This is a genomic window from Oscillibacter hominis (genome assembly GCF_014334055.1).
Lineage (GTDB): Bacteria > Bacillota > Clostridia > Oscillospirales > Oscillospiraceae > Oscillibacter > Oscillibacter hominis.
The window spans coordinates 1,022,088-1,473,079 of sequence record NZ_CP060490.1 but is presented as its reverse complement, the minus strand read 5'-3'; the positions used below and the strand labels follow the sequence as shown (position 1 = coordinate 1,473,079).

The window sequence follows — 450,992 nt, the reverse complement described above, 5'->3', positions numbered from 1 at the left end:
GCCGGTGTCCCGCGGGGTGCCCTTCAGCGTAGCCACCAGGGACTCTGTAGCCGGCTGAGAAGTGCCGTTGGCCATGGGGGAGAGCGCGGTATCCACAATATCCACGCCGGCCATAGCGGCCATCAGATAGACCATATCGCCGGTGCCGGTGGTGTTGTGGGTGTGCAGGTGGATGGGGACGGAGACCGTTTCCTTCAGATGCTTAACAAGGGAGTAAGCATCCATGGGCAGGAGCAAATTGGCCATATCCTTGACGCAGATGGCGTCGGCGCCCATTTCCTCCAGTTCCTTTGCCAGCTTGACAAAGTATTCTTCGCTGTGGATGGGGGAGATGGTGTAGGAGAGGGTGGCCTCCACCTGGCCGCCGTACTTCTTGGTGGACTTGATGGCCTGCTCCAGGTTGCGGATGTCGTTGAGGGCATCGAAAATACGGATGATGTCAATGCCGTTTTCAATGGACTTGCGGCAGAAGGCGTCGACCACATCATCGGCATAGTGCTTGTAGCCAAGGATGTTCTGGCCCCGGAACAGCATCTGCAGCTTGGTTTTGGGAAGTGCCTTGCGCAGGGCGCGCAGGCGCTCCCAGGGGTCCTCGTTGAGGAAGCGCATGCAGCTGTCAAACGTTGCACCGCCCCAGCACTCCAGGGAGTAGTAGCCGATGCTGTCCAACACCTCGCAGGCAGGCAGCATATCCTCCAGCCGCATTCTGGTGGCGGCCTGGGACTGGTGCGCGTCGCGGAGGATGGTGTCGGTGATCAGCAGGGGCTTGTTGCTTAAAAATTCCATGTTGTCCTCCTATTAGCCGAACAGTGCCATCAGCACGCCGGCTGCAATTGCGGAACCGATCACGCCGGCCACATTGGGGCCCATGGCGTGCATCAGCAGGAAGTTGGCGGGGTTGGCCTTCTGGCCCTCCACCTGGGAGACACGGGCGGCCATCGGCACGGCGGAAACGCCGGCGGAGCCGATCAGGGGGTTGATCTTTTCCTTCAGGAACAGGTTCATGAACTTGGCAAGCAGAACACCGCCTGCGGTGCCGAAGCCGAACGCCACAACACCCATGGCCATGATCAGCAGGGTCTTGCCGGCCAGGAAGGTGCTGGCGGTGGCGGTGGCGCCCACGGAGATGCCGAGGAAAATGGTGACGATGTTGATGAGCTCGTTCTGAACGGTCTTGCTCAGACGATCCACAACGCCCGCTTCCTTGAAGAGGTTGCCCAACATCAGGCAGGCAATCAGGGGGGCGGCAGAGGGCACCAGCAGGGCCACAAACACGGTGACGACGATGGGGAAGATAACTTTTTCTTTCTTGGAGACCACACGCAGAGGCTTCATGACGATTTCACGCTCCGCCTTGGTGGTCAGCGCACGCATGATGGGAGGCTGGATCACGGGCACCAGAGCCATATAGGAGTATGCGGCCACAGCGATGGGGCCCAACAGCTGGGGAGCCAGCTTGGTGGTGACGAAGATGGCGGTGGGGCCGTCAGCGCCGCCGATGATGCCGATGGAGGCGGCTTCCTGCGGAGTAAACTGGCCGGACAGGTTGCAGCCCACGAAGGTCATGAAGATGCCCAACTGTGCGGCGGCGCCTAACAGCAGGCTCTTGGGATTGGCGATCAGGGGACCGAAGTCGGTCATGGCACCCACGCCCATAAAGATCAGGCAGGGATAGATGCCAAGCTTGACGCCTAAGTACAGATAGTCAATCAGGCCCTTGGTCACCGCCGCGTCACCGAACGCGGCCCAGTCCACATGGCCGCCGGCAAAAAGGGCCTCATGGTACATGTCGGCGCCGGGGAGGTTGGTGATGAGCATGCCGAATGCAATGGTCACCAGCAGCATGGGTTCAAACTTTTTCACCACTGCGAGATACATCAGAATGAAGGAGACGACGATCATGATCAGGCATTTCCAGTTGTCACCCACGCCAAACTGGTAAAAACCCGTCTGTTGAATAAAATTCAGAATTGCTTCCATTTTTCTTACTCCTGTCTCAAGACTTTACTGAATGACACACAGCAGTGCACCAGATTCCACAGTGGCGCCCTTGGTGGTGTTCACAGAGGCGATGGTGCCGTCGCAGGGGCACATGATCTCGTTTTCCATCTTCATGGCCTCGAGGATCATCAAAACCTGGCCCTTCTTCACCGCGTCGCCGGCAGCGACATTGATGGAGAGGATGGTGCCGGGCATGGGGCTTGCCACCTTTTCGCCATTGGCGGGAGCGGCAGCAGGAGCAGCGGCGGGGGCGGCAGGTGCGGGAGCGGCAACAGGTGCAGCAGCAGGAGCAGCGGCGGGGGCGGAACCGGAGATGTCTTCAAGGGTAATTTCATAAGCGGTTCCGTTGACATTGACTTTGTATTTCTTCATGTTCTTCTTCTCCTATACCTTAAAGTTTTTTCACAGACAGAATGCGGATAGCGGAGATATCGGTACCCAGCTCGTCTGCCACGGCCGCAGAAATCGCGGCAATCATCTCCTGGCGGTTCGGAATAGACGCTTCAGCGGGTACGGGTGCAGATGCGGCGGCAGGTGCTGCGGCCACGGGGGCTTTCGATGCCTTTGCTCCACACGCCCTACTCATGAGGGTTGCCAGAACAATGATGCAAATCAGACCGAAAAATACGGTTCCGATTCCCAGCAGGCATACGAACAAATTGGAATACGCCATGACTGATCCTCCTTAATGCCAATTTGAATTCATTGTAACAAAATTGTGAACGAAATACAATGACTTCCGTGACATAATTTTTTGATGTGATGACAAAATTACGTTAATTTTTTGTATGAAACAGACAAATAACGGAGGAAAGCTTGCAAAATTTATGCTTTCTTCTTGAGAAGAACCGTGATAAAATGACACTGTTCTTGCATGCAGATGGATAGAAAGTTGGGATGGAATGCAGTATCGGGATGTCAAACGAGCTCGCTTTCTGGAGCGGCCGAACCGGTTCATCGCCTATGTGGACCTGGAAGGCCGGCGCCAGATCTGCCATGTGAAAAATACGGGGCGCTGCCGGGAACTGCTCCTCCCGGGCGCGGAGGTTTTTTTGGAAACGGCGGAAAACCCGAACCGGAAAACGCCCTATGACCTGATTGCGGTGCGCAAGGGGGATCGGCTCATCAACATGGATGCCCAGGCGCCCAACCATGTCTTTGGGGAGTGGGCGGCGGATCACTGGCCCGGGGTGCGGGAAATTCGTCCGGAGTACACCTATGGGCATTCCCGGTTCGATTTCCGCATAGACACAGAGCAGGGAAGCGAATTCGTGGAGGTCAAGGGCGTCACGCTGGAAGAGGACGGATTCGCCCGGTTTCCGGACGCGCCCACGGAGCGGGGCGTGAAGCACATTGAGGAGCTCCAGCGCGCGGCGGAGGCTGGATTTGGCGCCACGCTGTTTTTCGTGGTACAGATGGAGGGAATCCACAGCGTGGCGCCCAACGACGACACCCACCCGGCCTTTGGGGCGGCGCTGCGACAGGCATCCCGGAATGGTGTCCGGGTGCTGGCATATGACTGCCTGGTATCTCCGGACCGCCTGGAGCTTCACTCCAGGGTGAAGGTGATTTTGTAGGCGGACATCAAAAAAGGAGGAAGACATTGGGAGTTCTGGAATTGTTCTTGATTGGAATCGGCCTGTCCATGGATGCCTTTGCGGTGTCGGTGTGCAAGGGGCTTTGCATGAAGACGGTGAATCTGAAGCACACTGCGGCCATTGCGCTGTTTTTTGGCGCCTTTCAGGCGCTGATGCCCTTTTTGGGCTGGTGGCTGGGGTCTCAGTTTGCCCGTTATATTGTAGCCGTTGACCACTGGGTGGCCTTTTTGCTGCTGGGCTTCATCGGCGGAAAGATGGTGAAGGAGAGCTTCGGCGGCGCGGGGGAAACGGCCTGTGACGCGGAGCAGCGGCTGGACTACAGGGAGCTGCTGATTTTGGCCGTGGCCACCAGCATTGACGCGCTGGCCGTGGGTATCACCTTTGCCTTTTTGGACGTGTCCATTGGGATGGCCGTCTCCATCATCGGGCTGACTACCTTTGTGCTGTCTTTTGCAGGCGTATTCGTGGGAAATGTCTTCGGCACCCGGTACAAGCAGCGGGCGGAACTGGCCGGCGGCGTGATTTTAATCCTCATCGGGGTGAAGATCCTGCTGGAGCACCTGGGGCTTATTTGAGAAAGGTCTTTTCCGATTCCCGGGCGCATATCCTGAATCCCATGGAGGGGCTGTATGGAGGTGCTGACCGGGATTTTATGCGCTATGGCGCTGTTTCTCTTTGGCATGTCGCTGTTGGGGGAAAGCCTTCAGGCGATGTTTGAAAAGGGGAGGGGTTTACATACGCTGCCCAAACGGGGCGGCTTTTTGCTGGGGGTTGGAGTGACCGCACTGCTCCAGTCCTCCTCCGCCACCACGGTGCTGGCGGTTTCGCTCTGCGACTCCGGGCTGCTTTCCTTTTCCCAGGCTTCCGCGGCCATTGCAGGGGCCAATGTGGGGACGACCTCCACGGCCTGGCTATTGTGTCTGGGGTGGAGCGTGCCGGAAGGGGAAGAGGTAGTGCTCGCCCTGCTGGCTGTGGCCGGGCTGGGGCTGTATCTTGCCGCCAGGCGCCGGACGGCCGGGGCGGCACTGATCGGGCTCTTTTTGCTGCTCAGCGGGATGCGGAGCCTGGTGGCCGCCGCCGCGCCGTTGGGGGATACGGCGCTTTTCCTGCGATTGGCGTCGCTGGCGGAGCATCCAATGTTGGGGTTTTTGGCCGGCGCGGCCTTTACCGGCGTTCTCCAGAGCTCCAGCGTCAGCGTGGGCATGCTTCAGGCGCTGGCCGCCGGCGGGACGCTGCGGCGGGCGGCGGCGGTGCCGCTGCTGTTGGGAATCAATGTGGGAACCTGTTCCACCACGCTGCTCTCTGCCCTGGGCTGCGGCACAGCAGGCCGGAGGGCCGCGGCGTTCCATCTGCGGTTCAACTTGGTGGGCGCAGCCCTTTGGATGCCTATTTTCCTCTGGCGGGGCCTGTTGGCCGCGCCGGTGACACCGGTGGAAATCGCAGCATGCCATACGCTCTTCAACCTGACCGCTTCGGTGGCTGCGCTGCCCACGGTGGAACAATACCGTGTGTTGCATGGGCTGCAGTCCACGGCGGGCCGTAAAAAGAGAAGGCCGGCCCATGGGGCCAAATCAAAAGCCGAGTGAATCTTCACTCGGCTTTTTCACATGGTTCCTATGGCTGGCGGAGGACTGCCCGCCCGGCCGCCATGCTCTCAGGGATGGAGATCACCCGCTGGTTGCGGCTGCCTCGCCAGGGGAGGGATAAGGTCCTCTGCTCCAAGAGGAAGGGGCCGTCCACCAACACGTCAAGCTCCCGCAGAAGAGCCTGCTGGGCCGGTGTGCCCTGGAGCAGCTGCTCATAGGTGTAGCCGGAGTAGCTCCACACATTCAGGCCGTTTTCGTGGGCGGCCCGGGCTAGCATCAAACACTCCTCCGGCTGCTCGAAGGGCTCTCCCCCGGAGAGGGTCAGCCCATCGGTCAAGGGGTTGGACAGCATCCGTTCCGCCAGCTCCTCCACCGGATGCTCAGACCCACCCGCGGCGTCATGGGTTTCAGGATTGTGGCAGCCGGGACAGCGGTGGGTGCAGCCCTGGACGAACACGGTGAAGCGAAAGCCCGGCCCGTCCACAATGGAGTCCTGTACCGTGGCGGCAATACGCATTCCGATCCCACCCTTCAACGCTGCGTCAGGGAGTGTTTCACCCGGTCCCGGACCTCTGCCCGCTTGGCGTCGTTGAACCGGTCCAGGGTGCCCACCAGGTATCCGGTGATGCGGCGGATCCGTTCAAAGCCCACGTCGCCGTCGCACTCGCGGCGGCCGCAGCCGGGGCACTCGTCGTTGATGATGCCGTTGTAGCCGCACAGGGGGTCCCGGTCCACCGGGTGGTTGATGGAGCCGTAGCCGATGCCCTGATCCTTCATGCAGCGGATGACCTTTTCAAAGGCCTCCAGATTCTGCACCGGATCGCCGTCCAACTCAACGTAGCTGATGTGGCCTGCGTTGGTCAGGGCGTGGTAGGGCGCCTCTAACTGGATTTTCCGGAAGGCGGAAATGGGGTAGTATACGGGGATGTGGAAGCTGTTGGTGTAGTATTCCCGGTCGGTGATGCCGGGAAGAATGCCGAAGCGCTGCTTGTCGATCTTCACAAACCGGCCCGAAAGGCCCTCAGCCGGTGTGGCCAGCAGCGTGAAATTCAGGCCCCGTCTCCGGGACTCCTCGTCCATCCTGGAGCGCATATGGGCCACGATCTCAAGCCCCAGGCGCTCCGAGCGCTCGTCCTCTCCGTGGTGATGGCCGGTGAGGGCCACCAGGGTTTCCGCCAGGCCGATAAAGCCGACGGACAGCGTGCCGTGGCGGAGCACCTCCCGGACCTCGTCGTTCCAGCCCAGCTGCTCCGAGTCCAGCCAAACGCCCTGGCCCATCAGGAAGGGGTAGTTGCGCACATGCTTGCGGCACTGGATCTCAAAGCGCTCCAGCAGCTGTTCCACGCAAAGGTCCAGCATCCGGTCCAGAGAGTCGAAAAAGACTTCGATGTCGCCCTTTGCCCGGATGCCCAGCCGGGGCAGGTTGATGGTGGTGAAGCTCAGGTTTCCCCGGCGGTTGCAGATTTCCCGGGATGGGTCAAAGACGTTGCCGATAACCCGGGTGCGGCAGCCCATGTAAGCAATTTCCGTCTCCGGATGGCCGGGCTTATAGTACTGGAGGTTGAAAGGCGCGTCTATAAAGCTGAAATTTGGGAACAGCCGCTTGGCGCTGCACCGCATGGCCAGCTGGAAGAGGTCGTAATTGGGGTCGCCGGGGTTGTAGTTGACTCCCTCCTTGACCCGGAAGATCTGGATGGGGAAGATGGGCGTCTCCCCTCCGCCCAGGCCCGCCTCTGTGGCCAGCAGCAGCTTTTCCATCACCAGCCGCCCCTCCGCAGAGGTGTCGCAGCCGTAGTTGATGGAGGAAAAGGGCACCTGGGCGCCGGCACGGGAATGCATGGTATTGAGGTTGTGGAGCAGAGCCTCCATGGCCTGATAGGTGGCCCGTTCCGTCTCCTGTACGGCCTGGCGGTAGGCAAAGGACTGATACCGCTCCGCCTGGTTTTCATCCAGGCGGAAGCACTCCATGAGAGCGGGCTGTTCCGCCTTCTGATAGGCGCCGCAGTCCGCCAGGGAGGGCTGCAGCCCGGACTGCTCATAGACCTCATCCAACAGCTTGCGCAGCGCCTCGTCGCAGCCTTCCCCGCCGCATTCCAGGCTCAATGCCCGGGCCAGGTTCTGGCGGTACGTGCGCCGGAAGGTCTTGCCCACGCCGATGGCCATGCCATAGTCGAAGTCGCAGATGGACTGCCCGCCATGCTGGTCGTTCTGATTGGACTGGATGGCGATGCAGGCCAGGGCGGCATAGGAGGAGATGTCGTTGGGCTCCCGCAGGGTGCCGCTGCCGGTGCAGAAGCCGCCGGCGAACAATCTGCGGATGTCGATTTGGGTGCAGGTGGTGGTAAGGGTATAGAAGTCCAGGTCGTGGATGTGGATGTCACCTTCCCGATGGGCCTTGGCGTGCTCCGGCTTCATGACGAACATCTGGTAAAACTGCTTGGCGCCCTCGCTGCCGTATTTGAGCATGGAGCCCATGGCGGTGTCGCCGTCGATGTTGGCGTTTTCCCGCTTGATGTCGCTGTCGATGGCATCTGCGTAGGTGATGTCCTCGTATATTTTCATCAAGCGGGTGTTCATCTCCCGGGCGCGGCTGCGCTCATTGCGGTAAAGAATATAGGCCTTGGCGGTCTGGATATAGCCATTGTCCATCAGAACCCGCTCCACCAGGTCCTGGATGTGCTCCACCTCAGGCTCGTCGATCCCCTCCACCTCCAGGATGGAGGCCACCTCGGCGGCCAATTGCCGGGCAGCCTCCGTCTGGCCCGGTTTATAGGTGGCGTCAAAGGCCTTGCCAATGGCCCGCGCGATCTTTTCCTGGTCAAACTCTGCCATGCGGCCATCGCGCTTTCGGATTTTTGTAATGGTCATATGCGGGATACCCTCATTTCTCTTACCATATCTTGTGCAATCATTGCTGTGCATCTCAGAAAGTTACTATTTATCGTATCACCGGCTGATTGGGCTGTCAATATGGAGACTGCCTGAACCCGGCAGGGGCCGGGCGCGGAAAGGCGCACAGCAAAGCTCCCGCGCCTTGCGGCGCGGGAGCCCTTTATGAAAGTGAAATGCCCTTAGCAGCAGGCAGACCCGCTGTTGCAGCCACAACCACTGTTGCAGCCACAGCCGCTGTTACAACCACAGCCACAGCCACCCCAGCTGTTACCGCCGCCACAGCAGCAGCAAACGATGATCAACAGAATGATGATCCAGCAGCAGCTGTTGCCGCCGCCAAAGAAGCCCTGATTACACATACCGGGAACCTCCTATGAAATGTTGGCCGGTGAACCGGTCACAGTTCATAGTATGCTGTCGTGGGGAAAGGGTGCACAGCGGCCTAAAAAATTCGGCCGCCGGTGATCATGGCCCTGGCGGAGAGCAGTTCATCGGAGGTAAAGACGCCGCTGTCCATCAGCTTCTGCTCCAAGGTCCCGGAGCCGTCGCTCAAAGAGGCGTCCAGGGCGTAATAGGAGACATACACCAGCTGTGCCCGGAGAAATGTGCCCGACTGGAGCATGGACACCTCGGCATCGGTGAGGACACCGGCGCTGCGGGCCGTGGCCATTGTAGCCGAGAGGTCTGTGTTGGCAGAGGAGCTGTAGCCCAGGGCGCGCAGCAAAAACTCCATGTACTGATTGGCGGAGATGGCCTGGTCGGGCTGAAAGAGCGTGGCAGTGAAGCCGTTGGTATAGCCCTTGGAGTAGGCGTAGGAGACATAGTGCTCCGACAGGGAGCCCCTGGCGATGTCGGTGAAGGGGATGGGGCCGGTATAAGATAGGGCCGCCTCTTCCTCGCCTAAAACACGGATGAACATGATGAGGGCCTGGATGCGGGTGGGCGCCATCTCCAGGTCAAAGCCGGAACCATAGCCGGTGTAGCTGCCCTTAAATAGATGAAGGGTTTTTAATGCCGAGGCAATGGCATTGTAATCCACGGAGTCGGAAAGGGTGAACCGGTAGGGCCCCTCATAGTGCAGCACCGCGGTCTTTGAGGTGACGGTAAAGGAAGCCGCCGTATCCTCCGCCACCAAATACCTGTGGTTGGCCGTCAACGCCGTGCCGCTGGGCATCTCTTTGCCGGCGGTGATGTCCACCACGGCGCCGGATGGGAAGGTGACCTTCATTGAGCCGGCCAACAGCATGCAGTCCGTGCCGGTGCTGCCGCACAGCACATCCCCTTCCTTCAGGCGGATTTCCTGTGTGGAGGAAGCATAGGTACCGGCACTCCCCTGGCCGGACGCATTCAGCCGGGCATCCACTGCGCTGTTGACCTTGTCAGTGAAGGTGCCGTTGAGGTAGGAGAGGGAGACCAGCGGGTCGGAGCTGTCTCCGCCGCTGGCCAGCGCTGCCAGGATGCAGCAGGCCGCAGCCAGAAAGGCGATGGGCGCCAGTGCTCTTTTTTTCATAGGGCTCCTTCCGTTTACGGATTGACAATCCGGTAGCTGAGCGTCAGCAAACTGTCAGAAAAGTGGATGTTCTCGATTTTGACCTCCGGGTTGGAGGAGACAAGCTCCAGGTTGGTAAAGTTCCAGAACCCGCGGATGCCGAGGTCCGTCAGGCGGTCCGCCAAATCCTGGGCAATGGATTTGGGCACAGTGAGAGAGACCACATCCACCTTGTGGGTGCGGATATAGTCCTCCAACTCGTCCATATGGTAGATATGTACGCCGTTGATGTCTGTCCCGATGATGGATGGAGCAATGTCAAAGGCCGCATCCACGGCAAAGCCGCACTGGGAGAAGCGAAAATTCTGGAGCAGGGCGTGACCCAAGTTGCCCACACCGATCATAATCAGGTGGTGGCTCTGATCCACCCCCAGGATGTGCCCGATTTCAGAGCGCAATTCCTCCACATTGTAACCGTATCCCTGCTGGCCGAACTCACCAAAGCAGCTGAAATCCTGCCGGATCTGAGAGGCAGTGATACCCATCTTTACCCCCAGGGAATGTGAGGAGATGCGAATGACGCCTTTGTTGCACAGATCATTCAGGTGCCTGTAGTATCTGGGAAGGCGCCGAATCACGGCGTCGGAAATGTTCTGCTTTTTCATATGATTACTCCTACCACTGGTAAAAAGATACACACAATTGACAACATTATAATAAAGTAAATTTCCGTATTTAGTGTATCGCAAAAGGAGCGAGTTTGTCAATTTTTTTAACAATCTTTTTTTGAAAAATTTTTCTTTACAGATTTGGTTTTATGTGTTATCCTTAACAAAGATGCGCGCCCGTAGCTCAGTTGGATAGAGCGTTAGACTCCGACTCTAAAGGCCGCTGGTTCGAATCCAGTCGGGCGTACCAAAAAGTCACGACAATCTGGATATCGTAGGTTGAATGCCTACGGCGCCAGGCGGTTGTGGCTTTTTTCTTATCCTAAATTGAGGCTTTTTCCAATAGATTTTGAGGCAGCTTGAGGGGCTGTGATGATTCGAACTCCCGTTTCCGGAGAATTACCCCCCAAATTTCACAGTGCCCTTTTTCAATGGCGAGAAAAAGCGCGCCGCCACACCAGTAAAAATTGCACAAAATGAAAGCGCCCGTTTTCAAGACTGGTAACAGTCCACAAAACGGGCGCTTTTATTTTAGAAAGGACGGAGATCAACATGCTATAATGTGGGCAAGAAAAAGAGGCCGGTATGAATCTTGGTCAAGGTTTTGTAGCTGTATGTGCTGGGACAGGCACACGATCAAGAGCAAACCCGGCTGCGATCTGCTGATCGGGATGGACGGGGAGCATCTTTGCTTCTGCGATGCATTTGCGTCGAAGACACTGCGGAGCACCTGCTGATGGATTACACCGACCAGTCTGGAGTGGTGGCGGGCCCATGGTACACCGGCAACGACAAATTTGAATTTGGAGAGGTATCCCACGATGAAAGCAATACGAAAGAAACGGGCGGTTGCCATAAGAATATGCCTGAGAAAGGATGTGATATAAAACAAGAAAGGATTTTAAGAACATGACTCACATTCCAGACCCTAATACGATCTTCCCAAACGAATACAAAACCTCATGCTTTATCAAGAATATAATCACAGCCACCAATATTACGGTTGGAGATTATAGCTATTATGATGATGCGGTTGACCCCACAGGTTTTGAAAAGAACAATGTGCTATTCAACTACCCTGAGTTTGGTGATAAACTTATCATCGGCAAGTTCTGTCAGATTGCTTCCGGAACCAAGTTCATTATGGGAGCGGCAAATCATCGAATTAGTAGTGCAACAACCTATCCATTTCATGTGTTCGGTGGCGCATGGAGTGAAAATACGCTGCCGCACATGGAACAGCTTCCTCACAAGGGCGATACAATTATCGGAAACGATGTCTGGATTGGGCAAGAGAGCATAATTATGCCCGGTGTGAAAATCGGTGACGGGGCAATCATTGCCGCTTATTCCGTTGTAGTCAAGAATGTTCCCCCTTACACGGTTTACGGCGGCAATCCTGCAAAGTTTATCAAAGACCGTTTTGATGACGAACTAAAAGACCTCCTTCTCCGTTTGCGATGGTGGGATTTTGCCCCGGAACAGTTGGTGGATATTCTTCCATTGCTGTGCAATCCTGACCTGATAAAACTAAAGCAATCATTGGCGGAGAAACTCATATAGGTATCGGCAACTTCCTGTTCGTCTGGCCGATGAAATCGCCTGATTTGGTAAAAGGCACACCTTCCGCTATTCCACAATATCCAGATTGTAGTGATATTCCATAAGGAAACCCTTGGAGCTCTATGCTCCAAGGGTTTCCTTTTTCGATGCACACATATCCTGTTATAAGCAGCTGCTTTTTCAAGACCCCATCATCATATGCCCATAAACGCCCTCCGTGTCCATATCCTGCCGTTTCAATTTGCAGGTATCCATCCGGCCCACGCAGCTTTCCGGACCCCCATTGCACCAAAGAATGCATTGCAGGCCAATATTGGCGCTCCAAATGGAGGAGGGACGTTGAACCACAGCGTGCTGCAAAACCGGGACAAGCCGGACCAGCACCCCATCGGCGCCATCTCCGGCCTGGAGGCGGAGCTGGCTGGGAAAAGTGTGGAACCTATGACCAACGCGGACATCGAAATGATATTGGGAGGATTTTTCAATGGCTAAATTTTTGGACGACAACGGCCTGCTGTACTTCTGGAGCAAGATCAGGGCGGTCATCCCCAAGCGTACCAGCGACCTTATGAACGACAGCGGCTTTCTCACCGCATCCGACATCCCGGAAGGCGCGGCGGCCAGCACCACCACGCCGAAGATGGACGGAACGGCCGCCGTGGGCTCAGAGCTTGCCTTTGCCCGGGGCGACCACGTGCATCCCAGCGACGCCAGCAAGGTGGACAAGGTTGCCGGGAAGGGGTTAAGCGCCAACGACTACACCACGGCGGAGAAGGAGAAGCTGGCGGGCATCGCGGCGGGAGCCAACCTCTACGTCCTGCCCGACGCCAGCACCACGGTCAAGGGCGGCGTGATGCTCTCCGCCAGCACCAGTGATGCCAGTAGCACCAAGGCGGCCACGCCCAGCGCCGTCAAGGCGGCCTACGACCTGGCGGCCTCCAAACAGAGCCCCGCCACCACGCTGGCCGGCTATGGGATCACGGACGCATACACCAAGGCCCAGGTGGACGGCCTGGTCTCCGGCGCGCTCCACTACAAGGGCACCAAGGCCGCCTACGCGGAGCTGCCCGCCACGGGGAACAAGGTGGGCGATGTGTGGAACATCACGGCCGCGGACAGCGCCCACGGCGTGAAGGCCGGGGACAACGTGGCCTGGAACGGCAGCGAGTGGGATGTGCTCTCGGGCACCGTGGACCTGAGCGGCTATCTCCAGATCACGGACGTGATCTCCAACGCGGAGATCGACACCATCGTGGCCGGTTAGGGGGTGCGGTATGGCAAATTATTTGGACAGCGCCGGGCTGCGGCATTTATGGGGTAAAATCCAGGCCCTGGCGGCGGGCAAGGCGGCGGTCGGCCACAGCCACGACGACCGCTATTATACAGAGGTGGAAATAGACACAAAGCTGTTGGATGTATCTGACCATATGGACGCGGCCAAGCCCGTCCTGCTCACGATCCCCGCCGGACGGGTCGCGGGGGATGTGAATGGGGATGGGAAGATCGACGATACCGATGTCGCGGTTCTTAGAACATATTTCAACCGAAATATAAACGAGTATTCCACAGAAGAAGAGCGCCTTTCGCTCCTGGCGGCGGATATTGTCAGCAGCGGAAAAATAAACAGCTCAGATTTGAGTAAATTAATGACTCTTAAAAACGGGGTCAGGGATGCTACAAATGTGAGAGATGTCCTTGGCGTCTGGACAGTCAGAAGCGATTTCCCGGATGGGCTGACCTACCTCTTCACCAAGGAAATCGCGGTGGAGGGCGTCACGGCGGCGTCAAAGATTGCGCTGTCAATTCTGGGGAAAACCAGCTTTGCGGGCACCGTGGAGGCAATGGACGGCGGAATCCGGATTTACTGCATGGTTCCTCCGCTGGAGGACCTCACGGCACAGCTTTCGATTTGCAGAGGCGGCACGGCGGCCAATGGGCCGACGGAGCTCCTTACGGTCATGCCCTCGCCAAAATCGGAAACAGTTAAGCTGACAGCCGCGGAGTGGGATGCAGCTGCAAAGACCCAGAGTGTGGCGGCGCCCGGCGTGAGCGTCAGCAACGCGGTGACGCCGACGCCCGGTCCGGCAAGCTGGGAGGCGGCAGGAAAAGCTGGAGTGAGGTGCACGGGTCAGGGAGAGAACAGCCTGACCTTTACCTGCACAACGGTCCCAACTGAGGATTTGACCTACAACATACTTATCCAGGAGGTGCAGTGAGATGCCTATTTTTAACCCGATCTTAGTGGGCGGGGGTGGGAGTGATGCGGCCCCGTTCTCCGATCAAATCTTTGGGTATTTCTCGAGTTTAAAAGGGCATGTGCTCCGGATAGAAAGCGCAATCGACGTGAATGGGGAAACATTGCCCTGTGAGCCGGCGCTTTCTCTTCCGTGTGAATACTGGGCTGCCAGGGCGGCTTTGCCGACCCGATTAGAAGAGATACTGGGCAGTGATTATGCCAGCGACGCAATGGTCATTGACGGTACACTGTCTGGGGCAAGCTTTCAGACACGGCCGGAGAACGAATGTACAATCATGGTTTCCTTCCCCGGCGCCACGCCAAACTCACCCATACATGTTGTGGGATACCGTAGCGGCATAGGCTATGTAACATTGGACTGTACGGTGGGAAACGGCACGGTTGAATACAGGATACTGGATTTTCCCATCTATTCCATCATTTAAAGGAGAGACAATTGGATGGAGACCTTGATCTTGCTTTTATCCGGCGCCGCGGGGGCGGCGATGATTAAGCTGTTGGACGGCCTTCTCCAGTTTGCCCTCCAGCGCCGGGCAAAGCGGCAGGACGATGGGCAGGCACGGAAGACGGAGATGGAGAAGCGCATCGAGGCCATTGCGGACTGCATGATGGTCACGATGTTGGACCGCATCCAGTACCTCAGCAAGTGCTACATAAAGGATGGGTGCGTGGATGTGGAAGACCTGCGCAGGCTCCACATCATGCACGAGAAGTATCACGCGGTGGGCGGCAACGGGGACCTGGACAAGCTCATTGCCCAAGTGGACGAGCTGCCTTATAAAATTTAAAAAGGAGAAAATAGTATGAATCTGAAACAGTACGCATGGAACATCTTTGAGATCGCCAAGGCCAACAACGAGGATTTGGGGGTTGCCAGGAGGATGCTGGTCAACAACATCTCCCAGGGCAGGGCGGTAAACAGCGGCGCCGGTCTGGACTACGCCGCCCTGAAGAAGGAGTGGGAGGCCATGGACGGCGAGGCCCAGAAGGCCGCCCTGGAGGAGCTGAACAAGTACATCACCGACTTTTCCACCGACGCGCCCTATCATAGCCTCTGTAAGGCCTTTGAGCAGGGTGACCGGGAGGCATTTGAGAAGGTGCTGGAGAGATGAAAGAGGCCCTGCTCAGGAAGCTGGCAAACCTGCTGAGCATCAAGAGCCTGGTCACACTGGCACTGACCGCGGTGTTCTGCGTCCTTGCCCTGCGCGGCGGGGTGAATCAGGATTTCATGACCATTTTCACGGTGGTGATCGCATTTTATTTCGGAACCCAGGCCAGGAAAGAGGGGAGCGGCAATGGCGATCGTCAATAACTTGCTCACCGTTGCCCGGGGAGAGGTGGAAATAAAGAGTCCCCAGCCAATTCCAACAGGGTCAAATACACTGGTACTATGACAAAGAGGTGTCCGGCAGCGCGTACCCCTTGGTGCATGGTGTTCGTGCAATGGTGCTGCGCCCGGGCTGGTGTGACCCTTCCGGTCAGACGGCCAGCTGCGGCGCAATGAGTGCGCGGCAAATGGCGTTTTACTGAGAACATATTTAGTTATGGTGTACTATTTTGAAGGCCCCTGGAGAGAGTACTCTCTCCAGGGGCTTTCCCATTGTCATGAACATTTGAGGAGCGGAAAAAGAGCATTTTTCCCATTTTTGAAAAATAACTTTCTGTTTGCAGAATATTCGCACAATTTTGCGAAAAATCTGTGGTACTGTCAAAAAAATGCAGGATATTACCACAGAAAGAGAGAAAAAAAGTGAAAATATTTGCATATCACGGGATGAAAAATGTGTCGGGGTCCCGCATCCGCCAGGCAAGAAGGGCGCTGAAACTGTCGCAGACAGAGCTGGCGGCCCAGCTGCAGGTCCGAGGGGTGGTCCTTGAGCGGGATACCATCAGCAGGATGGAGATTGGGGACCGGATTGTAGCGGATTATGAGCTGCGCACGATGGCGGAAATCCTGAAGGTGGATGTGGCGTGGCTTCTCAATGTGGAAGAAGGGGAGGAACAGTGGGTGGGCCAGGCCGGCGAGCGGCCCGACGCCTATTGATCTTGTGTGAACAAGAGGGGGGATGCCATGTTATCCACGCGGCTGCAAGATGCGGGAAGGGGTGCAGGTGAAAGAAAGAGAGGTCATATGTCAACTATTGGGATGGGAATGAACCAGTGCTGCCCGGAGGAAATCAGGTGGGCTTCAGGAACAGCCATTGACAGACTGCCCCACGGAATTGCGGGAGGAAAAACGTACATATTAGGCTGTTGACTGAGGCATACCTCATAGCGGCGTGAGCCGGCGTTAGGTAAAATTTTCCTATATTCTGTCGAATTGGGGAGGTTTTGCTGATGCGTCAATATAAAACACTGCTTCAGGTATTTCTCCGCAACTCGATCTATACCTACCGCAAGGAGAAGGGATACAGCCAGGAACGGATGGCGGAACTGCTGCACATCTCGCCCCGGTCCTACATTGACCAGGAGCATGGCAAGTACAGCTTCTCGGCCCTCTCCGTGATCTTTTTCCTGATCTCAATCCCGGAGGAGCTGGTATTGAGTCTTTTGCGCGCATTCAAGAAGCTTGTGCAAGAGGAGGAAGAGCATGGAGACGTGGCATGACGGGGAAAAGCTGCTCTCGGATATATACGATCTGCTGTACCGCCTTGGATTGACGGCGAACTACACCGGCTTCTTCCGGATCTCCTATGCGATTTTCCTGTCGGTGGAGAACCCGCAGAGGCTGGCGCTTGTGACAAAATGGCTGTACCCGGAGGTGGCAAAGCACTACGGGACGACGTGGCAGGCGGTGGAGCGGAACATCCGGGCCGCGGTGACCCTCATATGGAACCACAGGTCGCCGCTGCTGCCGGAGCTCTTTGGGGTGCCGCTGCCGCCCAAGCCCCGCAATGCCCAGTTCCTTGCCGTTGTGGCCGGCTACTTTTCCCTTTCTCCCGTTGCGTAGAAAGAATATTTTGGGCAGCCACGTGCAGGCTTCATGACCTATGATAAAAGGACGCAGGCATTAACAACCTGCGTCCTTTTATTCATCTTTGTATAACGGTTGCGCGGAAACCTCCAACTCCCTTAAGCCTGGCTGCAGGGGAACGCGTCCAGGTACCGGAGCGCTTTGAGGAGAAATAATCCGACTGGACGATACAGGTGCAATACGGAGAATTACCGGATGATTGGAGATCCGGGACAGTGGCATTGACGCCAAATGGGTTTACCATGCGGCAGAGCTTGTGATGTTATTTAAACGGAGCGAATCAGATCTCCTGAGACGGCAGACGTTGGAGCGCCGCCATAGAGCCGGTCCGTCACTTGCGATGCGCATTTTACGCCGGGAATGATATCATGGAAAGAAGAGAGACTACCAGTGGGTCAAATTTTTACAAACAGGAGGAAGCGCCATGTGCACCAGCATCACTTTACAGACAGCGGACTGCTATTTTGGACGCACCCTTGATTTGACGTGTTCATTCGGGGAGCGGGTCGTCATCACTCCCCGGAATTATGGCTTCCGGTTTCTCCGGCAGCGGCCGCTGGACCACCACTATGCCATGATCGGCATGGCAAGCGTCTGGAATAACTATCCCCTCTACGCCGAAGCCGTCAACGAGAAGGGGCTTTACATGGCGGGTCTGAACTTTCCCGGCAATGCCTGCTATCCGGAGTCCAGCCAGCCGGGGAAAACCGACGTGTCCCCGCCCGAGCTGATCCCGTGGATTCTGGGCCGATGCGAAACCGCCGCGCAGGCAAAGGAGCTCCTTGGCCGGGTCAACCCCATTGGAATTCCCATCGCAGAAGAGCTGCCGCTGTCCCCGCTCCACTGGCACGTCGCGGACGCCGATGGCTCTTTTGTGGCGGAGCCCCTGGAGGGCGGGATGAGGATTTATGACAATCCGGTGGGCGTGCTGACCAACAACCCCACGTTTGAGTTCCACCTGACCAATCTCAACCGCTATATGCACCTGACGCCCCATGCCCCGGAAAACCGCTTTGCAACCCAGCTCAACCTGAACCAGTTCGGTGAGGGGATGGGCGGCATCGGCCTGCCCGGGGACTCATCCTCCACCTCCCGGTTTGTGAAAGCCGCGTTCCACAAGCTGAATTCGGTCTGCGGGGATGGGGAGCAAGCGTCTGTCTCCCAGTTTTTCCATGTGCTGGACGCCGTCTCCATGGTGCGGGGGAGCGTGGTGACAAAGGGCGGCGAGCAGGACATCACCACCTATGCCTGCTGCATCAACGGAAGGACGGGGGTCTATTACTACAAAACCTATGAAAACAGCCAGATCACGGCGGTGGGGCTTTTCCGGGAGGAACTGGACGGCGGGGAGCTGAGGGAATTCCCCCTGGTGACGGAGCAGCGGATCCGCTTTGAAAATTAAAAGAGGCCGCCCCGTTATGGGGCGGCTTCTGCTTCCTCCACGATCTGCTCCAGAACCGCAATAAGATCATGGAGATTGTTCAGATGGACGTCGCGGGAGAGGATTTCGTTTTTGAGATCAATGGACAGTGACTCCAGCTTAGGCCGGAGCACCGGATTGACATAGGACATTCAGATCACCTCTGTTCATGGTACGGGAAGCGGCTATTTTTTGGAGTCCGGTTCCTCGGTGCTGAGGCTGTGCTTGAGATGCTCGCCGATCATGGTCAGCTCACCCGGGGAGCAGATGTCGGCGCCCGATCGGTTGATGAAGGAGCGCACCTGCAAGGGCAGGGAGTTGAAGTACTCCTCCATGCTTGGGTCCTGATATTTCATGGAATCACCCTTGCTTATCTTTTCCCGCTGGCGGACGGATTATTGCAATTGCAATGCATCATTATTGCCGCGGTCAGGAACGTGCTGGATAACGAATATCGAAAGCCGTATATGGTGCTCTTCCATGACGTCACAGACGCCATTCAGGCATTGGATCAGCGGAACATCGCCGGGGCAAAGGCGCTGCTCATCCGGGCCCAGCAGCAGGCGGAGGCGGCCTTCCTGGAGTTTGGGGAGCCAAAAAGTGAATCGTGAGGGAAAATCCTCCTGCGGAAAAAGCGCGGGAGGATTTTTCTTTTGAGGCCGGGTGTGGTAAAGTAGAGAAATGATACAAAAATGATGGAACCTTGACGCAAACTGTAAAGAAAGAGGTGAGTGCGTTGAATAGAATCCTGATTGCGGAGGACGAGGCCCCCATTGCCAATCTGGTGCGCACGGCGCTGGAGGAGGCGGGGTACTCCTGCTCGTGGGCGCCTGACGGGGACAGGGCGGCGGACCTGCTGGAAAAAGAGATGTTTGACCTGGTGCTGCTGGACATCATGCTGCCCCGGGTGAATGGATATGAGCTGCTGGAATATTGCCAGGAGTTAGACGTGCCGGTCATTTTTCTAACCGCCAAGGGCGAGCTCCAGGACCGGGTGAAGGGCCTGCGCATGGGGGCGGAGGACTACATCACCAAGCCCTTTGAGCTGATGGAGCTGCTGGCCCGGGTGGAGACGGTGCTGCGCCGCTGCGGCAAGAGCGGGCGGGTGATCTCCCTGATGCCGGACATAGAGATCGACACCGCCTCCCGGGTGGTGAGAAAGAATGGGGCCCCGGTGGCACTCACTGTAAAGGAATATGACTTGCTGCTGCTCTTCTGCCAGAACCGGAACGTGGCCCTCTACCGGGACCGGATTTACGAGCGGGTCTGGGGCGAGGAATATTTGGGGGACAGCCGCACGGTGGACCTGCACATCCAGCGGCTGCGGCGGAAGTTAGGGCTGGAGGACCGGCTGGTGGCAGTATACAAAGTGGGGTATCGGCTGGAGGTGTGACATGCGGCTCTTTTGGAAACTCTTTTGCTCCACGGTGCTCATCACCGTCCTGGCGTTCAGCTTAGGCAGCTATTTCCTCATCGACTCCTTCTTCCGCTCCTCTTTGGAGCGGGAGGTGACGGCGGTATATGAGGAAAACGATCTGCTGCGCTACACCTTGGGGCGGGAGATGGATTTGTACTTTCCCTCCGTCACCAAGGAGGACGTGGCCACGGCCGCCTCACGGCTGACCATCACCACCTCCCGGGGGACCGTGGCCTTTCGCCTCAGCGACCAGGATGGGAACCAGCTGGCCGGCAGCGGGACGCTGCCCATGGACTCCGCCATGACCGCTACGCTGGAGGAGGGCCAGCGGGGCTGGGAGCTGAGGCGGGGCTGGGGCAGTTATTATATCCATGCGGCAAGCCCCATGGCCATCGGCGGCGGCACGCTCTACCTGGAGAACTGCCGGAAGGTGGGAGAACTGTTTCTCACACGGGAGGAGCAGTACAGGACCTTTTTCTACCTGATGCTGGGCCTTGTGGCGGCAGTGGGGCTGGTCTCACTGTCGGTATCCGTGGTGATGCTGCGCCCTCTTGGGCGGCTGTCGGCGGCCACTAAGCGGATGGCGGCGGGGGAGCTTTCCGAACGGGTGGCCGTGAAGGGCGACGACGAGCTCGCTCAGCTCTCCACGGACTTCAACGTGATGGCGGCCCGTCTGGAGGCCCAGGTGGAGGAACTGAAGGCGGCGGCCCGGCGGCAGGAGGACTTCCTCAACAGCTTTGCCCACGAGACAAAGACGCCTCTGACCTCCATCATCGGCTATGCGGACCTGCTGCGCTCCCGCCCGGCCTCGCCGGAGCAGGTCCGCCAGAGCGCCAGCTATATCTTCAACGAGGGGCGGCGGATGGAGGCGCTGTCCCGGAAGCTGATGGACCTGATCGTGCTGGAAAAGCAGGACTTTGTCCTCCGGGCGGCGGCCATGGACTCTTTTTTGGAGCGTGTGGGCGGCGTGCTGCGGCCGGCCCTGGAAAAGCAGGGCATCCGGCTGCGCCTCCGCGCCCAGGCCGCCCTTGTGCCCATTGAGCCGGATTTGATGGAGACGGTCTGCCTCAACCTGCTGGACAACGCCCGCAAGGCCATCTCCGGCCCCGGCCTCATCCTGTTGGAGGGCCTTGAGGAGGAGGGGGGCTACTGCATCCGGGTGACGGACACAGGGAAGGGCATTCCCCCCGAGGACCTGAGCCGCATCACCGAGGCTTTTTATATGGTGGATAAGTCCCGGGCCCGGGCCCAGGGCGGCGCTGGGCTGGGGCTTGCTGTGTGCCAGAAGATCGTGGCGCTCCACGGCGGGACCATGGAATTTCGCAGCATAGTGGGCCAGGGCACTCAGGTGCGGGTCCACCTGAAAGGGGGCGGGGAGGCATGACCCACTGGAAGCGGTGGCTGCTGCCTGTGCTCTCAGGCATTGCGGTGCTGGCCTCCATCTGCCTGCCCGAGTGGGCCTCTGGGCTCCGGGACCGGGAGCTGATGGGCACGGTGCATGCCGAGGCCATGGACGCCAGCCAGAACCTGCCCGTTTTGCCGTCCACGATACAAGAGAAGATGGAGCTGCTCTACAGCAGCTATGGCAAGATGGCGGATGAGGAGATCGGGACGGTGGAGCAGGAGCTGGGAAATTCCGCTGAGACGGAGGCCTGGCTCCGTGAGCTGGCCGACAGTATGCTGGAGCAGCTCTCCAACGTTCACCTGCTGCCTCAGGAGGCTGTCGAGATTTCCGAAATCGATGGTGTGCGGGAAGTGTGCCGCAGGATGGAGGATGGTGCCAGCGCAAGCTTTATCCGTATCTGGTCCTATGGGAAGGATGGGCTTTACCTGTTCTGTGTATTGGATGAGGAGACCGGGTTGGTGCTCCAGGCAGAGTGCAACCTGCCCAACCTTCCACAATACGACTCCTATGTCTTCGAGGCGGCTGATAGGGGGCTCCAGTATTTCCTTGGCATGGGGCTGGAGACGGAGCTCATCAGCGAGGGCGGCGACACGGCCCTCTTTGCGGTGGACGGCACGGAGGAACTGGTTTATTTCTTCACCGCCCGGATCGGCTACTTAAGCTTTGGGCCTGCGGGCCATCGGGGGGACTTTGCCGTTCAGCGCTGGCCCATCAATACCGATACAAGCGTGAGCGCAGCAATCAATTGATGCCAAATTGATGCAAAGATGTGACGAAAATGACGACTCCATATCGTACTATGGGTATACACCAAAGAAGGAGAGTGTATTCATGGCTGAGAATAGAATGATGCGATATGAAGAAGAGATCCCGGATCGGGAGTACTTTGTTGCGCCGCGGCGCGCACGCCGCCGTCGGCGCATCTCCTACAGGACGCTGCTGCTGTGCGCGGTGCTGTTTTTGAGCGGGCTCCTGTTAGGGCGCGCCCTGGCGGCGGAAGTGGATATAGAAGGCGGATCCCACTTGGGCGGGACCTCCGCCGGCCCGGAACCGGTACAGGCCATTGCGCCGGTGGTGGATCAGAAGAAGGACCCGGAGGAGTGGCAGCTGCTGCTGGTCAACAAGGACCATCTTCTGAACGAGGACTATAAGATACCGGAGATGACAAAGCTGCGCAACGGCCACAGCGTGGACAGCCGTATCTATCCCGACCTCCAGCGGATGATGGACGACGCAAGGGCGGCGGGGCTCCAGCCCCTGATCTGCTCCTCCTATCGCACATGGGACAAGCAGGAGGAACTTTTTCAAAGAAAGGTGAACTACTACCTCCAGCAGGGCTGCGGCCGGCAGGAGGCGGAGGAAAAGGCCTCCGCCTGGGTGGCGCGCCCTGGAACCAGTGAGCATCAGGCGGGCCTTGCGGTGGACATCGTGGATGTTGCCTACCAGATGCTGGATGAGCAGCAGGAGCAGACCGAGGTGCAGCAGTGGCTGATGGAACACTGCGCGGAGTACGGCTTCATCCTCCGCTACCCCACGGACAAGAGCGACCTGACCGGCGTCTCCTATGAGCCGTGGCATTACCGGTATGTGGGGAAGGAAGCCGCTGCGGAGATTATGGAACAGGGCCTCTGCCTGGAGGAGTACTTAAGCGGGCAGGATGATGTTTCCTGAATCGTGGCAACAAAAAGAGGTGCAGGTTCCAATTGGAACCTGCACCTCTTTTGCTCGGCGTGTGCGCTGAACCAAGGTCTCTCAGCGGACGATGCTATCCACAAGGGACTGCATCTCCTCTTTGGACTGAACGGAGTGGGTCCGGCTGATGATCTCCTGCTGCTGTTCCGGCGTCATGGAGGAGAAGGTCTCCATGGCGCTTTGGTTTTTCACCAGGGCCATGCCGAATCCCATGGGAAGGTCCCGCATCGGATCCATATTCGCTCACCTCACCCATAGTCTTCCGCGCCTGTATGGTTTTATGTATACTATCCCGCCCAAATCAGGAAGAGGCGGCACCTCAACAATGTGCAGGAAAAGATTCATTTTAAAAGCTGGAAAAAGAATGGGTATTGCAGTCAATTTGTGAGTCACAACATGAGAGTTCTTCATGTTACACATGAAGAATATTACTTTGACTTCATATAGAGGCCATGATAGTGTAAAAACATAATGAAATAACGGCAGACGAAGTTCATAGAAAAACAGCGTAAATGCTTACCGAAGGAGTAAAACTCTCAGGTGTCCGGAACTGGACGGGGACTATGAACAGATGTGGCTCTGGAGAAACTCAGAATGAGTGCCGAAGGTGCAATGCGTGCAATGCGCAAATCTCTCAGGCAAAAGGACAGAGTAGGCGGACAAGAGGCGTTTGAAAATAAACGGCCCTCTCGTTGCCTTGTGGAGCCAAGTGCAGGATTTCCTGCATTTGGCTTTTTTGTTGTCTGCCAGGAAAAAACAGGGGAGAGTAGAAATGGAAGTATTGGAGCAAATTGTAAAGACACTGAATACTTGGCTTTGGGACAAAAACATCCTTCTAATTCTGCTGTGCGGCAGCGGCATCTATTTCACCATCCGCCTGCGCTTCATCCAGGTGCGCAGGTTCCGCGCGGGCTGGAAGCGGCTGTTCGGCGGCTTCAGCCTCCGGGGAAAGAAGGCGGGGGACGACGGGATGAGCTCGTTCCAGGCGCTGACCACGGCAATCGCGGCCCAAGTGGGAACCGGAAACATTGCCGGCGCGGCCACGGCCATCGCCTCCGGCGGACCGGGCGCGATCTTCTGGATGTGGGTCTCTGCGTTTTTTGGCATGGCCACGATTTACGGCGAGGCGGTTTTGGCACAAAAGTATAAGACTGTGGTGGACGGCGCGGTCACCGGCGGCCCCATCTATTATATCCGCGCCGCCTTCAAGGGGAAGTTCGGCAAGTTCCTGGCCGGCTTTTTCTCCGTGGCCATCATCCTGGCCCTGGGCTTTATGGGCAATATGGTGCAGTCCAACTCCATCGGAGAATCCTTTCAGGCTGCGTTCCACGTGAAGCCGCTGTACGTGGGTATTGTGCTGGCCGTGGTCGCCGCATTCATATTCCTGGGCGGCGTCAAGCGCATTGCCTCCTTCACCGAGAAGGTGGTGCCCATTATGGCCGCGCTCTACATCTCCGGCTGCGTGGTGATTTTGTTCATCAACCACGCCGCGCTGCTGGACTCCATCCGGCAGATTTTTGTCATGGCCTTCAACCCCCAGGCCATGGGCGGCGGCGTCTTGGGCATCACCATCCAGAAGGCCATGCGCTTTGGCGTGGCAAGAGGGCTCTTTTCCAACGAGGCGGGCATGGGCTCCACGCCCCACGCCCACGCGCTGGCCAAGGTGAAAAAGCCTCAGGACCAGGGCGAGGTGGCCATGATGGGCGTGTTCATTGACACCTTTGTCATCCTGACGCTGACGGCGCTGGTCATCATCTCCTCCGGCGCGGTCTCCTCCGGTGAAACCGGTTCCGTTCTGGCTCAGATGGCCTTTGACCGGGCATTTGGCAGCTTTGGCATGATCTTCATCGCCATCTGCATGCTGTTTTTCGCCTTCTCCACCATTGTGGGCTGGTACTTCTTCGGCGAGACCAACGTCAAGGCGCTGTTCGGCAAAGCAGGCGTCAAGGTCTATGCACTGGTCGTGGTGGTCTGCATTGTGCTTGGCTCCGCCCTGAAGGTGGACCTGGTGTGGAATATGTCCGACATGTTCAACGGCCTGATGGTGGCGCCCAACCTGCTGGCTCTGCTGGCCCTGTCCGGCACGGTCGCCAAGATCGCAAAGGGTGAAGACACGGAGCTGTTCTCCCGCAGATAACAAGAAAAAGACCCGCGGGTATTCCGCGGGTCTTTTTTTGCCTATTTGGCCGCTTCCGGGGTAAAGCCCAGGTCCTCCAACTCACTCAGGGCGGTCTGAAGGCACTGGTCGCAGCCGTCAATGGCGACGGTCTTATCGGCCAGGCTGACGGTGAACTTCAAATCCGCGTCGGTCAGGGCCTTGGTGATGCGGCTGACACAATTTTCGCACATCATGTCGGGGACGTTGATAATTTTCATAGTATGGCCTCATTTCATCAGTTTTTGTATGGTGGTCAGGAGGTCGTCCACGACCTCCGTGTGCCCGTTTTGGATGTCCTGCACCACGCAGGTCTTGATATGGCTGCCCAACAGCTCTTTGGAGAAGGCGTTCAGCGCCGATTGGACGGCGGAGACCTGGGTCAGGATGTCCGTGCAGTAGGCCTCCTTCTCCACCATGCCCCGGATGCCCCGCACCTGGCCCTCAATCCGGTTCAGCCGCCGGATCAGGGCGTCGTACTCCGGCTGTTCCCGGTGCTTGTGCCGGCTGCAGTCGCAAAAGTCTTCCATGGCAATTCTCCTTTACAGTTTTTTGGTCCGCAACCTCAGGGCGTTGGTGACCACGCAGATGGAGCTTAGTGACATGGCGGCGCCGGCGAACATGGGCGAGAGCAGAAGGTCGTGACTCAGATACAGCGCGCCGGCCGCGATGGGGATGCCGATGGTGTTGTAGCAGAAGGCCCAGAAGAGGTTCTGCTTGATGTTGCGGATGGTGAGGCGGCTTAAGCGGATGGCCCGGGATACGTCGCTCAGGTCGCTGCGCATCAGGATCAGATCCGCGGACTCAATGGCGATGTCGCTGCCGCCGCCGATGGCGCAGCCCACGTCGGACTGAACCAGGGCGGGGGCATCGTTGATGCCGTCGCCCACCATCATGACCTGCTTGCCCTGGGATTGAAGGGACTGGATTTTACCGGCCTTGTCCTGGGGGAGGACCTCGGCGATGATCTCGTCCACGCCGGCCTGGGCGCCGATCTGCTCCGCGGCGGCTTTGCTGTCCCCAGTGAGCAGCACGGTGTGCAGGCCCATCTCACGCAGGCGCCGGATGGCCTCCGCACTGGAGGGCTTGATGGCGTCTGCCACGCCGATGAGGCCCGCAGCCCTGCCGTCCACGGCAAAGAGCAGCGCGGTCTGGCCTTCTGCGGCCAGCTGCCCGGCCCGCTCCAGAAGGGGAGAGCAGTCCACCTTGGATTGCTCCAGGAAGCGGCGGCTGCCGGTCAGCACCACCCGGCCGTCCTCCAGCACGGCTCGCAGGCCCAGGCCCGAGCGGTTTTCAAACTCCGCAGTCCGATAGGGGGAGCTGCCGCGGTACTCCAACACCGCCTTTGCCAGAGGATGGGCGGAGTTGGACTCCACCGCCACGGCGATGTTTACCAGCTCCTCCTGCGCCATGCCAAGGGGGAACACCTCGGTAACGGCGGGCTTTCCCTCGGTGACTGTGCCGGTTTTATCCAGGACCACGGTGTCGATCTTGTGGGCGGTCTCCAGCGCTTCACCGCTGCGGATCAATATGCCGTGGGAAGCGCCCAGACCCGTGCCCACCATGATGGCGGTGGGCGTTGCAAGCCCCAGGGCGCAGGGGCAGGCGATGACCAGCACGGAGGTGAAGATGCGCAGGGCAAAGGAGAAGTCCTGCCCGGCGATCAGCCAGAGGATGGCGGCGATCAGGGCAATGGCCATGACCACCGGGACAAATACGCCGGCCACCCGGTCCGCTAACTTGGAAATCGGGGCCTTTTTCCCTTGGGCATCCTCTACGAACTGGATGATCTTCGACAGCGTGGAGTCGCTGCCCACCCGGGTCACGGAGACGTGGAGGGCGCCGTCCTGGTTGATGCTGCCGCCGATGACCTCGTCGCCGATGTGCTTTTCCACCGGCAGGCTTTCGCCGGTGAGCATGGCCTCGTTGACGCTGCTTTCGCCCTGGACCACCTTGCCGTCGGCGGCGATCCGGTCGCCGGGCCGGATGAGGATCACATCGCCTGCCTTCAGGGAATCGGTGGGCACGGTCTCGCCGGTCTGCGCCAGCACGGCCACATCCGGCGAGAGCTCCATGAGGGCGGTGATGGCGCCTTTGGTCTTCTGCACGCTGCGGCTCTCCAGGAATTTGCCCAGCATGATCAGCGTCAGCACCACCGCCGCCGACTCATAGTAGAGGTGGTGGACATGGTGGGGGATGTCGGAGATCAAAAAGGTCATCACCAGGCTGTAGAGGAACGAGCAGGTGCTGCCGATGGCCACTAAGGAGTCCATGTTGGGGTTCAGATGGAAGAGAGCCTTAAAGCCGCCGATCAGAAAGTCCCGGCCAAACCACATCACCGGTATGGTCAGGATCAACTGCGCCATGGCAAAATTCACCGGATGGGTCACCATGGAGAGAATGTCCGGCAGCGGCAGGGGAGTGGGCAGCATCTGGCCCATGGACACATAGAGGAGCACCACAGTGGTCACTGCGGCGCCGATCAGGTTCTGCCGCTTGGCCTGGAGGGGGTCCGCCTCCTCTTCCACGGATGCCTCCGCCTGCTCCTTCTCCTTGGGCCGGCAGACAAAGCCGGCCTTTTCCACTTTGGCGATGATCTGCTCCGGCGACACTTGGGACTCGTCATAGGAGATGGTCATCAGCTCTGTGGTCAGGTTTACGTCGCTGCGCTCCACACCGGGCAATTTCCGGGTGACCCGCTCCACAGAGGAACTGCATGCAGCACAGTGCATGCCTTCGATTCGATACTGTTCTTCGCGCATGGGAAAGTCTCCTTTTACAATACCCCGTGGGGGTATTTTGTGGCTTTACTATATACCCTGGTGGGGTATTTGTCAAGAGGACAAAATTAGTATGCCCCAAAAAGAAAAAGAGACCGTTGAGGTCTCTTTTTCTGATCCAATCAATAGACGCCTTCCGGCGGAACAGCTTGCCCCGCATCGCCTATAGGGGTCTCCATGCGCTCGATGAGAAAATCCGCCCAGGCGCCTTCCCGGCCGGTGAGGCCGTAACGGCGAAGCTCCTCGATGGCCGCGGCCTCCTGCTCAGGATAGAGGTCGGAGCCGTAGGCAGTGAGCATCACCACGTCGGCGGAATCCTCCACGGAATTTTCATTGTCCGCCAACAGTTGGGCAAACTGAATGGGGTAGAGGAAGAAGGCGTTGGCCAGCACCCTGGAGTAATTCTCCGTATAAAACCCATCCAGATTGGACTGGACGCCTAACTGGAGACCCAAAATCTCATTCTGGCTGAGATCGCCCATGGTTTCCAGCCAATAGGTCAGCGCTTCGCAGGTGCCGATTTCCTGCCCCGCCTCTCCCAGCTGCCCGTAGGCCGGCCAGTCGAGGTAGCGGAGGTTTTCAAATATGGTGCGGCGGCACTGGTACTGCTCCTCACCGGACAGGTTGGCGTCGGTGGTCAGGGTCTGGAAGGCGATGTACACGGCCCGGGTCTCGTCGATCTCCTCCTGTTCCGGTTCGGTCCGCTGGGAAAAGTCCGGTTCTCCATCCACCACCGGGAAGCGGGAGATGTTGTCCGGGGCGTAGGCGTCTATGCCGGCGTCAAACATGTTCTCCAACCGCAGACCGGCCACATGGCCGTCCTGCATATAAAAGACGATGCTGTAGCTGGGGGTATCCGCAGTCTGAAAGGCATAGCAGCAGTCGTGGCGCACCAGGATGTCGGAGCCGTGCTCCTTCATGCAGTAGACCAGTTCATCCCCGTAGGCCTGGAGGAGGTCTGCCTTCGGGCTGCCCACGCCGATGCCCCGGGGCGTTTCGTATCTCGCGCCGATGGTCTCTATCTTGGAAATCACCGATTCATCCGCGTCAAAATAAGTCAGGTAGAGGGCGCCGCAGGTGGCGTCGTGGAAGTCCACACCCCAGTCGCTGCCATAGACCCACTCCCGGGCTGTGAGCTCCAAAGAGGTATCGAAGGGAAAATCTCCCTCCTGCCCCAGGGAAAGGTGCTCGGGACCGCTGCCCAGGTCCCAGCAGAGGGTGAAGTCGCCGAGAGCCTCACCGGCCGCTTCGGAGGAGACCGGCGGCACAGACGAGTTGGGCACCGTGCCGGAGGGTTCGGGCCGCAGGATGAACCAGAGGGCCATCCCCGCAATCACGATGAGGGCGACGGCGATGGGCGTGAGAAAAAAACAGAGCGGACCGCGCTCAGATGTAGGGGCTTCCTGCGCGGGCGCATCATCGGTTTCTTTTTGAATGGCCAGTTCATCAGCGGAGACGCCGAACAGCTCGGCCATGGCCAGGAGATTGGCGGTGTCCGGCAAGGTCTGGCCGGTCTCCCATTTGGAGACAGCCTGACGGCTGACACCCAGCGCGGCGCCAAGGCCCTCCTGGGACAGTCCCTGCGCCTTGCGCAGCTGTTGGATGTGTTCGCCCAATGTCATATGCGTACCTCCTTTGCTCTCCATTGTAACAAAAGAGGGGGGAAAAAGCTACCACCCTGGTGTCAACTATCGGTTGCGCTTCGCATTATTGACTGTTCCCAGTACGGTTTGTACCGTTTCCAAACATGGGCAGGCTCTATGCTTTTGCGTTACCGCAGCGAACAAACGAACAGCTGCGTGCTGTCTCCAGCAAAATTTCTGCATCTCTGCCGACCGTCGAAAAAAGAAAAACCGCCCCAATGAAGGAGCGGTAAAGAGGCTTTCCGTTATCTCGGTCTGCCGGGGGGATTGGGCGGCCGTCCCGCAGGAGGCCTCACCGGCGGCCGTCCCACAGGAGGTCTCGGCGGCGGCCCCACAGGAGGTCTCGGCGGCGGCCCCACAGGAGGTCTCGGCGGCGGCCCCACAGGAGGTCTCGGCGGCGGCCCCACAGGAGGTCTCGGCGGCGGCCCCACAGGAGGTCTCGGCGGCGGCCCCACAGGAGGTCTCGGCGGCGGCCCCACAGGAGGTCTCGGCGGCGGCCCACAGGAGGTCTCAGGAGGTCTCGGCGGCGGCCCCACAGGAGGTCTCGGCGGCGGCCCCACAGGAGGTCTCGGAGGCGGCCCCACAGGAGGTCTCGGCGGCGGCCCCGCAGGAGGCCTCACCGGCGGCCGTCCCACAGGAGGTCTCGGCGGCGGTACCACAGGGGGCCTCACCGGCGGCCGTCCCACGGGAGGCCTCACCGGCGGCCGCACTACCGGCGGGAAGAGGATCGGCGGCCATATAAAAGGCGGACGAATATTGGGCAGGCATACGTTGGGCGGACAGGGCCTCACCGGTGGAGCAGGCGGAAACACGTTGGACTGATCCACGGTAATTTGCAGAGCGTTAATTTGCGGCGGGATGCTGTTGGTCATAATGCCATCATACCAAATATTAACCACATAGCCGGGGCGGAACTGGCGGGAAGCCAAGGTATTTACAATCACATCCTGTCGTGTGTCAAGGTCAATCACCAGCAACTGATCCAGATATACCTCGATCACGACGGCTTGCATGAACATACGTTCACCTCCGATCATACTTCAAGATATGCTGTTCGGAGGCGGGAGGGCACAGCCAGGGCAGCCGGGAAAAAAGAAAACCGCCCCATAACCGGGGCGGCTGTAAGATCAGGGCGTGGTGTCGCCAACGGAACCGTCGCCTTTCAGCTCATGGTAGACTTTGAGCTGCGGGCCGCTGGTGCCGCCGATGATGGGCTTTGCGTGTTCTTTGCCATGCTTGGCTTTCCCCTGAATTTCCGGAACGGGGGCAACGTCGTTGCGGGGCTCAGTGTGCGTCCAGTCCGGACGGGCCATCCCTTTCTTGGACATCAAAATCACCTCATGGGTAGTTTGCCCGATCAATCGGATCATATCCGATCAAAAGCACAGGTCACCTGTCACTTGATTCTTTTTGCCTTTTTAAGTTTTACCGGATTTTGAAACATGCATATGCCTCCTTGTTTCAACGGCCTTGCGGGATACACTGGAAAGGCCTACCGATAGCTCAGCTTATTTTGAAAGGGATCCGTCATCCCCCGCAGGATGCCGGACACGGTAAAGCGGATCAGCGTGGCCACATCGAAAATGGGCACGCCTGTGGCCCGGTTGACCGCGGGGGTGTAGGGGGCGAAGTTGGTTCCCTCGCAGACAATGGCTCCCACGTCGGGATGCTCCCGCATCAGTTGCAAAGAGGCGTCCACGATGTCTCTGCGGATGTCCTCATAGACATAGCTGACTGCACCTCGGGGGAAGGTGTCGTAAAAATAGGTGCCCTGCATGCCCTGGACGGCGATGCGGCTTTCATCGACCCCCGGGACAAGGAAATGGCTGGGGTCCAGGGTATCGGAGTTTGCGGTGAGAATGCCCACCTTTTTGCCGGGCGGCAGCATCCGGGCGACCATGGGAACCTGAAGCAGGCCGGAGGTGATGACCGGGATGTCCACCGCCGCGGCAATCTGCTTTTGGAAGGCAATGACAAAGCCGCAGCTGGAGGAGATGCACCGGCAGCCCTGGGCCTCCAGGAATCGGGCGCCCTCAATGAATTTTTCAATCAGCGTGTAGTCGGTTCGCTCGATGATCCGGGAGCCGTTGGAGCCCTCCACGGTGTAGAAGGCCACCGGGAAATCATAGGTAAAGGCGTTGCCCACATCTCCGGGAATCCGGGGTATCTGCCGGTCCTGCATCAAAATACCCACCACAACGCCCTGGCTGGCGGTGCCTCCATACATGGTTGTCATACGCATCCCCCTTTCTCTGCTTCCACAAAGCCCATGGGCGGCCTGCCCCACTGGGGCGGCACGCCGGTCTCTCCGCCGTTGAGCTGGTTTTGAAAGGGAGAGGTCATCCCCCGCAGGGTGCCGGAGGCCACCAGATGGATCAGTGTCACAATGTCGAAGGTGGGCAGGCCGGCCATGCGGCTGACGGCGGGAGAGAAGGGGGACAGACCAGTCCCTTCGCAGACGATGGCGCCGATGTCCGGGTGCTCCTTCATCAGCTTGCCGGCGGCCCACAGCACGTCGGCCTCCACCTCCTCATAGACGTACCGGTCGGCTCCGCTGTAAAAGGCGGGATAGTAGGCCCTGGTCTCCTCCAGGCCCTGAATGGCGATGCGCTCTTCAGTGAGGCCGTAGCCGACGCAGCAGCGCGGGTCCAACGACCGGGCGTTGTCGGTGAGTATGCCGACTTTTTTGTGGGGTTGGATGATCTGGGCCGCAAAGGAAGCCTGAATCAGGCTGGAGGTGAAAACAGGAATCTCCACTGCCGAGGCCAGCTGCTCCTGAAAGGCGATCATGGAGCAACTGGTGGTAATGGCCTGGCATCCCTCCGCTTCCAAAAACCGTGCCCCATCCAGAAAGGCGTCTAACAGCCCCTCATCCACTCCCTGGACGATCCGCTCCGCAGTGGCGCCCTTCACTGTGTAAAACCGCACCGGGAAGTCATAGGTAAAGCCATTGCCCACGTCGCCGGGTATCCGGGCAGACACGGTGTCGGCCATCAGAATGCCGATGGGCGTGCCCTGGCTGGCCGTGCCGCCTCTCATGATGGTCATATCTTGTCCTCCTTGTTCATCAGATAATCCGCGATTTCCTGTCTCCCGCCTCAGCGGCGGGAGACAGGAAATAAACGCTCAATAGTTGACCCAGGTTCCGACGCCCGACTCCTTTGCCCGCCGATAGATACGGCTGGCGATTGCGATGTCCAGGATTCCCATGCCCACGGGCTTATAGTAGAGGAATTCCTGGTCGCTCTCCCGTCCGGCTTTGTCGCCGCAGAGGACCTCGCCGATCTCCTGGACATAGATGTCCTCATCCCGCACCTTGCCGGCCAGGCCATCCGCGGCAAGGTAGCAGGAGCCTCTGTGGCGCACCTGCTTCCAGGAGTCGCAGAGGATTTTGTCCGCTTTTTTGTAGAGGTCGGGATGGTCCAAACCGCCTACGCAGATGTGGAGGCTTCCCGGGTTTGCGACGGACAGGTCCATCACTGGGACCTGCGCGCTGGAGGCGTTGACTGTGATGTCCGGCGTGCGGCCGCAGTCGGCGATCTTGGTAATGGGGGTGATGGAAATCCCAAGGGCGCTGCCCATTTCATCGGCAAAACGCTCTGCGCTCTCCCGGACGATATCTACGATGTAGAAGCAGTTTAACTGGGGGCAGGCGCGGCAGATGGCCTCCAGCTGCTTGCGGTTCTGATAGCCCGCGCCCACCAGCATCAGCGTCTCCGCTCCCTGACGGGCCAGGTACTTGGCGGCCACGCCGCTGGACGCACCTGTGCGCATGGCGCTGATTTCACTGCCGTTCATCAGGCAAAGCGGGAACTTGGTGTCTGGATCGTTGAGTATGGTGATGGAGCTGGCCCGGGGCAGCCCCTTCTCCAGGTTTTTGGGGTTGCTGCCGATCCATTTGATACCGGCCATCTGGTAGTTGCCGCCTAAAAAGCCGGGCATGGCGTTGATGCGCCCTTTGTCGCTCTCCTCCAGGAAGGACTTCCCGAAGCCCATGGCAATTTTTTCAGGCACAATGGCATCGCCCCGATATACGAGCTTCAGCGCCTCCTCCACGTCTGCAAGAGCCAGGTCCATGTCTCCGGCACCAAGGGAGGAAACGTCGTCTCCGCTGAGATAAAGCAGCTTGATAGAATCCATGATTGCATTCCTTTCAATAGAAAATGATTGTTACAGGTTGCCGCGCTGTTCCATGACGGGCTTGCGGTTCCAAAGACCCACCAGCATGCAGAAGAGGATCAGCGCGATGGAAATGCCCACAAAGAGGAGCCCGCATTTCAGCGCGCCCATGGCCACGATGAGATAGGGGTAGGCAGTAGTAATGAGGCCGCCGCCCACAAAGGGCGAGACAAAGGGCGTGCCCAGGCCGTAGACGGTGCCGGCTTCGGTCTTCATCTCAGGGTCGCAGGTGCGCAGCAACATCAGGCCGATGGCAGCCACGCCGGTGGCCACGCCGAAACGGGTGATGGCGCATTCAAACCAATGCTTTTTGTAGAGTCGGGGGCTGGTCCACCAGAAAAGATAGACAATGAGTGCGGTGACCACGGTGCAGGAGATCAGCAGAGGCTTCCAGTTCTCCAGGATCACGGGAATGGAGACGGAGGCCACGGCGGCCACAATCAAAAAGTCCATGGTCAAGCTTTGGATGTGCACGAAAATGCCGCGGTCCATCAGTTCGGCCAGCGGAGTCCGCTGGAGCACCATGTTGAGGAGCCATCCGCCGATCATGGCGAAGGGGAAGAGGGGGAGGCTGTAGTGGAAGGCCAAGTCAAAGAGATAGATGATGACCTTTCCGATAAAAATGGCAATGCCGATCAATGCTGCGTGGAAGGCGAAAGTCTCCACCACATTGCCGCTGATGGTGGTGTATGTAGAGGGTTTCCTTTCGTCGCCGGTGAAGGTCTCCTGACCGCCGGCAAGGGCGCTGCTGTCCTCCAGAACCACGGTATAGCGGCGCTTGACACCCATGTTGATGAGGATGATGCCGCCCACAATGGCAATGATTAAGCCGATGGTGGCCGTGGTCAGTCCCACATCTCCGCCGGCGGCCCAGCCCAATTCGGTGTAAACCTCGGTCATGCCGCCGGCAGTGCCGTGGCCGCCTTCAAAGCCGACTTCAATGATGCAGCCGAAAATGGAGTTGGTTCCCCAAAGCGGTGTGAACAAGAGGGCGGTGAGCAGGCAGGTGACACCCACCTGGACAAAGCTGTAGAGGTATCCCTGGATCACGGAGGGGGCGGAGAGGAGCAGGGCCTCTTTGAGGTTGGAGCGCTTGACGCCAAGCTGCATACAGGCAAAGACAATGACGATGAAGGGGGTGGGCATTGCGGAAAGAGAACTGCGCATTTCCGGGGAGAAGAGGCCCAGAACATAGGGCCCAAGGATCAGGCCGATGATGCCTGCAATTAATGAAGCTGGGATAAACGCCTTTTTTAGAAAATGGATTTTCAGCCTGAGGACGGTAGCAACGAAGAGAAGAATGCCGATGATTGCGAGATAGAGAATAAAATTCGTGATGGTTCCACTTGCAATTTTTTCAACTGGTAGCATATTTTTCTCCTTTCTGTGCTGCATATCGAATACGATGATCGTCCACGTGGTCCGAGCTCTATTTTGAAAATAGCATGAAAATATATTTTTGTAAATATATATTTTAGAAAAATGTTTTTTAAAAAGAAAAATTAGAAATATAATTTTACTTCAATTTACGAAGAAAATGTGCTAAACTGGCTTTAAAAGAGGAAAGCGCGTAAAATATGAGCCGAGGATGACGAATATGCAGAAATTGCTCAGACAGCTCCAGGAGGGCCAATCGGAGTTTTCTCCCGCCCAGAAGGCGGTGGCGGACTATATTGCGTCCCACTATATGGACATTCCCTTCCAGACCATCTCCCAGATTGCCCAGCTCACCGGCACCAGCGAGACGACCATCTCCAAATTCTGCAATGAACTGGGCTTTTCCGGCTTCAGCGGGCTCAAGCATCTGGCGGCGGAGTATGTGAACAACGCCCTGCCCATCAACAACCGCCTGGAGAACACGGCGGCCAGCATGGAGGAAGAGGACGCGGTCAGTGAGATCATGCGCTATGACATCGATGACATCCAGGCCACGCTGAAAAATCCCGCGAACCTTGCAAACATTCAACCCTTCCTTGCCATGGTGGACCAGGCAAGGCACGTCTATACCATCGGCGGACGGAGCGCCAGCTATTTTGCCGCCTTTTTCGCCTTCAAGCTGCGCCAGCAGGATGTGAATGTATCCAACATCGAGTTCGGTGTGGGGGATTACATCGATAAGATGATGATGATCCGCCCCGGGGACTTGGTGATCGCCTTTTCCTTTTCCCGGTACACCAAAAAGGTGGTGGAGATGGTCAAGCGGCTCAAGCAGCGGGGCGTCTCCATCGTTTTGCTGACCAGCGAGGGGCTTTCGCCTGCCTTCGAATATGCGGACCTGGTGTTTACCTGCCGAACGGTTTCCCGCTCCTATGTGGCGTCCTATACTGCGTGTTTGTCCCTGCTCAATACGCTTTTGATCACCCGGGCACTGCGCCACAAGGTGCGTATGGAGGAATACCTGAAGGAACTGGAAAAGAACCTGATGGATTTCGATATGTTCTGCTGAAAAAAGATGCGCCCCGCGGCATTTCAATTGCCGCGGGGCGTTTGGCTGATGCTGAGGGGGCGCTGATTCCCTGATACAAATGGCTGAAAAGGAATGGGGGTTGACAGAAGGAGGCTCCATCTGATATAGTAAGGATTGGAAGAGCAAAGGCATTTGCGGATCATACCTTTTGATCTGCAAGTGCCTTTTTTTGCCTCAAATCTCATTTGGAAAGGAAGCGGTTTTCATGCGTTGGAAGAATGTTGCAATGGATGTGGCATGCGAGACGGCGGGCAGTTTTCTGGTGGCGGTGGCGCTCTATAATTTTGCGCTGTACGCCGGGTTCCCGCTGAGCGGGTTTTCCGGAATCGCCATGATCCTCTACCGGCTGTTCGATCTGCCCATCGGCCTGACCACCATTGCCCTGAATATCCCTGTGGCCATCGTCTGCTACCGGCTCATCGGGCGGGAGTTCATGCTGAAGTCCCTCCGCTGCATGATCATCTCCTCGCTGATGATCGACTATGTGGCGCCGCTGCTGCCGGTCTACCAGGGCCAGCAGATGCTGATCGCCATTGTGACCGGCGTGCTCAGCGGCATCGGCTACGCCCTCATTTACATGCGCAAATCCTCCACCGGCGGATCCGATTTTGTCATCATGGCCATCAAGGCGGTCAAACCCCATATGAAGCTGGGCACCATCACCTTCTTTGCCGATGCGGCCACCATCCTGGTGGGCGGCGCGATGCTGCGCAGCGTGGACGGGATCATCTACGGCCTGCTCATCAACTTCCTCATTGCCACTGCGGTGGATAAGGTAATGGGTGGACTCAACTCCGGAAAAGTGGGGCTGGTTGTGACGGAGCAGGGGGAGGAGGTCTGTGACCTCATTGACCAGTGCACCGGCCGGGGCTCCACCATCCTGGAAGGCCGGGGTGGATACAGGAGGGGAAAGAAGCAGGTGGTAATGGTGGCCTGCAATTCCAAGGAGATGTACCAAATCCAGCAGGAGGTCAAGCATCTGGACGAGGATGCCTTTATGATCGTGATGAACTCCACGGAGGTCCATGGAGAGGGATTCCGGGTGATCTGATCCCTACATAGGCAGAAAAGAGGAGCAGGCCGAAGCCTGCTCCTCTTTACTGCTCCTGTTCCAAATCCGTTGCCTGCTGCCGGAATTCTTCTTTGGCCTGCTGCAACAGCTTGCGCTCGGCCTTGGTGGTCAGTTTGCTCTCGTCGAACTGGGCGAAAAGGTCCGGCCGGCGGAGCATGGTGCGCTTGTAGCTCTCTTTCCGGCGCCAGGCCGCCACATTGCCGTGGTGGCCGGAGAGCAGCACCTCCGGCACACGGCGGCCGTGCCACTCCTCGGGCCTGGAATACTGGGGGTATTCCAGGAGGTGGTCCCAGTGGGATTCCTCCATAAAGCACTCCTCGTCGGGCAGCACGCCGGGCACCATGCGGCACACGGCGTCTGCCACCGCAATGGCCGGTATCTCCCCTCCGGTGAGTACGAAATCCCCCATGGAAATCTCCTCGTCCACGCACTCGTCGATGAAGCGCTGGTCCACGCCCTCATAGTGGCCGCAGACCAGGATCAGGTGATCGTAGCGCTCCTTCAGTTCCCGGGCCACCTGCTGGGTGAAGACGCGGCCGCAGGGGGAGAGAAAAATGGTGTGTGGCCGCAGCCCGAGCTCTTCACACACGTGGGCCCAGCAGCGGTAAAGGGGATCCGCCTGCATGACCGCGCCCCGTCCGCCGCCGTAAGGATAGTCGTCCACCTGCATCTGTTTGTTGGTGGTATAATCCCGGATCTGGTGGGTGCGGATGGTGATGTATCCCCGCTCCTGAGCCCGGCCCAAGATACTGACCTTGGTATAGGCGTCCACGGAATCAGGGAACAGCGTCAGAATGTCAATTCTCATCGGTGGCCAGCCCCTCCAGCATGTGCACCCGCATCTCATTGGCATTGAGGTCCGTGGATACGATGAACACGTCCTGGACAGCGGGGATCAGGTACTCGCGCCGCCCCACCACCCGGTAGAGGTTGTGGGCGGGGTAGGGGAGAACCTCTTTCAGCTCGCCCAGGGAGTCACCTGTATCGGCGTCCACCACCTGAAGCCCAAGAAGCTCATCGTCGAAAAAGACGCCCTCGGGCAGTCTGGCATCGTCCCGCCGGATGGAAAGCACCTTGCCTTTCATGGCCAGGGCGGAGTCCATGTCCTCAATGCCGGGCAGCTTCAAAAGGACCAGGCTTTTGTGAACCCGGCAGGATTCCGGATGGACCGGCTGCCCGTCCAGATAGAGGGTCCTGAACTGCGTGAGAAAGTCCGGCGGCTGTCCCATGGGCTGTACCCGCAGGTCGCCCCGTATCCCATGGGCGTTGACCACCCGTCCGACTTTGATATACTCTAACTTCATGTGCGGCTCCTTCCAATGCACGTTGATTGGTTCCATTATAGCGGAAGGAGACTCCCTTGGCAAGTGGGGAAGAAGCAGGCTGTGGGTCATAGATGGAGCGCAGGCGGGCGCCGATGGCGGAATAGCTGCGCTGTTCGGCGACCTTCCTTCCGGCTGCGGAGAGGCATGGCAGCGAGCCGTCCAACATCCCGCCCAGCAGTGTCTGGAACTGATCCAAGTCCCGTCCCTTATAGACGTCCTGCCCGTTTTGCAGCCAGCCCTCATAGACGGGGATGTCCCGCAGCAGGATCGGTGTCCCGCAGGCCAGGGCCTCCAGCACAACGATCCCCTCGGTCTCCTCGTGGCTGAGGAAAGCAAAGGCGTCGGCGCCGCAATAGGCCTCCCGCAGGCCCTCCCGGTCCACAAAGCCGGGGAAGGTCACGTTGGGAGGAGCCTGGACGATGGCCTGGCGCACATGGGCGGGGATCAGGTTCAGGTTGGTGTAGCCGAACCAGAAGAACCGGACGTCCGGCATCCGCCGTGCAACCTCCAAAAAGTCCAGGATTCCCTTGCGCTGAATGTAGTGGCCCACGGAAATCACCACTTTTTCCCGGGAGGTGATGTTCCAGCGGGCGCGGAAGGACTGGCGGAGCTGCTCACTGGGGGCGAAGAAGTGGGTGTCGATACCGTTGGAGATGGCGTGGATGGGTCGGCGGATGCCGTAGCTTTTCAGTATGGCGGCGGAGTACTCGGTGGGAGTGATGACCACATCCCCCAGCCCATAGCAAAAACAGATCCAGCGCTTAAAGAGGGGCGCAAGCCAAGAGGAGCCCTTGAAGGAGTTTCGGAAGTCCTCCATGGTGGAGTGGCCGTAATAGACCACCTTTTTCCCCATCAGCCGGGAGAGGACCGCCATTGCCGCGGAGTCGGGGAACACAGTGTTCAGCTGGACTGCCTCGGAGGGGGAAAAGAAACTGGATGTGGTCTGGAGTCCGGCCAGGCGAAGCATCTCCCGCTGATGGGCGATGGCTTGTCCCACGCCGCTTTTTCCCACAATGCGGCTGCCTCCGGTGTAGAGGTGAATGGTCATATCAGTGCCTTCCTTTCAAGTGAGGTACGCAATCACCTGGGTCCAAACCGCGGCCAGGCCCAAGCTGTAGAGGGCGATGGCCGCCGGCTTGCCTAACAGGATGATGAGGGTGAACTGGGTCCAGCTCATGCGCGTGGTGCCTGCCAGATAGCAGAGGAAGTCGTCCGGTGCCACCGGCAGGAAGATGGCCAGGGCGAACCATTTGGCAAAGTGCCGGTCCGTCCAGCTGCTGTAGCGTTGGATCAGGGATGGGGAGAAGAGCCGGTGCAGCAGGGGCCTCCCGCAGGAGCGGGCAATGGCGAAAGCAAGCAGGGAGCCGACGCAGATGCCGATGTAGTTGTAGAAAAAACCGTGCAGCCCCCCGAAGAGCAGTACGCCGGCAAGACACCCAAGGCCGCCTGGCAAAATGGGCAGCACCACCTGGACGATCTGGAAGGCGACAAACAGCAAAATACCCGCCGCACCTGCCTTGCCGACAAAAGCGGCCATTGCGTCCGGAGAGGTCAGCAGTCCGGCCCGCCAGCCCCAGATGGCAAGGACCACGCACAGGCAGAGCCCCACGATGGAGAGAAGCTGCAAGGCGGCCTGGGTACTATTGGACTGAACAGGGTTGTTGGAAGAGTTCATGGCTGTTGCTCCTTTACAGAGTTACTCATATTACGAAAGGAAGGAGCCGCTTTCTTCAAAATCTGCAAAAAAAGTGAAACTATGTCGAACTTGCTCCATAACTACCCATAAGATAACAGAGAAAGATGAACGTTACATGTGCGATTGATGAAGTTTCTATGAAGTGGCCCATAAAAAAGCCCCGGCAGGCATGCAACCGCATGCCTGCCGGGGTCCGCGGACGAGTCCGCGCTTATTGATCTACAATGTCAACGGAAACCTTCACGCCGGTGCGCTGGGCATAGGAGCGGACGACCGTGCGAATCTCTTTGGCAATACGGCCCTGTCGGCCGATTACCTTGCCCATGTCCTCCGGAGCGACGCGCAGCTCCAACGTCAGTTCCTGATCGCCGGGGACTTCCGTCACAGTCACAGCGTCGGGATCATCCACGAGGTTTCTGGCGATGTAGAGCAGCAAGTCTTTCATGATTTGCCCTCCAGATTAAAGTACATCCGCCTTCTTCAGCAGCGCCCGGACGGTATCGGTGGGCTGAGCACCGGTCTTGATCCAAGCCTTGGCGCGCTCCGCGTCGATCTTGATCTCAGCGGGGGAGACACAGGGATTGTAGGTGCCGATCTCCTCGATGAAGCGGCCGTTGCGGGGAGCGCGGGAATCCGCCACAACCACTCTGTAGAAAGGGGCCTTCTTGGCGCCCAGTCTGCGCAGTCTGATTTTAACCATAAGTCATTCACCTCCAACATGTGATATAAAAAGTTTTATTTATAAATGCGTGAGCACTTATATACCGGTTAGCGGAACCGTTTTTTCCGGCCGAAGCCCCGCATCTTGCCGCCCATGCCGCCGCCCATCCGGCCGTGGGAGAGCTGGCGGGTCAGCTGCTGCATCATGTCGAACTGCTTGAGCAGCCGGTTCACATCCACCACCTGGAGCCCACAGCCGGCGGCGATGCGCTTTTTCCGGCTGGCGCCCAAGATCTGGGGATTCTCCCGCTCGAGGGGTGTCATGGAAAGGATAATGGCCTCCGTACGGGAGAGAGCCTTTTCATCAATGGTGGCGCCCTGAAGCTGCTTGCCCATGGCGCCAGGCATCATGCCGGCTAACTGGCTCAAATCGCCCATGCCCCGCAGCTGCAGCAGCTGGTCATAGTAGTCCTGGAGCGTAAAGCGGTTTTTCCGAAGCTTTTCCTCTAACTTTTTCGCCTGTTTTTCGTCGTAATTCTGCTCCGCCTTCTCAATGAAGGACAGCATGTCCCCCATCCCAAGGATGCGGGAGGCCATGCGGTCGGGGTGGAACAGTTCGATCATATCTAATTTTTCGCCCGTGCCCACGAATTTTATGGGCTTGCCGGTGGTGGCCCGGATGGAGAGGGCGGCGCCGCCGCGGGCATCACCGTCCAACTTGGTCAACACCACGCCGTCGATCCCCAGCGCCTCATCAAAGGCGGAGGCGGCGTTGACCGCGTCCTGGCCGGTCATGGCGTCCACCACCAGAAGGATTTCATTGGGATGGACGGCGGCTTTCATCCGCTTGAGCTCGTCCATCAGCTCCGTATCCACGTGGAGCCGTCCCGCGGTATCCAGCAGTACCATGTCGTTGCCATGGTCCCGGGCGTGGCGGATGGCTTCCTCGGCGATATGCACCGGATCGCCCTGTCCCAATTCAAAGACCGGGATGTCCAGCTGGCCGCCCACGACCTTCAGCTGCTCGATGGCGGCGGGGCGGTATACGTCGCAGGCCGCCAGCAGGGGCCGCTTGCCGAACTGCCGGCGCATCAGCCCGGCCAGCTTTGCGCCGTTTGTGGTCTTTCCGGCGCCCTGGAGGCCCACCATCATCACCACGGTGGGTCCGTTGTTGGCCATGGAAATCCTGGAGTTGGTGCTGCCCATGAGGGCGGTCAGCTCTTCGTTGACGATTTTGATGACCTGCTGGGCGGGGGTCAGGCTGTCTAACACGTCGGCGCCGGTTGCCCGCTCGGTGACGTGGGAGACAAACTCCTTGACTACCTTGAAGCTGACGTCGGCTTCCAAAAGCGCAAGACGCACCTCGCGCATGGCCTCCTTGACGTCGTTTTCCGTCAGGCGGCCCTTGCCGCGCAGCCGCTTAAATGTAGCGTTTAGCTTTTCACTCAGACCTTCAAACGCCATAGTTACTCCTTCAGCGCGGCGGCAGCGACGGAGATCTGCTCGCTCAGCTCCTGCAGGCGGGGATCTTCGTACTGCCGGTAGTTGATGGTTCTGATCTCAGAGGCGGCGGACTCAATGGACTCCAGATGCTGGCGCATCTGCAAAAAGCGCCGGATCAATCCGGTCTTGTCCTCGATTTCCGTCATATACGCCTCCGCCCGGACGATCACATCCCGGACGCCCTGGCGTGAGATCCCGGCATTTTCAGCAATCTCGGAGAGGGACAGGTCCTCGTTGTAGTAGAGATCAAAAAACTCCTTCTGCCGGTCGGTCAGGAGCTCTCCGTAAAAATCGAACAGCATGGTCATCCGGTATGTCTGGTTTTTCACGGCAAACACTCCTTCTGTAAAGTTATATAGCTTTACAACATCGAATAGTTTACAGGAATTTTTCGCAAAAGTCAAGGGAAAAAACGCAATTTTTTGTATTGCCTTCAGATTTCTTCCCCACATCTGGTAGAACGGCACAAAGCGTTTCCAGAATGGAACAGCTTTTCCAAAATTCGTGCGTTGCCTTCTCCGGGAACCCTGCCATACAATGGTTGTATCGTATTTTGTAAAAAGGGGAAATGAATGTGAGTTCTGTTCTAAAAAGAGGAATTTTGCTGCTGGCAGGGCTCTCCTTTGCGCTGGTTCTGCTTGCCCTTCCGGCGTCGGCGGCGATTACATATCCGCCTGAAGACAAGGCTGTGGTAGGCTACTATGCAAGCTGGGCCTCCTATCAGGGGATCACCCCGGACCAGCTCCCCGGGGAACTGCTGACCCACATCAACTATGCCTTTGCCGCCATTGACCCGAAAGACAGCACCTTACTTCTTCAAGACCCGGAACAGGACCGGAACAATTTGAAGCTCCTGCGGGCACTGCGGGACAAGCATCCCCACCTGAAGCTTCTGATTTCTGTGGGAGGCTGGGACGACTCCCTCTATTTCTCCGATGCGGCCGCCACCGCCCAGCGGCGGGAGCAGTTTGCCCAGAGCTGCCTGGACTTTCTCCTGGAGCATGGCCTGGACGGCGTGGACCTGGACTGGGAGTACCCGGTGTCCGGCGGCCCGTCCGGCATGGTGCACCGCTCTCAGGACAAGCAGAACTTCACCCTGCTGCTTCAGGCCGTCCGCAGCAAACTGGACCGGCAGAGCAGGCAGGATGGCAGGCCCTACTATTTGACCATCGCGGGCGGCGCTGGTTCTGAGTATCTCAATAAAATTGAGGTGGAAGCCGTTGCCCGGACGGTGGACCACATTTTCCTGATGGCCTATGACATCCATGGCCCCTGGGATGCTTACGCGGATCTGAACGCCCCGCTTTATACGCCGACGGAGCGTTCGCCGCAGTATAAGAGCAGCGTCTTTGACAGTGTTCAGCTGTATTTAAACCGGGGAGTGGACCCGGAGAAGCTGGTGCTGGGCATGCCGCTCTACGGCTACCGCTATGACGGAGTGGACAGCCGGAACAATGGGCTCTACAGCACGTTTTCCTCCGCCGCCTCCATTCCTTACGATGTATTGGAGCGGAACTACCTCAACCAGACCAAGTACCGAAAGCTTTACCACGGGGAGGCGGAGGTACCGTATCTCTATGGGGAGGGGGCCTTCCTCTCCTATGAGGACCCGCGGTCCATGGCGGCAAAGTCGGAGTTGGCCAGAGCCCAGGGACTGGGAGGGATCGGGTTCTGGGAGCTCTCTCAGGACAGGGATGCGGTGTTGATCCAGAGCGCCCGCGCCGCCTTGATGGGCGGGGCATTTACCGATGTGGCCCCGGGCGACTGGTACTATGAGGCCGTGGAGTACGTCCGGGGGAAGGGCCTGATGGCCGGCACCTCCGCCGGGGTCTTTTCCCCGGGGCGGCCGGTGAACCGCGGCATGGCCGCCGTCATCCTGCACCGGCTGGAGGGGAGCCCGTCTGCGGGCGCAACGGTGTTTTCCGATGTGGTGCAGCAGTCCTATTGCGGCGACGCGGTTTCCTGGGCCGCCTCCAAGGGGATTGTGGGCGGCTACGGTGACGGCCGCTTCGGCCCGGGCCATACGCTCACCCGGGAGCAACTGGCTGTCATGCTGTACCGCTACGCCCAGTATAAGGGCTATGATGTGAGCGGAAGAGCCAGTCTTTCCGGATACACCGATTCCAACGAAATCGGAAGCTATGCAGGACCAGCCATGGGGTGGGCGGTCAGCAGCGGACTGATCCATGGCCTGAAGGACACGCGGCTTATGCCCCGCGGCGCCATTACCCGTGCTGAAGCAGCGGTGATCCTGATGCGTTTTTGCGAAAGCCCGTGGACTGGAAACGACCGGCCCTAAAGGCGTAAAATGCTGTCTCCCATCTCTGGGGCGCTTCACCCAATAGTTGCATTTCCCGGTGAAGATGCTATACTGAAGTACATCATTTGAACATAGTTGAGGGGAGACAGATATGATTTTTGATTTCCATTCCGATATCTGGACGGACGTGACCCGGCGGCGGATGCGGGGGGAGCAGGACGTCCTTCGGCGGGAACACCTGGATCGGCTGCGCCAGGGCGGCGTGGAGGGCTCGGTCTTCGTGATCTGGGCCGAACCGGGCAATCCGGCGGAGGATACCGCGCAGATCATGGCGCAGGTGAAGGAGGAACTGGCCCAGTGCGATGCAGTGCGGGCGGTGCACACCTGTGAGGAGATGCGCCAGGCTGTCCGGGATGGAGCAGTTTACATCTGGCTGGGCGTGGAGGGCATGGCCGCCATCGGCGACCAGGTGGAGCGGATCGATGAATACTATGACTTTGGCGTCCGCACGGCCATGCTGACCTGGAATGAGGAAAATGCCCTGGCCACCGGCGCCCGCGGAAATGCGGACCGGGGCCTGACAGAGGCCGGCCGCCGGGCGGTGCGCCGCATCCAGGAGAAGAAGATGCTGATGGACGTGTCCCATCTCAACGAGAAATCCTTTTGGGACGTGGTGGACACGGCCACGGCGCCCATCTGCGCCTCCCACTCCAATGCCAAGGCACTGTGCGATGTGCCCCGCAACCTGACGGACGACCAGCTCCGTGCCATCCGGGATCTGGGCGGTGTGGTCGGCCTCAACTCCTGCCGCGCCTTCATCGCCCCTGAGCGGGAGGGGCAGTCCGTGCAGCAGCTGGCCCGCCATGCGGCCCATATGATCGACGTCATGGGCATTGACCACGTGGGCTGCGGCTTTGACTTCTGCGAGTTCATCGACGAACCCGGCTCTCCGCTGCTGAGCCAGGGCGTCTACACCTCCGGGTTTGAAAATGCATCCCGGATTCCCAACCTGTTTGAAGAATTCACGAAAATGGGCATGAGCGGCAGGGAACAGGAGAAGATTGCACGGGGAAATTTCCAGGCTCTTTTGGAGCGGACTGTGGGCTGAACAATGACATCAAAAAGCGCTCCGGACGATTCCGGAGCGCTTTTTTGTTACTGGACCAGCCGGTCCACGATGACGGCGATCTGCTCCTCTGTCAGCGGGAGATCGGTGCGCAGCGACAGGAGCATGTTCTCATAGCAGAGCACATAGTACCCCTCAAAGAGGTCGTCGTGGTATGGGTTGAGGGCCCGCTTTTGGTAGGCGGCCTCCGCCCGCCAGGGCGCTGGGTCAATGGGGGTCATCTCATAGTCCACTCCAATAGACGCAAAGGGCCGGGTCAGCTCCCAGCGGCAGAAGCGGTAGACCAGCGGCAGCTTCGGCGTCAGCCGGGCGTAGTAGAGCTCCGGTGCGTCGCCCGGATAGAGATAAGGTGTCTGGAGACCTGCCTCCCGGCGGAGGAAAATGCTCTCCTGATGGTCCCGGGCATAGGAGTACTGGTCAAATCCCTCGTCCTGCAGGTCCTCTATTGTCAGGGGAAGGTCGTCGTGGTAGACGTCCACCATGTAGGTCTGCCCACGGTCCGTGGTGACGGTCACAGTCTCCGGCTGGGACTCTTCCAGGACGCCATGGTCAATGGACCAGAAAACCACCTTGGTCAGGACCATCGTGGCCAAAATGCTGACCACTATGGCGGCTAATGTGGTGAAAACGACGTTGGTGATCCGGTCAGCCTTCAGCTTTTTGCACAGCTGCTTCACCCCAAGGACAGGAAGCAGGATCGCCAGCATGAAAAAGAGCCCGTAGATCAGATAGACCCAACCGGTCCGGCCGTTGTTTTGCAGGAAAAAGTACTGGGCCTGGGAGAGCACCAGCAAAATAACGGCCACACGTCCGCTCCACTGGGGCCATTTGCTGGTGCTGGCCGTGCAGGGGCCGCCCTGGGCCACAGCTGCGGCGGTACGCCGCTTCCAGCGCCAGTAGAGGAAAAGTGAACCGCCCAGATGAATGGCCAAAAGGAGCCAGACGGCGAAATTGGTGAGCGTGGTACTGGTGGCCAGGCTCATGATGGGGTTGTCGAAAAAGAGCTGGCTCTGGGTAAACATCTGGAGCAGGCAGCAGCCAAGGAGCAGGAGGTTGCCGGGCAGGTAATTCTTTTTCATGGAGCGGCAGATGGCCCGGAACTTCTCCTGTTCATCCGTTTCGATGGGCACTGGGTGCTCCTCTTCTGAGCAGAAGATTTGCATTTGGGCCCACTGGGCCACAAAGCGCCATCCGGCCTGGGCGCAGTAGTCCAGATAGACCTGCTGGTCTTCTGTGGGTTCGGGGTCAAACTCCGAGGCGTCGGCAAAATAGGTGACGGAATAGGTAAGGCGCTTTGGCTCCGCCCGGCGGTACCGCCACCCGAAAGAGGTGATGGCCTCCAGCTGCCAGCCCCGCTCCGCCATCCTGGTCAGGTGACGCTCAATGTCCGTGTACTGATAAAAGAGGAAGGACTCCACTCTGCGCTTCTTACTCCGCATGACCATCCAGCTCCTTTCTCCCATAGGTGCGGTAATCCGCCCGCAGCATCCCTAAGCGCCGGTACTCCTGCTCCAATGCCTCAAGGCCCGCGCCGGTGATGAGGTAGCTGCGCTTTCGCCCCTCCACCTTGGTTTCCCGGATCATGCCGGCGGAAAGGAAGCGGTCCAGCAGGTTGTAGAGCGTGCCCGGCCCCACGGAGACCCGGCCGCCGGTCATGGAGCGGATCCGCTCCATCATATCTGTGCCGTAACACTCCGACTGCAAACAGAGCAGGATGTAAAACATCTGCTCCGTCAGTGTTTCAAACTGTTCCCGTGCCACCTTGCTGCCTCCCGTCAAAAGAATTATCGAATATCGCTAATATAACTGAACACAGAATAACATCGAATATCGATATTGTCAACAGGCAGATTGCGCATGGGAGGGAAGGACTGTCTGCTGGATGTGGTTTGTTTTGATTCAGCGTCTGCGGTCGAATTTTTCAACTGGGCGTCATATTTTGACGGAAGCAGTACAAAACCGGATCGTTTGCCAGCCTCTTGCGGAATTGGTGCAATAAGTGGTATACTATCATCTGTATGACGATCTCACAGAACAGGAGCTGAACATTATGAGAAGAATGGAGCTTGGACAGGGCGTGTACTTCACATACCTGCCATCCGATAAATTCAAGACCAGCTTTCTCTCCGCCCAGTTTGTGACGCCGCTGCGGGCCGAGACGGCATCCGCCCATGCGCTGATCCCGGCGGTGCTGCGCCGGGGCACGGCCCGTTACCCGGACATGCAGAGCCTTTCCGCGGCACTGGACCTGCTCTATGGCGCCCGGGTGGAATACACGGTGCGCAAAAAGGGTGAAAACCAGTGTGTGGGCTTTGTCTCCAGCTTCATCGACGACGCCTACACCCCGGGCGGGGAGAAGCTGCTGGAGCCGGTGGCGGAGCTGATCGGAGAGATGATCCTGTCCCCGGCCACAAAAAATGGCCGCTTCCTTGGCGCCTATGTGGAGGGGGAGAAGGCCAACCTGATTGACGCCATCCGGGGCATTGTCAACGATAAGCGGGACTATGCAGACCGCAGGCTGCTGCAGGAGATGTGCGGGGAGGAGCCTTACGGTGTCAGCCGCTTTGGCGAGGAAAAGGACGTGGAGCGCATCACCCCGGCAAAGCTGAACGAAAGCTACCGCAGATTGATCGCCTCCAGCCGCCTGGAGCTCTTTTATATCGGCAGCGCCTCGCTGGAGCGGGTGCGTCTTGCACTGGAGGAGGCATTTTCCACACTGCCCCGGGAAGAGGTGGGGGAGCCGGCGGTGACCACCACCCGGCCCGCCCCGGAGGAGCCCCGCTACGTGGCGGAGGAGATGGATGTGACCCAGGGGAAGCTCTCCATGGGCTTTCGCTGCGGCAGCGACGATACGCCCGCCATGCTGCTGGCCAACGCCCTCTTTGGCGGCACCAGCAACTCCAAGCTCTTTCTCAACGTGCGGGAGAAACTGTCGCTGTGCTACTTTGCAACCTCTCAGTATCACAGGAAGAAGAACCTGGTCACTGTGTCCTCCGGAATTGAGACGAAAAACTATCAAAAGGCCTATGACGAGATCATGGCCCAGCTGAAGGCGGTGCAGCAGGGGCGGCTGGAGGATTGGGAACTGGAAGGGGCCAGAAGCACCATGACCAACGCCTTCCGCACCATGGAGGACTCCCAGGGCCGGCTGGAGGACTTCTATCTGGGACAGGCCGCCACCGGTCAGAGCGAGACGCCGGAGGACATGATCGCGGAGCTTGACGGCGTGACGCTGGAGCGGATCCTGGCCGCTGCCGCCCAAATCCGTCTGGACACGGTGTATTTCCTGAAGGGAAAGGAGCAAACGGCGTGAACAAAACCAACTACGACCGCATTGGGGAATCCGTTTACGAGACGACGCTGCCCAACGGGCTGAAGCTCTATGTGGTGCCCAAGGAGCACCACGCCAAGAGCTACGCCTTTTTCGCCACCCGCTACGGCGGCATGGACCTCCGGTTTTTAAGGGACGGGCAGTGGCTGGACACCCCGGCGGGTATTGCCCACTACCTGGAGCACAAGATGTTCGACACCAAGGAGGGGAATGCCCTCCAGGAATTGGCGAAGAACGGGGCGGAGCCGAACGCCTTTACTTCCAACGCCATCACGGCCTATTATTTTGACTCCACCGAGCACTTTGAGGAGAATTTGAAAATCCTGCTCTCCTTTGTGACCGTGCCCTATTTCACCAAGGCCAGCGTGGCCAAGGAGCAGGGGATCATCGGCCAGGAGATCCGCATGATCGAGGACAACCCGGAATGGCAGGTCTACACCCGGATGATGCAGTGTCTCTATGAAAAGAGCACGGCGCGGGTCAGCGTGGCAGGCACGGTGGAGAGCATTTCCCACATCACCGCCGAGACGCTCTATGATTGCCACAAGGCCTTTTACACGCCCTCCAACATGGTGCTGTGCGTGGTGGGCAACGTGGACCCCCAGCGCATCATGGACCTTGTTTACCAGGAGCTGCCCGGCCGGGGAGCTGCGGCTCCCATTGAGCGGGATTACGGCGGACAGGAGCCGGACGCAGTCAGCCAAAAGGAGACCGAGATGCGGATGGAGGTCTCCATGCCCATGTTCCTCAGCGGGTATCGCTGTACGCCGCCGGGGAAAGGGGAGGAGCTCCGGGAGAGCATTGTGGGCGAAATCGCCTGCGATGTGCTGTTGGGGGACTCCAGCCCGCTCTATGCAAGGCTCTATGACAAGGGGCTGATCAACGGCACCTTTGGCGGCGCTTTTGAGATGCTGCCCGGCGTGGCCTATCTCTACGCCGGAGGGGACAGCAGAGACCCCAGGGCTGTGGCGGAGAGTATCACGGAGGAGGCCGGGCGGCTGGTTCGGGAGGGGATCGACGAGACCTACTTCCAGCAGATCCGCAAGTCCACCTTCGGCTCCATGATCCGGTCCCTGAACTCCTTTGAGAACATCGCCATGCTGTTGTCGGAAGGGTATTTTAAAGGATACGACGCCTGCCGGTTTCCCGAGGTCTTTGACACCGTGGACCGGGAGGACATCATTCGTTTCCTGCGGGAGAACATTGTGGAGAGCCGCCGGGCGCTGTCGATGATCCTGCCGAAGGACTAAGGAGGAACGCAAATTGACCGCATTAAAGGATATGCCCATCAGCTTTCCGGGACTGTTCGGGGACTGGGAATTTACCGCCAGTCCCAAAATGCTGAACATTGGCCACGGGGTGTACTGGTATGGGTTTCTGATCGCACTGGGACTGATGGTGGCGCTGTGGTTCTGCATGAAGCAGTCCAAACGCTTTGGAATCACGGAGGACAATGTGCTGGATCTGGTGCTCTGGGGTACGCCAGCTGGAATCTTAGGCGCCCGCCTCTACTACGTGATTTTTTACTGGTCGCTGTTTCAAAATGCCGATGGAAGCCCCAACTGGGGAAAGATCGTGGCTATTTGGGACGGTGGGCTGGCCATATACGGCACGGTGATCGCCGCGTTTTTGACGGCATTTTTCTACTGCCGGCATAAGAAAATCAAGCTGTGGGCCATGACAGACCTTTGCGTTATGGGGCTGCTGATCGGGCAGGCCATCGGCCGCTGGGGCAATTTTATGAACCGGGAGGCCTTTGGCGCCGAGACAACGCTGCCCTGGCGGATGCGCCTATGGACCAGCGCCGCGCAGTATATTGAAGTGCATCCCACTTTTTTCTATGAGAGCCTGTGGAACGTGGTCGGACTGCTCCTGATCTTTTTCGTGGTGACAAAGGCCCGGAGATTTGACGGAGAAAATACCTGCTTCTACTTCCTCTGGTACGGCTTGGGCCGGCTGTGGATCGAGGGGCTGCGGACCGACAGCCTCTATCTCTTTGACTGGACGCTCTTCGGCGAGCCCATCCGGGTGTCCCAGGCGCTGTCCCTGGTGGTGGCCATTCTGGCGGCACTGTTGCTGTTCTATCATATCAAGCTGCATCCCCATGATCCGCAGGAGCTGATGGTGAACCGGGTGGCGGCCCAAAAGGCAGAGGCCGTCATGGAGCCTGCGGCAGACGCGGCGGAACCGGAGAAGGAGTCCCACGCCTCCGGAGAGGAGGATTCCGATGGCGGTTTACATTGACGGAAAGGCGCTGGCCGCAAAGGAGAAAGAGCGGCTGATGGAAGAGGCGAAAAAACTGCCCCGAAAGCCGGGGCTGGCTGTGATCCTGGTGGGGGACGATCCCGCCTCCCGGGTCTATGTGAACAACAAGGAGAAGGACTGCGCCCAGTGCGGCTTTCTCAGCCGGGAGTACCTGCTGCCGGAGCAGACCCGGGAGGAGGCACTGCTGGAGCTGATCGCTGAACTCAACCAATGTGGGGAGATCGACGGCATCCTGGTTCAGCTGCCCCTGCCCCGGCAGATCAGCGAACAGCGGGTCATCGAGGCCATTGCCCAGGATAAGGACGTGGACGCTTTCCACCCAGCCAACGTGGGGCGCATGATGACAGGCGATCCCTACTTTCTGCCCTGCACCCCGGCGGGAATTATGGAGATGTTCCGCGCCTATGGCATTTCCGTGGCCGGCAAGCGGTGCGTGGTGGTGGGCCGCAGCAACATTGTGGGCAAGCCCATGGCCCAGCTGCTGATCCAAAATGACGGCACCGTCACCACCTGCCATACCAAGACCAAAAACCTCTCTGAGATCACCCGCCAGGCGGATATCCTGGTGTCGGCTGCCGGACAGCGGAATCTCATCACCGGCGATATGGTCAAAGAGGGAGTGGTGGTCATCGACGTGGCCATGAACCGGAACGAAGAGGGGAAGTTCTGCGGCGATGTGAACTTTGCCGAGGTCTCCGCCAAGGCGTCCTATATCACGCCGGTACCCGGCGGCGTGGGCCCTATGACCCGGGTGATCCTGCTGCGCAACATCCTCACCGCAGCCCAGCGTCATCAGGCCAAGTAAAAGTTCATGATAAAAGCTCCTCCCATAATCGGGAGGAGCTTTTTGCGTATGTATTCCGTTCAGATCAGCCCAAGCGCTTTGCGCCGACATAGTAGGTATTGTAGTAGTCGTCGTAGAGGCTGCTGATGATGACTCCGCCGCTTCTGGAGGAGGAGGAGTGGATGAACTGGCCGTCGCCGATGTAGATGCCGGCGTGGGAGCAGGCCTTGCCGTTGGAGCGACTGGGGTCACAGAAGAACACCAAGTCGCCGGGCTGGATCTCGCTGCGGGACACCTTGGTGCCGGAGGAGGACTGCCACTGGCCGGTCGCGGTGTGGGGCAGGGAATAGCCATACTGCTGGTAGACATACATGGTGAAGCCGGAGCAGTCGAAGCCGCTGGGGGAGGCGCCGCCGTAGACATAGCGGGTGCCTAAGTACTGCTTGGCGGTGGCCACCACATTTTTGCCCATCTCGCTGCCGGAGGAAGAGTCGGTGGTCAGATCCACAAAGTCGCTGCGGACATAGCCGGTGGTGCCGTACTTGCAGGTGACGCTGTACCAGCCGTCGGTGAAGCCGTTTACGGTGAGATAGGTGTCCTTGGAGAGGGTGGCGGCCACGCCGCTGTCGGTGGAAGCCGCCGCGCGGACGTTTACGCCGTCGCTGTTGACCCGGCCGTAGGAGGTGAACACGCCGTCCTGATCCTCAACCAGGTAGTCGGCGGACACATAGCCGGTGCTGCCTTCAAAGCTGACCTTGTACCAGCCGTCCAGCTTTTCCAGGATGGAAACCGCCACGCCCTTGTCCAGATAGGTGACGGTGGCGGAGGAAGTGTTGGGTTCCGAGCGGAGCCGCAGGGAAGAACCCGTGGTGGCGCCGACGCCGATTCCAATGTCGGCGGCCAGAGCGGATACTGCCAAACATGCCGTCATAACGGCGGAAACAATCAAAACTTTGGTGGCCTTTCCTGCGAAACGTCTCATCTTCTCTTACGCTTCCTTTCGACATTTGTATAGAATGGGAGTGAAGTTACTTGCCGCTCAATGCACGCTCCAGCCAGATGGCTGCAACATCCATTGCAGAGTAGAGGCTGTCTTTTTCGCTCTTTTTGACAACCCGGTCGCGGGATTTCAAATCGGGATCGGTCAGCTGCAGCTGGACGGAGACCTTTGTGGCCATATCCAGATCCTGCTCCTTTTTGCTTTCCAGCACCTGCATCATGATGATATATTTATCGGCCATGGAGCCATAGTAAATCAGATTGTCGACCCGGCGGAGCGGATGCCCTTTGTACATGAGACCTTCTTGCTTGGCGGTTTTGCTTTCTGCCATTGTTACACCTCGCTTCAAAATTGTAACCAAATTGTAACAGATTTTTTCCGATTTGTCAATTACCTGTTGCCTGTTTTTTACCGTCATTTTCACGGAATCAAAGGGGGAAGATGTGGGAATTTGACGAAAAAGAAAAAACCCCGCAGTGCCTGGAAAAGGTACCTTTGTAACCTTTCCCAAAACACTGCGGGATTACTCTCATTGAATTTGTTATTGCCCCAGGTATTTGCGGACCAAGACCTGCAGCAGCTCATCCCGGTCAATTTTACGGATCAGCGTGCGCGCGTGGTTGTGGTTGGTGATATAGGTGGGGTCCTCGGACAGGATATAGCCGACGATCTGGTTGATCGGGTTGTATCCCTTTTCCTCCAACGCCTGATAAACAGTGGAGAGAATCTCGTGGATTTGCGCGTCACGTTCCTCCACCAGGTTGAATTTGCGGGTAAAGTCGTCCATACAGACACCACCTTTTCTCTGTTGGCTGTGCAGATAGGCCAAAAATCTTGTCCTTAGTATACTCGTTTTTCCCAATTCTGTAAAGGGGAAAAGCAAAAACTTCGTCTCCTGGCCGCTTAGCGCAAAACAGCGCCCAGCTCTGCCTTGAGCAGATCCAGGATGCTCTGCACATCCTCGTCCGCCTCCTGGGCGGTCAGGTTCCGCTGATCGGAGCGCAGCTGCAGGTTGAAGGCCACACTCTTAAAGCCCTCGGCGACGCCCTTGCCGGTGTAGATGTCGAACAGGGCCACATCCTTTAAAAGACCCTTGGCGCCCCGGCGGATGCAGTCCTCCAACTGGCCGACGGTGATCTCCCTGCGGCATACCACTGCGATATCCCGGGTGACGGAGGGGTACTTGGGCAGCGGCGTATAAATGGGGTCGGCGCCTTTATGGGCATAGAGGGCATTGAAGCTCAGTTCAGCGGCATAGACCTCCGTGTCCATGCCGTAGTTTGCGGCCACATTGGGGTGGATCTGGCCGAAAACGCCGATGACTTCCCCATCCACGCTGACCTGGGCGCACCGCCCGGGATGGTAGGAGGGATTGTCCCGGACGGCGGTGTAAACCGCTCCGCTGATGCGCAGACCGCTGAGGATGGCCTCCACAGCGCCTTTGAGATGGAAGAAGTCGCAGCCCTCCCCATAGGCACCCAGGGAAAGCACTTTGGGCTCGTCGGCCATGCCGCTGCCGTCGTTTTTGGCAAAGTAGACCCGGCCAAGCTCGTAGAGCCACGCGGACTTGTTGCGGAAGCTGTAGTTCCGGGCCAGGATCTCCAGCATGGAGGGCAGGGTGGTGGTGCGCATGATGGAGGTGTCCTCGCCTAAGGGATTGAGAATCCGCATGGAATTGCGCAGGGGGGAGTCGGCGGGGAGGTTGATCTTATCGTAGTAGGCGGGGCTGATGAAGGAGTAGGTGATGATCTCGCTGTAGCCCAGGGTGCGGCAAAGTGCTCCCACCGAGCGCTCCAGATGCTGGACGGGGCTGTAGCCGCCCCGGAGGGTGGCACCCCGCATCAGCGTGGTGGGAATCTTGTTGTAGCCGTAGAACCGGGCCACTTCCTCGGCGATGTCGGAGTAATGCTCCACATCGCTGCGCCAGGAGGGCACGCGGATGAGGTCGCCCTCCAGCTCAAAGCCGAGGCTCAGCAGGATGCGGCGCATCTCCTCCTCGCTCACGTCGGTGCCCAGCAGGGCGTTGACCTTCCCCGGCTCCAGACGGACGGTGACAGGATTGGAGTCCCTGGCGATCACGTCCATGACGCCGTCTACTACCTCGCCGGCACCTAAGAGCTCCACCAGCTCACAGGCGCGCTGCACGGCTTTCATGGTGTTCATGGGATCCAGCCCCTTTTCATAGCGGGCCGATGCATCGGTGCGCATCCCCAGGGCGGTGGCGGTGCGGCGGACGGAAGCACCGTTGAAGTTGGCGGATTCAAAGAGCACCTGAGCGGTGTCGCCCACAATTTCAGAGTTGGCGCCGCCCATCACGCCCGCCACGCAGACGGGCCGGTGCTCGTCACAGATGCACAGCATGGAGGTGGTCAGCTTGCGCTCGTTGCCGTCCAGCGTCTGGATGGTCTCGCCCTCCCGGGCGGTGCGGACGACGATTTTGCCGCCCTCCACACAGGAGAAATCAAAGGCGTGCATGGGCTGGCCGTATTCCAGCATCACGTAATTGGTGATGTCCACGATGTTGTTGATGGGGCGCACGCCGCTGTTGCGCAGCCGCTGGCGCATCCACTTGGGGGAAGGGGCGATCTTGACGTTTTTCACCATCCGGGCGGTGTAGCGGGGGCAGAGGTCGCCGTCCTCGATTTCAATGTCCACCAGGTCCGCGATGCTGCCGCCGCAGCCGCGGATTTCCGGGGTATGGAGATGAAGCTCACGGCCAAAGGTGGCGGAGGCCTCCCGGGCCAGGCCGATGACGGAGAGGCAGTCGGGGCGGTTGGGGGTGATCTCAAATTCCACCACCTGGTCGTCCGCGCCCATGACGCCTCGGATGTCGTCGCCGGGCTTCACATCCTCCTGAAGCACCCAGATGCCGTCTTCGATGCAGTGGGGGAACTCCTCCTGCTGGGCGTGGAGGTCGGCAAGGGTACAGATGAGGCCCTTGGCCGTGTCGTAGGCCACTAGGTCGCCCGAATGGATGTTCTGGCAGGCGGTGGGGACCTCCGCCTCGCCGCTTCCGGTCTCCAGCTTGCAGAGATAATGGTAGCTGTCGCCGTCGGCCGTGGCGGAGAGCACCTTTGCCGCCACCACTTTGCCGAAAATCCTGTGGCCGGGCTGGACGTCTGCGGGGATGGAGGGCTTTTCCCTGTCCAGGGGATGATAGTCGTTCAAAAGCGCGGCGGCCTGGATCACCGCATAGGGGAAGTCGTGGGCCGCGGTGAGCCCCAGCTCTTTCAAAGAGCACAGCATGCCGCAGGACAAAACGCCCCGGAGCTTGCCCTTTTCGATCTTGACGCCGCCGGGCAGCAGAGCCTTGTGCCTGGCCACAGGCACAAGGTCGCCCTCGTGGATGTTCCAGGCGCCGGTGACGATCTGGACCGGCTCGGCCTCGCCCACGTCAATCTGGCAGACCCACATATGGTCGGAGTCGGGATGGTGCTCCATCCGGACGATCCGGCCTGCCACCACATTTTGAATCTCCGCGCCTAAGTCCTCCGTGACCTCCACCTTGGAACCGGAGAGAGTCATCGCCTCGGCGAACTCCCGTTCGCCGATGTCCCGGACGTCGACGAATTCATTGAGCCATTCTCTGGATAACTTCATTTCTCTCTCCTCCTTAAAACTGCTTCAAAAACCGCATGTCGTTTTCAAAGATCAGCCGCAGGTCGCTGATCTTGAACCGGCCCATGGCCAACCGCTCCAGGCCCATGCCAAAAGCAAAGCCGGAGTAGACGTCCGGGTCCACATTGCAGCCCGAGAGCACCTTGGGGTGGACCATGCCTGCGCCCAGCACCTCGATCCAGCCCTCGCCCTTGCAGGTGGGGCAGCCCTTGCCGCCGCATTTGTGGCACTGCATGTCCATCTCACAGGAGGGCTCGGTGAAGGGGAAGTGATGGGGGCGGAAGCGGGTGACGGTGTTCTCGCCGTAGATGGCGCGGATCACTGTGTTCAGCGTGCCCTTCAAATCCGCCATGGTGATGCCCTTGTCCACCACCAGGCCCTCGATCTGATGGAACATGGGGGAGTGGGTGGCGTCCACCTCATCCTTGCGGTACACCCGGCCGGGGACAATGACCCGGATGGGCAGGGGCACCGTCTCCATGGCCCGGATCTGCATGGGGGAGGTCTGGGTCCGCAGAAGGGCCTTGGAGCCGTTGTCAAAATAGAAGGTGTCGGACCACTCCCGGGCGGGGTGGTCGTCCGGCGTGTTGAGCCTGGTGAAGTTGTAGTCGGACTGCTCCACCTCAGGGCCGTCCAGGATCTGGAAGCCCATGCCGATGAAGATGTCCTTGATTTCGTCCAGCACCTGATACATGGGATGGGCGTGGCCCACCTCCTGGCGGGTGCCGGGGATGGTGACGTCCACCGTCTCCTGCTCCAGCCGGTCGGCCAGAGCCTGACGCTCCAGCAGAGCAGACTGCTGCTCGATGGCGGCCTCCACGGCGGCGCGGACGTCGTTGGCCAATTGGCCGATGATGGGCCGCTCTTCGGCGGCCAGCTTGCCCATCTGTTTCAAGACAGCGGTCAGTTCGCCTTTTTTGCCCAGGTATTGAACACGCAGCGCTTCCAGGTCGGCTGCGGCACGGGTGCCGGCGATGGACGATAGCGCGTGGGTTCGGATCTGCTCCAATTGCTGCTTCATGTTGACACTCCTCTTAACGCTCCGCAGTGGGCTGCGGAAAACTGATGATGAGATGCTTGGGTTGCGGGGACAAAAATAAAAGCCCCTCGTCCCATCAAATTGGGACGAAAGGCCATCTTCCGCGGTACCACCCAAATTCACGCAGGATGACTGCGCGCACTTGCTGCCCGGATAACGGAGGGCGCTCCGGCCGTGTCTCCACGGCAGCTCCCGGGCGAACCAAGCAGCACGTCCCAGGCCGGCTCGCAGCCGGGTGACCGGCCCTCTCTGAAGGACGCATATCCCGCTATTTTCCCGTTCATAGCTGATATCAAATATCACTTATAGCACAAAAAAGGGGGAAATGCAAGGAGAAAATTCCATACGCTCCGCGATTGCGCATCCACCAGGCATGCGGCCGCCCCCGGCGCCAGCTGCCAGAGGGAGAGAGCAAAAATAAAAGGCTGTGTTAGCCATGAATGTTGATGCCGAAAAACAAGAGCAATTTTTATAATCAATTACTCCTTAGTGGGTGCAATAACAACCTTGCATTTTGAACAATAATGAGCCTCTGCTCTGTATCCATTTACTTTTAATGGGCTGAACTTACTAATAAGAAGGACTCCTTTTTCTGCAATTGAAAAGGATAGTAAAGAGGGCTTTCCCCCATCTGGAATCCATTGAACAGGTTGACCTCCGTTGGGTATAAACCCCTTTTGCATTTCTTCATTACAATACGGACATCTCATTGGAAATTACCTCCAAATCAAAAGGAAGTTGCGGCTTGTCTTTCAGCATATCTACCAAACTTAACTCTATTCTTCTTGACACAATGGGGGCATATCTGGCCATCTGAAAATCTCTGTTCAGCACACTTATTGAGGACAGCCAAATAAAAAGGCACACTGCCAGAATGCGCAGTGTGCCTTTTGAAAACCTTTGCGGCAAACAGATTCTGGTGCGCGGAGAACCGTCAGGCGGCATTGCTGGCGGCGCTTGCGATGGCGGCCTGATCATAGGCGGCGGAGATGAGGCCGAGAACCGCCTGCTCCTCCTCCGTTTTGGGGCTGTAAGAGTCCATCAGCTCCTCAAAGGATATCTGCTCTGAAGGAGTGAGTCGATAGACCCCGTTATAGCCGATGATGGGAGCCACCCGGGTTTGCCAGGCAGAGCACAACTGGGCCAGCGTGGCCATCATCTCCTCCGGTGCGTCTAAAAACCGCTGGAACAAAAGGTCACCCGGCTCCTCCGAGTAGGCACCGTCGGCCTTCAGAAGATAGCAGCACAGCTGTAGGTTGGTATAGTCTGCAAACTCTGTTGAGTGGAAAGTCTCTGTGTCATAGGAGAAGGTGAATACGGTGTCTGCCTCCAAATCCAGATCATCAGAGGGGCAGAAGTCCAAAAAGCACCATCGCCCATCTTCATACCCATAGGTGAGCACCCGCTGGGACAGCCCTGCGGTGAGCTGGGGCGGGTTGAAGTCATCCCAGGCATAAAAGGTCACTGTCACATTCCATGTACCATCCTCCATGTGGGCGGCTTCCGCCCGCTTATCCAGAAGGTAGAGATTGGCCCCTCTGCCGCCCTCGGCACAGTAGAGCTTCCCGTCGATCTCCCGATAGGTGCCCTCAGAGAGCAGCTGCTCCGTCAGGTCGTCGGAAAAAAGCAATTTTAAATGGGAGCTCAGATCGTTCAGGGTGGAAAACCCCGGCTGATCCACCATCCGGTATTCCCGTCCGGCCTCCGCCACAGCATCGCCGGTGCAGGGCAGGGTGGCCAGGTTGAACCAGTCGTATGCCTCACAGGCATCGTCATAGGCGGCAAGCACCTCCGCTGCCGTGGTAGGCTGCTGTTCCCCGGAGCAAGCGCCGCCCTGGACAGAGGGCCCGCAAGCGGACAAGAAAAGAAGGGACAGGAGCAGAGGAAGTCCGCTTTTGCGTGTCATGAGAAACACCCCATTTCTTTTTATTAGTATAGGAGCAGCAGAGCGGCGCGTCAACAACTATCCGCAGAAGTCTTTGCAAAATTATAATTATATGGTATACTCCCGAATCATGCGGAGAAACGTCAGGTCATTTAGGAGGTGCTTGCTGTGCTGATTGCAACAACCGCGCAGATGAAGGAGCTGGACCGCGCCGCCATTGAGGAGTGGAAAATCCCCTCCACAGAGCTGATGGAGCGGGCGGCGGAGGGGGTGGCTCAGGCCGTCCTGAAGGAGCTGAAGGAGAGGCCGGGCAAATCCGCGGCCTCCGTATTCTGCGGTACGGGAAACAACGGTGGGGACGGCATTGCCGCCGCCCGGCTGCTTGCCCGCTCCGGCATGCAGGTCCGGGCGTTCCTGGTGGGCAGTTATGAGAAGATGACGGAGGATGCAAAGGAGATGACCCGGCGTCTCAGCGACGCGGGGGTGAACTTGGAGCAGTGGCGACCGGATGCTGAACTCTATCAATTTGTGCGCCGCAGCCAGGTGATCGTGGACGCGCTGTTCGGCGTGGGGCTCTCCCGTCCCATCCAGGACCCGGCGCTCACTGCGCTAATTGAGCGGATCAACCGGTCCGAGGCCCTGGTGGTTTCGGCGGACATTGCCAGCGGCGTGGAGGCGGACACGGGGCGTATCCTTGGAACAGCGGTGCGCGCCGACAGGACGATTACCTTTACAATGCCTAAGATCGGGCACTTTGCCGGAGACGGGAAGCTCTGCACCGGGCGGCTGCAGGTCTGGGACATCGGGATTCCTTCCGAGCTTGTCAGGCAGGGGACCTATTTGACCCAGAGCATTGACGCGGACTATGTGCGCGGGGTTCTGCCCCGGCGCAAGCCGGACGGCCACAAGGGTACCTTTGGAAAAGCGTATCTCTTGGCGGGAAGCGTGGGGTATACCGGCGCTCCTGTGCTTGCGGCAAGGGCGGCGGCGCGGACAGGCTGCGGCCTGGTGACGCTTGGGGTGCCGGAGAGCATCTACGCCATCGCGGCCGGAAAATGTGAAGAGCCTATGCCCTATCCGCTTCCTGATACAAAAGGACAGTTCAGTAAAAAAGCTTTACAGGGTGTCCTGGAACGGGCCTCCGGAAGCGACGCCGTGCTGATTGGGCCGGGGGTTGGCCGCGCTTCGGAGGCGGCCTGGCTGATGCGCACGCTCCTGGATCAGCTCGGTGTACCGGTGGTGCTGGACGCCGACGGCATAAATGCACTGGAAGGCCATATAGATGTACTGGATCGCCGGAAGGGGAAGGTGACGGTACTCACGCCCCACGATGGGGAGTTTGCCCGGATCGGCGGGGACCTGAGCAGCGGTGACCGGGTGGATGCTGCCCGGGAGTTTGCCCGGCGCCACGGCTGCTATCTGGTGCTCAAGGGCCACGCCACGGTGGTTGTCTCGCCGGCGGGGACGGCGCTGATCAACACCACCGGGAACTCCGGCATGGCAAAGGGCGGCAGCGGAGACGTGCTGGCCGGGATGCTGGTCTCCCTCCTTGCCCAGGGGGCCGGGCCCATGGCTGCCGCCGGAGCGGCGGTGTGGCTCCACGGAAGGGCGGGGGACCTGGCCGCCCAAGCGCTGACGGAGTACGCCATGACGCCGCAGGATATGATTGGCCGGATCCCCGCCGCCTTCCAAAGCATCCGAATCTGAAAATTGAAGGGGGAGACCGTGTGCGCAGGCTGATGCTGCTTTTTTGCGCACAAATGCTGCTGGTTCTCTGTGCGTGCGGCGCCGCGCCGGAGGAAGAGGAGAGTCTGTTGGAGCGCTACCGTTCTGCGGACAGCTTTACCATGGAGGCGCAAATCACCTTTGGAGCGGAAGATCAGGCCCAGTCCTACACCCTGCGCTGTGCGTATGAAAGCGAAGGAACCTCTGAGGTGGAGGTGGTGGAGCCGGAGTACCTGGCCGGGCTGAAGGCCTCCGTGGAGGGAGAGAATCTGACGCTGACCTACGCGGACATGGTGCTGCCGGCCGGGACGCTGAGCAGCGAGGAAATCTCCCCCGCAATGGCGCTTCCGCTGCTGATGCGCTCGCTCCGGGAGGGCTGGCTGATAGAGGAGAGCCGGGAGGACTGGGGAGAAACGCCCTGCGTCCGGGTCAGCTGCGACCTGACCGGGGAAAACGGAGGCAAGGTGGTGTCCACCGTCTGGCTCAGCGAGGAGAGCGGGGCACCGGTCCACGGGGAAATTGCGGTGGATGAGGAAATAATTTTAAAGGCGGAGTTTACGGAGTTTACATTTGGTGATACAATAGGGCAGGAATTGACACAGCAGGAAGCGTCGTAGGATGCGGCGCCCTCCGGATCAGAGCAAGGGGAAATGGAAACGATGGAAAAAACGCTCAGGCGTACGTGGGCGGAGATCAATCTGGACCACTTGGCATACAATTATCAGGCGCTCCGCCGCCAGGCCGGGCCCCAGGCAAAATTCCTTGGCGTGGTCAAGGCGGACGCCTATGGGCATGGCGCCGTGCACGTGGCCCGGAAGCTGGAGCAGCTGGGCGCGGATTATCTGGCCGTATCCAACGTGGAAGAGGCGGAGGAACTGCGCCAAGGGGAAATCCATCTGCCGATCCTTGTACTGGGGTATACCCCGTCGGAAATGACCTCCGTCCTGATTGCACACAACGTGGCCCAGGATGTGCCGTCTCTGGAGATGGCCCGGGCCTATTCCAAAGAGGCTTCGGCGGCGGGCAGCACCCTCAGGGTGCACCTGAAGCTGGATACCGGCATGGGCCGGCTTGGCTTTCAGTGCGACGAGGCCCACTTTGAGCGCAGCCTCGATGAGATTTTACAGGCGGTGCGGCTGCCGGGCCTGGAGTGGGAGGGCATCTTTATGCACTTTTGCGTGGCCGATGAGCCGGAGTGCGCCGACCACCGGGCCTTTACCAAGCTTCAGTTTGAGCGCTTCCGCCATATGGTGGAGGAGGTGGAGCGCCGGGCCTGCATGCGCTTTGCCATCCACCACTGCGCCAACAGCGGGGCCACGGCCTACTATCCCGAATTTGCCTGGGATATGGTGCGGCCCGGCATCCTGCTCTACGGTACGGGACAGGTTTCACGGGATTTGGGGTTGAAGCCGGTGATGGCGCTGAAGACCGCTGTGGGGCAGGTGAAGGAGTTTGAGCCCGACACCTCCGTCAGTTATGGGCGGACCTACTTTACCGGACGGGGCCCCAGCCGCATCGGCGTTCTGCCCATCGGATACGCCGACGGGTTTTCCCGCTGCCTTTCCAACCGCTGGCAGGTGCTGACCCGGGAGGGGGAGGCACCCATCCGGGGCCGGATCTGCATGGACATGTGTATGGCCGATCTGACGGACCTGCCGGGTGTGGGCCCCGGCGACGAGGTGGAGGTTTTTGGAGAGCACAACTCCGTGGACCGCATGGCGGAACTGGCGGGCACCATAACCTATGAACTGCTGTGCGCGGTATCCAGGCGGGTGCCAAGGATCTATCTGGAAGGCGGCAGGGCCGTCGAGCGAAACCTGATGCTGCAGCTGTAACACAAGTGAATCAAGCACTCTGTCCGGAGCTCGCGCATAGAATGACTCGGGGTCTGGGAACGCTGGAATTTTCAACAGCCAAAGTATAAATTCCGCGGATGCGTGGGAGAATGAGAGTGGCCTCATTCCTGCTGGGGAATGACGGGTACTTCTTTCGGCGGAGTGTGAACTTTGTGGATACAAGCGTAAAGCGCGGCGACATTTATTACGCCGACCTCAGCCCGGTGGTAGGCAGCGAGCAGGGAGGCGTCCGTCCGGTTCTGATCATTCAAAACGATACCGGCAACCGGTACAGCCCCACTGTGATCGCGGCTGCGATCACCTCACAGACAGGGAAAGCCAGACTGCCCACCCACATTGAACTTTCTGCTGCCCGTTCCGGTTTGACCCGGGATTCGGTGGTGCTTCTGGAACAGGTCCGTACGCTGGATAAGCGCAGGCTGCGGGAGAAGATGGGAAAGGCCGACGATGCGGTGATGGAGCAGATCGATACGGCGATAGCAGTGAGTTTTGGTCTGCAGCAGCACGACCAACTGGTATAGAGCAGAGCGCCGCGAAAAAGAATACATATTTCTTTTTCGCGGCGCCTTACAAAAGAAAGGGAGATCGCCATGAAGAAAAACAACTGGATCTTTCGCGCAGTGTGCATGACCCTTGCCAGCCTGATCTTGACGGCAACCGTCTCAGTGGCTGCGGACGTGGGCTCCTCCGGGGACCCGCTGGTGACGCTCAGCTATCTGAATGATACATATTTCAACGCTATCCTCAGCAAGGTGGACAGCAGGATCGCCGCCCAGGGAGGCGGCTCCGGTACGTCAGGTACAGCTTCCACCTTTACCCTGGTGACGCTGAGCAGCGGCCAGACGCTCAAGGGCGGCATCGGCTGTGAGGTCATGCTCCGGGTGGGGACAGCCACCTGCTCCGCATCCTCCACGCCGGGCCTCATCGACACCACCGACGCCACCACGCTCAATAACGGCGGGGCACTGGTGAAGAACCATGTGTATATGATGACCATTGAAGACCGGGGCGTGAAGGCCACGGCGGCTACGGTCAAACTAATGGTCCGGGGAGAATACACCATAAAGTAACCGTATAGACAAGGGCGTCCGTGCATAGACATAGCACGGGCGCTCTTTTTTCGTTCCACGCTCCGCCGCGCCGCCGTGAGGCGGAGGCAGGCCGCATTCGAAACCATATGCAAAAAAGAGCCGGGCTATGTTCTGTATGGGAGGTGAGGTCCATGGAAACCTATCCGCTGTATCTGGACGGGACCCTCTCCGGCAAGCTGATCTGCCGCCGGGACGGGTTGTATCTGACCTTTGAGGCCTACTGCTTCCGCCCCGACAATGGGCTCTATCGCGCCTATGCCGTGGGGGAGCGGGGCGAACTGATGTTAGGGGTGATGGAGCCCAGGGGCGAGGACCTGTACCTGGCCCGGCACCTTTCCTGCCGCGAGGCAGAGGCGGCGGGACCGCTGCGCTGCTGCGAGGCCCGGGCTGTTTTTCCCCGGGCGGAGGAGGGATGGAGGACCCTGGAGCATCCGGAGGAATTTTTCCGCACTGGCTTTTTTAAGGGCCAGCTCCGGGATGTGGAGGGAGCGCTTTGGAGGGAGCGGGATGGGGGACGGCAGCTGGCGCTCCCCTTTGACAGCCGCAGGCCGTTTTTGCTGACAGAGCTCTTTTGCTTTGCCAGGATCCGTTCACTCCAGGGCAGGCAGTACGCGGTCTTCACCTTTGACCGGCAGGACCAGCCTGTCCTTTTGTGAAGGCCGAAACGCGGGGCACGGATGATTTTTATTCCCGGGCCGCGAACGGAAAGAAAAAATTTGATTTATGTATACCACTCTCTGTAGTGATGTGATATAATGCCAATGGCTGTATCTGGTGGATATCCCGGCATGAGATCATTGACAGAGAAAGAAAATGAAGGATATGCAAGATACGAAAGGATGAAGAAGATGAATTGTCCCTATTGTGGTTATGGAGAGAGCAAAGTAATCGACTCCCGTCCGGCGGATGAGGGAAACAGCATCCGCCGCCGCAGAGAGTGCCTTTCCTGCGTCAAGCGCTTCACCACTTACGAAACGGTGGAAAGCCTGCCCATGGTGGTCATTAAAAAGGATGGCAGCCGGCAGAGCTTTGATCGGAGGAAGGTCCTGGGCGGCATGATGCGGGCCTGTGAAAAACGGCCTGTCTCCATGGCGCAGCTGGAACAGATTGCAGAGGAGATCGAGCAGAATTTGCAAAATTCCCTGGAGCGGGAGATCAGCACAGAGCTGATCGGCGAGCAGGTCATGGACCGGCTCAAAGCGGTGGATGAGGTGGCCTACGTCCGCTTTGCCTCCGTATACCGCCAGTTCAAGGACATCAATACCTTTATGAGTGAACTCAATAAACTGCTGGAAAATAAGTGAGCACATTTTTGGCGCTGAGCTGTTCCATCTCCGCGAGCAGGGCAAGCTGTGAACGCAGGTCCTGGGATTCGGTGAGAAAATCGCTCAGCTCCTCCTGGGCCGCCAGGGCGGATGTGCGCAGGAAGAGGGTCTCAGCCTGATCCAGTTCCCCGTGGCGCTCCACGATGTGGAGCCAAGTCTGCTTTGTGCCCCACTGCTGATAGCAGTCCTCCACCGCGCGGCGCGCGCTGTCCCAATCCCCCTGAAGGGCGCTGTCCTCTGCCTTAAGCAGCAGGGCGTCCCACTGGCCCACGGCCTTGCTGACCAGGGCGCCGTTGACAAGAGACAGAGCCAGGATCAGCGCCAACAGGGAAACCGGTACCCAGAGTGATTTCATTTAATTGTCCTCCTTTGGAATGCAGCAGACCGTCCCCTCCTGGTCCAACGTGAGGAGAAAGACCTGGGCGGGATCCTGGAGCTTGTGCTTCTTTAGTTCCTTGCGCAGCCAATTGATACTTTTTCCGCAGGCATACAGGTTTGTGGTCATCACCCGGCCGTCGTTGACTAAGATCACCGGCAGTGTGGCCCGATTTTCCGGCGTGATCCCCATATCCCGGGGCGTCACCGGAGCATTGGCCGGGTAGGGGAGGACCGAAAGCTGGCCTGAGTTTTCCAGGATGGCGTATTTCACGGTGGATGGATTGCTGATCCCCTGCCCCCGCAGCTCCTCCATCAGCTCGTCCAGCGTAAAACGGTTTTTCCGCAGCACGTCCTGGCAGATACGGCCGTCCTCAATCAAGATGGCGGGCGTTCCGCAGACAAAGGCGCGGAAGCGGAGGCTTTTCAAAGAGCAGTAGGAGAAGAGGGTGGAGAGCGCCAGAAGCGTCAGAATGGGAATGACGCCGGCCAGCAGGGGAATCCCGAAATCCTGCATGGGTACGGTGGCCAGGTCGGAGATCATCATGGTCAGGGCCAGTTCCGCTGGCTCCAACTGGCCGATCTGCCGCTTTCCGGTCAGGCGCAGCCCTAACATAATCATCAGATACAGGATCACCGTTCGTAAAAAAGCGGTTGACATAGCAAATCCCTCCCACAGTCAGTATCTGCGGGGAAAGTGGAAATTATCCCTTTGCCCTTGGTCGGGGCGGAGGGCAGCATACGCAGAAGAGAAAGGAGGAACATGGGCCCGTCCCATCATAAGCGCCATGTGCCTGTCCTGTGAAGTTAGAGGCAGGATAACGAGGAAAAGAGTGAATCGAGGATTCGGCGGATGCTCTTTCGTACCGTCCACGGGTGCGTTACGCAGCTTGTAAATATGCGGGCGACCGCAAAACAGAGAGGCTGCGGCCGTGAGGAAGCGACAAATGACTGCGCGTTTGTCCTGTATGACCAAATATCATTCAGGAGGAGTATTTTATGTGTGGAATTATCGGATATGTGGGCCACGAGCAGGTGGCGCCCATTTTACTTCAGGGCCTGCGCCGCATGGAGTACCGCGGCTATGACTCGGCCGGCGTGGCCATCTGCTCGGCCCAGAAGGGGCTGCAGGTGAAAAAGACCAAGGGCCGCATCCAGGCGCTTTCGGACTTGATCCACGGCGGCAGCGATCTGGAGGGGACGGTGGGGATCGGCCACACCCGCTGGGCCACCCATGGGGAGCCGTCCAATGTCAACGCCCACCCCCATGTCAGCGAATCGGGCAAGTTTGCCCTGGTGCACAACGGCATCATTGAAAACTACATGGAGATCAAAGAGGCGCTTCAGAAAAAAGGCGTCCAATTTACATCAGACACGGACTCCGAGGTGGTGGCCCAGCTGTTGGAGTACTTTTATCAAGAGTCCGGAAACATGCTGGAGGCGGTATCCCGCGTATTGGGGCGGATCCAGGGGTCCTACGGGCTTGCCATCCTCTGCGAAGAGGACCCGGACACCATGATTACCGCCCGGAAGGACAGCCCGCTGATCCTGGGCTATGGCGACGGGTTCAACTTCGTGGCCTCCGACGTGACGGCCATGATCCAGTACACCCGGGACATCAGCTACATGGAAGACGGGGAGATCGCCGTCCTGACCCGGGATGGAATCCAGGTGTACAATTCGCTGCTGGAGCCGGTGGAAAAGCAGCACAGCTATGTGGACTGGGAAATTTCCGCGGCGGAGAAGGGGGGGTATCCCCACTTCATGCTCAAGGAGATCATGGAGCAGCCCGAGGCCTTCCGCAAGGCGGTGTTCCCCCGCATCAAGGACGGCCGTGTGGTGTTGGAGGACCTTCACATTACGCCGGAGTACATCCGAAACATCCAAAAAATCGACATCATCGCCTGCGGCTCCTCCTATCATGTGGGTATGGTGGGCAAGTACAACCTGGAGCGGCTTTTGAGAAAGAGCGTGGAAGTGGTGCTGGCTTCGGAGTTCCGCTACTGCGATCCCTTGGTGGATGAACACACCCTGGTCATTGTCATCAGCCAGTCCGGTGAGACGCTGGACACCATGGCTGCCATGCGGGAGGCGAAGCGCCTGGGTGCCCGTACGCTGTCCATTGTCAACGTGGTGGGCTCCTCCATCGCCAAGGAGTCAGACGACGTGCTTTACACCTGGGCCGGGCCGGAGATCGCCGTGGCCACCACCAAGGCCTACTCCACCCAACTGGCGGTGCTGGACCTGGTGGGACTTTACTTTGCCGACCTCCTTGGCACCATTGAGGCGGAGGAGTATTGTGCCATCGTTGAGGAGATGCTGTGCCTTCCCGCCAAGATGGAGGAGGTTTTAAAGAAGACGGAGGATGTCCAGTATTTTGCCTCCCGGTATTTTAACCATGCCTCTGTATTTTTCATCGGCCGGAACTTAGACTACGCCCTTGGGCTGGAGGGCTCGCTGAAGCTGAAGGAAATCTCCTACATCCACTCCGAGGCCTATGCCTCCGGCGAGCTGAAGCACGGCACCATCTCCCTCATCGAGCCTGGCACCCTGGTGGTGGCCCTTGGGACCTATGCGCCGCTGTTCGACAAGGCCATGAGCAATGTGGTGGAGGTCAAGGCGAGAGGGGCCGAAGTCCTGGCCCTGACCACGGACAGCTTCCGGGAAAAGATGGAGAAAACTGCGGACAGCGTCCTGTGCATCCCGGACACCCATCGGATGCTCCAGCCCTCTTTGGGTGTTTTGCCGCTTCAGCTTTTCTCCTACTATGTGGCGCTTCAGAGGGGCTGCGACATTGACAAGCCCCGGAACCTTGCAAAGAGCGTGACGGTGGAGTAAAAATCGGATCCAAAAGAGAGTCCATGTGGAATCCAGAAAAAGTTCCGCAAATGGCTGCCATTTGCGGAACTTTTTTATACTGGATTTCGACAAAATACCAAAGAATTCGTACAAAGGAAAGGAACGGATATGGGGAACACGCTACGGGTGACGATTGTGGGAGCGCTGTTGGCGGCACTGCTTTTGGGCAGCGCGCAGGCCAGCTTCACAGATACCGAGGGCCACTGGGCCTACAGTGCCATCAGCAAATGGAGCGAGCAGTACGGGATCATCAAGGGGTATGAAAACGGGACTTTCCAGCCCAACAGTTCCATCACCCGCGGGGCTTTTTCCGTTATTTTGGACCGGGTGATGCATTATCAGGCCGCCTCGGCGGCGGAGACCTTCACCGACACGCTGGGCACCTGGTGCGAGTCTGAGGTGCTGAAGTTGAACGCCGCCGGCGTCATGTTAGGCAATGAGGGCAGGGCGCTGATCTGGGACACCATCAGCCGCCAGGAGGCGGTGACCATGGTGGCCCGCGCCTTTGGCATTCCCGAGGCGGCGGAGGAGTCCGCCTATTCAGACGCCGGGCACATCTCCGATTTTGCAAAAGGCTATGTGGCCGCCATGGCCCGTTACCTCACCGACACCGAAGGGAACCTCTTCCGGCCCCGTGACGCCATCACCCGGGCGGAGGTGGTGAGCCTGTTGGACAACATGGTTTCCGTCCTCTATCAGAAGCCCGGCTCCTATTCTGAGGAGGTGAACGGCAACCTGATGGTCAACGCGCCGGATGTGGTTCTTGCCGACATGCACATTGCGGGCGACCTGATCGTGGCGCCGGGGGCCACTACGGCCGTGACCATGAAAAACGTCACGGTGGATGGCAGCATCCGCAATTTCAGCAGCCACGAGGTTGCGGTGGACGAAACGCCCCAGGTTCCCGATCCGCCTGTGGACCCATCGGAAAACCACACTCCCGCCGGGTCGGCCCTGACGCCTACCGGAAATGTCACCGGGGAGACCATCTCCTATAGCGGAAACCGGATCCCGGTGCTTCAGGGGGTGAAGGTGAATGATCTGGATCAGAGCGGCTTTTACTGGGAAAACGGCCGGCTGAACTATGGCGCGGGCAATTACACGGCCCGCTTTGGCATCGACGTGTCCGCCTATCAGAACCGGGCCTGTCCCAACACCACCATCGACTGGGAGGCCGCCGCCGCGGACGGCGTGAATTTTGCCATGATCCGGGTGGGCCTGCGGGGCACCTCCAGCGGCAAGCTGAACGCGGATGCCTTCTATGCAAAGAACCTGGAGGGCGCCCACGCGGCAGGGATTGAGACCGGGGCCTACTTCTTTGCCCAGGCCATCACCGTGGAGGAGGCCATTGAAGAGGCGGACTTCGTCATCAGTTTGTTGGAAGGGCACAATATCACCGGGCCTGTGGCCTACGACTGGGAGATGCATGATTCCTCTTACCGAGTCTATGGCACTGACCCTGGCGTAGCCTCCGCCTGCGCCCTGGCCTTTTGCGACCGGATTGCCCAGGCCGGCTACCAGCCTATGATCTATATGGGCAACTATGTGGGCTACATCAAGTACGGCGAATACATGGATCAGCTGAACAAGTATCCCATGTGGTTTGCCGAGTATAAAACCACAGCGTCGGAAAAGCTCTATCCGACCTTCTACTATCAGCCCAATTATTGGCAGTACTCCAGCAAGGGCACGGTGGCCGGAATCACCGGCGACGTGGACTGCAACCTCCAGCTCATTCCCCGGTGAGATAAGATAGGGAAACGCCCGGCGTTTTATACGCCGGGCGTTTCTTTTTTATTCGCACATCGGATGTCCTGGAGCAGCAGGAGAGCCTTGCCCAAAACCAAGGAATGCCATTCCGGATACCTATACGTACAAGAATGTTTGCCGCTGGATTTAATTGACTTTCTGTTCCCAATATGCTATGATTCCGCTGCTGTTGACTGAAAAAAGGCGGCGAATGAAGTCCAGATTTCGTTCAAATCACATGGCTGAGAAAGCCTGTTTCGTAGAAGGGATGGGATGTATGTTTCCTGAGCTGAGAAGAAAGCGGCAGGCACTGTCCGGAGAAGAGTGTGCCGCGGTCCTGAATAGAGGAACCTCCGGGGTGTTAGCGCTGTACGGAGAAGGGGGGTATCCCTACGCTGTGCCGCTGAGCTATGTCTGGGATGGGGAGAAGCTCTACTTCCACTGTGCCAAAAGCGGGCATAAGATGGACGCGGTCCGGAGAAACAACAGGGCGTCCTTCTGTGTCATCGACCGGGATCAGGTGGTTCCGGAGGAGTACACCTCCTATTTCAGAAGCGTCATTGTGTTTGGAACAATACGCAGTCTGGAGGACGATGGTGAGAAGCGGGCTGCTGTCGAAAGGATCGCCCTCAAATACGCGCCGGACGACAGCGGGGAAAACCGGGAACGGGTCATCCAGCGGGAGTGGCCGGCCCTTGGCGTGCTGGAACTGACCGTTGACCACATGACGGGTAAGGAGGCCATTGAGCTGGTATCTGCAAAGGACAACCGGTGATCCTGCGGCAATCAAAGAGCAGCGCCGAATTCATTCGGCGCTGCTCTTTTCCTGTTCCGGATCGGGGTTTTGTGTCGGTTCGGGTTTGGGGCGACGCTGGGCCACGACCACACCGGCGGTAATCAGCCCCGCGCCAAGGATGGCCGCAAAGGAGATGGGCTCTTTCAACAGCAGGGCAGCTGCCACGATGGTGATGAAGGGCACCAGATAGATGTAGCTGTTTGTCTTCACCACGCCAAGCCGCTCCACTGCGGTGGCCCAGAAGACATAGCATGCTGCGCTGCCGACCAGGCCCAGAAAGAGGAGGCAGAAGAGAGGCGTGGGTTCTTTCAACGCGGAGAGAGTGAGGGGCTTCCCCTCAATCAAAATCAGGGGCAGGGCGGTGAGAATCCCCCAGAGCATGGTGCGCCGAGTCACCAGGAAGGAGTCATATTTGCTGGCAAAGCGCTTGAGAAGCATAGAGTAAACCGCCCATGAGATGGCGGCGCAAAGGGAGAGAAGGTCCCCAATGGGATTGACCTTCAGCACAAAGGCACCGTTATACACCACCAGTACCACGCCGGTGATGGCGATGAAAAAGCCCCAGACCGAGCTGGAGCGCAGCTTTTCATCCCGGGTACAGAAGTGGGCCAGCAGAGCGGTGAGGATGGGCGCGGTGGCCACAATGATGCTCACGTTGGCGGCCAGGGTGTAGAGAAGGGCTGTGTTCTCCGTGAAGAAGTAAAGGGTCCCCCCAAACACGCCCATCAGAAGGAAACAGAGCTCCTCCTTTTTGCTCAGCTTCAGGCGGCGGGGACGAATGATCCAGAGGGCGATGTAGGCCAGGATGAACCGCATAAAGAGAATTTGCAGTGGCGAAAAGATGCCCAACAGTTTTTTGCTTGCTATAAATGTGGTGGCCCACACAGTGACCGTGATGATGGCCAACAAGTGTGCCGTGAGTTTGCGCTTATCCATTTCCTTGATCCCATCCTTTAATCTTCCTGAATGCCGCTGCGGCGTATGGCCCACGCAGTTTTAAACTATCATACCATGTTCTGCCGGACCTTACAAGCAAAAAAGAAGGAACGGCTGGTCGGCCGTTCCTTCTTCTGGTTACTTGTTGCGGTTGTTCTGCTGATTGCTGTTCTGGTTGTTGTTGTTGTTCTGCTGGTTCTGGTTGTTGTTCTGGTTGTTATTCTGATTGTTGCTCTGATTGTTGTTACGCTCGTTCATCGGGGCACCTCCTTTCGCGGAACACTGAGTACAAAGCTATTCTTACCCGTGGGGAAGGATTTATACCAGTGAGCCCGAGAAAAAATTGAGAAGATGCAAAAAATCGAAGAGGAGGATGTCAGCACGCGTCAGCGAACGTCCCCGGCGCTGATTGCAAAATCATCACCTTTGTTTCTCTTAAGTGTAGATCGTTTGCTGACTATTCGGCCAATGCAGCGCCTCACCACATACCACTATTATTTGGAGTTGCCACGATTTTAGCATCAAGGCAACAATCAAAAATTTTGATTGACAGACGCATATTTGTTTGCTATAATAACTGAGCAAAACAAAGAAGGCACATCCGCCTCACCTCCAGCGATGAGCAAAGAGGTTAACAGTGTGATCGATCTGCCGCAAAAGGGGCGGATTGTTGTTGCGCGGATGCTTTCTGAAAGTATCCGCGTTTTGCTATTTTTGAATGGAGGTGCTTCGACCATTAGTAGTGTAATGCATGAACTGAATGAAGAGATCTGCGATAAGGAGATCCGCCTGATCGGCTCCGAGGGGGAACAGCTTGGCATCATGTCCTCGGCGGAGGCGTTGAAAATTGCTGATGAGCAGGGGTTGGACCTGGTAAAAATCTCTCCTCAGGCGCAGCCCCCTGTCTGCAAGCTGATGAACTACGGAAAGTTCCGCTTTGAGCAGGGCAAGCGTGAAAAAGAGGCCAGAAAGAATCAGCACGTGGTGGAGATCAAGGAAATTCGCATGTCTCCGAGCATTGACATTGGGGACTTCAATACGAAGCTCAAGAATGCCCAGAAGTTCATCGCCGAAGGCAACCGCGTCAAGGTCTCCGTTAGATTCCGCGGCCGTGAAATGGCCCACACGGATCTGGGCAGAGCGCTTTTGGCCCGATTTGCCGAACAGTGTGCCGAAGTAGCGACATTGGATAAGGCTGCCAAGTTAGAGGGCCGGAATATGTCCATGTTCCTCTCTCCCAAGGCTGGCAAGTAACGCCGCGCGTTTATTTTATCCCAACATACGGAAGGAGATTTCAAACATGCCCAAGCTGAAAACCCACAGTGGTTCCAAAAAGAGATTTAATCTGACCAAAACCGGCAAAGTCAAGCGCGCCAAGGCTTATAAGAGCCACATCCTGACCAAGAAGGATACCAAGCGCGGAAGACGCCTCCGTGCCGGCGGCTATGCGGATGTCACCAACGAAGCGACGATCCGCAAGATGATCCCCTATAAATAAGCGATAGAGAAGGAGGCTATTCGAAATGGCAAGAGTAAAAGGCGCGATGATGACGCGCAAGAGAAGAAATAAGACGCTGAAACTGGCTAAGGGCTACTGGGGTTCCAAGTCCAAGCACTTTAAGATGGCCAACCAGGCCGTCATGAAGTCCCTGACCTACGCTTATGTGGGCCGCCGCCTGAAGAAGAGAGACTTCCGTCAGCTGTGGATCACCCGCATCTCCGCCGCCTGCAAGATGAACGGCATGAACTACTCCACCTTCATGCACGGCCTGAAGCTGGCCGGCATTGAGATCAACCGCAAGATGCTGGCTGAAATGGCGGTCAATGACGCCGCCGCGTTCACCCAGTTGGTAGAGGTTGCCAAGAAGGCTGCCTGATCCAATCGAACTGAAAAAAAGCAGCACAGGAATTTCCTGTGCTGCTTTTTTATTTTCCCGTGGGAAGCAGCATCCTTTTTACTGGTTGCATTCTATGAGTCTTGTCAAAATGACGAACCGATTTGTGGACGGGTCAAAAAACGCAGTCATTTGGCACAAAACGAACTGCCAAAATTATGAGTACCATACAAAAATGGAGATAGGATGGAAAAAAAGGAACAGACTGCTTGACAAAGAGGGAGAGGCAAACTTATGATAAAAGCACAATGTAAAACGTTTACACGGAAACGTTTTACAAAGATGAAAATAAGGGGGGATTCCATGGCTGGAATCCGGGAGATCGCCGAGATGACAGGGCTGTCCGTGGCGACGGTGTCCCATGTGATCAACAATACCCGGCAAGTGTCCAAGCGGAGCCGGGAGCTGGTGGAAAAGGCCATAGAGGAAATCGGCTACAAGCCCAACCGTGCGGCGCGGATGCTGCGGACCCAACAGTCCAAGACCATGGCGATGATCATACCAAGGGTGCGGCCCGGCATGTCCACCAACGTGTTTTTCATGGATGTGCTCAGCGGTGCCAAGGACTATCTCCAGACGAAGGGATACAACATGATCGTCAGCACCTATACAGAGGAAGAGGGAGAGGGTACGGATGAGCTGCGGGATCTGGAAGTCCTGAAGCAGCAGTGGGTGGACGGCATCCTCATCGTGCCCAACAAGAAAAAGCAGACCCTTTTCGCGGACGTGATGGAAAGCGGTATTCCCTTTGTGGTGCTGGACCGCCTGGTGACGGATATCCCCAGCCCCTGCGTGTGCTCAGACAACGTTTCAGCGGCGCGCAAAGCAGTGAAACTGCTCTACAACAGCGGAAAGCGCCGCATTGGATATATCGGCGGCAGCCCGGATTCCTTCACCGGCCACGACCGCTATCAGGGGTATTGTGACGGCCTTGCAGAGTGTGGCTTAACGCTGGATGAAACGCTGGTCAGCCTCTCCCAGAAGCACACGGTCCGTTCGGGAAGCGAAGGAGCGGATCAGCTGTTGGAGCATCATGCAGACGCAATTTTTGTAGCCAACGACGTAAAGGCCGTGGGCGTGCTCAAAGCCCTCAATCAGAGGGGCGTAAGGGTGCCGGAGGATGTTGGCGTCATCGGATTTGACGACTATGAATGGATGGAGATTTCCTCCCCGCCCTTGACCACCATCCGGCAAAACCCCTATCTGATGGGGCAGGAGGGAGCCCGGCTTTTGCTGCGGCACATTGAGGATCCCAACTGTGCGGAGCGGATCGTGCTGGACACGGAGATTGTCCGCCGCCGCTCCCATGGGAAAGAGGAATAACCAAAAAGGAGTTTTTATGAAAATCTTGTTTGTGGGAGAATCTGCCGTAGTGCACACCGTGGAGTACAAGGGGTACGACAGCTTCTCCGCCACCCGGTACGGCGAGGCGTTTCCCGCCATGGGGCAGATGCTCCGCAGCCTGGGACATGAAGTGACCCACATTCCCTGCCATCTGGTGTACCGGGAGTTTCCCCGGACCTTGGAAGGGCTGCAGGACTATGATGTGATTCTCTTCTCCGATGTGGGCAGCAACACGTTTTTGCTGCTTCCGGATATGCTCTCCACCGGAAAGCCGGTGCCCAACCTCCTGAAGCTGGTCTGCCGGTATGTGGAGCAGGGAGGCGGTTTTGCCATGATCGGCGGATACATGACCTTCCAGGGAATGGACGGCAAGGGAAAGTACAAAAATTCCGTGCTGGAGAAAATCCTGCCTGTGGAGCTCTACTATGGAGATGACCGACAGGAGACGCCGGAGGGGACCTACCTGAGATGCGTTCCGGACAGCCATCCGATCCTGATGGGCATTCCGGCGGAGATGCCTTACATATTGGGCTATAACAAGCTCAAGGCGAAAAGCGGCGCCCAGGTGCTGATCGAAGAAGAGGGCGATGCCATCCTCTCCGTATGGCAGTGGGGCAAGGGCCGGGTAGTGGCCTACGCGCCGGACTGCGCCGCCCACTGGGCGCCGAAGGCAATGACGGAGTGGGAGTACTATCCCCGGCTGTGGGACAACATGGTCCGCTACCTGGGCGGAGAGAAAATGCGTTCCTAAGTGGCTGAGGCCAATTGGAAATAAATATTTGAGAGGAGTATGAAAATGAAGAAGTTGTTTTGCAAGAGACTGTTCCTGGCCGCAATGGCTGCGGTGATGCTGCTGGGCGCCCTCACCGGCTGCGGCGGGACTGGAACCACCTCCGGAGGCAGCGCGGGCTCTGCCAGCCAGAGCGGAGAAAACCAGAAGGACCCCGCCGATTACAAGGTGGCGGTCCTGACCATCCGGAAGATGACCACCCCCGCGGACTTGAACACGCTGGAGGGTATTGACAAGCTCCGCGATGAAATGGGCATCGACTGCAAGATTGTCGAGTGCGTGGAAATCGCCGAGTACAAAGAGCAGATGCAGGCGGTCTGCGAAGAGAACTACGATGTGGTCTATTTCATCTACGACAACTTCCTGGAGGCAGCCAAGGAACTGGCTCCCCTCTATCCCGAGACCCTGTTCATCGGATTGTGGATCGATCTGGGCGAGGACAACGACATCCCCAACTTAAAGCCGCTGCACTTCCGCTCCGAGCAGGGCGCCTTCATGTGCGGCGTGGCCGCGGCGCTCAAGACCGAGACCGACCAGGTGGCCTTCCTGGGCGGCGGCATCAACCCCGGCATCGTCACCTTCCTGGCCGGCTATGAAGCTGGCATCAAGTACATCAACCCCGACTGCGAGCTTGTGGTCTCTTGGGCCAACACCTTTGACGATCCCCTCAAGGGCAAGGAGCTGGCCAGCAGCCTCTACAGCCGCGGCGTGGATGTCATCTTCCAGGCGGCGAACCAGACCGGCCTGGGCGTGTTCGAGGCGGCCAAGGAAGCGGGCAAGTACGCCATCGGAGTGGACGTGGACCAGTCCGACCTGGCCCCGGAGAACATCATCGCCTCCTGCCTGCTGGATCACGGTTTTGCCACCTACGACTCCATTTCCAAGGCCTACAACGGCGAGTTCACCAATGAGCAGGTCTATTACGGCCTGGCGGAGGGCATTCCCGTCATCGCGCTGAACGAGGATCTGCTGGATGAAGAGACCCTGAACACCATCAAAGAGGTGGAGCAGAAGATCATCGACGGCGAAATTGAGATCCCCAAGACCACGGAAACCAAATAAGGCACGGCGGAGAGGGGCGGATTCGCCCCTCTCCGTACCAGCGGAGAAACGGAGGAGCTATGAGCGACGTCATACTGGAACTTCGCGGCATCACGAAGATATTCCCCCATCCGGAAAAGCCGGTCATTGCCAATGACCACGTCTCTCTTACGCTGCGTAAGGGAGAAATCCACGCGCTGGTGGGCGAGAACGGAACCGGCAAAAGCACTCTCATGAACATCCTCTATGGGATATTGCAGCCCGAGGAGGGAGAGATCCTTCTGAACGGGGAGCGGAAGACGTTCAAGAACCCAAGGGATGCCATTGCGGCGGGCATCGGCATGGTCCACCAGCACTTCATGCTGATCCCCTCCTTTACGGTGGCGGAGAACCTGGTCTTTGCCTTTGAACCGAAAAAGGGCATGTTTGTGGACAAAAAGAAGGCGGTGGAGATTGCCCGGGAAATCTCGGGGCGGTATAAGCTGCACATTGATCCGGATAAAAAGATCAGCGAGTGCTCGCTGAGCATGCAGCAGCGGGTGGAAATCCTGAAGATCTTGTTCCACGGCGCTGAAATCCTGATTTTTGACGAACCGACGGCCGTGCTGACGCCTCAGGAGTCGGAGGAGCTGTTCAAGGCGTTTGAAGAGCTGAAAAAGGCCGGAAAGTCCATCATATTCATCACCCATAAGCTGCGGGAGGTCATGCACATAGCCGACCGTGCCACCGTGATGCGCAAGGGCAAGGTGGTGGATACAGTGGAAATCTCCAAGAGCTCCATGGAGGACCTGGCGGAGAAGATGGTGGGCCGGCGCATCGACGTGACCACGCGAAAGATTGCCAACAGTGATTTTGCCCCGGAAAAAGAGCGGGAGAGCGTATTGACCTTGGAACATGTCTCCAGCGGCGTGACGCCCTCGGGAGAACAGCTGAAGGACATCTGCCTGAAGCTGCGAAAGGGGGATATCTTAGGGGTCGCCGGAGTGGGCGGCAATGGACAGGGGCTGCTGGTGGAAGCGGTCAACGGCCTGCTGCGCAATATAAAGGACGGAACCATCGCCTATGAAGGGCAGGACATCACCCACAGCCAGGCGTACAACGTGCGCCGCCTGGGCATTGCCCACATCACCGGCGAGCGTTACATCCGGGGCGTGTCCGCCGATTCCAGCATCCATGAAAACATGATGATGGGGCCCCACCGCCGCAGCCCTTGGAGCGGTAAAGTCTTTTTGCACGTCAAAAAGCTGCGGGAGCTGACGGAGTCCCTGATCCGGACCTTCGACATCAAGGCCAGTTCGCCGGACGCCTGCATCATGGAGCTCTCCGGCGGCAACATCCAAAAGTGCATCCTGGCCCGGGAAATCACCCTGGCCCACGACCTCATTGTGGCCGAGGAACCCACCCGGGGCGTGGACATCGGCTCCATCGAGTTCATCCACCAGCAGTTGGTGGACAAGGCAAAAGCGGGCTACGGAGTGCTGCTGGTGTCCACGGACCTGGACGAGGTGCTCTCCCTGAGCACCCGGGTGGTGGTGATGTACGAAGGGGAGATCATGGGGGAAGTCAATCCGGAGCTGCCGGATGCCCGCAGCCGCATCGGACGGCTGATGGCGGGCGTGCAGGCATCCTGAGGAGGCGTCTATGAAAAACGAATTGAAACAGTCGCTCCTGCGGCTTCTCATCGCCCTACTGATCGGCCTATTGGTCAGCAGCGTGTTCATACTCTTTGCGGGGGAGAACCCCCTGGCGGCCTATGCGACCATGCTGGAGGGCGCCTTCATGGGCCAGCTCAAATTCATGACCACCCTGCGCTGGACCGTGCCCTATATGCTGGCGGGCATCGCCTCCGCCGTGGCAGTCCGGGCGGGACTGTTCAATATGGGCCTGGAGGGCTGCATCTATCTGGGCGGCCTTGCGGCCGGTTTGGTGGGTGCCTATGCCGAGGGCCTTCCGCCCCTTCTCCATGTGGCGGCGTGCCTCGCGGCTGCCATGGCAGTGGGTGTGCTCTGGCTGTTGATCCCGGCCTTTTTGAAGGCCTATCACGGTGTCAACGAGGTCATTATGACCTGGATGCTCAGCTACATCGCCGTGCTGCTGTGCCAGTTTTTGGCGGCCAAGTTCCAGCGGAGCGAGGACATCACCAGCGCCGTCCAGCAGGTTAGGACCCCGGAGATCTTAGGCAGCGCCGCGCTGCCCAAGATCGTGGAGCGCTATCAGCTGAGCGTCGGCATATTCATCGCCATCGCAGTGTGCATTGCCTACTATTTCTTTGCCAACCGCTCCAAGGCGGGGTATGAGCACAAGATGGTGGGGATGAACCCCAAGTTCGCCGAATACGGCGGCGTCAATGTCCGGCGGGTGCAGTTCTATTCCCTGCTGGCCAGCGGCGCCATCGGCGGCCTGACGGGCGCGGTGGAGGTCCTGGGTGTCCACGGCCGCTATGTCCACGGGTTTGCCCTGGACATGGGCGCCAACGGCATCATGATCTCCCTGATGGGGCGGCTGAATCCGGTGGGCGTCCCCCTGGCGGGCTTCTTCATGGGTGCGGTGCAAAACGGCGCCCGCGCCATGGCCCGGGAGATGGACGTGTCGCTGGATACGGTGCGCATCCTGATTGCCGTCATTGTGATCTGCATCACCGCCGAGGGGCTCTATGAACTGCTGCGGATCAAAAAGAAGAACAGGGAGGGAGACTGATATGCTGGAAATCATCTTCAGTGAGCACACCCTCATGACCGGCCTCAGCCTTGCCACTCCACTGCTGCTGTGCGCGTTGGGCGGCGCTGTGTGCTCCAAGGCGGGCAACTTCAACATCGCTCTGGAGGGGTTCATGCTCATTGGCGCGTTCTTTGGCGTGGTGGGAAGCTACTATCTGCACAGCGCCTTTGTGGGCGTGCTGACCGCGGTCCTGGCGGCGGTGCTGGCGTCGCTGCTCTATGGGCTGTTCCTCATTCAGCTCAAGGGCCATGAGGTGATTCTTGGCTTTGGCTTCAACATGTTTGCCATTGCCATCACCGGCTGGCTGCTGGGCCCTGTGTTTGGGGGCAAGGGCTCGTTCTACGATCCTTCCACCCCTTCTCTTGACAAGATCAGCCTTCCGCTGCTCCAGGATATCCCGGTCCTGCGCACCCTCAGCGGACACAATATCATTGTCTATCTCTCCTGGGCGCTGATTGCGGTGCTGTTCATCCTCCTCTATAAAACCACACTGGGTTACAAAATCCGGGCGCTGGGAGAAAATCCGAAAGCCCTCTCTGTCAACGGCCTGAGCACGGTGAAGTACCGCTATCTGGTGGAGATGATTGTGGGTGTGACCTGCGGCCTGGCGGGAGCTTTCCTGTCCATCGGGAACCTCTCCATGTTCACGGAGAATATGACGGCCGGGCGAGGCTTTATCGCCGTGGCGGCGGTGGGCTTCAGCAACGCCTACATCCCGCTGACGGCGCTGGCCAGCATCCTCTTCGGCATTGCCAACGCCGTGGCCATTCAGCTGCAGGGCGTGGGCATGCCCACGGAATTTGTGGATATGATCCCCTATGCCATGACGATTTTGATGCTGCTGCCTGCCATTCGGCAGAATCAGAAAAAAGCATACAACTGAGAAGGGAGCTTGTATGAAAACGTATTTGAAAGCAAGGCTGCTGATCGACGGGACCGGAGCGGACCCAATTGAAAACCCGGTCCTCGTGATGGAAGGCGACCGGATCACAGAGGTGGGGCCGTCCTCACGGATTGAGATTCCCTCCGGCGCCGCCGTGATCGACCGGGGAGACGAGGTGCTGATTCCAGGGCTCATTGACTCCCACTGCCATGCGGGAGAGGATTCCAAGCGGGGCGAATCCGTCCGGGAGCAGCACACGAAGCCCGACGCCCATCGGGCGCTGAGAGGCTATGTGTCACTGCACAGCGACCTGATGTGCGGCGTGACCACCATGCGGCTCCTCGGGGACGGCGGCGGATTCATCGACAAGATCCTGCGGGATTCCATCAACTGCGGGGAACTTGTGGGCCCCCGGCTGCTGGTGTGCTGCCTGCCCATCCGCCCCTCCCACGGCACGGCACCGGAGATCGCGGAGTTTGTGGGGGCAGACGGTGTGGACGAGGTCCGCAAGCGGGTGCGCCAGGCCATTTTCCACGGGGCGGACGTCATCAAGCTCTTTACCTCCAACATCTCCAACGGGGACACCTTCCTGGATTACCTCAAGGGGGATTTGACCGGAGTGGCGGCCTATACCAAGGAGGAGATGGCCGTGGCAGTGGAGGAGGCCCACCGCTGCGGGAAAAAAGTGGCCGCCCACTGTATCGGCGGCCCGGCGATCCGCTGGGGCCTGGAGGCAGGCATCGACTCTTTGGAGCATGTCAACTTGATGGAGGAGTCCGACATCCCCTATTTCCTTCAGTACGGCGGCTACATCAGCGACCCCAACCTGCACCTGTTCTTCGATCCCGTCAAGGGCTTTGAAAGCCCCCTCAACAAGTCCTGGGTGTGGGACGATCTGCCGGATTGGTGGCACCAGAAGGTGTGGAAGTCCCGGGAAAACACCCGCCGTGTCATGGGCAAGGCTCTGAAAGAAGGGGTCAAGTTTGCCCTGGCCACGGACCTGAACCACGGCGGGCTGTGGCTGGAGGCCAAGTACTTTGTCCAGGAGATCGGCGCAACGCCCATGCAGGCATTGCAGGCCTGCACCCGCAACGGCGCGGACTGCTGCGGAATCCTGGAGGAGACCGGCACGCTGGAGGCGGGCAAGTACGCCGATGTGGTTTCGCTGGCGGGCAACCCGCTGGAGAACATCGAGCATCTGAAGGACGTCCGCATGGTTGTCAAGCAGGGGACTTTGATCCGCCAATGAGAGCGGATACCTTATTTAATATATAGAGGGAAAAGACACCGGCGGCATTCCATTATCGTAACAATGGAATGCTGCCGGTGAGCTTGTTGATTTTCTTTTTTGGGCCGCAGATGGCGAGCCCCAAATATTGAAGCTGGGATTCGCTGGATTGCGCCATCTTCCGCTGAAACTCGTCATAGGTTCTGCACTGCTGTGCAAGGTCGGAAAAGTCCACTGCCGTCAAATCCTCAAAGCCCGGCTGATAGAGCGCTTCTCGGATGGCACGGATGTCCTCCGGGCTGCCCTGCAGGATTGGCACCGGGAACTCGATGATGCCCAGATGGTCCTTGCCGCTCTGGTCTTTTACGTCGCTGCCCACCACCTCCGGCAGATGCTTGCCCAAGGTGATGCCCAGGATGGCGGCGGTATTCGCGATGATCCCGGTGGGAAGCGTCCTGTCAAGAATCATCACGCATTTTTCACTTTTCTGGTCCATGGTGGTCTCCCTCTTTTTTCAAAAATATATCCCGGTAGACGCCGGGCGCCACTCCGATGAACATCCGGAAATAGTTGGTGAAATGGCTCTGGTCGGAAAAACCGGTTTGCAAAGCCGCCTCCACCGGGCTGACGCCCTGCTCCAACAGGGCTTTGGCCCGGTTGATCCGCAGCGTTTCCAAGTACCGGTACGGGGTGATTCCCCGGTATTTGGTAAAGGCCCGCAGCAGGGCGGACTTGCTCAGGTTCGCGCAGCGGCACAGCTGATCCAGGGTGATCCGCTGGGCGTAGTGCTCCTCCAAAAAGGCGCAGACCGACGCCACCTCCTCCCGGCACTCCGGAAGGCAGGATGCAAAGGGCCGGCTGTAGCGGGTCAGGAGGTCCTCCATCAGAAGGAACAAAAGCTCCTCCTTCTCAAATTCATTTGATCCATCCAAAATCATCTGATGCAGTGTGCGCAGCTGGCTGGCAAGATCTGATTTCTGGATCACGCACTGGGTGAAGCAGGGCAGGGGAGAGCCCAATTCCCGGGCGATGTCCTCCATCACTGGGGTGGGAATATTCAACATGCGGTAGTCCAGCAGCGCGGCCTTTCCATACTGTTCACAGGTGTGGGTGTCCCCGGGGTTGAGCAGCAGCATGTCGCCGGGCCAGAGAAGGTACTCCCGATTGCCGCAGCACATGCGCCGGGTTCCCTGCTCGATGAGGCCGACCACGTAGTGGTCGTGGAAGTGGGCGGGAAAGGGCTGCTTGATCCCGGCAAAGCGGTATGCCTCCATCTGCAGTGATTCATCGTATCGAACGGTTTTTCTCCCTTGCTCCAAGGCACATCCCTCCTTCCTCCGGTAGTATAAGGCAAAAAACAGCGGCTGCCTTGTAAAATATCTTCATTCGTCCATTGAAAAAGAGGCCGTCCGCAGACGGCCTCTTTTTTTACTCGGTCTCCTCCCAGGGAACCATGGTGGCTACGCAGCGATTGATGGGCACCCCTTCGGCGAAAAACTTGGCTTCATAATCCGTCATCACGCCCTGGGGGCCGTTTTCATGGAGGTTCCGGGTGAGCTGAGAGAGCTCAAACCCGAACTGGGGAAACTCCTCCACCGAGAATTCGAACAGGGGGGAGTTGTCGGTCTTGAAGTGAATCTGTCCCCCGTCCTTGAGCACCTGGCGGTAGAGCTTTAAAAAGTTTCCATGGGTCAGCCGCCGCTTGGCGTGCCCCTTGCCGGGCCAGGGGTCACAGAAGTTGATATAGATCCGGTCCACCTCGCCGGGAGCAAAGAGGACGGGCAGCTGGGCAGCGTCGATGTCCACAAAGAACACATTGCGCAGCTCCTCCGCGCAGGCGCGCTCCATACCCACCACCATGGCGTCCGGGACCCGCTCCACCGCGATGAAGAGCACATCCGGATCAGCCTTGGCGGTCTCCACGGTAAAGCGGCCCTTTCCGCATCCCAACTCCAGACGCAGTTCCTTGGCATCAGGCTTTAAGGAGCGCCAGCCGCCCCGCAGGGAAGCAGGATCGGAGACCAGCCAGGCGGAGCAGCGCTCCATGCGGGGGATCAGATTCTTTTTCTTACGCATACGCATGGGAAATCCCTCCGGAAATGATCATTTCGGCTATTGTACCACAGAAGCAGGACGGTGTAAATCCATTTCTCCCAAGAGAGAAGGATCGAAACATGCATGAAAAAATTTATCCCGTTAACAAATTAACAAAATCATCAAAAACAACGTGAATTTTTGTGAGAATCGTATAATTCGCGCAAAAGCCGATTTTCCGGAGGATTTGTACTTGCGAAATGTTAATTAAATAACTATAATAGTTTTTGTGAGTGTGCGGGCGTAGTCTGCCATTCAGGCGCCTTCCGCGGAGGGCGAATCAAAGGAGGAAGAGAGTATGGCATATGTTGAATTTACTGCCAAAGACCACGTTGGCACTTTGACGATCAACCGCCCTGAGGCCCTCAACGCCCTGAACGATGAGGTGATCCGCCAGCTGGATGCTGTTCTGGACTCCATTGACTGCGCCCAGGTGCGCTGCGTGATTGTCACCGGAGCGGGGCAGAAGGCGTTTGTGGCCGGCGCGGACATTGCCCAGATGAGCGCCCTTTCCAAGGAGGAGGCCCAGGCCTTTGGCAAGTTGGGCAACGACGTGTTCCGTAAGCTGGAGACGCTTGGTGTACCCACCATCGCGGCGGTGAACGGCTTTGCCTTGGGCGGCGGCTGTGAGTTGGCCATGAGCTGCGATATCCGCCTTGCCTCTGAGGCCGCAGTGTTTGGCCAGCCGGAGGTGGGCCTTGGCATTACCCCTGGCTTTGGCGGCACCCAGCGCATGGCCCGCCTAATCGGGCCGGGAAAGGCCAAGGAGTTGATTTACAGCGCCCGGAACATCAAGGCGCCGGAGGCCCTTGCTTGCGGGCTTGTCCAGGCGGTTTACCCGGCGGAGGAGCTGATGGCCCAGGCGGAGAAGTTGGCCGGACGCATCGCGGGCAACGCCCCCATCGCCGTGCGCGCCTGCAAGAAGGCCATCAACGACGGCCTCCAGGTGGATATGGACCAGGCGGTGGAGATCGAGGAGCAGCTGTTCGGCTCCTGCTTCCAGAGTGAGGATCAGAAGAACGCCATGGCCGCGTTTTTGGAAAAGCGCAAGCACGATCCGTTTATAAACGCCTGAGTTCCGGCGCTTGTAAAATAAAGAGAAGTGACCAAAAAATTAAAATAACAGGAGGATCAACAATGAAGGTAGCGATTTTCGGCGCAGGCACCATGGGCAGCGGCATTGCCCAGGTGTTCGCGGCCAAGGGCCACACCGCCCTGATGTACGCAAGCTCCGTGGCTTCCGCGCAGCGCCACAAGGACAAGTTGGCGGCATCATTGGAGAAGCGTGTCCAGAAGGGCAAGATGACCGAAGAGGCCAAGAACGACCTGCTCAGCCGCGTCTTGGTGGAGGAGAAGTCCGCCGCCGCGGATGCCGACCTGGTCATCGAGTGCGTCAAGGAGGAGATGGGCACCAAGCGCGAACTGTTGGGTGAGCTGGACGCCATGTGCAAGAGCGAAACCGTGTTTGCCACCAACACCTCTTCTCTCTCCGTGACGGAGATGGGTCTGGGATTGAAGCACCCCGTGATCGGCATGCATTTCTTCAACCCCGTCCCCAGCATGAAGCTGGTGGAGGTCATCCGTGGCGCCAACACCACCCAGGAGACCTTTGAATTCATCTACAACCTGTCCAAGGAGATCGGCAAGGAGCCTGTGGAAGTGGCCGAGGCCCCCGGCTTTGTGGTCAACAAGATCCTGATCCCCATGATCAACGAGGCCATCGGCCTGGTTGAGACCGGCGTTGCCACCGTGGAGGACATTGACAAGGCCATGCAGCTGGGCGCCAACCATCCCATGGGCCCCCTGGCCCTGGGCGATTTCATCGGCCTGGACGTGTGCCTTGCCATTATGGATACCTTGTACAATGAGACCTGCGATCCCAAGTATCGCGCCGCATTGCTGCTGCGCAAGATGGTGCGCGGCGGCCTGCTGGGTAAGAAGACCGGCAAGGGCTTCTACGATTATTCCAAGTAAAGTAAAAAAGAAGGAGTGTAAGGTATGGATTTTCATCTGACTAAAGAGCAGCAGATGCTCCGTAAGATGTACCGCGAATTTGCCGAGAATGAAGTCAAGCCCCTGGCGGAAGAGATCGACGAAGAAGAGCGGTTCCCCATGGAGACCGTCGAAAAGATGGCCAAGTTGGGCATGATGGGCATTTACTTCCCCAAGGAGTACGGCGGCGCCGGCGGCGACGTGCTCTCCTACGCCATGTGCGTGGAGGAGCTGGCCAAGGTCTGCGGCACCACCGCCGTCATCGTTTCCGCACATACGTCTTTGTGCTGCGCCCCCATTTTTGAGCACGGCACCGAAGAGCAGAAGCAGAAGTACCTGCCCGACCTGCTCAGCGGCCGCAAGATCGGCGCGTTCGGACTGACCGAGCCCGGCGCCGGCACCGATGCCTCCGGCCAGCAGACCACTGCTGTGCTGGAAGGGGATCACTATGTGCTCAACGGCTCCAAGTGCTTCATCACCAACGGCAACGTGGCCGACACCTTTGTCGTGTTCGCTATGACCGATAAGAAGGCCGGCAACCACGGCATCTCCGCTTTCATCGTGGAGAGGGACTTCCCCGGCTTCTCCCAGGGCAAGCACGAGAAGAAGATGGGTATCCGCGGCAGCTCCACCTGCGACCTGATCTTTGAAGACTGCATCGTCCCCAAGGAGAACCTGCTGGGCAAAGAGGGCAAGGGCTTTAAGATCGCCATGCAGACCCTGGACGGCGGCCGCATCGGCATCGCCTCCCAGGCCCTGGGCCTTGCCGAGGGCGCCATTGACGAGGCTGTCAAGTACACCAAGGAGCGTGTCCAGTTCGGCCGCCGCCTGAGCCAGTTCCAGAACACCCAGTTCCAGCTGGCCGACATGGCCTGCCGCACCCAGGCCGCCCAGCATCTGGTTTATGCCGCCGCCATGGCCAAGGAGAACCACGAGTCCTACAGCGAGAAGGCTGCCATGGCCAAGCTCTTTGCCGCGGAGACCGCGTCCGACGTCACCCGCCGGGCCGTGCAGCTCTTCGGCGGCTACGGCTACACCCGTGAGTATCCCGTGGAGCGCATGATGCGCGACGCCAAGATCACTGAGATCTACGAGGGCACTTCTGAAGTCCAGCGTATGGTCATCGCCAAGTACTTGGGCGTGAACTAAGATAGGAGGTACGGTTAAAATGAAAATTATTGTTTGTGTTAAGCAGGTTCCCGATACCTCCGGAAAGGTTGCCGTGAACCCCGATGGTACCCTGGACCGCGCGTCCATGCAGACCATCACCAACCCCGATGACCTGAACGCGGTGGAGGCTGCCCTGAAGCTGAAGGACGAGACCGGCTGCAAGGTGGTTGTGGTCACCATGGGCCCCCCGCCCGCAGAGGGTATGCTGCGTGAAATCCTGGCCCGCGGCGCGGATGAGGCCGTTCTGGTTTCCGCCCGTGAGTTCGGCGGCAGCGACACCTATGCCACCTCTCAGATTCTGGCTTCCGCCATCAACCGCATCGGCCTGGAGCAGGACGACGTCGTGATGTGCGGCCGTCAGGCCATCGACGGCGATACGGCCCAGGTCGGCCCCCAGATCGCCGAGAAGCTGCACCTGCCCCAGGTTACTTACGCTGCCGAGATCCACAAGGCCGGCAACGCAATCACCGTCAAGCGCATGCTGGAAGACGGCTACATGACCATCAAGGTGAAGACCCCCTGCCTGCTGACCTGCATCAAGGAACTCAACGAGCCCCGCTATATGAGCGTTTCCGGCGTATTTGAGGCCTATTCCAAGCCCATGGAGGTCTTCAGCTATGAAACGCTGAAGGATGATCCCCTGATCGATCCCACCACCATCGGCCTGAAGGGTTCCCCCACCAACATCCTGACCTCCTTTACGCCGCCTCTTAAGGGCGCCGGCGTGATGCTGGAGGGCGCTGACAAGGAAACCTGTGACAAGCTGGCCGGTCTTCTGGCCAAGAAGCACATCATCTGATTGAAAGGAGAAAGATACAATGGCCACTTTTAATAATACGGATCTTGCTGCTTTCAAGGATGTCTGGGTCTTCTGCGAGCAGCGCCAGGGCAAACTGATGCCCACTGACTTTGAGTTGATTTCCGAAGGCCGTAAGCTGGCCGACGAACTGGGCGTGAAGCTGTGCGGCCTGCTGCTGGGCGACAACGTCGAGGGCCTGGCCAAAGAGCTGGGCGGCTACGGCGCCGACGAGGTGATCGTCTGTGAAAGCCCCCTGCTGAACGTCTATACCACCGACGCCTATGCCAAGGTGATCTGCGACGTGATCGAGGAGATGAAGCCCGAGGCATTCCTGATCGGCGCCACCAACATCGGCCGTGACTTGGGCCCCCGCTGCGCGGCCCGTCTGCACACCGGCCTTTGCGCCGACTGCACCCACCTGGATGTGGACATGGACATCTACAAGGACTTCCTGAGAGAGAGCTCCACCCTGGCCCCTGAGAAGATCGACGGCATGAAGACCGCCAAGGTCTTAGGCGAGGATCACGATGTGTCCCGCGACCTGAAGATGACCCGCCCCGCTTTCGGCGGACACCTGATGGCCACCATCATCTGCCCCCGTTTCCGTCCCACCATGGCCACGGTGCGTCCGGGCGTCATGAAGAAGGCCCCCTTTGACCAGGCCAAGGCCGACGCCTGCAAGATTGTCAAGCCTGTCGTGAAGCTGACTGAGGATGACATCGACACCGAGGTCGTCGAGGTGGTCAAGGCCGCCAAGAAGCTGGTTGACCTGATCGGCGCGGACTTCATCGTCTCCGTGGGCCGCGGCATCTCCAAGGATGTGGAGGGCGGCATCAAGCTGGCTGAGGAACTGGCCGCCGAGTTGGGTGGCGTTGTGGGCGGCTCCCGTGCCACCATTGACTCCGGCTGGCTGAGCGCCGATCATCAGGTGGGCCAGACCGGCAAGACCGTCCATCCCAAGGTCTATGTTGCCCTGGGCATCTCCGGCGCCATCCAGCACAAGGCCGGTATGCAGGATTCCGAGTGCATCATCGCGGTCAACAAGAATGAGACCGCGCCCATCTTTGAGATTGCCGACTACGGCATCTGCGGCGACCTCTTTAAGGTCACGCCCATGCTGACGGAAGCGATCCGCGCTGCTAAGGCTGCAAAGTAACGTTTCATACAAAAGTCCCGGCGTGAATTTTTCACGCCGGGACTTTTTTGCCGGGGAAGCAATCACAAAGGCTGCCTGCCGCTTGCGGCAGGCAGCCTTTTGTGATGAACCATCAGAACGAACGGGAGAAATGCTCCCACAGGTGCTCCGCGGCATAGCAGGTCAACTCCACTGCCTGCTCCGCGTCGGAGAGATTGACGATCTCCACCGCACTGTGGGTGTAGCGGCAGGGGATGGAGATTCCTCCGGTGAGAACGCCGGTGCCGTCTAAGGCGAACTGGTCGGCGTTGGTGCACCCGGAGAGCAGGTCGTACTGATAGGGGAGGGACAGCGCCGCACAGCCGCCCTCCAGATACTCCACCACCTGCCAGGGGACCACATGGGCAAAATGGCTGACGGCGCTCTTGTCATAGAGCTTGATGGCTGGCCCCTTGCCCAGGTCGAGAGGCGCTTTTTGCCGCTTGGCGTGAGGAACATCCCCACAGGAGCAGATGTCGTAGACCAGGCAGACGTCCGCCGTGGTGTGGAAGAACTTCCGGAAGCCGTTGTAGACCGTGTTGCTTCCCCGCAGAATCAGTTCCTCCTGGACGGTGAAGGAGGCAAGGATTGTGCTGCGGGGCGGGTGCTGTGCAAGCTGCTCCAGTGCCTTCAGCACCACCGCGCAGCCTACCCGGTTGTCGAAGGCCTTGGCCATGACATTCCCGGAGAGCAGCTCCAGAAAGGGTTCGTCGAATACCACGGGCATTCCGGGCTTGACTCCGCTCTCCAGGGCGGCCTCCCGGTCCCGGGCGCCGATGTCGATCCACAGGTCCTCCTGGGATACGATGCTGCCTTTTTCTCCGGCGCCGGAGGAGTGGAAGGAGTTGACTCCGAACCCGCCCTTGACGGCGCCGGTTTTGGTCAGGATGGAGACTCGCTGCCCCATGAGCAGGTTATCCGCCATGTAGCCTAAGGGTGCGACAAACACGTGGCCGCCTTCATCGATGTAGCGGACGATGAAGCAGGGTTCGTCCATGTGGGCATCCAGGTGAAGGACAGGGGCACTTTCCTCCCTTCCCGGAATCCGGGCGCAGAGATTGCCCAAATTGTCGGTGAACAGGTCCCGGATTCCTGCCTTTTGCAGCCGGCTTTCAATATAGGATTTCACCAGCCCTTCAAAGCCGGGAGGGGCGGGAAGCTCGGTTAGAGCGCGCAGAGTCTCTTTCATGTTCATCCATTACTCCTTTTATTCCGTTATACCAGGGGCGCAAACGCCCGCAGGACGCTGAGGAAGAGCCGTTTGGGAAGGGAAAGAGGGCCAAAGGACCCGACCTCCTGGCAGGAATTCAGTGTCAGCTGAAAATCCTGCTTGATCTGCTCCACCGCACTGGAGCGGTAGAGCCAGGAGGCGCATTCCAGATGAAGGTACAGGCTGCGGTAATCGAGATTGATGGTGCCCACCACACCGTACTGGTCGTCGGATACAAAGGTCTTGGCGTGCATGAATCCAGGCGTGTATTCGTAAATCCGTACCCCCGCTTTTTGCAGCGGTTCATAGTAAGAGCGGGTAAGGAAGAAGACAAACTTCTTATCCGGGATGTGCGGGGTGATGATCCGCACGTCCACGCCGCTGCGGGCGGCTAACTTCAGGGCCGAGAGGGTTTCGTTGTCTAAGATCAGGTAGGGGGTGGTGATGTAAATATACTCCTTGGCCCGGGAGATGATGTTGAGATATACGCTCTCACCCACCAATTCACTGTCCATGGGCATATCCGCATAGGGCTGGACATATCCGTCGCTGGGGATTTCTTCCGGGGAGAGTGTGGGCCGGTACTGGGTGAAGTCATCCTGATCTCCTGTGGTCATATCCCAGATGGAGAGAAAAAGCGTGGTAAGGCTCCAAACCCCCTGACCCCGGAGGAGGAGGGCCGTGTCCTTCCAGTGACCGTGCTTGGGGAATTCGTTGATGTACTCATCCGCCAGGTTAATGCCGCCGGTGAAGCCCACGTTGCCGTCGATGACGCAGATTTTCCGGTGATCCCGGTTGTTGAAGCGGGGGGAGAGGATGCTGTTGAAGGGGTTGAACACGCAGGCGCGGATCCCCTTTTGGCGGAGTGCTTTGACATACCCATGGGGCAGGGTAAAGAGGCAGCCCAAGTCGTCGTACATCACCCGGACGTCGACACCCTCCTTGACCTTGCGCTCTAAAATCTCCAGAATCCCGTCCCACATAACACCCTGTTCCACGATGAAATACTCAAGGAAAATGAACTTGTTAGCGGACTCCAGCTCCCGCAGCATGGCGGCGTACATGGCCTCACCGATGGGAAAGTATTCGGTCTCGGTGTGGTCATAGGGCGGTGTGCCGGAGGCGCGCAGGATGTACCGGGCGTGGAGCGCGGCCTCCGGGGAAGCCTGCTCTAACTGCTCCATGGCGTTGGGAACCGCTGTGCCGGCCTTGCGCCACTGGCGCTGGATGGCGGCGGAGATCTGTTTTTCCCGCTTGGTGACGCGGTATTTTCCAAAGAGCAGGTACAAGAGCCCGCCGAAAATCGGAAGCAGCAATATGGGGATCAGCCAGGCGATTTTGAAGCTTGGATTGCTGTCGCTGTTGAGGATATGGACCGTGGCCACAATAGACAAGAGGATGCAGAAGAGATAGAAGTAGGCAAATTTATCCCAAAAATAGATAAACATGAAGATCAGGACCGCAAGCTGAATGGTCACGAACAGAGCAATATAGATGATCTTGCTCACGATAATGTCATGTTTTTTCAAAAGCAGACTCCTTTCGGCATTTGCTTCAGTATAGCAGGCTTTATCGGAAAAGGGAAGCGCAGGCCAACTGAAAAAAGCCGCTGACAGGCGTCAACGGCTTTTTGGGCCCCGGCAAAGACGGGGCAGGAAAGGCCTAAATTGCGGCCGGCGGGACAGGATGGTTTTGCCGCTTCCACTGGATACATTGGATCAGCGTATTGCGCAGCTGCTCCATGGAGATAGGCTTCATCAGATGCCCGTTCAGCCCCGAGCGCCGGGCCTTCCGCACATCTTCTGCAAACGCATCGGCGGTCAAAGCGATGATGGGCAGTTCATTGATACCGTCCAGATGGCTGTCACGGATCTGCCGGGTGGCTTCATAGCCGTTCAGGTTGGGCATGCGGATGTCCATAAATATGACATCATAGTAAAAGGGAGGATGGTGGAGCACCGCCTCCACCGCTTGGAGCCCGTCTTCCGCCAATTCCACCTCCACGCCAAGCAGCTTCAGCATCTCTATGGCAATCTGCTGGTTGAGCACATTGTCCTCTGCCAGCAAAACACGGACGCCTGCAAGGGAGACCCCCTCCTGAGAGGACTGCGCAGTTTGGGCGGCGGCTGCGGCCGCCTGAGCAAGCGGAAGGGTGACGGTAAACCGGGAGCCGCTGCCATACTCACTCTCCACCCCAATAGAGCCGCCCATCAGGGAGATAATGTTTTGGACAATGGTCATCCCAAGGCCGGTGCCAGCGGTTTTTCGGGCATCGTCGGCCCGGCTGAAGGGCTCAAAAATATGCTCCATGAACTCCGGCGTCATCCCGATGCCGTTGTCCTCCACAATAAACCGATAGGTTCCCATCTGGAAGGAGTTTTTCCTGACCTCCTCCAACTGGAAGCGAATCTCCCCCTGCGGGGATGTGTATTTGGAGGCGTTGTCCAACAAATTGACCAGCACCTGGCAAAGCCGCTGTTTATCTCCCAATACTTGGCTGTGGAGCGTTTCGTCGATCTGGACGGTGAGGTGCTGCTCCTTGGACTGGAAGGCCAGCTGTACCATCGTCACGGCGTCCTGCACCAGATCCCGGAGATCAAACTCCGCCTCTTCCAACTCTACCGTGCCGCTCTCAATTTTGCTGACATCCAGCACCTCATTGATGAGTCCCAAGAGATGGGCGCTGGAGTCTGAAATCTTTTTCAAATACTCCTGGAGCCTGTCCTCGTCCCGAATGTGATGCTGCGCCAGCTCAGTCATCCCCATGATGGCATTCATTGGGGTGCGGATGTCATGGCTCATGCGGGAGAGAAAATCGCTTTTCGCCTGGCTGGCCTGCTCCGCCTTTTGCAGGGCCTCCTCCAGCAGCTGCTTGCTCTGCCGCTCACGCTTCAGCTCGGCCTCCTGCCGCCTGTGCTCCTCGTCGATGCACTTGGACATCGCCATGACCAGAATGTCATCGGTGGCTTCGCTTGGAACACGCACCACCTGTAGAGAAGTCCAGTGATACTGATCGTCTTCCCCAAGCTGCCGCAGCTCCATGGAGACGGACTGCCCCCCTTGGACAAACGCATCCAGCAGATACTGCCTGGAAAACGTTTCGGCATATTTCTCTTGAAACTCCGGGGCAGCGATGGAGATTCCCGATTGCACCAATTCATCAAAGCACCCGGATTCAGGCGCCTTGCAGAAGTGGAGGCGGTCGTATTCCAGCATATGGTAAGTATTCTGGGTCAGATTGATGGAGATCAGCATCTGATAGGATACCTTGGCCGCAATGGCCAGTTGGGCGATGTCCAAGTTCATTTTTTGTTCTAAGAGATACTCCTCTTGGATGTCCCTGTAAATCAAAACGCACCAGCAGTCCTGATCCTCGAACTGTTCTAACTGCGTGGCGGTGAACTCCACCATATGATAGGTGCCGTCATCCGTCAGCCGGCGGAGGCGCTTTGAGATCTGCCTGCGGCCGGCCCCAAACAGGCGCAGCATGGCCTCCCTGGAAAAATTGGCCCGAAATTGGGAGAGGTCGTCCGGGTGGATCGTCTTTTTTGCATAGGTGAGGTTTTCTGCTCCAAAATTGCCTTGGTCCGGTATATCCGTCCACAGTGAGTCCTTTTGGCAATTGACATAGTAATCCTTTGTCAGGTTCGCAATAATACACTCTTTGAATACCGTCACCAGGCTTTGGGCATACATTTTTTTGACTTTTTTCTCCCCCTGCTCCTCCTCAAAGTTGAGTTTGTGGGGAGTGGCGGTGACCACTATGGCCGGAATATACCCGTCCCAGAGGATGTGGTTGACTGTGGCGTCCACAGTAGTTTTCTGCAGGGGGTCGTAACAGACGATGTGGCTGGAGGGATCGGAGTCCATTTTATCCAAAGAATAGTTGGCGCACACTTCCGGCCAGATGTCGCTACACCTCACTCCAAGCTTGACGCGCCCGCGTCCGGTTTCCCGACAGCGCTGATTAAAATACAGCAGTTGTTGGGTTTCTGTTTCGATCACATAGACAGAAGTTTCCGTTAACGCATCCAGTAGCTGTTTCAGATTGTCGTTGTACATAGTGCACCTCCCAGCTTGGCCCAAACAGAACTCCGGCTTTTCCTCATTATATACCGGTATAGGAGAAATAGGAATATGGAAAGCAAACTATTTTCTCAAGGAGGAGAGAGTACTGTGACCGGTGGAAAGCAACAGCGCATACCGAGTTACAGCGACAAGGCGTGTACGGGAACCAAGGCGTGACGGATGAACCCCCAGGGACAACTCCCTGGAGGCTACTTTTGCATAAATTGACATTCCTCCGGCGATTTGTCGTCCCTGAGCCCTTTGCATACGGGCTGCCGCATAGACCCGCTGGCCGTGCGCTCCATATAGGCCACCGTACAGACCAGCTTTGGCCTGACCCACACAGCGTATTCATTTCCGGGTGGAATATCAAAAGATGGGCGTTTCCGCTCCGGAAGCGCCTCAATGCGGCGGAAGTCGCTGCTGGAGACACCCAGGGTTACATGCCCCTGGTAAATCATCCTGCCGTCCTGATACTGCCCCAGGACCAGGCTGACAACTCCCTTCTCTTTGCGGATGTAGCCGCAGACCACAAAGTCATCGTCCTGAAGGTTTTTGCATTTGATCCAGTCCTTGGTCCGCTTGCCCGGGAAGTAGAGGCTTCCCTTACGCTTTGCCACGATCCCCTCCAGGCCATGCTGAACCGTCAGGCCATAGAGGGCAGTGCCATGTTCCTCTATGATGCGTGACACAGCCAGGCGCGGGCTGTCCGTTACCGCAGAGGAAAGGATGTCCTTGCGTTCCTCCAGAGGCCTGCTGATCAAATCCTCGCCCTTATAGTGGAGAATATCGAAGGCCGTGTAGTTGACCGGCAGCTGATCGGCGGCGATACGGATTTTGAACGGGTTCGACATCAGGGACCGACGCTGGATTTCGGAGAAATCGGGCTTTCCATCGGAGAAAACTGTGATCTCGCCATCCAATACACACTGCCCCTTGATCTGCATGGCGATGCTGCGCAGTTCCGGGTAAATCCCGGTCACGATCACACTGCGCTTGTTGACCAGCTCCACGCTGCCGGACGGGGACAGATAGGCAAGGCACCGGATTCCATCCAGCTTCAGTTCATAAAGATAATCCGGGCTGTCGAACGCCTCTCCCTCCGCGCCGATGAGCATAGGGGGGAGGGGGCGCTTATCAAAAAGGCTCATGCGCCCTGCTTTTTCCGGGCGGTGCGTTTCGGCTTGCCGCCGGTTTTCTCAATGCTGGCCTTCAACGCATCCATCAGGTCGATCACATTGCCCTGATCTTTTGTGCTGGCGGCCACGACTTCTTTTCCGGCAATTTTGTCCTCAATGAGCTGGCGGAGCTTCACCTGGTATTCGTCGTGGTATTGCTCCGGCTCAAAAGGCGTGTCCATGCTGGCTATGAGCTGACGTGCCATTTTCAGCTCCGCGTCGGATACCTCCGGCTTATTGTAGGCTTTTGGGATATCCTTGAGTTCATCCTCAAAGTGCATGGTGGAGATCAACACCCCGTCCTCCCGGGGGATGATGGCCATGAGGGTTTCATGACTGCCCATGACCGTTTTCCCGATGGCGATCTTTTGCTCCTCCATCAGGGCCTCTCTCAAAAGTTCGAATGCTTTATCCCCGCCCGCCTCGGGGACCACATGGTAGCACTTGTCGTAGTAGATGGGGCTGATCTGGTTGAGCTGGGCAAAGTGGAGAATCTGGATGGACTTTTCCTTTTCCGTTTTGATGCGCTCGATCTCCTCGTCGGTTACAATCACATAGTGGTCCTTGTCGTACTGGTAGCCCTTTACGATATCCTCTGATTTGACCTCTTCGCCGCAGTGGGCACAGACCTTTTTGTACCGGATGCGCTGATGGTCGTCCTTGTGGAGCTGGTTGAAGCTGATGTCGTTGCTCTGGGTGGCTGTATACATGGCGACCGGGATCGCCACCAGCCCCCAGGAAATTACTGTCTTTGCAGATACGGCCATTTCCATCACCTCGGCTTTAGTTTGGCCGGGCTGGCAGGTGAATATTTGGGGATACGCTCGTTTTTCAATTCATTTGTAATTTGCGGATAAAAAGGGTGAGACCGTACGGGCTTATCCTTGGTACGGCGATACAGAATTTTTTGATAGGTCCAGCGATCCAGGGGTTCCCCCACAGGCAGGCGAAACGCAATGCATGGTATACTGCACCATATCCGGGAGTCTGCGGAGGCAAATTGCGCAATGCACGGGACGAATAAGGTTATGCCTGACAGCTATACTATACCGTACATAAAAAGCAAGGTATTTTATGGCGGTATCACAAAGCGGGGCGATTTCCCCTGGAATATATTCCGCTGGGACTGTATACAGCGGCGCAGGACAGGCGTATTCACGCGCGGTTTGCGGAAATTTTCGAAACAGCATAGGCGGCCTGCGCCAGGGAATAAGTGGTTGAATCTTCTGGGGGAAATGCTGAAAGGAAAAAAATGAAAGCACTTGTATATGAAGGCGTAAAGGATGTCCGCATGGAAAAAGTAGCGGATCCGATCATTCAAAATGAGGATGATATAATCGTAAAGGTGACTTCAACCGCGATCTGCGGTTCAGATCTCCATTTGATTCACGGCAGGGTTATGGCTTTGAAGCCCGGATATATTCTGGGCCATGAAACAATGGGAATCGTAGAGGAAGCAGGCAAAGAGGTCACCAAGGTGAAAAAGGGCGACCGTGTGATTGTGCCGTTCCCGGTAGCATGCGGACACTGCTACTTCTGTGATCATGGGCAATACAGCCAATGCGACAACTCCAACCCAAACGGAGAAGCAGGCGGGCTGTTTGGTTATTCCGATGCATACGGCGGATATGCCGGAGGACAGGCGGAATACTTGCGGGTACCGTATGCGAACGTTGGCCCTGTTGTCGTACCGGAGGAACTAACCGATGAGCAGGTCTTGTTCCTGACCGATATTCTTCCCACCTCCCGTTGGGGCGTGGAGATCAGTGGTGTAAAACCCGGCGATACGGTAGTCGTACTCGGGTGCGGGCCGGTAGGCCTGTTAGCCATCAAATGGTGCCTTTTTTTGGGGGCAAAGCGGGTAATCGCCGTGGACAGCGTGGCCTACCGCCTGAAGCATGCGGCAAGTTACGGTGCGGAAATCATGAACTTCGAAGACTATGATAATACCGGGCTGGAGATCAAGGAACTGACCCACGGCGGAGCGGATGTGGTGATCGACTGCGTGGGAATGGACGGAAAAATGTCTGTCATGGAGAAAGTGGAAGCGGCAATGAAATTGCAGGCGGGGTCAAAATCTGCTATTGAGATCGCCTCGGAGGCGGTGCGCAAATGCGGAACAGTATCGATGGTTGGCGTATACGGAGGACGGTACAACACATTTCCCCTGGGAAACTTCTGGACGCGCAACGTCACGCTAAAAATGGGCCAGTGTCCGGCTCAAAATTATGTGCAGTCGATACTGGAACTCATCAAAGAAAGAAAATTCGATGCCACCGATATTATTACCCATACACTGAAACTTGAAGACGGCGTTCATGCCTATTCAATTTTTGACAATAAAGAGGACGGCTGTATCAAAGTTGTTTTAAAACCATAAAAGAAGAGGAATATATGGCAAACAGATTACAAAACGAAAAATCTCCGTATTTGCTCCAGCACAAGGACAATCCCGTGGACTGGTATCCGTGGAGTGCAGAGGCGTTTGAAGCCGCAGGGCTTGAAGACAAGCCTGTCTTCCTCAGTATCGGCTACTCCACCTGCCACTGGTGTCATGTGATGGCGCACGAATCCTTTGAAGACACAGAAATTGCAGAACTCTTGAAAGATTTTATCTGCATCAAGGTGGACCGTGAAGAACGCCCCGATATCGACGCCGTATATATGGACGTCTGTCAGGCGCTGACCGGATCCGGTGGATGGCCGCTCACAATTCTGATGACGCCGGAGCAGAAGCCGTTTTTCGCAGGAACCTATTTCCCCAAAAAAGGTCGGCGCGGGCAGCCGGGATTGACCGAGGTCTTAAAACAGGCGAAATATCTTTGGGATCACGACCGCGAAAGACTCATAGATGCTGGAAATCAGATCACAGAGGAGCTCTTAAAGAACAGAAAGTGCGATTCTATTGATCCTGAGAAATCAATGCTGAGCGAGTCATATGAGTTTCTCCGGAAAAACTTTGATCCCGACTTTGGCGGGTTCGGAGGTGCTCCGAAGTTTCCGACACCCCACAATCTTTTGTTTTTACTCCGATATTATAGGTGTGAAAACGAACCGAACGCCCTGCGAATGGTGGAAAAAACCCTTGATGCCATGGCAAGGGGAGGGATTTTCGATCATATCGGCGGCGGTTTTTCCCGTTATTCCACCGACGATAAATGGCTGATTCCGCATTTTGAGAAGATGCTCTACGACAATGCGCTTTTGATCCCCGCCTATCTGGAGGCATATCAGATCACAAAGAAGGAATGCTATGCGGAAGTTGCACGGCGGACGGGAGACTACATCCTGCGTGAATTGACAGATCCGGAGGGTGGCTTTTATTGCGGGCAAGACGCGGACAGCGACGGTGAGGAGGGAAAATATTATACCTTTACACCGAATGAAATCGAAAGTGTTTTGGGGCAGGAAAAGGGCGCGGAATTTTGCCGCCTGTATGGAATTACCGATAGAGGCAACTTTGAAGGGAAAAGCATTCCAAACCGGATTGGGCAGAAAGCGGAAGGCTGGCGGATGGGCGCTCCGGAGTTTGAAATGCTATATGAATACCGAAAACAGCGATTTGCGCTTCACAAGGACGATAAGATTCTGCTTTCATGGAATGCATGGACGATCATTGCGCTTGCCCAAGCGGGTTCAATCCTTCAAGACGATCGCTATTTCTCGGCGGCGATGTCAGCGCAGCGTTTTATTGAAGAAAGTATGACCGACGAACACAACCGGCCGTTCCACAGGTTTCGGGACGGCGAGGCCGCACACGCAGGGCAGCTGGACGATTACGCGGTTTATGCGCTGGCACTTTTAGAACTATACCGCACAACCTTAGACGTGAATTATCTAAAACAGGCGATACTTCGCGCAGGACAAATGACAGACCTGTTTGAAGATGAAGCAAACGGCGGGTATTTTCTTGGCGCGCGTGACGCGGAAAGGCTCATCGCCCGCCCGAAGGAACTGTACGATGGCGCAGTCCCTTCGGGGAATTCTGTTGCTGCTGTGGTTTTAGGGCGCATTGCCTCTTTGACGGGAGATATGCTGTGGCAGGAACGATCTGACAGGCAGCTACGCTTTATTTCCGGTCAGGTCCGCGAGTATCCCGCCGGATACACGTTTTCCATGCTTGCAGTCGCGGATTCTCTGTATCCGCATCGGGAATTAGTCTGCGCGGGGAAAAACCCACCTGAGGAATTAAAGGAATACCTTCGAAATAACCCGGCGGACGATATCAGCGTAATCTTCAAATCGGAAGAAAACGGATCACTTCTTGCCGAAATCGCCCCCTTTACCCTGAACTATCCCCTGCCGGTGCAAGCCGTACTTTATTATCTTTGTGAAAACGGCACCTGCCGTGCACCGGTCGATGATTTTGTAAAGCTACCTTTGTAAATGCCACTTGAGCCCGCCCCATTTACTTGGGCGGGCTCAAGTGGCTTATTTTATAATGATTTTCCTAAATAGCGCATTCCACGAGTGTACAGATGATATGAGTCGGGCTGTATTCACAGCCACATGCATTGGAGCGTTCGCCTTGTTAATAACATGAATATCTCTGTCAAAAGGAAACCGCCCTGTTTTTGGGGCGGCATACATCGCTCAAATTCAGCGGTTCAGGAACCAGAACCCGAAATTGAGGTAGGCGGCAAAGGCGCACCAGAGCAGATAAGGGATTTGGATAGCACCAGCAAGCACGTCGATTCTAATAAAAGACCGGATCATCAGAGCGACCAGGAGAATCAGGGCAAGGAGCCAGAAAAAGGCAAACAGCCTCCATTGCAGGAGAAAGAACCAGGCGGACCAAAGCACATTGAAGAGAAGCTGGACGCCGTAAACCAGGATCGCGCGATCCCTGCCCGGCCGTTTCCACACCCTTGCCGCACCGACGCCCATCAGGAGGAACAAAATGGTCCAGACAATGGGGAACAGGATGGAAGGCGGCGTCAGGGGCGGCCGGTTCAGCTGCTCGTAGGCCTGAAGGCCTGCCATGGTGAAAAGGCTGCCGATGCCACCGGAGGCCAGGGAGATCAGGAGAAACGCAAGATAAGACAAATATTTATTCACTATCATCACCAATCGATCGTATGCCTGATGTTCAGCAAATATGAATTGTGGCCGGACAGAAGCGGAGGAGGGACTTATGAGCTTAACGGTCAGGGGCCAGTTTAGGCGGTGGAAAGGGCGATGCCAAGGCTGATTGACTATCAGGAGGCCATCGGCCATTGACCGCTGTTATGCTGAGCATGAAAAGCAGAATAATTATGACGGAGGATAGCAATTGGCTGAAGCGGTAATTTGACAAGGCACGCCGTTCCTATGGTGCGGTGGAGGTACTGCATTTACTATTACAAAGCCCGCGTAAGGTGATGTTGGAGGACGGTCGAGAATGGCAAAAAAACCGCCCGGCATAACCGGACGGTTCAATAGGCGGCTGATTAGCAGCCGATGCCGAAGCACTGACTGAGCATCTGGAAAAGAGCACTACAGTCAAAATTAAAATCAAAATTACACATAACATAGACCTCCAAATATATTTGTCTCGCGAAGACAATTAGAATTGTAACCGTTTTGTAACCATTATGCAACCAGTAAATATTGCCGATGATTTGGAAAGAGCCGGATAGACGGCTTGATGTGGAAGTTCGACGTGATCCAATCCTTCTCAAGGGAGGTGCTGTAGATGCAGGTTTCCATCCGGCCCACACCAATTTTCTGGCCCCTGTTGCACCAAAGAGTGCATCGCAGGCCAATATTGGCACTCCAATTGGAGGAGGGGCGTTGGACCAAGCATGCTGCTAAACCGGGAGAAGCCTGACCAGCACCCATCGGCGCCATCTCCAAACTGGAGGCGGAGCTGGCGGGAAAAAGCGTGGAACCTATGACCAACGCGGAATCGAAATGTTATTGGGAGGATTTTTCAATGGCTAAATTTTTGGACGACAACGGCCTGCTTTACTTTTGGGGCTCTCCGCCGGCGCCAGTGGTACCAGCAGCACCAAGGCGGACATGACCAGCGCGGTTAGAGGGCCTTATGACGCAGCTGCGGCGTTTCAGAACCAGAGAAGCTGACACCGCGCCGGGCGCAGTCCGATCTCTTAGTCAATGCCCTGGTGCCGGACGGCTATGAGCGGAGGGATATCACAATTACTGGTACGATTGAAGCGGATAACCCTGCTTTCCGGCGACTTACACAACTGAATCTCACAGAGCCAGTGTAAAGAGCCGCCCCGGAGTTCCGGAGCGGCCATGGGAAATCGGGAGTGTGAAGTGGACAGTTTTATCGGCGCCGGAGAACTGGATCAGCGTACTGCGATTTGAACAGGAAAACGGATGCGCACAAAAATGAGACCTACCACGGGAAGACCGTGAGTGGCAGTCGGGTCCCTGCCTGGCTGGAGCGCGGCCACGGAGTCCCGGCCTTAAGCAAGCGGCGTTGGGCCGGCTATGGCCGCGGGGGGAAGATCACTGGCATCAGTTTTACAACTGGACGAAACCGAGGACACAGGAGAATGCGCTGAAGACGGCAGACCGGGTGCTGTGCCTCTTCAGCAACGAACACTAAAGGGGGAGTTCCATGGAGATCAATACAGTCATCCAGGCGGTAAAAGGAAGGCTGGAGGCCCTCTGGCCGGGAGAGATGGTATATGAGGATCAGCTGCCCTCCGACTTTACGCGGCCTTCCTCCCTGCTAAAATGCGGAGCTGTGGAGATCCGGGATGTAAACATTGGCTTGATCCGCACGGACCTCACCATACGGATCACTTGCTTTGCGGCGGTGGATGAGCATGACAGCAGCCGCGCGCAGTTGAACGAACGGCTGGACCGCTGTCTGGCCCTTTTCTCCGGCGGGGCGCTTTCAGTGGAGAAGCGGTACCTGACAGCAAGCACTGTATCCGGGATGACGGAGGCGGACAACGCGCAGGCCACCATCCGACTCTCCTGGACGGATATGCGCCCGGGATATCAAGAGAGCGATCAGCAAAAGATGGAGCACTATGAGCTCCACACATAATTGATAGAAAGGAATGATTGTATGGCAGCAAGCATTGGCCTGCCCAGTTTGACCATCCGCTTTGAGGCGGCTGCTCAGACCGTGGCAAATCGCAGCAAGAAGGGGGTCGTGGCCGTCATGGTTCGCGACACCAAGGAAACAGGGGTGCATCCGCTTTCCACGGCTGCCCTGATCCCGGCAACGCTGGGCCAGGACAACCAGGATTACATTGCCCGGGCCTTTACCGGCAGCGACCGGGGAGGCCCCAGCAAGGTGATCGCCGTGGTGATTGGGACAGGTACAGAGGACACATCAGCGCTGGAAGAGGGACTCAAGCTCATTGAGTCCTACAGCATCGACTATCTGGCCGCGCCGCCCGATGTGACTGAGGCGGAGGAAACCGTCCTGAAAACCTGGGTGGAGAACCAGCGCAAGGCATACCGGACGGTGAAGTGGGTGGCGCCCGGCGTTGCGGCGGACTCCATGGGCGTCATCGACTTTGAGGATACCGGTCTTGCCGTCGGGAGCAAGACGTACACCGCAGCCCAGTACTGCAGCCGGATTGCCGGCATCCTGGCCGGCATTCCCATGGGTTCCAGTGCCACCTATGCCTCCCTGGGCGAGCTCTCCGCAGTCACCGCCAGGACGGGTGCGGAACAGGCGGCGGCCATTGACGCGGGCAAGCTGATCCTGATCCACGACGGCCAGAAGGCCAAGATTGCCCGGGCGGTCAACAGTTTGACCACCATTCCCGCAGATGGCAGGGAGGATTGGCGCAAGATTAAGATCGTGGAGGGCATGGACCTGATCACCTACTATCTGCGCACCACCATCGAGGACGAGTACATCGGGCGGTTTGCCAACACCTACGACAACAAGTGCCTGCTGGTGACGGCCATCACGGATTACTTCTCCTATCTGGAGCAGGTGGGCGTTCTCTCGAAGGGCGAGAGCTATGTCCAGATCGACGTGGAGGCCCAGGAGAAGTGGCTCAAGTCTCAGGGGGTGGAGACTGCCGGCTTGACACAGCAGCAGATCAAGGAGCATGACACAGGCAGCTGGGTGTTCCTCAAGTGCGGCGGCCGGCTGGCGGACGCCATGGAGGACTTTGAGGTCCTCTTCAACAACCTGTAAGGAGGAAGCGATCCATGAGTAAGACGATTGATAATGCAAAGCGAACCATCAACGGAACATACGGGGAGGTCTGGTGCGACGGCGAGAAAATCGCCGAGTGCACCGCCTGCCAGGCCAAGGTGGCCATCAACAAGGAGACGGTGAACCTGTGCGGCCAGTTCATGTCGGACGCAAAGGCCACCAGCGCCAACGGCACCGGAAGCCTGGAGCTCTACAAAGTGGACAGCGGCTTTGCCCGCAAGCAGGACGGCATTCAGGACGGCATGGACCGCCGCTTCACCATTGTGAGCAAGCTGAAGGACCCGGACAGCTACGGTGCGGAGCGGGTGGCCCTCTACAATGTCAGCTTTGACGATTTGACATTGGCCGATTGGAAGGCCGCCACGGTAGGCACCGTAACCAAGGCCTTCACCTTCAGCCGCTACCAGTACTTAGACGAGATCGAGGTGCAGTAAATGAGCGAGGAAAAGAAAACAGACCTTCTGGCGCTGCTTCTGCGGCCGGAGGCTCCCGATGTGACGCATCAACTGCCCACGGCCCGCTACAAGGTGCAGCGGCTTTCGGAACTGCTGGGGCAGGATGTGGTCTTTTCGCTGCGGGGCCTGCCCTACGGCAAGGTGCAGCGGCTCCGGGAGAGCGGCGGAGACGACATGAACGTGCAGATCCTGCTGGCGGGATGCGAGGAGCCGGATCTGAGGTCACCCCAGCTGCAGGAAAAGTACGGTGCGGCCACACCGGCGGAGGCGGTGAAGGCGCTGCTGCTGCCGGGCGAGATCGAGGATTTGAGCCGGGCGGTGGAAAAGCTGTGCGGCTACCGGCGGATGACCATTGAAGAAGTAAAAAACGCTTAGAGGAGGGCAGCGACCCAGAGCTGAGCCTGGTGAGCTATTTATTCCAGGCCCATCACTGGACACCGGAGATGTACTATGGGATGGATGCGGGCGGCCGGGACCTGACCTGGGCGCTGGCCCTCCGGGAGATCGAGCAGCGCAGTGAGCGCTGAAAAAACCCCGCCTCCTGCGGGAGGCGGGGAAGGGGATCATCCGCATTCATTTTCCAAAGGGGCGGAGAGTTTGCGGAGCCTGGCGCAGAGGCCGGGCAGACGGGGATCGTCCGGGGCGCAGGATTCGATCCGGCTGATGAGCTCCAGCTGGTCGTCCATACGGTAGCGGCTGGGCTTGAAATGACGGACAAAATCATAGTTCAGTTCATCGGTGAAATCGTCGGCCTGACGCCAGAATTCTTTGTACTTTTCCCGATAGTCATTGGCCAGTTTGTACCAATCGGGGCTCTTTGGAACGCAGCCGGACAGTTCAACGGCTATGTCGAATACCCTTTCCGCCTGGTATTGGATGCCTGTAAGCATCCCATTCAGGGATTCCCTGGCAACGGCCTCGAGCCTGGCCTGACGGCGGGCAAGCTCCTTCACCAAGGTGTAGCCATAGATGCCGCAGGCGAGGATTACGCAGCCATATATAAACAGAAAGAGATAAAACGATTCCCGTGTGAACACGAATAAAAGAAGAAGAAACGGGGCGGTCATGATGCCACCTCCGGTAAGCAGGAAGCGTTGATCGCAGCAGAAGATTCTAAATTTTCCCATGGGAACACCTTCCTTTCACATGCGGAATTTTTTTACAGCTTTATCGTACCACATTGAGATAGAAAGTCAATAAGGAGGTGGCTGCATGGCGGAGGACGTAGGAATCGTCATATCGCTGAAGGACGGCGTAAGCCCCGTTCTGAAGAGCATCGCGGGGAACGTGAAGTCCTTTGACAAGGACATGGAAAACCTGGAAGAAAGCGTGGAGGGCTACAGCAAGGCCCAGCAGAAGCTGGTCAAGGATTCGGCTGAGCTGAAAAGCAGCCTGATCCAGGCGGATGTCAAGGTAAAGGAGGCCACAAAGAGCTACAAAAAGCTGAAGGATGAGGCCAGCCGCGGGGCCATGGATGAGGCCATCAAGGAGCAGCAGGAGCTGAAGCAGAAGCTTGCGGATGTGAATGTGCAGCTGCAGACCAACGTATCCGGATACAAGGCGATGAACAAGGCCGCCCTGGACAGCGCCGTCTCCGCCCGGAAGGCGGAGAACCAGAGCGGCGTACTGGGGTCGTCTCTGGGGAAAAGGTTTGCCGCCTCGGGCATCTTCAATATGCTGGCAGGATCTGTCTCCGGAGCGGCAAACCAGTTTTTCAGCAGCGCATTGGGAGTCCCTGAGGCCGACTTCCTCTCGCAGACAATCGGCGGAGCGATCAGCGGCGCAGCGGCCGGCGCGGTTGCGGGACCTTTGGGCGCTCTGGCCGGCGCCGGTTTTGGCATGTTTTCGGGAGCGATCAGCGGCGGGACACAGATTGAAAGCGCGAAGGATGACGCCTTCAAAAGCTACTACAACAACCTCTACGACGAGGCGGCGCAGCGGCAGGCCGCATCGCTGGAGAGCGGCAGTGCCACCGCAGCCCAGCGGGAAAAGGACAAGATTTCCTTTGCCACGCTGTTCGGCGACCAGGGCACGGCGGACAGCTATCTCTCCGATCTGGTGGACATGGCCAACTACACGCCGTTCTATTACGACGATCTGACGGCCATGAGCAAGACGCTGGCCACCTATGGCTACGGGGCGGACAGCATCTTGCCGGTTCTCACCACCATCGGCGACGCGGGGGCGGCCCTGGGACAGTCCACCGCGGACATGACCACGGTGGCTCAGGCGCTGGGGCGGATGAAGTCCAGCGGAAAGACCACGCTGGAATACCTGAATATCCTCAACGACCGGGGGATCGGGGCCGTGGGGATGCTTGCCGACAAATACGGCGTGGACCAGGGCACCATGTACAGCATGATTTCAAGGGGCGACGTGGAAGGCGGACGGGCCGTGGACATTATTCTGGAAGCGCTGGAGGGGAAATATGCGGGTTCCATGGAGGAAATGTCGCAGACCTTCCCGGGCCTCACCTCCACGCTTGAGGGCCTTGAGCAGGAGCTTGCCAACGCCATGGGCAAGGGCTACAACGACACACGCACCTCTGGCCTTTCCGATCAGATCGCGGCCTACGGCGGGGAGCTGGGCAACGCGCTGATAGACCTGAACGGCAGGATCGGCGAACACAAGGCATCCATGGACAACCTGTCGGACCAGTATCAGCGGGAGGCGCTGTCGGCGGTGCTGTTAGGCCAGGAGACCTCACTGTATGATGATAAAACCTCTCAGCGGCTGCAGGAGATGGGGGAGCGCTACGCGGAGCTGAAGGAACGCTCCGACGCGGGAGACGAGGCGGCGGTGAACGAAATGGCAGAGCTGAAGGGCCAGGCGGAAAGCCTTGCCACAGCCGCCTATGAATCCAGCGACCAGTACAGCGCCATGATCGACGCGCAGCAGGATTCCGTCGCGGCCACCCGGGAGCTGACTGCAGCCTTTGGCGGCTGGAGCAACAGCTACAGGCTTCAGCAGGAGAAAAGCAAGGGGCGGGCTTCCACCTTTGGCCCCTACACCGGCGACCCGGAGGATTACGATTTCAGCGAGGCACGCTACCGGGCGAAAGCCTATGGCATGCATCGTGTGCCCTATAACAACTATGCAGCGCTGCTGCATGAGGGAGAGCGGGTGCTGACGGCCCGGGAGGCCCGGGAGCTGGACCGGCGGAGTGGCGGCGTCAGCGTCCAGGTGACGGGCAACTCCTTCTCCGTGCGCAGCGACGGCGACCTGGACGAGATCGGCGAGGCCATTGCCTATGCCATTGAGCGGAAGCTATACGCGGGGGTGAGCTGAGATGTTGAGGACACTGACCTTTTTGGACGAGGCGGCGAGGATTGAGCTGACGCTGCCGGTGACGCCCTCCACCTACAGCTGGACGCATCACAACACGGTGGAAACCGTGTCGCTGGACCAGACCGGGGAGGTCAACTTAGGCGGCGTGCGGCGGATGGGGTCCACCACGCTGAAAAGCTGCCTGTTCCCGGCGCAGCTGTACCCTTTCTGCGTGAGCGGCGCAGTGGCGGACCCCTGGCATTACCTGATGCAGATAGAGCGCTGGATCGACGCAAAGACCACGGTGCGCTTTTTGGTGAGCGGGACGCCTACCAACGCCCTGGTGCTGATTGAAAGCCTGGAATACCGGGAGCAGGACGGTACCAACGACTACTACGCGGACATCGCCATCCGGCAGACCAGGACGCCCGCCGCGGCGGCTTTGTCCGCTGCGGGGACGGTGCGCAAGCCGGCGCGCCAAAGTAAGACCGGCGCCGCCTCCGCCAGGACCTACGCGGTGGCCAAGGGGGACACCCTCTGGCACATTGCCAAAAAGTTCTACGGCGACGGCTCCCTCTGCTGCCGTCTGGCGGCGGCCAATCCGTCGATTAAAAATCCAGACCTCATATACCCCGGCCAGCAGCTGACCATCCCGGCGCTGAACGCCCTGCCCGGCGCTGCGAGCCTTTCCGGCGGCGCGGCCATGGCTGCAAAGACGGAGGTCGTCACAGATGACGCAACGGGAAAGTGCGTCCTGAAGAGCGGCGGCGCGGCGGAAGCGGGGAGAGTCATATGAGCGAGTATGCGTATCACGTGTACCTGACCCGGAGCGGCGAGCGGAGCGTGGATGTGACAGAGCTGGTGCAGACGCTGACATGGTCCGGCAATGTGAACCAGGTGGGCCGGGAGGTGCGCTGCGGACTGCTGGCGGACCGGGCGCTGCCCTTAGAGCAGGGGGCGTTGGTGACGCTGCGCAGCGGCGGTAAGAGCCGGTTCCTTGGGCCGCTGGTCAGCGTCACCAGGGACAGCCAGAGCGCGGTGGCCGACCTTGGCGCGGTGGACCGGAGCTGGTATCTGACGCAAAATGAGGGGTGGTACAAGTTTCAAAACACCGCGCCGGAGCAGGCAGCGGCTTCCATTGCATCCACCTATGGGCTGCCCACAGGAAGCATCGCCAAAAGCGGCGTCACCGTGTCCCGGAAATTTCCGGGCGTACCGTTGGACAAAATCCTCACCACGCTCTACACCCTGGCGGGAGAGAAAAACGGGAAGCGGTATCTGGTGGGCTTTGACGGGGACGGACGGCTGAGCGTGCGTCAGAAGGCGGACTCGGCCAGCCTCTCCATCTCCTCCACCATGAGCGTGACCAGCACCTGGGACATCGGAAGTCTCCAGAACAGCGTGATCCTTTACACGGACACGGGCAAGCTGGTGCGCCGCATCGAGGACGAGCCGTCCATCGCTCTGAGCGGGCGCTTAAGCCATGTGCTGACGCAGCGGACGGGCGAGGACGTCTCCACCGGGGCCAGGGCATGGCTGGAGGATCACGGAGTGCAGCGGAAGCTGACAGTGCAGTGCATGGGAGACCCCCGGCTCATCACCGGCGAGGCAGTGATCCTGCGGGACATGGGCAGCGGCGTCAGCGGCCTTTTTTGGATCGACAGCGACAGCCACACCTGGAAAAACGGGATATACACCACGAAACTGACGCTGAACTTCCGGAACGTAAGCAGCGAGACCACAGCGGGGAGTGAGATCAAATGAGCAGGTCTTTTGACGAATCCATGACCGCGGCCGTGTCCGCCCTGATGCAGTTGGGGCGGCGGGCGGCGCAGCCCTCCGCATTTTCCATCGGCGAGGTGCTGCACTCCGGCAATGGGACACTGCAGGTCTCCTGCGGCGAGCTGGTGCTGGAACCGGAGGATCTGTACCTTGCCCAGGGGCTGGACTACCGCTGGAGCGTGGACGACGGCAGTGCGCTCAAGCTCCGGCGGGGCGACCGGGTGGTGCTGCTCAGCCTGGATGGACAGGACTACTACTTAATTTGCAAGGCGGTGAAAGCGTGACATTGTTTCCCATGTTTGATACCAGCGCGGCAGAGGAAGATGCCTACCTGCCCCTTTACCGGGACGCGGCGTGGGACTATGAGCGGGACGCTCCGGTTTTCTCCGGAGGAGCGGCGGCGGTAGCCTCCGGGCTGGAGGCGGTGAAAAGCTGGGTGTGGCGGGCCATCAAAACCGCCCGCTACCAGTTCCCCATTTTCTCCTGGGACTACGGCTGCGAGCTGGACGCGCTGGTGGGGCAGCCCTACCAGGAGGACACCAAGCTGCAGGAGGCCCGGCGCTACATCCAGGAGGCGCTGACAGTGAACCCCTACATCACGGCGGCCGAAGTCACGGAGATTGCCCTGGAGGGCAGCCAGGTTCGCCTGTGCGTGGAGGTGGACACCGTTTACGGAAAGGAGACCATACATGTTTGAGGACCGGACAACCGAGCGGATCAAGGCGGAGGCGCTTGCAAAGATCAACCAGGCCACAGGCCTGTCCCCCATGGAGGGCGGCTTTGCCGACGCCATGATCGGCCCGGCGGCGGAGGAGATCAGCAAGCTCTACAAGGCGCTGCCCGCCGTGGCGTCCATGCTGTTTGTGGATGAAAGCAGCGGCCCCTACTTAGACGCGGTGGGGCAGAACTATTTCAACATCACCCGCAAGGAGGGAACCTACGCCTACTGCGACGTCTCCCTGACGGGAGAGGCGGGTACGGTTTTACCCGCTGGGACGGCTTTTCTGACATCTGGCGGATTGGAGTTTACACTGGTGGAGGATGTGGTTATCGGCTCCACGGGGACGGCCACGGGCCGTCTGCGCGCCGCCGGGACGGGCAGCGCCTACAACGTGGAGGCGGGGGCCGTCACCCGGATGTACGTCAATCCCCTGGGCCTGAGCTCCTTTGAAAACGGAGAGGCCTCCGGCGGGACGGACGTGGAGAACGACAGCGCCCTCTATCGCCGGATCGACGAGCGGCGCAAGCGTCCGCCCACCAGCGGCAACGGATATCAGCTGCGCCAGTGGGCCATGGAGGTGCCGGGCGTGGGCGAGGCGAAAGTGGTGGAGCTGGCGGGCGGACGGGGCACCGTATCCGTGACGCTGGTGGATGCGAACGGGAAGGCCGCGTCCGCGGAGCTTGTGTCCGCGGCGACGGCGTACATCGAGGCGCGGCGGGTGGTGGGCAGCACGGTGTCCGTGGCCTCCGCTGCAGAGCTGGAGGTCTCCGTTTCAGCAACGGTGCAGCTTACAGCGGCCACCACGGCGGCAGCGGTGCGGTTGGAGCTTCAGGAAAAGCTGGAGGCCTACCGGCGGGAGCTGATCTCTGAGAAGTTCCGCCAGGTCTATTACCGGCCGGAGGAGGACGGGGCCTACACCATGATTTACAACCGGGTGGCGGCGCTGCTGCTGACCATTCCCGGTGTGGTGAACTACACGGCGCTGACGGTCAACGGCAAGACGGAGGATGTTTCCATCCCGGCGGGCAGTGTGCCGGTGCTGGGGGAGGTGCGTATTCAGTGAGCGACCTGATGGTCAAGCTGCCCCCATGCTACCAAAACAGCGCCCAGGTCCGGGAGCTCCAGCGGGTAATGGGCGAGATGACCGGCGCGGCGGGGGAGAGCGTGGAGGAGCTCCTCTTACAGTTGAACCCCCGGACGGCCAGCGGATGGGGGCTTTCGATGTGGGAGGAGGCCTACGGCGTGCCGGTGGACTTGTCCCGGCCGGAGGAGTACCGCCGCAGCCGCCTCCTGAGCAAGGTGCGGGGCCAGGGCGCGGCCACCTGTGAGCTGATCCGTTCTGTGGCGGAGAGCTTCACCAACGGAGAGGTGGAGATCGTGGAGCACAACAGCGAGTTTTACTTTGTGGTCAAGTTTGTGAGCCGCCTGGGGGTGCCGCCCAACATCGACGACCTGCGCTCCGCCATCAGCGAGATCAAGCCCGCACATCTGGACTTTATCTTTGAGTATCTGTACCGCACCTGGGGGGAGGTGAAGCCCCTGACCTGGGGGCAGGCAAAGACTCACACCTGGGGCGAAATCAGGGAAGGAGAATGGAATGACTGAGACAAGCAAGTTGAAATTACAGCTGCCGGAGGACAACAACACGGCGGACATCGCGGTGATCAACGCCAATATGATCCTTCTGGACGGCGCAGTGTCAGCCAAGGCGGACCTGCCCGGGGCGGACGCAGTCAAGGCGGCGCCCGTGGATGGGGACGGCGTGCTGGTGGCGGACAGCGCTGACGGCGGCAAGCCAAAACAGGTCCTTTGGAGCCGGGTGAAGGCGGTATTGAAATCGTATTTTGATGCGCTCTATGCCCTTACCGGCCACACCCACACCAAGTCGGAGATCACGGATTTTCCTGCTTCCATGACGCCCACGGCCCACAAGGCAAGCCACAAGACCGGCGGCAGCGATGCCATCGCGCCGGCGGACATCGGGGCGGCAGCGGCAAGCCACAGCCACGACGAGCGGTATTACAAGAAAAGTGAGATGGACGTAAGCCTATCTACAAAGCTGCCTTTTTCGGGCGGAACCATGACTGGGATGCTGACAGCTGCCGAAGATTCATCTCCAGCTACCGCAAAAGTACGCAATACCTCTCTCCACGCTTCAACAACAAACCCTGCTGCCGAGGGTGCAATCGCCTGGCAGTATTCTTGAGGTGGTCACATGAGCAGCAAAGCACTGGTGGGCGGGACAAGCTACAGGGTGAAGCAGGGGAAGACCCCTGTGGGCGGGGCCAACTACACCATCAAACGCGGGAAGACCCTGAGCGGCGGAACCAATTACACAATCAATCTGGTTGAAAATGCAACGGTGAGCGTAACCGGGACCTCCGCATACAGCGAGGTAAAGGTCAACGGCATTACGACAAGCTCTACCAACTTTACCATATCGCCCGGAACTTCTATCACTGTCAATTGCTCGGCAGCAATCAATACTGGAGCCTGGTATGCGTATCCTACTTTTAAAATTACCTTCAACGGGGCTACGGTGGCATCAAGAACCGGCACCACCTGCTCTTACGAATTTGTGGCGGAGGAGGGAAGGTCCTACACCATCGCTTTTACCGGCATTGAAACCAAGACCGGTACAACGTCAAGCTACACCAGATATACCATCATGTACACAAACGCCAACATTACGTCCAAATGACGCGGAAGGGGGACTGATTCTATGACAAAAGTGAAGATCAATGGAGCTGAATATGAGGCGACAATAGACGGACTGATGCACGACCCGGATTGGGATGGGCGGGAAAGCAAGGCAATTACGCTTTCCGGGGAGTTTGCGCAGGTCAATCGCATGTTTTCCGATGGGGCCGTGTGGAGCATCCTGGATGATCAAGGCGAGTATGACAACAGCGCCTTTTCCCTCCGGGGCGATCTGACCGTCCACACAGACGGCACCTGCACAGTCAAAATGGGTAAGCTTACCGATCTGGAGGACGCATATGCGCTCTTATATGGAGGGAATGGAAAATGAATACGAGGGCAAACGCACTGCGCAATCTCTATCGCTGCGGCAAATTGGGCAAGGACGGGCTGAACCGTGCGGTGGTGGATGCAGTTATTACGGCTTCTGAGTACCGGGAGATCACCGGTGAGGACTATGTGTAAGCGGCAAAACCGTGTCGATGACAGTGGAAAGCGAAACAACAGGCTGAACAGCAGAAACAGGCATGACAAAGGCGGGAACATCTCTAACGATGCTCCCGCCTTTAGTTCATGCTTTCATATTAATATTTTTTTGTTTCCATTTATGTAGACGATATGTGACAAACACGCCACAATGAAAAGAAAAATCTCTCCGATAAGCGCATTTGCATTAGAAACCATACCGTGAATAAGCAAAGAAAGCACAGCCGGGACCATGAATGCACCCAAGAATAGAACAAAAAACTTTCCGCAAAAGTTAACCCATTTATTGAAATCAAACGGCTTGATAACAAAAACTATTTTAATAATTATAGATACAAATAGGCCCATAAACCCAAGAATTGAGAGCCAAATATACCATGGTTTTTTCATCAAAGTTCCCCCAAAAAATATTAAGGCAATCAAAAGAGGTTGGCGTTATTATAACATATCTGCCACTTTTTTTTAAGAAAAATCCGCCGGAAAGCTACTATGCTCCCCGGCGGATCATTATAATACATTTTCAATGGAAATGATAAATCCGAACACATTACCCACTTGGATAATGTAGTTCGGATTATCATTATCTGGTCCGAGTGGCGGGATTTGAACCCACGGCCTCTTGGTCCCGAACCAAGCGCGCTACCAACTGCGCTACACCCGGAGACCTTACATATTATAGGTGGAGTTTGCCTCAATGTCAAGACATATTCCGCATCATGGCCTCATAAGGTGGAGTCAAAGAGAGGAGGCGGGCCATGACGGCGGGAAAGATCGGAACGCAGATCAGCAGATACTCAAAGAGAAAGGCGACTTACAGCCGGCAGAGAAAAGGATCATCCATGGGAAAGAAAGAGCGCCAGCACCTGACTCAACTGGCAGTCTGCGCCGCAATCTTTTTTTCCATGGTAGTCATCAAATTGGTGCTGCCTCAGCGGATGGTACAGCTGCGGGAAACCCTGAACAGCGTGATGGAGCAAAATATGGATGTCAAGGCCGTCTTTTCAGCGGTGGGACGCGGCATCTCCGGGGAGCAGGGGCTCAGCGGTACGCTGGAAGAAGTGTACCAAGCGGTTTTTCATCCCCAGGATGGGGAAGCAGTGGAGACTGCGGCCTGGGACTTGGGCCTGGAGGATACCCAGACACTGCTCAACCAAAGCGCTCAGGGATGGCAGCCGGCTTCTTGGCGGGTGGAGGCAGGAAAGACGGAAGAGGGCACTGAAAACGGCACCCAGACGCCTCCGGAGTCTGCGCAGCCTGTGGAAAGCAGTGAGACTACCGGCGAGGCCTCGGGTCAGGCAACTGTGAGCCAGCTGGTATGCACCAATCTGCCTGAGGGCGTCCGCATGGAGCAGGCTGTTTTGGATTTCTCCTACTGCTCACCCATTGTGGGCGTCCTGTCCTCCTCCTTCGGTTATCGGGAACACCCCATCGAAGGGGAGGAGAGATTCCACTATGGAGTCGATCTCGCGGCGGATACCGGCACTGCGGTAGGATGCTTTGCAGACGGCACGGTCACAGCGGTCGGTGAGAGCAGTTCCTTGGGCAAATACGTGACCGTGGCTCACGAAAACGGATACTCCACATTATATGCGCACTGCAGCAAAACGGTAGTGAATTCCGGAGCCTCCGTCACCAGGGGAGAAAAGATCGCTGAGGTGGGGGAGACGGGAATGGCCACCGGCCCGCACCTGCATTTTGAACTGCACAATGGAAGTGAATATTTGAACCCCATCTACTATGTCACGCTGTCTTGAGGTTGTCTCACCTGGATTTCTGCTGCTGGTTACAGCTTTTGCCCTTCAGCAAAGCGGGGAACTGCTGGGCTCAATCCTGTTGGCCGCCGGGCTCCATGAGCTGGGGCACTGGGCCGCGCTTCGATCTTTCGGCAGCCGGGCGGAGCGCTTCCGCCTGGCTGCCTGGGGGGCCAGGATGGCCTGCGGAGCGGGACTCTCCTATAGACAGGAGATCATCGCAGTACTGGCAGGCCCCGCAGCCAATCTGCTCTGCGGTTTCGCCTGCGCCCAGGCTGCGGGGCATACGGGCTGGACATCAGGGTATCTCTATGCCGGCGCCCATGTGATATTGGGCGCCTTCAACCTGCTGCCTATCTCCGTGCTGGACGGCGGGCGGGCCCTTGAGCTGATCTTGTCCCTCTGGGGCGATCCGGGGCTGGCCCGGCGGATTGTGAATGCTTTGAGCATATTCACGCTGGTGGGTTTGACCTCCGGAGCCCTGTGGCTGAGTGTCCAAAGCGGGGGGAATGCCTACCTTCTGGTGGGAATCGTGGGATTATGGAGCATGCTGCTGCGCAGGGAGTGACCCGCGCAGCAGCATGTTGCATATAGTATTTAAATGTAAATCCGCTTGATCCGGTCCGGACAGGTAGAGGTGTAGGCGGTGTAGATCTGGCCGTACTTGGAAAACTCCTCCGGGGAGAGATAGGCCTTGTGGCTGGGGGAATAGCCCCAGAAGGTCACTGGGTCGCCCACCTTGCAGTCGATGCCGGTGATGTCAATGAAGCACTGGTCCATGCAGGTATCAATGAAGTGGGTTCTGGTGTCGTTGACCAGGACCGCACCCTGCTGCTTTACCATGGGGCAGAAGAGGCCGTCGGCAAACCCGACGCCCACGACGGCCAAGTCGGTGGGGCGTTCCGGCTTAAAGAACTGGTCGTAGCCCACGCTCTCCCCGGGCAGTACATGCTTGATGTGGTAAATATAGCTGCGCCAGGAGAGCATGTCCTCAACGCCGATCGGGTTGGACCCATCGGCAATATCGCTGTAGCCGAAAATCAGGCTGCCCACCCGGACATGGGTGGAGAAGGAAACGGCTTCCTCAAACCACTCTGTAGAGCCGGTGTTGCAGCAGTGGATGTATTGCAGGGTGAACCCGTTCTCCTTCAACTGCTGAACGCCGGCCTGGAAGCGCTGGAACTGGAGCTTGGTGAATTCATCTCCGCGGTATTCGGCCTGGGCAAAGTGGGTGAAGGCGCCGGTGATTTCAATGTTGGGACATGCACGGATGGCCTGAATCAGGGAATTCAATTCCTCTCCCGGATGCACACCGATGCGGTTCATCCCGGTTTCAATCTTGATCTGCGCCTTGACCCGCCTCCCCTGGCGGGCGGCCTCCTTGGAGAGGGCATAGACTCCAGCGGGAGTAAACAAGGGAATCTGTAAATCCCAGTGGACGACGTGGGGAAGAGTGTGCTCCATCACCGGGCCCAAAATTAAAATATCCGGGGTAAATATGCCGTTTTCCCGCACAACAAGCCCCTCATAGACTTGGGAACAGGCAATGACCGGGCAATTGAAACGCCCCACCAGAGCCTGGGCGATCTCCAATGTACCCATTCCGTAGGCATTGGCCTTCAGCACGGGCATGAGCGCCGCGGGCGCGATATAGTTTTCTATTTTTTCACAGTTGTCGAACAGCGTTTCAAGTTTGATCTCATAATAAGAATTGTAGCAGGATAGTTCCATACAGGATCACTCCTTCATATTGAAAATGGCGCTTTGTTGACAGAAAGAAAAATTTTCTATACAATTGCTATCAAATAGGAAATGGGGTGATTGGATGGACGAAAGAGCACTCATGCACAAAATATTGATGGGGGAGTTCCCCTTTACCCTCCCTCATCTGGAGCAATACCTGCATCAGGGGGAGGAGCTCCGGCTGTTTGCAGGGGAAAAGCTGGATCAGTCCATCATTGAGCGCAAGTTCCTTCTCTATGTATGGCAGGGGAAGGGGGCCTGTGTGATCACACGGCCTGACCGGACCACCTTCCGCTTTCTGACCATGGGGGAGAAGATCACTTGTTTCTCCAACATCATCACCCCGTATACGGAGTATTCACAGAGCTGGGACATCATGGCCCTTGAAAATACAGTGCTGGTGGCCTTTGCAAAGGAACAGGTCTATGCATTTCTAAAAGAAGACCCGGTCCTGTCCGAGGAATACATGGAATTTGCCTCGACTTATCACACCGTAATGCAGCGGCGTGTCCTGCTGACAGCCAACCTGACCTCCAGCCAGCGTGTTCTGACCTGGCTCTATGGCCTCTGCGGCGGATGCTGCGACCGGCAGACATGTGAAATCCCGTGCACTCTGAATCAGCAGGAGATCGCCGATATCCTGCTGGTTCATATCAGCACCTGCAACAAGATATTCGCTTGGCTCCAGGAAAACGGCGTCGCGGCAAAGACAAAAAGCAAGCTGTGCATTGACGTCCCAAAGCTGAGACAATACATCATGAATGACTGGAAGATCTATTGAACGTCCGGCCACTCAAAGAGTCTGCTGATAGAAAGCAAGTGACCTTTTGAATGAAAAGGGCGCTTGCTTTTCTTATTCACTGTCCATATTAGTTCTGGACAACCTCTGAGAATGATTCAGGGACACATATGGCCTTGCTGGAATAACCTCTCTCTTTCTGATGATGGAACGGTGATTTTGCACAAAGCGGGCACCCCCTCCTTTGTCAACAATTGCTTGGCAGAACACAAAAAATTGAGAATATTTCGCTTGGATTCTTTCAAATAATTATACAAAATTACCAAAAGGATAGGCTATACGCAGATCGGTTTTGTATTTTTTTATTTTTCTTCTCTTTGAATACTTAATAAGCGGATATAGAAATAGATTTATACGAAATAAAAACACGTTGATCAGTCTATAAAAATCTGATTGTCCGATAAATAATATGGTTAAAAGAATATTTAATTTATAGCATATGCTAAATAATAGATGAGAAAAACCAAATTTGATAAAATGGAGCAGATATGTTACAGTGCTGTTAAGAGAAGAGGTGACACCATGGAGAAGATGGCTGCCTTACAGATCCTGTTTGGAAGGCTTCCGCCGTTGGAGTGGGGGGTCGAGCAGTATCTGGATCAGGGCAAATGCCTGAAGATATTTCAAAACGAGCGCATCCCCTTTGACCGGGAGGCTCCGGAGGAGCCGGGGGTGTTTTACGTGCAGACCGGCCTTTTAAAACTCTCCGTGCACCGTCCGCTCAGCGCCACAGGGTTGGATTTTTGCTATTATGGGGACCGGACCCTATTGGAGCGCCGGACGGCGGCGTCACTGTCCGGATGCGGTCAGATGTACATAGAGGCCTGCAAAAACACAATTGCCTACGCCTTCACCCAAAGGGAGTTTTTTGAGCTTTTACGGCGGGACAGGGCTCTTCTGAAGCAGTACCATCAGCTGCACTCCGCTCAGCTTTCCCTCCTATTTCAACGGATGGAGCTGACCGCCTGCCTGGACGCGGAACAACGGGTGGCGGGCTGGCTCATGCAGCTGTGCTGCCAAAGCGCCCCAGAGGAAGCAGGCAAATATTTTATCCCCTGCAGGCTGACCCAGCAGGAGATCGCCGATTATCTTCTGATCCATGTGACCACCTTTAACCGGGTGTTCAGTGAGCTGAAAAAAGAATCTATTGTGGAAAAGAAGCGCAGCGGCTTCCTGGTCCATGACTTCGAGAAGCTCAAAAGATTTCAGGAGCGACTGTCCATCTGAGGAAGGGCCCGCCTTTTTAGGCGGGCCCTTTGTTCCGGGAATTGGGTCTTGTAAAAAAAAGACATACACGGTAAAATGAATTAAATCAGAAGAAAACATGGCGCACTGCGCCAGACTGGGAGATCGATTGTGGACAAGAGACTGGAACGCATCCTGCCCCGGGTGCAGAAGCCTGCGCGCTATGTGGGCGGCGAGTATAACGCGGTGAAGAAGGACAAGGCGGAGGTGGACGTCCGCTTTGCATTCTGCTTCCCCGACACCTATGAGATCGGTATGTCCAATTTAGGGATGCGGATCTTATACGGCATTATGAACAACATGGACGGAGTCTGGTGCGAGCGGGTGTTCGCTCCCTGGGGGGACATGGAGGAGGAGATGCGCAAAGCGGGCATCCCGCTCTATGGGCTGGAGTCCGGCGACCCCATCCGGGATTTTGACATCATCGGGTTTTCCGTGGGCTATGAGATGGCCTTTCCTGGTATTTTGAATATGCTTGACCTGGCCGGCGTGCCGGTGCGCGCGGCGGACCGGAAGGCCCTGTCCCCGCTGGTGATCGCCGGCGGAACCGCCATGTACAACGCGGAACCGGTGGCGGATTTCATCGACATCGTCTCCCTGGGCGAGGGGGAGGATGTGACGGTGGAGCTCATTGAGCTGTACCGAAGGGCCAAACAGGAGGGCTGGGACAAGCGCCGTCTGCTGGTGGAGGCCGCCCGGGTGCCGGGCCTCTATGTGCCGAGCCTCTATGAAATCCGCTATCACGAAGACGGCACTGTGGCGGAAATCCTGCCCAGGGACGGGGCGCCCCGTCAGGTGACCAAGCGGATTGTGGAGGACATGGACAAGGCCTACTATCCCACCCACACCGTGGTGCCCTCCACGGAGATTGTCCAGGACCGCACCACGCTGGAACTTTTCCGCGGGTGCATCCGGGGATGCAGGTTCTGCCAGGCCGGGTATGTGTACCGCCCGGTGCGAAACCGCAGCAAGGACCTCTGCGCAGCCTACGCCATGGAGGCGCTCAGCGACTCCGGCTATGAGGAGATGACGCTCTCCAGCCTCTCCACCAGCGACTACCCGCCCCTGGTGGATTTGTGCGACGATTTGGAGGAATTCTGCGACAAGCGCCACATCCATCTCTCGCTCCCATCACTGCGGGCGGACAACTTCTCCATGGCGCTGATGCAGCGTCTGCAAAAGGGACGCAAGGCGGGCTTGACCTTTGCGCCGGAGGCTGGCACCCAGCGGCTGCGGGATGCCATCAACAAGAATCTGACAGAAGAAGACTTGCTGCAAAGCTGCCGCACTGCGTTTGAGGGCGGCTTCAGCGCGGTGAAGCTATACTTTATGCTGGGACTGCCCACGGAGACCGACGAGGATGTGCTGGGCATTGCGGAGATCGCGGCCCATGTGATGCACACCTGGCGGGAGTATGCCTCCAACAAGGCCCGGGGCATCCGGATCACCGTCTCCACCTCCTGGTTCGTGCCCAAGCCCCACAGCGCCTTCCAGTGGGAGCCCCAGATTTCCAAGGAGGAATATGAGCGGCGGGTCAAGCTGCTGCGGGAGGCCATCCGCACCAAGACGGTGACCTACAACTGGCACGATTCCGAAACCAGCTTTATGGAGGCTGTGCTGGCCCGGGGCGACCGGCGCATGTGCGCTGTCCTGGAGTCTGTCTGGCGCAAGGGCGCCCGCCTGGACGCCTGGGAGGAGTACTTTTCCCTGGACCGCTGGCTGGAGGCCTTTGACGAGTGCGGCCTGGACCCCCATTTTTACGCCAACCGCGTCAGGGAGAAGGACGAGCTGATGCCCTGGGATATGATCTCCAGCGGTGTCTCAAAGGACTTCCTCTGGCGGGAGCGGGAGCGGGCCTACCGCTCCGAGACCACGCCGGACTGCCGCACCCAGTGCAGCGGCTGCGGCGCAAACCGCCTGGTAGGAGGGAAGTGCGATGTCTAAGCTGCGTCTTCTGTTTGTAAAAGAGGCACAGGCCAGTTACATTTCCCATCTGGACCTGATGCGCACCTTTCAGCGGGTCTTTCCCCGCACTGGATTGGAGATCAGCCATTCCCGGGGGTTCCACCCCCATCCCATTTTGTCCATTGTGCTGCCCCTGCCCGTGGGGCAGAGCAGCCAGTGCGAGCTGCTGGATTTTACCGTGGAGCAGGAGACGGACGGCGCCGGCGTGCCGGAGCTGCTGAACCCGGGGTTTCCCGAGGGGCTGCGGGTGCTGGAGTGCTATCCGGCGGTGCGCCCGGTCAAAGAGCTTGTCAGCATTCGGGCGAAGGTGGAATTCCTTTATGATGACGGCGTACCTTCCGGCACCGTGGAGCGGTTGGGCGGCCTTTTCTCCAGGGAGTCCATTGTGATCCAGAAGAAGACCAAACACCGCACCCTGGCGGATGTGGACATCCGGCCCATGATTCATGAGCTGACGTTCACGGAGCGGGAGCAGGCCGTCGAGGCCATGGCTGTGGTCCAGGCCCAGAACCCGGGGCTGAACCCAGCGTTGTTGGGAGAGGCAATCCGCAAAGAGCTGCCGGAATGGGCGCCGGACTTTGTCCGGGTGCGCCGTTTGGAACTGCTGGATCAGAAGGGGGTCAGCTTCCGCTGAGTGCGGGGCTGGGGCAGCGGCCGCCTGTAGACAGTATGGGAGACCGCGCAAAAGGCGCATTTTATACAGAATTTTCAAATTTATCTGTAAAAAGCCTTGCATTGCGCGGATTCCTATGGTATTCTAACTAAGTTAAAAAGGGCGTTCCTCTGCCGTGCGCGCGCCGAATGGGCGCCGATGCGCCGGAGAAAAGCGGCATGAACACCTAATAATAGGAGGAAAGTACCCATGGATCTGATTAAAGAATTGAACAAGCAGCAGCTTGCCGCTGAAGTGTCTTCCCCGGATGTGGGCGACACGGTCCGCGTCCACGTGAAGATCAAGGAAGGCTCCCGCGAGAGAATCCAGGTCTTCGAGGGAACCGTTATCGCCAAGAAGCACGGTGGCATTGAAGAGACCATCACCGTTCGCCGCGTGTCTTATGGCATCGGCGTGGAGAAGATTTTCCCCCTGCACTCTCCCTCCATTGCTGAGATTGAGACTGTGCGTCACGGCAGCGTCCGCCGCGCAAAGCTCTACTATCTGCGCAATCGCGTGGGCAAGAGCGCCAAGGTCAAGGAAAAGCTTTAATCTGCCCTAAAAAAAGAGAGGCTTCGGCCTCTCTTTTCTTTTGCCGTGTGAAATAGAGGTTTGCCTGAACGGCGGCCGGAAAGTCAAAAAAATCTCATTTCCCGGGAAAATCCCTTGTTGTTTCAGGATCTTTTTGCTATACTAATCCAATAGATTATCATGGCGGTTTATTGCTGCTTAGGAGATGCTTCCATGGATGAAAGAGAGATCCAAACCGATCCGGGCACGGAAAAGGGCGAAAAGGAGAGCTGGAGCCTCTTCGAATGGTTTCAGGCGCTGGTGTGCTCCGTTCTTGTGGTGGTGCTTTTATTTACGTTTGCCATCCGGCTGATTGGGGTGGACGGCCTATCCATGGTGCCGACTCTCCAGCATGGGGACCGGCTTTTGGTGGTAAACTCCCTTCTGTACCACGATTACCGGCAGGGGGATATCGTCATCGCCCGCAAGGAGAGCCTCACCGCCGATCCCATCGTCAAACGGGTCATCGCGGTGGGCGGGCAGAAGGTGGACATTGATTTTTCCACAGGCACCGTCTATGTGGACGACATGCCGCTGGAGGAGGATTACATCAACGAGCTCACACTGACCGACGAGGGCACGCAGTTCCCGCTCTGGGTGCCGGAGGGATCGGTCTTTCTCATGGGTGACAACCGAAACCACAGCAGCGACAGCCGAAGCAGCCGCCTGGGCACAGTGGACACCCGGTATCTGATCGGCAAAGCGGTGTTGCTGCTCTATCCCGGCGTGGATTCGGTCAGCGGAAAACGGGAGTTTTCCCGCATTGGCCTGTTGGAATAGGGAACTATTTCAGAAAGGGGGACAGCGTATGGAAAACAAAATGAATATCCAGTGGTATCCCGGGCACATGACCAAGACCCGGCGCATGATCGCGGAGCAGATCAGGCATGTGGATGCGGTCTGCGAGATATTGGATGCGCGGATCCCCATCTCCAGCCGGAACCCGGACGTGGATGAACTGACGGCGGGAAAGCCCCGTCTGGTGGTTTTGAACCGTGTGGATCAGGCCGACCCGGCCCTCACCCGCCGCTGGGCCGCTTACTTCCGCTCCAAGGGGTATGCGGTTCTGGAATCCAACGCAAAGCAGGGCGTCGGAACCGGGAAATTTGCCGCCGCCATCCGGGAGCTTTTGGCGGACAAGCTGCGCACCTATGCGGAAAAGGGCCAGGTGGGCCGGGTGGTGCGGGTGATGATCCTGGGCATCCCCAATGTGGGCAAATCCACCTTCATCAACCAGGTCGCGGGACGGAAGACGGCCAAGGCTGAGGACCGGCCCGGCGTCACCCGCGGAAAGCAGTGGGTGCCGGTGGACCGTCAGCTGGAGCTGCTGGACACCCCGGGTATCCTCTGGCCCAAGTTCGAGGATCAGAGCGTGGGGCTGCACCTGGCCTACACGGGCGCGGTAAAAGATGAGATACTGGACATTGAAACGCTGGGCTGCCATCTGATGGCCTATCTTGGCGCCCATTACCCGGACGCGCTGCGTACGGGGTATAAGCTGTCCGACCTTCCGGAGCGGGAAGCGGAGGAAAACGATGTGGCCTATGGCTACCGGCTGCTCCGCTCCGCCGGAAGAAAGCGGGGCTTTCTCATCTCCGGCGGAGAGATCGACACGGAGCGCATGGCAAAAATCCTGCTGGATGAATTCAGAGGGGGCAAGTTAGGAGCCTTTACAATGGAGGCGCCGGAGGAGATCAAAGAATGAGCACTGTGCGCACCCGGCGACGTAAATTTCATTGGAGATGGAAATGAACGCTTGGGAATTTGAAGAAGAACAATGGAACAGCGGCGTCCGCTCCGTCTGCGGTGTGGATGAAGCGGGAGCGGGGCCCCTGGCAGGGCCGGTATACGCTGCTGCCGTGATATTGCCGCCGTACGCGGAGATCGAAGGGCTGGATGACTCCAAAAAGCTGACGGAGCGCAGGCGGGAGGCTCTGTTCCCGGTCATCCAGGAGCGGGCTCTGGCCTGGTCGGTGGCTTTTGTGGAGGCGGAGGAGATCGACCGCATCGACATCCTCAACGCCCGCATCAAGGCCATGCAGCTGGCGATAGACGCCCTGGCCGTCCCGGCGGAGCTTGCCCTGGTGGATGGGAACCGGGATCACGGCAGCCTCTGCGCACTGACTACGCCCCACCGGCTGATCGTCAAAGGCGACAGCCGCAGCGCTTCCATCGCGGCCGCCTCTATTCTGGCCAAGGTGAGCCGGGACCGGTTTTTGACCGACGTGCTGGACCGGGAGTATCCCCAGTACCAGTTTGCACGCCACAAGGGCTACGGGACAAAGCTTCACTACGAGATGCTGGATCAACACGGCCCCTCGCCGGTGCACCGCCTGAGCTTTTTAAAAAAGTGGGAGAGGCGGCGATGAAGGGACTGGGCGATTTCGGTGAGGCTGTGACCGCACGCTATCTCCGAAAAAAAGGCTATACCCTCCGGGCCAGCCAGTGGCGCTGCCGGTTTGGGGAGATCGACATCGTGGCGGAGAAGGCGGGCGTGCTGTGCATTGTGGAGGTCAAGCTGCGCAGCAACCTTTCCCGCGGCCTGCCCCGGGAGGCTGTGGATGGACGCAAGCAGCGGAAGCTGCGCACCGCCGCCGCCTGCTATGTGAGCAATAATGAGCTGGACCTTCCGGTGCGCTTTGACGTGGCCGAGGTCTATACCGACGGCAAAGGGGGAGTCACCGGCTTCCAATACATAGAAGACGCGTTTACCTGCGACTGACTTTTCCAAAAAGAGGAGTTTTGAACATGAAGTACTATTCCACCCGCGACAACCAGCTGCGCATCAGCGCGGCGGAAGCCATCAAGATGGGGCTGAGCCGGGACGGTGGGCTGCTGACGCCCTGTGAAATCCCGCAGATTGACGAAGCATTTTTGAAAAAGCTGCTGCCCATGCGCTACCAGGACCGGGCGGCGGCAGTGATGGGGCTTTATCTGGAGGACTACTCTCTCCAGGAGCTGACGGCCTTTGCTGAAAATGCCTACGGCCCTGACAAATACGATTCTCCCGCCGTGGCGCCTGTCCGCACGGTGGACGGGCGCACCCACTGCCTGGAGCTCTGGCACGGGCCCACCTCCGCCTTCAAGGACATGGCGCTTCAGATGCTGCCCCAGCTGCTCTCCGCGGCCCTTCGCAAGACCGGGGAGGAGAAGACCGTATGCATCCTGGTGGCCACCTCCGGCGATACGGGCAAGGCGGCCATGGAGGGCTTTGCTGACGTGCCCCAGACCAAAATTCTGGTGTTCTACCCCAAGGACGGCGTCTCCGCCATTCAGGAGCTCCAGATGGTCACTCAGGCGGGAGACAACGTGGGCGTGTGCGCCGTGGTGGGCAATTTTGACGACGCCCAGACCGGCGTCAAGCGTATCTTCTCCGATGCGGCCATGCGGGAGACGCTGGAGGGCAGGGGCTACTTTCTCTCCTCGGCCAACTCCATCAACTGGGGCCGCATCCTGCCCCAGGTGATCTATTACATCTCCGCTTACTGCGACCTGGTCCGGGATGGGAAACTGGCCATGGGGGACAAGGTGAACTTCTGCGTTCCCACCGGGAATTTCGGCGATATTTTGGCCGCCTATTATGCACAGCGCATGGGCTTGCCGGTGGGCCGGCTGATCTGCGCCTCCAACTGCAACGACGTGCTCACGGATTTCCTGCGCACCGGCGTCTACGACCGCAACCGGCCCTTCCACAACACCATGAGCCCCTCCATGGATATCCTGATCTCCAGCAACTTGGAGCGCCTGCTCTTTGACCTCTCCGGCCAGGACGACGCTCCGGTGAAGGAGTACATGGTCCAACTTGCGCAAAGCGGCCGCTACGAGGTGAGCGGCGCGGTCCGGGAGAAGCTCCAGTCCCTCTTCTGGGGCGGTTTCTGCGGCGAGGAGGACACCGCCGCCACCATCGCCCGGTACTACCGGGATCACCACTATCTCATCGACACCCACACCGCCGTGGCCGCCCAGGTGATGGACCAGTACCGCCGGGCCACTGGCGATGAGACGGTGACGGTCTTCGTCTCCACCGCCTCGCCCTATAAGTTCTGCAACCACGTGCTCTCCGCCATCGGCGAGACGCCGGAGAGTAGGGGCGTGGAGCTGATCGGCCAGCTTCAATCGGCCACCGGCGTACCTGCGCCCAGCCGCCTTGCGGAACTGAAGGGGAAGGAGCGCCGCTTTGACCGCTTCACGGAGAAAGACGGCATGGACGGCGTAGTCCTCTCTTTTTTAAGCTGAGAGTGGTTCCGGATTCTGAGAAGGCCGGCCCAAAGCTGTTGCAGGACTTTAACTCCGCACTTGCGGCGGAGGGGACTGCCTAAAAGCGGCTTGCCTTTGAAGAGGAGAACAACAGAAAGGAGGCGTTTCATGGCGCTTTACGCCATCGGCGACTTGCACCTGTCTCTTGCGGTCAACAAATCCATGGAGGTCTTTGGGGGCGGATGGGCCAATTATGTGGAACGCATCCAGCAGGCCTTTTCCCAGCTGGGGCCCGACGATGTGACCGTTCTCTGCGGCGACACCTCCTGGGGCATCTCCCTGGAGGAGGCGGCGGAGGACTTTCGCCTGATTGACAGCTTCCCGGGGAAGAAGCTGCTGCTCAAGGGGAACCACGACTATTGGTGGAACACAGCCTCCAAAATGAAGTCTTTTTTTGAACGCGAGGGCATCACCAGCCTGGAGATCCTGCATAACAACTGCTTCTTCTACGGGGACTACGCCCTGTGCGGCACGCGGGGCTGGTTTTTCGAGGAGGATCAAAAGGCCCAGGACGCCAAAGTGCTCAACCGGGAGGTGGGGAGGCTGGAAACCTCTCTTCAGGCGGCCGGGGATCGGAAAAAGCTCTGCTTTTTGCACTATCCGCCCCTGTACCAGGGATACCAGTGCCCGGAAATCCTGAAAACGCTTCAGGAGTATCAGGTGGCGGAGTGCTATTACGGCCACCTCCACGGCGCCAGCCACCGCCTTGCCATCCAGGGTTCCCGGTTTGGAACAGACTTTTTCCTGGTGGCGGCCGACTATCTTGGGTTTATTCCAAAAAAAATTTGCGATTAACGGAAAAAACTATGGAAATTTCGTTTTTTTTCTGTTAAAATAGGTATTCGCACCGGCCTGAAACCGGTGATGAACGGAGGAAAAGAAATATGAGTGTGAAAAGCTGTGAAAAACTGGAAAAGAGTATGGTCGCGCTGACCGTCGAGGTAAGCGCAGACGATTTTGAAGCTGCTGTCAACAAGGCCTATCTGAAGGCCCGCAAAAAGATCAGCGTCCCCGGCTTCCGTCCGGGCAAGGCAACCCGCAAGATCATTGAGGGGATGTACGGCGCCGAGGTCTTTTATTCTGACGCAGTCGATATCGCGCTTCCCGACGCCTATGAATCTGCGGTGGAAGCGGAAAAGCTGAGCGTTGTGGGGTATCCCACTGTGGAGCTGGAGGGCGAGGTCACAAAGGACGGCTTCACCTTCAAGGCCACTGTCCCCGTTTATCCCGAGGTCAAGCTGGGCCAGTACAAGGGCCTCTCCGCGCCCAAGGCTGAGGTGAAGGTCACCGCCGCCGATGTGGACAGCCGCATCAAGGAGCTCTCCGACCGCAACACCCGCCTGGTGAGCGTGGAGCGCCCCGTGGAAAACGGCGACACCGCAGTCATCGATTTTGAAGGCTTTGACAACGGCGTTGCCTTCGACGGCGGCAAGGGCGAGAACTATCCCCTGGAGATCGGCTCCGGCAGCTTCATCCCCGGCTTTGAAGAGCAGATTGTGGGCATGAACGTGGGGGAGGAGAAGGAGATCAACGTCACCTTCCCTGAGGATTATCAGAAGGACCTGGCCGGCAAGGCCGTGGTCTTCAAGGTCAAGGTCAACGAGGTCAAGGTAAAGGAAGCCCCCACCCTGGACGATGAATTTGCCAAGGATGTGTCTGAGTTCGACACCCTGAAAGAGCTGAAGGCCGATTTGAAGAAGAAGATCGCCGCCGAGCGGGAAGAGGCGGCCATGCGCTCCTTTGAGGACGCTTTGATGTCCAAGGTGGCCGACGGCATCGAGTGCGATGTTCCCGACGCCATGGTGGACAGCCAGGTGGAGAAGTTCGTGGAGAACTTCAAGTCCCAGATTCAGGCCCAGGGCATTCCCTACGAGCAGTATCTGAAGATGACGGGCTCCGAGGAGCAGAAGCTCAAGGACGACGCCCGTGAGCCCGCCCAGCGCCAGGTTCGCCTGGATCTGGCCGTTGCAGCCATCATCAACGAGGAGAAGTTAGAGGCCACGGACGAGGACGTGGAGGCCGAGTATAAGAACCTCTCTGAGAAGTACGGCATGGACGTGGAGACGGTGAAGAAGTACCTGCCCCGCGAGCAGATCGAGGCCCAGGTGCTCAACGAGAAGGCCATTGCCGTGGTCCGCGACAGCGCCACCGCCGAACCTGTCGAGGAGAAGAAAAAGAAGGCGGCCAAGAAGAAGGACGATAGCTCTGAAGAGGGCGAGGAGAAGGCGGCCAAGAAGAGCGCCAAAAAGAGCGCCAAGAAGGAAGACAAGGAACCGGAGCAGGCCGAAGAGCAGAAATAAGGCGTACATTTTTAACAGATTCGACACATTCTCTCATGGTGCCTGTGGTATCATGAGAGAATGGTTTATAGGCCACAAATGAACGGAGGTTTTCAAAACATGAGTTTAGTACCTTACGTAGTAGAACAGACCAACCGCGGTGAGCGGTCTTACGACATCTTTTCCCGCCTGCTGAACGACCGCATCATCTTCTTGGGAGAAGAGGTCAATGCCACTACAGCCAGCCTGGTCGTGGCGCAGCTGCTGTATCTGGAGGCCCAGGACCCCGATAAGGACATCAGCCTCTATATCAACAGCCCCGGCGGTTCTGTTACAGACGGTATGGCGATTTATGACACCATGCAGTATGTCAAGTGTGACGTATCCACCATCTGCGTGGGTATGGCCGCCAGCATGGGGGCGTTTTTGCTCTCTTCCGGCGCCAAGGGCAAACGCTTGGTGCTGCCCAACGCGGAGATCATGATCCACCAGCCCTCCGCCGGCACCCAGGGCCAGATCACCGATATGGCCATCCACCTCAAGCGTTTGGAAACCATTAAGAAGAAGATGAACCACATCCTGGCCGAAAATACGGGCCGTACGGTGGAGGAAGTGACCGCCGCCTGCGAGCGCGACAACTTTATGAGCGCGGAAGAGGCCAAGGAATTCGGCCTGGTGGATCGGATCATCTACAAGAAATAACAAGGAGAAATCTATGAGCGACGAAGGCAAGAAGCCCATCCGATGTTCCTTCTGCGGCAAGCATGAGCAGCAGGTGCATCGGATGATCCAGGGCCCGGGCGTACGCATCTGCGACGAGTGCGTCCAGCTCTGTATGAATATTTTAAATGACGGCTATGACGATGGGCCCAATGCGGATCTGGACGATATCCCCGACCAGCTGCCCACCCCCCAGGAGATTAAGGCGGTGCTGGACGAGTATGTGATCGGACAGGAATCTGCCAAAATCGCTTTATCTGTTTCGGTTTACAACCACTATAAGCGGATTTTCTTCGGCGGGGACGAGGATGTGGAGCTGCAAAAGAGCAACATCCTGATGATCGGCCCCACCGGCAGCGGCAAGACACTCTTTGCCCAGACCCTGGCCCGCATCCTGCGGGTGCCCTTTGCCATTGCCGATGCCACCACGCTGACGGAAGCCGGCTATGTGGGCGACGATGTGGAGAACATCCTCCTGCGTCTTCTGCAGGCCGCTGACTTCGATGTGGAGCGGGCGGAGCACGGCATCATCTATGTGGATGAGATCGACAAGATCGCCCGCAAGAGCGAAAATACCTCCATCACCCGGGACGTTTCCGGCGAGGGAGTGCAGCAGGCGCTGCTGAAGATCGTGGAGGGCACGGTTGCCAATGTGCCGCCTCAGGGCGGGCGCAAGCATCCCCATCAGGAGTTCATCCAGGTCAACACCAAGAACATTCTGTTCATCTGCGGCGGAGCCTTTGACGGTCTGGAAAAGATCATCGAGCGCCGCCTGGATAAAAAGGGCATTGGATTCGGCGCTGTGGTGGAGAGCAAGAAGGAGAAGGACGTGGGTAAGATCCTCAAAGAGGTGCAGCCCCACGACATCCTGAAATTCGGCCTGATCCCGGAGCTGGTGGGCCGCCTTCCCGTGATTGCCCCCCTGGAGGCACTGGATCGGGAGGCGCTGGTCCGCATTCTCACGGAGCCGAAAAACGCGCTGGTTAAGCAGTACCAGAAGCTTCTGAGCTACGACGAGGTGGATTTGGTCTTCCAGAAGGACGCTTTGGAGGCCATTGCCGACAAGGCCATCGAGCGTTCCATCGGCGCCCGCGGACTGCGGGCCGTGATGGAGGGGATGCTGACGCAGCTGATGTACGATGTGCCCTCCGACCCCACCATCGAAAAGGTGACCATCACACGCGAGTGCGTGGAGGGGACCGGGAAACCAGAGGTTATCCGGAACCCGGACAAAGTGAATTATGCAGTGAAGCTCAATTCCGGGAAGCCCGTTTCCGGAAATCCCAAAAAGGCTTCTGCTTCCTGAGAGAAGAGGCGCCGCTTGCGACGCCCCTTTTCCATTCTGAAGTGAAAGGAAATTTTTCCGCCATGGAACCTATGAACATCCCTGTGCTGGCCCTGCGGGGACTGACTGTCTTTCCCCACATGACCATCAACTTCGATGTGGAGCGGCCGATCTCCATCCGCGCCCTTGAGCGCGCCATGGAGCAGGACCAGGAGATTTTCCTGGTGACGCAGCGAGAGATCGGGACGGCTCTGCCCGCGGAGTCCGACCTGTATGAGGTCGGCACAGTTTCCCATATCCGGCAGATCCTGCGGATCTCCGAAAACGCCGTCCGCGTCATGGTGGAGGGCATGTACCGCGCCCGGATGCGCCGGCTGTGGCAGACGGAGCCATTTTTGCAGGCCAATGTGGAGCAGATTGAAGAGACTCCCGCCGTCTCCCGCAGTACGCCCCGCACCGAAGCGCTGATCCGGCAGACCTACGGTTTGTTTGCCGAATACGCGGATCTGATCCCAAGCCTGCCCGACGAGGTGCCCACGGCGGTCCTGGACTGCCGCGAGCCGGGCTATCTCGCCGACTATATTGCCCAGAATATCAGCATCCGCTACCTGGACAAGCAGGAGATTTTGGAGGAGCTGCACCCCTTCCTGAGGCTGAAAAAGCTCAACGCGCTGCTCAGCCGGGAAATCAATGTGCTGAACTTTGAGCATGAGATGCAGGAGAAAATCCGGGATCAGCTGGCCCAGTCCCAGAGGGACCAGATTCTCCGCACCCAGATCCGGGTCATGCAGAACGAGTTGGGGGAGGCCGACGACTCCGACGATGAGCTCCAGGATTACCGCGGCCGCATCCGCGCGCTGCACCTGGGCAAGGAGACTGAGGAGAAGCTGCTCAAAGAGGTGGACCGCATCGCGAAGCAGCCTTTTGGCAGCGCAGAGGCCGCCGTTTCCCGGAACTACCTGGACGTCTGCCTTGAAATGCCCTGGAACAAGACCACCAAGGAGCGGGTGGATGTGGACGCCGCACGGAAAATTCTGGAGCGGGACCACTACGGCTTGGAAAAGGTGAAGGAGCGCATCCTGGAGACCATTGCCGTTCGTCAACTGAACCCTGATGGACGGGGCCAGATCCTCTGTCTGGTGGGCCCTCCCGGCGTGGGCAAGACCTCCATTGCCATCTCTGTTGCAAAGGCGCTGAACCGGAAGTTAGCCAGATTGTCTCTGGGCGGGGTCCGGGATGAAGCGGATATCCGCGGCCACCGCAAGACCTACATAGGTTCCATGCCTGGCCGCATCATCGAAGCCATCAGCCGCAGCGGAAGCATGAACCCATTGCTGCTGTTGGATGAGATTGATAAAATGGGCAGCGACTACCGGGGAGACCCCGCCGCCGCTCTCCTGGAGGTGTTGGACAGCGAGCAGAACTACGCCTTCCGGGACCATTTCCTGGAGATTCCGGTGGACTTGTCCCAGGTGATGTTTGTCACCACGGCCAATACCACCGAGACCATTCCCCGTCCGCTTCTGGACCGGATGGAAGTGATCGAGCTGTCCAGCTATACCGACGAGGAAAAGCTCCAGATCGTAAGACGCCACCTGCTGCCCAAGCAGATGAAGGAGCACGGTGTCTCCAAAAGCGCATTGCGCATCAGTGACGAAGCCATCCGCGCCATCATCACCGGCTATACCCGCGAATCCGGCGTCCGTGTGCTGGAGCGCCAGTTGGCCAAGGTGTGCCGAAAGGCGGCCATCCACTTGGTTTCAGGAGATGTAAAGCGGTTTACCGTTACAGAAGATAACCTCCAGGAGGTCTTGGGCGTCCGGCCTTACAGCCCGTCCCTGCACACGGATAAAGAAGAGGTGGGCGTGGTCAACGGCCTGGCCTGGACGGAAGTGGGCGGTGAAATCCTGGAAGTGGAAGTCAATGTGATGGAGGGCAGCGGAAAGCTGGAACTGACCGGCAACCTTGGAGATGTGATGAAGGAATCCGCGCAGACGGCCCTCAGCTGCCTGCGCAGCCGGGCCTCCGAGCTGGGCATCCAGGGGGATTTCTACAAGACCCGGGACATCCATGTCCACTTCCCGGAGGGCGCGGTGCCGAAGGATGGCCCCTCGGCGGGCATTGCCATAGCAACCGCCATGCTCTCCGCCCTGACCGGCCGGAAGATACGCGCCGAGCTGGCCATGACGGGAGAGATCACCCTGCGGGGACGGGTCCTGCCCATTGGCGGGCTGAAGGAGAAGACGATGGCCGCCCTGCGCAGCGGTATCAAAACCGTCATCCTACCCAAGGAAAACCTGCGGGACTTGGAGGAGATCGACCAGACGGTCCGCAAGGGGCTTCGCTTTGTACCGGTGGAGACCGTGGATGCGGTGTTGGCAGAGGCGATCTGTTATCCGGAAAAGGCCGGCCAGTGCCGGGAAGACCCGGTGGCGGCCTTTGCACCGGCACACCATGAGAATGCGCCAGGCGATGCCCTGCGCCAGTAAAGGAGAAACATGGCACTGAATTTTGGAAACGCCGAGTTTGTGCGTTCGGCTGCCAGCCCAAGCCAGTTCGTCCGTGACGGCGCGCCGCAGATCGTCTTTGCAGGCCGGTCCAACGTGGGGAAGTCTTCCGTCATCAACCGGCTGCTTGGTCGGAAAAACTTTGCCCGCGTGGGCTCCGCGCCGGGAAAGACCAGCCAGATCAACTATTTCCGCATAGACCGGCAAGCGTACCTGGTGGATTTGCCGGGATATGGATATGCCAAGGTCAGCAAGGCGGAGAAGGAGCGCTGGGGCCAGCTGATGGAGTCTTACTTCCAGGACGAGGGGGAATTGATCACCCTGGGCGTGCTGATTGTGGACGCCAGGCATAAGCCCACAGCAGACGACTGCGTCATGTGCGACTGGTTCCGCCAGAGCCGCTGTCCCATGATTGTGGTGGCCAATAAGGTGGATAAGCTGAAAAAGAGCGAGGTGGAAGCCAACCTCCAACTGATCCGCGATACGCTTCAGATCGCGGAAGGGGAGCCAATGGTGGCTTTTTCCGCAGAAAAAGGGGAGGGGAGGGAAACGCTCCTGCGGGAGCTGTCCCTCCACTGCGGGTAAAATTGACTTCACTGAGAACAAAGAGGACACAGGATGGATTTCATCCTGTGTCCTCTTTTGCCTGAACAGTGAGTTCAATGATCCACGTAAGAAAAATAGGGATAGCCGCTTTCATAGGACAGCGCATACCTGCAGCCCGCTATCTCCTGGAGGCTTGCAATGCAGTCGTTGGTGGCGACGACCCTTCCGTCCTCCAGCGTCAGCGCAAACTGCTGCATGTCCGGCGATATATATAGATGACGCCCGATTCCCGCGGGAACCCGCGCAATGCCGGGGCTATAGTAGCTGATCACCTGAAACCCCTCCCGGTCCCAGGTGATGTATGCGCTGACGTCCTTCCGTCCGGTTTTCTCAGCACAGTCCATGGAAAAGACGCCCTGGAAGTTCCGCCTGCCGATCTGCTGCAGCGAGCCATCTATTTGAATAAGGGTTTCCCCAACCTTCTCTCCGCCCTCGTATATGGCCGCGGGGATTTCGAATCGGACGTCCCTGAGGAATGCACCAGTGTGGTCTAAAATAGCAAAGAGGAAGAGGCCAAGGAACACGGTCAGGAAGATAGACGCGACTGTTCTGCCTCTATTTTTTCGGGCCTTCCTTTTATATTGGGCGTAGACGGCCTTGATGGCATCCCGCACGGCGCGGTCGTCCTGTGCCGTGTAGTCGCCGATTTCGCGTTCGCCGCTCAGAAGGCTCTGGACGGGAATCTCAAGGGCGTCGGAGAGCGGCTCCAGCAGCGTCACGTCCGGGAATCCCGCGCCCCGCTCCCATTTGCTCACTGTGCGGTCTGAGACATGCAGCGTTTCCGCAAGCTCTTTTTGCGTGAGCCCTTTTTCTTTCCTTGCATTGCTGATCAGCAGCCCTGTGTTCTTCGTATTCATAGTACCCTCCTCTTTGCCGCTCATTGTAGCAAATCTGCCTCAAAAAAGAAACAAACGCTGCGTAGAGTCAAAGAAATCAGCAGCCGCAACATGCGGCTGCTGATTTTCAATTTAAAAGGCTGGGAACCGGATATTGCTGTTACAGCAGCATGATCCCGGCTTTTTCGCAGGTCTCCTGGGTATCGTGATCCCACAGGCTGACCTGCACCTCGCCGATGTGGCAGGTGCCGATCATCAGCATACACAGGCGGGACTGGCCAATGCCGCCGCCCATGGTCAGGGGTAGCTGGCCGTCCAACAGCATCTTATGGAAGGGGAGCTTCCGGCGCTCGTTGCAGCCGGCCAGGTTCAGCTGCTCGTCCAGGGAGGCCTCGTCCACGCGGATGCCCATGGAGGAGATTTCAAAGGAGCGGCCCAGCACGTCGTTCCAGAAGAGGATGTCGCCGTTGAGCTTCCAGTCGTCATAGTCGGGGGCGCGGCCGTCGTGGGGCTTGCCGCTGCGCAGCTTGCCGCCAATCTGCATCAGGAACACGGTGTGGTGCTGGCGGCAGATCTCATTTTCACGCTGGTGGGCGTCCAGATCGGGATACAGGTCCTCCAACTCCTGGGAGGTGATGAAAAACACATCCCGGTCCAGCTTCACATGCAGGCTGGGAAAGGCCACATCCAGCGCCTCGGAGGTCTCGCACACGGCGCCAACAATGCTCCGGACCGTCTCCTTCAGGTACTCCATCGTCCGGTTTTCCCGGGAGATGATCTTCTCCCAGTCCCACTGGTCCACATAGATGGAGTGGATGTTGTCCACCTCTTCGTCCCGGCGGATGGCGTTCATATCGGTGTAGAGGCCCTTGCCCACATGGAATTCGTAGCGCTTGAGCGCAAGGCGCTTCCACTTGGCCAGAGAGTGCACCACCTGTCCGTTGGCGCCCACGTCCGGGATATCAAACCCCACAGGGCGCTCAAAACCGTTCAGGTTGTCGTTCAAACCGGAGTTCTCATCCACAAACAGCGGCGCGCTGACCCGTCTCAGATTCAGCGCATTGCTCAGGTTCGCCTGAAAATTGGACTTGATAAATTCGATGGCACGCTGCATCTCGTAGTTGGAGAGCGGAGATTGGTACCCCTCCGGAATATAGACTTTACTCATGTGCTCAACCCCTCTATGCTTCAATTTAAGGCACCCAGCCTCTGCCATCCCTGCCAGGGTTTGCAGCGGCGGTGCAGCTAACAATAAAAATCATTATAAGCAAAATCCGGTATAAATGCAAGCACAACCTTGACGGCTTTGCCGCTTGTGCTATAATAGCCGGAGGATGTGATTGAGCGGCCTGGGCGGAAGTTTGCCGCCCAGGCGGCAATATGCGTCGGAAACGACTTCCTTTGATTCTGCGGTGGATGCTATCCATATGGAAGGTGAGAATTGGACTATGAAGAAGTTAACCGCTGCCAGGCTGGCGGTGACGTATGCGGGCTGTTTCTTAGGGGCCGGGTATGTGTCGGGACAGGAGCTCTGGCAGTTTTTTGGGAGTTTCGGCAAAATGGCGGGGCTGGGACTGCTGCTGGCCGTGGCACTTTTGGCAGCGTTTGGCACGATGCTGCTGCGCCTGGCCCAAATGACAGAAATCGAAGATGTGGATCGTTTGGTGGTCCGGCAGGAATGGCCCTGGCTGCGAAAGCTGCTGTCCATTTTTATGTGCGTATCGCTATGCGGCGTTATAGCCATCATGTCCGCCGGAGCCGGCGCACTGATGCAGCAGCTCTTTACCATTCCTTCCTGGCTGGGGGGAATCCTGATGACCGCGGCGGTGGTGCTGATGGCGCAGCGGGGGCTGCAGGGGCTGGTATCCGCCTTTTCCGTCTTAGTGCCGGTTTTGGTGCTGGCCACGGTACTGGTGGCCATCTCGGAGCTGATCCGCTTTCCAATTACCCAGGCGGCCTTTGCCCCTGTTTCAGAGGGCAGCTTTTTGATGAAATACTGGCCCACAGCCGCCGCCACATTTGCCTCCTACAACGCAATGGGCGCAGTCGGCGTCCTGGCTCCCCTGGGAAAGTATGCGGATCAGAAGAAAACCGTGTGGAGAGGCGTGGCCCTGGGCTGCAGCATGCTTCTGCTCATTGCCCTGAGCGTGATCCTGGCGCTTCGGGCCTGCCCCCAGGCAATCGCCCAGGAGCTGCCCATGCTTGCACTGGCTTCTGCGGTGAACCCCGCACTGGCCTATGTCTACGGGGCGCTGCTGCTGGCGGCGATGTTCGGCACTTCTCTTTCCAGCCTGGTGGCCGTGACCACCCTGCTGGGGCAGAAGTTCCCAAAGGTGGAAGAAAACCGCGGGAAAGCAACCGCACTTTTGGGGGGCGCCGCGGCGCTTGGCAGCCTGGTCGGGTTCGGCGAGCTGATCAGCGTACTCTATCCGATGTTTGGCTATTTAAGCGGGGTGTTTTTGCTGTTCATGATGTCCCACTACCTCTGGTGCAGGCGTCAGGAGAAAGAGCGGGTTCAGGAAAGCTGTCAGTAGAAAAAGAAACAAGGAGCCGTCCAAAAGGACGGCTCCTTGCTGTTTACACGGAGAAGAGGATATCGCTGTAGGTGGGATAGGGCCAGTATTCCTTGGCGGTCATGGTTTCCAGATCATCGATGACCGTGCGGGCCTCGTTCAGCAGCGACAGCACGGAGTCATGGTAGTAATTGGCCTGCTCGTACCCTGCGTCTTCGCCCGGGGCCTGCTCCACAGCCTTTTCCAGTTGGAGTATGAGATCCAGGAGGGCGCTGTTTTGGCGGGAGAGTTTGGAGATCAGGGTTTCCTCCACCTGAAAGGAGGCGGAGGGGACCGCCTCTTTGCGGTGCAGCAGTGAGGTGGAGAGCGCGTCGGAATAGCGGCTGACAGCGGGGAGGATGTTCCGCTTCACCATCTCGATCAGCGTCAGCGCCTCGATGTGGATGACCTTGCAGTAGCTCTCCAGGTGGATGGCGTTGCGGGCGGCCATCTCATCTTCGGTGAAGATGCCGTTTTTGGTGAACAGTTCCACATTCTTTTTGGAGACATAGGCCGGCAGGCAGTCGGCGGTGCTGACCAGGTTGGCAAGGCCACGCCGCTCCGCCTCCCGGGTCCAGGACTCATCGTAGCCGTTGCCGCTGAAGATGATGCGCTGGTGCTCCTTGAAGGTCTTGCGCAGAAGCTTCTGAAGGTCCGCCTGGAAGTCCTTGGAGCTCTCCAGCTGGTCGGCAAACTGGCGCAGCTCCTCGGCCATGATGGTGTTGATGACGATGTTTGGACCGGCAATGGACTGGGTGGAGCCCAGCATGCGGAACTCAAACTTGTTGCCCGTAAAGGCAAGGGGGGAGGTCCGGTTCCGGTCGGTGGTGTCCTGCGGGATATTGGGCAGCACATCCACGCCGATCTGGAGGTTCTTTTTCTTCTTGTCCACATAGGCGGAGCCGGCCACGATGGAGTCGATGATTTCCATCAGCTCGTCGCCCAGGAAGATGGAGACGATGGCGGGAGGCGCCTCGTTGCCGCCCAGGCGGTGGTCATTTCCGGCGGAGGCCACCGTGGAGCGCAGCATCTCCTGATAGTCGTCCACGCCCTTGATGAAGGCGGCTAAGAACAGCAGGAACTGGGCGTTCTGGCTGGGGGTCTTGCCGGGCTTGAAGAGATTCTCCCCGGTGTCGGTGGTCAGCGACCAGTTGTCGTGCTTGCCGGAGCCGTTGACGCCGGCAAAGGGCTTTTCGTGGAGCAGGCAAACCAGGCCGTGGCGCTCCGCCACGGTCTTCATCAGTTCCATGGCCAACTGGTTGTGGTCGCAGGCCGCGTTGGCGTTGTTGTAGATGGGGGCCATCTCGTGCTGGGCCGGCGCCACCTCGTTGTGCTTGGTCTTGCTGAGCACGCCCAACTTCCAAAGCTCCGTGTCCAGGTCCTTCATGTAGGCCGCCACCCGGGGGCGGATCACGCCATAGTAGTGGTCATCCAATTCCTGGCCCTTGGGCGGCTTTGCACCGAACAGCGTCCGGCCGCAGAGCTTCAGATCATCCCGCTTATAGTAGACCGATTCGTCCACCAGAAAATACTCCTGCTCCGCGCCCACCTGGGCGGTGACCTTCTTGACCGCATCGTTGCCGAAGAGGCGGAGGATCCGCACCGACTGGCGGCTCACCAACTCCATGGAGCGCAGCAGAGGCGTTTTCTTGTCCAGCGCCTGGCCGGAGTAGGAGCAGAACACCGTGGGGATGTACAGCGTGCCGTCTTTGATGAAGGCGAAAGAGGTGGGGTCCCAGGCGGTGTAGCCCCTGGCCTCAAAGGTGGCCCGCAGCCCGCCGGAGGGGAAGCTGGAGGCGTCGGACTCGCCCCGCACCAGCTCCTTGCCGGAGAACTCCATGATGACATGCCCGTCCTCCGTCGGCGTGATAAAGCTGTCGTGCTTTTCCGCGGTATAGCCGGTCATGGGCTGGAACCAGTGGGTGAAGTGGGTGGCCCCCTTTTCCACGGCCCAGTCCTTCATGGCATTGGCGATGTCGTGGGCGATGGAGCGGTCCAGCGGGGTGCCATCGGCAATGCATTGCTTCCAGGAGGAGTAGACGGTGGGGGAGAGGCGCTGCTTCATCACGTCCTCATTGAACACCATGGAACCGAACAGCTTTGGTACATTGACAGGGTCCTGAATCATAGAAAAACTCCTTTTGCCGCAAGCGGCATCAAATTGGAAGAAAGAACGAGGTCAGCCAGGGGGTGACATACGCCTCCATCAACGCGGCAACGGCCAGCAGCGGCAGCACAGGGAAGAGGTAGAGCCGTGCGGCGTCGGAAAGGCACTGGAGCATGGGAGGGATGCCCTCCCGGCCGAGGCACCGCCCGGTGATCTGGCGGCATAACTCCAGCCCCGCGGTAAAGGAGATCACCAGAGCAGGCAGCTCAAAGATGCCGTGGGGCAAAAGCGCGGCCAGGAACAGCAGCGGCGAAAGGCCGCTGACGGCGTAGTAGGCCGCCATGGCGCCGATCAGCGTCGCATTGATCCCAAGCGTGGCCGCCGGCAGATAGAGGAAGGGGATCAGGCCGTAGCTGATGGCATAGAAGCAGGCGGTCAGGTTATTTCGAAGGAGGGCGCCGGCGGAAATTGTGCCAGTTTCATTCACTACATCGCCGTCCATCAGATACCCCATAAAGAAGTCCATCACCCGGTTCAAAAGCTCCGGAAAAGCCAAGCTGACACCAAAGCCGATGACCGTCAGGATCAAGAAGGCGATGGCGGTGCGCGCCAGGGCGGAGGAAAATCCGCTTCTCCATTGCTGGCGCAGCAATGCCCACTGCTCTGCAATCATTGCAGTTTGGAGAGCCCGGCGTTCAGGCGGCGCAGGGTCTCTTCCTTCCCTAAGATGTGGCAGATTTCCACGGCTCCGCCAGGAGTGACCAGCTTGCCGGCGGCGGCAATGCGCACGGGCCACATCAGCGTGGCGTTTTTCACCTCCAGCTGAGCGGCAAGGCCGATCAGGGCATCGTGGATGGCCTCGGAGGTCCACTGGGGCAGAGCCTCCAGCACCGGAATGGCCGCCTCTAACATCCGCGCGGAGACGGATTCGTCGGTCTTGGATTTCTTGTTGACATAAAACTCTTTTCCGTAGGCGGGAAGCGCGTCGAAGAAGTCCACCTTTTCCGGAATATCGCTGAGCCGCTCGCACCGGGCCTGGAGCAGGGCGGCGATCTCCGGAACCGACAGCGCAGGATTTTTCACGCTCTGGCGGATGTAGGGCTCCGCCACTTTTGCAAAATCCTCGGGAGAGAGGCTGCGGAGGTAAATTGCATTAAAGTGATCTAACTTTACAATATCAAAGATTGCAGGGGATTTGGAGATTCCGGAGATGTCGAATGCCTGCACCAGCTCCTGGAGGGAGAAGACCTCTTGCTCCGCTAACTCCCCCTTGGGAGACCAGCCCAGAAGGGCCACATAGTTGAGCACCGCCTCCGTCAGATAGCCCCGGGCGATCAGGTCCTCATAGGAGGGGTCGCCGTGCCGCTTGCTCATCTTGTTCTGGGCGTCCCGCATCACGGGGGAGCAGTGGACATAAGTTGGAATCTCCCAGCCGAACGCCTCATAGAGCAGGTTGTATTTCGGTGCGGAGGAAAGGTATTCGCTGCCCCGGACCACGTGGGTGATACCCATCAGGTGGTCGTCGATCACGTTGGCGAAATTGTAGGTGGGCAATCCGTCGGACTTGATGAGCACCTGGTCGTCCAGCGTCTCGTTGTCCACGGTGATGTCGCCGAAAATGGCATCGTGGAAGGTGGTAGTGCCGCCTCTTGGAATTTTTTGGCGGATGACATAGGGTTTGCCCGCGTCCAGGTTGGCCTGAATCTCCGCCTCGCTCAGTCGGGAGCAGCGGCCGTCGTATTTGTGGATGGAGACGCCGTCGGCCACGTCCACTTCCGCCGCGTCCTCCTTGTTGCAGAAGCAGCGGTAGGCAGCGCCTTTTTCGATCAGCAGCTCGGCATACTTCCCATAGAGGTCCCGGCGCTCCGTTTGGATATAGGGGCCCACGGGTCCGCCCACATCGGGGCCTTCATCGTGGTCCAGCCCGCACTCGGCCATTGTCTTGTAGATCACATCCACAGCGCCCTCCACCAGGCGGCCCTGGTCTGTGTCCTCAATGCGGAGGATAAAGGTGCCGCCGTGGCTGCGGGCGATGAGCCAGGTGTAGAGCGCGGTGCGCAGGTTGCCCACGTGCATGTATCCGGTGGGAGAGGGGGCGAAGCGGGTGCGGACCTTTCCCTTGGGAATGCGGGCCTCCATCTCGTCGAAAAAGGCTTTATCGATTGGCATGAACGGTTCCCTCCATAATTGGAATTTCAGTATAAATTTGAACAGTTTACATTATCGCTTTTGCTGAGTAGAATGTCAAGAAAAGGTTGGCCTCAGGTGCGGGAAAATCCAGTATGCGCGGCACTTTTTCAAAGCCTCCGCACAGGATCGCCCGATCGGCTTGCCGATTTTTTCCAAAGGGCGTATAATACTAAAAATAAGCTGAAAAAATGCTGCGGAAAGGAAATCACCTCTATGGAACTGAATGACCACAGGGACTTTTTGCTGAATACGGCGAAAACACTGCTCACCATTGACTCGCCAAGCGGCTTTACCCACCAGGTGACGGCGAAGGCGGAAGAGATCGCCCAGGGCCTGGGCTATGAGACCCGCCGCACCAACAAGGGCGGCCTGATCATCCTTGTGCCCGGACGTGAGCAGGGAAAACGGATCGGCCTGTGCGCCCACATCGACACACTGGGCCTCATGTGCCGGGCCGTCACCGAACGGGGAGAACTGATGCTCACAAAAATAGGCGGGCCTCAGCTTCCCACCCTGGACGGAGAGTACTGCCGGATCTACACAAGGGATGGCCGGGTGTATACCGGGACCATCCTCTCCCTTTCCCCCGCGTCCCACGTGTTTGACGACGCGCTGACCCGGCCCCGGGACGAGCAGAACATGTACGTGCGGTTGGACGAAAAGGTGCGGACCAGCGCCGACGTACAGGCGCTGGGGATTGAGGTGGGGGACTACATCTGCATGGACCCCAAGACCACCGTGACGCAGAGCGGCTTTTTGAAGTCCCGTTTCATCGACGATAAGGGATCGGTGGCCTGTCTTCTGACCCTCTTAAAGCTCATGTCGGCGAGCGGAATGCGGCCCCGGTATGATACGGAGATTCACTTCACCGTCTATGAGGAGGTGAGCCACGGAGCGGCCACCATACCGGCCGACCTGGACGAGCTCCTGGCGGTGGATATGGGCTGTGTGGGCCTGGACCTCACCTGCAGCGAGTACCAGGTGTCCATCTGCGCAAAGGACTCCGCCGGGCCCTATGACTATGATCTGGTTTCCCGCCTGATCCGGCTGGCCAAGGAGAACAATGTGGACTACGCCGTGGACGTCTACCCCCACTATACCTCCGACGTGGCGGTTGCCCTGCAGGCTGGCGGCGACATGAAGGCAGCCCTCATCGGCCCCGGAGTCCACGCTTCCCACGGCATGGAGCGGACCCACGTGGACGGCATGGTGGAGACGGTGAAGCTGACCGCCCTTTATTTGGAGTGCGGGGCGCCCGATGAGAGCATCCGATAGAACTGTGAAAAGGAGCAGGCGAAAGCCTGCTCCTTTTGATTGACCTCCCGCCGGGAAATCGTTTCTTCCCGGAATCATGAATTTCTGCAATAGCGGTGCACACGGTATAGAAAGACGCCGCTTAGTATCAGAAAGATCAGAAGCTGAAAAAATGCATGGAGCAGCGACAGACCAAAGATTGAAAGGCTGAGCGCCTCCTTTGAAAGCGCTTCGACGCATCCCAGCGTAATCACCGCGGCGGCGTAGGAGGCAAGCAGCCGCGCCGCAGCGCCTTTTTCATCCACCGGCTCCTGGTTCTGCATGGCCCGGTAAGTGTGGGAACTCACACGGACAAAAGCGGCCAGACTGGCGATGAGGAATCCCCCCAGGATCAGTCCAAGCAAAAACGAATACATGCCTTCCCTCCGCTCACGATTCCAAATCAATCAGACGGATTGCCGCTTACCGGCGCGGCGACTGCCTGATTTGGCCCTTATAAAAAGAACCACGGCGCTGATGACATCGATGCAGAATATAAACTGAAGCAGACCGCTCCAAATGGCAAGCCGTTTGGAAATCGTTCCGTCCGCACGGCATCTTGCCGCACCGGCAACCCCGATCAATCCTGTCAGAAGGATGGACAGGAGGTCGAATAGGAGCAAAAAAAACAGAAAGCCCCATGGTAAAGAGTGTGCTGAAGGACAAAAGACCCAGAACGAATATGAGGCCATAGGCCGGGATTTGCGCTGCCTTAACCACCATATTGCAAAAGCATATCTGTTCCGAATCCCATTTCCTCGAGATACTCAGAATGAGAAAGGCAATGCTGCAGGCAAAGGATAAGAGAAAGAGATGGGGCAAGAATCCAAACACTTCACCCACGTTTCCCAGGCCTTTGAGGAAGCACACCAGCCCGATCAGCAGAGAATAGGGAAATAGTGTGCATGGCAGTAAGAGAATCCATTTTTTCATGCCGCTCCACCTCAATCAAAAAATACTGCTCAGCGCTCCCTTGACCGCTTTTCCAATTTCATCTTATCATATCACTATGCCCAACTCAACGCAATCCGGTGAACTTGGCTGCCGGATTTATCCGCGGCATTTGAAACAGGGACTTCTGCCGGAATAGATTGCGCTTTTCCCTATATTGTGCTATACTACTTTGGATTCATTTTATGGATGCGCCGCTGATTTGGCGCAGGGCCGGAAGGATGGACAGCCTGCCGGCGATCAATCAAAACGAGGTGCTTGCAGTTATGGACGGCGAAATGAGAAAAAAGCGGATTTTCAGCGGAATTCAGCCCAGCGGGGAACTGACCCTGGGCTCATATATGGGGGCGATCAAAAACTGGGTGGCGCTGCAGGAGGAGTACGAGTGCGTGTACTGCATCGTGGATATGCACGCCATCACCGTGCGCCAGGTGCCGGCGGAGCTGCGGCGGCGGAGCGTGGCCCAGCTGGCCCAGTACATCGCCTGCGGCCTGGACCCGGAGAAGAACATCATGTTCATCCAGAGCCACGTGCCCCAGCACGCGGAGCTGAGCTGGGTGCTGGGCTGCTACACCCAGTTCGGCGAGCTCTCCCGGATGACCCAGTTTAAGATGAAATCCAAGCAGCACGCGGACAACATCACCGCCGGGCTGTTCACCTATCCTGTTCTGATGGCGGCGGACATCCTGCTCTATCAGGCGGACCTGGTGCCCGTGGGCGAGGACCAGAAGCAGCATGTGGAGCTGTGCCGGGACATTGCCCAGCGCTTCAACGGCGTGTACAGCGAGACCTTTACCCTTCCGGAGCCCTTCATCCCCAAGTTAGGCGCCCGGATCATGAGCCTGGGCGATCCCAGCAGCAAAATGAGCAAATCCGACCCCGACGGCTGCGTTTACCTCATGGACAAGCCGGAGGAGGTCATGCGCAAATTCAAGCGGGCTGTCACCGACAGCGAGACCGCGGTAAAATATGACAAGGATGCCAAGCCCGGCATCTCCAATCTGCTGACCATCTACTGCGCCGCCACCGGCAAGACGCTGGAGCAGGCGGAGGAGGAGTTTGCGGGACAGGGCTACGGCATCTTCAAGCCCGCTGTGGGCGAGGCCGTGGTGGAGCTGCTGCGCCCCATCCGGGAGGAGAGCCAGCGCCTGATGGACGACAAAGCCTACCTGGAGAGCGTCTATCGCGCCGGCGCGGAGAAGGCAGGACGCATCGCCGACAGGACCCTCTCCAAAGTGTACCGCAAAGTCGGCTTTGTCGCGCGGTAAGAGGGCGTGGGAAATGGTTGAGAACAAACTCATGGCATACGTCATCCTGGCGCTGCTGGTGGCGCTGGTAGTCAGCTTTTTGATGTCCCCCCTGGTGAAGAAGTTTGCCTACCGGGTGGGGGCCATCGACGTGCCCAAGGACAACCGGCGTATGCACAAGGTCCCGATCCCGCGGCTGGGCGGCCTGGCCATTTTCATCGGCTTTGTGGTCAGCGCCCTGCTCTTTGCCGATATCACCCGACAGATGCAGGGAATCCTCATAGGGTCGGTGGTAATTGTGGTGCTGGGCGTGGTGGACGACATCACCCCGCTGCCCGCCAAGTTTAAATTCCTGGTGCAGATTTTCGCCGCCCTGATCCCGGTGTACCACGGCGTGGTGATCCGGGCGGTATCCAATCCCAATCTGTTCAGCGACAATGCCTATTGGCAGATGGGGGGCTTTTCCATCCCCATCACCGTGCTCTGGATCGTGGCCATCACCAACTCCGTCAACCTCATCGACGGGCTGGACGGCCTGGCCATCGGCGTTTCCGCCATTAGCGCCACCACTTTGCTGGTGATTGCCCTGATGCTTTCGGACATGCAGGTCGCCATCATCATGGCCGCGCTGGTGGGCGCCTGCCTTGGCTTCATGCCCTTCAACATGAACCCGGCCAAGATGTTTATGGGCGATACCGGCGCCACGTTCTTAGGGTATCTTTTGGCCACCATGTCCATCCAGGGGCTCTTTAAATTTTACGCAATCATCTCCTTTGCCGTGCCGTTCCTTATCCTGGGGCTGCCCATTTTCGACACGGCCTTTGCCTTCATCCGCCGCATCGCCCATGGGCAGAGCCCCATGCAGGCGGACCGCAGCCATGTGCACCACCGCCTCATCGATATGGGGCTGAACCAGAAGCAGGCGGTGGCCACGCTGTATGTGATCTCCGGTATTCTGGGCCTTTCTGCCGTGGTGCTGAGCACCAGCGGCGAGCTCAAGGCCATGGTGTTTTTGGTGGCGCTGTGCATTGTGGGCGCGGCTGCCGCCCGTGTGATGTTCCCCAAGGAGATCAAGGAGGAACTTCACGATGAGATGGAAGAGCTGAAGGAGCACGGCCGCAAACACGAGGAGAAGGACGGAGCTTCCGCAAAAGAGGAGGATGAGTGATGCTGCGTGTGATGAGCGTGTTCGGCACCCGGCCGGAGGCAATCAAGATGGCGCCGCTGGTCAGGGAACTGGCCAGCCGTCCTGAGATCGAAAGCCTTTGCTGCGTGACGGCACAGCACCGCCAGATGCTGGACAGCGTATTGGAGGTCTTTGACCTCAAGCCCGACTGGGACCTGGACATTATGACGCCCCGCCAGACATTGTCCACCATTACCAGCAAATGCCTTCTGGGAATGGACGAGGCCATCGATGCCCTGAAACCGGATATGATCCTGGTCCACGGCGACACGTCCACCACCTTCGCCGGAGCCCTCTCCGCCTTTTATCACCAAGTGCCTGTGGGCCATGTGGAGGCCGGACTGCGAACCTATGACAAGTATTCTCCCTTTCCAGAGGAAATGAACCGCAAACTGGTGACTTCCATCGCGGACCTCTATTTCTGTCCCACAGTGAACAACAAGAAAAACCTGCTGAAAGAGGCGGTGGGGGAATCGGGTATCTTCATCACCGGCAATACGGTGATCGACGCCCTGAAGACCACCGTCCGGGAGGGATACCGCTTTTCCACCGAAGAGCTGAACCATCTGCCCTACGGGAAGAAGAAACTTCTGCTGGTCACCTGCCACCGCCGGGAAAACTACGGTGAGCCCATGCGCAACATCATGCTGGCCCTGCGTCAGATTGCTGAGGAGAACGAGGACGTGGAGTTGGTCTATCCGGTGCACCTCAGTCCGGTGGTGCGCCAGGCGGTGGACGAATACCTGCGGGGAGCGCCCCGCACCCACCTCATCGACCCGCTGCCCGCCGACGAGATGCACAACCTGATGGCCCGGTCCTACCTGGTGCTGACGGATTCCGGTGGACTGCAGGAGGAGGCGCCGGCCCTGGGCAAGCCCGTGCTGGTGCTGCGCAGGGAGACTGAGCGGCCGGAGGCCGTGGCCGCTGGGACGGTGAAGCTGGCCGGGGTGGACCGGGAGAAGATCGTCCAAATGGCGGAGGAGCTCATCCGCAGCAAGGAGGCCTATGCCAGGATGGCCAGGGCCGTCAACCCCTATGGCGACGGATTTGCCTGCCGCAGGATTGCCGACGCGATCCTCTGGTATTTTGGAAAAAGCCAGACCCGTCCGGAGGACTACCGCTGAGGAGCGAAAAGGAGGGACTTGTGAACCGGAAAAAAGACCTGCCGCTGTTTGCGGCAGTCGCGCTGCTTGTCCTTCTGGTCTGCGGGCTGCTGATTCGCAACAGCCTGCCCAACACGCCCCATCTTCAGCTGCCTGAGGCCGGGGCGTCCTCCTCTGCCGCGGAGGACCCGTCCGGGGAGGAGGACACCCTGATCCGTGTGGAGGTGACGCCGGAGACGGTGCAGGATGTGATTGCAACGTTGGAGCGGCCCACCGACTATACACGCTCCATCACCACGGAGACCATCTGGAGCGGGGGCAGCAGCAGGACAGAGCTGACGGTGACGCTCAGCAGAGGGTGGACCCGTGTGGACGCGGTCCTGCCCAGCGGCACCACCCGCCACTCCATCACCGATGGAGAGACCACCTACGTCTGGTACGACAGTTCGCTCTCCTATTTTACCGGAAAAGCGGGAGACATCTCCTCGGACAACGAGCAGCACATCCCCACCTATGAGGACATCCTGTCTCTGCGTGTGGAGGAGATCGCGGCCGCCGATTACCGGAACCTTTCAGACATTTACTGCATCTATGTGGAGACTGTACCGGATGAAAACGGATATGTGCTCCGCTATTGGGTGGAGGTGAACACCGGGCTTCTGATCGCCTCGGAATGGCTTCAGGACGGTGCCACGATCTACCGGATGGGCTCTCCCACGGCGGATAGTGCCAACATTACCGAGGAACAATTCACCCTGCCCGACGGGACGGTGCTCCACTCGCCCAACGCATGAGAAAAAAGCAGCCGCTTACAAAAAGCGGCTGCTTTTTTTACAGGATCAGCATTAGCCCCAGTGCAATCAGGAGCTCTTCTTCCGCGCCTTCTTCAAATAGAAAAAAAAGGATCAGCAGCAACAGCAAATCCCCGGTGTCCACATTGTCCAGGTGCAGCTGGTCCAGGAGCTTGCGCAGCGCTCCGGTGATGAAGCCGGAGCGGGGGTCCCTCCCGCTGTGAGGGGGCGGCTCCTGGTGGGGCGGCGCTTCTTCGTGGGGCGGCGGTTCATGATGTTCCTGCCGCTCCTGATGCGCCTGTTCCCGTGGCCCTTGATGCGGCGGCTCCTGGTGGGGTGATTCGCCCCGGCCGGGAGGGGAGGGCTGGCGGGAGGCGGGTTCCTCCTCCTGCACGCGGGTATAACTGCCCTGATCGTTTCGAATATAGCGGTTATACATCCTCTAAGCCTCCCAGTTGGTAAAGAACTGCTTTGCCAGGTGGATCATCCGCGCCAACTGCAATGCCCGGTCCACTTTGTCCTGCCGCTCCGGTTTCAGGAAAGGGCGCAGCGCGTACAGCAGCTGGGCGGATTCGCTGTTACCTCCGGCATTTTGTAGCAGGGGAAGCAGTTTCCCGATGAGGTTTGGGTCCAGTCCGCCCAATAGTCCGCTCAGGGGCGAGGAATCGGCCGCGGGCGGTGCTGCGGAGGCAGCAGGTGCGGGGGGCGGCGGAGGCGGCGGTGCGGCCGAATTCCCGTTTTGGGCGGAAAAGGACTGGGCCAGCTGCATGATCTGGGCCATGCTGGAGGGATCATTCAGCAGCGCATTCAGTTTATCTTCAAATTCAGCCACACAACCCCGCCTTTACTTGGGAATAGACTCGTTGATCCTGCGGATCAGATCTGCGCCTTCCGGACTTTGCATCACTTGATTGACCATCCGCACCATGTCGGAGGTATTGCCTTTTGCGGCAGACATGGCGGCCTTTTGCAGCGCCGCGCCTCCGTCTGACTGGGTCAGCCGCTGCATCAGTGCCTGGCCGTCCCGCGAGCGCATCAGCGCCTGCAGCGCGGCCTGGTTGCCCTTGAGCTTTTCAACCAGTTCCTTGTTGTCCATGGAAACACTCCTCTCTGTAATTACAGTCTATGCTGGAAACGAAAAAAAGTGTCTGCCGTAGCGGCAGACACTTCCTGTTTGAACCAAATTTACGGAAAAGAGCAGCGGCTTATTTCTTTGCCTTGGCATAGGCGCAGTCGCGGCTGAGGGTGCAGCTTTCGCACTTGGGGTTTCTGGCGGTGCACACGGCGCGGCCGTGGAGGACCATGCGGTGGCAGAAGTCCGAGGACTCCTCCGGCGGCAGGCAGGCACGCAGCTGGCGCTCCACGGAGAGGGGGTCTTTGCTGCCGTCCGTCAGGCCCAGCCGCCCGGTGATGCGGATGCAGTGGGTGTCGCACACATAGGCGGGCTGGTGGTAGATATCGCCCAAGATCAAATTGGCGGTTTTACGGCCGATCCCCGGCAGGCTGGTCAATTCCTCCATGGTGCCGGGCACCTTCCCGCCAAACTTGTTCACCAACACCTTGGCACACTCCACCAGATCCTTGGACTTGGTGTTGAAAAAGCCGCAGGAGCGTATGTATTCTCCCACCTCCGCCGGGTCGGCCTCGGCAAAGCTCTCTAACGTGGGGAAGCGGGCAAAAAGCGCCGGAGTAACCTGGTTGACCCGGGCGTCGGTGCACTGGGCGGCCAGGCGCACGGAGAAGAGAAGCTCATAGTCCTTTTGATAATCCAAAGAGCAGAGGGCGTCCGGATAAAGGGCCTTCAGCTCCTCAATGATTCGTTTGACAGATGCTCGCAATGCAATCACCTCATTTGTAGAGTTTCCCGGCAGCCGGGTAAAACGATTGATGCTATTATACCACAGGATTCGACGGTTGGCGAGGGAAAAAAGGGATGCAAAATCAGGACAGCTGTGTTACAATGTAGCGGATATGGAATTGGAGAGGAGGGAAGGCCATGAACCGGCCCCTTGCGGATGAAATCCGTCCCCGGACACTGGACGAAGTGGTGGGGCAAACCCATCTCCTCGCTCCCGGAGCTGTGCTGCGCCGGATCATTGAGAGCGGGACCAATGCCAACATGGTATTCTACGGCCCTTCCGGTACGGGCAAGACCACTGTGGCGAACCTGATTGCCCAGCGGACCAACCGCACGCTGTACCGGCTCAACGCCACCACCGCGTCCTTGCAGGACATCAAGGGGATCATCGCCGATGTGGGGACGCTGATGGCCCCCGGCGGGGTGCTGCTCTATCTGGACGAGATCCAGTACTTTAATAAAAAGCAGCAGCAGAGCCTGCTGGAATTCATGGAGAACGGGAAGATCACCCTGATCGCCTCCACCACAGAGAACCCATATTTTTACATCTACAGTGCGCTTTTATCCCGCAGCACCGTGTTTGAATTCAAGCAGGTCCCGCCGGAGGAAGTGGAGCGGGCTGTCCTGAGGGGCCTGGAGATCGAGGGGCATCGACTGGGGCTGGAGATCAACTGGGAGAAAGAGGTCCCTCTCCAGATCGCCACCGCCTGCGGCGGCGATGTGCGCAAGGCCATCAATGCGGTGGAGCTGCTGTGCCAGTCGGCGATTCCGGAGAACGGGAAGCTGAAACTGACAAGCGAAGATGCCTTACAGGTCGCGCAGCGCAGCGCCATGCGCTACGATAAGGATGGGGACGCCCACTATGACATCCTCTCCGCGCTGCAAAAGTCCATCCGCGGATCGGACCCGGACGCCGCGGTTCACTATCTGGCCAGGCTCCTGGAGGCGGGAGACCTGCTCTCGCCCTGCCGGCGGCTTTTGGTCATCGCGGCGGAGGACATCGGCCTTGCCTATCCCCAGGCCATCGTCATTACAAAGGCCTGCGTGGATGCGGCGGTGCAGCTGGGGCTTCCGGAGGCAAGGCTTCCTTTGGCGGAGGCAGCCGTTCTTTTGGCTACTGCGCCCAAATCCAACTCCGCCCACAACGCCATCATCGCCGCCATGGAGGACGTGGCCCACGGAAAGACCGGCGAGATTCCCCGCCAGCTGCAAAATGTCCATGCGGACACCACTGGCTTTGACAACAGGCAAAACTACAAATACCCCCATAACTACCCCAACCACTGGGTGGAGCAGCAGTATCTGCCCGACGCCATCCGGGGCGCCCGGTACTATGAGTACGCGGACAACAAGACGGAGCAGGCCGCCCGGCGCTATTGGGAGGAGATCAAAGGGAAGCGGTAAAGTCGGTCTCAATGGGGTCATGCTGAAACCCCGGCGGGGAGTAGCGCCACAGGGCAATTTGGCCGTCGGTGATCTGATAGGGGAGCTGAGGCAGGAAGGGCGGGAGCTTTTCGATGATCTGGAGCTTGATCTTCATGCGCTCCGGCTGCAGGCTCTTGATGAACACGGACACGCAGTCGCCTGGAGAAAAGCCCTCTTTCAGGTCCGCAAGGCCGGAAAGGTTGGGCTGGAGCTCCACAAAGATACCGTAGTCCTTGACGCTGCGGATAATCCCGCGGACGGTTTCGCCGGAATTGTAGCGGCTGGCGTTTTCCATCCAGGTGCCCAGCAGCTCCTTGTGGGTGAGCTGGAAGCGCTTGTTCTCCCGGTCCACGGCGGAGATCACCGCCCGGATCCGCTGGCCTGAGCGGAAGCGCTCGGCGGGGTGGGCGATGCGGGAGACAGAGATGTTTTCAATGGGCAAAAGCGAGACGATCCCACAGCCGATGTCCACGAAAGCGCCGAAGCTTTCCAGGTGTGTAACCCTGGCGTCGATCACCATGCCGGGCTCCAGGGCCTCCAAGAGATACGCCATGGCCCGCTCCTGGGCCTGGCGGCGTGAAAGACGGACCACCGGCGCGCCCTTTTCATCGGAGCGGATGGAGGAAACCGTGAAACAGACTGGTTTTCCCACCCGGGACAGCACGGCGATCTCCCGGTCGGAGCCGTTGATGGAGGGCAGCACGGCCTGGTCCCGGGAGATGAGGCCGGTGTATCCCCCTAAGGAAACATGCAGGTTATGCTGAGTGTCACAGCGCAGGACGATGCCCTCCAAAATGGCGCCGGACTCCTCAGCTGCTTTTAAATCATCCAACGAATAGGGCCCGGTCGAGCGGGACCCCTCTGGCAAAAACAATTTATTTTCTGGCATAGTCAACCATCCCATCCGCCGCCCAGTGCGGCTGTATTTATCCAATATATGCACTGCGGCGGGAGGGATTGATCGAGAAGGAGGCGGTATTTTGGAACTGCACCTGCACGACAAGGTGGAACTGAAAAAAGAACATCCCTGCGGCAGCAAAACCTGGGAGGTGCTCCGGGTGGGGATGGACATCAAGCTGCGCTGCCTCGGCTGCGGGCATGAGCTGATGCTGCCCCGCAGCAAGGTGGAAAAGAGTATCCGGAAAATCCTGACGGAGGAGGGTGGAAAATGAACAAAAAGGCAAGAGTCTTTGCGCTGATTCTGGCTGTGATCATGGCGCTTTCCCTGATTGCCTCCATGATTGTGCCCTACATCATATAAAAAGGAGAGCGTCCTGCGGGGCGCTCTCCTTTTTTGCGACCTCTTTTACGCACAGCTCGTTCTATAATGGGACCATCCTGTGGGGGGAGGTTTGCCATGACGGTCGTGTACATAGACAGCGTGTTCTTATTCAACATGCTGACGGACTATCTGATGCTGCTGTGCGCGGCCCATCTGGCCGGCATCCAGCTGCGCAGGGGGCGCTTTCTCCTGGCCGCCGCGGCGGGAGGAGCGTATGCGGTGGCGGTGTTTTTGCCAGGGTGCGCCTTTTTGACGGCGCTTCCCATCAAGGCGGCGGCCGGGGCGCTGGTGGCATTGATCGCCTACGGCGGGGAGCGGGCGCTGCTGCGGCTGACGCTTCTTTTTTTCGGCGTTTCCTGCGCTTTTGCGGGCTGTGTGCTGGCGCTTGGGCTGCTGGCCGGGCGCACGCCCATGGTCAGCGGGGTATTTTACACCCAGGTGGACGGGAAGATACTGCTCATTGCCTCCGCGGCAGCCTATGTGGTGCTGTCAGTGATTTTCCGCTCCGGTGCAAAGCACGGAGGGGACTTGGTGGGCGTCAGCGTGGAGCTGGCGGGAAGGCGGGTCTCCCTGACCGCCCTGTGCGATTCGGGGAATACGCTGCGCGACCCCATCTCCGGGCGGCAGATGCTGGTCGCCTGGGCGGAGCGGCTGAAGGAGCTGTGGCCCCCTGAATGGAGGGAGGCTCTGACGGCGGAGAGCCTGGCGGAGCCGGTGCAGGCCATGGAACAGCTGAACGACAAACGCTTTCGTCTGATTCCTTACCGCAGCGTAGGAGTCAGCAGTGGGCTTTTGCTGGCGGTGCGGTGCGACTGCGTCAGCGTAAACGGAGTGCGGTATCCTGACCTGCTGGTGGCGCTTTCTCCCTCGGAGGTCAGCGACGGCGGCGGGTATCATGCCCTCTGGGGCGGAGAGGTAAAGAAGGGAGCGAAACAACGTGCTGGAAAAATGGAGGCAGGGGCTCAGCCGTCTTCTGACCCGGTTGGGGCTGCTGCGGCCGGGAAAAATCATGTACATCGGGGGCAGCGATACGCTGCCGCCGCCTCTTTCCCGGGAGGCAGAGGCAAAGCTGCTGGAGCGGATCGGGGAGGAGGACGCGCGCCAGACACTGATTGAGCACAATTTGCGTCTGGTGGTCTACATCGCCCGCCGGTTTGAAAATACCGGCATCGGCATTGAGGACCTGATCTCCATTGGGACCATCGGGCTTATCAAGGCGGTGTCCACTTATCAGCCGGGGAAGAACATCAAGCTGGCCACCTATGCCTCCCGGTGCATTGAAAATGAAATTCTCATGTACCTGCGCAAAAATGCGTCCCGCCGGTCGGAAATCTCCTTTGACGAGCCGCTGAACACAGACTGGGACGGGAACGAGCTGCTGCTCTCTGACGTGCTGGGCACGGAGGAGGACACGGTGATGCGCCCCATCGAAGAGGTGGTGGACCGCAAGCTGCTCCACAGCGCGATCAGCACTCTGCCCCAGCGGGAAAAGGAGATCATCGTACTCCGCTTTGGGCTGGAAGGCCACCAGGAGCAGACTCAAAAAGAGGTGGCAAGCCGTTTGGGAATCTCCCAGTCCTACATCTCCCGGCTGGAAAAGCGGATCATACAGCGGCTGAAGAAAGAGATACTCCGCATGAGCTGAAAATAAAATGGACGCAATTCGTCATACTTGACAAAATTCCGGCGCTATATTATACTGATTCACGATATGAACTGCGATGAAGGGAAGCAGTACCTGTAGGGCGGAAGCAAAGAGAGGGGACGGCTGGTGCGAGTCCCCGTGACGCGGCAGGGAAGTCGTCCCGGAGCTTTGGGCTGAACAGGATGAGTAGGCGCCAACGGATTCCCCCGTTATCGGGAAGCGGCAGATTAGCCGGAAAAGTGCGGGAATTTCCCGAATTCAGGTGGTACCACGGATGATTGATCCGCCCTGAGCCAAACTTGGCTCAGGGCGTTCTTTTTTAAGGAGGAAGAGATGGAAGTTGTCACCCAGTATACGCTCCGGGACTTGATTGCCTTTCAGCGGATTTATGCCAAAACACTTGGCCGGCGCAAGACGCTGCTGATGCGTGGATTTTACTGCCTGTTCGGATTTTTGGGCCTGCTCAGCGGCTGCCTTTTGACCTATGCAGAGGGAAGACCTTCCGTACTGGTGGGGGTGGAACTGCTTGTCGGGGCGCTGTTCCTTTGCGCTGGGATTTTTTATTATCGCCTCACTGCCTGGAGCGCCAAACGGGTGATGCCCAAGGAGGTGCGGACCAACACCTTCCTCTTTGGGGAGGAGGAAATCACCATTCGGGATGAACTGGAGACCTCGAAGCTGCCCTATCGGGTCATCAAAACCTGGGGCGAGAGCCGTGAGCTGGTGGCCCTTTTCTTCAGCGATAAGCACGGGCTCCTGCTGCCGAAGCGGGATATCCCTGACCCGGAGGCCCTGCGGGCATTTTTGCAGGAAAAGCTCCCATGCGGGAGAGTGGACTTTGACTTATAATCACTACAGATATAGGAGATCAGACGTATGAAAAAAGAACTGCCAAAAGTGTATGAGCCCCAACAGGTGGAGTCCCGCATCTACCAGATGTGGATGGACGGCGGATGCTTCCGGGCCGAGCCGGATCCCAAGAAGAAGCCATTTTCCATTGTGATGCCGCCGCCCAACGTCACCGGGCAGCTGCATATGGGCCATGCCCTGGATTCCACCCTTCAGGATATCCTGACCCGCTTTAAGCGGATGCAGGGCTACTCCGCCCTGTGGCTGCCGGGCACTGACCACGCCGGCATCGCCACCCAGATCAAGGTGGAGGAGGAACTGCGCAAAAGCGAGGGGAAGACCCGCTATGACCTGGGCCGTGAGAAATTCCTGGAGCGGGTCTGGCAGTGGAAGGAGAAGTACGGCGGCCGCATTGTGCGCCAGCAGCAGAAGTTGGGCGTCTCCTGCGACTGGAGCCGCTCCCGCTTCACCATGGACGAGGGCTGCTCCAAGGCGGTCCGGGAGACCTTCTGCGGCCTCTACGAAAAGGGGTATATCTACAAGGGCAGCCGGATCATCAACTGGTGCCCCCACTGCACCACCGCGCTTTCCGACGCGGAGGTGGAGTATGTGGACAAGCCGGGCCACCTCTGGTATATCCGCTATCCGCTGAGCGACGGCTCCGGCGATTTGGTGGTGGCCACCACCCGTCCCGAAACCATGATGGGCGATACCGGCGTGGCCGTAAACCCGGAGGATGAGCGGTTCAAGGACCTGGTGGGCAAGACCTGCATCCTGCCCATTATGAACCGGGAGATTCCCATTGTGGCCGACGATTATGTGGAACTGGGCTTTGGCACCGGCGCCGTGAAGATGACCCCGGCCCATGATCCCAACGACTTTGAGGTGGGGCTGCGCCACAACCTGGAGGTCATCCGCGTCATCAACGACGACGGATTCATCAATGAAAACGGCGGCCCCTACAGTGGGATGGACCGCTATGAGTGCCGCCGGCAGATCATAAAGGACCTGGAGGACCAGGGCTATCTGGTGAAGACCGAGCCTTACAGCCACAATGTGGGCACCTGCTACCGCTGCCACAACGACGTGGAGCCGCTGATCTCCGCCCAGTGGTTCGTGAAGATGGAGCCCTTGGCCCAGGAGGCCCTGCGGGTAGTCCGGGACGGCGAGGTGAAGTTTGTCCCGGAGCGCTTCTCCAAGACCTATACCAACTGGATGGAAAATGTCCACGACTGGTGCATCTCCCGCCAGCTCTGGTGGGGCCATCAGATCCCCGCCTGGTACTGCGACGAATGCGGCCACATCAACGTCAGCCGGGAAGACCCGGTGCAGTGCGAGAAATGCGGCTGCACCCACCTGACAAGAGACCCGGACGTGCTGGACACCTGGTTCTCCTCCGCCCTGTGGCCCTTCTCCACCCTGGGCTGGCCGGAGAAGACAGAGGACCTCAAGTACTTCTACCCCACCTCCGTCATGGTGACGGGGTATGACATCATCTTCTTCTGGGTGGCCCGGATGATCTTCTCCGGATGCGAGCAGATGAAGGAGATTCCCTTCCACACCGTGCTGATCCATGGTTTGGTCCGGGACGACAAGGGCCGCAAGATGTCCAAGTCCCTGGGCAACGGCATCGATCCGCTGGAAATGGCGGAACAATACGGCGCCGATGCCCTGCGCTTTAACCTGATCACCGGCAACTCCCCGGGCAACGACACCCGGTTCTACACGGAAAAGTGCGAGGCCATGCGCAACTTTGCCAACAAGATCTGGAATGCCTCCCGCTTTGTGATGATGAATCTGAGCATTGAACACTGCCGCCTGCCGGAGCAGCTGGAATTGGAGGACAAGTGGGTTCTGAGCAAGCTGAACACCCTGGTGAAGGAAGTCACTGAAAACCTGGACAGCTATGAGATCGGCGTGGCCTCCGCCAAGGTCTACGATTTCATCTGGGACACCTACTGCGACTGGTATATTGAGCTGACCAAGACCCGTTTGAACGGCGAGGATGCCCAGAGTAAGCTGGCGGCGGAGCAGGTGCTGTGCTACGTGCTCACCCAGGTCCTCAAACTGCTGCACCCCTTCATGCCCTTCATTACGGAGGAAATCTGGCAGGCGCTGCCCCGCCTGGAGGGAGAGGAAGGCGCGTTCCTGATGACTTCCCAATGGCCCGAGTACCGGCAGGCGCTGGACTTCCCGGCAGAAGAGGCCGCCATGGAGGCGGTGATGGACACCATCAAGGCGATCCGCGCCCGCCGGGCGGAAATGAATGTGCCGCCCTCCAAAAAGGCTGAGCTGATCCTGTCCACGGAGGAGCCGGCCATCTACGAGCAGGGCGTCCACTTCATCACCCGGCTGGCCTTTGCCTCCGGGGTGAAGATTGTGGGCGAGGCGCCGGCGGACCTGGACGGTCTGGTGACCATTGTGACCCACAAGGCCACTGTGTATATCCCCCTGCGGGAACTGGTGGATTTTGAAAAGGAACTGGAGCGGATTGCCAAAGAAAAGGAAAAGGCGCAAAAGGGCCTGGCATCGGTGGAGGGCAAGCTGAAAAACGAAAAGTTTGTAGCCAACGCGCCGGAGGCCGTGGTCAACGCCGAACGGGAAAAGGCGGTGAAGTACCGGGAACTGATTGCCAAGTTAGAGGAGTCCGAGGCGGCAATGAAGAACTGACAAACCGTGCTTTGCACGGATAAACTGCCATGACAAAAGCCAATGGCCGAACGGCGGCGATCGGAATGCGGTGATAGATTGCCGCCGGCAGCCTGAAAAAAGAGAGGATGACTTATCATCCTCTCTTTTTATATCCCACAAAGGGAAGGGCCCGCGGAGAGACACTCTCTCCGCGGGCCCTTCCTCTGCCATATGAAGGTCAGTGTCCTCTGTGTTTTTCCCTGCGTTTTTCCTGGCGCAGGTCAAACCGGCGGTCTTTTTCCGCCTGCTGACGGGCGCGAATGCGGTCCGTGCGCTCTAATTTGCACTGTTCCCGCTGGCGCTGCAGGGCCTGCTGGGCTTTGGTGCCCACGCCGGAGGAGGAGAGCAGCTTTTCCACCTGCCGCCTGGCCCGCTTGGGGTTGGCGGCTTTTCTTCTCCCGCCGAAGCCCTCCACGGATGGGCTGAAGCGGAGATGGTCGTAGTGCCTGAGCAAAAACTCGTAAAGCTCGCCCTCCTTTGGCTCCGCGCCAAAGACGATTTTGCAGGCTTCCCATCTGCCCTCCGACCAGCGCTCAAAGACGCCCACCCAGAATGGAGGGTCAAAAAACACCGTGAGACTGGAACCGTTTGCTTCCATGGCAATTTCCTCCTTACATGCTGACACAAAGAAGGGACAACCAAGGAGGCAGGTTACTGATCCCAAAGGACGCCCGGACTACCAACCGGACTGTGTTTTTATCTTTGCAGTGTAATTCTACCATATCCCGCCCGGAGAGTCAAATTGCTCCAACGCGGTGAGGGCTGCGGATCAGATGCACTGCGGCAAAAAATCAGGCATTTTTTGATTTCCCGATCCGATGCTTAGAGGTTTCGACAAAAAACCGGAAGGGGGACATGCTATCATCGAAATCGGGGAATAATTTACCAAAAAGGAGCGTTTCCATGAAAATCAATGCAACAACGGTTGACCGGAACCTCCTGCTGGAATGCAGGGGAGAACTGGATCACAGCGGCGCCAAGGAGGCCATGCGGGAGCTGGATCTGGCGCTGGATGCGGCGCTGCCCCTTCGGCTTGTTTTGGATTTTTCCGGCATCACATTTATGGACAGCTCAGGCATTGCGCTGGTGTTGCGGGCGCACCACAAAATGCAGCTGTTCGGCGGAAACCTGGTGCTGTGCAACGTGCCGTCCCAGGCGATGCGGGTGCTGGATGCTGCGGGGATCAGCCGCATTGTGACCATTCGACAGGAGGAAAGACAATGAAAGCAATCAATTACATATCCATGGAATTCTTGAGCCGCAGCAGCAACGAGGGCTTCGCCCGTGTGGCTGTGGCAAGCTTTGCCACGCAGATGGACCCCACGCTGGACGAATTGGGCGACATCAAAACTGCAGTGAGCGAGGCAGTGACCAACGCCACCATCCACGCCTATCCGGATTCCCTGGGGAAGGTGCTGGTTCGGGCCAGGATATTTGAGGGCAACATCCTGGAAATCCTGGTACGGGACTGGGGCCGCGGCATTCCAGATGTGGAGCAGGCCCGCCAGCCTATGTTCACCACCGGCGGGGAGGAGCGCAGCGGCATGGGCTTCACCATCATGGAGAGCTTTATGGATCATCTGACGGTTCGCTCCAAGCCGGGAAAGGGGACCACTGTGGTCATGCGCAGGAAGATCGCGGTGCGGGCCCATCTATGAGCGCACAGGAGCTTCTGGAAGCTGCCCAGCAGGGAGACCAGGACGCCTGCGAACGGATGCTGAATGAAAACGCGGGTCTGATCTGGAGCATTGTGCGGAGGTATTACGGCCGCGGCGTGGAATCGGACGACCTCTACCAATTGGGCTGCCTCGGGTTTTTGAAGGCGGTCCGCGGATTTGACTTCCAGTACGGCACCTGTTTTTCCACCTATGCCGTTCCGAAAATCGCCGGGGAAATCCGTCGGTTTTTACGGGATGATGGGGCGGTAAAAGTATGCCGCAGTATACGGGAGCAAGGCCAAATGCTTTACAGGGAGCGGGAGCGGCTGCGGCGGGAGCTGGGCCGGGAGCCGGTCCTTTCGGAGTTGGCGGAGGCCACCGGGATGCGGGTGGAGGAGATCGCTCAGATCGACCTGGCCACCGAGGCGCCAGAATCGCTGCAGCAGGAACTGGCTGAAGGGCTGACGCTGGAAGGTGTGCTGGGTGGAGAGGCGCCGGAGGAGGGGCTGGTGGAAAAAATCGCCCTCCGGGAGGCCATAGACCGCCTGCCGGAAAAGGAGCGGATGACCATTTTGCTCCGCTTTTTCAAGGGCTTTACTCAGGAACAGACCGCCCGGGTGCTTGGGGTCTCTCAGGTGCAGGTATCCCGCCTGGAGCGGCGGGGCCTGCAACGGCTGCGGGAGAACTTTTCGCCTTAAAGTAAGAGGGCGGCTGAAATTCCGTCATGGTGTTCCAATAGCGCTTGGGCATCTGCGTCATGCGGCATTTGGGGTTGAAGCGCTCTTTGATGGCAATGGTGTCATAGAAGCGCTTCCAGAGGGTGCGGAAGGACGCCTCCTCTTCGTCCGGCGGCGCCATCTGGAAATCATTTAGGGGACGGATTTCCGATCTCCGGTCGGCATAGAGCAGCACCTCGTGATGGGTCCGGTCGTAGATGAAGAAGGTCTCATTTTGATAGCGGCCGCAGAAGTGGCCCCGCAGAATGGGGAGCACCCGGTTTTTCGGTTCGATTTCAGCGCCCAGAACGCCGGAAAATTCGGAGAACCGGACAAAGCCCCGCAGGAGCTGGGCCTCACCCTCCAGATGGCGGACAGCGGTGAAGATGGGGTAACAGACCTCGTCGGAAAACCGGCGGAGCAGCGGAGCCCCTACCCGATAGAGCTTTCGGATCAGCAGGTACAGGCGGTATTCCCGGTCCGGGAGGCAGGTCAGGAACCCCCTGCGGACCAAATTCCCAGCCTGGGGAGAAATCTTGATCAGGCTGCGGTAGACCCGCAGTGCGTGGGCCCGGTCGGTCTCCACGGTCCTGGTGGCAAACAGCACAGGTGCAAAGTCCTCATCGCTGCAGATAGCGGTGAGGACTTCTTTTCTTGTATAGCTTTCAAAGACGCAGCAGAGAAACCCCTCAAAGCTGCCGTCATATAGATAGACCAGTTCAGGCATTGTATCAATCCTTATCTTGATTCATCCGGCGTCAAAGAGGGACAGCTGCTCCGCCTGAGGAAGAGGCAGGGAGGGTCGCTCCGCCGCAATCAGGCCCCGCAGCAGACTGTCCGGCGAGAAGCGGAGGCCCTCCGCCATCTTTCCGCCTGCGGTCAGGAAGTACTGGGCCCGTTTCATCACCACGCCTAACTTCCTCAGATCCTCGTGATGCAGCGGACCGGCCCGGCGGGAGACCAGGATGCGCTTGGCGCTGCGGACGCCCACGCCGGGGATGCGCAGCAGCGTTTCATAGTCGGCGGTGTTGACTTCCACCGGGAAAAAGTCCAGATGGGCGAGGGCCCAGCTGCATTTGGGATCCACCAGAGGGTTGAAATCCGGGTGCTCCTGGTCCAGCAGTTCTTCCGCCCGGAACCCGTAAAACCGCAGCAGCCAGTCGGCCTGATAGAGCCTGTGCTCCCGCAGCAGGGGGGGCTTGGTCTCCTTGGAGGGCAGCAGGGCGTTTTCCACCACCGGTACATATGCGGAGTAGAACACACGTTTGAGCTGGTATTTGTCGTACAGCCCCTGGGTCAGGGAGAGGATGTGCAGGTCCGAATCGGCGGTGGCGCCGACGATCAGCTGGGTGCTCTGTCCGGCGGGGGCAAACTTCGGCGCGTGGCGGTATTTGACCAGCTCCTCCCGGTTTTCCTGGTTTTTCTGCTGAATCTGGCGCATGGGGGTGAAGATGGCCTGCTTTGTCTTATCCGGCGCCAGGGCCTTCAAGCCCGACTCTGAGGGCAGTTCGATGTTGACGGAGAGCCGGTCCGCCAAAAGGCCCAGCTGATTCACCAACTCCGGGGAGGTGCCTGGAATGGCCTTGGCGTGGACATAGCCGTTGAACCGGTACTGCTGGCGCAGGATGGTCAACGACCGGATCATCAGCTCTGTAGTGTAGTCCGGAGAACGGAGTACGCCGGAGGAGAGAAAGAGCCCTTCGATGTAGTTCCGGCGGTAAAAGCCGATGGTCAGCTCCGCCAGCTCCTCCGGCGTAAACGCGGTGCGGCGGACGTCGTTGCTGCGGCGGTTGACGCAGTACTTGCAGTCATAGACGCAGCAGTTGGTCATCAGCACCTTCAGCAGCGTCACGCACCTGCCGTCGGCGGAAAAGCTGTGGCAGCAGCCCGCCACAGAGGATGAGGTGCTGCCAATATAGCCCTGCCGGAAGCCGCGCCTGCTGCCGCTGGAGGTACAGGCTGCGTCGTATTTGGCCGCATCGGAGAGGATGGTCAGCTTCTCCAGCAGTTCCATGGACTCAGGCGGCGCGGCGGCGCACACGGCGGCGGGTGGGCCGCTCAATGAGGTCAATCAGGCGGAACAGCTGCACCGTCAGGAAAGCAGCGCCGATCAGGATGAAAAGAAAGGTCCAGCCACTCATAAGTCAAATCCTCCACATCGAATATTTGTTCTATCTATACTATAAATCGAACAAGCGTTCGTGTCAAGAGAAATTCAGAAAAAAGTAAAAAAATCCCGCCCTTTTGGAAAGGGCGGGGTCTTTCATACAACTGCCTAAGCGGGTTCCGACTCGTTCAGGCGTACGTCGGTGTAGCTGCCGCCGTACCAGTCGCTGTTCCAGTGGCTGGCCGGGTCGGCGCTGTAGGGGAACAGGTTGGTGTACACCGGCATGTCATAGCAAAATCCGGTCCAGAAGACGGTCCATTCAGCAGGAACGGTCAGGTTATAGGCCATATAGCCGCAGCGGTCTTCTGAGAAGAAGGGATAGCTGAAACGGGCCGTGGGCAGGGCGTGGGAACCGCCGAAGAAATCGTAGTAAGTTCGGCTGTCCACCTTTACGTCTCCGTAATAGGGCTCTCCGCCGGAGGTCCAGAGAATCCGGCAGGAGAAGTCCGAAGGGTAGGAGGAGGGGTGGATATCCGGCTGATAATCCGGATTCAAATTCGCGATATTCTGCCAGCTGGAACGGAGGGTCGCCTCCTCCAAGGTAAAAAAGGAGTAAATGCGATAGGTCAGGTCACCGGTCCGTACGATCACCGTGTCAAAGCGCAGCTTAGTCTTTTCCCGGTCGCCGCCGTCTTCCTGATCCCGGGCTGCAAAACACCAGTCGGCGCCATCGAGCCGCTGCCGTTCCTCGGCGTCTAAACGCTCCAAAAGGTCTGAGGGGAAGCCGATCTGAAGCAGGTTTTCCTCCGCGTCCGTTGGAGCGGTAAAGGGCTGCTTTTCCACCGGCACATGGTTAAAATACAAGGTGCAGCCCACTACGAGGATCAAGAGGCTCAGGTAGTACCAGCGCTGCAAAAGGCCGGTGCTCAGGCGCACGGGGGAGGCCTGCACCGAATAGCCGCAGACGTCCAGCTCGTCGGAGACGCGGCTGAGCTGGCGGATGATGAGCACATAGGCCACAAGGACTATGGCGCCGCCCAATAGGCCGATATTGGGCAGCCAGATGGCCAAAATGAGTATGATGGCGTACCAGATCATGGCACCCAAGAGCGGGTCGTCCTCCGGTTCTTTTCCAACCGCGTGGAACGCCTCCCGCAGGGCTCGGCGGAAGCAGAAGAACAACAGGAAGGTGGCAGCGGCTCCTGCCGCCCCATGGACTGTCCCAACCAGGTTGGAAGCGGCGTATGGCGTGGCGCAGAGCACGCTCCCGGCGTAAACCAAAATAACTTTACAAAGCGCCAGATAAGAAGAAATTCGAAACCACTTGTTGTTGCCCCGCAGCGTGCGGAACCCAAGATAGAGCTGCATGGCACCGACGGCCGGCAGGATATATTGCAGCTTAAAGAAATTCAGCGTGATGGAGGTGAGCAGCAGCCCTGCCACAATACGGTCGATGGCGCTGCGCCAGGGGGTGATCTCCTGCACGGTTTCCTCCGGAGGCGGCAGGTTCTCCAGGGACTCGGACAGGGAACGGTCAAACTTCTCCCATTCATTCATAGTCTTCACCTCCCAGTCCCTCCTGAAGCCGCTTACGCAGCCGGTAGAGCCGCCCCTCCGCCGCACGGAGAGATAGGCCCATTTCGGCGGCGATCTGGGCCATGGGCTGCATGTAGTAGTATTTTCGATAAAAGAGCTGCCGGTCTTTGTGATCCATGCGGCCAATGAGGGCCTTGAGCTGCTCCAGCTGCTCCTTGCGCACCAGCACATCCTCGGGCGTGCTGGCGGAGGAAGGCTCCTCCTCCGTTTCGTGGGCACTGCGCCGCTGTAAGGATTTGAGGCGGTTCAGAGCCATGTTCCTTGACACGGCGGTCAGATAGGTGGAAAGGGATGCTTTTTCCGGGTCATAGGCGTCCACCTTCTGCCAGAGGCACAGGCACACCTCATTGTAGCAGTCCTCCACCTCCTGAGGATGGCGGAGGATACCGCCGATCACATAGTGCATCAAGCCGCTGTAGCGGCTTAGCAGCTGCTCCAGGCCCTCGCTTTGACGGGCGCGCAGCAGCTCCAAAATGGATGCATCCTCCATATCCAGCCTCCTTTCTCTCATCTCTACTCTATTATACAACGCGGTTGGGAAAAACCCACAAAAAAAAACCGCCCATACATATGGGCGGTTTTTGCTATTGCATCCGGGCCAGGTCCTCTAAAAAGCGGTCCACGTCCCGGGCCTCGGTGGCCCAGCTGGTGACCAGCCGCACCCGGGTCCGGTCGGGCCCGACCGGTGCGTCCACTGTGAAGTCATAGGAGGAGGCAAGTCGTTCGGCCACGTGGTTGGGGAAGACGGGGAAAATCTGATTGGAGGGGGAATGGTAGGACAGTTCATACCCCAAGGCGGAGATGCCCTCCCTCAGCCGGGCGGCCTGCTCGTTGGCCCGGCGCGCAAGCCGAAGATAGAGGCCGTCCTTCAAAAGAGCCTGGAACTGGACCCCAAGAAGGCGGCCCTTGGCCAGCATGGCACCCCGCTGTTTCATATAGTACCTAAAATGGTCCTTGACGCCCTCCTGTACCAGCACCACCGCCTCACCGAACAGGGCGCCGTTTTTGGTCCCGCCGATGGTAAAGGCGTCGGTATAGCGGGAAAGATCGGACCAGGTCAGGTCGTTTCCCGGCGCGGTGAGAGCAGAGCCCAGACGGGCGCCGTCCAGGTAGAGGAAGAGCCCAAGGTCATCGCAGCATCTGCGCAGAGCTGCCAGTTCCGACTTGCTGTAAAGGGTTCCAACTTCCGTAGTGTTGGAAATGTAGATTAGGCGGGGATGCACCATGTGCTCTGAAAAATGGACTGCCACAGCCTGTTCCACCATGTCCGGCGTGACCTTTCCATCGGCAGAGGGGAGCGCCACCACCTTGTGGCCCGTGAGTTCGATGGCGCCGGTCTCATGGACGTTGACATGGCCCGTGTGGGCGGCGAGCACCGCCTCATAGGAGCGCAGGAAGGCGTGGATGGTCAGAAGGTTGGCCTGGGTGCCGCCCACCACAAAGTGGACGTCCGCCTCCGGGGCGGAGCAGAGGGAGCGGATGGTATCCGCCGCCGCAGAGCAGTAGCCGTCCAAGCCGTAGCCGCAGGTCTGCTCTGAGTTTGTCTCGCACAGAGCCTGTAATACAAGGGGATGGGCCCCTTCGCTGTAATCGTTGGCAAAGCTGTACATAAAAATCCCCTTTGACGAAATGTAGAAAGCGAACAAATTATAGCGCCCGGCGCGGGAAAAAGCAAGCATGTATGAAATGGAAGCTTCAGGGGAAAACTATGGAAACTTTTTCCCCCGCTGTACCGTCTTGAGTACAGGAAAGAAATAAATCAACAAAGGAGTCCATATATGAAAAAAAGGATGATACTGCTGCTGAGCACCGCGTTGGTGTTGATTCTGCTGAACGGCTGCAAAGGCGCGGACACGCCCAAGGACGTGAATCTCACAGATTTTTACAACTCCCTGGCGGAGCGCTACGGCTGGGAGGGCAGTTATTTGGTGGATGTGACCGATGAGCTGCAGGAGACCTATTATCCCGGGCTCGGAGAGTATACGCTGGTTCAAAAGGTGATGAAAATGCCCATGATGTCCTCTGTGGTGGCGGAGTTCGCCTTCGTCCAATGCGAGACGGAGGGGGACGCCGAAAAGGTGGCTGAAATCTTCCAGAAGCGTGCGGATGAACAGGCGGAGGGCGGAGCCTGGTACCCGGAGTCCATGGAGGCCTGGAGCAACGCCCAGGTGCTGACCGAGGGGCCCTATGTGGCGCTGATTGCCTATGCGGACAGTGAGCAGGAAGTGGTGGATCAGTGGAAGGCGCTCTTTGCCGAATAAGGGCTTGTTTCCAGAAGAAATTGTGATACAATCTGTATCGTCCCGCAAATGGCGGCGGGCCGTGAATTGAGTTGATTTGCCTGCTGACAGCGTCTGTGGATTGCATCAGCTGTGAATGGACATGACCGGTTGCCGCGGCGATTAAGCCGCGGCAACCTCACTGTAAGGAGAGAGACTTTTGGTTTTCAGCAGTTTGACATTTTTATTCTTCTATCTGCCTGTGGTGCTGGTTATGTATTTTGCGGCGCCGCTCCATTGGCGCAATGTGGTGCTGCTGATCGTCAGCCTGTTCTTCTATGGCTGGGGCGAGCCGGTGTACATCACGATTATGGTCGTGTCCATCCTCATCGACTATTCCCACGGCCTGCTGGTGGAAAAATACCGGGACAACGACAAAAAGGCAAGGCGGTTTGTGGCGCAGTCCGTGGTGTTCAACCTGCTGCTGCTGGGCTTTTTCAAGTACTATGACTTTTTCGCCGCCAATCTGTCCCTGATTCCCGGCGTTCAGATCCCCCAATTAGGGCTGAGCCTGCCCATCGGCATCTCGTTTTTTACCTTCCAGACCATGAGCTACACCATCGATGTGTACCGCAGGGATGCCCCGGTGCAGCGGAACCTTTTGACCTTTGGAACCTTTGTCACCATGTTCCCCCAGCTGATCGCGGGCCCCATCGTCAAGTATAAGACTGTGGCACGGGAACTGAACGAACGCTCCCACGGTCCGGAGGAGTTTGCCTCCGGCGTACAGCTCTTTGTGATCGGCCTTGCCAAGAAGGTGCTGCTTGCAAACTCCATCGGCGCGCTGTGGGAAACGTCCCTTGCGGCCCAGCTCTCGGGCACCATGACGGTGGCCGGCGGCTGGCTGGGCCTTGCGGCCTACTCATTCCAGATCTACTTTGACTTTTCCGGATACTCCGACATGGCGATTGGACTTGGCAGGATGTTCGGCTTTCACTTTGAGCAGAACTTCGACCACCCGTACCTCTCCTCGTCTGTGACGGAGTTCTGGCGCCGGTGGCACATGTCCTTGACCTCCTGGTTCCGGGAATACGTCTATATCCCCCTCGGAGGCAACCGGGGCGGGACCGCCAGGACGCTGCGCAATATTGTGATCGTGTGGTTTCTCACCGGCTTCTGGCACGGCGCAGGGTGGAACTTCATCCTGTGGGGGCTGTACTTTGCCGTCTGGCTCATTTTGGAGAAGTTCCTCCTCAAGGGCATCCTTTTCAAGACGCCCGCCTGGGTGAAGCACCTTTACACCCTGGTGGTGGTGGCGGTGGGCTGGGGGATTTTCGCCATCGAGGACATGGGCCGCTGCCTTGCCTACCTCTCCACCTGCTTTGGAAACGGTGCGCTGTGGAGCGCGGCGGACATCTATGCGCTGCGCAGTTACGCGCTGACTCTGATTGTCCTGGCCTTGGCCTCCACGCTCCTTGGCAAGCGGGTGTGGGGCGCGCTTTCGGCGCGGCTGCGGCAGGCCCTCTTCCCGGTGCTGATGGTGGGGGCACTGGTGCTCTGCACCGCCTATCTGGTGGACGGCAGCTACAATCCCTTTTTGTATTTCCGGTTTTGAGAGGAGGGGAAACGTGCAAAAGCGATACGCGCAGTTCATCTGTATTTTGTTCTGCCTCTTTATCGGAGGATTCTTTGCCCTCCACCTGATCCTCCCGGACCGGGAGAAGTCGGAGGTGGAAAACCGCACCCTTCAGCAGGCGCCGCGCTTTTCCGTGGGAGCCGTGCTGGACGGCAGCTTCATGGAGGATGTGGAGACCTACATTGCCGACCAGTTTCCCATGCGGGATGAGTGGACCGGGGTGAAGGCCCGCAGCGAGCAGGCCATCGGCAAGCGGGAGTTTGGCGGGGTCTATCTATGCGGCGACACGCTGATCGCCAGGGTGGCTGAGCCGGACGCGGCCCTGGTGGAGAAGAACCTGGGCTATGTGAAGGCCCTGGCGGAAAAGACGGAGCTTCCTGTGTACCTGGGGCTGATCCCATCGGCGGCGGAGGTTTGGAGGGACCGTTTGCCGGAAGGGGCCGCCTCCTATGACCAGCGGCTGGTTTTGGAGCAGGCCCGGTCCATAGGCGTGCCTCTGGTGGACTATGACTCCGTGCTGAACGACCACGCGGAGGAGCCCGTCTTTTACCGGACAGACCACCACTGGACTACCTTGGGCGCTTACTACGGCTATACCGCCGCAGCCCGGGCCTTGGGCCTGGATCCGGAGCCCATGGGCGGGGTTCGCCAGGTCAGCGACAGCTTTTCCGGCACGCTTTACTCCACCTCGGGCATCCACTGGCTAAAGCCCGACACCATGGAAATCGCCGTGGAGGAGGAAGGGCTGAAGGTGACCTCCTACCGCACCGGCAAGCCGGAGGCAGGTGCGCTGTACGACTGGAGCAAGCTGGAGGGGAAGGACAAGTACTCCTTCTTCCTGGGCGGCAACCAGCCCCTTTGCATCGTGGAAAATCCGGCCGTGCAAGAGGGCGGACGCCTTCTGATCATCCGGGACTCCTACGCCGACTCCCTGACCCCGTTTCTTGTTCAAAATTTTGAGCAGGTGCATCTGCTGGACCTGCGCTATTATAAGGGCTCCGTGGCGCAGTACGCACAGGAAAACGGCATTGACGCCGTATTGATCTCCTACAGCGTGCCCAACTTCATCGAAGAAAAAAACATGGCCCTGTTAGGCCAGTGAAAAAGGACGCCCCGTGGGGCGTCCTTTTTTGTTATTCCGCCATGTAGCAGTTGAGCAGGGGGCACTGGGGGTTGGCGTCAATGCCGTTGCGGCTCAAAAAATCCTCCAGCACCGTCTGGGAGCAGACCCGCAGGCAGCCGTAGTGGCGCCGGCTCAAGAAGTTGTGCTCCAGGTACTGTACATCCGTTGGCTCTGACAACACGTAGACATAGGTCTGATCGGTGCCGATGACGCCGCCGGCCGGGCCCACGAACTGGGAGAAGTCGGTGCCCAGCTCAGCTTCAAATTCATCTCTGGGCGAGATTGTGATCGTCCACACCAGGCCGTCTCCGGTCTTTTGAAAGGCCCCATTCTCCCGGAGGGAAAAGACTGTCTCTCCGCCCTCTTCCGCGCTGGTGCGCACCGTGCCGAACGAGTCCCAGCCCGCCGGATAGGCAAGGGTCAGGCCGTAAGTATCCTCCCGGACCGTCTTGGTCTCAGTGCCGTCCAGCTCGTGGATAGCCGATTCCACCTGGTTGTAAAATTCCTCAGCCCGGCGGCCCTCCGATGTGGAGGGGAAAGCCGCCGGAAGCTCCCGGGCCTCATACTGCCACTGGTTATACTGGGCCTCCAGGGCCAAAAGGTGGACGAGATCCGCCTGCTCGGCTTCCCCAAGGCCGGAGAGGGAAATGCTCAGGTCGTAGGGCGTGCGGAGATACTGGTCGAAGAGTCTGTTCAGAGCACTCTCCGCCCGGACGTCATACTGGAAAGAGATGTCCGCGGGGGAATTGCTGATCTTGAGCAGGAAGTTCGCCACCACGTCGGCGCTTTGACTGCCCAGGTATGAGGAATAGGCGCCCTCCCAGTAGGAGGCGGTTTCCCGGGCGCAGGCAAGGGACAGCCCCTCCTCATAGGAGTCCATGGTAGTTCGGACCAGTTTTGCGGCGTCGGAGGGGAATTGGGCTTCCACCTGCGGGAGCCATTCTGCGTCTGCGGGACGGGAGGCGGAGGGAGGGGAGGGAACGACGATGCTGCCCGCCGGGGCCCAGAAGTCCTGGATATAGAAGAGCTCTCCCCGCTGTTCCAGAGTCACGGAGCATGGGAAAAAGCACTGGCGCAGCACGGTGAGGTCGACGCCGCCGGTGTAGCCGGACTCCTGATAGAGGGCCACGCCGTAGTAGGTGGAGAGAGGTTCGCCGGGGTCGGCGATGGAGAGCACGGCGTGGGCCTCGGCGGCGTAGAGCGCACCCTCTCCAAGGGAAGCGCCGACATGCTCCATCACCGCCGCGCGGAAGGCGTCCTCCGGGTCAAAAAACACGTCGCTTTCAAAAAGCAGGGGCTGGAAGTCCTCCCAAAAGAGGTCTGAGTCGGGCCCGCAGTCGTTGATCATCCGGGCACCCACATACGAGCGGCTGCCGTCGTCATTCTTAAGAAAGAGAAGATGGGTGCAGTAGGGATAGGAGGGGCAGAGCCATCCGTCCTCCTTCAGATACATGCCGCCGGCCAGCGCCACGGACTCCGGCGAGGAGGAGTGGAACTCATAGTTGAGGTTGTAAAGCTCCACCGGAACGCCGTGAATCTCATAGGAGCCGGTGAAGGTCAGGCTCTCGATGCGCCAGTCATCGTAATGGGGGTCGTATTCCCGGTCATAGTCCCTGGCTTCGCGATAGAAGCCCTCCACTTCCTCCTTGGCGGCGGCCAGCACGTCCTCCGCCGCGTCGATGCCCTCCATCACATGGTCCTTGGTGGAGCGGTTGTCCCGGTAGGATTCCAGGGTGCCGCCGGTAAACCGGAGGAAGCGCTGGCTCGTGGTCCAGTTGTTCTGCTCATCGTAGCCGTTTAAAGGCAGCAGAAAGCTCCCGCTGTCAAAGGAACCGAACTCCCAGTAACTCCAGTTGGGGTAGGCGTCCTGTAACAGGGAGTCCAGATGGGCTTCTTTCAGTTCGCCCTGGCCCTGGAAGAGGAGGTAGAGGCCCCGCTCCTCCGGTTCCGCCCCCAGGGGCTCATAAAGGAGCTCCTGCTGGCCGTCCAGGTCCATGTCGTATGTGGAGCAGCCGCCGGTGGTTTCAAACAGCAGCTGAAGCTGACCCGCATCGTCCAAGGTGTAATAGGCGGTCACCGAGGTACCCATGGCAATGGGATACTCCACCACAAAGCCGTCGTATCCCAAGAGGTTGGAGAAGGGCCGGATGGAAAGGCGGTCGGCGGTGGCGTCGTACTCTACGGTTAAAAAGCACTCCGCCGTCCAGAGGTCCGCTTCGCTCTGGATGAGCGCGGCGTAAATGGTTTCATCCGCGGCGCGGTAGAAGGCAGCGGTGCGCCCTTCCAAATTGCCCTGCTCTATGGGGCAGGACTGCAAAATCTCCAGAAGGTCGGAGACGTGCTCCTCAGTGGGGACGGCCTCCAAGGGATGGGGGGCCGCGCGTTCAAGGGAGAGCACCTGATCCAGCTCACCGGCGGGAGGGGGCAGGTAGCGCTGGTTGGAGACGAAGTGATAGCCGCCGCCTGTCTTTCGCAGTGTGAGCACCTTATAGCCATCGCCCATAAACCAGTCGTCGTAGATCAGGCGGATCAGGTCCCCCCGGCGGCTGCCGGAAGAAAAGGTGACGCTGCCCCGGTAGTTGGTGTCGCCATGGAAGCAATAGTATGCATCGTACTCAGCAAGATAGGTGAACTGCTCCAGCCCAATCTGCCGGGTTTCGTCCAAAGTAAGGCCCAGGTAGTCTTCCAAGACCTGATTCATGTTTGAGGCAGAGAGCTTGGTGTAGTCGGTATCAGGCGGGTAGCCGCCATAGCCCACATCAATCACCGACTGGAGCTCAGGCGCTGTCATTTCCTCTGTCAGGCCGCTGCCGCAGTAAAAGAGCTCAAAGAGGTCGATCTCTTCCGGCGCGTCATAGAGGGAGGAGAGGAACTGGTTGCGGAGGTTATAGTCCTCCCCGTTGAAGTACTCCTCATTAAAGTAATGCAGCTCCTCCTCACCGATGGGGTCCCAGGGCTTTTCCGCGTCACCGCCGGTGAAGGTGAAGGCGCAGACGGCGGCCACCAGGACCACCACGGCGAACAGTGCCGCCGCCACGGTCTGTCGCTTTTGGGCGATGCGCTGGATGCGGTCTTTGAGCTGATGCTTTCCGGAGGTCATGGTGGTTGCCGTGCGCAAAAGCCCGGTGGGGACTGCTTTTACCGGAATGAGGGACAGCAGCGTCTGGCCGTAGGGAATCCGCTGCGCCTCCCCCAGGTGCTGCAGGGCGGATTCATCGCAGGCCAGTTCGCAGTCCGTGCGGGAGGCGGCCGCAGCGGCCCAGACCAGCGGGTTGAACCAGTAGACCGCAAGGCACAGGCACCGCAGCAGCGACCAGATGTGGTCCCCGTGGCGATAGTGGGCCGTTTCATGGGCCAGCACGTGGCGCAGCCGCTCTTCCGAGGAGCAGGCCGAGGGCGTCAGGTAGACGGCAGGACGGAGGAGGCCGAAGAGGCAGGGCGAGGAGAGGCCATCTTCCACCAGGTAGCAGGGCAGCGCGGCCTCTTTTGTCTCAAAGGGGCGGCGGGTTTTGCGCAGGCGGCGGTAAAAGAGCAGGTTCCCCACAAGGAACCAGATGCCGGTCAGAAGGATTCCTGCCTTCCAGACCAGAGAGAGCACCTCCGTGGCCGTCAGACGGTCGGCGTAGCGGGTGACGGTCTGCCCGTCCCGGGAGAGGACGGGATAGCCGAAGGAGGCGCCGTCCGGCACCACCTGGCCGGGCTGCACCTGCTGGGAAAAGGGGTACTCCTCCGCCGGGGCGCGGTCCACGGGCAGGACGTAAACCGTCCGGCTTTCCAATTGGGCGGAGACCGTCTCCTGGACGTTTTGAGTGACGCTGAGGGCGCTGAAACCCATGTCCGGCAGGCTCACCGGCACCAGCAGGCGCAGCGCCACCACGAGCCACAGGGCGTATTGGACCCGGCGGCTGATCTTGTGGCGGAACACCCGGCGCAGCGTTAGCAGCGCAAGGATCAGCAGGGAAGAGGTGATCAGGATTTCTTTCATAACGACTCCTCCTTCGTTTGCCGCAGCAGCTCGGAAAGCTCCGCAAGGTCTTTTTCCGTGAGGGCGTTGGTAGACACCATGGCATTGACCAGGGAGCCGAATCCGCCCACCTTGTGGAGAAAGCTCTCCGTCTCCGTCAAAATGGCGTCCTCCCGGCGGATGGAGGGGTAATACTGCTTGGCCCGGGCTCCCTCCGCATAGTGGACGGCGCCCTTGGATTCCATCCGGCCCAGCATGGTGATGACCGTATGCTTGGACCAGCCGGTCTCCTCCCGCAGCGCGCCCACCAGCTCCGTAATGGTGCGGGGCGCATGCTCCCACAGACGGTTCATCACTTTCCATTCCCCGTCGGACAGATTGATCTTCATGCGTGTATCCTCCCCTGATTGGTAAACTTTTGTCTACCTTCAGGGTAGCAGAAAGGTAGACGGATGTCAACCTTTTCTTTGCGTTCATTTTACCTTGACCAAAGGAGGGTTCTATACTAAAATGGACAAAGATTTTAAGAATGGGTGGAACTATGAATAATGAACGATATGTAGCGGCCCGCAAGCGGGTCATTGAACGGGATTTCCGGCGCCTGAACCCGGAGCAGCGCCGGGCGGCCATGGCGACGGAAGGGCCGCTGCTGCTGCTGGCGGGCGCAGGGAGCGGGAAGACCACCGTGCTGATCCAGCGGGTGTATAACCTTTTGACCTATGGCCGGGGCAGCGACTGCGATGAGGTGCCGGAGTGGGCGTCGGAGGAGGACCTGGAGTTCTTGGAGCACTATCCCGAAAATCCCACGGAGGAGGAGCAGCGCCGGGCCAAAAGGCTTTGCGCCGTGGAGAGCGCGGTGCCATGGTCGGTGCTGGCCATCACCTTTACCAACAAGGCTGCGGGAGAGCTGAAAGAGCGCCTGGCGGCCCGGCTGGGCCCGGCGGCCAACGACATCTGGGCCTCCACCTTCCACTCCGCCTGCGTGAAGATCCTGCGGCGGGATGCGGACAAGGTGGGCTTCAGCAAGGACTTCACCATCTACGATACCGACGACAGCAAGCGGGTCATCAAGGACGCGCTGAAGGAGCTGGGGCTGGAGGAGAAATCCTTTCCGCCCCGGGACGTGCTGTCCATCATCAGCAGCTCCAAAGACAAGTACGAAAGCCCCCAGGAGTTTGCCCAGCGCATGGAAGCCACCAACGACTGGCGCTTAAAGCGCATTGCCAAGGTTTACGCCGCCTATCAGGAGCGGTTGCGCACGGCCAACGCCATGGATTTTGACGACATCATCTACCACACGGTGGAGCTTTTGCAGCGCAGCGAGGAGACGCGGACATTCTATCAGCGCAAGTTCCGCTATGTGCTGGTGGACGAGTACCAGGATACCAACCACCTGCAGTACCTGCTGACGTCCCTGCTGGCGGGAGGGTACAAGAACATCTGTGTGGTGGGCGACGACGACCAGTCCATTTACCGCTTCCGTGGTGCCAATATTGAGAACATCCTCAGCTTTGAAAAGCAATACAAAAACGCGCGGGTGATCCGGCTGGAGCAGAATTACCGCTCCACCCAAAACATTCTGGACGCCGCCAACGCGGTGATCCGAAATAACCACGGCCGAAAGGGCAAGACGCTCTGGACGGAGAACGGCGGTGGCAGCCTGGTGACTGTGAAAACCACCTTCAACGAGACGGACGAGGCAAATTATGTGGTCTCCTCCATCCTCTCCGAGTGCCGCCGGGGCCGCAGCTTCCGGGACTGCGCAGTGCTCTACCGCATGAACGCCCAATCCAACGCGCTGGAGCAGGCGCTGCGCCGCAACGGCATCGCCTACAAGGTGGTGGGCGGCATGAAGTTCTTTGACCGCGCTGAGATCAAGGACATGCTGGCGTATCTGTGCGTCATCAACAATCCGGACGACGATCTGCGCCTCACCCGCATCATCAATGTGCCCGCACGGTCCATCGGAGCCGCCACGGTGGAGAAGGTGCAGTCCCTGGCCAGAAGCCAGGGGACATCCATGTTTGGGGTTCTTGCCAGGGCGGCTTCCTATCCGGAGCTCAAAAGCGCCGCGGGAAAGCTTGGGAAGTTTGCCGAGCTGATCGCCTCGCTCCGCGCCCAGGCCGCGTCCATGGAACTTCCGGAGTTTTATGAGCAGGTCTGTGCCCAGACGGGCTATACCGCCGCATTGATGGAAAAGGACGATATGGAGAGCCGTGGCCGGCTGGAAAACGTCCAGGAGCTCCAGTCCAGCATTGTGGGCTTTTTGGAGAACCAGCCGGAGGATCCCACGCTGTCCGGCTTCCTCAATGAGATCGCCCTGTATACCGATCTGGACTCGGTGAACGAGGGGGATGACGCCGTGACGCTGATGACCATTCACAGCGCCAAGGGACTGGAATTCCCGTCGGTTTACGTGGTGGGCATGGAGGACGGCATTTTCCCGGGCAACCGCGCCATCGGGGAAGAGGAGGAAATGGAGGAGGAACGGCGGCTGTGCTACGTGGCCATGACCCGGGCCAAGGAGCAGCTGACGCTGGTCAACGCCCGGCAGCGGATGCTGTACGGCCGCACCAGCAGCAACCTGCCCTCCCGGTTCCTGGAGGAGATTCCGGCGGAGAACATGGAGTGGCTCAGCAAGCCGGAGCAGCGCCGCAGCGCCTGGGGAGACGACGATCCTTTCTTCCGGGAGCAGGAGGGCTGGAGCCCCCGCCGCGGCGCCGCGGCCGCCGGGAGCCCCGCCGCAGCCCCGGAGAGGGGAGCGCCCCGCCGGGCGGCCCCTTCCGCAGCACGGAAGATATCGGCCTCCGCGCCGCTGCTGGAACTGGTCAAGGGCGACATGGTGGAGCACAGCGCCTTTGGAACCGGCATGGTGGTCTCCGTCCGTCCCATGGGCGGCGATGCCTTGGTGGAGGTGGCCTTTGACGGGATCGGCACCAAGAAGCTGATGCTCAAATCCGCCGGCGTACATATGAAAAAGCTGTAAATACGGAAAAACCGGAGGAAACTGCGGCAGTTCCCTCCGGTTTTAAATTTCCAATTATTTTTATGAATTGAAAGAAATTGTGAAAAATGTATCCGCTCCTGTACCCGACGCCATGTAAGATAATGCCAACGACAAGACAATGACAAGTAAGGAGAGTCAAGTGATGAACCATACTTTTAAGAAGCTGTTTGCAATCCTGTTGTCCCTGGCCGTGATGGCGTCCGCCATCTCCCTGACGGCTTTTGCCGAGGAGAGCGCGGATCAGGACATGGCCGGTGAGCGGACGGAGAACGCCGTCAACCCGGAAGACGGCACCGATCCCGCCGAAGAGGATGAGGAAGCCGAGCCCTCTGAAGAAGTGGAGACCGGGCTCAATACTCCTTCCGAAGAGGAAGTGGAAGATGTCGAAACCGGTTTGGGCGACGCCCAGGACGGGGAGGGCGAGGAGCCTGAGTCCTCTGAGGAAGAAATTGAACTCGGTATGAAGGAAGCGGTTTACCTGTTTGCGGCTCCGAAGGAAGAGCCCGACCGGCTTTTGGTGCAGGACGAGAGCGGTGAGGTGGAGTATGACACCGACGCGGTGGTGATCAGCACCTCCGGCGACTACACGGTCTCCGGCACCGGCTTTGGTGGGAACAATGTGCAGATCGTGAGCGGGAGCGGCGAGGCCCTGGAGGTCTCCCTGACCCTGGACAATGTGACCATCGGCGAACTGGAGAGCGGACTTTCCGCCATTGAGATCGGCGAGCAGTGCCGCGTGGAGCTCACCGTGGTGGGTGACGTATCCCTCACCGGCGGCAACGGCGGCGCCGGCATCGCGGTGCCCGCAAGCTCCGCCCTTATCATCACTGGCGACGGCAGCCTGACCGCCATCGGCAGCAATGGCAGCGATGGAAACGGCTCCGGCGCTGGCATCGGCGGCACCGCTGCCAATGGTTCCAGCGGCGACATTTCCGTGGATTCCCTGAGCGCCCTGACTGCCCAGGGGTACGGCGGCCATGCCGCCGGCATCGGCAGCGCCACCGGAAACAGCGGCTCCATCGAACTGTCCCATGTCGGCAATGTCCGTGTCCAGGGCGGCTGGGCAGGCTACGAGAACCAGACCAACTCCAACAAGAACAGCCCCGAGGGCGGCCCCGCCATCGGCGGCGGCGGAAAGGGCCCCAACGAATACAACAGCGACGGCTCCGACGGCACGGGCCTTTGCGGCGACATCTCCATCACCGATACCACTATCCTCAGCGCGGTGGGCGGCAACAAGTGCGCGGCCATCGGCTCCGCCTGCTGGTCCGACTGCGGCACCATCACCATTGACCGCTCCAGCCTCTCCGGCATCTTGGGCGGCGGCTGCGGCGGCGCTGGCATCGGGCTGGGTCGCTACAACACCAACGCCACCGGCGATGTGGAGATTGTCATCACCGATTCCACCGTCAGCGCCAGGGGCGGCGCCTTGGGCCCCGCCATCGGCACCACCAGCACAGACGATTTGGGCGGCGGCAACGCCGGCACCGACTCCGCCGTCACCATCGTGAACAGCACGGTGGAGGCCATTGCCGGCCAGGGCGCGGCGGCCATCGGCGCCGGATACCGGTTCGGCAACGTGCGGATCACGATTGAGAAAAATTCCTCCGTCTACGCCTTAGGCGGCGTGCTGGAGAGCAAGGGTGAGATCAACAAGAACGGCGCGTCCGCCATCGGCAGCGGCGCCTACGGCAGCTGGTGCCCCGGCTCCTCCTACGGCGAGTGCACCGAAAGCCGCGGCATCACCGATTTCTACGGCCCCTGCGAGATCTCCATCGACAGCACCTGCTCCGTGGTGGCCCTCTCCAACGGCGGCAAATGGGCCATTGACCTTGGCGCGGAACTCAGCTCCGACGTCTCCGGCGTGGCGCCCATGATCCAGGCCAGATTTCTGGTGGAAGAGGGCCTGCTGTCCTTCTCCAAGGAGGCGCTGGGCCAGAGTGACTATTACGAAAAAAATGACGCCGATGCATGCACCATGATCGCCTCCAACGCCGAGAACACGGTGAACATGGCGGGCCAAAGCGTCACCCTTCCCGCCGGCTACATCTGCGCGGCGGTGTCCACCGGCCGGACCGGGACCTTCCGCATCCAGACCAGCGACGATACCCTGCGTTTCAGCCAGTACGACGACGCCAACGCTACTTTCGATTACGCAGGCCAGGAGAGTTTGGCAAAGGCCGACGCGGCCTTCGCGGCCAACTCCACTCTGGCGGAGAGCTCCTACCTCTATGTGGCGCTGCGGGGCGATGAGGTCCCCGACGAGAAGCCGACTCCCGGCGGCAACGAAGAAAACTCTGACGACCCCAGCGACGAGCCTTCCGGCGGAACGCCCTCTGTCCCGGAGACCATCGTGGACGAGGATGTCCCCATGGGCGACCTGCCTGAGATCGAGCCTGAGACTGAACCCGAGGAGGCCGTTGAAATCCCGGAGGAAGAGGCCCCTCTGGCCGACGCCCCCAAGACGGGAGACAGCAGCCTGCTGCTTTTCGGCGCCATGCTGGGTTCGCTGGGCGGCCTTGTGCTGCTGATGCGGAAAAAGGCCAGCGAGTAATCAACCCAGGTGCGGTATCAAAGCAACTTACTCAGATAATAACGGCAGAATATAGGAAAAGAGAACCCCGTTCCGGTTTATCCGGAACGGGATTCTCACTTGTCAGCGGAATGCTCAGAGCAGTTCCTCAAAGCTCTTGAGATACACGTCGCAGAATTCCCGCATGGCCTTCTCATCGGCTGCAAAGAAGGGGTCGTAGACGCCCACCACCCGCATCCTGGCTGCCCTGGCACCCTTGCAGGCCTGGAGTGAGTCGTCGAACACGGTGCAGCGCTCCGGCTCCACGCCGGATTTTTGGGCGGCCAGCAGGAAAATCTCCGGGTCCTTTTTTTCGAGGCCCAAGTCGTGGGCAAAGAAAATCTCCTCGAAATAGGGTTCCAGCTTATGCTGGGCCAGCACCGCCCGGCAGTGCTGGGGGACGCTGGAGGTGATGACGGCCATCCTGCGCCCCTCCGCCCGGCACTTCTTCAGATAGGCCCGGACACCGGGCTTGATGGGGACATGGTGGGCATAGGCATCCTTGGCCAGCTCCATCCACTCCGCCATGATCTCCTCGCAGGACTCCTCCAGGCGGCAGTACTCCTTGGTGAATTTGGCGGCCAGAGGAAAGATGGTGTGGGCCACGCCCTCATAATACGCGTGGGTATAGGGAAGGCCCCGCTTTGCAAGGAACGTGCGGTCCACGTCCTTCCAGATCCCGTTGGAATCCACCAGCGTGCCATCCAAATCAAAGAAAAACATTCAGATTCACTCCTTTTCCTCCAGATAGAACCGCCACGGGAAGTCCGCGGCCTCCTCGGCGTAGTCGATGCCGATCCGTTTGCTGACGTGGATTTGGCGGGAAAGGGGCGTATCGCCCGGGACGCCGGCGTCTTCCGCACGGTCGCAGACAAACAGGGGAGGGGCGGTGAGGTCCAGCCCATTTTCCAATCTGGTCAGTGATAAACCTTTACAGACCTTGCCCGGGCCGTTCAAAAAATTCTTTCTCTGGTACGCGCTGAGCTGCTCTGCCCCTTTGGCGCCGAACCGGAGCCGCCGGATTGTCTCCTCTCCCCAGACCGGGACGAGGCCCCGGATCAGCACGGCGGCGGGCTCACCCTCCGGCTCTGTGACAAAGTTCAGGCAGTGGTACATTCCGTAGATGAGGTAAATATAGGCATGGCCGGGAGGGCCGAACAGCGTCTCCGTCCTGGGGGTGCGGCGATAGCCATAGGCGTGGCAGGCCTTGTCCATTCGCCCCACATAGGCCTCGGTCTCAGTGATGCGGCAGACCAACGGCTCGTCATCCCAGACGCGCACCAGGTATTTTCCAAGGAGCGCCCGGGCCGTCTCCACTGTGTCGCCGCTATAAAATTTTGGGGGAAGTATTGCCATTTTCGCACCTCTGTGATAGCATTTTTCGTATTGTAACATTTTATTTTATGAGGAGCAAGCAAATATGAGGACAAACCATCTCCGCCAGAACTCCTGCGCTGTGCTGGCGGCGTTCATCTGGGGAACCGCTTTTGTGGCCCAGAGCATCTGCGCAAGGTACGTCTCACCGTTCACCTTCACCGCATCCCGGTTCTTAATCGCAACGCTGGTAATGGGGGGGATAGTAGCGCTCGTTGAAGCCCGGCAGAGAAGGCGTGGCGACGAGCGGCAGCCCCGGGACTGGAAGGCGCTTTTGACCGCGGGGACGCTCTGCGGAACGCTGCTTGGCACCTCCACCATTTTGCAGCAGGCGGGCTTGGGCGGCACCAGTGCCGGGAAGGCCGGGTTCATCACCGCGCTGTACATTGTGGTGGTTCCGATTTTAGGGCTGTTCCTCCATAAAAAAGTGACGCCCCTGGTCTGGCTGGGCATGGTTTCCGCCGTGTTTGGGCTCTATTTTCTCTGCATGACAGAGTCTTTCTCCATCTCGCTCAGCGATACGTTTGTGATCTTATGCGCCATCTTTTTTTCTGTGCATATTTTGGTGGTGGACCACTATGACGGCCGGGTGAATTCCCTGGAGCTCTCATTGGTCCAGCTAATTGTATCCACCATGTGGGCGCTGCTGGGCATGTTGATTTTTGAAACGCCGGATGCGGGGACCATAGAGGGGCTGCGCATCTGCTTCTGGCCCATCCTCTACATGGGTATCTTCCCCAGCGGCGTGGCCTATACCCTTCAAATTCTTGCGCAGCGTGACTCCAATCCCACGGTGACCGCGCTGCTGCTGAGTCTGGAGTCCGTGTTTGCCGCCGTGTCCGGCGCACTGATTCTCAGGGATCAGATGAGCATCAGGGAATATGCAGGCTGCTTTTTGATGATGGTGGCGGTGGTGCTGGCCCAGCTGCCGCCGATTTCCCTCAAGAAGAAGGAAGAGGACCTGTCGGCGGAATCTTAGAGGAAAGCGGGTATGCGCCTGCATACCCGCTTTTTGTTTGGGTTGGACAAAGAGAAGTTTCTGTGGTAAAATCAAAAGCAGTTTGTGTTGAAGAGGTGTTTCCGTGCGCGTAGATGTATTGGGCGTTGGATTTGACAACCTGACCATGGCAGAGGCGGTGGAACAGGGGATGAAGCTGATCGCAGAGGAAGGGTGCCACTATGTGGTGACACCGAACCCTGAGATTGTGGAGGTCTGCCGGGAAAATCCCACTGCAAACGAAGCGGTGAACGGGGCTGACCTGGTGCTGCCCGACGGCGTGGGCGTGGTCAAAGGCGCCCGGATTTTGGGGACACCCCTGAAGGAGAAAACGCCCGGCATTGAGTTTGCGGCACACCTGATGGAGCGGATGGCCGCCGAGGGAAAGTCCCTCTACCTGTTGGGCGCCAAGCCCGGCATTGCGGAGCTGGCTGCCGGAAAGCTGAAGGAGACCTACCCCGGACTGGTGATCGCCGGTACCCACGACGGCTATTTCAAGGAGGACGAACCTGTGGTGGAGGAGATCGCCAACAGCGGTGCGGACGTGGTCTTTGTGTGCCTGGGCGCTCCCAAGCAGGAGCTCTGGATGAAGCGGTACGGGCCGTCCACCGGCGCCCATCTGCTCTGCGGGCTGGGCGGCAGCCTGGACGTGTTTGCCGGTGTGGTACAGCGCGCACCCGCCGTATGGAGCCGCATGGGGCTGGAGTGGTTTTACCGGCTGCTCAAGGAGCCGCGCCGCATTGGGCGCATGATGAAGCTGCCCCTGTTTTTGGTGCATGTTTACGGCCAGAAAGGGAAGAAAAAGGGATGAGTGGGAAGCTGATTGTATTTGAGGGGACGGACGGCTCCGGAAAGGCGACCCAGGCCAAGCTGCTGTGCCGGCGGCTGGAGCGGCAGGATGTGCCGTTTTGGGAGATTGACTTTCCACGTTACGGGGCCCCTTCCGCGGCCATGGTGGAGGAGTATCTCAGCGGCGCCCTGGGAAAAAATCCGGGGGATGTGAATGCCTATGCGGCCTCCACTTTTTACGCCATAGACCGCTATGCCTCCTATAAGCAGGACTGGGGTCCTTTCTATGAAGGCGGAGGCCTGGTCATCGCCAACCGCTATACGACCTCCAATGCTGTGCACCAGGCGTCCAAGCTCCCCCAAGCGGAGCGGGAGGCCTATCTCAAGTGGCTCTTTGACTTTGAGTACAGGCTGCTTGGGCTGCCTGAACCTGCGCTGGTGGTGTATCTGGACCTGCCCACGGAACTGAGCGGGCAGATGATGCGCCATAGAGAGCAGCAGACCGGGACCCAGGCCGATATCCATGAAAATAACGAAGCCTACCTGCGCGCCTGCCGGGAAAACGCCCGCCAGATCGCCCGGGATTTGGGCTGGAGGGTGATCCAGTGCGCCTCCGGCGGCAGGGTCCGCAGCGCGGAGGACATCCAGGATGAGGTTTACCGGGAGGTTCAGCGGTTTCTTTGAGGGCTGTCCCAAAGAGTCACAGCAAAAAAGGACGCGGCGCGCCCTTTTTTGCACAAGTGTCAGCAGCAGGGATTGCAGCAATCGTTTCCGCAGTTGTTGCCGCAGCCGCAGCCACAGCCGACGGCGCCGGTACCGCTGTTTCCACAGCAACAGCAGCAAATCAGGATGATGATCACAATCAGCCAGATGCAGGAGCAGTTGTTGGAGTTATTGAACCACATTGTTTTGTCACCTCACCTTGTTTTCTATAGACCATCTTATGCGTAGGGTGACGGTTGGGAACTTGACCAACAAAAGATTTTTGCCGCCGGAGCCGCGGCGGCGGAGAAAGGCGCTGAATATATGGGCAAACAAAACGATACAACAGGCTGGGACGCCAAGCAGGTCCGCTCCCAGTCGGAATCCTATCGCCAGGAACGGCAGCATCCCCGCCGGAGGGGAACGCGGGCGGCAAATGTCGTTCTGTATCTTCTGGTCGTGGTGCTCTCCTCCGCCATTTTGGCCGGTGTGGGATGGCTTTTGGCCAATGACCTGTGTTCGTTCAACAAGGACCCGGTGACCACCACCATTGAAGTGACGGCGGACGATACGCTGGGATCTGTGGCAAATAAGCTGAAAGACGAGGGCCTGATCCAGTATAAATGGTTCTTCAAGCTCTTTGCCAAGGTGGCCGGCGCCGAGGACAGCATCGGCATCGGCTCCTATGAACTCAACAGCGACATGGATTACCGGGCTTTGATCGTGTCTATGAAGAACGGCTCCGGCAGTTTGAACACGGACACGGTGCGCGTCACCATTCCCGAGGGATATACGGTCCGGCAGATCATCCAGCTGCTGGCCGACAACGGCGTAAACACGGTGGACGCGCTGACGGACGCGGCACAGAACTACGCGTTTGACTATGACTTCATCAACAACCAGAATTTGGGCGACATCAGCCGGCTGGAGGGGTACCTCTTCCCGGACACCTATGACTTCTACCTCAATGAAAACCCGGCCAACGCATTGGGCCGCCTCATCAAAAACTTCAACACAAAGTTCGATGAGCAGATGCGCAAGCAATTGGAGGATTCCGGCTACACCATGCAGCAGATCGTCATCATCGCCTCCCTCATTGAAAAGGAGACGGACGGTACGGATCAGGGCAAGATCGCCTCGGTCATCTACAACCGCCTCTCTGATTCGGGAAGCCATGGCACCTATCGTATGCTGAATATCGACGCGTCGCTGCTCTACGGCCTGCCGGACCACACCGGGGCTTTGACCAAGGAGGATCTGAAGGCGGATACGCCTTATAACCTCTACAAGTATCAGGGCTTGCCGCCCACGGCCATCGCCAACCCGGGCCTCACTGCCCTGGAGGCGGCGGTAAATCCGGAGAGCACGGACTACTATTACTATGCCTTGGGCAAGGATGGGAAGCACCACTTCTTTGCCACGCTGAATGAGCATCAGGCATTTACCAGCAGCGATCAGTATGGCGGATAAGAAAAAGCCGGAGCTGCTCTCACCGGCGGGAGATATGGAAAAGCTGCGGATGGCTGTGCTCTACGGGGCCGACGCGGTGTATCTGGCAGGCACTGCTTTCGGCATGCGCTCCTTCACCGGAAATTTTTCGGCGGAGGAGCTGCCCCGGGCGGTGCGCTATGCCCATGACCACGGCGTACGCGTCCACTGCACGGTGAACACCATGCCCCGCAGCGGCGAGGTGGAGCACCTGCCCGCCCACCTGGAGCGGCTGGAGGAGGCGGGTGTGGACGCACTGATCCTGGCGGACCTTGGTGTGTTCCGCCTGGCTGAGCGCTACGCGCCCCACTGCCAACGCCACATCAGCACCCAGGCCAGCATTGCGAACTACGAGTGCGCCCGGGCCTGGTACGATTTGGGTGCCAGCCGTGTCATCCTGGCCAGAGAGCTGAGCCTGGAGGAGATCAGGACCATTCGGGAGAAGACCCCGGCCGGGCTGGAGATTGAAACCTTTGTCCATGGGGCCATGTGCGTCAGCTATTCAGGCCGATGCCTGCTCTCCAACTATATGACGGGGCGGGATTCCAACCGTGGAATGTGCGCCCAGCCCTGCCGCTATCAGTATGCGCTGATGGAAGAAAAGCGGCCCGGGGAGTATTTTCCGGTGTTTGAAGATGAAAAGGGCACATATATTATGAATTCCCGGGATATGTGCATGATCGACCATTTGGAGGATCTGATGGCTGTGCCCATCGACAGCCTGAAGATCGAAGGGCGGGCAAAATCCGCCTACTATGCGGCCATCGTCACCGGCGCCTACCGCCACTGCATTGACGCGGCATCCCGTGGGGAAGCACCTGACCCGGTCTGGCGGGACGAGGTGGAGCACGTCAGCCACCGCCACTACTCCACAGGCTTTTTTTACGGCGAGCCCGGTCAGTATTATGCGGATTCCCGCTACATCCGGGAGTGGCAGGTCTGCGCCATTGTGGTGGACTGCGACTCCTCAGGCAGCGCGGTCCTATCCCTGCGCAACAAATTCTCCGCCGGCGACACAGTGGAGATCGTGGGCCCTGATGTAAAGCCTTTTTCTATGATAGTTCCTGTGATGGAAGATGAAGAGGGAAATCCATTATACGAGCCCCGCACTCCGCAGATGGAGTTTCGCATGAAGCTGCCCGCAGCGGTTCCGAGCCATTCCATCGTGCGCCATGCGGTGGAGCTGTCCCCCAAAGAAGAGAGAGAAATGAGGCGGTAACATGCGCCTGGGAGAAGAGCGCAGAAGAATCTGCTTCCACTGCGCCAACATTTATGAATCCAAAGAGACGGATTGGCTTTGCTGCCCGAAGTGCGGATATCGCGTGTCCTCCCGCCGTTACCACCTCATCGTGGACCGGGCCCGGGAGGCTGTGGATTACGGCTATCAATACCGCCTGAAGTATGAAGAGGATTTCGCAGCGGAGGGTGCGATCACCAAGCACTACGCGCTGACGCCTTTCAATGAGTTTCTCACCTTTGTGGCGGTGGCGGCGGCCAGCGGGATCGTCGGGAACCTCTCCACGGACCTGGTCAAACGGGCGGTTGGTAAGGTGCGGGAGGCCCTCCGCCGCGAGGAGAAGGGCGAAACCGGAGGAAAGCTGACGGCCCTTTTGGACGATCCGGAGAAGATGAAGCAGTTCATGGACTACATAGACGCGTACTTTACCTGTTTTGAGGAAATTGAACCCCATGTGCGCGCTGCGATCTATGAAGAGATGATCGTGGACCGGATTTCCCCCACCATGACGGACCGGCTGATGAAGGCCTATCCCCAGCTGAAGGTGGAGCAGGCCCAGGAGATCAGCCCCTTTACACAGGAGGAAATCTTTCGTATGATGATAGAAGCGCGCCGGGACCTGTCCCAGCGCCCCGGGCTGAAGCCTTCCCTTTTTGAGGGGTTCTGGGAAGGAGTGGAGCCGGAGAGTGAGCAAAACCGGGATACCGAATGAACATAGGAGGACAATATGAACGCTGACATTGTCATTGTGGGAGCCGGCCCCGCCGGCATCTTTACCGCGCTGGAAATGATCAAAAAGGGCGCGAAGCAGAAGATTGTGATGGTGGAGAAGGGACAGAGCGTGGAGCGCCGCCACTGCCCCAAGGACAAGACCGGGCACTGCATGAACTGCAAGCCCTACTGCCATATCACCACCGGGTTTTCCGGCGCCGGCGCCTTTTCCGATGGGAAGCTGTCGCTGAGCTACGAGGTGGGCGGAGACCTGCCCAATCTGATCGGGCCGGATCTGGCCCAGGAGACCATCAACTATACCGACCAGATCTATTTGGAGTTTGGTGCGGACACTCACGTGGAGGGCATCGGCAACACGGAGGAGGTCAAGGAAATCCGCAAGCGCGCCATCCAGGCAGGGCTCAAGCTTGTGGACTGCCCCATCCGCCACCTGGGCACGGAAAAGGCCCAGGGGCTCTATCTGGCCATTGAACAGTTTCTTCAGGAAAAGGGCGTGGAGATGCTCTTTGGCTACGAGTGCAGCAACATTATCCTGGATGGGGACACCTGCAAGGGCATCATCATCTCCAACCGGGAGCAGGAGATGGAGATTTATGCCAAGCACACCATCGTGGCCACCGGCCGCCGGGGAGCCGACTGGCTGGAGAGCATCTGCGCGGAGCACAACATCGCCCACCAGCCCGGCACCGTGGACATCGGCGTCCGGGTGGAGGTGCGCAACGAGGTGATGGAGACCGTCAACCGGGTGCTCTATGAGTCAAAGCTGGTGGGGTACCCCAAGCCCTTTAAGAACAAGGTCCGCACCTTCTGCCAGAACCCGGGCGGATTCGTGGCCCAGGAGAACTACGACAACGACCTGGCCGTGGTCAACGGCCACAGCTATAAGGACCTCAAGTCCAACAACACCAACCTGGCCATCCTCTGCTCCCACAACTTTTCCCATCCCTTCAACCAGCCCATCTCTTACGCACAGAAGGTGGGAGAGCTGACCAACATGTTGGGCGCGGGCCATATCCTGGTGCAGCGGTTTGGTGATATCCTGGACGGCAAGCGCACCTGGGAGAAGGAGCTGGCCCAGTCCAACGTCCGTCCCACGCTGCCCGACGCCGTAGCCGGCGACATCACCGCCGCGCTGCCATACCGCTCCATGATGAACATCATCAACTTCATCCAGGCCGTAGACCACGTGGTGCCCGGCTTTGCCGCCACCGAAACGCTGCTCTACTCTCCGGAGCTGAAGTTCTACTCCAACCGGGTGAAGATGGACACGGATTTTAACACCAATGTGAAGGGGCTCCACTGCCTGGGGGATTCCTCCGGCTGGACCCGGGGACTGATGATGGCCTCCGTGATGGGCGTGCTGATGGGCCGCAGGATCGCGGAAGAAGGCTGATTGACAGGCATGAAAACAGGGCTGATGGCCCTGTTTTCCATTGATTGGAAGAGTACATAAAAAGGGGAAGAGAAATGAACTTTATCAAGAAAAACGCTGTGGGTCTTTTGGTGTGCCTTGTGATCGCCGTGCCGGCCTGGCTGCTTGGCAAGCAGCTGGAGGTAGTGGGAGGCCCGGTGTTTGCCATTTTGATCGGCATGGTTGTGGCCCTGTTCTGGAAGGACCAGGGCAAGGCAAAATCCGGCATTACCTATACCTCCAAGAAGATTCTGCAGCTGGCGGTGGTGCTTCTGGGCTTCGGCATGAACCTGGGGAATGTGCTGAAGGTGGGCGGGCAGTCCCTGCCCATCATCGTCTCCACCATCGCAACGTCGCTGATCGTCGCCTATGTCCTGTTCCGTGTGCTCCACATGGATGGCAACATCTCCACATTGATCGGCGTGGGGTCCTCCATCTGCGGCGGCAGCGCCATTGCCGCCACCGCACCGGTGATCGGGGCGGACGATGAGGAGATCGCCCAGGCCATCTCGGTAATTTTCCTGTTCAATGTCATCGCGGCGCTGATCTTCCCCACATTGGGAGGGATACTGGGCCTCTCCAACGAGGGCTTCGGCCTCTTTGCCGGTACGGCGGTGAACGACACCTCCTCTGTTACTGCCGCCGCCGCTGCCTGGGACGGTATCCACGGCAGCAACACGCTGGACACCGCCGCCATTGTGAAGATGACCCGTACCCTGGCCATCATCCCCATTACGCTGGTGCTGGCCTTCCGGCGCACCCGTCAGGCCGGGCAGCAGGAGGGCGCCAAGGTGGATATCAAGAAGATTTTTCCCTGGTTTGTGCTGCTCTTCCTGATCGCATCCATCGTCACCACGCTGCTGCCCATTCCGGCGGCCGTGGTGGGCTTCCTGAAAAACGCCAGCAAGTTTTTCATCGTGATGGCCATGGCGGCCATCGGTTTGAACACGGACCTGGTAAAGCTGGTCAAAACCGGCGGGAAGCCCATCTTCATGGGCTTTTGCTGCTGGGTGGCCATCGCCGGCGTCAGCCTTGGGGTCCAGCATCTGATGGGGGTCTGGTAAGACTGCGCCGCAAGGGGTGCAACCATGGGTTGACAAAGTTCCACCCGCCGCGTTCTTGCCTTTTTCCCAATGGGGAGATATGGTGGAGCCATCTTGAACAGTGGGAGGAACCAATGGAATTTTCAGAGAAACTGGCCTTGCAGAGAAAACGCAGGGGGCTTTCGCAGGAGCAGCTGGCTGACCGCTTGGGCGTCACCCGCCAGTCGGTGAGCAAGTGGGAGTCCGGGACGGCTGTGCCGGAGCTGGGAAAGCTGATCGCCCTCTCGGAGCTCTTCAGCGTCAGTGTGGACTATTTGGTAAAAAACGCCCAGGATGAGGAGTGGCCCCATCGGGAAGAGGACACGGGGGACGCGGCGGCCCAGGCACGCATGGAGCGCCAGGTGGCTGAGCTTCACCGGATGTTTCGCGGCTACCGCTACACCAGCGCTGCAAAGGTCTTCGGCCTGCCCCTGGTGTCCATCCGGCTATGCCGCAGGATGATGGGCCGGGACGACGTGGCCCGGGGCGTCATCGCCATTGGGAACGCCGCGGTGGGCGTGGTGGCCATCGGTGCATTTTCGGTGGGGCTATTCGGCCTGGGCGCCTTCTCGGTGGGCCTTGCCGCCGTGGGTGCGCTTGCGGCGGGCGGGGTGTCCTTTGGCGCGCTGTCGGTGGGCGTGGTGGCCATGGGTTCCTGCGCCATAGGGGTCTGGACCTGCGGCGTTGCCTCCGTAGCGAAGGAGGTCGCCGTGGGCATTGCGGCTGCGGCGGAGACCGCGGTGGGAAAGGATGCCGTGGGCACCCATGTGCTGCTATGGGGAGACGGGCTGACAAAAGCCCAGGTGGAGGAGTTCCTGCTTCGGCATCATCCGGGGCTGTGGAAGCCCTTGCTGCATCTGCTTTCCTTCTTTGGCGCAAATATCCAGTAAACGGAAGAAAAGCGTTGACAATCCAATGAAAACGGGTATAATAATCAAGTAATCAGTCAAACGCAGTGAAAAAGTCAGCTGTGCGAACGAGGCCAAGCGAGAGGGGAGCGGTGGGAGCCCCTTGCCCACGACGCGCGGCAGCCGCTTTTGAGCAGTCCGCGAGGAGCGGAACGGCCTGTCCCCGTTACCGGACACTTAAGATGTCCCGCGCTGGCGGGAATAATTAGGGTGGTACCGTGAAGCAAAGTCTTCGCCCCTATGCCGGGGGCGGAGACTTTTTTATTTGACTGAACCACTGAAATTCACAGGAACTGGAAGATAACAGGAGGAAGAACCATATGTCACATCCCTACTATGGGCTCAATGAACTGCGGGAGATGTTTCTCAGCTACTTTGAGAGCAAGGGCCATCTCCGGCTGCCCAGCTTTTCCCTGATCCCCCACAACGACGCCAGCCTGCTGCTCATCAACTCCGGCATGGCGCCTATGAAGACCTGGTTCACCCGGGAGGAGGAGCCGCCCTGCAACCGGGTCTGCACCTGCCAGAAGTGCATCCGAACCGGAGACATCGAAAATATCGGCAAGACCGACCGCCACGGCACCTATTTTGAGATGCTTGGCAACTTCTCCTTTGGCGACTATTTCAAGAAGGAGGCCATTCCCTACTGCTGGGAGTTTCTCACCAAGGTGGTGGGGCTGGAGGAGGACCGCCTGTACCCCTCCATCTATCTGGACGACGACGAGGCGTTTGAAATCTGGAACAAGGACATCGGCATCCCGAAAGAGAAGATTTTCCGCTTTGGAAAAGAGGACAACTTCTGGGAGCACGGCGCCGGCCCCTGCGGCCCCTGCTCTGAGGTATATTACGACCGCGGGCCGGAGCACGGCTGCGGCAAGCCGGGCTGTACCGTGGGCTGCGAGTGCGACCGCTATATCGAGGTCTGGAACAACGTGTTCTCTCAGTTCGTGGGCGACGGCGAGGGCCACTACGAGGAGATGGAGAACAAGAACATCGATACGGGTATGGGATTGGAGCGCCTGGCCTGCGTGGTGCAGAACGTAAACTCCCTCTTCGATGTGGACACGGTGATGAATATCACCAACAAGGTCAGCGAGATCACCGGTGCCCACTACGGCGAGAGCCACAGGACCGACGTGTCCCTCCGTGTGATCACCGACCACATCCGCTCCGCCGTAATGATGATCTGCGACGGTGTGCTGCCCTCCAACGAGGGCCGTGGCTATGTGCTGCGCCGTCTGCTGCGCCGTGCCGCCCGCCACGGGAAGCTCTTAGGCGTCAACCACGCTTTTTTGTATGAGGTGGTGGACACCGTAGTCCATGAAAACGAGTGCGCCTATCCGGACCTGCGGGAAAAGCAGGGTTATATCACCAAGGTGGTCCGCACCGAGGAGGAGAACTTCGCCAAGACCATCGACGGCGGTATGCGGATTTATGAGGAGATGCTTGCGGCCCACAAGGAGCAGGGGGAGAAGGTCTTCTCCGGCGCCGACGCCTTCAAGCTCTACGACACCTTCGGCTTCCCCATTGACCTGACGGTGGAGATGGCGGAGGAAGAGGGCATGCAGGTGGACAAGTCCGCCTTTGACGCCCTGATGGAGGAGCAGCGCGTCCGTGCCCGGAAGGCCCGGGAGGCGCTGGGAGACCTGGCCTGGGCCGGAATCGACCTGGGACTGGACACGACCCCCACGGAGTTCACCGGCTATGACCGCATGGAAGACACCGGGAAGATCCTGGCCATGGTGGCCGAGGGCGAACTGCGGGAGGAGATGGTCAAGGGCGTGGAAGGCATGGTCGTCCTGGACAGGACGCCCTTCTATGCGGAAATGGGCGGCCAGGTGGCCGACCACGGCGTCATCCGCCTGGGCGGGGAAACATTGTTCCGGGTCAACAACGTACAAAAGGACAAGGCAGGCAAGTTCCTCCACACGGGCGTGATGGAATTCGGCACGCTGAGGGTGGGTGACAGTGTGGAGTGCTCCGTCGACGCGGAGCGCCGTAAGGCCGTCATGCGTGCCCACAGCGCCACCCATCTTTTGGATGCTGCACTGAAAAAGGTGTTGGGTGACCACGTGCACCAGGCTGGTTCCCTGGTGGAACCGGACCGGCTGCGCTTTGACTTCACGCATTTTGAGGCCATCACCCCGGCGCAGCTGGCCGAGATCGACCGCCTGGTCAACGACGCCATCCTGGAGGGCTACGACGTGGTGACGGAGGTGCTTCCTATTGAGGAGGCCAAAAAGAAGGGTGCCGTGGCCATGTTCGGCGAGAAGTACGGCGACATCGTCCGCGTGGTGGAGATGGGCGATTTCTCCATGGAGTTCTGCGGCGGCACCCATCTGAACAACACCGCCAAAGCCGGACCTTTCCGCATCAAGTCTGAAGGCTCAGTGGCCTCCGGGGTGCGGCGCATCGAGGCCACGGTGGGCAAGCTTTCCCTGGAGGTGATGAACAAAAACCAGGAGATGCTGTTCCATGCGGCGGAGATTCTGAAGACCAATCCCGGCGAACTGGCCGCCAAGGCGGAGCAGCAGATGACGGAAATGAAAGAGCTGCGCCACAGCCTGGACAAATTCAAGGCCGAGGCCTCTTTGGGCGAGGCCCGCCAGTTCCTGATGTCCGCCAAGAATGTGGGCCCGCTGAAGGTGCTGACCGCAAACCGCCCCGGCGCGGACGCAAACGCCCTGCGCCAGATGGGGGACTTCCTGCGGGACAAGGAGCCCGGCGTGGTGGCGGTGCTCTCCTCTGTCAACGGGGATAAGATCACCTTCCTCGCGGTCTGCGGTAAGGAGGCTGTGGCCAAGGGGATCAAGGCCGGGGATTTGGTCAAGCAGGTGTGCGCGGTCTGCGGCGGTAAGGGCGGCGGCAAGCCCGACAGCGCCATGGGCGGCGGCAGCGATCTTTTGAAGCTGGACGATGCGCTGGCACAGGTGGATGACTTTGTATCCGCCAAGCTGGGGCTGTAACCGTATGATCCCAAAAGACCCTGCCATTCTTTTGAGCTTCGTCAACGCCAAGCTGCGGGACTACTACGACAGCCTGGAGGAGCTGTGCGCCGCGCTGGACGAGGATCAGTCCTCCATCACCGCAGCGCTTGCCGCCATCGACTATTCCTACGATCCCGCCCGGAATCAATTTATCTGATATCTTCCATCTCAATATAAAAGGAGGGAGTCCATATGTCCGATTGCTTGTTCTGCAAAATCGCCGCAGGGGAAATCCCCAGCAGCAAGGTCTACGAGGATGAGGTCTGCTATGCCTTCAACGACATTGATCCCCAGGCGCCCACCCACTTCCTGGTGATCCCCAAGACCCACATCGCCTCCGTGGCCGGCATCTGCGCAGAAAACAGCGCCGTGGTGGCCCACATCTTTGAGGTGATCGCCAAACTCACCGCGGAATTAGGCATCAAGAGCTACCGCGTGGTGTCCAACATCGGCGAGCAGGCGGGCCAAAGTGTGCCCCATCTGCATTTCCACGTGCTCAGCGGCCGCGATATGACCTGGCCTCCGGGCTAAGAGCAGAAAAAGAAATGGAGCGCAGGCTCCATTTCTTTTGCATTGGAATGGCTCCGGATGGGCACAATAGCATGGAGGGAATGTTACCGATTGGTAACATTTTAAAGGTGATGCGTATGGAGATCAAACGGCTGCGGGATTTAAGGGAAGACCACGATAAGACGCAGCAGGAGCTGGCGGACTATCTGAATATGCACCGCAGCGTCTACCGGCGCTATGAGAGCGGGGAGCGGGAGACGCCGGTCTGGATAGTGGACAAGCTGGCCGACTACTATCACGTCAGCACGGACTATCTCCTTGGACGGACCGACGACCCCGCGCAGCCAAAGCGGAAATGAGAAAGCTTGCCACTTTTGGGTTTTCCTTTGCCGCTGGTGTGTTTGCGGTTCAGTACCTCCTGCCCGGCAGTTATGTGCTGGCGGCAGGGCTTGGGGCGCTGGCGCTTGGCATCGCGGCCTTCTTTCTGCCACGTTCCCGGCGGACGCGGGCGTTGCTGATTTTGCTTGGCGTAGGGATTGGCCTTGTCTACAGCTGGAGCTATGCCAAGGTGATCCAGGAGCCCTATCTGCAATTAACGGAGCTGCCGCGCCGTAATCTGAGCATGGAGGTCTGTTCCTGGCCGGAGCCCTCCACCTTCGGCGCAAAGGTGACGGTGCGGCTGGGCCCTTTCGGCAAAGCGGTTTACTACGGGGATAAGGACCTCCTGTCCCTGTCTCCCGGTGATGTTGTGACCGACGACGTCTATCTGACGGACGCCTCCAACATCCGAGGAAGCGAGACCACGGCCTTTACCTCCCGGGAAATCTGGCTGCTGGCCTACAGCAGGGGAGAAGCCGCCGTGGAACCGGGGCGGGGCTCGGCCCGCTATCTTCCGCTGTATTTGAAAAAGAGCTTCCAAGATCAGATCGACCTGCTGTTCACAGGAGACAGCCGGGCCATGATGCGGGCGCTTCTCACCGGAGACCGGGGAGATATGCCCAAACACGTCTCCTCCGATTTGGAAGAGAGCGGCCTCTATCACGTGACGGCGGTCTCCGGCATGCACTGCACGATTCTTCTGACTTTGGTGGCGGCGCTCACAGGGAAACACCGCCGCCGGCTGAAAGCGGCGGTGGGCATGTCCGTGCTGGTGCTCTATATGCTGATGGTGGGCTGTACGCCTTCGGTGGTGCGGGCCGTGGTGATGAACGCATGTCTCCTGTCGGCGCCGCTGTTCCGGCGGGATGGGGACCCGCCCACATCGCTGGCTACGGCACTTCTTCTGATCCTTTTGCAAAATCCCTTTGCCTGCGCCAGCATCAGCCTTCAGCTGAGCTTTTCCGCCGCGGCGGGAATCGTGTGGCTGACGCCTAAGGTGTGGCCCAAAGGCGAACATGGAGGGGTGGCCCGGTTTATTGCGGGCAGCTTTGCCGTAACGGCTGGTGCCCTGGTCTTCACCATTCCGCTCTCCGCCTATTATTTTGACTTTTTCGTGGTGGTTGCTCCACTGTCCAACCTCCTGTGCCTGGAGGCGGTGAGCGGCCAGTTCCTCTTCGGGCTGATCGCCGTGCTGGTCAGTTACATCTGGCTCCCGCTGGGCCAGGTTTTGTCTTTCGCATCGGCGGGAATTGGCTGGTATGTACTGGGCGTGGCCCACCAGCTCTCCTCGATTCCCTACCATGCGCTTTACTTCTGCAATGGATATCTCAAATACTGGCTGGCCTATGCCTATGCCGCCTTTGGCATCTGCGCGGTATCCGGAGCGCCCAGGCGCAGGCACCTCGTTGCCGCCGCCGGATGCGTGCTGACACTGATTTTGACCGTCCACCTGGCGGAAAAGCAGATGACCGGCGGGAAGCTGGACCTCTTCGTATTGGATGTGGGCCAGGGTCAAGGCGTGCTGATGGCCTCCCAGGGCCGGACCGCGCTGGTGGACTGCGGTTCCGGCAACACATTCCGGGACGCGGGCGGAACGGCCGCAGACTATCTGAATACCATTGGGGAGCGCAAATTGGACTATTTGGTGCTGTCCCACTACGACACGGATCACACCAACGGAGTGGAAAGCCTCCTTGCCCGGGTGGAGGTGGGGACGATGCTGGTGCCGGAAATGGAAAGTGCATACGGTGAAGAGCTGCGGGAGCTTGCGCAGATACATGGCGTCCAGGTGGAACGGATTTCGGAGGAGAGGAGCTATGCCTTGGGCGAGGCGGAGCTTACGGTTTATCCGCCGGTGGGAAGCGGAAGCAGCAACGAAGAGGGGCTGACGGCGCTGTGCTCCTGCGGGGAGTTTGACTTCCTGGCCACCGGCGATATGGACAGCGCCACGGAGCGCAAACTGATCGAATCGGTCTCTCTTCCGGATGTGGAGGTCCTGTTGGCCGGGCACCACGGCTCGCGGCACTCCACCTCCACGGAACTTTTGCAGGCGGTCATGCCGGAGGCGGCCGTCATCAGCGCAGGGGAGAACAGCTACGGCCACCCGGCTGAGGAGGCGCTGCGGCGTCTGGTGCTGGAAAATGTGGAGGTCTATCGGACAGACCTCCAGGGAACCATACATATATCGGTAAATTGAGGAGAGCATATGGCAGTCAAAAAGAACGACAGCTATCAAAAACTGAAAAACGACCTATCTGCGGGTACTCTTGGCCAAGTCTATGTATTTCACGGGGAGGAGACCTATCTCCGGGAGTATTACTTGGGCGAGGTGAAGAAGAAGCTGGTCCCCGCCGGATTTGAGGAATTCAACTATCACCGCCTCGATGGAAAGGCCCTGAGCATCCAGGCTCTGGCGGAGGCAGTGGAGGCGCTTCCCATGCTGTCGGAGCGGACGCTGGTGGTGGTGACGGACTGCGACCTCTTCAAATTGGGGGAGGAGCAGCGGGGAAAGCTCATCGAGCTGCTGAGCGATTTTCCCCCGTACTGCTGTCTGGTGTTTGTCTACGATCTGATTTTTTACAAGCCCAACAAGGTGATGAAAAAGCTTTTAAAGGCCATGGAGGAGCATGTCCAGGTGGTGGAGTTTCCCGCCCAGGGCACCGGGGATCTGCTGAACTGGATCGGCAGGCGCTTCAAGGCCCTGGGGAAGGAGATCGACAAGCAGGCCGCCGAGCATCTGATCTTCACCTGCGGGGGGCTGATGACCGGGCTGGTGCCTGAGATCGAGAAGATCGGCGCCTACGCCAGGGGAAAGCAGGTCACCATAGCGGACATCAACGCCGTGGCGGACCCGGTGCTGGATGCCCGGGTATTCGACATGACCAACGCCATCACCGCCAACCAGTACGACCGGGCCGCCGTCATCCTTGGCGATCTTTTGAAAGAGCAGGAGGAGCCCATCCTGATCCTGGCGGCCATTGGGAAGGAAATCCGCAAGATCTACACGGCGCGCATCGCTCTGGACAACGGAAAGGACAAGTACTGGCTGATGGAGCTGTGGGGCATGCGCTCGGACTATCCGGCCAAGCTTTTGATGAACGTGGCGGGGAAGACCACCGCTGCCTGGTGCGACGACGCGGTGAAGATGTGCCAGAAGTTGGACAGGCGGATGAAGAGCGAAAAGGGCATCGACAGCGAAGGGGAGCTGAAGCTCCTTTTGACGCGGCTGGGGACAAAGCGGGCATGAAACCAAAAATCAGGGAAGTGATTGTGGTGGAAGGCCGCTACGATAAAAATGCACTCAGCCAGGTGGTGGACGCCGTCATACTGGAGACTGGCGGGTTTTCCGTGTTCAACGACCGGGAGAAGCTGGCCTTCCTGCGCCGCCTGGCCCAGAGCCGGGGGCTCGTGCTCCTCACCGACAGCGACGGGGCGGGGTTTGTCATCCGCAACTATCTCAAAGGCGCACTGCCCAGGGACCGGGTGAAACAGGCCTACATCCCGGATGTCCCCGGCAAGGAACGGCGCAAGCGCCGGGGCGGCAAAGAGGGAAAGCTTGGCGTGGAGGGCATGGAGCCCCGGGTGCTGTTAGACGCCCTGCGCCGCTCCGGCGCCACCTTTGAAGAGGGCGGGGAGGAGCCGAAGGGGCCGCCGATCACCAAGGCCGATCTCTATGCGGCGGGCCTTGCGGGCGGGACGGACAGCCGGGAAAAGCGGCTGGCGCTTTTAAAGCGGCTGGAACTGCCGGAGCACCTGACGGCCAACGGATTACTGGAGGCGCTGAACCTCCTGATGAGCAGGGAAGAATTTTTACGCGCCATGGACTCATCCACAGAATAATTTGCAGAAAAAACGCCAAATTTCGACAGGCTTTCTCTTGACGGGACTGGTACAATTTGAGTGGATATAAACCACCATACAGTGTACAAAAGGTCGGAAGAAAGGAGCGTTTTTATGCGCGATCAGCTGATCGGATGTATACCGCTTGACGGAATGCAGCTGGATTACTATCTGCTGGTGGAGGAGACGGAGCGCGAAACAGAGCACTATGGCGTTAAAATTGAGTGGGAGGGAGGCGATTGCGCCGCCATTGCGGGCATCACCGCGTCCCAAAGCAGGATTGAGGAGCTGCTCTGCCTGCTCCAGGCGGGCACCGTTACGCCGGCCACGCTGTGGGATGTGGTGGAAGACTGGCTCTAAATCCCGCTTTTTCCTTGATTTTTGAGGCCGGTGTCTGTATAATAAGCTTTATGTTTTACCGCAGAAATGGAGAAAGGATGAACAAGACATGGCCGAGGAAATCAAACTGACAGAGGCGCCGGAAAGCAAGAACTTTATTCAGGCTTTTATTGAAGAGGATATTGCGGAGGGCGGCCAGTTCCAAGGCATGACGGTTCATACCCGCTTTCCGCCGGAGCCCAACGGCTATCTGCACATCGGGCACTGCAAGGCGCTGACCATCGATTTCGGGATGGCCGAAAAATTCGGCGGCATGTGCAACCTGCGCTTTGACGACACCAACCCCGCCAAAGAGGACAACGAGTATGTGGAGGCCATCCAGGAGGATATCCACTGGCTGGGCTTCGACTGGGGCGACCGTATGTTCTACGGTTCGGACTACTTTGAAAAGACCTATGAGCTGGCCGTGGGCCTGATCAAAAAGGGGCTGGCCTATGTGTGCGAGCTCTCACCCGAGGAGTTCAAGGCCATGCGGGGCGACATCGGCGTGAGTGCCCAGTCCCCCTACCGGGACCGCCCCATTGAGGAGAGCCTGGACCTTTTTGAACGGATGAAAAACGGGGAGTTTCCCGAAGGGTCCAAGACGCTGCGGGCGAAGATCGACCTTGCCTCCGGAAACTTCAATATGCGCGACCCGGTGCTCTACCGCATCCGTTATATTGAGCACCACCGCCAGGGCACCAAGTGGTGCATTTTCCCCATGTATGATTTTGCCCACCCCATCCAGGACGCGCTGGAGGGGATTACCCACTCCCTGTGCTCTTTGGAGTATGAGGCCCACAGGCCGCTCTACAACTGGGTGATCGAGCACACCGACGTGCCCTCCCATCCCCGGCAGATCGAGTTTGCCCGGCTGGGGATCAATCACACGGTCATGAGCAAGCGAAAGCTGCGCCTCCTGGTGGAAGAGGGATATGTCAGCGGCTGGGACGACCCCCGCATGCCCACGCTGTGCGGCCTGCGCCGCCGGGGCTATACGCCCCGCTCCATCCGGAACTTCTGTGAGCGCATCGGCGTCGCCAAAGCGGATTCCACGGTGGAGTACGCATTTTTGGAGCACTGCCTGCGTGAGGATCTGAACGAGACCGCAAAGCGCACCATGGCGGTGCTGCGGCCCATCCGCCTGACCGTGGTCAACTACCCCGAGGGACAATCCGAGACCTTTACGGTGGAAAATAACCCGGTGGACGAGTCCGCCGGGACTCGGGAAATCACCTTCTCCCGCAATCTCTTTATTGAGGCCGATGATTTCCTGGAGACACCGGTGCCCAAGTACAAGCGCCTCTATCCCGGCAACGAGGTGCGGCTGAAGGGCGCGTATTTAGTCACCTGCACGGGCTGCGTCAAGGACGGGGACGGCAATGTGACCGAGGTGCTCTGCGAGTACGATCCCAACAGCCGCGGCGGAGACCCCGCCGACGGACGCAAGGTGAAGGGCGCCACTATCCACTGGGTGGACGCGGCCGCCGCTCTGGACGCGGAGGTGCGCCTCTACGATAACCTCTTCACCGACCCTGACCCCGACGGGGCGGACAAGAACTTCCTGGACTATATCAATCCCCAGTCTTTGGAGGTGCTCCAGGGCTGCAAGGTGGAGGCCAATATGGCGAAGGCGGCTGCACCGGCCAGCTTCCAGTTCATGCGTCAGGGCTATTTCTGCCTGGACAACAAGGATTCTAAGCCCGGCCATCTGGTCTTCAACCGCAGTGTGTCTTTGAAAGACAGCTTTAAGAAATAACATGCAGGCAGGCGTGCATGCACGCCTGCCTGACGTTTCGTAAGAATCAGCTGTAATTCAGGGAATATAAGGATCAGTCCATACAAAGGAGAGACCTGTTTGAACGAGAAATCAGCATTGATTCTGGAGGGGGGCTCCCTGCGCTGCCAGTTTACCGCGGGTGTCCTGGACGTATTTCTGGAACGAGGGGTAGTCTTCCCCTGTGTGGCTGGGGTTTCCGCCGGAGCCCTGTGCGGGATCAACTACCTGTCCGGCCAGATCGGCCGCACGGCAAAGATCAACCTGGACTTTGCCAACGACAAGCGCTATATGGGCCTGGGCAACCTGGTCAGGAGGCATTCGGTCTTCAACTTCGACTTTTTATTCGGCGAGGTGTCGGACACGCTGGTGCCTCTGGACCGGAAGGCGTTTGAACAGTCCACCCAGCGATTCGCGGCTGTCTCCACCGATGTGCGGACAGGGGAGATGGTGATACATGAGAAAGGAGTCAGCGAGGACATCCTGCTGGCCGCCCGCGCCTCTGCCAGCCTGCCGCTTCTGGCCCCAATCGTGGAAGTGGATGGAAAGCGCTGCCTGGATGGCGGCGTTGCCATGCCCATCCCGGTGGAATGGGCGCTTCAGGAGGGGTACGAAAAAGTCGTCCTGGTACTGACCCGGCAGAAGGGGTACCGGAAAAGGCCGGTGCGGCGGGCCGCAAAAATGGCCTATGAGCGGATGTACCGGGACTACCCCATGCTGCTCTGGCGGCTGAACCAGGTGCCGGTCCATTACAATGAGCTCCAGGTGAAGATCAACCAGCTGGAACGCGCGGGAAGGGTCTTCGTCATCCGGCCGAAAGACCCGGTGGCGGTATCCCGGGTGGAGCGGGACACGGAGAAGCTGAAGGCGCTCTATGAGATCGGCAGGGAGACCGCCCTGCGTCGCATGGACGAGATGATGGCCTACCTGGAACGGCCGTAATCGGATCGAAAAAGGCCGGCCGGTAAAAAAACCGGCCGGCCGCTTCAAAGGCTTTTTTTGATGGTGTTGATGGCGTTTTTCTCCAGCCTGGAGACCTGGGCCTGGGAGATGCCCACCTCGCTGGAGACCTCCATCTGGGTTTTCCCCTCGTAAAAGCGGAGGGAGAGGATGTGCTTTTCCCGCTCACCCAACTGCTTCATGGCCTCTTTCAGAGCGATCTGTTCGATCCAGGAATCGTCCGTGTTCCGGGTGTCGCTGACCTGGTCCATGACGCAGATGGTGTCCCCGCCGTCGGAGTAGATGGGCTCATAGAGGGAGACCGGGTCCACGATGGCGTCCATGGCAAAGATCACCTCTTCCCGCGGGATGCCCAACTCTTTGGCGATCTGCTCCACAGTGGGCTCTTTCTGCGTTTGTGCAATCAGCTTGTCCTTTGCCTGAAGGACCCGGTAAGCGGTGTCCCGCATGCTGCGCGACACCCGGATGGCGCTGTTGTCCCTGAGGTAGCGGCGGATTTCCCCGATGATCATGGGCACGCCGTACGTGGAGAAGCGGACGGGCTGCGTGATATCGAAATTGTCGATGGCCTTGATGAGCCCCACACACCCCACCTGGAACAGATCGTCCACATTTTCGCCCCGGCTCAAAAACTTCTGGATCACGGACAGGACGAGGCGGAGGTTGCCTGCGATCAACTCCTCCCGGGCGGCTTTGTCCCCCTGCTTGGTACGCCGTAAAAGCTCCATGGTCTCCTCGTTTTTCAACACCTTCAGCTTGGAAGTGTTGACGCCGCAGATTTCGACTTTACCCTGCATCCAAGCGCCTCCCGCAATCTCTAAACTGTACGCTTCAGTATTGCCTTGGAGCTGCGGAATTATACGGCATAGGACATCCGCGTCCGCGCATAAGATCAGAACTGAGGTGAGAGTAGATGCAGTGCAGGATTCGTGATTTGCGGTGCAAAGAAGTCATCAATATCTGTGACGGCTGCCGTCTTGGCTGTGTGGCGGACGTGGATGTCAAGGTGCCGGAGGGACAGGTGGTGGCGATTGTGGTCTACGGGCCCTGCCGGTTCTTCGGACTGTTCGGAAGGGGAGAGGAGTACTACATCCCCTGGGACTGCATCCAGAGGATAGGGGACGACATCATCCTGATCGACAAACCCTTCCAGCGCCGCGATCCTGCCATGGAGCGGAAAAGGAGAAGGCGTTTTTGACAAAAAGCTCGGAAAGCCGGTGGATTTCCCCGGTTTTCTGAGCTTTTTTCTGGGTATTTTATGAAAAAGTCCTTGCAAATCCGGGCATACTATGGTATTATATTTCAGCATTCCGCACAGTCTCTGACTCCCTGTCTGTGCCAAATTGGTTGGCAGGGGGGATGAAGAGCTGGAGGTAAAACTAAATTGATATTGGAGGAACACTCAAATGGCAAACGTCGTATCCATGAAAGCCCTGCTGGAAGCAGGCGTCCACTTCGGTCATCAGACCCGCCGCTGGAACCCCAAGATGGCTCCCTATATCTACACGGAGCGCAACGGAATCTATATCGTTGACCTGCAGAAGACCGTGAAGAAGCTGGAGGAGGCCTATAACTTTGTCCGCCAGCTCTCCGAAAACGGCGACACGCTGCTGTTCGTCGGTACCAAGAAGCAGGCTCAGGAAGCCATCCGCGAAGAGGCCACCCGCTGCGGCCAGTTCTATGTCAACGCCCGTTGGCTGGGCGGCATGATGACCAACTTCAAGACCATGCGCACCCGTGTGGACCGCCTCAATCAGCTCAAGACCATGCAGGAGGACGGCACCTTTGACATGCTGCCCAAGAAAGAGGTCATGAAGCATCTGGGTGAGATCGAGAAGTTGGAGAAGTACCTGGGCGGTGTCAAGGAGATGAAGAAGCTGCCTGGCGCTCTGTTCATCGTGGACACCCGCAAGGAGCGCAACGCCATCGCCGAGGCCCACAAGCTGGGCATTCCCGTCGTGGCCATTGCGGATACCAACTGCGATCCCGATGAAATCGACTATGTGATCCCCGGCAACGACGACGCCATCCGCGCCATCAAACTGATCGCCTCCGTCATGGCCAATGCCGTGGTCGAGGGCAAGCAGGGCGAGGAGACCGCTGAGGCTGCCGCCGAAAAGGCTGAGTAAGATTATCAGGGATTCCCTGTTACACTAAATTTTGGAGGAATACAAGATGGCTTTTACCGCTGCAGATGTAAAGAACCTGCGTGAGATGACCGGCGTCGGCATGATGGACTGCAAAAAGGCCCTGACTGCTTCCGAGGGTGATATTGAAAAGGCAGTTGAATGGCTGCGTGAAAAGGGTATGGCCGCCTCTGCCAAGAAGGCCGGCCGCATTGCTGCCGAGGGTATGTCCTATGCCACTGTGGTCGATGGTGTCGGCGTGATGGTCGAGGTCAACGCCGAGACCGACTTTGTGGCCAAGAATGAAAAGTTCGTGGAGTTTGTCAAGGGCGTGGCCGCCACTGTGGCCAAGCAGAACCCCGCTGATCTGGACGCTCTGATGGAGTGCAAATATGAGGGCACCGATCTGACCGTTACCCAGCAGCAGCAGGAGATGGTGCTTGTGATCGGCGAGAACATCAAGGTCCGCCGCTTTGCCCGCTATGCCGACGGCGTCTCTGTCCCCTATGTCCATGCCGGCGGCAAGATCGGCGTGCTGGTGAATCTGAGCGTGGAGGGCGGCATTGACGCCACCGAGATCGGCAAGGACGTCGCCATGCAGGTCGCCGCGCTGAATCCCCGTTTCTGGGACAAGTCCCAGGTCACCCAGGATATCCTGGATGAGGAGAAGAAGATCATGATGGTCCAGATGGAGAATGACCCCAAGATGGCTTCCAAGCCTGAGCAGGTCAGAGAGAAGATCGTCATGGGCAAGCTGAACAAGTTCTACGCGGAAAACTGCCTGCTGCAGCAGGAGTTCGTCAAGGACAACACCACCAGCGTAGAGAAGTATATGGCGTCTGCCTCCAAGGCCCTGGGCGGCAGCGTAACCTTCAAGGATGCGGTCCGCTTTGAAACCGGCGAGGGCATCGAGAAGAAGGAAGAGAACTTTGCCGCTGAGATCGCTTCTCTGGTAAAGTAAGAAGAAAGAAATTTAAGAGGGAGCCTGATTCAGGCTCCCTCTTTCTATTTTTGCGTGATTCCTTGCAAACCGCCCATCAAAGCCGGCAGGCGGTCTGCGGCGGACGCCTGCCCTTCCCTGGAGAATGCCGGTCATCTTCCGATAGAAAAAGATGAAAAGTAGGGTGAGAGGAAATCCCACTGGATAAGATTTCTGCTGTGATCTGCGGGGGAGGTCAAGCTGGGGCCACAGGAAGGCATCGGAAAGGCTCTTTTATCTTGTCAGAGGGTACTTTTTCTGCTATACTGATTTTTATAATTTGGGTAATTTTAACCTTTGAAGGAGCTGTGCCGGTTGCACTATATCGAAAATTTGATCCAATCCATTGATTTGGGTAGTTTACAGGAGATTTTGCTGCGTATTGTCTCCATTTTCCTCTGCCTCACCGTCCATGAGACGTGCCACGGCCTGGCCGCCTATGCCCTTGGCGACCCCACGGCCAAGTCCATGCACCGGCTTTCCCTGAACCCGCTGCGCCACATCGATTGGTTTGGATTGCTGATGATGTTCGTCTGCGGTTTTGGCTGGGCAAAGGCGGTGCCGGTGGACCCCCGCTATTTTCGAAAGCCAAAGCAGGGAATGGCCATCACAGCTCTGGCGGGACCGGTGTCCAATTTTGCGCTGGCGTTTTCCCTGATGCTTGGCGCCAGTGCCATCTATTACTGCGCACCCTATTCCGGGCTTTGGGACACGCTGTTCGAATTCCTGATGAGCACGGCGGTTTTGTCCATTGGCCTGGGGATCTTCAACCTGATTCCCATTCCGCCCCTGGATGGCTCCAAGGTGTTGGGCGCGCTGCTGCCGGACCAGGCCTATTTTACCCTGATGCGGTATGAGCGCTATGGGATGCTGGTGCTGATCCTGCTATCCTTTACCAACATCGGCGGGGGCCTGATTTCAAATGCGATTTTTTCAGTCTACCAGCTCTTTGTGAGACTGCTCTTCTGAGGTGACGTGTTGGATAATCCGATTTATAAGCTGGAAAAAATCGTGCGGGCAAAAAGCGAGGAATCCATGCAGGATTTTGAAGGCCCGCTGGACTTGATCCTCTACTTATTGGGCAAAAATAAAATTGAGATACAGGACATCTCCATCTCCCTGATCCTGGATCAGTACTTGGCGTACCTGGAGGCGCGGCAGAGTATGGATCTGGAGGTGGCCAGCGAATTTGTCACCATGGCGTCCCATCTGATGTTCATCAAGACCCGGATGCTGCTCTCCATCGAGGACGAGGAGGCCCAGAGTGAGATGGATGCGCTGATCAAATCCCTGGAAGAACGCCAGCGCAACGACAACTACCTGAAGGTGAAGGCGGTTGCGGAGCGCCTTGGGCCCATGGGGGAATTTGGACGAAACATTCTGACCCGGAATCCGGAACCTGTGGAGCGGGGGAAAATCTATGAGTACGCTCAGGAGCAGGCGGACCTGGTCCTTGCCATGCAGGAGATTTTGAACCGCTCGGAGCGAAATGCGCCTCTGCCCGCTGCGGCGTTCAGTTCGATTGTGCGCCATGAGCCCTATCCCGTGGAATCCAAGGCCAGGGAGATTCTGAACCGGCTGAAGATGAGCGGTGTTACCCGGTTTTTGCTGCTGTTTCGCGGGAACAAGAGCAGAAGTGAAGTGGTGGCCACCTTTTTGGCGGTGCTGGAGCTGTGCCGCTCAAAGGTGATCCGGCTGGCCGGCTCTGAGCAGGACTGCACCGTCGTACCGGAGAAGGACGATCTGGCCGCGCAGGATGGAAGAGGATGAAAAACATGGAAATGAAAGAGATAGAATCCGCCATTGAGGGCATCCTATTTGCGTCGGGAGAACCGGTCCACATTGACCGGATCTGTCTGGCGTTGGAGATGGACCGCCCCACGGTGGAGATGGTTCTGCAAAAGTTGGGGGATTACTATGCCTTTGAGCGCAGGGGGATTCGCATGCTGCGCCTGGAGGACAGTTATCAGCTCTGTTCGGCCCCGGACTACGCGGATCTGATCCGCAAAGCCTTTGAAATCCGAAAACCCGCCAAGCTGAGCCAGCCCGCGCTGGAGGTTTTGACCATCATCGCCTACTATCAGCCCACCACCCGGGCCTATGTGGATCAAATCCGCGGTGTGGACAGCTCCTATACCATTGGCCTCTTGCTGGAGCGCAAACTGATTGAGGAGTGCGGCAGGCTGCAGGTCCCCGGCCGGCCTCACCTCTACCGCACGACAAAAAACTTCCTGAGGGTGTTCCATCTCAATTCCCTGGAGGAGCTGCCTGAAATGCCGGGACTGTCCATGGAGGGGCAGATGCGTCTTTCCGAGACCGGAGCGGTGGTCGATCCGGAGCAGGAGGAGTAATTGTGGAGGTGACCGCTTGATCTGGATTTACATCTTAGGCGGGCTGCTGGCGCTGTTCCTGTTGATCTGCCTGATCCGTATCGGCGTCACCATAGCATTTGAAGAGCGGGTGACACTGGATATCCAGGTGGGCCTCATCCGGATTCACATAGACCCGGCCCAGCCGAAAAAAGAGAAAAAGCAAAAAAAGCCCAAGGAGAAAAAAGAGGTTACGGCAAAAGATGTGGAACGGCTGGCCGGCAAGCTGCCAAAGCCCACGCTCTCAGAGCTGAAGGAGGCCGCAGCCTATTTTAAGCCGGTTTTGCAGCGCACACTGCGCCGTACCAGGCGCAGCGTACGGATCCATCCCCTGACACTCTCCATCACCCTGGGCGCCGCGGAGGACCCGGCCAACCTGGCCCAGATCTACGGCTACGCCAACGCCGGGATGTGGGCGGTGATGCCCTGGCTGGAGCAGCTGCTGGTGATCCCGGACCCGCGGATACACCTGGGGCTTGATTTTGACAGCGCAAAGACGGTAATTCGTGGAAGGGTCGGCGTGTCCATCCTGTTGGGAGACGTATTTTTGATCGGGCTTGGCGCCGGGCTTCCGGCCCTGAAGTGGTTTTTGCATTTTAAAAAGACACACAAATCGGATAAAATAGAACAAGCGGCATAGAAAGGATGCGACTAAAATGGATGAGAAAAAAAGTCCTTTGAGCGACCTGATGAACTCCACCATGGAGAAAGTGAGCCAGATGGTGGACACCAATACCATCGTAGGCGAGCCCATCTCCACGCCCGACGGCGTGACGCTGATCCCCATTTCCAAGGTGACCTTTGGCTTTGGCAGCGGCGGCGGAGACTATGGCAAGAGCCAGCCCAAGGAAAACTTCGGCGGCGGCAGCGGCGCGGGCGTCAAAATCGACCCGGTGGCCTTCCTGGTCATTAAAGATGGAACCACCCGCGTGCTGCCTGTGGCGGTTCCTCCGGTGGGCACGGTGGACCGAATTGTGGAGATGGTTCCCGACGTTTTGGACCGGGTCGAAAAATATTTCGACAAAAAGAAGGAAAAAGAGATCGACTAAAGGGGTATACTACACTCATCCTATGAAGCAGGTGAGTGTAACATGCCGACCATTCGACGCGTTTTTTCTTTTCTATTTGCTGTTTTTTTGTTAAGTATTATAACTTGCCGGGCCAGTGCGCTCAGCACTTCTGCCACTTCCTCCATCCTGCTGGACGCCGGGAGCGGACGTGTTTTGTATGAGCACAATGCAGACAAGCAGATGCTGATCGCCAGCACCACCAAGATCATGACCGCCTTGGTTGCCATTGAGAACGGGGAGTTGGATCAGGTGGTGACGGTCAAGCGCGCCTACACGCTGGCGGAGGGCTCTTCCATGTATTTGAAGGAAGGGGAGACGCTGACGCTGGAGACGCTGCTCTATGGATTGATGCTGTGCTCGGGAAACGACGCGGCACTGGCTGTGGCTGACGCGGTGGGCGGCAATGACTTCATCAAAATGATGAACGATAAGGCGGAGGAGCTGGGTATGACCTCAACTTCCTTTGCCAATCCCAACGGGCTGGACGATGAGAAGCATTACTCCACAGCCCGGGATATGGCGCTTTTGGCAGCGGCGGCTATGAAGAACCAGACCTTTGTCCGGATCGCCTCCACCAAAAGCATTTCGATCGGCGGGCGGCTGATGAGCAACCACAATAAACTGCTCAATATGATAGATGGCTGTCTCGGTTTGAAAACCGGTTACACCAAGGCCGCGGGCCGTACTCTGGTCAGCTGCGTACAGCGTCACGGCCAGATGCTGGTGGCCGTGACGCTCCAGGACGGCAACGACTGGGCGGACCACGCCGCACTCTATGACTATGGATTTTCCACCTATCCCGCCTCCACACAGGTGTTGGCAGGGGAGCACATGGGAGTGGTCAGCGTAAGTGGCGGGACCCGGCCCCGTGTGCCGCTGTTAGCGGCGGATACGTTTTCCTACCCGCTGGCGCAGGGGGAGAAGCTGCGCACCGAGACGGACTTCCCGGAGGAGGTATCCGCCCCCGTCTATGCAGGCACCCCCTTAGGCGAAATCCGCTTTTACTTGGGTGAGCAGGAGGTTGGCTGCGTGGAGCTGGTCTGCGGGCAGGACGTGGAGCTGGATTTCCCGGAGCCGGTCAGCTTCCTGCACCGGATATTCTCCTTTTTGCCATAGGAGGGACATTTGGAAGAGAGAGTTCAAAAGATCATCGCCGCCTCGGGGCTGTGTTCCCGGCGGGCGGCGGAACAGCTGCTGGAGAGCGGCCGGGTTTTCGTGGATGGGCATGTGGCCCATCTGGGGGAGAAAGCCGATCCGGATCGTGCTGAAATCACCGTGGACGGCAGGCCCATTTCGAAAAATGTGCCTGCTGTCTACATTATGCTGAATAAGCCCAGGGGGTATGTGACCACTTTGTCGGATGAAAAAGGCCGCCCTGTGGTGACGGACCTGCTCAAGGGATTGGGCGGTGTGCGGGTTTTCCCTGTGGGCCGGCTGGATATGGATTCGGAGGGACTGCTGCTGCTGACCAACGACGGGGAACTGATGCAGAAATTGCTGCATCCCAGCCACGAGATTGAAAAGACTTATTTTGTTTCCGTGTATGGGGAGCCCTCCGGCGCTGACCGCCGCCTTTCCGCGCTGAGGGAGGTGGAAGGGGAGGCCATCCGCCCGGCACAGGTGGAGATTTTGCGCCGAAGCGGCCGGACAGCAGACCTGCTCATCACCATACACGAGGGGAAAAACAGGCAGATCCGGAAAATGTGCGGCAGCTGCGGCCTGATGGTAAAGCGGCTCCGCCGTATCCGGGAACACACGCTGGAGCTGGGCGAACTCCCTGTTGGCCATTGGCGGTATCTGACTGAATCAGAACTTGCAAAACTTCTGGACCGTGCATGAAAATTTAAGAAACTTGCAAAATTGAGTTTAAAAAGAGAAAACCTTGTGGTATACTACTTTTGTATACTGTGACTGTGGAGGGCATGGCCGCAGTATACCTGAGAATGATTTGTACGATAAGAGGCAGGTGAGGATTCCCATGGCAAAAAGCGTCCTACATACCATTGAGAGCAATATGAGCACCTTTTCCAAGGGACAGAAACTGATTGCAAACTATATTTTGGAAAACTACGACACAGCCGCCTTCATGACAGCCAGCAAGTTGGGCAAGATGGTGCATGTCAGTGAATCCACTGTGGTGCGTTTTGCATCCGAATTGGGTTATGACGGTTATCCAAGCATGCAGCGGGCATTGCAGGAGATGATCCGCAGCAAGTTGACCTCGCTGCAGCGCATCAAGGCCTCCAACGACCAGCTGACGGGCCAGGATGTGCTGAGCGCCGTCATGCAGTCCGATATGGAGACCATCCGTATGGCCATTGAAGAGGTGGACCGCAACGAACTGGCCCGCGTGGTGGATAAGCTTACCCATGCCCGCCACATCTATATCTTAGGCGTCCGCTCTTCCTCGTTCCTGGCGGGTTATTTGAACTTCTATCTCCATCTACTCTTTGAGAATGTGACACTGGTGCAGAGCAATGCGGCCGGAGAAATTTTTGAGCAGCTGTTCCGAATCGGGCCGGGAGATGTGATCATCGGCATCAGCTTTCCCCGCTACTCCAAAGTCACGTTGAACACCATCAAGTTTGCCGCCGACCGGGGTGCGGACGTGGTCGCCATCACGGACAGTGAGCTCTCCCCCCTCTATCAGATGGCCGGTGCGGCGCTGCTGGTCCGCAGCGAGATGATCTCCTTCATCGACTCCATGGCTGCGCCGCTGTCGCTGCTCAACGCGCTGATCGTGGACATCGGAGTCCAGATGAACCGGGATATCTCCAAGACCTTTGCGGAGTTGGAGGGCATCTGGGATGCTTACAGCGTGTTCGGAAAGATGGACGATGAATAAAAAGATTGTGGTGGTGGGCGGCGGTGCCGCCGGCATGATGGCCGCCATCTGCGCGGCCCGCTCCGGTGCCGCTGTCACAGTGCTGGAGCCCAATGAGCGATTGGGCAAGAAGCTGAACATCACCGGAAAAGGGCGCTGCAATGTGACCAATTGCGCCGGTTTGCAGGAGCTGCTGGCCAACGTGCCCCGCAACGGAAAGTTTTTGTACAGCGCGTTCAGCCGCTTTGACGGGCACGACGCCATGGACTTTTTCGAGAGCCTGGGCGTGGCGCTGAAAGTGGAGCGGGGAAACCGGGTGTTTCCGGTTTCTGACCGGTCCTTCGACATCAGCGCCGCACTGGAGCGCCGCATGAAGGCGCTCCATGTGGAGGTGGTCCGGGACCGGGCTTCGTCGCTGCTCCTTTCAGACGGAGCCGTGCGCGGCGTCCGGGGTGGACAGCAGGACTATCCCGGGGACGCCGTGGTCCTGGCCACTGGAGGCGTCTCGTACCCCGCCACCGGCAGTACAGGGGACGGGTTCCGCATGGCGGCGGAGGCCGGGCACACCATCACGCCCCTGCAGGGCTCCCTGGTGCCGCTCCAGGAGGCGGGGAACCTGTGCGCCGAGCTCCAGGGGCTGAGCCTGCGCAACGTGGAACTGAGTGTCTTTGAAAACAACAAGAAGATTTATACGGATTTCGGCGAGATGCTGTTTACCCACTTTGGGGTAAGCGGCCCTCTTGTCCTGTCCGCATCCGCCCACATGCGCCATTGGGGGAAAAAGGCCTACCACCTGGAGATCGACCTGAAGCCCGCCCTCGATGAGCAGCAGCTGGACAGGCGGCTGCTGTCGGACTTTGAAAAGCACTGCAACAGCGATTTCTGCAACGCCCTGGGGGACTTGCTGCCGCAGAAGATGATTCCCATCATGGTGAAGCTTTCTGAGATTCCCGCCCATCAGAAGGTGCATGAGATCACCCGGGAGCAGAGAAGGGGGCTTTTGCAGCTTTTGAAGCATTTTCCCATAGTGGTTTCCGGGTTGCGGCCGGTTGCGGACGCCATTGTGACATCAGGGGGAGTCAAGGTGGGGGAGATCGACCCAAAGACCATGGAATCAAAGATTGTAAAGGAATTATACTTTGCGGGTGAGATGATCGATGTAGACGCCTATACCGGCGGATTCAATCTGCAGATCGCCTGGGCCACCGGCAAGGCCGCCGGAGAGGCCGCCGCGAATTGTGAGGGATAGCATGAAAGAGATACGCAGCGCCATTGCCATCGACGGGCCCTCCGGCGCCGGAAAAAGCACGCTGGCAAAGGCCCTTGCCCAGAAGCTGGGCTTTTTATATGTGGATACCGGTGCCATCTACCGAACGGTAGGGTACTTTGCCCGCTGCCGAGGCGTGGACCCGGGGGAGGAAGCAGCGGTGAAAGCGCTGTTCCCGGATATCCACCTGGATATGACCTACAGCCCGGACGGCCTTCAGCACATGATCCTCAACGGTGAGGACGTGACGGAGCGCATCCGCCTGCCGGAAATTTCCCTCTGTGCCTCGGCGGTCTCGGCACATCCCGCTGTCCGGGCTTTTTTGATGGAGATGCAGCGTGATATGGCCCGGCGCTACGATGTGATCATGGACGGGCGGGACATCGGCACCGTGGTGCTGCCGGATGCGGACGTCAAAATCTTCCTGACCGCAGCGCCGGAAGCCAGGGCCCGCCGGCGCTGTTTGGAGCTTGAGCAGCGGGGAACGCCGGAGCCCTACGAAAAGGTGCTGCGTGAAATTGAGGAGCGGGATTACAACGACTCCCACCGGGCGGCGGCTCCGCTGCGGGCGGCGGAGGACGCGGTCACGGTGGACACCACCCACCTCACTTTTGACGAGAGCCGGGACGCATTGCTCCGGCTGATTGAGGAGCGGATTGGACGATGAACAGGTTCTTTCGGTTTGTCTGGCGGGTGTTCGGCCCCATTTTCCGCTTTTTTCAGCCGGTTTCCGTGGAGGGACTGGAGAACCTCCCACCCCACGGGGCCCTGCTGTGCCCGAACCACTCCAGCAACTGGGACCCGGTGCTGCTTGTGGTCTCCCTGCCCATCGACTACCGGCTGCACATCATGGCAAAGGACTCGCTGTTCCGCATCCCTGTGCTCAGCTGGGTTGTCACCAAGTTGGGAGCCTTTCCCGTGGCCCGTGGGAATTCCGATCTGAACGCGGTGAAAACCGCCATCCAGAGCATCAAATGCGGGGACAATTTGCTGATCTTCCCGGAGGGGACCCGGGTGGAGCGGGAGGGTGACGTCCCGGCCAAAGGCGGCGTGGCCATGATCGGCATCCGCACCGGGGCCGTCCTGGTGCCCGTTTTCGTGGATGGGAAAAAGCGGATCTTCCGCAGAAGCCGCATCATCATCGGCCAGCCCTATCAGCCCTCCTATACAGGACGGCACGGGACGGCGGAAGAGGTGCAGGCCATTGCCGATGAGGTGCTGCGTCGGTCCTATGCCTTGGGGAAATCGGAATGAATGTGATACTTGCCAAGTCCGCCGGCTTTTGCTACGGTGTGGAGCGCGCGGTGCGCCTGGCCGCTCAGACGGCAGAGGAATGCGGCGGCTGCTGGATGCTGGGGGACATCATCCACAATGCCAGCGTGGTGGAGGAACTGGAGCGCCGGGGCGTCCGCAAGGCGGAAAGCCCGGAGGAGCTGTCCTCAGGAGATGTGGCTGTAATCCGCTCCCATGGCGAGTCCAAGGAGATTCTGCTCATGCTGGAGGGACGGGGCGTCCGGTGCGTCAACGCCACCTGCCCCAATGTGATGCGGATTCAGAACCTGGTGGCCCAGGCGGAGCGGGAGGGCCGTCAAACCGTGATCATCGGGGATCCGGGACACCCGGAGGTTCGGGGCATTGCCAGCTGGTGCAGCGCGCCCTTGATTTTTGACACTTCTGATGCGCTAAGTAAGTGGATTTCCGGGCAAAATAGCCCTTGTGAGAAACCGGTTACCGTTGTTGCACAAACCACATGTATCCGTGAACTTTTTGAAACTTCCGCGAAAATCTTAAAAAACCAGTGTACAAATTTAAAAATATTTGATACAATATGCAATGCTACGCATAGACGTCAGTCGGAAGCGGCGGAAATCTCCGCCATGGTTGACGCGATGGTGGTAGTCGGCGACCGCAAAAGTGCCAACACCAAGCATCTGACAGAAATTTGCCAAGAGAGATGTCGTTCCGTGATTCAAGTCGAAAAGGCGGACGAGCTCTCGCCGGATTTTTTCCATGGTTGCTCTGTTGCGGGTCTTACGGCCGGCGCATCCACGCCTGCGGGCATCATTAAGGAGGTATATGCAACCATGAGTGAAGAAATCAAAGCGGCTGAGGGGAAAGAGGAATCCTTCGAGGAATTACTGAATCAGTCTTTTAAAACTTTAAATACAGGAGAGAAGGTAACCGGCATTGTCACGGCCATCACTCCCACTGAGGTGCAGGTGGACGTGGGTGCTAAGCAGGCTGCTTATATCAAGCTGAGCGAACTGTCTGACGATCCCAATGCCAAGCCTGAGGACATCGTACATATCGGCGATGAAATTGAGACGTACATCGTGCGTGTCAATGACATCGAGGGATATGCCGAGCTCTCCAAAAAGCGTCTGGACACGGTCAAGGTGTGGGAGAACATCGAAAAGGCCGTGGACGAGAAGACGATTCTGGAAGGCGTTGTCACCGAGGAGAACAAGGGCGGCATCGTGGTTTCCGTCAAGGGCGTCCGTGTATTCGTCCCCGCTTCCCAGAGCGGCCTTCCCCGCGGGGCGGAGCTGTCCGCCATGCTCAAGCAGAAGGTGCAGCTGCGCATCACTGAGGTGAACCGCGCCCGCCGCCGTGTGGTCGGTTCCATCCGCGCCGTCCAGCAGGAGGCCCGCCAGGCCGCTGCCGCCGCTGTGTGGGAGTCCATCGAGGTGGGCAAGCACTACACCGGCACCGTCAAGTCCATGACCTCTTACGGCGTCTTTGTGGACATCGGCGGCGTGGACGGCATGGTCCATATCTCCGAACTGAGCTGGAGCCGCATTAAGAACCCCGCCGAGGTGGTTTCCGTCGGCGACACCTTGGAAGTCTATGTCATTTCCTTTGACGCGGAAAAGAAGAAGATTTCCCTGGGCGTCAAGGACCGCACTCTGGATCCCTGGAAGCAGTTCATGGATACCTACCAGGTGGGCGATGTGGCTTCCGTCAAGATCGTCAAGCTGATGACCTTCGGCGCCTTTGCCGAGGTGGTTCCCGGTGTGGACGGCCTGATCCACATCTCCCAGATCGCCGACCGCCGCATCGACAAGCCCGGCGATGTGCTGAGCGAGGGCCAGGTGGTGGACGCCAAGATCACCGCTGTGGATGAGGAGAAGCAGAAAATCTCCCTGTCCATCCGCGCCCTGCTGGAGCCCCAGTCCGCTCCCGCTGACGAGGAGAACGAGGCGGAATAAAGTAAACTACCAAAAGAGGCAGATGCGTATCATCTGCCTCTTTTTTTCATGTGCACGGATTCTGAATTGCATTTCCAATCGGGCTATGTTATTATATTGTCAATCATGGCAAGGGAAGAAAATACCCTGACCCGATCAGGGATTGAACAGACAGGGAGGAGCAGTTTCACATGAGCTATGCGGAAGAATATGCAAGAAAACTGACCACGGCCGATCAGGCGGTGCAGGTCGTCAAATCCGGCGACTGGGTGGACTACGGCTGGTGCACCGGCCATCCCCGGGTGCTGGACCAGGCGCTGGCAAAGCGCGCTGAGGAGCTGACGGACGTCAAGGTCCGCGGCGGCATCTGCCTATGGAAGCCGGCCATTGCCGAGGTGCCCGGCGCGGCGGAGCACTTTACCTGGAATTCCTGGCATATGAGCGGCATCGAGCGCAAGATGATCGCTGAGGGGATCGCCTTCTACGCCCCCATCCGTTACTCCGAGCTGCCCCGGTATTACCGGGAGCACATCGTCCATGACGACGTGGCCATGTTCCAGGTTGCGCCGATGGATGCTCACGGGTACTTCAATTTCGGCCCCAACGCCTCCCACATGAAGGCGGTCTGTGAGACCTCCAAAGTGGTGATCGTGGAAGTCAATCAGAACATGCCCCGCTGCTGCGGCGGAATGGAGGAGTGCGTCCACATCAGTGACGTGGACATGATCGTGGAGGGCAACAACGACCCAATGGGCATCCTGCCCGGAGGAGGAGCCCCCACGGAGGTGGACGCCGCTGTGGCCAAGCTGATCGTGGAGGAGATTCCCAACGGCGCCTGCCTCCAGCTGGGAATCGGCGGCATGCCCAACACGGTGGGCAGCATGATCGCGGAGTCCGACCTGAAGGACCTTGGCGTACATACGGAGATGTATGTGGATGCCTTTGTGGATATTGCCAAGGCCGGCAAGATCAACGGCTCCAGAAAAAACATCGACAGGGGCCGCCAGACGTACGGATTCGGCGCCGGAACCCAGAAGCTCTACGACTACCTCCACGAAAACCCCGAGCTGATGAGCGCGCCGGTCAGCTATACCAACGACATCCGCTCCATTTCCGAGCTGGACAATTTCATCTCCATCAACAACGCGGTGGATGTTGACCTCTTCGGCCAGGTCAACGCGGAATCCGCCGGAGTCAAGCACATCAGCGGAGCGGGCGGGCAGCTGGACTTTGTCCTGGGCGCCTACCTCTCCAAGGGCGGCAAGAGCTTCATCTGCTGCTCCTCCACCTTTACGGACAAGAAGACGGGCAAGCTGGTCTCCCGCATCCGTCCCACCCTCTCTACCGGCTCCGTTGTCACGGATACCCGGACCAATGTCCATTATCTGGTGACGGAATACGGCAAGGTCTGCCTGAAGGGCCTGTCCACTTGGGAGCGGGCGGAAGCCATCATCAGCATCGCGCACCCGGAGTTCCGGGACGAGCTGATCGCCCAGGCAGGGGCCATGCACATCTGGCGCGCAAGCAACAAGCGCTGATTGATCAAAATAAGGGAAGGCGGTCTGTCCGCCTTCCCTTATTTGATGGGAAAAAAGAGGAAATCTCTTGTAAATGGCTGAAATTGCCTGTATAATGTGAGATAGAAGTATAAAATGGAGGGAATGGGGCAAGGAAGGAGCGCATATATGTTTTGCGTAGGGGATTATGTGGTTCACCCCATGCACGGAGCCGGCGTCATCAGCGACATTGTGCACGAACGGATCAACGGGACGATCCGGGAGTACTATGTCTTCGAGATGCCTGTGAGCGGGCTGCTCCTGAAAATCCCTGTCTCCAACAGCCCTGCCATTGGAATCCGCGCCGTTGTGGGACGGGCCGAGGCGGAGGCGCTTTTGCGCGCCATTCCCGCCCTGGTGGTGAAGGAGCCCTCCAACTGGAACCACCGGTATCGGGAGAATATGGAACGCCTGAAGTCCGGAGACCTCTATGAGGTGGCCAGGGTGATCAAGGGGCTGATGCAGCGGGAGAGTGCCCACAGGCTTTCCACCGGCGAGCGGAAGATGCTGCACAGCGCAAAGCAGATCCTGATTTCGGAGATCGTGTTGACCGAAGGGTGTGCCTATCAGGAGGTAGAAGACCGGATCAACCATGCGATGACGACTGAGGAGCCATAGTGATGAAATCGTTTTTTAAAAAATTCAGGGACGCACAGCGCCCCTTCTGCACCATGATTGTTGCCGCTGCCGGCGCCTCTTCTCGGATGGGCGGCGGCAACAAACTGTTTATGCCCATAGACGGAATCCCGGTGCTGGCCAGGACCCTTTTGGCCATCGATCAGGTGTCGCATGTGGACGAAATCCTCATTGCCGCCCGGGAAGAGGACATCCTGACCGTTTCCGACCTCTGCAAAACCTTTGGGATATCCAAGCCGGTCAAGGTGGTGCGGGGCGGAGCGAGCAGGGAGGAGTCCGTCTACCTGGCGGCGTTGGAGGCGGATTCCCAGGCCGGACTCATCGCCGTGCAGGACGGGGACCGGCCCCTGGTGACGCCGGAGCTGATCGCCGAGGTGGTGCGCAAGGCCGCCGTCACTGCCGCCGCCGCCCCTGCCGTGGCCGTAAAAGACACCATCAAAGTGGCGCAGGAGGGCGTTGTGGTGGATACGCCCCGGCGGGAGACTCTCTATGCGGTGCAGACGCCCCAGGCCTTTGATGCGGATCTGCTGCGGGCCGCGCTCCAGTCGGCCCTCCAGTCCGGCGCGGAACTCACCGACGACTGCTCTGCGGTGGAGCGCATGGGAAAGCAGGTTTTTCTTACGGAGGGCGATCCGGAAAACCTCAAGATCACCACCCCGGTGGATTTGACCATTGCAGAGGCAATTTTACAGGAGCGGGAGGAATCGTGATGACCGGTTTGCGGATTGGGCAGGGATATGATGTCCACCGGCTGGAAGCGGGCCGGAACCTGATCTTGGGCGGGGTGGATGTCCCCTACGAGAAAGGGCTTATGGGCCACTCCGACGCGGATGTGCTGCTCCACGCCCTGATGGATGCGCTGTTGGGCGCCGCGGGGCTGGGGGATATTGGATCGCATTTTCCAGACACGGATCCCCAGTACGCCGGAGCTTCCAGCCTGCTGCTGCTGATCCGGGTGGGGCAAAAGCTCCGGGAGGCGGGGTACGCTTTGGTCAACGCGGATGTGACGCTGCTGGCCCAGGCGCCGAAGATCGCCCCCTACCGCCAGGCCATGGTGGAGAACATCGCGGATGCCTTGGGCGTGGAGCTTGGGCAGATCAACGTCAAGGCCACGACGGAGGAGGGACTGGGCTTTACGGGAGATGGCTCCGGTATGGCGGCCCACGCCATTGTGCTGCTGGAAAAAAAGAAGTGAGAGCGTGCCGGTTCCGGCACGCTCTTTTCCTTTGGGCATACACTGAGTTGAGAGGGGGAATGAGTTATGGAATACTACCTGATCATCGCCCGCTCCATCACCTATGCCCAGCGGATGAGCAGGGTGCTGGAACGGATCGGCATCCGCGCCCAGATTTTTCGGGCGCCTGTGGGCCTGACCGACCGGGGATGCAGCTATGCCCTGCGTGTCCGCACGGAGCATCTGGCACCTGCGCTGCGTGCGCTGCACGAGGCGGGTCTGAACCCGATTCAAGTCTTCTTATTCCAGCAGGGAGAATATCACGAGTTAGAGCCGAGGTAAGGCTATGATTTATTTAGACAGCGCAGCCACCACATTCCAGAAGCCCGCTGCGGTCCGGGACGCCATGGCCCGGGCCATGGCGACAATGAGCTCCCCTGGAAGGGGGAACTACCCCGCCGCCCAGACAGCGGCGGAAACTGCATTTGACTGCCGCAGCGAGCTTGCGGAGCTGTTCCACGCGGAATCTCCGGAACAGGTTATTTTTACCTCAAATGCCACCCATGGCCTGAATATCGCGATCAAGACACTGGTGAAGCCGGGCAGCCATGTGGTGATCTCCGGCTATGAGCACAACGCGGTCACCCGCCCTCTGAGCGCGATTCCAGATGTTCGCGTCACGGTGGCGGCCAGCCCCCTCTTCCGGCAGGAGGAGGCGCTGAGCGCATTTGAGCGGGCCATTTCTTCCGATGTGGACGTGGTGATCTGCAACCATGTCTCCAACGTCTTCGGCTGCGTCCTTCCACTGGAGGGGATCGCTGCTCTTTGCCGAAGCCGCAATGTCCCCCTGATTGTGGACGCTTCCCAGAGCGCCGGCGTGCTGCCGCTGGACCTTATGTCCCTTCAGGCAGCCTTCATCGCCATGCCGGGGCACAAGGGGCTCTATGGGCCTCAGGGAACCGGCGTCCTGCTCTGCAACCACAGCGCGACCCCTCTCATGGAGGGTGGTACCGGCAGCCTTTCGGTGCAGCAGGAGATGCCTGACTTCCTGCCGGACCGGCTGGAGGCCGGAACCCATAATATGCCCGGGATCGCAGGGCTCCTGGAAGGAGTGCGCTTTGTGCGCTCCAGGTCGCCGGAGGTCATCTGCCAGCATGAGCGGGAGCTGGCTCAGGCCGCGGCGGTGGCAATGCGCCAGGTTCCGGGAATCCGTGTATTTGCCGAACCTGATCTGCGCAATCAGGTGGGAGTCCTCTCCTTCCTGATGGCCAACCGGGACGTGGAGGCGGTGGGAGAGGCCTTGGCAAATGGAGGCGTGGCAGTCCGTGCGGGCTTCCACTGCGCTCCGCTTGCCCATCAGACGGCGGGCACGCTGCACAGCGGTACCGTCCGCTTAAGTTTTTCCGCATTTAACTCCAGACAGGAAATCAGCAGATTCCTGCAACTTTTGCGCACGATTTGATTTCTTTTGTGGCATTTGTAGAAAAAAAGTAGAAATATGAACCAAAGTTCACAATTTTCAGACTGGTAATCCTTGCAATTAGCCCGTATTTTTTATATAATAAGTGTTACTAATTGCCTGAGAGGATGCCGACATGGAAATGATCACAAATTTGCTCGCTGTCGTCGTCAGATTCCTGATGACGATCAAGATTGCGGATATCCTGGACATTACCATTATGGCGTACCTGGTCTACCAGCTTTTGAAGCTGGTCAAGAGCACAAAGGCCGCCAGTTTACTCAAGGGACTGCTGGTATTTTTGATGGCGCTGTGGCTCTCTACCATCTTTAAGCTGAACGGCATCAACTTCATTTTGAGCCGAATGGTGGAGTGGGGCATTCTGGCCCTGATCATCCTGTTCCAGCCGGAGATCCGGCGTATCCTGGAGCAGGTGGGCAGCAGCCGCTTTGCCGGATTTGGCCTTTTTTCCAAGGAGCAGAAGGCAGGCACCATGGAGCATGCCATCGGGCAGACCGTGCTGGCCTGTACGGAGATGTCCAAAAGCCGCACCGGCGTATTGATTGTCTTCGAGCGGGAAATCCTCTTGGATGACCTGGTCCGCAGCGGTACGGTGCTGGATGCGACTGTATCCAACGAGCTTTTGAAGAATATCTTTTTTGTCAAGGCACCCATGCATGACGGCGCCGTCATCATCCGGCAGGGCCGGGTGTTGGGCGCCGGCTGCATGCTGCCGCTCTCCAAAAACGTCAATCTGAGTCGCGATTTGGGCATGCGCCACAGGGCAGGCATTGGAATGAGCGAAAACTCCGATGCGGTGGTGGTGATTGTCTCCGAGGAGACCGGGTCCATTTCCGTGGCCATCGGCGGCATGCTGAAACGGCACCTGATGCCGGAAACGCTGGAAAACCTCCTGCGGAACGAGCTGCTTCCGCAGGAAAGCGCCGATACGGACAAGCGCAGGATTCGCCTGTTCCGCAGGAAGGATGGTGGCAGCGATGATGGAGAATAAGAAGAGCAAAGCGTTTTTGATCGTGGTCTCTGTCCTGATCGCATTTGGCGTCTGGCTCTATGTGGACAGTGCAAACGGAACCAAAGCCACCACCTACGCAAACGACATCCCGGTGGAGTTCGTGGGGGAGAACACCATTCTGGCCGACCGGGGGCTGATGCTCCTGACCGGTTCCACCGATACGACGGTTACGCTGCGGCTCCGGGCCGAGCGCACGGTGATCGCCCGGCTGGATACGGAAAAGATCAGGATCCGGGTGGACCTCTCCAGTGTGACCGCAGTGGGAAAACAGTCCCTTGGGTACCGCGTGATCTATCCGGAGGGAATTTCCAGCAACGAGATCACCGTTGAGTATGCCAGCACCACCTCCATCACAGTCAACATCGGAGAGCTCTACAAGAAATCTGTGGAGATCCGCTGCGAGAGGACCGGCAACCTGGCCGAGGGGTATCTGGCCGGAGAGGTGTCATTTGCCCCGGAAACCCTCGAAATCCGCGGCCAGCAGGCGGACATTGAACGCATCAGCTATGCAAAGGTGGTTCTGGACATCGACAACGCCACGGAGACTGTGGTGAAAAATTTGTCCTTTGCCCTCTATGACTACAACGACCAGTTGGTAGAGGATGAGGACATCCATGCCATGAGCGATTTCATCCAGGTGACCATGCCCATCCAGGTCATCAAGGAGCTGCCGCTGAACGTCAGCTTTGAGGAGTCGCCAGGCTCCAGCCTGAGCAATGTGAACTACAGCATTACGCCGGAGTCCATCACCGTATCCGGAAACCCGTCCATCTTAGAGAGCGTGGACTCTTTGCTGCTTGGTTCCATCTCTCTTGCGGAGTTGGACAACTCCGCCACGTACCACTACACCATCACGCTGCCGGACGGCTGCGCAAATCTCAGCGGGGTTTCCACCGCCACGGTGGTGGTTTCCTTTAAGGACATTTCCAATTTCACCGTGACCACCACCAACATCGGTGTGGAAAACGGGCCGGAAGACCGGATCGCCTCCATTCTCACCGGAGAGATGGCGGTCACGCTGCGGGGCACCACCGGGGATCTGGCAACAATCACGCCGGACAAGGTACGGGTGGTGGGTGACCTCACTGACGTCAGTACGGCGGACGGCAGCTATACAGTGCCCGCCACCGTGTACGTGGATACGGACCGGGACGTGGGCGTGTTGGGCACGTACCAGATCCAAGTGACCATCAGCCAGGCGGATCACCCGGAAGATACCAATCCAGAGTAGGAGTTTCAGTATGACGCAGGTTGCGACAATCGAAAAAATCATCGACAGCACACACGCCCAGATCGCCGTCCCCAGAAAATCCGCCTGCGGGCACGACTGTGAGGAATGCGCCGGCTGCGGCGTATCCGGCATGGTGGTGCGTGCCGTTGCCCGGAACCTGATCGGGGCCGGGGTGGGGGACAAGGTCGTGGTGCAGAGCAGCACCAAAAAGACGCTGCGGATTGCACTTTTGGTCTATATGCTCCCGCTGGTGCTGTTTTTGGCAGGCTATTTTGCATCGGAGGCCCTGGGTGCGGAGGCTCTGCGCTATGCCGTCGCCATTGCGGCCTTCTTCCTTGGCGTGCTGCCGGCGGTGCTCTATGACCGACGTGTCCGCAAGAGCGGAGAGCTTACCTTTGAGATCGTCCGTCTCTTCTGATGTTCGGCTATGTGCTGCCGGCGCTGGGCGAGCTGCCGGAAGAGGAAAAGCTGCGGTTCCGCTCCGTATACTGCGGCCTGTGCCACACGCTTGGCAGGCGATACGGGATTGCCTCCCGTTTCATCCTCAACTATGACTTCACCTTTTTGGCGATGCTGCTCTCGGATGGACAGGAGCCCTCCTGCCAGGCGTGCAGATGCGTCGCCAGCCCCTGCAAAAAGCGCTTCGTGCTGGAGAGAACGCCGGCACTGGAGCTGGCGGCGGACGAAAGCGTGATCTTGACCTGGTGGCAGCTGCGCGACGGTGTGGCGGACCATGGCTTTTTCAAGGGGTTAAAATACCGGCTGCTCTCCTTGCTGCTGCGCCGCGCCTACCGCAAGGCCAAAAAGCTCCGGCCGGAATTCGACCGATCCACCCGGGAACAGCTTCAAATTCTATCGGATTTGGAGCGGGAGCACTGTTCGTCCATGGACCGGGCGGCGGATGCCTTTGCCGTGCTGCTCTCCGGTGCGGCGGGGGAAGTTCCGGAGGAGGAGCGCAGGCGCGTTTTGCGGGAAATGCTCTATCACCTGGGGCGCTGGATCTATCTCATTGACGCGGCCGATGATTTGAAGCGGGATTTCCAGGACGGCAGCTATAACCCGCTGATTTACCGCTACGGCCTGACGGAGGGGACTCTTGATCCGGACAGCCGCCGCGATTTTTCCATAACGCTGGACCACTCCATCCGGCTGATGGCCTCCGCCTCGGCGCTTTGGGACTTCGGATGCTGGTCGGCGATTATCGAAAGCACGGTTACCCGCAGCCTCTTTTATGTGGGCGGCGCGGTGCTGGACGGATCTTTCCGAAAAAAGAGAAAAAAGGAGACACCATGAACGACCCGTACAAAGTACTGAATGTTTCCCGTGACGCCACAGATGCGGAGATCAAAAAAGCATATCTGGCCCTTGCCCGCAAATACCATCCGGACAATTACCATGAAAGCCCGCTGGCCGATCTTGCTCAGGAGAAAATGAAGGAGATCAACGGCGCCTATGAGCAGATCACCAAGGAACGCAGCGGCCGCGGCAGCAGCGCTTCCTCCTATGGATATGGCGGCGGGTACGGCGGATATGGATATGGCGGGTATGGAGGCTCCACCGCGGGACAGGCCTATCAGGGCGCTTCTATTTTCCAGCAGGTGCGCATTGCCATCAACCAGGGCGATTTCAGCCGGGCGGAAGGGCTCCTCAACGCCATCGACGACCACAACGGCGAGTGGAACTTCCTCAAGGGCACCATCTGCCTGCGCCGTGGATGGCTGGACGAGGCAAAGCGGTATTTTCAGACGGCCTGCCAGATGGATCCGGGCAACCAGGAGTACCGCAATGCGCTGAACTATATGGAAAACGGCGGCCAGACCGCCTACCATCAGGGTGGCTCTTTTTCCACGGAGAGCTGCGTGGGCAACGACCTGTGCAGCCGGCTCTGCTGTGCGTATCTGCTTTGCAATGGATGCGGCTATGGCGGAATTCGGTTCTGCTGTATATAAAGGGAGGGAATGAGATTGATCAAAAGCATGACTGGTTATGGACGGGCCAGGCAGACATGGAATCAGCGGGACATCACGGTGGAGGTGCGTTCCGTCAACAACAGGTATCTGGACTGCACGGTGAAAATGCCCCGTATCTATACATTCGCCGAGGACGCCATCCGGTCCCGGGTGCAAAAGGCCATCTCCCGCGGCAAGGTGGATGTCTACATCTCCGTGGACGCAACCGCCGCGGATACGGCGGTGGTCTCCGTGAATCAGGGCCTGGCGGCCGGGTACTTCCGCGCATTGAAAGAGCTTCAGGACACGTTTCACTTAGAAGGAGAACTCTCAAGCGCGGTTTTGGCAAAGTTTCCGGATGTGCTGAGCGTCACAAAGGCCGACGAGGATATGGAAACGGTCACGGAGGACCTTTGCGCTGTGCTGGATGAGGCGCTGGGGTCCTACAATGCCATGCGGGCTACAGAAGGTGAAAAACTGGCCGCAGATATCGGCGGGCGGCTTGCAAACATCGAGGCGCTGACGGCCCAGGTGGAGGAGCGCTCTCCCCAGACAGTGGCCGAGTACCGCCAGAAGCTGACCGCCCGGATGCAGGAGGTCCTTCAAAACACCAATATCGATGAGCAGCGCATCCTCACTGAGGCCGCGATCTACGCGGACAAGATCGCGGTGGACGAGGAGACCGTCCGGCTGCGCAGCCATGTGTCCCAGCTGCGGGGCATGCTGCTTTCCAATGAACCCATGGGCCGGAAGATGGACTTCTTGATCCAGGAGGTCAACCGGGAGTCCAATACCATCGGATCCAAGTGCAACGACATCACCATCGCCCAGGTGGTGGTTTCCCTGAAGGCGGAAGTGGAAAAGATCCGCGAACAGGTGCAGAACATCGAGTAGGGAACATCATGAAACTGATCAATATCGGCTTTGGCAATCTCATTTCCGCAGAGCGCCTGGTGGCGGTGGTGGGCCCGGAATCGGCCCCCATCAAGCGGATGATCCAGGAGTCCCGGGAGCGGGGAATGCTGATCGATGCCACCTATGGGCGGAAAACTGCCTCGATTTTTATCATGGACAGCGACCACGTGATCCTCTCCGCGATAGCGCTGGAGAAGCTTTCCGGGCGGCTGGACATCCTCAACGATGAGGGCTGATTGATTTGCTGCGCGATGCAGCGGAATAGGAGTGGTGATTCAATGCGCAGTGGAAGAACCTTTATCATATCCGGCCCGTCTGGGGTGGGGAAAAGCACGGTGCTGAACGCGCTGCTGGCAAGGCACACGGATTTGGCTTTTTCCGTGTCCGCCACCACGCGCAACCCGCGTCCGGGCGAGCAGAACGGCGTCCACTATCACTTCATCAACGTGGACCAGTTCCGTGAGATGATCGCCCGGCATGAGCTGCTGGAATATGCGGAGTATGTGGGCAACTTCTATGGGACCCCCAAGCAGTTTGTGGATGATAATATGGCCCGCGGCCGGGATGTGATCCTTGACATCGAGGTGCAGGGTGCCACCCAGGTCCACACGCTCCGCCCGGAGACCGTGCGGATTTTTATCGCCCCGCCCTCCTGGGATGAACTGGAGCGGCGTCTGGCCGGCCGGGGGACTGACAGCCCGGAGAAAATCCAGAAGCGCCTGGTCAGGGCAAAGGTGGAATTCCAAATGGCGCATACGTATGACTATTTCGTCATCAATGATACTGTGGACGGCGCGGTCCGGGAACTGGAGGCGATTTTGATCGCGGAGCACTGCCGCCCAAGAGAGCGGATGGAAATGATAGACGGCTGAAACGAGCCCTTTTTGGGAAAACTGACAGCAGGAAAATAACAGCCAGCAACTGGCAGAATGGAAGATGATTGATATGATGCTTTATCCCGCAATGAACAAGCTGAACGCCTATATCCCCAACCGGTACATGCTGGTCAATGTGGTGGCCCGCCGCGCCCGTCAGCTGGCGGCCGCCGCGGAGCAGACCGGGGAGCACCTGAAGGAAAAGCCTGTGACCATGGCGCTTCACGAGGTCGCCGAAGGCAAGATGGACGCCAACAAGATCGACACGCAGATCAACGAGGACTGATTCGTTCGGAGGGCTGAGATGGAGACCGCAAATATCGCAAAATTGGCGGTTGCCGCCGCGCCCTACGCCATCGACAAGCCCTATGATTATCTGATCCCGGAGGGGATGGAGGTCTCGGTGGGCGTCCGTGTCAGCGTCCCTTTCGGGCGGGGCAACCGCCGTTCAGAAGGGGTGGTCCTGGCCATCGGGGAAGGGGAGAAATTCCCCGGCCTCAAGCAGATTTTGAGCGTGCTGGATCGGGAAAGCGTGCTGGACCGGCAGGAGATCGATCTGGCGCTGTGGATGCGCCAGCGGTATTTCTGCACCTTGTACGACGCGGTGAAGACCATTTTGCCCGCGGGCCTTTGGTATCAATTCCGGGAGGTTTACCGCCTTGCACCGGGGATTGAATATACCGCCGCCTACGCTGCCGTACAGGAGATCCCGGCCTGCGCCGAAATGCTGCAGCTGCTCTTTGCAAAGGGCGGCTCCGCAGAACTGAGCGAGATGAAGGAGGTCTGCGGAGAGGGCTGCGTGAGCGCCCTGAAAACACTTACCGGGAAGGGCGTGGTTGTTTGCGAATCCCGCGCCCAGCGAAAGATCGGGGATAAGACCCGCCGGATGGTGGAGCTTGCGCTCAGTGCCGAGGAGGCCATGGAGATAGCGGAGTCCCGCCGGCGGGCCGCGCCTGTGCGCTATGAGGCAATCCGGCTGCTGTGTTCTGCGGGCCGCATCTCCGCCTCTGAGCTGTGTTATTTTACCGGCGCCTCCTCCCAGACGCTCCGGGCCCTGGAAAAGGCGGGCGTGGTGCGTTTTTCCCAGGAGGAGACGCTGCGGGTGCCGGAAATTGCGCAAAGCGGCGAAGCCGCGCCCATTGTCCTCAATGAGGAGCAGGAAGAGGCCTATCGCGGCCTTCTTTCCCTGATGGAGGGCGGCAGGGCGGAGGCCGCGCTGCTGCACGGTGTCACCGGAAGCGGGAAAACCCAAGTTTACATCCGGCTGGTCCAAGAGGCCCTGCGCAGCGGGAAAAACGCCATTGTCCTGGTGCCGGAGATCATCCTGACTCCTCAGATGATGGAGCGGTTCTCCTCCTATTTTGGAGCGGAAGTCGCCATGCTCCACAGTGCTCTGCGCCTCAGTGAGCGGTACGATCAGTGGAAACGCATCCGGCGGGGAGAGGTGCGGGTGGTGCTTGGCACCCGCTCGGCCATCTTTGCGCCGCTGCGGAACCTGGGCCTCATTGTGATGGACGAGGAGCAGGAGAGCAGCTACCAGTCTGAAAACCCACCCCGCTATCATACCCGGGATGTGGCAAAATTCCGCTGTGCCCAGGACGGGGCGCTGCTGCTGCTGGGCTCGGCCACCCCGTCGGTGGAGTCCGCCCACTGGGCCAGGGAGGGCGTGTACCACCATTTTTTCCTGCGCCGCAGGTACAACGAAAAGAGCCTGCCCCGTGTGATGCTGGCCGATTTGAAGGACGAGGTGCGCTCTGGAAACTCCGGAGTCATCAGCGCGCTTCTCCGCCGGGAGATTGAGCAGAACCTTCAGCGGGGCGAGCAGAGCATCCTATTTCTCAATCGCCGGGGAAACAGCCGCATGCTCCTTTGCGGGGAATGCGGCTTTGTTCCGGAGTGCCCCCGGTGCAGCACGGCGCTGACCTACCACTCCGCCAATGGAAGGCTGATGTGCCACTATTGCGGCCACTCAGAAAAAGCCAATGAGACGTGCCCCATGTGCGGCGGCATCATGAAGCGGGTGGGCGTGGGGACACAGAAGGTGGAGGAGGAGCTTCGCGCCCTCTTTCCCGGCGTCGGGCTTTTGCGCATGGACGCCGACACAGCCTCCGGAGAGCACGAAACGCTGCTCTCCCGCTTTGAGCGGGAAAAAATCCCCATTCTCCTTGGCACCCAGATGGTGGCCAAGGGCCTTGATTTTGAGAATGTGACACTGGTGGGCGTGCTGGCCGCCGACCTTTCCCTCTATGTGGACAACTACCACGCGGCAGAGCGGACCTTCAGCCTGCTGACCCAGGTGGTGGGCCGGGCCGGTCGGGGGGAAAAGACCGGCCGGGCGGTCATCCAGACCTACACGCCGGGCAATGAGGTCATTGTCAGCGCGGCGGAGCAGGATTACGACCGCTTTTTTGAAAGCGAAATCCGCATGCGGAGAATCCGCCGATATCCGCCTTTCGCGGACCTCTTTACCTGCACCATCTCTGGAACGGATGAAACAGCGGTTCTCCGCGCGGCGGTCCGGCTGCGGGAGGAGCTGAAGCTTGAGTCGCAGCAGGAGCCCATTCGCAGCAGCGACCCGGAGGTCCTGGGGCCGGCTCCGGCTCCGGTGGTGAAGGTGGACAACCGCTACCGGTATCGAATCCTGTGGGTGGGGAAAAATGATAAGGCCACCCGCGCGCTCCTGTCTTACACATTGAAAAAATTTGCGTTGGACCGGCAAAACCGCGGCATCAGCGTGTTTGTGGACTGTAACGCATTGGAATAAGGAAAGGGAATCAGTATGGCTTTGAGAAAGATTGTGGAAAAGGGCGATGAGTGTCTGAATAAGGTCTGCCGCCCGGTGACAGACTTCAACCAGAGGCTGCATACCCTGTTGGATGATATGGCGGAAACGCTGCGCGACGCCAACGGCGCGGGCCTGGCCGCCCCGCAGGTAGGCGTGCTGCGCCGGGTCTGCATCGTGATTGACGACGAAGGGGAGGTCATTGAGCTGATCAACCCGGAGATCGTCTTTAGCAGCGGTGAGCAGACCGGCTTGGAGGGCTGCCTCAGCGTCCCCGGCAAGTGGGGGATCGTGACCCGGCCCAACGTGGTCCGGGTACGCGCCTGCGACAGGAACGGCGCCCCGTTTGAAACGGAGGGGGAGGGGCTGACCGCCCGGGCATTTTGCCATGAGCTGGAGCACCTGGACGGCCATCTGTTTACGGAGCATGTGGACCACTTCCTGACGGAGGAGGAGCTGCAGGAGTATCTGGAAGAAGAGGAAGCAGACGAATGAGAATTCTGTTCATGGGAACCCCGGAGTTTGCGGTGGCGTCCCTGCGCCGTCTGGTGGAGGATGGACACGAGCTCTGCGGCGTGTTCACCCAGCCGGATAAGCCCAAAAACCGGGGTATGAAAATGACCTTTTCACCAGTGAAGGAGTATGCGGTTTCCCAGAACCTCCCGGTTTATCAGCCTCTTAAGATGAAGGACGGCACGGCGCTGAAGACTGTGCGGGAGCTGCAGCCTGAACTCATTGTGGTGGCAGCCTACGGCAGGATTTTGCCGGAGGACATCCTGAACGTGCCGCCCTACGGTTCCATCAACGTCCACTCCTCGCTGCTGCCCAAGTACCGGGGCGCGGCTCCCATCAACTGGGCCATCCTGAACGGAGAGGCAGAGACCGGCGTGTCCATCATGTATATGGCCAAGGAGTTGGACGCCGGTGATGTGATCTCCCAGGTTACCACGCCCATTGGGCCTGAGGAAAACGCCCAGGAGCTGACCGCACGGCTGGCGGAATTAGGGGCGGAAGCCCTCTCCAGTGCGGTTTCTGCCCTGAAAAGCGGCACAGCCCGGCGCACGCCCCAGGATCACTCCGCTTTTACCTACGCACCCATGCTCTCCCGGGAGCTCTCTCCCGTGGACTGGAGCCGGGGGAGCGGGCAGATCATCAACCAGATCCGGGGACTGATTCCCTGGCCCTGCGCGGTGGCCCAGATCGGGGAGACGAAATTTAAGCTGTTTCATGCGGCGGCAGGCGGCAATACCTCCGCCGCTCCCGGCACAGTGCTGTCCGCCGGGAAGCAGGGGATTGAAATTGCCTGCGGAGATGGGAAAAGCCTTTTGATCCAGGAGCTGCAGGCTGAGGGCGGCAAGCGGATGTCTGCCGCCGACTATCTGAGAGGACATCCTCTCAATGTTTGAGTGAGGGTTTATGTATCACGACTATGCCTATTTCTTTGCCCAGAACGTCTATTGGGTTTTGCTGATTCCTGTGCTGATCCTGTCCCTCTGGGCCCAGGCCCAGGTTTCCGGCTCCTTCCGGCGCTACAGTGCCCGCAACAACAGCCGCCGCCTCACCGGCGCGGAAGCCGCGCAGCGGGTGCTTCGCTCCCACGGGGTGATGGATGTGCCGGTGCGCTGCGTCCGGGGCGAGCTGACGGATCACTATGATCCCAGGGACAACACCATCTATCTCTCGGAATCTGTGTTCAACGCCCCGACCATTGCGGCGGTGGGCGTTGCCGCCCACGAGGCCGGCCATGCGGTGCAGTATGCGGAGGGGTACGCCCCGGTCCGGCTGCGCCAGGCCATTGTCCCGGCCACCAGGATCGGCTCCCAGTTTTCTTTCGTCCTGTTGTTTCTGGGGATTTTCCTCTACAGCCAGCCCTTTTTCCTTGTCGGCATTGTCCTCTTCTCCCTGACCACGCTCTTCCAGCTGGTTACGCTGCCCGTGGAGTTCAACGCCTCCCGCCGGGCCATAGAGACCATCGAGGGAGAGCGCCTTCTGGATGAAGAGGAGATTGGCGGAGCGAAGAAGGTCCTTCGGGCCGCGGCCCTCACGTATGTGGCCGCGCTGCTGATGTCGCTGCTGCAGCTGCTGCGCTATCTGCTGATCTTCCTCAGCCGCAGCGGAGGCAACCGGAGGGGAGGAGGCAGCCGATGAGGGCCTCTGCCCGTGAGACGGCGCTTCAGGTGCTGACCGCCTGCCGCCAGGGCGGCGCATGGGCTGACGGTGCGCTGAAGAGCGCCATCGGCAAAGACCGGCTCAATGGCCCTGACGCCAAGCTGGCCACCCACATTGTCTACGGTGTGATGCAGAACCGGATCCTCCTGGACAGGTATCTGGGCCAATACTGCTCCCAAAGGCCGGAACAGTTGGAGCCTATTCTTTTGGACATCCTCCGCATCGGGGCCTATCAGATCCTCTTCCTGGACCGGATTCCGGACAGCGCCGCGGTCAATGAATCCGTGGAGCTATCAAAGGCCCACGGAAAAGCCCGGGCAGCCGGCCTGGTCAACGCTGTGCTGCGGAAGATTTCCCGGGAAAAGGACAAGCCTCTGGAGCTGCCCGAATCCCAGGAAGAGCGGCTGAGCGTCTGCTACAGCCACCCCAAATGGCTGGTGGAGCGACTGATCGCGCTCTTGGGAGCGGAGGAGGCGGAAGACTTTTTAAAGGAAAATAACCGTCCCGCTCCGCTGACCGTCCAGGCCAATACGCTGAAGACCTCCGCAGAGGAGCTGATGGACGCTCTGAAGGCGGAAGGCGTGGAGGCGGAACATCACCCCTGGCTCTCCCACTGCCTCATCCTCTCCGGGACAGGGAACCTGGCGTCTCTGGCCGCCTTTGCCGACGGGGGATTCTGGGTTCAGGACGCCGGTGCCAAATTGGCGGTTCTGGCGGCCCAGCCCCATGGGACAGTGATCGACGTGTGCGCCGCACCCGGCGGAAAGTCCTTTGCCGCAGCGGCTTTGATGGAAGGGAAGGGGCGCATCTTCTCCTGCGACATCCATGCCCACAAGCTGAAACTGATGGAGGCCGGGGCAAAGCGCCTGGGTATTGAGAATATGGAGCCCATGCTGCAGGACGGACGTGTGTTCAGGGAGGACTGGCTGGAAGCTGCGGACGTCGTTATGGTGGACGCGCCCTGCTCCGGACTGGGGATCATTCGCAAAAAGCCGGACATCCGCTATAAAAACCCGGCGGACCTCTCCGGACTGCCCCAGATCCAGCGCGCCATCTTGGAAAACGCCGCCCGGTACGTGAAGGTGGGCGGCACTCTGGTCTACTCTACCTGCACCATCCTCCCGGAAGAAAACGAAGGGGTGACGGACGTCTTTTTGAGCGCCCATCCCCAGTTTTCCAAAGAGCCGTTTTCCCTGCCGCTGGGCCGGGCGGAGACAGGAGAACTGACCCTATGGCCCCAGCGCCACGGGACCGACGGGTTTTACATCTGCCGTATGAGAAGGACTGACCATGATTGACATCAAATCCATGACGCTCGATGAGCTGACCGATTCGCTTCGGCAGCGGGGAGAGCCTGCCTTCCGGGGAAAGCAGGTGTTCACCTGGCTCCACCGGGGCGTCACCTCCTTTGATGAGATGACCAATCTCTCCAAAGCGCTGCGGGAAAAGCTGAAGGAGGAGTATTTGCTCACTGTGCCCCAGGTGGCCCGGAAGCAGGTTTCAGCTCAGGACGGCACCATCAAATACCTCTGGGAATTAGGGGACGGCAACTGCATCGAGTCCGTCCTCATGCAGTATCATCATGGGAACACCGTCTGCATCTCCTCCCAGGTCGGCTGCCGGATGGGCTGCGCTTTCTGCGCCTCCACAATTGCTGGCAAGGTAAGAGACTTAACACCATCCGAACTCTTGGACCAGGTGATTTTCACCCAAAAGGACTCGGGTTTGAGTGTGTCCAACATTGTGCTGATGGGCATTGGCGAGCCGCTGGACAACTTAGACCATGTGCTGCGGTTTTTGGAGCTGGTCAATCACCCGGATGGCCTGAACATCGGGATGCGCCACATCTCCCTGTCCACCTGCGGGATCATCCCCGGCATTGACAGATTATCGGATTTGGGATTACAATTGACGTTATCGGTTTCCCTGCACGCGCCGGACAGCGAGACCCGCTCCCGGATCATGCCGGTGAACCGGGCGTACGATGTGGACCGGCTCTTTGATGCCTGCCACCGCTATTTCAAAAAGACGGGCCGGCGTATTTCTTTTGAATACGCCATGATCGACGGCGTCAACGACAACGACTATCAGGCGGACCTGATTGCAAAAAAAATCCGCGGCATGCCGGGACATGTGAACCTGATCCCGCTCAACGACGTGGTGGAAAGCCCTTTGAAGCCCAGCCGGAGGATTGCCGCGTTTCAAAAGCGGCTGGAGTCCCATGGAATCACGGCAACCGTGCGGCGCAGTTTGGGCGGCGACATCGACGCTTCTTGCGGGCAGCTCCGTAGAAAGGCCATGGAGGAGGAGCATCAACAATGAAAGTTTGGGGCATTACAGATGTGGGCCTGGTCCGAAAGGAAAACCAGGACGCCTATGCCATTGCGGAGGAGCCCACCACCGTCTGCGTGGTCTGCGACGGAATGGGCGGAACCAACGGCGGACGGCTGGCCAGCAGCATCGCCGTGTCTACATACGTGGCGGAGCTGAAGAAGGTGCTGCGTGAGGACATGACGCCGGAGCAGCTGCGGGAGGCATCCTCCTATGCCGTCTCCCTGGCAAACGACGAGGTGCGCCGGGCGGCCCAGCAGTCGGAGGAATACCGCAGCATGGGCACCACGCTGGTCTCCGCCATCGCCTATCCGGGCGGGGTGGTGGTCAGCAACGTGGGAGACAGCCGGGCCTATCACATCACCGAGGACGGCATCCAGCGCATCACCCGGGACCATTCCCTGGTGGAGAACATGGTGGAGCGCGGGGACATCACCGAGGAGGAGGCCCGCCGCCACCCCAACAAAAACCTGATTACCCGGGCGCTGGGGCCGGATATGACCACCATCTGCGACGGCTTCATCTGCCCCTTGGAAAAAAATGACTTTGTGCTGCTCTGTTCCGATGGTCTGGTGGACACGGTCACCGACCAGGAGATGCTTTTTGAAGTCATTCACAGTGAGGATGTGGACTCGTGTCTGAACCGGCTGCTGGAAATCTCCAAGAGCCAGGGTGCGCCGGACAACGTGACCATTGTCCTGATGCAGAACAACTGAGAAAGGTAGGAACTGGAATGGATCAGTATATCGGACAGATGCTGGATAACCGCTATGAGATTTTGGAGCGGATCGGCACCGGCGGTATGGCTGTTGTCTATAAGGCAAAATGCCATCGCCTGAACCGCCTGGTTGCGGTGAAAATCCTGAAAAGTGATCTGACCGGGGACGCGGACTTCCGCCGCAGATTCCACGACGAATCCCAGGCCGTTGCCATGCTTTCCCATCCCAATATTGTCTCTGTCTACGACGTCTCCCGGGGCGGTGATGTGGAATACATTGTCATGGAGCTGATTGACGGAATTACGCTCAAGCAGTACATGGAGCGGCGCGGTCAGCTGAACTGGCGGGAGTCGCTGCACTTTATGATCCAGATCATGAAAGGCCTGAGCCACGCCCACAGCCGTGGGATTGTCCACCGGGACATCAAGCCACAGAATATCATGGTGCTGCGGGACGGCAGCGTCAAGGTGACGGATTTCGGTATTGCCTGCCTGGAAAATTCGGCGCAGACCCTGACCCAGGAGGCGCTGGGATCGGTGCACTACATTTCGCCGGAGCAGGCCCGGGGCGACCGCACGGACGCCCGGTCCGACATTTACTCCGCTGGCGTGGTGTTTTACGAGATGCTGACGGGGCGGCTGCCATTTGAAGGCGATTCCGCTGTCTCCGTTGCCATTCAGCATCTCTCCTCCATCCCGCTTCCACCCCGGGAGATCAACCCGGATATCCCGGAACAGCTGGAACTGATCTGCATGCGGGCCATGGCGCCCGACATCCAGAAGCGCTATCCCACCGCTGACGCTATGGTGGCTGACTTAGATGCGTTCCGCAAGAATCCGGAGGTGGACTTGGAGTATAACCTTAGGGACTTACAGCCCGAGGAACCCGACGAGCCCACCCGGTACATCCGCCCGGTCACCGATGCCGCCCGGCGGCAGGAGCGCCATTCCCCTGCGCCCATTCGCCAGGAGCAGCACAAAAGGGGAGACGGCAAGCGGATCGGAATCATTGTGGGGGCGTTTGCCGCTGCCCTGGTGCTGATTGTGCTGCTGTTCCGTTTCATCTTGAACTCCTTCAGCGGCCCGGTTACAGTGGACTACACGGTTCCCGCCCTCCTGGGCTACACGGTGGAGCAGGCGTCCGAGCTGGAGAGTGTCAAGGATATCTTTGAAATCCAGGTCAAGGGCTATAAAAACAGCAGCGAATATGAAGCAGGTGAGATCATCTCCCAGGACCCCACCGCCGAGAGCATCAAAAAGTCCACGGACGGAGAGCTGATCCCGATCAGCGTCTATGTCAGTGAGGGTGAAAATACCGCCGTGATGCCCGATCTGGTCAACAACGAATACCGGGCGGCCACCATCAAGCTGCAAAAGAGCAATTTGGGCATTGAAGTGAGCGTTGCAGAGCCCATTGAAGAGTTTTCTGACATCTATGCGCCTGGTTATGTGATCTCCACGGACCCGGTGAAGGATACGGTGCTCCACGAGGGCGATGTGATTACCCTGACCATCAGCAAGGGCGCCGAGGTCCAGCCGGTCACTGTGCCCTCCTTCCTGAACAGCCACATTGACAAGGCCAAAGAGCTTCTGGATCAGCTGGGATTGAAATGCGGCAGGGTGGACGAGGTGGAGAGCGATCTTCCCAAAGGGTATGTGGTCTACCAGGATGTGGAGGCCCTGTCCAGCGTGGACCCAGGCACCACCATCAATTTTGAGATCAGCCGGGGCGAGACAGTCACCTCCCAGCAGATTTCCATCAACCTGCCTCAGGACCGGGATACGGTCACCATCGTCATTGAGCAGGACGGGCAGGAGGTCTGCAACAAGGTGGTGAGCTGTTCCATGGGCACCTATACGTATGAACTTCAGGGCAGCGGGACCAGCACAGTAGACATCTACTTTGACGGTGTCCTGTCCGACAGCAGGGAGATTACGTTCAATTGAGCAGAGGGCGCATTCAAAAGGCCCTGAGCGGCTTTTATTATGTAAATACAGGGACTCAGCTGCTCCAGTGCAGGGCCCGGGGCAAGTTCCGCAAGGAAGGCCTGAGCCCACTGGTTGGCGACTGGGTGGAGGTGCAGGAGCTGCCGGGCGGCCAGGGCTACGTGGAGCGGATCGAACCGCGCAAAAACCAGTTTGCCCGGCCGGCCGTGGCCAATATCGACCAGTTGGTCATCATCGCCTCCCATGCCATTCCCCAGACGGACCCCTACCTGATCGACCGGGTCTCGGCCATTGCGGTGCTGAAGGGCTGCGAGGTCTTGGTGTGCATCAACAAGACCGACCTGGACCCGGCAGACGACCTCTATGAGATCTACCGCAGCGCCGGCCTTCCGGTGCTGCGGGTCAGTGCGGAGAGCGGGGAAGGAATCAACCAGCTCACAGAAGCAATCGATGGAAAGCTATCTGCCTTTACAGGCAACTCCGGCGTAGGAAAATCCAGCATTTTAAACGCACTGGATCCGGAGTTCCATCTTCAGGTGGGGGAGGTCAGCCAGGCCTTGGGCCGCGGCCGCCACACCACCCGCCATGTGGAGCTCTACCATCTGGGGTGTGGGGCGGATGTGGTGGATTCCCCGGGCTTCTCCTCCTTTGACAGCGACGAGCTGAATCTGGAGCTGAAGCAGGAACTGCCCAATACCTTCCCGGAGTTTGCCCCTTATCTGGAACACTGCCGCTTTACCGGGTGCAGCCATACGAAGGAGAAGGGCTGCGCCGTGCTGGAGGCGGTCCGGGAGGGGAAGGTTCCCAAAAGCCGGCATGAGAGTTACCTGCGGCTATATGAAGAACTCAAGCCCCTGAAAGAGTGGGAAAAATAGCAGGAGGGCCCGCGGAATTTTTCCGCGGGCCCTTTCGTACCTTTTGCGTCTCCGCTGTATATACTGATAACAAACGAGAGAGGAGTGTGGGGGCGGAAATGTATGGCGGCGGCATTTGTTTTTTGGGGCTTTGCGCCCTGGCACTGGGGTTGGGAATATTGATTGCCGCTGTTTTCCCGGTGGGCTGTCTGATGTTTATCGTTGCCCTGCTCCTGATTGCCTGCGGAATTGGCTGTATGAGAAGAAGATAAGGAGGAACTGCATGAAAATCGTCGTTTGGAAATCGCCCAAATCTCTGTCCGGAATTCTGCGCCGTATTTTTAAGATCCACGAATAATCCTGTCCAGCCGCTCATATCTTTTCGATAGGAATTAGCGGCTGAGGAGGACAAATATGGAATTGAAAAAAGCTTGCCTGAACTGCTGGGAAGCAGGGGCGGATTTGACATTGACGCAAGAGGAAACCCTGGAGACGATTGTTCCGGACTACTGCCCGGACATTGCCCGCATCATCGACACGGCCGGGAAGGTTTTTCTGCACAGCCGCGAGCTGCGAGACGGCAAAATCCTGATTACCGGAACGGTGAAAGTAACAGTCCTTTACACTCCGGAAGACGATGGGGGCATCCGGTCCCTGGAATTTGCACTGCCCTTTACCACGGAGGGAGAAGGGATAGGAGAGCATCTGAGTGTCAAGACGGAGATTGAGTCCATTGAGACCCGCATGACCAATCCCCGCAAAGTGTTCACCAGGTGTCTGCTGTCCAGCCGTGTGTGCTGCTTCAGGAGGGCAGAGCGCCCCTATTGCAGTGATGTGGAAGCGGAGCCGGATCTGGGCATTGAGAAGCGGTTAGAGGAGGCCAAGGTGAATACGGTAACCGCCATCGCGGAGAAAGAATTCACCTTTTCCGATGAGCTGAACATCTCACCGGGAAAAAACCCGGCTGAGGAGATTTTGCTCTCCAGTGTCAGAGACTCGATCAGCGAGACGAAGATCGTTGGGAATAAGCTGATCATCAAAGGCCTCTTTACCATTTCCCTGCTTTGCTCCGCGGCGGAAAAGCAGTACTATTCCGCGGGAGGCGAACTGCCCTTCTCCCAGATCATTGAGCTGGAGGCTCCGGCCGAGGACTCCCTTTGCAGCGTTTCACTGCAGCTGACCGGCGCTGAATTCAAGATCGGGGAGGATGGCCACACCGTGACGGTGACGCTCTACCTCCACGCCCAGGCACAGCTCCGCGAGGAGCAGACGCTGACGCTGCTTTCAGACCTGTACAGCACGGCCCATGCCATGACCTATGACGCCGCGCCCATGGAGCTCTCCGACTACATAGACACGGTCTCCCGGCGGCAGACCGTCCGGGAGGTTTTGGAGATCGGCGTGGTGGCCAAGACCATTCTTGCCATCTCCGTCTCCTGCGGCGCTGTCACCCACTCCAGGGAGGGGGAGATCGTCACACTGCGGACCACAGCGTCCATCCATGCCCTCTATTTGGATGAGGGCGGGGTCCCGCTGGTCTCGGAGCGGCGGATGGAGGTCAACTGTCAGATGGAGTTCCCGGAGAACTGCCAGATCACGGCCCGGGCGGCCTGCCCGGAGGACGCCATGGGCAGCCTCTCCTCAGGCGGGATCGAAATCCGCTTCCCGGTGGATTTTTCCGCGGAGGCAGCTGTGCAGAAATCCTACAGTTGTGTCATGTCTGCAGACGTGGATCTGGAGGCCGCGCAGGAGGATACCAACCGGCCCTCCATCGTGCTGCGCTGCCTTGCTCCGTCGGAATCCCTGTGGGATCTTGCCAAGCGCTACCGCACCACCTGCGCCAATATTCTCAGCGCCAATGAACTGGAGGAGGGAACGGCCATCCCCTGTGACCGGCTGCTGCTGATCCCCAAAAAGCGTGTGTAGACAAAAAAGAGCAGTCCAATTCTGGACTGCTCTTTTTGGATTCAGTTGGCAAACCGGGAGAGAAACTGGCGGGTGCGTTCCTCCCTGGGGTTCCCGATAACCTCTCTTGGGTCGCCCTGTTCCACGATCACTCCGCCGTCCATGAAGATGACCCGGTCGGCCACATCCCTGGCAAAGGCCATCTCGTGGGTGACGATCACCATGGTCATATTCTCCTCGGCCAGCTGGCGGATGACCTTCAGAATCTCGCCGGTCAGCTCCGGGTCCAGGGCTGAGGTGGGCTCATCGAAAAAGAGAATCTCCGGATTCATGGCCAGGGCCCGGGCAATGGCCACGCGCTGCTGCTGTCCGCCGGAAAGCTGGCAGGGATAGGCCCCGGCCTTGTCCCCCAGGCCCATCTTCTGCAGGAGCTCCCTTGCTTCCTGCTCTACCTCCGCCTTATTCCGGCCGCCCACCGAGATCGGGGCGTCCATCAGGTTTTTCAGTACAGAGTAGTGGGGGAAGAGGTTGAAGTTCTGGAATACCAGGCCAAAGTAGCTGCGAATTTTTTTCAGGTCCCTGGCATATACGGATTTGCCGTTTTCGTCGTTCCAGGCGGCTTTTTCCCCCAGGTAGGAGAGCTCGCCGCTGTCCATCTGCGTCAGCAGCGTTGCACAGCGCAGCAGGGTGGATTTCCCTGAACCGGAGGGGCCGATGATGGCCACCACTTCACCCTTTTCCACGCTGATACTGATGTCTCTGAGCACTTCCAGCTGGCCGTCAAAGGTCTTCTGGACGCTTTTTAACTCCATTACATTCATATCAGATACTCCTCAGTTGTAATAGGAAAGGGTGCGCTCGATGCGCTCCATGATCCAGGCCACCACGCCATTGAAAATGAAGTAGAAGATACCGGCGACAAACAGGGGCATCACCGTGGTTTTGGCGGCTGCAATCTGCTTGGCGATGGTAAAGAGCTCCTGATAGGCAATGACAAAGGCCAATGAGGTGTCCTTCACCAGCGTGATGACCTCGTTGGTCACAGAGGGGAGGACCCGCTTGACCATCTGGGGCAGGATGATCTTCAGGAAGGTCTGGCTGCGGCTGTAGCCCAGCACCTGGGCCGCTTCGTTCTGGCCCACAGGGATGGACTGGATGCCGGAGCGGTAGATTTCCGCAAAATAGGCGGCGTAGTTGATGGTAAAGGCAATTACTGCGGCCAGGAGCCGGGAGTAGCCGGAGAGGTTCAGCCCGAAGAGATAGTATGGGCCAAAGTAGACCACCATCAGCTGCAGCATCAGCGGAGTGCCCCGTAAGATGGAGATAAAAAACTTGAAAACCAGTTGTACGGGCCGGAAACGGCGCAGGGCGGTGACCCACCGGCCCGCTTCCTGCCCGGCCTCCACTTTTCCGCAGCGGCGGAACGGCGCCCACTCTGAACGGCGTCCAAAGCACACCACCATGCCCAACGGCAGGGAAAACACCAGCGTCAGGACGAACAGCTGCACAGCGGCCCAAAGCCCGCCTGCCAGCTGTTGGACGATATTACCCAAATCCATGCTCTCTCTCCTTGCTGCGTTCACGAGAGGAACGGCGGGATGTTCCCGCCGTTCCTCTCGGAAGATATCTGTTATTTTACTCGCCGTAGCAGATCATGTCAACCAGTTCGGGAGCGTCATATGCCTCAGCGGCATTGGTGGCGATCTCCATGAAGGTGCCGTCTTCCCACATTTCATCCAGCGTGGCCTTCACCTGATCGGCCAGCTCGGTATTGCCCTTCTTGAAGCCGATGCCGTACTGCTCGGTGGAGAGGGGCTTTTCCAGCATGGTGAACACATCGCTGCCGCGGGTATTGAGCTGGTAATTGGCCACGCCGATGTCCACGGCGATGGCGTCGTCCACGCCGGATTCCAGGTTCATGAAAGCGGTATTGTAATCAGGCACCTGATCCAGGGCAGAGAAGGAGGCGGCCAGGGCCAGGTTCTCGTCGTTGCTGCCGTCGCCGGGATCGTCGGTCAAAGCGGTCAGGGCGGAGGAGCCGGACTGGGTGACCACCGGCTTGCCGGAGAGCTGGGAGGCTTCAGTGATGCCGGAGTCGGCACGGACCACAAACATGATGGAGTTGTTGACATAGGGCCCGACCCAGGTGTAGTCATCCTCACGGCCGGTCATGGTAAAACCGTTCCAGAGCACATCGATGTTTCCTGCATCCAGCTCCATATCCTTGGAGTCCCAATCGATGGGCTGGCGGACCAGCTCCCAGCCGTTGCGGTTGCAGACCTCCTGGGCGAGGTCCAGGTCAAAGCCTACGTAGCTGCCGTCATCGGCCTTAAAGCCGTAGGGGGGATATTCTGCGTCAAAACCCACAGTGAAGGTGGTGCGCTCGCCGCCCGCGGAGCTTCCCGCACCGCTTCCGGAGCCGCTGCCAGAAGACGCGCTGCCTCCGGAGGCGGAGGAACCGCTGCCGCCGCAGGCGCTCAGGCCAAGGATCAGTACCGCCGCCATAGTCATGGCCAGTATGTTCTTCTTGTTCATCATTCTTTCCTCCAATTCAATTCATTCAATGTAACTGCCTTGTCGTTTACTACATTAGCAGTTTACCATGATAAATCAATGATGTAAATAATCAAAAGTAGAAAAAACTTCATAAGGATTCCTTTTTCCTTTGTGCAGCTTTTACAAAGGCGTTTCGGATGACAAGGTTGGGAATACTTGGCCATATTGGTTCATAGAAATGTACCATGCAGAATGCAGCTGTGGAAAAGGACGGGATGATATGACAAATACGAGTATTTATCAAAATATCGCCACCCGCACCGGCGGAGATATTTATATTGGTGTGGTGGGGCCGGTACGCACTGGCAAGTCAACCTTTATCAAACGCTTTATGGAGACGCAGGTCATTCCCAATATTGAGAACGTCTATCGGAAAGAGCGGGCAAAGGATGAGCTGCCCCAGAGCGGGTCCGGCCGGACCATCATGACAGCGGAGCCGAAGTTCGTACCGGAGGAAGCGGTCCAGATCTCTTTGGAGGACGGCGCGGCTTTTTCCGTCCGACTGATCGACTGTGTGGGATATATGGTGAAGGGCGCCATTGGCCAGACGGAAAATGACGCGCCCCGCATGGTGACCACCCCCTGGTTCGACCATGAGATTCCCATGACCGAGGCGGCAGAGGTTGGAACCAGGAAGGTCATTGCGGAGCATTCCACCATTGGAATCGTCATCACTACTGACGGAACCATCTCCGAGATTCCAAGGGAGGATTACCTGGAGGCGGAGGAGCGGGTTATCCGGGAGCTTCAGGAGTTGGGGAAGCCCTTTATTGTGCTGCTCAACTCCTCTGAGCCCCGCTCTGACCGGGCCCAGGCCATCAGTAAGGATATCTCCTCCCGCTACGAGGTCAACTGCATTCCGGTGAACTGCCTGGAGCTGGAGGAAAACGACGTGTCGGCGCTGCTCAAGGCGGTGCTGTACGAATTCCCCATGCAGGAACTGGATTTGTTCCTGCCGCCCTGGGTGGATGCGCTGCCGGATGAACATCCCATTAAAAGCGGGCTGTACGCCTCCATCCGGGAGGCCACAGGGCAGATGCACCACATCCGCGAGGTGGATGCAGCCATCAAGACCATGGGGGCCTATGATGCCATTCAGGATGCCAGGATCCTCAGCATCCAGTTGGGAACCGGAATTGCCACCGCGGAGCTGCGGCTGCCCCGGGAACTTTTCTACCAGACCCTCTCAGAGCAGTCCGGCCTCCATGTGACGGACGACGGAGACCTGATGAGCCTGCTGACCCAGCTTGCCTCCATCAAGACCGAGTACGACAAGGTTGCGGGCGCACTGCGGGACGTGAAGGAAAAGGGCTACGGCATTGTGGTGCCGGGCATCGAGGAGCTGACGCTGGAAGAGCCGGAGATCGTCAAGCAGGGCGGCCGCTACGGCGTCCGGCTCCGCGCCAGCGCACCCTCCATCCACATGATCCGGGCTGACATTGAAACGGCGGTTTCGCCGATTGTGGGCAACGAGAAGCAGTCGGAGGACATGGTGAACTACCTCCTTCAGGAATTCGAGGGGGATACCAGCAAAATCTGGCAGTCCAACATCTTTGGGCGCAGTTTCCACGAGTTGGTCAACGAAGACCTTCAGACAAAGCTCAAGCGTATGCCGGAGGACGCCCAGCACAAGCTGCAGGAGACCCTACAGCGGATCATCAACGAAGGCAGCGGCGGTCTCATCTGCATCATCCTGTAAAAGAGCATATTGCTTTGAGCGCCGGCGTGCTAAGCACGCCGGCGCTTTTTCCTTGCGTGAAGGGGACAGGCGTGGTATGCTAAAGACAGTTTATAAAAGGGAGGAAGCAACATGCTTTTGGCTATTGACATAGGAAATTCCACCACATCCATCGGGCTGTTCGACCAGTTGAAGGAGCTGCGCTTCCTGGCCTCTTTGGATACGGACAGCAAAAAGACGGCGGACCAGATCAGCGTTGACCTCATGAACCTCTTTACCCTGTACCACTACTCCGTCTCCGATGTCACCGGGGCCATCTTCTGCAGTGTGGTGCCACCTATGAACTTCATGATGGAAAAGGCGCTGGCCCGGCTTCTGGGGAAGCCGCCCATGATGGTGGGGCCCGGCGTCAGGACGGGGCTGAATATCCGGATGGAAATCCACTCCCAATTAGGAGCCGACATTGTGGCGGACGCGGTCTCCGCCCTGGCAAAGTACCCGGTGCCCGCGGTGGTGATCGACATGGGAACCGCCACCACCATCGGCCTCATCTCCGCCGACAGGACCTATCAGGGCGGCTTGCTGCTGCCGGGTGTGCGCATCTCACTGGACGCCCTCTCCGACCACGCCGCCCAGCTGCCGGATATCTCCCTTCAGCACCCCAAGAGCCTCATCGGGAAAAACACGGAGGACTGCATGCGCTCCGGGATCGTCTACGGCACCGCCGCCATGATAGACGGCATCGTGCAGCGGATCGAAGAGCAGTTGGGCCAGCCGGTCACGGTTGTGGCAACCGGCGGCAATGCGCCCGTGATCGTGCGCTACTGCAAAACCGACATCATCTACGATAAATACCTGCTGATGGAGGGCCTATGGCAGATCTATCAGAAGAACAAGCAGGGAGGAGGGGAAGTATGAAACGGGCATTCATCTGCGCCCTGATCGTGATTGTGGCCGGTTACCTTGGCTGCATCCTTGACGTGGCGGGCTGCATGTTAGCCGTTGGGGCATCCATGACAGGCTGCATCATCTACGAGTTGGAGGACATCCGGACGGGACGGAAGCCGCTCTCTGAATAAAAAAGTCGCGCGGGAGAATTTCCCGCGCGACTTTTTTTATTTGGCCAGAACCTTTTTCAATTTGGCAAACCGGGGAAGGGACTCCTGCTTGGGCAGATTGGGCTCGCCCTGGATCAGGGGCAGGCAGTAGTCGATGAACGCCTTCTGAACGCCGTTGCCCTCCGCGTTGATCCACTCACGGGGCACCTTCTTTTCGGTGTTTGCCACCTCGGAGAGGCTCAGCAGTTTGGTCTTGCAGAGGTATTTGCCGCCCTGGACGCCCCGCTCAAAGCCCACCATCTTATCGGTGATGCCGTTGACTGCGTTTTCCACCGCGGCCTTGCCGGCCATATAGGATTCCTCGATGTCCGTCTCAGAGGCCAGGTGCGCTCCGCAGCGCTGCAGCAGGCTCAATTCAATGCCGCGGACCTTGGCGCCGGTACGCTCCTTGACCGCATTGGCCAGCAGCGCGGCAAGGCCGCCCAACTGGGCGTGGCCGAACCCGTCGGTGGCAGAGGTCTTTGCCTCAGACACAAAGGAGCCGTCGGCATAATGGATGCCCTCGGAGACCGCCACCATGCAGTTGCCCTTTTCCTTGTAGATGCGCTCCACGTCGGAAAGGAACTTCTCCAGATCGAAGTTGGTCTCCGGCAGATAGATGAGGTCCGGGCCGGCTCCAAATTCCGTGGCCAGGCCGGCGGAGGCGGCCAGCCAGCCGGCGTGGCGCCCCATGATCTCAATGATGCAGACCATCCCGGTGTCATAGACCCGGGCGTCCTGATAGACCTCCATGCAGGAGGTGGCAATGTATTTTGCGGCGGAGGCGTAGCCGGGGCAGTGGTCCGTGCCGTAGAGGTCGTTGTCGATGGTCTTGGGCACGCCCATCACACGGCACTCATAGCCCACCTTCTGCATATATTTGGAGATTTTGTTGCAGGTATCCATGGAGTCGTTGCCGCCGTTATAAAAGAAGTAGCGAACGTCGTACTTTTTGAAAATCTCCAGAATACGCTTATAGTCGGTGTCGTCCACATCGGGGTCCGCGATCTTGTAGCGGCAGGAGCCCAAGGCGGAGGAGGGCGTGTATTTCAGCAGCTCTAACTCTTTGGGGTCCTCCTTGCCCATATCAAACAGGCGGTCGTTCAGCACGCCCTTGATCCCATGCTCCGCGCCCAACACGCGGGTGATGCTGGGGTTGTGCAGCGCGGTGTCGATCACGCCGTAGGCGCTGGCGTTGATGACCGAGGTCGGCCCGCCGGACTGGCCGATGATGCAGGCGCCTTTCAACTCACTCATAAAAAACAGCCTCCCATAACATACTAAGTTAGCTTAATCATATCACGCATTTTTTAAATTGTAAACAGGTTCTTTCTATTTAGACAATCGTTTACCTCGTTTTTTCAGGAATATTTCTTGCATTTTTCTTATTTTATGATAGAATGAAAACGAAATTTTGAATAGGAGCTGATGATATGCCTCTGGTCACATCAAAAGAAATGTTTCGCAAAGCCTACGAGGGCGGTTACGCCATCGGTGCTTTCAACGTAAATAACATGGAAATCATTCAGGGGATCACGGAGGCGGCAAAGGACTTGTCCGCGCCCTTGATCCTGCAGGTTTCCGCCGGTGCCCGCAAGTATGCCAACCACACGTACCTCATGAAGCTGGTGGAGGCGGCTGTCATTGAGACCGGCCTGCCCATCTGCCTGCACCTGGATCACGGCGACAGCTTTGAGCTCTGCAAATCCTGCATCGACGGCGGCTTCACCTCCGTGATGATCGACGCGTCCTCCAAGCCCATGGCGGAAAACATCGCCGTCACCAAGCAGGTGGTGGAATATGCCCACGACCACGGCGTGGTGGTGGAGGCCGAGTTAGGCACCCTGGCCGGCATTGAGGATGATGTAAAGGTCTCCGCCGAGGACTCCTCCTACACCCGTCCGGAGGAAGTGGAGGAGTTCGTCACCAAATCCGGCTGCGACTCCCTGGCCATTGCCATTGGAACCAGCCACGGCGCCTACAAGTTCAAGCCCGGCACCAAGCCCCAGCTGCGCTTTGACATCCTGGAGGAGGTCTCCCGCCGCCTGCCGGGCTTCCCCATTGTCCTGCACGGCGCGTCCTCCGTGCCCCAGGAATTTGTGGCCAAGATCAATCAATTCGGCGGAAATATGCCCGGCGCCATCGGCGTTCCCGAGGATCAGCTGCGTCAGGCCGCCCGCATGGCCGTTTGCAAGATCAACATCGACTCCGACCTGCGCCTGGCGATGACCGCTTCCATCCGGGAGCATCTGGCCGAGCATCCCGACCACTTTGACCCCCGCCAGTATCTCAAGCCCGGCCGCGAGGCCATCAAGGCCATGGTCGCCCACAAGCTGGTGGACGTCCTGGGCTGCGATCACAAGGCATAAAGCTCCCTATAGAAGAAGGGCCGTACCAGTGTACGGCCCTTCTTTTTTATAGATTGCGGCCCACGAGCATCCGGCCGTGGGACAGGAACCCCACCTGGCCCTGATGCATAGACTGCGATGGGGAGGGAAGCAGATGGAACTTGTGCCCTATGACCGCCGGGCGGCTGTGGCCTATGCTCACCAGTGGGCCTTTGGACGGAACCCGGCCTTTTACAACTATGATGAAATCGGAGGGGACTGCACGAATTTCGCCTCACAGTGCCTGTATGCGGGCTCTTCCGTAATGAACTTTTTGCCCACGTATGGATGGTATTATATCGACGCCAATCAAAAATCCCCGTCCTGGACCGGAGTGCCCTTTTTATTCCAGTTTCTGACCAGAAAAGAGGCATCCATCGGCCCTGTAGCGGAGGTGGCCTCATTGGAGCAGATGATGCCTGGCGACCTGGTGCAGCTGCGGTTTTCCGGAGAGAAGTTCCAGCATACGCCTGTGGTGGTATACGCCGATCAGCCAAGGACGTTGGGCGACATCTGGGTGGCCGCCCACAGCTATGACGCCGACAACCGGCCGCTGAACACCTATGAATTTGAAGAGATCCGCTTCCTGCACATAACGGGAGTCCGCAGGCCTTAGGCGCGGACTCCTTGCTTTTTGGGCCAATCCGGCGTATAATAACCAGCAATCGGATGCAAGTCGGATACAAATTTGCAGTATTCTGAATTGTACCAAATACAAAAGGGAGACGACGCCATGGGAAAGAAAGTATTTGCGCTGGTGCTGGCCTTGGCCCTTGTCACGCCGGCATTTGCGTATTCAGACGTTCCGCAGGACAGCGTTTTGAAGCCGGAAATTGAATCCGCCGCTCAGTATGGGCTGATGAACGGATTTACCGACGGCACCTTCGGGTACAGCCAATCCATCACAAGGGCGCAGTTTGCCACTGTGCTGGTCCGGATGTTCGGCTGGGATACGGTTTTGCCCGCCTCATCATCTTATAGTGATCTCTCCACGGACAGCTACTATTTTCCGTACATAGAGTCCGCGCTGGCCCACGATACCTTTGACGCGGGCACAAATTTCCGGCCCGGCGATGCCATCACCCGCGCAGAGATGGCGGAGATGCTGGTGCGCGCCCTGGGGCTGAAGTCCGCGGCCGCCCTGGTGCGCCAGACCTGGAAAGGCCAGGCTGCCGCCTGCCGCTTCAGCCTGCCCTTTACGGATGTCTCAGGGGACAGCGCCGGCTACATCTATGTGGCCTACAGCATCGGCATGACCAACGGCACGTCCGCCACTACCTTCAGCCCCAATGCAACCGCCACACGCGGCCAGGCGGCCGCCATGCTGGTGCGCATCTATGAGAAGATCAACCGGGACACCACCTTCAACCACGCCTTCTATGCCATCTCCTCCTACAGCCAGCTGGGCCTGAGCGATGAGATGGACGCGGTCAGCGTCGGCTGGAGCCGCATGAACTGGGATGGGGCTGCCGCATCCCTTGCGACCACCAGTGCCAATGGAAATGAATACTGCATTCCCAGCGGCTACAGCGAGGTGACGGATTATCTGAGCAGCCGCGGTATCGCTGTAAATCTGAGCGTCTTTATGGATACTTCCGGCGGCTTGCAGGGCATGCTGGCCTCGGATGCCGGCCGTACCCAGGCGGTGGAACAGATTGTAAATGAACTGACCGTCACCTACAATGCCATTGGCCGAAACCCCTACAGCGGCGTTACCATTGATTTTGAGGGACTCCGTTCCGCCCAACGGGAGGACTTCACCAGCTTCCTCACCCAGCTTTCCACGGAACTGAAGGCGATGGGGAAGACCCTTTCTGTCTGCGTCTCACCGGTTCTGGTCACCGGCAGCTACTACGATGGCTATGATTACGCCGCCATTGGAAACTTGGCGGATCAGGTGATCCTCATGGCCTATGATTACGATACCCGGGACCTTAGCGGCTACCTGGGCACAGAGTATTATAAAACCGCCGTACCCGCGCCCATCGATCAGGTGTGGGCCTCGCTGAAGGCCATTGCAGACACCGATACCGGCGTTGGAGACCTCTCCAAGGTTTCCTTGGGCTTCAGCGCCAAGCAGGTTGCCTGGCAGATCGATGAAAACGGCAAGCTGCTCTCCGGCACGCCGGTCTATCCCAGCAAGGAGACCGTGAGCAAGCGGCTGGCCCAGGCCGATACCGTGACCGGCTGGTCCTCCGAATACCAAATGCCTTACGCCATCTACCGGACGGAGGACGGGAGCCGTTACTTCCTGTGGTATGAAAACAGGGAAGCGGTGGAAGTCGCGCTCAATGCCGCGAAATCCTTAGGTGTGACCGGCATCTCCCTTTGGAGGCTGGGCACGATCCCGGACGATGCGCTCTGGGGTTGGTAAACATAAAAAAGAAGGCCGTCCTCATGGGCGGCCTTCTTTTTTAGATTCAATCCTTCTTTTTGTCAGACTTCATCATATGCGACAAGGGATTTGCCTTTGCAGCAACACGGAGCGCTTCATTGTCGATATGGGTATAAATTTCCGTTGTATTCAAGTGCTCGTGCCCCAAAACCTCCTGGACCGCCTTCACGTCCACACCGTTTTGCAGCATGAGTGTGGCCGCCGTGTGGCGCAGCTTATGGGAGGAATACTGCTCGCTGTCCAGCCCGGCTTCCGCCAGGCGCTTTTTCACCATGGCGTGGACGGTGGAACGGCTGATCCGTTCGTTTTGGGAAGAGAGGAAGAGGGCGTTCCGATCTCTTCCGGAGATGGGCCGCCGCACGGCAAGATATTGACGCAAAGCGTCTTTGCAGGCGTCGTTGAGATAGACGATGCGCACTTTATTTCCCTTGCCAAGGACCCGCAGGGCGTCGTCCTGAATGTCATTCAGATTCAATCCAATGAGCTCCGATATCCGCAGGCCGCAGTTGAGAAACAGAGTGAGGATACAGTAGTCCCGCTCCTGATTGTTGCCGCCTACCGAACGGAGAAGCTGCATGCTTTCATCCAATGTCAGGTATTTGGGCAGTGTTTTCATGATTTTTGGGCTGTCCAAGTCTTTGACCGGGTTTTCCGTGAGCAGATGGGCCTTATTGGTAAGATAGTTAAAAAATGAACGAAGTGTGGCGATTTTTCTGGCCCGGGACGCCGCATTCAATCCATAGTCAGAGTCTTTGCTGTTTGGATGCTGGACCCGATCCCGGCTGAGATAGGTCATGTAACCGTAGATCTCCGTCAAAGTGACTGCTTTGACAAAGGGCAAATCCACATCATCAATGGGAATCTCGTCCAAATCCTTGCCGCTGAATTCTACAGGGCTGCGGCTTTTTTTCAAGTAGCGGAAAAAGTTTCGCAGGTCCAGGAAATATTCGTCCACGGTTTTCTGGGAATGGGCTTTGATGGTTTCGTGGTATGAGAGAAAATCCCGCAGGATCTGCGGCGCTTGCGACTGATAGTCAATCATAATTTTATAGAAAGGCAATCCTGTACGATAGAGCCAGCGCTGTACGCCGTATGAATCACCATCCGTAGATCGGTCGACTGGCTTTGGCTCTACCCTATTTTGAACAAAATTTTTATTTTGTTCAATTCCTCCTGTGCCTTTCTTTTCCTCCTCCCGCTTGTCCTCTTTTGCCTGAAATGATAATTTCCAATCCACGTGAGATACTAACATCAAATTTGGAAAGGGTTGATGCTTCCATGAGTCTGATCCCTTGTACAAGCCAGTGCATGTATCAATGCGATGGCGTCTGCACGCTGGACTGTGTGTCCGCCGCAGGGCTGCCGTCCCACAGCGGCACGTGCGTCCACTATATCCCAAGGATCAACGGTGCAGCACCGCACGCAGCGCCTCACCAATGTTATGGGCAGAAATCAGCTGAAGACCGGATGGAATCCGTAAATCCTCCCTCCGCTTTGCCGGAATCAGGCATCGATTGAACCCCAGCCGCTGTACCTCGGATAGCCTCTGCTCCAGGTGGTTTACGCTGCGCAGTTCCCCGGTGAGCCCTACTTCCCCGATGGCCACCAGGTCATTGCTGATGGCCTGATCCAGATAACTGGAGGCCAGGGCAATCACTGCGGCCAGATCGGCGGAGGGCTCGTCCAGATAGAGCCCTCCGATGATGTTCAGATATGCGTCGCAGGAGGATACTTTCAGGCCTGCCCGCTTTTCCAGCACAGCCATCAGCATGGCTGCCCGGTTGTAATCAAACCCATTGCTGGTGCGCCGGGGCGTGGAAAAGCTGCTGGGGACCACCAAAGCCTGGATTTCGGCCATCACAGGCCGGGCGCCCTCCATGACACAGGTGACACAGGTTCCAGGCGCATCCTCCGGCCGCCCGGAAAGCAGCATTTCCGATGGATTTTCCACCTCAATCAAGCCCTCGTTGCGCATTTCAAAAACCCCAATTTCATTGGTGGCGCCAAACCGGTTTTTGGCTGCCCGCAAAATGCGGTAGCTCATCCGCTGGTCTCCTTCAAAGTAGAGCACGCAGTCCACCATGTGCTCCAAGACCTTTGGACCGGCGATTGCCCCCTCCTTGTTGACGTGGCCGATGACAAAAACCGTCAAATTTTCCCCTTTGGCCAGCTGCATCAAAGACATGGTGGCATTTTTCACCTGGGCCACGCTGCCCGCCGGAGACTCCAGACCCTCATCATAGAGCGTCTGGATGGAATCGACGATGAGGACATCCGGCTTTTCCTCCCGGACGGATTCCAGCACATCCCCAAGATTGGTCTCGGAGATCACATACAACTGGTCGCTCTCCACCTGGAGGCGGTGGGCCCGGAGCTTCAGCTGATGCTCCGATTCCTCGCCCGATACATATAATACCTTGGAAAACTCGCACAGGCTGCTGCAAATCTGGAGCATCAATGTGGATTTCCCGATTCCCGGCGCGCCGCCCACCAGCACCAGGGAGCCCCGCACGGCTCCACCTCCCAGCACCCGGTCCAGCTCTCCTATGCCGGTTTGAAAGCGGATCTCCTCGGCCGTTTGAAGGTCTGTCACCGGCCGGGCCTTTCGCACTCCGCCGATGGATGACGATGAGGCGGTCTTTCCCCTGCGGGTCTCCGGCTGCTCCACAATGCTGTTCCACGCGCCGCATGCCGGGCACTTCCCCGCCCATTTGGGGTATTCATTTCCGCACTCTGTACAGTAAAACCGTATCTTGGATTTCATTCCGTTCCCTCATTTGCTAAATATCTTTGGTATCCCGCCGCGATGGATACGGCCAGCGCCGTCTGGTAGGCATCGGTCTGAAGGCGCTCCGTTTCGGACGTGTTAGACAAAAAACCGCACTCCACAATCACCGACGGGCAGGTCACATGCTTCATCAGGTAAATGGAATCCGGTATTTTTTTGGCCGTTTTCCCCTGCTCTGCATTGATGGACTGGTTTAAACTCTCCTGTACGGCACCGGCCAGCTCGGTGCTGCCCTCCGCCCGGTTGTAAAAGGCTTGGGCACCGTGGACAGAGGGGGCCGACGGCATGCTGTTCTGATGAATGCTGATAAGCACCGCTCCTGCTGTCCCGTTGATCTGGGCCACCCGGTTTTTCAGGTCAGATACCTTCTTTTCGTGCAGAGTCTTAGCGCCCTCCGTGTATACGGAGATATCCTCTTTGCGGGTCATCACCGTTTCATGGCCGAGAAAACGCATCACGTCATCGAGGCGCAGCGCCACTGCCAGATTGATGCCGCTCTCTGTTGTTCCATTCGATGCAACAGCTCCGCCGTCCTCGCCCCCATGCCCGGGATCGATGACCACCGTAGCGGGTCCGCTCAGACCCGGGGCAAAGACTGCTGCATTCTGTCCCCTTCCCTGCCACAAGACAACGGCCAACACAGCCACAAACAGACAGAACAGCCCAGCAAGCACACCGTGTTTTTTTCGAATAATCAATACCAATTCATCCACCCCCAAGCATCCTATGGGGGAAAAGCTGTCCAATATGCTTTTTCATAGTATAACATATCTTGGAATGGAATGAAACTCCTGTTTCACAGTCCATGCCCTGCGCATAGACTGGTTTGAACGCACCGCTGTGCGCTCAAAGGAGGAATATGCTTTGCAACCCAATCCCAACACTTGCAGCACGGGCCAGGGCGGGCTCCCCGGCCCCTGTGCTTCACTTGCCTATCCCTTTGTCTCCATGCAGTGCAACAATCCGGAGCGCTATGACCAGAATAAGGCCCTTGCCACCGGAACCTTGTTCCCCGGACTGGATCTGCCGTTTCATGCCGCTGTCACCAGCAACCTGAAGGTAAACACTGCGCTGGCAGAGCTGATGGCCCTGGATTTCGCCATTGACGAACTGGGCCTTTATCTGACCACCCATCCCCAGGATCAAGAGGTTTTGGATCTGTATTGGTCCTATATCAAGCTGGCGAATGAAGGCCGGAAGAAGTACCAGGAGATGTACGGCCCCCTTCTGCAGACGGACCTCACCCCGGAAGAGGGGTATGCCTGGCTGAACAATCCCTGGCCTTGGGAAGTAGGAGGAAATGACTGATGTTTCTATATGAGAAAAAACTTCAGTACCCGGTTCGGATCAAGAACACCAACCCCAAGTTGGCTGCATTGATCATTTCGCAGTACGGTGGACCCCACGGGGAACTTGGCGCCTCCCTGCGTTACCTGAGCCAGAGATACTCCATGCCCTATCCTGAGCTGAAGGGGCTGCTGACCGATATCGGCACGGAAGAGCTGGGCCACCTGGAAATGGTGGGCACGGTTGTGCACCAGCTGACCCGCAACCTGAATGCCGATCAGATCAAACAAGCTGGCTTTGACCAGTACTTTGTGGACCACACCGCCGGCGTCTATCCCGTCGCTGCGTCCGGCTCCCCCTGGAGTGCTGACACGATTTCTGTCTCCGGCGACACCATTGCCGACTTGACGGAAGACCTGGCGGCTGAGCAGAAGGCCCGCCTCACCTATGATAACATTCTGCGCTTCACCGAAGACCCCGATGTCCGGGACGTCATCAAGTTCCTGCGTGAGCGCGAAGTCGTCCACTTCCAGCGCTTCGGCGAGGGCCTGCGGCTATTGAAAGACCGCTTGGATGAGAAGAATGTCTACTATATGAACCCGTCATTTGACAAGTAAATGAGCAGCCGCAAAGGGGTATCACTTGATTGTGGTACCCCTTTTTCTATTGTTTTGCCTTTCTCCATACAATTCTGACGGCGGTTTTCTGGGACAGCTTGCCTTCTTAGAAAAAAGCGGCTAAAATAAAAAACGATATTTATTTGCTATTTATTTTCTACCTGAAGGAGAATCCAGAATGGACATTTGCAAGCTATCCCAGGACATACAAGCTGAGACGGAAAAGATCATTGTGGGAAAATCCGACCGCATCCGCCTGATTATCATGGCTGTGCTGGCCAACGGCCATGTGCTTTTGGACGACCTTCCCGGCGTGGGCAAGACCACGCTGGTGAAGTCCATCTCCCTTGCCTTGGGCTGCCGTTCCGGGCGCATCCAGTTTGTGCCGGACATGCTGCCCAGCGACATCATCGGGATGCAGATTTTCAATCAGAAAACCGGTGACTTTGAAATGCGGCAGGGCCCCATCATGACCAACCTGCTCTTGGCCGATGAGATCAACAGGGCCATTCCCCGCACACAGTCCGCCCTGTTGGAGGCCATGGAAGAGCGGCAGATCTCCATTGACGGGCAGCGCTTTTCCCTGCCCTCCCCCTTCCTGGTGCTGGCCACCCAGAACCCTGTTGAATCGGAGAGTACGTTCCGCCTCCCTGCCGCACAAATGGACCGATTCCTGATCCGAATCAGTATGGGGTATCCCCAGCCGGAGGAAGAGCGGCAAATGCTCCGCAGCCTGGGAGACGAGATTCCCTTTGATACGGTGCGCGCCGTCACAAATGACGCGGAGCTGGTGGAAGCCCAGCGGCAGATTGCCGGCATTTACCTCTCCGATTCCGTGGCGGATTACATCGTGGCGCTTGCGGACAGGACCCGCAGCCATCCCCAGCTGATGATGGGGGCAAGCCCCCGCGCCACCCGCGGCCTCTATCGGGCCGCAAAGGCCTGGGCTGCCATGGAGGGGAGGGACTATGTGACCCCGGACGACGTAAAGTTTTTGGCCCATCCCGTGCTGGAACACCGCCTGATCTTAAAGAGCAGCGCCCGGTTCTCCGGCAAAACCTCCTCAAAGGTCCTGGAGGAGGTTTTGGCGCAAACCGAGGCGTCCCCCTCTCTGGACACACTGGATCATGAGGGATAAACCGATTTTTAGCCGCTCCAGCAACCTGGTCTCCCTGCCGGCTCTGGGGCTGGAACTGCTTTTTTGCGTGTTGGCGGCATTTTTTGGACAGAGGCAGCTGGCCGCCGCACTGATGTTCGTCTTCCTCCTCTCCGGAATCTCCCGGCTGTGGGCCGCTCTTTCATTGCGGAGGGTCTCCGTCTCTGTCTCTGGCGCCAGCCGGGGCCTATTCCCGGGCGAGACGGCTATTTTTGAGATGGAGGTGCGGAATGAGAAATTCCTGCCTGTGATCTGGCTGGAGATTTTCTTTCCCCTGGCGAAAAGCCTCTGTCTGACGCCGGAGGACAGCCGGCCTCCCGATGACTGGGAGGCTCCTGCGCTGGAACGCAGCGGCGCTTCCACCACTCTGGTGGGTGAGCGGCGGTTTTCCTTTCTCCTCTGGTATGAAACCCTCCGTTTTCAGAGCCGCTGGAGCGCAAACTGCCGGGGCGTCTATTCCGTGGAGGGCTGGCGGCTGCGCACCGGCGATGGATTCGGCTTGGCCCAGGTGGAGCGGTCCATCGAAAACGATAGGCGGTTTGCGGTATATCCCAGGCTTATCGACGTGGCGCCGGACCTTTTTTTGCGCAATCTCTGGAATGCGGAGAGCGGCACACGGGGCGTGATGGAGGATCCAACCATCATACGCTCCACCCGGGACTACATGACCACCGACTCCCTCAAGCACATGAACTGGCGCCTGGCGGCTCAGGGACTTCCCCTGACAGTGAATGTCTATGAGGAAATCCTGCCTCAAACGGTCCACTTCCTGTTTGACGGGGAGAGCTTCAGCGGCAGTGCTCCGCATCCGGAGGAGATGGAGGATGCCCTTAGCATTCTCGCCTCCGAGCTTGTATTGCTTTCGGAGCGGCAGGTCCCCTGCGGGCTCAGCCTCTGCCGCGGAGCGGGCTGCGAGCCGGTCAATCTCTTTCCTGCCTCCTCCAGCATTGAGGAGCTGCTGTGTGCTCTGGCCGCTTACCAGCCTATGGAGCCAAAGCGGGACGCGGACTCCGGAAACATCCTTTCGCAGCCTCCCGACTTTGACACGGATGTGCTGTATGAGGCCGCGGGAAGCGTGGGCCGGTTCTATTACATCTCCTATGACATCGCCTCGCTGACCGGCCGGCCGCTGCTGCGGCGGTTGGACCACACCTGTATGTCTCTGCTCACCTACTGTGAGCCGGAGCCTTACGGAGAATTTGAGACGGTGTGCCTTTGCGGCTTAAAGGAGGGTCGGAACCATGCGTGAAAAGAATCCCCTCCCCGCTTTGGCCACGCTGTTTTCCGCCGCCTGCATCTTCTGCACCCTTTACTACCTGATGACGCTGGGGCAGCGGGCTCCGAGCCCCTACTACCCCCAAGTTCTCATGCTCTATGCTCTGGGGCTCTACGGACTGGATCGAGCCTTTTTACACCAAGAGCACACCATGCGCTCCTATGCGCTCCTCAATGGAGGCATGGGAACTGCCCTGTTCCTCTCCGTCCTGCTTTCAGGCAGCGAAACCGGATGGGTGTCGCTGCTTTTTGTGGGGATCATCTGCCTCTGGCTGACGATACTTGGCGCCCAGCTGGCCATGGAGCCGCCGAAGCTGTCCCATCTGATCCTGTGCCTGGACCTCAGCCTGATATTGTTGGTGCTGTTCACCGGCTACCTCTCGCTCACCGGGGCCTCCCCCCTCTGGGGCATTCCCATTGCCGCCGGATGCGCCGCGGCCATTTTGGGCATCATCTCCCACCGGACCGGCAGCCAGATGGGAGCGCGGGGATGGGGAATGGTAGCGCTCATGTTTCTGGTGATCTTTGCCCTGGTTTGGCTGCTGGTCAGCTTTGCAGCCGCTCCGGCGGGCCAGGGATTGGTGGCACTGTGGAGCGCTGCCGTTGCCGGCGTTAAGCTCATAGGGAATCTGATATGGAAGATTCTGCTCTTCCTGTGCTCCCTGATGCCAATGGGCGAGGAAGGCATACTGCCGCTGGAGCCCGGAACCGCCTCCCTTCCCGAGGCGGCGCAGGAGAGCGCGGAGGCGAATCCGGCAGTGCTGATCGTCTTGGCGGTTCTCTGCGCCGCGCTGGGGCTGGTCCTGCTTGTCTGGTTGCTGCGCCAGTTGGGAAAGCTGCGGATTGGAGGAAAGGCGGCACGGGCCATGCCCGCAGCTCCGCTGCGCCGGCGTGTCTCCCTTTTAGCAGGGCTGAAGCGGCTATTAACTTCCTGGCGCCGCTGGATACACCTGCGGCTTCTCCTGTGGCGGATGCGGGACATGCCGGCTGGGGTGTACTATTGCCTGGTCCGGCGATGCCGCTCAGGCCCTTGGCGGAAGAAACCCGGAGAAACGCCAAGGGACTTCCTTCTCCGGCTGCAGCGCGGAGCCGACCCGGAGCTGTCCGCAGCATTGGAGGAGCTGATTCCAGCAGTGGATGAATCGCTGTTCGGCCGCAGTGCGCCGCAGCTTGTTCCCCAGGCGCGGCTGATCCGGCGCCGCATAGGGGCGGCGGTCCTTCATCAGGCCTTCAAAAGTTTTCAAGTGCGGATGAGGGAGTTGAAAAGCATTGAAAAAGATGACTCGCAGTCCATTTCGACTTGATTGATTAATGTGTGAAAAGGGGTATCACTTCACAGTGATACCCCTTTTTGTTCAGCGCAGCAGCTCTTCAAATTCCTCTTCCGTCAGTACGGGAACGCCCAGGTCTTGGGCTTTTTTCAGCTTGGAACCCGCCGACTCACCGGCCACCACATAGGTGGTCTTCTTGGAGACCGATCCGGCGGACTTCCCGCCCCGCTCTTCGATCAGCGCGGCGGCTTCGTCCCGGGTGAATTTGCTCAGCGTCCCGGTCAGGACGAACGTCATGCCGGAAAAGCGGTCATCCACCATCTGGTTGACGCTTTCCATATTGACGCCGGCCTGTTTCAGACGTTCGATCAGATCCTTAGACTGGGGGCTCTGTACCCAGTCCAGGATGAACTGGGCCGTGACGGCTCCGATATCCTCGATCTCCGTCAGCTCCTCCAACGTGGACTGGGCAAGGGCGTCATAGCTTCTGAAGTGGGAGGAAAGCACCTTTGCGGCCTTCACCCCAACTTGGCGGATGCCTAAGGCGTAAAGCAGCCGAGAGAGGTCGTTGCCCTTGGATTTTTCAATGGCAGCCACCGTGTTGTCGGCGGATTTGGCGCCCATCCGCTCCAGCTGGGCAATCTCTGGCGCCTTCAGGTCGTAGAGGTCTGCGGCGTTGGAGACCAGCTTTGCCTCGATCATCTGCTGCAGGACTGCGGGCCCCAGGCCGTCGATGTCCATGGCGTCCCGGCTTGCAAAGTGCGTCAGGTTCTGCAGAAGCTGGGCCGGGCACTCCGCTCCGGTGCAGCGGATGGCGGCGCCGTCAGTGTCCCGGAAAACCGGAGCGCCGCAGACGGGGCATACCTCCGGGAACTGATAGGGCGTCGTCCCTTTGGGGCGCTTGAAAAAGTCCACCTCCACGATCTCCGGGATGATCTCGCCGGCCTTTTGCACGATGACCGTATCCCCGATCCGGATATCCTTTTCCGCAATATAATCCTGGTTGTGCAGCGAGGCGCTGGTAACGGTGGTTCCGGCCAGATGGACCGGCTCCAAGGTGGCCTTGGGCGTCAGCACACCCGTGCGGCCCACCTGCACTGTAATATCCACCACTTTGGAGGGTTTCTTCTCCGGCGGATATTTGTAGGCAATGGCCCACTTGGGGTTTTTGGACGTACTGCCAAGAGATTCCCTGGCCCTCAGGCTGTTGACCTTGACCACAGCGCCGTCGATTTCAAACGGGAACTGGAGCCGCTCTTCGTTCAGCCGCACGATCTCCTGCTGGCATTCAGGCACCTGGGATACCGCCCGATAGGGGATCACCTTAAAGTGCTGGCTTTCCAGGTAGGACAGCGTTTCGGTGTGGGAGGCGAATTCCTTCCCCTCAGCAAGCTGAAGGTTGAAAACCTGGATGTCCAGCCGCCGCTTTGCCGCGGTTTTGGGGTCTAACTGGCGCAGGGAGCCGGCGGCCGCATTTCTGGGGTTTGCCATGAGCGGCTCCCCATTTTGTTCCCGAACGGCGTTGAGCTCCTCAAATACGCTGCGGGACATGTAGACCTCGCCCCGGACGATCAGCTTCGGGAGCTTTTCCGGCAGCGTCATGGGAATTGACATGATGGTGCGCAGGTTCTCCGTGACATCCTCCCCCACCCGGCCGTCGCCCCGGGTGGCACCCCGGAAAAAGGCCCCGTCCCGGTATTCCAGCGCCACGGAAAGCCCGTCGACCTTGGGCTCTACCGTGTATTCCACATCGCTGCCCAACTGATTCTCCATCCGCTGGCAGAACTCTTCCACCTCCTCCGGAGAGAACACATCCTGCAAACTCTCCAGGGGCACCTCATGGGTCACGGTGTCAAAGCCCTCCAGCGTCCGGCCGCCGATCCGCTGGGTGGGAGAGTCCGGCGTGATTTCCTCCGGGTGGTCCTTCTCCAAATCCTCCAGCCGCCGGAGCAGCTGGTCGTATTCATAATCCTGGATGATGGGATCGTCCAAAACATAGTAGCGGTATCCATGCTCGTTCAGCGTATCCCGCAGCTTTTTCATTTCCTCACGATAGTCCATGAGTGTTCTCCTCAATTCCCGTTCAAAATAAATTCCCTGGCATCCTCGTCAATGGGCGCGTCTGAATTGAAATAGGTGTAGGACTCCGGCACCGACCCCACGATCACGGTCTCCGCCACCACAAAGGAGTTGCTCACCTTGGTGGCAGTGGAAAAACCAGGCATCAGGATGCTGGCGACCACATCCACATTGAGCTGAATCTGATGCCGCGTCTGGTTGATTCCCGCGGAGGTAAAGACGTTCTCCAACGATGCCGACGACGACCCCACAGACTGCATTTTAACCGTAATCAGCGGCCCACGGCCCGAGAGCAGCGCGGAACCGGTCAAGCTGCCCAAGGGGATGGACAGCTCCTTGGTGGAGACCTCCGAGAGCTTTTCCAGCACCCGGTCCAAAATCTTGGACTGGAGGCGGTTGAATTCAGCCATATTGCTTTTGACCGCCGTCACCTTTCCCTCGTTGTCCTTTTCAAAAGACACCAGATCGCTGTAGTCGATCTCCCCGCTGTCGATGGTCTGGTTCACTGCCTCCGTAACCACCCTGGTCACCGTGTTGGAGACGCGGGCCGTGGCCATGCTGCTCAGGATGGGCCTGAGTTGGAACGTGGCCGTCAGCAGCGCGATGGCCAGCAGGGCCGACACAAGAAAAAACAGCAGCAGCGCCGATTTCTTCCGGCTCAGCCGGTATCGGTAGAAAAAATATCCGCGCATTGGCCTCACCTCATCATGAAAGCCTATGCAAAGACAGCTTTTCCTTATTTCAAATCATTGACAATGGATTTGAACACGGTTCCCCGCACCATGAAATTGGGGAACTGGTCAAAGGCCGCGCAGGCCGGTGAAAGCGTCACCACATCCCCGGAAACCGCACGATTGGACGCAGTCTCCACTGCTTCCTGAAGGGTGTGGACCTCCACCATCTCCGGGCAGCCCTGCCGATAATTCGGGGCGCCCACCACGGCGGCGCGGATTTGATCGGCCGTAGCGCCGCAGAGGATCAGCAGCTTGACATGCTCCACGATTTCAGGCCCCAACACCCCAAAGGGGATGTGTTTATCATAGCCTCCGGCAATCAGGATGACCTTTTCCGGAAAGGAGCGGAGCCCCGCGATGGTGCGGGAGGGGCTGCTGGCAATGGAATCGTTGTAGTAGCGGACACCCCGGAGGGTGCGCACCAGCTCGATGCGGTGCTCCACACCCTGGAAGGTCCTTGCAACCTCCCGGATGGTTTCGTCGGAGACCAGGCCGTCCACCGCCGCGATGGCGGCCATATAGTTTTCGATATTATGCACGCCCGGCAGAAAAATATCCTCTGTTTTCAGCACTTCACGCTCTACTCCGCCGGAGCGGCAGATGATAGCGTCATCTCGCAGGAAGACGCCCTCCTCCAACTCACAGGTGCGTGAAAAGAGCCGCACACGCCCCCTTGCCTCCTTGGAGAGCTCGTAGGTGATCTTGTTGTCCCGGTTGAAGACGGCCAGATCGTCGTCGGACTGGTGGAGGAAGAGGTTTTCCTTGGCCGCCACATACTCCGCCATATCCTTGTGTACGTCCAGGTGGTTGGGAGCCAGATTGGTCAGCACTGCCACATGGGGGCTGCGCTTCATGGTCATCAGCTGGAAGGAGGAGAGCTCCAGGACCGCCACGTCGTCCGGGCGCATCTGGTCTGCTTCCGCCAGGAGCGGGTGCCCGATGTTCCCGCCCACATAGACCCGCTTCCCCTCTTTTTTCAAAAATTCGGAGATCACCGTGGTGGTGGTGGTTTTGCCGTCGCTGCCGGAAACGGCAAGGATGGGGCAGGGGCAGACTTCAAAGAAGACCTCCATCTCCGATGTGATGACGCTGCCCCGCTCCCTTGCCTCCAACAGCTCCGGGACATCGGGGCGCAGGCCGGGCGTACGGAAGATGATGTCCTGGCGGAGGCCTCTGAGGTATCTGGGGCCCAGTTTAAGCTGGACGCCCATGGATTCCAGGCGGTCAGCCGTTTCTCCCAAGGCCTCCCGATCTTTTTTATCGCAGGCGGTCACAGAAATGCCGGACTTGGCCAGCAGCTCCAAAAGCGGAGTGTTGCTGACGCCGATGCCAATCACTGCTACGGTTTTATCCTGAATGGAGTGGAGATATTCCTGAAGATTCATACGATTGCCTCCAAAAAGCGGGGCTGCCGCCCTGCAAATTTTAACTTAAAAATTATACCATCCCCTCCAGCATTTCGCAACGAAAAGCTGCCTGTATGAGCAGCTTTTTCATTGACTTTTTCCGCCGGATTCGATACAATAAACTATACGAGTAAGACAGGCAGTCGCGTAAGCTGTGCCGAAAGGCCGCTTATGAGGAAAGTCCGGGCTCCACAGGGCAAGAATAACGGGTAACGCCCGCCGAAGGCGACTTCAGGAAAAGTGCAACAGAAATAAACCGCCAAACCGGGTCAAACCGCTTTGGTAAGGATGGAAAGGTGAGGTAAGAGCTCACCCGATGGCTCGAGAGTGCCCATCGCTGTAAACTCTATTCGGAGCAACACCGGTATGGGAGCTATGGTTTGCCCGACCGCTCCCGGGGTGGCTGGACCGTGTTGGCAACAACGCGGCAAGATAGATGACTGTCAGATACAGAACCCGGCTTATAGTCTCACTCGTTCTGTACACGAGGCCGCTGGCGTAATACGCCGGCGGCCTCTTACGTATGGAAAAGCGGGACCGGATCCCCGATCCGGTCCCGCTTTTGTATCAGTCCTGCTGCCAGTTGTGCCAGACGTTCTGCACGTCGTCGTTCTCCTCCAGGAAGTCGATGAGCTTTTCCATGTTTTTCACATCATCCTCGCTCTCAAGGGTCACGTAGTTCTGGGGCACCATCTCGATGTCCGCGTTGACAAAGCTGTAGCCCTTGGCTTCCAGCGCCTTGACCACGTCGTTGAAGGCGTCGGGATCGGTGGTGATCTCCAGGGCCTCGCCGTCCGCTTCAAAGTCAGCGGCGCCGGCCTCCAGGGCGTCCATCATCACGGTGTCCTCGTCCAACTCCCCTTCGGAGTTGTCGATGACAATGACGCCCTTGCGGTCAAAGGACCAGGAGACGCAGCCCACAGCGCCCAGGTTGCCGCCGAACTTATCAAAGTAGTGGCGGACCTCCGGAGCCGTGCGCTGGCGGTTGTCGGTCAGCGCCTCCACGATCACGGCCACGCCGTTGGGGCCGTAGCCCTCATAGGTCACGTTTTCGTAGTTGTCCGTATTGCCGGCGCCCAGCGCCTTGTCAATGGTGCGCTTAATGTTGTCATTGGGCATGTTCACTGCCTTGGCCTTGGCAATGACGGTGGCCAGCCGGGAGTTGTTGTTGGGGTCGCCGCTGCCGCCCTCCTTCACCGCAACGATGAGTTCACGGGCGATCTTGGTAAAGGCCTGGGAGCGCTTGGCGTCCGCCGCTCCCTTGGTCTTTTGGATATTGTGCCATTTCGAATGTCCGGACATAAGTAAACCTCTCCTTATACATAGTACTGAATCACTTCCCGATGGGAAGCGGACAAGGCGATCTCCAGTTCCGGGAACGCCTGTTTTAAAGTATTGATGATCACCGGGCAGACCACATGCTCCGTGGGAAAATGTCCAGCGTCAATCAAATTGATGCCCTTTGGTCTGGCATCCAAAAATTCATGATAACCGAGATCGGAGGTGACGAAGGTGTCGCAGCCGGCCGCCACGGCCTGATCCACAAAATCGCCGCAGGCTCCGCCGCCCACCGCCACACGGTGGACGATCCTTCCGCCGTCCGCATAGCGCAGGCCGTTGCAGTGAAGGCTTTGGGAAACCTCTGCCACAAACTGTTCAAGGGGCACAGGCCTGCTCAGCGTGCCCACGCGCCCAATGCCCTTCTGGGTCAACGGCCCAGGGTCATTCACCCGCAGTGCGGCCGCCAGCGCGTCATTGACGCCGCCTGCCGCCGCATCCAGATTGGTATGCATACAGATGGCGGAAATACCGCCTCTGAGCAGCGCGATCAGCAATCCGCCCTGAGGCGTGTCGCTGCGCACCGTCTGCACTGGCAGCCATTTGCAGTTGATGAGCGGATGATGGGCCACAATGAGCTGGGCGCCGGTCTGCGACGCTTCCCTTGCCACTTCCCGGGTAATGTCAAGGGCCACCAGAACCTTTTCCACCGGCTGGTCCGGATCGCCTACCAGAAGCCCCGCATTGTCCCAGTCCATTTTCAAGTCCAGCGGTGCAAATTCAAACAGCTTTGTTTCAATCTGCCGAACAGTTGGCATTCTCCCACTCCTTTCTCATCTTCTCAAGCTCCTGGACAATCCCATCCAGTTCAACAGCCCTCTCCCGGCCGTCTTTTGCCTGCCGGAGACCCTGTGCCGCACGGCTGAGCTTCCCAATTAAGCTGCTCAGGTACTCCCCTTCCAGCGGGTCCGACGCAAGGGCGATCCCACCGTGGAGCCTGCCGGGAGAAGGCGTCGCCATGCTGCCGCCTTTGGCTTCCAGGATGGGGTACAAAACACCTTTATCCCGCACCAGCCGCTCCCGGGTCACCCGGTAGCCGTGGCCGGCCAGGAAGCCTCGCAGGTATTCCGGCTTGGACATGGGCTGGAGCAGCAGCATATGTCCCTCCCTGGTCCAGGGTGCCCGCTCCAGGATGGAGGCGATGTTTTCCCCGCCCATCCCGGCGATGACCACGGTGTCCGCCTCCTGGGGAGAAATCCCGTCCAGACCGTTGCACAGGCGAAACTCCATCTGCTGGCCGTACTCCCGGGATGTGCGGCGGGCGTGCTCCAGAGGGGACTCATTGATATCGCTGGCAATGGCATATTCCACGACACCGGTTTGCAAGAGCCAAACCGGCAGATAGCCGTGATCCGTGCCAACATCAGCGATCCTTGCGCCGGGACGCACCCAATCTGCGATGGCCTGAAGCCTGGGCTGAAGCTCCAATCTGCGCTGCATCTCATCCCTCCTTCACGTTGACATTTCATCCCTCCGCAGGTTAAGATAACGAAAAGGAGGAGATTTCATGCGGTTGTTTGTAGCTCTTCAGCTTCCAAATCCAGTGAGGGCCTCCCTGCTCGCCGCCATCTGCCGGATGAAAGAGCTGGGCCGGGGCAATTTTACCCGGCCGGAAAACCTTCATGTCACGTTGATTTTCATTGGGGAAACCGAGAATGAGGAGGCGGCCCGTCAGGCGCTTTCCCTGGTACAAGGCGAGGCCTTTCCCCTTTCGATCAGCGGGCTTGGAACCTTTGGCGATCTCTATTGGGCTGGAGTGGAACCCTCCCCTGCCCTGCTGAACTTACAGCGCCAAGTGGCACAGTCGTTCCAAGCAGCCGGATTCCAACTGGAACACAGGCCCTATCGTCCCCACCTGACGCTCTGCCGCCAGTTCCGGCCCTATGGGGTATTCCAGGCCGACAGGATCGCAGTGCATCCGCCCACCTGTTTCATCGAGCGGATCAGCCTGATGGAATCCCTGCGCCAGGACGGCAGGCTCCGCTATCGTGAAGTGGCCGGCCAGCACCTCACCTGATGATCGGTAGAAGACGCATACGGGGAATGGCCCCGTATGCGTCTTGCGGTTATTCAGCGGCCTTGTTGGCTTCCTCATTGACCAGGGCCAGCAGCTTGTCCACATCGATTCCGTGAACCATGCAGGCCTCCTCCACCGTCTCGCCCCGGGAAGAGGGGCAGCCCAGGCAGTGCATGCCGATGGACAGGAAGATGGGTGCGGTTTGGGGTGCTACATCCAAAATATCACCAATGATGGTGTCTTTCGTAATTTCAACCATAGAAGTGTATCCTCCAGTTTCAATTCAATTCGCAATCAACGCATAATTGTTGCGTACCTATTATACCCTGATCTCCATACCATTTCAATAGAAAATAGAGAGAACACTGTCAAAATCTCAAAAAAAGCGTCCGCCTTTTGGCGGACGCTTTTTTAACAGCAAAGATGAGCCGCTGTTTTACTTAGGCGTTCTGCTCGCGCATCTTGGCGAAGCACTCGCTGCAGTAAACAGGACGGTCAGACTTGGGCTCGAAAGGAACTCTGGCCTCGCCGCCGCAAGCTGCGCAAACAGCGGTGAAATACTCACGGGGACCACGGGCAGCGTTCTTGCGGGCATCGCGGCAGGACTTGCAGCGCTGGGGCTCGTTCTGGAAGCCTCTCTCTGCATAGAACTCCTGCTCACCAGCGGTGAACACGAACTCCTGGCCACACTCTTTGCACACTAAAGTCTTGTCTTCGTACATGATCTTTACCCTCTCTTTGATAGAAAAAATATATTGCGTTCAGCTTTTGCTGATCTCGCCGGAATATTGCGCAACCTTGCGCCGGACGCGCTGCACAGCGTTGTCCACAGATTTTGGGGATTTGCCTACTGTTTCGGCAATCTCCCGACACGAAAGACCATCTAAATAAAACCCTAAAATCTTCGTTTCGAACTCGGACAACTGCTTTCGGACGCCGGACAATACGCTTTCTGCGTGTTCCCTGTCGATAATATACTCTTCAGGATTGCGCTGTGCCATATTCCGGGTAGCCGCGGTGTAGGAATTACTCTCAAAGAAGGGTGTATCCAATGGAACCGACTGATTCAGGGGGGAGTGTTTGTCTCTTGTTGCAGCGCGCAAAACAGAATACAGCCGATTTCGTATACAGATTTCTGCGAAAGTCCGGAAAGACGCCTCTTTGGTACCATCATATTCCCGGACTGCCTTAATGAGACCTACCATTCCCTCCTGGGTTAAGTCCTCACTGTCCCCACCGATCAGAAAATAAGGGCGGGCACATGTGCGCACCAGACGGTTGTACCTTGTCACCAAGATTTCCTCCGCCTCCCGGCTGCCTGCGGCAACCAGAGCGCAAAGCTCTTCATCTGTCAGACGTTCAAAAGGGGGATTGGCTTTCTCATTGCGTTTGTACATAACGTATTATACCTGTCTTCCGGTGAAAATGTCAAGCAAATTATCAAATTTACAAGCATGATTTGTTAAAATTTTAGTGATTTTATAAAATCCACCAGTTTCATTGCGCATTTTTCCGCTTCCGACTCCGTTTTTGCCTCCACCATGACCCGGATCAGCGCTTCGGTGCCGGAGGCGCGCACCAGGATGCGCCCCGCCCCGGCCAGGCGCTTTTCCTCCTCTGCCACGGCCTCCTTCAACTCCCCGGAGGCCATGATCCGCTCTTTTACGCCGCCGGAGTGAGGCACCTCCACATTGTGCAGGACCTGAGGGTACTGGGGGCATCCCGAGGTGAGCGCCGAGGCGCTCTTCCCGCAGGCGCTGAGAATCTGCAAAAACTGCAATGCAGTCAGCTCCCCGTCCCCGGTGGTTGCAAACTCGGTAAAGATAGTGTGGCCGGACTGCTCCCCGCCGATGCGGTAGTCGCATTCCAGCATCTTTTCCAGCACGTTCCGGTCCCCAACACCGGTGCAGGTCAGTTCAATGCCGCTGCTTTTGCAGAACTCATGGAGCCCAAGGTTGGACATCACCGTGGCCACCACAGTGTTCCCGTTGAGCTTCCCTTTGCGCTTCATATCCGCGGCGCACACGGCAATGACCTGATCGCCGTCGATGACGCCTCCGGCCTCATCCACCAGCAGGCAGCGGTCCGCATCGCCGTCAAAGGCCACGCCCACGTCGTACCCGCCTGACACCACGCTGCGGCAGAGGTCCTCGAGATGGGTGGAGCCGCAGCGGCTGTTGATGTTGATTCCGTCCGGGTCCCGGTGGATGAAATCCGTATGGGCCTTAAAGCGTCCGAAGAGTTCGGGCGCGGTGGCGCTGGCGGCGCCGTTGGCGCAGTCCACCAAGATCTTCAGGCCTCCCAGGTCGCTTTCGATGGTGGAGGCCAAGTAATCGATATAGTCCCGCTTGAGCTGGCGCATACCGTGGTGGCGGCGGCCGATTTCCTGACGGGTGCGCAGTTTCATGGGCGCTGCGGAGAGCACTTTCTCCTCCACCCGCAGCTCGGTTTCATCGGGCAGCTTATACCCCTGGCCGTTGAACACCTTGATCCCGTTGTGTTCATAGGGGTTGTGGGACGCGGAGATCACGATTCCCGCGTCGGAGCGCTCCTGTACCGTCAAAAAGGCCACGGCGGGCGTGGGGATGGTGCCAAGGGGCTTCACGTCCCCGCCCACGGAACAGATGCCGGCCATCAGCGCCGACTCCAGCATGTCGGAAGAGATCCGGGTGTCCTTGCCAATGGTGATGACCGGGCGGCGGCCCAGGTCCTCCGCCAGGACCACTGCCACAGCCTGCCCCACCCGAAATGCGAGATCGGCAGTCAGGTTTTCTCCCACAACGCCTCGGATTCCGTCCGTACCAAATAATTTACCCATAAAAGGAAGTTCCTTTCCTATTCCTCCAGCAGATAATGCAGCATCTGCTCCGGATGATTTAAAAATTGCCTGGTCAATTGATAGTGCTCCGTCTCCTGGTAGGCCACCGGGCGGACGCTGCTCATCTCATAGAGCTGCGCGCCGGGATAAGCCATCAGGATCGGCGAATGGGTGGCAATCACGAATTGGGAGCCCGCCTCCACCAGGCGGTGCATCTCAGCCAGCAGCACCAGCAGCTTGGAGGGCGACAGCGCCGCCTCCGGCTCATCCAGCAGATAGAGCCCATTGCCCCGGAAGCGGTTTTGCACCAGGGCCAAAAAGCTCTCGCCGTGGGACTGGCGGTGCAGCGAAACGCCGCCATAGCTGTCGATGAGCCGCGGGCCGAAAGAAAACTCGGCGTCCATCTGGTCGATGTTGGTGGCCACGTTGTAAAAGCTCTCCGCCCGGAGGAAAAACCCATCCTTGGGATAACTCCTGCGGGCAGGGGTCAGGTATTCCCCTAACACCGAGTGGGTGTCGTTGGTGGAAAAACGAAAATTCCGGGTTCCGCCTTCGGCGTTGAAGCCGCAGGATACGGCGATGGCCTCCAGGAGGGTGGACTTGCCTGTACCGTTCTCCCCCACGAAAAAGGTCACGGGGCGATCAAAGGACAACACATGGCCCTCCATCAGATAACGCACCGGTGCAAGGCTTAGCAGGTAGGAGTCCTCCGGCAGTTCCTTCCGGAGCTTGATCTGGGCGAGGAAGTTCATGACCCCAGCGTCAACTGGTCCATGGGCGACGCGGGCGCGGCGCCGCCGGGGATGGGGACATGGAGATGCTGATAGGCCTTTTGGGTCACGCAGCGGCCCCTGGGCGTCCTGGTGAGAAAGCCCAGCTGCATCAGATAGGGCTCGTAGACATCCTCCAGGGTGATGGATTCCTCGCCGATGGTGGCGGCCAGCGTCTCCAGGCCAACCGGGCCGCCGCCGTAGTTTTCCATAATGGCGCGCAGCATCCGCCGGTCAATGGGGTCCAGCCCCAGATAGTCGATCTCCAGCGCGGAAAGGGCCAGGTCCGCCACCTCCCTGGTGATGGTGCCGTTGGCCCGCACCTCGGCAAAATCCCGGACCCGGCGCAGCATCCGGTTGGCGATGCGGGGCGTCCCCCGGGAGCGCCGGGCAATCTCCAGCGCGCCCTCCGGCTGGATGGGCACATTTAAAATCCCGGCGCTGCGCGTTACGATCTGGGTCAGCTCCTCCGGCGTGTAGAGCTCCAGCCGCAGCGTGACGCCGAAGCGGTCCCGCAGCGGCGCGGAGAGCTGGCCTGCCCGGGTGGTGGCGCCGATCAGCGTGAACTTAGGAAGGTCCAGCCGGATGGAGTTGGCCGAGGGGCCCTTCCCCACGATGATGTCGATGGCAAAATCCTCCATAGCGGGATACAGGATTTCCTCCACCGACCGGTTCAGCCGGTGGATTTCATCCACAAAGAGGATGTCGTTTTCATTCAGATTGGTCAAAAGCGCAGCCAGGTCTCCGGGCTTTTCGATGGCAGGTCCGGAGGTGATGCGGATGTTGACGCCCATCTCCGCCGCGATGATGCCGGCAAGGGTGGTCTTGCCCAGTCCGGGCGGGCCGTGGAGCAGCACATGGTCCAGGGACTCTGTGCGCCGGCGGGCCGCCTCGATAAAGACGGAGAGGTTCTCCTTGGCCTTCTCCTGGCCGATGTATTCTTTTAAGCTTTTGGGGCGCAAAGACCCCTCGCTGGCATCCTCCTGCAAAAAGGAGGTGGTGACCAGCGGCTCTTCGTAGATATCGTTCCCAAAGTCAATGCTCAATTGCTCATCCCTTTCCGGTCAATACCGCAGGACAAAGTAAGCGACATAGGCCCAGCTCAAAAGACCGTGGAAGATGGCCCAGCCCACCGAGTGCCATGTGGTGTACGAGATTACCATGGCAAGGCAGGAGCCGAAAGTAATCCCTGTTTTGACCGCTTGCTTTTTCTCCATCACTTCACCATTTTCTTGAGACAGGCCCGAATGATCTCTTCCAGCGGAAGGGATTCCGCATCGATCCCCTTCATGGCCGCGGAAACCTCCTGGCTGGAATAGCCCAGCACCGCGAGAGCCGCCGCAGCCTCCGTCGCCTTGGTGGAAAAGGCACCCGCGCTCACCCCTCCCATGGGTACAGCGGACTGCTCTTTTGCGATCTTATCCTTCAGCTCCAGGATGATGCGCTGGGCAATTTTTTTGCCGATCCCCGGGGCCACGGTCAGCGCCTTTTCGTCGCCGGTAACGATGGCCATGGCAAGTGTCTCAGGCGTGCCCACCGACAAGATGGCCAATGCCGCCTTGGGTCCCACCCCGGAGACGCCGATGAGCATTTTGAAGCTGTTCAGCTCACTCTGGGTCTGAAAGCCATAGAGGCCGAACACATTCTCCCCCACATGGAGGTAGGTGTAGAGCCGGGCCCTCTGGCCCTTTTTCAGTGCGGAGAGGGTATTGTTGGTGGTCATGCAGGCGTACCCCACCCCACCGCAGTCGATCACCGCTAAGTAGGGCTGCAGCTCCGCCACCGTGCCATCCAAATAATAAAACATATCAAAACTCCTTAAACCGTGGACTTTGCCTCCGGGTTCTGCTGCAAAAGAGACGTGGCGCTGCGGGCGTGGCAGATGGCCAGCGCCAGCGCGTCGGCCGCGTCGTCCGGCCGGGGGACCGCGTCTAACTTCAGCAGCCGGCGGGTCATATCCATCACCTGGCGCTTTTCCGCCTTACCGTATCCCACCACCGCCTGCTTGACCTGGGAGGGCGTATACTCAAAAAGAGGCACACCGCACTTTTCCGCTGCGTACAGGATCACGCCGCGGCCATGGGCCACGGCGATTCCGGTGGTGATGTTGTTGTTGAAAAACAGCTCTTCCACAGAGATGGCGTCCGGGTGCAGCTGGCCGATCAGCGTCTCCATGTCTGACTCGATCTGAAAAAGGCGCTTGGAAAGCGGAATCCCGGCCGGCGTGGTGATCACGCCATAGCGTATCATCTTTACCTGTCCCCTGCCCGATGCCACCAAACCAAACCCAATGGTGGCAATGCCGGGATCAATGCCCAAAATCAGCATGCTGCGCGCCTCCACCCCAAATTATCATAATTATATCAAATCCCGACTCCGGATGCAACTGAAAAAGGGACCACCGGCCAATTGGCCGGTGGTCCCTTTTCCCTATCGAATCTCCACCGTAACCGGCTGGGCAAACGTCTCCATCCTGGTGAAGGCAGGCTCCAACCAAACAAAATCCTCCGTGCAGTCCACCAGGGGAATCTCCTGGCTGAAGGTGTCCTCCCCGCCCTCCGGGTCGATCCCGGTGCTCCAGGAGCGGATATCATACGAACGTCCCTGGGCGTCATAGAAGGTCTGGCTCCAGAGCTGGTAGAATGCACTTTCCTTTTGCTTCGGCGCCCGGAACGTCAAAATCCAGCCGTTTTTCATCTCCTCCGACCGGATGAATTCCACGCCCTGAGGCAGGAACTCCGCCGTGCACTCCCTCAGGTTCAGCTCTACCTTCTCCCGCTCCTTATCCAGCCACTTGGCCCCGGTGATGTGCAGCGTCAGATGTTCGCTGTTTGCAAAAAAGCTGCTCTCCACCCGGAAGGAGTCCATCATGGGGGAGTCCGCCGTTCCGGTGGCGGTCACTCCGTTGGAAACAGGCTCAAAACGCTGACCCTTCTCATTTTCCAGATAGAACTCCAAATCCTTGAGCCAAGCCGTGTTTTCCGGATCATCCGTGAAATTCAGCCGGATATGGGTGGGATAGATCTCAGCTTCCTGAAGGGTCAGCGTCTGGCCGTCCACCCGGAAGTCCTGATCCACGGTGATCCGCTCCCCTTGAGCCGTATAGTAGGAGTCAAAATGAAGGGAGAAGGTGAACTCCGCCACATACTCCATCTCCTCATGCTCAGGCTGTGTCAGGATGCCGCTCTCTTCGGGTTCCTCGTAGTCCACTTCATGGCTGTAATCCGCCACCTGCATGGTCAGCTGCACACCGTCCGGCATGCTGTCCGCAAAGTCCGCCGTCAGGTAGTTGAGCTCCCCGTTGGGGACGCCGTAGTTGCCGTACATCAGGCTGAAGCCATCCATGGACTCGCCACCCAGGCTGCGGAGCTCCGGCATGATCTCCAGATGTTCATATAGCCCGGAGTCTAAACTGTAAAAGATGATCAGCTGCTTTTGATCCACGATGACGTACTCCACACGGGCGGTGACGTTGTTTTCCGTCTGCTCCTGCTCAATGGGCTGCACATATTCATGTTCCACCGCCGCGCTGAGGGAAGCGGACCAGGCCACGGCCTTGGCCAGCTCCCGCAGCACCGGCACCCTGCCGCAGGCGTAGGCAAAGGTGGGCAGCAGGTTCACCAAGAGCGTAAAGCTTAAAAAGAACGCCAGGGCGCTGCCCACCGGGACGCCCAAGAATCTGCGCAGCCGTTTGTGGGTCCGCAGGCGGGCCTGGGCCCGCTGCACCGTGTAGGCAAGCTCCGGCGGGGCCTGGTTCAGTTCATCCATCAGCTGCAAATATTCCTCTTTTCGGTTCATTGGTGTTCCTCCTCTCCCAATTCCAGGCGCAGTAGGCTCAGCGCCCGGCGCTGTCTTGTGGACGCGGTACCCTGGGGGATTCCCAGGCTCAGGGCCGTCTCCTGCAGGGTGTAGCCTCCGAAATACCGCAGGATCACAACGCTGCGCAGCTCCTCCGGCAGGCGGCCGACAGCCTCCCGAAGCGGCAGCGCGTCGTACTGTTCCGCCGCTGTCTCCGGCAGCATCTCCTCCGGGCTTACACGCTTTCTCCGGCGCAGCTCCTTTTTGCATTGATTGATCAGGATGCGGGTGAGCCAGGTTTCAAAGAACTCCGGCTGGCGCAGCTTTTTCAGCGCCCGCAGCCCTTGGTAGACGCTTTCATCCACCGCTTCCATGGCGTCGGCCTGACTGCCAAGGTATAGATATGCCGTGCGGTAGAGCCGCTCCCGGATGCACTCCACCCGTCCGGCAAATTCCATCTGCTCCATCCGCCCCCTCCTTCCCTTTACCTCTTAGAGTCTGCAAAGGCCCGGTTTGATTGCGGGCTTAAAAATATTTTTGCAAAAGAAACCGGCGCGGCAGATCTGCCGCGCCGGTTGGTTTATGCCCGGGGATGGGCCTTATTGTATACGTCCTTCAGCTGCTTTTTCACCACATGGGTGTAAATCTGGGTGGAGGAGATGTCCGCGTGACCCAGCATCTCCTGGATGGACCGGAGGTCCGCTCCGTTTTCCAGCAGATGGGCCGCAAAGGAGTGGCGCAACGTATGGGGGGTAATGTCCTTCTCAATGCCGGCCTTCTCCTGATAGTACTTGATGATCTTCCAGAACCCCTGCCTGCTCATGCGATCACCGTTCATGTTGACAAAGAGGGCACGCTCATCGGCGTCGGAGATGATCTGGGGGCGGATGTCCTTGACATAGTCCTGCAAAGCTTTTACCGCAGTGTGGTATAGCGGGATGATCCGCTCTTTTCCCTTGCTTTCACAGTGAACCAACCCGGCGGCCAGGTTGAGATCCTCTAAGTTCAGGGAGATCAGCTCGCTGACCCGGATGCCGGTTGCGTACAGCAGTTCCAGCATGGCATGGTCCCGGTACCCCTTGGCATCCACACATTGGGGCTGCTCCAAAAAGAGCTCCACCTCTTTGCTGGTGAGGATCTGGGGGTATTTGCGCTCCACCTTGGCCGCAGCCACCCCCTTTGCGGGAGAGGACTTCATAAAGCCATAGCTGACCATGTAGCCGTAAAAGGACTTCAAAGACGCCACCGACCGGGTGACGGAGGTGGCGGACTTCCCCTTGCCCAGCATCCAGGTCATATAGGTCTTGATGGTCTCCGGCTTTACCTTTTTGAAATCGCTCTGCCCATTGTCCTCCAGATAGGTATGGAACTGGGTGATGTCCCTCAGATAAGAACTGACCGTATTGGCGGAGGAGTGCTTGACATCCGTCAGATAGTCGCGATATCCGGCGATATAATCCGCTGCCAAAAAATCTCCCCCTCTTCTCTCTATAGAATCCGCGCGCAGGCAAGCCGCACCAAGAGCGGCGAAAGATAGACCTCACACAAAACACCGACCAACAGCACCGCCACACATGCGGCAAAGCGCAAAAACCAGGCTGCATCATAGACCACTGGCGCCGACCGCCTCCCTTTTCCAAAGGAAAGGAGCGCCAGGGAGATGGAGTTTCGAAAGGACGGCACCGCCAGCCAAAAATAACAGGGCAGCGTGATGAGACAGCGCAGCCCCAGCACGGCCACAGCCAGCAAAATCCCCTCTTTTCCATAGGCCCCGGCAAAACAGCAGGCGGAAAAGGAGAGAAAGAAGCCAAATGCTGCCGACACCAGCGGCAGCAGCAGCGCCCCAATGGACGCAAAGCCCAGCAAAAAAGCCATCAGCGGATAGCGGAAATAAATCAGCAGTGCCGGAAGGAACATCCCCGTCTCCAGCGATTCACTGATTTGAAAAAACTCACTGAGATAGCGTGTCAGCTCCTGGTCGTTGGATGCCTTGGCGCTGAAGACCTGTCCTAAAATTACGCCGAGTGCAAAACAGAGTGACAGCAGCACAAGGTGAACAGTCTGCCGTTCCTCTGTCCGCCTGCCCAACGGTTTGTTCATTCGATTCATCCGCCTCACCTCGCAACAGACTATGCGGCGGATGGGACAAATAGAAGCTCGGTTGACGTAATTATGGTTCTTTCTAAATATATTGCAATTTTGGCCGATTCGCAAGGCTTATTCTGGAAATTTTCGTTTTTTGTAAATTATCACAAAATATTATGTAAATTGAATTATGTAAACCGATGAAACGAGCATTGCAGCAGCTGTTTTTCTCCTCTGCGGAAGGTCAAGATGTGGGGTGGGCTCCCGATTATGTCCACCAGATGTTGGCGAAGCCGCAGCAGAGGTGCCTCGCGATCATGCGAGAACACCTCCGCTGCGGTTGTCAATGACTTTTCTGTTGTTCCGGGGATTTTTGTGAATAATTACAGCGCCTTCCCCACCTGAGCTCAATGCTTCCTCTTTTTCCGCTTCTTCTTCCCCACCTTGCTCATCCCGGCGGCGCAGCCGCACACCAGCCCCACGGCCAGGAGGAGCCAGCCCTGCTGCGCCATACCGTCAAAGATCAGGTAGCCGGCAAGGAGCACCAGAGCCAAAAAGCCGACTGTGCTTCCCAGCGCCGACGGAAATCCCGCGCCCTTTTTGGCGGCAAAGCGCGCGCCAAGAAACGCGGCAATTCCGCAGCTCACCGTCACCAGCAGTCCAGCACGCTCCTCCGGGACAACGGATTTGACCAGAAGCAGCGCCCATAAAAACTGGAGCAGCAGGTACAGCGCCAGTGATATGCCGATTCCCTTCCCCACTGTGATGGCTGTTTTCCCCTTAGACATAGCATAAAACCTCCCCTGGAATACGCTCTTTGTAAACAAGCATATTCCAGGGGAGGCGTTTTTAGAAGAATCAGTCCTGTTTTTCCTCTTCTGGAGCGGGGATTTCATCCACGGGAGCTTCCACAATGCTCTCCTCTTCTTCGGGGATATCATCCTCATCCTTTTTCTTCTTGCCCTTGACCGGCTCGGTGGAGGCCTGGACGCCGGTGGTGGAAACCGCCCACTTGGTGAGTTCAAGGCGGACGCGGTCCTCGCTGGTTTCAATGACGATGGTGTTCTCGGTGACCAATACGATCTTGCCCACGATTCCGCCGATGGTCGTGATCGTATCGCCCTTTTTCAGGCTGTTGCGCATCTGCTCCGCAGCCTTTTTCCGCTTATTCTCAGGGCGGATCAGCATAAAGTAAAAGACTGCGATCAGAACTACCAGCATCAGAATGGAAGAAGTTTGTGAATTCATTCGAAAGGCTCCTTTTTCAAAATCAGTATGTCTATTATATCCAAGCGCGGAAGGATTTGCAAGCCTTTTGTCAAATCCGCTCCTCCAGCCTCCCGCTGTACCTGGCACGGAATGATTCGAAGGTACCCTCGTCCAATGCATTCCGGATTTTTTCCATCAATTTGTTATAAAAATACAGGTTGTGCATCACTGCCAGCCGCAACGCCAGCACCTCCTCCGCTTTAAAGAGGTGCCTGAGATAGGACCGGGAAAAGCTGCGGCAGACTGGGCAGTCACATTCCGGGTCGATGGGGAGCGGATCGGTTTTGTATTTTTCATTCTTCAGGTTCAGTGTCCCGCTCCAGGTGAACAGCTTGCCATGGCGGGCGTTGCGGGCCGGCATGACGCAGTCAAAAAAGTCCACCCCTCTTGCCACCCCCTCAATGATGTTGGAGGGGGTCCCAACGCCCATGAGATAGCGTGGCTTTTCTTGAGGCATATGGGGCTCCACCGCGTCAATGATCTCGTACATCACCTCCGTGGGCTCCCCCACGGCAAGTCCGCCGATGGCGTAGCCGTCACAGTCTATCTTGGCGATCTCCTTCATGTGCCATACCCGGAGGTCCGCGAAAGTGGCGCCCTGGTTGATGCCAAAGAGCAGCTGGCCGGGGTTCACCGCATCGGGCAGGGCGACCAGCCGGTCATGCTCCGCCTTGCACCGCTCCAGCCAGCGCAGTGTCCGTTCACAGGACTGCTTGGCGTAATCATGGGTGGCGGGATTCTCCACGCATTCGTCAAAGGCCATGGCGATGTCCGAGCCTAAGTTGGACTGGATCCGCATGGATTCCTCCGGCCCCATAAAAATCTTCCGCCCATCCAGGTGGGAGGCAAAATAAACCCCCTCCTCCCTGATTTTGCGCAAAGAGGACAGGGAAAACACCTGGAACCCGCCGGAGTCGGTGAGGATGGGGCCATCCCAGTCCATAAACTTGTGAAGGCCTCCCATGGCCCGCACCACGTCATCCCCGGGACGGAGGTGGAGATGATAGGTGTTGGAGAGCTCAATCTGGCACCCGATCCCCTTTAAATCGTGGGCTGAGAGGCCGCCCTTGATGGCCGCCTGGGTTCCCACGTTCATAAAGACAGGGGTTTGCACCGTACCGCCATGGGCGCAGGAAAAGGTACCGCGCCGGGCGCGGCCATGGGTTGTGATCAATGTGAACATAGTCAAACTCCTACGCTAAACTTTTATAAAAGGCCTTCAGCTCCGCCTTTTTCTCAGCCGACAGCTCTTTCTTGGAAATCCCCTCCACTGCGGCCTCCAGGGCCGAGAGCTCGTGCAGGCACGCCCCTGCGTCCGCCTGGGCGCGGATCCTGATAAACGCCTCCACGGCGCCGCACCGCCGCAGCGATTCCGGGCTGTCAATGCCCACGCTGTTCAGATGCCCTGCCAGCACAGGGCCAATATTGGGCAGGTCAGTCAATTTCATAGACTCGTACTCTCTGGTCAGTAGTTCAATGAATGAACATGGCGTCGCCAAAGGAGAAAAAGCGGTAGCGCTCCCGCACCGCCTCCTGATAGGCGTTCAGAATATACTCCCGCCCGGCAAAGGCGGAAACCAGCATAATCAGCGTGGACTCAGGCAGGTGGAAGTTTGTAACCAGTGCGTCCATCACCTTAAACCGGTAGCCGGGATAGATATAGATGTTGGTCCACCCCGCGCTGGCCTTCATGGTGCCGTCGGGAGCGGCCCAGGATTCCAGTGTCCGGCAGGAGGTGGTGCCCACGCAGATCACCCGTCCGCCCCTGGCGTGGGTCCTGTTGATGAGGTCGGCTGTTTCCTGAGGGATGACGCAGTACTCGCTGTGCATCTCGTGATCCTCGATGGTATCCTCTTTCACGGGGCGGAAGGTGCCCAGCCCCACGTGGAGCGTCACATATCCCACGCCCACGCCCATCTCCGAAATTCTGCCAAGGAGCTCCGGCGTGAAGTGGAGCCCTGCCGTCGGCGCCGCGGCGGAACCTACAACCTTGGAGTACACGGTTTGGTATCGCTCCTGGTCCTGAAGCTCCTCCTTGATGTAGGGCGGCAGAGGCATCTTGCCCAGGCGCTCCAGCACCTCCAGGAAGATTCCCTCGTATGCAAAGCGCACCAGGCGGTTTCCGCCCTCCACCTCACCCACGATCTCAGCCGTCAGCTCTCCATTGCCGAACCTGACGCGCTGGCCGGGGCGGAGCTTTTTTCCAGGGCGCACCAGACACTCCCACACCTGCTCCCCCCTGTCGATCAGCAGCAGGATTTCGCAGGCGCCGCCGCCTGGCAGCCGCTGGCCCAAAAGACGGGCGGGCAGGACCCGGGAGTCGTTGAGAATCAGGCAGTCGTTGGGGGAAAGGAATTGGGGAAGCTCAAAGAAGTGCCGGTGCTCTTTCTCGCCGGTTGCGCGGTTGAGCACCAGAAGGCGGGACTCGTCCCGTTTTTCCAGAGGCGTCTGCGCAATCAATTCCTTGGGAAGGTCAAAATAAAAGTCCGAAGTTTTCATGCTTTCTTCCAATCTCGGGTGTCACCAGATGGAAACGCCCGTATAATAGAACTGTAAGATATCCTCGCAGCGATATCCCTGCTCCGCCATGGCCTTTGCACCGTACTGGCTCATCCCCACATTGTGGCCGTTCCCTGTCCCTGTGATGGTAAAGCCCTCGCCGGAGGGGACGGAGGATGCGGAGGAGGCAAGACGGCTTGTGCCCGAAGAGGTGATGACATAGGCGCTCTCGCCGCTGTAGCGGCCCACGGTCCCGTCCCCTGAGATGGTATAGGCTCCGCTGAGAGAGGAAAGGCGGGTAGATGCGTTGTTCACATAGCACCCGGAGGCCGGCGCTCCCCCGCTGCCCCCGGCGATGTCAAAGCGCATGCTGCGTACCGATTTATTGTATGTACTGCTGTAAAACACCGTCCGGCAGGTTTCCCGGGAGACGGTCAGATCCTTTCCGGAACTGTCTACAAAAGTCACCTTACATACATTGCCCATATTGGTGCGTTCTGAGACATACACATTGACAATTGTTCCGATGGAATACCCTTTGGCCTGCAAAATGGAGGTGAGCTGAGATGGGGTATAGGTGACGGTATACTGGTAGTTGGGGATGGAGATGGTGCCCTCATAGGGGTCCTGTTTCCCGATCAGATAGGCTGTGTCCCCGCCCCAGACGTTGGCCGCATCCTCAGTGGCGCCTCCGTCCGAGGCGTGGTAGACCGCGTCGATGTAGCTGCCGTTGTAGTAGAGGCACTGCCCCGCTGTCTCCTCCACCGCCCGGTTGCTGTTGGAGGTGGCGCTGGCCGTACCGCGGTAGACCTGGCAGTCGGTTCCGCTGCAAAGGTCAAACCCATAGGAACCCAGGTGCTTTGTGGTCCTGGCGCCGTAGGTCCTGGCGCAGACCGCCTGGGCCTTCAGGGCCTCCAGGGGCCAATCCCCGCTCATCTCATAAGGGATCACGCCCTTGACATAGTCATCCAGGCTGACCACGTTGATCACATTGATCCTGCCGCCTGTGACGCGCTGGTATTCAAAGGCGCCGTAATAGCGATAACCCTTGAACCAGGTGATGGGATTCGCTGCGCCCTCCGGCCGGATGCCGAGGCTCCTTGCGCCATAGCAGTCGAATTGGAAAAGAATCTTGGAGGTTCCGGTCACGGTGACGCTCACGCCCGTGCTGCTTGGCTCGGCCACATCTCCGCCATAGCTTGCGGCGGCCGACTGGGCCTCCCCATAAGAGGAGTAGGACCCGACCCTTGCATAGAAGCTCCCGCCCACATAGGCGGCAAACCCGTCATAGGCGCCGGCGGCCGACTGGGCGCTTTCATAGGAGGGGTAGCTTCCCGGGAGCTGCACATGATATCCCCCGATCACAGAGAAGGCTCCGGAGGGCGCGGTAGAGGAATAGGTGCCGTCAGAGGCCACATAGATGTTGCCGTCCTGGGTCATGGATACGGTGGTATAGGAGGTGCTCCCCAGCGGCACGAAGCCGCGCCCCTCGTCAAAATACCCAAAGGAGTACCCCGAACCGTTGCCGGTGTAATTCTCCAAATTGGCGGAATACAGGGCGTCGGAGCCGTAGCGAAGCCCCACCTTCAGTATGTCGTTGACGGCCCCAAACGCACTGACGCAGGTAAGGCACACCAGCAGGGCGCCCAACGCGGCCGCAGTCCAAAATCTCTTCATAGCGCCTCCATTGATTTTCTGGTTGACTCCCGGAAAGAAGTGTGCTACCATTAGGCAAATCCGTTGTTTGGTGGGCGAACGTTTGTCCGCACTACAAAAACATATCATTGATACTCTGTACATTATAGTACAAAAAACAACCCCATTTCAAGCAAAATCGACAAGAATCTTTCCATGAATTCAGAATTATTTTTACATAGGAGGAAGTACGCATGAAAAAGTATCAGGTTGGCATCATCGGAGGCACAGGAATGGTGGGCCAGCGGTTCATCACTTTGATGGAAAACCACCCCTGGTTCCAACTGACCGTGATCGCCGCCAGTGCCCGCAGCGCCGGAAAATCCTACGAAGAAGCGGTGAATGGCCGTTGGGCATTGGAACAGCCCATGCCCGAGGAAGCAAAGAAAATTGTGGTCATGGACGCCGAGGCGGATGCGGAGAAGATTGCCGGGCTGGTGGACTTCTGCTTCTGCGCAGTGGACATGAAAAAGGAAGAGATCCGCGCCCTGGAAGAAAAATACGCCAAACTGGAGTGCCCCATTGTCTCCAACAACAGCGCCCACCGCTGGACCGACGATGTGCCCATGGTGGTGCCTGAACTGAACCCCGAGCACATCCGGATCATCGACGCCCAGCGCAGACGCCTGGGCACCAAGCGGGGCTTCATCGCCGTCAAGTCCAACTGCTCCCTTCAGAGCTATGTGCCCGCGCTGCACCCGCTGAAAAAGTTCGGTCTGGACCGGGCGCTGGTCTGTACCTATCAGGCCATCTCCGGCGCCGGCAAGACCTTTGAACGCTGGCCGGAGATGGTGGATAACGTCATCCCCTACATCGGCGGCGAGGAGGAGAAATCCGAGCAGGAGCCCCTGAAGCTGTGGGGCCGCATTGAGGGCGACCGGATTGTCAAGGCCGAGGGCCCCTCCATCACCGCCCAGTGCTTCCGGGTGGCCTGTCTGGACGGCCACATGGCGGCCTGCTTCATGAAGTTTCAGGATCAGGTTCCCTCCATGGAGGAGATCAAGGCCGAATGGGCCTCCTTCCGCGGCCGGGCACAAGAGCTGGAGCTTCCCTCCGCGCCAAGGCAGTTCCTGCACTACTTTGAAGAGAACGACCGGCCCCAGACCCGTCTGGACCGGAACCTGGAGCACGGCATGGCGGTTTCCATCGGCCGGCTGCGCCCCGATACCCAGTACGATTATAAGTTCGTCTGCCTCAGCCACAACACCCTCCGGGGCGCTGCCGGCGGTGCAGTGCTGTTAGCGGAGCTGTTGTGCAAGGAAGGATACATCAGCGCCAAGTAAGCTTTACAAAAGAGAACGCGTGCGTCTGCGAAGTTGCGGGCGCACGCTCTTTTTTATCATAAAGGAGTGTATTGATTGTGAAGGAACCTATCTTTACAGGATCTGGCGTAGCAATTGTGACGCCGTTTACCAAAGCCGTGGTAGACCTGCCAGCCCTGGGAAGGCTCATCGACTTCCAGCTGGCCAACGGGACGGATGCGATCATAGTCTGCGGCACCACCGGCGAGTCTTCCACCATGACCTACCGGGAACGGATGAACACCATCGAATACTGTATCGAGCATGTGGACGGCCGGGTGCCCGTGATTGCCGGGACCGGCTCCAACAGCACGGAAAACGCCCTGGCGCTGTCCCGGGACGCGGAGGCGGCTGGCGCGGACGGCCTGCTGCTGGTCACTCCCTACTACAACAAGGCCACGCAGTTGGGGCTGATCCGCCACTTCAACAAGATCGCGGACGCCGTCGACATCCCCATGATCCTCTACGACGTCCCCTCCCGCACCGGGGTGGGCTTCACTGCGGAGACCTACGCCGCCCTGTCCAAGCACCCCAATATTGCAGGTGTCAAGGAGGCCTCTGGCAATTTCAGCCTCATCCAGAAAACCCGCAACCTCTGTCCGGAGGACTTTTACATCTGGTCCGGCAACGACGACGAGACCACCTGTATCTGCGCCTTGGGCGGCGTGGGCGTCATCTCCGTGGCGGCAAACGTGATGCCCAAGGAGATGCACCTGCTGACCCATCTGTGCCTGACGGATCATTTCCAGGAGGCGGGACAGCTCCAGCTGCACCTCAAGGAGCTCTGCGACGCACTGTTCTGCGAGGTGAACCCCATCCCGGTGAAAACCGCGCTGAACCTGATGGGATATGGAGCCGGTGAACTGCGGCTGCCTCTGTGCGAGATGAGCCCGGAGCATCTTGAGCAGCTCAAGCACGCACTGAATACTTACCATCTGCTGAAAAAAGAGAGCTGAGGCATTGCCTCAGCTCTTCTTCATGCTTGTACCTGCACTTTATGGAACACCTTTTTGCCTTTTTTGATCACCATGCCAGCGCAGTCGTCCTTGGTGTAGGACTGGGCCGCGTCGGTAACCTTTTTGTCGTTGACGCTGACTCCGCCCTGCTGGACCAGGCGGCGGGCCTCGCCGTTGGAGGCGCAGAGCCCGCAGGCCACCAAGAGGCTCAGTACACCGATCTGGCCGTCGCTGAACTGGGCGTCGCCCAAGGTGGTGGTGGGCATGTGCTCCGTGTCACCGCCGCCGGCAAAGAGGGCCTTGGCGGCCTCCTCGGCCTTTTGGGCCTCCCCTTCCCCGTGGACCAGCTTGGTCAGCTCATAGGCCAGAATCTCCTTGGCGCGGTTGAGCTGGCTGCCCTCCCAGTGATCCATGGCGTCGATCTCGTCCAGGGGCAGGAAGGTCAGCATGCGGATGCACTTGAGCACATCCGAGTCACCCACATTGCGCCAGTACTGATAGAAGTCGAAGGGGCTGGTCTTGGCGGGGTCCAGCCAGACGGCGCCGTTGGCGGTCTTGCCCATCTTCTTGCCCTCGGAGTTCATCAGCAGCGTGATGGTCATGGCATAGGCGTCCTTGCCCAACTTTCTGCGGATCAGCTCCGTGCCGCCCAGCATATTGCTCCATTGATCGTCTCCGCCGAACTGCATGTTGCAGCCCACGGTCTGGAACATGTGGTAGAAGTCATAGGACTGCATAATCATGTAGTTGAACTCCAGGAAGCTCAGCCCCTTCTCCATCCGCTGCTTGTAGCACTCGGCCCGCAGCATGTTGTTGACGGAGAAGCAGGCGCCCACCTCACGCAGCAAGTCCACGTAGTTCAGCTTCAGCAGCCAGTCAGCGTTGTTGAGCATCATGGCCTTGCCCTCGCCGAACTCGATGAAGCGCTCCATCTGCTTTTTGAAGCAGTCACAGTTATGCTGGATGGTTTCCGGCGTCATCATGGACCGCAGGTCGCTGCGGCCGGAGGGGTCGCCGATGTATCCGGTTCCGCCGCCGATAAGGGCGATGGGCCGGTTGCCCGCCATCTGCAGCCGCTTCATCAGGCACAGCGCCATAAAGTGGCCCACGTGGAGGCTGTCCGCTGTGGGGTCAAACCCAATGTAAAAGGTGGCTTTTCCGTTGTTGATCAGCTCTCTGATCTCCTGTTCATCCGTCACCTGGGCAATCAGGCCGCGGGCCACCAGCTCCTCATAAATCTGCATGTTTCTCGTCTCCCGTCTTCTCGTTGTAATACGCCTCGATCAGGCGCACCGTGCCGTCCCGAAGCAGCATGATATTGGTTTCATCCAGTTCCGTATCCTTTGGCGTATGGATGCGGCTCAAGTAGTATCCCACGCCCTTTTTCCGGTGGAACGCGCCCACCGCCACATGGAAGGCAAATTTCCGATGGTCGGAGGGGTAGTAAACCAGCCCCTCTATGGTCTGTTTGACCACCTTCTCCCCCACCGGCTGATAGCATTGCTCCAGATTGTCCAGCAGCTGGCCGTCCCATCTGGATTTTTTAGAGGGCATCAGCAAAATGTAGTCGCCGTCCCCCACGCAGTCAAAGTTGAAAAATACCTGGCTCCCGATTTCCGCGGAGTGCTTCTTTTTATACTTGGACGCGCCGGCCATCCCCGCCTCACTGTTGTCAAAAAAGACAAAGGCCACGTGCTTCCGAAGCGGCTTCGGCAGGGCCTGGGCGATGGAGAGCACCGCCAGCACGCCGGAGGTGTTGCTGTTGGCATTGTTGGGGTTTGCCGGGCCGCGCACCATCATCCACAGGCCGAAAAACATCAGCGCCACAAAGAGCGGGACCGTGGCGCCCGGCGCGTCCATCAAAAACGTGGGCAGCACGGAGAGCACAAACGCGGCCGCCGCCATCAGGAGCACCGTGGCCACCGGGATCAGCACGGACAGCAGCAGATTGGTGGGCGATACAAACCCAATGCCCCGGGGGCCCGTGTCGTAATGGGCCGTAAACACCAGCTCCGCGGTTTCCGGCCGTCCGGCGATTACATTGTTGGTGCCCATCCCATAGGTCTCGACCTCAACGGGGTAGCCCATCTTCCGCAAAGAGCGGGTCAGCCACTCCCGGAACGCCTGCTTCTGCGCCGCGGTTTTCCGGATGGGAAAGACGTCCAAAAGCTGCTTTCGCATGGTCTCTATTTTTTCCAATGGTGCAACCCCTCTTTATAAATTTCCGCCTCGCGCATCAGCTCTTCCGCGCTTTTAAGCAGCGCGGGCGTGATGCGGCTGCCGCCGGTGATCCGGGCAAGCTCTGCCTTGCGCTGCTCGGAGTCCATGCAGATCACGCGGGTATAAGTACGGCCCTTCTCCTCCCCTTTTTCCACGGAAAAATGGGTGTCGGCCATGGCGGCCAGCTGCGGGAGATGGGTCACGCACAGCACCTGTTTGCCCTGGGACACGGCGGCCAGCTTCTCTGCCACCCGCTGGGCTGCCCGGCCGGACACGCCGGTATCCACCTCGTCGAACACCAGCGTGCCCACCCGCTCCTGCTCAGCCAACACGTTTTTCAGGGCCAGCATGATCCGGGCCAGTTCGCCGCCGGAGGCGATTTTGGAGATGGGCTTCAAATCCTCACCGGCATTGGCCGACATGAGGAAGCGAACCTGGTCCATTCCGGTGGCATCCATCTCCTTCGGCACAATCTCGATGGAAAAACGCACCTTTCCCATATCCAGGTCCCGGAGCTCGCTCAAAATCCGCTGCTCCAACTCGCCCGCCGCCGCCTTGCGAACCTTGGTCAAAGCTTCCGCCGCTTCCGCTGCCCTCTTCTCCGCCGACCGCAGCTTTTTTTCCAGCTGCTCCAGCGTGTCGCCGGCCAGTTCGATCTCGCCAAGCTCGCTCCGGCAGCGGTCCAGGTACTCCAGCATCTCCTCCACCGTGGAGCCGTATTTCTTTTTCAGCCGGTAGAGCTGGTCTGCCCGGCTTTCCAACGCATCCAATTCCGCCGGGGAGAACTCAAAATCCTCTTTCAAATCCCGGACAATCTCAGCAAGGTCATATACTTCACTGCGCATCTGGGACAGGCGTTCCGCAAGCTCGGCAAGCTGCCCGCCCAAGTTTTTCACACCGGCCAGGGCCATCTCCGCCTCCCGGATCTGGGCCAGGGCCCCAACGCTGTCGTCGTCGCCGCTGAGGCAGTAATCCGCTCCGCTGAGGGCAGAGATATATTTTTCACTGTTGCGCAGGATGTCCCGCCGGGCGTTCAGCTCCTCTTCCTCCCCAGTTTTCAGGTTGGCCCGCTCCAACTCATCGATCTGGAAGTGGAGGCTGTCCACCTTTCTGGCCTTTTCCGCCTCGTCCATCTGAAGGGAGCGAATCTTGTGGCGCAGCTCCATCATGGAGGCAAAGCAGGCGCCATACGCCTCAAGCTGCGGCCACACGCGGCCGAAGCGGTCCAGATATCCGCAGTGCTGCTCCTCGTCCAGGAGCTGTGTGCCGTCGTGCTGGCCGTGGATGTTCAGCAGTTCATTGCCGATCTGGCGCAGTTGGGCCACGGTGACGGGCCGGCCGTTGACCCGGCAGAGGTTCTTTCCATCCGCCATGATCTCCCGCTGCAGCAGCAGCGCGCCGTCCTCGTCCGGTGTGATGCCGTTTTCCACCAATCCGGGCAGGTCCGACGGCACCCCGGTGAACTCCGCACTGACAAAGGCTTTGCCTGCCCCGGTACGGATCAGGTCCCGGGAGGTGCGGCTGCCAAGGACAGCGCCCAAGGCGTCGATAACGATGGATTTGCCGGCGCCGGTCTCGCCGGTCAGGGCGTTGAACCCAGGCTGGAAGGAGATATCCGCCTCCTGGATCACCGCGATATTTTCAATGTGCAGCAGCTGAAGCATGGTCTCCCTCCCCACTTAAGATGATCGGATGGATCAGAGCATCTCTTGTATCTCCTTGCAGAATTCATCGGCGCTTTCGTTGTCCCGCATGATGATGAAGGCGGTGTCGTCTCCAGCCAGGGAACCAACCATAAAGGGGAACTCCATACCGTCCATGGCGGCGCAGGCCGCCGACGCAAGCCCTGGCATGGTCTTGAGTACCACAATGTTCTGGGCACTGTCGATGCTGGTGATACTCTCCCGGAAAATGGTCCGCAGGCGCTCTGCAAAATTCAGCTTCGTCCGGTTGCCCGAAACGGCGTAGCGGTACATCCCCTGCCCCATGGGCTCCTTGATGAGGTGCATCTGCTTAATGTCCCGGGAAATCGTGGCCTGGGTGCTGCGGATTCCCGCGTCCTGCAGGCGGGTCAGAAGCTGCTCCTGGGTCTCAATATTCTCCGAGGTAATGATCTCCAAAATTTTTGCCTGCCGGTCATTTTTCATCCTTTTGTCCTCCTGCGAGCAGTTTCTTTTCGAATATCTCACTGAAGCTCTTCCCGGACAAACGGACAAGCTTCAATTCATGCTTGGACTGACGGACCTGGACCACGTCGCCGGATTTCAGCAGAAAGGCCTTTCCGCCGTCTACCGAGAGGTAGACCGGCTTCCGGCCCGACTCCACCGGCCATACGGTCAGCGTGTGCTCTGGGGAAAGCACATAGGAGTTGAACCGCATGGAGATGGGGCAGATCGGGGAGACCAGCAGATTCCGGGCCGTGGGCTCCACCACGGGGCCGCCCGCGGACAGGGAGTATCCCGTGGAACCGGTGGGCGTTGCCAGGACGATGCCATCGCCCCGTACCTCCACCAAGTCCTTACCGTCGGAGGAGACATGGAGCTTGATCACATGGGCCACGGCGCCTTTTGTGACAGAGGCCTCGTTGAGCGCCAGGTTGGTGTAGATCTGCTTCCCATTGCGCAGCACGGCCACATCCAGCATCATGCGGGATTCCACCGCAAAATTCCACTCCGCCAGCTCCCGCAGCCGGGGCATTTCATTTTGTTCCAGTTCGGAGATGAACCCCAGGCTGCCCAAGTTGACGCCCAACATGGGAATCCCCCGCAGTGCGACCGCTTTCGCCAAATGCAGGATGGTCCCGTCGCCGCCAAAGGCGAGTACCATATCGCTGTCTCTCAACTCGTGCTGCAGGGGAAGCATGTTGAGCTCCGGGTCCCGGAAACGCCCATCATCGCTGAAAGGCAGACACACCACGGTTTTCAATCCGGTGCCTTTGAGCAACTCCAGCGCCGCCTTGGTCCCGGCAAAGCCCTTGTCCCGATAGGGGTTGGGGCAGAGTATCACTTTTTTCATTCGTTCCCCTCCTTCAGGCACCGATGGGACTCTTCCACCAGGGCCTTCAGGTCAAATGACGCCTGTTCGCCGCCCTTTTGCAAATAGCCCAGGTATTCGATGTTCCCCTCCGGCCCCCGGATTGGGGAGTAGGTCAAACCAAGAACTGTAAAGTTAGATTCCTTTGCGTGATTTAGGAAATGTTCCAGCACTTCAAGGTGGACCGCAGGATCCCGGACAACGCCCTTCTTTCCCACCTTTTCCCGGCCGGCCTCAAATTGCGGCTTGACCAGCGAGACCACATGGCCGCCGTCTTTCAGCAGGCCCCAGAGCGGAGGAAGGATCAGCTTCAGTGAGATAAAGCTCACATCCACCGACGCGAAATCCAGCTCATCCGGTACCTCGGTATGGGTGAGGTAGCGGGCGTTGGTCCGCTCCAGGCAGACCACCCGGGGATCGGAGCGCAGCGACCAGGCCAGCTGGCCGTATCCCACGTCCACAGCGTAGACCTTTGCCGCGCCGTTTTGCAGCATGCAGTCCGTAAAGCCTCCTGTGGAGGCGCCGATGTCGCCGCAGACCGCGCCGCTCAGTGAGATGGGAAAAGAGGCCATTGCCTTTTCTAATTTTAACCCGCCGCGGCTCACATAGTTCAGCGCGCTGCCGTGAATTTCAATTTTTGCATCCCTTGGCACCGCGGTGCCCGGCTTATCCACGCGCTGCTGATTCACGAAGACCAGCCCGCTCATGATGGTGGCCTGGGCCTTTTGGCGGCTCTCCTGCAGCCCAAGTTCCACCAGAAGAACATCCAATCTGGTCTTTGCGCTCATCTGCACTCCTCCAATACCGACTCCACAATGCCCCGGGCATCCAGCCCATAGCTGCGTTGGAGCTCCGCCACCGTCCCTTGAGGGGCAATGGTTTTTCCAAGATTTTTCAAAATCAGCTTCTCCGGTGCCCAGCCCTCTTCCGCCATCATGGCGGCAATCCGCTGACCAACGCATCCGGCGCCGAAGGAATCCTCCACCACCAGCAGGCGGCGGGTGGCGCGTACAGAGCGCATCAGGCAGCCCTTCTCCATGGGGGCGATGCAGTTGAGCTTGAGCACTTGGGCGGAAATGCCCTGGCGCTCCAATTCCTCAGCCGCTTCCAGCACATTGTTGATCAGCGTCCCATAACTGACAAGGGTGATATCCGTTCCCGGGCGCAGGCAGACGATCGGTGCGCTGCCGCTGTCGTCGCGATACGCGCCCTCCCCTCCCCGGGGATACCGCACCGCCACAGGGCCTTCTATTTCAAAAAGGGCCTGTTCCAGCATCTTGCGCAGCTCCGCGTAATTGGAGGGACAAAGCACCGTCATATTGGGGATCTCCGGCAGAAACAGCGCATCCAAACTGCCGTGATGGGTTTCGCCGTCGGCGCCCACAAGCCCGGCCCGATCCACGGCCAGCACCACGTGGAGGTTGGATAGGGCCACATCGTGAATCAGCATATCGTAGCTGCGCTGCAAAAAGCTTGAATAGACTGCAAACACGGGGATCAGGCCCTGTTTTGCCATGCCCGCCGCCATGGAAACTGCATGCCCCTCGGCAATCCCAACATCAAAAAAGCGCTCCGGCAGGGTTTTGGCAAAGTGGTGGAGCCCCGTCCCATCCTCCATGGCCGCCGTGATGGCGCAGACCCGCCCATCCCGCTGGGCATACTCTGTCAAAGCGTTGCCGAACACATGGGAGAAGCTGTTGATCTCCTTCTTTTTCACCAGGCCGGTTTCCGGGTCAAAGGGCGCGATGCCGTGGAATTTGCCGGGGTCCTGCTCCGCAAAGGGATATCCCTTGCCCTTGATTGTATTCACATGGACCACCACCGGGCGGTTCAATTCCTTTGCCCACTGGAGCACATGGCACAGCCGGTCCAAGTTGTGTCCGTCCACCGGGCCAAGATAGGTGAAGCCCATGTCCTCAAAGAGGGTGCTTCCCGGCCACAGTGTCTTTTTAACCGCCGTCTTGATCCGGTGGTTGAACCGGTATACTTTCATGCCGAATTCACTGTTCCCCAGGGCGTTCCGATACCACTTTTTAAAATGGTAGTATCCAGGCCGGGTCCGCAGGCGGCTCAGGTGGTTGGACATGGCCCCCACATTGGGGTTGATGGACATGCCGTTGTCATTGAGAATCACAATCAGCGGTTCGCCTGACTCGCCGGCGTTGTTGAGCCCCTCATAGGCAAGGCCGCCGGTCAGGGCCCCGTCGCCGATCAGGGCGATCACCGTGTAGTTTTCTTTCAGCAGCGTCCGGGCCCGGGCCATGCCCAGCGCCACAGACACGGAATTGGAGGCATGGCCGGCAATGAAGGCGTCATGGCCGCTCTCATAGGGTTTGGGGAATCCGGACAGCCCGCCGAATGTACGCAGCGTGGAAAAGAGCTCCTGGCGTCCGGTCAGAGCCTTGTGTACATAGCACTGGTGGCCCACGTCAAACACCAGCCGGTCGCTGGCCGTGTCAAATACCCGGTGCAGCGCCACCGTCAGCTCTACGGCACCCAGGTTGGAAGCCAGATGCCCCCCTGTTTTCGACACCTGATCCACCAGAAAACGGCGCAGCTCCACGCAGAGCCGTTCCGTCTCCTCCCGGCTCAGGGCCTTTACATCCGCAGGGGAATGGATTTTCTCTAATATCAAAACTCGCGACTCCCTTCCGGTCAGCGGCGATGAAACATATGCAGTACTTTGGCCACCGCAAACACCACGCCGGTGCTGTTTTGGATGGCAAAATTCTTGCCCAGGGCCTTTCCCCCGATGGTCAGCCCGGAGATCAGGGCGGTGAAGCCCACGGACAGCAGCAGGCCGTTTATGCTGAAGGCCTGGTGCAGACGCGTCACGATGACGGCGGCCGTGGTGCCGCTGACAATGCCGCAGATATCGCCCACCACGTCGTTGCAGAAGCTGCTGACGTGGCTTGCGTTGCGCAGCAGCGACAGCGCCTCGGCGGCGCCCTTTTCCTTGTGTGCCGCCATGGAGTGGAACGGCCGCTCATCCGCCGCGGTAACAGCCACGCCCACCACATCAAACCCGATGCCCAACAGGATAAATACCGCCAGCACCAGCACCGCCAGTAGGATCCCTGCGCCCTCCAATGCCGTCTCCGACAGGAGGCTCAGGGCCGCGGAAAGAGCCACAGACATGAAGAAAACCCGCAAAATCCACTGATATTGCGGTTTTTCATTGCCCTTATTCCTTCGTTTTTGATCTTTGTCCAACAGGAAACTCCTCCGAACAGGATGATAAATGCTAAGCAGCGGCAGCTACAGAGGTAAATCTTACGGCTTAGGTACGGGTTGGATTTCCCCATGGCGCGCCTCTCGTTGCCGATCAGGTGGTTTCCCTTTCAGCGCCATGCCGCAATGTCGCCAGATGCGATACCCGACTGCCACTTAGTCCGCACTGCAATCCCTCTGCTTCCCTCGTTAGGACAGCCTAGGTGATTTCCACAACAGTCTAACCGTTTCTTAGCCTCTTTTGCAGGCAAGGTTTCAGGGCAATAGCACCCAGCCCTGGCCGGGGCACAGGTGCGTAGATTCCCATTCGCCAGACCCACTCAAGGCAGGCTACTCTGCACACAGCGTTTGGGAGCGGACGCTCCGTCCACACCGCATTGCAGGTTCAAATCTGTTTCGTACACAGGCCGGTTACCACGCAGGGAGTACGTCTGTGCACAAGAACAGGTCTCCACAGGAGCAGGGTCGGGATTCCCATGCCATTGGAAAGCGCCCTACAACTGCAAGCGCATTGCAAACGCGCTTCCCCCCAGCACCCACCCGAAACTGGGCGTAACAAGCAGGCACCAGGGGTTTCATCGATGTGCCCTTCAAAGGATTTTTAGGCCCTTCCTGGAAAACGGCAGTTCTGACTAGAATACTGCGCCGCTGACTTAGCACATGTAGTATACCACCTCCGGCTGAAATATGCAACGTATACCGTATATCCATTTGTGAATTTTTTCTGAAAAATCATGCATAAAAAAAGCCGGCCACAATGTGGCCGGCTCCCGCGATCACTGTGTCCTGTCCGCCAGATAATCTGCGAGGCGGAATAAAAACGCATGGTTGGGAATGGGCTCCACGGCGGCTTTCGCCTGCTCCGTGCACGCACGGATGGCTTCACCGCAGCCCTCCATGCCCAAAAGGTCCACAAAGGTCAGCTTCCCCTCTTTTTTGTCTGAGCCGATCGGCTTTCCAAACGCCTTCTCGCTGCCGATCACATCCAACATGTCGTCCCGGATCTGGAAGGCCAAGCCCACCTGGGAGGCATACTGCCTGGCGGCCTGACGCATCCACGCCCCCGCTCCGGCTGCGGCGCAGCCCATCTCCGCTGCAGCGGAGATCATGGCCCCGGTCTTCAGGCTGTGCAGGAGAGTGATGTCCTCCCGGCTTGTGAGATGGTGCAGGGTATCCAGCACCTGCCCCGCCACCATGCCGTCAGCCCCGGCGGCCCGGGCCAGGATCAGGGCACAGTCCGCCCGGTTCTCTGCGGAAAGGTCCTCCGCGGAGAGGATCAGGCGGAACGCCTCCGGCTGCAGCGCGTCTCCGGCCAGCACCGCCAGCGTCTCACCAAACATCTTGTGGTTGGTCAGCTTGCCACGTCGCAGTTCGTCGTTGTCCATGCAGGGCAGGTCGTCGTGGATCAGGGAATAGGTATGCACCAGCTCCACAGCGCAGGCCACCGGCAGCGCTTTGTGCCAGTCCATGCCGCAAAGGTCTGCAAATTCCAGCGTGAGGGCCGGGCGGATGCGTTTGCCGCCGGCCAGAAGGCTGTAGCGGATGGAGGCATAGAGGTCGCTGTAAAGCGGCTCTCCCAAAAAGAGGCTTTCCAAAAACCGGTCGGTCTCCGTGCGGTAATCCTCGTACTGGGGGGAAAATTTATGATTGCCCATCGGTATCCTCACTTGCAAACGTATTTTCCACCGGCGCGCCGTCCGGCCCCTTCATCAGCGCGACCACCTTCTGCTCCGCCTCGTCCAACTGGAGGGCGCAGGAGGAGGCCAGCTTCGTCCCCTCTTCAAAGAGCGCCAGGGAGTCCGCCAGCTGGGCGTCCCCCTTTTCCAGAAGGGCCACGATTTCTTCCAAACGGGAGATTTTCTCTTCGAATGTCTTTTGTTTCATGACTGCTCCTCCGTTTTTTCCACGCGGCACAAAAGGCCGCCTTCTCCCAGGGTCACATGCACCCGGTCACCTGCCGCCGCATCCCGGGCGGACTTCAGAATCTCCCCCTGCTCCGTCCTTGCCACGGCATAGCCGCGGCCCAGGACCTTCAGCGGGCTCATGGCGTCCAGCGCCGCGCTTAAGGAGGAAAACTGGGCCTTTCGCCGGGACAGGGACTGGGCCTCCACATCGGCCAGCCGCTGCTGGAGATGGGCCAGCAGCATCCGCTTATCCTGGATGTAGGCCGTCTGGTCCAGAAGAACCCGCTTACGCCGCAAGCCGTCCAGCTTTTGCCGCAGCATCTGGAGCCTCTGGGACTCTGCCTGGGAGAGACGGGCTCCGGCGCTTTGGAGATAGCGCAGCAGCTCCGCCATATCCGGCACAGCCAGTTCCGCCGCGTTGGAGGGCGTGGCCGCCCGCAGGTCCGCCACAAAGTCGGATATGGTCACGTCCGGCTCATGGCCCACGGCGGAGATCACCGGCAGCTCCGATTCATAGATGGCCCGGGCCACCCGCTCGTCGTTGAAGGCCCAGAGGTCCTCCATGGACCCGCCGCCCCGGCCGGTGATGATCAGGTCCCCTACTTTCCAGCGGTTTGCATAGCGGATGGCGCCGGCAATTTCCGGCGGCGCCTCCGCGCCCTGGACCCGGACAGGCAGCAGAATCACCTTGGCAATGGGGTAGCGCTTGCGCAGAATACGGATCATATCATGGACCGCCGCTCCGGCGGAAGAGGTGACGATGGCGATCTTCTCGGGGTAGGGCGGCAGCGGCTTTTTGTGGGAGGGGTCAAAAAGGCCCTCCGCCAACAGCTTGGCCTTGAGCTGTTCAAAAGCCACATAGAGGTCCCCCACGCCGTCTGGGGACAGCTCCGTGCAGTAGAGCTGGTAGGCGCCGTCCCGGGGGAAGACGGCCACCCGTCCGCAGGCGATCACCTTCATGCCGTTTTCCGGCCGGAAGCGGAGCTTCGCGGCGCTTGCGCGGAACATCACGCAGCGCAGCGCCCCTTCGGCGTCTTTGAGTGTGAAGTAATGATGTCCCGATGGGTACATTTTATAGTTGGAGAGCTCGCCGCGCACATAGAGGCGGTTGAGCTCCGGCGCCTGGTCCAACAGGCCCTTGATGTACTGGTTGACCTGGGATACCTCGTAAATCCGCTGTTCCTGCAAAGCTTGTCCCTCCCCTCTTCCTGAGAAAACGAAAATCAGAGCGCAGCAAACCGGCTCGCTGCGCTCTGTGGCTCTATTGTGAAACTTCCTGCCGGACGAAACTGCCCAAAATCCCGTTCATAAATTTTACGGTTTCCGGGGTCTCGTATTTTTTGGCGATCTCCACCGCTTCGTTGATTGCCGCGCCGTTGGGGATCTCCGGCATATAGAGAATCTCATACATGGCCACGCGCATAATGGCGGAGGCCACCAGCGGAATCCGCGCGAAATTCCATCCCACCGCATATTTGGCGATGTAACCGTCCAATTCCGCTGCATGCTCCGCAACGCCGCCCACCAGCGCACGGATATAGGCCGCCTGCTTGGCGTTGGGCGACTCCTGATAGAGTGCGTCCTCCGTCGCAAGGCGGGAAAACGACTCGGGGGTCAGGCGGCTCTGGAGCAGCTCCTCCACGGTTTTGTCGGTGAAATTCAACTCGTAGGAAAGATGGATTGCGATCTCTCTTGCGGTATTCCGCGTCATAGTCAATTCGTCCTTTTCTCTTTTGTTGACGTTACAGGCTGATCCCGGTCACATGAACGTTCACGGTGCTCACAGAAAACCCGGTCATCGCCTCCACGGCGGAGGAAACGGCCTTCTGGACATTCTCGGCCACCTCGGGAATGGCGTGGCCGTAGGAGACATTGAGATACAGCTCCAAGGTGATGGCATCCTCGGTGACGTCCAGTTTAACGCCTTTGGCCAGACCCTTTTTCATCAGCTCCGACACATTCCCGGCGCTGGTGGACATCATACCTGCCACACCTTCCACTTCCCGGGCGGCGGACACGGCGATGGCGGCAACCACATCTTCGGAAATATTGATGCTTCCGCCCTCTTCCAGGTGGGTCATATATTCTTTGTTATCGCTCATTCGCTTACTCTCCTCTGAACAATACGTCTTTTGTGACATGCATAGTAAGGGATTCTATTTGTGTATTTTATCACGCCGCCCTGTAAAATACAACCTCTAATTTGCCGGCAGGATTTTGATCTGATCCGCCTTGTACCCGGTTTCCGTCATGGCGATATCGGTAATTTTTGCCACATCCTGGGCCGTCAGCTCTCCGGCATCGGGAGGCGCCACCACCACGCTGAGGCTGTCCGCGCCCATGAATGCCACGCAGTCGGTGTAGCCCTTGGCGGTGACCAGGTTTTCAATCTGGGCCTCCTGAAGCGTATAGGACGCCAGGGCCTGAATCCCCTCGGAGGCCGCGTTCAGCGTCTCCTGGTCCGCGTTTTCCTCCTCAGAAGCTTCTTTCAGCAGGTTCAGCGCGTTGTCCCTGGCCTGCTGGCGGGTCAGCCGGGCCGTTGCAAAGTAATCGGAGCCTTCTCCGTAGACCGCCGCCTCGTCCGTGGGCTCGCCGTCAGTCTCCGTCTTGCTGACCAGGGTGGATTCCCCCAGGGTCTTGGTCTCCACCGCCTCGCCGGGGTCTGCCACATTGCCGGCGTATTTCCAGTTCAGATATACCGCCGCGCAGACAAAGAGCAACACCGTAGCCACTACCATGTTCCGTTTGAAATTCCTGTTCATCGTACGTCCCCTTTTCCAAATTATCACTGACATTTGACCACCGTAATCCGATCTGAGCTCAGCCCGGTCAGGGCGGCAACCGCCTGCGTGAGCGCTAACTTTACCTCCGGGTTTGCCCCGCCCTCACAAACCACCAGCGCTCCCCGGTAAACCGGGCAGGTGTTTTTTGTGATGATCGCGCCTTCTCCCCCGCCGCTCTCTGAGAGCACCACGGTCTCCGAGCGGCGCTGGTAATCCTCCGGAGCCTCCGTGGCCCCGCTGTAGCTGAGTTCCGTATCCTGTGCCAGGGCCTTTTCCCCAGTGGAGTCCAACGTGAGCATCAGCGTCAGGTTCCCAACGCCGCTGATTTTTGAGAGGATCGACTGCATCCGCTCCTCGGTCTCCTCAAGGGTGGGCTCCTCCGCAGTTGGCGCGGCGGTGGGCGCTTCCTTTTCCCGGTTTCCCGAGGGCCAGGCCAGCAGCGCCACACCGGCCAGAATCACCAGCACCACGTATTTGTAGCGGTCCCACAGCGACCGCACCGCGTCTTTTTTGATTGCCTTCATCCTTTTCATGTTCCTTTCCAGGTCTGCTTTTCCCTGGGGATGCCTAACTCCTGCTCGATGTAGCCGGCCAGCTCCTCTGAAGTTTCTCCGCTCAGCGTCAACTCCGTGGGACAGGGCGGGTCGTCGCCCTCCACCTTGACGGAAGGCGTGCATCGAACCCCCAGTTCGTCCGCTTTGTCTGAGATATATGCTTCCGTTTTCTCCTGTATGATTGTCCGGAGGTTTTTTTCATTTTCCGCCTCGTAATCGGCCTGCTGGGACTGGATTTCAGCCTCCCAGCGGCTGAAGTCCAGGGAGAACTCCTCCGGCTGAATCTGAAGCAGCGGCTGGAGGATCACCAGCAAAAGGGCCAACCCCCCGGTGAACCGGGCGATTTTCCGGATGGACCCCTCTGGGATGATGCTCTCTGCCACCGACACCAGCACCGTGGCCGCCACAATGCCGGTCAGCCAGCTTCTCAGCGCCTCAATCATGGAACCACCGCCGCCACGGAGGAAAGGAGGGAGATCAGCAGCAGCAGCGCGCAGGAGCCGGTCATCCCCAACACCAGGCCAAAGGCGCCGCCCAGGCCGCTCAGCAGCTTCACCAGGGGCGCAATCCCCACCGCGCCGGAGGCAAAGGCCGCTAACTTATAGAGGAGGTACTGCACCCCCAACTGCAAAAACGGGACCAGGCAGGTGGCCATCACCACCAGCATGCCGAAGATGCCGATGGTGTTTTTCAGCATGCCCGCCCCAGCCAGCACCGTCTCCGAAGCCTCGGAGATGATGCCGCCCACCACCGGGACCATCCCGGAGATGGCGGTCTTGGCCACACGGACAGTCAGCGCGTCGGCGGCGCCGGAGATGATGTGCCCCACTCCCAAATAGGCGGTAAAAATCAGCAGTGCGCCGCTGAGAATCCAGGTAATCACCTTTTTCAGCATCTCCGCGATCCCTCCCAACGGGTAATCCGGCAGCATCACCCCAGCGGTCAGCGCACCGATGTACAGATAGGTCATGGGGATCAAAATGCCATTGATCAGATTGAGCAGCAGGTCCACAAAAAACACGGTGGCCACCTGATGCACTGTGGCGGTCCCCACCGACCCGCAGGCCGCTGTCGCCGCCGCCAGAGTAGGCAGCAGCGCCTTAGAAAACTGGTTGAGCTCCTCAATGGTTCCGGCGCCCAGGCCGATGAGCGAGTCAATGCTGCCGGCGGAGAGCAGCGTGATGGACAGCGCTCCGGCCATGGGCACAAAGTTCCGGATCCGGCTGCTTGCTGTGCCCTGGAAAAACCCGTCCGTCAGGCCGCACAGCAGCACCACCATCAGCAGCAGCACCAGGTTCCGCACCCGGGAGCGCACGATGGCGCCCAACTGATCCTGCACGGCCTGTCCCATGCGTCCAATCCCCTCATTGAACGCGCCCACCCCGCTGAAATCCATGCCCTCCAACAGCTCCTGCTCAGGGGCGGCGTCCGCCAGATCGTCGGGAACCTCAGCTGCCGCGGTCGACGTGCAGAGCACGCACGCCAGCAAAAAACAGATCACAAATCGTCTCATAGCAACTCCAACAGCAGCTTGATCACCGACCGCAGCAGGGGCAGCGCGGCAAGGATGGCGCAGATGGCTCCAGCCGTCTCCGTCAAAGAGGCCAGGGCCGACTCGCCCGCATCCCGGCAGAGGTCACTGCCCACTTTCGCCACAAGGGCGATGCCGACGGTTTTCAGAAGCGGTGTAAATACCGCCTGAGGCACTGCCGTCTCCTCCGTCAATTCCTGTAAAAACTCCAGTATCTCCCCCGCGTCCTGCAGCAGGCAGAGCAGGATCACCGCGCCCACCGCCAGCGTCAGGAGCAGCGCCGTCTCCGGCGCGTTTTTCTTCATCAGCAGTCCCAGCACGGCTCCGACGATGCAAAGGACTGCCACCTGGGCCATCCGCTCCATCCTATTAAAAGTGGAACAGTGTCTTGACCAGTTCAAAGAGATCGCTGATCTTCTGCACCAGCATCATCAGGACAATCACCAGCCCGGCCAGCACCACCATCAGCCCCTGCTCCTCCCGGCCGGAGCGGATCAGCAGTTGATTGAGAACCGCCACCAAAATGCCAATCGCCGCAATTTTAAAGATCAAATCCACATCCATCGTCAAGGCCTCGCTTCTGTAAAATTTGGACATGCTCCACTCTATGAGCGCGTGGGGCAAGATATGCCTCAGAGCAGCAGGATCACCAGAAACAGCGCTCCGGAAGCGCACAGTGCCGTGCAGAGCTTCTCCCGGTCCTTCTGCCGGTTCCGATCCGCCTGGGCCTGCCGGCGCAGCTGCTGGGCCGCCCAGGTGAGGTGCCTGCGCACGCTGGCCTCGTCCCCGTCCAGCCGCAGCTCCATCAAAGTACGCCGCGCCGGCCCTGAGAAGTGGTGTGCTGCCTCTTCCCGCCAGGCCTGTCCCAAATCTCCGCCCCGGGAAATCCGATCGGCGACGGCGCCAAAGAAAGCGCCGGTGAAGCGGTGGGAGACCAGCTTTTTCAGAAGCCGGGGCATGGGCGTCAGGGAAAGGGCGATCTCATTTTCCATCTGCTCCAAATCCGACGCCATCTGCTCCACCAGCCGCAGCTCCTGACGCCAACGCCTCACCGTGTCGTACCAGCCCCAAAATCCTCCGGACAGGATCAGGAGGCACCCCGCCGACCTCAGCATGGCAGCTCTTCCACCTGGTAGACGCGCTCCGCTCCCTCACAGCGGATGAGGACCGCCCGGTCAAATACCCGTGCATTCAAGAGCTGATGATAGAGGGGCTTTTGCATGAGTTCCTCTGTTCCCGCGGCGTGGATCGTGGCCAGGAGGGAAACGCCGCAGTTGGCCGCGGAGGCCATGGCCCGGATATCCTCCTCCATGGTGATCTCATCCACGGCGATGATCTGCGGATTCATGGCACGCATCACCATGGGGATGCCCATGGCCTTGGGACAGCCGTCCAGCACATCCGTACAGCTCCCCATGTCCATCTGAGGCTCCCCCTGGCAGCACACCGCGATCTCCCCACGCTCGTCCACCACGCTGACCCGGTGGGAGGGCCGCCCCTCCCCTCCGTTGGACAGGCACCGGACCATGTCCCGCAGCAGCGTGGTCTTCCCCCCTCCCGGCGGCGCCAGGATCAGGGTGCTTTGGAATACGCCCTCCTCAAAGAGCTGAGACATGAGCGGCTCGGCAATCCCGATCTTCTCCCTGGCGATGCGGATGGCCACGGAGGTCAAATCCCGCAGGTTGGTGTTGACGCCGTCCCGCAGAACCGCTGTGCCGCAAAGCCCAATCCGGCAGCCGCCCCTGGCGCTCAGATATCCGTTGCGCAGTGATTCCACCGCGGAGTAGCGGGAAAATTCCGTGGCCATATTGACCACTGTCTCCAAATCCTCTCCGCTTACCTGCTCAGTCCAGGGCCGCTGTTCCCCCTCCGGCGTCAATATGGACAAAGGGCGGCCCACCCGCAGGCGAAATTCCTCTGCCTGCTGCTTGACCTCTTCCGGCAGGTGGTTCACCTGGGTCCGCAGGCGCATGGGCAGGCACTCCGCCGCCTGCTGAAAACATGTCATTGCAGTCCTTTTATATTCCACAGGACTCTCCCCTTTCCTCTGCACTCTACTCTATGAACGCTCGTCCCACTCTATGACGGAAACTTTCGGCTTTCATTTCGGTATAAAAAACCCGCCCGCCGAAAATCGGCGGGCGGGAGGCTGCTCTGTTATTTGCAGCAGCAGTAGGCCTTCGTATCCTCGTAGTTTTCAGGGTTGCGGATGGTGTTGGGCGGGAAGAACTCGCCGGTGGGGAATGCAATGTTGCGGAACAGGTCGCAGGGATCATCGCCGGAATTCCCACTGGCGCACTCCTTGTTGGGCATGCAGTAGTCGTACACGGGCACCAGCAGCTGGGTATCCCGCTCCAGGCGGACGATGGAAAACTGGCCCAGGGTGACGTAGACCCGCTTGCAGTCGTCGCCGCTGCAAAGGTCGGCGCCGAAGCAGCTGGTGACGCAGCAGGGGATCTCGCACAGGTCGCAGTCGCAGCAGCGTCTGTCGCAGCACTCCGTCAGCTTGGCATCCAGCACGATGGGATCCACGGCTTCCACCACGGCAACCGGCATGTTGCTCTTCTCCTTCATCTGGCGGTCCATATCGCAGACGCGCACTTCAGAGGAGAAAATCTTGGCGCTGCCTTCGCTGCCAAAGAGGATCACCCGCTTATCGAACACGCACAGGCCCTCCACCTCAACGGGGCGGGGGCAGCTCAGATAAGCCTGCAGGGTGACGCGATAGAAAAAGCGCATATCGACGGTGTAAAACCCGCGGTTAAAGGACACGGGCTCCACATCCACATAGACGTGGCACAGTTCGGCGGTGCCGCCCTTTACGTTCAGGGCGCGGTTGATCGTCTCCACAGAAGACAGCGTGGGATAGAAGCGCAGGTCCTCAACGCAATCTTTGTCTCTGCAGGAATCGAAGATTTTTTTTGTGTGAATGCAAACAGCCTCCCGAGGGCCACAGTTTTCATCAACAGGGCCGGGCATGACTTTATCAGGCATCTCAATACCTCCTAATAAGTAACTGAGTTGAAAGAAGGACTCTTTCAGTCCAGTGTATGCGCCTGCCCAAAAAGCGTGAGAGGAGCGGATGCCCCGCTCCTCTCTCCTATGGTATCAGTTCACTCACTCTGCGGTTACCGCGCTGTCCAGTCCAACAATACAGACATATGTGGCGCCCCGGCCCAACGTAAGCGGCGTGCCGTCCTCCAGGGTGTAGGAAAAGGGATCCGTCCTGCCGGGCTTGCTCCAGCGGATGGGCACGGACTTGCCGCCGCAGCAATACATCCCCTCGCCGCCTGAGCTCAAATCCACGGAAATGCGTCCCGCACTGTCTCCGGAGATCAGGCTGATCCGCGTCCGCAGCACCAGCACGTTGGTCACAGACACCTGCTCTCCCGTATCACCGTCCACATAGGCGCTGTTGTACTGGCCCACCAGATAGGCGCCTTGATCGGCGTCATAGTCGAATGTCCCCGTCTTGGACTTTGAAAATTTTACGCTGACGTGTTCCGCCGCGCTGCCGCCCGCCGGGGTGCCATCCTCTGCAAATGCCATCTCATACCGGTATCCGTCCTCGTGCTTCAACGCATAGCGCCCTCCGGCAAGATAGTCCTGAATCTTCTCTCCGGAGGTCAGCAGGCTGTGCTCATACCCTGCGTTCTTTCTCCGCTCCGGATCCCGCCAATACATCTCCTGCTCGCTGCCGCCGTTGACCCCGTCCAGATTGTCCACTCCCCACTTGGGGATACAGGAGTAAGCCTCCGGGCTGCCGCCGGCATGTACCAAAATCGCATCGTGGCCTAAGGCGATCTCCAGGTAATAGGCTCTTGTACTGCGGATGCTCCCCAAGTCGCCCACGCCGTCCAAGTCCTGAAAGACCGCGAGCATCCGGGTGATGCCGCCCTCGGCGAGCACCTCATAGATGATGTCCGCCTTGGAAACGCCCAACTGTGGGAGGGACGCTTTGAGGTTGTTCAGCATTACCGCCACCGGACGGTCGTCCGCCTTTTCCGGATCAATCCCCATTCCCGTCAGCGGATTGCGTGCAGCGGGCTCCTGAGGCGGCTCCGGCTCCTGAACCGGATTTGACTGAAGTGAGGCCGCGGAGGCAATGCCTTGACTGGAAGAGGACGTCCCCTCCTCTTTGCAGGAGACAAGGGTCATCATCATGAAAACTGCCAAAATCAGGCCAAGCATTCGTCTGCTCATACGGTAGCCGCCTTTCTACAGAGTATGCGTCCGCGGAAATTGTCATATTTTGTATTTTTCTTATCATACCAAGGATTTGACGGGTTCGTCAAGGGAATTTGGCAAAAGGGAAATTTTTGCTATACAAACCTGCGCCTTATGCGCTATAATATGATCATAAGCTGCGGTGAACAAACGCGGCACTCTCGTCTCCAGGAGGCTGAAAGCGTGGCAGGGTTTGGTTTTATTCGGGACAAATTAGAGATCAAATTTTTGATCCTCTATATAGCGGACAGAGTGATTGAGCCAATCCCCTTCGACACGGTCCTGGAGCTGACGCTGTGCGATGACGGGATCGATTACTTTGATTTTTCAGACTGCCTGGCGGACTTGGTGCGCACCGGGCATCTGACCCTTTCCGAGGACGGCCTCTACGCCATCACGGACAAGGGCCGGCGCAACAGTGAAATCTGCGCCTCCAGCCTGCCCTATTCCGTCCGCATCCGCACCGATAAAAACGTATCCATCTGCAACCAAAAGCTCCGCCGCAAAAGCCAGGTGAAGGCATCCACAAGCCGCAGGCCCAACGGGACCTATACCGTGACGCTCTCCCTCAGCGACGACGTGGGCAGCGTGATGGAGCTGGACCTGATGGTGCCCAGGGAGGAGATGGCGCAGGAGGTGGAAAACCGCTTCCGGACCAATCCGGAGGGCCTCTACTCCGCTCTTCTGGGCACGCTGCTTGGGGACGGAAAGAGAACATAACAAACAAGGGGCACCGCGGATAACCGCGGTGCCCCTTTTCTTTTTTACCTACTTGATGACGATGTTCTCCCCGCCGATGGTCTCCCGCAGCTCCTCCAAAAGCGCACGGTGCAGCAGGCAGTTGGTCCCAAAGAGTTTGCCCGTGTCCGCCATACGCATCTTCACCGGCGTAGTGCCGGGAAACATCTGGAAGACCAGCTTCATGTGCTCGAATTCCGGGCTCTGGGCGCCGGGGAAGCGGAGGTAGAGCACCTGGCCGTCCAAGACCTTCCCATCGGTCCTGCCGGCCGGGGCCTCTTCCGGGAGCCCCTCCCGCAGGGGCTGAATGGAGTCGGCCATGATCTGAGGCGATTTTTCATCCCGCACGGAAAGCCGGCCTTTGACGATCACCACCTGGTTTTCCTTCAGATAGCTTCCGCAGGCTTCCAGCACCCGGGAAAAGCACAAAAGCTCCATTGACGCCGTGTCGTCCTCTACCATCACGTAGGCCATCAGGGAGTTGTTTTTCGTGGTCTTGGTCTTGCTGGAGGTCACCACGCCGGCGATGGTGACGCGCTGGTCGTCGGCAAAGCGGGCCGGGCCGGTCTCCTGGGCAAAATCCTCCAAAATGGAGGCAATGGACACGGCGCCGGACTTTCTTGCCAGATCCCTGTAGTCGTCCATGGGATGGCCGGAGAGGTAGAGGCCCGTGCTGTCCTTCTCCATGCTCATCAGTTCCGAAGCAGTGTACTCCGGCACATCCGGCAGTTGGATGTGCCCTGCCCCTGAGGGCTCGGAGGCGCTGCCGAAAAAGTCCAGCTGGCCCTCCAGGTTTTGGCGTCGGCTGCTGGCGATGGCGTCCAAAACCCGCTCATAGACCGCCATCAGCTGGGAGCGCCGGGCCCCCAGGGAGGAGAATGCGCCGCTGCGGATCAGGTTTTCCACCGCCCGCTTGTTCATATCGCTTCCGGTCATCCGCTCGCAGAAATCCTGGAAGGAGGTAAATCTCCCCCGCTCCCGCTCCTCCATCACCGACTGGATAAAGCCCCGGCCGATGTTTTTGATGGCCACCAGCCCGAAGCGGATTCCCTCCTCCTCCACGGTGAAGCGGTCGCAGGAGCGGTTGATGTCCGGCGGCAGCAGTTTGATGCCGCAGTCCCTGCACTCGGCGATGTACTCGGAAACCTTATCTGAGTTGTCCAGAACCGAGGTGAGCAGCGCGGCCATGTACTCCTTGGTGTAGTGGCATTTGAAGTAGGCGGTCTGATACGCCACCACCGCATAGGCCACGGCGTGGGCCTTGTTGAAGGCGTAGTTGGCAAAGTCGTATATCTCCTGATAGATGGCCTCCGCCGTCTCCTCCGGGATGCCGTTGTTCACACAGCCTGAGATTCCCCGCTCTGCGTCCCCGTGGATGAAGGCCTCCTTTTCCCGCTTGATCTGCTCCGCCTTTTTCTTGGAGATGGCGCGGCGCACCATGTCTGCCTGGCCCAGGGAGTAGCCGCCCAAGCGGCGGAATATCTCAATCACCTGCTCCTGGTACACAATGCAGCCATATGTGATGGAGAGGATCGGCTCCAGGGATGGGTGCCGGTAACGGATCATCTGCGGGTTCTGCTTGCTGGCGATGAACCGGGGGATGGAGTCCATTGGGCCCGGACGGTAGAGGGCGATGATGGCGGTGATGTCCTCGATGTTCTGGGGCTTGAGCCCCACGCACACGCCGGTCATGCCGGTGGACTCCATCTGGAACACGCCGGAGGTCTGGCCCCGGGAGAGCATCTCAAAGGTCTCTGCATCGTCCTCCGGGATGTCCTCCAGGCGGAAACCCGGCTGGTGGAGCTGGAGCATTTTCACCGCGTCATCCAGGACCGTCAGGTTCCGCAGGCCCAAAAAGTCCATCTTCAAAAGGCCAAGCTCCTCCAGCGTGGTCATGACATACTGGCAGACCACCGCGTCGTCGTTCTTGGCCAGGGGCACATACTCATAGACCGGCATTTTTGTGATGACAACGCCGGCGGCATGTGTGGACGCGTGGCGGGGCATCCCCTCGATGGAACGGGCGATGTCAATGAGCCGGTGGATTTTCTCATCGCTCTCATAGAGGTCGGACAGCGGCTTGGAGAGGCGCAGCGCCTCGTCCAGGGTGATGTGCAGCGTGGCGGGCACCTGCTTGGCCACCACGTCTACTTCCGCATAGGGCATGTTCAGCACCCGGCCCACATCCCGGATGGCGCCCCGGGCGGCCATGGTGCCGAAGGTGACGATCTGCGCCACGTGGTCGTCCCCATACTTTTGGCGGACATAGTCCACCACCTCGCCCCGCCGGGTATCTCCGAAGTCCATGTCGATATCCGGCATGCTGACCCGCTCAGGGTTGAGGAAGCGCTCAAAATAGAGCCCGTATTGGATGGGATCGATATCCGTGATGTGGAGGCAGTAGGACACCATGGATCCGGCGGCGCTTCCGCGGCCCGGGCCCACCGGAATCCCAGCCTCCCTTGCAAAGCGCACAAAGTCGGAGACAATGAGAAAATAGTCCGTAAAGCCCATCTTCTCGATCATGTCCTGCTCGTACTCCAGCTGCGGACGATGGCTGTTGTCGTCCCCGTAGCGACGGCGGTAGCCCTCGTCACAGAGCTTTTTCATATAGGAGAAAGAGTCATAGCCCTCCGGAAGCTGGAACTCGGGCAGATGGTACTTTCCGAAGGTGAACTCCACGTTGCACCGCCGGGCAATCTTCTCCGTATTTTCAATGGCCTCCCGGGGGAAGAGCTCCGCCATCTCCGCCTCGGAGCGCAGATAGAAGTTTTGGGGCTCATAGCGCATCCTGTTTGCATCCTCCACCGTCTTGCCCGTCTGGATGCACAGCAGCACATCGTGGCTGGCGGCGTCGGACTTGCGCAGATAGTGGGCGTCGTTGGTGGCCACAATGGGCAAGCCGGTCTCCTGATGAATGCGCAGAATCCCCTGGTTGACAAGCTTCTGGTCGGCGATGCCGTGATCCTGCATCTCCAGGTAGAAGTTGTCCTCCCCAAAGAGCTCCGACATCTCCTGGGCATAGCGCTTTGCTCCCTCATAGTCCCCGTTTTTCAGCCGCCGGGGAATCTCGCCGGCAAGGCAGGCCGAGAGGGCGATGAGTCCCTCGTGGTGCTCCCGCAGCAGCTCCAGATCAATCCGCGGCCGGACGTAGAACCCCTCCACAAAAGCCATGGAGACCATATAGCTCAGGTTCCGGTACCCGGTCTCATCCTTGCACAGCAGCACCAGGTGGCGGCTCTCTGCGTCGTACTCGTGCTGCTTTTGAAGCCGGGTGCGCCCCTCCGGCGTCACATAGACCTCGCAGCCGATGATGGGCTTGACACCCTCCGCCTTGCAGGCGCGGTAAAAATCCACCACGCCGTACATGACGCCGTGGTCCGTGATGGCGCAGGCCTCCTGCCCCAGCTCCCTGACCAGCTTCGGAAGGTCCCGAATCCGGCAGGCGCCGTCCAAAAGGCTGAACTCCGTATGCACATGCAGATGGGTAAAGGCCATGCTCCGCCTCCTCAGCCCAGATTTTTTTGAATGAACTCCACCAGCACGGGGACCTCTTTCCGGTTGCGCAGCGCCTCACGGATGCCCAGGAGTGCGATCAGGAAATAGAGCACGTCCCGTGCAAGGCCGCTGATGCCGTAAAGCCTCACGTCCATGACCGCAAGCCACAGCGCGATGATCAGCAAAAGCACCGAGCAGATCAGCGTGGTGGGAGCGATCCCGGCCCGCACCGAAACGTCCGTCCCGCCCGCTTCCCGCCTTGTCAGCCGCAGCTTGGCACAGACGGCGCCGAAGACCTTGCCCGTATAGGCCACCTCCACCTGGCCGTTTTTGCGACTGCGGAAATAATAGGACTTCCGGGTGGTCCACAGCTTTTTTTCGCTCCAAACGCCTGCATTCTCTTTCAGCCGGCCGACAATCTCCTCCGCCGTCAGGCTGCTCTCCAATTCAAATTGTGTCATAGCGTACTCTCCATTATGTATTCTTCCGTGATCACCACAGCAGCTTCGATCAGCGCGCCGCAGGGCCGCCCCGGCCCTTTGCCGGCCGCCAAAAGCTCGTTGCAGCGCAGCATGCCGAAGCGCCGGCGGAACCGCTCCTTCAGCTCGCAGGTCTGCTGGTACATCCGCTTTTTTTCCTCAGACGGATCCTGGCCCGGATGATATTCCATGAGGCCAAGCACCATCACCGCGCCGCCGAAGGCACCGCACAGTTCTTCCCCGCTGCCGATCCCTTTTCCAAACCCTGAGGCGACGGCAAGGGCCTCCCGCTCTGAAAGGCCGGTCTTGTCCCCAAACGAGGCCAGCACACTCTGGGCACAGTTATATCCCCTCTGGTGATAGGCCAGTGCAAGTTCCGCGCGATTTGTTGCCATGGTCCCGCTCCTTTCTATACATTCCCGCCGCCTACAGCTCCTTAGCAAGCTGCTGAATCTTGCGCAGCCGGTGGTTCAGGCAGGATTTTGTGATAGGCGGCTCAAAGGTCTCCGCCAGCTCGCTGAGCGTCAGCTCCGGGTTTTCCAGCCGCGCTGCAGCCGTCATCTGGAGCTTGTCCGGCAGCTGCTCCATCAGCCCCACGCCCATCAGCTTCCGGATGGCCTCCAACTGCTCCTGGGCCGCGTCCACCGCCTTGTCCAAATTGGCGGTGTCGCAGTTGAGCCGGCGGTTAATGCTGTTGCGCAGGTCCTTTTCCACCTTGGCCGACATCACCGCCATGGCCGCCACCGGGGCGCCAATCAGGGTGAGAAAGTCCTCAATGTGCTCGCTCTGCTTGAAATAGGTCACATGGTAGCCGTTCCGCTGGACGCTTTTAGGCTGGAAGCCCATATCCATCAGCAGCGACTCCAGCTCCCGGCCCGCCTGCTGGTGGGAGGTGGCCAGCTCCAGATGGTAGCGCTTTTGGGGATCGGTGGAGCTGCCGCCGGCCAGGAAGACGCCGCGGAGGAAGGACGCCCGGCAGCACTCCTCCTCCAGCAGGCCGAAATTCACGTGGAGCACCAGGTTCTGCTCCGGGCTGTACCCCAAGAGGTTGACGATGTGGCGGAGCTTTTTCCGGTCCGTAATCTGGAAGATCAGCTTTCCCTCCTGCTCCGCCTCCGGAAGGCGGTCAAAGCGCAGGCCGAAGGCCCGGTGAAAGAGTTTTGGGAGCCGCTGGGCAAACTCACTGTTCTCTGTGATGATCCGCACCTCCGTGGTGCTGAAAGTGTTGCAGTAGAGCAAAATCCCGTATGCCTCCGCCCGGGCGCAGCAGAGCTTTTGCACCGCCAGCCTGCACAGCTCCAATTTTGCATCATAGGAAAATGACATCCATGCCTCCTTACCGCTTCTCGATCTCCAGCCGGTATGTATCATCTGTAAAGTCAAACCGCTTTCCGGCGATTCGCACGCTGCGCTCCGCGTGGAGTAGGATCAGCTCCCGCGCCAGGTGCCCGGGGCTGTGGCGCACAAAGCCGTTCTCCACGGTGGAGACCGGCCGGTTCACCGCCTCCACCCCCAGCTTACGGCACGCCTCCCGGTCGCAGCAGATGGGCTGCGCCCCCTCCAAAGCGTAGCGGGCCGCCACACCCTTGGGGATGGGGGAGGAATTGGTCAGGCAGATGTCGAAAAGCCCCTGGACGGAGTGCTGGAAAATGGCCCGGATGTGATCGGAAACCGTATAGCCCTCCGTCTCCCCATCCTGTGTCATCACGTTGCAGACATAGATTTTCAGGGCGTCGGAATCCTGTATGGCCTGGACAATTCCCTCCACCAGAAGGTTCGGGATGATGCTGGTGTATAAGCTTCCCGGCCCCAACAGGATCATGTCCGCCTCCCGTATGGCAGCGATCGCCATGGGGAGCGCTGCCGGACGCTCCGGCAGGAGCCGCACCTGGGCGATGCGGCAGTCCTGGGACTTCTTGAAATCGCAGATTTTGGACTCGCCCACCACACGGGCGCCGTTTTCAAATTCTGCCTCTAACTTCACATCTGCGTTGGTCACAGGAAGCACCCGCCCGGTGATGGCCAGCACCTCGCTCATACGGCTCACCGCCATGTCAAAGGAGGGAGATATCCCGTTGAGTGCGGCCAGAAAAAGGTTTCCAAAACTCTGGCCGGCCAACTGCCCGTCCGGAAAGCGGTAGTGCATCAGCTCCGCCATCAGCGGCTCCGTGTTGGCCAACGCCTCCAGGCAGTTGCGGATGTCCCCCGGAGGGGGCATGCCCAAGTCCTCCCGGAGCCTGCCGGAGCCGCCCCCGTCGTCGGCCACCGTGACGATGGCCGTCAGGTTTTCCGTATAGGCTTTCAGGCCCCGCAGCATGGTGGACAGCCCGTGCCCGCCGCCGATGGCGACGACCCGGGGACCATGGATGCGGGGCAGCCGATAATCCGTCGTTCGATTTCCCACTTCCCTGCTCCTTTAGCCTCGGGTCATGTCCCTGTGGTTTTCGCTGACCTGATAGCCCAGCCTCCCGATATACTCCGCCAGCGTCCTGGCCACCGCCACAGAGCGGTGATGGCCGCCTGTGCACCCGATGGCGATCACCAGCACGGTCTTCCCCTCCTCCGCGTAAAGCGGCAGGGCAAAGGAAATCAGTTCCTCCAGGTGCTTCATCAGCTCTCCGGTCTGCTCGAACGAAAAGACATAGTCGTAGACATCCTGGTCCAGGCCGGTTTTGTGGCGCAGCGATTCCACGTAAAAGGGGTTGGGCAGGAAGCGCACATCCATCACCAGGTCCGCCTCCATGGGGATGCCGTATTTATACCCAAAGGAGATCACATTGACCGACATGCCGCCCTTGCGGCCCTGTGTGTCAAACAGGTGAAGCAGCTCTCCCCGCAGCTTCCCCGTGGAGAGGTTGCTGGTGTCGATGAGGTAGTCCGCGCGCTCCCGCACCGGCTGCAAAAGCTCCCGCTCCCGGCCGACGACCTCCTCCAGGCTGGTCCCTCCGCTCATGAGCGGGTGGAGGCGGCGGGACTCCTTATAGCGCTGGATGAGGATTTCCGGCGCGGCCTCCAAAAAGAGCGTATGGCAGGTGCACTTCATCTTCTGCAATTGGTCCAGCACGTCGAACAGCTCGCTGAAGTTGGAGCTGGTGCGCACATCGTACACCAGCGCCACCCGGTCGTAGCGCCCATTGCTTGTGATGCAGAACTCCGCAAACTTTAAAATCATGGCCGCGGGCATATTGTCCACAATATAAAAGCCCATGTCCTCCAAAAAGGAGGCGGCCTTGCTCTTCCCCGCTCCGGAGAGTCCGGTGATGATTACAATTTCCATGGTTTCACTTCTTTCAGCGGATGATCCGCACTTCCGGCTCCAGCTGCACGCCGCTCTCCCGGAGCACCGTCTCCTGTACCAGCCGGATCAGTTCTGTCACGTCGGCGAAGGTGGCCCCGCCCCGGTTGATGATGAATCCGGCGTGTTTTTCAGACACCTGGGCGCCGCCCACTGTACGGCCCTTCAGTCCGCATTGGTCGATCAGCGTACCGGCGTAATGTCCGGCAGGTCGTTTGAAGGTGCTGCCTGCGCTGGGATACTCCAGGGGCTGGCTGGCCTTCCTCCGCCTCAACAGCTCCTCCATCTGCGCCTTGATCTGCTGTTCCTCTCCACTCCGGAGCCTTATCAGGGCCGAAAGGATCACCGAGTCGGACTGATCGGAGAATACGCTGTGGCGGTAGCCGAACTTCAGTTCGTCGCCTCTTAAGGTCCGCACGCCGTCGGGAAAAAGGGCCGTGACCTCCTCCACCACCTGACACATCTCACCGCCGTAGGCCCCGGCGTTCATGCACACGCCTCCCCCCAGGGAGCCCGGAATACCGTGGGCGAACTCCAGCCCGGTGAGGGAGGCCTTCCTGGCAAAGTCCGCAAGTCTCGCAAGGGACACCCCCGCATCGGCCTCTATCAGGCACTCCCCGGTCCGGCGAATGGACGTAAGGGACTGGGAGAGGTTGATCGCCAGCAGGTCCAGCCCCTCATCCGCCGTCAGGAGGTTGGTGCCGTTGCCCAGCACCAGGGCCCTTGCGCCGCACTCCCGGGCAAAATGGGCCAGCAGCACCGCCTGGGCCCTGCTGGCCGGGAAAGCCATCCGCTTTGCCGGCCCTCCGATGTGGAAGGAGGTGTGGCGGCTCATGGGCTCGTCACAGGCCAGCTTCAAATCCGGCAGATACTCCTTTACCTTTTCATCCAAGCACTCGTACCAGAACATATATTCCTCCAAAAGCTGTTTTTCAGCGGCTGCGTCCCAAAAACGCCGCGCCGATCACACCGGCGTCATTTCCAAGAAGCGCCTTGACCACCCGGGTTTTCCGCCCGCCGTGGCTGGCATAGCACTCCCGGTCCACAATCTCCCGCACCGGCCGGAGCAAGGACTCCTCCCGCTCGTTGCTGATGCCGCCGCCAATGGCCAAAACCTCGGGGTGGAGCAGATTGACCAGATTGGTGATCCCCTGGGCAAGGTAGCGGATATACGTCCCGCACACGGCCCGGGCGGCCTCATCGCCCCGTCTGGCCGCTTTAAACGCCGTGCCGCCATTGAGCCGCTCCCACTTCCCGCCGGTGATCGTCCAGAGGAGGCTCTCCGGGTGGGCCTCCATGGCCTCCCAGGTCATGCGCCTCAATCCGCTGGCGGAGGCATACTGCTCCCAGCAGCCCCGCCGGCCGCAGGGACAGGGGACTCCGCCGGGCTCCACCACCATGTGGCCCACCTCGCCGGCCATGCCCAGGCCTTCGTAAATTTTCCCGTCAAAAACCATGCCGCCGCCGATCCCCGTCCCCAGCGTAATGGCCACCAGGCTGCGGCAGCCCTTCCCGGCGCCGCAGTGATACTCCCCCAATGCGGCGCAGTCCGCGTCGTTTCCAAGGTGCACCGGCAGGTCCAGGTGTGAACGGAACATCCGCTCCATGGGGATGTTCTTCATGGGGATGTTGCATGTGTAGACAATGGTGCCGCCCTCCACAGCGCCGGGGACGCCCATGCCCACCGACTGGACCTGAGCCAGGTCCTCCGCCGCTGCGGCCCGGGCCATGCCGGCCAGCCGGGCGGCAAGCTCCTCCGGGTCCGACACACGGCCCAGGGGCTCTTTCCGGGTCCGCAGGAGGGTTCCCGACTCATCCACCAGCCCTGCTTTCAAATTGGTTCCGCCGATGTCGATCCCAAGATACATGATTACTTCTTCCCCTTATCCACGTGCTTGTCAATGCGCCGGGACAGTTCCTCGGCGGCATTGAAGCCATAGCGGTGGTGGCGGTTGTTCAGGGCCGCCACCTCCACAATGCTGGCCAGGTTCCGGCCCGGGCGGACCGGCATGGTCACGCAGGGCACCTTCACATCCATAATAGTCATAAAATGGGTTTCAATGCCCAACCGGTCGTAAAATTTATCCTCGTCCCACTGCTCCATCTGGACCACCAGGTCGATCTGGGCATCGGTTTTGATGGCACGCATGCCGAAAAGCTGACGCACATCGATGACGCCGATCCCCCTCAGCTCCACATAATGGCGGATCAGCTCCGGGGCCGTGCCCACGAGATAGTCGGAGATTTGGCGGATCTCCACCGCGTCGTCGGACACCAGCCGGTGCCCGCGCATCACCAGTTCAATGGCCGTCTCACTCTTGCCGATGCCGGACTCTCCCAACAGCAGCACGCCCTCACCGTAGACATCCATCAGCACGCCGTGGCGCGTCACCGTGGGGGCCAGCTTGTGGTTCAGATATTCGATCATGTGGCTGGTGAACTCCACGGTGGTCTCATCGGTGCGCAATAGTGTCCGCTCAAAGCGCCTGGCGCTGTTCAGGCACTCTTCGGAGCATTCGAGCCCCCTTGCGATGACGAGGGCCGGAATGTCATACTGGAAGATGTTGTCATAGGACTCCTGGCGCCTTTTGCTGCTCAGTCCGCCAAGATAGGTGATCTCCGCCTTGCCGATGATCTGCAGGCGCCGGGGATCAAAATAGTCAAACGAGCCCAGAAACTGCAGCCCGGGCCGGTTCACATCCGTAATCGTCAGCAGAGCGGTATCATAATCTTTACCACGGTTGAGAATCTCCAACCCAAAAATACTGACTGCCTCGGAAACCTTCACTCCTTGTTCACTCATAAAATAACGACGCCTTTCCGCCGGAGAGAAGAAGCCTCTCTCCAGGCTGTATCTTCTGGAAATTTATAGCAGTTTCGCCTGAAATTTTGGTCAATCTGATTATAGCTTACCCGGGTATTTTTCGCAATAGCAGCGGAAAAATAGTTTCCCGATCCTTGGTTTTGTATTTTCTGTAAAAAGAAGGGGAAATTTTTTTGAATATCCCTTGCATTTTATGAAAACTTCTGCTATTATATCAGACGTGCCTGTTTGAAATAGGCAGAAATAGCAACAGCAAGGAGGTGCAACGGATGGCTAAGTGCGAGTTTTGCGATAAGGGTGTCGCCTTTGGTATCAAGGTTTCTCACTCCCACAAACGCGCCAATCGTTCCTGGAAGCCCAATGTAAAGCGCGTGAAGGCAATCATCAACGGTACGCCCCGCCATGTATATGTTTGTACCCGGTGTCTGCGTTCCGGTAAGGTTACCAGAGCGGTGTGATCAATTGAGAAAAGCTTCGGGCAGTTGCCTGGGGCTTTTTTTCTGCCCTTTTTCTGCACCATGTCCATAAAAAGTGCCGCCGGTGTTTCCGGCGGCACTTTTTCAGTTCTCCTGCTTTTTTGCACGGGTCATCAGTTCGCGCACCACGGACTCGGTCTGCTTGCCATGGTACAGCACGTCGTAGGCACAGCGGCAGATGGGCATTTCCACGCCGACCTTCTCCGCCAGCTGACAGACGCTTTCCGCCGCATAGTACCCTTCCACCACGGCGCCCACCTCATCCATGGCCTCCCGGGCGGTCCTGCCCTGGCCAATGAGGATGCCGGCCCGGAAGTTGCGCGAGTGCATGGAGGTGCAGGTGACGATCAGATCACCCATTCCCGCAAGCCCGGCAAAGGTCAGCCGGGAGCCGCCCATGCGTTCCCCCAAGCGTCCCATCTCCGCCATGGCCCGCGTCATCAAAAGCGCCTTGGTGTTGTCGCCATACCCCATGCCGGTAATGACGCCGCAACTGAGGGCCACCACGTTTTTCAGCGCCGCGGCCAATTCCACCCCCACGATGTCCGGGCTGGTATAGATGCGGAAGTAGTCGTTCATGAACACATCCTGCACCTTCCGCGCCACTGTTTCCTCCGGATGGGCCGCCACACAGCCGGTAGGCATCCGGACGGATACCTCCTCTGCGTGGGAAGGGCCAGAAAGTGCAACTACTTTACAGCTCCCCCCTGTTTCCTGAACCAAAATCTCCGACATCCGGCAGTTGCTGCCCTTCTCGATGCCCTTGGAGACCGACACCAGCACCGTGTCCCGCCGCAGATGGGGCGCGGCATTCCGCCCTGTGGCGCGGACCGCAAAGGAGGGCGTTGCAAGCACCACCAGGTCCGACTCCCTGACGCAGCTTAAGTCATCGGCATACCGGAGGCTTTCCGGCAGAGTCACCTTGGGAAGCAGCGGGTTGCACCGGCTGGAGCGCAGCTGCGCCGCCTTTTCCGGACTGTGGGACCAGAGCGTCACGTCGTGGCCGTTGTCGCAAAGCACCATGGACAGGGCCGTTCCCCATCCGCCGCTGCCCAAAACCGCGATCTTCATGGCGTTCCCTCCTTTTTCCGATGGATGCTGAATTTGGATTCTGTCCCGCGCAGGATGCGCTTCAGATTCCCCCGGTGCTTCCAGACCACCAGGACTCCGATGATAACCGCCAAAGCCGTGATCACCGGATCATGATAGACAAAGAAGCTGGAGATGGGGAAGGTCGTCCCGGCCCAGATGGATCCCAGGGAGACCCATCTGGTCACCACAGCCAGCACCAAAAAACCGCCCCAGACCACCAGCGCCACCCGCCAGTCGATCATGATGGCCATGGTGCCGCCGGAGAGAATTCCCTTGCCCCCTTTGAAGTGGAACATGCAGGGGAACATGTGGCCCAACAGGCAGAAGAGGCCTGCCCAGTACTTTCCGTAAATCACCCACTCGCCCTCCATGAAAAAGGACGGCAGGAAACCTCTGGCCACCCATACGCCGATCAGAATGGCCGCGACCGCCTTCAGGACGTCGGTCAGGATAACCACCAGCGTCAAAGGCCCGCCGAAGGTGCGGTAGAAATTGGTCAGCCCGGCGTTTCCGCTGCCGTGCCCGCGCACATCATCCCGCAGGATGTACTTGGAGACGATCACCGCCCCGTTGAAGCAGCCGCAGAAATAGGCCGCCGCCGCGATGATGGCGGCCCGGAGCCAAAGCTCAGTCCATACGCTCATCGCTTACTCCTCCTTGTCGCCCTTTTGCCGGATGGACAAGAGGATCGGAGTGCCCTCCAGCCCGAAGGTATTGCGGATGCAGTTTTCCAGATACCGCTGATAGGAGAAGTGGAACAGCTTCTTCTCATTGCAGAAGACCACGAAGTGAGGCGGCTTGATGCCCACCTGGGTCATATAGTAAATCTTCAGCCGGCGGCCCTTGTCCGTGGGCGGCTGCACCCGGGTCTGGGCGTCTGCAAGGACATTGTTCAGCATGCCGGTGGTGATCCGCGTGGCGGCCTGGTCGTTTACATAGTTGATGAGGTCGAACAATCGGTCCACCCGCTGGCCCGTCAGGGCGGAGATGAACACGATGGGCGCATAGGTCATATAGCTCAGGTCCCGGCGGATATCCTCGCGCATGCGGTCCATGGTCTTGTCGTCCTTTTCCACCGCGTCCCATTTGTTGACCACGATGATGCAGGCCTTGCCCGCCTCGTGGGCCAGCCCCGCCACCTTGGTGTCCTGCTCGGTGACGCCCTCGTTTGCATCAATGAGAATAAGGCAAACGTCACAGCGGTCAATGGCCATGGTGGCCCGGAGCACGCTGTAGCGCTCGATGTTCTCCTCCACCCTGGCCTTTTTCCTCATGCCGGCGGTATCAATGAAGATATATTTGCCCTTCTCGTTTTCAAAGACGGAATCGATGGCGTCCCGAGTGGTGCCGGGTACATCGCTGACGATCATGCGCTGCTGGCCCAGGATGCGGTTGGTCAGGGAGGACTTGCCCACGTTGGGCTTTCCAATGAGGGCCACGCGGATGAAATCATCCTCCGCCTCCTCCTCGTCCTCCGGCGGGAAATGGGCCACACAGGCATCCAGCAGGTCTCCCGTGCCGTGCCCGTGGACGGCGGAAACCGCTATGGGATCGCCCAGCCCCAGGTTGTAGAATTCATAGATATCCGGGTTGGTGACGCCGGTGGAATCCATTTTGTTCACCGCCAGCACCACGGGCTTGCCGCAGCGCAGCAGCATGTTGGCCACCTCATGATCCGAGGCGGTCACGCCGGTTTTGATGTCGGTCAGAAAGACGATCACCGCGGCATTGTCGATTGCGATCTGGGCCTGCTCCCTCATGAACTTCAAAATCTCATTGTCCGTTCGGGGCTCGATGCCCCCGGTGTCCACCAGGGTAAACTTCCGCCCGTTCCACTCCGACTCTCCGTAAATCCGGTCCCGGGTGACGCCGGGCGTATCCTCCACAATGGAAAGGCGCTGACCGATCAATTTATTGAACAGCATGGACTTGCCCACATTGGGCCGTCCCACAATGGCAACGATGGGTTTCATCCCTTTCACTCCCCTTCTTGAATCCTGCCGCAGAAAATGGCGTCCACCAGGCTGAAGCCGTCCTGCTCCACCACAGTGACCGGCCTATGGAGCGCGCGCTCCAGGTCCGCCACCGTCAGGTCGTCCAAAAATACATCTCCGCCGTGTCGCAGCATATTGGCCGGGATCAGAACGTGCTCCCCCAGGGAAACGCCCTTCAGCTGGGCAATGATGTCCTGGGCGGTGAGCAGCCCCGCCACGTCGATGGTGCGGCCGAAAAAGTCGTTGTAAATGCCCACGACCTCGCCCTTAAGGGACGGGCACCGGGCTTTGGCCTTTACCACAAGGCCCGCGATAAACGGCTCGGCGGACTTGCCGGTGACGCTGGTAAAGGAGGGGTAGCTCCCCTCCGGGTCCACATCCTGCAAGCCCCGCTCAAACTCCGTGAGGAAGGAGCGAAGCATCCCCACGCCGTTTTCCAGCTGGGCGTAGTCCTCATAATAGGACGCCTCCGGAAGCTCCCGCCCGGCCTTGATATAGAGCTCGTCGGCGCAGAAAAATTTCCGGGTCCCGTACCGCTTTAGGCACTGCGCACCATACTCATCCACGATGTCAATGATCTCCGAGGCCTTCCCTGCGTCCACCATGCCGATTTTGGCAAGGCCCTTGCGGTACTTGGTCAGCCCCACGGGCACCACGGAGCAGCTTGCAAAGCCGATGTCCATCAGGTCCTCTATGCTGCGCCGCAGGTGTATCCCGTCGTTCCAGCCGGGGCAGACCACGATCTGCCCGTTCATCACAATGCCAGCCTCGCCGAACGCGCGCATATAATCAAGGCTCTTGTCGGCGTGGACGTTGCCCAAAAGCCGCTTGCGCAGTTCCGGCTCCGTGGCCTGGACCGAGACGTTGATGGGGGAAATCCGCAGATCGATGATCCGCTGGGCCTCCCGCTCGCTCAGGTTCGTCAGGGTGATGTAGTTCCCCATCAGAAAACTGAGCCTTGCGTCGTCGTCTTTAAAGTATAAAGTGTCCCGCATCCCCGGGGGCATCTGATCCACAAAGCAGAACAGGCAGTGGTTGGAGCAGGGCCTGGGCTCGTCCATCAAATAGGTGTCAAAGTTCAGCCCCAGCTCCTGGCCCTCCAGTTTTTTGACCTGAAGGGTCCGCTCCGCTCCGCTGCTCTCACGCAGCACCAGATCCAGCACCGGATCGTAACAGTAAAACCGATAGTCCAGCACGTCCACAATTTCATGGCCGTTGACGGCAATCAGTTGTTCCCCCGCTGTGATCCCGGCGCGCTGCGCCGGGCTGCGGTGATCGACAGAAGTAATGATCGTGCTCATGAATGGACCTTCTCCAACTTTCTCCGGCCAAAGGGCCGGGAAACTGCGTGCCGCATCCGCTGGCGGCACAGCTTTCAAACGCTCTATTGCGTATTATATCCAATGCGGCTGAAAACCGCAACAGCACAGACACACAAAAAGATAAGGAGGGAAGAATGACTTCCCTCCTCCAAGACACATCTGATGCTTATTTCGCAACAACGGACTTGATCTCTTTGACCTGACGGCCATTGTAGGTACCGCATTCCTGACACATTCTGTGAGGCAGGTGCAGCGCACCGCATTTGGGGCACTTCACAAGACCGGGAGTCGCCAGCTTCCAGTGGGAGCTGCGCCGCTTGTCGCGTCTTGCTTTGGATACTTTTCCCTTAGGGACTGCCATTGTGACACCTCCTTGATCGGAAAGGCAGGACTGCCTTTGAACTTATTGATCGGAATTATCTAAAAGCTTTGCCAGGACGGCAAGTCGGGGATCTGTTTCCTTTTTACAGGAACAGGGGCCGAGGTTTAAATCAGCCCCACACCGCGGACATAACCCCTTGCAATCTTCCGAACACAATGTTTTCGTGTCCATTTCCAGGATAAACGCCGTCCGGGCCAAATCCTCCACGTCCACCTGGCCGTTTTCCAACAGCACAATCTCGTCGTTTTCCTCATCCTGAAGCTCCTCCGCCAGCATGCACTGGAAGCGGACGGTCTTCAGATTTTGAAACGGCTTCATGCACCGGTCGCAAACGGAGGAGAGTATGGTTTTCGCCGTCAGTTCCAGCTCCAGCACATCGGCCCGGTTGCGCACGGTACCCGTCACCTCAATGGGCTGGCGCGCCGGATAGGCTCCGCCGAACTCCACATCGGAGAGGTCCATGGAAAACCGGAACGGAAGCTCCTTCCCCGGTGCTGTAAGGATGGATTTTACATCAAGACGCATAATTCACCTCGTAATGACACGAGTAGTATTATAAGGGATTGTCTGTCACTTGTCAAATCTTTTCTTGCAAAATTTTTCAAATCAGATAAAATAGAGAATACTACTTTTTCAGCGGGAAATCAACCGCTGGTTTGATGCGGGAGGGCAATGGAATGCGGGAACTCACCATTGGGAAAAATGACGCCGGACAGCGGCTGGACCGCTTTGTCGCAAAGGCGCTGCCGCTGCTGCCCCCTGCCCTGGCGCAAAAATACATCCGCCTCAAGCGGGTCAAGGTCAACGGAAAAGGGTCCAAAAAGGATGTACGCCTGCTGGCGGGCGATGTGGTCCAGCTCTACATCAACGATGAATTTTTTGACCAGCCCACAGAGGCCAACGCCTTTCTCACGCTCTTCAAGCCCCAGTTGGACATCCTCTATGAGGACGAAAACCTGATGCTGCTGAATAAGCGCCCCGGCCTTGTGGTCCACGCGGATGAAACGGAGAAGGTCAACACCCTCATCAACCACGTCCAGGCATACCTATATCAAAAGAAGGAGTGGAACCCCAGGGGGGAAAACTCCTTTACCCCGGCGCTTTGCAACCGCATCGACCGCAACACCGGCGGCATCGTCATTGCCGCCAAAAACGCGCAGGCCCTGCGGGTCATCAACGACAAGATCCGCAACCGGGAGATCAGAAAGCTCTATCTCTGCATCACGGTGGGGCGGATGCAGCCTTCCCAGGGGAAATTGGAGTGCTTCCTGTTAAAGGACGAGGCAAAAAAGCAGGTTTTCGTCTACCACCGGCCGGTCAGCGGCGGCCGCTCAGCGGTAACGCTCTACCGCACGCTGGAGACCCGCGGGGAGCTTTCCCTGGTGGAGGCGGAGCTGCTCACCGGCCGGACCCATCAGATCCGGGCCTCCTTTGCCGACGCCGGGCACCCGCTCTTGGGGGACGGCAAGTATGGGGACGGGGCGGTCAACCGGCGGTATCACGAGACGCGCCAGGCCCTCTATTCCTACCGCCTGGCCTTTGATTTCCCCACCGACGCCGGGCCGCTCAACTACCTGCGGGGCAAAGCCTTCAGCGTATCCGACGTGGCGTTTAAAAATAAGTACTTTCCTTAAGTATTTTTCTTGACTTTTCAAGAGGTTTCCTATATAGTTGCATTCAGCGCGGCTGCATGCTGCTCTTTCGACAAATTTTCGTTGTAAGAGGGTGTGCGGCCACCATTCTATGCCGAATTTCAGGTTCCCCTGGGGCAAAGAGAAGAGGCGGATCATTTTACACAAGAAACGGGGGAGGATAAATGTCCAAAGAGTTGATTCGCCTGCAGAACTGCTGCATGGCGTTTGACGATGAGCTTGTTCTCAAAGACATGAATCTCTATATCAAAGATAAAGAATTCCTCACACTGCTTGGGCCCAGCGGGTGCGGCAAGACCACCACGCTGCGGATTATCGGCGGCTTCACGACACCTACGTCGGGAGACGTCCTCTTCGACGGTGTGAGGATTAATGATGTTCCGCCCTTTAAGCGGCAGATCAACACGGTGTTCCAGAAATACGCTCTCTTCCCCCACTTGAACGTATTTGAGAACATCGCGTTCGGCCTTCGGATGAAAAAAATCCCCGACCCGGACAATCCCAAGCGGATGGTCAAACTGGCGGAGGAGGAAATCCAGAACCGCGTGATGGAAATGCTGGAGATCATCAGCCTGAAGGGATTTGAGCACCGCAAGATCGACGCGCTCTCCGGCGGGCAGCAGCAGCGCGTGGCCATCGCACGGGCCCTGGTCAACCAGCCCAAAGTGCTTCTTCTGGACGAGCCTCTGGGCGCACTGGACCTCAAGCTGCGCAAGGATATGCAGATCGAGTTGAAGAAAATCCAGCAGCAGGTGGGCATCACCTTTGTCTATGTCACCCACGACCAGGAGGAGGCCCTCACCATGTCCGACACCATCGTGGTGATGGACAAGGGCACCATCCAGCAGATCGGCACTCCTGAGGACATCTACAACGAGCCGAAAAACGCCTTTGTGGCGGACTTCATCGGTGAGTCCAACATCATAGATGGGCTGATGGTGGAAGACGGAGTGGTGCAGATGTACGGAAAGAAGTTTTCCTGCGTGGACGGCGGCTTCGCACCCAATGAGCCGGTGGATGTGGTCATCCGGCCCGAGGACATTGATATCGTCCCTGTGTCCCAGGGCCAGCTCACCGGCACGGTGACCAGTGTCACCTTCAAGGGCATGCAGTACGACATCATCGTGGACTTCCGGGGCTTTAAGTGGCTCATTCAGACCACCGACCACTCCCCTGTCGGGGCAAAGATCGGCGTCAAAATCGACCCGGACGGCTTCCACATTATGAAAAAAAGCGATTACTCCGGTAAATTCGGCGACTACAGCTCCTACAGTGAAGAGTATGACGAGCTTTCCGACGCCACCGAGGACGAGGAGGAGCCGCCGGAGGGTGAAAGCGATGAAGAATAAGTGGCTCTCCCTCCCCTACGTGGTCTGGATGGCCATCTTTGTGGTGGCCCCGCTGATCCTGGTGGTGGTCTACGCCTTCCAGTCCGACTCCGGGTTCACCCTTGACAATTTTAAAACTCTGGGGGAATATGCCAGCGTGTTCGGCCGCTCCTTCCTTCTGGCCGCCATTGCCACGGTGCTGTGCATCCTGATCGGCTACCCCATGGCCTACTTCCTGGCCCGGGAGGGCCCGGGCATGCGGCGCATCGCCACGATGCTCATCATGCTGCCCATGTGGATGAACTTCCTTCTGCGCACCTACTCCTGGATGTCCCTCCTGGAGAATACGGGCCTCATCAACACCTTTTTCAAAAACATCGGCCTCATCGACCTCTACAACAACATTGCCATCCATTTTGCGGCCGACCCCAGCAAATATGTGCCCATCTCCTTCTTCCCCTTGATCAACACGGAGGGTGCCATCGTATTGGGCATGGTCTACAACTTCCTGCCCTTTATGATCCTGCCGATCTTTACGGTCATTGAAAAGATCGACCCCAAGCTCATTGAGGCCGCCCAGGACCTGGGCGCCAGCACGTCCCTGGTGTTCAAAAAGGTCATCTTCCCCCTGTCCCTTCCCGGCGTGCTCTCCGGGATCACCATGGTATTTGTCCCGGCCGTGTCCACCTTCGCCATCTCACGCCTCTTGGGCGGCAGCATGGTGACGCTGCTTGGCGACCTCATTGAGGCCCAGTTCTTGGGCGGCGCCTACAACCCCTATCTGGGCTCCGCCATCTCCCTGGTGATGATGGTCATCGTCCTGATCTGCATGGCTGTGATGAACCGCTTCGGCGAGGGTGAGGAGGAGGCGATGCTGCTGTGAAAAAGAACAACCTCCTCAACCGCTTTTTCCTGGCGCTGGTCTTTCTTTTCCTGTATGCGCCCATCTTCGTGCTGATTGTTTTCTCCTTCAACTCCACAAAGAGCCGCACGGTCTGGGGCGGATTTTCCCTTCAGTGGTATGTGAAGCTGTTCCAGGACGACGCCATATTGCAGGCGCTTCAGACCACGCTGCTGGTCTCCGTATTGGCGGCGCTGATCTCCATGGTGGTGGGGACGGCTGCGTCCATCGGCTTTGCCTCGTTGAAGCGGCGCTGGCGGAACGTCTGCATGTCCGTCAACAACGTGCCGCTGACCAACGCGGATATCGTCACCGGCGTCTCCCTCTCACTGCTGTTTGTCCTGGCCATCGACACCTTCAACGCCACGCTGGGCCAAGCCGCCGGCATCACCTGGACCAAGGGGTTCGGCACCATGCTGATTGCCCATGTGACCTTTGACATCCCCTATGTGATATTGTCCGTCATGCCCCGGCTGCGTCAGCTGGACCCCCATATCTATGAGGCTGCCCAGGATTTAGGCGCCACAGGCTTTACGGCGTTCCGGAAGGTGATTCTGCCGGATCTGATGCCCGGCATCATCAACGGCACCATCATCGCCTTCACCATGTCCATCGACGATTTCGTGATCTCTTACTTTACGGCCGGCTCCAAGGTCTCCACCCTGGCAATGGAAATTTACGCCATGGCCAGGCGCCAGATCACGCCGGAGATCAACGCCATCTCCACGCTGCTGTTCGTGTCCGTCCTGATGCTGCTGGCCATCGTCAATCTGCGCCAGGCCAGCCAGGACCGGCAGGCCATGAAACAAAAAGCGGCTCTGATACCGCAAAAATAAATGGAAAAGGAGACTACCTGAATTGAAAAAAATGCTTTCTCTTGCCCTGGCGCTGCTGATGGTTTCCACCCTGCTGGCCGGCTGCGGCTCCAGCAATACGCCCAACGGTGAGGTAAACGTCCTCAATTGGGGAGAATACATCTCCGACGGGGAAGACGACACCATGGACGTCATCAAAGAGTTTGAAGAGCAGACCGGGATCAAGGTCAACTACAAGGTCTGCTCCGACAACGAGACCCTGTACTCCAACCTGAAGCAGGGGGACTCCTATGATGTCATCATCCCCTCCGACTATATGATCTCCCGGCTGATCGAGGAGGGCATGCTGCAGAAACTGAACTTTGACAACATCCCCAACTTTTCCGATGTGATGGACAACTTTGTCAATCCAGAGTATGACCCCACCAATGAGTATTCTGTCCCCTATATGTGGGGCACGGTGGGCATCATCTACAACACTTCCATGATCTCCGACTCCATCACCAGCTGGAGCGCCCTGTTCGACACCAAGTATGCCGGACAGGTGCTGATGATCAATAACTCCCGGGATGCCATCGGCGTTGCCCTGAAGTATCTGGGCTATTCCTACAACACCACCGACACGGCCGAGCTGCAGGAGGCCATTGACCTTCTGGCCCAGCAGAAGGCGGACGGGATCGTCCAGGCCAAGGTGATGGATGAAATTTTCGGCAAGATGGAAAATGGGGAGGCCGCCATCGGGGTCTACTATGCCGGCGACTTCCTGACCATGCAGGAGGTCAACCCGGATCTGGCCTTTGTCGTCCCCTCCGAGGGGTCCAATCTGTTCACCGACGCCATGTGCATCCCCACCAGTGCCGCCAACAAGGAAAACGCCGAGAAGTTCATCAACTTCATGTGCTCCACCGACGTGGGGCTGGCCAACTGCGAGGCCATCGGCTACTCCACCCCCCTCCAGTCCGTGTACGACGCGTTGGATGAAGAGACCCGCAGCAACCCGGTGGCCTATCCCCCCGACGAGGTGTTGGCCACCTGTGAGGCTTTCACCAACCTGCCCCAGGACATTTTGAAAGAGTTCTATACGGACAAGTGGCTGAAGTTGGGTTCCTGATTTTCGGTTGAGCGAGGTGCAATTGTGATTAAAATCGGTTCTAAGTTTTCGGTGGAAGCAACCGTGTCGGATCAAATGTCCGCAGCCGTCGCAGGCTCCGGGGCTTTGCCCGTGTTTGGCACCCCCTTCATGCTGGCCATGATGGAAAGCGCCGCCATGCAGTGCCTCCAGCCGTTTTTGGAGGAGGGCCAGGGCTCTGTGGGCACCCATCTGAATGTCTCCCATGAGTCGCCGACCCCGATTGGGATGAAGGTGCGGGCGGAGGCGGAGATCATCGCGGCAGATACCAAAATGGTGGAGTTCAAGGTAACGGCTTACGATGAAGTGGGCCTGATCGGCCAGGGCACCCATCAGCGCGCCGTCATTGCCAGCGACCGCTTCCTCACCAAGTGCAACGCTAAGCTTGAGAAAAGATAAAAGAGAACCCCGCACACGTCATTGGTGTGCGGGGTTCTCTTTTACGATGCCTTTGAAAGCGTCCGGACCATCTCCTCTCGGAACCAGGTCCCCGACGGATCCTTTCGGAAGGTATAGAGGTATTCCGTGCCCTCCTCCTGCCTTACGCCGTATAGGATGTCTGAATCCTTGCTCATGAAATAAAACAGGCTTGTTTCCTCCAAGAATCGCACCAGCGCATCGTCCAGGTCCTGGCCCTCCAAAATATCGGGAAGCGACCCGTCAATGGCGTAGAGCACCTGGGGGTCCAAGCCGAAATGGGTCAGGATGGCCTGCCCTGCCGCCAGGCGGTCCAGCGCGTCCAGCTGCTCCTGAGACCAGTCTTCAGACTGGGCGTCCACCCAGAAGGCATCTGCATAGAAGGTGATCTTTCCGTCGCTGTGCTCCCGGCAGATGCGGTCAAACGCCGCCTGGAAACGCTGATCCCGGTCCTTGGCGGTCAGCTGCTCGTTGCTCTGCTCCAAAAGCCACGATTTTATTTCCTCCGCTACCGCCAGAACGCGGTCGTCCCGCTCCCCCACCGTGACCTTGGAGGGATCGGGGATATGCCGGTAAAAATAGAAGGCGGCTGAGGCGCTGAAGGTGGTGATCTCCCGGTCATAATAGGGCTGAGATTCCGTCCGGATGGGCCACCAGTCCACGTCATACCGGGCATCCACCGTTTCCCCCGAAAACGCGGTTTCATTCTGCGCCTGATTCTCTGCCCAGGAATTTTCCAGGGTGTGGGAGAGGAAACTCCGCTCCTCGTCCGTCAGCGTCACCTGGACGTCATCCCAAAGGAAATCGCCGCGCACCCGCTCCGAAGCGCTCTGGAACCCACTGTCGTCAGCCGCCCGGAACAGGCGGTTGGAAAAATCCTTCAGGCTCTCATTCCGCCAGCCATCGCCCATCAGCGCCAGCAGGCGGTCGTAGTCCGCCCGGGAGCCGGGCGTGCCCCGGGCCTCCTGCATCTCCCGCTCCTCCAGGCGACGGACCCGTTCCATTTCCGCTGCATCGGCCCCGTCCGTATAACTGTATCCATACCGGGTGTCCAAATCCAGGGCCGGCGTCTCCCAGCGCTCCTCCAGCCGCTCCAGCTCCTCTCCCAACTCAGGGAGAAGCTGCTCAGACCGTTTCAGCTCCTCGGGGCTCTTGCTCTCCAGGAACGCCCACGCTCCTTCGATCATACCGCGGAACGCGGCGTCCCGTTCTCCCACCGTGATGCCCTCCGGGTCCAGCAGCTCATAGTCCACGCTGAGCCCTAACTCCAACGTGTACTGCTTTTCACCAACCCCATAATTGCGGTATCCGTTTCCGTCCACGCTCCACTCCTGCCAGCCGTCCATGACGCTCAGACGCAGGGTGTTCAGCAAAAACCAGGAGTCCGGGTCCATCAGGGCGGAACGGTTGATGGCGTTGTCTCTTAATATGGTGTCAATCAGGAGGAGGAACTCGTCCTCGCCGATGGTCTTTCCCACCTTCTCCTGGACTTGCCGCCGGTATTCCCCCACGCTCAGCTCCTCGTACCCCTGGAAGCGGAACTGCATCAACGGGCCGTAGTGCTTTTCAGCATAGGATTTGCTGGCAGAGGTGGCAAAACAGGCGGTTACGGTGCCCACCAGCGCCACTGACGCCAGTACAGCAGCCATCGATGCCCTGCGGTACTTCATAATGGAGCGGATGCGGGTTTCCAACGCGGTTTTGCTGAAATGATTGCAAAGAGGTTCCAAGCCTCCCCGCGCTTCCTCCAGTCCCAACAAGGCAAGGGCGTAGCCGGAGCGCGACTGAACGCCGCAGGATTGGATCACGGCCTCATCACAGCTCAGTTCCAAATCCCGGCCGGCCATCACATACAGAAGCCACACCGCCGGGTTGAACCAGTGGATGCAGAGCACAGCGCAAAGCGCCCACTTGTACACTACGTCCAGGCGGCGGATGTGGGTCCATTCGTGGGCCAGCACATAGGGCAGGGCCGATGGTTCCAGCGTTGCGGGCAATAGGATCACCGGCCGCAGCAAGCCGTAAGTAAGCGGGGCGGCCACCCGGTCCGACCGGCGCAGCTCCACCCTGCGCCGAAGGGGATGCTCCGCCAGCCATTGCCGGGCCGCCTCATCCGCGGCGGGCAGGGACTGGGCATAGGTCCTGCGGCAGCGCAGGTGGCACCACAGGAAATATCCGCCTAAAATAAGGGCGCCCAAGAGCCAGAGAACCGTGGACACTCCGCTTTCCAGCGGCGCCGGGACACCGGCCGCCACACTGCCTGCCGCCGCCTCCTGTGCTCCGGCTGGAAGGATCGTCTGCGGCAGGTTTGACAGCGCGGGGTGGGGCGCCGAAAGCGCCGAGGCGTTGTATATGCTGGAGGGCGCGGGCAGTGATACAGGAATCAGCAGCCGCGCAAGCGCCACCGCCCAGAGCACGCAGAACATCCTCCGGGGAAGCCGCTTTCCCAAAAGGCCACGGATCGCCGCAATCACCAGGATCAGGACGGTGCCGGAAATCGTCAGCTCCAATACACCCATGTCCTCACTCCTCCCACTGCTCCACCAATTCCTTGAGCCGGGCAATTTCCGCGGCCGAGAGCCGCTTCCCGTCCAGCAGCGAGGCCACCAGCCGGTCCGCGCTGCCGCCGTAAAGGCGGTCGATCAGCTGATCCGTCTCCGCTGTGCGGACTTCCTCCCGGCTCACCAGCGGGCGGCAGCGAAAGCCTGACTCCTCCCGTGACGCCGCACCCTTGTCCACACACTTTTTGATCACCGTATAGGCGGTGGTCTTGCTCCAGCCCACCGTCCTGCCCAACTCAGCCGCTAAGTCCTTGGCCGTGGCCTCCCCGTCCCGCCACAGAAGCTCCATGACCTTCAGCTCTGATTCGAACAGCTTTCCTTCCATATCTGCACGCTCCATTCTACTGTAATAGAATCCGTTGCAAGTATTCTATCGTAGTAGAACGTATTTGTCAAGAAGAAAGAGAGCGCTTTTGCGCTCTCTTTTCAACCTTCTGCTTACAGCACCAGGGACGGGGCCGCGTACACTCTGGCGGCCAGCTCGCTGTTGAGCATGTAGAGGCTCTTGGGGTCGGAGCCGAAGAGCTCCATTTTGGAGATCAGGTCGTTGGCGTTGGTCTCCTCCTCGCCCTGCTCCTTGACAAACCAGTCCAAAAACTGCATGGTGCGGAAATCCTTCACCTCATAGGCCACGGCATAGATGCCGTTGATGAGGCTGGTGACGTAGACCTCATGCTCCAGCGCGGCCTTCAGCGGAGCCATATCGTCGCTGAACACCTTGTCCGGCTTTTCAATGGCCTCCAGTGTCACAAGCTCGTTGTTGTTCTGGAGATACTGGTAGAAGAGCATAGCGTGATCCCGCTCCTCCTGGGCCTGCACCTTGTACCAGTTGGCAAAGCCGTCCAGGCCGCGGCGCTCATAGTAATTGGAGAAATCCAGGTACAGATAGGCGGAGTAAAACTCCTTGTTCACCTGCTGATTGAGCAGCTTGGATACAGTTTCATTCATCATGTTGACAGTCTCCTTTTCAATTGTGTGACTGAGTATAGTTTACCTGAAAAAAAGGATATCCGCTATTGCAAATACCACACCCATCCGGTTCAGAGAATTTTTTCACCGTCTTGCTTTCCGCTCTGTTCTTCGCTACAATAATTGGGAATCCCCACAGTATAAGCGGAAGTTAGGAGTAATCCCATGCTGATCAATTACATGCAGCAGGCCGTGGGCCTATACGCAAATGCAGACGCCCTGATCTTTTGTGACAAGGACGGATATGTGGAGTACGGGAAGTGGTCCAACAACCGCTATTACCAGTGCTCCGAGGTGGTGGGAAAGCACATATTGGAGCTTTACCCCACGCTGACGGAGGAGACCAGCACCATCATGCGGTGCCTGCACAGCAAATCCGCCCGGATCGACGACATCCAGCATCTGACCAATTTCAAAGGGGATCAGGTGGATATCGTCAGCACCACCCTTCCCATCGTGGTGGACGGCAAGGTGATCGGCGCGCTCTGCGCCTCCTCCTATTACGGGGACGGCGCCAAGCGGGAAAAAAGCGCTGGAAAGGATGGCGGATTGTACCAGCTCTCCGACATCATTACGGAAAATGAGCAGATGAAAGAGCTCAAGGTCCAGATCGCCGGCATTTCCCAGACCAGGTCTCCGGTCCTGATCTACGGCGAGACCGGCACGGGAAAGGAACTGGTGGCCGAGTCGATCCACACCTGCGGCAGCCGCCGGGACCGGCCCTTCATCGCCCAAAACTGTGCCGCCATCCCGAATACGCTTTTGGAGAGCCTCTTTTTTGGCACGGAAAAGGGCAGTTTTACCGGTGCGGAGCGGAAGAAGGGCCTCTTTGAGATGGCGGAGGGCGGAACGCTCTTTTTGGACGAGATCAACTCTATGGACTCCTCCATCCAGTCCAAACTGCTCAAGGCGCTGGAGGAGCATACCTTCCGCAGGGTCGGCGGAACCCGGGACATCGCCGTGGACACCAGGGTGATCTGCGCCATGAACGAGTCCCCCCAGGAGGTCCTGCGCAGCGGAAAGCTCCGCCGTGACCTCTTCTATCGGATCAGCGTGGTCCCCATCGCCCTCATTCCCCTGCGCCGGCGCAGAGAGGATATCCTGCCTCTGTCCGCCCACTTCATCGACCATTTCAACGAGGAACTGGGCCGCTCCATACAGGGGCTCAGCGACCTGGCAGTTCACGCGTTCCTCAGCCACTCCTGGCCCGGCAATGTCCGTGAGCTGCGCAACGTCATTGAGCACGCCTTCAATGTGGAATGCAGCGGCCAGATCACCATCAAAAGCCTTCCAGAGTATTTTTTCGACTCCCCGGCGGAGGAGGAGAGCTGCCTATGCGACGGCGCACCGCTGGCGGAGGCTGTCGGTGCCTATGAAAAGCTGTTGATCCAGCAGGCCCTCCGCTCGACGGGCAGCATTACCGCCGCCGCCCGGCTGCTGAAGACCTCCCGCCAAACCCTGCGGTACAAAATGGAGAAATACCAGATCGGGTAGCGCAAAAAATTTTGCACTGGTCAGGCAAAATTTTTGCCTTTCTGCCCGCCTGCCCCATGAATCCCTTGATGCTGCAGGCCAACGGTTTGGCACGAAATTTGCTAATATACTGTTGGCCGGACACCCGGCATGACAAAGGAGGTATTGGAAAATGGATTTGATCCTGAAAAATGGGCGCGTCTACACCATGGACGGCAAAACTGCCCAAGCGGTGGCGGTCCAGGGCGACACCATCGTAAAGGTGGGCACAAATGAAGAGGTGGAGACTCTTGCTGACGGCTCCACCCAAGTGATGGACCTTGGCGGCCGGGCGGTTGTCCCCGGCTTCATCGACACCCACACCCATCTGGTGGCCTACGGCTGCTCCATCAACGCGGTGAATTTGGAGGGAGTGGGCTCCAAGGAGGAGATCGTCTCCCGCTGCGCCGATTTCATTGCGCGGCATAACATTCCGGAGGGAACCTGGGTCATGGGACGGGGCTGGAACCAAAACCTGTTCAGCGGCGAGAAGACCTTTCCGGACAAAAATGACCTGGACCGGGTCTCCCGCACCCACCCCATCCTCATCATCCGCACCTGCGGCCACATCGGCATTGCCAATACGGCGGCGCTGGAGAGCGTCGGCGTCAGCAGGGATACCTACATTGAAGGCGGCCAGTTTGACCTGGGCACCGACGGATTGCCCAACGGCGTGATCCGCGAGGCATCCCTGGAGTGGTTTAAAAAGAATAAGACCGCCAAGCAGAATCTGAGCGAGATCAAGCGGGCCATTGTGGACGGCGGCAGCGACCTTCTGCGCTACGGCGTCACCTCCATCCACACCGAAGACTCCTACGACTTGGGCTATGGCGGGGACTTCATCGACATCTACAACGCCTACCAGGAGCTGATCGCCGAAGGCCGCCTCCCGGTCCGTATCTATCAGAAAATTTCCCTGCCCAAGGCCGGAGACATCGCGGACTTCCTCACCCGATACCCGGAGCTGCGGACCGGGTACGGAAACGATTTTTACCGCATCGGCCCCATGAAGCAGTGGTCGGATGGCACCCTTGGCGCCAGGACGGCAGGGATGCTCGAGCCCTACAGTGACGATCCCGGCAATACGGGGCTCTATTACTATACCCCTGAGGAGCTGTACCAAAATATCCTCACCGCCCACAACGCCGGAATGCAGGTGTGTATCCACGCCATCGGCGACGGCGCCCTGGAGATGCTGCTGGACGCTTACGAGCGGGTTTTGAAGGAATCTCCCAAGGAAAACCACCGTCACCGGATCGTGCACTGCTTTGTGGGCCATCCGGATCAGTATGAGCGCATTGCAAAGATGGGCCTGATCATCAACACCCAGCCCATCTCCACCTCCACCGACATCCCCATGATGGCGAGCCGCGTGGGCGCGGAGCGGGAAAAGAGCTGTCACGCCTGGCGGACGCTGACCGACCTTGGGGTGGTGATCACCGGCTCCTCCGACATCCCGGTGGAAACCCCCAATGTCTTCAAGGGCGTCTACGCCATCGTCACCCGCCGCAACGTGGACCACAATCCGCCGGAGCCCTGGAACGCCGACCAGGCGGTCACGGTGGAGGAGGCACTGAGGTTCTTCACCATCAATGGCGCCTACTCCGCCTTTGAAGATCAGCGCAAGGGCACCATCACCGAGGGCAAGCTGGCGGACATGGCGGTTTTGGACAAAGACCCCTTTGCCGTGGACCCCGAGGCGCTGCAGGACATTCTGGTGGATCACACCATCCTGGGCGGCAAGGTCGTCTACTCCCGGTAATCCGTTGTCAAAAAAGGAAGCCGCTTTTGATAAGCGGCTTCCTTTTCATTAAAAGAGGGTAATCTGGCTGGTTTCTGCCATGCCCGCAAACGCACCCAGTCCCCTCAGCTGTTCGATGTGGGTCTTGGACAGCTTGTTGCAGCACATGGAGAACTCCTCAATGGAGATGAAGTGCTTTCCCTTCCGTTTCTCCACGGTATCCAGCGCCGCGGCCTCGCCCAGGCCGTGGACGGAGGTGAAGGGCGGCAGCAGCCCGTTTTCCACCACCTTGAACTTGGTGGCGTCGGATTCATAGATGTTGATGGTGTCAAAGTGGAAGCCCCGGAGATAAAACTCATAGCACACCTCCAGGGTGGTCAGCAGGTCCTGCTCCACCGCCGTGGCGTCCTTGTTGTTTTCGATCTCCCGGATCTTTTTCTTCACCGCGTCCAGCCCGGCGCAGCAATACTCCGCGTCAAAGGCCTTGGCACGGACCGAGAAAAAGGTGGCATAGAAGGCCAGCGGCTCATGGACTTTGTACCACGCGATGCGGAAGGCCATCATTACGTAAGCCACTGCGTGGGCCTTGGGAAAGAGGTAGCCGATCTTGGCAAGGGAGTCGATGTACCACGCCGGTACGCCGTGGGACTCCATAGCCTCCACCCAGCCGTCCTCAAAGCCGTTCTTCTTCACCTTCCCCTTACGGACGGACTCCATGATCTTAAAGGACATCTTGGCCTCCAGGCCCTTGGAGATCAGGTAAAGCATGATGTCGTCGCGGCAGCCCACCGTCTCCAGAACGGAGGCCGTTCCGCTGACGATCAGCTCCCGGGCGTTGCCCAGCCACACGTCGGTGCCGTGGGAGAAGCCGGACAGCCGCACCAGGGTGTTGAAGTCCTTGGGCTGGGTGTCCACCAGCATCTGACGGGTGAAGCGGGTGTTGAACTCCGGAATGGCCACTGCGCCGGTGGGGCCCAGGATTTCGTCGTCTTCATACCCCAGTACCTTGCTTGAGGTGAAGATGGACATGGTGTCCGGGTCGTCCAACGGGATGCCGTGGGGGTCCACACCGGTCAGGTCCTGCATCATGCGCACCATGGTGGGATCATCGTGCCCCAGCATGTCTAACTTCAGGAGGTTATCCTCCATGCAGTGATATTCAAAATGGGTGGTGACCGTGTCGCTGTTGGGGTCGTCCGCCGGGTGCTGGACCGGGCAGAAATCCTCAATGTCCATGTCGTCGGGCACCACCACCAGCCCGCCGGGATGCTGCCCGGTGGTGCGGCGGGTGCCCACGCAGCCTAAGGTCAGGCGGTTTTCCTCCGCCCTGCCGGCGCTCATGCCGTTTTCCTCCAGGTATTTCTTTACAAAGCCGTAGGCAGTCTTCTCCGCCAAGGTGCCGATGGTTCCGGCCCGGAACACCTGGGTCTCGCCGAACATCTCAATGGCGTGGCGGTGGGCCTTGGCCTGGTACTCGCCGGAGAAATTCAGGTCGATATCAGGTACCTTGCCGCCGCCAAAGCCCAAAAAGGTTTCAAAGGGGATGTCAAAGCCGTCCTTCACGTACTGCTCACCGCAGACCGGGCACATTTTATCCGGCATATCTGCGCCGCAGCCGTAAGAGCCGTCCTGGATGAACTCAGAGTGCCTGCATTTGGGGCAGCGATAGTGGGGCGGAAGGGAGTTGACCTCCGTAATGCCGGACATATAGGCCACCAGGGACGATCCCACGCTGCCCCGCGAGCCCACCAGATAGCCGTTTTCCAAGGACCGCTGGACCAGCTTCTGGGCGGACATGTAAACCACGTCATACTTGCCCAAGATGCCGCCCAACTCCACGTTCAGGCGGTCCACAATCAGCTGGGGCGGGTTCTCGCCATAGAGGGCGTGCACCTTCTCCCAGACCAGGCGGTTCAAATCCTCCTCGGAGTTTTCCAGCCGGGGCGGGAACAGCTGCCCCTTGGGCAGCAGCTCAATGACCTCCACCTGATCGGCAATGGCCTGGGGGTTTTTCACCACCACCTCCAGAGCCTTCTCCTCTCCCAGATAGGAAAACTCCCTCAGCATCTCGTCCGTTGTCTTGAAGTAGATGGGCAGGGGTTCGTTGGCATCCGGAAACTTCTTGGACGCCAGTAAAATGTGGCGGTAGACCTCGTCCTCCGGCTCCTGGAAGTGGACGTCGCCGGTGGCACAGACGGGCTTGCCCAACTCCTCGCCAAGGCGGCAGATGGTGCGGTTGAACTCCCGCAGCTCCTCCTCCGTCCGCACGGTCCCGTTGCGCAGCATGAACTGGTTGTTGCAAAGGGGCTGTATTTCCAGGTAGTCGTAGAAGGAGGCGATCCGCTTGAGCTCGTCCCAGTCCTTGTGGTCCACCACGGCCCGGAACAGCTCCCCCGCCTCGCAGGCGGAGCCGATGATCAGTCCCTCCCGGTGGGCGATCAGCTCACTCTTGGGAATGGTGGGCACACGCTTGAAGTATTTGAGGTTGGAGGCGGAGATCAGCTGATAGAGGTTCTTGAGTCCCGCCTTGTTCTTGGCCAGCAATATGATGTGCTTGGGCTGGCGGTTGACCTTCTTCCCCAAGGGCCGCAGCCTGGCCATCTCGCTGTTTACCTCCTGGATGTCGCTGAGGCCCTTCCCTTTCAGCATCTCAAAGAAGGGGATAAGCATGTAGGCCACCGTCGCCGCGTCGTCGCTGGCCCGGTGGTGGTTGAAGGCCGGAAGCTTCAGCGCCTCGGCCACGATGTCCAACTTGTATTTCCCCAGCTCCGGCAGCAGGTTCTGCGCCAGGATCAGAGAGTCCACATAGGTGGGCTGGAACGGGAGCCCCACCCTCCGGCAGCCCTCCCGGATAAAGCTGATGTCAAATTCCGCGTTATGGGCCGCCAAGGGCCGCCCATCCACAAAGTTCAAAAATGCGCTCAGCGCCTCTTTGAGCTGCGGGGCATCCCTGAGCATGTCGTCGGTGATGCCGGTCAGCCCCACGATCTCAGGTGTCAGGCGGCGGTTGGGGTTGACAAAGGTCTGGAACCGCTCGCAGACCTCACCGTTGCGCAGTACCACGGCGCCGATCTCCGTAATGGCCTCCTGCATCACCTTCAGCCCCGTGGTCTCGATGTCAAAGCAGACGAACTCCCCGTCAAAGGCGCAGCGCTGCGTCCCGTGGATGGCGATGCGGTCGTCCAGGTTGTTGATAAAATACCCTTCCACGCCGTAGATGACCTTGATCTTGTCCCCGGCCGCCTTAGCGGCGTCCGGAAAGGACTGCGCCACGCCGTGGTCGGTGATGGCAATGGCCGGATGGCCCCAGCGGATGGCCTCCTTCACCACTTCCTTGGTGTCAGTGAGCGCGTCCATATTGGACATCTTGGTATGTAAATGAAGCTCCACCCGCTTATCCGGCGCTGTGTCCTGCCGCTGGGCATGCTCCACCACATTGATGCAGTAGGGGTTGAGCTGCACGTCCCGGCCGTCGTAGGTCAGCTCCATTTTTCCCTGCACCCTCAGCCACATCCCGGGCGAAATGGCATCCTTGAGCTGCTCCACTTCCTGATCCCGCAGCATCTTCCGGACGGTGACGGAATTCTGGAAATCGGTCATGTCAAAGCTCAGGCTCCAGACGCCGGGGCGGCGGGTCTCATGGCAGTCGGCGAAAAACACCTTCCCCTCCACGGTGACGGTGCCCATCTTCGGATTCAGCCCCTCCATGGGGACAGGGCTTCCCTTGATGACGCTGCCCAGGAGAATCTGGGAGGGCGCTTTTCCACCCTTGGCGCCGGATTTGGCGTTTGACTTGGGGGCGGGGCGCTGGCAGGAGGCGTCGATCTTCACCTCGCTGAAGCCGTAGACTCTGGCGATCATCTCCTGAAGGTCGGATATCTCTTTCCCACACAGCTCCACCTCCGTCACCAGCTGGAGGGTGATGCTCCGCAGGGACTGGTCTATGACCGCGCCGCTCAGATAGGAGCCGTAGAGCTTCAGGTGAAGCTCCCGGGGCGGCGTCAGGTCGGCAAACATATCAAAAAATGGGATCTTTTGAGCCATTGATCTTCCTCTTTTGCATTGATGTCGTTACAGCAGTTCAATCTCTTTCATCAGGGCATCCACAAGCTGCTCCTGCGGTACCTTGTAAAGGATTTTTCCTTTTCGGAAAAGAAGCCCCTCCCCATTGCCTCCGGCAATGCCGATGTCCGCGGCCGAGGCCTCCCCGGGCCCGTTGACCGCACAGCCCATCACCGCCACGGTGATGTTTTTCGGACAGTTTTTAAGCCTCCGTTCCACCTCTTCCGCAATCGGGATCAGGTCGATCCGGGTGCGGCCACAGGTGGGGCAGGCGATCAGGTTGACGCCGGAGGTCCGCAGCCCGGCGGCCCTGAGTATCTTTTGGGCCGCATAGACTTCCTCCACAGGGTCCGCTGTCAGCGTCACCCGGATGGTGTCCCCGATGCCGAGGCACAGCAGCCCGCCGATGCCGATGGCAGATTTCACCATTCCCATGGAAGGCGTGCCCGCCTCCGTGACTCCAAGGTGCAGCGGGTAGTCCGTCCGCTCGCTGAGCAGCCGGTAGGCGGCCATCGTCAGGGGCACGTCGGAGCATTTTACACTGATGCAGATGTCGTCAAAGTCAAATTGGTTGAGCAGCGCCACATGCCCCATGGCGCTTTCCACCAGCGCCTCGGCGGTGACGCCGTTGTATTTTTGGCGCAGCTCCTTTTCAAGAGAGCCTCCGTTGACTCCGATGCGGATGGGAATCCCCTTTTGGCGGCAGAGCTCCGCCACCGCCCGCACCTTCTCCCCGCCGCCGATGTTGCCCGGGTTGATGCGGATGGCGTCGATGCCCCGCTGGGCGCACTCCAGGGCATAGCGGTAGTTAAAGTGGATGTCGGCCACCAGCGGAATGGAGATTTGCTCCTTGATCCGGTCCACCGACCGGGCCGCTGCCTCGTCGGGAATGGCCACGCGGATGATCTCGCACCCAGCCTCTTCCAAGCGATGGATCTGGGCCACCGTGGCCGCCACATCGCGGGTATCTGTATTGCACATGGACTGGATGGACACCGGGGCGCCGCCGCCCACCAGCACATTGCCCACTCGAAGCTGTTTTGTCATACGTCACCTCATTGGAACAGTTTTACGACATCGTTGAATGTCACAAACAGCATCAGCACCATCAGCAGGGCGAACCCGGCCGCATGGATATAGTTTTCATATTTGGCCGGAATCTGCCTGTGCAGAAGATGCTGCGACAGGGTGTTGACCACCAGGAAGAAGATTTTTCCTCCGTCCAAAGCCGGCAGGGGCAGCAGGTTCATCACCGCTAAGTTGACAGCAATCAGCGCCGCAAAATAGAGAATGTTGTCCAGCGCGTCCCGCCAGGAGGAAGCGTCCTCCCCCACCTGGGTGATGGTGCTGACGATTCCCACAGGGCCGCTGAGGTCCTTTACGGAAGCCCCTCCGGTGACAAGCTCCACCAGGCTGTAGCGGACAATGCGCACAAAATCCACCGCATTGAGCCAGCTGTATTTCAGCTTGGCAAGCGGCGTACCCTCCTCCAGCACGCCGAAGTAGAGCCCATATCCCTGATAGGTCTCCCCCTCGGTTCCGGTGTACTCCTGATAGGGCAGGGTAAGCGTAAGGTTTATCTTCTCCCCGTCCCGGAGAATCCGCAGTTCATAGGTGTTGTCGTCACCACGGCCCAGGAACAGAGGGATGTCGGAATAGACATAGATCCGCTCTCCGTCGATGGACAGAATCCGGTCGCCCTCCTGAAGCCCCGTCTCCCCTTCCGCGGTAAATTCGGGGGCAAAGCCGCTGACCACCGGCAGCCGGAAGGCGCCTGCGGAGGAGTAGAGGATCATGATGATCAAAAAGCCTGCTATGAAGTTCATGATGGCGCCGGCGGCAAATATCAGAACCTTTTTCCAAAATCCCTGGTTGTTCAGCGCATGGGGGTCTTCGGAGTCCTCCTCTTCCCCCTCCATGGCGCAGTAGCCGCCAATGGGCAATATGCGAAGGGAGTACTCCGTCTCCCCTTTTTTCTTATGGAAAATCGCGGGGCCCATGCCGATGGAAAACTCATTGACCCGCACGCCGCAGGCCTTTGCCGAAAGGAAATGGCCCAGCTCATGGACCGCAATCAGAATGCCGAAGATGAGAATTGCCGCTAAGATATAAACCATTCTATTACCTCATTGTCTGCCAAGTACAGCTGCCCGTGCGCACCTGTCTGCTTCCAGTATATCCTCCAGGGAGGCATTCCATTTCACCAAAACGCTTCTCCGGGCGGATTCCACCAGTTCGGGAATTTCCGTGAAGCCGATTTCCCCCTTTAGGAAAAGCCCCACCGCCTCCTCATTGGCTCCGTTGAGCACCGCGCAGGCAGTGCCTCCCTCCTGTGCCGCCTCCATGGCCAGGCGCAGGCAGGGAAAGGACTCCAAATCCGGCGGTGCAAAGGTCAGCGGCGGACAGGAGAGCAGATCCAGAGGCGGTTCTGGGTTTTCACCGCGGCAGGGATAGGTCAGTGCATATCGGATGGGCAAACGCATATCCGGCGTCCCCAACTGGGCCAGCACCGCACCGTCCCGGTACTCCACCAGGGAGTGGACAATGCTTTGGCGGTGAATCACCACGTCCACCTGGGAAAGGGGCAGGCGGTAAAGCCGCATTGCCTCGATGACTTCCAACCCTTTGTTCATCAGCGTTGCACAGTCCACTGTGATTTTAGGGCCCATCTTCCAGTTCGGATGCCGTAAAGCATCTTCCCTTGTCATTTCCTTTAATTCTTCTGAATTTTTCCCATAAAAGGGACCGCCTGAACAGGTCAGGATCAGACGGCGGAGCTCCCGGCGGTCCCGGCAGCCCTGAAGACACTGAAAGATGGCCGAGTGCTCGCTGTCCACGGGAACTACCTCTGCCCCATGGCGGTACGCGGCGTCCATGACCAGCTCCCCGGCGCACACCAGTGTCTCCTTGTTGGCAAATGCGATCCGCTTTCCCTGCTCAATGGCGGCCAGCGTGGGGCGAAGGCCCACCATGCCCACCACGGCTGTCACCACCGTGTCCGCCTCTTTGATCGACGCGGCCTCTATGAGCCCCTCCATTCCGGAGAGGACCTTTACCTCCAAGTCCTTCACCCGGCTGCGGAACTGCTCCGCCGAGGCTTCCTCATAAACCACAGCAAGACGCGGCCGGAACTGCCGCGTCTGCTGCTCCAACAGAGCAATATTCCGATTCGTGGCCAGGGCAGCCACTGGAAGGCCCAGCTGTCCGGCCACATCCAGGGTCTGGCGGCCGATGGAGCCGGTGGAGCCCAGCACAGAAATTACTTTGCTCATCTTACCTCACCAACTCATCTTCCAGCTCAAAAGGGCCCAGACAAAAGGCGCCACAAACGTCACGCTGTCAAACCGGTCTAAAATTCCACCGTGGCCGGGCAGCAGATTGCCGTAGTCCTTTACGCCGAATTCCCGCTTGATGACTGAAAAGCTCAGATCACCGATCTGGCTGATCACACTGCCCACCAAGCCCAGCACGATCACCCACGTCCAACTGAGTCCCAGGCCCGCCTGAGCCGCCACGGAAGGCTCGCTGGTTAAGGTAAACTGCATCGTGTCGGTAATCAGCTTGAAGAGCGTCATGCCGATCACACCGCCCAAAAGGCCTCCGACGCCGCCCTCCACCGTTTTTTTGGGGCTCACATGGGGCGCTAACTTGTGTTTTCCAAACAGCATTCCTGCGAATAGCGCGAAGGTGTCGCTGCCGAAGGAGATGCACAGCGGCACAAAGACCCACGCCTGCCCCTGTTCCATCAACCGCAGCCGCAGCAGGCAGGAGAGCATCGTGGGAAACACCATGCCCGCGAAGATGGCCGCCGCCACCTCGCCGAAGGAGACCTGCTTCTCCTTCCCATAGTAGAAGATGGCGTTGAAGAACAGCACTGTGATGAACATCAAGGCAAGCAGGGCCACGATGCTGTCTCCCCGCTGCAAAATATCCTGGAACCACTCAGGCTGATCCCCCCAAAACCGGATGAGGGAATCACGTTCAAAGGGCCAGGCGGAAAAGAGCAGCGCCGCCCAGAGGACCGCCCAAACCACGGGATCCCTGGTTGACTTTCCCCTCTCCCCCAACACCGCGTGCATCAGCTCATAGGCTCCAATGACGCACATGGCCGAGACCAGCACCAAGGTGGCCCAGGAGGGCGCCCACGCCAGTATCAGAAGCAAAAAGGGAATGCCCACCACGGCCACCAAAATCCTTGCTTTCATACAAACTCCCTCATAAATATGAAAAGTAATTTCGCTTTACACCACCGAACCGGCGGTCCCTGTGCTGATAATCAGCAATGGCCTCGTCCAACTGGGACTCGGTGAAATCCGGCCAAAGCGTATCGGTGAAATAAAATTCAGAATAGGCACACTGCCACAGCAGGAAATTGCTCAACCGCAGCTCCCCGCTGGGCCGGATGATCAGTTCCGGGTCTGGGATACCGCCAGAGTCCAGATAGGCGGAGAACAGGGATTCGTTCAGCTCCTCCGCCTCCCGTTTGCCCGCTGCGCAGTCGGAGGCAAAGCGGCGTACTGCCCGCAAAATCTCATCCCGCCCGCCGTAGTTGAGGCAGATATTGGCCTGGAAATCCTCCGCACTGAGGTGAGCGGAAATCCGGTTGGTTCGATCCACCAGAGACTGTAGCTCCGGGGAGATTCGGCTGAGGTCCCCAAAAAACCGGAGCCGGATGTCGTCCCGTTCCATGGTGTCGATGGCCTCAAGAAGGTAGCGCTTCAAAAGTCCCATGATAACGCCAACCTCGTCTTCCGACCGCTTCCAGTTCTCCGTGGAGAAGGCGTAGACCGTCAGGTATTTGACGCCCAGGTTCTTGCAGTGCGTGGCGATTTTCCGGAAGTTTTCGGCGCCCACCTTGTGCCCTGCGGTGCGGGGCAGGCCCCGCCGCCTTGCCCAGCGGCCGTTGCCGTCCATAATAATCGCAATATGGCAGGGCAGGCGGCCCAAGTCCACCTGCCCCGCCCTGTCATTTGATAGAAACTCCGCCATCAGACCGCCATCAGTTCCTTTTCTTTTTTCTCCAGAAGCCTGTCGATCTCCTTACAGCTGTCGTCGGTGAGCTTCTGCAGGTCCTTCTCCACCTGCTTCATCTCATCTTCCGTGATCTCGGAGGACTTCTCCAGCTTCTTAAAGTGGTCCATGGCGTCCCGGCGGATGTTGCGCACCGCCACCTTGCCGCCCTCGGAATACTTGTGGATCTGCTTCACCAGTTCCTTGCGGCGCTCCTCGGTGAGCTGGGGGAAGTTCAAACGGATGCTCTTGCCGTCGTTCTGGGGGTTGATGCCCAGGTCGGAGTTCTGAATGGCCTTTTCAATGGCCTTCACCGCAGAGGCGTCCCAGGGCTGGATCACCAGGGAGCGTGGATCGGGAGAGGCAATGGACGCAATCTGCTGAATGGGGGTGGGCGTGCCGTAATAGTCCACGCTGATGCGGTCCAGCACAGCGGCGTTGGCCCGGCCGGCGCGGACGGAAGCAAAGTCTGCGCTGACAGACTCGATGCTCTTCTTCATTTTTTCCTCATAGACCTTGTATTCCTCTTTTAACATGGTTATGCCTCCTTCACAATTGTGCCGATTTTCTCTCCGCAGACAACGCGGACGATATTATGTGGATCCTTCAGGGCAAACAGCAGGACCGGAATATGATTGTCCATGGACAGCGATGTGGCAGTGGAATCCATTACCTGGAGATGCTGGGCCAGCACGTCGTCATAGGTGATAAAATCGTACTTGACGGCCTTCGGGTCCTTCATGGGGTCAGCGGAGTACACCCCATCGATGTTCTTTGCCAGCAGGATCACTTCCGCTCCGATCTCCGCAGCACGCAGCACCGCGGCCGTATCCGTGGAGAAGAAGGGGTTTCCTGTGCCGCAGCCAAAGATCACCACCCGGCCCTTTTCCAGGTGGCGGATGGCCTTGGAGCGGATGTAGGGCTCGGCGATGGCCCGCATCTCAATGGCGGTCTGCACCCGGACGTCCACGCCCTTTTGCTCCAGCACGTCCGCCACCGCAAGGCAGTTGAGCACAGTGGCCATCATGCCCATGTGGTCGGCCCTTGTACGCTCCATCCGACCGCCGCCGTCCTTGACGCCCCGCCAGAAGTTGCCGCCGCCGACCACCAGTCCCACCTGAACGCCCATCTTCACACACTCTTGGATGGAATCGCATACCCGGCCGATGACCTCAAAATCCAAGCCGGAATGTTTGTCCCCGGCCAGCGCTTCCCCGCTGATCTTCAGCAGCACACGCTTGTATATGGGAGTGTCCATGTCCTATAACCTCCGAACCTTTAAAATCACATACAAACGTATTTTACCGTATTTTCCCCGTTTTGCATAGGGGGAAAACAAAGATTTTCAGAAAAAGACGCTTTCCATCGTTAAAAAAATTGAGCCGCTGAAAGCGGCTTAATTTTTTTAACTGATTCAGAGAAATTTTTGTTTCACTGCGCCCGGAGCCGACTATTTTAATCCGGCAAAATACAAAAACAGCTTCTCCGGTTCCGCAGTACCCTTTCCATCCGGGCTCAGCAGTTCAGGGTGCCACTGTACGCCGATTAGCGGCAGCGACCGGTGGCAGATTCCCTCTACCGTGCACTCCTCCGTGTAGTCCTCCTCCGAGCCCCGGCTGAGTTCCGCACAGAGAAAGCGCCTCCGCTCCGGAGAGACCGCATCGTCAAACCAGACCTGGCACAAGGCAAATTCCGGGGCCAGCCGCTTGATGGACTGGTGATGCAGCGTGTTGACCACGGTTTTGGGGCCGTAGAGACGCTCCAGCCAAGTGCCCGGCAGGGAGTATGCGCCGTGGAGGTCCTCTCCCCTGGCGCCCCCACGGTGAATCCCATTGGTCTTCCCATCCTGCACCAGGCTGCCTCCGAAATGGACGTTCATCAGCTGATACCCGCGGCAGATACCAAGCACGGGAATGGCAAGCTCCACCGCCCGGTCCAGCATTCGCAGCTGCGCCTGGTCCAGCGCCGGGTTCACGCCACGACTGCCCTGATTTTCCTCTGCGTAGAGCGCGGGGTCCACATCGGGGACTCCGCCGGGCAGGATCATCCCATCACAGGAATCAAGTTCCTCCGGATTTAGGGAAATCAAACGCTCCACACCGGGCAGAAAGCGCAAAACAGCGTCTGAAACTGCCCTCACCGAGCCAAAGGCGTCGTCCGGCTGAGGGCCGGCGATCAAAATCCGCTTCATCCGCCTCCTATGCATTCCGGAATTCCCGCAGGGCGGCCTCGTCCCGGGCACGCTGCTCCTCAATGGCCTCTTTCAGCAGCATATCCTTCACCTTCATCAGCCGGGTGGTGGTGGCCCTGTCGTTTTCATCTAACTTCATGGTGATATAGCGGATGGTCTCCTGGGTGTCGGGAATCATCACATACTCCAGGGCGTTGACGCGGCGGCGGGTCTTTTCGATCTCCTCGGCCATCAGCTGAGCGGACTTTTCGATCTGCGCCAGCTTCAGCATATCCTGAAATACCCGCCCCAAGGCGTCCACAGCGGTGTCTAACTCGCCGGAGGTGGCCGCAAAGCCATAGGGGTATATGTCGCTGTCCGATTGGGTCTTGGTGCGGAACTCATAGACCGGCACGTTGACCGACATGATGTTTTTGAACGTCATGGACAGCTCCACGCTCTGCTTGGGGTACATCAAAGCCTGCTCCAGCGCCTCGGAGGACATGAGGGCCGAGGCCACGGTGAAGGAGCCGTGGACCGTCATCAGTTCCTCCTCCACCTTGGCGCGCAGGTCCTTGACCTCCCGAACCGTGTCCAGGAACTGCTTCATCAGCTCATCCCGCTTATCCTTGAGCAGCTTGTGGCCCCGCTGGGCGGTGCGGAGCTTTCCTTTCAGCCGGGTCAGCTCCATTCGGGTGGGGTTCACATTGATCTTCGGCATGCTCCCACTCCTTACTGTTCTTTTTTCGGCAGATACTTATCGATGTGCTTTTGTTTGATCCGTTTCAGCTCCGAGGTGGGCAGGATGCTCAGCAGCTCCCAGCCCAGGTCCAGCGTCTCCTGGATGGAGCGGTTTTCATCATAGCCCTGGTTCACATAGCGCCGCTCAAACTCGTCGGCGAACTTGGCAAACAGCAGGTCCGTGGGCGTCAGCGCGGCCTCGCCCAAAATGCTCATCAGCTCCTTGTTGTCCTTGCCGGTGGAATAGGCGGCAAAGAGCTGGTTCATGGTGTCGGCGTGATCCTCCCTGGTCTTGCCCTCGCCGATGCCCTTATCCTTCAGACGGCTCAGGGAGGGCAGCACATCCACAGGGGGATTGATGCCCTTGCGGAAGAGCTCACGGCTCAGGATGATCTGGCCCTCGGTGATATAGCCCGTCAGGTCGGGGATGGGGTGGGTCTTGTCGTCCTCTGGCATGGTCAGGATGGGGATCATGGTGATGGAGCCGGGGCACCCAAGACGGCGGCCGGCCCGCTCATACATGGTGGCAAGGTCCGTGTACAGGTAGCCTGGGAAGCCGCGGCGGCCGGGCACTTCCTTCTTGGCCGCGGAGACCTCGCGCAGCGCCTCGGCGTAGTTGGTGATATCCGTCATGATGACCAGCACGTGCATGCCCTTTTCAAAGGCCAGATATTCGGCAGCGGTCAGCGCCATGCGGGGCGTGGAGATGCGCTCCACGGCCGGGTCGTTGGCCAGGTTGGAAAAGAGCACGGTGCGGTCGATGGCGCCGGTGCGGCGGAACTCGCTGACAAAGAACTCAGATTCCTCAAAGGTGATGCCGATGGCGGCGAAGACCACGGCGAAGTTGGAGCCGTCGTCACCCAACACCTTGGCCTGGCGGGCGATCTGGGCGGCCAGGTTGGCGTGGGGCAGGCCGGACCCGGAGAAAATGGGCAGCTTCTGGCCGCGAACCAGGGTGTTCAGGCCGTCGATGGTGGAAACGCCGGTCTGGATGAACTCATTGGGGTAGTCCCGGGCGGCGGGGTTCATGGGAAGGCCGTTGATGTCCCGGTACTCCTCCGCCAGGATGTCGGGGCCGCCGTCGATGGGCTGGCCCATGCCGTTGAACACTCGGCCCAGCATGTCGCCGGACACGCCCAACTGCAGCGGATGGCCCAAAAAGCGGACCTTGGACTGGGCCAGGTTGATGCCCTGGGCAGACTCAAAAAGCTGCACCACGGCGGTGTCGCCGTTGACCTCCAGCACCTTGCCGCGGCGGATGCCGCCGTCGGGCAGTTCCACTTCCACCAGTTCGTCGTAGGTGACGTTCTCCACCATGCGGACCATCATCAGCGGGCTGGCGATCTCCTGGATGGTACGATATTCGCGAATCACTGGTCCTCACCTCCCTCGTCCACAATGGCGTTGATCTCCTGCTCCATCTCCGTCTCAATGGCTGCATAGGCCTGGGCATATTCGTCGACCTCCACGCTCTTGGCGCGGCCGATCTTCTCACGGGCCGGGATATCAAAGAGCTTGGCAGCGGGCGCGCCCTTGGCAATGGCAGCGCGGCACAGCGCATCGTAGTTCAGAATCAGGCTCAGAAGCTTTTCCTGCCGGTCATAGGAGGAGAAGCCGTCCACGTCCACAAAGGCGTTTTGCTGGAGGAAGTCCTCCCGGACCATGCGGGCGGCCTCCAGCGTCAGCTGGTCTGCAGGAGAGAGGGCGTCCTTGCCCACCAGCTGGACGATTTCGTTCAGGCTTGCCTCGCTCTGGAGCAGCTTCATGGCGGCGGCACGGTTGGCCATGAACTCCTTCCCTAAGTTCTCGTCGAACCAGGGCTTCAGGGAGTCCAGATACAGCGAGTAGGAATTCAGCCAGTTGATGGCCGGGAAATGGCGCTTATAGGCCAACTGGGCATCCAGTGCCCAGAACACCTTGACAATCCGCATGGTGGCCTGGGACACAGGCTCGGAGAGGTCGCCGCCGGGAGGGGACACGGCGCCCACGGCGGTCAGGCTGCCCCGGCGGTCGTCGGAGCCGATGCACTCCACGCTGCCGGCGCGCTCATAGAACTGGGCAAGCCGGGAGGCGAGGTAGGCCGGATAGCCCTCTTCACCGGGCATCTCCTCCAGGCGGCCGGACATCTCACGCAGCGCCTCAGCCCAGCGGGAGGTGGAGTCGGCGATGACGGCCACGTCGTAGCCCATATCCCGGAAGTACTCGGCGATGGTGATACCGGTGTACACGCTGGCCTCACGGGCGGCCACAGGCATATCGGAGGTGTTTGCGATGAGCACCGTGCGCTTCATCAGCGATTCGCCGGTGCGGGGGTCCTTCAGCTCCGGGAACTCCCGGAGCACGTCGGTCATCTCATTGCCCCGTTCGCCGCAGCCGATGTAGATCACGATGTCCACGTCGGACCACTTGGCCAGCTGATGCTGCACCACCGTCTTGCCGGAGCCGAAGGGGCCGGGGACGGCGGCAGTGCCGCCCTTGGCAATGGGGAACATGGTGTCGATCACGCGCTGGCCGGAGCACAAAGGCCTGACCGGCGGATACTTGTGCTGATAGGGGCGGCCGGTGCGGACGGGCCACTTCTGGGCCATGGTCAGCTCCACCTCGCTGCCGTCCTCTTTGCGCAGCGTGGCCACCGGCTCCAGCACTGTGAAGGAGCCGCTCTGGATTTTGGTGATGGTGCCGCTCAGATAGGGAGGCACCATGACCTTGTGCAGCACCACCGGCGTCTCGGGCACTGTGCCGATGATGTCGCCGCCGGTCACCTTGGCCCCGGGCTCCACCACGGCGGTGAACTCCCACTTCTTCTCATGATCCAGCGCAGGCACTTCCACGCCGCGGGTGATGCAGGCGCCCACCTTCTCCACGATCTTTTCCAGCGGGCGCTGGATGCCGTCGTAGATGCCCTCGATCATGCCGGGGCCCAGCTCCACGCTCATGGGGTAGCCGGTGGTCTCCACCTCGGCGCCGGGGCCAAGGCCCGAGGTCTCCTCATAGACCTGGATGGAGGCGGAGTCGCCGTTCATCGTCAGGATTTCACCGATCAGCCGCTGCGGGCCCACCCGGACCACGTCGGACATATTTGCGTCCGAGAGGCCGGTGGCAACCACCAGCGGGCCGGACACTTTTACAACTTTACCACTCAATACGAAAACCTTCTTTCAGGATAGATTCGCCAGAAGGAACGCTTCTCACAGGATATCCGCGCCCACGGCGCGTTCAATGGCCCGCTGGAGGCTCTCCTTTCCGATGCCAAGGGAGCCCTCCCGCCCGGGGATGAGGATGATGGCCGGACGGAGCTCATCCTTGTACCGGGCAATCTCAGCCGTCAATCCGGCGGCCAGCTGCTCGGTGAGGTAGATCACCGCGCAGTCCTCTTTGGCCAGGCGGTGAATGAGCTCCCTTGCTTCATCCGGCGATGTCACGGGGTAGGTATCCAATCCCAGGGCCCGAAAGCCCATCACCGATTCCCAGTCCCCGATCACAGCAATTCTATACATACGCTTCACGCAGCCTTTCCCGGATAATCTCCGGCGAGAGCCCGGCGGCCCGGCCCATCAGCAAAATGCGCAGGTTGGTAAACTCCGTTTCCCTGGCGGCCAAATACCCCACCAGCGGCGCCTCGCCGAAGGCCACATATTTGGCGTCGGCCAGATAATCGCTGACCGCGTCGTCGCAGAGCTTTTCAAACCGGGTCAGCGGTCCTCCGGAGAGGGCGGCGGCACCCGCCTCAGCGGCCTCAGCCAGCACGGTGGAGGCATATGCCTCGCCAATGCCGCTGCCTCCGGCGCCAGCCAGCGCGCACACGGCATCCGCAGAAACCGTGCCGCCCTCGAACACCACGCCGGAGAGAAACTCCGGGCTCTTGCCCATGCGCAGCGTGCGGACCAGGGTCCTGAGGTTCACCGCGTCGATCATGGCCTTTACATAGCCCATCAAAAAGCCGCTTCCGGTGGCTTGGGCCAGGTCGCGCATCTCCTTATAGCAGCGCCTGTCCAGCACCACGTCGCTCAACTGGGGGTCGCCGGTGGTCTGGAGCACTTCTTTTGCCTCAACATACCCTTCCGCCAGGGCCTGCGGCAGCTCGTCCAGTTCCCCGGACTCCGCTGCCTCGCGCAAGGCCGCTGTGTCCACGCGCCCAAGATTCATCAGCATATGTCCCGGATCGGTCTCCATCGCCTGGGCCTTCAGCAGTACCTTGAGGTTGTGATAGTCGTACTTGAGCCGGAAGAGCTCCAGGTAGCGCCTGTCCGGCGCAAAACCGCTCAAATCCTCCAGCATCTCCTGCCGGGCGGCGGAGAGCGCCTCGTCCATCTCCTCCGGACGCTGGGCAGAGAGCTTGGGGTAGCCGCACTCCTCCAGAGTCTTGGCAATTTCCTCCTCGCTGCGGCTCTCTAAGAGCTCCTCCATGCGGTCGCGGCTGAGCAGGCTGTTCTCCATGGCCTTGATGCGGCTGGAGAGGAACAGATAATCCGTATCTTTGATATGACTCAAGGCAGTCCCTCCTAATTCCTTACGAGAACAGGATCTTGGCCACCTCGCCGGCGATCTCGTTCTTCTGGAGGCGCACCAGTGTTTCAAAGGTGCAGTTGACCTCCACGTTCTGGTCCGCAAGAATGAATCCGCCGCGGACGTCACGGGTCTTTTCAGAGAGCGTCAGCATGGCCGTCCCCTGCGCCAGCGCGGACACGCTGGTGGCCACCTTGTTCAGCAGCGCCCCCACCTTGGAGTCGCCCAGCTGAAAGTCCGGAGCCGCGGCTTTGGCCAGCAGCTCGTTGGCCCGGGCCACAGCCGCCTTGCCGACGCGCCTGCGGTCCTCCGGGGAAAAGATGACCTCTTCCCTGCCGGTCTGGGCTGCCTGCACCATCAGTTGGGCAAGCGTCTCCACATACTCCTCCTCGGGCAGTGAGCAAAGCTGGTTCAGCGCCTTGGCAAAGGCCTCATCCAGCATTTTCTGCTTGGCCGACAGCGTAACTTTGCGGGCCTCCATGTGGGCCACGCTGACCAAGCGCTCTTCCCGCTCGGCGGCATTTTTCTCGCTGCGCCCGTCCAACTCGCTCTTCTCCCGGTCCGCCTGGGCCTGGTAGGCCGAGCGGACCTTGGCCGCCTCCGCCTCCGCCTCGGCGCGGATCTGATCGATCTCGGCCTGGGCGTCCTGACGGATGCGGTCAGTGATTCTGTCGATGCCGTTCATGATTCCGTCCCCGCTTACTTGCTGATGTTGATGATCATCAGCATGGAGGCCAGCAGAGACAAGATGGCGTAGAACTCAACGGTGATGCACAGCACCATGCCCTTGGACCAGTCATCGGGCTTCTTGGCCAGGATGTTGATGGAGCCGGCGGCCACACGGCCCTGGGCGATGGCGGAGAAGAGGCCGCCCAGCGCCATAGGCAGGCAGGCCACAAAGTACTGCATGCCCTGGGCAATGGTCAGCGCGGGCAGCGTGCCGGAGAGAAGGCCCATGCGGAAGATGGCAAAGAACCACACCACCAGGCCGTAAAGGCCCTGGGTGCCGGGGATCACCTGCAGGATCATGACTTTACCAAACTTGGAGGGGTCCTGGCACAGCAGGCCCGTACCGGCCTCGCCGGCCATGCCGGTGCCCTTTGCGCTTCCGATGCCGCTCAGGACCGCCGCCAAACCGGCGCCCAGCAGGGCCAGGGCCAAACCGCCGATGCTTCCCAGGAACGTAAGGCTCTGCTGGAGTTCTACCATCTGTGCAATGTCAGTCATAATAATTTCCTCCTTATTCTTTTACAATATCCACAAATTTTGTATTCATCTCCAGGGGTCTGAAGGGCTTTCCGCCGTCCTTGTAGAACTTCCCGAAATACTCCAAACACTGCAGGCGCAGATCATGGACATAGCAGCCCAACAGGTTCAGGGCAAAGTTCAGGGCGTTGCCCGCCAGGGAGATGATCAAAAATACCACGATGTTGCCGGGGATGGCGCCCAAGGTGTTGAACACCTGGGCAATGACGCTGCCCGCCAGCATCAGGGCCATCAGACGGGAGTAGGAAAGGATATCTCCAAAATAGCCGGTCACATGGTTATAGAGGGAGCCGAAGACGGCCGTCACCTTGCCAAAGCCCTTTGCGTTCCAGCCGGAGCCCACCAGCACCATCACGATGCCCGCGATCAGCAGGAGGTTGGTCACGCCCAGGATAGCCAGTGCGATCCCGGCAAAGACCACCCACCAGGTCACTTCCTCCCAGATGGCGTCCATCACCTCGCCCCGCCGGAGCTTTTCCACAAAGCTGATGGCCATGCCGGTGATGATCTGGACCGCGCCCAGACACATGGACCCCACCAGGATCATCAGCGTGTCGTCCAGCGGCGTAAAGAGGGACGGCAGCGCGGTAAAGGTGGTACCTGGGTTAATGATCTTCGCGGCCTGGGGCAAAAAGTCGCCAAAGAAGCCTCCGGTGACCGCGCCCATGAGGAAGGTGCTGACTCCGCACAGGCCCAGAAGCCCGAAGAAGTGGCTCATGGTACCCTTGGGCCGGTATTTCTTCAACACCACCGCCGAGGCAAGCATCATCAGAAGGCCATACCCCATGTCCGCCATCATAATGCCATAAAACAAAATGAAAAACGGCGCCATCAGCGGGTTGGGGTCCACGCCGTCATAGGCGGGCAGGGAGTACATCTCCGTCACCATGTTCAGCGGCCGGGTCAGGAGGTTGTTTTTCAGCTTCACAGGAACCTGGGGATACTCCTCCGGAGCCGGATCCTCCGCCTCCCAGGCGCATCCCTTCTCCTCAAAGAGGGACTGGAGCTGGCTTATGGAGTCCGCCGGCGCCCAGCCTTCAAAAAAGACAATCGTGCCATCGGTCATCAGCCGCTCAGCCGAGGATTCCTTTGCCGCCGCCACATTCAGCTGATCCGCGTAGATGCGCAACTTGGCATAGTCCTCCTTATGGGCTGCAATGGCCTCCGCCGTTTCCGATTGGCCTCTGCGGTTTTCCTCCAGCGACCGGTCGATCTGGGCCAGGTTCTCAGATGCAGTGCCGGTATACCCCTTGAAGGACGTCAGGCTGACGCCGTGGGGCCGCAGAATCTCCATGGCCTTTTGCTCATCCGAGCGGTGGACGACCAACAGCAGATACCGCTGCTGCTTGTCGGCGCTGACCTCAAAAAGCTCCGCAGCCAGCTCGGAGAGCTGATTGCGCATCTCCCCGGGATCGGCTCCCGCCGGACAGACGGCCAGACGGAAAAGCGCCCACTGGGTCCCTTCCCGCTCCAGGGGCAGGTCCAGTTCCGCCCAGGGCGTCAGAGACTGGCGCCTTGCAATCAGCCGTCCCTCCTCCCCCTGGAGATGGCCCAGGGTCTGGAGCAGCCCGTTGACCTCATCGCTGAGCTGTGCCGGCCGCAGGTCAAAAAACTCCGACTCACCAATGGCGCTCCGCTTGACAAAAAGGCCGTCTGACACTTTCCCATATTTCCGAATTGCAGAGAGGGCCGCATTGACGCCGGCGATCCTGCTCCTGGTGTCCATCAGGGCGGAACCGCTCTTGCTCAGCAGATGGGCCCACTGGGGATCGGCCAATTTCTCCCCCGGCTCGCTGATCTCCACACAGCCAAGCCGAAGGAGCCGGTCCAGCAGCTCCTGTCGCTGGCTTGCCAGTGCGATGACACGGAGCCGCTTCATTTTGACAATGGCCATCAGCGACTCACAACCCTTCTGACAATAAACTCCGTAGCCTCGGTCATTTTGCCGGAGGCTGCCTGGCAAAGCTCCTCTGCGCCGCGCCCGGCCTCCTCCATGATTTCAGCCGTCCGCTTTTCAGCCCGCGCCTCCGCCTGGGCAAGCAGCGCCTTACCGCGCTCTTCCGCCTCAGCTCTGGTCCTTTCCACAAGCGCCTTTCCATCGCGCTCGGCATCGGCAAGGAGCTTTTTCGCCGAAGCTGCAGCCGCAGTCTTCTCCTCCTGCAAACTCTGTTCGGCGCCCGAAATTTTTTCAATGGCCTCAAGAGACATTCCGTGTCACCTTCTTTACTACATATTGTGTAAATTATGGAAACTTCCAGCATTAAAACACATCATTTATTATATAAGATTTACCAAAAAAAGCAATAGCATTTCTCTCTTCCCATTCAGACATTTTTTGAATACTGTCATAACAGTTTCTTATCCGTGTCCGATTCTCTGCAATATGATTGTTCCCGCTTTGCGTCAGACGATTCTTATTCCTGTAAAATACAAAAAAAGGGCTGCGGTGCAGTATCTGCACCGCAGCCCTTTTTCAACGCGTCACCGCTGCCGCCTGGCCTCCCGGGCCAAAATGGATGTGGAGGGGTTCCGGAATTGGCCCGGGAGTGTGACCTGCATCACTTTCTCAAGGCGGCGGTAGCAGCCTCGTCCACTGTCTTTGTGTCCATGTTGATGACAACGCCATAGAGCGTCCTGGCGTTCTCCGCACTGACCTTCTCGTTGAGCACATCCTCCAGCACATACTCGGGGCGGCGCTTGAAGGGATTGCCATAGCCGCCGGAGCCTGGCGTCTGGGCGCTCATGATGTCGCCTTCCTTCAGCTCAATCTCAGAGGATTTTGCAGAGGGCAGCACCTTTTCACCAGGTGTTTCGGGGTTGATGACAAACCGGCCGGGAGCACCGGACAGGCCTCCTTCCAGTCCCCAGGGCGCTACCTTCTGACGGTCGCCGTGAGAGCCGAAGATGGTATCCTGCAAAATCCGGTAGTCGCGCCTGTAGCCAAGGCCGCCGCGGTACTCGCCAGCGCCGCCGGAGTCGTTTCGGATCTCGTAACGGTCCACCATGATGGGGTACTCCGCCTCCATGCACTCAATGGGCAGGTTGGAGGAATTGGTGATGTGGACGTGGACGCCGTCCAAACCGTCCTTGTTGTAGCGGGCGCCGAAGCCTCCGCCCAGGGATTCGGGATAGACAAAGAACCGGTCGTGCTTTTCATCGTTGCCGGAGAAAATGACTGTGGTCACGGCGCTGTTGCAGCCGGCCATCACCTGCTTGGGCACCACCTGGGCCATGGCACCGAACACCACGTCGGCCACGCGCTGGCAGGCGTCGGTTCTTGCGCCGCAGGCGCCGGGTACCTTCGGATTGACCAGGGTGCCCGCCGGGGCGTAGATTTCAATGGGGCGGTAGAATCCGCCGTTGGGGGGCAACGTGGGGTCCACAATGGCCTTCAGGGAGTAGTACACCGTGGCCTTCAGCGCGTTTTCCACCACGTTGACCGCGCCCTTGACCTGGGGAGCCGTGCCGGTGAAGTCCAGATACATGCTCTCGTCCTTCACTGTCAGCTTCAGGTGGATGGGCACGCGCTTGCCGATATCGATGCCGTCGTCGTCCATATAGTCTTCGAACTCGTACTCGCCGTTGGGAATCTCATGAATGCCGGCACGCATCTTGCGCTCGCCGTAGTTCATCAGCTCCTCCATGCCGGAAAGGACGATGTCACGGCCGTACTTGTTGATGACATCCACGGTGCGCTCCGCGCCGATGGTGTTGGCTGCCACCTGGGCCATGATGTCGCCGGTGCGCTCAAAGGCCGTGCGGCAGTTGAGCATGATGACGTCCATCACGTCCTGGAGCAGTTTGCCCTTTTTCATGATGTGAATGGGCGGGATGCGCAGACCCTCCTGGAAGATGCTGGTGCTGTCGCCGGACATGCTGCCGGGCACCCGGCCGCCCACGTCGCTGTGGTGGGCGATGTTGGCCACATAGGCGACGATCTCGCCGTCGTGGAAGATGGGTGCCGCAATGGTGATGTCCGGAAGATGGGTACCGCCGCCGCTGTAGGGGTCGTTGGCGACGAACATGTCGCCCGGCTCAATCTCGCTGGGGTCGTACTTCTGGGTGATCTTCTGCACAATGCCCAGCATGGACCCCAGGTGGACCGGGATGTGCTCCGCCTGGGCGATGGTCTCGCCCTTGGCGTTGAAGATTGCGCAGGAGCAGTCTTTTCTTTCCTTGATGTTGGTGGAGTATGCGGTTCTCACCAGGATGCCGCCCATCTCCTCCGCGATGGACATGAACGCGTTGCTCAAAACCTCAACAGTGATCGGATCAACCTTCATATAGTTAAACATTTCCACGCCCCCTTATTTCGCCTCGTAGCTGATCATCAGGTTCAGATATCTGTCTGCACGGGCCGTATGTCCCGGCGGAACCACGATGGTGGAGTCCATCTGCTCGATGATGGCTGGACCCTGGACCTCATTGCCGGCCTTGATCAGGTCGCGGTTATAGATGTTGGTGTCCACATACTCCCCGGCCTCTTCAAAGTACACATCCCGCTTGCCGATGACGGCTGCGGAGGCATCCGGCCCCTCAATGGGGTGCTCCACCAACTCGATGGTCTGAACCTTGCCCAGTGCGGTGGCGCGGTAGTTTACAATCTGCACCAGTGCGCCTTCGTTGCAGTAGCCGTATTCCCGCTTATGGGCCTGATGGAACAGGTCGCGGATTTCGTCGATGTTGTCCTTAGTGATCTCCTTGTAGGGGATCTCAATGCTCAGCTCGAAGTTCTGGCCATAGTAACGCATGTCGGCGTGACGGATGATGACCTTATGCTCCTCGTCGATCTTTTCATCATCCAGCCAGGCGTCGCCCTTATCGGTCAGTTCCTTGAAGTTTTCGTTCATCTGGTCGATATTTTCGGGGACAAAGTTCGCAATGCTGGTCTTCACATAGTCAGAGCGGATATCGGATACCAGAAGGCCCACCGCACAGAGGATGCCGGGGTTGCAGGGGATCATGACCTTGTTGATGCCAAGGTCTTTGGCCACGTTGACCGCGTGGAGGGCCCCCGCGCCGCCGAAAGCCACCACCACGAACTCTCTTGGGTCATAGCCGCGCTCCACAGAGACCACGCGGATGGCGCGGGCCATGTTGGAGTTGACCACGGTGATGATGCCGCGGGCCGCGTCCAGAGCGCTCATACCCAGGGGCTTCGCCAGCTTCTCCTCAATGGCCTTGTAGGCCGCCTCTTCGTCGATCTCCATGCGGCCGCCCAAGATGACCTTGGGATTGAGCCGGTGGAGCACCACGTTGGCGTCGGTCACAGTGGGCTTGTCGCCGCCCCGGCTGTAGGCGATGGGGCCGGGATAGGCGCCGGCGCTCTCAGGGCCGACCTTCATCATGCCGCCGTTGTCGATCCAGGCGATAGAGCCGCCGCCGGCGCCCACTGCGGTGACGTCGGTCATGGGGACCTTCACGGGGAATTCGGCAATGGCTTTGGCGGTGGTCAGCTTGGGAGAGTAGTTCTCGATCAGGGAGACGTCGGTGCTGGTGCCGCCCATGTCAAAGGTGATGATGTTCTTTACGCCTGCCAGCTTTGTGATGTAATTGGCTCCGGACACACCGGCGGCAGGGCCGGACAGCGCGGTGCGGATGGGGTTTTCAAATGTGGTCTCAATGCTCATCAGGCCACCGTTGGACTGGTTGATATAGGGAGTCAGGTCCATGCCCATATCCTTGACGCGCTGCTTGAACTGCTTGGCGTAGATGCCCACCTTGGGGCCGATGTAGCTGTTCAGCGCGGTGGTGGTCATGCGCTCATACTCCCGGATTTCCGGCAGCACCTCGCTGGAGACGGAGACATAGGCCTCAGGATGGCGCTGGAGGATGATTTCCTTGATCTGCTTTTCATGCTCAGGATTGATGTAGGAGTGCAGCAGGCAGACCGCGTAAGCCTCCGCTCCTGCTTCCTTCAGCTCATCCACCAGCCGCTCCACCTCGGCGGTATCCAACGCCTTGAATACGGTGCCGTCGGCCATGATGCGCTCATCTACCTCCTTGCGCATCTTGCGGTAGATGATGGGGATGGGTTTTTCCACCTGGGTATCGTAGAGGGATGCACGGGTCTGGCGGGCCAGCTCGATCAGGTCCCGGAAGCCCTTGGTGGTGATGATCGCCGTTTTGGCACCCTTGCGCTCCAGCGTGGCGTTTGTGGCCACCGTGGTGCCGTGGACCAGGTTGGACACCGCTGCGGGGGATACGCCGTGCAGCTCCAGGATTTCCTTCACGCCGTTTCCGATGGCCTCGGAGGGGTCCCAGGGGGTGGAGGGCAGCTTATAGACATTCACTTCCCCGGTGTCCTGGTTGAACATACAGACATCTGTAAAGGTACCGCCAACGTCAACTCCAATTTTGTAACTCATAGTCTCACCCTTCAATTTTATTCAGAATTCTTCAGACGGCAGGCTCGCTCACCGTGTTGCCCTTCTTCTTCTGCAGCAGAAGGAGGGCCATCAAAACGGCAAAGATTGCCAGGCCGATCACGTCGCAGATTTTGAACTGGAGGAACATAAACACCGCACACACAAAGAACGCCAGCCGGAGCAAAACGCCCAGGCGCTGGACCATATAGCCCTGGATGGCCGCGGTCAGAGCATAGCACATCACAATGCCGCACAGCACGGCCCACAGGATATCCAAAATGCCGCCGTTCATCAAAAAAGCGGTATTGTAGACGAACATATAGGGGACGAAGAATGCCACAATCGCCAGCTTGCAGCCCTCGCTGGCCGTCTGGATGGCCTTGGAGCCGGCGATGCCGGCGCCTGTATAGGCGGCCAGGGCCACGGGAGGCGTAATGCCGGAGAGGCAGGCAAAGTAGAAGATGAACATGTGCGCCGCCAGAGGCACGATGCCCATACTGGTGAGCACAGGGGCCAGCACGTTGGCGCAGAGTATGTAGGAAACCGTGGTGGGCAGGCCCATACCAAAGAGGATTGCCGTGCACATACTCAGGATCAGGGCCGGCAGCACGTTTCCGCCGGAGAGGCCGATGATCAGGCTGGAGATCTTCAGTCCCAGGCCGGTGAGGCTGATGCAGCCAATGACAATTCCGGCGCAGGCGCAGGCACAAGCGGTGGAGGCCGAGCCCTTGGCCGATGCGATCAGCGTCTCAGCAATGGACTTGACGCTCATGCGGGTTTCCTTCTTGAACATGCACACCACGATGCAGGCCACCATGGCAAAGAAGGCAGACTTGATGGCGGAGTAGCCCACCACCGTCAAAAGAACAATCAGCAGTACCAGGGGCAGGAACAGGGGCCAGTCTTTTTTCAGCACCGCTTTGAGCTGGGGGAGCTCATCTTTATTCAGGCCGTTCAAACCGTTCTTGGCGGCAATGGCGTCCACGGAGATCCAGATGGTGAAAAAGTACATCACCGCGGGAATGATGGCTGCAACCACAATATCCAGGTATTTCATGCCCAGGTACTCTGCCATCAGGAAGGCGCCGGCCGCCATGACCGGAGGCATAATCTGTCCGCCGATGGATGCCGCTGAAACGGACGCGGCGGAGAGAGTCCTGTCGTAATTCATCTTGATCATCAAAGGAATGATGATCGATCCGCAGGCCGCCACACAGGCGACGGCGCTGCCGGAAATGGTGCCGAACAGGGCGCAGGCGATCACCGCCACCTTGGCGGGTCCGCCCCGGGCCGCGCCGGCAACAGAAGCAGCGAGATCAAAGAACGCGGCGCCGGCGCCGGTCTTTTCCAGGAAGGCTGCAAAAATCACGAACATCACCACAAAGGTGGCCGCCGTATCCAGCGCCGTTCCAAATACGCCGTCATAGGTGTACAGCGTGGTGATGATGCGCTTGACGCTGTATCCGGAATGACCCAGCATACCGGGCAGGTACTGGCCCAAAAAGGCGTAGAGGATGAATACGCCGCCGATGATGGGCAGGGCCAGCCCGTTTGTCCGTCGGGTGGCTTCCAGAACGCACAGCAGTGTAATGAGGCCCATGATAATATCCATCTGCGTGGTAAAAATACCGCCGCGCAGCAGGATGTTTTCAATGTTGAAATAGGCATAGCCAACGCTGGCAATGGATAAGACGATAAAGATCAGGTTCACGAGGCCAAGGCTTTTTTTCTCTCCCTCTTTTGGTTTGAAGGTGGGATAGATCAGGAAAGTCAAAAGCAGCACCAACAGCAGGTGGAAACTTCGGAAGGCCATTGCGGGGCGGGGCACGAAGTTCAGCACCACAATGTGATAGATACCAAATATGATGCCGACCACTGCGATGACCTTTTTCACAATGTTGTCTATTTTTTCACTCATACTTTATTTCCCTCCTGCGCCTTTGCAATCTCAGGCGCTTATGGCTCAGGCAGACGTGCTTGCTACCCTTTTGAGATTGAGGATATGTACAATGTCCTCCATCATACATATCCTCAATCAGTCACTGTCTTACTTGCACTCGGGCGGGATCAGGTCGTCGGGTACCTCAATGCCGGCCTCCTCGAAATAGCGGATCGCACCGGCATGATAGGGGATGGTGGAGTAGTTGATGTTTTCCAGAGACATCTCATCGCCGAACTGGGCAAAGATGCTCTTGATGAGGTCCTGATTCTCATAGCAGGCCTTAACCACCTGATACACCAACTCCTCATCCACGTTCTGGTTGGAGATCACCATGTTGTAAAGGCCCACATTGGTGGTGTCCTCGGGCAGAGCCTTATAGTATCCGCCGGGGATATCCAGCCAGACGTACTGAGGATACTTCTCCTTGAATGCATCCACCTTATCCTCGGGGATGGTCAGGATCTTCACCTCGTTGGTGGCCTCCAGCTCGCTGACCGCAGAGGCGGGATGGGCCAGGGTAAAGCCCTTGATGGTGCCGTCGCCCAAGGCGCGGGATGCATCGGAGTTGGGCAGGTTGGACATGTCGACGCTGATGCCGCAGACATCCAGCACGCGGTTCATCAAACTCTGGTTGGAGCTGCCCACAGGACCGCCGGACCAGGCCACGCCTTCAATGTCATAGAGGCTCTCAAAACCTGAATTTGCCAAAGTGATGAACATGTAGATGCCGCCCCAGCCCGGCATGACCGCCCGGATGTCGGGGCAGGCCTGCTGGCCCTCAAAATCATAAAGACCGTTGTATGCCTCATACATCACCTCAGTGGCACACATACCCATCTCGATTTCGCCGGCCTGGGTCAGAAGCGCGTTGTTGGCCGAAGCACCCGTCACCTCGACGGTGGCTTCATAGCCGTCTAACTTGGAGTTGACAACAGTGGAGATCGAAGAAGCGCCGTTGTAGAAACCGCCGCCCACCGAGGATGCACCGATGGAGAATTTGACGGTTCCCCCTGTCTGTCCGCCGCCTCCGCCGGAACCGGAAGCTGATCCAGACCCGCTTCCACCGGTGGAGCCGCAGCCGGCAAGCAGGCTCAATACCATTAGTCCTGATAACAAGATAGCCGCTACTCTTTTCATTGCGTTTCCTCCCTTTTATAGTTGGTTTCGTCATTTCTGACATGCAATCACTGAATGGTTGATTCTTTCTTTCACTCCACTTCTTCTAACAACTTCATCACTAATTGCTGTTGTCACTCTACCATTTCCCGGATTCCTTTGCAAATATCTATATTTTCAAAATAGTTATGACGAAATAATCATATTCTTTCAAATCCAAATTTTATCAGTTGTAATATCCATTTTATATCTTGTATTTTTGTGCAATATATCTAATGAATCAGAAAAATTTGATTTTATTGCACAATTTGTTTAGAATATGTTTTACATCTCCCCATCCTAATCAAAGGACTGATTGCATCTATGTTTTCTGAAAAGTACGAGTTCTTTTTGGAGATCGCCGAGTACGGCAGCGTCACAAAGGCCGCCGATCACCTGCTGATCTCCCAATCTGCCCTGAGCAAATACCTGCGGCGGCTGGAAGAGTCTCTGAACACACAGCTGTTCGACCGCAAGTCCCTTCCCCTGAAGCTGACCAGGTCCGGGGAGGTTTTCTACCGCTATGTCACCCAGTGCATAGACCTGGAAAAACAGTGCATGACACAGATCGAAAATCTGAAAGAGAATGTGGTGGAGACGCTGCGCATCGGCGTGGGGCCGTGGCGTGCCAGCTGTTTCCTGCCGCAGGTCCTCCCTCTTTTTCAGGAGAAATATCCCTTTGTGAAAATAGAGGTGATCGAAGGGGTGTCCGACGCCCTGGCGGACGGTATCATCAAGAATAAGATCGACATCTGTTTGATGGGCGCCTCCAGCCGATATCCTTTCCTACAATTCATTCCCCTGTGCGATGAGCGTGTCCTGCTGGTGGGCAGCAGCTTCCACCCCATTGTGAAGCAGCTGCGGCTGAGCCATTCGGAGTACAATGACTTCATCAATGTAGACATTCGCCTGTTCCGCCAAGAGCGACTGATCCTGACCACCACCCGTCAGGGGTTTGCCCAGTCCATTGAAAGCTACTTTGCCAAGGTGAGCTTTGCACCCACCGATGTGATCCGCATTGAAAACCTGCAAACGGGCCTCTACCTGGCGGCACAAGGCAACTATTTTTCCTTTGTCCCGGAAATTGCGACCCAGTCCCTTTCCCTTCCGGAAAACATCTCCTTTTTTACCATTGGTCAGCCGGAGCTGATCTATCCCATCTCCCTTACATATAATAAAAATGCGAAGCTCTCCAACGCCGCAAAGCTGTTTGTAGATACCACCCTTGCCTACTACAATAAACTGTAACACGCCTGCCCTGTCAGTTCCCTCGGCTTTTTGTCCTATGCGAAATTTGAAAGTCAAATGGGTCCCGGTGCCTGTCTGCTGGCAGCAGTGGGATAGAAGAAAATTCATATCAAAGGCCCCCGGGGAATATTCCCCGGGGGCCTTTGATATGAATGGATCTTGCGCAGTACTCCCTTCTACGCAACGGGAGAAAGGGAAAAGTAGCCGGCCACAACGGCAAGGAACTGGGCATTGCGGGGCTTGGGCGGCAGCGGCACCCCAAAGAGCTCCGGCAGCAGCGGCGACCTGTGGTTCCATATGAGGGTCACCGCGGCCCGGATGTTCCGCTCCACCGCCTGCCACGTTGTCCCGTAGTGCTTTGCCACCTCCGGGTACAGCCATTTTGTCACAAGCGCCAGCCTCTGCGGGTTCTCCACCGACAGGAAAATCGCATAGGAGATCCGGAAGAAGCCGGTGTAGTTCGCCGTCAATCCAAGGCGGTACAGCAGATCGTATATATCCGAGAGCAGCTTTTCCCCGTCATGCCACGTCTCCATGCTCTTCCTCCTCTTGCACAAGCTTCTTGAATGCGCGCAAAAGACTCAATACCAGCTCCTCCGGGATTGAGATCAGGAAAAAGATCACGGAGAGGGCCGAGAAGCTGTACTTGCCATGCTCCTGGTCAATGTAGGACCGGGGCGAGATGTGCAGCAGTTCCGCCATCCGTTCCTGGCTGTATCCCTTCTCCTTGCGGTAGGTATAGATCGAGTTGCGGAGAAATACCTGAAGCAGTGTTTTATATTGACGCATCAGCAAAACCTCCCCAATTCGACAGAATATAGGAAAATTTTACCTAACGCCGGCTCACGCCGCTATGAGGTATGCCTCAGTCAACAGCCTAATATGTACGTTTTTCCTCCCGCAATTCCGTGGGGCAGTCTGTCAATGGCTGTTCCTGAAGCCCACCTGATTTCCTCCGGGCAGCACTGGTTCATTCCCATCCCAATAGTTGACATATGACCTCTCTTTCTTTCACCTGCACCCCTTCCCGCATCTTGCAGCCGCGTGGATAACATGGCATCCCCCCTCTTGTTCACACAAGATCAATAGGCGTCGGGCCGCTCGCCGGCCTGGCCCACCCACTGTTCCTCCCCTTCTTCCACATTGAGAAGCCACGCCACATCCACCTTCAGGATTTCCGCCATCGTGCGCAGCTCATAATCCGCTACAATCCGGTCCCCAATCTCCATCCTGCTGATGGTATCCCGCTCAAGGACCACCCCTCGGACCTGCAGCTGGGCCGCCAGCTCTGTCTGCGACAGTTTCAGCGCCCTTCTTGCCTGGCGGATGCGGGACCCCGACACATTTTTCATCCCGTGATATGCAAATATTTTCACTTTTTTTCTCTCTTTCTGTGGTAATATCCTGCATTTTTTTGACAGTACCACAGATTTTTCGCAAAATTGTGCGAATATTCTGCAAACAGAAAGTTATTTTTCAAAAATGGGAAAAATGCTCTTTTTCCGCTCCTCAAATGTTCATGACAATGGGAAAGCCCCTGGAGAGAGTACTCTCTCCAGGGGCTTTCAAAATAGTACACCATAACTAAATATGTTCTCAGTAAAACAAAAAACCGCTCAAAGCCTTGCGGCTCTAAGCGGCTTTTTGGTACGCCGTGAGGGATTCGAACCCCCGGCCTTCTGGTCCGTAGCCAGACGCTCTATCCAGCTGAGCTAACGGCGCTTGTCCTCACAGACAGCTTAATTATATTACCACATGCCTCTTGAATATGCAAGAGTTTTTTCATAGTTTTTTCAATTTTCTTGCTCCCTTTAATCGGCAAGGCCGACGTGCGCTTGATCAATAAATCCCACGCCCTTTTCACACCCGGTAAAGCAAAGTATTGTAAACCTTTCCCTTTTATGATAAGATATGATTATATTTACACAGAAAGCGGTGGGTCAATGGAAAGCAATACATTTAAAAGTGTGATGTTCGGCGGGTTTGACCGTCAGGACGTTATCAGCTATATTGAAAAGACCTCTCAGGAAACTACAGCCGCCATGGAAGCCCTGCAGCAGGAAAACGAAGCTCTGCGGACCGAGCAGACCGCCGCACAGACCCAGTTGGAGGCCCTGCGTCAGGAGGCGGAGAGCTGCCGTTTGGAATGCACCCGTCTGAAAGAGGAACTGGAAACGCAGTCCGCGGCCAGGGATGCCCTGAAGCGTGAGTTGGACGCCCTGAAGCCGGAGCGCGACGCCCTCCTTGCCCAGGTGCAGGAGCTGAAGCCTCAGGCGGACTCCTATCAAAAGGCAAAGGAGCACATCGGCAACATCGAATGCGAGGCCCGCAAGCGCGCCGATGAACTGGAGGCCGCCACAAACGAACGGCTCAACCAGCTGCTGCAGCAGTGCAAGCAGCAGTACTGGGCGCTCACCTCCACCTTTGAAACCGCCTCCGCCCATGTCACCGGAGAGATGCGCAAGATTGAGGTCAGCATCTCCCAACTGCCTGTCTCTTTTGACAAGCTGGGTGTGGATCTGAGGGCCCTGGAGGAAACACTGAACGGCTGAAGCCTTTTTTGAATCAGGATAGGAAAAGCGGCGGGAGATTCCCGCCGCTTTATTTGTTCCCGCTTACTTCCAGTAGCCATAGCGCCGGCGGCAGCGAATGAGATAAAAGAGGGACAGGGCCAACGACAAAAGCTCCGCCACCGGCGTGGCAAACCAGACGCCCTCCACGCCGAAAAGGGATGAGAGCCCCAGAAGCGATGCGCTCAAAAAAACAAACGTACGAAGAAAGGATAATATTGCGGAGGTCCTCCCGTCGCCAAACGCTGTAAACAGGGCGGACGCAAAGACATTATAGCCTTTGAAGAGATAGCTCAGCGCGTAAATTCCCAGGCCGGATACCGCCAACTCATAGACCGGCGTCCCCTGATGGGTAAAAATCCCCGCCAGGTGTTTTGCGAACAGGAATGTGCCGGCGGACATCACTGCTCCCACTGCAAAGGAGAACCGGGTGCTCATCCGGAAGAGGCGCTTCAGCTTCTCTTCCTCCCCGCTGCCGTAATTATAAGAAAACAGAGGTGCCACGCCAAGGGAATACCCCAGGGCAATGGCAATGAGCACAAAGTCCAGATAAAGCAAAATGGAGACTGCCGCCACGCCGTCCTGCCCCAACATCCGCATCATGATGATGTTGAACAAAAATGTGGTGACGCTGGTGGAGAGATTATTGACCATCTCCGAGGAGCCGTTGACCATGGTATGGAGCAGAAGGCGGAAATCCGCCTTGGGTTTGACAAAGTAGAGCGCCCCCTTGCGGTTGCAGGCAAAATACGCCAGGCCGTACACCGTCGGTAAGGCGTACCCGATGCCCGTTGCAATGGCGGCTCCGGCGACTCCCATATGGAACCTGGCGATGAAGAGATAGTCCAGCGCCACATTGGCAAGCCCGCCCAGCACAGTGGTCGCAAGGCCGATGTAGGGCTTTCCGCAGGCCACATAGAGGGTCTGAAACTGAAGCTGCAAAATATTGGCCCCAAAGAAAAAGACCAGCGGAAAGGCATAGTCCCGGCAATCCTGGAAAATCTCGTCATTGGCGCCCAGCGCCCGGATGATGTCCTCCAAACAGAAAAAGCATACCAGCGTCACCGCCACGCCAAGGAGGATTGTGGTCAGAAGGACGAAGGTCAGGTCCTGCCGCGCCTCCTCCTCTTTCCCCTCCCCTAATTTTCGGGAGACGACGGCCGTCAGCCCGGTCCCAAACATGGTGCCCAGGCCGATGGTGACGCTCAAAAGCGGGTAGACGATATTTACCGCAGAGAACGCGTTGGTTCCCACCAAGCGTGAGACAAAGGTGCCGTCCACCACCGTATAGAGAGACATCACCACCATGGTCAGGATGGAGGGGAAGGTGAATTTTAAAATGGAGGGGAGCGTAATCTCCCGCCCCAGCTCATTGTTCATTTGAATCTTTGCTCCATTCAATTTCCGAAATGGTACGCAGAATCTCTTCAAACAGCGAAAGCTGCTCTTCCGCGTACTGATTTTTCAATGCCGTCTCAATGTGGTCAAACACTCGGTCATAGTTGGCAAAAAGCGCCTCCATCCGGGGGCTCAGCCTGATGTAATATACCCTTCTGTCCTTTTCGCTCCGGGTTTTTACAATGGCCTCCGTCCGCGCCAGTTCGTTGATCTTCAAGGTGACGGCCGGCTTTGTCACCCCCAGCGTATCCGCGATTTTGCTCACCGTGCATTCTTCTGTCATCCAGATCACGTTGAGGTACAGGAGGCTGTTGTAGGAAAGCCCATTGAAAAAGTCCGCTCCGTTCATCATCCGCAGCTCATAAAGGGCCATATGGTAGTAGAATTCATCTACACTCCGGGCCAAACCGGTCATATTTCCAACTCCCAATCTACAATACTTTATTGATTTTAATTAAATCAGCTTAACTAACTTACTACAACGCGATTCATTTGTCAATGGCTTGATAACCGTCCGGCAGACTCCACAGCCTGAACTATATGAAAATCCGGCAGCGCAGGCTGCCGGATCGATGTATTGTTATTTTGCTTCTTCCCGGGGACCGGGCTGGAAGACCTGCCCCAGAGGGCGCATGGTGAGCTGCCCGGCGGAGAGTTCGGTCAGCCGGTCCTGGAACCGCCCGGCCATTCCGTCGGGAAAAGCGCCGTGGATCAGGATTTCTGCACCGTATTCCGCATCCATCAGATGGCCGGACGCCCCTTCCATCTCTATTTTCACCTGCTCAAAAAGCGGGTAGCTGCAGGGAATCTCCCACTGGGTCCAAAGGCTCATCCGGCAGACGCCGGCTGCATTCAGCGCGTCCTTCGCCCCTTTGGCATAGGCCCGGGTCAGACCCCCGGCGCCCAGGAGCACGCCGCCGAAATAGCGGGTCACCACGCAGCATGCATTGTAAACGCCCTCGCGCTGGAACACGTTCAGCATGGGCTGCCCCGCCGTGCCCTGGGGCTCTCCGTCGTCGCTGTAGCGCAGCACGTTTCGATCCCGCAGCAGGTAGCACCAGCAGTTGTGACGGGCATCATAATGATGTTTTTTTGTCTCTTCAATCCTGGCGCGGGCCTCCTCCTCGGACTCCACCCGCCAGACCTTGCCGATGAAGCGGGAACGCTTTTCCACGAATTCACTCTCCGCCGTCTCAAAGGGCACCAGATAGGATTCCACGTTTCCACTCCTCCTTTGTCAGCGCATAGTGCAGGCACATCCGCTTCTCATGCAGCAGTTCCACATTGGCCTGGGCGCAGTAACGGTAGCGAAAGCCGCACTTTTCAATCACCCGCTGGGACTTTAGATTCTCCTGATAGTGACAGCACCAGATGGTCTGAAGCCCCATTGCTGTAAAGCCGTACTCCAGTATAGCGCGGACCGCTTCCGGAATCAGCCCGCGTCCCCAATACTCCGGGTGCAGGGCGTAGCCGATCTCGTCGTCCGGCTGTTCCAACACGCCGTAATGGATGTCCGTGAAGCCGACGGAGCCGATGACCCGCCCCGTTCCCTTCAGCTCAATGGCGGCCACGCCGGGCGCGGCAAACACCGTGCGGATGATCTCCAGACTCTCCGCCTCACCCCTGTGGGGCGGCCAGCCAGCCGCCGGCCCCACCCGGGGGTCCTTTGCATAGTCGTATACATCTGCGGCGTCCGTCTCCCGGAAGGGACGCAGGATCATTCTTGCGGTTTCGATTCGATCCATTGGCTCACCTGCCCCAGCGTTTTCGGCGTGCAGACCGCCGTCACATCAATGGTGTCGCTGTAGTCCACCTGTTCCACTTTTGCCTCCCGGTACAGCGCGTCCAGGAGCCCGCCCTTATCGTAGGGCAGGTGCAGCGTCACCCGTCGGCTGCCCTTGTCCAGCCGTTTGCCGATCATGGCTAACAGATCGCCGATCCCCTGCCCTGTTTTCGCGGAGACGGAAACGATGTCCTCTCCATGGGGCAGGATGTCTCCCCCAACCAGGTCGGATTTGTTGAATACGTTGATCCTGGGCAGCTGGTCCGCCCCCAGCTCGTGAATGAGAGCCTCCACCACCTGGGTCTGCTGCTGCCACTCAGGGCTGGACACGTCGATGACATGGAGCAGCAAATCCGCGTACTCCAGTTCCTCCAGCGTGGCCTTGAAGGCTTCCACCAGCTGGTGGGGCAGCTTGCGGATGAACCCCACGGTGTCGGAGACCACCACGTCCAGCGTGTCGCTGACGCTCAGCAGGCGGCTGGTGGTTTCCAACGTGTCAAAAAGCCGGTTGTTGGCCGGAATGGCGGCGCCGGTCAGCTGGTTGAGCAGCGTGGATTTACCGGCGTTGGTATAGCCCACTATGGCCACCACGGGAATCTCATTTTTCTGCCGGCGGTCCCGCTGGGTGCCCCGGACACGGCGCACTTCCTCCAGATCCTCCCGCAGTTTGGCGATCTTGCGGTGGATGTGCCGGCGGTCGGTCTCCAGCTGGGTTTCACCGGGGCCGCGGGAGCCGATGGGGCCTTTGCCGCTGGTGCCAGCCTGACGCTCCAGATGGGTCCACATGCCCACCAGCCGGGGCAGCAGGTACTGATACTGGGCCAACTCCACCTGAAGGCGGCCCTCCCTGGTCTTGGCCCGCTGGGCAAAGATATCCAGAATCAGGCCGCAGCGGTCCAGCACCTGAACGCCAAGGAGCCCCGTTAGCACACGCATTTGTGAAGGGGACAGATCGTTGTCAAAAATCACCATGGTGGCTTCTGTGTTCTCCACGTAGAGCTGTACCTCCGCCACTTTCCCCTCCCCGATGAAAGTGCGGGGGTCCGGTTTGTCCCGGTTCTGAAGGAGGATGGCCGTCACCTCACCACCGGCGGTTTCCACCAGGGCGGACAGCTCCTCCATGCTGGAATCGTCGGCGGTGCCGTCCCGTCCAAGGACCGGTGAGTTCAAGCCCACCAGCACCACCAAATCCCGTTTCTCTTGTGTTTGTTCCATGTATACTCCTTTGATTACTCCATCTGGATGTTCAGCGCTGGTACGCCTCCATCACCTGGCCCACATAGAGGCGGTGCCAGCCCTCGCCCTGGTAAAAGCGGTTGATCCTCTCATCAAGGACGCAGGAGGGTTCCAGGTCTTGGGCGTACATCTTCCTGCACACCAGGACCAGCTCCGCCTCGTCAAAAAACGGCGCGTCGCCCGCTCCATAGCGCACGGTGAGGCCGCACTCTTTCACCTTGTCCGTGTCCCGGCCGCTTTTTGAGCCGCAATAACCCATCAGCTTCTTGTGGCTCATATCAAATACGGAGACGGTGAAATACTCCTGCCGCTCCATAAACTCAAACGTATAGCGCTCCGGACGGACATAGACTGTGCAGGCGGGCAGGTTCCAAAGCCGCCCCAAGCCGCACCAGCCGATGGTCATGGTGTTGCATCCGTCCTTTCCGCCGGCGCTCAGCAGCGCGTTCTGTGTGCCGAATACCTCCAATACCTTTGGTGAAACCTCATTCAGCTCCACTTTGTGCAATGGCATGCTTCCACTCCCTTTTAAGAACAGTTCCGCGCTTTAGGCGGAGCACATCAGTTATTATATGCGCAAAGATAGAAAAAGTAAAACCCGTATCCAAAGCGGATACGGGTTTTGTGATCACTTGTCCAGGCCGAACTTCTTGTTGAACTTGGCGACGCGTCCGCCGGTGTCCACCAGCTTCTGCTTACCAGTAAAGAAGGGGTGACACTTAGAGCAGACTTCTACCTTGATATCCTTCTTAGTAGAACCTGTCTCAATCACATTACCGCAGGCGCATGTAATCGTAGTCTGCTGATAATTGGGATGGATTCCTTCCTTCATTGCTCTCGTTCACCTCTTTCATAGTCAGTATCTTTCCATAAAGGCGTTTTTCAGTATAACACCGAACAAGTTGAATTGCAAGCTTTTTTCATTTTTTTCTGCACAATCCGTCGCCGCAGGGCCAAAGGGCCGTCACGGCCTTTCCGGCACTACAGCGGCACTTCCCTTCCGGCTGGCAGGAAATAGAGGAATTTTCCGCCCACCGGCTGCCCCAACACCCGCTCCAGCGCCTCGCTGTAAGCCTCCAGCTGGGGCCGGTACTGCCCTGACCGCTCCATGAGCCTTTCGCCAAAGACGTGATCCGTCTTAAAATCCACCACATACAGCTTCCCCTGCTCCTCAAAGCAGCAGTCCACCACGCCCTGGAGCAGGATCCGGTCGTCGGAAAGGGCCCCATACCGGCGGGCATCCACCAGAAGGGTAAAGCGGTACTCCCGCAGCACCCGCGGGGAAGAGCGGATCCGCTGGGCAAGAGGCGTGTCCAAAAACCGCTTAAGATCCTCTAAATCCACCTCCGCGGCCTGCTCTTTGGTGAGCAGACGGCGCTGGACCAGGCGCTCCACCTGACTTGCCACATCCCTGTCCTCAAAGTTTAGATATTGCAGCACCAGGTGAGTGGCGGTGCCGCGCTGGGCGGCGGTCAACTCCCCGGCCATGAACCTGGGCCGCGCCAGGGGGCGGATGCGGGGTGGGAGGGCCGCGTGCTCGGAGATTTCGCTGTCCGCCTCCCTTCCCTTGAGCTGGGTGGCGGTGAGCTTGGCGGGCAGCGTCACTTCCCTTGCATAGGGGTACTCAAATTCCAAAAGCGCCGGGTCAAAGTCCAGCTCTTTTCGATCCTCCTGTGCGGCCGGCAGGGCCGTCCCAGAGTTTTCCCGGTACTCCTCCCCCTGCGCTAAGAACACTTCCCAGGGAGCGCCGCCGCCCGCCGTCAGGGGCACCTCGGCACCGCAGCGCAGCGGCTCGGCCTCCGGACGGCACAGCAGCGGCAGCAGCAGCCAATCCCCCATGCACTCGCAGGATTCCACCGCCTCAGGCCTTGCCGGGCAGGAACAAAGAGGCACAAGGGACGATATGTGTTTTTCCGCGCCGTAGCGGCTGTACACCAGGATCAGCTTCTCCTTGGCACGTGTCATGGCCACGTAGAGAATCCGCATCTCCTCCGACTTGCTCTCCCGCCGCAGCACCGATTCCAGCGCCTGGCGGGCAATGGTGGGATATTTGATCCGCCGTTCCAAATCCACCCGGATCGGGCCAAGGCCAAGCCGGGGATGGACCAGCACAGGCGTCTGGTAATCCATCCTGCTGAAGGGGCGTGAAAGGTCCGCCAGCAGGACGATGGGGAACTCCAGGCCCTTGGACTTGTGGATGCTCATCAGCTGAATGCCGCCCGAGCCGGTTTTCCCATGGGTCTCCGGTTCCTTTCCCGCCTCCAGGAGCCGGCGCAGCTGGGTCACAAAGGCAAATACGCCCCGATAGCCGGAGGACTCAAACCGGCGGGCGTGTTCAAAGAGGATGATCAGGTTCTCTTTCCGCTCCTCCCCACCCTCCATGGCGCCGAAAATGCCCAGGGCGTTGTACTGATTGTAGATGTGCCAGAGGAGCCGGTGGAGGCTCATGTCCTGGGCCGAGCGGCGCAGCTTATCAAGCTCCGCCAGGAAGGCAGCGCAGTCCTCTCCCCCGTCGGCGCAGAGGGCATCGTAAAAATCCCCCTGGGGAGTGCCGGCGCGGACCTGGGCCAGCCGGTCCGGCGTAAAGCCGGCGAGCGGTGATCGCAGCACGGAGATGAGGGGCACGTCCTGGCGGGGATTGTCCACGATCTGAAGGAGATTGTAGATCACCGCCACCTCCATGGTGGCAAAAAAGTCTCCCGTGGTGTCGGCGCTGCAGGGGATACCCTGCTCTTCCAGGGCGCGGCCAAGCTCAAAGGCCCGGCCGGCCGGTGAGCGCATCAGCACCACGATGTCCTCCATGCGGCAGGGGCGCAGGGCGTCCCCCTCCTGGACCGGGAACCGTTCCTCCAAAAGGCGGCGAATCCGCCGGGCAATCGCCCGGGCCTCCGCCGTCACCCGTTTGAAGGGCCGCTCGACTCCCCGGTTCATGGCCACATCCACCAGATGGAATTCCACGGCGCAGTCCGTCCTGGGCAGGTAGTACTCCGCCCCGAAATTGAGGGCTTCCTCCGCCCCATAGGCCATCTCCCCCATCTGGGGGGACATGATGTTCCCAAAGATGAAGTTGGAGCCGTCCAGCACCTCACTGCGGGAGCGGAAGTTCTGGGACAGGAGGATTTTGCGCTCCTGCCCCTCCTCCGCCTGATCCGCCGGAAGGTAGGTCTGATAGTTCCGCAGGAAGATCGTGGGGTCTGCCAGCCGGAAGCGGTAGATGCTCTGCTTCACGTCGCCCACGGTGAAGAGGTTTTCCCCCGATTTCGACACAGCGGCAAAGATGCAGTTCTGCACCTCGTTCGTATCCTGGTACTCATCCACCATGATCTCCCGATAGCGCCCCGCCACCTGCTCTCCCAACTCCGTGGGGCCGCCCTCCGGTTTTACTAAGAGTTTCAAGGCCAAGTGCTCTTGGTCGGAAAAGTCCGTGGCGTTGATGCGCAGCTTTTCCTGCTGATAGGCTTTGGAAAAGGAAGATGTCAGCGAGAGCAGCGCCAGCATGGCCGGCGCAACGGCCCGCAGGTCCTCCATGGCCTCCTCGTCGCTGACCCGAAGCACCTTGACCGCCTTGGCCATCTCCTTTTTGCAGGTGTCCCAGAGGGTTTTCGCCTGATCCTTCAAAGCGCCGCCCTCGGCGGCCTTGACGCTCCCAAGGCGCGGAAACTCCAGAGGCGCGGCCGCAGCCTCCGCCCACGAGCGCTCCGCCGCCCGGGCAAGGCTCCCAAGGGCGTCGGCAGCCGCGGAGAAGCCGGGGCCATAGCCCTTCTCCACCGCCGGAACCCCGCCCATCCTCGCAAGCATGCCCGTCAGCATCTGCTGCCAGTAGGCGGCCTTGCCGGCCACGCCGGAGAGGAGCTCTCCGGCGTAGGGGGTGGCGCCGATGTCCTCACCCGGGTCTTTCCAAAAGGCCTCCTGCTCCTGCAGCCAGGCTTCTGGATAGGCGTGGCTCTGGAGCTTGGCATACAGTGTGGCCACCAGCTCCTCCAGGTTGTGGTCGTCCCGTCCGGCGCCCAGGGTGTCCGCCAACAGCTCTCCCGCTCCGTCCAGGCCGCCGTAGAACCGCTCCAGCACCTGGCTCAGCACCCGCTGGCGAACCAAGGCAGCCTCGTTTTCGTCCAATACCCGGAAATCCGGCGTCAAACAGCGCTTTTGCCCCTCCTCGGCAAGGAGGTGGGCGTTTTCCCGCAGCAGCGCGGTACAGAAGGCGTCCACCGTCTTGATGTCCGCCTGGTAGACCCGCAGCATCTGCCGCTGGAGATGGGCGTCCTCAGGCGATTCCGCCAGGCGGCGGTTCAACTCCTCCGCGATCTTTCCACGCAGTTCCGCCGCCGCGGCCCGGGTATAGGTGATGATCAGGAAGTCATCCACATTGCAGTGCTCGTCCGTGACATAGCGGAAGAGCCGCTCCACCAGCACCTTGGTCTTGCCGGAGCCGGCGGCGGCGGACACTAACAGCGCCCCGCCCCGGTTTTCCACCGCCGCCGCCTGATCCGCGGTCAACCGGATATCAGCCATTCGTGCCACCTCCCCCCACCTGTCTCCAGAACTCCGTCGGGTCCACCGGACGGAGATAGGTCAAATGATCGCTTCCACGGCCGTCCTCAAAGTGGCAGGCCGAGGCATACTCGCAGAACTGGCAGTAGGCATCCTCTTCGCTGTGGCAGCAGGGATCCGCGTCGATGACGCCGTCCCGAAGCTCCCGGGTGATCTGGTGCAGCAGCTTTTCCACGTAAGTTCCAAGTTTTCCGATTTCCTCCGCCGAGGCAAGCGCCCCGGGGATGGCCTCCTTCACCCCGCCGTCCCGGCCCACGGCAATGGGCAGATAGTGGGGCGATGTCAACGCGTCGTGCTCCATGGCGGTGAGCACCTCCGGCGCGCCCAGAATCATCCCCTGCCGCCTAAGCTCCCGACGGATGTCCTCCGCCAGCTTTTCCTGGGAAATATCCCGGTCCCGGTTCAACAGCACGTCCCTCGCGGGCAGGTACAGCACACCGGCCGGTTCAATGGGATGTCCAAAATAGGTTGCCCCCTCCTTTTGCAGCGTAAACAGGTAGAGCAGCATCTGGATGCCGATGCCGTGGCGGATTTCCGATAGGTCAAAGCTCTTCTTGCCGGTTTTATAGTCCACCACCCGCAGATAGAGCCTGCCGTCGTGGAGCCAGCCGTCCACCCGGTCCACCTTCCCCATAAGGCACAGCTCTGTGTCCGCCTCAGAGATGGCGATGACCGGCAGGTCCCCATGGGAGGAAAACTCCAGCTCAAAGGCCAGAGGCACAAAGTCCGACTGGCGGAGCTCCTCCGCCACATTTTCCACCACGGAGACCACCGTCCGCTTCAGCCGGCGGAACAGATACCGGAACCGGGCGCTGCGGTCCTGAAAGTTGGCATACTCCCGGGCGGCGTATTCGTCGATACAGCGGGAGATCATCGTCCTGAGCTGTTGGTTGGAGACTTTTCCAAAGCCGCCCTCCCCGGCGGCCTCCCGGGTGACATGCTCCAGGACATCGTGGAGAAAGGTTCCGATCTCCGGCGCGTCAAACTCCGCGGCGGAGCGCTCCTTTGCCTTCAGCCCATACTGCATGAAGTAGGCAAAGTGGCAGGAACGGAGCTTATCCATCCGGGAGGCGGACATGCTCATCCGGGCGCCGTAGAGCGTCTGCACCACCTCGGCGGAAAGGCGCCCCCTGCGATAGCCGGAGGCCTGCTCCATGGCGCGCAGCTGAGGCCGGTCCGCAAAGTAGCGCCACAGGGCACTGCCCCGGTTTTGACCCGCCGCCTCCAGCGCCGGAATCGGAGCTGTTAAGCGATACTCCTTTTCAGACCCTTCCTTTTCCAGCATGACAGCGGGAAATAACGCCCGAATCCGGCCGATCACAAAGGAGGGCCTCAACTGGGTGCCGGAGACGTCGGCGATGGGATAGCTGATAAAGAGGCGCTCTGTGGGCTGGGCCAGGGCTGCGTAGAGGTTTTGCAGTTCAACGGAGAACTGCGCCATGCCCGAGGGCGCGAGCCGGATGCCCCGGATGGCCAGTTCCTCCCGGTCGTCCTCGTTGAGAAGGCCCCCTCCGCTGTCCACCGCAGGCAGCACGTGGTCGTTGGCTCCCAGCAAAAACAGCACGCCCACTGCGTGGCGGTCGTTCCGGGAGATCTCGCTCACCGTCACCTGATCCAGGGACACCGGAATGCTCCCCACGCTGTACTGGGTCAGCACCAGCCGCATCAGCTTGGCAAATTCCTCCATATCCATGGCCTCAGCGCCTACTATCTCCACAAACTGATCCAGCACCGACATCAGGATTTCCCACAGCTGGCTGTACTCCTCCGCCAACTGCAGCTGACCGCTTTCCTGCAATTGGGCGATGCGCTGCTCAATGGCGCTCTGTAGGCCGATTCGTTCCAGATAGCAATAAAGCGCTTTTACTTTACCCTCTGCATGTTCCGATTGGTTCATCGCTTGATAGAGGTCAAAGAGCGGGGCGCGCACCGATGCGCGGATGCGGTTGATCTCCCGGAGCTGCGATTGCTGGGGTTCCTCCCAGCGGCCGCCATAGCCCTCCGGATTGGCCGACCAGTCCTCCTCCCGGAGCCACATGGAGCCGCAGATGTCCCATTTGATGACGTAATTTTCCAGCAGGTCGCACTCTGCAAGGGAAATGCCGGCCATGCCGGTTTTCAGAAAGCGGAACATGTCCTCATAGGAGAAGTTTCCGGAAAGCGCGTCCAATACGCCCACCACCAGCGTCAGCACCGGCTTTTGCAAGATGTCGCTGCGGCGGTTTTGAAAGATTGGAATCTCATAGCGCTCAAAGACGTTCTCGATCACCGCCTCGTACTCGTCCATGTTCCGGGCCGCCACGGTGATGTCCCGGAACCGGCAGGCGCCTCCGGCCACCAGGCGGCGGATCTGGGCGGCGGTCTGCTCCACCTCGGAAAAGACGCTGTCCGCTTCCAACAGGCGAATGGGCGCGTCCCCTTCCCAGGGGACAATCCTGCCAAAAAAGTGACGCTCCAAATGATCCAGGGCCGTGGCCTCCCTGCCGTCCAGCCACAAGACCTCCACATCCACGCCGGCGTCTTTGGCCATGCGGAGCAGGCTCTCCCGGGTCCGGAGGCTTTCCGTGAAAATGCCCGATGGGTCTTCACGGTCCCCAAGCAGCGTCACCGTGACGGTGCGGGCCTGAAGCAGCATGACGCCAAGGGCCCGCTCCTCCTGGCCGTTGAAATAGGTGAAGCCGTCGATGAAAATATCCTTGCCCGCCACATAGCCGGACTCCGCCAGCGCATCATTCATGCGGGCCATCCGATCCCGGGCGTCCAAGCCCGGGCGGTGGAGCTTCGCGTCGTAGGCCGCGTAGATCAGCGACAGGTCCCGCAGCTTCTGCCCCGGCGCACCGGAGATTTCCCCGGCCTGTTCGGCCAGATGGGAAGGCGTCACCGCATAGCTGTAGAACTCGTCAGCCAAGGCCTGAAGACTCTCCAAAAAGGCCAAGCGCTGGGAAGGTCGGCGATAGACCTGCAAAACAGGCGCTGTTTCCGTCAGTGCCTTTTCCATGGTCAGCAGTTTGCCGCCCTGATCCAGCACCACATCGGCAAGGCCGCCTGAGAGGGACAGCACCCGGGAGGCCAGCAGCCGGAAGCTGAGCACTTCGGCGTGGCGGCTGGCCGTGTCTCCGCAGGAGCGGCACAGGTCCAGCTCCGCCTGGTGGGAGGCGTGCTCCGGCACCAGCAGAATCTGGCGGCTCTCATCCCCCAGGGCGGCGATCTCTTGAAGCACCCGCTCCGACTTTCCACTTCTTGCCCTGCCGATCCAGATACGAAGCATCCTGCATTCCTCCTCTTTTCCGCGGCGGCGGACGACGCATTTCAAAGCTATTTTACCATACTGTCACTGCCTTTGCAAAGGCCGTCGAATTGTGGTAAAATTGGGTCAACGGTTCAAGAGAGGAGACTGCCATGCATATCCCACAGACTGCCACAGAGGACTTAGAGCTTTTGACCTTCCAGGAGGCGTTGGAGCGCTCCGGACAGCCGCAGCAGGACTACGACATCGCCAAGTGGCTCTATGTCCCGCCCTGTTATGAGGAGTATCGATACCTGCTGGGCACCAGAGGGGAGCACCCGCTGATCTGCGTGGGCATCAACCCCTCCACCGCCGCACCGGACCGCCTGGACAACACCCTCAAATCCGTGGAGCGGGTGGCACGGTCCAACGGCTATGACAGCTTTCTGATGTTCAACGTCTATGCCCAGCGGGCCACCAATCCCAACGACATGGAGCGCAGCTGCAACGCCTACTTGCATCGGGAGAATTTGAATGCCTTCCGCTATGCCCTTTCCCGCTCCCCCGCCCCCGCCGTGTGGGCCGCCTGGGGCGCCATATTGGAAAAGCGGGATTACCTCTATGCCTGTCTGCGGGATTTGACGGAACTGGGCGGGGCATATGGCGCCCGCTGGTTCAGCGCAGGCCCGATCTTAAAAAGCGGCCATCCCCACCATCCCCTGTACCTCAAAAAGGACAGCGTGCTGCAGCCCTTTGACATGGAAGCCTATCTTGCCGGGCTGAAAGATGCCTGATCCTGCGGACACGCGCTGAGCGTTCAGCCGCAGCGGCTGAACAGGCGGACAATCAACCTTGCCGACTGTTTCTTTTCCCGCAGCGGCAAACAAACAAAAAAGGAGACGGATACCGTCTCCTTTTTTTCCTTATCCAACCTGCACACCGATGAGTTCCATCTCCCGGTCAAACGCCGCGCTGATGGTCACCCGGCCCTCTTCAAACTCGCAGATCACCATCACCAGGGCATACTCCTCGCCAGAATCCTCGTCCGTGCGTCCCATGGCCTCCGAGGCCGCAATCTCCTTCCAGGCCCCGGCACTCTCCGGAACCAGGGCCGCCACGTCTTCCGGGCTCAGCTGCTGCGCCACATCATCACGAAAGAGGTCGTAGACCGCGTCGCTTTCCCCGGTTCCCAAAAGCTCCGCCACCTGCTCCCCTGCCTCCGTCACTTCCTTTTTGTCCATTCCCTCCGGAAGGGACTGCCCGCAGCCGCTCAAAACCAGCACCACCAGGCAGAGGACAGCCGCCAGTTTTCTCTTTTTCATGATTTCTTCCCTCTATCTCTTCCCGCCCGCGCTATTTTGTCAGGAAAACATACCTTTCAGGGACTGCCACAGCTCCACCGACTTGAACTTCAGCACGTATCCGCTGTCCGCCTCCGTGATCAGGCCCACATCCTCCTCGCTCAGTCCGGACGCCATGGCGGTCTGGGCCACGTCAGAGGTGCTGGCCGTGCAGAGGGGCGGAAACACCACGCACCACCAGTTGTGGCCCCGGCCCTCCCCGATGACCACCCGAAGCGCCAAGTACTCCCCGGCCGGCAGGGTGAAGCCGTCGTACTCCTTGGTGGGAAACTCCGTCTCCTCCAAAGAGGCGGTGACGTCATACTCATACCCCTGTGCGGCAATCTCTTCCGCCGCGGCGCTCCGGAGCTCCGGGAGCGCCGCGCTGAGCCGCTGGGCGGCGTCATTGCGGTCGGCGGAGGCCTCCAAAATTTCCGTTGCACGGCCGATGATCTGATCCCGCACCTTCAGCTTCAGCTCCTGATCCGCTTCCTCGTCGGAATTTGCAATCACATGCAGCCGGACTACCTTGTCCGCCAGCTGCTGCTGCTCCTGTAAGGAAAACATCCCCCAAACCAGTGTAAAAAACAGGCCAATGGCCAAAGCGCATTCCAGGATTTTTACTTTTTTCATAAGATTCCGTCCTTCTCCTATGTAGGATTGATTTGTACTGGGAGTCTGGACGGAATTTTTGCATTTTATACCAGTTACTACAAGATTTTTTCCAAATAGGTCTCCGAATAGTCTTTTGCCAATGCCTCGTAGGCGCCCTTTGCCCGGGTCTCGTCGTCAAAAAGGGCGAACACGGTTGGGCCTGAACCGGTCATGCCCGCGTTCAGCGCGCCGGCCCCTAAGAGCCGGTCCCGAATCTCGAACACCTCCCCATATTCCTGGGGCAGGACCTCTTCAAAGACGTTGCCAAGCTTTCCGGCAGCCATCCGCAGATCCCCCAAGGCAATGGCCTTCACCAGCCCCCGGGTGTCGGGATGGGTTTTCAGCCTGCTGACCGTTACGCGGCCAAAGAGTTCCGGCGTTGAGATGCCGAACCCCGGCTTGCACAGCACCACCGGGCAGCGTGGCATCCGGGCCAGGCTGGTCATCTGTTCCCCCCGGCCCTCCGCCAGCACCGTGCCCCCCCGCACGCAGAAGGGCACGTCGCTGCCCACCTTCAGCGCGATCCGCTCCAGTTCCTCCCGGGGCAGGCTGGGCCGGTACAATCCCCGCAGGGCCTTGAGCACCACCGCCGCGTCGGCGCTGCCGCCGGCCATCCCGGCGCTGACCGGGATCCGCTTCCGGAGTTCCATCTCCAAGCCGTCGCAGGGCGTGTCCGTTTCTTCAAAAAAGAGCTGTGCCGCCTTCCAGGCCAGGTTCTCCTCCCCACAGGGCACCTGCGCGCCGCCGCAGGATAAGGTGATGCGGCCGCCCCCGCAGTGGGGATGGAGGATCAGCGTATCGTGGAGGGTGATGGTCTGCATCACCATGCGCATGTCGTGAAACCCATCCTTCCGCTTGCGGAGGATGTCCAGGGAGAGATTGATCTTTGCGGGAGCGGAATAGGTCATTGTTATCATATATTTCCCCTATCTTATCTGTTGAGTACACCTGATTTGTCCGGCGGTTGGAAAACGTGCCGTTTGGACCGATGAAGGCTGTACGGTGAGCACCGCGGCCTGCCGTGCAGCGCAGGTTCGCCGGAGCAGGGCAGCCAAAAGGAAGGCGTCCTTGCTGCCTCCGGCCCATTCGGGATAGGCATGAACTCCATTAGCCGCTATTTGGGTATTATACCACGACGTGCAGCCAATGAAAAGAAGAGGCCGCGGATTTTCCGCGGCCCCTTTTCTGATTCGGTTACTTGATCTTGCGGGCCTCCACGTAATAGCGCTTATCCTGGGCATGGCCCATGGAGAAGGTCTTCCGGGGCAGCACGCCGTCGGCCATCACAGTCTTGAACAGCTGGTCCTTGCCCATGGCGGGGAGCTTAAAGCCGATGTTGCCGGGCTTGGAACCCAGTTCGTCGGTGACCTCGTCGCCGTGGATATAGTCCACCTCGCCGCCGTTGGCCTTGAGGTACTGGTCCAAAAAGCTCTGAAGCGTACCAACAGCCAGCTGCACCTTGGGGTCGGGCACCGTGAGGCAGCCGCTGTGGCCGGCATAGGTGTAGGCAATGGTATGGCCCTCGCCCTGGCCCTCATAGGCGCTGGGATAGGCATCCTTAAAGGCGGCGATGACCTTTTCCGGGTCAACGCCGAACACCACACGGTGGATGGGCTCAAACTGGAGGGCGTCGTCGTGGTTGTTGACCACTTCCACCAGCGCATAGCGGGAGGGCAGTTCAGCCCACTGGCTCTCGGGCGTGTTCTTCTTGGCCTCTTCATAGCAGGCCTTGGCGGTGGCCAGGGAGTGGTTGCCGTCGCCCACGGCAAACAGCAGCGGCGCAACGCCCTTCATGCCGTACTTCTTCTCCATGGCCTCGTCGGAGGCAAGGCCGGTCAGGGCGGCGGCCACAGCGTCGATCTGGGCGGCGGAGAGCTGGTAGCCCTTCAGGTGTCCGCCGCTTTCCATCAGCTCGAAGTCATAGACCTTCTCCATTCCGTCCGCGGCGGCGGTCAGCGGCTCGATGACGGTCTTGTCCGGGTCGTCGATGAGCAGCATCACATGGGGCAGCTCAATGGGAGCATCCTTGCGGACCCGCACCCGGGGCGGGATGCGCTCCAGCACGGTGCCTTCGGTGGCACGGATCAGGGCGCCGGAACCGGGGGTGAAGTCGTACTGGTCCAGATCCACCATGCCGATGAGGCCGTGGCGGATCTTTCCGTCGGACTGGGAGCGCTCAATGTAAATCAAAGAGTCGGTCAGGGTTTTGAATACATCCCGCTTCAGGTAGTCGGCCATGGCGGCGTTGATGTCGGCAATGTGCTGGTCCACATTGGGGTCGTTCAATTTGGCCTCGGGCAGGATCAGGCGCAGCGTGGAGGGCGCGTCTCCCACCGTCTTCTCCACACGCTCCCAATACTCGGGCTGAGAGGTAAACTGGTCGCAGGCCACCACAGCCCACTTCTCCATCTCCGCGTCCTTGGGCAGCAGGATGTCCGCGGGATAGAACCCCAGCTTCTCAAACTTTTCCTTCATTTCAACAGTCTCCTTTTCCTTATTTTCTGACCTTTTCATTACAATATCAACGCAGCGGTTACAGCTGCCTGCGTCCAAAAAGATACTCCAGCAGCTCGCAGCCCGCGCTCACGCAGCGTCCCGCCAAGCCGGCCTTTTCATCGTAGACACCGCCTTGGCCGCTGTCCACCCCGCTTTGGTAGAGCAGGAACGGCACAGGCCCTCCGGCGTGGCCCCGGGTGGCGGTCAGCGTCTTATGGTCGCTGAGCAGCAGCACGCGGTAGTCCATGGACTCTCCATCCAGCCGCTTCAGCAAGGGAGTCAGCAGCCGGGAATCCAGCCACTCGATGGCCTGGAGCTTTCCCTTCAGGTCTCCGTTGTGGGTGCACTCGTCCGGCGCCTCCACGTGGATGCAGACAAAATCCGCCTCCGTGTGGAGAAGGTCATAGGCCGCCTGCATCTTTCCCTCAAAATTGGTGTCGAGCTCCCCTGTGGCGCCCTCCACCTCGATCTGCCGCAGGCCTCTGAGAACACCGATGCCATGGCACAGCGGCACGGCGCTGATGACGCCGCCCCAGTGGCCATAGGCCTTTTGGAAGTCCGGCAGCTCCACCGCCGTGCCCTCTGCCCAGAACCAGATGCCGTTGGCAGGCAGCTTTCCCTCTTTGCGCCGCTTCTCGTTGAAGGGATGGCGGTCCAAAATCCGATGTGCCACCTCCTCCAGCTCCAACAGCATTTTCGCGTTCTGATTCCCGGAGGGGAGCAGCGGCCCCGCCGCCTCACCCAAGTGGTCGTGGGGCGGGATCAGGCGGATACCTTCCACGTCTCCGCCATGCTGCACGGCGATCTGGCGAAAGGCCGGGAAGCGGTGGATCTCCATCCCCGCCTCCTCTTCCAGCTTTCGGAAGGCCTCATCACCCTCCAGAATCTCCATGACCCGGAGCGCGTCGGCGCCCTCGATGCTTCCCGCGCTGTGGGAGAGAATGCGCCGCTGCGCCAGCGCTCCCCCCTCGTCGCTCAGGGCGATGAGGTTACAGCGGTACGCCACGTCGCCCGGGTGCAGTTCAATGCCGGAGGCCGCAGCCTCCATCGGGGAGCGGCCGGTGAAATAACGCAGGGGATCGCATCCAAAAATTGACAAAATTGCAGTCTCGCTTCCAGCTGGCAGCGGCTCCGGGCAGTTGACCACATGTCCCACCTGCCCCTGTGCCGCCAGACGGTCAATGGTGGGCTTTTTTGCTGTTTCCAGCGGGGTTTTTCCGCCCAACTCCACCACCGGGTTGTCCGCCATGCCGTCTCCAATGACTAAAATGTATTTCATGTTCTCTCCAATCCATGAATAACCTGTTTTGATTGACATTATACTATAGTTGGCGGCTCCTTTTCAATGAATATTCCAAATATTTCACATGACAACCCCTGCATAGTACAGTCCACGGACAGGATGTATATATTTTGTTGCCGCGGGTAAACTATCAAAGCACAAACTTCATTAAAAACGGAGGAATCAAAGATGGTCATCGATAAGATTGCCCTCATCCTGACGATTATCGGCGCCCTGAACTGGGGCAGCATCGGAATTTTCGGCTTCGATATTGTAGCCTTCCTGTGCGGCGGACAGATGGCGACCCTCAGCCGAATCATCTACGCACTGGTCGGCATCGCCGGACTCTGGTGCATCTCTCTCCTGTTCAGGGAGCGCGAGGAAACCGGCCACGCACCTCACACTGCGTAAGCTGATTTCCAAGCAAAAGGACGGCCCCGATGGGGCCGTCCTTTTTTGCCATATCAATAGAGCGCAGCGGCCGCACGGCGTGCGAACTCCACGGCGTGACGCTCCTTTTCCCGATCCATGAAAACACTGCCATAGCCCATGTGGCGCTCCGCTAACATGCCAAGATAGCTGAGCCTGGAGTGCTTACAATAGCGCCGCAGCCCCTCGTTCAGCAAATCAGCCCCCTTTTCCGGCGGGTAACCGCAGGTGGTGATCAACGCTACCTTCTTCCCTTCCCAAAGAGAGGGGCCCTTCTCCTCGCCATAGTACTTATTCATGCCGTACACCAGCCGGTCCAGCACAGCCTTCATGGGCGGCGTGCAGTACCAGGAGTAAACCGGCGTGGCCAGCACCAGAAGCTGGCAGGCAAGCACGGAGTCAAATACCTTTTGCATATCATCCCGCTGGACACATCCAAACTGAGCCCAGTCCCGCTGGCAGGCCCGGCAGCCGAGGCAGGGCTTCAGCTCCAGGTCATAGAGCCAAAGGGTGCTGCACCCAATGCCAAGCCGTTCCAGTTCCCCGGCAAAGGGGGCCGTCAGGGCCTGGGTATTCCCGTTTTTCCGGGGGCTTCCCATAAGGATGCAGCAATTCACCGCCTGACCTCCAGCTTCTTGGCCAGAGTCTCCTCCGGCGTCACATAAACGGTCTGATACGTCTCGTACACCACCATGCCCGGCTGGGCTCCGGCAGGCTTTTTCACAAATTTTACCGGCGTATAGTCCACCGGAACATTCTGCCCCCCGCTGGCCTGGGAAAACCAGGCTGCCAGCATGGCGGCCTCCATCATGCTCTGCCGGTCCGGCTCACGGCCCTGGGTGCACAAAATCACATGGGAACCGTGGATTTTCTGGGTGTGGAACCAGAGGTCCCGGCGGTCAGCCTCCTTTGTGGTCAGCGCATCGTTCTGGCGGTTGTTCCGTCCCACCAGGATGCGCATCCCCGCGGAGGAGCGGAACTCCCTGGGCCGGGAGGCCGGGCGCTTCATCTCCTTGCGCTCCCCGCTCTGGCGCCGGAGGTATCCCGCCTGGCGCAGTTCGGAGCGAATCTCCATAAAGTCCTGCTCACTCTCCGCCCGGCCGATCTCCTCCAGCACGCTTTCCAGATAACTAAGCTCCCCCCTGCCCTTTGTCAGCTGCTCTGCCAGATACCGTTCGGCGGTTTTCGTCTTGTTGTACCGCTTATAGAATTTGGCGGCGTTCTGCTGAGGCGTCAGCAGTGGGTCCAACGGGATGGTGATGGGCCCGCAGGCCTCATCATAAAAATTTTCTGTGGTGAAAGAGGGCATCCCCTTCTCCATCCGGTAGAGGTTGGCGGTGATCAGATCGCCGCAGATGCGCAGCTGATCCCGATCCTTTGTAGCGGCGTAGTCCTTTTCCTGCAATGCGATCTTCCGGGCCACACGATCCCGGGCCGTGGTGACGGTGCGGATGATGTCCTGCCCCCGCTGGCGCACCCGGTCCTGGCGTTCCCGTTCTTCATAGAAGTCGTCCATCAGCTCAGAAAAGCTGCCATAGACGGCCTGTTCCACATCGGCTCCATACTGTAAAATCTCCCGGTAGGAGAAATCCACAAACTTCCCATCCCGTTTGATTGCAGTCGGTGTAAAGTGATTTTCCCGTATCGTATCTTGAAGCTGCACGATCTCGTTCCACAGCCGGCCGGCGCCGTCTCCGCCCAGTTCAAAGAGCCGCTCTGCGCCGCAGCGGCAGCTTATCTCCCGGGCCGTCAGCGGAGAGAGGCCGAAGAAGCGCTCCAACAGCCATCCGTCCACCGTCTTCTCCGGATTGGCGCGGCCGAAAGCCTCCCGGAAGGACTCCTCCGTCGCCTCGATCAATGACTCCTTGCCCTCGGGGGCGGGCGGCAGCCGGTAATAGAGGCCCGGCAGCACCTGGCGCAGCGGTGACATCTCCGCGTCCACCCGGCGCATACAGTCGACGATCCGCCCCTCTCCATCCAAAAGGATCAAGTTGGACCGGCGGCCCATGGCCTCCAACACCAGCTTGCGGACGCCCGGCTCACCCAACTCAGTGGTGACTTCGAACGTCAACTCCACCACCCGCTCCAGGCCGGGCTGGTCCAGGGCGATCAGCTTTCCGCCGGTCAGGTGTTTGCGCAGCAGCATGCAGAACATGGGTGGCTGGGCCGGGTTGTCCCGCAACTGGGCGGTCAAGTGGATGCGTGGAGAGTTGGCGCCGGCATTCAGCAGAAGCCGGTCCTTGCGCAGCAATAAAATCACCTGGTCCCTTGCGGGCTGCTGCACCTTGTCAATCCGCGTCCCCACAATCCGGGGCCGCAGCTCCTCCACCACCGCGTGAAGGCAAAGGGCGTCCAGTGGCATGGCTCACTCCTCCATCATCCATAGAAATAGCTGGTTGATCCGCTCCTGCCTGCCCTGCAGGTAGAGGTAGCCGAACAGCGCCTCCAGCGCGGTGGCCTCCGCGTACTGTCCGCGGCTGGCGTGCTGGGGGATGCTGTGCACCTGGGCATTGCGGCCCCGGCGGAATACCGCCAGTTCCTCCTCCGTCAGCCGGGGCAGGATCCGCTCCGCCCGCTGCGCCTGGGCCGGCGCGCACACCAGTCCGATGGTGGCGCGGTGGAGGCCTTTTCCGGTTGCCTTGCCGTGGGCGCACAGCCACGTCCGTACCAACAGCTCGTACACCGCGTCGCCCAAGTGGGCCAGCCCGATGCTGCTGATGGCCCGGATGTCGTCCGGCTGCAATATCACGTGAAAATAATCGTCCATAGTATCTCCTGTCTCGTGGATTCCTACATATTTTATCACCGCAGCCAGATTTTGTCATCCCCTCTTTGGCACTCCCTTTTTTCGACAGGATTCGGCTATCCGACTGCCTATAATCAAAGTATGAAAAGGACCGGACACGCAAAAGCGCATCCGGTCAGCGGATCTCCTGCTCCAGCTCGGTGAATTCCTTTGTGTTGAAGAATTCCGGCAGGGTGATCTCCAAGCCGTCACACAGTTTTTTGATGGTGACAATCTTCGGATTCTGGCTCTTTCCATATAGGATGTTCTTCAGGCTGGACGGAGGGAGTCCCGCCAGGTTTGCCAGATGATTGATGGTCAGATCCCGCTCTCCACACAGTTCCAGAATCCGGTTCCGCACAGCGGTTACAGTATCCATTCCTTCCCACCTCCATCAAAGATTGCCTTCATCTTACACAATTTTGATGGGCAATATAGGCTATGCATAGCCCAAGAGGTATTTTATTTTATGGACATGAAATCAAAGACCTGCTGCTTCACCGGCCACCGGCAAATCCCCAAGGAGGTCCGCCCCGCCCTGGAGCAGGAGCTGGAGCAAACGCTGCGCGATCTGACCGCCCAGGGAGTGGTCTACTACGGCGCCGGCGGCGCGCTGGGGTTCGACACCCTGGCCGCCCAGACCGTTCTGCGCCTGCGCCGGGAATTCCCGCAAATCCGCCTCATTCTGGTACTCCCCTGCCCGGAGCAGACAAGGGGCTGGCGCAGTGAAGACGTGGCTGAATACCAGCGCATTCTGTCTTCCGCCGACAAAGTGGTCTATGTCTCCGACCACTATGACCGGGGCTGCATGCACCGCCGCAACCGCCACCTGGTGGATCACAGCGGCACATGCGTGGCCTACTGCGCCAGGTCTACCGGCGGCACAGCCTACACGGTGCGCTACGCCCGGTCAAAAGGCCTTCCGGTCTTATATTTGGGAGGCGCATCGCCCCTTTTATAATAAAAGCGCCGGGGGGATCCTCCCGGCGCTTTTCATCGATTGTCAGAGCAGTGCCGCGGCGGCCCACAGCACGCCAAGGAACAGCAGGTTGATTCCTGTAAACAGGGCCAGGTATCTGCCGGGCCGGGCACTCTCCTGTGCGGCATACAGCTTGTAGGAGATCACGCTGGCCATGGAGGCGATCAGCGTGCCAAGCCCCCCTATGTTCACGCCTAAGAGAAGAGGCTCATAGTTCTCCGTAAACCCGGCCAGCAGCATCGCCGCAGGCACATTGCTGATAACTTGGCTCAGCAGGATGCCGGCGGTCAACTCCCGCCCGTTCAGCAGGGTGGAAAGCCCTTGGCTGACGGCGGGGATGCTTTTGATGTTTCCGATCAGCAGGAAAAAGAACGCAAAGGTGAGCAGCAGGCTGTAATCCACACTGCGCAGGATAGGACGGTCCAGAACGGCCGCTGCAAGCACTACAACCGCAAGGGCCAGCCCATAGGGAAGCACGTGGAGCACAGCCAGCAGGCACACGCAGAACAGCCCGGCCCAGGGAAGCACCGCTTTGGGGCAAGCGGGCATCGCCTCCACCGGCGCTACAACGGCCTCAGGCCTGATCCACAGAAGGGCCAGGCACAACAGCAGCAGGGAGATGGCGGTGGGAAGCGCCATGATGGACAAAAACCGCCCGGCAGACAGGTTGAACCGGCCATACAGGTAGAGATTCTGAGGATTCCCCAAGGGGGTGAGCATGCTGCCAAGATTGGCGGCCACTGTTTGGAGCACGATGACAAATGCCATCAGCCGCTGCCGCTGCGCAAGCATCAGAATGGTAAGAGGGACAAAGGTAATCAACGCAACGTCATTGGTCACCAGCATGCTGGTGAAAAAGCAGACGCCGATCAATGCGGCGGACAGAGTACGGGTATTATGTACCACCTTCAGGATTCGGCCCATCAGGAATGCAAAGGCGCCGGCCTTTTTCAATCCCGCCACAGTCACCATCAGAGAGGACAGCAGGCAGAGAACGCGCAGGTCCAGATAGGAGAGATAGGCCCGGGAGGGCGGTACAAATAAAGTGGAGAGCAGTGCCGCCGCACAGGAGGCCGCCAGCACCGGGTCCCGGCGCAGCCAATCCAGCACCCGCTTTCCTATGCACTTTTCTGCTTCCAAGCTCCCCACCCCGTTTACAAAAGAAAAAACCTTGAAGTCAAAACTTCAAGGTTTTTGGTGGAGATAAGCGGGATCGAACCGCTGACCTCTTGAATGCCATTCAAGCGCTCTCCCGGTTAGTGCGGTTACATACCCCCCTAAACCGGGCCAAAAGAGCGCTTCAATACGCGGGCAACCCCAAAACACACCCTGAATGTCTTTCATTATAGTCAAAGAAAGCCCGTATATCAAGGAAAATAATTTTTCTGCTTTGTGCCCCTCCACGGCATGATATAATTTTTGTGTCCATGTTGGAAAGGAGGTGCAGGCATGGAAAAAGAATATATTGCCGGAGAGTCCCAACGATACGAAATTGGCGGTCGAGTTTTTATCGTTGAGCCACGGTACAGGAAAGACGGTGAAAGCATGGCAGACATCTTGCTAAAGCTGATGTTTGCCGACTTGGACGAAGAGATGCGAGCAGCAAATAAAACTACAACGGACTAAAATTGAAAGTATCAATCTGGCAGTCAGCAAGAGGTTTTTATTCTAACAAAAGCTCCCGTTGCCTAAATCTTTATAGGCAGCGGGAGCTTAAAATTGAGAACAACGCCGCCCAACAGGACAACGGGCGGCGTTTTCATATATAAACCATGAAGGGAGGTCACTTCCACCCGGCCAGTCTGCGGACTGGCTTTTTTCATGCCATGAAAAGGAGGTTTGCAAATGGCAGATGATAAGAAGAACATTCCCGAAGCAGCCCCGCCCGCCGAGGCTCCCGCTCCTGCGGTAGAAAATGCCGCCGTGCCGGAGCAGCCCGCTCCCGAGGCTGCGCTGACCGACGCAGAGGCGGTCATGCTGGAACACGAGGGGCAGGCGGCGCTCTTTGAAATGGGTGAGGCCGTACCTGATCCCGCTGACGCTGTTACCCACGCCGAGGTGGAGGAGCCTGCCGCTCCCGAAGTCCCCAAGGCCGAAAAGGAACAGGCGCAGCCGCCCGCTCCCGGCAAGGACGATCCCGCCCCGGCACATTCCGGCAAGGTGGTGGATTTTTCCGCCGCCCGTGACGAGGCGGCCAAGGAAGAGAAAAAGACGGTCAAGCAGAAGCCGTCTACCGAAAAGGACAAGGCTGCCAAGCCCGGCAGAGGTCGCCCGTCCAAGGAGGGCAAGGCCTCTCCCGATAAGGCAAAGCCGCCCAAAGCTCGGGACAAAAAGTCCCAAAGCAAGCCCATCCCGGAGAAGCCTGCCGTGGATAAGGGCGGCGCTCCCGCTGGTGCGGAGGTCACGCCGGAACCGCCTGCGCCCCGTGACGCCACCCGCGCCGAAAAAGAGGAGATCGTCTATCTCAATCTGTCCGACCTGCACCCGTTCAAAAATCATCCCTTTGGTGTCCGGGACGATGCGGAGATGCAAGGGCTTGTGGAGTCGGTCAAGGCGGCAGGCGTCAATCAGCCCGCACTGGTGCGTCCCCGTGAGGATGGCGGCTATGAGATCATCGCAGGCCACCGCCGCCAGCGGGCAAGTGAGCTTGCCGGATTTGCGAATATGCCTTGTATCGTCCGCAACATGACGGACGATGAAGCCATCCTCGCCATGACGGATGACAACCTCCGCCACCGTGAGCGCATTTTGCCCACGGAAAAGGCGCAGTCACTCAAAATGCAGGTGGAGGCCATCAAGCACCAAGGCTCCCGCCCCGGCGAGGAGGACAAGGACGCCGGAAAACGCTCCACGCAGGTCGTGGGAGATCGTAACGGCATGAACTACAAGCAGGTGCAGCGGTATATCCGCCTGACCGAGCTTGTACCGGATTTGCAGAAAATGGTGGACGAGAAAAAACTGGCGTTCACCCCGGCGGTGGAGATCTCATTCATCCGCCCCAAAAATCAGAGGTATATCGCCGTGTCCATTGAGGGGCAGCAGTCCTCGCCCTCGCTGTCGCAGGCGCAGAAAATGCGGGAGCTGGACAAGGACGGCAAGCTCAACGGTGATGTGATCGACGGTATTCTGTCGCAGGAGAAAAAGGAGGTAGACAAGGTGATCATCAATAGTGCGGAACTGGAAAAGTATTTCGGCAAGGACAAGTCCCCGAGGGAAATGAAAGACAAGATCATTTCTCTGCTGGATGACTGGAAAGCCAAGCAGCCGCCCGAGCTGGGCAAGCCCGAAAAGAAAACGGATCTTGAAAAGTGACCTTGGGACTTTTTGTCCCGAGGTCTTTCGTTTCCCCGGATGGCTCTTGTGGTTATATCCCCCGTCGCCGCCTGTATTTCAGCATGGCCGGGAGCGGGCTGTCAAGGGTGCATCGCACCGCCGTTTACGGCGGCCAGCCCTTGACCGTCTGTCCCGGCTATGCTTTTTCTCCGGCAAGCGGCGGGGGTATATCCTCCAGAGCCGCCCCCTTTCCCAAGAATGGGAAAGGGCGTGGGGTTTGGGTTGAACTACTACATTACAAAACGGAGGTATTTTACAATGAAACGACCCCTTGCATATATCACCGCCGCATGGTGCGGCAGCGACCACGAAAACACAAAGCTGGCGGCGCAGTATTGCCGCACGGTGTATGAAGCGGGCTTTTCGCCCATCTGCCCGACGCTCTATCAGCCGCTTTTCCTCAATGACGCCGTTCCCGAGGAGCATAAGAGCGGCATTGACATGGGGCGCGACCTGCTCCGCCGCTCTCATGTGCTGGTGGTGTGCGGTCATACCGTTACCGAGGCCATGAAGAACGACATCGCCGTTGCCCAGCGGCTGGGTATCACCGCCACCACCCTTGAGGGCATTTTGACCGTCAAGGGACAGGGGCGCAGATAAGATGACGGCGCTCCGGCTGGGGAGCCTGTTTGACGGGATCGGCGTGTTTCCGCTGGCGGCGGTGCGCTGCGGCATTGAGCCGGTATGGGCAAGTGAGATCGAAAATGCCCCTATCTCCATCACCAAGCGCCACTTTCCCGATATGGCGCATTTGGGGGATGTGACAAAGCTGGACGGGCGGGATCTCCCGCCCGTCCATATCATCACCTTTGGCTCACCGTGTCAAAATCTCTCGCAGATCGGCAACCGCAAAGGGCTTGCGGGAGAAAAGTCCAGCCTGTTCTTTCAAGCCATCCGCATTATCCGTGAAATGAGGGAGGCGACAAATGGTCTATTTCCAGCAATCGCTGTTTGGGAAAATGTCATGGGAGCGTTTTCATCAAATGACAGGATGGATTTTAGAGCCGTCCTATCCGCTTTCACAGACACCGATGTTTCAATGCCTGCTTCTGGAAGATGGGCAGGAGCCGGAATGGTGCGAGGGCGAACGCCTGACCTCTGCTGGCGGCTCATGGACGCCCAGCATTGGTCAAGCCCCCGACTGGCACGACGGCAGCGCATCTTTCTTGTGGCAGATTTTGGAGGACGGCGTTCCCATGAAATACTTTTTAAGCCCCGCACAATGCAGTCACTTCCTGCATTTGGCGGAGATCGCGGGCTGCCCGCCGCCTGCGGAGATCGAGGCTCTTTTATTGAAGCAGGGCGGCGCGTACCAGTCACCCGACCCTTTCAATGCTTCCGTATGCGGGCGTCCGCCAAGGAGCGGACGGAAACAGCGTTCCGAAACAGCTTCGGACTGCCAACTGACCCTTTTCCCACTCTGTTAGCGGGCGGCATTTCACCCTTTGCCTTTTGGTATGAGAACGATCCTGCCGGGGGCTGCGTCCGCTTTCCCACGGAAACGGAATGTGAGCGGCTCATGGGGCTGCCGGAGGGCTGGACAAAGTACGGCGCGGACGGCGAGGAAATTCTATCCTCCCACCGTTACCGGGCATTGGGAAACGCCATCGCGCTGCCCTGTGCTGAGTACATCATGGCGGGGATTGCGGAGGCGCTGACAAAAGGAGGTGCAAATGACGGTATTTGAAGCCTACATCACCAACCTCGGCAAATATGCCGAGGGGCAGCTTGTGGGTGAAACGCTGAAATTTCCGGCCACCACGGAGGAGGTGCAATCGCTTCTAAAAAATATCGGCGTGGACGGTGTGCTGTATGAGGAATTTTTCATCACTGCCTTTGACGGCGATGTGATGGGCTTATACGACTATCTCACCGAGTATGAAAACTTGGACGAGCTGAACCATCTGGCGCATCTCATTTCCGAGCTGGACAGCGACGAGATCGAAACGCTGGAGGCTGCGCTCAACAAGGGCGACCATACTTCCAGCGTAGAGGACATCATCAACCTTGTTCACAATCTGGACTGCTACGATTTACACCCCGGCGTGACCGACGATGAAACGCTGGGGCGCATCTATGTGGAGGACATGGAACTACTGGATGTGCCGGACAATGTGCTACCCTACTTCGATTTTGAAGCCTACGGACGGGATATGCGGATCAACGAGGGCGGTCACTTCGCCCCCACGGGCTATCTGACCCGCAGCGGCGACTTCAAGGAGGTGTACCACGGCATCGAGGACATTCCCGCCGAACACCGCATTTTTGCATACCCCAAATTGAATATCCGGGAGCAGATGGCGGCCTACAAGGAGATCATAGACCGCTCATCCTTGGAGGGCGAGCGCCTGCACCCGAGAAAGGAGCATGATGACCGCTGACTTTGGGACAACTTGTCCCAAAGCGGAAAAGAAGGCGAGCAGTTTAGTCTGCTCGCCTTTTATCGGTGCCGTAAATAACACATAGCATTTATTTAGGGGCATTTACGAAGCGTGCGATGATAGATCAAATCATCCGCAGACGGAGTTGTCACAATAGTGAACATTCCCTCTTTGATAAACTTCTCCATCCGCAGCGCGATCCACGCATCTCCGATGCCAAGCTGATTTTTGCCCAGGACATTCCCAATTAGGTTTGCTTCTGAAAATTCGTCCGCTTGCTCGTCCACCTCTCGCAGAATAAAACTGTCATAGATATTTTCCGAAGCGCTCTGAAGTTTTCCGTTGAGATAAATACGCAAGGGGGCGTTTTCTTGTTGGAGCTGTTTCCAGCGCATAGCACAGGCATTTAATAATGCCGGTTTGACCTCCCGTTGCAGAGGCAGATATTTCCCCCATTCTTCGGGCGAGATTTCTCCCCAACCAATGTGCGTACAAAGGGTGTTATCGGTAGAGTATTCCCATTCCGGCAGTTTGACAGCATATATTGAGCCGATTGCGGGCAGCTTTTTGAGCTGCGCCAGCAGCCAATAGAACCCGCAAATTTCATCGGGATTATGGCTATACCAAATCCGCACAGGCTCACCCCGAGAGGCGCGGTCAAGGATTTCGTGCAAAGCCGTTTTCGCTGAGCGGAGTGTCTCCAAAATATATTGTTCATTATCTTCTCTGTTCGGCCAAACAAAGAAGGCTTGTTCTAATACGCTCTTGCGGTTGTTGCCAATCTCATCATCGGAAATATCACCCATGCTCCATGCGACATCGATGCAATAGACATCCGCCGGATTTCCACCTAACGGAATTGAGGTTTCCCATTTGCGGTGAGCCTGCAATTCTGCATCTGCTTTTAATGTTTCAAGTTCTTCCGGGGATATATTTGTACGGCCTGATAAAACAAGGCCGATGGATGCGCTTGAATGTTTATCTGCACCACAGTTTTGTGCCAGCTTTAGACTTCCGTATGCGCTCTTGCTAAATACAGTCTCTATCATAACAATATCTCCTCGGCATTGGACTTCATAAATCAGTTCTTATTATATCCGAGATATGTGAACAATTCAACTAAGGCAACACGGACTTACCATTTTATAACTGTGAAAGGAGGCGATGACGGCTGGTAGACGAAGATATTTCCCGGCGCACGATCGCCATATCGGTAAAGGCGTCGAAGCTGACCGCTCGGGGGCTTGCCTATGTTGTTCGGGCGGTGGGACGCAAAATTGCCAAGGCACACCGGGCAAAGCAGACGCCACACGGCAAGCAGACCGTGAAAAAACTCATGGCGCACAGCGCATCCACCAACAGCCTTGAACTGTCCGGGGATACAAAACTCTTTGACCGGGTAGCCCGAAAGTGGAATGTGGACTATGCCTTTTATCAAACTGAACCGGGGAAATACCTGCTGTTCTTCAAGTCCGGGCAGGCGGACGCTATGACCGCCTGCTTTTCGGAATATTCCCGCAAGGTGCTGGATAAGGCCAAGTCCCGCCAGCCCACGATCCCCGAACAGATGAAGCAGGCGGAACAGCAGCTTGCCAAGGAAAAGCCGCCCAAGGAGCATATCAAGGAGGTGTCGCATGACAGATAAGCTCCGTAAATATGTGCTGCCCAACATTCCCTATGTGTTCATCGGCTGGGTGTTCCTCAAACTGGGGACGGCCTACCGTCTGGCGGCAGGCAGCGATTTTGCCCATAAGCTGCTGGGGCTGGGACAGACCATCGGTGCGGCCATTGCCGACTTTGCCCCCGGCCTTGCTCTCTTTGACTGGTTGGTGGGCATTGTGGGGGCGGTGGCGTTCCGCCTGCTGATCTACTTCAAAAGCAAGAACGCAAAGAAGTTTCGCCGGGATGCGGAGTACGGCAGCGCCCGCTGTGGTGCATAATCTTAACTGTAAGGAAAACTATGTGGACGCAGGAGGTATGCACATGAACGAATATAATAAAATTACAGCCCTTTACTCCCGCCTTTCCGTCGGGGACGAGGACAGAGATGGCGGCGAGAGCAACAGCATTGTAAACCAAAAGGCATTTCTGGAACGGTACGCCCAACAGCAGAGATTAACCAATATCCGGCACTACATTGACGATGACGAAAGCGGCAGGTTCTTTGACCGCTCTGCCTATTCCCGCATGATGGAGGATGTGGAAAACGGAAAAATAGGCGTCTGCATTATGAAAGACCTGACGCGCTGGGGGCGTGATTATCTCCAAGTCGGCAATGCAATGGAGGTATTCAGACGGAACAATGTCCGCTTTATCGCGGTCAATAACGGCATAGACAGCGACAATCCCGATACATTGGAGTTTGCGCCCTTTATCAATATCATGTCGGAGTGGTACGCAAAGGACATCAGCAAGAAAGTAAAAACGGGTATCAGGACCAAGGGTGCAAGCGGCAAACCCATCGCCACCGAAGCCCCATACGGATATATGAAAGACCCGAACAACAAGGATTTTTGGATAATCGACGAGGAAGCCGCCGAAGTGGTACGCTTGATTTTCCGTCTGTTTATCGGCGGGAAGAACAGAAACCAAATTGCCGTATATCTCAAAAACGAGCAAATCCTCACGCCTACGTTCTACCTCAAACAGCACGACAGAGGGACAGCGAAAAGCAGACCGCTGAACGAGGAAAATCGCTATAAATGGAACAAAGCAACCTTAACCAAGATACTCACAAGGCAGGAGTATTGTGGTGATGTTGTCAATTTCAAGACCACAAAGCATTTTCGGGACAAGCGCAACCACTATGTAGATAAAAGCGAATGGCAGATAACCGAGAATGTGCATGAGCCGATTATCGACCGCGCCGACTTTGAAACCGTACAGCGGATTTTGGAAAACGCGCCTGTCAGACGCCCTAACGGGGACGGAGAAATCCACCCTTTGTCGGGCTTGATGTTCTGTAAAGACTGCGGCGCAAAAATGCACATTCGCATAGATTACAGGAACGGCGGCAAGCGTCATGTTGCCTTTTGCAGCGAGTACCACAAGGGCAAAGCCAAAAATCCCAAATGCAATTCCCCGCACATCATAGACGCTGATTTAGTCATGCAGACTATCGCGGATGTTCTGAAAAAAGTTGCAGAATACTCCATAAGCAACCGGGAGGAATTTGAAGCATTAGTCCGAAAAAACCTTGATATGCAGCAGACGGACAAGAGCAAAAAACAGCAGAAGCGTATTCCGCAAATTACAACACGCCTTGAACAGATTGACAAGGTGCTGAATAAACTCTACGAGGATAACGCCCTCGGTGCTATCCCACAAGACCGATACGAGCAAATGTCACAGAAATATTCGGAGGAATACTATACGCTGAAAGCGGAACTTGCAGAACTCAAAGAACAGTTATCCGCGTTTGAGGACGCAGGAGGATGGGCGCATAAGTTTTTGAAGCTGATAGAACGCTACGCCGCCTTTACCGACCTTACCCCCGCCATTCTCAATGAATTTATCAGCAGAATTGAAGTGCATGAGCGCGATAAGAAAAGGGCAAAACAAGCTGTTCAGCATATCGGGATATATTTCAGCTATATCGGCAAGTTTGAAAACGAACTGACACAGCTTGCAGAGCCGACAGAGGAAGAAATCCGGCAAATGCGGGAGAAAATCGAAGAAGCCCAAAAGGAAAAGAGCCGCGCTTATCATCGGAACTACTCAAAGGAATACCGGGCGAAAAACCTTGAAAAACGCCGGGAGTATGAACGCATCAAGGCGCGGGAATATCGGGCAAAGCGAAAGGCGCAAGCCGCTGCGCTGCCCGTATCGTAAAACAGAATAACCGACAGCAGAAAGGGATTTTCCAACTATGGGAAATCCTTTTTTTGCACCCAAAGGAAGGAGTGACCCAATGACAGAAAAGAAAACCACAACCACCGCGCAGAAGCAGCCGGATGGTATCATCACAACACAGCGGAACGGACAGACCATCGTTGCGGAGTTGTTTTTCAATCACAGAAGCGCAGAAACATTCCGCGACAAGCTGCTGAAAGCGATACTTGCCGACTATTCGCATTTTTCTGCGTCTGACGGTCAAGAGCCGTAAAAACGGAATATTTGACGATTGGAACACTCTGGACGAGGAATGTATCGCCAGAGCATTTTCTATTGAAAAAACGCCGTTTTTCCCAAGTCAAGAGCCGAAGAAAACACCCGAAAAATGCCCCTACTGCGTAACAGGGGCGCAGAAAGGAGAGTTTATGAAAACAGGACTGAAAAAGCAGGAAAAGACCACCGATATTTGGTTTGACGAGAAAGACCCCCTTATCCATATCCGCACCCACAACACCGACTTGAAGAACAGGCTGACCGCGTACAGCCGCCGCTTCCCCTCTGTCTGTAAGCTGACCGACAGCGACCCGGAAACGGGCTGTATGGAGTTTGAGATTGCAAAGGGACGCTTCTCTTTCCGTCTGACCGCACCATACAGCGAGGAACGCAGACAGGCGGCAAGCGACTATGCAAAGAAGCATGGTATTTCAGCCGGGAAAAGCAAGCCATGACACAAAGATACAGTAAAATTATTAGGTAAGGACGGTTGATGTCTATGTAAAACGAACAGGAGGATAAAAATTGACTGGAAGCATTTACGGCTATGTGCGTGTCAGCACAAGAGAACAAAACGAGGACAGGCAGCTTATCGCCTTACGCGAGGTAGGCGTTTCAGATAAGAATATCTTTATGGATAAGCAATCCGGCAAAGATTTTGAGCGTCCACAGTACAAAAAGCTGCTTAGAAAAATGAAAAAAGACGACCTGCTCTATATCAAGAGCATAGATCGTCTGGGACGCAACTATGAAGAAATCTTACAGCAATGGCGTATCATCACAAAGGACAAGGGCGTTGACATTGTGGTTTTGGATATGCCCCTGCTTGATACGCGCCGGGGAAAAGACCTTATGGGAACATTTCTCTCGGATATTGTGCTTCAAGTGCTGTCCTTTGTGGCAGAAAACGAGCGCACCAATATCAGACAGCGGCAAACAGAGGGTATCGCGGCAGCAAAGGCGCGGGGTGTGCGCTTTGGGCGACCACCACGCCCCTTGCCGGATAACTTTCATGCTGTTTATCAGAGGTGGCGTGCCGGGAAAATTACCGGCACAGCAGCCGCAAAAGAGTGTGGTATGCCCCTTGCGACCTTTCGCTACCGGGCAGAAATCTACGAAAAAGCCAAATTATTGTAAATAGGCGGTTTTACAGAAAGGTGTACTTTCCTGTAAACCGCCTATTGCTTATAGGTATTTAATATTATACTTCTTCAGACGGCGTTTTTCAAGTCTTGAAATGTAAATATTCGTTTATATCCCGGCTAATTTGTCGATAAAATGCGTTTACAGGAAAGTACACGTTACTAAAGGGAATGGAGATAAATTATTAGATATACTACTGACAGCTTCCAAGAAGCTAAAGAGGTCCCTAGCGCCTACGGGGAATTTGTATCGATAAGGGGTACAAATTCCCACTAAGCGCTCGGGACCCCTTGTAGGAAAATGTCCTAAGTGTGGCAACAATATTGTATTAAAAAAATCGTTTTATGGTTGTTCAAATTATCCTGAATGTAAGTTTACTTTAGCTGAACATTTTAGAAAGAAAAAACTAACCAAAACGAATGTAAAAGAATTACTGGAGGGAAAAGAAACCCTGGTAAAAGGAATCAAAAACAAAGAGAAAAAGCCCTACAATGCCGTTGTAAAAATTGGGGAAAAGGGATATATTGATTTTATATCTTTCTCAAAATAAACATAAAAGCCCTTTAAAGAGGGCTTTTATATATTAATCACAAATCACTTATCACAAATCACTTATCACAAATCACAAGTGATTTGTGATTGTTGATGATAAAATAAGAATAAGAAGAAATAGAAAGAAGTGAGTGATTGTGGGAAATTTAGGCGCACAAAAAGAAAAACGAAATGATACACCAATCAGTGCAAAAAAAGATATAATGGGAGATAAGACGGTTCGTGTTCGTGCTGACTTGCACCATATCATAAAAATCGAAACAGCAAAGAATGGCGGAAACGTAAAAGAAGTTATGGAAATAAGACTTAGAAGCAAACTTAAGAGTGTGTTGATAGTGCATTATCTTAAAATTTTGTATAATAGGAATTGAAGTTAAATTAGATGCTAAAAATTTGTAATTAAGAAGGAGGGATTCGTCATGTTGGTATTCCAAATGCGTAATGTAGATAAAACATCTACTGTTTTGAAACAGACTAAAAACAGTGATTACGCAGATAAATAAATACGTTAGATTAATTCCTACCAGTGACTAATCTTATGACTTTTTAAACAGATAACTAAAATTACAAACAAATCGTTTAACTTCTGTATTTGTTTATAGATGTAATCACTTCAGGAGAGATTACATGAACAAAAATATAAAATATTCTCAAAACTTTTTAACGAGTGAAAAAGTACTCAACCAAATAATAAAACAATTGAATTTAAAAGAAACCGATACCGTTTACGAAATTGGAACAGGTAAAGGGCATTTAACGACGAAACTGGCTAAAATAAGTAAACAGGTAACGTCTATTGAATTAGACAGTCATCTATTCAACTTATCGTCAGAAAAATTAAAACTGAATACTCGTGTCACTTTAATTCACCAAGATATTCTACAGTTTCAATTCCCTAACAAACAGAGGTATAAAATTGTTGGGAATATTCCTTACCATTTAAGCACACAAATTATTAAAAAAGTGGTTTTTGAAAGCCGTGCGTCTGACATCTATCTGATTGTTGAAGAAGGATTCTACAAGCGTACCTTGGATATTCACCGAACACTAGGGTTGCTCTTGCACACTCAAGTCTCGATTCAGCAATTGCTTAAGCTGCCAGCGGAATGCTTTCATCCTAAACCAAAAGTAAACAGTGTCTTAATAAAACTTACCCGCCATACCACAGATGTTCCAGATAAATATTGGAAGCTATATACGTACTTTGTTTCAAAATGGGTCAATCGAGAATATCGTCAACTGTTTACTAAAAATCAGTTTCATCAAGCAATGAAACACGCCAAAGTAAACAATTTAAGTACCATTACTTATGAGCAAGTATTGTCTATTTTTAATAGTTATCTATTATTTAACGGGAGGAAATAATTCTATGAGTCGCTTTTTTAAATTTGGAAAGTTACACTTTTTAATAACGGAGGGAATGGAATGAAAAAACTTGTAACCTTGCTTCTTTCGCTTGCTTTAGTGCTATCTCTTGCAGCTTGTGGCGGAGAAGCGACACCTGACGCATCTGACGATGCCCCCGCTTCTTCTCAAAATGAAGAAAGCACCGAAAACGACAACACCGAAAATCAAATCGTATTTGAGGAAGTTGTTGCCATTGACAACGCAGAGTGTGCGGTAAAAATTACCGAAATCGACCCCGATAATATGTGGGGCTACACTCTGAAAGCACAGCTTGAAAACAAGTCCACAGAGAAAACCTATATGTTCTCTGTCGAGAGTGCTTCCATCAATGGTGTTCAGTGCGATCCAATGTTTGCAAGCGAGGTAGCTGCTGGCAAAAAGGCTAACGAAGAAATCAACTTTAGCACCGATACTCTTGAGGAAAATGGTATTGTTGAATACACAGATATTGAATTGACTTTCAAGGTGTATGATAGCAATGATTGGTCTGCTGACCCTGTTGGAAAGGAAACAATCCATGTCTATCCATACGGAGAAGAAAACGCTGTTGCATTTGTGAGAGAAGCACAGGCTACTGATAATGTGATTATCGATAATGATTATGTTACTGTTATCGTAACAGGCTATGAAGATGATGAGATATGGGGCTATACTGCCAATCTGTTCTTGCTGAACAAGACAGACAAAACGGTAATGTTCAGCGTTGATGACGCATCTGTAAACGGCTTTATGGCAGACCCATTCTATGCAACTTCTGTTTCTGCCGGAAAATGTGCATTTAGTTCTATGGCATGGTCTGATACAACTTTAGAGGAAAACGGAATTACCGAAGTGGAAGAAATCGAAGTCCTGTTTAGAGCATACGATGCTGATGATTTTATGGGCGAAGATTTTGCAAATGAGGTAATTACATTAAATCCGTAACGAGATGAGGTGTGCAACATGAAAACGGCAAAATTAGTAATCGGAATTATCAGCATGGTTTTATTTGTTTTAGTAGCTTTTCAATCTTGCGCTGCCGGATTAGGAAATGCTTTAGCAGATAACGGCGAAGTAAGCGGAACATCAGGAATGTTGCTTGCTTTCTGTATGCTGATTGCAGGCATCGTTGGAGTAGCAACCCGAAAGAGCAAAGGCGGCGGAATTGTTGCCGGAGTATTCTATCTGTTGGGCGGACTGCTGGGAATTGTAAATTACGGTAGCTTCTCTGACCTTGCTATCTGGTCTGTCCTTTGTTTCATTTTCGGAGCTGTCTTTATTTTGGGCTCCTTGAAAATGAAGAAAGCAGATAAAAGTAACACAGACGCGGCAGAATAATATTATTCAAATAACAATAACATAATTCCCCAACAGGGCGACTATTTCCAAACCGAAGTAGCCGCCCTTTTCTTTTACTAAAAATCAAAAAGGAGGGCTACCATGTCGAAGAAAAAACCACCGACCACCATCGAGGAATGTAACGCCGAAATGGAACTGACACAGAAGAAAATCCGGCAGTATGAGAACAGGAACAAAATGCTTGACCGCAAACTTGCCATTGAGAAGCGCAAGGAGCGCAACCACCGTCTTTGTTCGCGGGGCGGCTACCTTGAAAGCCTTGTCCCGGCACTCATTGATATGTCAGAACAGGAAGCCCGCGACTTCCTCTACACCGCGGTTTTCAGCGACAAAGCGCAGGAGTTTTTGAGAAAACGAGCCGGAGAAGCGACACCGAAGAATTACCCTTGCACACAAGGGCGCACTTATACACCCTAACGGGCGTGTGCGCTCTGCCGAGGGCTTTATCTCCGCACCGGGCATTATTGCCTTGTGCAGAGATTGGCGGCTTGCGCCGCGACAGGGAAACCTACACTTTCCCTGCGACAGCTTGCGCTGTCTACCCTTTTGTGTACCCCACGAAAGCGAACACCTTGCTTTGCAAGCTATTCACTTTCATGGGGTTTTGTTGACCGTATCGGGAGGTGATACTATCGCAATCTACCATTGCAGCATTAAGATTGTCAGCCGGGGAAAGGGCAAATCTGCCGTAGCCGCAGCAGCCTACCGCGCCGGAGAGAAGCTGACAAACGAGTGGGACGGACTGACCCACGACTATACAAGAAAAGGCGGCGTTGTTCATTCTGAAATCATGCTGCCGCCCCATGCCCCACCCTCTTTCTCTGACCGTTCTATTCTATGGAACAGCGTGGAGCAAATCGAAAAATCGAATAACTCACAGCTTGCGAGGGAAATCGAAATCGCCCTACCTGTTGAACTTTCAAGAGAGGAACAGACCCGCCTTGTCCGGGAATACTGTTCCTCTCAATTTGTTTCCAAAGGAATGTGCGCCGACTTCAATATCCACGACACAGGCAACGGCAACCCACACGCTCATATCCTTTTGACTATGCGCCCCCTTGATGAAAAAGGCACATGGGCGGCGAAGTCAAAAAAGGAATATGTCCTTGACGAAAATGGGGAGCGCGTAAAGCTGCCAAGCGGCAGATACAAGACGCGCAAGGTTGACCTTATGGACTGGAACAGGCAGGAGAACGCCGACCTATGGCGCAAGGCGTGGGCTGACCTTGCCAACGACTATTTAGAGCGAAGCGGCAGCGCGGAGCGTATCGACCACCGCAGCCATGCAGAGCGTGGTATTGAGGAACTCCCCACCGTCCACATGGGTGTTGCAGCTTCCCAAATGGAGAAGAAAGGCATAGCCACCGACAAGGGAGAAATCAACCGCATGATACAAAAGACCAACCGACTTATGCGGGAAATCCGGGGCTATATCGACAGCTTGAAAGAATGGCTTGCGGAGGTTTTCGCCGCTAAGAAGCAACTGCAAGCTGCCCCGCACTCTCCCGATATTGCCACGCTGCTTACAAGGTATTTGAGCATTGAACGAGAGAAAAGCCGGAAGTATTCACAGGGCTGGCAGCAACAGCATACTGCCGGGGAATTGCAAAAAATCAGCAAGGCGATTGTCTATCTGCAAAGCAAGGGCATTGCTACCCTTGAAGATTTGGACGCTGCCCTTTCCTCTGTTGATGAAGAAGCAAAGCGGCTGAATACAAGCGTTGTTGCCAAGCAGAAGCGCATGAGGACATTGGAAAAGTTTATCGAGCATGGCAGCAACTACAACCGCTTGAAGCCCATTCACGATGAACTGAAAACGCTGAAAAACGGATGGGGCAAAAAGAGAGAAAAATTTGAGCAAGCCCACGAAAGCGACCTCATTATCTGGAACGCCGCCAACCGTTTCCTGCACGCAAATCTGCCGGAGGGTACAAAGTCTTTCAAGGTGTCCGAGTGGCAGAAAGAATTTGACGAACTGAAAGCCCAATCCACAGGCGAATATGAAGAACTGAAAACAAAGCGCAGCGAGGTTAAGGAGTTACAGCAAATCCGAAAGTGCATTGATATTGTAGAGCAAGCCGAGCAGCGCACACAGGAACAGACACACCAAACACCAAGACGCAAAAAGGAGGATATTTCCCTATGACCTACACCAAAGAACAGATTGACCGGGCAAATCAGACCGACCTTGTATCATTCCTGCAAGCCCAGGGCGAACAGCTTGAACGCGCCGGACAGGAGTACCGTTGGAAACGGCACGACAGCTTGACGGTCAGAGAAAACAGATGGTATCGGCACAGCCAGAGCAAAGGCGGCGGTCCGATTGATTTTGTCATGGAGTTTTACGGCAAAAGTTTTCTTGAAGCCGTTGAAATGCTGATAGGCGAACGGGGCGAAGCACCCCCACCCGTCTATCTGCAATTCAGACTACCACCCAAAAGCCCCGACAACCAAACAGCGAGGAACTACCTTACAGCCGCCCGGCGCATTGATGAAGATGTGTCGGGCTTTTTCTTTTCCTGCGGCGATCTCTACGAGGAAGCCGCCCACCATAACGCCGTATTTGTCGGCAGAGATGAAAGCGGCATACCGAGATATGCCCACCAACGGGGAACGGTGGGCAGCTTCCGGCTTGATGTGAAAGGCAGCGACAAGACTTTTAACTTCTGCTACCGGGGCGAGGGCGAAAGGCTTTTTGTCTTTGAAGCCCCCATTGACCTGTTATCTTTCCTCTGCCTGTTCAAAAAGGAATGGCAGAAACAAAGCTATCTGTCATTGGGCGGCGTGAGTGAAAAAGCCCTGCTGCGTTTTCTCTCTGACCGTCCGAATATCAAGACCGTCTATCTCTGCCTTGACAGCGACAAAGCCGGGACAGACGCTTGCAGCCGCCTTAACAGCATTATCCCCCAAGGCTACACCGTCAATCGCCTTGTACCGTTGTTCAAAGACTGGAACGAGGTTTTACAGCGTAAAGAGGAAATTACAGACGGAAAATATCTGCGCGAAGCTGTCTATGGCTTGCGTGAGCCGCAACAGGAAGAAACCGTTGAAATTATCCGCATGAGCGAGGTTGACACACAGACCGTTGAATGGCTATGGGAGCCGTATATCCCTTTTGGAAAGGTAACAATCGTACAGGGCAACCCCGGCGAGGGAAAAACCACCCTTGCCCTGCGCCTTTGCGCCGCCTGTACCAACCGCAAGCCCTTTCCGGCTATGGCAGAGCATGAGCCTTTTAATGTTATCTATCAGACCGCAGAGGACGGTTTGGGCGATACCGTCAAGCCGCGCCTTATGGAAGCGGACGCAGACCTTGACCGGGTACTTGTCATTGACGAGGGCAAACAGGAATTGTCCTTATCCGATGAACGCATAGAAAGGGCAATCCGGCAGACCGGGGCGCGTCTTATAATCCTTGACCCCATACAGGCGTATGTAGGCGAAAAAACGGATATGAACAAGGCAAACGAAATACGCCCTATCTTTCGCCGCCTTGCCGAAGTTGCAGAGCGTACCGGGTGTGCCGTTGTGCTTATCGGGCACTTGAACAAAGCTGCCGGAGGTCAGAGCGCATACCGGGGATTAGGCTCTATCGACTTCCGAGCCGCCGCTCGTAGTGTGCTGCTCATAGGGCGCGTGAAACGAGAGCCGAATGTGCGCGTTATCATTCACGACAAATCTTCCCTTGCACCGGAGGGTAAGCCTATGGCGTTTTCGTTGGGCGCGGAAAGCGGCTTTTCATGGATAGGCGAATATGACATTACCGCTGATGAACTGCTGTCCGGCACAGGCGGCAACACCGAAACCAAGACCGAGCAAGCGGAAAGGTTGATACTCGATTTACTTGCAGACGGTAAGGAAATGGCAAGCGAGGATATTGTCAAGGCGGCAGCCGAAGCCGGAATATCCGAAAGAACGGTACAAAATGCCAAGCGCAGCATGGGCGGCATATTGGGCGCAAGGCGCGTTGGAAGTCAATGGTACAACTTCATCAAGAAGAAGCAGCCGCCCGAAACTGCAAAATGAAAGTGCAAAACGCAGAGCCTTTGCACCTTGCACTTTCGCACTTTCACTTTATCAACTCGCCCCATGTTGACCGCATGGGGCTTTTCTCTTGAAAAAATCCTGTTTTGCGTCAATAAATTGCGAAAAGCACTTGACAAAACGCTTCATGGGGAAACGAAAAGGACATCAAGCCCTTTGTCGATCCCAAGTTTGAAAACAATATGCTGCTGACCGCCACGGAACGGCTTACCATGAACACCCGCCCGAAAAATCCCGCAAACGCCCGCAACCTTAATTTCTGCGGGATCGGCTCGTCCGGCTCGGGCAAGACCCGCTTTTGGCTTACGCCCCAACTCCTGCAAGCTCATTCTTCCTATGTGGTGGTAGATCCCAAGGGCGGTGTTCTGGGGCAGGTCGGCTCTTTCTTGCAAAAGCGGGGCTATAAAATTAAGGTGTTCAACAGCATTGATTTTTCAAAATCCATGCACTATAACCCGCTGGCGTATATCAAGACCGAGGCTGACATTCTAAAGTTTGTCAATGCTCTCATTTCCAACACCAAGGGCGAGGGCAAGGAGGGCGACCCGTTCTGGACGAAAGCGGAAACACTTTTATATTGCGCCCTACTGGGCTACATCATTTTTGAGGGAGCCGAGGAGGATCGCAACATGAATACGCTGGTGGACATGATCTCCGGCATGGAGGTCAAGGAGGATGACGAGGACTTTCTCAACGCCGTGGACTATATGTTCAAGGGGCTGGAACAGCGCAAACCGAATTGCTTTGCGGTGAAGCAGTATAAAAAATACAAGCTAAGCAGCGGCAAGACGGCCAAAAGCATCTTGATCTCCTGCGGCGCTCGGCTTGCTCCCTTTGATATTCCCCAGCTTCGGGAGATCATGTCCTATGACGAACTGGAGCTTGACCGCATGGGAGATCGCCGCACGGCGACCTTCTTCTGCATCAGCGATACGGACAGTACCTACAATTTTCTTGTGGCGCTGGCATTTTCGCAGATGTTCAATCTCCTGTGCGAACGGGCGGACAATGTTCACGGCGGCAGGCTGCCCCATCATGTGCGGGTGTTGTGGGACGAGGCGGCCAACACCGGGCAGGTGCCAAACTTGGAAAAGCTGGTGGCGGTCATCCGCTCCCGTGAGATCAGCCTGTGCCTGCTGTATCAGCAGCTTGCCCAATGCAAGGCCATCTACGATAAGAACGCAGAAACCATCCTCGGCAACATGGACAGCGTTCTGTTCCTCGGTGGCCGTGAGGCCAGCACCATCAAAGAGATTTCCGAGAACTGGCTGGGCAAGGCTACGATCTCTATGCAGACCGAGGGGCGCTCCCGTGGGCAGTCCGAAAGTTACAGCCAGAACACCCAGCGGCTCGGGCGGGAGCTGATGACCCCCAGTGAGCTTGCCACCATGCCCGGAGATCGGTGCATTTTGCAGCTCCGAGGGCTGCCGCCGTTCTATTCCAAGAAGTACGACTTGAAACAGCACCCCAATTATCGCTTTACGGCGGAGGCCGATAAAGTGAAAAACGCCTTTGACCTTGACAGGCTCATAGACCGCCACAGGCGGCCGGGGCTGAACGAGGAATGTGAGGTGTACGAAGTGTCCGTGCCAGATGAGGCGCTCACAGACGAGGACGAGGACATCCTCAACTATGACGACCTCGACGACCCGGATGCTTTTGTATAGAGCTTTGGGACATTTCGTCCCAAGGTAGTAGGCTGCCGCCCGCAAGGGCGGCTTTTTTCATGGCCGGGGCTTTGACCCCGGAGAAACGGAGGAATATATGCAGTTTTTCGCTTCTGCCATCACCACTTTGCAGACCCTTGTGATCGCCCTCGGCGCTGGCCTTGGCGTGTGGGGCGTGGTCAATCTGCTGGAGGGCTACGGCTCGGACAACCCCGGCGCTAATGCTCATGTGCGGTAAAGAAGCTAAACCAAGACAAAGGCAGCCAAGGCTACCGCTATACCGTATAAGAATGGAGCAGTAACACCAAGATGTTGCTGCTTCATTTTCATATTTCCAAATTTCTTTGAACGCTGTTGACTTCTATTACGGTTAGTGATATATTTATTACAGTAACCGTAACAAGGGGGATAAACAATGCGTGATAATATGAAAGGTGGTGCGCTTACAGAAGTGACATTTTACATTTTACTTTCTCTCTATGCTCCAAAACATGGATATGCTGTCATGCAATTTATCGAAGAAAAAACAGGTGGGCGGCTTTCATTGGGAGCAGGCACTTTGTATGGTGCGCTAAACTCTTTGCAGGAAAAGAAATGGATTAAGCCTTGCGGAGATTGTGAAGGTAGAAAAAAAGAATACATCATTACCTCACTGGGAAAAGAAGTTGCGAAAAAAGAACTTGTAAGGCTTAATGAACTTGTAGAGGTTGCAAGTGGAATTATTGGAGGTACAGTATGAGAAAAAAATGTTATCATTTTTTTGGTGGTCTGTTGAATGCACAGGCGAATTGGCTGAATAAAATGTCGGAGAAGGGCTATCGTCTTATTCGAGCGGGGAAAATGTTATATGAGTTTGAAGAATGTAAACCTAATGAAGTAAAATACTGTGTAGAATTTATCGGAGAAAAATCGAAAGAGAATGCAAAAGACTATTCCCTCTTTTTGGAAGATATGGGCTATAAGGTATTTTTCAAAAATATCAATCTTAACTATTCTGTCGGTAAGGTGCGTTGGCGTCCATGGGCTGAAAAAGGCGGACGCATTGCGACCAACACTACAACCTTCAACCGTGAATTGTTGATTGTAGAAAAAGAGAATGATGGAAAACCGTTTGAACTTCATACTTCCTATGAAGACAAGGAAAACTATTACAGAAATCTGCGTAATCCATGGTTGTTGATACTGCTTATGTTTGCAATATTTGCAGTTATAAATCATTCGATTGTTTTTGGTGTGCTTGCTTTGATTTCTCTGATTCCCGTTCTTGTATATCAAATACAAATCATGCACAACAGACAAGAAGCAAAAACACAAGAATGATAATATAAATAGCAAATCCAGCCGAGCCAGTCAACCGCAAGTAAATGGGCTGCACCCACCGTTGACAGTCCCGCCTGTCCTTGCCGGTGGGTAATCAAGGGGCGACAGCAGAAAATGCTGCCGCCCTTTCCCATAATCGAAGAAAGGGGGATTTTCCATGACTGAATACGAAGCCTATCAAGAACATATCCGCTATACCCATGATACCTATTGCCGGATTGTTATTCGCCATGCGTCCTTTGACGCTGCCCGTATGCTGGCGGCGAGGTGGAAACGGGAAATCTCCCTTGAATACTTGACCGAAGAAAAGTTTGTCCCACTAAGCACCATAGACGAGTATTTTCAAGTGCCAGACTATGGCGAAACTTATCCATTCTCCGTCCGGGGGCAGACGATATTTTTAGATAGCTGTTCCCTTGCGGCGGCTCTTGCCGAACTGCCGGAACAGTCGCAGGAGGAAATCTTTTTGTATTACTTCCAGCATTTGAAGCAGAAAGAAATCGGAGAACAAAGCGGCTGGACACGCAGCACAATCGGGCGGCATATCCAGCTTGTCTTGAAGCGGCTGAAAGAGGAAATGGAGGCGCTGCCCCATGAGTGACCGACTTCTCCCCTATGACACGATTATAAAGGCACATGAGGGCGACCCCATAGCGATACAAGCTGTCCTTGACCGCTACGCTGGATATATCCGCTACTTCTCTAAGATGAACGGCTATTATAACTCTGATATGGAGGACTACATCAGAACAAAGCTGATTGAAAGCCTGTTCAAGTTCCGGCTTGACCGATAACATAAAAACTGAATATCTCACCGCCCTGCAGCGGCACACAAAGCAGTAAATCCGAAAAAGATTTGCTGCTTTTTTTGCGCCCATTTTCAAAAATCTTTGGCAAACCACACCGCCGGATTGTTGTAAGGAGCAGACAGGGAAAATAAAAAATTTCTGCTGCGTTTGCCAAAACGCACCCTTTTCACCGTTGTAGTGGTGAACGGCGGGCAGAACACGCCGCTGCAATCGCTATATTGGTGAAGCAAGCCAGTATATCCGCAAACCAGAGTCGCAGAGGAAAGCGGCAGTTTCTTAGAGCAAGATTCTACCACGGTGCCAAAATCCGCATATCTGCGGTTTTGCCCCTTTGGTAAATCTTGTTGGGGAGTTCCTTCCCCAAACCCTGCTATGCGGCTTGTGCCGCTTGAAAATCCCACCAAAAAATACTTAAAAAATCGCCCACAAAACGGCGGTAAGTGAAAGGAGTTGATACCCATAGGAAAGCGATACAATACGCCCCACCGAAGCCATGTAGTCAAGACACGCATGACCGAAGAAGAATATGCCGACTTCACGGAACGGCTAAAGAATTATGACATGAGCCAAGCCGAGTTTATCCGACAAGCCATTGCAAGGGTGACCATTCGCCCTATTGTTACCGTTTCCCCGGTCAATGATGAACTGCTATCCGCTGTTGGAAAGTTGATAGCCGAATACGGAAAAATCGGCGGCAACCTTAATCAGATCGCCCGTGCCCTCAACGAATACGGAACGCCCTACAATACGCTGTCCGTTGAAGTGCGAGCCGCCATTTCCGACCTTGCCGCCTTGAAGTTTGAAGTCTTGCGAAAGGTAGGTGACGCTGTTGGCAACATTCAAGCATATCAGCTCTAAAAATGCGGACTACGGTGCAGCCGAGCAGTATCTAACCTTTGAGCATGACGAGTTTACCATGAAGCCCACCCTTGACGAAACCGGGCGGCTCATACTCCGGGAGGATTATCGGATAGCCACGCTGAACTGCGGCGAGGAAGATTTTGCCGTTGCCTGTATGCGGGCAAATCTCCGATACGGTAAAAACCAAAAACGGGAAGATGTGAAAAGCCACCACTATATCATTTCCTTTGACCCACGGGACGCAGCGGACAACGGCTTGACCGTAGACCGGGCGCAAGCATTGGGCGAGAAATTTTGTGCCGAGCATTTCCCCGGACACCAAGCCATTGTCTGCACCCACCCGGACGGACACAACCACAGCGGCAATATCCATGTTCATATCGTTATCAATTCTCTGCGTATTGAGGAAGTACCCTTGCTGCCCTACATGGACAGACCGGCAGATACCCGTGCCGGGTGCAAACATCGCTGCACGGACGCTGCTATGGAATACTTCAAAGCCGAGGTCATGGAGATGTGCCACCGGGAAAATCTCTATCAAATCGACCTGCTCCATGGCAGTAAAAACCGCATTACCGAGCGTGAGTATTGGGCGCAGAAGAAAGGACAAGCCAAACTTGACAAGGAAAATGCCACCCTTGCAGCCGAGGGGCAGCCTGCAAAGCAGACCAAGTTCGAAACCGACAAGGCGAAGCTGCGGCAGACCATACGGAACGCCATGAGCGAAGCTACTACCTTTGACGAGTTTTCCGCTTTACTTCTGCGGCAGGGTGTGATCGTCAAAGAGAGCCGAGGGCGGTTGTCCTACCTTACCCCGGACAGAACGAAACCCATTACCGCCCGAAAACTGGGAGATGATTTTGACCGTGCTGCTGTTCTTACTCTTTTGGAGCAGAACGCCCACAGAGCCGCCGAAAAGACCGTACCCATACCCGAATACCATACCGCTGAAACAAACCGCACAGAGCGAGGAAAAACGCAGAAAATCGCCCCGACAGGCAACATTCAGAGAATGGTTGACCGTGCGGCGAAGCGAGCCGAGGGAAAAGGTATCGGCTATGACCGTTGGGCGGCTGTCCACAATCTCAAACAGATGGCGGCTACCGTTGCCGCTATGGAGCAATACGGCTTTACCCCGGATGAACTGGACGCAGCCCTTGTGTCTGCCAATGCGGATTTACACAGCAGCACCGCCAAGCTGAAGCCCATTGAAACGGCTATCCGTGAGAAAAAGGACTTGCAGAAACAGGTGCTTGCCTATGCCAAGACAAGAGATGTGCGTGACGGCTTGAAAAAGCAGAAAACCGATAAGGCACGCAAAGCCTACCGGGAAAAGCATGAAAGCGACTTTATCATAGCAGACGCAGCCGTAAGATATTTTCGGCAAAAAGACATTATCAAGCTGCCCACCTATAAATCGTTGCAGGCTGAAATCGAGCAGCTTACCGCCGAGAAGAACGCCCTTTACAACGAGTACCGGGCAAATAAAGAGCGTGTCCGGGAGTTGCAGACCATGAAAAGCAATCTTTCCCAAATGCACCACGGCGAACCGAGCAGACAGAAAAAGCATGAACAGGAGCGTTAAAAACCGCCCCGAAATGATACCGAAACCAAACAAAAACAGGGATATGCCCTTACCCCTATCCGCAATACTCCCCGACCTCAAAACAGGGCGTACAGGGCAAAAAATCCCCGAAAATGATACCGAGAAGATACAGTTTTCCCGCCCTATCCGTGATACCCACGGAAACGGCAGAAAGGAGCGTACCAATGCCACGCATGAGCAACAAACGGCGGATTGAATGGAGCTTTTTCCTCAACCACCGAAACCGAATTACCTATAACGACCTTTGCCGGGGGTGCACCCACGATTGCAAGCAGAGTTTCCGAGCCGTGATTATCCTCTGCCACCGGTATTACTCCAAGCGTTGGAAACCAAAGGAGGACACCGCCTATGGCAGATAACCGCAAATATTACTACCTCAAACTGAAAGAAAGCTATTTTGATGATGACGCTATCGTGCTGTTGGAGAGTATGCCGGACGGTATTCTCTATTCCAACATTCTCTTGAAGCTGTACTTAAAATCGCTGAAAAACGGCGGCAAGTTGCAGCTTGACGAGAATATCCCTTACACAGCACAGATGATCGCCACTCTTACCCGTCAGCAGGTAGGCACGGTGGAACGGGCGTTAGGGATTTTTCAGCAGTTGGGGCTTGTGGAGCAGCTACACGGCGGCTTGCTCTACATGACCGATATTGAACTGATGATAGGGCAATCCTCTACCGAAGCGGAACGAAAACGGGCGGCAAGGCTTGCAAACAAGGCTTTGCCACCACCCCGGACAAACGGCGGACATTTGTCCGACATTCGTCCACCAGAGATAGAGATAAAGAAAGAGATAGATATAGAGATAGAAAAAGAGAGAGAGTTAGAAACGGGACAAGCCCCCGCCCGCAGCTATGGCAGATACAACAATGTTTTTCTTTCCGATACGGAACTGGACGAGCTGAAAGCGGAACTGCCCGACAAATGGGAGTATTATATTGACCGCTTATCTACTCATATAGCGTCCAAAGGAACGAAATACCGCAGTCATGCAGCCACGATATACAAGTGGGCGCAGGAGGACGAAGCCAAGAAACCGCCGAAAAAAGGCATACCCGATTACACCTTTAAGGAGGGCGAGAGTTTATGACTGAACTTTTTACCGATACCGTTTTGAATATGATGACTACTACCGCAGAGCCGGAGGACTACACGGGCGAGGACGGTCTGCTTTACTGCAGCAAGTGCCGCACGGCGAAAGAAGCCTACTTTCCCAAAGAAACCGCCGCATGGTTGGGGCATGACAAGCACCCGACAGAATGTGACTGCCAACGGGAGAAGCGTTTGGAATGTGAATCCGCCGAGGAACGCAGACGACACCTTAACACCGTTATGGAACTGAAACGCCGGGGCTTTACCGACCTCACCATGCAGGAATGGACTTTTGCACATGACAACGGCAAATGCCCGCAGATGAGCAAGGCACATTTATATGTGGAGCATTGGGAGCAGATGAGAGAAAACAACTATGGTCTGCTCTTGTGGGGCAAGGTAGGCACAGGAAAAAGCTATTTTGCCGGGTGCATTGCCAATGCCCTTATGGAACAGGAAATCTCCGTCCGCATGACAAACTTTTCTGCGATACTGAATGATTTAACTGCCAGCTTTGAGGGGCGAAACGAATATATCGAGCATCTTTGCCGTTTCCCTCTGCTGATACTTGATGATTTTGGTATGGAGCGTGGCACAGAGTATGGTTTGGAACAGGTCTACAATGTAATTGACAGCCGATACCGCAGCCGAAAGCCGCTGATTGTCACCACCAATCTAAGCCTTACGGAACTGCAGAATCCACAGGACACCGCCCACGCCCGTATCTATGACCGAGTGCTTGAAATGTGTCTGCCTATCCTCTTTACAGGCAAGAACTTCCGAAAGGAAACGGCACAAGCCAAGCTCAATGGACTAAAAGAACTGTTGAAGTGAAAGGAGTTGCCTATGACAGAAAACAAACAGAATAACAATGACCGCACCGACCGCCGCCCGGACTGCGTGACGGAGATCCGCATGGGTAACACCGTGCTTGTTGTGTCCGGCTTTTTCAAGAAAGATACCACAGCCACCGCAGCCGACAAGATGATGAAAGTGCTGGAAGCGGAAACTGCTACACAAAAAACGGTGATTTAACATGATACTGAAAAGCGGTCACGCTTTTGGCGTGACCGCTGGCGGAGAAATTATAGGTTGAAAAATGCGGAGAGTGCTTTCCCCAAATCTTCGGGAGCGTCTATGTTTACTTCATGTCCAGAATTTTTAATCACTAATAATTCGGCTTGTGGTAACTGCGATTGAAGCTGTAAAGAAGCCTGTTTATTTGCTGCATCTTTCTCCCCGCAGATAACCATTACAGGGCTATTGATACACTTCAATTCTTTTTGGAAATCCAAGTTTATCATGGATTTTGACAGATTGATAAAATCCGTTTTACCAAGTCCCATGCTTTCAAATGTTCTTTTAGGCATAAACCGAAAGAGCATATTTTGAAATTGCAAGAGTTTTTTCGGCATTGTATATTGTGTCGCAACCAACGCCAAAGAGTTTATTTTATCTGGATTTTCAATCCCATATTGCAATGCGAGAATACCGCCTAAAGATAGCCCACAGATATTGACCGGTTCTGAAAATTGCTTACAGTATTCGGAGAAAGCAAGATATAAAACTTGATAGCAGACCTCTTTATCTTCAAACCAATCAAAAAGGTTCGGGCATAAAATGTCCGCACTTTTCCCCATAGTGTTAATCGTATTTTTCCAGCTTGATGATGTTTGCCCTAATCCATGAAGTAATATAGTTTTCATTTTCTCTCCTGCAATGTCTGATGTGTATTTACGGTAAAGTATATCACAGAGTTATGAACTTTTCTATCTTTTTTGCAGCGAGAAGCCGCACAGTAAAAAATCGTCATTTTGACAGGCGGTAAAGAAGCAGAAATCGCTATACAGACAGTCGCCCCATGTGGTACAATCAAGGTACGGAATAGTGGGGCTGGCTGTCGGAAACGGAGGATTTTATGTTAAGACAGACCAACCAACAACCAATTACCGCCCTTTACCCAAGACTTTCCCATGAGGACGAGCTGCAAGGCGAGAGCAATTCCATTTCCAACCAGAAGCGTATTCTTGAAACCTATGCAAAGCAGAACGGCTTTTCCAATCTGCGCTGGTACACGGACGACGGTTATTCTGGTGCGAACTTTCAAAGACCCGGTTTTCAAGCCATGCTTGCGGACATTGAAGCCGGAAAAGTCGGGACAGTTATCGTAAAGGATATGTCGAGGTTAGGGCGAAACTACCTGCAAGTGGGAATGTACACGGAAATGATTTTCCCACAGAAAGGTGTCCGCTTCATCGCTATCAATGACGGAGTGGACAGCGCACAGGGCGACAATGACTTTGCCCCGCTGCGGAATATCTTTAACGAATGGCTGGTGAGAGATACGAGCAAGAAAATCAAAGCAGTGAAACGCTCAAAAGGCATGAGTGGCAAGCCCATCACAAGCAAACCTGTGTATGGCTACCTCATGGACGAGGACGAAAATTTCATCATTGACGAGGAAGCCGCACCCGTAGTCAAGCAGATATACAACCTCTGCCTTGCCGGGAACGGTCCGACCAAGATAGCCCGTATGCTCACAGAGCAGCAGATCCCCACGCCGGGGACGCTGGAATACCGCAGGACGGGCAGCACCCGCCGCTACCACCTCGGCTATGAGTGCAAGTGGGCGACCAATACCGTTGTGCATATCCTTGAAAACCGGGAATACACGGGCTGTCTGGTAAACTTCAAGACGGAAAAACTCTCTTACAAAGTCAAGCACAGCGTAGAAAACCCGGAGGAAAAGCAAGCGATATTCGAGAACCACCACGAGCCTATCATAGACACCCAGACATGGGAACGGGTGCAGGAACTTCGCAAGCAGCGCAAACGCCCCAACCGCTATGATGAAGTGGGCTTGTTCTCCGGCATACTGTTCTGTGCAGACTGCGGCAGTGTGATGTATCAGCAGCGATACCAGACGGACAAGCGCAAGCAGGACTGTTATATCTGCGGCAACTACAAGAAACGCACCCATGACTGTACGGCGCACTTTATCCGCACCGACCTTTTGACTGCTGGTGTACTCTCCAATCTGCGGAAAGTGACAAGCTATGCGGCAAAGCATGAAGCCCGGTTTATGAAGCTCTTGATTGAGCAGAACGAGGACGGGGGCAAGCGCAGGAACGCCGCCAAGAAAAAGGAACTGGAAGCCGCCGAGAAACGCATAGCCGAGTTATCCGCTATCTTCAAGCGGCTGTATGAGGACAGCGTGACCGGGCGCATATCAGACGAGCGTTTCACAGAGCTGTCGGCAGACTATGAAGCAGAGCAACGGGAACTGAAAGAAAAAGCCGCCGCTATCCAAGCGGAGCTTTCCAAAGCACAGGAAGCCACCGTGAACGCAGAAAAGTTTATGAATGTTGTCCGGCGGCATACCAGCTTTGAAGAACTTACCCCTACTCTGCTGCGGGAGTTTGTAGAGAAAATCGTTGTGCATGAGTGCAGCTATGACGAGAACAAGACCCGTAGGCAGGACATTGAGATTTATTATTCTTTTGTTGGCAAGGTGGACTTGCCCGAATAACCGCCCGACCTATCCGACACAAGAGCTAAGTGCCGGATAGGAACGGCAAAATTTTTTGCACTTCTATTACTTCTTTATCACACATCAGCAAAGTCCCAGGGCATGAAACAGCTCATGGCGGGCGGCGGCATCATCGTGCTGGGTACGACCCTGATCCCTCTGCTGTCCACCCTGTTTTAAGGGCGTAAAGCATGGGATTTCTCACCGACTGGCTGACAGACTGGCTAAAAGAGCTGCTGATCGAGGGTATCATGGGCAACCTCACGGGGCTTTTTGATACGGTCAATTCCCGTGTCGGAGAGATTGCGGTGCAAGTGGGAACCACCCCGGCGGCATGGAACGCCGGGGTGTTCTCCCTGATCCGGCAGCTTTCTGAAACGGTGATACTGCCGATTGCCGGTCTGATCCTCACCTTCGTTGCCACCTATGAGCTGATTCAACTCATTATCGAGAAGAACAACCTGCATGATCTGGACTACTGGATCTTCTTCAAGTGGATATTCAAAACGGCCTGCGCCATTTTGATTTTGTCCAACACCTTCAATATCGTCATGGCGGTGTTCGATGTATCCCAAAGCGTGATTGCCCGGGCAGCCGGGATCGTGCAAGGCTCAACGGACATTTCGGAGTCCATGCTTGCCGACTTGGAGGCCACGCTGGAAACGCTGGGGCTTGGATCTCTGCTGGGGCTGTGGCTGCAATCCCTGCTCATTCATGTGACCATGTGGGCGATCAATATCGTGATTTTCGTCATCGTCTATGGCCGCATGATTGAAATATACCTGCTGACCAGCTTAGCCCCTATCCCCGTTGCTACGCTCTCTAACCGGGAACTGGGCAATACCGGGCAGAACTATTTGAAGTCCCTGTTTGCCGTGGGCTTTCAAGGGCTATTGATCCTCGTCTGTGTTGCCATCTATGCAGTGCTGATACAGGGTATCGCCACGGGCGGCGACCCCATCGGCGCGATATGGGGCTGCATGGGCTATTCCGTGCTGCTCTGCTTCTGCCTGTTCAAGACTGGCTCCATCGCCCGCAGCGTGTTCAGCGCACACTAAGGAGGGATGAATATGACCTTGGGACAAGTTGTCCCGAAGCTGGATGCGCTGCATCTCATAGACGGGATCGAGGGTTTGCGCTCTCTGCCAAAGCATAGCGTGGATATGCTCTTGACCGATCCGCCCTACGGCACGACCCGGAACTTTTGGGATGTGCCGCTGCCGCTCCCGGAGCTGTGGGAGGCTGTGCGCTGGGCGGTGAAGCCCAACGGAGCCATCCTGTTTTTCGCTCAATGCCCCTTTGACAAGGTGCTGGGCGCGTCCAACCTCGCCATGCTCCGCTATGAGTGGATGTGGTACAAGTCCCGGGCAACGGGCTTTCTCAATGCCAACCGTGCGCCGCTGAAAAAGTCCGAGAATATTCTGGTGTTCTATCAGAAGTCCCCGGTGTACCATCCGCAATTCACCTATGGGGAGCCGTACCGCAAGACCAATCCCCGCAGCGGGTGCAGTACCAACTACGGCAAGTTTGAACGGACAGGCTCAGAGTCCAGCGACGGGCGGCGTTATCCGGGAAATGTGCTGTTCGTGCCGACGGTGACGGGCGGCATCCATCCTACGCAAAAGCCCGTGGAGCTGTGCGAGTATTTCATCAAGACCTATACCGACGAAGGAGAGGTGGTGGCGGACATCTGCGCGGGCAGCGGCACGACTGCCGTTGCCGCCATGAACACAAGCCGCCGCTTCATCTGCTTTGAAAATGCCCCCTCCATCTACACCATCGCCGCCCAGCGCATCGAGCAGGCGCGGCTGGCCATGGCCGGGGGCGGGAAAGGAGAATAGCTATCAAAAAATACCCCATCATTTACGCCGACCCGCCGTGGCGCTACTCTGCAAAGAAAATGCAGGGCGCGGCGGAAAATCACTACCCCACCATGAGCATTGATGAATTGTGTGCGTTGCCTGTGGCCGAGCTTGCGGACAAGGACAGCGCCCTTTTCATGTGGGCGACCTTTCCCCAGCTCCCGGAGGCTCTGCGGCTTATCCGTGCGTGGGGCTTCACCTATAAATCCGTTGCGTTCGTCTGGCCAAAAAGAACAAAAAGGCGGATAGCTGGTTTTATGGGCTGGGCTTCTGGACGCGGGCAAACGCCGAGATCTGCCTGTTGGCGACCAAGGGACACCCGAAGCGGCAGGCCGCCGACATTCATCAATTTATCATTTCGCCCATTGAAGCCCACAGCAAAAAGCCGGACGAAACCCGTGATAAGATCGTTGCCCTCATGGGCGATCTGCCCCGTGTGGAGCTGTTCGCACGGCAGACCTCTCCCGGCTGGGATGTGTGGGGCAACGAGGTGGAGCCGACGATCCCGGACTTTGGGACAAGTTGTCCCAAACTGGAGGTGACAGACTGATGCCCTATGTGAATGTCCCGAACGATCTTTCCAAAATCAAGACAAAGATTGCGTTCAACCTCACCAAGCGGCAGCTTATTTGTTTCGGTGCTGGGGCGGCTATCGGCGTTCCCACCTACCTTTTGACCCGGCAGGCCATCGGCAACACCGGGGCGCTGTTCGCTATGCTGGCGATCATGCTCCCGGCGTTTCTGCTTGCCATGTATGAGAAGGACGGCTTACCCTTTGAAAAGGTGATCCGCAATATCATCCGGGTCAAGTTTACCCGCCCCGGCATCCGTCCGTATCGAACGGAAAATATCTACGCCCCATTTGCGCGAAAGGAGGAGCCTATTGAGCAAAGCAAAAAAGCAGAAAAACGCAAATAAACACCGGGCGCTGTCCGCCCAGCAGACCATTCCCTATATCGCCATGCACCCGGACGGAATCTGCCAGCTCCCCGGCGGGCTTTACACAAAGACGCTGGAATATGAGGACATCAATTATGCCGTGGCGTCCACGGAGGATCAGACTGCCATTATCAGCGGGTGGAGCGCGTGCCTGAATTATTTTGACAGCTCTCTGCCGTTCCAGCTTTCCTTTGTGAACCGCCGCAGCCGGAACGCCAACCGCTACAAGGTGAATATCCCGGCGCAGGAGGATGACTTCAACAGCATCCGGGGTGAGTATGTGGAAATGCTCAAAGGCCAGATCGCCAAGAGCAACAACGGCATTGAACGGTATAAGTACATCACCTTTGGCCTACCCGCCGAGGGCGTGGCAGAGGCGCGTCCCCGGCTGGGGCGCGTGGAGGCGGATGTCATGGGCAATCTGAAACGGCTGGGCGTCCAGTCCCGCCCGCTGGATGGCCGGGATCGGCTGGCGGTGCTGCACGGGCAGATGCACCCGGGCGGGCGTGAGCCGTTTCGCTTTGCGTGGAAAGACATTCCCAAGACGGGCATGGGGACAAAGGACTACATCGCCCCGGACAGTTTCGACTTTCGGCAGAGCCGGACTTTCCGTGTCGGCCAGATGTGGGGCGCGGCGTCCTATTTGCAGATCATGGCGTCGGAGCTGTCGGATAAGCTGCTGGCGGAGATTTTGGAACTGGACGCCGAGCTGACCGTCACCATGCACATTCAGACGGTAGACCAGCTCAAGGCCATTAAGACGATCAAAGGAAAGATCTCCGACATAGGCCGCATGAAAGCAGAGGAACAGAAAAAGGCTGTCCGTGCCGGGTACGACATGGAGATTTTGCCGCCTGACCTCATTACCTTTTCCAAGGATGCCGCCGAGCTGCTCTCCGACCTGCAAAGCCGCAACGAGCGAATGTTCCTGCTGACCTTTACGGTGGTGAACCTCGCTCCCACCCGGCAGCGGCTTGAAAACGATGTGTTCACGGTGAGCGGCATCGCGCAGAAATACAACTGCGCCCTGCGCCGTCTGGACTGGCAGCAGGAACAGGGCTTTGTGTCCTCGCTGGTGCTGGGCTATAACGGCATTGAGATCCAGCGGGGCATGACTACCAGCTCCACGGCCATTTTCATTCCTTTTATGACCCGGGAACTTCGTATGGACGGACAGGCGCTTTACTACGGCATGAACGCCCTTTCCAACAATGTCATCATGGCTGACCGCAAAAAGCTCAAATCCGCCAACGGAATGTATCTCGGCTCTACGGGCAGCGGCAAGAGCTTTGCCGCCAAGCGTGAGCTGATCAATGTGTTCCTCGCTACCAATGACCGCATCATCGTGGTTGACCCGATGGGCGAATATGCCCCGCTGGTGCGGCGCTTGGGCGGGCAGGTCATTGAGATCGCCCCGGACAGCCCACACCACATTTCGCCTATGGACTTGCAAATGAATATCAATGACGAGGACAGTCCGCTTTCCATGAAGGCGGATTTTCTGCTGTCCCTATGTGAGCTGATCGTGGGCGGCAAGGAGGGCTTGCAGCCCATCGAGAAAACCGTCATTGACCGCTGTGTGCGGCTGGTCTACCGGGAAATGGCGCTGGGGCTGGAAACGGCAAAAACGCCGCTGCTTCAAGATCTGTATGAGGAGCTGCTGCGCCAGCCGGAGCCGGAGGCGCGGCGGGTGGCGACGGCGCTGGAGCTTTACTGCACAGGCTCTCTCAACCTTTTCAACCATCCCACGAATGTTGATCTCAATTCCCGTGTGGTCTGCATCGTCCTGAAAGGCTTGGGCGAAAACCTCCGCAAGATCGCCATGCACACCACCAATGAATTTGTCACGGCGGCGGTGAACGCCAACCATGCCGAGGGCGTGGCGACTTGGTGCTACTTTGATGAGTTCCATATCCTGCTCCGTGACCCGCTGACAGCCAGCTACTTTGTGGCGGTATGGAAAATGCTCCGCAAAAAGGGCTGCGTCCCCTCGGCGCTGACGCAGAATGTGAAAGTGCGCCCAGATAGGGCGCTGTGCAAAGCAGTCTAAGGTACTGCCGCACACGGCAGTGTGCGAAACAATCTGCCTTACCGACTAAGGAGAAATCCTTTACGGGAACAGCGCATGGCAGAAAAAGGAATAGTCACCAAAGGACTTAGGTGCGACTGTTTTCTAATGTTAAGAAGATATGAGGATAAGATTGGGTTTATCGAATGTAAGGTTCCAGTTCCTGTTTTTTGCAGGTGTGGGAAAAGTCCTGAAACCCATGTCATAACGCTGTCACGTCATCTTTCACGGCGGGACAACTGCCAACACGTTATGAAACAGGCGTGAGAACACGTCACAACGAACCGAAAGCATATCCGACAATCTTCACTAACCTATGCACAGTGCTAACTGGGGATTGCCTAAGTCTGGCTCATTTGCCGGATATGGTAACGGAGGCTCCATAGTAGTCCGAGAGGGATAACGACCCTTACATGGCGAAGGGAGCCAGTTAGTAACATCTAAAATGTAAGAATGAAAGGGAGGAGAAACCTCAATGAAACCAACATCTGAAATTTTAGAGCGTATTGAAAAGTGTTCCAGCGAACACAAAGACGGCGTATTCACAAGACTTTACAGATACTTACTTCGTGAAGATATTTACTACGCCGCCTATCAGAAACTTTATGCAAACAAAGGTGCAACAACACAGGGTATCGACAACGATACCGCAGACGGTTTCAGTGACTTCTATGTAAAAGAGTTAATCCAGTCACTAAAGGACGGAACCTACAAAGCCAATCCTGTAAGGCGTGAGTATATTCCAAAGAAAAACGGAAAGCTCCGTCCGCTGGGTATCCCGTCTTTCCGTGACAAGCTCCTGCAAGAAGTTGTCAGAATGATTTTAGAAGCTATCTATGAACCTGTCTTTGACAGCCACTCCCACGGTTTCAGACCGGGTAAAAGCTGTCATACCGCACTCCGTCAGATTTCTTCTGACTTCACAGGCGTGGTCTGGTTTATCGAGGGCGATATACAAGGTTGTTTTGATAACATCAATCACGAAAAATTGATTGAGATTTTGAGCAGGAAAATCAAGGACAGTCGTTTTCTGAACATCATTCGCCAGTTTTTGAAAGCTGGGTATATCGAGAATTGGAAATACAACGCCACTTACAGCGGTTCCCCGCAGGGTGGTATCTGTTCTCCAATACTTGCAAATATCTATCTGAATGAGCTGGACAAGAAGTTTCGGGAAATCGCAGAACGCTTTGATAAGCCGAGGTCTGCATATCAGACACAGGAATATCATGCGGCAAGCAAAGAATTAAAAAGACTGTCTTATTGGATTGACCATACCGCTGATGAAGCGGCAAGACAAGAACTGATTGACCAGCATAGGGCACAGAAGAAAGCTATGAGAAATCTGCCCTGCAAACCTGCCGACAACAAGAAGTTCACTTTTGTCCGTTATGCGGACGATTGGCTGGCAGGTGTGTGCGGCACAAAAGCGGAATGTGAGGACTTGAAAGCCGAAATCGCTGAATTTCTAAGCACAGAGCTGAAATTAACTCTAAGCGAGGAAAAGACGCTGATAACGCACAGCTCCGAAAAAGTCCGTTTCATTGGATATGATATTTGCGTCCGCAGAAATCAGGAAGTCAAAGGTCACAGAATGAAAAACGGAACGTGGAGAAAATCCCGTACCCTGCACATGAAAGTTGCCCTGTCTGTTCCCCATACGGAAAAGATTGAGAAATTCATGTTTGCAAAGAAAGTCATTCGCCAAAAGGAAAACGGGGAGTTTCAGCCGATACACCGAGCCGGACTTCTCAACCTTGCGGATTATGAGATTGTGGAACAGTACAATGCCGAAGCAAGAGGATTATGCAACTATTACAATCTGGCTTGTGATTATCACACGCTGGACTACTTCTGCTATCTTATGGAGTACAGTTGCTTAAAGACGATTGCTAATAAGCACAAAACCAGTATCCGCAAAATCATTCGCCAGTATAAAGACGGGAAAACATGGTCTGTCCCTTATGAAACTAAAGCAGGAACAAAACGTGTTCGCCCTGTTAAAATCGCAGATTGTAAGCGTGGCGAAGCGAGTGACATCATTTATCAGAGAAAGAAATTCAGCTGGAAAACCACTATTAGACAACGGCTCAATGCCAGAGTTTGTGAACTATGTGGGTGTAAAGAAGCCGATTTGTATGAGGTTCACGTTATACGGAACTTAAACGAATTGGGTAATTCTGATTGGGAAACCGTGATGAAAAAGAAGCGGCGGAAAACGCTTGTTGTTTGTAGCAAGTGCCATGAAAGAATACACAGACACTAATCAATACGTTAATTACTAATGGGGAGCCGGATACTTCGAGAGGAGTAAGTCCGGTTCCGAGGGAGGGTGTAGGAAACCTACCGCCAACGGCGGCAAGGCGCCTTTACCCTACCCTACGACCTGCTGGCCAGCCGTGAGATTGAGAACATTCTGGACAACACGGATTTCATGGTGCTGCTGTCGCAGGCGCAGAGCGACCGTGCGATCTTGGCAAAGCAGCTCGGCATTTCCGAGCATCAGCTCTCCTACATCACGCACTCCAATTCCGGCGAGGGCTTGCTGTTCTATGGGAATGTCACCATCCCGTTTGTAGATCGTTTCCCCCGTGGAGAGATCTATGACCTGCTGACGACCCGCCCGGAGGATCTTGCCCATGAGCGAACAGACGAGTAACCACACTTCGGGACAAAATGTCCCGAAGTCCAAGTTTCGGCGGAAAAGCCGGCAAGAGCAAACGGCGGCGTCCAAGCTGCGGATGGAGCGCCGGGGCGAGAAGCTGGACGCCGCAAGGGAGAAGCTGGCAAAGCAGAAGCCGCCGAAAAAGCCCGGTGCGGTCATGCGTCTTGCCCATACCGCCGGACACGGCGTCCACGGTTTTGTTCATGGCAAGCTCTATGAGGTCGAGCATGAAAATGTCGGCACGGAGGGCGCACACCGTTCCGAGCTGGCGGCAGAGTCCGTGTACCGCTTCGGCAGGCGCAAGCTCCGCAAGGTCATCCGGGAGCACCCGGCAAAGGCGGTGGAGCGTGCCGAAAGCAAGCATATCAAGGCCACGGCGGATTATTACTACCGCAAGACCGTGGAGGAACACCCGGAAATGCAGGAGGGCGGCGCGGTGTCCCGGTATCTGCAAAAGCAGAAGATCAAGCGTCAGTACGCAAAGCAGGCGCGGGAGGCTGCCAGACAGACCGCCAAGGCCGCCGAGGGCACGGCGTCCGTCACGGGCAAGCTGACGGAAAAGGTGTCCGCCTACATCAAGGAACACCCCGGCGGGCTGCTCCTGCTGCTGGCGGCGTTTCTGTTGCTGGTAGTACTGCAATCGTGTATGTCCTCGCTGGTGACGGTGGGCAACGGCGTGGCCGGAGCCATCGGCGCATCCACCTATGCCGCCGAGGACGCTGACCTGCTGGGGGCGGAGGCTACCTACTGCGCTCTGGAGGACGAGCTGCAACGCTACCTCGACACCTACACCCGCACCCACGATTACGACGAATATCATTTTGACCTTGACACCATCGAACACGATCCCTATGTGCTGCTGTCCATCGTCTGCGCGCTCCATGAGGGCGAGTGGACGCTGGACGAGGTGCGGGGGACGCTCCAAATGCTCTTTGACCGCCAGTACATTTTGACCGAGGATGTGGTGGTGGAACGGCGGTATTACTTGGAAACGGACACTTGGACAGACGAGGACGGCAACACCCACAGCGACACCTACCGGGTGTATTACGATTATTACATCTGCACCGTGACGCTGGAAAACTTCAATCTCTCCCATCTGCCCGTTTACATTATGGGCGAGGAAACCCTGTCCCGGTACGCCCTCTATATGGCGACGCTGGGCAACCGCCCCGACCTGTTCCTGTCCTCGCCCTATGTGGGCAAGTACACCAACAAACCCCCGTTGCATGAGATCCCCGAGGACTATCTTGCCGATGAAACCTTTGCCGCCATTCTGAAAGAAGCGGAGAAGTATGTGGGATACCCCTATGTTTGGGGCGGCAGCAGTCCGTCCACATCCTTCGACTGCTCCGGCTTCGTCAGCTATGTTTACAATCAATGTGGCTGGGACTTCGGACGGCTGGGGGCGCAGGGGCTATACAACATCTCCGCACGGACAAGCAGCCCCAAACCCGGCGACTTGGTGTTCTTCACGGGGACTTATGACACGCCGGGGATTTCCCATGTGGGCATCTATGTGGGCGACGGCTGGATGCTTCATTGTGGCGACCCCATCAGCTACGCCAACCTCAACACGAGCTACTGGCAGTCCCATTTCTACGCCTACGGAAAACTATTTTGACAGGAGGTTTTTATGGCTATCTCCAAAAGCGCAAAAATTCAGGCCGAGATCGAAAAGGTCACGGCCAAGATCAACGAGCAGCAGGCACGGCTCAAGGAGCTGGAGCAGAAAAAACTGGAGGCGGAAAACAGTGAGATCGTGGAGATCGTGCGCGGCATGAGCGTTTCGCTCACCGACCTGCCCATGCTGCTCCAGACCATCAAAAGCGGCGGCGCTTTGGGACAGAATGTCTCGAAGTCTGCGGATAAGGAGGACAGTGAATGAACAAGTGGATGAAGAAGCTGACGGCGGCGCTCTGCGCCGCTGTTTTGATGTGCGGCATGGCGGTTACTGCCTACGCCGGGGGCGGTGAGGAATGGGACGGCCTTGCCCCGGTGGAGGCGCTGCCCGCCGAAACCGTTGACCCCGGCGAGGGCTTCATCGAGGATGGCAACCTTGTGACCCGTGACCTGCTCTACGACAAGGCCACCAATAAGCAGTTCATCACGGTGCAGACCAGCGGCGGCAACACCTTTTACATCGTCATTGACTATGACAAGCCCACCGACGAGGACGGCGAGCAGTACCAGACCTACTTTTTGAACATGGTGGACGAGGCCGACCTGCTGGCGGCGATGCAGGCTGCGGGCGGTGAGCTGCCGGAGTGTGCCTGCGCGGACAAATGCGCCGTGGGTGCTATCAACACGGATTGCACCGTCTGCGCCGTGAATATGGGCGAGTGCCAGGGCAAGGCTCCCGAACCTGTGCCTGTGGTAGAGCCGGAGCCTGACCCCGAGCCGGAGCAGCCCAAGAACAGCGGCGGGACGATCCTGCTGGTGCTGGCCGTGGCGGTCATCGGCGGCGTGGCTGGCTGGTATTTCAAGATCTACCGCCCCAAAAAGCAGCAGGCCACCGACGCTGCGGAGGACTACGGCGACGATTACGACGATACCCCGCCTTGGGAGGACGAGGACGAAACGGAAAGTGAGGATGAAGCATGAGATTTACCAACAGTCCCTATGAGGACTTTATGAAAGAAAAGAGCTTCTTCAAGGGTGTTCCGCCCAGCCTGCCGCCCAAAGGCTCCCGCTGTGACGGCTGCTCCTACTGGCGCGGGATCGGCTGCGTGTTCTGCTACCGGGAACAGCTCAAGTCCAAGACAGGGGGCAAAAATGAGCCGTGAACTGACCCGGCAGGAAAAGGCGGCGATCCGCAAGCTGGTGACAAAGTGGTGCGCCAACTACGATAAAGACTATGGCTGCCTGCCGCTGGACTGTCCCTGCTATATGCTGGGCAAGTGCTGGACGGGCGCTTATTGCCGCTATTTCCGTTCGGCGGTGCTGCCCCTTGATCCTGTGCTGGAAAGGTCGTTGACCGTGGAGCGTATCACAGAAACCCGGCCTTGCCCGGTATGCGGCAGGGCATTTCTCCCGGACGGGCGGCAGCGGTACTGCTCCCCGGCCTGTGCCGGGGCTGCCCTACGGGAGCAGAAGCGGGCATATATGCGCCGCAAGCGGAGGTAGTGCGTGGAAAAATAGCCCCGGAAAACGCCCGCATTTACAAGGCTTTTCCGGGGCACTTTTGGGGTGGGCGGTATGTTTTCCGTCCGCCCCTGTTTTTGCAGAAATGCTTTCCACATTCAAGCGCCGGGGCTTTGGGACATTTTGTCCCGAAGTCCCGGCTGAAAGGAGGAATTATGCCTAAATATTATGAGATCAGCGAGGCGGCGGCAAAGCGGGCAAAGGAGATGAACAGCTATTCCGATTATGCCCCCGGCTCGGCCACAGCGGGCTACCGGGCGATGGTGGATGAAGCCTATGCGCTGGCAGAGAAACAAAAGGCGCAGGTCGATCCCATGTACCACGATAAGATCGACGCCCTTGTTGACCGCTACGCCCGCAGGCTGGCGGAAAATCTCAATGAGCGCAACGCCATTGACGCCCGTGTGCCGTCCATTCTAATCACCGGGGGCGGCAATTTCCCCGTGGCGAAAAAGGCCAAGCAGAACGCCGCCCGGGATCGCAACTACGGCGAGTACGCGGAAATTGAAAAGCTGCTGGACAAGATCCGCTCCACAGGCCGGGGCGGTATCAGCGCCGACGATGATCTTGCCGTGGAAAAGCTCATGAAAAAGCTGGAGGGGATGGAGTCTCAGCAGACCATGATGAAGGCGGTCAATGCTTACTACCGCAAGCACAAGACGCTGGAGGGCTGCCCCGAGCTGACGGCGGAGCAGGTAGAAAAGGTCAAGGCGTCCATGTCCCAAGACTGGCGCAAAGACCCCGTTCCGTTTCCGTCCTATCTGCTCACCAACAATAACGCCAATATCCGCCGTGTGCGCCAGCGCATCGAGGAGCTGAGCCACAAGACGGAGTTTGTGGGTTGGACATTCCCCGGTGGCGAGGCCAAGGTCAACGAGGCGGAGAACCGCTTGCAGCTCATTTTTGCGGATAAGCCGGACGCCGACACCCGGCAGGCGCTCAAAAGCGAGGGCTTCAAGTGGGCGCCCAGCCAAGGGGCATGGCAGCGGCAGCTCAACCAGAACGCCATCCGTGCCGCCGCAAGGCTGGACTTCCTGCGCCCGGAGGACGGCAAAAGCCCCTATCAGCTTCAGCCCTTTGCGAAACGGGCGGAGAAAGATGTATCACGGTGAGGAGGGTTTATGGACAAAAACCAAGGCTATGAGATTATCAAGGCCGTCATGCTGGAAAACGGCAGGGGCTTTGCGCTGGGGCATCATCCTACCGCTCCCTCGCCCTATGTCACATGGGCTTGCTATGATGACAAGGACGGCCAGCGGCAGTATGAATGGGGGCATTACGGCAGCGACCGTGCCGCTTTGGAACAGGACTTTGCGGCGCGGGTGCAGGAGTATCAGCGCCTTTACAATGTCGGTGTCAAGCAGACCGAGGCCCCCGGCCTTTACAAGTATTACTCCACCCAGCGCCCCGTGGACATTGGGACATTCCCCAAGCCGCCCCGCAACGCCCCGGACGAAATTGTCAACTACGATCAGCGCGTCCCGGTTGAAAACGGATCGTTTCTGGCGTGGGGGCATTTGACCTACACACGGCCATTGACAAAACGGCAGGCGTCTGACTATGAGCTACGGCCTGCGCCCGACAATCCCGACAGACCCCGCTCGATCCGGGAACAGATGAAAACCGCCGCAAAACAGGCCGAGGCTGACCGTGGGCAATCCGTCCAAAAGAAAAATACCCCTGACCGGGGCGACAGATAGGAGGATATTTATGGAGCAGGAACATAATCCCAACAAGAACGCCGAGCTTGCGATGGAGCAGAATTATAATCAGATCGACGGTATCATCAATAATCTGCCTGTACCGCCCACGGCAGAAAAGCCGCTGGACAAGGTGCGGGAACACCCGCCCAAGCGCCGCAGCCGGGAGCGTGAGGAGCGGTGACGAAAAAGCGGCGGCGCTCTGTCCATCTTCATGTGATGGTGACGCCAGAGGAGCAGGCGTTGATCGCTGACCGCATGGCCGAGGCCGGGATTTCCAACATGGGAGCCTACATGCGGAAAATGGCACTCAACGGCTATGTTCTCCATGTTGACCTCTCGGACATCTGGGAGCTGGTAGCTTTGCAGCGGCGGTGTGCCAACAACCTAAACCAAGTGGCCGTCCATGCCAACACCTACGGTATCTATCCCTCGGAGATCACAGCGCTCCAAAAGGACTATGCCGCCCTTTGGGAGCCGCTGTCCGAGCTGCTGAAAAAGCTATCGGCTGTGGTGAGCCTATGATTTGTCGGGGAGCGGCCTTGTGCCGTTCCCCCGCTTTCACGACTTCGGGACATTTTGTCCCAAGGTGGTGAAAGCTCGACATCCTTGTGTGCCTATTTTCCCAGCGGTATAATATGGGTAGAAGGACAAACCAACCCGATTTTTTAATGGAGGTAGCTACTATGATCGTTCTCAAAATCCTTGCCGCCCCCGTGATGGTGGCGCTGTCCCTGCTGGCCGCTATGGTCACATTTCTATTCTGCGTGGCGTCCGCCGTGTGTGAGCTGGGCTGCATCGTGCTGACGCTGCTCTCCCTGATCCTGTTCATCGGCGGGCAGACGGTGGGCGGGATCGCGTTCCTCGTCCTTGCGTTCCTCGTTTCTCCCTTTGGCGTTCCCGCCATCGCTGAGTGGCTGGTGGACAAGCTGCACTCGGCCAAGTTCACCCTGCGGGATTTCATCACCGGCTGATACTTCGGGACAAAATGTCCCAAAGCTGAAACGACTGCGGCTGATTTCAGCCGCAGTCTTGATTATATAGTGTTTATCTTGGCGAAATGGAAGTTGCTGGATTATTAAATCTCACCGTTACAATATCGCACGATTAGTTCCTTTATGTTGTTGGCAACAGGTTTCCAACAACAGCGATCCCCAATGTTTTCATGTTCCCAGATATAAATTACGCTCGTATCAGCCGTCCCATTTGGGCAAACACGGTAACAATAATAATCGCCGCACCCATTCGTTGCGAAGAATATGAACCTATCCACTCGTTCCTGATATTCTTCTTTGCTATAATCTTCCTCAAAAAGTGGGAGGAATATCTCTCGATTCAGCTTTACATTCTCAATTATTTCTTCAGCCGATAAAAAGAGCCACTTATCACCATTCATTTCCCTTAGTAGATTTTTTAACTCTTCGGGAAACGAGTATCCTACAACTTTTTCTGCTTCGGATATTACGGCCTCAGAGCAAGGCGGTTGAACTTTCACCCACTCATTTCCTTTGGAAAGCTCTAAAACTAATTCTCTATACATTTACGAAGTCCTCCGTCAAGTCTCTATTGTAAAGTATCTCCGCAGTTATACTGATACAAGTATAACAGATTATCTATGACTATTCAATGATGAAAGGAGGGCTGCCTACGGCCACGACCTACTACAAGAAGCACAAAATCAGCAAGGGCGAAACCATCGCGCAGTCCTTGAAAGAGCGGTTTGACTATGGGCAAAACCCGGACAAGACCGAGGGCGGCGAATTGATCTCGTCCTACGGCTGCGACCACATGACCGCCGATGCCGAGTTCCTATTAAGCAAGGCCAAGTACAAAGCCGCCACAGGCCGGGAGCAGCGGCGGGACGCGGATGTGCTATGCTATCAGATCCGCCAGTCGTTCAAGCCCGGTGAGATCACGCCGGAGGAGGCAAACCGTATCGGCTATGAAACGGCGATGCGCTGGACAAAGGGCAAGTACGCCTTTTTCGTTGCTACCCACACGGACAAGGCACACATCCATAATCACATTTATTATAACTCGACCTCGCTGGACTGCACCCGGAAGTTCCGGGACTTCATCGGCTCTGGCCGTGCGGTGCGGCGGCTCTCTGACCGCATCTGCCTTGAAAATGAGCTGTCCGTCATCACTAACCCCAAGCTGCACAGCAAGGGGCGCTTTCTCCATTATGGGGCATGGCTGGGGGCGGAGCGGCAGTCCTCGTACAAGGAGCAGCTACGGCTTGCCATCAATGAAGCTCTTGCCAAACGCCCCGCCGAATTTGACGCTTTCCTCCGGCTCATGGAGGCGTCCGGCTACACGGTCAAGCATGGGCGCGGCGGTACGATTTCTTTTCTTGTTCCGGGGCAGGAGCGGGCAACCCGGCTTCGAGCGTCTACCCTCGGGGACGGCTACGATCCCGAGGACATCAAGGCCGTCATCGCCGGGGAGCGCCCACTCCCGGAGCAGCCTGTTCCTGCGCCTGCCGCCCCTCGCCGTGTCAATCTGATCGTGGATATACAGGAGCGCCTGCGCTCTGGCAAGGGGGCTGCCTATGCGCGGTGGGCAAAGGTCTATAACCTTAAACAGATGGCGGCGGCACTTCAATTCATGCAGGAGCAGAATATCACCGAGTATGACCAGCTCTCCGCCAAGGCCGAGGATGCCGTTTCCCGTTTTCATGCCCTGACCGAACAGCTCCGGCGGACGGAGGCTGACCTCTCCGCAACATCCGAGCTGATGGGAGCCGTGGTGCGGTACGCCAAGACCCGCCCCATCTTTGACGGGTACAAGGCTGCCAAGTACAGCCGAAAATACCTTGCCGAGCATGAGGTGGAGCTGGCGGACTACCGGGCGGCCAAGGCTACGATGGGAGAGCTGCTGGGTGGTGAGAAACTGCCTAAGATGGCAGAGCTAAAAGAAAAACGCCGCCAACTGGCGGCGCGGAAAAAGGCGCTCTATACCGAGTACCGCTCGGCGCAGGAGGAAATGCGGCAGGCCGTGGCGGTCAAGGCCAACATCGACCATCTGCTGGGCGTCACAGACGGCCAGCACAAAAAGGAACAGGAGCGATAGCGAACGGTGACGCAGACAAATTACTTTGGGACATTTTGTCCCAAAGCCGGGTTTGGGGAGGCTCCCCAACAAGCGTTTTTGCAGCCCGCCGGGATGCAAAAATAGCAAGTGTGGCTACACTTGCCCTGCTTGCCGTTAGTGCGTCCCCCGGAAACCCCACGAAAAACAGAGGCGGTGTCATCGGCTTGGCTCGTTTTCCCCTCTTTTCCGTAGGATTATTCTGTGGTATAATTTGAAATATCGTGCCGTGAGAAAAACACTTGTGTAAGTGCGTTTTCCTGCCCGATAAAGATAGGCTACAACGAATTACCCACGAGGAACCTATTATGATGATACTCCTATTTGGCGTTTTGAATGATGAACAGCGGGCGCTGGTAGAGCGGATATTCCATGAGCATCGTGTCCACTTCCAGCGCATTTCTTTCAAAATCGTAAAATCAGAAGAAGCCGCAGAAGATGTTGTGTCCACCGCATTTGTAAAGATTATGGACAATATCGAAAAAATTTCTGAATTACCCTGTCCCCAAATGACCGCTTTCTGCGTTACCATAGTGAAAAACGCTTCTATTGATGTGCTGCGTCATTCCCAGCAAAGCGTTCACCTTGACCGCTGGGACTGCGTTTCGGATGAAAACTCCGATGACCTCACAGACGAGTGTATTCACAATGCCGATGTGCATAAGCTGACCGAGTTGATAGACCGGCTCGACCCTGATGATCGGCGCTTTGTCTATCTTCGGTACGCCGAGGAAATGGGATACAAAGAGATCGGAGAGCTGCTGAACATTTCCGAGGATGCCGCTAAAAAGCGCGGACAGCGGCTCGTCAAGAAGCTCAGAAAACTGTATGAGGGAGGGTAATACTATGGATATGAGTTGGCAGGCTTTGCTTCAAGAAGCGGCGGCGACCAGCTTTGAAAAGACCGCAGACACCCTCGCGGCTGCTGAGAATGGCAGCTGTGCTTGTGTTGATTTGCACCAACAGCAGATCCATGAGTTGAGCAAGAAAATCTTGTTGCTGCCCTATCAAGGGATCGTCCTGCTGTTGAGCAGATATTGTTTCCGCTTGTCCCCGGAGGAGACAGAAATGTTTTTCCATTTGGAAAATGCCAAGGGGTGCTTTCGTTTTTACAAAGAACTGCTATCTTCAAGTATGGGTGTTGAGGCAGGTCACATGATTTCCGATGATACTTTCGGGAAAGCCTGCCACATTGCCTTAAAGGATTATTTGCACAACGAACTTGAAGCAGATGCGGATGACAAAGCGGCAGGAAACAGCCGGACACATATTGCGTTCAGAAAGGTTTGGAAAACCGTTGCGGTTGCGGCCATCACTTTGACCTTGCTGTTCTCGACCTGCATGGTGGCAAACGCCCAATTCCGGGAACGAGTCATCTCATGGGTGGTTGAAACCTTTGAAAAATACAGTATTTTTGAATTGCACGGTGACGAGTTGGACGAGCCGCAGGACTTGACCGAGTATCAGGCTGGCTATCTCCCGGACGGAGCAATTTTGCAGGATACGACTAAGCAGCCGAATACGGAACCGGGGGTTGTCATCCGTAAATATGCTATTAGCGAGTCTGAGTTTTTTGATATTGTAATTACTCAGTCAGACAATCGGGTTTATTTCGATACCGAAAATACGGAGATAGAGCCGTTTGATAAAGACGGGGTAACAGGCTACTTCTTCCAGAAGGATGATACGAGCTATATTTGCTTTGAGTGGGACGGCTGCTTCTTCTCGGTTTATGGCTCTATTGATACGGACGAGTTGGTAAAGATCGCCGCAGGCATTACGAAAAAATAATTCAAAAAATATTGTCCCCTTTTTCCTCCTTGTGCGTTATATAGGTGATACCCCAATAACAAACAAGGAGGATTCCATTTATGACGAATCTGGAACGGAGTGTGACTGCATGAAAAAGAACACAAAAATACTTATTTTTGTAATTGCAATAGTAGTGGTGATAGGCATTTTTGCATGGGGCAATCTGCACCACAAAAACATTGATAGTCTACCCTCGTTGGAACAGGTATCAAATATGGAAGATGAAGCCCAGCTAAACAGCTATATAACTGATTTTACCAAGCAAGAGCTAACGGCTGCTTGGGGTGAGCCAACTGAAAGTAGCAGTATGGAGGATGTTTGGTATATCAATGAAAACACAAAACTGGTCATCAACTATCATAACAATGATGACCACGCAGTTATTTGTTCTATCGTGAGAAATTGATAGGGAGTGTGGTCGTTCAATGAAAAAAATAGCTAAATACAAAAAGGAGCATGAAATGAAGAAGATAACCGCCTTAATCTTTGCGCTGATCCTAACGCTGGGGCTTGTTGGCTGTAACGGAAAAACGGTCAATATCGACTTCCCGTTTGAGGTTGAAGATGTCGAAAGCGTTGAAATGTACCACTACGACGGAGTGCCCGCATCAGCAGAAAAGAAAGTAGTCGTTGCTGAAAGTGATATAAAGACCCTGTATGATATGTTCAAGGGCTTATCCCTAAAAGACAAAACGGCTGAGGAAACTGCTGGAGCGGATGTGACCAGCTTTAGATTTAACCTTTCAGACGGGACAAGTTACGATTTGATTTACGCCTGCTATGGAGCTAAAAACGGCAATTTGAAATCAGAATCAGGCGATTTTGAGTATTTCACGAGTGCGGATATTGGCTCTTATTGGAACAATTTGAATAACGAACTTGAAGCAACTCCCGTCAATGAGAGTGAACTGCCAGGAGAAGAAAGCACTTCTCAAAATGATATTCTACAAATTGGGATACGCAAGGCAACCGCAGGCGTATATGATGAAGAAGGCTTAAAATTCACATGGAGCGTTGAAAATATCGGCGATTATTCGGTGAGCTTTGATAAGAATATGATTGCCCAAATTGTTCTCAACGGAGAGGATTACGCCTTTGAAACCGAAGCCGTTACATTAGAGCCGGGTGAAGCCTATTCCGTCGATATTAGTATCCCGTATCCTGTTGCACGGCAGAACGGAACAAATAATGTGAAAATCACAGCAACAACGGGTGATACAACGGCAACCTATAAAGAGTCGTTTACTCATTGATGAAAGTAAAAAGGAGATATTATTATGTACATCACATCTATTGTTTTTACGCTGATAGCGTGGGGAGCCGGACTGCTTCTGGATGCAAATATTCATTTCGGTGATCCGCAAGGCTTTTTGTGCTTGCGGGTGCTGCTGCCCGTTTTGGCTATGGGACTTTGCCTGTTGCGGGCAATTAAAGAGAATAAGCGCGACGGAGATAAATGAAACAGAACGCGTGCGATTTACGCCTTTGAAAGATGGAAGGGGAAAGAGTTTATGAAGTGTCCTTATTGTGAAAAAGAAATGACATTGGGTTATATCCAATGTCGGGATGGCGTGTATTGGACATTGAAGAAGCAGCTTGTTGCATCACTTTCTTCTTTGGGCAAGGGAAGCACTTGCCTTTCCAATGGCGCAGCGGATAATTCCAACACCGTATTTGCGTTCAAGTGCGAAGATTGCAAAAAAATCATTATTGACTATTCGAGTGAAAGATAACTATTCAGCGTATAAATCCGAACACATGAAACCGCCATTCGATGACGATTTTGCGTGCTAAAATCAACCGGCGGTTTTGAAATATCATATTTCAAGCCGCCGTTTTCCTGTTGAAAAATTGGATCAACGGAGGGTGTGGTAAAGTCGCCCTTTTTTAAGGATACGGCGGTATCCAAGGAGGTATCGCCGTGTCCTTTTCCTTTATTGATAGTGCATTTGATCTATACTGGCTAAAAAAAGCGCACTTCCACCGTCGGGGCTATACGACTGTGGATGCGAAATCTGTCAGTTTGTAAGTGAAAATGTTGTTTCGTGCGCCCGCATAGCGTCATGCTGTGCGGGCGTTTTTATATGCCTGCACCTTGGGACAATTTGTCCCAAAGCAGCCAGCCCCGGCTGCCGATCCCCGCCGTTCCTCCGTTCTGTTCACCCACCCACACATGAACCGAATGGAGGAAATACAAATGACGACCATCAACCTGAAGGACTTTTACGCTTGGTACACCCATGATGAATACATCGAAGTTTCCGACGAAGTGGCCGCCGAGCTGAAGGCGGACAAGCTGTATGAAGCAGCCCATCAGCGGCGCACGACCCGCAATAAGGCGCAGTATTCCCTCGACTGTGACGATGGGATCGAATACTCAGCCTGCCTGCATGAGCCGACGCCGCAGGAGCTTCTGGATCGTATGGAGTTGTTCGTCCACCTGTGGAACGCCCTCAACTCTCTGCCGGAGGTGCAGGGCGTCCGGGTGGAGGCGCATCTGATCCTCGGCAAGAGCTACCGCCAGATCGCCCGGGAGCAGGGCGTGGACAAGAGCGCCGTTCGCCATTCCGTCAAAAGCGGCAAGGCGGCTATGAGAAAATATTTGAAAAAATTTCTGTAAAGGTATCTCCATTTGCCCGATTTTTGTCCTTGGTATATGAGAGGTAGTTTTCACTTCTCCGCAGCAAAGTAGTTGATGCTCCGTCACGGATCGTCGCTGTCCGCTGTGAGGGAGCGTCGCATTGAATATGAGCTGTCTTATGACAGGCCAACAGGAGCGGGTGCGGCGCTCCCGCCTTTCAAAAACACCTTGGGACATTTCGTCCCAAGGTCATAAGCCGCAGGCCAGTGCTTTTATGAGGCGCTGGCCTTTCCCTGTTGCCGAGAATTGAAAAGGAGGTCTTTATGCAGCAGAGAAAACAACATACCGCATTTGCTGTGGATGGCTACGCCATCACCGCCAGCTTTGCAGACTGCAAAAATGCGGCAGCGCTCCATCATGTAAAGCAGATTTTACTATCTTCCTTTGCCAACAATACGGCAAAAAATAGCTCCGGCGACATCCTTGCAATCCCTCCCGAACAGAGGGATAATAATAGTGGGGGTAGTCCCTATGTACCTTGAAAACTTCATATTCCCCGCGTATTGATTGCGTTTTTTCATTGACCCATCGACAAATGAAAGGACGGATCAATATGATAGAAAACAGAATGATGACAAGTAATCGGGTTGATTGCCTATACCGCGTGTCCACCAATAAGCAGGTGGACTACAATGACAAAAGCCAAGCCGACATTCCCATGCAGCGCAGAGAGTGCCATCGCTTCTGTGAAAAAATGGGATGGACGATTGTTCACGAGGAGCAGGAGGACGGCGTGTCCGGGCATAAAGTTAGAGCCGAAAACCGGGACAAGCTGCAAATCATCAAGGAACGAGCCAAACAGGGAAAATTCGATATTCTGCTTGTGTTCATGTTTGACCGTATCGGGCGTATCGCTGACGAAACGCCTTTCGTGGTGGAATGGTTTGTTAAGAACGGCATCCGGGTCTGGAGTACGCAGGAGGGTGAGCAGCGTTTTGATAATCACACGGACAAGCTCACCAACTACATCCGCTTTTGGCAGGCTGACGGTGAAAGCGAAAAAACTTCAATACGCACAAAAACCGCTCTCGGCCAGCTCGTCGAGGACGGCGGTTTCAAGGGCGGTCTTGCTCCTTATGGATATGGCCTTGTAAAGAGTGGGCGCTTCAATAAACGCAAGCACGAGGTTTTTGAACTGGCTGTCAACGAGGCCGAGGCCGCTGTGGTACGGATCATCTTTGACAAATATGTGCATGAGGGTTTCGGCGCTCAACGGATCGCCACCTACTTAAATAATCTTGGCTATCGGGCGAGAACGGGTAAAATGTGGCATCACGCCAGCGTCCGGGGTATCATTTGCAATCTGACATATACCGGGGTGCTTCGCAGCGGCGAAAGCCGCTCCCAAACGCTGCCCCATTTGCAGATCATAGCGCCGGAGCTGTTTGAGGCCGCACAGCACATTCGTACCTCCCGCGCCAACTCCGCCGAACAGGAACGGCGTGTACCGCTGAATACCCGTGGCCAGTCCTTGCTGGCCGGGAATGTCTTTTGCGGGCATTGTGGCTCCCGGCTGGCGCTCACCACCAACGGCAAGGCTTATCCGTGCAAGGAAGATGCTCACCGCATTGTAAAGCGTGTGCGGTATATCTGCTACGGCAAGACCCGCAAACAAACCGAGTGTGACGGGCAGACTGGCTACACAGCGCATATTCTTGACGGTATCATTGACAAGGTGGTGCGGCAGATCTTTGAACGGATGAAAGCGATCCCCAAAAGTGAAATCGTCAATATCCGTTATCGTGAAAAGATGGAAGAACGGAAGGCACTTCTCAAAAGTGCAAAATCAGACTACGCCAAGGCCGCCGCCGAGCTTGATACGCTCCGGGCAGAGGTCATTAAATCTCTCCGGGGCGAAAGTGCTTTTTCGCAGGATTTGCTTGGTTCTTTGATTTCTGACTGTGAGACAAAATGTCTCGAAGTTCAGCACACTATGGAGGCGGCGCAGGCGGCCTACGACGAGGGACAGGCCATGCTGGACGCCTTAAACGCTCAGTATGACGATATTATTTCATGGGCGGATATGTACGACAGCGCCAGCACGGAGTCAAAGAAAATGATTGTGAGCTGCTTGATCCGGCGTGTGGAGGTGTATCGGGACTATCGGCTGCATATCGACTTCAACATTGACTTTGAGCAGTTCAGCGCTGGACTGGACATTTCGGCAATCGCCGCATAAAAAAAGCCCGCTTCAAAAGGGAAGCGGACATAAAACAAAAAACTTGCTTTTTTCAAAGCAAGCATTTATTAAGAATACTCAGCGCACCCGATTGGTGGAGATAAGCGGGATCGAACCGCTGACCTCTTGACTGCCAGTCAAGCGCTCTCCCAGCTGAGCTATACCCCCATGTAAGGGGTGCGCTGAGTAATTTCTTATTCAATTAGTGCGGGGGTTGTTTACCGCTTCAACCGGGCTCCCAGCTGAGCTATACCCCCAGATGTCTGTGCGTCTTTCGCGCTCAGAACAGTGCTTAGTATAGCATTGGTTTCGCCCCGTGTCAACACTTTTTTCAAAAAATTTTAACCAGGGCGGTCGGTGCGGAATCTGGATAAGCGAGCTATGTCTCTATCAAAACAACAGAAAACAGGGCTGTCGATTACCTTCCAAAAAGAACCGGCGCTTCACGTACAGTATTTTTATGAGCGCGGACTACGATCAATCATGGCGGCGGGATTGAACCGCCGTGCCAAGACAGCAAAGAGGCTGGTAAACGTTTGGTTTACCAGCCTCTTTCTCATCGCTTCAAAAGCTTCTCTTTCACCATTAGGCCCTGCTCATAGAGGTCGATCTTCTCGTTGAGCCGGTCCAGCGACGCCTGCATATCCGCCATGCGGGAGATCAGACGGTTCCGCTGATCCATCAGCAGCGCTTTGCGGGCATCGATGGTCTCATCCCCCTGTCGGAACAGCGCCACATATTCAATCAGCGCCTCAATCTGCACTCCAGCGGCGCGCATGCACTTCATCAGCTCCACCCATCCACAGGAGTCCTCGTCATAGTCCCGGATGCCGCTTTCATTTCGCGGCACCGGCGGGATGAGGCCAATGCGCTCATAATAGCGCAGGGTATCCGCCGACAGGCCATACTGTTTGCTCACCTCGGCAATTGTCATGGGAAGGGCCTCCTTTTATATTTTTTCAGCGTGCGCATAGAATTTTTATGAGCCGAATACCGACGACGCCTCCCTCATGTTTTCCATGGCGCTCACGCCAAAGGGGCAGCGCCGCTCGCAGGCTCCACATCGGATGCACTCCCCGGCGGCGTGGGGCAGGGCCCTATAGTGTTCACGCACCGTCTCCGGAACCGCGCCCTGGGCCTTGGCCAGGTTCAGGAATTTTGTCACCGTGGCCACGTCAATGCCTTTGGGGCAGGGCGCGCAGTGGCCGCAGTACATACAGTGCCCCTCCCACCTGATGCGGGGGAACGAGGCAAACGCGGCTGCATAGTCCTTTTCCTCCTCCGAGGCAGTCTCATAGGCCAGGGATGCGCGCAGATCCTCCAGGCTCCGGGCCCCGGACATCACGCAGGCCACCGCCGGACGGGTCAGGGCGTAGTGAATGCACTGAACGGGAGTCAGCGCAGCCCCGGCGGGCGAGAGGTTGGCATCCAGCAGGTCGCCGCCGCCAAAGGCCTTCATCACCGTAATCCCCACTCCCAGCCGCTGGCAGGCCTCATACAGCCGCACACGCTCCGGATTCATATTGGTCAGCTGCGCCGAGTAGCTGTCCTCCAGCCACAGGGTTTCGCAGTTTTCATCACCGGGCAGCAGATCGTAACAGGGGTTGACGCTGAACATCAGCACATCGACAAGCCCGCTTTCCACCGCCGTTAGGGCGGCATCCGGATTGTGGCTGCTGACGCCGATGCAGCGGATGTGCCCGGCGGCCTTCTGCTCCAGGGCATAACGCATCACGGGCCCTTCGGCGATCTCCCCCCACAGCTGACGGGAATCCACATAGTGGATCATGCCGATGTCCACGTAATCGGTGTTCAAGTGATTGAGCATGGTTTCAAAGGCACCCCGCACCTCCTCTATTTTTCGTGTGGCCCTGTACTGGCCATCCTGCCAGATCGTGCAGAGGTGGGCCTGCAGGATAAACCGTTCTCTCCGTTCGTGGATGGCCTTCCCCACCCGCCGCTGTACGTCGGGGTTGGGGCTGTATAAATCCATGCAGTTGACGCCGCTGTCCAGGGCAAGGCGGAACATCTCACGGGCAAACTCGTCACCCTGCTGCACAAATCCCTCGCAGCCAAGGGCGATCTCGCTGACCTGAAGGCCGGTCCGGCCCAGTGTGCGGTAACGCATATGTATCGGCTCCTCTCAAGCATTTTTTCCAGTATAGCGCCTGGAGTCCACTCCAAGTCAAGCCTTTTCATTCTGCTCGGCGTTCTTTTTTAAATTTTTCTTCTATTTTAATCGACAGGGATTGACATGGAATGCACTTCATGTGATAGTTTTGAATAGTAGACTCAATAATCATCCCATTCCCGGAGAAAGAGGTGAACCAATGTACTCCTCCTTTTTGCGCCGTGTTCCCTGCGGCTTTGCGCAGCAGCCGGCGGGAGCAGCCTTGGCATACGGCTGCCAGAGCGCCACTGCAAAGCACGCAAACCGCCGGGGCTGGATTGACAGCATCCGGGGATTCACCCTGATGCAGATGATCGCCTATCATGCTCTTTGGGATCTGGTCCACCTGTATGGAGTGAAGATTTCCTGGTTTACCGGAGCTGGAGGGTTCCTCTGGCAGCAGAGCATCTGCTGGACCTTCATCCTGCTGTCCGGATTTTGCTGGTCCTATGGAAGCCGCCCTCTGCGGCGGGGACTCACCGTCTTCACAGCCGGTGCAATCGTCTCACTGACCACCGTCGTTGTGGCGCCGGACCAGGTCATTTTGTTCGGCGTGCTGACCCTGATCTCCTCCTGCATGCTCATCATGATCCCTCTGAACTGCCTGATGCGGAAGCTGCCTCCGGTCATAGGGCTCCTGCTCAGCGGAGCGCTCTTTCTCTTCACCCGGACCGTACCCTCCGGCCACATGGTCTTTGGCTTGATTACACTTCCGCCGGAGCTTTACTGCGGCCTGCTGAGCGCCTATCTGGGCTTCCCTCCCGCCTCCTTTTACTCCACGGACTATTTTCCCATGCTTCCCTGGATGTTCCTCTTTTTTATGGGCTACTTTTTCAGCCGCTGCATGCCAACCCCCAGCCTTTCCTCCGGCGCTTTCTCCGGGACGGCCACCCTGCGCTTTTTAGGCCGCAATTCCCTGCCTGTCTACCTTGCGCATCAGCCTGTCCTGTACGCCGCGTTCGCTTTGATCTGCGATTAAATGGCCGTCTTATGCGCCCCCCGGCTTTTTACCTGAGCATGGATTTTTATCTTTCCGTTTGCTGCTGTGGGCGGCCCTGCAGCCGGCATTCCAAGGAGAATGATGTATGATACGCTGTGTCCCGGATTATTACAATGACTTCCGCTGCCTGGCCGAGCGCTGCCCCCACAGCTGCTGCATTGGCTGGGAGGTGATGGTGGACGACGATACCGCCGCTTTCTACCAAAGCGTGCCGGGCGAACTGGGCCAGAGGCTGCGCCAGGCGCTGCAGCGGGATGAGGACGGCGCATACTGCTTTCCGCTCCAGGGCGGACGCTGTCCCTTTTTGGAGCGCAGCGGCCTCTGTGAGGTCTATCGCCGCCTGGGCGAAGCGCGGACCAGCTTCATCTGCCGCACCCATCCCCGGTTTTTTGACGACTACGGCTCCCGCCGCGAGGAGAGCCTCTGCGCCTCCTGCCCCGAGGTGGTCCGGCTGGTGCTTTCCCGTGACGCCCAGTTCACAGAATCGGATTGGGAAGGCCCCTCCGGTCAGACCCCCTCCCTGCTGAATCCGCTGCTGCGCTGCCGGGACAGGGCTCTTGCAATCCTCCGCCGGGAGGGCACTCCGCTTCGGGAAAAGTTGGGGGAGCTGCTCCTCTTTGCCAACGAGGTCCAGTCGCGGATTGACGAGGGCGAGGAAGCGTCTCTCCCGCAATTCGCTGAGGAGTGGACGGCTCCGGACCTGCCCATCCCGGATGAAAGACACCGCGCCGAAGTCTGGCCCCATGTGCTGGAGCTGCTGCAAAGCTTAGAGTGCCTGGGCAGTGACTGGAGCAGCCTGCTCCAAACAGGGAGGAACAGCGGCGGTGTACCCCTCTATCACGCACCGGAGCTGTGGGGACAGCGGACCGCCGTCTATTTTCTGTTCCGGTACTGGCTGCACAGCGTCTGGGACGGCGATGTCCTCTCCCGGGCGGAACTGTGCGTGCTGGCCACGGCGGTGACCGGTTCTCTCAGCGCGCCCTATCCCGACTGCCTGCGGATGTTCTGCCGGGAGATCGAGCACTGCGACGAAAACCTGGAAGCCCTGCAGGAGGCGTTCTGCCATCGCTTCCGCCTCATAGACCTGCTGGGCCTCATGTAAAGGAACGTAAAAAAAGAGCTGAGAGTTATACTCAGCTCTTTTTCTTTTTGCGCAGCTTAAGATCGATGTTCCGCTTCCGGGCAGCATCCTGGAGCAAGGAGGCCGCATGAGCCGCCTTTTCCCGGATCGGCATTTCCCTCTGGCCAGGCATGACCCGGAGTTCCTCCGCAATCGCCCGCACATCCTCCAGCTCCAGCAAGTTGACCGCGGTGCAAAACAGCGTCTTTCGCCTTCCGTCGTTATAACGCGACAAAAGCTCCTGCAAAGCCGCCGCCTTCTCCCTCTGCTGGGCGCAATATGCTTCCATACCCATCTCCGACGCCTGCTCCATATTCCGCCTGCGGTTTCTGTGGGTGATGAACGAGTCAAACTGGTCGATACCCTCATACCTTTCACAGGGAAACGAACCGCACTCAAAGCAGTATTCCACGCCGCCGCGGGCCAGGGTGCACCTTGCAATGGCACAGGGCTGGTTTCCTTCCCCGCCGCCGCAGCCTGGACAGTAGCCTCCCAACTGCATGGGACAGAGTCCGCAGTTGAGCCCGCAGAGCGAAAAGAGCAGGTTATCCCTCCGGAATCCTTTCACAACGCCTCTCCCCTTTCATGAAATCTCAGCGCGTCCCGCCTATCATCCGAGACAAAGCCCATAGAGTTTGCCGCAAACATCATATCAGATCGCGGCGCGGATCGCAATGCGGATCGCCGCTTCTGCCGCCATAGCCGCCGCAGCGAATGGGCATAGCGCTTTCCCGTTAAAATCTGCAAAGTCCTTTCCAATGCAATTGACTGTCTTTTCCAAGTTTGCTATACTGAATTATTCAGTGCGGATGGCCCACATCCGTGCAGAGGGAGCGTGTAGTTATGAGCCAAATCAGTGAAGCAAAGAGAATCGTCATCAAAATCGGCACCAGCACCCTGGCCTATGCCACGGGGCGGATCAACATCCGCCGGTTTGAGCTGTTGTGCAAGGTGCTCTCCGACCTGAAAAACTCCGGCCGCGAGATCGTTCTGGTCTCTTCCGGCGCCGTGGGAGTCGGAGTGGCCAAACTGGGCCTTCCGGAACGGCCCAAAGACATACCGGGAAAGCAGGCCACTGCCGCTGTGGGACAGTGCGAGCTGATGTATCTTTACGATAAGCTGTTCCTGGAAAAAAATCACAAGGTGGCCCAGATCCTCCTGACCCGGGACGGGTTTGAACAGCCCCAGCGCCGGCAGAACATGAAAAACACCTTTGACCGCCTGCTCAGCCTGGGCGCCATCCCCATTGTCAATGAAAACGACACGGTGGCCACGGAGGAGCTGGAATTCGGCGACAACGACACCCTCTCCTCCATGGTGGCCGCCCTGACTGAGGCCGACGCCTTGATCATCCTCTCCGACATCGACGGGCTCTATGACTCCGATCCCCATAAAAACCCCGATGCCAAGCTGATCCCCGTGGTGGATCAGATCGACTCCCATATCGAGGAAATCGCCGGCGGTTCCGTCTCCGGACTCGGCACCGGCGGGATGAGCACCAAAATCCAGGCCGCGAAAATCGCCGGGAAGGCCGGCGTCACCATGGCCATCATCAATGGCTCAGACCCCAACCTCCTCTATGATCTGTTAGATGGGAAAACGGTGGGGACTGTGTTTACGGCAGGAAAGTGAGGGATTACGGAATGGATCATCTGCATGAACTGGCGGGCCGCGTGAAAGCGGCTGCAAAAGAACTGGCCCTTTACAGCACGGAGACAAAAAACCGGGGCCTTGCCTCCATTGCCGACGCGCTGGAAGCCCGCAGGGCGGAAATCCTTGCCGCCAACGCCCAGGATGTGGCGGAGGCGGAGCAAAACGGCGTCCGCCCCACCATGGTGGACCGGCTGACGCTGACGGACGAGCGCATCGATTCCATGGCAAAGGGCGTTCGTGACGTGATGGCGCTGCCGGACCCCGTGGGCGAGGTGATGGAAACGGTGCACCGTCCCAACGGCCTGGAAATTCAAAAGGTGCGGGTTCCCCTGGGCGTAATCGGCATCATCTATGAGGCACGTCCCAATGTCACCGTGGATTCCGCGGCGCTCTGCCTCAAATCCGGCAACGCCGCCTTTCTCCGGGGCGGCAAGGAGGCATTCCGCTCCAATATGACGCTGATGTCCATCCTGCGCGATGCCCTGGCTCAGGCGGGCCTGAATTCGGACTGCATGCTGCTGCTGGACGACACCTCCCACGAGATGGCCCGGGAGATGATGCAGCTGCGGGGCTATATCGACGTCTTAATTCCCAGAGGCGGTGCGGGGCTGATCCGCAGCGTGTTGGACAACGCCTCTTTGCCGGTCATTGAAACCGGCACCGGAAACTGCCACCTCTATGTGGATCAAAGCGCCGACCTTGCCATGGCGGTGGAGCTGCTGTTCAACGGCAAGTGCTCCCGTCCGTCGGTCTGCAACGCCCTGGAAACCGTTCTCGTGCATCAGGACGCAGCCCCGGCCTTCCTGCCTGCCGCAAAGGCCAGGCTGGACGAGGCCAGCGTGGAGTGGCGTGGCTGCCCGCGCACCTGTGCCCTGTTGCCCGGCATCCAGCCCGCCGCAGAGCAGGATTACATCGATGAATTCAACGACTACATACTGGCATCCCGGGTGGTGGACAGCTTGGACGAGGCGCTGGAGCACATTGCAAAATACTCCACCCACCACAGCGAATGCATCGTCACACAGGACCCCGAATCCGCCAGACGCTTCAGTGCTGAAGTGGACGCGGCGGCTGTCTACGTCAACGCCTCCACCCGGTTTACCGACGGCGGTGAGTTCGGCTTGGGCGCGGAAATCGGCATTTCCACCCAAAAAATGCATGCCCGGGGGCCCATGGGCCTGCGGGAACTGACGTCTTATAAGTATTTGATTCACGGAGACGGGCAGATTCGATAAATATCCTTTGACATGCTGCAAAATATGGAATAATATGTTACTGAAAGGAAGGTGCAGCAATGAAAAAGGGATTTACTTTGATGGAGATGCTGATTGTTGTAGCGATCATTGCTGTACTGGCGGCGATTGCGGTTCCGACGTTTGCCCACCGCATGGACACTACCCGTGAGGTAGTCTGTTCGGCCAACCGCAGGACACTGCGCCAGGAGGTCACCTTATCCCGGTTTCAGAACAGCGCAGTGTCTCTAAAGGAGCTTAATCAAATGGTCGCGGATCGCGGCGTCACCTGCCCCGGCGGAGGCTCCTATTCCGTGGAGCAGACGGGCGATGCCTGTCTGGTGGTCTGCTCCAAGCATACCAAAAAGGTGGACGGCAGCTTGCTGGTGGATCAGTTTGCCAAGGGCTTGCAGGCTGTGTTGGACGCCAACAGCGAGATGAACAGCAAATGGACGGACTCCACCAGCAATACACGGGTGGATTCCGGCGGAAGAAATTGGGCTCCCACTGTGACCGGAGCGATGGATCGATATCCCGATCTGGCCATCCAGTCCTGGGTGATTTTAAATAATAAGACAGGCTCCTCCCCTGCCGGAGTGGAATACGTCTGGTCCACCTACGACGTCAGCACCGGGGCATATAAGCAGGTTCCGGCGATCTCCTACTCAGTCGATACGGGAAAATACTCTGTGGCGATGAGCAATGTGGCGCTGTACAGCAGTACGGACGCCTCTGACGGCAGCCTGTATTCCTATTATGTCTTTGCGAACAATGCCCAGAACAGTGGGTTCAATCATACCGGGGATAAGAATTTGACTTATGAAGAGGCCCTGTCACTCTACAACCAACTGAGTCCGGTAAAAAAATAGGACACAGCAAAAAATACCCTTGCAAAGCGCTGCCGGGTGTGGTAATATTACCTTTGCATCCGGGTGTGGCGAAGTTTGGTATCGCGCTTGAATGGGGTTCAAGAGGCCGCTGGTTCGAATCCAGTCACTCGGACCATTGAAAAGACCGTCGACGAAAGTCGGCGGTCTTTTGCTTTGCCTACATTTATATGGGATTACAAATCGGCAAATAAGGTAAAGTCCTATAACTTCACGCGAAAGCAAAATTATGTGACAGGGTTAATATTATCTGGTATAATTTGTTTAATAAAGTCGTTTTAAGGAGGTTACACAAATGGAAGAAACTTTGAAATGGATATTACCAATTTTTATTCCGCTTATTATTAGTCTTTCAACAGCAATTATATCATCAAGAAATACTATAAAGAAAACCAAAGAGGAAACCGCAAAAGAAATTGTATCGATAAGAGAAGAAACCGCAAAAGAAATTGCAAGAGTTAATGCCGAGACATTAAAGGAACTGGAAATAATAAAAGCACAGACTGAGAAAGAAATTGCACTTTTCAGACTTCAGCAGGAGGCAAAAAAAGAAACCGCTAAGGACGAAGTGGTTAATCAGATTGGAAGCCAATTTTTGACAACACTTTTAACGTCGTCGGTCCAGGGAAAGAATCCATCAGAAATGATAGAAAGCTTAAAGGAACTTCAGCATCTTGCAGATGAGTTGAAAAAGTGAATACAGCTTGCCGATTGCATCGAAACCAATGATATGACTGGATTTCTCCAAGTCCTATAATTGCACTCCGACCATTAAAAGACCGTCGACGAAAGTCGGCGGTCTTTTGCTATATCTGTGTCTATCGACATTTTATTCAAGAACCTATCATTGGCAGACTGGGATCCATCCTGTCATTTCCTAAGAAAAAAGCAGCGGCTTTGTTTAGCCGCCACTTTGCAATTTGGGATAGTCGTGTGCCGGTTGATTTTTTAATGGGGCATATTCTCAAACGACATTCCCTCTGAATACACATAATATTTGTTTTTTCCATTATTCTTTGAGAAGTACAGTGCTGTGTCTGCGTGACGATAAAGTGTATTGAAATCCGTTTCACCATTTTGGGCAATGGCTATCCCAGCACTACAGGTCAAGGGAATGGTCAGATTATTTTCTATCGTCAGGTCGGTCACATGGGACAAGAAGTCCTCAATCCTATCCATGAGCCAGGAAGTCTTTGAGACATCTTTTATGAAAACGGCAAATTCGTCTCCGCCAAAACGGCTTAACAGATCTGTTTGCCGAAAGCGGCTTCTCATTATTTCGGCAACATTGAGAATCGCTTTATCTCCAACAGTATGGCCAAAATGATCGTTGATCGATTTGAAGTTATCAATATCTATCAGAATCAATGCCACTGTTTTGCCGTCCTTGCCATTAATGCAGCTTTCCATTTGATCTTTGGCAGCTGACTTATTCAGTAACCCTGTGTTTCCGTCATGCGTTGATTCATACTTCAATTGTTCATTGATTACTTCCAATTTTTTAAGCTGTTGAATTTCTATATACTGTTCGCTGATATCCGTACACATGCAGTAGCACATGATATGCCCGTTATCCTGGTTTTTATAAAAAATAACATTCATACGAACATACATATTGGTAGAACCAATATAAATGTCATATGGAGCGGAACCTATTCCTTCATAAAATATCTTCATTGCCTCTTCGTGCTGAAAGCAGCGGGCGGCATTTGGAGTAATCATCTCAACCCGATTGGCCTCAATGAAAGCACGCCCCTCCTCATCGTAAGGTGCAGGAACACTGAACCCCAGGGCAGCAAGAAGGCTGCTTCCGTCCGGCGCAAGAATATCTTCAATGATTAGCCCATCTGTCAAGTCGGAATGCACAGTAAACAAGGCATTATTCCCCATGACATCAAAAAATGCTTTTCTTTCTGTGGAAAGCTGATCTTTTAGGTCCCTGCTTTTTTCCTGCAATGAAGACGCAAGTCCTCTCAACTCAGTATATTTTGCTCCTGATATTGCATAAGAAATAATCTTTGCCATAACCCGAAGAAGTTCTATTTGCTCGCTTGCCAGTTCTTTGGGTGCATCATAAAAATCAAGACCAATAAATCCTGCAAAATCGCCATATTCAAATAGCGCAACGAGAATTGCTGTTTTTATATTCCGCTTTAAAAGCAGTCTCTTTAGCGGACCATCCTCCATCTTTGAAAAATCCGATCTATACCAGACACTATTTTCTTTGAATAGTTCAGATACCGGGTAACCTAAAATATCCTTGAACCTTACATTTTGAGAATCATCTTTCTGTGGAGCGACCCCCCCAGCACACCATTCGAAGGTGTTCCTGCTGCCAAGATGATCAATGTTATCCTCAAAAATGTATGCACGGTCAGCTCTGAAATGCTTGCCTATCATTTCAAGAACAGTATGAATTGCAGAAACAGCGTCGTTCTGCTCAAAGATCACATCAAGGGCGTTTTTTATGATACTTTCGTTTATTGTTCTTTTTTTCATTTTCTATCTTCCATTTTGCATAAAATTATATTATCTCGGTTAATTTTAATTTGCTTCTGTGTTATTATAACAAATATAATTGTTCCATTCAATAAAAAGTGACAGATACAAGACCTCTCGCCAACACGTATTGCGCGGTGCATCAAAAGGCCTTAGGTGGTTTTACTTCAATGAAAAAAGAACAGGCACACTTCACACTATAACTGCATTCTAACCAAAGGTGAGTCCATATAGGGCTCACCTATTTTTTATCTTATCACCCGAACTCACTTAACTGCAGAAAGCCGTCTTTGATCACTCAGAAGGAAGTGCCATTTGAAGCTTCTGATCGGCTGGGCAGCGTCCATCCGGCCTACTCCTCCCGGTATTCCAACAGCGGCTGAACCCGGTGAAGGATCTCTGTGGCGGACATAATCTCTTTTGCCCAAGGCCCGGCCTCCTCCCGCCGCAGGATCACCGGCATCCGATCGTGGATGCCCTCCATCGACGCATTGGCCGCCGTGGTCAGGATCACGCACTTGCGCTCCCCTGCAAACTCGTTCCACAATCCGGCCAGATAGAGGGCACGCTCTCCCGGCAGGTTGAAGCGGTACTTCCGCTTCTTTCCCCCCGCTCCCGGCCCCCATTCATAAAACCCGGTGGTAGGGATCACGCACCGCCGCTCCAGCACCGACTTTCGAAACATGGGTCGGTCAAGCGCCGTCTCGCTGCGGGCATTGATGATCGAGCCGCTCTTCCCCTGAAACCGCGGAAACCCCCAGCTCATCACCTCGGGCGCCAGCTCTTCTCCCGCCTCCATTAAGACAGGCACTGCATTGGTGGGGAAAATCTCTCCCACCTTAATTTTGTCCTGCACCTGCTGCACAATCTTTGCAATCTCAAGGCTCTCTTCCGGGGCAAGGCTATATCGTCCGCACATGCGATTCCTCCCACTCTGATTCAAAGCTGGCCTGGTCGCTGGCCATTGAGAAGAGCAGTTCGCTCCCTCTTCGCAATTGATAATGAACCCGGCAGGTGAGGCTCTCCCGAATGATCCGCTCCATATTTCCCCGAGTCGGCGCCTGCAAGTCCAGGGCATCCCCCTGTTCCAGCGTCACCTGCATAGACAGCTCTCCCTGGCGTATGACGGCCCCTCTGCTGTCCACGTGCTCCAGACGCACCCCAAGGTACGTGGCAAAGCGATACACGTTCCCCTTGAAATATACCGCTCCTATGCAGCCGGTAAAGCGGGACGGGCCAAACGGGATGTCCGCAATGGACAGCATCACGCTGTTTCCATCCCAGCCGCAGTGGGTCCAGAGATACTGCCTGGGAAACGACCTGCCCCGATCTCCCTCGATATACCCCTGGCCCTCTGCAAAATCCAGCCGGTCCGCTCCCCAGGAAAGCTGCCCGGTCACCCGGTGCGCCATGCTGACCAAGCTGTGCCGGCACTGCATAAACGGCACAAACCGGAACGGGCCCATGATATCCCACCTGGGCTGCGCCAGGTTCTCATACCGCAGTTCCCCCTTCAGCGGGAGACCGGCCGCTGTACAATCCAGTTTACAGCCATCCAACCCAAAATGGCAACCCCCACATTGAACGGAAAATGGCTGCCGCCGCACCCGGAACGCGGAGGCGGGAACAGGGACGCTGACCGCCCTTTGCGGCGTGATGATTTGAAGCGATGCCGACTCCTCCCCACCCCGGCCGCAAAAATGCGCGGGAATAAAGGCCACCGCACTCCCCCCGCACTGCTGCTGTTTAAAATACCATCCCTCAAATTCTCCCTGACGCAAGACCAGTTCCTCCCTGTTTTCCCAGCACTTACTCGTAGATCGTCTCCCATTCTTACCATACAATATTGATAGAACATTTGTTTGGTGGTGAGGACGTGCAGCGGGTCATCCTGCATTCAGATATGAATAATTTCTACGCCAGTGTGGAGTGCCTGTATGATCCGTCCCTGCGCAGCAGGCCCGTGGTGGTCTCAGGCGACGCGGAGCTGCGGCACGGGATTGTCCTGGCGAAGAATTACCTTGCCAAAAGATTTGGCATCCGAACCGGCGAAGCGCTTTGGCAGGCCCGGCAAAAATGCCCTGAGGCCGTCTTTGTCCCCGCCCACTATGACCGCTACCTCCACTATTCTGCCCTGGCGCGGGAGATCTATGTCTCCTATACGGATCAGGTGGAGCCTTTCGGCCTGGACGAGTGCTGGCTGGACGTATCTGGAAGCGCCTCGTTGTTTGGCAGCGGGAAACAGATCGCGGACGACCTCCGCTCCCGCATCCGCCGGGAGCTGGGGCTGACCGTCTCCGTCGGGGTCAGCTTCAACAAGGTCTTTGCCAAGTTGGGCAGCGACCTCAAAAAGCCCGACGCCACAACAGTCATCGATCGGACTGATTATCAGAAAAAAGTGTGGGAGCTCCCCGTCGGTGATCTCCTCTATGTCGGGCCCGCAACCGCAAAAAAGCTGGCGCGATACGGCATCCACACCATCGGCCAGCTGGCACGCACTCCGTTGGAGCTCCTTCAGGTGGCCTTTGGAAAAGTGGGCGTCATGCTTTGGCGCTTTGCCAACGGCCAGGACCAGTCCAGCGTCTCCCCCTACTATTCCGTGCCGCCCATCAAGACCATCGGCAACAGCACCACAGCGCCACGCGACCTGGTCACGGACGATGACGTGAAGATCACCCTCTACGCTCTGGGAGAGAGCGTGGCGGCCCGCCTCCGGTCGCAGAGGAGCGTCTGCGCCACGGTACAGCTTGGCGTCCGGGACAACGCCCTTTTCTTTTATGAGCGGCAGTCAAAGCTGGCGCGGCCCACAAACAGCTGCACGGACATCGTACAGGAAGCGCTGCGCCTTTACGGGCGGAACCGCCCGGAGCGTCCAGTACGCAGCCTTTCCCTCAGGGCCTGCGACCTGGAGCTGGAGGATGAGGCGCCCCAGCTCTCCCTCTTCCCCGAAGACAGCCGGTCCCAGCATCACATGGAGCTGGAACGGACCATAGACCGCATCCGCACAAAATACGGCTACAACAGCATCCGCCGGGGCATTATGCTGATCGACCCTGCGCTGGACCTGGACGCCCAGAGGGATCACATCATCCACCCGATTGGGTTTCTGGGGACATTGTGAGCGCGGCGGCCGGAGGCGCATAGGGTTTCCCCCGAACCTGAAGGCGAAAACGCCCGGAAGGTAAATACCTTCCGGACGTGTGCACCACTTATCCTACAGAGTGCCAAATGGGAATCCGCATTTTCCGAAAACAAGAATCAGCAGCCCGTCGATCAACGCCATGGCCAACGCCACCGGGAGCACCTTCCGGATGATCTTCCCCTCCTGTCCGGAAAGCCCCGTGGTGGAGGTGCCCAGGATGACATTCCCCGGGGCAAAGGCAGTGCCGATCACCCCGCCAGCCGTCTGAGCCCCCATGAGCAGGGATGCGTTCAGTCCAATGAACTCGGCCATCTGCGTCTGAAAGCTGCCGAAGAGGATGTTGGAAGACATGTTGCTGCTTGTCACAAAGCTTCCCACCATTCCAACCAGCGGCGCCACAAAAAGATAGGCAGAGCCCAGGATCTGCGCGATTCCGCGGGAGAGCACATAGATCTGCCCGCTGGAACTCATGATCCTTGACAGGACAAGCAGGGAGAGAATGGCAACTGAGGACGAGGCGGCCTTCTGAACGGTACGTTTCCAGATCAGTCCCAGGCTCTTTCCCGTGATTACGCCGATTTTTCCATAGTAGAGGCACCCGATGACCACCGAGAACATGAGGAACGTGCCCGCGAAAGTCAGCGGCGTCAGGGGGGAGAAGCAAGCCTCCGCCGGCGTCTCATACCCGTATCCTGTGATGCTTGCCGGGAAGGGGAAGCCAACCCGCCACTGCTTCAGCAGCTGGTTGAGGGGTGGAATGAGCAGGCAGGCGATGGCCAGCACCGTCAAAACGATATAGGGAAACAGGGCCTGAAGAAAGGAGATGGTTTTTCCATCCGTGCTCTGTTCAGGCGCGGAGGTCATAATGCCGCTCTCCAGCTCCCACTTGCGATGATATTTCGGCGTCCTGCAGGCTGCTGCCGCCACAAGCATTGAGATGCAGGCCGGAAGGAAGCAGGAAATGGTGGAATTGATCTGGGAAAAGAGGAGCTGGCCGCCGCCCTGGATCACACTGATCAGAAGGATCACGGGAAAGCCCTCTTTCACAGCGGCCCATTTCCCATAGAACCAGGCCAGCAGCACCCCTGCCGCAAAATTGTACAGCCAGATCAAAATACATGCAATCAAAGCGGCCATAGCCGCAGTGTCCTCTGACACATTTACCTGGGTCAGCAGCGCCTGCCAGGCAATCGCCAGCGTGCCGAACGTCCCGCCCCAGGAATGGCACAGAAGGACAATGACAACAGACCACAGCGGAGCAACGCCTATGCTGACCAGCAGCGGGGCCCCAACCGCCACCGCAACGCCAAAGCCGGTGATCCCCTGCAAAAAGCTTGGAAAGATCCAGCCCAGGAGCACAATCTGCATCAGCTTGTGGGCGGTAAAGCGGTCCAGGCTCCTGCGCAGCACCTGAAACGCCTGGACCTGGGTGGAGAGTTCATAGAGCAGCAACGCAGGCCATACCACCAAGAGGATGCTGACAGCGCTCCATATGCCTTTGCCGCTTTCGACCGCAACAGCCGGAAGGTTCATCCGGAAAAAAACGACCGCCGATACGATCGTAATACACAGGGTAACCGGAGCAGCCTTGGAGGCCGGCCAATTGCGTGCCACCATGACGCCAATCAGAAAGACGATTGGGAAGGCCGATAGAATCCATAATGGAATTGATAAAGAAATTGTCATTGTACGCTGCTCCTGTGTCAGATTTTGTGCAAGGCTCATCGGTTTCAAAAAATAAGGGGCTGATTAAAAAGATATCTACTTCTTAATCAGCCCCATGGGTCGCGTCAGGTTCCTGAGATCGCGGTATCCCGAATCAAAAGATCGAACGACCGGTTACTGTTTATTATACTGCGCCAATACCAATTTGAGGAGTCCCATTTTTTCCAGCGTCTTCTCCTCCAACATCATGGTGAGATAGACCAGCCCGCTGGTTCTTCCGATGCCGATTTCGCCGCCGACCGTGGCGCGGTTCATCAGCTCTCCCCGGGGAAGGCCCGTGAGCTTTTGGGCGCGGTCAAACGCATTTTCCATGCCCTCATTCATATTTGACCCGGAGCCTATAAACTGGATGGGGTAATTGCGGACCGGCAGGCGCTTCCCATACCGGGCAAGCAGCTTGTCCGCCCGGTCATACTCCTCATCGGAGAATGGGACAAACCGGCTGTCCAGCTCGGAAACGGAGGGGATCAAGATGGGTCCTTCGATGTTCAGGTGCTTGATCAGCGCCACGCGGACGCTCACCCGGGCAGAGATGTCCAGCGTATGGCCGGCAATCTCGCCGTCGCCCTGGGTCAGGTGCACATCCCCAACGTATACGCCCGCACCCGGCACAAGCACCGGGCTGATGACGACGCATCCCTCCCCCACGGACTTGATGTCCATGTGGGCATCGGTGATCTGCTCCTTGCCCACAGGCGCGAAGAGATCAGTATTCCCGACGGAGAGGTAGCAGTCCCCCGCGTTTTTGGAGGCAGGGATCCGGCCCGACGGCGAGCAGCCGATATTCCCCACCATCGGGCGGGAACGGACCACCAGGCCGGAAAAATCAGCCCGTCCAAGGATCGTGGCCAGATGCTGCTTTGCGCCCTTCGGCAGATAGAGCTTCCCCTCCAGGGTATCCTGCGCGATCTGTTGGGCCGTTTCCCCGTCCACCACCACTGCCAGCCCGCTCTCATGGTCGCAGACAACCGTGTATCCGTTCTCAAAGGTCTGGGGCAGGATGGGGCTGCCGCATTTTTTGCAGCGGACGGCCTCCTCTCCCGTGCCTCTCAGCTCCGTCTCCGGATTGTTGATGTGGCAGAAGGGACAGATTGCCTTGACGGATGGGTCCTTGTCGAAAAAGCCCGGGTTTACGCGTCCGGTGCCGGAGGAGGTCGCGGAAGAAAGCACTTCGACCTGTTCGATCGTAAGGGCCACCGCGTCGCCGGGCTCGGCGTCCTTGACCCAGACCGGTCCCGTGATCTCATGGCCGCCCGAAACGCTGGGCGTGATCATGGGGCCCCAGCAGCCAGGAGCTGTTTCGACAACAAGCAGGTCTCCATCGGAGACACAGACCTCTTTTCCAACGCCTTCGCCGATGATGCTTGTAATCCGGTCGGTGGTACAAATGTGATTTGCCATAGAGTCCCCCTCTCTGACGGTGATCGGCAATTTTATCTGAAAATTGCCTCCACCAATTCAGGATTGGTCACCTTCGTGCTCTTGCTGACCACGACGATGACGATTGCGGAAACCAGCATACCCCAAATCAGGGGGTTAAAGCCCAGCAGGTTGGTGGTGATCGGCAGCGCATAGAGGCCGATCAGGGTGAGGAAGCCGGAAATCATACCGGCAGTGGCCGCGGCGGAGGTTGTCCTCTTCCAGAAGAAACCAAAGATAATGGGCATGGTGAAGGATGCCGCGTAGCCGTTGACGGCGAACATGACGAT

At 57.7% G+C, this 450,992-nt stretch carries 465 protein-coding genes, 6 tRNA genes, 1 other RNA gene, 9 pseudogenes, 1 riboswitch and 1 other annotated feature (2 of these 483 cut by a window edge); of the genes and pseudogenes, 270 read left to right on the top strand and 211 right to left on the bottom strand.

Annotation, left to right across the window (positions count from 1 at the left end):
• The 4 genes in view from H8790_RS07440 to H8790_RS07425 are tightly spaced (at most 24 nt apart) and all read right to left on the bottom strand, a layout consistent with a single transcriptional unit that may run on beyond the window.
• Positions 1-786, bottom strand: the 5' portion of a protein-coding gene (locus H8790_RS07440) for an oxaloacetate decarboxylase subunit alpha (RefSeq protein WP_187331927.1). The gene continues 660 nt to the left of window position 1, outside the view; only the first 786 of its 1,446 coding nucleotides appear in the window; the start codon lies at positions 784-786; its stop codon lies off the left edge, out of view.
• A 12-nt stretch (positions 787-798) separates the two neighbouring features.
• Positions 799-1,980 (bottom strand): sodium ion-translocating decarboxylase subunit beta, encoded by a 1,182-nt coding sequence (locus H8790_RS07435; RefSeq protein ID WP_187331926.1) that lies wholly within the window; start codon positions 1,978-1,980, stop codon positions 799-801.
• Between the two features lie 24 nt (positions 1,981-2,004).
• Positions 2,005-2,373, bottom strand: coding sequence for an acetyl-CoA carboxylase biotin carboxyl carrier protein subunit (locus H8790_RS07430; RefSeq protein ID WP_187331925.1), 369 nt, complete (start codon positions 2,371-2,373; stop codon positions 2,005-2,007).
• 19 nt (positions 2,374-2,392) lie between these two features.
• Positions 2,393-2,674, bottom strand: a complete 282-nt coding sequence (locus H8790_RS07425; RefSeq protein WP_187331924.1) for an OadG family protein — start codon at positions 2,672-2,674, stop codon at positions 2,393-2,395.
• Positions 2,675-2,903: 229 nt separating this feature from the next.
• Here H8790_RS07425 and sfsA point away from each other — a divergent pair, with 229 nt between their 5' ends.
• The 3 genes from sfsA to H8790_RS07410 all read left to right on the top strand — a co-directional run bounded on the left by sfsA (position 2,904) and on the right by H8790_RS07410 (position 5,185).
• Positions 2,904-3,578, top strand: coding sequence for a DNA/RNA nuclease SfsA (gene sfsA, locus H8790_RS07420; protein WP_187331923.1), 675 nt, complete (start codon positions 2,904-2,906; stop codon positions 3,576-3,578).
• 68 nt (positions 3,579-3,646) lie between these two features.
• Positions 3,647-4,174, top strand: coding sequence for a manganese efflux pump MntP (locus tag H8790_RS07415; RefSeq protein ID WP_404821718.1), 528 nt, complete (start codon positions 3,647-3,649; stop codon positions 4,172-4,174).
• Between the two features lie 54 nt (positions 4,175-4,228).
• Positions 4,229-5,185, top strand: coding sequence for a Na/Pi cotransporter family protein (locus tag H8790_RS07410; protein WP_187331921.1), 957 nt, complete (start codon positions 4,229-4,231; stop codon positions 5,183-5,185).
• A 28-nt stretch (positions 5,186-5,213) separates the two neighbouring features.
• Here the strand turns inward: H8790_RS07410 and nrdG are convergent, their stop codons facing one another.
• The 4 genes from nrdG to H8790_RS07390 form a co-directional block, all read right to left on the bottom strand.
• Positions 5,214-5,702 (bottom strand): anaerobic ribonucleoside-triphosphate reductase activating protein, encoded by a 489-nt coding sequence (nrdG, locus tag H8790_RS07405; protein WP_187331920.1) that lies wholly within the window; start codon positions 5,700-5,702, stop codon positions 5,214-5,216.
• 14 nt (positions 5,703-5,716) lie between these two features.
• Positions 5,717-8,053, bottom strand: a complete 2,337-nt coding sequence (locus H8790_RS07400) for an anaerobic ribonucleoside triphosphate reductase (RefSeq protein WP_187331919.1) — start codon at positions 8,051-8,053, stop codon at positions 5,717-5,719.
• A 466-nt stretch (positions 8,054-8,519) separates the two neighbouring features.
• A complete protein-coding gene (locus H8790_RS07395) occupies positions 8,520-9,587 on the bottom strand; it encodes an S-layer homology domain-containing protein (RefSeq protein WP_187331918.1) in 1,068 nt (355 codons plus the stop codon).
• Between the two features lie 14 nt (positions 9,588-9,601).
• A complete protein-coding gene (locus tag H8790_RS07390; RefSeq protein WP_187331917.1) occupies positions 9,602-10,231 on the bottom strand; it encodes a redox-sensing transcriptional repressor Rex in 630 nt (209 codons plus the stop codon).
• 176 nt (positions 10,232-10,407) lie between these two features.
• Here H8790_RS07390 and H8790_RS07385 point away from each other — a divergent pair.
• From H8790_RS07385 to bsh, 14 genes are all read left to right on the top strand, one after another.
• Positions 10,408-10,484 (top strand) — tRNA-Arg (locus H8790_RS07385).
• A 486-nt stretch (positions 10,485-10,970) separates the two neighbouring features.
• Complete coding sequence (locus H8790_RS07380) at positions 10,971-11,147, top strand: hypothetical protein (RefSeq protein ID WP_187331916.1); 177 nt, start codon at positions 10,971-10,973, stop codon at positions 11,145-11,147.
• Positions 11,144-11,797 (top strand): CatB-related O-acetyltransferase, encoded by a 654-nt coding sequence (locus H8790_RS07375; protein ID WP_187331915.1) that lies wholly within the window; start codon positions 11,144-11,146, stop codon positions 11,795-11,797. The genes H8790_RS07380 and H8790_RS07375 overlap by 4 nt, the downstream gene beginning before the upstream one ends.
• A gap of 339 nt (positions 11,798-12,136) precedes the next feature.
• Entirely contained in the window at positions 12,137-12,289 is a 153-nt protein-coding gene (locus H8790_RS07370) for a hypothetical protein (protein ID WP_187331914.1), read from the top strand.
• A complete protein-coding gene (locus H8790_RS13780; RefSeq protein WP_207724180.1) occupies positions 12,282-13,061 on the top strand; it encodes a tail fiber protein in 780 nt (259 codons plus the stop codon). The genes H8790_RS07370 and H8790_RS13780 overlap by 8 nt, the downstream gene beginning before the upstream one ends.
• Before the next feature lie 10 nt (positions 13,062-13,071).
• Entirely contained in the window at positions 13,072-14,013 is a 942-nt protein-coding gene (locus H8790_RS07360; RefSeq protein WP_187331913.1) for a dockerin type I repeat-containing protein, read from the top strand.
• 1 nt (position 14,014) lies between these two features.
• On the top strand, positions 14,015-14,479 hold the full coding sequence (locus H8790_RS07355; RefSeq protein WP_187331912.1) for a hypothetical protein: 465 nt from the start codon (positions 14,015-14,017) through the stop codon (positions 14,477-14,479).
• Positions 14,480-14,494: 15 nt separating this feature from the next.
• The gene (locus tag H8790_RS07350; RefSeq protein WP_187331911.1) at positions 14,495-14,842 is read left to right on the top strand and encodes a hypothetical protein; all 348 of its coding nucleotides are present in this window, start codon (positions 14,495-14,497) and stop codon (positions 14,840-14,842) included.
• Between the two features lie 15 nt (positions 14,843-14,857).
• Positions 14,858-15,166, top strand: coding sequence for a hypothetical protein (locus tag H8790_RS07345; RefSeq protein WP_187331910.1), 309 nt, complete (start codon positions 14,858-14,860; stop codon positions 15,164-15,166).
• Positions 15,163-15,366: a hypothetical protein gene (locus H8790_RS07340; protein WP_187331909.1), complete on the top strand. Its 204-nt coding sequence runs from the start codon at positions 15,163-15,165 to the stop codon at positions 15,364-15,366. The genes H8790_RS07345 and H8790_RS07340 overlap by 4 nt, the downstream gene beginning before the upstream one ends.
• Positions 15,367-15,804: 438 nt before the next feature.
• Positions 15,805-16,098, top strand: a complete 294-nt coding sequence (locus H8790_RS07335) for a helix-turn-helix domain-containing protein (protein WP_187331908.1) — start codon at positions 15,805-15,807, stop codon at positions 16,096-16,098.
• 293 nt (positions 16,099-16,391) lie between these two features.
• Positions 16,392-16,661: a helix-turn-helix transcriptional regulator gene (locus H8790_RS07330; RefSeq protein WP_187331907.1), complete on the top strand. Its 270-nt coding sequence runs from the start codon at positions 16,392-16,394 to the stop codon at positions 16,659-16,661.
• Entirely contained in the window at positions 16,645-17,004 is a 360-nt protein-coding gene (locus H8790_RS07325; protein WP_187331906.1) for a sporulation initiation factor Spo0A C-terminal domain-containing protein, read from the top strand. Before H8790_RS07330 ends, H8790_RS07325 begins: the two co-directional genes overlap by 17 nt.
• A gap of 448 nt (positions 17,005-17,452) precedes the next feature.
• A complete protein-coding gene (gene bsh, locus H8790_RS07320) occupies positions 17,453-18,430 on the top strand; it encodes a choloylglycine hydrolase (RefSeq protein WP_187331905.1) in 978 nt (325 codons plus the stop codon).
• A 14-nt stretch (positions 18,431-18,444) separates the two neighbouring features.
• On the opposite strand, the gene H8790_RS07315 is transcribed toward bsh, so the two are convergent.
• Positions 18,445-18,600, bottom strand: a complete 156-nt coding sequence (locus tag H8790_RS07315; protein WP_187331904.1) for a hypothetical protein — start codon at positions 18,598-18,600, stop codon at positions 18,445-18,447.
• A 33-nt stretch (positions 18,601-18,633) separates the two neighbouring features.
• Positions 18,634-18,804, bottom strand: coding sequence for a hypothetical protein (locus H8790_RS07310; protein ID WP_187331903.1), 171 nt, complete (start codon positions 18,802-18,804; stop codon positions 18,634-18,636).
• 48 nt (positions 18,805-18,852) lie between these two features.
• Here H8790_RS07310 and H8790_RS07305 point away from each other — a divergent pair, with 48 nt between their 5' ends.
• From H8790_RS07305 to H8790_RS07285, 5 genes are all read left to right on the top strand, one after another.
• Entirely contained in the window at positions 18,853-19,059 is a 207-nt protein-coding gene (locus H8790_RS07305) for a hypothetical protein (RefSeq protein ID WP_187331902.1), read from the top strand.
• Between the two features lie 125 nt (positions 19,060-19,184).
• Positions 19,185-19,841: a response regulator transcription factor gene (locus tag H8790_RS07300; protein WP_187331901.1), complete on the top strand. Its 657-nt coding sequence runs from the start codon at positions 19,185-19,187 to the stop codon at positions 19,839-19,841.
• A 1-nt stretch (position 19,842) separates the two neighbouring features.
• Complete coding sequence (locus H8790_RS07295; protein WP_187331900.1) at positions 19,843-21,249, top strand: sensor histidine kinase; 1,407 nt, start codon at positions 19,843-19,845, stop codon at positions 21,247-21,249.
• On the top strand, positions 21,246-22,019 hold the full coding sequence (locus tag H8790_RS07290; RefSeq protein WP_187331899.1) for a hypothetical protein: 774 nt from the start codon (positions 21,246-21,248) through the stop codon (positions 22,017-22,019). Before H8790_RS07295 ends, H8790_RS07290 begins: the two co-directional genes overlap by 4 nt.
• An 82-nt stretch (positions 22,020-22,101) precedes the next feature.
• A complete protein-coding gene (locus tag H8790_RS07285) occupies positions 22,102-22,941 on the top strand; it encodes a M15 family metallopeptidase (RefSeq protein ID WP_243208450.1) in 840 nt (279 codons plus the stop codon).
• An 81-nt stretch (positions 22,942-23,022) separates the two neighbouring features.
• On the opposite strand, the gene H8790_RS07280 is transcribed toward H8790_RS07285, so the two are convergent.
• Entirely contained in the window at positions 23,023-23,199 is a 177-nt protein-coding gene (locus tag H8790_RS07280; RefSeq protein WP_187334324.1) for a hypothetical protein, read from the bottom strand.
• 332 nt (positions 23,200-23,531) lie between these two features.
• Positions 23,532-23,622: riboswitch (glycine riboswitch) on the top strand.
• A gap of 112 nt (positions 23,623-23,734) precedes the next feature.
• Here H8790_RS07280 and H8790_RS07275 point away from each other — a divergent pair.
• The gene (locus H8790_RS07275) at positions 23,735-25,099 is read left to right on the top strand and encodes an alanine/glycine:cation symporter family protein (RefSeq protein WP_187331898.1); all 1,365 of its coding nucleotides are present in this window, start codon (positions 23,735-23,737) and stop codon (positions 25,097-25,099) included.
• A 41-nt stretch (positions 25,100-25,140) separates the two neighbouring features.
• On the opposite strand, the gene H8790_RS07270 is transcribed toward H8790_RS07275, so the two are convergent.
• From H8790_RS07270 to H8790_RS07225, 10 genes are all read right to left on the bottom strand, one after another.
• Complete coding sequence (locus tag H8790_RS07270; protein ID WP_187331897.1) at positions 25,141-25,338, bottom strand: heavy-metal-associated domain-containing protein; 198 nt, start codon at positions 25,336-25,338, stop codon at positions 25,141-25,143.
• A 9-nt stretch (positions 25,339-25,347) separates the two neighbouring features.
• Positions 25,348-25,647, bottom strand: coding sequence for a metal-sensing transcriptional repressor (locus tag H8790_RS07265; protein ID WP_187331896.1), 300 nt, complete (start codon positions 25,645-25,647; stop codon positions 25,348-25,350).
• Between the two features lie 12 nt (positions 25,648-25,659).
• Positions 25,660-27,879, bottom strand: a complete 2,220-nt coding sequence (locus H8790_RS07260; protein WP_187331895.1) for a heavy metal translocating P-type ATPase — start codon at positions 27,877-27,879, stop codon at positions 25,660-25,662.
• 140 nt (positions 27,880-28,019) lie between these two features.
• The gene (locus H8790_RS07255) at positions 28,020-29,519 is read right to left on the bottom strand and encodes a helix-turn-helix domain-containing protein (RefSeq protein WP_187331894.1); all 1,500 of its coding nucleotides are present in this window, start codon (positions 29,517-29,519) and stop codon (positions 28,020-28,022) included.
• Positions 29,520-30,050: 531 nt separating this feature from the next.
• Positions 30,051-30,308, bottom strand: a complete 258-nt coding sequence (locus tag H8790_RS07250; protein ID WP_187331893.1) for a hypothetical protein — start codon at positions 30,306-30,308, stop codon at positions 30,051-30,053.
• A gap of 359 nt (positions 30,309-30,667) precedes the next feature.
• Positions 30,668-30,868: a hypothetical protein gene (locus H8790_RS07245; RefSeq protein ID WP_187331892.1), complete on the bottom strand. Its 201-nt coding sequence runs from the start codon at positions 30,866-30,868 to the stop codon at positions 30,668-30,670.
• 164 nt (positions 30,869-31,032) lie between these two features.
• On the bottom strand, positions 31,033-31,776 hold the full coding sequence (locus H8790_RS07240; RefSeq protein WP_187331891.1) for an aspartate/glutamate racemase family protein: 744 nt from the start codon (positions 31,774-31,776) through the stop codon (positions 31,033-31,035).
• Positions 31,773-32,588 (bottom strand): aspartate/glutamate racemase family protein, encoded by an 816-nt coding sequence (locus H8790_RS07235; protein WP_187331890.1) that lies wholly within the window; start codon positions 32,586-32,588, stop codon positions 31,773-31,775. The genes H8790_RS07240 and H8790_RS07235 overlap by 4 nt, the downstream gene beginning before the upstream one ends.
• 78 nt (positions 32,589-32,666) lie before the next feature.
• Complete coding sequence (locus tag H8790_RS07230; protein ID WP_187331889.1) at positions 32,667-33,680, bottom strand: ornithine cyclodeaminase family protein; 1,014 nt, start codon at positions 33,678-33,680, stop codon at positions 32,667-32,669.
• A gap of 30 nt (positions 33,681-33,710) precedes the next feature.
• Positions 33,711-35,090, bottom strand: coding sequence for a sodium/glutamate symporter (locus H8790_RS07225; RefSeq protein ID WP_187331888.1), 1,380 nt, complete (start codon positions 35,088-35,090; stop codon positions 33,711-33,713).
• A gap of 226 nt (positions 35,091-35,316) precedes the next feature.
• Here H8790_RS07225 and H8790_RS07220 point away from each other — a divergent pair, with 226 nt between their 5' ends.
• A complete protein-coding gene (locus tag H8790_RS07220; RefSeq protein ID WP_187331887.1) occupies positions 35,317-36,165 on the top strand; it encodes a MurR/RpiR family transcriptional regulator in 849 nt (282 codons plus the stop codon).
• A 226-nt stretch (positions 36,166-36,391) separates the two neighbouring features.
• Complete coding sequence (locus tag H8790_RS07215) at positions 36,392-37,237, top strand: YitT family protein (protein ID WP_187331886.1); 846 nt, start codon at positions 36,392-36,394, stop codon at positions 37,235-37,237.
• Positions 37,238-37,283: 46 nt separating this feature from the next.
• Here the strand turns inward: H8790_RS07215 and trmD are convergent, their stop codons facing one another.
• From trmD to ylxM, 8 genes and pseudogenes are all read right to left on the bottom strand, one after another.
• Positions 37,284-38,066 (bottom strand): tRNA (guanosine(37)-N1)-methyltransferase TrmD, encoded by a 783-nt coding sequence (gene trmD, locus H8790_RS07210; RefSeq protein WP_187331885.1) that lies wholly within the window; start codon positions 38,064-38,066, stop codon positions 37,284-37,286.
• A complete protein-coding gene (rimM, locus tag H8790_RS07205) occupies positions 38,056-38,487 on the bottom strand; it encodes a ribosome maturation factor RimM (RefSeq protein ID WP_243208449.1) in 432 nt (143 codons plus the stop codon). Before rimM ends, trmD begins: the two co-directional genes overlap by 11 nt.
• A gap of 322 nt (positions 38,488-38,809) precedes the next feature.
• Positions 38,810-39,550: pseudogene (locus H8790_RS13895) on the bottom strand (glycosyltransferase); the annotation flags it as partial.
• Between the two features lie 96 nt (positions 39,551-39,646).
• On the bottom strand, positions 39,647-40,258 hold the full coding sequence (locus H8790_RS07195; RefSeq protein WP_187331883.1) for a TVP38/TMEM64 family protein: 612 nt from the start codon (positions 40,256-40,258) through the stop codon (positions 39,647-39,649).
• 232 nt (positions 40,259-40,490) lie between these two features.
• Entirely contained in the window at positions 40,491-40,724 is a 234-nt protein-coding gene (locus H8790_RS07190) for a KH domain-containing protein (protein ID WP_187331882.1), read from the bottom strand.
• Between the two features lie 15 nt (positions 40,725-40,739).
• Positions 40,740-40,979: a 30S ribosomal protein S16 gene (gene rpsP, locus H8790_RS07185; RefSeq protein WP_187331881.1), complete on the bottom strand. Its 240-nt coding sequence runs from the start codon at positions 40,977-40,979 to the stop codon at positions 40,740-40,742.
• A 68-nt stretch (positions 40,980-41,047) separates the two neighbouring features.
• Positions 41,048-42,403 (bottom strand): signal recognition particle protein, encoded by a 1,356-nt coding sequence (gene ffh / locus H8790_RS07180; protein WP_187331880.1) that lies wholly within the window; start codon positions 42,401-42,403, stop codon positions 41,048-41,050.
• 2 nt (positions 42,404-42,405) lie between these two features.
• Entirely contained in the window at positions 42,406-42,771 is a 366-nt protein-coding gene (ylxM, locus tag H8790_RS07175; RefSeq protein WP_187331879.1) for a YlxM family DNA-binding protein, read from the bottom strand.
• Between the two features lie 272 nt (positions 42,772-43,043).
• Between ylxM and H8790_RS07170 the strand changes: the two genes are divergently transcribed.
• Entirely contained in the window at positions 43,044-44,741 is a 1,698-nt protein-coding gene (locus H8790_RS07170) for a glycosyl hydrolase family 18 protein (RefSeq protein ID WP_187331878.1), read from the top strand.
• Between the two features lie 112 nt (positions 44,742-44,853).
• Entirely contained in the window at positions 44,854-45,810 is a 957-nt protein-coding gene (locus tag H8790_RS07165) for a dipeptidase (RefSeq protein ID WP_187331877.1), read from the top strand.
• A gap of 47 nt (positions 45,811-45,857) precedes the next feature.
• Here H8790_RS07165 and H8790_RS07160 read toward each other — a convergent pair whose 3' ends face one another.
• A complete protein-coding gene (locus H8790_RS07160) occupies positions 45,858-47,267 on the bottom strand; it encodes a DUF2812 domain-containing protein (RefSeq protein WP_187331876.1) in 1,410 nt (469 codons plus the stop codon).
• Entirely contained in the window at positions 47,257-47,589 is a 333-nt protein-coding gene (locus tag H8790_RS07155) for a PadR family transcriptional regulator (RefSeq protein ID WP_187331875.1), read from the bottom strand. Before H8790_RS07155 ends, H8790_RS07160 begins: the two co-directional genes overlap by 11 nt.
• 289 nt (positions 47,590-47,878) lie before the next feature.
• Between H8790_RS07155 and yfmF the strand changes: the two genes are divergently transcribed.
• Genes yfmF through folD form a run of 4 tightly spaced genes read left to right on the top strand, consistent with a single transcriptional unit; the run spans position 47,879 to position 52,229 of the window.
• Complete coding sequence (gene yfmF / locus H8790_RS07150; RefSeq protein WP_187331874.1) at positions 47,879-49,141, top strand: EF-P 5-aminopentanol modification-associated protein YfmF; 1,263 nt, start codon at positions 47,879-47,881, stop codon at positions 49,139-49,141.
• Positions 49,138-50,409 carry an EF-P 5-aminopentanol modification-associated protein YfmH gene (gene yfmH / locus H8790_RS07145; protein WP_187331873.1) on the top strand — a complete coding sequence of 424 codons (1,272 nt, stop codon included), beginning with the start codon at positions 49,138-49,140 and terminating at the stop codon, positions 50,407-50,409. The genes yfmF and yfmH overlap by 4 nt, the downstream gene beginning before the upstream one ends.
• A gap of 13 nt (positions 50,410-50,422) precedes the next feature.
• Positions 50,423-51,403, top strand: a complete 981-nt coding sequence (lgt, locus tag H8790_RS07140; protein WP_187331872.1) for a prolipoprotein diacylglyceryl transferase — start codon at positions 50,423-50,425, stop codon at positions 51,401-51,403.
• On the top strand, positions 51,387-52,229 hold the full coding sequence (folD, locus tag H8790_RS07135; protein WP_187331871.1) for a bifunctional methylenetetrahydrofolate dehydrogenase/methenyltetrahydrofolate cyclohydrolase FolD: 843 nt from the start codon (positions 51,387-51,389) through the stop codon (positions 52,227-52,229). Before lgt ends, folD begins: the two co-directional genes overlap by 17 nt.
• 64 nt (positions 52,230-52,293) lie before the next feature.
• Here folD and H8790_RS07130 read toward each other — a convergent pair whose 3' ends face one another.
• The 7 genes from H8790_RS07130 to H8790_RS07105 all read right to left on the bottom strand — a co-directional run bounded on the left by H8790_RS07130 (position 52,294) and on the right by H8790_RS07105 (position 59,771).
• A complete protein-coding gene (locus H8790_RS07130) occupies positions 52,294-53,190 on the bottom strand; it encodes a C40 family peptidase (protein WP_187331870.1) in 897 nt (298 codons plus the stop codon).
• Between the two features lie 46 nt (positions 53,191-53,236).
• Positions 53,237-53,539 carry a hypothetical protein gene (locus H8790_RS07125; RefSeq protein ID WP_187331869.1) on the bottom strand — a complete coding sequence of 101 codons (303 nt, stop codon included), beginning with the start codon at positions 53,537-53,539 and terminating at the stop codon, positions 53,237-53,239.
• Positions 53,540-53,749: 210 nt separating this feature from the next.
• Positions 53,750-53,995 carry an IreB family regulatory phosphoprotein gene (locus H8790_RS07120; protein ID WP_187331868.1) on the bottom strand — a complete coding sequence of 82 codons (246 nt, stop codon included), beginning with the start codon at positions 53,993-53,995 and terminating at the stop codon, positions 53,750-53,752.
• A 116-nt stretch (positions 53,996-54,111) separates the two neighbouring features.
• A complete protein-coding gene (pheT, locus tag H8790_RS07115; RefSeq protein ID WP_187331867.1) occupies positions 54,112-56,808 on the bottom strand; it encodes a phenylalanine--tRNA ligase subunit beta in 2,697 nt (898 codons plus the stop codon).
• Positions 56,809-56,821: 13 nt separating this feature from the next.
• Positions 56,822-57,847 carry a phenylalanine--tRNA ligase subunit alpha gene (gene pheS / locus H8790_RS07110; RefSeq protein ID WP_187331866.1) on the bottom strand — a complete coding sequence of 342 codons (1,026 nt, stop codon included), beginning with the start codon at positions 57,845-57,847 and terminating at the stop codon, positions 56,822-56,824.
• A gap of 497 nt (positions 57,848-58,344) precedes the next feature.
• The gene (locus H8790_RS13890; RefSeq protein WP_256403866.1) at positions 58,345-58,575 is read right to left on the bottom strand and encodes a PF20097 family protein; all 231 of its coding nucleotides are present in this window, start codon (positions 58,573-58,575) and stop codon (positions 58,345-58,347) included.
• 224 nt (positions 58,576-58,799) lie between these two features.
• A complete protein-coding gene (locus tag H8790_RS07105; RefSeq protein WP_187331865.1) occupies positions 58,800-59,771 on the bottom strand; it encodes a hypothetical protein in 972 nt (323 codons plus the stop codon).
• Between the two features lie 147 nt (positions 59,772-59,918).
• Here H8790_RS07105 and H8790_RS07100 point away from each other — a divergent pair, with 147 nt between their 5' ends.
• The 7 genes from H8790_RS07100 to nrdR all read left to right on the top strand — a co-directional run bounded on the left by H8790_RS07100 (position 59,919) and on the right by nrdR (position 65,726).
• Entirely contained in the window at positions 59,919-61,457 is a 1,539-nt protein-coding gene (locus H8790_RS07100; protein ID WP_187334181.1) for an NAD(P)H-hydrate dehydratase, read from the top strand.
• A gap of 20 nt (positions 61,458-61,477) precedes the next feature.
• On the top strand, positions 61,478-62,092 hold the full coding sequence (locus H8790_RS07095; protein ID WP_243208588.1) for a hypothetical protein: 615 nt from the start codon (positions 61,478-61,480) through the stop codon (positions 62,090-62,092).
• A 42-nt stretch (positions 62,093-62,134) separates the two neighbouring features.
• On the top strand, positions 62,135-63,310 hold the full coding sequence (gene alr, locus H8790_RS07090) for an alanine racemase (protein ID WP_187334180.1): 1,176 nt from the start codon (positions 62,135-62,137) through the stop codon (positions 63,308-63,310).
• Positions 63,311-63,483: 173 nt separating this feature from the next.
• Positions 63,484-63,852: a type II toxin-antitoxin system PemK/MazF family toxin gene (locus H8790_RS07085; protein ID WP_243208587.1), complete on the top strand. Its 369-nt coding sequence runs from the start codon at positions 63,484-63,486 to the stop codon at positions 63,850-63,852.
• Between the two features lie 69 nt (positions 63,853-63,921).
• On the top strand, positions 63,922-64,401 hold the full coding sequence (locus tag H8790_RS07080) for a hypothetical protein (protein ID WP_187334178.1): 480 nt from the start codon (positions 63,922-63,924) through the stop codon (positions 64,399-64,401).
• A 152-nt stretch (positions 64,402-64,553) separates the two neighbouring features.
• Entirely contained in the window at positions 64,554-65,078 is a 525-nt protein-coding gene (locus tag H8790_RS07075; protein WP_187334177.1) for a hypothetical protein, read from the top strand.
• Positions 65,079-65,270: 192 nt separating this feature from the next.
• Positions 65,271-65,726, top strand: coding sequence for a transcriptional regulator NrdR (nrdR, locus tag H8790_RS07070; protein WP_187334176.1), 456 nt, complete (start codon positions 65,271-65,273; stop codon positions 65,724-65,726).
• Here the strand turns inward: nrdR and H8790_RS07065 are convergent.
• Positions 65,701-66,102 (bottom strand): DUF4363 family protein, encoded by a 402-nt coding sequence (locus tag H8790_RS07065; RefSeq protein ID WP_187334175.1) that lies wholly within the window; start codon positions 66,100-66,102, stop codon positions 65,701-65,703. The genes nrdR and H8790_RS07065 overlap by 26 nt on opposite strands.
• The gene (locus tag H8790_RS07060) at positions 66,103-66,783 is read right to left on the bottom strand and encodes a DUF421 domain-containing protein (RefSeq protein ID WP_187334174.1); all 681 of its coding nucleotides are present in this window, start codon (positions 66,781-66,783) and stop codon (positions 66,103-66,105) included.
• A 338-nt stretch (positions 66,784-67,121) separates the two neighbouring features.
• On the opposite strand from H8790_RS07060, the gene glmS reads away from it, so the two are divergent.
• The 3 genes from glmS (at position 67,122) to H8790_RS07045 (ending at position 71,505) form a co-directional block, all read left to right on the top strand.
• A complete protein-coding gene (gene glmS / locus H8790_RS07055) occupies positions 67,122-68,960 on the top strand; it encodes a glutamine--fructose-6-phosphate transaminase (isomerizing) (protein ID WP_187334173.1) in 1,839 nt (612 codons plus the stop codon).
• A 129-nt stretch (positions 68,961-69,089) separates the two neighbouring features.
• Complete coding sequence (locus tag H8790_RS07050; RefSeq protein ID WP_187334172.1) at positions 69,090-70,727, top strand: GH25 family lysozyme; 1,638 nt, start codon at positions 69,090-69,092, stop codon at positions 70,725-70,727.
• Positions 70,728-71,007: 280 nt separating this feature from the next.
• Positions 71,008-71,505, top strand: a complete 498-nt coding sequence (locus H8790_RS07045; protein WP_187334171.1) for a pyridoxamine 5'-phosphate oxidase family protein — start codon at positions 71,008-71,010, stop codon at positions 71,503-71,505.
• A gap of 30 nt (positions 71,506-71,535) precedes the next feature.
• Here H8790_RS07045 and H8790_RS07040 read toward each other — a convergent pair whose 3' ends face one another.
• A complete protein-coding gene (locus H8790_RS07040) occupies positions 71,536-72,462 on the bottom strand; it encodes a DMT family transporter (RefSeq protein ID WP_187334170.1) in 927 nt (308 codons plus the stop codon).
• A gap of 747 nt (positions 72,463-73,209) precedes the next feature.
• On the opposite strand from H8790_RS07040, the gene infC reads away from it, so the two are divergent.
• The 10 genes from infC (at position 73,210) to H8790_RS06990 (ending at position 82,382) form a co-directional block, all read left to right on the top strand.
• Complete coding sequence (infC, locus tag H8790_RS07035; RefSeq protein ID WP_187334257.1) at positions 73,210-73,716, top strand: translation initiation factor IF-3; 507 nt, start codon at positions 73,210-73,212, stop codon at positions 73,714-73,716.
• A 46-nt stretch (positions 73,717-73,762) separates the two neighbouring features.
• Positions 73,763-73,960, top strand: a complete 198-nt coding sequence (gene rpmI / locus H8790_RS07030; protein WP_187334169.1) for a 50S ribosomal protein L35 — start codon at positions 73,763-73,765, stop codon at positions 73,958-73,960.
• Between the two features lie 25 nt (positions 73,961-73,985).
• A complete protein-coding gene (gene rplT, locus H8790_RS07025; RefSeq protein ID WP_187334168.1) occupies positions 73,986-74,339 on the top strand; it encodes a 50S ribosomal protein L20 in 354 nt (117 codons plus the stop codon).
• A gap of 321 nt (positions 74,340-74,660) precedes the next feature.
• Positions 74,661-75,680 carry a LacI family DNA-binding transcriptional regulator gene (locus tag H8790_RS07020; RefSeq protein WP_187334167.1) on the top strand — a complete coding sequence of 340 codons (1,020 nt, stop codon included), beginning with the start codon at positions 74,661-74,663 and terminating at the stop codon, positions 75,678-75,680.
• Positions 75,681-75,696: 16 nt separating this feature from the next.
• Complete coding sequence (locus tag H8790_RS07015) at positions 75,697-76,452, top strand: glutamine amidotransferase (protein WP_187334166.1); 756 nt, start codon at positions 75,697-75,699, stop codon at positions 76,450-76,452.
• A 45-nt stretch (positions 76,453-76,497) separates the two neighbouring features.
• A complete protein-coding gene (locus H8790_RS07010) occupies positions 76,498-77,553 on the top strand; it encodes a BMP family ABC transporter substrate-binding protein (protein ID WP_187334165.1) in 1,056 nt (351 codons plus the stop codon).
• A gap of 59 nt (positions 77,554-77,612) precedes the next feature.
• On the top strand, positions 77,613-79,163 hold the full coding sequence (locus H8790_RS07005) for an ABC transporter ATP-binding protein (protein WP_187334164.1): 1,551 nt from the start codon (positions 77,613-77,615) through the stop codon (positions 79,161-79,163).
• A 10-nt stretch (positions 79,164-79,173) separates the two neighbouring features.
• Entirely contained in the window at positions 79,174-80,229 is a 1,056-nt protein-coding gene (locus H8790_RS07000; protein ID WP_187334163.1) for an ABC transporter permease, read from the top strand.
• 1 nt (position 80,230) lies between these two features.
• Positions 80,231-81,133 carry an ABC transporter permease gene (locus H8790_RS06995; protein ID WP_187334162.1) on the top strand — a complete coding sequence of 301 codons (903 nt, stop codon included), beginning with the start codon at positions 80,231-80,233 and terminating at the stop codon, positions 81,131-81,133.
• A 13-nt stretch (positions 81,134-81,146) separates the two neighbouring features.
• Positions 81,147-82,382, top strand: coding sequence for an amidohydrolase family protein (locus H8790_RS06990; RefSeq protein WP_187334161.1), 1,236 nt, complete (start codon positions 81,147-81,149; stop codon positions 82,380-82,382).
• 52 nt (positions 82,383-82,434) lie between these two features.
• Here the strand turns inward: H8790_RS06990 and H8790_RS06985 are convergent, their stop codons facing one another.
• The 3 genes from H8790_RS06985 to trmB all read right to left on the bottom strand — a co-directional run bounded on the left by H8790_RS06985 (position 82,435) and on the right by trmB (position 84,443).
• Positions 82,435-82,857 (bottom strand): DUF2000 domain-containing protein, encoded by a 423-nt coding sequence (locus tag H8790_RS06985; RefSeq protein WP_187334160.1) that lies wholly within the window; start codon positions 82,855-82,857, stop codon positions 82,435-82,437.
• Positions 82,841-83,680 (bottom strand): helix-turn-helix domain-containing protein, encoded by an 840-nt coding sequence (locus H8790_RS06980; protein WP_187334159.1) that lies wholly within the window; start codon positions 83,678-83,680, stop codon positions 82,841-82,843. The genes H8790_RS06985 and H8790_RS06980 overlap by 17 nt, the downstream gene beginning before the upstream one ends.
• Positions 83,681-83,789: 109 nt before the next feature.
• The gene (gene trmB, locus H8790_RS06975) at positions 83,790-84,443 is read right to left on the bottom strand and encodes a tRNA (guanosine(46)-N7)-methyltransferase TrmB (protein WP_187334158.1); all 654 of its coding nucleotides are present in this window, start codon (positions 84,441-84,443) and stop codon (positions 83,790-83,792) included.
• A 310-nt stretch (positions 84,444-84,753) separates the two neighbouring features.
• On the opposite strand from trmB, the gene H8790_RS06970 reads away from it, so the two are divergent.
• The 5 genes from H8790_RS06970 to acrA all read left to right on the top strand — a co-directional run bounded on the left by H8790_RS06970 (position 84,754) and on the right by acrA (position 89,572).
• Positions 84,754-85,530: an enoyl-CoA hydratase-related protein gene (locus H8790_RS06970; RefSeq protein WP_187334157.1), complete on the top strand. Its 777-nt coding sequence runs from the start codon at positions 84,754-84,756 to the stop codon at positions 85,528-85,530.
• Between the two features lie 62 nt (positions 85,531-85,592).
• Positions 85,593-86,429, top strand: a complete 837-nt coding sequence (locus H8790_RS06965) for a 3-hydroxyacyl-CoA dehydrogenase NAD-binding domain-containing protein (RefSeq protein WP_187334156.1) — start codon at positions 85,593-85,595, stop codon at positions 86,427-86,429.
• A gap of 24 nt (positions 86,430-86,453) precedes the next feature.
• Positions 86,454-87,596, top strand: coding sequence for an acyl-CoA dehydrogenase (locus tag H8790_RS06960; protein WP_187334155.1), 1,143 nt, complete (start codon positions 86,454-86,456; stop codon positions 87,594-87,596).
• Between the two features lie 19 nt (positions 87,597-87,615).
• Entirely contained in the window at positions 87,616-88,416 is an 801-nt protein-coding gene (gene acrB, locus H8790_RS06955; protein ID WP_187334154.1) for an acryloyl-CoA reductase electron transfer subunit gamma, read from the top strand.
• A gap of 19 nt (positions 88,417-88,435) precedes the next feature.
• Positions 88,436-89,572, top strand: coding sequence for an acryloyl-CoA reductase electron transfer subunit beta (acrA, locus tag H8790_RS06950; RefSeq protein ID WP_187334153.1), 1,137 nt, complete (start codon positions 88,436-88,438; stop codon positions 89,570-89,572).
• Positions 89,573-89,684: 112 nt separating this feature from the next.
• Here acrA and H8790_RS06945 read toward each other — a convergent pair whose 3' ends face one another.
• The 5 genes from H8790_RS06945 to ku form a co-directional block, all read right to left on the bottom strand.
• Positions 89,685-90,785, bottom strand: a complete 1,101-nt coding sequence (locus H8790_RS06945; RefSeq protein ID WP_187334152.1) for a M42 family metallopeptidase — start codon at positions 90,783-90,785, stop codon at positions 89,685-89,687.
• A gap of 20 nt (positions 90,786-90,805) precedes the next feature.
• Positions 90,806-92,329, bottom strand: a complete 1,524-nt coding sequence (gene cls / locus H8790_RS06940) for a cardiolipin synthase (RefSeq protein WP_243208586.1) — start codon at positions 92,327-92,329, stop codon at positions 90,806-90,808.
• 133 nt (positions 92,330-92,462) lie between these two features.
• Positions 92,463-94,862: an ATP-binding response regulator gene (locus tag H8790_RS06935; RefSeq protein WP_187334151.1), complete on the bottom strand. Its 2,400-nt coding sequence runs from the start codon at positions 94,860-94,862 to the stop codon at positions 92,463-92,465.
• A 215-nt stretch (positions 94,863-95,077) separates the two neighbouring features.
• A complete protein-coding gene (locus H8790_RS06930) occupies positions 95,078-96,019 on the bottom strand; it encodes an ATP-dependent DNA ligase (protein ID WP_187334150.1) in 942 nt (313 codons plus the stop codon).
• The gene (gene ku, locus H8790_RS06925) at positions 96,016-96,813 is read right to left on the bottom strand and encodes a non-homologous end joining protein Ku (RefSeq protein ID WP_187334149.1); all 798 of its coding nucleotides are present in this window, start codon (positions 96,811-96,813) and stop codon (positions 96,016-96,018) included. Before ku ends, H8790_RS06930 begins: the two co-directional genes overlap by 4 nt.
• 485 nt (positions 96,814-97,298) lie before the next feature.
• On the opposite strand from ku, the gene H8790_RS06920 reads away from it, so the two are divergent.
• Together H8790_RS06920 and H8790_RS06915 are read left to right on the top strand one after the other, a co-directional pair.
• Complete coding sequence (locus tag H8790_RS06920; protein ID WP_187334148.1) at positions 97,299-98,426, top strand: zinc-dependent alcohol dehydrogenase; 1,128 nt, start codon at positions 97,299-97,301, stop codon at positions 98,424-98,426.
• Positions 98,427-98,440: 14 nt separating this feature from the next.
• Positions 98,441-100,432, top strand: a complete 1,992-nt coding sequence (locus H8790_RS06915) for a thioredoxin domain-containing protein (RefSeq protein ID WP_187334147.1) — start codon at positions 98,441-98,443, stop codon at positions 100,430-100,432.
• Positions 100,433-100,645: 213 nt separating this feature from the next.
• Here H8790_RS06915 and H8790_RS06910 read toward each other — a convergent pair whose 3' ends face one another.
• A complete protein-coding gene (locus tag H8790_RS06910) occupies positions 100,646-101,104 on the bottom strand; it encodes a TspO/MBR family protein (protein WP_404821713.1) in 459 nt (152 codons plus the stop codon).
• A gap of 1,510 nt (positions 101,105-102,614) precedes the next feature.
• On the opposite strand from H8790_RS06910, the gene H8790_RS06905 reads away from it, so the two are divergent.
• The 5 genes from H8790_RS06905 to H8790_RS13985 are packed head-to-tail and all read left to right on the top strand — an operon-like array spanning position 102,615 to position 105,168.
• On the top strand, positions 102,615-103,052 hold the full coding sequence (locus H8790_RS06905) for a phage tail terminator family protein (RefSeq protein WP_187334145.1): 438 nt from the start codon (positions 102,615-102,617) through the stop codon (positions 103,050-103,052).
• A gap of 21 nt (positions 103,053-103,073) precedes the next feature.
• Positions 103,074-104,165, top strand: coding sequence for a phage tail sheath subtilisin-like domain-containing protein (locus H8790_RS06900; RefSeq protein ID WP_187334144.1), 1,092 nt, complete (start codon positions 103,074-103,076; stop codon positions 104,163-104,165).
• A gap of 14 nt (positions 104,166-104,179) precedes the next feature.
• The gene (locus H8790_RS06895; RefSeq protein WP_187334143.1) at positions 104,180-104,620 is read left to right on the top strand and encodes a phage tail tube protein; all 441 of its coding nucleotides are present in this window, start codon (positions 104,180-104,182) and stop codon (positions 104,618-104,620) included.
• Positions 104,621-105,016, top strand: a complete 396-nt coding sequence (locus H8790_RS06890; RefSeq protein ID WP_187334142.1) for a phage tail assembly chaperone — start codon at positions 104,621-104,623, stop codon at positions 105,014-105,016. It abuts the gene before it with no gap.
• Between the two features lie 29 nt (positions 105,017-105,045).
• A complete protein-coding gene (locus tag H8790_RS13985; RefSeq protein ID WP_256404930.1) occupies positions 105,046-105,168 on the top strand; it encodes a hypothetical protein in 123 nt (40 codons plus the stop codon).
• A gap of 36 nt (positions 105,169-105,204) precedes the next feature.
• Here H8790_RS13985 and H8790_RS06885 read toward each other — a convergent pair whose 3' ends face one another.
• Positions 105,205-105,768: a hypothetical protein gene (locus tag H8790_RS06885; RefSeq protein WP_187334141.1), complete on the bottom strand. Its 564-nt coding sequence runs from the start codon at positions 105,766-105,768 to the stop codon at positions 105,205-105,207.
• An 85-nt stretch (positions 105,769-105,853) separates the two neighbouring features.
• Here H8790_RS06885 and H8790_RS06880 point away from each other — a divergent pair, with 85 nt between their 5' ends.
• Genes H8790_RS06880 through H8790_RS06830 form a run of 11 tightly spaced genes read left to right on the top strand, consistent with a single transcriptional unit; the run spans position 105,854 to position 113,576 of the window.
• Complete coding sequence (locus H8790_RS06880; RefSeq protein ID WP_187334140.1) at positions 105,854-107,929, top strand: tape measure protein; 2,076 nt, start codon at positions 105,854-105,856, stop codon at positions 107,927-107,929.
• Between the two features lies 1 nt (position 107,930).
• Positions 107,931-108,704, top strand: a complete 774-nt coding sequence (locus H8790_RS06875) for a LysM peptidoglycan-binding domain-containing protein (protein WP_187334139.1) — start codon at positions 107,931-107,933, stop codon at positions 108,702-108,704.
• On the top strand, positions 108,701-109,672 hold the full coding sequence (locus tag H8790_RS06870; RefSeq protein WP_187334138.1) for an XkdQ/YqbQ family protein: 972 nt from the start codon (positions 108,701-108,703) through the stop codon (positions 109,670-109,672). Before H8790_RS06875 ends, H8790_RS06870 begins: the two co-directional genes overlap by 4 nt.
• Positions 109,669-109,974: a hypothetical protein gene (locus tag H8790_RS06865; RefSeq protein ID WP_187334137.1), complete on the top strand. Its 306-nt coding sequence runs from the start codon at positions 109,669-109,671 to the stop codon at positions 109,972-109,974. Before H8790_RS06870 ends, H8790_RS06865 begins: the two co-directional genes overlap by 4 nt.
• The gene (locus tag H8790_RS06860) at positions 109,971-110,387 is read left to right on the top strand and encodes a DUF2634 domain-containing protein (RefSeq protein ID WP_243208585.1); all 417 of its coding nucleotides are present in this window, start codon (positions 109,971-109,973) and stop codon (positions 110,385-110,387) included. The genes H8790_RS06865 and H8790_RS06860 overlap by 4 nt, the downstream gene beginning before the upstream one ends.
• Complete coding sequence (locus H8790_RS06855; RefSeq protein WP_187334136.1) at positions 110,380-111,474, top strand: baseplate J/gp47 family protein; 1,095 nt, start codon at positions 110,380-110,382, stop codon at positions 111,472-111,474. The genes H8790_RS06860 and H8790_RS06855 overlap by 8 nt, the downstream gene beginning before the upstream one ends.
• Positions 111,471-112,016, top strand: a complete 546-nt coding sequence (locus H8790_RS06850; protein WP_187334135.1) for a putative phage tail protein — start codon at positions 111,471-111,473, stop codon at positions 112,014-112,016. The genes H8790_RS06855 and H8790_RS06850 overlap by 4 nt, the downstream gene beginning before the upstream one ends.
• Positions 112,009-112,617 (top strand): hypothetical protein, encoded by a 609-nt coding sequence (locus H8790_RS06845; RefSeq protein WP_187334134.1) that lies wholly within the window; start codon positions 112,009-112,011, stop codon positions 112,615-112,617. The genes H8790_RS06850 and H8790_RS06845 overlap by 8 nt, the downstream gene beginning before the upstream one ends.
• A gap of 9 nt (positions 112,618-112,626) precedes the next feature.
• Positions 112,627-113,112: a hypothetical protein gene (locus tag H8790_RS06840; RefSeq protein WP_187334133.1), complete on the top strand. Its 486-nt coding sequence runs from the start codon at positions 112,627-112,629 to the stop codon at positions 113,110-113,112.
• A 21-nt stretch (positions 113,113-113,133) separates the two neighbouring features.
• On the top strand, positions 113,134-113,442 hold the full coding sequence (locus tag H8790_RS06835) for a hypothetical protein (RefSeq protein WP_187334132.1): 309 nt from the start codon (positions 113,134-113,136) through the stop codon (positions 113,440-113,442).
• Positions 113,439-113,576, top strand: coding sequence for an XkdX family protein (locus tag H8790_RS06830; RefSeq protein WP_187334131.1), 138 nt, complete (start codon positions 113,439-113,441; stop codon positions 113,574-113,576). The genes H8790_RS06835 and H8790_RS06830 overlap by 4 nt, the downstream gene beginning before the upstream one ends.
• A 606-nt stretch (positions 113,577-114,182) precedes the next feature.
• Here the strand turns inward: H8790_RS06830 and H8790_RS06825 are convergent.
• Positions 114,183-114,258: transfer RNA gene (locus H8790_RS06825), tRNA-Pro, on the bottom strand.
• Positions 114,259-114,436: 178 nt separating this feature from the next.
• On the opposite strand from H8790_RS06825, the gene H8790_RS06820 reads away from it, so the two are divergent.
• Complete coding sequence (locus H8790_RS06820; RefSeq protein WP_243208584.1) at positions 114,437-115,351, top strand: M23 family metallopeptidase; 915 nt, start codon at positions 114,437-114,439, stop codon at positions 115,349-115,351.
• On the top strand, positions 115,335-115,916 hold the full coding sequence (locus H8790_RS06815; RefSeq protein ID WP_187334129.1) for a zinc metalloprotease: 582 nt from the start codon (positions 115,335-115,337) through the stop codon (positions 115,914-115,916). The genes H8790_RS06820 and H8790_RS06815 overlap by 17 nt, the downstream gene beginning before the upstream one ends.
• A 29-nt stretch (positions 115,917-115,945) precedes the next feature.
• On the opposite strand, the gene alr (H8790_RS06810) is transcribed toward H8790_RS06815, so the two are convergent.
• Positions 115,946-117,079: an alanine racemase gene (gene alr, locus H8790_RS06810; protein WP_187334128.1), complete on the bottom strand. Its 1,134-nt coding sequence runs from the start codon at positions 117,077-117,079 to the stop codon at positions 115,946-115,948.
• A 94-nt stretch (positions 117,080-117,173) separates the two neighbouring features.
• On the opposite strand from alr (H8790_RS06810), the gene H8790_RS06805 reads away from it, so the two are divergent.
• The 16 genes from H8790_RS06805 (at position 117,174) to yihA (ending at position 133,955) form a co-directional block, all read left to right on the top strand.
• On the top strand, positions 117,174-117,872 hold the full coding sequence (locus H8790_RS06805; RefSeq protein WP_187334127.1) for a Crp/Fnr family transcriptional regulator: 699 nt from the start codon (positions 117,174-117,176) through the stop codon (positions 117,870-117,872).
• A 540-nt stretch (positions 117,873-118,412) separates the two neighbouring features.
• Positions 118,413-119,117, top strand: coding sequence for a Crp/Fnr family transcriptional regulator (locus tag H8790_RS06800; RefSeq protein WP_187334126.1), 705 nt, complete (start codon positions 118,413-118,415; stop codon positions 119,115-119,117).
• Between the two features lie 129 nt (positions 119,118-119,246).
• The gene (locus H8790_RS06795) at positions 119,247-121,079 is read left to right on the top strand and encodes a TIGR03960 family B12-binding radical SAM protein (RefSeq protein WP_187334125.1); all 1,833 of its coding nucleotides are present in this window, start codon (positions 119,247-119,249) and stop codon (positions 121,077-121,079) included.
• A complete protein-coding gene (locus tag H8790_RS06790) occupies positions 121,072-121,734 on the top strand; it encodes a TIGR03936 family radical SAM-associated protein (protein ID WP_187334124.1) in 663 nt (220 codons plus the stop codon). Before H8790_RS06795 ends, H8790_RS06790 begins: the two co-directional genes overlap by 8 nt.
• A 228-nt stretch (positions 121,735-121,962) precedes the next feature.
• On the top strand, positions 121,963-122,304 hold the full coding sequence (gene rplS / locus H8790_RS06785; RefSeq protein WP_187334123.1) for a 50S ribosomal protein L19: 342 nt from the start codon (positions 121,963-121,965) through the stop codon (positions 122,302-122,304).
• Between the two features lie 192 nt (positions 122,305-122,496).
• Positions 122,497-123,102: a signal peptidase I gene (gene lepB / locus H8790_RS06780; protein ID WP_187334122.1), complete on the top strand. Its 606-nt coding sequence runs from the start codon at positions 122,497-122,499 to the stop codon at positions 123,100-123,102.
• A gap of 28 nt (positions 123,103-123,130) precedes the next feature.
• Positions 123,131-124,027 carry a ribosome biogenesis GTPase YlqF gene (ylqF, locus tag H8790_RS06775; protein ID WP_404821712.1) on the top strand — a complete coding sequence of 299 codons (897 nt, stop codon included), beginning with the start codon at positions 123,131-123,133 and terminating at the stop codon, positions 124,025-124,027.
• Positions 124,028-124,070: 43 nt separating this feature from the next.
• Entirely contained in the window at positions 124,071-124,691 is a 621-nt protein-coding gene (locus tag H8790_RS06770; RefSeq protein ID WP_207724198.1) for a ribonuclease HII, read from the top strand.
• A complete protein-coding gene (locus H8790_RS06765) occupies positions 124,688-125,044 on the top strand; it encodes a YraN family protein (protein WP_187334121.1) in 357 nt (118 codons plus the stop codon). Before H8790_RS06770 ends, H8790_RS06765 begins: the two co-directional genes overlap by 4 nt.
• Before the next feature lie 26 nt (positions 125,045-125,070).
• Complete coding sequence (gene thrC, locus H8790_RS06760; RefSeq protein ID WP_187334120.1) at positions 125,071-126,558, top strand: threonine synthase; 1,488 nt, start codon at positions 125,071-125,073, stop codon at positions 126,556-126,558.
• Between the two features lie 129 nt (positions 126,559-126,687).
• Positions 126,688-127,374, top strand: coding sequence for a metallophosphoesterase (locus H8790_RS06755; RefSeq protein WP_187334119.1), 687 nt, complete (start codon positions 126,688-126,690; stop codon positions 127,372-127,374).
• Between the two features lie 89 nt (positions 127,375-127,463).
• Positions 127,464-128,879 carry a trigger factor gene (gene tig / locus H8790_RS06750; protein ID WP_187334118.1) on the top strand — a complete coding sequence of 472 codons (1,416 nt, stop codon included), beginning with the start codon at positions 127,464-127,466 and terminating at the stop codon, positions 128,877-128,879.
• A 99-nt stretch (positions 128,880-128,978) separates the two neighbouring features.
• Positions 128,979-129,560 (top strand): ATP-dependent Clp protease proteolytic subunit, encoded by a 582-nt coding sequence (locus H8790_RS06745; protein WP_187334117.1) that lies wholly within the window; start codon positions 128,979-128,981, stop codon positions 129,558-129,560.
• A gap of 13 nt (positions 129,561-129,573) precedes the next feature.
• Positions 129,574-130,884, top strand: a complete 1,311-nt coding sequence (gene clpX, locus H8790_RS06740; RefSeq protein ID WP_187334116.1) for an ATP-dependent Clp protease ATP-binding subunit ClpX — start codon at positions 129,574-129,576, stop codon at positions 130,882-130,884.
• A gap of 62 nt (positions 130,885-130,946) precedes the next feature.
• Positions 130,947-133,352: an endopeptidase La gene (lon, locus tag H8790_RS06735; RefSeq protein ID WP_187334115.1), complete on the top strand. Its 2,406-nt coding sequence runs from the start codon at positions 130,947-130,949 to the stop codon at positions 133,350-133,352.
• A 9-nt stretch (positions 133,353-133,361) separates the two neighbouring features.
• Complete coding sequence (gene yihA / locus H8790_RS06730) at positions 133,362-133,955, top strand: ribosome biogenesis GTP-binding protein YihA/YsxC (protein ID WP_187334114.1); 594 nt, start codon at positions 133,362-133,364, stop codon at positions 133,953-133,955.
• Positions 133,956-134,029: 74 nt separating this feature from the next.
• On the opposite strand, the gene H8790_RS06725 is transcribed toward yihA, so the two are convergent.
• Positions 134,030-134,833, bottom strand: coding sequence for a helix-turn-helix domain-containing protein (locus H8790_RS06725; RefSeq protein WP_187334113.1), 804 nt, complete (start codon positions 134,831-134,833; stop codon positions 134,030-134,032).
• Positions 134,834-134,972: 139 nt separating this feature from the next.
• The gene (asnA, locus tag H8790_RS06720; RefSeq protein WP_187334112.1) at positions 134,973-135,980 is read right to left on the bottom strand and encodes an aspartate--ammonia ligase; all 1,008 of its coding nucleotides are present in this window, start codon (positions 135,978-135,980) and stop codon (positions 134,973-134,975) included.
• Positions 135,981-136,260: 280 nt separating this feature from the next.
• Here asnA and H8790_RS06715 point away from each other — a divergent pair, with 280 nt between their 5' ends.
• Positions 136,261-137,346, top strand: a complete 1,086-nt coding sequence (locus H8790_RS06715) for a YkvI family membrane protein (RefSeq protein WP_187334111.1) — start codon at positions 136,261-136,263, stop codon at positions 137,344-137,346.
• Between the two features lie 43 nt (positions 137,347-137,389).
• Here H8790_RS06715 and H8790_RS06710 read toward each other — a convergent pair whose 3' ends face one another.
• Genes H8790_RS06710 through gltX form a run of 3 tightly spaced genes read right to left on the bottom strand, consistent with a single transcriptional unit; the run spans position 137,390 to position 141,640 of the window.
• The gene (locus tag H8790_RS06710; RefSeq protein ID WP_187334110.1) at positions 137,390-139,492 is read right to left on the bottom strand and encodes a glutamine synthetase III family protein; all 2,103 of its coding nucleotides are present in this window, start codon (positions 139,490-139,492) and stop codon (positions 137,390-137,392) included.
• A 28-nt stretch (positions 139,493-139,520) separates the two neighbouring features.
• Positions 139,521-140,144 carry a stage II sporulation protein M gene (locus H8790_RS06705; RefSeq protein ID WP_187334109.1) on the bottom strand — a complete coding sequence of 208 codons (624 nt, stop codon included), beginning with the start codon at positions 140,142-140,144 and terminating at the stop codon, positions 139,521-139,523.
• Positions 140,141-141,640 carry a glutamate--tRNA ligase gene (gene gltX, locus H8790_RS06700; protein ID WP_187334108.1) on the bottom strand — a complete coding sequence of 500 codons (1,500 nt, stop codon included), beginning with the start codon at positions 141,638-141,640 and terminating at the stop codon, positions 140,141-140,143. The genes H8790_RS06705 and gltX overlap by 4 nt, the downstream gene beginning before the upstream one ends.
• 234 nt (positions 141,641-141,874) lie before the next feature.
• Here gltX and H8790_RS06695 point away from each other — a divergent pair, with 234 nt between their 5' ends.
• Positions 141,875-142,936, top strand: coding sequence for a M42 family metallopeptidase (locus H8790_RS06695; RefSeq protein WP_187334107.1), 1,062 nt, complete (start codon positions 141,875-141,877; stop codon positions 142,934-142,936).
• Positions 142,937-143,010: 74 nt separating this feature from the next.
• Here the strand turns inward: H8790_RS06695 and H8790_RS06690 are convergent, their stop codons facing one another.
• Entirely contained in the window at positions 143,011-143,331 is a 321-nt protein-coding gene (locus H8790_RS06690; RefSeq protein ID WP_187334106.1) for a hypothetical protein, read from the bottom strand.
• A 46-nt stretch (positions 143,332-143,377) separates the two neighbouring features.
• Complete coding sequence (locus H8790_RS06685; protein WP_187334105.1) at positions 143,378-143,887, bottom strand: hypothetical protein; 510 nt, start codon at positions 143,885-143,887, stop codon at positions 143,378-143,380.
• A gap of 284 nt (positions 143,888-144,171) precedes the next feature.
• On the opposite strand from H8790_RS06685, the gene trpS reads away from it, so the two are divergent.
• Genes trpS through H8790_RS06665 form a run of 4 tightly spaced genes read left to right on the top strand, consistent with a single transcriptional unit; the run spans position 144,172 to position 148,235 of the window.
• Entirely contained in the window at positions 144,172-145,173 is a 1,002-nt protein-coding gene (gene trpS / locus H8790_RS06680) for a tryptophan--tRNA ligase (protein WP_187334252.1), read from the top strand.
• Positions 145,174-145,186: 13 nt separating this feature from the next.
• Positions 145,187-146,320 (top strand): glycosyltransferase family 4 protein, encoded by a 1,134-nt coding sequence (locus H8790_RS06675; RefSeq protein ID WP_187334104.1) that lies wholly within the window; start codon positions 145,187-145,189, stop codon positions 146,318-146,320.
• Entirely contained in the window at positions 146,320-147,462 is a 1,143-nt protein-coding gene (gene wecB / locus H8790_RS06670; protein ID WP_187334103.1) for a non-hydrolyzing UDP-N-acetylglucosamine 2-epimerase, read from the top strand. Before H8790_RS06675 ends, wecB begins: the two co-directional genes overlap by 1 nt.
• Before the next feature lie 20 nt (positions 147,463-147,482).
• Complete coding sequence (locus H8790_RS06665) at positions 147,483-148,235, top strand: hypothetical protein (protein ID WP_187334102.1); 753 nt, start codon at positions 147,483-147,485, stop codon at positions 148,233-148,235.
• A gap of 37 nt (positions 148,236-148,272) precedes the next feature.
• Here H8790_RS06665 and H8790_RS06660 read toward each other — a convergent pair whose 3' ends face one another.
• From H8790_RS06660 to nth, 4 genes are all read right to left on the bottom strand, one after another.
• Complete coding sequence (locus H8790_RS06660) at positions 148,273-148,671, bottom strand: hypothetical protein (RefSeq protein WP_187334101.1); 399 nt, start codon at positions 148,669-148,671, stop codon at positions 148,273-148,275.
• Positions 148,672-148,674: 3 nt separating this feature from the next.
• Positions 148,675-149,064 carry a hypothetical protein gene (locus tag H8790_RS06655; protein WP_187334100.1) on the bottom strand — a complete coding sequence of 130 codons (390 nt, stop codon included), beginning with the start codon at positions 149,062-149,064 and terminating at the stop codon, positions 148,675-148,677.
• 12 nt (positions 149,065-149,076) lie between these two features.
• Entirely contained in the window at positions 149,077-149,328 is a 252-nt protein-coding gene (locus tag H8790_RS06650; RefSeq protein WP_187334099.1) for a hypothetical protein, read from the bottom strand.
• Positions 149,329-149,437: 109 nt separating this feature from the next.
• Complete coding sequence (gene nth, locus H8790_RS06645) at positions 149,438-150,076, bottom strand: endonuclease III (protein ID WP_187334251.1); 639 nt, start codon at positions 150,074-150,076, stop codon at positions 149,438-149,440.
• Positions 150,077-150,228: 152 nt separating this feature from the next.
• Between nth and H8790_RS06640 the strand changes: the two genes are divergently transcribed.
• Complete coding sequence (locus H8790_RS06640; protein WP_187334098.1) at positions 150,229-151,494, top strand: replication-associated recombination protein A; 1,266 nt, start codon at positions 150,229-150,231, stop codon at positions 151,492-151,494.
• Here H8790_RS06640 and H8790_RS06635 read toward each other — a convergent pair.
• A complete protein-coding gene (locus H8790_RS06635; RefSeq protein ID WP_187334097.1) occupies positions 151,478-152,404 on the bottom strand; it encodes a S1 RNA-binding domain-containing protein in 927 nt (308 codons plus the stop codon). The genes H8790_RS06640 and H8790_RS06635 overlap by 17 nt on opposite strands.
• Before the next feature lie 91 nt (positions 152,405-152,495).
• On the opposite strand from H8790_RS06635, the gene H8790_RS06630 reads away from it, so the two are divergent.
• The 5 genes and pseudogenes from H8790_RS06630 to H8790_RS06610 all read left to right on the top strand — a co-directional run bounded on the left by H8790_RS06630 (position 152,496) and on the right by H8790_RS06610 (position 157,961).
• The gene (locus H8790_RS06630) at positions 152,496-152,687 is read left to right on the top strand and encodes a DUF951 domain-containing protein (RefSeq protein WP_187334096.1); all 192 of its coding nucleotides are present in this window, start codon (positions 152,496-152,498) and stop codon (positions 152,685-152,687) included.
• A 155-nt stretch (positions 152,688-152,842) separates the two neighbouring features.
• Positions 152,843-153,688: pseudogene (locus tag H8790_RS06625) on the top strand (sigma-E processing peptidase SpoIIGA); the annotation flags it as partial.
• An 82-nt stretch (positions 153,689-153,770) separates the two neighbouring features.
• Positions 153,771-154,442: an RNA polymerase sporulation sigma factor SigE gene (sigE, locus tag H8790_RS06620; protein ID WP_404821716.1), complete on the top strand. Its 672-nt coding sequence runs from the start codon at positions 153,771-153,773 to the stop codon at positions 154,440-154,442.
• A gap of 67 nt (positions 154,443-154,509) precedes the next feature.
• Positions 154,510-154,736, top strand: a binding site (T-box leader).
• A gap of 39 nt (positions 154,737-154,775) precedes the next feature.
• Positions 154,776-155,291: a YcxB family protein gene (locus tag H8790_RS06615; protein WP_187334095.1), complete on the top strand. Its 516-nt coding sequence runs from the start codon at positions 154,776-154,778 to the stop codon at positions 155,289-155,291.
• A 27-nt stretch (positions 155,292-155,318) separates the two neighbouring features.
• Positions 155,319-157,961 carry a valine--tRNA ligase gene (locus tag H8790_RS06610; protein ID WP_187334094.1) on the top strand — a complete coding sequence of 881 codons (2,643 nt, stop codon included), beginning with the start codon at positions 155,319-155,321 and terminating at the stop codon, positions 157,959-157,961.
• A gap of 199 nt (positions 157,962-158,160) precedes the next feature.
• Here the strand turns inward: H8790_RS06610 and H8790_RS06605 are convergent, their stop codons facing one another.
• Positions 158,161-158,580 carry a YjdF family protein gene (locus tag H8790_RS06605; RefSeq protein ID WP_187334093.1) on the bottom strand — a complete coding sequence of 140 codons (420 nt, stop codon included), beginning with the start codon at positions 158,578-158,580 and terminating at the stop codon, positions 158,161-158,163.
• Between the two features lie 305 nt (positions 158,581-158,885).
• Between H8790_RS06605 and H8790_RS06600 the strand changes: the two genes are divergently transcribed.
• Genes H8790_RS06600 through H8790_RS06590 form a run of 3 tightly spaced genes read left to right on the top strand, consistent with a single transcriptional unit; the run spans position 158,886 to position 160,338 of the window.
• Positions 158,886-159,206, top strand: coding sequence for an STAS domain-containing protein (locus tag H8790_RS06600; RefSeq protein ID WP_187334092.1), 321 nt, complete (start codon positions 158,886-158,888; stop codon positions 159,204-159,206).
• Positions 159,203-159,640, top strand: a complete 438-nt coding sequence (gene spoIIAB, locus H8790_RS06595; protein WP_187334091.1) for an anti-sigma F factor — start codon at positions 159,203-159,205, stop codon at positions 159,638-159,640. Before H8790_RS06600 ends, spoIIAB begins: the two co-directional genes overlap by 4 nt.
• Positions 159,637-160,338 carry a sigma-70 family RNA polymerase sigma factor gene (locus H8790_RS06590; protein WP_187334090.1) on the top strand — a complete coding sequence of 234 codons (702 nt, stop codon included), beginning with the start codon at positions 159,637-159,639 and terminating at the stop codon, positions 160,336-160,338. Before spoIIAB ends, H8790_RS06590 begins: the two co-directional genes overlap by 4 nt.
• On the opposite strand, the gene H8790_RS06585 is transcribed toward H8790_RS06590, so the two are convergent.
• The 6 genes from H8790_RS06585 to H8790_RS06565 all read right to left on the bottom strand — a co-directional run bounded on the left by H8790_RS06585 (position 160,235) and on the right by H8790_RS06565 (position 165,669).
• Entirely contained in the window at positions 160,235-161,083 is an 849-nt protein-coding gene (locus H8790_RS06585) for a TIGR03915 family putative DNA repair protein (RefSeq protein WP_187334089.1), read from the bottom strand. The two genes, H8790_RS06590 and H8790_RS06585, sit on opposite strands and share 104 nt — an antisense overlap.
• A gap of 21 nt (positions 161,084-161,104) precedes the next feature.
• Positions 161,105-162,370 (bottom strand): putative DNA modification/repair radical SAM protein, encoded by a 1,266-nt coding sequence (locus H8790_RS06580; protein ID WP_187334249.1) that lies wholly within the window; start codon positions 162,368-162,370, stop codon positions 161,105-161,107.
• Between the two features lie 4 nt (positions 162,371-162,374).
• A complete protein-coding gene (locus H8790_RS13980; RefSeq protein ID WP_256404905.1) occupies positions 162,375-162,497 on the bottom strand; it encodes a hypothetical protein in 123 nt (40 codons plus the stop codon).
• Positions 162,498-162,631: 134 nt separating this feature from the next.
• A complete protein-coding gene (locus H8790_RS06575; protein WP_187334088.1) occupies positions 162,632-164,020 on the bottom strand; it encodes a hypothetical protein in 1,389 nt (462 codons plus the stop codon).
• Positions 164,013-164,549, bottom strand: coding sequence for an RNA polymerase sigma factor (locus H8790_RS06570; protein ID WP_187334087.1), 537 nt, complete (start codon positions 164,547-164,549; stop codon positions 164,013-164,015). The genes H8790_RS06575 and H8790_RS06570 overlap by 8 nt, the downstream gene beginning before the upstream one ends.
• Positions 164,550-164,643: 94 nt before the next feature.
• On the bottom strand, positions 164,644-165,669 hold the full coding sequence (locus tag H8790_RS06565) for a threonine aldolase family protein (protein WP_187334086.1): 1,026 nt from the start codon (positions 165,667-165,669) through the stop codon (positions 164,644-164,646).
• Positions 165,670-165,837: 168 nt separating this feature from the next.
• On the opposite strand from H8790_RS06565, the gene H8790_RS06560 reads away from it, so the two are divergent.
• The 3 genes from H8790_RS06560 to H8790_RS06550 all read left to right on the top strand — a co-directional run bounded on the left by H8790_RS06560 (position 165,838) and on the right by H8790_RS06550 (position 169,016).
• Positions 165,838-166,320: a DUF4358 domain-containing protein gene (locus tag H8790_RS06560; RefSeq protein ID WP_187334085.1), complete on the top strand. Its 483-nt coding sequence runs from the start codon at positions 165,838-165,840 to the stop codon at positions 166,318-166,320.
• Positions 166,321-166,498: 178 nt separating this feature from the next.
• Positions 166,499-167,893: an MBOAT family O-acyltransferase gene (locus H8790_RS06555; protein ID WP_187334084.1), complete on the top strand. Its 1,395-nt coding sequence runs from the start codon at positions 166,499-166,501 to the stop codon at positions 167,891-167,893.
• Positions 167,894-167,906: 13 nt separating this feature from the next.
• A complete protein-coding gene (locus tag H8790_RS06550) occupies positions 167,907-169,016 on the top strand; it encodes a DHHW family protein (protein ID WP_187334083.1) in 1,110 nt (369 codons plus the stop codon).
• Between the two features lie 31 nt (positions 169,017-169,047).
• Here H8790_RS06550 and H8790_RS06545 read toward each other — a convergent pair whose 3' ends face one another.
• A complete protein-coding gene (locus H8790_RS06545) occupies positions 169,048-173,022 on the bottom strand; it encodes a M56 family metallopeptidase (protein ID WP_187334082.1) in 3,975 nt (1,324 codons plus the stop codon).
• On the bottom strand, positions 173,019-173,390 hold the full coding sequence (locus H8790_RS06540) for a BlaI/MecI/CopY family transcriptional regulator (protein WP_187334081.1): 372 nt from the start codon (positions 173,388-173,390) through the stop codon (positions 173,019-173,021). The genes H8790_RS06545 and H8790_RS06540 overlap by 4 nt, the downstream gene beginning before the upstream one ends.
• A gap of 152 nt (positions 173,391-173,542) precedes the next feature.
• Here H8790_RS06540 and H8790_RS06535 point away from each other — a divergent pair, with 152 nt between their 5' ends.
• Both H8790_RS06535 and H8790_RS06530 read left to right on the top strand, forming a co-directional pair.
• A complete protein-coding gene (locus H8790_RS06535) occupies positions 173,543-175,987 on the top strand; it encodes an ATP-dependent helicase (protein WP_187334080.1) in 2,445 nt (814 codons plus the stop codon).
• A gap of 163 nt (positions 175,988-176,150) precedes the next feature.
• A complete protein-coding gene (locus H8790_RS06530; protein ID WP_187334079.1) occupies positions 176,151-178,562 on the top strand; it encodes an LPXTG cell wall anchor domain-containing protein in 2,412 nt (803 codons plus the stop codon).
• A gap of 114 nt (positions 178,563-178,676) precedes the next feature.
• Here the strand turns inward: H8790_RS06530 and H8790_RS06525 are convergent, their stop codons facing one another.
• Positions 178,677-179,303, bottom strand: coding sequence for an HAD family hydrolase (locus H8790_RS06525; RefSeq protein WP_187334078.1), 627 nt, complete (start codon positions 179,301-179,303; stop codon positions 178,677-178,679).
• A gap of 6 nt (positions 179,304-179,309) precedes the next feature.
• Complete coding sequence (locus H8790_RS06520; RefSeq protein WP_187334077.1) at positions 179,310-179,936, bottom strand: DNA-3-methyladenine glycosylase; 627 nt, start codon at positions 179,934-179,936, stop codon at positions 179,310-179,312.
• Between the two features lie 64 nt (positions 179,937-180,000).
• Here H8790_RS06520 and H8790_RS06515 point away from each other — a divergent pair, with 64 nt between their 5' ends.
• The 3 genes from H8790_RS06515 to H8790_RS06505 all read left to right on the top strand — a co-directional run bounded on the left by H8790_RS06515 (position 180,001) and on the right by H8790_RS06505 (position 182,424).
• On the top strand, positions 180,001-180,933 hold the full coding sequence (locus H8790_RS06515) for a DMT family transporter (protein WP_187334076.1): 933 nt from the start codon (positions 180,001-180,003) through the stop codon (positions 180,931-180,933).
• Positions 180,934-181,036: 103 nt separating this feature from the next.
• A complete protein-coding gene (locus H8790_RS06510) occupies positions 181,037-181,762 on the top strand; it encodes a WecB/TagA/CpsF family glycosyltransferase (protein WP_187334075.1) in 726 nt (241 codons plus the stop codon).
• Positions 181,759-182,424 carry a dTMP kinase gene (locus H8790_RS06505; RefSeq protein ID WP_187334074.1) on the top strand — a complete coding sequence of 222 codons (666 nt, stop codon included), beginning with the start codon at positions 181,759-181,761 and terminating at the stop codon, positions 182,422-182,424. The genes H8790_RS06510 and H8790_RS06505 overlap by 4 nt, the downstream gene beginning before the upstream one ends.
• Before the next feature lie 59 nt (positions 182,425-182,483).
• Here the strand turns inward: H8790_RS06505 and H8790_RS06500 are convergent, their stop codons facing one another.
• Positions 182,484-182,645, bottom strand: coding sequence for a hypothetical protein (locus H8790_RS06500; RefSeq protein WP_187334073.1), 162 nt, complete (start codon positions 182,643-182,645; stop codon positions 182,484-182,486).
• 121 nt (positions 182,646-182,766) lie between these two features.
• Between H8790_RS06500 and mltG the strand changes: the two genes are divergently transcribed.
• The 16 genes from mltG (at position 182,767) to H8790_RS06420 (ending at position 200,112) form a co-directional block, all read left to right on the top strand.
• Entirely contained in the window at positions 182,767-183,912 is a 1,146-nt protein-coding gene (gene mltG / locus H8790_RS06495) for an endolytic transglycosylase MltG (protein ID WP_187334072.1), read from the top strand.
• Positions 183,902-185,149, top strand: a complete 1,248-nt coding sequence (locus H8790_RS06490) for a peptidase U32 family protein (RefSeq protein ID WP_187334071.1) — start codon at positions 183,902-183,904, stop codon at positions 185,147-185,149. The genes mltG and H8790_RS06490 overlap by 11 nt, the downstream gene beginning before the upstream one ends.
• 1 nt (position 185,150) lies before the next feature.
• Entirely contained in the window at positions 185,151-185,879 is a 729-nt protein-coding gene (locus tag H8790_RS06485) for a hypothetical protein (RefSeq protein ID WP_187334070.1), read from the top strand.
• A 15-nt stretch (positions 185,880-185,894) separates the two neighbouring features.
• On the top strand, positions 185,895-187,292 hold the full coding sequence (locus H8790_RS06480; RefSeq protein WP_187334069.1) for an NAD(P)/FAD-dependent oxidoreductase: 1,398 nt from the start codon (positions 185,895-185,897) through the stop codon (positions 187,290-187,292).
• Positions 187,293-187,366: 74 nt separating this feature from the next.
• Positions 187,367-188,374 carry a YeiH family protein gene (locus H8790_RS06475; protein WP_187334068.1) on the top strand — a complete coding sequence of 336 codons (1,008 nt, stop codon included), beginning with the start codon at positions 187,367-187,369 and terminating at the stop codon, positions 188,372-188,374.
• Between the two features lie 113 nt (positions 188,375-188,487).
• Positions 188,488-189,282, top strand: a complete 795-nt coding sequence (locus H8790_RS06470) for a helix-turn-helix domain-containing protein (protein ID WP_187334067.1) — start codon at positions 188,488-188,490, stop codon at positions 189,280-189,282.
• 338 nt (positions 189,283-189,620) lie between these two features.
• The gene (gene alaS / locus H8790_RS06465) at positions 189,621-192,266 is read left to right on the top strand and encodes an alanine--tRNA ligase (RefSeq protein WP_187334066.1); all 2,646 of its coding nucleotides are present in this window, start codon (positions 189,621-189,623) and stop codon (positions 192,264-192,266) included.
• A 4-nt stretch (positions 192,267-192,270) separates the two neighbouring features.
• Positions 192,271-192,444 carry a DUF4250 domain-containing protein gene (locus H8790_RS06460; protein ID WP_187334065.1) on the top strand — a complete coding sequence of 58 codons (174 nt, stop codon included), beginning with the start codon at positions 192,271-192,273 and terminating at the stop codon, positions 192,442-192,444.
• Between the two features lie 35 nt (positions 192,445-192,479).
• Complete coding sequence (locus H8790_RS06455) at positions 192,480-192,818, top strand: histidine triad nucleotide-binding protein (protein ID WP_187334064.1); 339 nt, start codon at positions 192,480-192,482, stop codon at positions 192,816-192,818.
• An 80-nt stretch (positions 192,819-192,898) separates the two neighbouring features.
• Entirely contained in the window at positions 192,899-193,156 is a 258-nt protein-coding gene (locus tag H8790_RS06450; protein WP_404821711.1) for a helix-turn-helix domain-containing protein, read from the top strand.
• A complete protein-coding gene (locus tag H8790_RS06445; RefSeq protein ID WP_187334063.1) occupies positions 193,153-195,372 on the top strand; it encodes a DNA internalization-related competence protein ComEC/Rec2 in 2,220 nt (739 codons plus the stop codon). Before H8790_RS06450 ends, H8790_RS06445 begins: the two co-directional genes overlap by 4 nt.
• A 9-nt stretch (positions 195,373-195,381) precedes the next feature.
• Positions 195,382-196,422 (top strand): DNA polymerase III subunit delta, encoded by a 1,041-nt coding sequence (gene holA, locus H8790_RS06440; protein WP_187334062.1) that lies wholly within the window; start codon positions 195,382-195,384, stop codon positions 196,420-196,422.
• Positions 196,419-197,015, top strand: coding sequence for a toprim domain-containing protein (locus H8790_RS06435; RefSeq protein WP_187334061.1), 597 nt, complete (start codon positions 196,419-196,421; stop codon positions 197,013-197,015). Before holA ends, H8790_RS06435 begins: the two co-directional genes overlap by 4 nt.
• 114 nt (positions 197,016-197,129) lie before the next feature.
• On the top strand, positions 197,130-197,375 hold the full coding sequence (locus tag H8790_RS06430) for a DUF6514 family protein (RefSeq protein WP_187334060.1): 246 nt from the start codon (positions 197,130-197,132) through the stop codon (positions 197,373-197,375).
• An 88-nt stretch (positions 197,376-197,463) separates the two neighbouring features.
• A complete protein-coding gene (locus H8790_RS06425; RefSeq protein WP_187334059.1) occupies positions 197,464-199,152 on the top strand; it encodes a glutamine--tRNA ligase/YqeY domain fusion protein in 1,689 nt (562 codons plus the stop codon).
• Positions 199,153-199,251: 99 nt separating this feature from the next.
• Positions 199,252-200,112, top strand: coding sequence for a patatin-like phospholipase family protein (locus H8790_RS06420; RefSeq protein WP_187334058.1), 861 nt, complete (start codon positions 199,252-199,254; stop codon positions 200,110-200,112).
• A gap of 44 nt (positions 200,113-200,156) precedes the next feature.
• Here H8790_RS06420 and sigG read toward each other — a convergent pair whose 3' ends face one another.
• Positions 200,157-200,927 (bottom strand): RNA polymerase sporulation sigma factor SigG, encoded by a 771-nt coding sequence (sigG, locus tag H8790_RS06415; RefSeq protein ID WP_187334057.1) that lies wholly within the window; start codon positions 200,925-200,927, stop codon positions 200,157-200,159.
• 137 nt (positions 200,928-201,064) lie between these two features.
• Here sigG and H8790_RS06410 point away from each other — a divergent pair, with 137 nt between their 5' ends.
• The 40 genes from H8790_RS06410 to H8790_RS06215 all read left to right on the top strand — a co-directional run bounded on the left by H8790_RS06410 (position 201,065) and on the right by H8790_RS06215 (position 237,508).
• The gene (locus H8790_RS06410; protein WP_318646865.1) at positions 201,065-201,328 is read left to right on the top strand and encodes a YlmC/YmxH family sporulation protein; all 264 of its coding nucleotides are present in this window, start codon (positions 201,065-201,067) and stop codon (positions 201,326-201,328) included.
• A gap of 208 nt (positions 201,329-201,536) precedes the next feature.
• The gene (gene rpsB / locus H8790_RS06405; protein WP_187334055.1) at positions 201,537-202,259 is read left to right on the top strand and encodes a 30S ribosomal protein S2; all 723 of its coding nucleotides are present in this window, start codon (positions 201,537-201,539) and stop codon (positions 202,257-202,259) included.
• 46 nt (positions 202,260-202,305) lie between these two features.
• The gene (tsf, locus tag H8790_RS06400) at positions 202,306-203,217 is read left to right on the top strand and encodes a translation elongation factor Ts (RefSeq protein WP_187334054.1); all 912 of its coding nucleotides are present in this window, start codon (positions 202,306-202,308) and stop codon (positions 203,215-203,217) included.
• A 333-nt stretch (positions 203,218-203,550) separates the two neighbouring features.
• Positions 203,551-204,204, top strand: coding sequence for a site-2 protease family protein (locus tag H8790_RS06395; protein ID WP_187334053.1), 654 nt, complete (start codon positions 203,551-203,553; stop codon positions 204,202-204,204).
• A gap of 9 nt (positions 204,205-204,213) precedes the next feature.
• The gene (locus tag H8790_RS06390; protein ID WP_187334052.1) at positions 204,214-205,005 is read left to right on the top strand and encodes a segregation and condensation protein A; all 792 of its coding nucleotides are present in this window, start codon (positions 204,214-204,216) and stop codon (positions 205,003-205,005) included.
• A 5-nt stretch (positions 205,006-205,010) separates the two neighbouring features.
• Entirely contained in the window at positions 205,011-205,586 is a 576-nt protein-coding gene (scpB, locus tag H8790_RS06385) for an SMC-Scp complex subunit ScpB (RefSeq protein WP_187334247.1), read from the top strand.
• Between the two features lie 16 nt (positions 205,587-205,602).
• Positions 205,603-206,244, top strand: coding sequence for a hypothetical protein (locus H8790_RS06380; RefSeq protein WP_187334051.1), 642 nt, complete (start codon positions 205,603-205,605; stop codon positions 206,242-206,244).
• A 16-nt stretch (positions 206,245-206,260) separates the two neighbouring features.
• Complete coding sequence (ytfJ, locus tag H8790_RS06375; protein ID WP_187334050.1) at positions 206,261-206,653, top strand: GerW family sporulation protein; 393 nt, start codon at positions 206,261-206,263, stop codon at positions 206,651-206,653.
• A gap of 42 nt (positions 206,654-206,695) precedes the next feature.
• A complete protein-coding gene (locus H8790_RS06370; protein WP_187334049.1) occupies positions 206,696-207,790 on the top strand; it encodes a D-alanyl-D-alanine carboxypeptidase family protein in 1,095 nt (364 codons plus the stop codon).
• A gap of 9 nt (positions 207,791-207,799) precedes the next feature.
• Positions 207,800-208,513 carry a pseudouridine synthase gene (locus H8790_RS06365; protein ID WP_187334048.1) on the top strand — a complete coding sequence of 238 codons (714 nt, stop codon included), beginning with the start codon at positions 207,800-207,802 and terminating at the stop codon, positions 208,511-208,513.
• A 139-nt stretch (positions 208,514-208,652) separates the two neighbouring features.
• Positions 208,653-209,519, top strand: a complete 867-nt coding sequence (locus H8790_RS06360; protein WP_187334047.1) for a MurR/RpiR family transcriptional regulator — start codon at positions 208,653-208,655, stop codon at positions 209,517-209,519.
• A complete protein-coding gene (locus H8790_RS06355) occupies positions 209,512-210,747 on the top strand; it encodes a BaiN/RdsA family NAD(P)/FAD-dependent oxidoreductase (RefSeq protein ID WP_187334046.1) in 1,236 nt (411 codons plus the stop codon). Before H8790_RS06360 ends, H8790_RS06355 begins: the two co-directional genes overlap by 8 nt.
• A 1-nt stretch (position 210,748) precedes the next feature.
• Positions 210,749-211,432, top strand: a complete 684-nt coding sequence (gene cmk, locus H8790_RS06350; protein ID WP_187334045.1) for a (d)CMP kinase — start codon at positions 210,749-210,751, stop codon at positions 211,430-211,432.
• Entirely contained in the window at positions 211,429-212,019 is a 591-nt protein-coding gene (locus tag H8790_RS06345; RefSeq protein ID WP_187334044.1) for a lysophospholipid acyltransferase family protein, read from the top strand. Before cmk ends, H8790_RS06345 begins: the two co-directional genes overlap by 4 nt.
• Entirely contained in the window at positions 212,016-213,974 is a 1,959-nt protein-coding gene (locus H8790_RS06340; RefSeq protein WP_187334043.1) for a bifunctional 4-hydroxy-3-methylbut-2-enyl diphosphate reductase/30S ribosomal protein S1, read from the top strand. Before H8790_RS06345 ends, H8790_RS06340 begins: the two co-directional genes overlap by 4 nt.
• A gap of 170 nt (positions 213,975-214,144) precedes the next feature.
• Complete coding sequence (locus H8790_RS06335; protein WP_187334042.1) at positions 214,145-215,491, top strand: butyryl-CoA:acetate CoA-transferase; 1,347 nt, start codon at positions 214,145-214,147, stop codon at positions 215,489-215,491.
• Between the two features lie 147 nt (positions 215,492-215,638).
• Positions 215,639-216,127: a CarD family transcriptional regulator gene (locus H8790_RS06330; RefSeq protein WP_187334041.1), complete on the top strand. Its 489-nt coding sequence runs from the start codon at positions 215,639-215,641 to the stop codon at positions 216,125-216,127.
• Between the two features lie 2 nt (positions 216,128-216,129).
• The gene (gene ispD / locus H8790_RS06325) at positions 216,130-216,855 is read left to right on the top strand and encodes a 2-C-methyl-D-erythritol 4-phosphate cytidylyltransferase (protein ID WP_187334040.1); all 726 of its coding nucleotides are present in this window, start codon (positions 216,130-216,132) and stop codon (positions 216,853-216,855) included.
• Between the two features lie 8 nt (positions 216,856-216,863).
• On the top strand, positions 216,864-217,340 hold the full coding sequence (gene ispF, locus H8790_RS06320; RefSeq protein ID WP_318646872.1) for a 2-C-methyl-D-erythritol 2,4-cyclodiphosphate synthase: 477 nt from the start codon (positions 216,864-216,866) through the stop codon (positions 217,338-217,340).
• Between the two features lie 66 nt (positions 217,341-217,406).
• Positions 217,407-217,661, top strand: coding sequence for a DUF3343 domain-containing protein (locus tag H8790_RS06315; protein ID WP_187334038.1), 255 nt, complete (start codon positions 217,407-217,409; stop codon positions 217,659-217,661).
• Between the two features lie 4 nt (positions 217,662-217,665).
• Positions 217,666-218,781, top strand: coding sequence for an aminotransferase class V-fold PLP-dependent enzyme (locus H8790_RS06310; protein WP_187334037.1), 1,116 nt, complete (start codon positions 217,666-217,668; stop codon positions 218,779-218,781).
• A 133-nt stretch (positions 218,782-218,914) separates the two neighbouring features.
• Positions 218,915-219,790, top strand: coding sequence for a diadenylate cyclase CdaA (cdaA, locus tag H8790_RS06305; RefSeq protein ID WP_187334036.1), 876 nt, complete (start codon positions 218,915-218,917; stop codon positions 219,788-219,790).
• Positions 219,777-221,042 (top strand): CdaR family protein, encoded by a 1,266-nt coding sequence (locus tag H8790_RS06300; protein ID WP_187334035.1) that lies wholly within the window; start codon positions 219,777-219,779, stop codon positions 221,040-221,042. The genes cdaA and H8790_RS06300 overlap by 14 nt, the downstream gene beginning before the upstream one ends.
• Before the next feature lie 10 nt (positions 221,043-221,052).
• Positions 221,053-221,460, top strand: coding sequence for a SoxR reducing system RseC family protein (locus H8790_RS06295; RefSeq protein WP_187334034.1), 408 nt, complete (start codon positions 221,053-221,055; stop codon positions 221,458-221,460).
• A complete protein-coding gene (locus tag H8790_RS06290) occupies positions 221,460-222,335 on the top strand; it encodes a DUF5685 family protein (protein ID WP_187334033.1) in 876 nt (291 codons plus the stop codon). Before H8790_RS06295 ends, H8790_RS06290 begins: the two co-directional genes overlap by 1 nt.
• Entirely contained in the window at positions 222,332-222,991 is a 660-nt protein-coding gene (locus H8790_RS06285) for a J domain-containing protein (protein WP_187334032.1), read from the top strand. Before H8790_RS06290 ends, H8790_RS06285 begins: the two co-directional genes overlap by 4 nt.
• Before the next feature lie 15 nt (positions 222,992-223,006).
• The gene (locus H8790_RS06280; RefSeq protein ID WP_187334031.1) at positions 223,007-223,885 is read left to right on the top strand and encodes a YicC/YloC family endoribonuclease; all 879 of its coding nucleotides are present in this window, start codon (positions 223,007-223,009) and stop codon (positions 223,883-223,885) included.
• 8 nt (positions 223,886-223,893) lie between these two features.
• On the top strand, positions 223,894-224,142 hold the full coding sequence (locus H8790_RS06275; protein WP_187334030.1) for a DUF370 domain-containing protein: 249 nt from the start codon (positions 223,894-223,896) through the stop codon (positions 224,140-224,142).
• A gap of 42 nt (positions 224,143-224,184) precedes the next feature.
• On the top strand, positions 224,185-224,778 hold the full coding sequence (gene gmk, locus H8790_RS06270; RefSeq protein WP_187334029.1) for a guanylate kinase: 594 nt from the start codon (positions 224,185-224,187) through the stop codon (positions 224,776-224,778).
• Positions 224,779-224,851: 73 nt separating this feature from the next.
• Entirely contained in the window at positions 224,852-225,067 is a 216-nt protein-coding gene (rpoZ, locus tag H8790_RS06265) for a DNA-directed RNA polymerase subunit omega (protein ID WP_187334028.1), read from the top strand.
• 18 nt (positions 225,068-225,085) lie between these two features.
• The gene (gene priA, locus H8790_RS06260) at positions 225,086-227,545 is read left to right on the top strand and encodes a replication restart helicase PriA (RefSeq protein ID WP_187334027.1); all 2,460 of its coding nucleotides are present in this window, start codon (positions 225,086-225,088) and stop codon (positions 227,543-227,545) included.
• 15 nt (positions 227,546-227,560) lie between these two features.
• Positions 227,561-228,058 (top strand): peptide deformylase, encoded by a 498-nt coding sequence (gene def / locus H8790_RS06255; RefSeq protein WP_187334026.1) that lies wholly within the window; start codon positions 227,561-227,563, stop codon positions 228,056-228,058.
• Positions 228,055-228,969 (top strand): methionyl-tRNA formyltransferase, encoded by a 915-nt coding sequence (gene fmt / locus H8790_RS06250; protein ID WP_187334025.1) that lies wholly within the window; start codon positions 228,055-228,057, stop codon positions 228,967-228,969. Before def ends, fmt begins: the two co-directional genes overlap by 4 nt.
• 10 nt (positions 228,970-228,979) lie before the next feature.
• The gene (locus tag H8790_RS06245; protein WP_187334024.1) at positions 228,980-229,711 is read left to right on the top strand and encodes a zinc metallopeptidase; all 732 of its coding nucleotides are present in this window, start codon (positions 228,980-228,982) and stop codon (positions 229,709-229,711) included.
• Entirely contained in the window at positions 229,708-231,030 is a 1,323-nt protein-coding gene (rsmB, locus tag H8790_RS06240) for a 16S rRNA (cytosine(967)-C(5))-methyltransferase RsmB (RefSeq protein ID WP_187334023.1), read from the top strand. Before H8790_RS06245 ends, rsmB begins: the two co-directional genes overlap by 4 nt.
• Positions 231,023-232,054, top strand: a complete 1,032-nt coding sequence (gene rlmN / locus H8790_RS06235) for a 23S rRNA (adenine(2503)-C(2))-methyltransferase RlmN (RefSeq protein ID WP_187334022.1) — start codon at positions 231,023-231,025, stop codon at positions 232,052-232,054. Before rsmB ends, rlmN begins: the two co-directional genes overlap by 8 nt.
• Positions 232,051-232,779 (top strand): Stp1/IreP family PP2C-type Ser/Thr phosphatase, encoded by a 729-nt coding sequence (locus H8790_RS06230; RefSeq protein WP_187334021.1) that lies wholly within the window; start codon positions 232,051-232,053, stop codon positions 232,777-232,779. The genes rlmN and H8790_RS06230 overlap by 4 nt, the downstream gene beginning before the upstream one ends.
• Before the next feature lie 17 nt (positions 232,780-232,796).
• Positions 232,797-234,728, top strand: a complete 1,932-nt coding sequence (gene pknB, locus H8790_RS06225; RefSeq protein WP_187334020.1) for a Stk1 family PASTA domain-containing Ser/Thr kinase — start codon at positions 232,797-232,799, stop codon at positions 234,726-234,728.
• Positions 234,725-235,603 (top strand): ribosome small subunit-dependent GTPase A, encoded by an 879-nt coding sequence (gene rsgA, locus H8790_RS06220; RefSeq protein ID WP_187334019.1) that lies wholly within the window; start codon positions 234,725-234,727, stop codon positions 235,601-235,603. The genes pknB and rsgA overlap by 4 nt, the downstream gene beginning before the upstream one ends.
• Before the next feature lie 393 nt (positions 235,604-235,996).
• Positions 235,997-237,508, top strand: a complete 1,512-nt coding sequence (locus tag H8790_RS06215; protein ID WP_187334018.1) for a DUF3794 domain-containing protein — start codon at positions 235,997-235,999, stop codon at positions 237,506-237,508.
• 41 nt (positions 237,509-237,549) lie between these two features.
• On the opposite strand, the gene H8790_RS06210 is transcribed toward H8790_RS06215, so the two are convergent.
• The 3 genes from H8790_RS06210 to H8790_RS06200 all read right to left on the bottom strand — a co-directional run bounded on the left by H8790_RS06210 (position 237,550) and on the right by H8790_RS06200 (position 240,022).
• Positions 237,550-238,308 (bottom strand): amino acid ABC transporter ATP-binding protein, encoded by a 759-nt coding sequence (locus H8790_RS06210; protein ID WP_187334017.1) that lies wholly within the window; start codon positions 238,306-238,308, stop codon positions 237,550-237,552.
• A gap of 12 nt (positions 238,309-238,320) precedes the next feature.
• A complete protein-coding gene (locus H8790_RS06205; RefSeq protein WP_187334016.1) occupies positions 238,321-239,046 on the bottom strand; it encodes an amino acid ABC transporter permease in 726 nt (241 codons plus the stop codon).
• Positions 239,047-239,122: 76 nt separating this feature from the next.
• Entirely contained in the window at positions 239,123-240,022 is a 900-nt protein-coding gene (locus tag H8790_RS06200) for an amino acid ABC transporter substrate-binding protein (protein ID WP_404821715.1), read from the bottom strand.
• A 241-nt stretch (positions 240,023-240,263) separates the two neighbouring features.
• Here H8790_RS06200 and spoIVA point away from each other — a divergent pair, with 241 nt between their 5' ends.
• The 3 genes from spoIVA (at position 240,264) to H8790_RS06185 (ending at position 242,800) form a co-directional block, all read left to right on the top strand.
• Positions 240,264-241,742 (top strand): stage IV sporulation protein A, encoded by a 1,479-nt coding sequence (gene spoIVA / locus H8790_RS06195; RefSeq protein WP_187334014.1) that lies wholly within the window; start codon positions 240,264-240,266, stop codon positions 241,740-241,742.
• 111 nt (positions 241,743-241,853) lie between these two features.
• A complete protein-coding gene (locus H8790_RS06190; protein WP_187334013.1) occupies positions 241,854-242,639 on the top strand; it encodes a type III pantothenate kinase in 786 nt (261 codons plus the stop codon).
• A complete protein-coding gene (locus H8790_RS06185) occupies positions 242,636-242,800 on the top strand; it encodes a hypothetical protein (RefSeq protein WP_187334012.1) in 165 nt (54 codons plus the stop codon). Before H8790_RS06190 ends, H8790_RS06185 begins: the two co-directional genes overlap by 4 nt.
• Positions 242,801-242,836: 36 nt before the next feature.
• Here H8790_RS06185 and H8790_RS06180 read toward each other — a convergent pair whose 3' ends face one another.
• Positions 242,837-244,075 (bottom strand): 6-phosphofructokinase, encoded by a 1,239-nt coding sequence (locus H8790_RS06180; RefSeq protein WP_187334011.1) that lies wholly within the window; start codon positions 244,073-244,075, stop codon positions 242,837-242,839.
• Positions 244,076-244,251: 176 nt separating this feature from the next.
• On the opposite strand from H8790_RS06180, the gene fba reads away from it, so the two are divergent.
• The 3 genes from fba (at position 244,252) to H8790_RS06165 (ending at position 247,579) form a co-directional block, all read left to right on the top strand.
• Positions 244,252-245,187 carry a class II fructose-1,6-bisphosphate aldolase gene (fba, locus tag H8790_RS06175; protein ID WP_187334010.1) on the top strand — a complete coding sequence of 312 codons (936 nt, stop codon included), beginning with the start codon at positions 244,252-244,254 and terminating at the stop codon, positions 245,185-245,187.
• 133 nt (positions 245,188-245,320) lie between these two features.
• Positions 245,321-245,821, top strand: a complete 501-nt coding sequence (locus tag H8790_RS06170) for an amidase domain-containing protein (protein ID WP_187334009.1) — start codon at positions 245,321-245,323, stop codon at positions 245,819-245,821.
• Between the two features lie 117 nt (positions 245,822-245,938).
• Positions 245,939-247,579: an S-layer homology domain-containing protein gene (locus H8790_RS06165; RefSeq protein ID WP_187334008.1), complete on the top strand. Its 1,641-nt coding sequence runs from the start codon at positions 245,939-245,941 to the stop codon at positions 247,577-247,579.
• Between the two features lie 46 nt (positions 247,580-247,625).
• Here H8790_RS06165 and H8790_RS06160 read toward each other — a convergent pair whose 3' ends face one another.
• The 3 genes from H8790_RS06160 to H8790_RS06150 form a co-directional block, all read right to left on the bottom strand.
• Positions 247,626-248,642 (bottom strand): tyrosine recombinase XerC, encoded by a 1,017-nt coding sequence (locus H8790_RS06160; protein WP_187334007.1) that lies wholly within the window; start codon positions 248,640-248,642, stop codon positions 247,626-247,628.
• Positions 248,643-249,002: 360 nt separating this feature from the next.
• Positions 249,003-250,364, bottom strand: a complete 1,362-nt coding sequence (radA, locus tag H8790_RS06155; RefSeq protein ID WP_187334006.1) for a DNA repair protein RadA — start codon at positions 250,362-250,364, stop codon at positions 249,003-249,005.
• A complete protein-coding gene (locus H8790_RS06150; RefSeq protein WP_243208583.1) occupies positions 250,361-251,101 on the bottom strand; it encodes an N-acetylmuramoyl-L-alanine amidase in 741 nt (246 codons plus the stop codon). Before H8790_RS06150 ends, radA begins: the two co-directional genes overlap by 4 nt.
• 151 nt (positions 251,102-251,252) lie before the next feature.
• Between H8790_RS06150 and H8790_RS06145 the strand changes: the two genes are divergently transcribed.
• From H8790_RS06145 to H8790_RS06125, 5 genes are all read left to right on the top strand, one after another.
• Positions 251,253-251,696 carry a spore coat protein CotJB gene (locus tag H8790_RS06145; RefSeq protein WP_243208582.1) on the top strand — a complete coding sequence of 148 codons (444 nt, stop codon included), beginning with the start codon at positions 251,253-251,255 and terminating at the stop codon, positions 251,694-251,696.
• Entirely contained in the window at positions 251,696-252,292 is a 597-nt protein-coding gene (locus H8790_RS06140) for a manganese catalase family protein (RefSeq protein WP_187334005.1), read from the top strand. Before H8790_RS06145 ends, H8790_RS06140 begins: the two co-directional genes overlap by 1 nt.
• Before the next feature lie 178 nt (positions 252,293-252,470).
• Positions 252,471-253,430 carry an AAA family ATPase gene (locus H8790_RS06135; protein ID WP_187334004.1) on the top strand — a complete coding sequence of 320 codons (960 nt, stop codon included), beginning with the start codon at positions 252,471-252,473 and terminating at the stop codon, positions 253,428-253,430.
• Positions 253,420-254,697 carry a DUF58 domain-containing protein gene (locus H8790_RS06130; RefSeq protein ID WP_187334003.1) on the top strand — a complete coding sequence of 426 codons (1,278 nt, stop codon included), beginning with the start codon at positions 253,420-253,422 and terminating at the stop codon, positions 254,695-254,697. The genes H8790_RS06135 and H8790_RS06130 overlap by 11 nt, the downstream gene beginning before the upstream one ends.
• Positions 254,690-256,027, top strand: a complete 1,338-nt coding sequence (locus H8790_RS06125) for a DUF4129 domain-containing protein (RefSeq protein WP_187334002.1) — start codon at positions 254,690-254,692, stop codon at positions 256,025-256,027. The genes H8790_RS06130 and H8790_RS06125 overlap by 8 nt, the downstream gene beginning before the upstream one ends.
• A gap of 51 nt (positions 256,028-256,078) precedes the next feature.
• Here H8790_RS06125 and ligA read toward each other — a convergent pair whose 3' ends face one another.
• From ligA to murD, 3 genes are read right to left on the bottom strand one after another with little or no spacing between them, the layout of a single operon-like run.
• Positions 256,079-258,055 (bottom strand): NAD-dependent DNA ligase LigA, encoded by a 1,977-nt coding sequence (gene ligA / locus H8790_RS06120; protein ID WP_187334001.1) that lies wholly within the window; start codon positions 258,053-258,055, stop codon positions 256,079-256,081.
• 11 nt (positions 258,056-258,066) lie between these two features.
• Complete coding sequence (yunB, locus tag H8790_RS06115; protein WP_187334000.1) at positions 258,067-258,765, bottom strand: sporulation protein YunB; 699 nt, start codon at positions 258,763-258,765, stop codon at positions 258,067-258,069.
• Positions 258,766-258,809: 44 nt separating this feature from the next.
• Positions 258,810-260,192 (bottom strand): UDP-N-acetylmuramoyl-L-alanine--D-glutamate ligase, encoded by a 1,383-nt coding sequence (gene murD, locus H8790_RS06110; protein ID WP_187333999.1) that lies wholly within the window; start codon positions 260,190-260,192, stop codon positions 258,810-258,812.
• 148 nt (positions 260,193-260,340) lie between these two features.
• On the opposite strand from murD, the gene rnpB reads away from it, so the two are divergent.
• Positions 260,341-260,693, top strand: an RNA gene (gene rnpB, locus H8790_RS06105) — RNase P RNA component class A.
• Between the two features lie 87 nt (positions 260,694-260,780).
• On the opposite strand, the gene H8790_RS06100 is transcribed toward rnpB, so the two are convergent.
• From H8790_RS06100 to H8790_RS06090, 3 genes are read right to left on the bottom strand one after another with little or no spacing between them, the layout of a single operon-like run.
• A complete protein-coding gene (locus tag H8790_RS06100; RefSeq protein ID WP_187333998.1) occupies positions 260,781-261,515 on the bottom strand; it encodes a YebC/PmpR family DNA-binding transcriptional regulator in 735 nt (244 codons plus the stop codon).
• Between the two features lie 14 nt (positions 261,516-261,529).
• On the bottom strand, positions 261,530-262,309 hold the full coding sequence (locus H8790_RS06095; RefSeq protein ID WP_187333997.1) for a Nif3-like dinuclear metal center hexameric protein: 780 nt from the start codon (positions 262,307-262,309) through the stop codon (positions 261,530-261,532).
• On the bottom strand, positions 262,287-262,991 hold the full coding sequence (locus H8790_RS06090) for a class I SAM-dependent methyltransferase (protein ID WP_187333996.1): 705 nt from the start codon (positions 262,989-262,991) through the stop codon (positions 262,287-262,289). The genes H8790_RS06095 and H8790_RS06090 overlap by 23 nt, the downstream gene beginning before the upstream one ends.
• 67 nt (positions 262,992-263,058) lie before the next feature.
• On the opposite strand from H8790_RS06090, the gene thpR reads away from it, so the two are divergent.
• Positions 263,059-263,568, top strand: a complete 510-nt coding sequence (gene thpR, locus H8790_RS06085; RefSeq protein ID WP_187333995.1) for an RNA 2',3'-cyclic phosphodiesterase — start codon at positions 263,059-263,061, stop codon at positions 263,566-263,568.
• A 49-nt stretch (positions 263,569-263,617) separates the two neighbouring features.
• Here the strand turns inward: thpR and H8790_RS06080 are convergent, their stop codons facing one another.
• From H8790_RS06080 to H8790_RS05990, 19 genes are all read right to left on the bottom strand, one after another.
• Complete coding sequence (locus H8790_RS06080) at positions 263,618-263,827, bottom strand: DUF1858 domain-containing protein (protein ID WP_187333994.1); 210 nt, start codon at positions 263,825-263,827, stop codon at positions 263,618-263,620.
• A 181-nt stretch (positions 263,828-264,008) separates the two neighbouring features.
• Entirely contained in the window at positions 264,009-264,290 is a 282-nt protein-coding gene (locus tag H8790_RS06075; RefSeq protein WP_187333993.1) for a zinc-ribbon domain containing protein, read from the bottom strand.
• A gap of 39 nt (positions 264,291-264,329) precedes the next feature.
• Complete coding sequence (locus tag H8790_RS06070) at positions 264,330-264,965, bottom strand: sigma-70 family RNA polymerase sigma factor (protein WP_187333992.1); 636 nt, start codon at positions 264,963-264,965, stop codon at positions 264,330-264,332.
• Between the two features lie 65 nt (positions 264,966-265,030).
• Positions 265,031-266,386 carry a phosphoglucosamine mutase gene (gene glmM, locus H8790_RS06065; RefSeq protein ID WP_187333991.1) on the bottom strand — a complete coding sequence of 452 codons (1,356 nt, stop codon included), beginning with the start codon at positions 266,384-266,386 and terminating at the stop codon, positions 265,031-265,033.
• 17 nt (positions 266,387-266,403) lie between these two features.
• The gene (locus H8790_RS06060) at positions 266,404-267,138 is read right to left on the bottom strand and encodes an AAA family ATPase (RefSeq protein WP_187333990.1); all 735 of its coding nucleotides are present in this window, start codon (positions 267,136-267,138) and stop codon (positions 266,404-266,406) included.
• Positions 267,135-268,202 carry a Holliday junction branch migration DNA helicase RuvB gene (gene ruvB / locus H8790_RS06055; RefSeq protein WP_187333989.1) on the bottom strand — a complete coding sequence of 356 codons (1,068 nt, stop codon included), beginning with the start codon at positions 268,200-268,202 and terminating at the stop codon, positions 267,135-267,137. Before ruvB ends, H8790_RS06060 begins: the two co-directional genes overlap by 4 nt.
• Positions 268,203-268,220: 18 nt before the next feature.
• Entirely contained in the window at positions 268,221-268,373 is a 153-nt protein-coding gene (locus H8790_RS06050) for a hypothetical protein (protein ID WP_187333988.1), read from the bottom strand.
• Positions 268,373-268,963, bottom strand: coding sequence for a Holliday junction branch migration protein RuvA (ruvA, locus tag H8790_RS06045; protein WP_187333987.1), 591 nt, complete (start codon positions 268,961-268,963; stop codon positions 268,373-268,375). The genes H8790_RS06050 and ruvA overlap by 1 nt, the downstream gene beginning before the upstream one ends.
• An 11-nt stretch (positions 268,964-268,974) precedes the next feature.
• A complete protein-coding gene (gene ruvC, locus H8790_RS06040; RefSeq protein WP_187333986.1) occupies positions 268,975-269,484 on the bottom strand; it encodes a crossover junction endodeoxyribonuclease RuvC in 510 nt (169 codons plus the stop codon).
• Between the two features lie 102 nt (positions 269,485-269,586).
• Positions 269,587-270,954, bottom strand: coding sequence for a DUF4179 domain-containing protein (locus tag H8790_RS06035; RefSeq protein WP_187333985.1), 1,368 nt, complete (start codon positions 270,952-270,954; stop codon positions 269,587-269,589).
• The gene (locus H8790_RS06030; protein ID WP_187333984.1) at positions 270,951-271,421 is read right to left on the bottom strand and encodes a sigma-70 family RNA polymerase sigma factor; all 471 of its coding nucleotides are present in this window, start codon (positions 271,419-271,421) and stop codon (positions 270,951-270,953) included. The genes H8790_RS06035 and H8790_RS06030 overlap by 4 nt, the downstream gene beginning before the upstream one ends.
• A 113-nt stretch (positions 271,422-271,534) precedes the next feature.
• Positions 271,535-272,422 carry a site-specific tyrosine recombinase XerD gene (gene xerD, locus H8790_RS06025; protein ID WP_243208581.1) on the bottom strand — a complete coding sequence of 296 codons (888 nt, stop codon included), beginning with the start codon at positions 272,420-272,422 and terminating at the stop codon, positions 271,535-271,537.
• Positions 272,423-272,442: 20 nt separating this feature from the next.
• Positions 272,443-273,054, bottom strand: coding sequence for a stage II sporulation protein M (locus H8790_RS06020; RefSeq protein WP_187333983.1), 612 nt, complete (start codon positions 273,052-273,054; stop codon positions 272,443-272,445).
• Between the two features lie 392 nt (positions 273,055-273,446).
• Complete coding sequence (locus H8790_RS06015) at positions 273,447-273,827, bottom strand: TIGR04086 family membrane protein (protein WP_187333982.1); 381 nt, start codon at positions 273,825-273,827, stop codon at positions 273,447-273,449.
• Between the two features lie 70 nt (positions 273,828-273,897).
• Entirely contained in the window at positions 273,898-274,287 is a 390-nt protein-coding gene (yajC, locus tag H8790_RS06010; protein WP_187333981.1) for a preprotein translocase subunit YajC, read from the bottom strand.
• A 70-nt stretch (positions 274,288-274,357) separates the two neighbouring features.
• Positions 274,358-275,491 carry a tRNA guanosine(34) transglycosylase Tgt gene (tgt, locus tag H8790_RS06005; RefSeq protein ID WP_187333980.1) on the bottom strand — a complete coding sequence of 378 codons (1,134 nt, stop codon included), beginning with the start codon at positions 275,489-275,491 and terminating at the stop codon, positions 274,358-274,360.
• Positions 275,492-275,501: 10 nt separating this feature from the next.
• Complete coding sequence (locus H8790_RS06000) at positions 275,502-275,756, bottom strand: TfoX/Sxy family protein (RefSeq protein ID WP_187333979.1); 255 nt, start codon at positions 275,754-275,756, stop codon at positions 275,502-275,504.
• A gap of 25 nt (positions 275,757-275,781) precedes the next feature.
• Positions 275,782-276,807 (bottom strand): tRNA preQ1(34) S-adenosylmethionine ribosyltransferase-isomerase QueA, encoded by a 1,026-nt coding sequence (queA, locus tag H8790_RS05995; RefSeq protein WP_187333978.1) that lies wholly within the window; start codon positions 276,805-276,807, stop codon positions 275,782-275,784.
• A 21-nt stretch (positions 276,808-276,828) separates the two neighbouring features.
• The gene (locus H8790_RS05990) at positions 276,829-278,484 is read right to left on the bottom strand and encodes a SpoIID/LytB domain-containing protein (RefSeq protein ID WP_243208580.1); all 1,656 of its coding nucleotides are present in this window, start codon (positions 278,482-278,484) and stop codon (positions 276,829-276,831) included.
• A gap of 212 nt (positions 278,485-278,696) precedes the next feature.
• Here H8790_RS05990 and asd point away from each other — a divergent pair, with 212 nt between their 5' ends.
• Positions 278,697-279,785: an aspartate-semialdehyde dehydrogenase gene (asd, locus tag H8790_RS05985; RefSeq protein WP_187333977.1), complete on the top strand. Its 1,089-nt coding sequence runs from the start codon at positions 278,697-278,699 to the stop codon at positions 279,783-279,785.
• A gap of 77 nt (positions 279,786-279,862) precedes the next feature.
• A complete protein-coding gene (dapA, locus tag H8790_RS05980; protein WP_187333976.1) occupies positions 279,863-280,759 on the top strand; it encodes a 4-hydroxy-tetrahydrodipicolinate synthase in 897 nt (298 codons plus the stop codon).
• A 20-nt stretch (positions 280,760-280,779) separates the two neighbouring features.
• On the opposite strand, the gene tyrS is transcribed toward dapA, so the two are convergent.
• The 23 genes from tyrS to H8790_RS05865 form a co-directional block, all read right to left on the bottom strand.
• Entirely contained in the window at positions 280,780-282,003 is a 1,224-nt protein-coding gene (tyrS, locus tag H8790_RS05975) for a tyrosine--tRNA ligase (protein WP_187333975.1), read from the bottom strand.
• Positions 281,990-282,958 (bottom strand): M28 family peptidase, encoded by a 969-nt coding sequence (locus H8790_RS05970; protein WP_187333974.1) that lies wholly within the window; start codon positions 282,956-282,958, stop codon positions 281,990-281,992. The genes tyrS and H8790_RS05970 overlap by 14 nt, the downstream gene beginning before the upstream one ends.
• A complete protein-coding gene (gene recN, locus H8790_RS05965; RefSeq protein WP_187333973.1) occupies positions 282,946-284,643 on the bottom strand; it encodes a DNA repair protein RecN in 1,698 nt (565 codons plus the stop codon). The genes H8790_RS05970 and recN overlap by 13 nt, the downstream gene beginning before the upstream one ends.
• A 33-nt stretch (positions 284,644-284,676) precedes the next feature.
• Positions 284,677-285,126, bottom strand: a complete 450-nt coding sequence (gene argR / locus H8790_RS05960) for an arginine repressor (protein ID WP_187333972.1) — start codon at positions 285,124-285,126, stop codon at positions 284,677-284,679.
• Positions 285,116-285,994 carry an NAD(+)/NADH kinase gene (locus H8790_RS05955; protein WP_187333971.1) on the bottom strand — a complete coding sequence of 293 codons (879 nt, stop codon included), beginning with the start codon at positions 285,992-285,994 and terminating at the stop codon, positions 285,116-285,118. The genes argR and H8790_RS05955 overlap by 11 nt, the downstream gene beginning before the upstream one ends.
• A complete protein-coding gene (locus tag H8790_RS05950; RefSeq protein ID WP_187333970.1) occupies positions 285,991-286,800 on the bottom strand; it encodes a TlyA family RNA methyltransferase in 810 nt (269 codons plus the stop codon). The genes H8790_RS05955 and H8790_RS05950 overlap by 4 nt, the downstream gene beginning before the upstream one ends.
• Complete coding sequence (dxs, locus tag H8790_RS05945) at positions 286,797-288,647, bottom strand: 1-deoxy-D-xylulose-5-phosphate synthase (RefSeq protein ID WP_187333969.1); 1,851 nt, start codon at positions 288,645-288,647, stop codon at positions 286,797-286,799. The genes H8790_RS05950 and dxs overlap by 4 nt, the downstream gene beginning before the upstream one ends.
• 20 nt (positions 288,648-288,667) lie before the next feature.
• Positions 288,668-289,225, bottom strand: a complete 558-nt coding sequence (locus tag H8790_RS05940) for a hypothetical protein (RefSeq protein ID WP_187333968.1) — start codon at positions 289,223-289,225, stop codon at positions 288,668-288,670.
• 794 nt (positions 289,226-290,019) lie between these two features.
• On the bottom strand, positions 290,020-290,898 hold the full coding sequence (locus H8790_RS05935) for a polyprenyl synthetase family protein (RefSeq protein WP_187333967.1): 879 nt from the start codon (positions 290,896-290,898) through the stop codon (positions 290,020-290,022).
• Entirely contained in the window at positions 290,885-291,127 is a 243-nt protein-coding gene (gene xseB, locus H8790_RS05930) for an exodeoxyribonuclease VII small subunit (RefSeq protein ID WP_187333966.1), read from the bottom strand. The genes H8790_RS05935 and xseB overlap by 14 nt, the downstream gene beginning before the upstream one ends.
• Positions 291,124-292,335, bottom strand: coding sequence for an exodeoxyribonuclease VII large subunit (gene xseA / locus H8790_RS05925; RefSeq protein ID WP_187333965.1), 1,212 nt, complete (start codon positions 292,333-292,335; stop codon positions 291,124-291,126). Before xseA ends, xseB begins: the two co-directional genes overlap by 4 nt.
• A gap of 73 nt (positions 292,336-292,408) precedes the next feature.
• Positions 292,409-292,858, bottom strand: a complete 450-nt coding sequence (nusB, locus tag H8790_RS05920; RefSeq protein WP_187333964.1) for a transcription antitermination factor NusB — start codon at positions 292,856-292,858, stop codon at positions 292,409-292,411.
• Positions 292,859-292,889: 31 nt separating this feature from the next.
• The gene (locus H8790_RS05915; protein WP_187333963.1) at positions 292,890-293,249 is read right to left on the bottom strand and encodes an Asp23/Gls24 family envelope stress response protein; all 360 of its coding nucleotides are present in this window, start codon (positions 293,247-293,249) and stop codon (positions 292,890-292,892) included.
• 96 nt (positions 293,250-293,345) lie between these two features.
• Complete coding sequence (locus H8790_RS05910) at positions 293,346-293,909, bottom strand: SpoIIIAH-like family protein (RefSeq protein WP_187333962.1); 564 nt, start codon at positions 293,907-293,909, stop codon at positions 293,346-293,348.
• A 23-nt stretch (positions 293,910-293,932) separates the two neighbouring features.
• Entirely contained in the window at positions 293,933-294,454 is a 522-nt protein-coding gene (locus H8790_RS05905) for a stage III sporulation protein AG (RefSeq protein WP_187333961.1), read from the bottom strand.
• A 5-nt stretch (positions 294,455-294,459) separates the two neighbouring features.
• Positions 294,460-294,927, bottom strand: a complete 468-nt coding sequence (locus H8790_RS05900) for a stage III sporulation protein AF (RefSeq protein ID WP_187333960.1) — start codon at positions 294,925-294,927, stop codon at positions 294,460-294,462.
• A complete protein-coding gene (locus H8790_RS05895; protein ID WP_187333959.1) occupies positions 294,924-295,997 on the bottom strand; it encodes a stage III sporulation protein AE in 1,074 nt (357 codons plus the stop codon). The genes H8790_RS05900 and H8790_RS05895 overlap by 4 nt, the downstream gene beginning before the upstream one ends.
• Positions 295,994-296,371, bottom strand: coding sequence for a stage III sporulation AC/AD family protein (locus H8790_RS05890; RefSeq protein ID WP_241426680.1), 378 nt, complete (start codon positions 296,369-296,371; stop codon positions 295,994-295,996). Before H8790_RS05890 ends, H8790_RS05895 begins: the two co-directional genes overlap by 4 nt.
• Positions 296,372-296,384: 13 nt before the next feature.
• Positions 296,385-296,579 carry a stage III sporulation protein AC gene (gene spoIIIAC, locus H8790_RS05885; protein WP_187334241.1) on the bottom strand — a complete coding sequence of 65 codons (195 nt, stop codon included), beginning with the start codon at positions 296,577-296,579 and terminating at the stop codon, positions 296,385-296,387.
• Positions 296,580-296,647: 68 nt separating this feature from the next.
• Positions 296,648-297,130: a stage III sporulation protein AB gene (locus H8790_RS05880; RefSeq protein WP_187333958.1), complete on the bottom strand. Its 483-nt coding sequence runs from the start codon at positions 297,128-297,130 to the stop codon at positions 296,648-296,650.
• Entirely contained in the window at positions 297,124-298,023 is a 900-nt protein-coding gene (locus H8790_RS05875; protein ID WP_187333957.1) for a stage III sporulation protein AA, read from the bottom strand. The genes H8790_RS05880 and H8790_RS05875 overlap by 7 nt, the downstream gene beginning before the upstream one ends.
• A gap of 149 nt (positions 298,024-298,172) precedes the next feature.
• Positions 298,173-299,009 (bottom strand): hypothetical protein, encoded by an 837-nt coding sequence (locus H8790_RS05870; RefSeq protein WP_187333956.1) that lies wholly within the window; start codon positions 299,007-299,009, stop codon positions 298,173-298,175.
• A gap of 123 nt (positions 299,010-299,132) precedes the next feature.
• Positions 299,133-300,218 carry a DUF3048 domain-containing protein gene (locus H8790_RS05865; protein WP_187333955.1) on the bottom strand — a complete coding sequence of 362 codons (1,086 nt, stop codon included), beginning with the start codon at positions 300,216-300,218 and terminating at the stop codon, positions 299,133-299,135.
• A 207-nt stretch (positions 300,219-300,425) separates the two neighbouring features.
• Here H8790_RS05865 and H8790_RS05860 point away from each other — a divergent pair, with 207 nt between their 5' ends.
• The gene (locus tag H8790_RS05860) at positions 300,426-300,962 is read left to right on the top strand and encodes a DUF4364 family protein (RefSeq protein ID WP_243208579.1); all 537 of its coding nucleotides are present in this window, start codon (positions 300,426-300,428) and stop codon (positions 300,960-300,962) included.
• A 48-nt stretch (positions 300,963-301,010) separates the two neighbouring features.
• Here the strand turns inward: H8790_RS05860 and H8790_RS05855 are convergent, their stop codons facing one another.
• Genes H8790_RS05855 through hprK form a run of 9 tightly spaced genes read right to left on the bottom strand, consistent with a single transcriptional unit; the run spans position 301,011 to position 311,055 of the window.
• On the bottom strand, positions 301,011-304,478 hold the full coding sequence (locus tag H8790_RS05855; RefSeq protein ID WP_187333953.1) for a DNA polymerase III subunit alpha: 3,468 nt from the start codon (positions 304,476-304,478) through the stop codon (positions 301,011-301,013).
• 11 nt (positions 304,479-304,489) lie between these two features.
• On the bottom strand, positions 304,490-304,939 hold the full coding sequence (locus tag H8790_RS05850) for a hypothetical protein (protein ID WP_187333952.1): 450 nt from the start codon (positions 304,937-304,939) through the stop codon (positions 304,490-304,492).
• Positions 304,936-305,352 carry a C-GCAxxG-C-C family protein gene (locus H8790_RS05845; protein ID WP_187333951.1) on the bottom strand — a complete coding sequence of 139 codons (417 nt, stop codon included), beginning with the start codon at positions 305,350-305,352 and terminating at the stop codon, positions 304,936-304,938. Before H8790_RS05845 ends, H8790_RS05850 begins: the two co-directional genes overlap by 4 nt.
• A gap of 31 nt (positions 305,353-305,383) precedes the next feature.
• Positions 305,384-306,283, bottom strand: coding sequence for a DNA-binding protein WhiA (gene whiA / locus H8790_RS05840; RefSeq protein ID WP_187333950.1), 900 nt, complete (start codon positions 306,281-306,283; stop codon positions 305,384-305,386).
• A 10-nt stretch (positions 306,284-306,293) separates the two neighbouring features.
• The gene (locus H8790_RS05835) at positions 306,294-307,361 is read right to left on the bottom strand and encodes a gluconeogenesis factor YvcK family protein (protein WP_187333949.1); all 1,068 of its coding nucleotides are present in this window, start codon (positions 307,359-307,361) and stop codon (positions 306,294-306,296) included.
• A 12-nt stretch (positions 307,362-307,373) separates the two neighbouring features.
• Entirely contained in the window at positions 307,374-308,234 is an 861-nt protein-coding gene (gene rapZ / locus H8790_RS05830; protein WP_187333948.1) for an RNase adapter RapZ, read from the bottom strand.
• A 13-nt stretch (positions 308,235-308,247) separates the two neighbouring features.
• Positions 308,248-309,162: a UDP-N-acetylmuramate dehydrogenase gene (gene murB, locus H8790_RS05825; protein ID WP_187333947.1), complete on the bottom strand. Its 915-nt coding sequence runs from the start codon at positions 309,160-309,162 to the stop codon at positions 308,248-308,250.
• Between the two features lie 22 nt (positions 309,163-309,184).
• Entirely contained in the window at positions 309,185-310,120 is a 936-nt protein-coding gene (locus tag H8790_RS05820) for an ROK family protein (protein WP_187333946.1), read from the bottom strand.
• Between the two features lie 2 nt (positions 310,121-310,122).
• Entirely contained in the window at positions 310,123-311,055 is a 933-nt protein-coding gene (gene hprK, locus H8790_RS05815) for an HPr(Ser) kinase/phosphatase (protein WP_187333945.1), read from the bottom strand.
• 290 nt (positions 311,056-311,345) lie between these two features.
• Between hprK and rpmB the strand changes: the two genes are divergently transcribed.
• Positions 311,346-311,534, top strand: coding sequence for a 50S ribosomal protein L28 (rpmB, locus tag H8790_RS05810; RefSeq protein WP_187333944.1), 189 nt, complete (start codon positions 311,346-311,348; stop codon positions 311,532-311,534).
• A 102-nt stretch (positions 311,535-311,636) separates the two neighbouring features.
• On the opposite strand, the gene H8790_RS05805 is transcribed toward rpmB, so the two are convergent.
• The 6 genes from H8790_RS05805 to H8790_RS05780 form a co-directional block, all read right to left on the bottom strand.
• Positions 311,637-312,623 (bottom strand): NAD(P)H-dependent glycerol-3-phosphate dehydrogenase, encoded by a 987-nt coding sequence (locus H8790_RS05805; protein WP_187333943.1) that lies wholly within the window; start codon positions 312,621-312,623, stop codon positions 311,637-311,639.
• Positions 312,620-313,288 carry a glycerol-3-phosphate acyltransferase gene (locus H8790_RS05800; RefSeq protein WP_187333942.1) on the bottom strand — a complete coding sequence of 223 codons (669 nt, stop codon included), beginning with the start codon at positions 313,286-313,288 and terminating at the stop codon, positions 312,620-312,622. The genes H8790_RS05805 and H8790_RS05800 overlap by 4 nt, the downstream gene beginning before the upstream one ends.
• A gap of 3 nt (positions 313,289-313,291) precedes the next feature.
• Positions 313,292-314,617 carry a ribosome biogenesis GTPase Der gene (gene der, locus H8790_RS05795; protein WP_187333941.1) on the bottom strand — a complete coding sequence of 442 codons (1,326 nt, stop codon included), beginning with the start codon at positions 314,615-314,617 and terminating at the stop codon, positions 313,292-313,294.
• Positions 314,618-314,622: 5 nt separating this feature from the next.
• Positions 314,623-315,939 carry a DUF512 domain-containing protein gene (locus tag H8790_RS05790; RefSeq protein ID WP_187333940.1) on the bottom strand — a complete coding sequence of 439 codons (1,317 nt, stop codon included), beginning with the start codon at positions 315,937-315,939 and terminating at the stop codon, positions 314,623-314,625.
• 187 nt (positions 315,940-316,126) lie between these two features.
• Positions 316,127-316,321 (bottom strand): 50S ribosomal protein L32, encoded by a 195-nt coding sequence (gene rpmF / locus H8790_RS05785; protein WP_187333939.1) that lies wholly within the window; start codon positions 316,319-316,321, stop codon positions 316,127-316,129.
• A 42-nt stretch (positions 316,322-316,363) separates the two neighbouring features.
• Positions 316,364-316,867 carry a YceD family protein gene (locus tag H8790_RS05780; RefSeq protein WP_187333938.1) on the bottom strand — a complete coding sequence of 168 codons (504 nt, stop codon included), beginning with the start codon at positions 316,865-316,867 and terminating at the stop codon, positions 316,364-316,366.
• Positions 316,868-317,019: 152 nt separating this feature from the next.
• On the opposite strand from H8790_RS05780, the gene H8790_RS05775 reads away from it, so the two are divergent.
• The 6 genes from H8790_RS05775 to H8790_RS05750 all read left to right on the top strand — a co-directional run bounded on the left by H8790_RS05775 (position 317,020) and on the right by H8790_RS05750 (position 322,566).
• The gene (locus tag H8790_RS05775; protein WP_187333937.1) at positions 317,020-317,976 is read left to right on the top strand and encodes an RluA family pseudouridine synthase; all 957 of its coding nucleotides are present in this window, start codon (positions 317,020-317,022) and stop codon (positions 317,974-317,976) included.
• A 182-nt stretch (positions 317,977-318,158) separates the two neighbouring features.
• Positions 318,159-319,343, top strand: a complete 1,185-nt coding sequence (locus H8790_RS05770) for an ABC transporter ATP-binding protein (protein ID WP_187333936.1) — start codon at positions 318,159-318,161, stop codon at positions 319,341-319,343.
• Positions 319,333-320,205 carry an ABC transporter permease gene (locus tag H8790_RS05765; protein ID WP_187333935.1) on the top strand — a complete coding sequence of 291 codons (873 nt, stop codon included), beginning with the start codon at positions 319,333-319,335 and terminating at the stop codon, positions 320,203-320,205. Before H8790_RS05770 ends, H8790_RS05765 begins: the two co-directional genes overlap by 11 nt.
• Positions 320,202-321,059: an ABC transporter permease gene (locus tag H8790_RS05760; protein ID WP_187333934.1), complete on the top strand. Its 858-nt coding sequence runs from the start codon at positions 320,202-320,204 to the stop codon at positions 321,057-321,059. Before H8790_RS05765 ends, H8790_RS05760 begins: the two co-directional genes overlap by 4 nt.
• A 31-nt stretch (positions 321,060-321,090) precedes the next feature.
• A complete protein-coding gene (locus tag H8790_RS05755; protein WP_243208596.1) occupies positions 321,091-322,149 on the top strand; it encodes an ABC transporter substrate-binding protein in 1,059 nt (352 codons plus the stop codon).
• 24 nt (positions 322,150-322,173) lie between these two features.
• The gene (locus H8790_RS05750; RefSeq protein WP_187333932.1) at positions 322,174-322,566 is read left to right on the top strand and encodes a thioesterase family protein; all 393 of its coding nucleotides are present in this window, start codon (positions 322,174-322,176) and stop codon (positions 322,564-322,566) included.
• Positions 322,567-322,607: 41 nt separating this feature from the next.
• Here H8790_RS05750 and H8790_RS05745 read toward each other — a convergent pair whose 3' ends face one another.
• The 3 genes from H8790_RS05745 to H8790_RS05735 form a co-directional block, all read right to left on the bottom strand.
• A complete protein-coding gene (locus H8790_RS05745) occupies positions 322,608-325,103 on the bottom strand; it encodes a M56 family metallopeptidase (RefSeq protein WP_187333931.1) in 2,496 nt (831 codons plus the stop codon).
• 4 nt (positions 325,104-325,107) lie between these two features.
• Positions 325,108-325,470 carry a BlaI/MecI/CopY family transcriptional regulator gene (locus H8790_RS05740; RefSeq protein ID WP_187333930.1) on the bottom strand — a complete coding sequence of 121 codons (363 nt, stop codon included), beginning with the start codon at positions 325,468-325,470 and terminating at the stop codon, positions 325,108-325,110.
• Between the two features lie 113 nt (positions 325,471-325,583).
• Positions 325,584-326,096 carry a ferritin gene (locus tag H8790_RS05735; RefSeq protein WP_187333929.1) on the bottom strand — a complete coding sequence of 171 codons (513 nt, stop codon included), beginning with the start codon at positions 326,094-326,096 and terminating at the stop codon, positions 325,584-325,586.
• 183 nt (positions 326,097-326,279) lie between these two features.
• On the opposite strand from H8790_RS05735, the gene H8790_RS05730 reads away from it, so the two are divergent.
• Together H8790_RS05730 and H8790_RS05725 are read left to right on the top strand one after the other, a co-directional pair.
• Positions 326,280-327,608 carry a sigma-54 interaction domain-containing protein gene (locus H8790_RS05730; RefSeq protein ID WP_187333928.1) on the top strand — a complete coding sequence of 443 codons (1,329 nt, stop codon included), beginning with the start codon at positions 326,280-326,282 and terminating at the stop codon, positions 327,606-327,608.
• Positions 327,609-327,759: 151 nt separating this feature from the next.
• Positions 327,760-329,388 carry an amidohydrolase gene (locus H8790_RS05725; protein ID WP_187333927.1) on the top strand — a complete coding sequence of 543 codons (1,629 nt, stop codon included), beginning with the start codon at positions 327,760-327,762 and terminating at the stop codon, positions 329,386-329,388.
• 48 nt (positions 329,389-329,436) lie between these two features.
• Here H8790_RS05725 and H8790_RS05720 read toward each other — a convergent pair whose 3' ends face one another.
• The 22 genes from H8790_RS05720 to H8790_RS05615 form a co-directional block, all read right to left on the bottom strand.
• Positions 329,437-333,411 carry a PolC-type DNA polymerase III gene (locus tag H8790_RS05720; RefSeq protein WP_187333926.1) on the bottom strand — a complete coding sequence of 1,325 codons (3,975 nt, stop codon included), beginning with the start codon at positions 333,409-333,411 and terminating at the stop codon, positions 329,437-329,439.
• A 27-nt stretch (positions 333,412-333,438) separates the two neighbouring features.
• Positions 333,439-334,476, bottom strand: coding sequence for a flavodoxin-dependent (E)-4-hydroxy-3-methylbut-2-enyl-diphosphate synthase (gene ispG, locus H8790_RS05715; RefSeq protein ID WP_187333925.1), 1,038 nt, complete (start codon positions 334,474-334,476; stop codon positions 333,439-333,441).
• Between the two features lie 8 nt (positions 334,477-334,484).
• Positions 334,485-335,546 (bottom strand): M50 family metallopeptidase, encoded by a 1,062-nt coding sequence (locus H8790_RS05710; RefSeq protein ID WP_187333924.1) that lies wholly within the window; start codon positions 335,544-335,546, stop codon positions 334,485-334,487.
• 9 nt (positions 335,547-335,555) lie between these two features.
• A complete protein-coding gene (locus tag H8790_RS05705; RefSeq protein ID WP_187333923.1) occupies positions 335,556-336,701 on the bottom strand; it encodes a 1-deoxy-D-xylulose-5-phosphate reductoisomerase in 1,146 nt (381 codons plus the stop codon).
• Positions 336,702-336,707: 6 nt separating this feature from the next.
• Complete coding sequence (locus H8790_RS05700; protein WP_187333922.1) at positions 336,708-337,634, bottom strand: phosphatidate cytidylyltransferase; 927 nt, start codon at positions 337,632-337,634, stop codon at positions 336,708-336,710.
• A 10-nt stretch (positions 337,635-337,644) separates the two neighbouring features.
• The gene (locus H8790_RS05695; protein ID WP_187333921.1) at positions 337,645-338,418 is read right to left on the bottom strand and encodes an isoprenyl transferase; all 774 of its coding nucleotides are present in this window, start codon (positions 338,416-338,418) and stop codon (positions 337,645-337,647) included.
• Positions 338,418-338,975 (bottom strand): ribosome recycling factor, encoded by a 558-nt coding sequence (gene frr / locus H8790_RS05690; protein ID WP_187333920.1) that lies wholly within the window; start codon positions 338,973-338,975, stop codon positions 338,418-338,420. The genes H8790_RS05695 and frr overlap by 1 nt, the downstream gene beginning before the upstream one ends.
• 2 nt (positions 338,976-338,977) lie before the next feature.
• Complete coding sequence (pyrH, locus tag H8790_RS05685) at positions 338,978-339,697, bottom strand: UMP kinase (protein ID WP_187333919.1); 720 nt, start codon at positions 339,695-339,697, stop codon at positions 338,978-338,980.
• Between the two features lie 192 nt (positions 339,698-339,889).
• Positions 339,890-340,630, bottom strand: coding sequence for a gamma-glutamyl-gamma-aminobutyrate hydrolase family protein (locus H8790_RS05680; protein ID WP_187333918.1), 741 nt, complete (start codon positions 340,628-340,630; stop codon positions 339,890-339,892).
• Positions 340,631-340,637: 7 nt separating this feature from the next.
• Positions 340,638-341,330, bottom strand: a complete 693-nt coding sequence (locus tag H8790_RS05675) for a V-type ATP synthase subunit D (RefSeq protein WP_187333917.1) — start codon at positions 341,328-341,330, stop codon at positions 340,638-340,640.
• A gap of 11 nt (positions 341,331-341,341) precedes the next feature.
• Positions 341,342-342,724, bottom strand: coding sequence for a V-type ATP synthase subunit B (locus H8790_RS05670; protein ID WP_187333916.1), 1,383 nt, complete (start codon positions 342,722-342,724; stop codon positions 341,342-341,344).
• The gene (locus tag H8790_RS05665; RefSeq protein ID WP_187333915.1) at positions 342,721-344,493 is read right to left on the bottom strand and encodes a V-type ATP synthase subunit A; all 1,773 of its coding nucleotides are present in this window, start codon (positions 344,491-344,493) and stop codon (positions 342,721-342,723) included. The genes H8790_RS05670 and H8790_RS05665 overlap by 4 nt, the downstream gene beginning before the upstream one ends.
• Before the next feature lie 45 nt (positions 344,494-344,538).
• A complete protein-coding gene (locus H8790_RS05660) occupies positions 344,539-344,847 on the bottom strand; it encodes a V-type ATP synthase subunit F (protein WP_187333914.1) in 309 nt (102 codons plus the stop codon).
• Positions 344,840-345,841, bottom strand: a complete 1,002-nt coding sequence (locus H8790_RS05655; RefSeq protein WP_243208578.1) for a V-type ATPase subunit — start codon at positions 345,839-345,841, stop codon at positions 344,840-344,842. The genes H8790_RS05660 and H8790_RS05655 overlap by 8 nt, the downstream gene beginning before the upstream one ends.
• A 19-nt stretch (positions 345,842-345,860) precedes the next feature.
• On the bottom strand, positions 345,861-346,541 hold the full coding sequence (locus H8790_RS05650; RefSeq protein ID WP_187333913.1) for a V-type ATP synthase subunit E: 681 nt from the start codon (positions 346,539-346,541) through the stop codon (positions 345,861-345,863).
• A gap of 14 nt (positions 346,542-346,555) precedes the next feature.
• Entirely contained in the window at positions 346,556-347,083 is a 528-nt protein-coding gene (locus tag H8790_RS05645; protein WP_241426677.1) for a V-type ATP synthase subunit K, read from the bottom strand.
• A gap of 13 nt (positions 347,084-347,096) precedes the next feature.
• A complete protein-coding gene (locus tag H8790_RS05640; RefSeq protein WP_187333912.1) occupies positions 347,097-349,016 on the bottom strand; it encodes a V-type ATP synthase subunit I in 1,920 nt (639 codons plus the stop codon).
• Entirely contained in the window at positions 349,016-349,330 is a 315-nt protein-coding gene (locus H8790_RS05635) for a hypothetical protein (protein ID WP_187333911.1), read from the bottom strand. Before H8790_RS05635 ends, H8790_RS05640 begins: the two co-directional genes overlap by 1 nt.
• Before the next feature lie 350 nt (positions 349,331-349,680).
• Positions 349,681-351,417 (bottom strand): hydantoinase B/oxoprolinase family protein, encoded by a 1,737-nt coding sequence (locus tag H8790_RS05630; RefSeq protein ID WP_243208577.1) that lies wholly within the window; start codon positions 351,415-351,417, stop codon positions 349,681-349,683.
• Positions 351,418-351,429: 12 nt separating this feature from the next.
• Positions 351,430-353,490 (bottom strand): hydantoinase/oxoprolinase family protein, encoded by a 2,061-nt coding sequence (locus H8790_RS05625; RefSeq protein WP_187333910.1) that lies wholly within the window; start codon positions 353,488-353,490, stop codon positions 351,430-351,432.
• Positions 353,491-353,521: 31 nt separating this feature from the next.
• Entirely contained in the window at positions 353,522-355,408 is a 1,887-nt protein-coding gene (locus tag H8790_RS05620; protein WP_187333909.1) for a TRAP transporter permease, read from the bottom strand.
• Between the two features lie 129 nt (positions 355,409-355,537).
• Entirely contained in the window at positions 355,538-356,569 is a 1,032-nt protein-coding gene (locus H8790_RS05615; protein WP_187333908.1) for a TAXI family TRAP transporter solute-binding subunit, read from the bottom strand.
• A gap of 342 nt (positions 356,570-356,911) precedes the next feature.
• Here H8790_RS05615 and H8790_RS05610 point away from each other — a divergent pair, with 342 nt between their 5' ends.
• Entirely contained in the window at positions 356,912-357,835 is a 924-nt protein-coding gene (locus H8790_RS05610; protein WP_187333907.1) for a LysR family transcriptional regulator, read from the top strand.
• A 176-nt stretch (positions 357,836-358,011) separates the two neighbouring features.
• On the opposite strand, the gene H8790_RS05605 is transcribed toward H8790_RS05610, so the two are convergent.
• The 4 genes from H8790_RS05605 to H8790_RS05590 all read right to left on the bottom strand — a co-directional run bounded on the left by H8790_RS05605 (position 358,012) and on the right by H8790_RS05590 (position 359,557).
• Complete coding sequence (locus H8790_RS05605; RefSeq protein ID WP_187331906.1) at positions 358,012-358,371, bottom strand: sporulation initiation factor Spo0A C-terminal domain-containing protein; 360 nt, start codon at positions 358,369-358,371, stop codon at positions 358,012-358,014.
• Positions 358,355-358,624 carry a helix-turn-helix transcriptional regulator gene (locus H8790_RS05600; protein ID WP_187331907.1) on the bottom strand — a complete coding sequence of 90 codons (270 nt, stop codon included), beginning with the start codon at positions 358,622-358,624 and terminating at the stop codon, positions 358,355-358,357. The genes H8790_RS05605 and H8790_RS05600 overlap by 17 nt, the downstream gene beginning before the upstream one ends.
• A 293-nt stretch (positions 358,625-358,917) precedes the next feature.
• On the bottom strand, positions 358,918-359,211 hold the full coding sequence (locus H8790_RS05595; protein WP_187331908.1) for a helix-turn-helix domain-containing protein: 294 nt from the start codon (positions 359,209-359,211) through the stop codon (positions 358,918-358,920).
• Between the two features lie 269 nt (positions 359,212-359,480).
• Positions 359,481-359,557 (bottom strand) — tRNA-Arg (locus tag H8790_RS05590).
• A 221-nt stretch (positions 359,558-359,778) separates the two neighbouring features.
• On the opposite strand from H8790_RS05590, the gene H8790_RS05585 reads away from it, so the two are divergent.
• Positions 359,779-360,387 carry a hypothetical protein gene (locus tag H8790_RS05585; protein ID WP_187333906.1) on the top strand — a complete coding sequence of 203 codons (609 nt, stop codon included), beginning with the start codon at positions 359,779-359,781 and terminating at the stop codon, positions 360,385-360,387.
• Between the two features lie 63 nt (positions 360,388-360,450).
• On the opposite strand, the gene H8790_RS05580 is transcribed toward H8790_RS05585, so the two are convergent.
• The 9 genes from H8790_RS05580 to H8790_RS05540 all read right to left on the bottom strand — a co-directional run bounded on the left by H8790_RS05580 (position 360,451) and on the right by H8790_RS05540 (position 372,641).
• A complete protein-coding gene (locus H8790_RS05580) occupies positions 360,451-361,785 on the bottom strand; it encodes an MATE family efflux transporter (protein ID WP_187333905.1) in 1,335 nt (444 codons plus the stop codon).
• Positions 361,775-362,218 (bottom strand): MarR family winged helix-turn-helix transcriptional regulator, encoded by a 444-nt coding sequence (locus H8790_RS05575; RefSeq protein ID WP_187333904.1) that lies wholly within the window; start codon positions 362,216-362,218, stop codon positions 361,775-361,777. Before H8790_RS05575 ends, H8790_RS05580 begins: the two co-directional genes overlap by 11 nt.
• Before the next feature lie 165 nt (positions 362,219-362,383).
• Positions 362,384-363,022: a YigZ family protein gene (locus H8790_RS05570; protein WP_187333903.1), complete on the bottom strand. Its 639-nt coding sequence runs from the start codon at positions 363,020-363,022 to the stop codon at positions 362,384-362,386.
• Positions 362,997-363,548, bottom strand: a complete 552-nt coding sequence (locus H8790_RS05565) for a GNAT family N-acetyltransferase (RefSeq protein ID WP_187333902.1) — start codon at positions 363,546-363,548, stop codon at positions 362,997-362,999. Before H8790_RS05565 ends, H8790_RS05570 begins: the two co-directional genes overlap by 26 nt.
• Positions 363,521-364,801 (bottom strand): GTPase HflX, encoded by a 1,281-nt coding sequence (gene hflX / locus H8790_RS05560; protein WP_187333901.1) that lies wholly within the window; start codon positions 364,799-364,801, stop codon positions 363,521-363,523. Before hflX ends, H8790_RS05565 begins: the two co-directional genes overlap by 28 nt.
• Positions 364,802-364,832: 31 nt before the next feature.
• Entirely contained in the window at positions 364,833-365,336 is a 504-nt protein-coding gene (locus H8790_RS05555; protein ID WP_187333900.1) for a flavin reductase family protein, read from the bottom strand.
• A gap of 114 nt (positions 365,337-365,450) precedes the next feature.
• A complete protein-coding gene (gene rpmE, locus H8790_RS05550; protein WP_021748737.1) occupies positions 365,451-365,654 on the bottom strand; it encodes a 50S ribosomal protein L31 in 204 nt (67 codons plus the stop codon).
• Positions 365,655-365,803: 149 nt separating this feature from the next.
• Positions 365,804-369,334 carry a helicase-exonuclease AddAB subunit AddA gene (gene addA / locus H8790_RS05545; RefSeq protein ID WP_187333899.1) on the bottom strand — a complete coding sequence of 1,177 codons (3,531 nt, stop codon included), beginning with the start codon at positions 369,332-369,334 and terminating at the stop codon, positions 365,804-365,806.
• A complete protein-coding gene (locus H8790_RS05540; RefSeq protein ID WP_187333898.1) occupies positions 369,327-372,641 on the bottom strand; it encodes a PD-(D/E)XK nuclease family protein in 3,315 nt (1,104 codons plus the stop codon). Before H8790_RS05540 ends, addA begins: the two co-directional genes overlap by 8 nt.
• Positions 372,642-372,772: 131 nt before the next feature.
• Between H8790_RS05540 and H8790_RS05535 the strand changes: the two genes are divergently transcribed.
• Positions 372,773-373,393 (top strand): DUF1643 domain-containing protein, encoded by a 621-nt coding sequence (locus tag H8790_RS05535; protein ID WP_187333897.1) that lies wholly within the window; start codon positions 372,773-372,775, stop codon positions 373,391-373,393.
• Between the two features lie 129 nt (positions 373,394-373,522).
• On the opposite strand, the gene H8790_RS05530 is transcribed toward H8790_RS05535, so the two are convergent.
• The 5 genes from H8790_RS05530 to apgM form a co-directional block, all read right to left on the bottom strand.
• The gene (locus H8790_RS05530) at positions 373,523-373,921 is read right to left on the bottom strand and encodes a DUF3887 domain-containing protein (RefSeq protein ID WP_187333896.1); all 399 of its coding nucleotides are present in this window, start codon (positions 373,919-373,921) and stop codon (positions 373,523-373,525) included.
• Positions 373,922-373,960: 39 nt separating this feature from the next.
• Entirely contained in the window at positions 373,961-374,572 is a 612-nt protein-coding gene (gene spoIIR, locus H8790_RS05525; protein ID WP_187333895.1) for a stage II sporulation protein R, read from the bottom strand.
• Between the two features lie 77 nt (positions 374,573-374,649).
• Entirely contained in the window at positions 374,650-375,510 is an 861-nt protein-coding gene (ispE, locus tag H8790_RS05520; RefSeq protein WP_187333894.1) for a 4-(cytidine 5'-diphospho)-2-C-methyl-D-erythritol kinase, read from the bottom strand.
• Positions 375,511-375,787: 277 nt separating this feature from the next.
• Positions 375,788-377,068 (bottom strand): DUF1015 domain-containing protein, encoded by a 1,281-nt coding sequence (locus tag H8790_RS05515; protein WP_187333893.1) that lies wholly within the window; start codon positions 377,066-377,068, stop codon positions 375,788-375,790.
• A gap of 58 nt (positions 377,069-377,126) precedes the next feature.
• Entirely contained in the window at positions 377,127-378,368 is a 1,242-nt protein-coding gene (gene apgM / locus H8790_RS05510) for a 2,3-bisphosphoglycerate-independent phosphoglycerate mutase (RefSeq protein WP_187333892.1), read from the bottom strand.
• 192 nt (positions 378,369-378,560) lie between these two features.
• Here apgM and H8790_RS05505 point away from each other — a divergent pair, with 192 nt between their 5' ends.
• A complete protein-coding gene (locus H8790_RS05505; RefSeq protein WP_187333891.1) occupies positions 378,561-378,782 on the top strand; it encodes a DUF378 domain-containing protein in 222 nt (73 codons plus the stop codon).
• A gap of 53 nt (positions 378,783-378,835) precedes the next feature.
• On the opposite strand, the gene H8790_RS05500 is transcribed toward H8790_RS05505, so the two are convergent.
• The 4 genes from H8790_RS05500 to H8790_RS05485 all read right to left on the bottom strand — a co-directional run bounded on the left by H8790_RS05500 (position 378,836) and on the right by H8790_RS05485 (position 381,964).
• Complete coding sequence (locus H8790_RS05500) at positions 378,836-379,417, bottom strand: flavodoxin family protein (RefSeq protein WP_187333890.1); 582 nt, start codon at positions 379,415-379,417, stop codon at positions 378,836-378,838.
• Positions 379,414-381,162 (bottom strand): Rqc2 family fibronectin-binding protein, encoded by a 1,749-nt coding sequence (locus tag H8790_RS05495; RefSeq protein ID WP_187333889.1) that lies wholly within the window; start codon positions 381,160-381,162, stop codon positions 379,414-379,416. Before H8790_RS05495 ends, H8790_RS05500 begins: the two co-directional genes overlap by 4 nt.
• A gap of 3 nt (positions 381,163-381,165) precedes the next feature.
• Complete coding sequence (locus H8790_RS05490) at positions 381,166-381,567, bottom strand: Mini-ribonuclease 3 (RefSeq protein WP_187333888.1); 402 nt, start codon at positions 381,565-381,567, stop codon at positions 381,166-381,168.
• A gap of 154 nt (positions 381,568-381,721) precedes the next feature.
• Positions 381,722-381,964, bottom strand: coding sequence for a helix-turn-helix transcriptional regulator (locus H8790_RS05485; protein WP_187333887.1), 243 nt, complete (start codon positions 381,962-381,964; stop codon positions 381,722-381,724).
• A 90-nt stretch (positions 381,965-382,054) separates the two neighbouring features.
• On the opposite strand from H8790_RS05485, the gene H8790_RS05480 reads away from it, so the two are divergent.
• Positions 382,055-382,546 carry an SLOG family protein gene (locus tag H8790_RS05480; RefSeq protein ID WP_318646864.1) on the top strand — a complete coding sequence of 164 codons (492 nt, stop codon included), beginning with the start codon at positions 382,055-382,057 and terminating at the stop codon, positions 382,544-382,546.
• Between the two features lie 42 nt (positions 382,547-382,588).
• On the opposite strand, the gene H8790_RS05475 is transcribed toward H8790_RS05480, so the two are convergent.
• Together H8790_RS05475 and H8790_RS05470 are read right to left on the bottom strand one after the other, a co-directional pair.
• Complete coding sequence (locus tag H8790_RS05475) at positions 382,589-383,704, bottom strand: SLC13 family permease (RefSeq protein ID WP_243208576.1); 1,116 nt, start codon at positions 383,702-383,704, stop codon at positions 382,589-382,591.
• 55 nt (positions 383,705-383,759) lie between these two features.
• Positions 383,760-383,841 (bottom strand) — tRNA-OTHER (locus tag H8790_RS05470).
• Between the two features lie 172 nt (positions 383,842-384,013).
• On the opposite strand from H8790_RS05470, the gene H8790_RS05465 reads away from it, so the two are divergent.
• The 5 genes from H8790_RS05465 (at position 384,014) to H8790_RS05445 (ending at position 388,278) form a co-directional block, all read left to right on the top strand.
• Positions 384,014-384,190, top strand: a complete 177-nt coding sequence (locus H8790_RS05465) for a hypothetical protein (protein WP_187333886.1) — start codon at positions 384,014-384,016, stop codon at positions 384,188-384,190.
• A 219-nt stretch (positions 384,191-384,409) separates the two neighbouring features.
• Complete coding sequence (locus H8790_RS05460; RefSeq protein ID WP_187333885.1) at positions 384,410-385,876, top strand: ParB/RepB/Spo0J family partition protein; 1,467 nt, start codon at positions 384,410-384,412, stop codon at positions 385,874-385,876.
• A 279-nt stretch (positions 385,877-386,155) separates the two neighbouring features.
• On the top strand, positions 386,156-386,497 hold the full coding sequence (locus H8790_RS05455; protein WP_117473715.1) for a DUF7768 domain-containing protein: 342 nt from the start codon (positions 386,156-386,158) through the stop codon (positions 386,495-386,497).
• Between the two features lies 1 nt (position 386,498).
• Positions 386,499-387,584, top strand: coding sequence for a DNA cytosine methyltransferase (locus tag H8790_RS05450; protein ID WP_187333884.1), 1,086 nt, complete (start codon positions 386,499-386,501; stop codon positions 387,582-387,584).
• Entirely contained in the window at positions 387,571-388,278 is a 708-nt protein-coding gene (locus H8790_RS05445; RefSeq protein ID WP_187333883.1) for an antirestriction protein ArdA, read from the top strand. Before H8790_RS05450 ends, H8790_RS05445 begins: the two co-directional genes overlap by 14 nt.
• Before the next feature lie 92 nt (positions 388,279-388,370).
• Here the strand turns inward: H8790_RS05445 and H8790_RS05440 are convergent, their stop codons facing one another.
• The gene (locus tag H8790_RS05440; RefSeq protein WP_187333882.1) at positions 388,371-389,327 is read right to left on the bottom strand and encodes a DUF3658 domain-containing protein; all 957 of its coding nucleotides are present in this window, start codon (positions 389,325-389,327) and stop codon (positions 388,371-388,373) included.
• A gap of 122 nt (positions 389,328-389,449) precedes the next feature.
• Between H8790_RS05440 and H8790_RS05435 the strand changes: the two genes are divergently transcribed.
• From H8790_RS05435 to H8790_RS05330, 21 genes and pseudogenes are all read left to right on the top strand, one after another.
• Positions 389,450-389,923: a PcfB family protein gene (locus H8790_RS05435; protein ID WP_187334235.1), complete on the top strand. Its 474-nt coding sequence runs from the start codon at positions 389,450-389,452 to the stop codon at positions 389,921-389,923.
• Positions 389,913-390,212: pseudogene (locus H8790_RS05430) on the top strand (hypothetical protein); the annotation flags it as partial. The gene H8790_RS05435 and the pseudogene H8790_RS05430, both read left to right, overlap by 11 nt.
• Before the next feature lie 49 nt (positions 390,213-390,261).
• Positions 390,262-392,109 (top strand): recombinase family protein, encoded by a 1,848-nt coding sequence (locus tag H8790_RS05425; RefSeq protein WP_207732025.1) that lies wholly within the window; start codon positions 390,262-390,264, stop codon positions 392,107-392,109.
• Positions 392,110-392,188: 79 nt separating this feature from the next.
• Positions 392,189-392,383, top strand: coding sequence for a transposon-encoded TnpW family protein (locus H8790_RS05420; protein WP_071143486.1), 195 nt, complete (start codon positions 392,189-392,191; stop codon positions 392,381-392,383).
• A gap of 154 nt (positions 392,384-392,537) precedes the next feature.
• Entirely contained in the window at positions 392,538-392,840 is a 303-nt protein-coding gene (locus H8790_RS05415; RefSeq protein ID WP_071143485.1) for a hypothetical protein, read from the top strand.
• Between the two features lie 70 nt (positions 392,841-392,910).
• On the top strand, positions 392,911-393,522 hold the full coding sequence (locus tag H8790_RS05410; protein WP_071143484.1) for a recombinase family protein: 612 nt from the start codon (positions 392,911-392,913) through the stop codon (positions 393,520-393,522).
• Between the two features lie 271 nt (positions 393,523-393,793).
• A complete protein-coding gene (locus H8790_RS05405) occupies positions 393,794-394,078 on the top strand; it encodes a topoisomerase C-terminal repeat-containing protein (RefSeq protein ID WP_002326770.1) in 285 nt (94 codons plus the stop codon).
• 133 nt (positions 394,079-394,211) lie between these two features.
• Positions 394,212-394,451 carry a peptide-binding protein gene (locus H8790_RS05400; RefSeq protein WP_000635249.1) on the top strand — a complete coding sequence of 80 codons (240 nt, stop codon included), beginning with the start codon at positions 394,212-394,214 and terminating at the stop codon, positions 394,449-394,451.
• 48 nt (positions 394,452-394,499) lie between these two features.
• Positions 394,500-394,583 (top strand): 23S rRNA methyltransferase attenuation leader peptide, encoded by an 84-nt coding sequence (locus H8790_RS05395; RefSeq protein WP_001814874.1) that lies wholly within the window; start codon positions 394,500-394,502, stop codon positions 394,581-394,583.
• Positions 394,584-394,707: 124 nt separating this feature from the next.
• The gene (gene erm(B) / locus H8790_RS05390) at positions 394,708-395,445 is read left to right on the top strand and encodes a 23S rRNA (adenine(2058)-N(6))-methyltransferase Erm(B) (protein WP_001038795.1); all 738 of its coding nucleotides are present in this window, start codon (positions 394,708-394,710) and stop codon (positions 395,443-395,445) included.
• Between the two features lie 60 nt (positions 395,446-395,505).
• Positions 395,506-396,411, top strand: a complete 906-nt coding sequence (locus tag H8790_RS14105; protein WP_178801768.1) for a hypothetical protein — start codon at positions 395,506-395,508, stop codon at positions 396,409-396,411.
• Positions 396,412-396,429: 18 nt separating this feature from the next.
• On the top strand, positions 396,430-396,804 hold the full coding sequence (locus H8790_RS05375) for a hypothetical protein (RefSeq protein ID WP_072851246.1): 375 nt from the start codon (positions 396,430-396,432) through the stop codon (positions 396,802-396,804).
• Positions 396,805-396,906: 102 nt separating this feature from the next.
• Positions 396,907-397,242 carry a DUF3847 domain-containing protein gene (locus tag H8790_RS05370; protein ID WP_071143482.1) on the top strand — a complete coding sequence of 112 codons (336 nt, stop codon included), beginning with the start codon at positions 396,907-396,909 and terminating at the stop codon, positions 397,240-397,242.
• A 190-nt stretch (positions 397,243-397,432) separates the two neighbouring features.
• The gene (mobQ, locus tag H8790_RS05365) at positions 397,433-398,971 is read left to right on the top strand and encodes a MobQ family relaxase (protein ID WP_207732087.1); all 1,539 of its coding nucleotides are present in this window, start codon (positions 397,433-397,435) and stop codon (positions 398,969-398,971) included.
• The gene (locus tag H8790_RS05360) at positions 398,968-400,851 is read left to right on the top strand and encodes an AAA family ATPase (RefSeq protein WP_071143481.1); all 1,884 of its coding nucleotides are present in this window, start codon (positions 398,968-398,970) and stop codon (positions 400,849-400,851) included. The genes mobQ and H8790_RS05360 overlap by 4 nt, the downstream gene beginning before the upstream one ends.
• A gap of 137 nt (positions 400,852-400,988) precedes the next feature.
• Positions 400,989-402,536: pseudogene (locus H8790_RS05355) on the top strand (VirD4-like conjugal transfer protein, CD1115 family); the annotation flags it as partial.
• A 97-nt stretch (positions 402,537-402,633) separates the two neighbouring features.
• Positions 402,634-402,762 (top strand): annotated as a pseudogene (locus H8790_RS05350) (Maff2 family mobile element protein); the annotation flags it as partial.
• A gap of 189 nt (positions 402,763-402,951) precedes the next feature.
• Positions 402,952-403,275, top strand: a complete 324-nt coding sequence (locus H8790_RS05345; protein ID WP_055247170.1) for a PadR family transcriptional regulator — start codon at positions 402,952-402,954, stop codon at positions 403,273-403,275.
• Positions 403,272-403,856 (top strand): DUF2812 domain-containing protein, encoded by a 585-nt coding sequence (locus H8790_RS05340; RefSeq protein WP_055247169.1) that lies wholly within the window; start codon positions 403,272-403,274, stop codon positions 403,854-403,856. Before H8790_RS05345 ends, H8790_RS05340 begins: the two co-directional genes overlap by 4 nt.
• A gap of 157 nt (positions 403,857-404,013) precedes the next feature.
• Positions 404,014-404,457 carry a sigma-70 family RNA polymerase sigma factor gene (locus tag H8790_RS05335; RefSeq protein ID WP_187333880.1) on the top strand — a complete coding sequence of 148 codons (444 nt, stop codon included), beginning with the start codon at positions 404,014-404,016 and terminating at the stop codon, positions 404,455-404,457.
• On the top strand, positions 404,450-404,650 hold the full coding sequence (locus tag H8790_RS05330; protein WP_050617396.1) for a helix-turn-helix domain-containing protein: 201 nt from the start codon (positions 404,450-404,452) through the stop codon (positions 404,648-404,650). The genes H8790_RS05335 and H8790_RS05330 overlap by 8 nt, the downstream gene beginning before the upstream one ends.
• A gap of 86 nt (positions 404,651-404,736) precedes the next feature.
• Here the strand turns inward: H8790_RS05330 and H8790_RS05325 are convergent, their stop codons facing one another.
• Positions 404,737-405,141, bottom strand: coding sequence for a hypothetical protein (locus H8790_RS05325; RefSeq protein WP_187333879.1), 405 nt, complete (start codon positions 405,139-405,141; stop codon positions 404,737-404,739).
• On the opposite strand from H8790_RS05325, the gene H8790_RS05320 reads away from it, so the two are divergent.
• The 6 genes from H8790_RS05320 (at position 405,125) to H8790_RS05295 (ending at position 409,261) form a co-directional block, all read left to right on the top strand.
• Positions 405,125-405,523: a plasmid mobilization protein gene (locus H8790_RS05320; RefSeq protein ID WP_024738891.1), complete on the top strand. Its 399-nt coding sequence runs from the start codon at positions 405,125-405,127 to the stop codon at positions 405,521-405,523. The two genes, H8790_RS05325 and H8790_RS05320, sit on opposite strands and share 17 nt — an antisense overlap.
• Entirely contained in the window at positions 405,495-407,111 is a 1,617-nt protein-coding gene (locus H8790_RS05315) for a relaxase/mobilization nuclease domain-containing protein (RefSeq protein ID WP_024738892.1), read from the top strand. Before H8790_RS05320 ends, H8790_RS05315 begins: the two co-directional genes overlap by 29 nt.
• A 185-nt stretch (positions 407,112-407,296) precedes the next feature.
• Positions 407,297-407,491 carry a hypothetical protein gene (locus H8790_RS05310; RefSeq protein WP_081731938.1) on the top strand — a complete coding sequence of 65 codons (195 nt, stop codon included), beginning with the start codon at positions 407,297-407,299 and terminating at the stop codon, positions 407,489-407,491.
• Positions 407,481-408,224: a phage replisome organizer N-terminal domain-containing protein gene (locus tag H8790_RS05305; RefSeq protein ID WP_024738893.1), complete on the top strand. Its 744-nt coding sequence runs from the start codon at positions 407,481-407,483 to the stop codon at positions 408,222-408,224. Before H8790_RS05310 ends, H8790_RS05305 begins: the two co-directional genes overlap by 11 nt.
• Positions 408,221-409,060 carry an ATP-binding protein gene (locus H8790_RS05300; protein WP_024738894.1) on the top strand — a complete coding sequence of 280 codons (840 nt, stop codon included), beginning with the start codon at positions 408,221-408,223 and terminating at the stop codon, positions 409,058-409,060. Before H8790_RS05305 ends, H8790_RS05300 begins: the two co-directional genes overlap by 4 nt.
• Before the next feature lie 12 nt (positions 409,061-409,072).
• A complete protein-coding gene (locus H8790_RS05295) occupies positions 409,073-409,261 on the top strand; it encodes a transposon-encoded TnpW family protein (protein ID WP_024738895.1) in 189 nt (62 codons plus the stop codon).
• A gap of 50 nt (positions 409,262-409,311) precedes the next feature.
• Here the strand turns inward: H8790_RS05295 and H8790_RS05290 are convergent, their stop codons facing one another.
• A complete protein-coding gene (locus H8790_RS05290; protein WP_024738896.1) occupies positions 409,312-409,932 on the bottom strand; it encodes an alpha/beta fold hydrolase in 621 nt (206 codons plus the stop codon).
• Positions 409,933-410,144: 212 nt separating this feature from the next.
• Between H8790_RS05290 and H8790_RS05285 the strand changes: the two genes are divergently transcribed.
• The 19 genes and pseudogenes from H8790_RS05285 (at position 410,145) to H8790_RS05195 (ending at position 425,107) form a co-directional block, all read left to right on the top strand.
• On the top strand, positions 410,145-411,755 hold the full coding sequence (locus tag H8790_RS05285; RefSeq protein ID WP_024738897.1) for a recombinase family protein: 1,611 nt from the start codon (positions 410,145-410,147) through the stop codon (positions 411,753-411,755).
• An 87-nt stretch (positions 411,756-411,842) separates the two neighbouring features.
• Positions 411,843-411,935 (top strand): annotated as a pseudogene (locus H8790_RS14070) (Maff2 family mobile element protein); the annotation flags it as partial.
• 11 nt (positions 411,936-411,946) lie between these two features.
• Positions 411,947-412,813, top strand: coding sequence for a VirB6/TrbL-like conjugal transfer protein, CD1112 family (locus tag H8790_RS05275; protein WP_187333877.1), 867 nt, complete (start codon positions 411,947-411,949; stop codon positions 412,811-412,813).
• A gap of 12 nt (positions 412,814-412,825) precedes the next feature.
• Positions 412,826-413,596 (top strand): DNA-methyltransferase, encoded by a 771-nt coding sequence (locus H8790_RS05270; protein ID WP_187333876.1) that lies wholly within the window; start codon positions 412,826-412,828, stop codon positions 413,594-413,596.
• Positions 413,597-413,655: 59 nt separating this feature from the next.
• Positions 413,656-414,167: pseudogene (locus H8790_RS05265) on the top strand (MT-A70 family methyltransferase).
• Positions 414,167-414,535: a PrgI family protein gene (locus H8790_RS05260; protein WP_187333875.1), complete on the top strand. Its 369-nt coding sequence runs from the start codon at positions 414,167-414,169 to the stop codon at positions 414,533-414,535. The pseudogene H8790_RS05265 and the gene H8790_RS05260 overlap by 1 nt, the downstream one beginning before the upstream one ends.
• Entirely contained in the window at positions 414,501-416,606 is a 2,106-nt protein-coding gene (locus H8790_RS05255) for a VirB4-like conjugal transfer ATPase, CD1110 family (RefSeq protein ID WP_187333874.1), read from the top strand. Before H8790_RS05260 ends, H8790_RS05255 begins: the two co-directional genes overlap by 35 nt.
• Before the next feature lie 493 nt (positions 416,607-417,099).
• On the top strand, positions 417,100-418,890 hold the full coding sequence (locus tag H8790_RS05250; RefSeq protein WP_187333873.1) for a reverse transcriptase domain-containing protein: 1,791 nt from the start codon (positions 417,100-417,102) through the stop codon (positions 418,888-418,890).
• 117 nt (positions 418,891-419,007) lie between these two features.
• A pseudogene (locus H8790_RS05245) lies at positions 419,008-419,283 on the top strand (VirB4-like conjugal transfer ATPase, CD1110 family); the annotation flags it as partial.
• On the top strand, positions 419,264-420,913 hold the full coding sequence (locus tag H8790_RS05240; RefSeq protein WP_187333872.1) for a C40 family peptidase: 1,650 nt from the start codon (positions 419,264-419,266) through the stop codon (positions 420,911-420,913). The pseudogene H8790_RS05245 and the gene H8790_RS05240, both read left to right, overlap by 20 nt.
• A gap of 12 nt (positions 420,914-420,925) precedes the next feature.
• Positions 420,926-421,177 carry a DUF4315 family protein gene (locus H8790_RS05235; protein ID WP_187333871.1) on the top strand — a complete coding sequence of 84 codons (252 nt, stop codon included), beginning with the start codon at positions 420,926-420,928 and terminating at the stop codon, positions 421,175-421,177.
• Positions 421,174-421,893: a DUF4366 domain-containing protein gene (locus H8790_RS05230; protein ID WP_187333870.1), complete on the top strand. Its 720-nt coding sequence runs from the start codon at positions 421,174-421,176 to the stop codon at positions 421,891-421,893. The genes H8790_RS05235 and H8790_RS05230 overlap by 4 nt, the downstream gene beginning before the upstream one ends.
• The gene (locus tag H8790_RS05225; protein ID WP_187333869.1) at positions 421,890-422,075 is read left to right on the top strand and encodes a hypothetical protein; all 186 of its coding nucleotides are present in this window, start codon (positions 421,890-421,892) and stop codon (positions 422,073-422,075) included. Before H8790_RS05230 ends, H8790_RS05225 begins: the two co-directional genes overlap by 4 nt.
• Entirely contained in the window at positions 422,065-422,415 is a 351-nt protein-coding gene (locus H8790_RS05220) for a cysteine-rich VLP domain-containing protein (protein WP_186878329.1), read from the top strand. Before H8790_RS05225 ends, H8790_RS05220 begins: the two co-directional genes overlap by 11 nt.
• 173 nt (positions 422,416-422,588) lie before the next feature.
• Complete coding sequence (locus H8790_RS05215) at positions 422,589-423,545, top strand: hypothetical protein (RefSeq protein ID WP_187333868.1); 957 nt, start codon at positions 422,589-422,591, stop codon at positions 423,543-423,545.
• A 9-nt stretch (positions 423,546-423,554) separates the two neighbouring features.
• Positions 423,555-424,133, top strand: coding sequence for a defense against restriction DarA-related protein (locus tag H8790_RS05210; protein ID WP_187333867.1), 579 nt, complete (start codon positions 423,555-423,557; stop codon positions 424,131-424,133).
• Positions 424,134-424,143: 10 nt separating this feature from the next.
• Complete coding sequence (locus tag H8790_RS05205) at positions 424,144-424,317, top strand: DUF4316 domain-containing protein (RefSeq protein ID WP_187333866.1); 174 nt, start codon at positions 424,144-424,146, stop codon at positions 424,315-424,317.
• On the top strand, positions 424,314-424,658 hold the full coding sequence (locus H8790_RS05200; protein ID WP_187333865.1) for a plasmid mobilization protein: 345 nt from the start codon (positions 424,314-424,316) through the stop codon (positions 424,656-424,658). Before H8790_RS05205 ends, H8790_RS05200 begins: the two co-directional genes overlap by 4 nt.
• A gap of 161 nt (positions 424,659-424,819) precedes the next feature.
• Positions 424,820-425,107 carry a CD1845 family protein gene (locus H8790_RS05195; RefSeq protein WP_187333864.1) on the top strand — a complete coding sequence of 96 codons (288 nt, stop codon included), beginning with the start codon at positions 424,820-424,822 and terminating at the stop codon, positions 425,105-425,107.
• Positions 425,108-425,211: 104 nt separating this feature from the next.
• On the opposite strand, the gene H8790_RS05190 is transcribed toward H8790_RS05195, so the two are convergent.
• Positions 425,212-425,673: an SMI1/KNR4 family protein gene (locus H8790_RS05190; protein ID WP_187333863.1), complete on the bottom strand. Its 462-nt coding sequence runs from the start codon at positions 425,671-425,673 to the stop codon at positions 425,212-425,214.
• 167 nt (positions 425,674-425,840) lie between these two features.
• On the opposite strand from H8790_RS05190, the gene H8790_RS05185 reads away from it, so the two are divergent.
• The 10 genes and pseudogenes from H8790_RS05185 (at position 425,841) to H8790_RS05145 (ending at position 433,855) form a co-directional block, all read left to right on the top strand.
• On the top strand, positions 425,841-427,205 hold the full coding sequence (locus tag H8790_RS05185; protein ID WP_404821714.1) for a relaxase/mobilization nuclease domain-containing protein: 1,365 nt from the start codon (positions 425,841-425,843) through the stop codon (positions 427,203-427,205).
• 326 nt (positions 427,206-427,531) lie between these two features.
• On the top strand, positions 427,532-428,065 hold the full coding sequence (locus H8790_RS05180) for an RNA polymerase sigma factor (RefSeq protein ID WP_187333861.1): 534 nt from the start codon (positions 427,532-427,534) through the stop codon (positions 428,063-428,065).
• Between the two features lie 4 nt (positions 428,066-428,069).
• Positions 428,070-429,014 carry a DUF4367 domain-containing protein gene (locus H8790_RS05175; protein ID WP_243208574.1) on the top strand — a complete coding sequence of 315 codons (945 nt, stop codon included), beginning with the start codon at positions 428,070-428,072 and terminating at the stop codon, positions 429,012-429,014.
• 109 nt (positions 429,015-429,123) lie between these two features.
• A complete protein-coding gene (locus tag H8790_RS05170) occupies positions 429,124-429,441 on the top strand; it encodes a hypothetical protein (RefSeq protein WP_187333859.1) in 318 nt (105 codons plus the stop codon).
• Positions 429,442-429,568: 127 nt separating this feature from the next.
• A pseudogene (locus H8790_RS05165) lies at positions 429,569-429,949 on the top strand (zf-HC2 domain-containing protein); the annotation flags it as partial.
• Between the two features lie 363 nt (positions 429,950-430,312).
• Positions 430,313-430,495, top strand: a complete 183-nt coding sequence (locus H8790_RS05160) for a hypothetical protein (protein ID WP_242993955.1) — start codon at positions 430,313-430,315, stop codon at positions 430,493-430,495.
• A 51-nt stretch (positions 430,496-430,546) separates the two neighbouring features.
• Positions 430,547-430,768 (top strand): PF20097 family protein, encoded by a 222-nt coding sequence (locus tag H8790_RS14065; RefSeq protein WP_117541246.1) that lies wholly within the window; start codon positions 430,547-430,549, stop codon positions 430,766-430,768.
• 464 nt (positions 430,769-431,232) lie between these two features.
• Positions 431,233-431,655, top strand: coding sequence for an RNA polymerase sigma factor (locus H8790_RS05155; protein ID WP_187333858.1), 423 nt, complete (start codon positions 431,233-431,235; stop codon positions 431,653-431,655).
• A gap of 284 nt (positions 431,656-431,939) precedes the next feature.
• Positions 431,940-432,158 carry a hypothetical protein gene (locus H8790_RS05150; protein WP_178869655.1) on the top strand — a complete coding sequence of 73 codons (219 nt, stop codon included), beginning with the start codon at positions 431,940-431,942 and terminating at the stop codon, positions 432,156-432,158.
• A 71-nt stretch (positions 432,159-432,229) separates the two neighbouring features.
• The gene (locus tag H8790_RS05145) at positions 432,230-433,855 is read left to right on the top strand and encodes a recombinase family protein (RefSeq protein WP_187333857.1); all 1,626 of its coding nucleotides are present in this window, start codon (positions 432,230-432,232) and stop codon (positions 433,853-433,855) included.
• Between the two features lie 92 nt (positions 433,856-433,947).
• On the opposite strand, the gene H8790_RS05140 is transcribed toward H8790_RS05145, so the two are convergent.
• The 3 genes from H8790_RS05140 to H8790_RS05130 all read right to left on the bottom strand — a co-directional run bounded on the left by H8790_RS05140 (position 433,948) and on the right by H8790_RS05130 (position 435,983).
• Positions 433,948-434,023 (bottom strand) — tRNA-Ala (locus H8790_RS05140).
• 388 nt (positions 434,024-434,411) lie between these two features.
• Complete coding sequence (locus H8790_RS05135; protein WP_187333856.1) at positions 434,412-434,789, bottom strand: MerR family transcriptional regulator; 378 nt, start codon at positions 434,787-434,789, stop codon at positions 434,412-434,414.
• Positions 434,790-434,834: 45 nt separating this feature from the next.
• Positions 434,835-435,983 carry an aldo/keto reductase gene (locus H8790_RS05130; protein ID WP_187333855.1) on the bottom strand — a complete coding sequence of 383 codons (1,149 nt, stop codon included), beginning with the start codon at positions 435,981-435,983 and terminating at the stop codon, positions 434,835-434,837.
• Positions 435,984-436,185: 202 nt separating this feature from the next.
• Between H8790_RS05130 and H8790_RS05125 the strand changes: the two genes are divergently transcribed.
• Positions 436,186-437,004 carry a heparan-alpha-glucosaminide N-acetyltransferase gene (locus H8790_RS05125; RefSeq protein WP_187333854.1) on the top strand — a complete coding sequence of 273 codons (819 nt, stop codon included), beginning with the start codon at positions 436,186-436,188 and terminating at the stop codon, positions 437,002-437,004.
• Between the two features lie 106 nt (positions 437,005-437,110).
• The gene (gene fliB, locus H8790_RS05120) at positions 437,111-438,127 is read left to right on the top strand and encodes a flagellin lysine-N-methylase (protein WP_187333853.1); all 1,017 of its coding nucleotides are present in this window, start codon (positions 437,111-437,113) and stop codon (positions 438,125-438,127) included.
• Positions 438,128-438,158: 31 nt separating this feature from the next.
• On the opposite strand, the gene H8790_RS05115 is transcribed toward fliB, so the two are convergent.
• Positions 438,159-438,713 (bottom strand): DUF3795 domain-containing protein, encoded by a 555-nt coding sequence (locus H8790_RS05115; protein ID WP_187333852.1) that lies wholly within the window; start codon positions 438,711-438,713, stop codon positions 438,159-438,161.
• Between the two features lie 275 nt (positions 438,714-438,988).
• Here H8790_RS05115 and proB point away from each other — a divergent pair, with 275 nt between their 5' ends.
• The 5 genes from proB to H8790_RS05090 all read left to right on the top strand — a co-directional run bounded on the left by proB (position 438,989) and on the right by H8790_RS05090 (position 442,614).
• A complete protein-coding gene (proB, locus tag H8790_RS05110) occupies positions 438,989-439,777 on the top strand; it encodes a glutamate 5-kinase (RefSeq protein WP_187333851.1) in 789 nt (262 codons plus the stop codon).
• 11 nt (positions 439,778-439,788) lie between these two features.
• The gene (locus tag H8790_RS05105) at positions 439,789-441,033 is read left to right on the top strand and encodes a glutamate-5-semialdehyde dehydrogenase (RefSeq protein WP_187333850.1); all 1,245 of its coding nucleotides are present in this window, start codon (positions 439,789-439,791) and stop codon (positions 441,031-441,033) included.
• 59 nt (positions 441,034-441,092) lie between these two features.
• A complete protein-coding gene (locus tag H8790_RS14035; RefSeq protein ID WP_187333849.1) occupies positions 441,093-441,899 on the top strand; it encodes a prepilin-type N-terminal cleavage/methylation domain-containing protein in 807 nt (268 codons plus the stop codon).
• 59 nt (positions 441,900-441,958) lie between these two features.
• A tRNA-Pro gene (locus H8790_RS05095) sits at positions 441,959-442,035 on the top strand.
• A gap of 177 nt (positions 442,036-442,212) precedes the next feature.
• On the top strand, positions 442,213-442,614 hold the full coding sequence (locus H8790_RS05090; RefSeq protein ID WP_187333848.1) for a hypothetical protein: 402 nt from the start codon (positions 442,213-442,215) through the stop codon (positions 442,612-442,614).
• A 251-nt stretch (positions 442,615-442,865) separates the two neighbouring features.
• Here the strand turns inward: H8790_RS05090 and H8790_RS05085 are convergent, their stop codons facing one another.
• The 3 genes from H8790_RS05085 to H8790_RS05075 all read right to left on the bottom strand — a co-directional run bounded on the left by H8790_RS05085 (position 442,866) and on the right by H8790_RS05075 (position 445,882).
• Complete coding sequence (locus H8790_RS05085) at positions 442,866-444,416, bottom strand: sensor domain-containing diguanylate cyclase (RefSeq protein ID WP_187333847.1); 1,551 nt, start codon at positions 444,414-444,416, stop codon at positions 442,866-442,868.
• A gap of 352 nt (positions 444,417-444,768) precedes the next feature.
• Positions 444,769-445,335 carry an SOS response-associated peptidase gene (locus H8790_RS05080; protein ID WP_187333846.1) on the bottom strand — a complete coding sequence of 189 codons (567 nt, stop codon included), beginning with the start codon at positions 445,333-445,335 and terminating at the stop codon, positions 444,769-444,771.
• Positions 445,319-445,882 carry a tocopherol cyclase family protein gene (locus H8790_RS05075; RefSeq protein ID WP_187333845.1) on the bottom strand — a complete coding sequence of 188 codons (564 nt, stop codon included), beginning with the start codon at positions 445,880-445,882 and terminating at the stop codon, positions 445,319-445,321. The genes H8790_RS05080 and H8790_RS05075 overlap by 17 nt, the downstream gene beginning before the upstream one ends.
• 410 nt (positions 445,883-446,292) lie before the next feature.
• Between H8790_RS05075 and dinB the strand changes: the two genes are divergently transcribed.
• On the top strand, positions 446,293-447,537 hold the full coding sequence (gene dinB / locus H8790_RS05070) for a DNA polymerase IV (protein ID WP_187333844.1): 1,245 nt from the start codon (positions 446,293-446,295) through the stop codon (positions 447,535-447,537).
• A gap of 93 nt (positions 447,538-447,630) precedes the next feature.
• Here the strand turns inward: dinB and H8790_RS05065 are convergent, their stop codons facing one another.
• From H8790_RS05065 to H8790_RS05055, 3 genes are all read right to left on the bottom strand, one after another.
• Positions 447,631-449,244, bottom strand: a complete 1,614-nt coding sequence (locus tag H8790_RS05065) for an L-lactate permease (RefSeq protein WP_187333843.1) — start codon at positions 449,242-449,244, stop codon at positions 447,631-447,633.
• Between the two features lie 153 nt (positions 449,245-449,397).
• Positions 449,398-450,684, bottom strand: coding sequence for an acetamidase/formamidase family protein (locus H8790_RS05060; RefSeq protein ID WP_187333842.1), 1,287 nt, complete (start codon positions 450,682-450,684; stop codon positions 449,398-449,400).
• 32 nt (positions 450,685-450,716) lie between these two features.
• Positions 450,717-450,992: the end of a sodium/pantothenate symporter gene (locus H8790_RS05055; protein ID WP_187333841.1), read on the bottom strand. The gene runs 1,194 nt beyond the window's last position; the window shows 276 of its 1,470 coding nt (coding positions 1,195-1,470); the start codon falls outside the window, past its right edge; the stop codon is at positions 450,717-450,719.

Bases quoted from the DNA above. Each gene is read 5' to 3' on its own strand.
- H8790_RS07435 (WP_187331926.1), bottom strand. From the start codon at position 1,980: ATGGAAGCAATTCTGAATTTTATTCAACAGACGGGTTTTTACCAGTTT.
- H8790_RS07430 (WP_187331925.1), bottom strand. From the start codon at position 2,373: ATGAAGAAATACAAAGTCAATGTCAACGGAACCGCTTATGAAATTACC.
- H8790_RS07425 (WP_187331924.1), bottom strand. From the start codon at position 2,674: ATGGCGTATTCCAATTTGTTCGTATGCCTGCTGGGAATCGGAACCGTA.
- sfsA (WP_187331923.1), top strand. From the start codon at position 2,904: ATGCAGTATCGGGATGTCAAACGAGCTCGCTTTCTGGAGCGGCCGAAC.
- H8790_RS07415 (WP_404821718.1), top strand. From the start codon at position 3,647: ATGGATGCCTTTGCGGTGTCGGTGTGCAAGGGGCTTTGCATGAAGACG.
- H8790_RS07410 (WP_187331921.1), top strand. From the start codon at position 4,229: ATGGAGGTGCTGACCGGGATTTTATGCGCTATGGCGCTGTTTCTCTTT.
- nrdG (WP_187331920.1), bottom strand. From the start codon at position 5,702: ATGCGTATTGCCGCCACGGTACAGGACTCCATTGTGGACGGGCCGGGC.
- H8790_RS07400 (WP_187331919.1), bottom strand. From the start codon at position 8,053: ATGACCATTACAAAAATCCGAAAGCGCGATGGCCGCATGGCAGAGTTT.
- H8790_RS07395 (WP_187331918.1), bottom strand. From the start codon at position 9,587: ATGAAAAAAAGAGCACTGGCGCCCATCGCCTTTCTGGCTGCGGCCTGC.
- H8790_RS07390 (WP_187331917.1), bottom strand. From the start codon at position 10,231: ATGAAAAAGCAGAACATTTCCGACGCCGTGATTCGGCGCCTTCCCAGA.
- H8790_RS07380 (WP_187331916.1), top strand. From the start codon at position 10,971: ATGGATTACACCGACCAGTCTGGAGTGGTGGCGGGCCCATGGTACACC.
- H8790_RS07375 (WP_187331915.1), top strand. From the start codon at position 11,144: ATGACTCACATTCCAGACCCTAATACGATCTTCCCAAACGAATACAAA.
- H8790_RS13780 (WP_207724180.1), top strand. From the start codon at position 12,282: ATGGCTAAATTTTTGGACGACAACGGCCTGCTGTACTTCTGGAGCAAG.
- H8790_RS07360 (WP_187331913.1), top strand. From the start codon at position 13,072: ATGGCAAATTATTTGGACAGCGCCGGGCTGCGGCATTTATGGGGTAAA.
- H8790_RS07355 (WP_187331912.1), top strand. From the start codon at position 14,015: ATGCCTATTTTTAACCCGATCTTAGTGGGCGGGGGTGGGAGTGATGCG.
- H8790_RS07350 (WP_187331911.1), top strand. From the start codon at position 14,495: ATGGAGACCTTGATCTTGCTTTTATCCGGCGCCGCGGGGGCGGCGATG.
- H8790_RS07345 (WP_187331910.1), top strand. From the start codon at position 14,858: ATGAATCTGAAACAGTACGCATGGAACATCTTTGAGATCGCCAAGGCC.
- H8790_RS07340 (WP_187331909.1), top strand. From the start codon at position 15,163: ATGAAAGAGGCCCTGCTCAGGAAGCTGGCAAACCTGCTGAGCATCAAG.
- H8790_RS07330 (WP_187331907.1), top strand. From the start codon at position 16,392: ATGCGTCAATATAAAACACTGCTTCAGGTATTTCTCCGCAACTCGATC.
- H8790_RS07325 (WP_187331906.1), top strand. From the start codon at position 16,645: ATGGAGACGTGGCATGACGGGGAAAAGCTGCTCTCGGATATATACGAT.
- bsh (WP_187331905.1), top strand. From the start codon at position 17,453: ATGTGCACCAGCATCACTTTACAGACAGCGGACTGCTATTTTGGACGC.
- H8790_RS07315 (WP_187331904.1), bottom strand. From the start codon at position 18,600: ATGTCCTATGTCAATCCGGTGCTCCGGCCTAAGCTGGAGTCACTGTCC.
- H8790_RS07310 (WP_187331903.1), bottom strand. From the start codon at position 18,804: ATGAAATATCAGGACCCAAGCATGGAGGAGTACTTCAACTCCCTGCCC.
- H8790_RS07295 (WP_187331900.1), top strand. From the start codon at position 19,843: ATGCGGCTCTTTTGGAAACTCTTTTGCTCCACGGTGCTCATCACCGTC.
- H8790_RS07290 (WP_187331899.1), top strand. From the start codon at position 21,246: ATGACCCACTGGAAGCGGTGGCTGCTGCCTGTGCTCTCAGGCATTGCG.
- H8790_RS07285 (WP_243208450.1), top strand. From the start codon at position 22,102: ATGGCTGAGAATAGAATGATGCGATATGAAGAAGAGATCCCGGATCGG.
- H8790_RS07280 (WP_187334324.1), bottom strand. From the start codon at position 23,199: ATGGATCCGATGCGGGACCTTCCCATGGGATTCGGCATGGCCCTGGTG.
- H8790_RS07275 (WP_187331898.1), top strand. From the start codon at position 23,735: ATGGAAGTATTGGAGCAAATTGTAAAGACACTGAATACTTGGCTTTGG.
- H8790_RS07270 (WP_187331897.1), bottom strand. From the start codon at position 25,338: ATGAAAATTATCAACGTCCCCGACATGATGTGCGAAAATTGTGTCAGC.
- H8790_RS07265 (WP_187331896.1), bottom strand. From the start codon at position 25,647: ATGGAAGACTTTTGCGACTGCAGCCGGCACAAGCACCGGGAACAGCCG.
- H8790_RS07260 (WP_187331895.1), bottom strand. From the start codon at position 27,879: ATGCGCGAAGAACAGTATCGAATCGAAGGCATGCACTGTGCTGCATGC.
- H8790_RS07255 (WP_187331894.1), bottom strand. From the start codon at position 29,519: ATGACATTGGGCGAACACATCCAACAGCTGCGCAAGGCGCAGGGACTG.
- H8790_RS07250 (WP_187331893.1), bottom strand. From the start codon at position 30,308: ATGCCTGCCCAATATTCGTCCGCCTTTTATATGGCCGCCGATCCTCTT.
- H8790_RS07245 (WP_187331892.1), bottom strand. From the start codon at position 30,868: ATGTCCAAGAAAGGGATGGCCCGTCCGGACTGGACGCACACTGAGCCC.
- H8790_RS07240 (WP_187331891.1), bottom strand. From the start codon at position 31,776: ATGACAACCATGTATGGAGGCACCGCCAGCCAGGGCGTTGTGGTGGGT.
- H8790_RS07235 (WP_187331890.1), bottom strand. From the start codon at position 32,588: ATGACCATCATGAGAGGCGGCACGGCCAGCCAGGGCACGCCCATCGGC.
- H8790_RS07230 (WP_187331889.1), bottom strand. From the start codon at position 33,680: ATGGATTCTATCAAGCTGCTTTATCTCAGCGGAGACGACGTTTCCTCC.
- H8790_RS07225 (WP_187331888.1), bottom strand. From the start codon at position 35,090: ATGCTACCAGTTGAAAAAATTGCAAGTGGAACCATCACGAATTTTATT.
- H8790_RS07220 (WP_187331887.1), top strand. From the start codon at position 35,317: ATGCAGAAATTGCTCAGACAGCTCCAGGAGGGCCAATCGGAGTTTTCT.
- H8790_RS07215 (WP_187331886.1), top strand. From the start codon at position 36,392: ATGCGTTGGAAGAATGTTGCAATGGATGTGGCATGCGAGACGGCGGGC.
- trmD (WP_187331885.1), bottom strand. From the start codon at position 38,066: ATGAGAATTGACATTCTGACGCTGTTCCCTGATTCCGTGGACGCCTAT.
- rimM (WP_243208449.1), bottom strand. From the start codon at position 38,487: ATGGGACAGCCGCCGGACTTTCTCACGCAGTTCAGGACCCTCTATCTG.
- H8790_RS07195 (WP_187331883.1), bottom strand. From the start codon at position 40,258: ATGAACTCTTCCAACAACCCTGTTCAGTCCAATAGTACCCAGGCCGCC.
- H8790_RS07190 (WP_187331882.1), bottom strand. From the start codon at position 40,724: ATGAAAGACTTGCTGCTCTACATCGCCAGAAACCTCGTGGATGATCCC.
- rpsP (WP_187331881.1), bottom strand. From the start codon at position 40,979: ATGGTTAAAATCAGACTGCGCAGACTGGGCGCCAAGAAGGCCCCTTTC.
- ffh (WP_187331880.1), bottom strand. From the start codon at position 42,403: ATGGCGTTTGAAGGTCTGAGTGAAAAGCTAAACGCTACATTTAAGCGG.
- H8790_RS07165 (WP_187331877.1), top strand. From the start codon at position 44,854: ATGATTTTTGATTTCCATTCCGATATCTGGACGGACGTGACCCGGCGG.
- H8790_RS07160 (WP_187331876.1), bottom strand. From the start codon at position 47,267: ATGCGGAGTAAGAAGCGCAGAGTGGAGTCCTTCCTCTTTTATCAGTAC.
- yfmF (WP_187331874.1), top strand. From the start codon at position 47,879: ATGAGAAGAATGGAGCTTGGACAGGGCGTGTACTTCACATACCTGCCA.
- folD (WP_187331871.1), top strand. From the start codon at position 51,387: ATGGCGGTTTACATTGACGGAAAGGCGCTGGCCGCAAAGGAGAAAGAG.
- H8790_RS07130 (WP_187331870.1), bottom strand. From the start codon at position 53,190: ATGAGACGTTTCGCAGGAAAGGCCACCAAAGTTTTGATTGTTTCCGCC.
- H8790_RS07125 (WP_187331869.1), bottom strand. From the start codon at position 53,539: ATGGCAGAAAGCAAAACCGCCAAGCAAGAAGGTCTCATGTACAAAGGG.
- H8790_RS07120 (WP_187331868.1), bottom strand. From the start codon at position 53,995: ATGGACGACTTTACCCGCAAATTCAACCTGGTGGAGGAACGTGACGCG.
- pheT (WP_187331867.1), bottom strand. From the start codon at position 56,808: ATGAAGTTATCCAGAGAATGGCTCAATGAATTCGTCGACGTCCGGGAC.
- pheS (WP_187331866.1), bottom strand. From the start codon at position 57,847: ATGAAGCAGCAATTGGAGCAGATCCGAACCCACGCGCTATCGTCCATC.
- H8790_RS13890 (WP_256403866.1), bottom strand. From the start codon at position 58,575: ATGAGATGTCCGTATTGTAATGAAGAAATGCAAAAGGGGTTTATACCC.
- H8790_RS07105 (WP_187331865.1), bottom strand. From the start codon at position 59,771: ATGACACGCAAAAGCGGACTTCCTCTGCTCCTGTCCCTTCTTTTCTTG.
- alr (WP_187334180.1), top strand. From the start codon at position 62,135: ATGGAAAAAACGCTCAGGCGTACGTGGGCGGAGATCAATCTGGACCAC.
- H8790_RS07080 (WP_187334178.1), top strand. From the start codon at position 63,922: ATGAAGAAAAACAACTGGATCTTTCGCGCAGTGTGCATGACCCTTGCC.
- H8790_RS07075 (WP_187334177.1), top strand. From the start codon at position 64,554: ATGGAAACCTATCCGCTGTATCTGGACGGGACCCTCTCCGGCAAGCTG.
- nrdR (WP_187334176.1), top strand. From the start codon at position 65,271: ATGAATTGTCCCTATTGTGGTTATGGAGAGAGCAAAGTAATCGACTCC.
- H8790_RS07065 (WP_187334175.1), bottom strand. From the start codon at position 66,102: ATGAAATCACTCTGGGTACCGGTTTCCCTGTTGGCGCTGATCCTGGCT.
- H8790_RS07060 (WP_187334174.1), bottom strand. From the start codon at position 66,783: ATGTCAACCGCTTTTTTACGAACGGTGATCCTGTATCTGATGATTATG.
- glmS (WP_187334173.1), top strand. From the start codon at position 67,122: ATGTGTGGAATTATCGGATATGTGGGCCACGAGCAGGTGGCGCCCATT.
- H8790_RS07050 (WP_187334172.1), top strand. From the start codon at position 69,090: ATGGGGAACACGCTACGGGTGACGATTGTGGGAGCGCTGTTGGCGGCA.
- H8790_RS07045 (WP_187334171.1), top strand. From the start codon at position 71,008: ATGTTTCCTGAGCTGAGAAGAAAGCGGCAGGCACTGTCCGGAGAAGAG.
- H8790_RS07040 (WP_187334170.1), bottom strand. From the start codon at position 72,462: ATGGATAAGCGCAAACTCACGGCACACTTGTTGGCCATCATCACGGTC.
- infC (WP_187334257.1), top strand. From the start codon at position 73,210: ATGCATGAACTGAATGAAGAGATCTGCGATAAGGAGATCCGCCTGATC.
- rpmI (WP_187334169.1), top strand. From the start codon at position 73,763: ATGCCCAAGCTGAAAACCCACAGTGGTTCCAAAAAGAGATTTAATCTG.
- rplT (WP_187334168.1), top strand. From the start codon at position 73,986: ATGGCAAGAGTAAAAGGCGCGATGATGACGCGCAAGAGAAGAAATAAG.
- H8790_RS07020 (WP_187334167.1), top strand. From the start codon at position 74,661: ATGGCTGGAATCCGGGAGATCGCCGAGATGACAGGGCTGTCCGTGGCG.
- H8790_RS07015 (WP_187334166.1), top strand. From the start codon at position 75,697: ATGAAAATCTTGTTTGTGGGAGAATCTGCCGTAGTGCACACCGTGGAG.
- H8790_RS07010 (WP_187334165.1), top strand. From the start codon at position 76,498: ATGAAGAAGTTGTTTTGCAAGAGACTGTTCCTGGCCGCAATGGCTGCG.
- H8790_RS07005 (WP_187334164.1), top strand. From the start codon at position 77,613: ATGAGCGACGTCATACTGGAACTTCGCGGCATCACGAAGATATTCCCC.
- H8790_RS07000 (WP_187334163.1), top strand. From the start codon at position 79,174: ATGAAAAACGAATTGAAACAGTCGCTCCTGCGGCTTCTCATCGCCCTA.
- H8790_RS06995 (WP_187334162.1), top strand. From the start codon at position 80,231: ATGCTGGAAATCATCTTCAGTGAGCACACCCTCATGACCGGCCTCAGC.
- H8790_RS06990 (WP_187334161.1), top strand. From the start codon at position 81,147: ATGAAAACGTATTTGAAAGCAAGGCTGCTGATCGACGGGACCGGAGCG.
- H8790_RS06985 (WP_187334160.1), bottom strand. From the start codon at position 82,857: ATGGACCAGAAAAGTGAAAAATGCGTGATGATTCTTGACAGGACGCTT.
- trmB (WP_187334158.1), bottom strand. From the start codon at position 84,443: ATGCGTATGCGTAAGAAAAAGAATCTGATCCCCCGCATGGAGCGCTGC.
- H8790_RS06970 (WP_187334157.1), top strand. From the start codon at position 84,754: ATGGCATATGTTGAATTTACTGCCAAAGACCACGTTGGCACTTTGACG.
- H8790_RS06965 (WP_187334156.1), top strand. From the start codon at position 85,593: ATGAAGGTAGCGATTTTCGGCGCAGGCACCATGGGCAGCGGCATTGCC.
- H8790_RS06960 (WP_187334155.1), top strand. From the start codon at position 86,454: ATGGATTTTCATCTGACTAAAGAGCAGCAGATGCTCCGTAAGATGTAC.
- acrB (WP_187334154.1), top strand. From the start codon at position 87,616: ATGAAAATTATTGTTTGTGTTAAGCAGGTTCCCGATACCTCCGGAAAG.
- acrA (WP_187334153.1), top strand. From the start codon at position 88,436: ATGGCCACTTTTAATAATACGGATCTTGCTGCTTTCAAGGATGTCTGG.
- H8790_RS06945 (WP_187334152.1), bottom strand. From the start codon at position 90,785: ATGAACATGAAAGAGACTCTGCGCGCTCTAACCGAGCTTCCCGCCCCT.
- H8790_RS06935 (WP_187334151.1), bottom strand. From the start codon at position 94,862: ATGTACAACGACAATCTGAAACAGCTACTGGATGCGTTAACGGAAACT.
- H8790_RS06930 (WP_187334150.1), bottom strand. From the start codon at position 96,019: ATGAGCCTTTTTGATAAGCGCCCCCTCCCCCCTATGCTCATCGGCGCG.
- ku (WP_187334149.1), bottom strand. From the start codon at position 96,813: ATGGCCGTATCTGCAAAGACAGTAATTTCCTGGGGGCTGGTGGCGATC.
- H8790_RS06920 (WP_187334148.1), top strand. From the start codon at position 97,299: ATGAAAGCACTTGTATATGAAGGCGTAAAGGATGTCCGCATGGAAAAA.
- H8790_RS06915 (WP_187334147.1), top strand. From the start codon at position 98,441: ATGGCAAACAGATTACAAAACGAAAAATCTCCGTATTTGCTCCAGCAC.
- H8790_RS06905 (WP_187334145.1), top strand. From the start codon at position 102,615: ATGGAGATCAATACAGTCATCCAGGCGGTAAAAGGAAGGCTGGAGGCC.
- H8790_RS06900 (WP_187334144.1), top strand. From the start codon at position 103,074: ATGGCAGCAAGCATTGGCCTGCCCAGTTTGACCATCCGCTTTGAGGCG.
- H8790_RS06895 (WP_187334143.1), top strand. From the start codon at position 104,180: ATGAGTAAGACGATTGATAATGCAAAGCGAACCATCAACGGAACATAC.
- H8790_RS06890 (WP_187334142.1), top strand. From the start codon at position 104,621: ATGAGCGAGGAAAAGAAAACAGACCTTCTGGCGCTGCTTCTGCGGCCG.
- H8790_RS06885 (WP_187334141.1), bottom strand. From the start codon at position 105,768: ATGGGAAAATTTAGAATCTTCTGCTGCGATCAACGCTTCCTGCTTACC.
- H8790_RS06880 (WP_187334140.1), top strand. From the start codon at position 105,854: ATGGCGGAGGACGTAGGAATCGTCATATCGCTGAAGGACGGCGTAAGC.
- H8790_RS06875 (WP_187334139.1), top strand. From the start codon at position 107,931: ATGTTGAGGACACTGACCTTTTTGGACGAGGCGGCGAGGATTGAGCTG.
- H8790_RS06870 (WP_187334138.1), top strand. From the start codon at position 108,701: ATGAGCGAGTATGCGTATCACGTGTACCTGACCCGGAGCGGCGAGCGG.
- H8790_RS06865 (WP_187334137.1), top strand. From the start codon at position 109,669: ATGAGCAGGTCTTTTGACGAATCCATGACCGCGGCCGTGTCCGCCCTG.
- H8790_RS06855 (WP_187334136.1), top strand. From the start codon at position 110,380: ATGTTTGAGGACCGGACAACCGAGCGGATCAAGGCGGAGGCGCTTGCA.
- H8790_RS06845 (WP_187334134.1), top strand. From the start codon at position 112,009: ATGACTGAGACAAGCAAGTTGAAATTACAGCTGCCGGAGGACAACAAC.
- H8790_RS06840 (WP_187334133.1), top strand. From the start codon at position 112,627: ATGAGCAGCAAAGCACTGGTGGGCGGGACAAGCTACAGGGTGAAGCAG.
- H8790_RS06835 (WP_187334132.1), top strand. From the start codon at position 113,134: ATGACAAAAGTGAAGATCAATGGAGCTGAATATGAGGCGACAATAGAC.
- H8790_RS06830 (WP_187334131.1), top strand. From the start codon at position 113,439: ATGAATACGAGGGCAAACGCACTGCGCAATCTCTATCGCTGCGGCAAA.
- H8790_RS06820 (WP_243208584.1), top strand. From the start codon at position 114,437: ATGGGAAAGAAAGAGCGCCAGCACCTGACTCAACTGGCAGTCTGCGCC.
- H8790_RS06815 (WP_187334129.1), top strand. From the start codon at position 115,335: ATGTCACGCTGTCTTGAGGTTGTCTCACCTGGATTTCTGCTGCTGGTT.
- alr (WP_187334128.1), bottom strand. From the start codon at position 117,079: ATGGAACTATCCTGCTACAATTCTTATTATGAGATCAAACTTGAAACG.
- H8790_RS06805 (WP_187334127.1), top strand. From the start codon at position 117,174: ATGGACGAAAGAGCACTCATGCACAAAATATTGATGGGGGAGTTCCCC.
- H8790_RS06800 (WP_187334126.1), top strand. From the start codon at position 118,413: ATGGAGAAGATGGCTGCCTTACAGATCCTGTTTGGAAGGCTTCCGCCG.
- H8790_RS06790 (WP_187334124.1), top strand. From the start codon at position 121,072: ATGTCTAAGCTGCGTCTTCTGTTTGTAAAAGAGGCACAGGCCAGTTAC.
- rplS (WP_187334123.1), top strand. From the start codon at position 121,963: ATGGATCTGATTAAAGAATTGAACAAGCAGCAGCTTGCCGCTGAAGTG.
- lepB (WP_187334122.1), top strand. From the start codon at position 122,497: ATGGATGAAAGAGAGATCCAAACCGATCCGGGCACGGAAAAGGGCGAA.
- ylqF (WP_404821712.1), top strand. From the start codon at position 123,131: ATGGAAAACAAAATGAATATCCAGTGGTATCCCGGGCACATGACCAAG.
- H8790_RS06770 (WP_207724198.1), top strand. From the start codon at position 124,071: ATGAACGCTTGGGAATTTGAAGAAGAACAATGGAACAGCGGCGTCCGC.
- H8790_RS06765 (WP_187334121.1), top strand. From the start codon at position 124,688: ATGAAGGGACTGGGCGATTTCGGTGAGGCTGTGACCGCACGCTATCTC.
- thrC (WP_187334120.1), top strand. From the start codon at position 125,071: ATGAAGTACTATTCCACCCGCGACAACCAGCTGCGCATCAGCGCGGCG.
- H8790_RS06755 (WP_187334119.1), top strand. From the start codon at position 126,688: ATGGCGCTTTACGCCATCGGCGACTTGCACCTGTCTCTTGCGGTCAAC.
- tig (WP_187334118.1), top strand. From the start codon at position 127,464: ATGAGTGTGAAAAGCTGTGAAAAACTGGAAAAGAGTATGGTCGCGCTG.
- H8790_RS06745 (WP_187334117.1), top strand. From the start codon at position 128,979: ATGAGTTTAGTACCTTACGTAGTAGAACAGACCAACCGCGGTGAGCGG.
- clpX (WP_187334116.1), top strand. From the start codon at position 129,574: ATGAGCGACGAAGGCAAGAAGCCCATCCGATGTTCCTTCTGCGGCAAG.
- lon (WP_187334115.1), top strand. From the start codon at position 130,947: ATGGAACCTATGAACATCCCTGTGCTGGCCCTGCGGGGACTGACTGTC.
- yihA (WP_187334114.1), top strand. From the start codon at position 133,362: ATGGCACTGAATTTTGGAAACGCCGAGTTTGTGCGTTCGGCTGCCAGC.
- H8790_RS06725 (WP_187334113.1), bottom strand. From the start codon at position 134,833: ATGAATACGAAGAACACAGGGCTGCTGATCAGCAATGCAAGGAAAGAA.
- asnA (WP_187334112.1), bottom strand. From the start codon at position 135,980: ATGAGTAAAGTCTATATTCCGGAGGGGTACCAATCTCCGCTCTCCAAC.
- H8790_RS06715 (WP_187334111.1), top strand. From the start codon at position 136,261: ATGAAGAAGTTAACCGCTGCCAGGCTGGCGGTGACGTATGCGGGCTGT.
- H8790_RS06710 (WP_187334110.1), bottom strand. From the start codon at position 139,492: ATGATTCAGGACCCTGTCAATGTACCAAAGCTGTTCGGTTCCATGGTG.
- H8790_RS06705 (WP_187334109.1), bottom strand. From the start codon at position 140,144: ATGATTGCAGAGCAGTGGGCATTGCTGCGCCAGCAATGGAGAAGCGGA.
- gltX (WP_187334108.1), bottom strand. From the start codon at position 141,640: ATGCCAATCGATAAAGCCTTTTTCGACGAGATGGAGGCCCGCATTCCC.
- H8790_RS06695 (WP_187334107.1), top strand. From the start codon at position 141,875: ATGGAACTGAATGACCACAGGGACTTTTTGCTGAATACGGCGAAAACA.
- H8790_RS06690 (WP_187334106.1), bottom strand. From the start codon at position 143,331: ATGTATTCGTTTTTGCTTGGACTGATCCTGGGGGGATTCCTCATCGCC.
- H8790_RS06685 (WP_187334105.1), bottom strand. From the start codon at position 143,887: ATGAAAAAATGGATTCTCTTACTGCCATGCACACTATTTCCCTATTCT.
- trpS (WP_187334252.1), top strand. From the start codon at position 144,172: ATGGACGGCGAAATGAGAAAAAAGCGGATTTTCAGCGGAATTCAGCCC.
- H8790_RS06675 (WP_187334104.1), top strand. From the start codon at position 145,187: ATGGTTGAGAACAAACTCATGGCATACGTCATCCTGGCGCTGCTGGTG.
- wecB (WP_187334103.1), top strand. From the start codon at position 146,320: ATGCTGCGTGTGATGAGCGTGTTCGGCACCCGGCCGGAGGCAATCAAG.
- H8790_RS06660 (WP_187334101.1), bottom strand. From the start codon at position 148,671: ATGTATAACCGCTATATTCGAAACGATCAGGGCAGTTATACCCGCGTG.
- H8790_RS06650 (WP_187334099.1), bottom strand. From the start codon at position 149,328: ATGGACAACAAGGAACTGGTTGAAAAGCTCAAGGGCAACCAGGCCGCG.
- H8790_RS06640 (WP_187334098.1), top strand. From the start codon at position 150,229: ATGAACCGGCCCCTTGCGGATGAAATCCGTCCCCGGACACTGGACGAA.
- H8790_RS06635 (WP_187334097.1), bottom strand. From the start codon at position 152,404: ATGCCAGAAAATAAATTGTTTTTGCCAGAGGGGTCCCGCTCGACCGGG.
- H8790_RS06615 (WP_187334095.1), top strand. From the start codon at position 154,776: ATGGAAGTTGTCACCCAGTATACGCTCCGGGACTTGATTGCCTTTCAG.
- H8790_RS06610 (WP_187334094.1), top strand. From the start codon at position 155,319: ATGAAAAAAGAACTGCCAAAAGTGTATGAGCCCCAACAGGTGGAGTCC.
- H8790_RS06605 (WP_187334093.1), bottom strand. From the start codon at position 158,580: ATGGAAGCAAACGGTTCCAGTCTCACGGTGTTTTTTGACCCTCCATTC.
- H8790_RS06600 (WP_187334092.1), top strand. From the start codon at position 158,886: ATGAAAATCAATGCAACAACGGTTGACCGGAACCTCCTGCTGGAATGC.
- spoIIAB (WP_187334091.1), top strand. From the start codon at position 159,203: ATGAAAGCAATCAATTACATATCCATGGAATTCTTGAGCCGCAGCAGC.
- H8790_RS06590 (WP_187334090.1), top strand. From the start codon at position 159,637: ATGAGCGCACAGGAGCTTCTGGAAGCTGCCCAGCAGGGAGACCAGGAC.
- H8790_RS06585 (WP_187334089.1), bottom strand. From the start codon at position 161,083: ATGCCTGAACTGGTCTATCTATATGACGGCAGCTTTGAGGGGTTTCTC.
- H8790_RS06580 (WP_187334249.1), bottom strand. From the start codon at position 162,370: ATGGAACTGCTGGAGAAGCTGACCATCCTCTCCGATGCGGCCAAATAC.
- H8790_RS13980 (WP_256404905.1), bottom strand. From the start codon at position 162,497: ATGAGTGGCTGGACCTTTCTTTTCATCCTGATCGGCGCTGCTTTCCTG.
- H8790_RS06575 (WP_187334088.1), bottom strand. From the start codon at position 164,020: ATGAATGAATGGGAGAAGTTTGACCGTTCCCTGTCCGAGTCCCTGGAG.
- H8790_RS06570 (WP_187334087.1), bottom strand. From the start codon at position 164,549: ATGGAGGATGCATCCATTTTGGAGCTGCTGCGCGCCCGTCAAAGCGAG.
- H8790_RS06565 (WP_187334086.1), bottom strand. From the start codon at position 165,669: ATGTACAGCTTTGCCAACGATTACAGCGAAGGGGCCCATCCCCTTGTA.
- H8790_RS06560 (WP_187334085.1), top strand. From the start codon at position 165,838: ATGAAAAAAAGGATGATACTGCTGCTGAGCACCGCGTTGGTGTTGATT.
- H8790_RS06545 (WP_187334082.1), bottom strand. From the start codon at position 173,022: ATGAAAGAAATCCTGATCACCTCTTCCCTGCTGATCCTTGCGCTGCTA.
- H8790_RS06540 (WP_187334081.1), bottom strand. From the start codon at position 173,390: ATGAAGATCAATCTGTCCGACGGGGAATGGAAAGTGATGAACCGTCTG.
- H8790_RS06535 (WP_187334080.1), top strand. From the start codon at position 173,543: ATGAATAATGAACGATATGTAGCGGCCCGCAAGCGGGTCATTGAACGG.
- H8790_RS06530 (WP_187334079.1), top strand. From the start codon at position 176,151: ATGAACCATACTTTTAAGAAGCTGTTTGCAATCCTGTTGTCCCTGGCC.
- H8790_RS06525 (WP_187334078.1), bottom strand. From the start codon at position 179,303: ATGTTTTTCTTTGATTTGGATGGCACGCTGGTGGATTCCAACGGGATC.
- H8790_RS06520 (WP_187334077.1), bottom strand. From the start codon at position 179,936: ATGGCAATACTTCCCCCAAAATTTTATAGCGGCGACACAGTGGAGACG.
- H8790_RS06515 (WP_187334076.1), top strand. From the start codon at position 180,001: ATGAGGACAAACCATCTCCGCCAGAACTCCTGCGCTGTGCTGGCGGCG.
- H8790_RS06505 (WP_187334074.1), top strand. From the start codon at position 181,759: ATGAGTGGGAAGCTGATTGTATTTGAGGGGACGGACGGCTCCGGAAAG.
- H8790_RS06500 (WP_187334073.1), bottom strand. From the start codon at position 182,645: ATGTGGTTCAATAACTCCAACAACTGCTCCTGCATCTGGCTGATTGTG.
- mltG (WP_187334072.1), top strand. From the start codon at position 182,767: ATGGGCAAACAAAACGATACAACAGGCTGGGACGCCAAGCAGGTCCGC.
- H8790_RS06490 (WP_187334071.1), top strand. From the start codon at position 183,902: ATGGCGGATAAGAAAAAGCCGGAGCTGCTCTCACCGGCGGGAGATATG.
- H8790_RS06485 (WP_187334070.1), top strand. From the start codon at position 185,151: ATGCGCCTGGGAGAAGAGCGCAGAAGAATCTGCTTCCACTGCGCCAAC.
- H8790_RS06480 (WP_187334069.1), top strand. From the start codon at position 185,895: ATGAACGCTGACATTGTCATTGTGGGAGCCGGCCCCGCCGGCATCTTT.
- H8790_RS06475 (WP_187334068.1), top strand. From the start codon at position 187,367: ATGAACTTTATCAAGAAAAACGCTGTGGGTCTTTTGGTGTGCCTTGTG.
- H8790_RS06470 (WP_187334067.1), top strand. From the start codon at position 188,488: ATGGAATTTTCAGAGAAACTGGCCTTGCAGAGAAAACGCAGGGGGCTT.
- alaS (WP_187334066.1), top strand. From the start codon at position 189,621: ATGTCACATCCCTACTATGGGCTCAATGAACTGCGGGAGATGTTTCTC.
- H8790_RS06460 (WP_187334065.1), top strand. From the start codon at position 192,271: ATGATCCCAAAAGACCCTGCCATTCTTTTGAGCTTCGTCAACGCCAAG.
- H8790_RS06455 (WP_187334064.1), top strand. From the start codon at position 192,480: ATGTCCGATTGCTTGTTCTGCAAAATCGCCGCAGGGGAAATCCCCAGC.
- H8790_RS06450 (WP_404821711.1), top strand. From the start codon at position 192,899: ATGTTACCGATTGGTAACATTTTAAAGGTGATGCGTATGGAGATCAAA.
- H8790_RS06445 (WP_187334063.1), top strand. From the start codon at position 193,153: ATGAGAAAGCTTGCCACTTTTGGGTTTTCCTTTGCCGCTGGTGTGTTT.
- holA (WP_187334062.1), top strand. From the start codon at position 195,382: ATGGCAGTCAAAAAGAACGACAGCTATCAAAAACTGAAAAACGACCTA.
- H8790_RS06435 (WP_187334061.1), top strand. From the start codon at position 196,419: ATGAAACCAAAAATCAGGGAAGTGATTGTGGTGGAAGGCCGCTACGAT.
- H8790_RS06430 (WP_187334060.1), top strand. From the start codon at position 197,130: ATGCGCGATCAGCTGATCGGATGTATACCGCTTGACGGAATGCAGCTG.
- H8790_RS06425 (WP_187334059.1), top strand. From the start codon at position 197,464: ATGGCCGAGGAAATCAAACTGACAGAGGCGCCGGAAAGCAAGAACTTT.
- sigG (WP_187334057.1), bottom strand. From the start codon at position 200,927: ATGCAGGGTAAAGTCGAAATCTGCGGCGTCAACACTTCCAAGCTGAAG.
- rpsB (WP_187334055.1), top strand. From the start codon at position 201,537: ATGGCAAACGTCGTATCCATGAAAGCCCTGCTGGAAGCAGGCGTCCAC.
- tsf (WP_187334054.1), top strand. From the start codon at position 202,306: ATGGCTTTTACCGCTGCAGATGTAAAGAACCTGCGTGAGATGACCGGC.
- scpB (WP_187334247.1), top strand. From the start codon at position 205,011: ATGGAAATGAAAGAGATAGAATCCGCCATTGAGGGCATCCTATTTGCG.
- ytfJ (WP_187334050.1), top strand. From the start codon at position 206,261: ATGGATGAGAAAAAAAGTCCTTTGAGCGACCTGATGAACTCCACCATG.
- H8790_RS06370 (WP_187334049.1), top strand. From the start codon at position 206,696: ATGCCGACCATTCGACGCGTTTTTTCTTTTCTATTTGCTGTTTTTTTG.
- H8790_RS06360 (WP_187334047.1), top strand. From the start codon at position 208,653: ATGGCAAAAAGCGTCCTACATACCATTGAGAGCAATATGAGCACCTTT.
- H8790_RS06355 (WP_187334046.1), top strand. From the start codon at position 209,512: ATGAATAAAAAGATTGTGGTGGTGGGCGGCGGTGCCGCCGGCATGATG.
- cmk (WP_187334045.1), top strand. From the start codon at position 210,749: ATGAAAGAGATACGCAGCGCCATTGCCATCGACGGGCCCTCCGGCGCC.
- H8790_RS06345 (WP_187334044.1), top strand. From the start codon at position 211,429: ATGAACAGGTTCTTTCGGTTTGTCTGGCGGGTGTTCGGCCCCATTTTC.
- H8790_RS06340 (WP_187334043.1), top strand. From the start codon at position 212,016: ATGAATGTGATACTTGCCAAGTCCGCCGGCTTTTGCTACGGTGTGGAG.
- H8790_RS06335 (WP_187334042.1), top strand. From the start codon at position 214,145: ATGAGCTATGCGGAAGAATATGCAAGAAAACTGACCACGGCCGATCAG.
- H8790_RS06330 (WP_187334041.1), top strand. From the start codon at position 215,639: ATGTTTTGCGTAGGGGATTATGTGGTTCACCCCATGCACGGAGCCGGC.
- ispD (WP_187334040.1), top strand. From the start codon at position 216,130: ATGAAATCGTTTTTTAAAAAATTCAGGGACGCACAGCGCCCCTTCTGC.
- H8790_RS06315 (WP_187334038.1), top strand. From the start codon at position 217,407: ATGGAATACTACCTGATCATCGCCCGCTCCATCACCTATGCCCAGCGG.
- H8790_RS06310 (WP_187334037.1), top strand. From the start codon at position 217,666: ATGATTTATTTAGACAGCGCAGCCACCACATTCCAGAAGCCCGCTGCG.
- cdaA (WP_187334036.1), top strand. From the start codon at position 218,915: ATGGAAATGATCACAAATTTGCTCGCTGTCGTCGTCAGATTCCTGATG.
- H8790_RS06300 (WP_187334035.1), top strand. From the start codon at position 219,777: ATGATGGAGAATAAGAAGAGCAAAGCGTTTTTGATCGTGGTCTCTGTC.
- H8790_RS06295 (WP_187334034.1), top strand. From the start codon at position 221,053: ATGACGCAGGTTGCGACAATCGAAAAAATCATCGACAGCACACACGCC.
- H8790_RS06290 (WP_187334033.1), top strand. From the start codon at position 221,460: ATGTTCGGCTATGTGCTGCCGGCGCTGGGCGAGCTGCCGGAAGAGGAA.
- H8790_RS06285 (WP_187334032.1), top strand. From the start codon at position 222,332: ATGAACGACCCGTACAAAGTACTGAATGTTTCCCGTGACGCCACAGAT.
- H8790_RS06275 (WP_187334030.1), top strand. From the start codon at position 223,894: ATGAAACTGATCAATATCGGCTTTGGCAATCTCATTTCCGCAGAGCGC.
- gmk (WP_187334029.1), top strand. From the start codon at position 224,185: ATGCGCAGTGGAAGAACCTTTATCATATCCGGCCCGTCTGGGGTGGGG.
- rpoZ (WP_187334028.1), top strand. From the start codon at position 224,852: ATGATGCTTTATCCCGCAATGAACAAGCTGAACGCCTATATCCCCAAC.
- priA (WP_187334027.1), top strand. From the start codon at position 225,086: ATGGAGACCGCAAATATCGCAAAATTGGCGGTTGCCGCCGCGCCCTAC.
- def (WP_187334026.1), top strand. From the start codon at position 227,561: ATGGCTTTGAGAAAGATTGTGGAAAAGGGCGATGAGTGTCTGAATAAG.
- fmt (WP_187334025.1), top strand. From the start codon at position 228,055: ATGAGAATTCTGTTCATGGGAACCCCGGAGTTTGCGGTGGCGTCCCTG.
- H8790_RS06245 (WP_187334024.1), top strand. From the start codon at position 228,980: ATGTATCACGACTATGCCTATTTCTTTGCCCAGAACGTCTATTGGGTT.
- rsmB (WP_187334023.1), top strand. From the start codon at position 229,708: ATGAGGGCCTCTGCCCGTGAGACGGCGCTTCAGGTGCTGACCGCCTGC.
- rlmN (WP_187334022.1), top strand. From the start codon at position 231,023: ATGATTGACATCAAATCCATGACGCTCGATGAGCTGACCGATTCGCTT.
- H8790_RS06230 (WP_187334021.1), top strand. From the start codon at position 232,051: ATGAAAGTTTGGGGCATTACAGATGTGGGCCTGGTCCGAAAGGAAAAC.
- pknB (WP_187334020.1), top strand. From the start codon at position 232,797: ATGGATCAGTATATCGGACAGATGCTGGATAACCGCTATGAGATTTTG.
- H8790_RS06215 (WP_187334018.1), top strand. From the start codon at position 235,997: ATGGAATTGAAAAAAGCTTGCCTGAACTGCTGGGAAGCAGGGGCGGAT.
- H8790_RS06210 (WP_187334017.1), bottom strand. From the start codon at position 238,308: ATGAATGTAATGGAGTTAAAAAGCGTCCAGAAGACCTTTGACGGCCAG.
- H8790_RS06205 (WP_187334016.1), bottom strand. From the start codon at position 239,046: ATGGATTTGGGTAATATCGTCCAACAGCTGGCAGGCGGGCTTTGGGCC.
- H8790_RS06200 (WP_404821715.1), bottom strand. From the start codon at position 240,022: ATGAACAAGAAGAACATACTGGCCATGACTATGGCGGCGGTACTGATC.
- spoIVA (WP_187334014.1), top strand. From the start codon at position 240,264: ATGACAAATACGAGTATTTATCAAAATATCGCCACCCGCACCGGCGGA.
- H8790_RS06190 (WP_187334013.1), top strand. From the start codon at position 241,854: ATGCTTTTGGCTATTGACATAGGAAATTCCACCACATCCATCGGGCTG.
- H8790_RS06185 (WP_187334012.1), top strand. From the start codon at position 242,636: ATGAAACGGGCATTCATCTGCGCCCTGATCGTGATTGTGGCCGGTTAC.
- H8790_RS06180 (WP_187334011.1), bottom strand. From the start codon at position 244,075: ATGAGTGAGTTGAAAGGCGCCTGCATCATCGGCCAGTCCGGCGGGCCG.
- fba (WP_187334010.1), top strand. From the start codon at position 244,252: ATGCCTCTGGTCACATCAAAAGAAATGTTTCGCAAAGCCTACGAGGGC.
- H8790_RS06170 (WP_187334009.1), top strand. From the start codon at position 245,321: ATGGAACTTGTGCCCTATGACCGCCGGGCGGCTGTGGCCTATGCTCAC.
- H8790_RS06165 (WP_187334008.1), top strand. From the start codon at position 245,939: ATGGGAAAGAAAGTATTTGCGCTGGTGCTGGCCTTGGCCCTTGTCACG.
- H8790_RS06160 (WP_187334007.1), bottom strand. From the start codon at position 248,642: ATGATTGACTATCAGTCGCAAGCGCCGCAGATCCTGCGGGATTTTCTC.
- radA (WP_187334006.1), bottom strand. From the start codon at position 250,364: ATGAAATCCAAGATACGGTTTTACTGTACAGAGTGCGGAAATGAATAC.
- H8790_RS06140 (WP_187334005.1), top strand. From the start codon at position 251,696: ATGTTTCTATATGAGAAAAAACTTCAGTACCCGGTTCGGATCAAGAAC.
- H8790_RS06135 (WP_187334004.1), top strand. From the start codon at position 252,471: ATGGACATTTGCAAGCTATCCCAGGACATACAAGCTGAGACGGAAAAG.
- H8790_RS06130 (WP_187334003.1), top strand. From the start codon at position 253,420: ATGAGGGATAAACCGATTTTTAGCCGCTCCAGCAACCTGGTCTCCCTG.
- H8790_RS06125 (WP_187334002.1), top strand. From the start codon at position 254,690: ATGCGTGAAAAGAATCCCCTCCCCGCTTTGGCCACGCTGTTTTCCGCC.
- ligA (WP_187334001.1), bottom strand. From the start codon at position 258,055: ATGGACTATCGTGAGGAAATGAAAAAGCTGCGGGATACGCTGAACGAG.
- yunB (WP_187334000.1), bottom strand. From the start codon at position 258,765: ATGCGCGGATATTTTTTCTACCGATACCGGCTGAGCCGGAAGAAATCG.
- murD (WP_187333999.1), bottom strand. From the start codon at position 260,192: ATGAATCTTCAGGAATATCTCCACTCCATTCAGGATAAAACCGTAGCA.
- H8790_RS06100 (WP_187333998.1), bottom strand. From the start codon at position 261,515: ATGTCCGGACATTCGAAATGGCACAATATCCAAAAGACCAAGGGAGCG.
- H8790_RS06095 (WP_187333997.1), bottom strand. From the start codon at position 262,309: ATGCCAACTGTTCGGCAGATTGAAACAAAGCTGTTTGAATTTGCACCG.
- H8790_RS06090 (WP_187333996.1), bottom strand. From the start codon at position 262,991: ATGCAGCGCAGATTGGAGCTTCAGCCCAGGCTTCAGGCCATCGCAGAT.
- thpR (WP_187333995.1), top strand. From the start codon at position 263,059: ATGCGGTTGTTTGTAGCTCTTCAGCTTCCAAATCCAGTGAGGGCCTCC.
- H8790_RS06080 (WP_187333994.1), bottom strand. From the start codon at position 263,827: ATGGTTGAAATTACGAAAGACACCATCATTGGTGATATTTTGGATGTA.
- H8790_RS06075 (WP_187333993.1), bottom strand. From the start codon at position 264,290: ATGTACGAAGACAAGACTTTAGTGTGCAAAGAGTGTGGCCAGGAGTTC.
- H8790_RS06070 (WP_187333992.1), bottom strand. From the start codon at position 264,965: ATGTACAAACGCAATGAGAAAGCCAATCCCCCTTTTGAACGTCTGACA.
- glmM (WP_187333991.1), bottom strand. From the start codon at position 266,386: ATGGGTAAATTATTTGGTACGGACGGAATCCGAGGCGTTGTGGGAGAA.
- H8790_RS06060 (WP_187333990.1), bottom strand. From the start codon at position 267,138: ATGAACTTCCTCGCCCAGATCAAGCTCCGGAAGGAACTGCCGGAGGAC.
- H8790_RS06050 (WP_187333988.1), bottom strand. From the start codon at position 268,373: ATGGAGAAAAAGCAAGCGGTCAAAACAGGGATTACTTTCGGCTCCTGC.
- ruvA (WP_187333987.1), bottom strand. From the start codon at position 268,963: ATGTTTTATTATTTGGATGGCACGGTGGCGGAGCTGCAGCCCTACTTA.
- ruvC (WP_187333986.1), bottom strand. From the start codon at position 269,484: ATGCTGATTTTGGGCATTGATCCCGGCATTGCCACCATTGGGTTTGGT.
- H8790_RS06035 (WP_187333985.1), bottom strand. From the start codon at position 270,954: ATGAACCGAAAAGAGGAATATTTGCAGCTGATGGATGAACTGAACCAG.
- H8790_RS06030 (WP_187333984.1), bottom strand. From the start codon at position 271,421: ATGGAGCAGATGGAATTTGCCGGACGGGTGGAGTGCATCCGGGAGCGG.
- H8790_RS06020 (WP_187333983.1), bottom strand. From the start codon at position 273,054: ATGAACAAACCGTTGGGCAGGCGGACAGAGGAACGGCAGACTGTTCAC.
- H8790_RS06015 (WP_187333982.1), bottom strand. From the start codon at position 273,827: ATGTCTAAGGGGAAAACAGCCATCACAGTGGGGAAGGGAATCGGCATA.
- yajC (WP_187333981.1), bottom strand. From the start codon at position 274,287: ATGAATTCACAAACTTCTTCCATTCTGATGCTGGTAGTTCTGATCGCA.
- tgt (WP_187333980.1), bottom strand. From the start codon at position 275,491: ATGTTCACATTGATCACAACCCATGGCCGCGCCCGGCGCGGTACCTTT.
- H8790_RS06000 (WP_187333979.1), bottom strand. From the start codon at position 275,756: ATGAAATTGACTGACCTGCCCAATATTGGCCCTGTGCTGGCAGGGCAT.
- queA (WP_187333978.1), bottom strand. From the start codon at position 276,807: ATGAAAACTTCGGACTTTTATTTTGACCTTCCCAAGGAATTGATTGCG.
- H8790_RS05990 (WP_243208580.1), bottom strand. From the start codon at position 278,484: ATGAAGAGATTTTGGACTGCGGCCGCGTTGGGCGCCCTGCTGGTGTGC.
- asd (WP_187333977.1), top strand. From the start codon at position 278,697: ATGAAAAAGTATCAGGTTGGCATCATCGGAGGCACAGGAATGGTGGGC.
- tyrS (WP_187333975.1), bottom strand. From the start codon at position 282,003: ATGCAGATTTATGAGGAGCTGGTGGCCCGCGGCCTGATTGCCCAGGTG.
- recN (WP_187333973.1), bottom strand. From the start codon at position 284,643: ATGCTTCAGCTGCTGCACATTGAAAATATCGCGGTGATCCAGGAGGCG.
- argR (WP_187333972.1), bottom strand. From the start codon at position 285,126: ATGAAAAATGACCGGCAGGCAAAAATTTTGGAGATCATTACCTCGGAG.
- H8790_RS05955 (WP_187333971.1), bottom strand. From the start codon at position 285,994: ATGAAAAAAGTGATACTCTGCCCCAACCCCTATCGGGACAAGGGCTTT.
- H8790_RS05950 (WP_187333970.1), bottom strand. From the start codon at position 286,800: ATGAGCGCAAAGACCAGATTGGATGTTCTTCTGGTGGAACTTGGGCTG.
- H8790_RS05935 (WP_187333967.1), bottom strand. From the start codon at position 290,898: ATGGGCAATCATAAATTTTCCCCCCAGTACGAGGATTACCGCACGGAG.
- xseB (WP_187333966.1), bottom strand. From the start codon at position 291,127: ATGAAACAAAAGACATTCGAAGAGAAAATCTCCCGTTTGGAAGAAATC.
- nusB (WP_187333964.1), bottom strand. From the start codon at position 292,858: ATGACGCGGAATACCGCAAGAGAGATCGCAATCCATCTTTCCTACGAG.
- H8790_RS05915 (WP_187333963.1), bottom strand. From the start codon at position 293,249: ATGAGCGATAACAAAGAATATATGACCCACCTGGAAGAGGGCGGAAGC.
- H8790_RS05910 (WP_187333962.1), bottom strand. From the start codon at position 293,909: ATGAACAGGAATTTCAAACGGAACATGGTAGTGGCTACGGTGTTGCTC.
- H8790_RS05905 (WP_187333961.1), bottom strand. From the start codon at position 294,454: ATGAAGGCAATCAAAAAAGACGCGGTGCGGTCGCTGTGGGACCGCTAC.
- H8790_RS05900 (WP_187333960.1), bottom strand. From the start codon at position 294,927: ATGATTGAGGCGCTGAGAAGCTGGCTGACCGGCATTGTGGCGGCCACG.
- H8790_RS05895 (WP_187333959.1), bottom strand. From the start codon at position 295,997: ATGAGACGATTTGTGATCTGTTTTTTGCTGGCGTGCGTGCTCTGCACG.
- H8790_RS05890 (WP_241426680.1), bottom strand. From the start codon at position 296,371: ATGGCCCAGGTGGCAGTCCTTTGCATCGTCGGAGCCGTGCTGGGACTG.
- spoIIIAC (WP_187334241.1), bottom strand. From the start codon at position 296,579: ATGGATGTGGATTTGATCTTTAAAATTGCGGCGATTGGCATTTTGGTG.
- H8790_RS05880 (WP_187333958.1), bottom strand. From the start codon at position 297,130: ATGCTGAGGTCGGCGGGGTGCCTCCTGATCCTGTCCGGAGGATTTTGG.
- H8790_RS05875 (WP_187333957.1), bottom strand. From the start codon at position 298,023: ATGACATGTTTTCAGCAGGCGGCGGAGTGCCTGCCCATGCGCCTGCGG.
- H8790_RS05870 (WP_187333956.1), bottom strand. From the start codon at position 299,009: ATGCCTGATAAAGTCATGCCCGGCCCTGTTGATGAAAACTGTGGCCCT.
- H8790_RS05865 (WP_187333955.1), bottom strand. From the start codon at position 300,218: ATGAGCAGACGAATGCTTGGCCTGATTTTGGCAGTTTTCATGATGATG.
- H8790_RS05855 (WP_187333953.1), bottom strand. From the start codon at position 304,478: ATGGCCTTTACCCATCTGCATGTGCATACGGAGTTCAGCCTTTTGGAC.
- H8790_RS05850 (WP_187333952.1), bottom strand. From the start codon at position 304,939: ATGACACAATTTGAATTGGAGAGCAGCCTGACGGCGGAGGAGATTGTC.
- H8790_RS05845 (WP_187333951.1), bottom strand. From the start codon at position 305,352: ATGGCAACAAATCGCGCGGAACTTGCACTGGCCTATCACCAGAGGGGA.
- whiA (WP_187333950.1), bottom strand. From the start codon at position 306,283: ATGTCATTTTCCTATGATGCAAAATTGGAGCTGTGCAGGCTGGCGGTG.
- rapZ (WP_187333948.1), bottom strand. From the start codon at position 308,234: ATGGAAATTGTAATCATCACCGGACTCTCCGGAGCGGGGAAGAGCAAG.
- murB (WP_187333947.1), bottom strand. From the start codon at position 309,162: ATGTTCTGGTACGAGTGCTTGGATGAAAAGGTAAAGGAGTATCTGCCG.
- H8790_RS05820 (WP_187333946.1), bottom strand. From the start codon at position 310,120: ATGTATCTTGGGATCGACATCGGCGGAACCAATTTGAAAGCAGGGCTG.
- hprK (WP_187333945.1), bottom strand. From the start codon at position 311,055: ATGAGTGAACAAGGAGTGAAGGTTTCCGAGGCAGTCAGTATTTTTGGG.
- rpmB (WP_187333944.1), top strand. From the start codon at position 311,346: ATGGCTAAGTGCGAGTTTTGCGATAAGGGTGTCGCCTTTGGTATCAAG.
- H8790_RS05805 (WP_187333943.1), bottom strand. From the start codon at position 312,623: ATGAAGATCGCGGTTTTGGGCAGCGGCGGATGGGGAACGGCCCTGTCC.
- H8790_RS05800 (WP_187333942.1), bottom strand. From the start codon at position 313,288: ATGAGCGTATGGACTGAGCTTTGGCTCCGGGCCGCCATCATCGCGGCG.
- der (WP_187333941.1), bottom strand. From the start codon at position 314,617: ATGAAACCCATCGTTGCCATTGTGGGACGGCCCAATGTGGGCAAGTCC.
- H8790_RS05790 (WP_187333940.1), bottom strand. From the start codon at position 315,939: ATGAGCACGATCATTACTTCTGTCGATCACCGCAGCCCGGCGCAGCGC.
- rpmF (WP_187333939.1), bottom strand. From the start codon at position 316,321: ATGGCAGTCCCTAAGGGAAAAGTATCCAAAGCAAGACGCGACAAGCGG.
- H8790_RS05780 (WP_187333938.1), bottom strand. From the start codon at position 316,867: ATGCGTCTTGATGTAAAATCCATCCTTACAGCACCGGGGAAGGAGCTT.
- H8790_RS05775 (WP_187333937.1), top strand. From the start codon at position 317,020: ATGCGGGAACTCACCATTGGGAAAAATGACGCCGGACAGCGGCTGGAC.
- H8790_RS05770 (WP_187333936.1), top strand. From the start codon at position 318,159: ATGTCCAAAGAGTTGATTCGCCTGCAGAACTGCTGCATGGCGTTTGAC.
- H8790_RS05765 (WP_187333935.1), top strand. From the start codon at position 319,333: ATGAAGAATAAGTGGCTCTCCCTCCCCTACGTGGTCTGGATGGCCATC.
- H8790_RS05755 (WP_243208596.1), top strand. From the start codon at position 321,091: ATGCTTTCTCTTGCCCTGGCGCTGCTGATGGTTTCCACCCTGCTGGCC.
- H8790_RS05745 (WP_187333931.1), bottom strand. From the start codon at position 325,103: ATGGGTGTATTGGAGCTGACGATTTCCGGCACCGTCCTGATCCTGGTG.
- H8790_RS05740 (WP_187333930.1), bottom strand. From the start codon at position 325,470: ATGGAAGGAAAGCTGTTCGAATCAGAGCTGAAGGTCATGGAGCTTCTG.
- H8790_RS05735 (WP_187333929.1), bottom strand. From the start codon at position 326,096: ATGATGAATGAAACTGTATCCAAGCTGCTCAATCAGCAGGTGAACAAG.
- H8790_RS05730 (WP_187333928.1), top strand. From the start codon at position 326,280: ATGCTGATCAATTACATGCAGCAGGCCGTGGGCCTATACGCAAATGCA.
- H8790_RS05725 (WP_187333927.1), top strand. From the start codon at position 327,760: ATGGATTTGATCCTGAAAAATGGGCGCGTCTACACCATGGACGGCAAA.
- H8790_RS05720 (WP_187333926.1), bottom strand. From the start codon at position 333,411: ATGGCTCAAAAGATCCCATTTTTTGATATGTTTGCCGACCTGACGCCG.
- ispG (WP_187333925.1), bottom strand. From the start codon at position 334,476: ATGACAAAACAGCTTCGAGTGGGCAATGTGCTGGTGGGCGGCGGCGCC.
- H8790_RS05710 (WP_187333924.1), bottom strand. From the start codon at position 335,546: ATGGTTTATATCTTAGCGGCAATTCTCATCTTCGGCATTCTGATTGCG.
- H8790_RS05705 (WP_187333923.1), bottom strand. From the start codon at position 336,701: ATGAGCAAAGTAATTTCTGTGCTGGGCTCCACCGGCTCCATCGGCCGC.
- H8790_RS05700 (WP_187333922.1), bottom strand. From the start codon at position 337,634: ATGAAAGCAAGGATTTTGGTGGCCGTGGTGGGCATTCCCTTTTTGCTT.
- H8790_RS05695 (WP_187333921.1), bottom strand. From the start codon at position 338,418: ATGGCGGAGTTTCTATCAAATGACAGGGCGGGGCAGGTGGACTTGGGC.
- frr (WP_187333920.1), bottom strand. From the start codon at position 338,975: ATGTTAAAAGAGGAATACAAGGTCTATGAGGAAAAAATGAAGAAGAGC.
- pyrH (WP_187333919.1), bottom strand. From the start codon at position 339,697: ATGGACACTCCCATATACAAGCGTGTGCTGCTGAAGATCAGCGGGGAA.
- H8790_RS05680 (WP_187333918.1), bottom strand. From the start codon at position 340,630: ATGAAGCGGATTTTGATCGCCGGCCCTCAGCCGGACGACGCCTTTGGC.
- H8790_RS05675 (WP_187333917.1), bottom strand. From the start codon at position 341,330: ATGCCGAAGATCAATGTGAACCCCACCCGAATGGAGCTGACCCGGCTG.
- H8790_RS05660 (WP_187333914.1), bottom strand. From the start codon at position 344,847: ATGTATAGAATTGCTGTGATCGGGGACTGGGAATCGGTGATGGGCTTT.
- H8790_RS05650 (WP_187333913.1), bottom strand. From the start codon at position 346,541: ATGAACGGCATCGACAGAATCACTGACCGCATCCGTCAGGACGCCCAG.
- H8790_RS05645 (WP_241426677.1), bottom strand. From the start codon at position 347,083: ATGACTGACATTGCACAGATGGTAGAACTCCAGCAGAGCCTTACGTTC.
- H8790_RS05640 (WP_187333912.1), bottom strand. From the start codon at position 349,016: ATGGCCATTGTCAAAATGAAGCGGCTCCGTGTCATCGCACTGGCAAGC.
- H8790_RS05635 (WP_187333911.1), bottom strand. From the start codon at position 349,330: ATGTCTCTTGAGGCCATTGAAAAAATTTCGGGCGCCGAACAGAGTTTG.
- H8790_RS05630 (WP_243208577.1), bottom strand. From the start codon at position 351,417: ATGTTTAACTATATGAAGGTTGATCCGATCACTGTTGAGGTTTTGAGC.
- H8790_RS05625 (WP_187333910.1), bottom strand. From the start codon at position 353,490: ATGAGTTACAAAATTGGAGTTGACGTTGGCGGTACCTTTACAGATGTC.
- H8790_RS05620 (WP_187333909.1), bottom strand. From the start codon at position 355,408: ATGAGTGAAAAAATAGACAACATTGTGAAAAAGGTCATCGCAGTGGTC.
- H8790_RS05615 (WP_187333908.1), bottom strand. From the start codon at position 356,569: ATGAAAAGAGTAGCGGCTATCTTGTTATCAGGACTAATGGTATTGAGC.
- H8790_RS05610 (WP_187333907.1), top strand. From the start codon at position 356,912: ATGTTTTCTGAAAAGTACGAGTTCTTTTTGGAGATCGCCGAGTACGGC.
- H8790_RS05605 (WP_187331906.1), bottom strand. From the start codon at position 358,371: ATGGAGACGTGGCATGACGGGGAAAAGCTGCTCTCGGATATATACGAT.
- H8790_RS05600 (WP_187331907.1), bottom strand. From the start codon at position 358,624: ATGCGTCAATATAAAACACTGCTTCAGGTATTTCTCCGCAACTCGATC.
- H8790_RS05585 (WP_187333906.1), top strand. From the start codon at position 359,779: ATGGAAAGCAATACATTTAAAAGTGTGATGTTCGGCGGGTTTGACCGT.
- H8790_RS05580 (WP_187333905.1), bottom strand. From the start codon at position 361,785: ATGAACAATGAGCTGGGGCGGGAGATTACGCTCCCCTCCATTTTAAAA.
- H8790_RS05575 (WP_187333904.1), bottom strand. From the start codon at position 362,218: ATGACCGGTTTGGCCCGGAGTGTAGATGAATTCTACTACCATATGGCC.
- H8790_RS05565 (WP_187333902.1), bottom strand. From the start codon at position 363,548: ATGGATCGAATCGAAACCGCAAGAATGATCCTGCGTCCCTTCCGGGAG.
- hflX (WP_187333901.1), bottom strand. From the start codon at position 364,801: ATGGAACAAACACAAGAGAAACGGGATTTGGTGGTGCTGGTGGGCTTG.
- H8790_RS05555 (WP_187333900.1), bottom strand. From the start codon at position 365,336: ATGCCATTGCACAAAGTGGAGCTGAATGAGGTTTCACCAAAGGTATTG.
- rpmE (WP_021748737.1), bottom strand. From the start codon at position 365,654: ATGAAGGAAGGAATCCATCCCAATTATCAGCAGACTACGATTACATGC.
- addA (WP_187333899.1), bottom strand. From the start codon at position 369,334: ATGGCTGATATCCGGTTGACCGCGGATCAGGCGGCGGCGGTGGAAAAC.
- H8790_RS05540 (WP_187333898.1), bottom strand. From the start codon at position 372,641: ATGCTTCGTATCTGGATCGGCAGGGCAAGAAGTGGAAAGTCGGAGCGG.
- H8790_RS05535 (WP_187333897.1), top strand. From the start codon at position 372,773: ATGCATATCCCACAGACTGCCACAGAGGACTTAGAGCTTTTGACCTTC.
- H8790_RS05530 (WP_187333896.1), bottom strand. From the start codon at position 373,921: ATGAAAAAGAGAAAACTGGCGGCTGTCCTCTGCCTGGTGGTGCTGGTT.
- spoIIR (WP_187333895.1), bottom strand. From the start codon at position 374,572: ATGAAAAAAGTAAAAATCCTGGAATGCGCTTTGGCCATTGGCCTGTTT.
- ispE (WP_187333894.1), bottom strand. From the start codon at position 375,510: ATGATAACAATGACCTATTCCGCTCCCGCAAAGATCAATCTCTCCCTG.
- H8790_RS05515 (WP_187333893.1), bottom strand. From the start codon at position 377,068: ATGAAGGAAAAGTTTGAGAAGCTGGGGTTCTATCCCGCGGACATCCTG.
- apgM (WP_187333892.1), bottom strand. From the start codon at position 378,368: ATGAAATACATTTTAGTCATTGGAGACGGCATGGCGGACAACCCGGTG.
- H8790_RS05505 (WP_187333891.1), top strand. From the start codon at position 378,561: ATGGTCATCGATAAGATTGCCCTCATCCTGACGATTATCGGCGCCCTG.
- H8790_RS05495 (WP_187333889.1), bottom strand. From the start codon at position 381,162: ATGCCACTGGACGCCCTTTGCCTTCACGCGGTGGTGGAGGAGCTGCGG.
- H8790_RS05490 (WP_187333888.1), bottom strand. From the start codon at position 381,567: ATGGACGATTATTTTCACGTGATATTGCAGCCGGACGACATCCGGGCC.
- H8790_RS05485 (WP_187333887.1), bottom strand. From the start codon at position 381,964: ATGGATACTGTAACCGCTGTGCGGAACCGGATTCTGGAACTGTGTGGA.
- H8790_RS05480 (WP_318646864.1), top strand. From the start codon at position 382,055: ATGGACATGAAATCAAAGACCTGCTGCTTCACCGGCCACCGGCAAATC.
- H8790_RS05465 (WP_187333886.1), top strand. From the start codon at position 384,014: ATGGAAAAAGAATATATTGCCGGAGAGTCCCAACGATACGAAATTGGC.
- H8790_RS05460 (WP_187333885.1), top strand. From the start codon at position 384,410: ATGGCAGATGATAAGAAGAACATTCCCGAAGCAGCCCCGCCCGCCGAG.
- H8790_RS05455 (WP_117473715.1), top strand. From the start codon at position 386,156: ATGAAACGACCCCTTGCATATATCACCGCCGCATGGTGCGGCAGCGAC.
- H8790_RS05450 (WP_187333884.1), top strand. From the start codon at position 386,499: ATGACGGCGCTCCGGCTGGGGAGCCTGTTTGACGGGATCGGCGTGTTT.
- H8790_RS05445 (WP_187333883.1), top strand. From the start codon at position 387,571: ATGACGGTATTTGAAGCCTACATCACCAACCTCGGCAAATATGCCGAG.
- H8790_RS05440 (WP_187333882.1), bottom strand. From the start codon at position 389,327: ATGATAGAGACTGTATTTAGCAAGAGCGCATACGGAAGTCTAAAGCTG.
- H8790_RS05425 (WP_207732025.1), top strand. From the start codon at position 390,262: ATGAACGAATATAATAAAATTACAGCCCTTTACTCCCGCCTTTCCGTC.
- H8790_RS05420 (WP_071143486.1), top strand. From the start codon at position 392,189: ATGACAGAAAAGAAAACCACAACCACCGCGCAGAAGCAGCCGGATGGT.
- H8790_RS05415 (WP_071143485.1), top strand. From the start codon at position 392,538: ATGAAAACAGGACTGAAAAAGCAGGAAAAGACCACCGATATTTGGTTT.
- H8790_RS05395 (WP_001814874.1), top strand. From the start codon at position 394,500: ATGTTGGTATTCCAAATGCGTAATGTAGATAAAACATCTACTGTTTTG.
- H8790_RS14105 (WP_178801768.1), top strand. From the start codon at position 395,506: ATGAAAAAACTTGTAACCTTGCTTCTTTCGCTTGCTTTAGTGCTATCT.
- H8790_RS05375 (WP_072851246.1), top strand. From the start codon at position 396,430: ATGAAAACGGCAAAATTAGTAATCGGAATTATCAGCATGGTTTTATTT.
- H8790_RS05370 (WP_071143482.1), top strand. From the start codon at position 396,907: ATGTCGAAGAAAAAACCACCGACCACCATCGAGGAATGTAACGCCGAA.
- H8790_RS05360 (WP_071143481.1), top strand. From the start codon at position 398,968: ATGACCTACACCAAAGAACAGATTGACCGGGCAAATCAGACCGACCTT.
- H8790_RS05345 (WP_055247170.1), top strand. From the start codon at position 402,952: ATGCGTGATAATATGAAAGGTGGTGCGCTTACAGAAGTGACATTTTAC.
- H8790_RS05340 (WP_055247169.1), top strand. From the start codon at position 403,272: ATGAGAAAAAAATGTTATCATTTTTTTGGTGGTCTGTTGAATGCACAG.
- H8790_RS05335 (WP_187333880.1), top strand. From the start codon at position 404,014: ATGACTGAATACGAAGCCTATCAAGAACATATCCGCTATACCCATGAT.
- H8790_RS05330 (WP_050617396.1), top strand. From the start codon at position 404,450: ATGAGTGACCGACTTCTCCCCTATGACACGATTATAAAGGCACATGAG.
- H8790_RS05310 (WP_081731938.1), top strand. From the start codon at position 407,297: ATGCCACGCATGAGCAACAAACGGCGGATTGAATGGAGCTTTTTCCTC.
- H8790_RS05305 (WP_024738893.1), top strand. From the start codon at position 407,481: ATGGCAGATAACCGCAAATATTACTACCTCAAACTGAAAGAAAGCTAT.
- H8790_RS05300 (WP_024738894.1), top strand. From the start codon at position 408,221: ATGACTGAACTTTTTACCGATACCGTTTTGAATATGATGACTACTACC.
- H8790_RS05295 (WP_024738895.1), top strand. From the start codon at position 409,073: ATGACAGAAAACAAACAGAATAACAATGACCGCACCGACCGCCGCCCG.
- H8790_RS05290 (WP_024738896.1), bottom strand. From the start codon at position 409,932: ATGAAAACTATATTACTTCATGGATTAGGGCAAACATCATCAAGCTGG.
- H8790_RS05285 (WP_024738897.1), top strand. From the start codon at position 410,145: ATGTTAAGACAGACCAACCAACAACCAATTACCGCCCTTTACCCAAGA.
- H8790_RS05275 (WP_187333877.1), top strand. From the start codon at position 411,947: ATGGGATTTCTCACCGACTGGCTGACAGACTGGCTAAAAGAGCTGCTG.
- H8790_RS05270 (WP_187333876.1), top strand. From the start codon at position 412,826: ATGACCTTGGGACAAGTTGTCCCGAAGCTGGATGCGCTGCATCTCATA.
- H8790_RS05260 (WP_187333875.1), top strand. From the start codon at position 414,167: ATGCCCTATGTGAATGTCCCGAACGATCTTTCCAAAATCAAGACAAAG.
- H8790_RS05250 (WP_187333873.1), top strand. From the start codon at position 417,100: ATGAAACCAACATCTGAAATTTTAGAGCGTATTGAAAAGTGTTCCAGC.
- H8790_RS05240 (WP_187333872.1), top strand. From the start codon at position 419,264: ATGAGCGAACAGACGAGTAACCACACTTCGGGACAAAATGTCCCGAAG.
- H8790_RS05235 (WP_187333871.1), top strand. From the start codon at position 420,926: ATGGCTATCTCCAAAAGCGCAAAAATTCAGGCCGAGATCGAAAAGGTC.
- H8790_RS05230 (WP_187333870.1), top strand. From the start codon at position 421,174: ATGAACAAGTGGATGAAGAAGCTGACGGCGGCGCTCTGCGCCGCTGTT.
- H8790_RS05225 (WP_187333869.1), top strand. From the start codon at position 421,890: ATGAGATTTACCAACAGTCCCTATGAGGACTTTATGAAAGAAAAGAGC.
- H8790_RS05220 (WP_186878329.1), top strand. From the start codon at position 422,065: ATGAGCCGTGAACTGACCCGGCAGGAAAAGGCGGCGATCCGCAAGCTG.
- H8790_RS05215 (WP_187333868.1), top strand. From the start codon at position 422,589: ATGCCTAAATATTATGAGATCAGCGAGGCGGCGGCAAAGCGGGCAAAG.
- H8790_RS05210 (WP_187333867.1), top strand. From the start codon at position 423,555: ATGGACAAAAACCAAGGCTATGAGATTATCAAGGCCGTCATGCTGGAA.
- H8790_RS05205 (WP_187333866.1), top strand. From the start codon at position 424,144: ATGGAGCAGGAACATAATCCCAACAAGAACGCCGAGCTTGCGATGGAG.
- H8790_RS05195 (WP_187333864.1), top strand. From the start codon at position 424,820: ATGATCGTTCTCAAAATCCTTGCCGCCCCCGTGATGGTGGCGCTGTCC.
- H8790_RS05190 (WP_187333863.1), bottom strand. From the start codon at position 425,673: ATGTATAGAGAATTAGTTTTAGAGCTTTCCAAAGGAAATGAGTGGGTG.
- H8790_RS05180 (WP_187333861.1), top strand. From the start codon at position 427,532: ATGATGATACTCCTATTTGGCGTTTTGAATGATGAACAGCGGGCGCTG.
- H8790_RS05175 (WP_243208574.1), top strand. From the start codon at position 428,070: ATGGATATGAGTTGGCAGGCTTTGCTTCAAGAAGCGGCGGCGACCAGC.
- H8790_RS05170 (WP_187333859.1), top strand. From the start codon at position 429,124: ATGAAAAAGAACACAAAAATACTTATTTTTGTAATTGCAATAGTAGTG.
- H8790_RS05160 (WP_242993955.1), top strand. From the start codon at position 430,313: ATGTACATCACATCTATTGTTTTTACGCTGATAGCGTGGGGAGCCGGA.
- H8790_RS14065 (WP_117541246.1), top strand. From the start codon at position 430,547: ATGAAGTGTCCTTATTGTGAAAAAGAAATGACATTGGGTTATATCCAA.
- H8790_RS05155 (WP_187333858.1), top strand. From the start codon at position 431,233: ATGACGACCATCAACCTGAAGGACTTTTACGCTTGGTACACCCATGAT.
- H8790_RS05150 (WP_178869655.1), top strand. From the start codon at position 431,940: ATGCAGCAGAGAAAACAACATACCGCATTTGCTGTGGATGGCTACGCC.
- H8790_RS05145 (WP_187333857.1), top strand. From the start codon at position 432,230: ATGATAGAAAACAGAATGATGACAAGTAATCGGGTTGATTGCCTATAC.
- H8790_RS05135 (WP_187333856.1), bottom strand. From the start codon at position 434,789: ATGACAATTGCCGAGGTGAGCAAACAGTATGGCCTGTCGGCGGATACC.
- H8790_RS05130 (WP_187333855.1), bottom strand. From the start codon at position 435,983: ATGCGTTACCGCACACTGGGCCGGACCGGCCTTCAGGTCAGCGAGATC.
- H8790_RS05125 (WP_187333854.1), top strand. From the start codon at position 436,186: ATGTACTCCTCCTTTTTGCGCCGTGTTCCCTGCGGCTTTGCGCAGCAG.
- fliB (WP_187333853.1), top strand. From the start codon at position 437,111: ATGATACGCTGTGTCCCGGATTATTACAATGACTTCCGCTGCCTGGCC.
- proB (WP_187333851.1), top strand. From the start codon at position 438,989: ATGAGCCAAATCAGTGAAGCAAAGAGAATCGTCATCAAAATCGGCACC.
- H8790_RS05105 (WP_187333850.1), top strand. From the start codon at position 439,789: ATGGATCATCTGCATGAACTGGCGGGCCGCGTGAAAGCGGCTGCAAAA.
- H8790_RS14035 (WP_187333849.1), top strand. From the start codon at position 441,093: ATGAAAAAGGGATTTACTTTGATGGAGATGCTGATTGTTGTAGCGATC.
- H8790_RS05090 (WP_187333848.1), top strand. From the start codon at position 442,213: ATGGAAGAAACTTTGAAATGGATATTACCAATTTTTATTCCGCTTATT.
- H8790_RS05085 (WP_187333847.1), bottom strand. From the start codon at position 444,416: ATGAAAAAAAGAACAATAAACGAAAGTATCATAAAAAACGCCCTTGAT.
- H8790_RS05080 (WP_187333846.1), bottom strand. From the start codon at position 445,335: ATGTGCGGACGATATAGCCTTGCCCCGGAAGAGAGCCTTGAGATTGCA.
- H8790_RS05075 (WP_187333845.1), bottom strand. From the start codon at position 445,882: ATGGGCCCGTTCCGGTTTGTGCCGTTTATGCAGTGCCGGCACAGCTTG.
- H8790_RS05065 (WP_187333843.1), bottom strand. From the start codon at position 449,244: ATGACAATTTCTTTATCAATTCCATTATGGATTCTATCGGCCTTCCCA.
- H8790_RS05060 (WP_187333842.1), bottom strand. From the start codon at position 450,684: ATGGCAAATCACATTTGTACCACCGACCGGATTACAAGCATCATCGGC.